Origin of the sequence: Streptomyces sp. NPDC086835, from assembly GCF_044745705.1 — a bacterium.
Lineage (GTDB): Bacteria > Actinomycetota > Actinomycetes > Streptomycetales > Streptomycetaceae > Streptomyces.
Genome location: NZ_JBIVAU010000001.1, coordinates 514,570 through 960,691 on the forward strand (window position 1 = coordinate 514,570; position 446,122 = coordinate 960,691).

At 72.0% G+C, this 446,122-nt stretch carries 438 protein-coding genes, 5 tRNA genes, 1 other RNA gene, 6 pseudogenes and 2 riboswitches (1 of these 452 cut by a window edge); of the genes and pseudogenes, 265 read left to right on the forward strand and 185 right to left on the reverse strand.

Annotated features, from left to right (window positions below):
- The 3 genes from ACIPJI_RS02225 to ACIPJI_RS02235 form a co-directional block, all read left to right on the forward strand.
- A protein-coding gene (locus tag ACIPJI_RS02225; RefSeq protein WP_356620932.1) for a S41 family peptidase crosses the window boundary here: on the forward strand, positions 1-835 show its 3' portion. Its footprint begins 2,369 nt before the window's first position; only the last 835 of its 3,204 coding nucleotides appear in the window; its start codon lies beyond the left edge, outside the window; it ends in the stop codon at positions 833-835.
- A 132-nt stretch (positions 836-967) separates the two neighbouring features.
- Positions 968-1,327 carry a histidine triad nucleotide-binding protein gene (locus ACIPJI_RS02230; protein ID WP_307706364.1) on the forward strand — a complete coding sequence of 120 codons (360 nt, stop codon included), beginning with the start codon at positions 968-970 and terminating at the stop codon, positions 1,325-1,327.
- A 16-nt stretch (positions 1,328-1,343) separates the two neighbouring features.
- Positions 1,344-2,252, forward strand: coding sequence for a ribonuclease Z (locus tag ACIPJI_RS02235; RefSeq protein WP_356620931.1), 909 nt, complete (start codon positions 1,344-1,346; stop codon positions 2,250-2,252).
- A gap of 55 nt (positions 2,253-2,307) precedes the next feature.
- Here ACIPJI_RS02235 and ACIPJI_RS02240 read toward each other — a convergent pair whose 3' ends face one another.
- On the reverse strand, positions 2,308-3,624 hold the full coding sequence (locus tag ACIPJI_RS02240) for a YncE family protein (protein ID WP_402243952.1): 1,317 nt from the start codon (positions 3,622-3,624) through the stop codon (positions 2,308-2,310).
- Between the two features lie 153 nt (positions 3,625-3,777).
- Here ACIPJI_RS02240 and ACIPJI_RS02245 point away from each other — a divergent pair, with 153 nt between their 5' ends.
- Positions 3,778-4,443 (forward strand): TetR/AcrR family transcriptional regulator, encoded by a 666-nt coding sequence (locus tag ACIPJI_RS02245; protein WP_356620929.1) that lies wholly within the window; start codon positions 3,778-3,780, stop codon positions 4,441-4,443.
- A 95-nt stretch (positions 4,444-4,538) separates the two neighbouring features.
- On the opposite strand, the gene ACIPJI_RS02250 is transcribed toward ACIPJI_RS02245, so the two are convergent.
- A complete protein-coding gene (locus ACIPJI_RS02250) occupies positions 4,539-5,837 on the reverse strand; it encodes a glucarate dehydratase family protein (protein ID WP_402243954.1) in 1,299 nt (432 codons plus the stop codon).
- A 191-nt stretch (positions 5,838-6,028) separates the two neighbouring features.
- On the opposite strand from ACIPJI_RS02250, the gene ACIPJI_RS02255 reads away from it, so the two are divergent.
- From ACIPJI_RS02255 to ACIPJI_RS02275, 5 genes are all read left to right on the forward strand, one after another.
- Entirely contained in the window at positions 6,029-7,162 is a 1,134-nt protein-coding gene (locus tag ACIPJI_RS02255) for a carbohydrate kinase family protein (RefSeq protein ID WP_402243956.1), read from the forward strand.
- A gap of 180 nt (positions 7,163-7,342) precedes the next feature.
- Positions 7,343-8,359: a PhoH family protein gene (locus tag ACIPJI_RS02260; protein ID WP_307706359.1), complete on the forward strand. Its 1,017-nt coding sequence runs from the start codon at positions 7,343-7,345 to the stop codon at positions 8,357-8,359.
- A gap of 12 nt (positions 8,360-8,371) precedes the next feature.
- Positions 8,372-8,869 carry an rRNA maturation RNase YbeY gene (gene ybeY / locus ACIPJI_RS02265; protein WP_356620927.1) on the forward strand — a complete coding sequence of 166 codons (498 nt, stop codon included), beginning with the start codon at positions 8,372-8,374 and terminating at the stop codon, positions 8,867-8,869.
- On the forward strand, positions 8,866-10,170 hold the full coding sequence (locus ACIPJI_RS02270) for a hemolysin family protein (RefSeq protein ID WP_356620926.1): 1,305 nt from the start codon (positions 8,866-8,868) through the stop codon (positions 10,168-10,170). The genes ybeY and ACIPJI_RS02270 overlap by 4 nt, the downstream gene beginning before the upstream one ends.
- Positions 10,167-10,523: an MmcQ/YjbR family DNA-binding protein gene (locus ACIPJI_RS02275; RefSeq protein WP_307706357.1), complete on the forward strand. Its 357-nt coding sequence runs from the start codon at positions 10,167-10,169 to the stop codon at positions 10,521-10,523. Before ACIPJI_RS02270 ends, ACIPJI_RS02275 begins: the two co-directional genes overlap by 4 nt.
- Positions 10,524-10,931: 408 nt before the next feature.
- Here the strand turns inward: ACIPJI_RS02275 and ACIPJI_RS02280 are convergent.
- A pseudogene (locus tag ACIPJI_RS02280) lies at positions 10,932-12,333 on the reverse strand (MFS transporter).
- Positions 12,334-12,423: 90 nt separating this feature from the next.
- Between ACIPJI_RS02280 and ACIPJI_RS02285 the strand changes: the two are divergent.
- The 3 genes from ACIPJI_RS02285 to era all read left to right on the forward strand — a co-directional run bounded on the left by ACIPJI_RS02285 (position 12,424) and on the right by era (position 14,755).
- A complete protein-coding gene (locus tag ACIPJI_RS02285) occupies positions 12,424-13,317 on the forward strand; it encodes a helix-turn-helix transcriptional regulator (protein ID WP_307706355.1) in 894 nt (297 codons plus the stop codon).
- Between the two features lie 26 nt (positions 13,318-13,343).
- Positions 13,344-13,697, forward strand: a complete 354-nt coding sequence (locus ACIPJI_RS02290; RefSeq protein WP_307706354.1) for a cytidine deaminase — start codon at positions 13,344-13,346, stop codon at positions 13,695-13,697.
- Between the two features lie 116 nt (positions 13,698-13,813).
- A complete protein-coding gene (gene era, locus ACIPJI_RS02295; protein ID WP_307706353.1) occupies positions 13,814-14,755 on the forward strand; it encodes a GTPase Era in 942 nt (313 codons plus the stop codon).
- 45 nt (positions 14,756-14,800) lie between these two features.
- Here era and ACIPJI_RS02300 read toward each other — a convergent pair whose 3' ends face one another.
- Positions 14,801-15,067, reverse strand: coding sequence for a protealysin inhibitor emfourin (locus tag ACIPJI_RS02300; protein ID WP_307706352.1), 267 nt, complete (start codon positions 15,065-15,067; stop codon positions 14,801-14,803).
- A gap of 69 nt (positions 15,068-15,136) precedes the next feature.
- Positions 15,137-16,192, reverse strand: coding sequence for a M4 family metallopeptidase (locus tag ACIPJI_RS02305; protein ID WP_356620924.1), 1,056 nt, complete (start codon positions 16,190-16,192; stop codon positions 15,137-15,139).
- A 294-nt stretch (positions 16,193-16,486) separates the two neighbouring features.
- Here ACIPJI_RS02305 and leuA point away from each other — a divergent pair, with 294 nt between their 5' ends.
- From leuA to ACIPJI_RS02330, 5 genes are all read left to right on the forward strand, one after another.
- A complete protein-coding gene (gene leuA / locus ACIPJI_RS02310; protein WP_402243960.1) occupies positions 16,487-18,250 on the forward strand; it encodes a 2-isopropylmalate synthase in 1,764 nt (587 codons plus the stop codon).
- Positions 18,251-18,473: 223 nt separating this feature from the next.
- The gene (locus ACIPJI_RS02315; RefSeq protein ID WP_356621000.1) at positions 18,474-19,151 is read left to right on the forward strand and encodes a TerB family tellurite resistance protein; all 678 of its coding nucleotides are present in this window, start codon (positions 18,474-18,476) and stop codon (positions 19,149-19,151) included.
- A gap of 264 nt (positions 19,152-19,415) precedes the next feature.
- On the forward strand, positions 19,416-21,557 hold the full coding sequence (locus ACIPJI_RS02320) for an MMPL family transporter (RefSeq protein WP_356620922.1): 2,142 nt from the start codon (positions 19,416-19,418) through the stop codon (positions 21,555-21,557).
- A gap of 8 nt (positions 21,558-21,565) precedes the next feature.
- A complete protein-coding gene (locus tag ACIPJI_RS02325; RefSeq protein ID WP_402243962.1) occupies positions 21,566-22,864 on the forward strand; it encodes a sensor histidine kinase in 1,299 nt (432 codons plus the stop codon).
- Positions 22,861-23,544, forward strand: a complete 684-nt coding sequence (locus ACIPJI_RS02330; RefSeq protein ID WP_402243964.1) for a response regulator — start codon at positions 22,861-22,863, stop codon at positions 23,542-23,544. The genes ACIPJI_RS02325 and ACIPJI_RS02330 overlap by 4 nt, the downstream gene beginning before the upstream one ends.
- A 17-nt stretch (positions 23,545-23,561) precedes the next feature.
- Here ACIPJI_RS02330 and ACIPJI_RS02335 read toward each other — a convergent pair whose 3' ends face one another.
- A complete protein-coding gene (locus ACIPJI_RS02335; RefSeq protein WP_402243966.1) occupies positions 23,562-24,956 on the reverse strand; it encodes an FAD-binding oxidoreductase in 1,395 nt (464 codons plus the stop codon).
- Positions 24,957-25,126: 170 nt separating this feature from the next.
- Positions 25,127-26,953, reverse strand: a complete 1,827-nt coding sequence (locus ACIPJI_RS02340; RefSeq protein WP_402243968.1) for a LuxR C-terminal-related transcriptional regulator — start codon at positions 26,951-26,953, stop codon at positions 25,127-25,129.
- Between the two features lie 201 nt (positions 26,954-27,154).
- Between ACIPJI_RS02340 and ACIPJI_RS02345 the strand changes: the two genes are divergently transcribed.
- On the forward strand, positions 27,155-27,982 hold the full coding sequence (locus ACIPJI_RS02345; RefSeq protein WP_356620917.1) for a serine protease: 828 nt from the start codon (positions 27,155-27,157) through the stop codon (positions 27,980-27,982).
- A gap of 100 nt (positions 27,983-28,082) precedes the next feature.
- Here the strand turns inward: ACIPJI_RS02345 and ACIPJI_RS02350 are convergent, their stop codons facing one another.
- Positions 28,083-29,450: an FAD-dependent oxidoreductase gene (locus tag ACIPJI_RS02350; protein ID WP_307706342.1), complete on the reverse strand. Its 1,368-nt coding sequence runs from the start codon at positions 29,448-29,450 to the stop codon at positions 28,083-28,085.
- Positions 29,451-30,225: 775 nt separating this feature from the next.
- Between ACIPJI_RS02350 and ACIPJI_RS02355 the strand changes: the two genes are divergently transcribed.
- Entirely contained in the window at positions 30,226-30,441 is a 216-nt protein-coding gene (locus ACIPJI_RS02355) for a hypothetical protein (protein WP_159692189.1), read from the forward strand.
- 73 nt (positions 30,442-30,514) lie between these two features.
- On the opposite strand, the gene ACIPJI_RS02360 is transcribed toward ACIPJI_RS02355, so the two are convergent.
- Positions 30,515-31,027: a DinB family protein gene (locus tag ACIPJI_RS02360; protein ID WP_356620915.1), complete on the reverse strand. Its 513-nt coding sequence runs from the start codon at positions 31,025-31,027 to the stop codon at positions 30,515-30,517.
- 125 nt (positions 31,028-31,152) lie between these two features.
- Between ACIPJI_RS02360 and recO the strand changes: the two genes are divergently transcribed.
- From recO to ACIPJI_RS02380, 4 genes are all read left to right on the forward strand, one after another.
- A complete protein-coding gene (gene recO, locus ACIPJI_RS02365; protein WP_307706340.1) occupies positions 31,153-31,899 on the forward strand; it encodes a DNA repair protein RecO in 747 nt (248 codons plus the stop codon).
- 14 nt (positions 31,900-31,913) lie between these two features.
- Positions 31,914-32,759 carry an isoprenyl transferase gene (locus ACIPJI_RS02370; protein ID WP_159692195.1) on the forward strand — a complete coding sequence of 282 codons (846 nt, stop codon included), beginning with the start codon at positions 31,914-31,916 and terminating at the stop codon, positions 32,757-32,759.
- A 138-nt stretch (positions 32,760-32,897) separates the two neighbouring features.
- On the forward strand, positions 32,898-33,437 hold the full coding sequence (locus tag ACIPJI_RS02375; RefSeq protein ID WP_356620914.1) for a YcxB family protein: 540 nt from the start codon (positions 32,898-32,900) through the stop codon (positions 33,435-33,437).
- Positions 33,434-33,769 carry a hypothetical protein gene (locus ACIPJI_RS02380; RefSeq protein ID WP_307706338.1) on the forward strand — a complete coding sequence of 112 codons (336 nt, stop codon included), beginning with the start codon at positions 33,434-33,436 and terminating at the stop codon, positions 33,767-33,769. Before ACIPJI_RS02375 ends, ACIPJI_RS02380 begins: the two co-directional genes overlap by 4 nt.
- A 64-nt stretch (positions 33,770-33,833) precedes the next feature.
- Here the strand turns inward: ACIPJI_RS02380 and ACIPJI_RS02385 are convergent, their stop codons facing one another.
- The 4 genes from ACIPJI_RS02385 to ACIPJI_RS02400 form a co-directional block, all read right to left on the reverse strand.
- A complete protein-coding gene (locus ACIPJI_RS02385; RefSeq protein WP_159692197.1) occupies positions 33,834-34,265 on the reverse strand; it encodes a Fur family transcriptional regulator in 432 nt (143 codons plus the stop codon).
- An 84-nt stretch (positions 34,266-34,349) separates the two neighbouring features.
- Positions 34,350-35,258, reverse strand: coding sequence for a metal ABC transporter permease (locus ACIPJI_RS02390; RefSeq protein WP_402243971.1), 909 nt, complete (start codon positions 35,256-35,258; stop codon positions 34,350-34,352).
- Positions 35,255-36,019 carry a metal ABC transporter ATP-binding protein gene (locus tag ACIPJI_RS02395; protein ID WP_402243973.1) on the reverse strand — a complete coding sequence of 255 codons (765 nt, stop codon included), beginning with the start codon at positions 36,017-36,019 and terminating at the stop codon, positions 35,255-35,257. Before ACIPJI_RS02395 ends, ACIPJI_RS02390 begins: the two co-directional genes overlap by 4 nt.
- Before the next feature lie 29 nt (positions 36,020-36,048).
- Positions 36,049-37,101, reverse strand: a complete 1,053-nt coding sequence (locus ACIPJI_RS02400; RefSeq protein WP_402243975.1) for a metal ABC transporter substrate-binding protein — start codon at positions 37,099-37,101, stop codon at positions 36,049-36,051.
- A 144-nt stretch (positions 37,102-37,245) separates the two neighbouring features.
- On the opposite strand from ACIPJI_RS02400, the gene ACIPJI_RS02405 reads away from it, so the two are divergent.
- The 3 genes from ACIPJI_RS02405 (at position 37,246) to ACIPJI_RS02415 (ending at position 39,365) form a co-directional block, all read left to right on the forward strand.
- Complete coding sequence (locus tag ACIPJI_RS02405) at positions 37,246-38,628, forward strand: glycine--tRNA ligase (protein ID WP_364600557.1); 1,383 nt, start codon at positions 37,246-37,248, stop codon at positions 38,626-38,628.
- 110 nt (positions 38,629-38,738) lie between these two features.
- Entirely contained in the window at positions 38,739-38,951 is a 213-nt protein-coding gene (locus ACIPJI_RS02410) for a hypothetical protein (protein WP_402243977.1), read from the forward strand.
- A 177-nt stretch (positions 38,952-39,128) separates the two neighbouring features.
- Positions 39,129-39,365 carry a DUF6243 family protein gene (locus ACIPJI_RS02415; RefSeq protein WP_307706332.1) on the forward strand — a complete coding sequence of 79 codons (237 nt, stop codon included), beginning with the start codon at positions 39,129-39,131 and terminating at the stop codon, positions 39,363-39,365.
- 77 nt (positions 39,366-39,442) lie between these two features.
- On the opposite strand, the gene ACIPJI_RS02420 is transcribed toward ACIPJI_RS02415, so the two are convergent.
- Positions 39,443-40,915: an MFS transporter gene (locus ACIPJI_RS02420; RefSeq protein ID WP_402243978.1), complete on the reverse strand. Its 1,473-nt coding sequence runs from the start codon at positions 40,913-40,915 to the stop codon at positions 39,443-39,445.
- Positions 40,916-40,968: 53 nt separating this feature from the next.
- On the opposite strand from ACIPJI_RS02420, the gene dusB reads away from it, so the two are divergent.
- The 3 genes from dusB (at position 40,969) to ACIPJI_RS02435 (ending at position 46,813) form a co-directional block, all read left to right on the forward strand.
- Positions 40,969-42,120: a tRNA dihydrouridine synthase DusB gene (gene dusB, locus ACIPJI_RS02425; RefSeq protein ID WP_402243979.1), complete on the forward strand. Its 1,152-nt coding sequence runs from the start codon at positions 40,969-40,971 to the stop codon at positions 42,118-42,120.
- A gap of 393 nt (positions 42,121-42,513) precedes the next feature.
- Positions 42,514-45,225 carry a pyruvate, phosphate dikinase gene (gene ppdK, locus ACIPJI_RS02430; protein WP_356620907.1) on the forward strand — a complete coding sequence of 904 codons (2,712 nt, stop codon included), beginning with the start codon at positions 42,514-42,516 and terminating at the stop codon, positions 45,223-45,225.
- 562 nt (positions 45,226-45,787) lie between these two features.
- Complete coding sequence (locus ACIPJI_RS02435) at positions 45,788-46,813, forward strand: helix-turn-helix transcriptional regulator (RefSeq protein ID WP_307706328.1); 1,026 nt, start codon at positions 45,788-45,790, stop codon at positions 46,811-46,813.
- Here ACIPJI_RS02435 and ACIPJI_RS02440 read toward each other — a convergent pair.
- Positions 46,779-47,936, reverse strand: coding sequence for an alkaline phosphatase PhoX (locus ACIPJI_RS02440; RefSeq protein ID WP_402243982.1), 1,158 nt, complete (start codon positions 47,934-47,936; stop codon positions 46,779-46,781). The two genes, ACIPJI_RS02435 and ACIPJI_RS02440, sit on opposite strands and share 35 nt — an antisense overlap.
- 249 nt (positions 47,937-48,185) lie before the next feature.
- Between ACIPJI_RS02440 and ACIPJI_RS02445 the strand changes: the two genes are divergently transcribed.
- A complete protein-coding gene (locus tag ACIPJI_RS02445; RefSeq protein WP_356620905.1) occupies positions 48,186-48,608 on the forward strand; it encodes a VOC family protein in 423 nt (140 codons plus the stop codon).
- Positions 48,609-48,717: 109 nt separating this feature from the next.
- Here the strand turns inward: ACIPJI_RS02445 and nirD are convergent, their stop codons facing one another.
- The 3 genes from nirD to ACIPJI_RS02460 are packed head-to-tail and all read right to left on the reverse strand — an operon-like array spanning position 48,718 to position 52,872.
- On the reverse strand, positions 48,718-49,077 hold the full coding sequence (nirD, locus tag ACIPJI_RS02450; RefSeq protein ID WP_307706325.1) for a nitrite reductase small subunit NirD: 360 nt from the start codon (positions 49,075-49,077) through the stop codon (positions 48,718-48,720).
- Positions 49,074-51,689 carry a nitrite reductase large subunit NirB gene (nirB, locus tag ACIPJI_RS02455; RefSeq protein ID WP_402244728.1) on the reverse strand — a complete coding sequence of 872 codons (2,616 nt, stop codon included), beginning with the start codon at positions 51,687-51,689 and terminating at the stop codon, positions 49,074-49,076. The genes nirD and nirB overlap by 4 nt, the downstream gene beginning before the upstream one ends.
- On the reverse strand, positions 51,676-52,872 hold the full coding sequence (locus tag ACIPJI_RS02460; protein WP_307706323.1) for an NAD(P)/FAD-dependent oxidoreductase: 1,197 nt from the start codon (positions 52,870-52,872) through the stop codon (positions 51,676-51,678). Before ACIPJI_RS02460 ends, nirB begins: the two co-directional genes overlap by 14 nt.
- Positions 52,873-53,086: 214 nt before the next feature.
- Between ACIPJI_RS02460 and ACIPJI_RS02465 the strand changes: the two genes are divergently transcribed.
- Positions 53,087-53,872 carry a sulfite exporter TauE/SafE family protein gene (locus ACIPJI_RS02465; protein WP_402243984.1) on the forward strand — a complete coding sequence of 262 codons (786 nt, stop codon included), beginning with the start codon at positions 53,087-53,089 and terminating at the stop codon, positions 53,870-53,872.
- Between the two features lie 6 nt (positions 53,873-53,878).
- Here ACIPJI_RS02465 and ACIPJI_RS02470 read toward each other — a convergent pair whose 3' ends face one another.
- From ACIPJI_RS02470 to ACIPJI_RS02485, 4 genes are all read right to left on the reverse strand, one after another.
- Positions 53,879-54,349 (reverse strand): hypothetical protein, encoded by a 471-nt coding sequence (locus ACIPJI_RS02470; protein ID WP_402243986.1) that lies wholly within the window; start codon positions 54,347-54,349, stop codon positions 53,879-53,881.
- 2 nt (positions 54,350-54,351) lie between these two features.
- The gene (locus tag ACIPJI_RS02475; protein WP_356620902.1) at positions 54,352-54,849 is read right to left on the reverse strand and encodes a MarR family transcriptional regulator; all 498 of its coding nucleotides are present in this window, start codon (positions 54,847-54,849) and stop codon (positions 54,352-54,354) included.
- Positions 54,850-54,883: 34 nt separating this feature from the next.
- Complete coding sequence (locus tag ACIPJI_RS02480) at positions 54,884-55,540, reverse strand: class F sortase (protein WP_402243988.1); 657 nt, start codon at positions 55,538-55,540, stop codon at positions 54,884-54,886.
- Positions 55,541-55,750: 210 nt separating this feature from the next.
- On the reverse strand, positions 55,751-56,254 hold the full coding sequence (locus ACIPJI_RS02485) for a hypothetical protein (protein ID WP_402243990.1): 504 nt from the start codon (positions 56,252-56,254) through the stop codon (positions 55,751-55,753).
- A gap of 305 nt (positions 56,255-56,559) precedes the next feature.
- On the opposite strand from ACIPJI_RS02485, the gene ACIPJI_RS02490 reads away from it, so the two are divergent.
- From ACIPJI_RS02490 to ACIPJI_RS02510, 5 genes are all read left to right on the forward strand, one after another.
- Positions 56,560-57,174 (forward strand): NADPH-dependent FMN reductase, encoded by a 615-nt coding sequence (locus ACIPJI_RS02490; RefSeq protein WP_307706317.1) that lies wholly within the window; start codon positions 56,560-56,562, stop codon positions 57,172-57,174.
- A 10-nt stretch (positions 57,175-57,184) separates the two neighbouring features.
- On the forward strand, positions 57,185-58,915 hold the full coding sequence (locus ACIPJI_RS02495; RefSeq protein WP_402243992.1) for an ABC transporter ATP-binding protein: 1,731 nt from the start codon (positions 57,185-57,187) through the stop codon (positions 58,913-58,915).
- Positions 58,912-60,777: an ABC transporter ATP-binding protein gene (locus ACIPJI_RS02500; protein ID WP_402243993.1), complete on the forward strand. Its 1,866-nt coding sequence runs from the start codon at positions 58,912-58,914 to the stop codon at positions 60,775-60,777. Before ACIPJI_RS02495 ends, ACIPJI_RS02500 begins: the two co-directional genes overlap by 4 nt.
- 78 nt (positions 60,778-60,855) lie before the next feature.
- A complete protein-coding gene (gene cutA / locus ACIPJI_RS02505; protein WP_402243995.1) occupies positions 60,856-61,227 on the forward strand; it encodes a divalent-cation tolerance protein CutA in 372 nt (123 codons plus the stop codon).
- Complete coding sequence (locus ACIPJI_RS02510) at positions 61,224-61,664, forward strand: gamma-glutamylcyclotransferase family protein (protein WP_402243996.1); 441 nt, start codon at positions 61,224-61,226, stop codon at positions 61,662-61,664. Before cutA ends, ACIPJI_RS02510 begins: the two co-directional genes overlap by 4 nt.
- Here the strand turns inward: ACIPJI_RS02510 and ACIPJI_RS02515 are convergent.
- The 3 genes from ACIPJI_RS02515 to ACIPJI_RS02525 all read right to left on the reverse strand — a co-directional run bounded on the left by ACIPJI_RS02515 (position 61,651) and on the right by ACIPJI_RS02525 (position 65,294).
- Positions 61,651-63,777: a molybdopterin oxidoreductase family protein gene (locus tag ACIPJI_RS02515; protein ID WP_356620896.1), complete on the reverse strand. Its 2,127-nt coding sequence runs from the start codon at positions 63,775-63,777 to the stop codon at positions 61,651-61,653. The genes ACIPJI_RS02510 and ACIPJI_RS02515 overlap by 14 nt on opposite strands.
- Positions 63,778-63,987: 210 nt before the next feature.
- Positions 63,988-64,569: a TIGR03086 family metal-binding protein gene (locus ACIPJI_RS02520; RefSeq protein WP_402243998.1), complete on the reverse strand. Its 582-nt coding sequence runs from the start codon at positions 64,567-64,569 to the stop codon at positions 63,988-63,990.
- 65 nt (positions 64,570-64,634) lie between these two features.
- Positions 64,635-65,294, reverse strand: a complete 660-nt coding sequence (locus ACIPJI_RS02525) for a vancomycin high temperature exclusion protein (protein WP_307710347.1) — start codon at positions 65,292-65,294, stop codon at positions 64,635-64,637.
- An 85-nt stretch (positions 65,295-65,379) separates the two neighbouring features.
- On the opposite strand from ACIPJI_RS02525, the gene ACIPJI_RS02530 reads away from it, so the two are divergent.
- From ACIPJI_RS02530 to dnaG, 5 genes are all read left to right on the forward strand, one after another.
- On the forward strand, positions 65,380-66,081 hold the full coding sequence (locus ACIPJI_RS02530; RefSeq protein WP_356620894.1) for a hypothetical protein: 702 nt from the start codon (positions 65,380-65,382) through the stop codon (positions 66,079-66,081).
- Positions 66,082-66,900: 819 nt separating this feature from the next.
- Entirely contained in the window at positions 66,901-67,653 is a 753-nt protein-coding gene (locus tag ACIPJI_RS02535) for a sirohydrochlorin chelatase (protein WP_402244000.1), read from the forward strand.
- Between the two features lie 56 nt (positions 67,654-67,709).
- Positions 67,710-69,053, forward strand: a complete 1,344-nt coding sequence (locus ACIPJI_RS02540; RefSeq protein ID WP_356620892.1) for a deoxyguanosinetriphosphate triphosphohydrolase — start codon at positions 67,710-67,712, stop codon at positions 69,051-69,053.
- A 154-nt stretch (positions 69,054-69,207) separates the two neighbouring features.
- The gene (locus ACIPJI_RS02545; protein ID WP_307706308.1) at positions 69,208-70,479 is read left to right on the forward strand and encodes an NAD(P)/FAD-dependent oxidoreductase; all 1,272 of its coding nucleotides are present in this window, start codon (positions 69,208-69,210) and stop codon (positions 70,477-70,479) included.
- 34 nt (positions 70,480-70,513) lie between these two features.
- The gene (gene dnaG, locus ACIPJI_RS02550) at positions 70,514-72,424 is read left to right on the forward strand and encodes a DNA primase (RefSeq protein WP_307706307.1); all 1,911 of its coding nucleotides are present in this window, start codon (positions 70,514-70,516) and stop codon (positions 72,422-72,424) included.
- 41 nt (positions 72,425-72,465) lie between these two features.
- Here the strand turns inward: dnaG and ACIPJI_RS02555 are convergent, their stop codons facing one another.
- Positions 72,466-73,449: a nucleotidyl transferase AbiEii/AbiGii toxin family protein gene (locus tag ACIPJI_RS02555; RefSeq protein WP_402244001.1), complete on the reverse strand. Its 984-nt coding sequence runs from the start codon at positions 73,447-73,449 to the stop codon at positions 72,466-72,468.
- Positions 73,446-74,060: a hypothetical protein gene (locus ACIPJI_RS02560; protein WP_356620890.1), complete on the reverse strand. Its 615-nt coding sequence runs from the start codon at positions 74,058-74,060 to the stop codon at positions 73,446-73,448. Before ACIPJI_RS02560 ends, ACIPJI_RS02555 begins: the two co-directional genes overlap by 4 nt.
- A gap of 187 nt (positions 74,061-74,247) precedes the next feature.
- On the opposite strand from ACIPJI_RS02560, the gene ACIPJI_RS02565 reads away from it, so the two are divergent.
- A complete protein-coding gene (locus ACIPJI_RS02565) occupies positions 74,248-75,348 on the forward strand; it encodes an RNA polymerase sigma factor (RefSeq protein WP_189468087.1) in 1,101 nt (366 codons plus the stop codon).
- 77 nt (positions 75,349-75,425) lie between these two features.
- Here ACIPJI_RS02565 and ACIPJI_RS02570 read toward each other — a convergent pair whose 3' ends face one another.
- The 4 genes from ACIPJI_RS02570 to ACIPJI_RS02585 form a co-directional block, all read right to left on the reverse strand.
- Positions 75,426-77,348 (reverse strand): ABC transporter ATP-binding protein, encoded by a 1,923-nt coding sequence (locus ACIPJI_RS02570; protein ID WP_402244002.1) that lies wholly within the window; start codon positions 77,346-77,348, stop codon positions 75,426-75,428.
- Complete coding sequence (locus ACIPJI_RS02575; protein ID WP_356620888.1) at positions 77,345-79,078, reverse strand: ABC transporter ATP-binding protein; 1,734 nt, start codon at positions 79,076-79,078, stop codon at positions 77,345-77,347. Before ACIPJI_RS02575 ends, ACIPJI_RS02570 begins: the two co-directional genes overlap by 4 nt.
- Before the next feature lie 116 nt (positions 79,079-79,194).
- Entirely contained in the window at positions 79,195-80,640 is a 1,446-nt protein-coding gene (locus ACIPJI_RS02580) for an FGGY family carbohydrate kinase (protein ID WP_402244004.1), read from the reverse strand.
- A 67-nt stretch (positions 80,641-80,707) separates the two neighbouring features.
- Positions 80,708-81,010, reverse strand: coding sequence for a YtxH domain-containing protein (locus tag ACIPJI_RS02585; RefSeq protein WP_356620886.1), 303 nt, complete (start codon positions 81,008-81,010; stop codon positions 80,708-80,710).
- Between the two features lie 173 nt (positions 81,011-81,183).
- Between ACIPJI_RS02585 and ACIPJI_RS02590 the strand changes: the two genes are divergently transcribed.
- The 3 genes from ACIPJI_RS02590 (at position 81,184) to ACIPJI_RS02600 (ending at position 81,619) form a co-directional block, all read left to right on the forward strand.
- Positions 81,184-81,256: transfer RNA gene (locus tag ACIPJI_RS02590), tRNA-Asn, on the forward strand.
- Positions 81,257-81,261: 5 nt separating this feature from the next.
- Positions 81,262-81,334 (forward strand) — tRNA-Asn (locus ACIPJI_RS02595).
- Between the two features lie 211 nt (positions 81,335-81,545).
- Positions 81,546-81,619: transfer RNA gene (locus tag ACIPJI_RS02600), tRNA-Ile, on the forward strand.
- Positions 81,620-82,043: 424 nt separating this feature from the next.
- Here ACIPJI_RS02600 and ACIPJI_RS02605 read toward each other — a convergent pair.
- A complete protein-coding gene (locus ACIPJI_RS02605) occupies positions 82,044-82,859 on the reverse strand; it encodes a hypothetical protein (RefSeq protein WP_402244006.1) in 816 nt (271 codons plus the stop codon).
- A 118-nt stretch (positions 82,860-82,977) separates the two neighbouring features.
- Complete coding sequence (locus ACIPJI_RS02610; protein ID WP_402244008.1) at positions 82,978-83,364, reverse strand: hypothetical protein; 387 nt, start codon at positions 83,362-83,364, stop codon at positions 82,978-82,980.
- Between the two features lie 221 nt (positions 83,365-83,585).
- Between ACIPJI_RS02610 and ACIPJI_RS02615 the strand changes: the two genes are divergently transcribed.
- The 29 genes from ACIPJI_RS02615 to ACIPJI_RS02755 all read left to right on the forward strand — a co-directional run bounded on the left by ACIPJI_RS02615 (position 83,586) and on the right by ACIPJI_RS02755 (position 98,546).
- Positions 83,586-83,936: a helix-turn-helix transcriptional regulator gene (locus ACIPJI_RS02615; protein ID WP_402244009.1), complete on the forward strand. Its 351-nt coding sequence runs from the start codon at positions 83,586-83,588 to the stop codon at positions 83,934-83,936.
- 86 nt (positions 83,937-84,022) lie between these two features.
- The gene (locus ACIPJI_RS02620) at positions 84,023-84,337 is read left to right on the forward strand and encodes a hypothetical protein (protein ID WP_402244011.1); all 315 of its coding nucleotides are present in this window, start codon (positions 84,023-84,025) and stop codon (positions 84,335-84,337) included.
- Complete coding sequence (locus ACIPJI_RS02625; protein WP_402244012.1) at positions 84,334-84,534, forward strand: hypothetical protein; 201 nt, start codon at positions 84,334-84,336, stop codon at positions 84,532-84,534. Before ACIPJI_RS02620 ends, ACIPJI_RS02625 begins: the two co-directional genes overlap by 4 nt.
- Positions 84,535-84,557: 23 nt before the next feature.
- The gene (locus tag ACIPJI_RS02630; protein WP_402244014.1) at positions 84,558-85,325 is read left to right on the forward strand and encodes a hypothetical protein; all 768 of its coding nucleotides are present in this window, start codon (positions 84,558-84,560) and stop codon (positions 85,323-85,325) included.
- Complete coding sequence (locus tag ACIPJI_RS02635; RefSeq protein ID WP_402244016.1) at positions 85,322-86,386, forward strand: YqaJ viral recombinase family protein; 1,065 nt, start codon at positions 85,322-85,324, stop codon at positions 86,384-86,386. Before ACIPJI_RS02630 ends, ACIPJI_RS02635 begins: the two co-directional genes overlap by 4 nt.
- Position 86,387: 1 nt before the next feature.
- Positions 86,388-87,371 carry a recombinase RecT gene (locus tag ACIPJI_RS02640; RefSeq protein ID WP_402244017.1) on the forward strand — a complete coding sequence of 328 codons (984 nt, stop codon included), beginning with the start codon at positions 86,388-86,390 and terminating at the stop codon, positions 87,369-87,371.
- A gap of 97 nt (positions 87,372-87,468) precedes the next feature.
- Positions 87,469-88,194: an exonuclease domain-containing protein gene (locus ACIPJI_RS02645; RefSeq protein WP_402244019.1), complete on the forward strand. Its 726-nt coding sequence runs from the start codon at positions 87,469-87,471 to the stop codon at positions 88,192-88,194.
- A complete protein-coding gene (locus ACIPJI_RS02650; RefSeq protein ID WP_402244021.1) occupies positions 88,191-88,496 on the forward strand; it encodes a hypothetical protein in 306 nt (101 codons plus the stop codon). The genes ACIPJI_RS02645 and ACIPJI_RS02650 overlap by 4 nt, the downstream gene beginning before the upstream one ends.
- Positions 88,489-88,746 carry a hypothetical protein gene (locus ACIPJI_RS02655; RefSeq protein WP_402244022.1) on the forward strand — a complete coding sequence of 86 codons (258 nt, stop codon included), beginning with the start codon at positions 88,489-88,491 and terminating at the stop codon, positions 88,744-88,746. Before ACIPJI_RS02650 ends, ACIPJI_RS02655 begins: the two co-directional genes overlap by 8 nt.
- Positions 88,747-88,748: 2 nt before the next feature.
- Positions 88,749-89,510, forward strand: a complete 762-nt coding sequence (locus ACIPJI_RS02660) for a hypothetical protein (RefSeq protein WP_402244024.1) — start codon at positions 88,749-88,751, stop codon at positions 89,508-89,510.
- Positions 89,510-90,094, forward strand: a complete 585-nt coding sequence (locus ACIPJI_RS02665) for a RusA family crossover junction endodeoxyribonuclease (RefSeq protein WP_402244025.1) — start codon at positions 89,510-89,512, stop codon at positions 90,092-90,094. The genes ACIPJI_RS02660 and ACIPJI_RS02665 overlap by 1 nt, the downstream gene beginning before the upstream one ends.
- Complete coding sequence (locus ACIPJI_RS02670) at positions 90,091-90,771, forward strand: helix-turn-helix domain-containing protein (protein ID WP_402244027.1); 681 nt, start codon at positions 90,091-90,093, stop codon at positions 90,769-90,771. Before ACIPJI_RS02665 ends, ACIPJI_RS02670 begins: the two co-directional genes overlap by 4 nt.
- Positions 90,758-91,078, forward strand: coding sequence for a hypothetical protein (locus ACIPJI_RS02675; RefSeq protein ID WP_402244029.1), 321 nt, complete (start codon positions 90,758-90,760; stop codon positions 91,076-91,078). The genes ACIPJI_RS02670 and ACIPJI_RS02675 overlap by 14 nt, the downstream gene beginning before the upstream one ends.
- Positions 91,078-91,446: a WhiB family transcriptional regulator gene (locus ACIPJI_RS02680; protein WP_402244030.1), complete on the forward strand. Its 369-nt coding sequence runs from the start codon at positions 91,078-91,080 to the stop codon at positions 91,444-91,446. The genes ACIPJI_RS02675 and ACIPJI_RS02680 overlap by 1 nt, the downstream gene beginning before the upstream one ends.
- Positions 91,415-91,645 (forward strand): hypothetical protein, encoded by a 231-nt coding sequence (locus tag ACIPJI_RS02685; RefSeq protein ID WP_402244032.1) that lies wholly within the window; start codon positions 91,415-91,417, stop codon positions 91,643-91,645. The genes ACIPJI_RS02680 and ACIPJI_RS02685 overlap by 32 nt, the downstream gene beginning before the upstream one ends.
- Before the next feature lie 28 nt (positions 91,646-91,673).
- Complete coding sequence (locus ACIPJI_RS02690) at positions 91,674-91,991, forward strand: hypothetical protein (protein ID WP_402244034.1); 318 nt, start codon at positions 91,674-91,676, stop codon at positions 91,989-91,991.
- Positions 91,991-92,170, forward strand: a complete 180-nt coding sequence (locus ACIPJI_RS02695) for a hypothetical protein (protein ID WP_402244036.1) — start codon at positions 91,991-91,993, stop codon at positions 92,168-92,170. Before ACIPJI_RS02690 ends, ACIPJI_RS02695 begins: the two co-directional genes overlap by 1 nt.
- Positions 92,167-92,595, forward strand: coding sequence for a hypothetical protein (locus ACIPJI_RS02700; RefSeq protein ID WP_402244038.1), 429 nt, complete (start codon positions 92,167-92,169; stop codon positions 92,593-92,595). Before ACIPJI_RS02695 ends, ACIPJI_RS02700 begins: the two co-directional genes overlap by 4 nt.
- Positions 92,596-92,597: 2 nt before the next feature.
- Positions 92,598-92,810: a helix-turn-helix domain-containing protein gene (locus tag ACIPJI_RS02705; protein WP_402244040.1), complete on the forward strand. Its 213-nt coding sequence runs from the start codon at positions 92,598-92,600 to the stop codon at positions 92,808-92,810.
- A gap of 107 nt (positions 92,811-92,917) precedes the next feature.
- Positions 92,918-93,391, forward strand: a complete 474-nt coding sequence (locus ACIPJI_RS02710) for a hypothetical protein (RefSeq protein WP_402244042.1) — start codon at positions 92,918-92,920, stop codon at positions 93,389-93,391.
- A gap of 156 nt (positions 93,392-93,547) precedes the next feature.
- Complete coding sequence (locus ACIPJI_RS02715) at positions 93,548-94,558, forward strand: helix-turn-helix domain-containing protein (protein WP_402244043.1); 1,011 nt, start codon at positions 93,548-93,550, stop codon at positions 94,556-94,558.
- Entirely contained in the window at positions 94,555-95,019 is a 465-nt protein-coding gene (locus ACIPJI_RS02720; RefSeq protein ID WP_402244045.1) for a hypothetical protein, read from the forward strand. Before ACIPJI_RS02715 ends, ACIPJI_RS02720 begins: the two co-directional genes overlap by 4 nt.
- On the forward strand, positions 95,019-95,903 hold the full coding sequence (locus ACIPJI_RS02725; protein ID WP_402244047.1) for a hypothetical protein: 885 nt from the start codon (positions 95,019-95,021) through the stop codon (positions 95,901-95,903). The genes ACIPJI_RS02720 and ACIPJI_RS02725 overlap by 1 nt, the downstream gene beginning before the upstream one ends.
- A gap of 27 nt (positions 95,904-95,930) precedes the next feature.
- Positions 95,931-96,368, forward strand: a complete 438-nt coding sequence (locus tag ACIPJI_RS02730; RefSeq protein ID WP_402244048.1) for a hypothetical protein — start codon at positions 95,931-95,933, stop codon at positions 96,366-96,368.
- Positions 96,365-96,520, forward strand: coding sequence for a hypothetical protein (locus tag ACIPJI_RS02735; RefSeq protein ID WP_402244050.1), 156 nt, complete (start codon positions 96,365-96,367; stop codon positions 96,518-96,520). The genes ACIPJI_RS02730 and ACIPJI_RS02735 overlap by 4 nt, the downstream gene beginning before the upstream one ends.
- 16 nt (positions 96,521-96,536) lie before the next feature.
- Positions 96,537-97,031, forward strand: coding sequence for a hypothetical protein (locus tag ACIPJI_RS02740; RefSeq protein ID WP_402244052.1), 495 nt, complete (start codon positions 96,537-96,539; stop codon positions 97,029-97,031).
- A complete protein-coding gene (locus ACIPJI_RS02745) occupies positions 97,028-97,396 on the forward strand; it encodes a hypothetical protein (RefSeq protein ID WP_402244054.1) in 369 nt (122 codons plus the stop codon). Before ACIPJI_RS02740 ends, ACIPJI_RS02745 begins: the two co-directional genes overlap by 4 nt.
- Before the next feature lie 2 nt (positions 97,397-97,398).
- A complete protein-coding gene (locus tag ACIPJI_RS02750) occupies positions 97,399-97,968 on the forward strand; it encodes a hypothetical protein (RefSeq protein ID WP_402244055.1) in 570 nt (189 codons plus the stop codon).
- On the forward strand, positions 97,965-98,546 hold the full coding sequence (locus ACIPJI_RS02755) for a hypothetical protein (RefSeq protein WP_402244056.1): 582 nt from the start codon (positions 97,965-97,967) through the stop codon (positions 98,544-98,546). Before ACIPJI_RS02750 ends, ACIPJI_RS02755 begins: the two co-directional genes overlap by 4 nt.
- A gap of 144 nt (positions 98,547-98,690) precedes the next feature.
- Here ACIPJI_RS02755 and ACIPJI_RS02760 read toward each other — a convergent pair whose 3' ends face one another.
- The 5 genes from ACIPJI_RS02760 to ACIPJI_RS02780 all read right to left on the reverse strand — a co-directional run bounded on the left by ACIPJI_RS02760 (position 98,691) and on the right by ACIPJI_RS02780 (position 102,783).
- The gene (locus ACIPJI_RS02760) at positions 98,691-99,809 is read right to left on the reverse strand and encodes a hypothetical protein (RefSeq protein WP_402244058.1); all 1,119 of its coding nucleotides are present in this window, start codon (positions 99,807-99,809) and stop codon (positions 98,691-98,693) included.
- Entirely contained in the window at positions 99,806-100,705 is a 900-nt protein-coding gene (locus ACIPJI_RS02765) for a lactate dehydrogenase (protein ID WP_402244060.1), read from the reverse strand. The genes ACIPJI_RS02760 and ACIPJI_RS02765 overlap by 4 nt, the downstream gene beginning before the upstream one ends.
- The gene (locus ACIPJI_RS02770; RefSeq protein WP_402244061.1) at positions 100,702-101,883 is read right to left on the reverse strand and encodes a hypothetical protein; all 1,182 of its coding nucleotides are present in this window, start codon (positions 101,881-101,883) and stop codon (positions 100,702-100,704) included. The genes ACIPJI_RS02765 and ACIPJI_RS02770 overlap by 4 nt, the downstream gene beginning before the upstream one ends.
- Before the next feature lie 183 nt (positions 101,884-102,066).
- Positions 102,067-102,282 (reverse strand): hypothetical protein, encoded by a 216-nt coding sequence (locus ACIPJI_RS02775; RefSeq protein ID WP_362454970.1) that lies wholly within the window; start codon positions 102,280-102,282, stop codon positions 102,067-102,069.
- Between the two features lie 177 nt (positions 102,283-102,459).
- Positions 102,460-102,783 carry a hypothetical protein gene (locus ACIPJI_RS02780; RefSeq protein ID WP_402244063.1) on the reverse strand — a complete coding sequence of 108 codons (324 nt, stop codon included), beginning with the start codon at positions 102,781-102,783 and terminating at the stop codon, positions 102,460-102,462.
- Positions 102,784-102,940: 157 nt separating this feature from the next.
- On the opposite strand from ACIPJI_RS02780, the gene ACIPJI_RS02785 reads away from it, so the two are divergent.
- The 11 genes from ACIPJI_RS02785 (at position 102,941) to ACIPJI_RS02835 (ending at position 108,793) form a co-directional block, all read left to right on the forward strand.
- Positions 102,941-103,240 carry a hypothetical protein gene (locus tag ACIPJI_RS02785; protein ID WP_402244065.1) on the forward strand — a complete coding sequence of 100 codons (300 nt, stop codon included), beginning with the start codon at positions 102,941-102,943 and terminating at the stop codon, positions 103,238-103,240.
- Positions 103,237-103,632 (forward strand): hypothetical protein, encoded by a 396-nt coding sequence (locus ACIPJI_RS02790; protein ID WP_402244067.1) that lies wholly within the window; start codon positions 103,237-103,239, stop codon positions 103,630-103,632. The genes ACIPJI_RS02785 and ACIPJI_RS02790 overlap by 4 nt, the downstream gene beginning before the upstream one ends.
- Positions 103,632-103,781 carry a hypothetical protein gene (locus tag ACIPJI_RS02795; RefSeq protein ID WP_362454966.1) on the forward strand — a complete coding sequence of 50 codons (150 nt, stop codon included), beginning with the start codon at positions 103,632-103,634 and terminating at the stop codon, positions 103,779-103,781. The genes ACIPJI_RS02790 and ACIPJI_RS02795 overlap by 1 nt, the downstream gene beginning before the upstream one ends.
- Complete coding sequence (locus ACIPJI_RS02800; RefSeq protein ID WP_362454965.1) at positions 103,781-103,981, forward strand: hypothetical protein; 201 nt, start codon at positions 103,781-103,783, stop codon at positions 103,979-103,981. Before ACIPJI_RS02795 ends, ACIPJI_RS02800 begins: the two co-directional genes overlap by 1 nt.
- A gap of 89 nt (positions 103,982-104,070) precedes the next feature.
- A complete protein-coding gene (locus tag ACIPJI_RS02805) occupies positions 104,071-105,285 on the forward strand; it encodes a hypothetical protein (RefSeq protein WP_402244069.1) in 1,215 nt (404 codons plus the stop codon).
- Positions 105,282-105,422 carry a hypothetical protein gene (locus ACIPJI_RS02810; RefSeq protein WP_402244070.1) on the forward strand — a complete coding sequence of 47 codons (141 nt, stop codon included), beginning with the start codon at positions 105,282-105,284 and terminating at the stop codon, positions 105,420-105,422. Before ACIPJI_RS02805 ends, ACIPJI_RS02810 begins: the two co-directional genes overlap by 4 nt.
- On the forward strand, positions 105,419-105,622 hold the full coding sequence (locus ACIPJI_RS02815) for a hypothetical protein (protein WP_402244072.1): 204 nt from the start codon (positions 105,419-105,421) through the stop codon (positions 105,620-105,622). The genes ACIPJI_RS02810 and ACIPJI_RS02815 overlap by 4 nt, the downstream gene beginning before the upstream one ends.
- Positions 105,619-106,662 carry a hypothetical protein gene (locus ACIPJI_RS02820; protein ID WP_402244073.1) on the forward strand — a complete coding sequence of 348 codons (1,044 nt, stop codon included), beginning with the start codon at positions 105,619-105,621 and terminating at the stop codon, positions 106,660-106,662. The genes ACIPJI_RS02815 and ACIPJI_RS02820 overlap by 4 nt, the downstream gene beginning before the upstream one ends.
- A 27-nt stretch (positions 106,663-106,689) precedes the next feature.
- Positions 106,690-107,097 carry a hypothetical protein gene (locus ACIPJI_RS02825; RefSeq protein WP_362454960.1) on the forward strand — a complete coding sequence of 136 codons (408 nt, stop codon included), beginning with the start codon at positions 106,690-106,692 and terminating at the stop codon, positions 107,095-107,097.
- Positions 107,097-108,512, forward strand: coding sequence for a hypothetical protein (locus tag ACIPJI_RS02830; RefSeq protein WP_402244075.1), 1,416 nt, complete (start codon positions 107,097-107,099; stop codon positions 108,510-108,512). Before ACIPJI_RS02825 ends, ACIPJI_RS02830 begins: the two co-directional genes overlap by 1 nt.
- 89 nt (positions 108,513-108,601) lie before the next feature.
- On the forward strand, positions 108,602-108,793 hold the full coding sequence (locus tag ACIPJI_RS02835; protein ID WP_362454958.1) for a hypothetical protein: 192 nt from the start codon (positions 108,602-108,604) through the stop codon (positions 108,791-108,793).
- 162 nt (positions 108,794-108,955) lie between these two features.
- On the opposite strand, the gene ACIPJI_RS02840 is transcribed toward ACIPJI_RS02835, so the two are convergent.
- Positions 108,956-109,468 carry a hypothetical protein gene (locus ACIPJI_RS02840; protein WP_402244077.1) on the reverse strand — a complete coding sequence of 171 codons (513 nt, stop codon included), beginning with the start codon at positions 109,466-109,468 and terminating at the stop codon, positions 108,956-108,958.
- A gap of 150 nt (positions 109,469-109,618) precedes the next feature.
- Between ACIPJI_RS02840 and ACIPJI_RS02845 the strand changes: the two genes are divergently transcribed.
- The 27 genes from ACIPJI_RS02845 (at position 109,619) to ACIPJI_RS02975 (ending at position 134,332) form a co-directional block, all read left to right on the forward strand.
- Positions 109,619-112,078, forward strand: a complete 2,460-nt coding sequence (locus tag ACIPJI_RS02845) for a hypothetical protein (RefSeq protein WP_402244079.1) — start codon at positions 109,619-109,621, stop codon at positions 112,076-112,078.
- 202 nt (positions 112,079-112,280) lie between these two features.
- Entirely contained in the window at positions 112,281-113,432 is a 1,152-nt protein-coding gene (locus ACIPJI_RS02850; protein ID WP_402244081.1) for a hypothetical protein, read from the forward strand.
- Between the two features lie 252 nt (positions 113,433-113,684).
- Positions 113,685-114,431, forward strand: coding sequence for a hypothetical protein (locus ACIPJI_RS02855; protein ID WP_362454954.1), 747 nt, complete (start codon positions 113,685-113,687; stop codon positions 114,429-114,431).
- Between the two features lie 67 nt (positions 114,432-114,498).
- Complete coding sequence (locus ACIPJI_RS02860; RefSeq protein ID WP_402244083.1) at positions 114,499-114,855, forward strand: hypothetical protein; 357 nt, start codon at positions 114,499-114,501, stop codon at positions 114,853-114,855.
- A 61-nt stretch (positions 114,856-114,916) separates the two neighbouring features.
- On the forward strand, positions 114,917-115,477 hold the full coding sequence (locus ACIPJI_RS02865; protein WP_402244085.1) for a hypothetical protein: 561 nt from the start codon (positions 114,917-114,919) through the stop codon (positions 115,475-115,477).
- Positions 115,478-115,505: 28 nt separating this feature from the next.
- Positions 115,506-115,688: a hypothetical protein gene (locus tag ACIPJI_RS02870; protein ID WP_402244086.1), complete on the forward strand. Its 183-nt coding sequence runs from the start codon at positions 115,506-115,508 to the stop codon at positions 115,686-115,688.
- 137 nt (positions 115,689-115,825) lie between these two features.
- Positions 115,826-117,247 carry an LPD29 domain-containing protein gene (locus ACIPJI_RS02875; RefSeq protein ID WP_402244087.1) on the forward strand — a complete coding sequence of 474 codons (1,422 nt, stop codon included), beginning with the start codon at positions 115,826-115,828 and terminating at the stop codon, positions 117,245-117,247.
- Between the two features lie 115 nt (positions 117,248-117,362).
- Complete coding sequence (locus tag ACIPJI_RS02880; RefSeq protein ID WP_402244089.1) at positions 117,363-119,588, forward strand: hypothetical protein; 2,226 nt, start codon at positions 117,363-117,365, stop codon at positions 119,586-119,588.
- Positions 119,576-120,088, forward strand: coding sequence for a hypothetical protein (locus ACIPJI_RS02885; RefSeq protein ID WP_402244091.1), 513 nt, complete (start codon positions 119,576-119,578; stop codon positions 120,086-120,088). Before ACIPJI_RS02880 ends, ACIPJI_RS02885 begins: the two co-directional genes overlap by 13 nt.
- A gap of 67 nt (positions 120,089-120,155) precedes the next feature.
- Positions 120,156-120,899, forward strand: a complete 744-nt coding sequence (locus ACIPJI_RS02890; protein ID WP_402244092.1) for a hypothetical protein — start codon at positions 120,156-120,158, stop codon at positions 120,897-120,899.
- Positions 120,900-121,024: 125 nt separating this feature from the next.
- On the forward strand, positions 121,025-121,561 hold the full coding sequence (locus ACIPJI_RS02895; RefSeq protein WP_402244094.1) for a hypothetical protein: 537 nt from the start codon (positions 121,025-121,027) through the stop codon (positions 121,559-121,561).
- 61 nt (positions 121,562-121,622) lie between these two features.
- Positions 121,623-122,354, forward strand: a complete 732-nt coding sequence (locus ACIPJI_RS02900; RefSeq protein WP_402244095.1) for a PP2C family protein-serine/threonine phosphatase — start codon at positions 121,623-121,625, stop codon at positions 122,352-122,354.
- Between the two features lie 97 nt (positions 122,355-122,451).
- Entirely contained in the window at positions 122,452-123,387 is a 936-nt protein-coding gene (locus ACIPJI_RS02905; protein ID WP_402244097.1) for a DUF3560 domain-containing protein, read from the forward strand.
- Positions 123,388-123,604: 217 nt separating this feature from the next.
- Positions 123,605-124,297, forward strand: coding sequence for a nuclease-related domain-containing protein (locus ACIPJI_RS02910; RefSeq protein ID WP_402244099.1), 693 nt, complete (start codon positions 123,605-123,607; stop codon positions 124,295-124,297).
- A 156-nt stretch (positions 124,298-124,453) separates the two neighbouring features.
- The gene (locus tag ACIPJI_RS02915; protein ID WP_402244100.1) at positions 124,454-125,023 is read left to right on the forward strand and encodes a hypothetical protein; all 570 of its coding nucleotides are present in this window, start codon (positions 124,454-124,456) and stop codon (positions 125,021-125,023) included.
- A 73-nt stretch (positions 125,024-125,096) separates the two neighbouring features.
- The gene (locus ACIPJI_RS02920) at positions 125,097-125,492 is read left to right on the forward strand and encodes a hypothetical protein (RefSeq protein ID WP_402244102.1); all 396 of its coding nucleotides are present in this window, start codon (positions 125,097-125,099) and stop codon (positions 125,490-125,492) included.
- 189 nt (positions 125,493-125,681) lie between these two features.
- Positions 125,682-126,515 (forward strand): hypothetical protein, encoded by an 834-nt coding sequence (locus ACIPJI_RS02925; protein ID WP_402244103.1) that lies wholly within the window; start codon positions 125,682-125,684, stop codon positions 126,513-126,515.
- A complete protein-coding gene (locus ACIPJI_RS02930; protein ID WP_402244105.1) occupies positions 126,512-127,258 on the forward strand; it encodes a hypothetical protein in 747 nt (248 codons plus the stop codon). The genes ACIPJI_RS02925 and ACIPJI_RS02930 overlap by 4 nt, the downstream gene beginning before the upstream one ends.
- A 331-nt stretch (positions 127,259-127,589) precedes the next feature.
- Positions 127,590-128,321, forward strand: a complete 732-nt coding sequence (locus ACIPJI_RS02935) for a hypothetical protein (RefSeq protein WP_402244106.1) — start codon at positions 127,590-127,592, stop codon at positions 128,319-128,321.
- Positions 128,322-128,369: 48 nt separating this feature from the next.
- On the forward strand, positions 128,370-129,086 hold the full coding sequence (locus ACIPJI_RS02940; protein WP_402244107.1) for a hypothetical protein: 717 nt from the start codon (positions 128,370-128,372) through the stop codon (positions 129,084-129,086).
- Positions 129,083-130,018: a hypothetical protein gene (locus ACIPJI_RS02945; protein ID WP_402244109.1), complete on the forward strand. Its 936-nt coding sequence runs from the start codon at positions 129,083-129,085 to the stop codon at positions 130,016-130,018. Before ACIPJI_RS02940 ends, ACIPJI_RS02945 begins: the two co-directional genes overlap by 4 nt.
- Positions 130,015-130,458 carry a hypothetical protein gene (locus ACIPJI_RS02950; protein ID WP_402244111.1) on the forward strand — a complete coding sequence of 148 codons (444 nt, stop codon included), beginning with the start codon at positions 130,015-130,017 and terminating at the stop codon, positions 130,456-130,458. Before ACIPJI_RS02945 ends, ACIPJI_RS02950 begins: the two co-directional genes overlap by 4 nt.
- Complete coding sequence (locus ACIPJI_RS02955) at positions 130,458-130,886, forward strand: 6-carboxytetrahydropterin synthase (RefSeq protein WP_362454933.1); 429 nt, start codon at positions 130,458-130,460, stop codon at positions 130,884-130,886. The genes ACIPJI_RS02950 and ACIPJI_RS02955 overlap by 1 nt, the downstream gene beginning before the upstream one ends.
- Complete coding sequence (locus tag ACIPJI_RS02960; RefSeq protein WP_402244112.1) at positions 130,883-131,608, forward strand: 7-carboxy-7-deazaguanine synthase QueE; 726 nt, start codon at positions 130,883-130,885, stop codon at positions 131,606-131,608. The genes ACIPJI_RS02955 and ACIPJI_RS02960 overlap by 4 nt, the downstream gene beginning before the upstream one ends.
- A 2-nt stretch (positions 131,609-131,610) precedes the next feature.
- Positions 131,611-132,219 (forward strand): GTP cyclohydrolase I, encoded by a 609-nt coding sequence (gene folE / locus ACIPJI_RS02965; RefSeq protein WP_402244114.1) that lies wholly within the window; start codon positions 131,611-131,613, stop codon positions 132,217-132,219.
- 48 nt (positions 132,220-132,267) lie between these two features.
- Positions 132,268-132,702: a hypothetical protein gene (locus ACIPJI_RS02970; RefSeq protein WP_362454930.1), complete on the forward strand. Its 435-nt coding sequence runs from the start codon at positions 132,268-132,270 to the stop codon at positions 132,700-132,702.
- Positions 132,689-134,332 carry a hypothetical protein gene (locus ACIPJI_RS02975; protein ID WP_402244116.1) on the forward strand — a complete coding sequence of 548 codons (1,644 nt, stop codon included), beginning with the start codon at positions 132,689-132,691 and terminating at the stop codon, positions 134,330-134,332. The genes ACIPJI_RS02970 and ACIPJI_RS02975 overlap by 14 nt, the downstream gene beginning before the upstream one ends.
- A 5-nt stretch (positions 134,333-134,337) precedes the next feature.
- On the opposite strand, the gene ACIPJI_RS02980 is transcribed toward ACIPJI_RS02975, so the two are convergent.
- The 3 genes from ACIPJI_RS02980 to ACIPJI_RS02990 all read right to left on the reverse strand — a co-directional run bounded on the left by ACIPJI_RS02980 (position 134,338) and on the right by ACIPJI_RS02990 (position 136,169).
- Positions 134,338-135,585 carry a PIN domain-containing protein gene (locus tag ACIPJI_RS02980; RefSeq protein WP_402244117.1) on the reverse strand — a complete coding sequence of 416 codons (1,248 nt, stop codon included), beginning with the start codon at positions 135,583-135,585 and terminating at the stop codon, positions 134,338-134,340.
- 114 nt (positions 135,586-135,699) lie between these two features.
- Positions 135,700-135,945, reverse strand: coding sequence for a hypothetical protein (locus ACIPJI_RS02985; protein ID WP_402244118.1), 246 nt, complete (start codon positions 135,943-135,945; stop codon positions 135,700-135,702).
- A 65-nt stretch (positions 135,946-136,010) separates the two neighbouring features.
- Positions 136,011-136,169, reverse strand: coding sequence for a hypothetical protein (locus ACIPJI_RS02990; RefSeq protein WP_402244120.1), 159 nt, complete (start codon positions 136,167-136,169; stop codon positions 136,011-136,013).
- A gap of 275 nt (positions 136,170-136,444) precedes the next feature.
- Here ACIPJI_RS02990 and ACIPJI_RS02995 point away from each other — a divergent pair, with 275 nt between their 5' ends.
- The 24 genes from ACIPJI_RS02995 (at position 136,445) to ACIPJI_RS03110 (ending at position 161,310) form a co-directional block, all read left to right on the forward strand.
- Complete coding sequence (locus ACIPJI_RS02995; protein WP_402244122.1) at positions 136,445-136,783, forward strand: DUF1360 domain-containing protein; 339 nt, start codon at positions 136,445-136,447, stop codon at positions 136,781-136,783.
- Positions 136,783-138,516, forward strand: coding sequence for a hypothetical protein (locus tag ACIPJI_RS03000; protein WP_402244124.1), 1,734 nt, complete (start codon positions 136,783-136,785; stop codon positions 138,514-138,516). The genes ACIPJI_RS02995 and ACIPJI_RS03000 overlap by 1 nt, the downstream gene beginning before the upstream one ends.
- Complete coding sequence (locus ACIPJI_RS03005) at positions 138,513-138,749, forward strand: hypothetical protein (RefSeq protein ID WP_402244125.1); 237 nt, start codon at positions 138,513-138,515, stop codon at positions 138,747-138,749. Before ACIPJI_RS03000 ends, ACIPJI_RS03005 begins: the two co-directional genes overlap by 4 nt.
- A complete protein-coding gene (locus tag ACIPJI_RS03010; RefSeq protein WP_402244127.1) occupies positions 138,742-142,143 on the forward strand; it encodes a phage minor head protein in 3,402 nt (1,133 codons plus the stop codon). The genes ACIPJI_RS03005 and ACIPJI_RS03010 overlap by 8 nt, the downstream gene beginning before the upstream one ends.
- Positions 142,143-142,310, forward strand: coding sequence for a hypothetical protein (locus ACIPJI_RS03015; protein ID WP_362454921.1), 168 nt, complete (start codon positions 142,143-142,145; stop codon positions 142,308-142,310). The genes ACIPJI_RS03010 and ACIPJI_RS03015 overlap by 1 nt, the downstream gene beginning before the upstream one ends.
- A 111-nt stretch (positions 142,311-142,421) precedes the next feature.
- Complete coding sequence (locus ACIPJI_RS03020) at positions 142,422-144,068, forward strand: major capsid protein (RefSeq protein WP_402244129.1); 1,647 nt, start codon at positions 142,422-142,424, stop codon at positions 144,066-144,068.
- Positions 144,069-144,142: 74 nt separating this feature from the next.
- Entirely contained in the window at positions 144,143-144,991 is an 849-nt protein-coding gene (locus ACIPJI_RS03025; protein ID WP_402244130.1) for a cupin, read from the forward strand.
- Entirely contained in the window at positions 144,984-145,499 is a 516-nt protein-coding gene (locus ACIPJI_RS03030; protein ID WP_402244131.1) for a hypothetical protein, read from the forward strand. Before ACIPJI_RS03025 ends, ACIPJI_RS03030 begins: the two co-directional genes overlap by 8 nt.
- Positions 145,500-145,574: 75 nt before the next feature.
- Positions 145,575-147,749, forward strand: coding sequence for a glycosyltransferase family 4 protein (locus ACIPJI_RS03035; protein ID WP_402244133.1), 2,175 nt, complete (start codon positions 145,575-145,577; stop codon positions 147,747-147,749).
- Positions 147,750-147,908: 159 nt separating this feature from the next.
- Positions 147,909-148,610 carry a hypothetical protein gene (locus ACIPJI_RS03040; protein ID WP_402244134.1) on the forward strand — a complete coding sequence of 234 codons (702 nt, stop codon included), beginning with the start codon at positions 147,909-147,911 and terminating at the stop codon, positions 148,608-148,610.
- 2 nt (positions 148,611-148,612) lie between these two features.
- Positions 148,613-149,326, forward strand: coding sequence for a hypothetical protein (locus ACIPJI_RS03045; RefSeq protein ID WP_402244136.1), 714 nt, complete (start codon positions 148,613-148,615; stop codon positions 149,324-149,326).
- Complete coding sequence (locus tag ACIPJI_RS03050) at positions 149,326-150,147, forward strand: hypothetical protein (protein ID WP_402244138.1); 822 nt, start codon at positions 149,326-149,328, stop codon at positions 150,145-150,147. Before ACIPJI_RS03045 ends, ACIPJI_RS03050 begins: the two co-directional genes overlap by 1 nt.
- Positions 150,138-150,731, forward strand: coding sequence for a hypothetical protein (locus ACIPJI_RS03055; protein ID WP_362454913.1), 594 nt, complete (start codon positions 150,138-150,140; stop codon positions 150,729-150,731). The genes ACIPJI_RS03050 and ACIPJI_RS03055 overlap by 10 nt, the downstream gene beginning before the upstream one ends.
- On the forward strand, positions 150,728-150,892 hold the full coding sequence (locus ACIPJI_RS03060) for a hypothetical protein (RefSeq protein ID WP_167518831.1): 165 nt from the start codon (positions 150,728-150,730) through the stop codon (positions 150,890-150,892). Before ACIPJI_RS03055 ends, ACIPJI_RS03060 begins: the two co-directional genes overlap by 4 nt.
- Before the next feature lie 12 nt (positions 150,893-150,904).
- On the forward strand, positions 150,905-151,282 hold the full coding sequence (locus ACIPJI_RS03065) for a hypothetical protein (protein ID WP_362454911.1): 378 nt from the start codon (positions 150,905-150,907) through the stop codon (positions 151,280-151,282).
- Between the two features lie 95 nt (positions 151,283-151,377).
- Complete coding sequence (locus ACIPJI_RS03070; protein WP_402244140.1) at positions 151,378-151,929, forward strand: KGG domain-containing protein; 552 nt, start codon at positions 151,378-151,380, stop codon at positions 151,927-151,929.
- A gap of 284 nt (positions 151,930-152,213) precedes the next feature.
- Positions 152,214-155,768, forward strand: a complete 3,555-nt coding sequence (locus ACIPJI_RS03075) for a hypothetical protein (RefSeq protein WP_402244142.1) — start codon at positions 152,214-152,216, stop codon at positions 155,766-155,768.
- Between the two features lies 1 nt (position 155,769).
- Complete coding sequence (locus ACIPJI_RS03080) at positions 155,770-157,011, forward strand: hypothetical protein (RefSeq protein WP_402244144.1); 1,242 nt, start codon at positions 155,770-155,772, stop codon at positions 157,009-157,011.
- A complete protein-coding gene (locus ACIPJI_RS03085; RefSeq protein WP_402244146.1) occupies positions 157,011-158,162 on the forward strand; it encodes a hypothetical protein in 1,152 nt (383 codons plus the stop codon). The genes ACIPJI_RS03080 and ACIPJI_RS03085 overlap by 1 nt, the downstream gene beginning before the upstream one ends.
- Positions 158,159-158,449 (forward strand): hypothetical protein, encoded by a 291-nt coding sequence (locus tag ACIPJI_RS03090; protein ID WP_402244148.1) that lies wholly within the window; start codon positions 158,159-158,161, stop codon positions 158,447-158,449. The genes ACIPJI_RS03085 and ACIPJI_RS03090 overlap by 4 nt, the downstream gene beginning before the upstream one ends.
- Positions 158,450-158,550: 101 nt before the next feature.
- A complete protein-coding gene (locus ACIPJI_RS03095) occupies positions 158,551-159,417 on the forward strand; it encodes a hypothetical protein (protein WP_402244149.1) in 867 nt (288 codons plus the stop codon).
- A 249-nt stretch (positions 159,418-159,666) separates the two neighbouring features.
- Positions 159,667-160,590, forward strand: a complete 924-nt coding sequence (locus ACIPJI_RS03100) for an N-acetylmuramoyl-L-alanine amidase (protein ID WP_402244150.1) — start codon at positions 159,667-159,669, stop codon at positions 160,588-160,590.
- A gap of 16 nt (positions 160,591-160,606) precedes the next feature.
- Positions 160,607-160,912 (forward strand): hypothetical protein, encoded by a 306-nt coding sequence (locus ACIPJI_RS03105; protein WP_362454902.1) that lies wholly within the window; start codon positions 160,607-160,609, stop codon positions 160,910-160,912.
- A 5-nt stretch (positions 160,913-160,917) separates the two neighbouring features.
- Entirely contained in the window at positions 160,918-161,310 is a 393-nt protein-coding gene (locus ACIPJI_RS03110; RefSeq protein ID WP_362454901.1) for a hypothetical protein, read from the forward strand.
- 308 nt (positions 161,311-161,618) lie between these two features.
- Here ACIPJI_RS03110 and ACIPJI_RS03115 read toward each other — a convergent pair whose 3' ends face one another.
- Together ACIPJI_RS03115 and ACIPJI_RS03120 are read right to left on the reverse strand one after the other, a co-directional pair.
- Positions 161,619-162,374, reverse strand: coding sequence for a hypothetical protein (locus tag ACIPJI_RS03115; RefSeq protein WP_402244152.1), 756 nt, complete (start codon positions 162,372-162,374; stop codon positions 161,619-161,621).
- 40 nt (positions 162,375-162,414) lie between these two features.
- The gene (locus tag ACIPJI_RS03120; RefSeq protein ID WP_362454899.1) at positions 162,415-162,588 is read right to left on the reverse strand and encodes a hypothetical protein; all 174 of its coding nucleotides are present in this window, start codon (positions 162,586-162,588) and stop codon (positions 162,415-162,417) included.
- 129 nt (positions 162,589-162,717) lie between these two features.
- Here ACIPJI_RS03120 and ACIPJI_RS03125 point away from each other — a divergent pair, with 129 nt between their 5' ends.
- From ACIPJI_RS03125 to ACIPJI_RS03165, 9 genes are all read left to right on the forward strand, one after another.
- Entirely contained in the window at positions 162,718-163,962 is a 1,245-nt protein-coding gene (locus ACIPJI_RS03125) for a helix-turn-helix domain-containing protein (protein WP_362454898.1), read from the forward strand.
- Positions 163,963-164,261: 299 nt separating this feature from the next.
- A complete protein-coding gene (locus ACIPJI_RS03130) occupies positions 164,262-164,657 on the forward strand; it encodes a hypothetical protein (RefSeq protein ID WP_362454897.1) in 396 nt (131 codons plus the stop codon).
- Positions 164,654-165,133: a hypothetical protein gene (locus ACIPJI_RS03135; RefSeq protein ID WP_402244155.1), complete on the forward strand. Its 480-nt coding sequence runs from the start codon at positions 164,654-164,656 to the stop codon at positions 165,131-165,133. The genes ACIPJI_RS03130 and ACIPJI_RS03135 overlap by 4 nt, the downstream gene beginning before the upstream one ends.
- Positions 165,134-165,474: 341 nt before the next feature.
- Entirely contained in the window at positions 165,475-166,131 is a 657-nt protein-coding gene (locus ACIPJI_RS03140; RefSeq protein WP_402244156.1) for a class I SAM-dependent methyltransferase, read from the forward strand.
- A gap of 378 nt (positions 166,132-166,509) precedes the next feature.
- Entirely contained in the window at positions 166,510-167,754 is a 1,245-nt protein-coding gene (fxlM, locus tag ACIPJI_RS03145; RefSeq protein ID WP_402244158.1) for a methyltransferase, FxLD system, read from the forward strand.
- A gap of 2 nt (positions 167,755-167,756) precedes the next feature.
- The gene (locus ACIPJI_RS03150) at positions 167,757-167,933 is read left to right on the forward strand and encodes an FxLD family lanthipeptide (RefSeq protein WP_362454893.1); all 177 of its coding nucleotides are present in this window, start codon (positions 167,757-167,759) and stop codon (positions 167,931-167,933) included.
- Positions 167,934-168,062: 129 nt separating this feature from the next.
- Positions 168,063-171,020, forward strand: coding sequence for a lantibiotic dehydratase (locus ACIPJI_RS03155; RefSeq protein WP_402244160.1), 2,958 nt, complete (start codon positions 168,063-168,065; stop codon positions 171,018-171,020).
- Positions 171,017-172,210, forward strand: coding sequence for a lanthionine synthetase C family protein (locus ACIPJI_RS03160; RefSeq protein WP_402244162.1), 1,194 nt, complete (start codon positions 171,017-171,019; stop codon positions 172,208-172,210). The genes ACIPJI_RS03155 and ACIPJI_RS03160 overlap by 4 nt, the downstream gene beginning before the upstream one ends.
- Before the next feature lie 85 nt (positions 172,211-172,295).
- Positions 172,296-173,279, forward strand: a complete 984-nt coding sequence (locus ACIPJI_RS03165; RefSeq protein WP_402244164.1) for a thiopeptide-type bacteriocin biosynthesis protein — start codon at positions 172,296-172,298, stop codon at positions 173,277-173,279.
- Between the two features lie 94 nt (positions 173,280-173,373).
- On the opposite strand, the gene ACIPJI_RS03170 is transcribed toward ACIPJI_RS03165, so the two are convergent.
- Complete coding sequence (locus tag ACIPJI_RS03170) at positions 173,374-173,628, reverse strand: DNA-binding protein (RefSeq protein ID WP_402244166.1); 255 nt, start codon at positions 173,626-173,628, stop codon at positions 173,374-173,376.
- 102 nt (positions 173,629-173,730) lie between these two features.
- On the opposite strand from ACIPJI_RS03170, the gene ACIPJI_RS03175 reads away from it, so the two are divergent.
- The 3 genes from ACIPJI_RS03175 (at position 173,731) to ACIPJI_RS03185 (ending at position 176,280) form a co-directional block, all read left to right on the forward strand.
- Positions 173,731-174,312 carry a helix-turn-helix domain-containing protein gene (locus ACIPJI_RS03175; RefSeq protein ID WP_402244168.1) on the forward strand — a complete coding sequence of 194 codons (582 nt, stop codon included), beginning with the start codon at positions 173,731-173,733 and terminating at the stop codon, positions 174,310-174,312.
- A 67-nt stretch (positions 174,313-174,379) separates the two neighbouring features.
- Entirely contained in the window at positions 174,380-176,011 is a 1,632-nt protein-coding gene (xerC, locus tag ACIPJI_RS03180; protein ID WP_402244170.1) for a tyrosine recombinase XerC, read from the forward strand.
- Between the two features lie 178 nt (positions 176,012-176,189).
- Positions 176,190-176,280: transfer RNA gene (locus ACIPJI_RS03185), tRNA-Ile, on the forward strand.
- A 69-nt stretch (positions 176,281-176,349) separates the two neighbouring features.
- Here the strand turns inward: ACIPJI_RS03185 and ACIPJI_RS03190 are convergent.
- Positions 176,350-177,033 carry a histone deacetylase gene (locus ACIPJI_RS03190; RefSeq protein ID WP_402244172.1) on the reverse strand — a complete coding sequence of 228 codons (684 nt, stop codon included), beginning with the start codon at positions 177,031-177,033 and terminating at the stop codon, positions 176,350-176,352.
- A gap of 94 nt (positions 177,034-177,127) precedes the next feature.
- Positions 177,128-177,544 carry a VOC family protein gene (locus tag ACIPJI_RS03195; protein ID WP_356620884.1) on the reverse strand — a complete coding sequence of 139 codons (417 nt, stop codon included), beginning with the start codon at positions 177,542-177,544 and terminating at the stop codon, positions 177,128-177,130.
- A 499-nt stretch (positions 177,545-178,043) separates the two neighbouring features.
- Between ACIPJI_RS03195 and ACIPJI_RS03200 the strand changes: the two genes are divergently transcribed.
- Positions 178,044-180,002, forward strand: coding sequence for a ricin-type beta-trefoil lectin domain protein (locus tag ACIPJI_RS03200; RefSeq protein ID WP_402244174.1), 1,959 nt, complete (start codon positions 178,044-178,046; stop codon positions 180,000-180,002).
- Here the strand turns inward: ACIPJI_RS03200 and ACIPJI_RS03205 are convergent.
- Positions 179,995-180,783, reverse strand: coding sequence for a VOC family protein (locus ACIPJI_RS03205; protein WP_307706297.1), 789 nt, complete (start codon positions 180,781-180,783; stop codon positions 179,995-179,997). The two genes, ACIPJI_RS03200 and ACIPJI_RS03205, sit on opposite strands and share 8 nt — an antisense overlap.
- A 262-nt stretch (positions 180,784-181,045) precedes the next feature.
- Between ACIPJI_RS03205 and ACIPJI_RS03210 the strand changes: the two genes are divergently transcribed.
- Positions 181,046-184,735, forward strand: a complete 3,690-nt coding sequence (locus ACIPJI_RS03210) for a S8 family serine peptidase (protein ID WP_402244175.1) — start codon at positions 181,046-181,048, stop codon at positions 184,733-184,735.
- Positions 184,736-184,787: 52 nt separating this feature from the next.
- On the opposite strand, the gene ACIPJI_RS03215 is transcribed toward ACIPJI_RS03210, so the two are convergent.
- The 5 genes from ACIPJI_RS03215 to ACIPJI_RS03235 all read right to left on the reverse strand — a co-directional run bounded on the left by ACIPJI_RS03215 (position 184,788) and on the right by ACIPJI_RS03235 (position 191,270).
- Positions 184,788-186,134, reverse strand: a complete 1,347-nt coding sequence (locus tag ACIPJI_RS03215) for a carboxyl transferase domain-containing protein (RefSeq protein ID WP_402244177.1) — start codon at positions 186,132-186,134, stop codon at positions 184,788-184,790.
- On the reverse strand, positions 186,127-187,572 hold the full coding sequence (locus tag ACIPJI_RS03220; protein ID WP_402244178.1) for an acyl-CoA synthetase: 1,446 nt from the start codon (positions 187,570-187,572) through the stop codon (positions 186,127-186,129). Before ACIPJI_RS03220 ends, ACIPJI_RS03215 begins: the two co-directional genes overlap by 8 nt.
- Before the next feature lie 384 nt (positions 187,573-187,956).
- The gene (locus tag ACIPJI_RS03225; RefSeq protein WP_402244730.1) at positions 187,957-189,378 is read right to left on the reverse strand and encodes a GAF domain-containing protein; all 1,422 of its coding nucleotides are present in this window, start codon (positions 189,376-189,378) and stop codon (positions 187,957-187,959) included.
- Positions 189,379-189,559: 181 nt separating this feature from the next.
- On the reverse strand, positions 189,560-190,603 hold the full coding sequence (locus ACIPJI_RS03230; RefSeq protein WP_402244180.1) for a rod shape-determining protein: 1,044 nt from the start codon (positions 190,601-190,603) through the stop codon (positions 189,560-189,562).
- A gap of 106 nt (positions 190,604-190,709) precedes the next feature.
- A complete protein-coding gene (locus ACIPJI_RS03235; RefSeq protein WP_307706292.1) occupies positions 190,710-191,270 on the reverse strand; it encodes a hypothetical protein in 561 nt (186 codons plus the stop codon).
- Positions 191,271-191,401: 131 nt separating this feature from the next.
- Between ACIPJI_RS03235 and ACIPJI_RS03240 the strand changes: the two genes are divergently transcribed.
- Positions 191,402-192,145, forward strand: a complete 744-nt coding sequence (locus tag ACIPJI_RS03240; RefSeq protein ID WP_356620877.1) for a hypothetical protein — start codon at positions 191,402-191,404, stop codon at positions 192,143-192,145.
- A 99-nt stretch (positions 192,146-192,244) separates the two neighbouring features.
- Here ACIPJI_RS03240 and ACIPJI_RS03245 read toward each other — a convergent pair whose 3' ends face one another.
- Positions 192,245-192,700, reverse strand: a complete 456-nt coding sequence (locus ACIPJI_RS03245) for a MarR family transcriptional regulator (protein WP_356620876.1) — start codon at positions 192,698-192,700, stop codon at positions 192,245-192,247.
- A 90-nt stretch (positions 192,701-192,790) separates the two neighbouring features.
- Here ACIPJI_RS03245 and ACIPJI_RS03250 point away from each other — a divergent pair, with 90 nt between their 5' ends.
- Positions 192,791-193,810, forward strand: a complete 1,020-nt coding sequence (locus tag ACIPJI_RS03250) for an NADP-dependent oxidoreductase (RefSeq protein ID WP_307706289.1) — start codon at positions 192,791-192,793, stop codon at positions 193,808-193,810.
- Between the two features lie 75 nt (positions 193,811-193,885).
- Positions 193,886-194,308: an organic hydroperoxide resistance protein gene (locus tag ACIPJI_RS03255; protein ID WP_005318068.1), complete on the forward strand. Its 423-nt coding sequence runs from the start codon at positions 193,886-193,888 to the stop codon at positions 194,306-194,308.
- Positions 194,309-194,378: 70 nt separating this feature from the next.
- On the opposite strand, the gene ACIPJI_RS03260 is transcribed toward ACIPJI_RS03255, so the two are convergent.
- The gene (locus ACIPJI_RS03260; protein ID WP_402244183.1) at positions 194,379-196,928 is read right to left on the reverse strand and encodes a M14 family zinc carboxypeptidase; all 2,550 of its coding nucleotides are present in this window, start codon (positions 196,926-196,928) and stop codon (positions 194,379-194,381) included.
- A 105-nt stretch (positions 196,929-197,033) separates the two neighbouring features.
- On the opposite strand from ACIPJI_RS03260, the gene ACIPJI_RS03265 reads away from it, so the two are divergent.
- Positions 197,034-197,828, forward strand: coding sequence for an EI24 domain-containing protein (locus tag ACIPJI_RS03265; protein WP_402244185.1), 795 nt, complete (start codon positions 197,034-197,036; stop codon positions 197,826-197,828).
- 13 nt (positions 197,829-197,841) lie between these two features.
- Here ACIPJI_RS03265 and ACIPJI_RS03270 read toward each other — a convergent pair whose 3' ends face one another.
- From ACIPJI_RS03270 to ACIPJI_RS03280, 3 genes are read right to left on the reverse strand one after another with little or no spacing between them, the layout of a single operon-like run.
- Entirely contained in the window at positions 197,842-198,597 is a 756-nt protein-coding gene (locus tag ACIPJI_RS03270; RefSeq protein ID WP_402244187.1) for a carbon-nitrogen hydrolase family protein, read from the reverse strand.
- Between the two features lie 6 nt (positions 198,598-198,603).
- Complete coding sequence (locus ACIPJI_RS03275) at positions 198,604-199,857, reverse strand: pyroglutamyl peptidase (RefSeq protein ID WP_402244189.1); 1,254 nt, start codon at positions 199,855-199,857, stop codon at positions 198,604-198,606.
- A gap of 60 nt (positions 199,858-199,917) precedes the next feature.
- Positions 199,918-200,844, reverse strand: a complete 927-nt coding sequence (locus ACIPJI_RS03280) for an SGNH/GDSL hydrolase family protein (protein ID WP_402244731.1) — start codon at positions 200,842-200,844, stop codon at positions 199,918-199,920.
- 264 nt (positions 200,845-201,108) lie between these two features.
- Here ACIPJI_RS03280 and ACIPJI_RS03285 point away from each other — a divergent pair, with 264 nt between their 5' ends.
- A complete protein-coding gene (locus ACIPJI_RS03285; protein ID WP_005318086.1) occupies positions 201,109-201,603 on the forward strand; it encodes a DUF3145 domain-containing protein in 495 nt (164 codons plus the stop codon).
- A 941-nt stretch (positions 201,604-202,544) separates the two neighbouring features.
- Here the strand turns inward: ACIPJI_RS03285 and ACIPJI_RS03290 are convergent.
- From ACIPJI_RS03290 to ACIPJI_RS03310, 5 genes are all read right to left on the reverse strand, one after another.
- The gene (locus ACIPJI_RS03290) at positions 202,545-203,807 is read right to left on the reverse strand and encodes a beta-ketoacyl synthase (protein WP_307706284.1); all 1,263 of its coding nucleotides are present in this window, start codon (positions 203,805-203,807) and stop codon (positions 202,545-202,547) included.
- Between the two features lie 79 nt (positions 203,808-203,886).
- Entirely contained in the window at positions 203,887-204,135 is a 249-nt protein-coding gene (locus ACIPJI_RS03295) for an acyl carrier protein (protein ID WP_005318091.1), read from the reverse strand.
- Between the two features lie 65 nt (positions 204,136-204,200).
- On the reverse strand, positions 204,201-205,232 hold the full coding sequence (locus ACIPJI_RS03300; protein ID WP_307706283.1) for a ketoacyl-ACP synthase III: 1,032 nt from the start codon (positions 205,230-205,232) through the stop codon (positions 204,201-204,203).
- A 16-nt stretch (positions 205,233-205,248) separates the two neighbouring features.
- A complete protein-coding gene (locus ACIPJI_RS03305; RefSeq protein WP_356620996.1) occupies positions 205,249-206,163 on the reverse strand; it encodes an ACP S-malonyltransferase in 915 nt (304 codons plus the stop codon).
- A gap of 89 nt (positions 206,164-206,252) precedes the next feature.
- A complete protein-coding gene (locus tag ACIPJI_RS03310; RefSeq protein WP_005318100.1) occupies positions 206,253-207,437 on the reverse strand; it encodes a CdaR family transcriptional regulator in 1,185 nt (394 codons plus the stop codon).
- A gap of 93 nt (positions 207,438-207,530) precedes the next feature.
- Between ACIPJI_RS03310 and ACIPJI_RS03315 the strand changes: the two genes are divergently transcribed.
- A complete protein-coding gene (locus ACIPJI_RS03315) occupies positions 207,531-208,187 on the forward strand; it encodes a pirin family protein (RefSeq protein ID WP_307706282.1) in 657 nt (218 codons plus the stop codon).
- Positions 208,188-208,223: 36 nt separating this feature from the next.
- Here the strand turns inward: ACIPJI_RS03315 and ACIPJI_RS03320 are convergent, their stop codons facing one another.
- The gene (locus tag ACIPJI_RS03320; protein WP_402244192.1) at positions 208,224-209,018 is read right to left on the reverse strand and encodes an NAD(P)H-dependent oxidoreductase; all 795 of its coding nucleotides are present in this window, start codon (positions 209,016-209,018) and stop codon (positions 208,224-208,226) included.
- A 98-nt stretch (positions 209,019-209,116) separates the two neighbouring features.
- Here ACIPJI_RS03320 and ACIPJI_RS03325 point away from each other — a divergent pair, with 98 nt between their 5' ends.
- Positions 209,117-210,004 carry a helix-turn-helix domain-containing protein gene (locus ACIPJI_RS03325; RefSeq protein ID WP_402244194.1) on the forward strand — a complete coding sequence of 296 codons (888 nt, stop codon included), beginning with the start codon at positions 209,117-209,119 and terminating at the stop codon, positions 210,002-210,004.
- On the opposite strand, the gene ACIPJI_RS03330 is transcribed toward ACIPJI_RS03325, so the two are convergent.
- Positions 209,989-211,194: a hypothetical protein gene (locus ACIPJI_RS03330; RefSeq protein ID WP_402244196.1), complete on the reverse strand. Its 1,206-nt coding sequence runs from the start codon at positions 211,192-211,194 to the stop codon at positions 209,989-209,991. The two genes, ACIPJI_RS03325 and ACIPJI_RS03330, sit on opposite strands and share 16 nt — an antisense overlap.
- 106 nt (positions 211,195-211,300) lie before the next feature.
- On the opposite strand from ACIPJI_RS03330, the gene ACIPJI_RS03335 reads away from it, so the two are divergent.
- Positions 211,301-213,433: a HEAT repeat domain-containing protein gene (locus ACIPJI_RS03335; protein ID WP_402244198.1), complete on the forward strand. Its 2,133-nt coding sequence runs from the start codon at positions 211,301-211,303 to the stop codon at positions 213,431-213,433.
- 11 nt (positions 213,434-213,444) lie between these two features.
- Here ACIPJI_RS03335 and ACIPJI_RS03340 read toward each other — a convergent pair.
- Positions 213,445-213,537: pseudogene (locus ACIPJI_RS03340) on the reverse strand (DUF397 domain-containing protein); the annotation flags it as partial.
- Between the two features lie 104 nt (positions 213,538-213,641).
- On the opposite strand from ACIPJI_RS03340, the gene ACIPJI_RS03345 reads away from it, so the two are divergent.
- Together ACIPJI_RS03345 and ACIPJI_RS03350 are read left to right on the forward strand one after the other, a co-directional pair.
- The gene (locus ACIPJI_RS03345) at positions 213,642-214,382 is read left to right on the forward strand and encodes a hyaluronoglucosaminidase (RefSeq protein ID WP_402244200.1); all 741 of its coding nucleotides are present in this window, start codon (positions 213,642-213,644) and stop codon (positions 214,380-214,382) included.
- Positions 214,383-214,407: 25 nt separating this feature from the next.
- Positions 214,408-214,572 (forward strand): hypothetical protein, encoded by a 165-nt coding sequence (locus ACIPJI_RS03350; RefSeq protein WP_402244201.1) that lies wholly within the window; start codon positions 214,408-214,410, stop codon positions 214,570-214,572.
- 69 nt (positions 214,573-214,641) lie between these two features.
- Here ACIPJI_RS03350 and ACIPJI_RS03355 read toward each other — a convergent pair whose 3' ends face one another.
- Complete coding sequence (locus ACIPJI_RS03355) at positions 214,642-215,829, reverse strand: Ig-like domain-containing protein (RefSeq protein WP_402244203.1); 1,188 nt, start codon at positions 215,827-215,829, stop codon at positions 214,642-214,644.
- Between the two features lie 190 nt (positions 215,830-216,019).
- Between ACIPJI_RS03355 and ACIPJI_RS03360 the strand changes: the two genes are divergently transcribed.
- From ACIPJI_RS03360 to ACIPJI_RS03380, 5 genes are all read left to right on the forward strand, one after another.
- Positions 216,020-217,195, forward strand: coding sequence for a peptidoglycan bridge formation glycyltransferase FemA/FemB family protein (locus ACIPJI_RS03360; protein WP_356620863.1), 1,176 nt, complete (start codon positions 216,020-216,022; stop codon positions 217,193-217,195).
- Positions 217,196-217,392: 197 nt separating this feature from the next.
- Positions 217,393-218,994: a murein biosynthesis integral membrane protein MurJ gene (gene murJ / locus ACIPJI_RS03365; protein WP_402244733.1), complete on the forward strand. Its 1,602-nt coding sequence runs from the start codon at positions 217,393-217,395 to the stop codon at positions 218,992-218,994.
- Positions 218,995-219,015: 21 nt separating this feature from the next.
- The gene (locus ACIPJI_RS03370; RefSeq protein WP_356620861.1) at positions 219,016-219,696 is read left to right on the forward strand and encodes a response regulator transcription factor; all 681 of its coding nucleotides are present in this window, start codon (positions 219,016-219,018) and stop codon (positions 219,694-219,696) included.
- Positions 219,693-221,174 (forward strand): sensor histidine kinase, encoded by a 1,482-nt coding sequence (locus ACIPJI_RS03375; protein WP_402244205.1) that lies wholly within the window; start codon positions 219,693-219,695, stop codon positions 221,172-221,174. Before ACIPJI_RS03370 ends, ACIPJI_RS03375 begins: the two co-directional genes overlap by 4 nt.
- Entirely contained in the window at positions 221,171-221,800 is a 630-nt protein-coding gene (locus ACIPJI_RS03380; protein WP_402244207.1) for a hypothetical protein, read from the forward strand. Before ACIPJI_RS03375 ends, ACIPJI_RS03380 begins: the two co-directional genes overlap by 4 nt.
- 31 nt (positions 221,801-221,831) lie before the next feature.
- Here the strand turns inward: ACIPJI_RS03380 and ACIPJI_RS03385 are convergent, their stop codons facing one another.
- Entirely contained in the window at positions 221,832-222,647 is an 816-nt protein-coding gene (locus ACIPJI_RS03385) for a serine hydrolase domain-containing protein (RefSeq protein WP_402244208.1), read from the reverse strand.
- 20 nt (positions 222,648-222,667) lie between these two features.
- Positions 222,668-223,132 carry a GNAT family N-acetyltransferase gene (locus tag ACIPJI_RS03390; RefSeq protein WP_307706266.1) on the reverse strand — a complete coding sequence of 155 codons (465 nt, stop codon included), beginning with the start codon at positions 223,130-223,132 and terminating at the stop codon, positions 222,668-222,670.
- Between the two features lie 87 nt (positions 223,133-223,219).
- Here ACIPJI_RS03390 and ACIPJI_RS03395 point away from each other — a divergent pair, with 87 nt between their 5' ends.
- Positions 223,220-223,675, forward strand: a complete 456-nt coding sequence (locus ACIPJI_RS03395) for a MerR family transcriptional regulator (RefSeq protein ID WP_402244209.1) — start codon at positions 223,220-223,222, stop codon at positions 223,673-223,675.
- Between the two features lie 4 nt (positions 223,676-223,679).
- A complete protein-coding gene (locus ACIPJI_RS03400; RefSeq protein WP_307706265.1) occupies positions 223,680-224,693 on the forward strand; it encodes an aldo/keto reductase in 1,014 nt (337 codons plus the stop codon).
- Positions 224,694-224,984: 291 nt separating this feature from the next.
- Here the strand turns inward: ACIPJI_RS03400 and ACIPJI_RS03405 are convergent, their stop codons facing one another.
- The 7 genes from ACIPJI_RS03405 to ACIPJI_RS03435 all read right to left on the reverse strand — a co-directional run bounded on the left by ACIPJI_RS03405 (position 224,985) and on the right by ACIPJI_RS03435 (position 232,531).
- The gene (locus ACIPJI_RS03405) at positions 224,985-226,187 is read right to left on the reverse strand and encodes an acyltransferase (protein ID WP_402244211.1); all 1,203 of its coding nucleotides are present in this window, start codon (positions 226,185-226,187) and stop codon (positions 224,985-224,987) included.
- Complete coding sequence (locus ACIPJI_RS03410; RefSeq protein WP_402244213.1) at positions 226,184-227,242, reverse strand: alpha/beta hydrolase; 1,059 nt, start codon at positions 227,240-227,242, stop codon at positions 226,184-226,186. Before ACIPJI_RS03410 ends, ACIPJI_RS03405 begins: the two co-directional genes overlap by 4 nt.
- 149 nt (positions 227,243-227,391) lie before the next feature.
- The gene (locus tag ACIPJI_RS03415; protein WP_005318133.1) at positions 227,392-228,075 is read right to left on the reverse strand and encodes a response regulator transcription factor; all 684 of its coding nucleotides are present in this window, start codon (positions 228,073-228,075) and stop codon (positions 227,392-227,394) included.
- The gene (locus ACIPJI_RS03420; protein WP_402244216.1) at positions 228,072-229,490 is read right to left on the reverse strand and encodes a sensor histidine kinase; all 1,419 of its coding nucleotides are present in this window, start codon (positions 229,488-229,490) and stop codon (positions 228,072-228,074) included. The genes ACIPJI_RS03415 and ACIPJI_RS03420 overlap by 4 nt, the downstream gene beginning before the upstream one ends.
- Before the next feature lie 53 nt (positions 229,491-229,543).
- The gene (locus tag ACIPJI_RS03425) at positions 229,544-230,404 is read right to left on the reverse strand and encodes a DUF4429 domain-containing protein (protein ID WP_356624857.1); all 861 of its coding nucleotides are present in this window, start codon (positions 230,402-230,404) and stop codon (positions 229,544-229,546) included.
- Between the two features lie 84 nt (positions 230,405-230,488).
- Complete coding sequence (locus ACIPJI_RS03430) at positions 230,489-231,691, reverse strand: alpha/beta hydrolase (protein WP_356624855.1); 1,203 nt, start codon at positions 231,689-231,691, stop codon at positions 230,489-230,491.
- A gap of 174 nt (positions 231,692-231,865) precedes the next feature.
- The gene (locus ACIPJI_RS03435; protein WP_356624853.1) at positions 231,866-232,531 is read right to left on the reverse strand and encodes a TetR family transcriptional regulator; all 666 of its coding nucleotides are present in this window, start codon (positions 232,529-232,531) and stop codon (positions 231,866-231,868) included.
- Between the two features lie 116 nt (positions 232,532-232,647).
- On the opposite strand from ACIPJI_RS03435, the gene ACIPJI_RS03440 reads away from it, so the two are divergent.
- A complete protein-coding gene (locus tag ACIPJI_RS03440; RefSeq protein ID WP_402244218.1) occupies positions 232,648-234,258 on the forward strand; it encodes an MFS transporter in 1,611 nt (536 codons plus the stop codon).
- 148 nt (positions 234,259-234,406) lie between these two features.
- The gene (locus ACIPJI_RS03445; RefSeq protein ID WP_402244220.1) at positions 234,407-234,784 is read left to right on the forward strand and encodes a peptidase inhibitor family I36 protein; all 378 of its coding nucleotides are present in this window, start codon (positions 234,407-234,409) and stop codon (positions 234,782-234,784) included.
- Here ACIPJI_RS03445 and ACIPJI_RS03450 read toward each other — a convergent pair.
- Both ACIPJI_RS03450 and aceE read right to left on the reverse strand, forming a co-directional pair.
- Positions 234,765-235,538 (reverse strand): potassium channel family protein, encoded by a 774-nt coding sequence (locus ACIPJI_RS03450; protein WP_307706256.1) that lies wholly within the window; start codon positions 235,536-235,538, stop codon positions 234,765-234,767. The genes ACIPJI_RS03445 and ACIPJI_RS03450 overlap by 20 nt on opposite strands.
- Positions 235,539-235,608: 70 nt before the next feature.
- Positions 235,609-238,350 (reverse strand): pyruvate dehydrogenase (acetyl-transferring), homodimeric type, encoded by a 2,742-nt coding sequence (aceE, locus tag ACIPJI_RS03455; protein ID WP_356624848.1) that lies wholly within the window; start codon positions 238,348-238,350, stop codon positions 235,609-235,611.
- Between the two features lie 440 nt (positions 238,351-238,790).
- Here aceE and ACIPJI_RS03460 point away from each other — a divergent pair, with 440 nt between their 5' ends.
- The 6 genes from ACIPJI_RS03460 to ACIPJI_RS03485 all read left to right on the forward strand — a co-directional run bounded on the left by ACIPJI_RS03460 (position 238,791) and on the right by ACIPJI_RS03485 (position 243,299).
- Complete coding sequence (locus ACIPJI_RS03460) at positions 238,791-239,231, forward strand: DUF3052 domain-containing protein (RefSeq protein ID WP_356624847.1); 441 nt, start codon at positions 238,791-238,793, stop codon at positions 239,229-239,231.
- Between the two features lie 110 nt (positions 239,232-239,341).
- On the forward strand, positions 239,342-239,800 hold the full coding sequence (locus ACIPJI_RS03465) for a peroxiredoxin (RefSeq protein WP_307706253.1): 459 nt from the start codon (positions 239,342-239,344) through the stop codon (positions 239,798-239,800).
- A gap of 170 nt (positions 239,801-239,970) precedes the next feature.
- Positions 239,971-240,546 carry a TerD family protein gene (locus tag ACIPJI_RS03470; protein WP_356624844.1) on the forward strand — a complete coding sequence of 192 codons (576 nt, stop codon included), beginning with the start codon at positions 239,971-239,973 and terminating at the stop codon, positions 240,544-240,546.
- A gap of 107 nt (positions 240,547-240,653) precedes the next feature.
- Entirely contained in the window at positions 240,654-241,229 is a 576-nt protein-coding gene (locus ACIPJI_RS03475; RefSeq protein WP_402244223.1) for a TerD family protein, read from the forward strand.
- Positions 241,230-241,300: 71 nt separating this feature from the next.
- Positions 241,301-242,446, forward strand: a complete 1,146-nt coding sequence (locus ACIPJI_RS03480) for a DUF475 domain-containing protein (RefSeq protein ID WP_356624843.1) — start codon at positions 241,301-241,303, stop codon at positions 242,444-242,446.
- Positions 242,447-242,555: 109 nt separating this feature from the next.
- A complete protein-coding gene (locus ACIPJI_RS03485) occupies positions 242,556-243,299 on the forward strand; it encodes a Tellurium resistance (RefSeq protein ID WP_402244225.1) in 744 nt (247 codons plus the stop codon).
- A gap of 103 nt (positions 243,300-243,402) precedes the next feature.
- Here the strand turns inward: ACIPJI_RS03485 and ACIPJI_RS03490 are convergent, their stop codons facing one another.
- On the reverse strand, positions 243,403-244,176 hold the full coding sequence (locus tag ACIPJI_RS03490; protein WP_307706250.1) for a TerD family protein: 774 nt from the start codon (positions 244,174-244,176) through the stop codon (positions 243,403-243,405).
- Positions 244,177-244,388: 212 nt separating this feature from the next.
- Here ACIPJI_RS03490 and ACIPJI_RS03495 point away from each other — a divergent pair, with 212 nt between their 5' ends.
- The 3 genes from ACIPJI_RS03495 to ACIPJI_RS03505 are packed head-to-tail and all read left to right on the forward strand — an operon-like array spanning position 244,389 to position 249,006.
- Entirely contained in the window at positions 244,389-245,552 is a 1,164-nt protein-coding gene (locus tag ACIPJI_RS03495; protein WP_402244227.1) for an HpcH/HpaI aldolase/citrate lyase family protein, read from the forward strand.
- Positions 245,552-248,128 carry a phosphoribosyltransferase gene (locus tag ACIPJI_RS03500; protein ID WP_402244229.1) on the forward strand — a complete coding sequence of 859 codons (2,577 nt, stop codon included), beginning with the start codon at positions 245,552-245,554 and terminating at the stop codon, positions 248,126-248,128. Before ACIPJI_RS03495 ends, ACIPJI_RS03500 begins: the two co-directional genes overlap by 1 nt.
- The gene (locus ACIPJI_RS03505) at positions 248,125-249,006 is read left to right on the forward strand and encodes an HAD family hydrolase (RefSeq protein WP_307706247.1); all 882 of its coding nucleotides are present in this window, start codon (positions 248,125-248,127) and stop codon (positions 249,004-249,006) included. Before ACIPJI_RS03500 ends, ACIPJI_RS03505 begins: the two co-directional genes overlap by 4 nt.
- Positions 249,007-249,026: 20 nt before the next feature.
- Here the strand turns inward: ACIPJI_RS03505 and ACIPJI_RS03510 are convergent, their stop codons facing one another.
- The gene (locus tag ACIPJI_RS03510; protein ID WP_402244230.1) at positions 249,027-249,662 is read right to left on the reverse strand and encodes a DedA family protein; all 636 of its coding nucleotides are present in this window, start codon (positions 249,660-249,662) and stop codon (positions 249,027-249,029) included.
- Between the two features lie 109 nt (positions 249,663-249,771).
- Between ACIPJI_RS03510 and ACIPJI_RS03515 the strand changes: the two genes are divergently transcribed.
- Complete coding sequence (locus tag ACIPJI_RS03515; protein WP_402244232.1) at positions 249,772-250,914, forward strand: sensor histidine kinase; 1,143 nt, start codon at positions 249,772-249,774, stop codon at positions 250,912-250,914.
- Positions 250,905-251,549, forward strand: coding sequence for a response regulator transcription factor (locus tag ACIPJI_RS03520; RefSeq protein ID WP_356624834.1), 645 nt, complete (start codon positions 250,905-250,907; stop codon positions 251,547-251,549). The genes ACIPJI_RS03515 and ACIPJI_RS03520 overlap by 10 nt, the downstream gene beginning before the upstream one ends.
- A 142-nt stretch (positions 251,550-251,691) precedes the next feature.
- Here ACIPJI_RS03520 and ACIPJI_RS03525 read toward each other — a convergent pair whose 3' ends face one another.
- The 4 genes from ACIPJI_RS03525 to ACIPJI_RS03540 form a co-directional block, all read right to left on the reverse strand.
- Positions 251,692-251,910: a zinc ribbon domain-containing protein gene (locus ACIPJI_RS03525; RefSeq protein ID WP_100106980.1), complete on the reverse strand. Its 219-nt coding sequence runs from the start codon at positions 251,908-251,910 to the stop codon at positions 251,692-251,694.
- A 10-nt stretch (positions 251,911-251,920) separates the two neighbouring features.
- Entirely contained in the window at positions 251,921-252,598 is a 678-nt protein-coding gene (locus ACIPJI_RS03530) for a DUF4383 domain-containing protein (protein ID WP_356624833.1), read from the reverse strand.
- 239 nt (positions 252,599-252,837) lie between these two features.
- On the reverse strand, positions 252,838-254,238 hold the full coding sequence (locus tag ACIPJI_RS03535) for a hypothetical protein (RefSeq protein ID WP_402244234.1): 1,401 nt from the start codon (positions 254,236-254,238) through the stop codon (positions 252,838-252,840).
- Between the two features lie 77 nt (positions 254,239-254,315).
- A complete protein-coding gene (locus ACIPJI_RS03540; RefSeq protein ID WP_402244236.1) occupies positions 254,316-255,104 on the reverse strand; it encodes a DUF4097 family beta strand repeat-containing protein in 789 nt (262 codons plus the stop codon).
- Between the two features lie 237 nt (positions 255,105-255,341).
- Between ACIPJI_RS03540 and ACIPJI_RS03545 the strand changes: the two genes are divergently transcribed.
- From ACIPJI_RS03545 to ACIPJI_RS03585, 9 genes and pseudogenes are all read left to right on the forward strand, one after another.
- A tRNA-Val gene (locus ACIPJI_RS03545) sits at positions 255,342-255,416 on the forward strand.
- A gap of 607 nt (positions 255,417-256,023) precedes the next feature.
- Positions 256,024-256,497 (forward strand): cupin domain-containing protein, encoded by a 474-nt coding sequence (locus ACIPJI_RS03550; protein ID WP_356624831.1) that lies wholly within the window; start codon positions 256,024-256,026, stop codon positions 256,495-256,497.
- A gap of 277 nt (positions 256,498-256,774) precedes the next feature.
- Positions 256,775-257,217: pseudogene (locus ACIPJI_RS03555) on the forward strand (IS110 family transposase); the annotation flags it as partial.
- Positions 257,218-257,320: 103 nt separating this feature from the next.
- Positions 257,321-257,560: a hypothetical protein gene (locus ACIPJI_RS03560; RefSeq protein WP_402244238.1), complete on the forward strand. Its 240-nt coding sequence runs from the start codon at positions 257,321-257,323 to the stop codon at positions 257,558-257,560.
- A 371-nt stretch (positions 257,561-257,931) separates the two neighbouring features.
- On the forward strand, positions 257,932-258,537 hold the full coding sequence (locus ACIPJI_RS03565; protein WP_402244240.1) for a hypothetical protein: 606 nt from the start codon (positions 257,932-257,934) through the stop codon (positions 258,535-258,537).
- 591 nt (positions 258,538-259,128) lie between these two features.
- Positions 259,129-259,284, forward strand: a complete 156-nt coding sequence (locus tag ACIPJI_RS03570; protein WP_307706241.1) for a DUF6131 family protein — start codon at positions 259,129-259,131, stop codon at positions 259,282-259,284.
- A 458-nt stretch (positions 259,285-259,742) separates the two neighbouring features.
- A complete protein-coding gene (locus tag ACIPJI_RS03575; RefSeq protein ID WP_356624827.1) occupies positions 259,743-260,030 on the forward strand; it encodes a DUF3303 family protein in 288 nt (95 codons plus the stop codon).
- Between the two features lie 464 nt (positions 260,031-260,494).
- Positions 260,495-262,099: an ISL3 family transposase gene (locus tag ACIPJI_RS03580; protein ID WP_402244242.1), complete on the forward strand. Its 1,605-nt coding sequence runs from the start codon at positions 260,495-260,497 to the stop codon at positions 262,097-262,099.
- A gap of 257 nt (positions 262,100-262,356) precedes the next feature.
- The gene (locus ACIPJI_RS03585) at positions 262,357-262,644 is read left to right on the forward strand and encodes a hypothetical protein (RefSeq protein WP_402244244.1); all 288 of its coding nucleotides are present in this window, start codon (positions 262,357-262,359) and stop codon (positions 262,642-262,644) included.
- Positions 262,645-262,739: 95 nt separating this feature from the next.
- On the opposite strand, the pseudogene ACIPJI_RS03590 reads toward ACIPJI_RS03585, so the two are convergent.
- Positions 262,740-262,820, reverse strand: a pseudogene (locus ACIPJI_RS03590) (integrase); the annotation flags it as partial.
- A 681-nt stretch (positions 262,821-263,501) separates the two neighbouring features.
- Here ACIPJI_RS03590 and ACIPJI_RS03595 point away from each other — a divergent pair.
- Positions 263,502-263,762, forward strand: a complete 261-nt coding sequence (locus ACIPJI_RS03595) for a hypothetical protein (protein WP_402244245.1) — start codon at positions 263,502-263,504, stop codon at positions 263,760-263,762.
- 198 nt (positions 263,763-263,960) lie between these two features.
- Here the strand turns inward: ACIPJI_RS03595 and ACIPJI_RS03600 are convergent, their stop codons facing one another.
- Entirely contained in the window at positions 263,961-264,554 is a 594-nt protein-coding gene (locus tag ACIPJI_RS03600; protein WP_307706239.1) for an MBL fold metallo-hydrolase, read from the reverse strand.
- Positions 264,555-264,636: 82 nt separating this feature from the next.
- Between ACIPJI_RS03600 and ACIPJI_RS03605 the strand changes: the two genes are divergently transcribed.
- Entirely contained in the window at positions 264,637-265,593 is a 957-nt protein-coding gene (locus ACIPJI_RS03605; RefSeq protein ID WP_307706238.1) for a GlxA family transcriptional regulator, read from the forward strand.
- 149 nt (positions 265,594-265,742) lie between these two features.
- Positions 265,743-266,153: a hypothetical protein gene (locus ACIPJI_RS03610; RefSeq protein ID WP_402244247.1), complete on the forward strand. Its 411-nt coding sequence runs from the start codon at positions 265,743-265,745 to the stop codon at positions 266,151-266,153.
- 337 nt (positions 266,154-266,490) lie between these two features.
- On the opposite strand, the gene ACIPJI_RS03615 is transcribed toward ACIPJI_RS03610, so the two are convergent.
- Both ACIPJI_RS03615 and ACIPJI_RS03620 read right to left on the reverse strand, forming a co-directional pair.
- Entirely contained in the window at positions 266,491-267,069 is a 579-nt protein-coding gene (locus ACIPJI_RS03615; protein ID WP_402244249.1) for a dihydrofolate reductase family protein, read from the reverse strand.
- Between the two features lie 208 nt (positions 267,070-267,277).
- On the reverse strand, positions 267,278-267,526 hold the full coding sequence (locus ACIPJI_RS03620) for a hypothetical protein (protein WP_402244251.1): 249 nt from the start codon (positions 267,524-267,526) through the stop codon (positions 267,278-267,280).
- 7 nt (positions 267,527-267,533) lie between these two features.
- Between ACIPJI_RS03620 and ACIPJI_RS03625 the strand changes: the two genes are divergently transcribed.
- Positions 267,534-268,970, forward strand: a complete 1,437-nt coding sequence (locus tag ACIPJI_RS03625) for a phosphatase PAP2 family protein (protein ID WP_402244735.1) — start codon at positions 267,534-267,536, stop codon at positions 268,968-268,970.
- Positions 268,971-269,299: 329 nt separating this feature from the next.
- Positions 269,300-269,758 carry an ester cyclase gene (locus tag ACIPJI_RS03630; protein ID WP_356624820.1) on the forward strand — a complete coding sequence of 153 codons (459 nt, stop codon included), beginning with the start codon at positions 269,300-269,302 and terminating at the stop codon, positions 269,756-269,758.
- Positions 269,759-269,925: 167 nt separating this feature from the next.
- Here the strand turns inward: ACIPJI_RS03630 and ACIPJI_RS03635 are convergent, their stop codons facing one another.
- Positions 269,926-270,576, reverse strand: a complete 651-nt coding sequence (locus tag ACIPJI_RS03635; protein ID WP_402244253.1) for a 1,4-alpha-glucan branching protein — start codon at positions 270,574-270,576, stop codon at positions 269,926-269,928.
- 51 nt (positions 270,577-270,627) lie between these two features.
- The gene (locus ACIPJI_RS03640) at positions 270,628-271,080 is read right to left on the reverse strand and encodes a cytidine deaminase (RefSeq protein ID WP_307706229.1); all 453 of its coding nucleotides are present in this window, start codon (positions 271,078-271,080) and stop codon (positions 270,628-270,630) included.
- A gap of 118 nt (positions 271,081-271,198) precedes the next feature.
- Between ACIPJI_RS03640 and ACIPJI_RS03645 the strand changes: the two genes are divergently transcribed.
- The 3 genes from ACIPJI_RS03645 (at position 271,199) to ACIPJI_RS03655 (ending at position 273,751) form a co-directional block, all read left to right on the forward strand.
- Entirely contained in the window at positions 271,199-271,780 is a 582-nt protein-coding gene (locus tag ACIPJI_RS03645) for a flavoprotein (protein ID WP_402244254.1), read from the forward strand.
- Positions 271,781-271,957: 177 nt separating this feature from the next.
- Positions 271,958-272,767 (forward strand): transglutaminase domain-containing protein, encoded by an 810-nt coding sequence (locus ACIPJI_RS03650; RefSeq protein WP_402244256.1) that lies wholly within the window; start codon positions 271,958-271,960, stop codon positions 272,765-272,767.
- 174 nt (positions 272,768-272,941) lie between these two features.
- Positions 272,942-273,751, forward strand: coding sequence for a maleylpyruvate isomerase family mycothiol-dependent enzyme (locus ACIPJI_RS03655; protein WP_402244258.1), 810 nt, complete (start codon positions 272,942-272,944; stop codon positions 273,749-273,751).
- A gap of 72 nt (positions 273,752-273,823) precedes the next feature.
- Here the strand turns inward: ACIPJI_RS03655 and ACIPJI_RS03660 are convergent, their stop codons facing one another.
- Positions 273,824-274,165 (reverse strand): hypothetical protein, encoded by a 342-nt coding sequence (locus tag ACIPJI_RS03660; RefSeq protein ID WP_402244259.1) that lies wholly within the window; start codon positions 274,163-274,165, stop codon positions 273,824-273,826.
- 149 nt (positions 274,166-274,314) lie between these two features.
- Complete coding sequence (locus ACIPJI_RS03665) at positions 274,315-275,097, reverse strand: bleomycin resistance protein (RefSeq protein ID WP_402244261.1); 783 nt, start codon at positions 275,095-275,097, stop codon at positions 274,315-274,317.
- 287 nt (positions 275,098-275,384) lie between these two features.
- Between ACIPJI_RS03665 and ACIPJI_RS03670 the strand changes: the two genes are divergently transcribed.
- Complete coding sequence (locus ACIPJI_RS03670) at positions 275,385-276,122, forward strand: class I SAM-dependent methyltransferase (RefSeq protein ID WP_402244263.1); 738 nt, start codon at positions 275,385-275,387, stop codon at positions 276,120-276,122.
- A 110-nt stretch (positions 276,123-276,232) separates the two neighbouring features.
- On the opposite strand, the gene ACIPJI_RS03675 is transcribed toward ACIPJI_RS03670, so the two are convergent.
- The 3 genes from ACIPJI_RS03675 to ACIPJI_RS03685 all read right to left on the reverse strand — a co-directional run bounded on the left by ACIPJI_RS03675 (position 276,233) and on the right by ACIPJI_RS03685 (position 278,480).
- Positions 276,233-277,054: an SAM-dependent methyltransferase gene (locus ACIPJI_RS03675; RefSeq protein ID WP_356625386.1), complete on the reverse strand. Its 822-nt coding sequence runs from the start codon at positions 277,052-277,054 to the stop codon at positions 276,233-276,235.
- Between the two features lie 238 nt (positions 277,055-277,292).
- Positions 277,293-277,703, reverse strand: a complete 411-nt coding sequence (locus ACIPJI_RS03680; RefSeq protein WP_307710341.1) for a four-helix bundle copper-binding protein — start codon at positions 277,701-277,703, stop codon at positions 277,293-277,295.
- 141 nt (positions 277,704-277,844) lie between these two features.
- The gene (locus ACIPJI_RS03685) at positions 277,845-278,480 is read right to left on the reverse strand and encodes an NADPH-dependent F420 reductase (protein WP_402244264.1); all 636 of its coding nucleotides are present in this window, start codon (positions 278,478-278,480) and stop codon (positions 277,845-277,847) included.
- A 250-nt stretch (positions 278,481-278,730) separates the two neighbouring features.
- On the opposite strand from ACIPJI_RS03685, the gene ACIPJI_RS03690 reads away from it, so the two are divergent.
- Entirely contained in the window at positions 278,731-279,204 is a 474-nt protein-coding gene (locus ACIPJI_RS03690; protein ID WP_307706221.1) for a VOC family protein, read from the forward strand.
- 339 nt (positions 279,205-279,543) lie between these two features.
- Complete coding sequence (locus tag ACIPJI_RS03695; protein ID WP_402244266.1) at positions 279,544-280,281, forward strand: hypothetical protein; 738 nt, start codon at positions 279,544-279,546, stop codon at positions 280,279-280,281.
- Between the two features lie 64 nt (positions 280,282-280,345).
- On the opposite strand, the gene cobN is transcribed toward ACIPJI_RS03695, so the two are convergent.
- A complete protein-coding gene (gene cobN / locus ACIPJI_RS03700; RefSeq protein WP_402244268.1) occupies positions 280,346-283,978 on the reverse strand; it encodes a cobaltochelatase subunit CobN in 3,633 nt (1,210 codons plus the stop codon).
- A 54-nt stretch (positions 283,979-284,032) separates the two neighbouring features.
- Positions 284,033-284,125, reverse strand: a riboswitch (cobalamin riboswitch).
- A 124-nt stretch (positions 284,126-284,249) separates the two neighbouring features.
- Here cobN and ACIPJI_RS03705 point away from each other — a divergent pair.
- From ACIPJI_RS03705 to ACIPJI_RS03715, 3 genes are read left to right on the forward strand one after another with little or no spacing between them, the layout of a single operon-like run.
- Positions 284,250-285,746: a cobalamin biosynthesis protein CobG gene (locus tag ACIPJI_RS03705; RefSeq protein ID WP_402244270.1), complete on the forward strand. Its 1,497-nt coding sequence runs from the start codon at positions 284,250-284,252 to the stop codon at positions 285,744-285,746.
- On the forward strand, positions 285,743-286,384 hold the full coding sequence (locus tag ACIPJI_RS03710) for a precorrin-8X methylmutase (protein ID WP_307706217.1): 642 nt from the start codon (positions 285,743-285,745) through the stop codon (positions 286,382-286,384). Before ACIPJI_RS03705 ends, ACIPJI_RS03710 begins: the two co-directional genes overlap by 4 nt.
- Entirely contained in the window at positions 286,384-287,928 is a 1,545-nt protein-coding gene (locus tag ACIPJI_RS03715; RefSeq protein WP_402244272.1) for a precorrin-2 C(20)-methyltransferase, read from the forward strand. The genes ACIPJI_RS03710 and ACIPJI_RS03715 overlap by 1 nt, the downstream gene beginning before the upstream one ends.
- Here the strand turns inward: ACIPJI_RS03715 and ACIPJI_RS03720 are convergent.
- On the reverse strand, positions 287,916-288,656 hold the full coding sequence (locus ACIPJI_RS03720) for a cobalt-precorrin-6A reductase (RefSeq protein ID WP_356625395.1): 741 nt from the start codon (positions 288,654-288,656) through the stop codon (positions 287,916-287,918). The genes ACIPJI_RS03715 and ACIPJI_RS03720 overlap by 13 nt on opposite strands.
- Before the next feature lie 12 nt (positions 288,657-288,668).
- On the opposite strand from ACIPJI_RS03720, the gene ACIPJI_RS03725 reads away from it, so the two are divergent.
- Positions 288,669-289,793: a cobalt-precorrin-5B (C(1))-methyltransferase gene (locus ACIPJI_RS03725; protein ID WP_356625396.1), complete on the forward strand. Its 1,125-nt coding sequence runs from the start codon at positions 288,669-288,671 to the stop codon at positions 289,791-289,793.
- A 73-nt stretch (positions 289,794-289,866) separates the two neighbouring features.
- On the opposite strand, the gene cobM is transcribed toward ACIPJI_RS03725, so the two are convergent.
- A complete protein-coding gene (gene cobM, locus ACIPJI_RS03730) occupies positions 289,867-290,616 on the reverse strand; it encodes a precorrin-4 C(11)-methyltransferase (protein WP_307706213.1) in 750 nt (249 codons plus the stop codon).
- Positions 290,613-291,851: a precorrin-6y C5,15-methyltransferase (decarboxylating) subunit CbiE gene (cbiE, locus tag ACIPJI_RS03735; RefSeq protein WP_402244274.1), complete on the reverse strand. Its 1,239-nt coding sequence runs from the start codon at positions 291,849-291,851 to the stop codon at positions 290,613-290,615. Before cbiE ends, cobM begins: the two co-directional genes overlap by 4 nt.
- A gap of 149 nt (positions 291,852-292,000) precedes the next feature.
- On the opposite strand from cbiE, the gene ACIPJI_RS03740 reads away from it, so the two are divergent.
- Positions 292,001-292,258, forward strand: coding sequence for a DUF2277 domain-containing protein (locus tag ACIPJI_RS03740; RefSeq protein ID WP_189468301.1), 258 nt, complete (start codon positions 292,001-292,003; stop codon positions 292,256-292,258).
- On the opposite strand, the gene ACIPJI_RS03745 is transcribed toward ACIPJI_RS03740, so the two are convergent.
- From ACIPJI_RS03745 to ACIPJI_RS03760, 4 genes are all read right to left on the reverse strand, one after another.
- Positions 292,224-292,874 carry a DedA family protein gene (locus ACIPJI_RS03745; RefSeq protein ID WP_307706211.1) on the reverse strand — a complete coding sequence of 217 codons (651 nt, stop codon included), beginning with the start codon at positions 292,872-292,874 and terminating at the stop codon, positions 292,224-292,226. The genes ACIPJI_RS03740 and ACIPJI_RS03745 overlap by 35 nt on opposite strands.
- 296 nt (positions 292,875-293,170) lie before the next feature.
- Positions 293,171-293,623 carry a DoxX family protein gene (locus ACIPJI_RS03750; protein WP_307710340.1) on the reverse strand — a complete coding sequence of 151 codons (453 nt, stop codon included), beginning with the start codon at positions 293,621-293,623 and terminating at the stop codon, positions 293,171-293,173.
- A gap of 323 nt (positions 293,624-293,946) precedes the next feature.
- Complete coding sequence (locus tag ACIPJI_RS03755) at positions 293,947-295,632, reverse strand: alkaline phosphatase D family protein (protein WP_402244277.1); 1,686 nt, start codon at positions 295,630-295,632, stop codon at positions 293,947-293,949.
- A gap of 106 nt (positions 295,633-295,738) precedes the next feature.
- The gene (locus ACIPJI_RS03760; protein WP_402244279.1) at positions 295,739-296,401 is read right to left on the reverse strand and encodes an HNH endonuclease family protein; all 663 of its coding nucleotides are present in this window, start codon (positions 296,399-296,401) and stop codon (positions 295,739-295,741) included.
- Positions 296,402-296,567: 166 nt separating this feature from the next.
- Here ACIPJI_RS03760 and ACIPJI_RS03765 point away from each other — a divergent pair, with 166 nt between their 5' ends.
- The gene (locus ACIPJI_RS03765) at positions 296,568-297,329 is read left to right on the forward strand and encodes an ABC transporter permease (protein WP_307706208.1); all 762 of its coding nucleotides are present in this window, start codon (positions 296,568-296,570) and stop codon (positions 297,327-297,329) included.
- A gap of 387 nt (positions 297,330-297,716) precedes the next feature.
- Positions 297,717-298,301: a TMEM165/GDT1 family protein gene (locus tag ACIPJI_RS03770; protein ID WP_307706207.1), complete on the forward strand. Its 585-nt coding sequence runs from the start codon at positions 297,717-297,719 to the stop codon at positions 298,299-298,301.
- Between the two features lie 9 nt (positions 298,302-298,310).
- Here the strand turns inward: ACIPJI_RS03770 and ACIPJI_RS03775 are convergent, their stop codons facing one another.
- On the reverse strand, positions 298,311-298,964 hold the full coding sequence (locus ACIPJI_RS03775) for an HAD-IA family hydrolase (protein WP_307706206.1): 654 nt from the start codon (positions 298,962-298,964) through the stop codon (positions 298,311-298,313).
- A gap of 119 nt (positions 298,965-299,083) precedes the next feature.
- Positions 299,084-300,445, reverse strand: coding sequence for a peptidoglycan-binding protein (locus tag ACIPJI_RS03780; protein ID WP_402244281.1), 1,362 nt, complete (start codon positions 300,443-300,445; stop codon positions 299,084-299,086).
- Between the two features lie 155 nt (positions 300,446-300,600).
- Here ACIPJI_RS03780 and ACIPJI_RS03785 point away from each other — a divergent pair, with 155 nt between their 5' ends.
- Positions 300,601-302,667 (forward strand): MDR family MFS transporter, encoded by a 2,067-nt coding sequence (locus ACIPJI_RS03785; RefSeq protein ID WP_402244283.1) that lies wholly within the window; start codon positions 300,601-300,603, stop codon positions 302,665-302,667.
- Between the two features lie 36 nt (positions 302,668-302,703).
- Here ACIPJI_RS03785 and ACIPJI_RS03790 read toward each other — a convergent pair whose 3' ends face one another.
- Positions 302,704-303,183: a GNAT family N-acetyltransferase gene (locus ACIPJI_RS03790; protein ID WP_402244284.1), complete on the reverse strand. Its 480-nt coding sequence runs from the start codon at positions 303,181-303,183 to the stop codon at positions 302,704-302,706.
- A 116-nt stretch (positions 303,184-303,299) separates the two neighbouring features.
- On the opposite strand from ACIPJI_RS03790, the gene ACIPJI_RS03795 reads away from it, so the two are divergent.
- Together ACIPJI_RS03795 and ACIPJI_RS03800 are read left to right on the forward strand one after the other, a co-directional pair.
- Positions 303,300-303,941 carry a hypothetical protein gene (locus ACIPJI_RS03795; RefSeq protein ID WP_402244286.1) on the forward strand — a complete coding sequence of 214 codons (642 nt, stop codon included), beginning with the start codon at positions 303,300-303,302 and terminating at the stop codon, positions 303,939-303,941.
- Complete coding sequence (locus tag ACIPJI_RS03800) at positions 303,941-304,465, forward strand: hypothetical protein (protein ID WP_402244288.1); 525 nt, start codon at positions 303,941-303,943, stop codon at positions 304,463-304,465. Before ACIPJI_RS03795 ends, ACIPJI_RS03800 begins: the two co-directional genes overlap by 1 nt.
- A gap of 27 nt (positions 304,466-304,492) precedes the next feature.
- Here the strand turns inward: ACIPJI_RS03800 and ACIPJI_RS03805 are convergent, their stop codons facing one another.
- The 3 genes from ACIPJI_RS03805 to ACIPJI_RS03815 all read right to left on the reverse strand — a co-directional run bounded on the left by ACIPJI_RS03805 (position 304,493) and on the right by ACIPJI_RS03815 (position 307,123).
- Positions 304,493-304,816: an antibiotic biosynthesis monooxygenase gene (locus tag ACIPJI_RS03805; protein WP_307706200.1), complete on the reverse strand. Its 324-nt coding sequence runs from the start codon at positions 304,814-304,816 to the stop codon at positions 304,493-304,495.
- 503 nt (positions 304,817-305,319) lie between these two features.
- Positions 305,320-305,991 (reverse strand): O-methyltransferase, encoded by a 672-nt coding sequence (locus ACIPJI_RS03810; RefSeq protein WP_356619056.1) that lies wholly within the window; start codon positions 305,989-305,991, stop codon positions 305,320-305,322.
- 16 nt (positions 305,992-306,007) lie between these two features.
- Positions 306,008-307,123 carry a DUF2330 domain-containing protein gene (locus ACIPJI_RS03815; RefSeq protein WP_402244290.1) on the reverse strand — a complete coding sequence of 372 codons (1,116 nt, stop codon included), beginning with the start codon at positions 307,121-307,123 and terminating at the stop codon, positions 306,008-306,010.
- 279 nt (positions 307,124-307,402) lie between these two features.
- Here ACIPJI_RS03815 and ACIPJI_RS03820 point away from each other — a divergent pair, with 279 nt between their 5' ends.
- A complete protein-coding gene (locus tag ACIPJI_RS03820; RefSeq protein ID WP_402244292.1) occupies positions 307,403-309,418 on the forward strand; it encodes a bifunctional glycosyltransferase 87/phosphatase PAP2 family protein in 2,016 nt (671 codons plus the stop codon).
- 52 nt (positions 309,419-309,470) lie between these two features.
- Here the strand turns inward: ACIPJI_RS03820 and ACIPJI_RS03825 are convergent, their stop codons facing one another.
- On the reverse strand, positions 309,471-309,890 hold the full coding sequence (locus ACIPJI_RS03825) for an ATP-binding protein (RefSeq protein WP_402244294.1): 420 nt from the start codon (positions 309,888-309,890) through the stop codon (positions 309,471-309,473).
- A 91-nt stretch (positions 309,891-309,981) separates the two neighbouring features.
- On the opposite strand from ACIPJI_RS03825, the gene ACIPJI_RS03830 reads away from it, so the two are divergent.
- The 3 genes from ACIPJI_RS03830 to bla are packed head-to-tail and all read left to right on the forward strand — an operon-like array spanning position 309,982 to position 312,012.
- Complete coding sequence (locus tag ACIPJI_RS03830; protein ID WP_402244296.1) at positions 309,982-310,827, forward strand: Scr1 family TA system antitoxin-like transcriptional regulator; 846 nt, start codon at positions 309,982-309,984, stop codon at positions 310,825-310,827.
- The gene (locus ACIPJI_RS03835) at positions 310,799-311,071 is read left to right on the forward strand and encodes a DUF397 domain-containing protein (protein ID WP_402244297.1); all 273 of its coding nucleotides are present in this window, start codon (positions 310,799-310,801) and stop codon (positions 311,069-311,071) included. The genes ACIPJI_RS03830 and ACIPJI_RS03835 overlap by 29 nt, the downstream gene beginning before the upstream one ends.
- Entirely contained in the window at positions 311,068-312,012 is a 945-nt protein-coding gene (gene bla, locus ACIPJI_RS03840; RefSeq protein ID WP_402244299.1) for a class A beta-lactamase, read from the forward strand. Before ACIPJI_RS03835 ends, bla begins: the two co-directional genes overlap by 4 nt.
- A gap of 82 nt (positions 312,013-312,094) precedes the next feature.
- Here the strand turns inward: bla and ACIPJI_RS03845 are convergent, their stop codons facing one another.
- On the reverse strand, positions 312,095-315,322 hold the full coding sequence (locus ACIPJI_RS03845) for an FG-GAP repeat domain-containing protein (protein ID WP_402244300.1): 3,228 nt from the start codon (positions 315,320-315,322) through the stop codon (positions 312,095-312,097).
- Positions 315,323-315,624: 302 nt separating this feature from the next.
- On the opposite strand from ACIPJI_RS03845, the gene ACIPJI_RS03850 reads away from it, so the two are divergent.
- Positions 315,625-316,203, forward strand: a complete 579-nt coding sequence (locus tag ACIPJI_RS03850; RefSeq protein ID WP_402244302.1) for a dihydrofolate reductase family protein — start codon at positions 315,625-315,627, stop codon at positions 316,201-316,203.
- A 39-nt stretch (positions 316,204-316,242) separates the two neighbouring features.
- Here ACIPJI_RS03850 and ACIPJI_RS03855 read toward each other — a convergent pair whose 3' ends face one another.
- Positions 316,243-317,517, reverse strand: coding sequence for a cytochrome P450 (locus tag ACIPJI_RS03855; protein WP_402244303.1), 1,275 nt, complete (start codon positions 317,515-317,517; stop codon positions 316,243-316,245).
- Positions 317,518-317,828: 311 nt separating this feature from the next.
- Here ACIPJI_RS03855 and ACIPJI_RS03860 point away from each other — a divergent pair, with 311 nt between their 5' ends.
- Entirely contained in the window at positions 317,829-318,998 is a 1,170-nt protein-coding gene (locus tag ACIPJI_RS03860) for a steroid 3-ketoacyl-CoA thiolase (RefSeq protein ID WP_307706187.1), read from the forward strand.
- 103 nt (positions 318,999-319,101) lie between these two features.
- On the opposite strand, the gene ACIPJI_RS03865 is transcribed toward ACIPJI_RS03860, so the two are convergent.
- The 6 genes from ACIPJI_RS03865 to ACIPJI_RS03890 all read right to left on the reverse strand — a co-directional run bounded on the left by ACIPJI_RS03865 (position 319,102) and on the right by ACIPJI_RS03890 (position 326,434).
- Positions 319,102-319,890, reverse strand: coding sequence for an ECF transporter S component (locus ACIPJI_RS03865; protein ID WP_402244737.1), 789 nt, complete (start codon positions 319,888-319,890; stop codon positions 319,102-319,104).
- 113 nt (positions 319,891-320,003) lie between these two features.
- On the reverse strand, positions 320,004-321,818 hold the full coding sequence (locus ACIPJI_RS03870) for an ABC transporter ATP-binding protein (protein ID WP_402244305.1): 1,815 nt from the start codon (positions 321,816-321,818) through the stop codon (positions 320,004-320,006).
- Complete coding sequence (locus ACIPJI_RS03875) at positions 321,815-323,215, reverse strand: energy-coupling factor transporter transmembrane protein EcfT (RefSeq protein WP_402244307.1); 1,401 nt, start codon at positions 323,213-323,215, stop codon at positions 321,815-321,817. Before ACIPJI_RS03875 ends, ACIPJI_RS03870 begins: the two co-directional genes overlap by 4 nt.
- Positions 323,188-323,850: an SCO2322 family protein gene (locus tag ACIPJI_RS03880; protein WP_402244309.1), complete on the reverse strand. Its 663-nt coding sequence runs from the start codon at positions 323,848-323,850 to the stop codon at positions 323,188-323,190. Before ACIPJI_RS03880 ends, ACIPJI_RS03875 begins: the two co-directional genes overlap by 28 nt.
- On the reverse strand, positions 323,850-325,088 hold the full coding sequence (locus ACIPJI_RS03885) for a prenyltransferase/squalene oxidase repeat-containing protein (RefSeq protein WP_402244311.1): 1,239 nt from the start codon (positions 325,086-325,088) through the stop codon (positions 323,850-323,852). Before ACIPJI_RS03885 ends, ACIPJI_RS03880 begins: the two co-directional genes overlap by 1 nt.
- A 143-nt stretch (positions 325,089-325,231) precedes the next feature.
- Positions 325,232-325,304, reverse strand: a riboswitch (cobalamin riboswitch).
- 68 nt (positions 325,305-325,372) lie between these two features.
- The gene (locus ACIPJI_RS03890; protein ID WP_356619084.1) at positions 325,373-326,434 is read right to left on the reverse strand and encodes an MBL fold metallo-hydrolase; all 1,062 of its coding nucleotides are present in this window, start codon (positions 326,432-326,434) and stop codon (positions 325,373-325,375) included.
- Positions 326,435-326,514: 80 nt separating this feature from the next.
- Between ACIPJI_RS03890 and ACIPJI_RS03895 the strand changes: the two genes are divergently transcribed.
- The 3 genes from ACIPJI_RS03895 (at position 326,515) to ACIPJI_RS03905 (ending at position 330,248) form a co-directional block, all read left to right on the forward strand.
- The gene (locus tag ACIPJI_RS03895; protein WP_402244313.1) at positions 326,515-327,975 is read left to right on the forward strand and encodes an aldehyde dehydrogenase; all 1,461 of its coding nucleotides are present in this window, start codon (positions 326,515-326,517) and stop codon (positions 327,973-327,975) included.
- Complete coding sequence (locus tag ACIPJI_RS03900) at positions 327,975-328,208, forward strand: ferredoxin (protein WP_356619086.1); 234 nt, start codon at positions 327,975-327,977, stop codon at positions 328,206-328,208. Before ACIPJI_RS03895 ends, ACIPJI_RS03900 begins: the two co-directional genes overlap by 1 nt.
- A gap of 150 nt (positions 328,209-328,358) precedes the next feature.
- The gene (locus ACIPJI_RS03905; RefSeq protein ID WP_402244314.1) at positions 328,359-330,248 is read left to right on the forward strand and encodes a hypothetical protein; all 1,890 of its coding nucleotides are present in this window, start codon (positions 328,359-328,361) and stop codon (positions 330,246-330,248) included.
- A 48-nt stretch (positions 330,249-330,296) separates the two neighbouring features.
- Here ACIPJI_RS03905 and ACIPJI_RS03910 read toward each other — a convergent pair whose 3' ends face one another.
- Positions 330,297-330,977, reverse strand: a complete 681-nt coding sequence (locus ACIPJI_RS03910; RefSeq protein ID WP_402244316.1) for a TetR family transcriptional regulator — start codon at positions 330,975-330,977, stop codon at positions 330,297-330,299.
- A gap of 178 nt (positions 330,978-331,155) precedes the next feature.
- Here ACIPJI_RS03910 and ACIPJI_RS03915 point away from each other — a divergent pair, with 178 nt between their 5' ends.
- From ACIPJI_RS03915 to ACIPJI_RS03925, 3 genes are read left to right on the forward strand one after another with little or no spacing between them, the layout of a single operon-like run.
- Positions 331,156-332,481, forward strand: coding sequence for a glycosyltransferase family 4 protein (locus tag ACIPJI_RS03915; protein WP_307706179.1), 1,326 nt, complete (start codon positions 331,156-331,158; stop codon positions 332,479-332,481).
- Positions 332,482-332,533: 52 nt separating this feature from the next.
- The gene (locus ACIPJI_RS03920; protein WP_307706178.1) at positions 332,534-333,268 is read left to right on the forward strand and encodes a class I SAM-dependent methyltransferase; all 735 of its coding nucleotides are present in this window, start codon (positions 332,534-332,536) and stop codon (positions 333,266-333,268) included.
- Positions 333,265-334,344, forward strand: coding sequence for a prenyltransferase (locus tag ACIPJI_RS03925; protein WP_402244318.1), 1,080 nt, complete (start codon positions 333,265-333,267; stop codon positions 334,342-334,344). The genes ACIPJI_RS03920 and ACIPJI_RS03925 overlap by 4 nt, the downstream gene beginning before the upstream one ends.
- Before the next feature lie 220 nt (positions 334,345-334,564).
- Here the strand turns inward: ACIPJI_RS03925 and ACIPJI_RS03930 are convergent, their stop codons facing one another.
- The gene (locus tag ACIPJI_RS03930; RefSeq protein WP_356619092.1) at positions 334,565-334,855 is read right to left on the reverse strand and encodes a hypothetical protein; all 291 of its coding nucleotides are present in this window, start codon (positions 334,853-334,855) and stop codon (positions 334,565-334,567) included.
- Between the two features lie 255 nt (positions 334,856-335,110).
- On the opposite strand from ACIPJI_RS03930, the gene ACIPJI_RS03935 reads away from it, so the two are divergent.
- From ACIPJI_RS03935 to ACIPJI_RS03945, 3 genes are all read left to right on the forward strand, one after another.
- Positions 335,111-335,827 (forward strand): VanZ family protein, encoded by a 717-nt coding sequence (locus tag ACIPJI_RS03935; RefSeq protein WP_402244320.1) that lies wholly within the window; start codon positions 335,111-335,113, stop codon positions 335,825-335,827.
- A gap of 68 nt (positions 335,828-335,895) precedes the next feature.
- Positions 335,896-336,591, forward strand: coding sequence for a response regulator transcription factor (locus ACIPJI_RS03940; RefSeq protein ID WP_402244322.1), 696 nt, complete (start codon positions 335,896-335,898; stop codon positions 336,589-336,591).
- Complete coding sequence (locus ACIPJI_RS03945; RefSeq protein WP_402244739.1) at positions 336,584-337,663, forward strand: sensor histidine kinase; 1,080 nt, start codon at positions 336,584-336,586, stop codon at positions 337,661-337,663. The genes ACIPJI_RS03940 and ACIPJI_RS03945 overlap by 8 nt, the downstream gene beginning before the upstream one ends.
- A gap of 56 nt (positions 337,664-337,719) precedes the next feature.
- Here ACIPJI_RS03945 and ACIPJI_RS03950 read toward each other — a convergent pair whose 3' ends face one another.
- The 4 genes from ACIPJI_RS03950 to ACIPJI_RS03965 all read right to left on the reverse strand — a co-directional run bounded on the left by ACIPJI_RS03950 (position 337,720) and on the right by ACIPJI_RS03965 (position 341,533).
- Complete coding sequence (locus tag ACIPJI_RS03950) at positions 337,720-338,730, reverse strand: LLM class F420-dependent oxidoreductase (protein WP_402244324.1); 1,011 nt, start codon at positions 338,728-338,730, stop codon at positions 337,720-337,722.
- A 105-nt stretch (positions 338,731-338,835) separates the two neighbouring features.
- Positions 338,836-339,669 carry a hypothetical protein gene (locus ACIPJI_RS03955; protein ID WP_356619102.1) on the reverse strand — a complete coding sequence of 278 codons (834 nt, stop codon included), beginning with the start codon at positions 339,667-339,669 and terminating at the stop codon, positions 338,836-338,838.
- Positions 339,670-339,820: 151 nt separating this feature from the next.
- The gene (locus ACIPJI_RS03960; protein WP_402244326.1) at positions 339,821-340,774 is read right to left on the reverse strand and encodes an N-acetylmuramoyl-L-alanine amidase; all 954 of its coding nucleotides are present in this window, start codon (positions 340,772-340,774) and stop codon (positions 339,821-339,823) included.
- A 105-nt stretch (positions 340,775-340,879) separates the two neighbouring features.
- Complete coding sequence (locus ACIPJI_RS03965; protein ID WP_402244328.1) at positions 340,880-341,533, reverse strand: class I SAM-dependent methyltransferase; 654 nt, start codon at positions 341,531-341,533, stop codon at positions 340,880-340,882.
- Between the two features lie 153 nt (positions 341,534-341,686).
- Here ACIPJI_RS03965 and ACIPJI_RS03970 point away from each other — a divergent pair, with 153 nt between their 5' ends.
- The 3 genes from ACIPJI_RS03970 to ACIPJI_RS03980 all read left to right on the forward strand — a co-directional run bounded on the left by ACIPJI_RS03970 (position 341,687) and on the right by ACIPJI_RS03980 (position 343,807).
- The gene (locus tag ACIPJI_RS03970; RefSeq protein WP_402244330.1) at positions 341,687-342,535 is read left to right on the forward strand and encodes a helix-turn-helix domain-containing protein; all 849 of its coding nucleotides are present in this window, start codon (positions 341,687-341,689) and stop codon (positions 342,533-342,535) included.
- Positions 342,495-342,770 carry a DUF397 domain-containing protein gene (locus tag ACIPJI_RS03975; RefSeq protein ID WP_402244332.1) on the forward strand — a complete coding sequence of 92 codons (276 nt, stop codon included), beginning with the start codon at positions 342,495-342,497 and terminating at the stop codon, positions 342,768-342,770. Before ACIPJI_RS03970 ends, ACIPJI_RS03975 begins: the two co-directional genes overlap by 41 nt.
- 362 nt (positions 342,771-343,132) lie before the next feature.
- Entirely contained in the window at positions 343,133-343,807 is a 675-nt protein-coding gene (locus tag ACIPJI_RS03980; protein ID WP_402244334.1) for an esterase/lipase family protein, read from the forward strand.
- Positions 343,808-343,866: 59 nt separating this feature from the next.
- Here ACIPJI_RS03980 and ACIPJI_RS03985 read toward each other — a convergent pair.
- Positions 343,867-344,155: pseudogene (locus ACIPJI_RS03985) on the reverse strand (phosphotransferase); the annotation flags it as partial.
- Positions 344,156-344,261: 106 nt separating this feature from the next.
- Between ACIPJI_RS03985 and ACIPJI_RS03990 the strand changes: the two are divergent.
- The gene (locus ACIPJI_RS03990) at positions 344,262-345,707 is read left to right on the forward strand and encodes an MFS transporter (protein WP_402244336.1); all 1,446 of its coding nucleotides are present in this window, start codon (positions 344,262-344,264) and stop codon (positions 345,705-345,707) included.
- A 28-nt stretch (positions 345,708-345,735) separates the two neighbouring features.
- On the opposite strand, the gene ACIPJI_RS03995 is transcribed toward ACIPJI_RS03990, so the two are convergent.
- Entirely contained in the window at positions 345,736-346,377 is a 642-nt protein-coding gene (locus ACIPJI_RS03995; protein WP_402244338.1) for a response regulator, read from the reverse strand.
- Positions 346,378-346,381: 4 nt separating this feature from the next.
- Positions 346,382-346,570 (reverse strand): hypothetical protein, encoded by a 189-nt coding sequence (locus tag ACIPJI_RS04000; protein ID WP_402244339.1) that lies wholly within the window; start codon positions 346,568-346,570, stop codon positions 346,382-346,384.
- A 182-nt stretch (positions 346,571-346,752) separates the two neighbouring features.
- Here ACIPJI_RS04000 and ACIPJI_RS04005 point away from each other — a divergent pair, with 182 nt between their 5' ends.
- From ACIPJI_RS04005 to ACIPJI_RS04015, 3 genes are read left to right on the forward strand one after another with little or no spacing between them, the layout of a single operon-like run.
- Positions 346,753-347,607: a MaoC/PaaZ C-terminal domain-containing protein gene (locus ACIPJI_RS04005; protein ID WP_356619118.1), complete on the forward strand. Its 855-nt coding sequence runs from the start codon at positions 346,753-346,755 to the stop codon at positions 347,605-347,607.
- A gap of 13 nt (positions 347,608-347,620) precedes the next feature.
- A complete protein-coding gene (locus tag ACIPJI_RS04010) occupies positions 347,621-348,697 on the forward strand; it encodes a Zn-dependent alcohol dehydrogenase (protein ID WP_402244341.1) in 1,077 nt (358 codons plus the stop codon).
- Positions 348,698-348,711: 14 nt separating this feature from the next.
- Positions 348,712-349,665 (forward strand): 3-oxoacyl-ACP reductase, encoded by a 954-nt coding sequence (locus ACIPJI_RS04015; protein ID WP_356619122.1) that lies wholly within the window; start codon positions 348,712-348,714, stop codon positions 349,663-349,665.
- Positions 349,666-350,431: 766 nt separating this feature from the next.
- On the opposite strand, the gene ACIPJI_RS04020 is transcribed toward ACIPJI_RS04015, so the two are convergent.
- On the reverse strand, positions 350,432-351,670 hold the full coding sequence (locus ACIPJI_RS04020; protein WP_402244343.1) for a hypothetical protein: 1,239 nt from the start codon (positions 351,668-351,670) through the stop codon (positions 350,432-350,434).
- A 184-nt stretch (positions 351,671-351,854) separates the two neighbouring features.
- On the opposite strand from ACIPJI_RS04020, the gene ACIPJI_RS04025 reads away from it, so the two are divergent.
- The 4 genes from ACIPJI_RS04025 to ACIPJI_RS04040 are packed head-to-tail and all read left to right on the forward strand — an operon-like array spanning position 351,855 to position 355,797.
- Positions 351,855-352,886 carry an ABC transporter substrate-binding protein gene (locus ACIPJI_RS04025; protein ID WP_402244345.1) on the forward strand — a complete coding sequence of 344 codons (1,032 nt, stop codon included), beginning with the start codon at positions 351,855-351,857 and terminating at the stop codon, positions 352,884-352,886.
- Positions 352,887-352,928: 42 nt separating this feature from the next.
- Positions 352,929-353,768, forward strand: coding sequence for a Nif3-like dinuclear metal center hexameric protein (locus ACIPJI_RS04030; protein WP_356619128.1), 840 nt, complete (start codon positions 352,929-352,931; stop codon positions 353,766-353,768).
- Complete coding sequence (locus ACIPJI_RS04035) at positions 353,765-354,508, forward strand: zinc ribbon domain-containing protein (protein WP_307710338.1); 744 nt, start codon at positions 353,765-353,767, stop codon at positions 354,506-354,508. The genes ACIPJI_RS04030 and ACIPJI_RS04035 overlap by 4 nt, the downstream gene beginning before the upstream one ends.
- Positions 354,508-355,797 (forward strand): bifunctional RNase H/acid phosphatase, encoded by a 1,290-nt coding sequence (locus ACIPJI_RS04040; protein WP_402244347.1) that lies wholly within the window; start codon positions 354,508-354,510, stop codon positions 355,795-355,797. Before ACIPJI_RS04035 ends, ACIPJI_RS04040 begins: the two co-directional genes overlap by 1 nt.
- 307 nt (positions 355,798-356,104) lie before the next feature.
- Here ACIPJI_RS04040 and eda read toward each other — a convergent pair whose 3' ends face one another.
- Positions 356,105-356,734, reverse strand: a complete 630-nt coding sequence (gene eda, locus ACIPJI_RS04045) for a bifunctional 4-hydroxy-2-oxoglutarate aldolase/2-dehydro-3-deoxy-phosphogluconate aldolase (RefSeq protein ID WP_402244349.1) — start codon at positions 356,732-356,734, stop codon at positions 356,105-356,107.
- 60 nt (positions 356,735-356,794) lie between these two features.
- Complete coding sequence (gene yaaA / locus ACIPJI_RS04050) at positions 356,795-357,601, reverse strand: peroxide stress protein YaaA (protein ID WP_402244351.1); 807 nt, start codon at positions 357,599-357,601, stop codon at positions 356,795-356,797.
- Between the two features lie 113 nt (positions 357,602-357,714).
- Here yaaA and ACIPJI_RS04055 point away from each other — a divergent pair, with 113 nt between their 5' ends.
- Positions 357,715-359,154: an RNB domain-containing ribonuclease gene (locus tag ACIPJI_RS04055; RefSeq protein WP_307706150.1), complete on the forward strand. Its 1,440-nt coding sequence runs from the start codon at positions 357,715-357,717 to the stop codon at positions 359,152-359,154.
- Here the strand turns inward: ACIPJI_RS04055 and ACIPJI_RS04060 are convergent.
- Both ACIPJI_RS04060 and ACIPJI_RS04065 read right to left on the reverse strand, forming a co-directional pair.
- Positions 359,141-359,971: a hypothetical protein gene (locus tag ACIPJI_RS04060; protein WP_402244353.1), complete on the reverse strand. Its 831-nt coding sequence runs from the start codon at positions 359,969-359,971 to the stop codon at positions 359,141-359,143. The genes ACIPJI_RS04055 and ACIPJI_RS04060 overlap by 14 nt on opposite strands.
- Entirely contained in the window at positions 359,968-360,750 is a 783-nt protein-coding gene (locus tag ACIPJI_RS04065) for a MerR family transcriptional regulator (protein WP_402244355.1), read from the reverse strand. The genes ACIPJI_RS04060 and ACIPJI_RS04065 overlap by 4 nt, the downstream gene beginning before the upstream one ends.
- Before the next feature lie 151 nt (positions 360,751-360,901).
- On the opposite strand from ACIPJI_RS04065, the gene ACIPJI_RS04070 reads away from it, so the two are divergent.
- Together ACIPJI_RS04070 and rnpB are read left to right on the forward strand one after the other, a co-directional pair.
- Entirely contained in the window at positions 360,902-361,483 is a 582-nt protein-coding gene (locus ACIPJI_RS04070) for a Uma2 family endonuclease (protein ID WP_402244742.1), read from the forward strand.
- Between the two features lie 30 nt (positions 361,484-361,513).
- Positions 361,514-361,916: RNase P RNA component class A (gene rnpB / locus ACIPJI_RS04075), an RNA gene on the forward strand.
- Between the two features lie 60 nt (positions 361,917-361,976).
- Here the strand turns inward: rnpB and ACIPJI_RS04080 are convergent.
- The 4 genes from ACIPJI_RS04080 to ACIPJI_RS04095 form a co-directional block, all read right to left on the reverse strand.
- Positions 361,977-362,393: a hypothetical protein gene (locus ACIPJI_RS04080; protein WP_402244357.1), complete on the reverse strand. Its 417-nt coding sequence runs from the start codon at positions 362,391-362,393 to the stop codon at positions 361,977-361,979.
- 128 nt (positions 362,394-362,521) lie between these two features.
- A complete protein-coding gene (locus ACIPJI_RS04085) occupies positions 362,522-362,926 on the reverse strand; it encodes a DUF6083 domain-containing protein (protein ID WP_402244359.1) in 405 nt (134 codons plus the stop codon).
- Between the two features lie 165 nt (positions 362,927-363,091).
- Complete coding sequence (locus tag ACIPJI_RS04090) at positions 363,092-363,415, reverse strand: MazG-like family protein (RefSeq protein ID WP_356619146.1); 324 nt, start codon at positions 363,413-363,415, stop codon at positions 363,092-363,094.
- Positions 363,416-363,500: 85 nt separating this feature from the next.
- Complete coding sequence (locus ACIPJI_RS04095) at positions 363,501-364,304, reverse strand: SDR family oxidoreductase (protein ID WP_402244361.1); 804 nt, start codon at positions 364,302-364,304, stop codon at positions 363,501-363,503.
- Between the two features lie 134 nt (positions 364,305-364,438).
- Here ACIPJI_RS04095 and ACIPJI_RS04100 point away from each other — a divergent pair, with 134 nt between their 5' ends.
- Entirely contained in the window at positions 364,439-366,067 is a 1,629-nt protein-coding gene (locus ACIPJI_RS04100) for an alkaline phosphatase D family protein (protein ID WP_402244363.1), read from the forward strand.
- Positions 366,068-366,193: 126 nt separating this feature from the next.
- Here ACIPJI_RS04100 and ACIPJI_RS04105 read toward each other — a convergent pair whose 3' ends face one another.
- Complete coding sequence (locus ACIPJI_RS04105) at positions 366,194-367,192, reverse strand: Gfo/Idh/MocA family protein (protein ID WP_402244365.1); 999 nt, start codon at positions 367,190-367,192, stop codon at positions 366,194-366,196.
- Positions 367,193-367,283: 91 nt separating this feature from the next.
- On the opposite strand from ACIPJI_RS04105, the gene ACIPJI_RS04110 reads away from it, so the two are divergent.
- The 4 genes from ACIPJI_RS04110 (at position 367,284) to ACIPJI_RS04125 (ending at position 371,580) form a co-directional block, all read left to right on the forward strand.
- A complete protein-coding gene (locus ACIPJI_RS04110; protein ID WP_402244367.1) occupies positions 367,284-368,651 on the forward strand; it encodes a Bcr/CflA family multidrug efflux MFS transporter in 1,368 nt (455 codons plus the stop codon).
- 379 nt (positions 368,652-369,030) lie between these two features.
- Positions 369,031-370,041 carry a small ribosomal subunit Rsm22 family protein gene (locus ACIPJI_RS04115; protein WP_356619156.1) on the forward strand — a complete coding sequence of 337 codons (1,011 nt, stop codon included), beginning with the start codon at positions 369,031-369,033 and terminating at the stop codon, positions 370,039-370,041.
- A 39-nt stretch (positions 370,042-370,080) separates the two neighbouring features.
- Positions 370,081-370,698, forward strand: coding sequence for a TetR/AcrR family transcriptional regulator (locus tag ACIPJI_RS04120; protein WP_402244369.1), 618 nt, complete (start codon positions 370,081-370,083; stop codon positions 370,696-370,698).
- A gap of 123 nt (positions 370,699-370,821) precedes the next feature.
- Complete coding sequence (locus ACIPJI_RS04125) at positions 370,822-371,580, forward strand: bifunctional DNA primase/polymerase (RefSeq protein ID WP_356619160.1); 759 nt, start codon at positions 370,822-370,824, stop codon at positions 371,578-371,580.
- Positions 371,581-371,796: 216 nt separating this feature from the next.
- Here the strand turns inward: ACIPJI_RS04125 and ACIPJI_RS04130 are convergent, their stop codons facing one another.
- Complete coding sequence (locus ACIPJI_RS04130) at positions 371,797-372,792, reverse strand: hypothetical protein (RefSeq protein ID WP_307706049.1); 996 nt, start codon at positions 372,790-372,792, stop codon at positions 371,797-371,799.
- A 215-nt stretch (positions 372,793-373,007) separates the two neighbouring features.
- Here ACIPJI_RS04130 and ACIPJI_RS04135 point away from each other — a divergent pair, with 215 nt between their 5' ends.
- A complete protein-coding gene (locus ACIPJI_RS04135) occupies positions 373,008-373,820 on the forward strand; it encodes a PhzF family phenazine biosynthesis protein (RefSeq protein ID WP_356619162.1) in 813 nt (270 codons plus the stop codon).
- Here the strand turns inward: ACIPJI_RS04135 and ACIPJI_RS04140 are convergent.
- Together ACIPJI_RS04140 and map are read right to left on the reverse strand one after the other, a co-directional pair.
- The gene (locus ACIPJI_RS04140; RefSeq protein WP_356619164.1) at positions 373,810-374,472 is read right to left on the reverse strand and encodes a biliverdin-producing heme oxygenase; all 663 of its coding nucleotides are present in this window, start codon (positions 374,470-374,472) and stop codon (positions 373,810-373,812) included. The genes ACIPJI_RS04135 and ACIPJI_RS04140 overlap by 11 nt on opposite strands.
- A gap of 135 nt (positions 374,473-374,607) precedes the next feature.
- Positions 374,608-375,465, reverse strand: a complete 858-nt coding sequence (gene map / locus ACIPJI_RS04145) for a type I methionyl aminopeptidase (protein ID WP_005318390.1) — start codon at positions 375,463-375,465, stop codon at positions 374,608-374,610.
- Positions 375,466-375,523: 58 nt separating this feature from the next.
- On the opposite strand from map, the gene ACIPJI_RS04150 reads away from it, so the two are divergent.
- Entirely contained in the window at positions 375,524-375,751 is a 228-nt protein-coding gene (locus ACIPJI_RS04150) for a hypothetical protein (protein ID WP_189473966.1), read from the forward strand.
- A gap of 76 nt (positions 375,752-375,827) precedes the next feature.
- Here ACIPJI_RS04150 and ACIPJI_RS04155 read toward each other — a convergent pair whose 3' ends face one another.
- Together ACIPJI_RS04155 and ACIPJI_RS04160 are read right to left on the reverse strand one after the other, a co-directional pair.
- Positions 375,828-377,111, reverse strand: a complete 1,284-nt coding sequence (locus ACIPJI_RS04155; protein ID WP_402244371.1) for an MFS transporter — start codon at positions 377,109-377,111, stop codon at positions 375,828-375,830.
- A 54-nt stretch (positions 377,112-377,165) separates the two neighbouring features.
- Complete coding sequence (locus tag ACIPJI_RS04160) at positions 377,166-377,786, reverse strand: hypothetical protein (RefSeq protein WP_402244373.1); 621 nt, start codon at positions 377,784-377,786, stop codon at positions 377,166-377,168.
- Between the two features lie 94 nt (positions 377,787-377,880).
- On the opposite strand from ACIPJI_RS04160, the gene npdG reads away from it, so the two are divergent.
- A complete protein-coding gene (gene npdG / locus ACIPJI_RS04165) occupies positions 377,881-378,600 on the forward strand; it encodes an NADPH-dependent F420 reductase (protein WP_402244375.1) in 720 nt (239 codons plus the stop codon).
- Between the two features lie 137 nt (positions 378,601-378,737).
- The gene (locus ACIPJI_RS04170; protein WP_307706043.1) at positions 378,738-378,929 is read left to right on the forward strand and encodes a hypothetical protein; all 192 of its coding nucleotides are present in this window, start codon (positions 378,738-378,740) and stop codon (positions 378,927-378,929) included.
- Positions 378,930-378,933: 4 nt separating this feature from the next.
- On the opposite strand, the gene ACIPJI_RS04175 is transcribed toward ACIPJI_RS04170, so the two are convergent.
- A complete protein-coding gene (locus ACIPJI_RS04175) occupies positions 378,934-379,734 on the reverse strand; it encodes a site-2 protease family protein (protein WP_356619173.1) in 801 nt (266 codons plus the stop codon).
- 422 nt (positions 379,735-380,156) lie between these two features.
- On the opposite strand from ACIPJI_RS04175, the gene ACIPJI_RS04180 reads away from it, so the two are divergent.
- Positions 380,157-383,456, forward strand: a complete 3,300-nt coding sequence (locus tag ACIPJI_RS04180; RefSeq protein WP_402244377.1) for a BTAD domain-containing putative transcriptional regulator — start codon at positions 380,157-380,159, stop codon at positions 383,454-383,456.
- 17 nt (positions 383,457-383,473) lie between these two features.
- Here ACIPJI_RS04180 and ACIPJI_RS04185 read toward each other — a convergent pair whose 3' ends face one another.
- The 4 genes from ACIPJI_RS04185 to ACIPJI_RS04200 form a co-directional block, all read right to left on the reverse strand.
- Positions 383,474-384,298 (reverse strand): ABC transporter permease, encoded by an 825-nt coding sequence (locus tag ACIPJI_RS04185; protein WP_402244379.1) that lies wholly within the window; start codon positions 384,296-384,298, stop codon positions 383,474-383,476.
- Complete coding sequence (locus tag ACIPJI_RS04190; RefSeq protein ID WP_402244381.1) at positions 384,295-385,296, reverse strand: ATP-binding cassette domain-containing protein; 1,002 nt, start codon at positions 385,294-385,296, stop codon at positions 384,295-384,297. The genes ACIPJI_RS04185 and ACIPJI_RS04190 overlap by 4 nt, the downstream gene beginning before the upstream one ends.
- A gap of 111 nt (positions 385,297-385,407) precedes the next feature.
- A complete protein-coding gene (locus ACIPJI_RS04195) occupies positions 385,408-386,049 on the reverse strand; it encodes a hypothetical protein (RefSeq protein WP_307706038.1) in 642 nt (213 codons plus the stop codon).
- Complete coding sequence (locus ACIPJI_RS04200) at positions 386,046-386,396, reverse strand: hypothetical protein (RefSeq protein ID WP_307706037.1); 351 nt, start codon at positions 386,394-386,396, stop codon at positions 386,046-386,048. The genes ACIPJI_RS04195 and ACIPJI_RS04200 overlap by 4 nt, the downstream gene beginning before the upstream one ends.
- A 67-nt stretch (positions 386,397-386,463) precedes the next feature.
- Between ACIPJI_RS04200 and ACIPJI_RS04205 the strand changes: the two genes are divergently transcribed.
- Complete coding sequence (locus ACIPJI_RS04205; protein WP_402244383.1) at positions 386,464-389,775, forward strand: CHAT domain-containing protein; 3,312 nt, start codon at positions 386,464-386,466, stop codon at positions 389,773-389,775.
- A gap of 71 nt (positions 389,776-389,846) precedes the next feature.
- Here ACIPJI_RS04205 and ACIPJI_RS04210 read toward each other — a convergent pair whose 3' ends face one another.
- Both ACIPJI_RS04210 and panB read right to left on the reverse strand, forming a co-directional pair.
- Entirely contained in the window at positions 389,847-390,209 is a 363-nt protein-coding gene (locus ACIPJI_RS04210) for a cupin domain-containing protein (RefSeq protein WP_402244385.1), read from the reverse strand.
- A 135-nt stretch (positions 390,210-390,344) separates the two neighbouring features.
- Positions 390,345-391,205, reverse strand: a complete 861-nt coding sequence (gene panB / locus ACIPJI_RS04215; RefSeq protein WP_307706034.1) for a 3-methyl-2-oxobutanoate hydroxymethyltransferase — start codon at positions 391,203-391,205, stop codon at positions 390,345-390,347.
- A 339-nt stretch (positions 391,206-391,544) separates the two neighbouring features.
- On the opposite strand from panB, the gene ACIPJI_RS04220 reads away from it, so the two are divergent.
- Entirely contained in the window at positions 391,545-392,576 is a 1,032-nt protein-coding gene (locus tag ACIPJI_RS04220) for an endonuclease/exonuclease/phosphatase family protein (RefSeq protein WP_307706033.1), read from the forward strand.
- Between the two features lie 174 nt (positions 392,577-392,750).
- A complete protein-coding gene (locus tag ACIPJI_RS04225) occupies positions 392,751-393,980 on the forward strand; it encodes an MFS transporter (RefSeq protein ID WP_356619186.1) in 1,230 nt (409 codons plus the stop codon).
- On the opposite strand, the gene ACIPJI_RS04230 is transcribed toward ACIPJI_RS04225, so the two are convergent.
- From ACIPJI_RS04230 to ACIPJI_RS04265, 8 genes are all read right to left on the reverse strand, one after another.
- A complete protein-coding gene (locus ACIPJI_RS04230) occupies positions 393,949-395,706 on the reverse strand; it encodes an NAD+ synthase (protein ID WP_402244387.1) in 1,758 nt (585 codons plus the stop codon). The genes ACIPJI_RS04225 and ACIPJI_RS04230 overlap by 32 nt on opposite strands.
- 112 nt (positions 395,707-395,818) lie before the next feature.
- Positions 395,819-396,274: a CBS domain-containing protein gene (locus ACIPJI_RS04235; protein WP_356619190.1), complete on the reverse strand. Its 456-nt coding sequence runs from the start codon at positions 396,272-396,274 to the stop codon at positions 395,819-395,821.
- Between the two features lie 189 nt (positions 396,275-396,463).
- A complete protein-coding gene (locus ACIPJI_RS04240) occupies positions 396,464-397,123 on the reverse strand; it encodes a DUF305 domain-containing protein (protein WP_402244389.1) in 660 nt (219 codons plus the stop codon).
- A gap of 5 nt (positions 397,124-397,128) precedes the next feature.
- The gene (locus ACIPJI_RS04245; protein ID WP_307706028.1) at positions 397,129-397,776 is read right to left on the reverse strand and encodes a DUF3105 domain-containing protein; all 648 of its coding nucleotides are present in this window, start codon (positions 397,774-397,776) and stop codon (positions 397,129-397,131) included.
- Between the two features lie 71 nt (positions 397,777-397,847).
- Positions 397,848-398,261 carry a hypothetical protein gene (locus ACIPJI_RS04250; protein ID WP_402244391.1) on the reverse strand — a complete coding sequence of 138 codons (414 nt, stop codon included), beginning with the start codon at positions 398,259-398,261 and terminating at the stop codon, positions 397,848-397,850.
- Between the two features lie 145 nt (positions 398,262-398,406).
- Complete coding sequence (locus ACIPJI_RS04255) at positions 398,407-400,521, reverse strand: MMPL family transporter (protein WP_402244393.1); 2,115 nt, start codon at positions 400,519-400,521, stop codon at positions 398,407-398,409.
- Between the two features lie 170 nt (positions 400,522-400,691).
- Positions 400,692-400,946 (reverse strand): hypothetical protein, encoded by a 255-nt coding sequence (locus ACIPJI_RS04260; protein ID WP_307706025.1) that lies wholly within the window; start codon positions 400,944-400,946, stop codon positions 400,692-400,694.
- Positions 400,943-401,335: an ArsR/SmtB family transcription factor gene (locus tag ACIPJI_RS04265; RefSeq protein ID WP_402244395.1), complete on the reverse strand. Its 393-nt coding sequence runs from the start codon at positions 401,333-401,335 to the stop codon at positions 400,943-400,945. Before ACIPJI_RS04265 ends, ACIPJI_RS04260 begins: the two co-directional genes overlap by 4 nt.
- Positions 401,336-401,559: 224 nt before the next feature.
- On the opposite strand from ACIPJI_RS04265, the gene ACIPJI_RS04270 reads away from it, so the two are divergent.
- The 4 genes from ACIPJI_RS04270 (at position 401,560) to ACIPJI_RS04285 (ending at position 404,587) form a co-directional block, all read left to right on the forward strand.
- The gene (locus ACIPJI_RS04270; protein WP_159692659.1) at positions 401,560-402,921 is read left to right on the forward strand and encodes a glutamine synthetase family protein; all 1,362 of its coding nucleotides are present in this window, start codon (positions 401,560-401,562) and stop codon (positions 402,919-402,921) included.
- 255 nt (positions 402,922-403,176) lie between these two features.
- Entirely contained in the window at positions 403,177-403,731 is a 555-nt protein-coding gene (locus ACIPJI_RS04275; RefSeq protein WP_402244397.1) for a hypothetical protein, read from the forward strand.
- Positions 403,732-403,850: 119 nt separating this feature from the next.
- Positions 403,851-404,273, forward strand: a complete 423-nt coding sequence (locus ACIPJI_RS04280; protein ID WP_402244399.1) for a hypothetical protein — start codon at positions 403,851-403,853, stop codon at positions 404,271-404,273.
- A 107-nt stretch (positions 404,274-404,380) separates the two neighbouring features.
- Positions 404,381-404,587, forward strand: a complete 207-nt coding sequence (locus ACIPJI_RS04285) for an antitoxin (RefSeq protein ID WP_307706019.1) — start codon at positions 404,381-404,383, stop codon at positions 404,585-404,587.
- 222 nt (positions 404,588-404,809) lie between these two features.
- Here ACIPJI_RS04285 and ACIPJI_RS04290 read toward each other — a convergent pair whose 3' ends face one another.
- The 3 genes from ACIPJI_RS04290 to ACIPJI_RS04300 all read right to left on the reverse strand — a co-directional run bounded on the left by ACIPJI_RS04290 (position 404,810) and on the right by ACIPJI_RS04300 (position 406,177).
- Positions 404,810-405,478 carry a methyltransferase domain-containing protein gene (locus tag ACIPJI_RS04290; RefSeq protein WP_356619205.1) on the reverse strand — a complete coding sequence of 223 codons (669 nt, stop codon included), beginning with the start codon at positions 405,476-405,478 and terminating at the stop codon, positions 404,810-404,812.
- On the reverse strand, positions 405,475-405,609 hold the full coding sequence (locus ACIPJI_RS04295; protein ID WP_402244401.1) for a hypothetical protein: 135 nt from the start codon (positions 405,607-405,609) through the stop codon (positions 405,475-405,477). Before ACIPJI_RS04295 ends, ACIPJI_RS04290 begins: the two co-directional genes overlap by 4 nt.
- A 136-nt stretch (positions 405,610-405,745) precedes the next feature.
- Positions 405,746-406,177 carry a VOC family protein gene (locus ACIPJI_RS04300; protein ID WP_307706016.1) on the reverse strand — a complete coding sequence of 144 codons (432 nt, stop codon included), beginning with the start codon at positions 406,175-406,177 and terminating at the stop codon, positions 405,746-405,748.
- Between the two features lie 413 nt (positions 406,178-406,590).
- On the opposite strand from ACIPJI_RS04300, the gene ACIPJI_RS04305 reads away from it, so the two are divergent.
- Entirely contained in the window at positions 406,591-409,578 is a 2,988-nt protein-coding gene (locus ACIPJI_RS04305) for a bifunctional [glutamine synthetase] adenylyltransferase/[glutamine synthetase]-adenylyl-L-tyrosine phosphorylase (protein WP_402244403.1), read from the forward strand.
- Between the two features lie 367 nt (positions 409,579-409,945).
- On the opposite strand, the gene ACIPJI_RS04310 is transcribed toward ACIPJI_RS04305, so the two are convergent.
- The 7 genes from ACIPJI_RS04310 to ACIPJI_RS04340 form a co-directional block, all read right to left on the reverse strand.
- Positions 409,946-410,839: a phosphatase PAP2 family protein gene (locus ACIPJI_RS04310; protein WP_356619211.1), complete on the reverse strand. Its 894-nt coding sequence runs from the start codon at positions 410,837-410,839 to the stop codon at positions 409,946-409,948.
- 74 nt (positions 410,840-410,913) lie between these two features.
- The gene (locus ACIPJI_RS04315) at positions 410,914-411,993 is read right to left on the reverse strand and encodes a LacI family DNA-binding transcriptional regulator (RefSeq protein WP_356619213.1); all 1,080 of its coding nucleotides are present in this window, start codon (positions 411,991-411,993) and stop codon (positions 410,914-410,916) included.
- A gap of 79 nt (positions 411,994-412,072) precedes the next feature.
- Complete coding sequence (locus ACIPJI_RS04320) at positions 412,073-412,642, reverse strand: GNAT family N-acetyltransferase (RefSeq protein ID WP_402244405.1); 570 nt, start codon at positions 412,640-412,642, stop codon at positions 412,073-412,075.
- Between the two features lie 28 nt (positions 412,643-412,670).
- Complete coding sequence (locus ACIPJI_RS04325) at positions 412,671-413,411, reverse strand: TetR/AcrR family transcriptional regulator (protein WP_402244406.1); 741 nt, start codon at positions 413,409-413,411, stop codon at positions 412,671-412,673.
- Between the two features lie 183 nt (positions 413,412-413,594).
- Positions 413,595-415,601: a hypothetical protein gene (locus ACIPJI_RS04330; RefSeq protein WP_402244408.1), complete on the reverse strand. Its 2,007-nt coding sequence runs from the start codon at positions 415,599-415,601 to the stop codon at positions 413,595-413,597.
- Positions 415,602-415,672: 71 nt separating this feature from the next.
- Complete coding sequence (locus ACIPJI_RS04335) at positions 415,673-416,473, reverse strand: tyrosine-protein phosphatase (protein WP_307706010.1); 801 nt, start codon at positions 416,471-416,473, stop codon at positions 415,673-415,675.
- A gap of 26 nt (positions 416,474-416,499) precedes the next feature.
- Positions 416,500-419,637 (reverse strand): alpha-N-acetylglucosaminidase, encoded by a 3,138-nt coding sequence (locus ACIPJI_RS04340; protein ID WP_402244410.1) that lies wholly within the window; start codon positions 419,635-419,637, stop codon positions 416,500-416,502.
- 102 nt (positions 419,638-419,739) lie between these two features.
- Between ACIPJI_RS04340 and ACIPJI_RS04345 the strand changes: the two genes are divergently transcribed.
- Positions 419,740-420,330, forward strand: a complete 591-nt coding sequence (locus tag ACIPJI_RS04345) for a hypothetical protein (RefSeq protein WP_402244412.1) — start codon at positions 419,740-419,742, stop codon at positions 420,328-420,330.
- A 174-nt stretch (positions 420,331-420,504) separates the two neighbouring features.
- Here ACIPJI_RS04345 and ACIPJI_RS04350 read toward each other — a convergent pair whose 3' ends face one another.
- The 3 genes from ACIPJI_RS04350 to ACIPJI_RS04360 form a co-directional block, all read right to left on the reverse strand.
- Complete coding sequence (locus ACIPJI_RS04350) at positions 420,505-422,091, reverse strand: DUF1996 domain-containing protein (protein WP_402244414.1); 1,587 nt, start codon at positions 422,089-422,091, stop codon at positions 420,505-420,507.
- 166 nt (positions 422,092-422,257) lie between these two features.
- Entirely contained in the window at positions 422,258-422,920 is a 663-nt protein-coding gene (locus tag ACIPJI_RS04355) for a response regulator transcription factor (protein ID WP_307706007.1), read from the reverse strand.
- A complete protein-coding gene (locus tag ACIPJI_RS04360) occupies positions 422,905-424,170 on the reverse strand; it encodes a histidine kinase (RefSeq protein WP_356619225.1) in 1,266 nt (421 codons plus the stop codon). The genes ACIPJI_RS04355 and ACIPJI_RS04360 overlap by 16 nt, the downstream gene beginning before the upstream one ends.
- Positions 424,171-424,346: 176 nt before the next feature.
- Here ACIPJI_RS04360 and ACIPJI_RS04365 point away from each other — a divergent pair.
- Positions 424,347-425,490, forward strand: a pseudogene (locus ACIPJI_RS04365) (hypothetical protein).
- A gap of 158 nt (positions 425,491-425,648) precedes the next feature.
- On the opposite strand, the gene ACIPJI_RS04370 reads toward ACIPJI_RS04365, so the two are convergent.
- Positions 425,649-426,632: an NAD-dependent epimerase/dehydratase family protein gene (locus ACIPJI_RS04370; RefSeq protein ID WP_402244416.1), complete on the reverse strand. Its 984-nt coding sequence runs from the start codon at positions 426,630-426,632 to the stop codon at positions 425,649-425,651.
- Positions 426,633-426,750: 118 nt separating this feature from the next.
- Between ACIPJI_RS04370 and ACIPJI_RS04375 the strand changes: the two genes are divergently transcribed.
- Positions 426,751-427,335 carry a hypothetical protein gene (locus ACIPJI_RS04375; RefSeq protein ID WP_402244418.1) on the forward strand — a complete coding sequence of 195 codons (585 nt, stop codon included), beginning with the start codon at positions 426,751-426,753 and terminating at the stop codon, positions 427,333-427,335.
- A 58-nt stretch (positions 427,336-427,393) separates the two neighbouring features.
- Positions 427,394-428,824, forward strand: coding sequence for a PepSY-associated TM helix domain-containing protein (locus tag ACIPJI_RS04380; protein WP_402244420.1), 1,431 nt, complete (start codon positions 427,394-427,396; stop codon positions 428,822-428,824).
- Here the strand turns inward: ACIPJI_RS04380 and ACIPJI_RS04385 are convergent.
- Together ACIPJI_RS04385 and glnII are read right to left on the reverse strand one after the other, a co-directional pair.
- Entirely contained in the window at positions 428,821-429,357 is a 537-nt protein-coding gene (locus ACIPJI_RS04385; protein WP_356619233.1) for a winged helix-turn-helix domain-containing protein, read from the reverse strand. The genes ACIPJI_RS04380 and ACIPJI_RS04385 overlap by 4 nt on opposite strands.
- Positions 429,358-429,736: 379 nt before the next feature.
- Positions 429,737-430,756 carry a glutamine synthetase gene (glnII, locus tag ACIPJI_RS04390; RefSeq protein WP_356619235.1) on the reverse strand — a complete coding sequence of 340 codons (1,020 nt, stop codon included), beginning with the start codon at positions 430,754-430,756 and terminating at the stop codon, positions 429,737-429,739.
- A gap of 497 nt (positions 430,757-431,253) precedes the next feature.
- On the opposite strand from glnII, the gene ACIPJI_RS04395 reads away from it, so the two are divergent.
- Entirely contained in the window at positions 431,254-432,174 is a 921-nt protein-coding gene (locus tag ACIPJI_RS04395) for a Gfo/Idh/MocA family protein (RefSeq protein WP_307706000.1), read from the forward strand.
- Between the two features lie 196 nt (positions 432,175-432,370).
- On the opposite strand, the gene ACIPJI_RS04400 is transcribed toward ACIPJI_RS04395, so the two are convergent.
- The 3 genes from ACIPJI_RS04400 to ACIPJI_RS04410 form a co-directional block, all read right to left on the reverse strand.
- Positions 432,371-433,066: a hypothetical protein gene (locus ACIPJI_RS04400; protein ID WP_402244422.1), complete on the reverse strand. Its 696-nt coding sequence runs from the start codon at positions 433,064-433,066 to the stop codon at positions 432,371-432,373.
- Between the two features lie 114 nt (positions 433,067-433,180).
- Positions 433,181-433,966: a hypothetical protein gene (locus tag ACIPJI_RS04405; protein WP_402244424.1), complete on the reverse strand. Its 786-nt coding sequence runs from the start codon at positions 433,964-433,966 to the stop codon at positions 433,181-433,183.
- A gap of 193 nt (positions 433,967-434,159) precedes the next feature.
- Positions 434,160-434,522, reverse strand: a complete 363-nt coding sequence (locus ACIPJI_RS04410) for an arsenate reductase family protein (RefSeq protein ID WP_402244426.1) — start codon at positions 434,520-434,522, stop codon at positions 434,160-434,162.
- Between the two features lie 122 nt (positions 434,523-434,644).
- On the opposite strand from ACIPJI_RS04410, the gene ACIPJI_RS04415 reads away from it, so the two are divergent.
- On the forward strand, positions 434,645-434,911 hold the full coding sequence (locus tag ACIPJI_RS04415) for a hypothetical protein (RefSeq protein ID WP_307705995.1): 267 nt from the start codon (positions 434,645-434,647) through the stop codon (positions 434,909-434,911).
- 10 nt (positions 434,912-434,921) lie between these two features.
- Here ACIPJI_RS04415 and ACIPJI_RS04420 read toward each other — a convergent pair whose 3' ends face one another.
- From ACIPJI_RS04420 to glnA, 4 genes are all read right to left on the reverse strand, one after another.
- Complete coding sequence (locus ACIPJI_RS04420) at positions 434,922-435,788, reverse strand: MOSC domain-containing protein (protein WP_402244428.1); 867 nt, start codon at positions 435,786-435,788, stop codon at positions 434,922-434,924.
- A gap of 41 nt (positions 435,789-435,829) precedes the next feature.
- Positions 435,830-436,423, reverse strand: a complete 594-nt coding sequence (locus ACIPJI_RS04425) for a GNAT family N-acetyltransferase (protein WP_402244429.1) — start codon at positions 436,421-436,423, stop codon at positions 435,830-435,832.
- A gap of 77 nt (positions 436,424-436,500) precedes the next feature.
- Positions 436,501-437,118, reverse strand: a complete 618-nt coding sequence (locus ACIPJI_RS04430; protein WP_402244431.1) for a class I SAM-dependent methyltransferase — start codon at positions 437,116-437,118, stop codon at positions 436,501-436,503.
- A 139-nt stretch (positions 437,119-437,257) separates the two neighbouring features.
- The gene (gene glnA, locus ACIPJI_RS04435; RefSeq protein ID WP_356619251.1) at positions 437,258-438,667 is read right to left on the reverse strand and encodes a type I glutamate--ammonia ligase; all 1,410 of its coding nucleotides are present in this window, start codon (positions 438,665-438,667) and stop codon (positions 437,258-437,260) included.
- A gap of 207 nt (positions 438,668-438,874) precedes the next feature.
- Between glnA and ACIPJI_RS04440 the strand changes: the two genes are divergently transcribed.
- Positions 438,875-439,342 carry an RDD family protein gene (locus ACIPJI_RS04440; RefSeq protein WP_307705990.1) on the forward strand — a complete coding sequence of 156 codons (468 nt, stop codon included), beginning with the start codon at positions 438,875-438,877 and terminating at the stop codon, positions 439,340-439,342.
- 382 nt (positions 439,343-439,724) lie between these two features.
- Here ACIPJI_RS04440 and ACIPJI_RS04445 read toward each other — a convergent pair whose 3' ends face one another.
- The 4 genes from ACIPJI_RS04445 to lipB form a co-directional block, all read right to left on the reverse strand.
- Complete coding sequence (locus ACIPJI_RS04445; protein WP_159692709.1) at positions 439,725-440,432, reverse strand: DUF4191 domain-containing protein; 708 nt, start codon at positions 440,430-440,432, stop codon at positions 439,725-439,727.
- Positions 440,433-440,450: 18 nt separating this feature from the next.
- On the reverse strand, positions 440,451-440,660 hold the full coding sequence (locus ACIPJI_RS04450; RefSeq protein ID WP_307705989.1) for a hypothetical protein: 210 nt from the start codon (positions 440,658-440,660) through the stop codon (positions 440,451-440,453).
- Positions 440,661-440,896: 236 nt separating this feature from the next.
- Positions 440,897-441,880 (reverse strand): lipoyl synthase, encoded by a 984-nt coding sequence (lipA, locus tag ACIPJI_RS04455; RefSeq protein ID WP_402244433.1) that lies wholly within the window; start codon positions 441,878-441,880, stop codon positions 440,897-440,899.
- 157 nt (positions 441,881-442,037) lie between these two features.
- Entirely contained in the window at positions 442,038-442,871 is an 834-nt protein-coding gene (gene lipB, locus ACIPJI_RS04460; protein ID WP_356619256.1) for a lipoyl(octanoyl) transferase LipB, read from the reverse strand.
- Positions 442,872-443,111: 240 nt separating this feature from the next.
- On the opposite strand from lipB, the gene ACIPJI_RS04465 reads away from it, so the two are divergent.
- The gene (locus tag ACIPJI_RS04465; RefSeq protein ID WP_402244435.1) at positions 443,112-444,560 is read left to right on the forward strand and encodes a regulator; all 1,449 of its coding nucleotides are present in this window, start codon (positions 443,112-443,114) and stop codon (positions 444,558-444,560) included.
- Between the two features lie 61 nt (positions 444,561-444,621).
- Here the strand turns inward: ACIPJI_RS04465 and ACIPJI_RS04470 are convergent, their stop codons facing one another.
- Positions 444,622-445,989 carry an NAD(P)/FAD-dependent oxidoreductase gene (locus ACIPJI_RS04470; protein ID WP_402244436.1) on the reverse strand — a complete coding sequence of 456 codons (1,368 nt, stop codon included), beginning with the start codon at positions 445,987-445,989 and terminating at the stop codon, positions 444,622-444,624.
- Positions 445,990-446,122 lie beyond the last annotated feature (133 nt).

Genomic DNA, 446,122 nt, shown 5'->3' on the forward strand with positions numbered 1-446,122 from the left:
CGCGCCCGGTGTCGCCCTGCGCGCCGGTGACACGCTGCTCGCCGTGGACGGCCGGCCCGTCGACCCGGTCAGGGGCCCCGGGCCACTGCTCGTCGGCGCGGCCGGCAAGGCGGTCGAACTGACCGTCTCACCGGCGGGCGGCGGCGACCCCCGGCACGCCGTCGTCGTCCCCCTCGCCGACGAGGAACCCCTGCGGTACCACGCGTGGGTCGCCGACCGGCGCGCCTATGTGCACGAGAAGTCCGGCGGGCGCCTGGGCTACCTGCACGTGCCGGACATGCAGGCCCCCGGCTGGGCGCAGATCCACCGCGACCTGCGGGTGGAGGTGGCGAAGGACGGCCTCGTCGTGGACGTACGGGAGAACCGCGGAGGGCACACCTCACAGCTCGTCGTCGAGAAGCTGGCCCGCCGCATCGTGGGCTGGGACCTGCCGCGCGGCATGCAGCCGTCCAGCTACCCGCTGGATGCCCCGCGGGGTCCGGTCGTCGCCGTCGCCAACGAGTTCTCCGGCTCCGACGGCGACATCGTCAACGCGGCGATCAAGGCGCTGGGCATCGGCCCCGTGGTCGGCACCCGCACCTGGGGCGGCGTCGTGGGCATCGACAGCCGCTACTCCCTCATCGACGGCACGCTGGTCACCCAGCCGAAGTACGCCTTCTGGCTGGAGGGTTACGGCTGGGACGTGGAGAACCGCGGCGTCGACCCGGACGTCGAGGTCGTCCCCGCCCCGCAGGACCACGCGGCGGGACGCGACCCGCAACTGGACGAGGCGGTGCGTCTGGCGCTGGAGGCGCTCGCGTCGACGCCGGCGAAGCAGCCGCCGTCCCTGCCGTAGCCGTTGCCGGGCCCCCGGTCCGCCCGCCCGGCCCCATGGGCCGGGCGGGCGGACCGCGCCCGGGCGGTGCCGGGGGCGGCCGGGCCGATAGCATGCGGGCGGAAGTGGTCGAGCTCGAGGGAGGACCGGGGAATGGCCGGAGAACCGCAGGCGGACTGTCTGTTCTGCAAGATCGTCTCAGGGGAGGTGCCCGCCACGGTCGTCCGTGAGACGGAGACCACCCTCGCCTTCCGCGACATAAACCCCCAGGCCCCCACGCACGTCCTCGTCATCCCCAAGGCGCACTACCCGGACGCCGCCTCCCTCGCCGTCGGCGCGCCGCAGCTGGCCGCCGACGTGCTGCACGAGGCCGGGCAGGTCGCCGCCGACGAGAAGGCGGACCGGAGCGGCTACCGGATCGTCTTCAACACCGGGTCCGGCGCCGGGCAGACCGTCTTCCACGCGCACGCGCACGTCCTCGGAGGCCGCGGCCTCGAGTGGCCCCCCGGCTAGACCGGAGGACCGCGCAGTGTCCGTACGCGAACTCGTGGTGCTGGGCACCGCCAGCCAGGTCCCGACCCGGCACCGCAACCACAACGGCTATCTCCTGCGCTGGGACGGAGAGGGACTCCTCTTCGATCCCGGCGAGGGCACCCAGCGGCAGATGCTGCGCGCCGGGGTGTCCGCGCACGACATCAACCGGATCTGTGTCACGCACTTCCATGGTGACCACTCCCTCGGTGTCGCCGGGGTCATCCAGCGGATCAACCTCGACCAGGTGCCGCACCCGGTGTCCGCGCACTACCCGGCCAGCGGCCAGCGGTTCTTCGACCGGCTGCGGTACGCGACGGCGTACCGCGAGACGGTGAAGCTGAAGGAGGTCCCGGTCGCCGCCGACGGCGTCGTCGCACGGACCGGCGGGTACACGCTCCACGCGCACCGGCTCTCGCACCCCGTCGAGTCGTACGGCTACCGGCTCGTCGAGCCGGACGGCCGCCGGATGCTGCCCGAGAAGCTGGCCGCGTACGGCATCAAGGGCCCGGACGTGGGCCGGCTCCAGCGGGACGGCGAGCTCGGCGGCGTCACGCTCGACGACGTGAGCGAGGTGCGCCGGGGACAGCGGTTCGCCTTCGTGATGGACACCCGGCTCTGCGACGGCGTACATGTGCTCGCGGAGGGCTGCGACATGCTCGTCATCGAGTCGACGTTCCTCGACGAGGACGGCCGGCTGGCCGCGGAGCACGGCCATCTGACCGCGGGTCAGGCGGGCCTCGTCGCGCACCGGGGAGGCGTCCGCCACCTCGTGCTGACGCACTTCTCGCAGCGCTACACCGACGCCGCCGCCGAGTTCGAGCGGCAGGCCAGGGCGGCCGGTTTCGACGGCGAGGTGACCGTCGCCAGGGACCTGTGGCGCATTCCGGTGCCCAAGCGGTCCTGAGGCGACGGCCCCTCGCGGCCGTCCGCGACGCGGTTGCTGTTCGCGCGGGGCCGGTTCAGCGCGTGGCGGGACCTGTCCAGCCGGCCGGCACATGGGCGATGCGCACCCGCTGCGGATGGTCCCCGACAGCGACGGAGGCGACCTTCTTCCCGGTGGCGAAGTCGATCGCGGTGACCGAGTCCGAGCCGCTCTCGGAGATGACGCAGGACCTGCCGTCGCCGCTGACGGTCGCCCAGTAGGGCTTGGAGGCGGGCACCGGCGGGCTCTCCCGCAGGGTCGCCCGGTCGACGACGGTGGCGTAGTCGTCCATCGTGCCCGCGACGCACAGCTTGTCGCCGTCGGGACTCATGGACATGCCGTGGTGGCGGGAGTCGTTGACCCAGGTCGTGCGGTCCTCGCTGGTCGCCGGGTTCTTCGGCAGGGTCTTGACCCTGGTGACGCGGTCCGTGGCCACGTCGTACTCGACGAAGCCGTTGAAGAACGACACCTGGAAGTAGAGCTTGGACTCGTCGGGGGTGAGGGCGACGGGCCGGACGGAGTCGGAGAGGTCCTGGCGGCCGAAGGCGTCGAGCCGCTCCCGCATGTCGATGACCTTCACCTGCTGATAGGTCCGCGTGTCGACCACGGTGATGCGCCGGTCGCCCTTGGTCCAGTCGAGCCAGGGTGCGTCGAGCGCGGTGTTGACCTCGCCGATCGACATGTTCCAGAGGTACTTGCCGCCGTCGGTGAAGACGTTCTCGTGCGGCTTGTCACCGGTCTTGAACGACCCGGTCTGCTCGCCGGTCCTGATGTCGAGGACGTGGACGGTGTTGGACGTCGAGGCGGAGACGGCGACGCGCGTGCCGTCGGGGGAGACGGCCATGTGGTCGGAGCGGAAGCCGGAGACGGGGAAGCGCCAGTTGATTTTTCCGGTGGCGAGGTCGATCGAGACGACGTCGGCGAAGCTGGGGCGGGAGACGACCATGGCGGACCCGTCCGGGGTCGAGTACATGTCGTCGACGAACTGGTCGTGACCCTCCCCAGGGCCCTGGCGGATGCCGAGGAAGAAGGCCAGTTTCAGCGGGTCGAGGTAGATCTCTCTCAGCCGCTCCTCCTTGTCGGGGACGACGTCGACGCGGCCGATCCTCGCGAAGTCGCGCCGGGCCTCGATGACATCGGCGGTGCCGTCCCAGTTGTTGCCGACGAACATCACCTCCCGCAGTCCCGCGGCCTGCTCGCCCGCCGGGCCGGTGACGCCCGCCGGGCCGGTGACGCCCGCCGGTCCCGAAGTGCCCGCCGCCGGCGCCGCGTTCGCGGTCACCGAACCGGTGGCGGCCAGGGCCAGGGCGGCGACGGCCGCACCCACGGCCCGCCTGGTGCTGGACAGAGACATCGTCGTTCCTTCCATGAAGGGCGGCCCCATGGCGCGGGCGCAGTCTGAAAACGCATCCGTTCAGATTGGGCTACTGGAAAGTAACGAGCGGTGGCAGGCTTCACAAGACTTCGGACACGTGAAAATGAGTCCGCGACGACGAGGGAGGCGCCAGTGGGGGGCAGGGTCAGACAGCCCACCGGCCGTTACGGAGGCAGGTCGGCCGAGGAACGCCGGGCGGAGCGGCGCAGCCGGTTCCTCGACGCCGGGCTCCAGTTGTTCGGCGACACGCCCGGCTACCGCGCCACGACGGTCGCGGCGCTGAGCGACGCGGCGGGCCTGTCCACCCGTCAGTTCTACGAGGAGTTCCGCAGCCTCGAGGACGTGCTCGCGGCCCTGCACCTCCAGGTCAACGACTGGGCGGAGGAGGCGGCGCTCGCCGCGCTCGAGGAGGCCGCCGACCTGCCGCTGGCGGAGCGGGCGACGGCCGTCTTCCGCGCGTACGCGGCGAACGTGACGGGCGATCCCCGGCGTATCCGGATCACGTTCCTCGAGATCGTCGGGGTCAGCCCGCAGATGGAGCGGCAGCGGCTGACGCGCCGGGCCCGCTGGGTGGACTTCATCTGCGCGCAGGCCGCGACGGCCGTCGAACGCGGGGAGGCGGATCCGCGCGACTACCGGGTCGCGGCGGCCGCGTTCATCGGCAGCGTCAACGGGCTGCTGCACGACTGGACGGTCGGGTGGGTGGACGCGACGCTCGACGACCTCGTCGACGAACTGGTCCGGATGCTGCTGGGCATCCTGCGTCCGGCCGTGCCGTGGCGCGCGGCGGCACCGTAGCGTCCGGCCGCTCCGTAGCGTCCCCCTGCCTCATGGTGTGCGGCTGACTTCCGGGCGGGCCGGCCCCGGTGCCCAGGGGCCGGCCCGCCCGGGGGTCACCAGCGTGGCACCGGCGGTGTGGTCCACCCCGGCTCCGCCACCCGCATCGCCGCCGCGTCGTCCCGCTCACGCATCGAGCCGTCGTCGTCCAGCCAGCGCCGGTGCAGTCGGGCCAGCCGGTCCTGGTCGAGCTCGACGCCGAGTCCGGGCAGGTCGCTCACGGCCAGGCGGCCGTCCCGGAAGGTGAGCCGCTCGGTGACGACGTCCTCGGTCTGCCACGGGTAGTGGCTGTCGCAGGCGTGGTCCAGGTTCGGCACGACCGCCGCGACATGCGTCATCGCGGCGAGGCTGATGCCGAGGTGGGTGTTGGAGTGCATCGACAGCGCAACGCCGAACGTCCGGCAGACGGCGGCCAGTTCACGGGTCGCCTGGAGCCCGCCCCAGTAGTGGTGGTCGGAGAGGACCACCTGTACGGCGCCGCGGGCGAAGGCCTCGGGGATCTCGGCGAAGGTGGTCACGCACATGTTCGTCGCGAGGGGCACGTCCGTGCCGGCCGCCACCTCCGCCATCCGGGCCGTGCCGCTGGCCGGGTCCTCCAGATACTGCAGGACGCCGCCGAGCTCCTTCGCGACCTTGAGCGACGTCTCCACCGACCAGGCGCCGTTGGGGTCGAGTCGCAGATGCTGCCCGGGGAACGCCTCCGCGAGCGCCCGGACCGCGGCGATCTCCTGCTCCGGTTCGAAGACGCCGCCCTTGAGCTTGAAGGATGTGAAGCCGTACTCGCGGGCGAAGCGCCGGGCCTGGGTGACGATGCCCGCCGGGTCGAGCGCGGCGCCCCAGTCGTCCGGCTCGCCCGCACCGCCCGGGTGCCGGGCCCAGCGGTAGAACAGGTAGGCGCTGTAGTCCACGGCGTCCCTGACCTTGCCGCCCAAGAGGGCGTGCACGGGCAGCCCGAGGCTCTTGCCGAGCGCGTCGAGGCACGCCACCTCGAAGCCGGACACCACCGACAGGCGCAGCTTGTCCGTGGTCTGGACGCCGCGCAGCCCGCCGACGTCCACGGCGTCCGCGCCGGTCGCCTCCGGAGAGTCGCCGCAGACGCGTTCCGCCAGCCGGTGCAGGGCGTTGACGTCGGACACGGCGCAGCCGGGCAGCGCGTCGGCCAGTGGGGCGGCCAGGTCGAGGTACTTGGTGTCGCCGTAGGTCTCGCCGACGCCGGTCACGCCGCCGGCCGTCACGATCTCGACGATCAGCCGCGGGGTGTACGGCTGGTGCACGCCCTGGGTGTTCAGCAGGGGAGGGTCGGCGACCAGGATCGGGGTGAGCCGTACCTCGGTGATGGTCAGGTCCTGGCCCATGCTGTCTCCCCAGAGATCGTGTACATGTATGAGAACAGAGGTTAGGTACGCGAACACTCGAGCGTCAATGGGGCGAAGCTCGCCGGTGAGTTGCCCGCTCGCCCGCACCGGCCGCGGTATTTCCTTCCGGCCGACTGTCGGTGCCGTCGGGCAGACTGGCTGGAACTGCACCACTTATGGGAGCGCGCACGGTGACCATTCGCAGCGGAGAGCAACTGCCCAGGACGACCTGCCGGAGCGACACTGCGGGCACCTGCCTCGACCCCCTCGCGGGCCTCCGCGCGCCCGGCGATCCGGACTGCGACGTCTACCTCACCGGCAGCGTCTTCCTCGACATCATCTTCACCGGCCTCGACTCCGCACCGGTGCGCGGCACCGAGTCCTGGGCCCGCGGGATGGGATCCAGCCCCGGCGGCGTCGCGAACATGGCCACCGCACTCGCCCGCCTCGGGCTGCGCACGTCCCTCGCCGCGGCCTTCGGCGACGACCACTACGGCGAATACTGCTGGGACGCCCTCGAACAGGGCGAGGGCATCGATCTGAGCCTCTCGCGCACCGTGCCCGGCTGGCACTCCCCGGTCACCGTCTCCATGGCATACGAGGGCGAACGGACCATGGTCACCCACGGCCACGAGGCCCCGCCCTCCGAGTCGGCCCCCGACTGCCCGCCGCCCGCCCGCGCCGCGGTCGCCGCCCTCACGCCGGGCACCCGCGCGGAGTGGATCGCCCAGGCCGCCCGCAAGGGCACCCGGATCTTCGCCGACGTCGGCTGGGACGAGTCCGGCCGCTGGGACCCGGAAGACCTGGCCGACCTGGAGCACTGCGAGGCGTTCCTGCCCAACGCGGCGGAAGCGATGCGCTACACCCGCACCGACTGCCCGCGCGCCGCCGCCCGCGCCCTCACCGACCGGGTACCGCTCGCGGTCGTGACCCTGGGCGCCGAAGGGGCGTACGCGGTCGACGGCGCCACCGGCGAGAGCGCCGAGGTCCCGGCCCTCAGCGTGGAGGCCCTGGACCCGACGGGCGCGGGCGACGTGTTCGTGGCCGGATTCGTGACCGGCACGCTGGCGGGCTGGCCGCTCGCCGACCGCCTCGCGTTCGCCGGCCTGACCGCCGCCCTGTCGGTGCAGGAGTTCGGCGGCTCCCTCTCCGCGCCCGGCTGGTCCGAGGTCGCCGCCTGGTGGCAGCAGGTGCGGGCCACGTCGGGCCAGGACCCGGCGGCACTGAGCCGCTACGGCTTCCTGGAGCGGCTGCTGCCCGCCCCCGCCAGGCCGTGGCCGCTGCGCCGCGCGGTCCCGACGATCGGCTTCGGGCGCTCCGCCTGAGGGAGCCCGTCCGCGTCCGCTCCGCCGCGGAAAGGCCCCCGCGGGCCCCAGGGCGGCGCAGAGCGGCCCCGTAAAAGCCTTCGGCCTTGTCAGCGGCGCGTCGTACCCTTGGTGTTCCAGAGGTTGTCGAGCAGCGAGAACCCTGCAACGGGAGGTATGTGCAGGCCACAGAGCCGGCCCATGACTCAGACACCGACAGACCAGACCCCCGCGCCGGGCCAGGCGCGAGCCCACTTCACCGTCCCGGCCAAGCACCCGATGGTGACGGTCCTGGGCTCGGGTGACGCCCTGCTGCGCGTGATCGAGAAGGCCTTCCCGGCGGCCGACATCCATGTCCGGGGCAACCAGGTCAGCGCTGTCGGCGACGCGCGGGAAGTCGCTCTGATCCAGCGCCTGTTCGACGAGATGATGCTCGTGCTCCGCACCGGGCAGCCGATGACGGAGGACGCAGTGGAACGCTCGATCGCCATGCTCAGAGCGGCCGAAGAGGGCACGGGCGCGACCGAGACCCCGGCAGAGGTCCTCACCCAGAACATCGTCTCGAGCCGCGGCCGCACCATCCGCCCCAAGACGCTGAACCAGAAGCACTACGTCGACGCGATCGACAAGCACACGATCGTGTTCGGCATCGGCCCCGCCGGTACCGGCAAGACGTATCTCGCCATGGCCAAGGCCGTCCAGGCGCTGCAGTCCAAGCAGGTCAACCGCATCATTCTGACCCGCCCCGCGGTCGAGGCCGGCGAGCGTCTCGGATTCCTCCCCGGCACGCTCTACGAGAAGATCGACCCGTATCTGCGGCCGCTGTACGACGCGCTGCACGACATGCTCGACCCCGACTCCATCCCCCGCCTGATGGCGGCGGGCACGATCGAGGTCGCGCCCCTGGCGTACATGCGTGGACGCACGCTCAACGACGCGTTCATCATCCTGGACGAGGCGCAGAACACGAACCCCGAGCAGATGAAGATGTTCCTCACCAGGCTCGGCTTCGAATCGAAGATCGTGATCACCGGCGACGTCACCCAGATCGACCTTCCGGGCGGGACGAAGAGCGGCCTGCGCCAGGTGCAGGACATTCTGGAAGGCGTCCCCGACGTCCACTTCTCGCGGCTCACGTCGCAGGATGTCGTACGGCACAAGCTGGTCGGCCGTATCGTCGACGCGTACGAGAAGTACGACGGCCAAAACGGGAAGTAGTCAACGCGCACCATGTCGATCGACGTCAACAACGAGTCCGGAACCGAGGTCGACGAGCAGGCGATCCTCGACATCGCCCGCTACGCCCTCGCGCGGATGCGTATCCACCCGCTCTCCGAGCTCTCGGTGATCGTCGTGGACGCCGAAGCCATGGAGCAGTTGCACATCCAGTGGATGGACCTGCCGGGTCCGACCGATGTGATGTCCTTCCCGATGGACGAGCTCCGTCCGCCGACCAAGGACGACGAAGAGCCCCCGCAGGGCCTCCTCGGCGACATCGTGCTCTGCCCCGAGGTGGCGAAGAAGCAGGGCGAAGAGGCGCCGACGCAGCACTCCATGGACGAGGAGCTCCAGCTCCTGACCGTCCACGGGGTGCTGCACCTGCTCGGCTACGACCACGAGGAGCCCGACGAGAAGGCCGAGATGTTCGGTCTCCAGGCCGCGATCGTCGACGGCTGGCGGACGGAGAAGGGCCACACCGGTCCCTCCCCTGCGCCGACCGTCTCATGAGCGGCCAACTGATCGCCGGCGCCGTCGCGCTGGTCGTCGTGGCCTGGCTGGCCGCATGCGCGGAGGCGGGCCTCGCCCGCGTCTCCAGCTTCCGCGCGGCCGAGGCCGTCCGGTCCGGACGCCGCGGAGCGGACAAGCTCGAACAGGTCACCGCGGACCCCACCCGCTATCTCAACGTCGCCCTGCTGGTGCGGGTGGCGTGCGAGATGGCGGCCGGGGTGCTCGTCACCTACGTGTGCCTCGAGGAGTTCGTGGAGACCTGGTCGGCACTGCTCGTCGCCATCGCCGTGATGGTGCTCGTGAGCTATGTCGCCGTCGGCGTCTCCCCGCGCACCATCGGCCGTCAGCACCCGCTCAACACGGCCACCGCCGCGGCATACGTGCTGCTGCCGCTGGCCCGGGTGATGGGCCCGGTACCGCAGTTGCTGATCCTCATCGGCAACGCCCTGACCCCCGGAAAGGGTTTCCGCAAGGGGCCGTTCGCTTCCGAGGCCGAGCTGCGGGCGATGGTCGACCTCGCGGAGCAGGAGTCGCTGATCGAGGACGACGAGCGCCGCATGGTGCACTCCGTCTTCGAACTCGGCGACACCCTGGTGCGCGAGGTGATGGTGCCGCGCACCGACCTCGTCTCCATCGAGCGCTACAAGACCGTCCGCCAGGCGCTGACCCTGGCGCTGCGTTCCGGCTTCTCCCGCATCCCCGTCACCGGGGAGAACGAGGACGACATAGTCGGTGTCGTGTACCTCAAGGACCTGGTCCGCAAGACACACATCAACCGCGACGCGGAGGCGGACGTCGTCTCCACGACGATGCGGCCGGCGGTGTTCGTGCCCGACACCAAGAACGCCGGCGACCTGCTCCGCGAGATGCAGCAGAAGCGCAACCACGTCGCCGTCGTCATCGACGAGTACGGCGGCACGGCGGGCATCGTCACCATCGAGGACATCCTCGAAGAGATCGTCGGCGAGATCACCGACGAGTACGACCGCGAGCTGCCGCCCGTGGAGGAGCTCGGCGACGGCTGCTACCGCGTCACCGCCCGCCTCGACATCGGCGACCTTGGCGAGCTGTACGGCCTCGGGGCCGACGAGCTCGACGACGAGGACGTGGAGACGGTCGGCGGCCTGCTGGCCAAGGCGCTCGGCCGGGTCCCGATCGCCGGCGCCAAGGCGGTCGTGGACCTGCCGGACGGCCGCGCCCTGCGGCTCACCGCGGAGTCCCCGGCCGGCCGCCGGAACAAGATCGTGACGGTGCTCTCCGAGCCGGTGGAACAGGTGGCACAGGAGCGGATGACCGGATGAAGGCACAGCAGCTGAGGGCCTTCTGCCTCGAGTTCAACGCCGCGGTGGAGGAGTTCCCCTTCGGGCCGGAGACCTCGGTCTTCAAGGTTCTGGGCAAGATGTTCGCCCTCAGCGCGCTGGACGCCGCGCCGCTCACGGTCAACCTCAAGTGCGACCCGGACCTCGCGGTCCAGCTGCGCGCGGACCACCCGGGCGTGATCGTGCCCGGCTGGCACATGAACAAGCGCCACTGGAACACGGTGACGGTGGGCCGCCTGCCGGACCGGCTTGTCAGGGAGCTGGTGGAGGACTCGTACGACCTGGTGGTGGCGGGGTTGCCCCGGGCGGAACGCTTGCGGTTGGACCGGGCCTAGCGGGGCCGTATCCCCTCCCCGCCCCTTCCCGAACCGGGGCAAGCCCCGGGCCCCCTCAGCATCTCCTTCTGGTGCTCGAACGGGCACGAGAAGCAGCCGAGCTTCGCCAGTGACGCAGGCCCGCGGTGCGGGTTCCCGGCCGGCCAGGACCGGGACAATCCGCCGGACCCGCGGCGCACCGAGTTGCCGCCTTCGGCGGTGTCCTCAAGCGCCGGGCGGGCTGGATTTCGCTCCGCGCAATCAGCCCCGCTGGGGGCACCTCCCACGGCCGCCAGGCCGTAGGGGGAGATCGAGGCGCGGCGGTCCGGGGGCAGAGCCCTCGAAACACCGCGCAGAGCGCGGTGCCGGGTCCGGGCGGAGCCCGGTTCGGGAAGGGGCGGGGAGGGGGACGGCCCCCGTCGCAGGCGGTCAGGGGCGTGGGCGCCTCAGTGCCGCGGCCACCACGAGCGCCGTGCCCAGCACAACCACCGCGTCGATCGCCAGGACCGTCCGGATCCCTTCGAACGGCGACTCCCGCGTCGTCGCCAGGACGCCCAGCAGCGGGATGCCCACCGTCAGGCCCACCTGCTGCGTCGTGGTGACGAGACCCGTCGCCAGGCCCTGTTCGCCGTCCGGGACGCCGGACGTCACGGTCAGGCCGTAGGAGATGATCGCCCCCAGGTGACACATGCTCGCCAGCGAGACGCCCACCGTCGCGAGCAGCGCGCCCGACTGGGTGCCGAGGCCCAGCAGGGCGGCGACGAAGAGGCCCTGGCCGGCGAGGGAGAACGCCAGGACGCGTGGCGCGCCGAAGCGTCCGATGATCCTCGGGGCGAGCGTGCCGGCGATCACGGACAGGACGCCCTGCACACCGAAGACCAGGCCGGTGACTTGGGCCGGGAGGCCCAGCGTCTCCTGGAGGTACAGGGTGAGGACGAACACGACCGTGCTCATCATCGAGAAGGTGACGAGGCCGCCGAGGTTGCCGAACGCCACCGTCCGCCGGCGCAGCATCGGCAGCGAGACCAGCGGGGCCGGACTGCGGGTCTCCACGACCGCGAAGGCGGTCAGCAGCGCGACACCCGCGACGAGCGTGACGATGACATCCGCGCCGCCGAAGCCGCGGTCCGCGGCCGTGGACAGCGCGTAGATCACGGCCAGGAGACCACCGGTGACGGTGACCGCGCCGGGCACGTCGAGCCTCGGCCGCAGCGGCGTACGGGACTCGGTCAGCAGGCCGGGGGCGAGCGGCAGCACGACCAGGGTGAACAGGGCCAGCAGGCCCATGGTCGAGCGCCAACCCAGGGTGTCCGTCATGACCCCGCCGAGGAGCATGCCGACGGTGAAGCCGAGCGACAGCAGCGTGCCGCTGATGCCCAGCGCCCGTTCGCGCTGCGGCCCTTCGGGGAACGTGGTGGTGATCAGCGACATGCCGGTGGGCACGATGACGGCCGCGCCGAGGCCCTGGAGCGCCCGGCCGGCGAGGAACGACGCAGGGTCCCACGCGAACGTCGCGAGCAGCGATGCCGCGCCGAAGACGGCCAGCCCGGTGAGGAACAGCCTGCGCCGCCCGTAGAGGTCGGCGATGCGGCCGAAGAGCAGCAGGGAAGCCGCCGGACGGCAGGGCGAACGCGGTGACCGCCCACTGGAGCGAGGACGGGCCGAGCCCGAGGTCCCGGCCCAGTTCGGGCAGGGCGACGTTCAGCACCGAGAAGTCGAGCGCGACCATGAACTGAGCGGCGCACAGCACGAACAGGACCAGACGTGCCCGCCGGTCGAGCCGGGGCGGCGTCGTGCCCTTGGGGGAGGGAAGTGTGGTGTCGGTAGCCATGCCGCTGACCCTCCGGCGGCCCGGCACGCCGTGGGGAGCGGGAACTTATCCTGTTGGCCGCACCACCAGGCATACGGACAGGGGGAGTACGTGGCCACGTCGACCGGGCACGACGCGACGAAGGCGCACCGGCTGCGCGAGTTGCGGGAGTTCTTGATGAGCCGGCGCGCCCGGATCACGCCGGCGGAGGCGGGCCTGCCGGACGGGGGCGCCCGTCGCCGTACGCCGGGTCTGCGCCGGGAGGAGGTCGCCGTCCTCGCGGGCGTCGGCGTCTCCTGGTACCAGTGGCTGGAGCAGGGGCGGGACATCACCGTCTCGCCGCAGGTCCTGGACGCGGTGGGCCGGGTGCTCCGGCTGAGCAGCGCCGAGCGCCGCCATCTGTACGTCCTCGCGGGTCTCAACCCGCCGGCGCCCCGGACCGATCCGGGCGACCGCGACATGTGCGCCGGGCTGCGGCGGCTGATCGACGCGTGGATGCCGTATCCGGCGCACATCATGGACGGTTACTGGAACACCGTGATGTACAACGACGCGGCGGCCGCGGTCCTCGGCATGCGGCCCGGCATCGTGCAGAACTGTCTGATCGCGTACTTCACGGACCCCGTCTACCGTGCCCGCAGCTCCGGTTGGGCGAAGAACGCGCCGCAGGTCGTCGCGCAGTTCCGTGCCGCGTGCTCCGAGGGGCCGGACGACGAGGGGTTCCGGACGGTGGTCGCGCAGGCCAAGGCGGCGAGCCCCGAGTTCGCCGAACTGTGGGAGCGGAGGGACGTCGCGCCCGGCGGGCAGATCCGCAAGGAGATGGAGCATCCGCTGGTGGGCCGACTGGTCGTGGAATCGACGCAGTTGAGGGTGCCGGCCCGGCCGGACCTGGTGATCGTGATGCACACCCCGGTGCCCGACGCGGCGACGGACACGGCGGCGAAGCTCCAGTGGCTCGCGAGCCCCGAGGGCCGCCGCGGGTCGATGTATCCCGTGGCGGGCTGACGCCGGGGCCGATCTATGCTCTGGGCATGACGCAGAGCTCCGACCTCGGCCCCGAGGACCGCAAGATCATCACGCTGGCGCGCAGCGCCCGGGCCCGTAACGGTGTGCCCGAGGGCGCGGCCGTCCGCGACGAGACCGGCCGCACCTACGTCGCCGGAACGGTGGCTCTCGACTCGCTGAAGCTGAGCGCGCTGCAGACCGCCGTGGCCATGGCCGTCGCCAGCGGCGCCAAGTCGCTGGAGGCCGCCGCGGTCGTCTCCGACGCCGACGCCGCCTCCGACGAGGACCGGGCGGCGGTACGGGACCTGGGCGGCGCGGGGACGCCGGTGCTGCTCGCGGGCCCGGACGGCGAGCTGAAGGCCGCGGTCACCGCGGGCTGAAGTACCCGCGCCCGCGCCCCGCGCGGCGGCCTCGGCGGCAGCCCGGGCGGGGCCGGGATGCGCCGGGCGCGGGCGTGCGTGACCGAGGGCCCGTGACATCAGGGACAATGGGCGCCATGAGCGCTCGTACCCAGTCTTCCGAAGCCCCCCATCGGGCCGGCTTCGCCTGCTTCGTCGGCCGCCCCAACGCGGGCAAGTCCACCCTCACGAACGCTCTCGTCGGCCAGAAGGTGGCGATCACCTCCACCCGGCCACAGACGACCCGGCACACGGTGCGCGGCATCGTGCACCGTCCGGAGGCGCAGCTGATCCTGGTGGACACCCCGGGGCTGCACAAGCCGCGGACCCTGCTCGGTGAGCGGCTGAACGACATCGTGCGCACCACCTGGGCCGAGGTCGACGTGATCGGCTTCTGTCTGCCCGCCGACCAGAAGCTCGGCCCCGGCGACCGGTTCATCGCCAAGGAGCTCGCCGGGATCAAGAAGACCCCGAAGGTCGCCATCATCACCAAGACCGACCTCGTCGACTCCAAGACGCTGGCCGAGCAGCTCATCGCCGTCGACAAGCTCGGCAAGGAACTCGGCATCGAGTGGGCCGAGATCGTGCCGGTCTCCGCGGTGGGCGACACGCAGGTCCAACTGGTGGCGGACCTGCTGATCCCTCTTCTGCCGGAGAGCCCCCCGCTCTACCCGGAGGGCGACCTCACGGACGAGCCCGAGCAGGTCATGGTCGCGGAGCTGATCCGCGAGGCCGCGCTCGAGGGCGTACGGGACGAGCTCCCGCACTCGATCGCGGTGGTCGTCGAGGAGATGCTGCCGCGCGAGGACCGCCCGGCGGACCGCCCGCTGCTGGACATCCACGCCAACGTCTACATCGAGCGCCCCAGCCAGAAGGGCATCATCATCGGCCCGAAGGGCAAGCGCCTGAAGGAGGTCGGCACGAAGTCCCGTAAGCACATCGAGGCGCTGCTCGGTACGCCGGTCTTCCTCGACCTCCATGTGAAGGTGGCGAAGGACTGGCAGCGCGACCCCAAGCAGCTGCGCAAGCTCGGCTTCTGATCGCGGGGCCGGGGCGGTGGCGAGAGGCTCCGCCGGACGGCCCCGTCAGGAACCTTCCTTGAGCACCAGCGAGATCAGCTGCCGCTGCGCGTCGGTCAGCCGGGGATCGGAACAGTAGACGGTGCGCCCGTCGACCGTGAGCTGGTAGCTGAACCCGTCGGGGACGCCGATGGGCGGTGTGTCGCGGGCCTCGGACACCGCCTGTGCGGCGAGGGCATGCACGTCGCCGGCATCGGCACGGTCCGAGGTGTCGACCTCGGCGAGGCGCTCGACCCCGGCGAAGCCTCCTGTACGCCTTACCTGGATACGCATGGTTCCCGTTGTAGTACGGAACGGGGCCGGGCGACAGTCGGGCCGCCCGGCCCACGGTGAGCCGGGCCGTCAGTCCGACGTCTTCACACCGACCTGTGACCAGGCCTTGAGCACGGCCTCGTGCTCCTCGCCCTCGCCGTAGCGGGCCGCCGCGGCGGCCACCGTCAGGCGGGCGAAGCTGCCGAAGTCGGCGTCCACCGTCAGCTCGCCGCCGGTCAGCACGTCGAACCAGATCTGTCCGGCCCGCTCCCACGCGCGCCCGCCGAGGCGGGTGGCCAGCAGGTAGAAGGCGTGGTTGGGGATGCCGGAGTTGATATGGACGCCGCCGTTGTCACGACCGGTGCGGACGTAGTCCTCCATGGTCGCCGGCTGCGGGTCCTTGCCCAGCACGTCGTCGTCGTACGCGGTCCCCGGAGCCTTCATCGACCGCAGCGCGACGCCCTCGACCCGGGGCGCGAGCAGGCCGGCGCCGATCAGCCAGTCGGCCTCCTCCGCGCTCTGCCCGAGCGTGCGCTGCTTGACCAGGGACCCCACCACGTCGGACACCGACTCGTTGAGGGCGCCGGGCTGACCGAAGTAGCTGAGGTTGGCCGTGTACTGGGTCAGGCCGTGCGCCAGTTCGTGGGCGATGACGTCGACCGCGACGGTGAAGTCGAGGAAGATCTCGCCGTCACCGTCGCCGAAGACCATCTGTTCGCCGTTCCAGAAGGCGTTCCCGTACTTCTCGTCGTAGTGGACGGACGCGTCCAGCGGCAGTCCGGCGCCGTCGATGGAGCTGCGTCCGTAGGCGGTGAGTAGTTCGAAAGTGGCGCCGAGGCCCGCGTACGCGCGGTTGACGGTGGCGTCCTTGACGGCCTCCTCGCCCTCGCCGCGGGCCCGGGTACCGGGCAGGTCCGTGCCGCCCCGGGCGTCGTAGACGGTCCGGCGCGGCCCGTCGGCCGGGGCGGCGACCGCGCGCGCCGCGGCGCCCAGGACCGTGGTCAGCCGGCGGCCGGTGCGCTGCGCGGCGTCCGCCTGGAGGGTGCGCCGCGCCGGCCCGGACACGGCGGGGTCGTCGGCCCGGGCGAGCTTGTCGAGGATGTGCGGCGGCACGATGCCGCAGAAGACCGGGGTGCGAATGTCCATGAGCGGCAATGTGGCATTGCGTGAATGAACTGTCACGCAAAGTGAGATCGGTTAGCGAAATGGAGTGATAGGTCATATTTGATCGTTACTGATCGGTCGTCCCGCATACTGGAACGGGCCCCACGCTCCCGCCGCAGCTCGGCTAGTCTGCTGTGCATCATGCGTTTCGGGCTGCTTCTCCTTAGCTGCCGCGGCGAGGGCCTGTAGTCGTAGGCCGACCCCCTCCCCGCGGAGTCTGGTGCTGCTTCGACTCAGTCGGCCCCCCTTCCTGCAGGATCCGAGGAGCCCTACGCCATGTCCCAGTCGCAGTGGATCGGCCGTCCCACCCCGATCACCAGCACGACGCACACACAGCAGCCGTCCGGGATGCCGATCCACAAGTACCGCGGGTACGAGTCCGTCGACATCCCCGACCGCACCTGGCCCGAGCAGCGGATCACCAAGGCGCCGCGCTGGCTGTCCACCGATCTGCGCGACGGCAACCAGGCGCTGATCGACCCCATGAGCCCGGCCCGCAAGCGCGAGATGTTCGACCTGCTGGTACGCATGGGCTACAAGGAGATCGAGGTCGGCTTCCCGTCCTCCGGCGAGACCGACTTCAACTTCGTGCGCTCGATCATCGAGGACGGGGCGATCCCCGACGACGTCACCATCTCGGTGCTGACGCAGGCCCGCGAGGACCTGATCGAGCGGACCGTCGAATCCCTGGTCGGCGCCAAGCGCGCCACGGTCCACCTGTACAACGCGACCGCGCCCACCTTCCGCCGCGTCGTCTTCCGCGGCTCCAAGGACGACATCAAGCAGATCGCCGTCGACGGCACCCGTCTGGTGATGGAGTACGCGGAGAAGCTGCTGGGCGACGAGACCGCCTTCGGCTACCAGTACAGCCCCGAGATCTTCACGGACACCGAGCTGGACTTCGCCCTGGAGGTCTGCGAAGCGGTGTGCGACGTGTGGCAGCCCGGCCCCGGCCGGGAGATCATCCTCAACCTGCCGGCCACCGTGGAGCGCTCGACCCCCTCCACGCACGCCGACCGCTTCGAGTGGATGTCGCGCAACCTGACCCGCCGCGAGTACGTCTGCCTGTCGGTCCACCCGCACAACGACCGCGGCACCGCCGTGGCCGCCGCCGAGCTGGCGATCATGGCGGGCGCGGACCGTATCGAGGGCTGCCTGTTCGGCCAGGGCGAGCGCACCGGCAACGTCGACCTGGTCACCCTGGGCATGAATCTGTTCTCGCAGGGTGTCGACCCGCAGATCGACTTCTCGCAGATCGACGAGATCCGCCGCACCAGCGAGTACTGCAACCAGATGGAGATCCACCCGCGCCACCCGTACGCGGGCGACCTGGTCTACACCGCCTTCTCCGGCTCCCACCAGGACGCCATCAAGAAGGGCTTCGACGCGATGGAGGCCGACGCGGCCGCCGCCGGCAAGAGCGTCGACGAGATCGAGTGGGCCGTCCCGTACCTGCCGATCGACCCGAAGGACGTCGGCCGCTCGTACGAGGCCGTGATCCGGGTCAACTCGCAGTCCGGCAAGGGCGGTATCGCCTACGTCCTGAAGAACGACCACAAGCTGGACCTGCCGCGCCGGATGCAGATCGAGTTCTCGAAGATCATCCAGGCGAAGACGGACACCGAGGGCGGCGAGGTCACCCCGGCCGCGATCTGGTCGGTCTTCCAGGACGAGTACCTGCCGAACCCCGAGAACCCGTGGGGACGCATCCAGATCCGCTCCGGCCAGAGCACCACCGACAAGGACGGCGTGGACACCCTGACCGTCGAGGCGGTCGTGGACGGCACGGAGACCGTACTGAGCGGCACCGGCAACGGTCCGATCTCGGCGTTCTTCGCCGCGCTGAACGGCATCGGCGTCGACGTGCGGCTGCTGGACTACCAGGAGCACACGATGAGCGAGGGCGCGTCCGCGCAGGCCGCCTCCTACATCGAGTGCGCCATCGACGGCCAGGTGCTGTGGGGCATCGGTATCGACGCCAACACCACCCGCGCCTCCCTGAAGGCGGTCGTCTCGGCCGTCAACCGCGCGACCCGCTAGTACGCCGGTCGAACCGTCCCGGTCGCCGGGCCTGCCCTGATCACGGTCGGGCCCGGCGATTTGCGTCGCTGTGCACGCAGTTGTGCCAGGGAGCGGAATCGGCCATGTCGATTCACGCATCTTCCCGGGTGCTGACGCGACATCATCCATGTGGCTAACATCACGTCAACGCGGCAGCGCTGCCGCAGCTTCATGGAGGTGCGACGTGCTGCCAGCCCGGAGAATGTTCGTCCGAAAACTGCGGGTATGCGGCATTCACACGTCCTGGAACACCGTGGGCGACGGTGAGTTCTTCTGCCCCGAATGCGGAGGCGACCGCAACTACCGCCGCCGCACCGGCCGCCGCCGCTTCGCCGTCCTCGGAGTGCCCCTGCTGCCGCGCGGACTCGCCGGCCCCGTCGTCGAATGCGCCGCCTGCCACAGCCACTTCGGCATGGACGTCCTCGACCACCCCACCACCGGGCGCTTCTCCGCGATGCTCAGGGACGCGGTCCACACCGTGGCCCTCGCCGTCCTCGCCTCCGGCGGCACCTCCTCCCGCACCGTCCGCGAGACCGCCGTGCAGGCGGTGCGCGCGGCGGGACTCGACGACTGCACGGAGGACCAGCTCACCTCCCTGATCGAGGCCCTCGCCGCCGACACCGGCCGGTACGTCGCGGACGCCGGACCGTACGGCGCGGCGCTCGCCATCGAGCTCCACGAGGCGCTCGAGCCGCTCGCGCCCCACCTGGCGCCCGCCGGACGGGAGTCGATCCTGCTCCAGGGCGCGCGCATCGCCCTCGCGGACGGCCCCTACACCCCCGCCGAGCGCGAGGTCCTCACCACGGTCGGCGCGGCGCTCCAGTTCGGCGACGACGACACCGCGCAGCTCCTGGAGGCGGCGGCGCACACGCCCTTCTGACCCTGCCGGAGCGCGCCCGTGCGACCGGCCGCGGGTTCCCGGGCCGTCGTGCACCGTCGTGTTCCGACGCTTCGGAGCCGTTTGCCCCTGGCCCTGCTCCCGCACTGCTCCCGGTGTCGTACTCCCCGGGGAGTACGACACCCCCCGGGCCACCCCGCGCAGTAGCGCCCATCTCGCCCCCACGTGCGACGAAACCGCCCTTGCCCGGCGGGAGTCTGGTGGTGCATCCAGCCATCGGACGCCCGTGACGAAGGGGAGACACCCATGGGGCCCGCCGCACCGACCGCGACCGCACCACCGCCCACCAGGCCGACCGCCCGCCGCAAGGCCCTGCCCTGGGCGGTCCTCGTCCTGTGGATCGCAGTCGTCGCCCTCGCCGTCCCCTTCGCCGGGAAGCTCGGCGACGCACAGCGCGACAACATCGTCGACTACCTCCCCGCGAGCGCCGACTCCACCCAGGTCGCCAAGATCGAACAGGCGCTGCCCGGCGGGGAGTCCACCGAGCTGGTCGTCGTCTACCACCGCGACGGCGGGCTCACCGCCGCGGACCTCGCCCACGCGCGGCAGCAGGTGGAGGGGATCACCGGCGCCCACGAGTTCGACGGCGGCGCGCCGCAGGGCATCGGGTCGAAGGACGGCACGACCCTGATGTACCCGATGTCGACCACCGCACCCGGCACCGACAACGACGCCCGCATCGCGCTCGTAGACGATGTGCGGGAACGGCTCGGCACCGACCCGGTCGACGGTCTGCGCGCCGAACTCGGCGGTCCCGGCGCCCTGGCGACCGACATGGAGAAGGTCTTCGAGACCATCGACGGCACGCTCATGCTCGCGACCGTGCTCGTCGTCGCCGTGCTGCTCATCCTCACCTACCGCAGCCCCTTCCTGTGGCTCGTGCCGCTCACCGTCGTCGGCTTCGCGGCCGTCGTCTCCCAGGCCGTCGTCTACGGGCTCATCCAGGGCTTCGACCTCACCGTCACCAGCCAGAGCGCCGCCATCATGACCGTCCTCGTCTTCGGCGCGGGCACCGACTACGCGCTGCTGCTCGTCGCCCGCTACCGGGAGGAACTGCGCCGCGTCGAGCAGCCGTACGACGCGATGCTCGCCGCCCTGCGCGGCTGCGGTCCCGCCGTCGTCGCCTCCTCCGGCACCGTCGCCGCCGGGCTGCTGTGCCTGCTCGCCGCCGACCTCAACAGCGCCAGCGGACTCGGCCCGGTCGGCGCGGTCGGTGTCGTGTGCTCCCTCGCCGCGATGCTCACCCTGCTGCCCGCCGTCCTCGTGCTCCTCGGCCGCCGGGTGTTCTGGCCGCTGGTGCCCGCCCACGGTTCGGAGCCGAAGCAACGCCGTTCGCTGTTCGCCGCGATGGGCGGCTCCGCCGGCCGCCGGCCGGGGACGGTCCTCGTGTCCGGGGCGCTGCTGCTCGGCGCGCTCGCGCTCGGCGTGTTCAACCTGCCCGGGAACCTCGCCCAGGAGGACACGTTCACCGAGCGGCCCGAGTCGGTGTCCGCGATGAAGGTCCTCGCGGAGGCGTACCCGGAGCAGAGCAGCCAGCCGATCAGCATCGTCGCCCCCACCGACAGGGCGGATCAGGCGCTCGCACAGGCCCGCCGCACCGAGGGTGTCGCCGCGGCAGAGGCCGGCCGCTCCGGCGGCGGCTGGACGGAGATCACCGTCTTCGCGAAGGACGCACCGGAGAGCGCGGGCGAGAGCGCCACCATCGAGGCCCTGCGGGCGGGGCTCGACGGCAGTCACGTCGGCGGGCCCAGCGCCCAGCAGCTGGACCTGGCCGACACCAACGCCCGCGACCAGAAGATCGTCATCCCGCTCGTCCTCGGCGCGGTCCTGCTGATCCTCGTGGTCCTGCTCCGCAGTCTCGTCGCACCCCTGATCCTCACCGCGGCCGTCGTCGCCGTATGGGGTGCTGTCATGGGCCTCGGCGGACTGCTCTTCGAGCCGGTCTTCGGCTTCGACGGGCTCGACCCCAGCACGCCGCTGCTGTCGTTCGTCTTCCTCGTCGCCCTCGGGGTCGACTACGGCATCTTCCTGATGCACCGGATGCGTGAGGAGTCCCTGGCCGGCGCCGAGCCGGAGACGGCGGCGCTCACCGCGCTGCGCACGACCGGCGGGGTGATCGCCTCCGCGGGCATCGTCCTCGCGGCGACGTTCACCGTCCTGATGAACCTTCCGCTGGTGCCGCTCTTCGAGATGGGCTTCCTCGTGGCGGTCGGCGTCCTGCTGGACACGTTCCTCGTCCGCACGTACCTGGTGACGTCGGCGAGCCTGCTGCTGGGGCGGCGGGTGTGGTGGCCGGGACCGCTGAGCCGCCGCGCGGCGGGGGAGCCGAAGCCGGAGCCGGCGACGCGGGCGCCCCGCGAGCCGCAGCCGGCGGGCGACAGCCGCTAGCCCGGGGCATGTTCCCCACCCCGCCCCTTCCCGTGACCGGGCAGATCCCCCGGTCACGGGGCGGGGTGGGGAAAACGCACCTCCTGGACCAGGATGGATCCGTGCCGCACCCACCCCGCCCCCGCCTCGGCGAGCGCGTGCTGAACACCGTCAGCCGCGACCCCCTCACCGTCCCCGACCGCACCCGCAACGATGCCTTCATCGCCGCGGCCATCGGCGTCCTGTCCCTCGCGCTCGCGCTCCTCGTCGACGACGGCCGCAGGCCGGACGCCCTGGGCTGGGCGCTCCTCGCCGGGAGTCTCGTGCCGCTCGTGTGGCGGCGGTCGCACCCCGGCCTCGTCCTGGCCGCCGTGCTGCTGTGCGTCGGGCCGTACCACGCGCTGGACAACACCCATGCCGCGCCGGTGCCCGCGTCCCTGGTCGCCCTCTACACCGTGGCCGTCACCGGGCGCCCGCTGCACACCTTCTTCGTCGGCTGTCTGGTCATCGGCATCAGCCTGTCCGTGATGTTCAACGTCGGCACGCACGAGGGCCTGGAGGCCCTGCGCACCTCGGGCTGGATCCTCGCGGTCCTCGTCCTGGGCGTCGACGTGCGCACCTACCGCCACTACATCGCCTCCGTCGTGGGCCGTGCCGAAAGGGCCGAGCGCACCCGGGAGGAGGAGGCGGCACGCCGGGTCGCGGAGGAGCGGCTACGGATCGCACGCGATCTGCACGACCTGCTCGCGCACTCCATCACCCTCATCGGCGTGCAGACGTCCGTCGCCTCCCACGTCCTCAGCGTCGACCCGGACCGGCTGGACCGGGCCGCGGTCGCCAAGGCGCTCGACGACATCGCCGAGACGTGCCGAACTGCGCGCGGTGAACTGCGCACCACACTGGAGGTCCTGCGCACCGACGGCCCCGACTGCGACGGCCCGCTGCCGGACCTGGCGGCGCTCCCCGACCTGGTGCGGACGGCGGGCGCCGAGCTCACCTTGCGCACCGGGGAGTCGGCGATGCCGCCTGCGGTGGAGGCGGCCGCGTACCGGATCGTGCAGGAGTCGCTGACGAACGCGGTGCGGCACGGGGGAGCGGGGGTACGTATCGCGGTGACGGTGGTCCGGGACGAGGACGCCCTGCGGGTCGAGGTCACCGACGACGGGACCGCGGAGCCTTTGGTGCCCGGCTCCGGCTTCGGCATCCTCGGGATGCGGGAGCGGGCCCGCAGCGTCGGCGGCACGCTGTCGGCCGGCCCGCGTGGCGAGGCAGCCGGTTTCGAGGTCGCCGCGATCCTGCCCCTTCAGCCCACGGAGGCCACCGCATGAGCCCGACGAACCCGATCCGCGTCCTGCTCGCCGACGACCAGACGCTGGTGCGCGCGGCCTTCGCGATGCTCGTCGAGTCGGCCCGCGACATGGAGGTCGTCGCCCAGGCGGGCACGGGCGCCGAGGCGGTCGAACTGGCCCGCAGCGAACGGGCCGACCTCGTGGTCATGGACATCCGCATGCCCGAACTCGACGGCATCGAGGCCACCCGGCTGATCGCGGCGGACGACGACCTGGCGGGCGTCAAGGTGCTCGTCCTGACCACGTACGACACCGACGAGCACATCATGGAGGCGCTGCGCGCGGGCGCGTCGGGCTTCCTGGTGAAGGACACCAGGCCGGCCGATCTGCTGGCGGCGATCCGCACGGTCGCGGCCGGCGAGTCGCTGCTCTCCCCGGGGCCGACCTCCCGCCTGATCGCCCGCGTCCTGAGCGCCCCACAGGTCCCCGTGCCGAACGGCGCGGGTGGCCCGTCCGTGCTCACGGACCGCGAGCGACAGGTCCTGACGCTGGTGGCCCGGGGCCTGAACAACACGGAGATCGCCGAGTCGCTGGGCCTGAGCCCGCTGACGGCCAAGACCCATGTCAGCCGCATCATGAGCAAACTGTGCGCGCGGGACCGGGCCCAACTGGTGATCGTGGCCTACGAGTCGGGCCTGGTGACCCCGGGCGGGGGATGAGCGGGCGCCCCGCCGGTTCAGGGCACGATGTTGTGGTTGATGCGGAACAGGTTCTCCGGGTCGTACCTGCGCTTGACCGACCGCAACCGCTCGTAGTTCTGCCGGTAGTTGGCGCGCACCCGGTCCTGGTCGTCGCTGTCCATGAAGTTGATGTAGCCGGCCTCCTCGGTGTGCGGGCGCAGGGCCCTGTCGTACTCACGGGTCCAGGCGACGTTGTGCTCGGTGTCGGCGGGATCGGGGTAGCTGGCGCCGAAGGAATGGGTGAACGTGGCGTCGCGGTAGGCGAACGCGGTGTCCTCGGCGCCGACCCGGTGGCACGCGCCGTCGATCGGGAAGATCACGGTGTCGCTCTCCATCGAGGGGATCGTCTCGCCGTACGTCATGTGGACGTCGATGGCGCCGTCGGTCAGCTCGCGGCTGAAGTTGCCCTTCCAGTAGTGGTGCAGACCGGGCGGGAGGTCCTCGTCGAACAGGGTGTTGATCACCGGGTACGGGATGCGGTCGAGGAACTGGCCGACGACCGGGCCGAGTTCCGCGAGGCGGCCGCGGATGGTGTCGTCGTCCTCGGCCGGACCGCTGAAGCACGTCAGGACACCGCAGATCGGCCGGCCGTGCCACCGTTCCGGCAGGAACGGCGCCGGTGGCCCGAGAAGGACGGCGAAGATCGAGTTGAACTCCTCGGGGGCGTCGGCGTTCATGTCCCGCCAGCGCCGCGCCACGTCACCGTCGAGCGGATAGAACGTGGGGCCGCCGAGGACGAGGTCCACCGGGTGCAGCCGGTACCGGAGCGAGGTGACGACGCCGAAGTTGCCGCCTCCGCCGCGCAGCGCCCAGAACAGGTCGGGGTGGTGTGCCGCGTCGCAGGTGACGAGGGTCCCTTCGGCGGTGACGACATCGGCGGAGACGAGGTTGTCGCAGCTCAGACCGTAGCGGCGGGAGAGGTGTCCCATGCCGCCGCCCAGGGTGAGTCCGGCGATACCGGTGGTGGAGACGACCCCGCCGGTGGTGGCGAGACCGAAGGCGTGCGTGGCGTGGTCGAAGTCTCCCCACGTGCAGCCGCCTTCGGCGCGTGCGGTACGGGCGACCGGGTCGACGCGGACCGCGCGCATCCGGGACAGGTCGATGACGAGTCCGTCGTCGCACGTGCCGTGGCCGGCGACCGCGTGGCTGCCGCCCCGGACGGCGAGCGGCAGGGCCTGGTCACGGGCGAAACGCACGGCGGCGATCACGTCGGCGGCGTCGACGGGCCGGACGACGACCGCCGGGCGGCGGTCGTGGGCGGCGTTGTAGACACGGCGGGCCTCGTCGTAGGCGGGGTCGCCGGGCTCGATGACGTCGCCGCGTACGGCGGCGTACAAGGGGTCCAGGGCGAGGTCGGCGGGTTCGGTCGAGGGGGTGGTCGGCGCGGTCATGACGGGCACCGGCTTCGGGGTGGGCCTTGTGCTCATGAAGCCCTGGACGTGTCCGCGGGCTCATGGGCCGATGAGTCCGTTGTAGACCGCGGGGGACCGGCCGGGCATCGCCGGAACCGCCCACATCACCGGTACGGCAGGCATGGGCAGAACGGCCCATACGCGGGGGATCAGGCGGCCAGGCCGTGGGAGCAGGCGTAGGCGGTGGCGGCGGCGCGGGAGGTCACGTTCAGCTTGGCGTAGATGTTGTTGAGGTGACGCGCGACGGTGTGCTCGCTGATCACCAGCTCCCGCGCGATGTCCCGGTTGGTGCCGCCGGCCGCGACCAGCCGCAGCACCTGTGCCTCCCGCCGGGTGAGGCCGCCGGGCAGGCCCCTTCGCCGCTCGCTGAGCAGCGCCGCCGCGCGCCGGGCGTCGGGGACGGCGCCGAGCCGCTCGAACGTGCCCAGCGCGGCCCGCAGTTCCAGGCGCGCGGCCTCGATGTCGCCGGCCGCCCGGCAGGCGGCGGCCAGCAGCATCCGTACCTGCGCGGCCTCGTACGGGATGCGCATCCCCAGCCAGCCCGCGAGCGCGCGGCGCAGCGGCCGCAGTGCGGCGTCGGGCCCTTCGCCGCCGTCCCGCGCGAGGGCGAGGGAGCCGTGCGCCGTGTCGGCCATGGCCCGCAGCAGGGTCGCGGCGGGAGGACGAGGGCCGGTGGCGGCGAGCGCCTCGAGCTCGTTCACGGCGATGGCGGCGCCGTCCACGTCGCCGACGGCGAGCGCCACCTCCGTCTGCGCGGCGAGCAGCCGGGCGCGCCCGAGCATGTCGGCGGGCGCGTCGCCCTGGCAGGCCAGGGCCAGGCGCAGACCGGTCACGGCGGCCTCCGCCTTGCCCTGCGCCAGGCGGAGCAGGGCGAGCCCGGGCTGCGGTGCGAGACCGAGTTCATGGGCGCGTGCGTACGAGGCGGCGGCCGCGTCGAGGAGGCCGCGGCGGCGCTGGATCTCCCCGGCCTCGTAGTGGGCGGCAGCGACGGCCTCGAGGCAGTCGGGCATGACCTCCTGGCAGACCCGCTCGGCCTCCGCGGCGGCCAGCGGCCACGATCCGAGCAGGTCAAGTACCTGGACATGGTGGATGCGGCAGAGCCCGCGGAAGGGGTTGTCCGTCAGGACGGCGCCCGCCGCAGGCCCCCCGTCCGCCGTGCCGTCGTCCGAGCCCCCGGTCTCCGCCGCGCCGCCGCCCTCGGAGGCCGGGGCGGCGTACTGCGACCAGGGGACGGAGCACCAGGCCATGGCGGCGTCGGTCCATTCGACGGCCCGTGCGAAGTCGGCGGCGGCCATGCAATGGGTGAGCGCCATGCAGTAGAGCCAGCCGGTGAACATGCCGCTCAGTTCGCCCGCCGTGACCGAGCACATCGCGTCGTCCAGCAGAGCCAGCGACTCGGCCCGCCGGCCGTTCGCCAGCAGCACCGCCGCGTGCGCCTGGCGGCTCAGCGCGATGAGGTCGGGGCTGCCGGAGTCCGCGGCGATGCGGTACATCCGCAGGGCGGCGGCCGTCGCCGCTTCGGGGTCTGGGACGCTCTGCGCCTCCTCCGACTCGGTCCAGGCGAGGAAGCACTGCTCGGGGCACTCCGGCTCGTGCTCCAGATGCCGCCGGGCCCGGTGCAGCCAGCCGGCGGCGGCGCCGGGGCGGCCCAGGCTGCGGTACTCGAAGTGGAGCCACCATGCTGTGCAGCCCGCCCGGCGATGGTCACCCGCCGCCGTGTGACCGGCGTGGGCGCGCAGCCGGGCGTCGACCGACTCGTCCACGTGCCCGCTCCACCAGGCCGCGTCGGCGAGGAGGTCGAGGTCGCCGGGGGTGAGGGGGCGGGGCCCTTCCTGGTCCGGCGCCTCCGCGTCGGGCCCGTCCGCAGGGGAGCCGGCCCGGTCGAGAGCGTGCAGCAGCACGTACGCCTCGGCCCAGGACTCTCGGGCCGCAGCGTCCCGCGCCCGCTCGACGGAGGGGGCCGACTGGACGGCCATGGCCGCTCCCTTCCCTCCTCAAGGATAGGAGCGGCCCGTCACCGCGCGGAACCCTTGCCCCTTCCCGGCGACCGGCGCGACGTGATCACGACGCGTGGCCGGAATCGGTGCCTTGTCGACCCGGACCCGTACCCCAACAATGCGCATGACAAGTCGGAGTGTCACTCCGGCCCCACCCGTCGCATTGAGGGGACCCCCCACATGAACAAGCCTCTCGCCGGCGCGCTGCTCGCGTTCGCGCTCCTCGGAGCGGGCGCAGCACCCGCCGTCGCCGCCGAAGCGGACGTCTCCGCCAAGGCGGTGGACTTCGCCGGAACGGTCGCGCTCAGCAACTGCTCCGGGTCCGTGGTCCGTACGGCCGCCGCGCAGCCGAACGACCCCGCTCTCGTCATGTCCAACGGCCACTGCCTGGAGACCGGCTTCCCCGCCCCCGGCCAGGTGGTGATCGACCGCGCGTCCTCCCGCAGCTTCGGCCTGCTCAACTCCGCCGGGACGCGCGTCGCCACCCTGCGGGCCGGCAAGATCGCTTACGGGACGATGACCGACACCGACGTCTCGCTGTACCAACTCACCAGCACCTACGGTCAGATCGAGTCCCGCTACGGCATCAAGGCGCTGGAGCTGAGCGCCGCGCGTCCGGCACAGGGCACGGACATCAAGGTCGTCTCCGGGTACTGGAAGCGGATCTACAGCTGCGACATCGACGGGTTCGCCTACCGCCTCAAGGAAGGCTCGTGGACCTGGAAGGACTCGGTCCGCTACACCTCCGGCTGCGACACCATCGGCGGCACCTCCGGCTCGCCCGTCGTCGACACCGCCACCGGCAAGGTCGTCGCCGTCAACAACACCGGCAACGAGAGCGGCGGGCGCTGCACGGACAACAACCCCTGCGAGGTCGACGAGAACGGCGGCGTCACCGTCCGGGAGGGCATCAACTACGGGCAGCAGACCTACACCCTGGCCGCCTGCATAGGCCCCGGCAGCCGCGTCGACCTGAACCGCCCCGGCTGCACGGTGCCGAAGCCGTAGCGCCGCCGAGCGCGGAGCCGAACCGGAGCGGCCGGCCGGGCGTCCGGGACGCACAAGGGCCCGGCGGCATGATGCCACCGGGCCCTTACGTCGTGCGGTGTTACGCGCCGCTCGCCTTGAGCATGTCCTCACGCTCGACGATCTTCACGCGCTCGCGTCCCTGCGGCTCGCCCAGCGCCTTCTCCGCGGCGTCGAGCTTGTACCAGCCCTCCCACGTCGTCCAGCGGACGTCGCGGGAGGCGAGGAAGGCCTCGACGGCCTCCGGCTCCGGCGACGCCGGGGTCTGGAGGCGGCCGTTCGCGTAGTCGTCCAGCAGGTTCGCGACGGTCTCGTTCGCGTCGCCCTTGGTGTGGCCGATGAGGCCGACCGGGCCGCGCCGGATCCAGCCCGTGACGTACGTCGAGTCCAGGTGCTCGCCGGACTCCTCGATCACCCGGCCGCCCTCGTCCGGGACCGTGCCGGAGGCCACGTCCCAGGGGAGCTTCGGCAACTCGTCGGACAGGTAGCCCACGGCGCGGTAGACCGCCGTGACGTCCCAGTCCTTGAACTCGCCGGTGCCCTTCACGTTCCCCGTGCCGTCCAGCGCGGTGCGCTCGGTGCGCAGGCCCACGACCTTGCCGTCCTCGCCGAGGATCTCGGCGGGCGACTCGAAGAAGTGCAGGAACAGCTTGTGCGGCCGGTCGCCGGTGTCGCGGATCGCCCAGTTCTCCAGGGTCTTCGCGACCATGTCGGCCTGCTTGTTGCCGCGGCGGGTCTCGATCGAGCCCTCGTCGTAGTCGATGTCCTCGGGGTCGACGATGACCTCGATGTTGGGGGAGTGGTCCAGCTCGCGGAGCTCCATCGGGCTGAACTTGGCCTGCGCCGGGCCGCGCCGTCCGAAGACATGGACCTCGAGCGCCTTGTTGGCCTTGAGGCCCTCGTAGACGTTCGGCGGGATCTCGGTCGGCAGCAGCTCGTCCGCCGTCTTCGCCAGGATGCGCGCCACGTCGAGCGCGACGTTGCCGACGCCGAGCACGGCGACCTTCTCGGCCTCCAGCGACCAGGTGCGGGGCCAGTCAGGGTGCCCGTCGTACCAGGACACGAAGTCGGCGGCGCCGTAGGAGCCCTCCAGCTCGATCCCCGGTATGTCGAGCGCCCGGTCGGCGGTCGCGCCGGTGGAGAAGATCACCGCGTCGTAGTAGGTGCGGAGGTCGTCGAGGCTGAGGTCGTTGCCGTAGTCGACGTTGCCGAAGAGGCGGACCTGCGGCTTGTCGAGCACCTGGTGCAGGGCCGTGATGATGCCCTTGATCCGCGGGTGGTCGGGGGCGACGCCGTAACGGATCAGGCCGAAAGGCGCGGGCATACGCTCGAAGAGGTCGATGGACACGCCGGGGTCGGCGGCAGCCACCTCGGACTTCAGCAGCGCATCGGCGGCGTAGATCCCGGCGGGGCCGGCTCCGACGATGGCTACCCGCAGGGGGCGGGGCATGACAGGTTCCCTTCGAGCGGCGACAACTGGCTCGTCGGTAACCCTAAACAAAGGCAAGCCTAAGTCAGTACTCGGCCCTGACCTATGACCTCATAAGGCGGACTTATGCCTACTCAAAGTTCCCCTTGATGTCGGGGCGGCGGCAACGCCGACGGCCCGCCGTCCGCACGTGTGCGGCGCCCGTGTTCCGCCGCCGGGCGAGGAAGGCCCGGCGCCGGCAGTGTCGCGTCATTCCGTCGCGCCGCATCCAACTTCCGTCGTCCCGCCGCCTGTTCGAATGGGCCGGCGTATTCGCCGAATACGAACACGCGCCCGCGCGACTCCTCCAGGGTGCGTTTCCGCGGCTTTTCGCCGCACCTCCGGTTGCGGGCCCGGGAATTTCCGTGTGCGCTTGCCGTGGAGCTTTGGCCATGGATCAACAGCCCTGCCCAGCTGCCCAGTTGTGGCGGACACACTCTTGATCAGAGTACTCGCGGAGCGTCACCTTCGTAATGCGATTCGTGAAGCCCACCATGGACGGGAAATCATGTCGGGCAGCGACTCGAGACGAAAAGGGCCGACGCCACCCGGTGGCGTGCGGGGCAGAGGCGGAGGATGCCGTGAACACATTGCGCGTGGCTCTGAAACGGTCCGGGACCACACTCCCCTCATCACGCACCGCACTGCCTACCGCGCCCGTCCCCGAGGCCCGGGACGTTCCCCGGCCGCCCGTGGACCGCAGCGGCACGGTCCGCCCGGTCGCCGCCCTCCTGCCCAGGGACGGGGGCCATACGCCATGACCGTGCCCATCGGTACGTACCTCGTCGACACCAGGACCGGCCGCGTGGGCCGGTTCATGGGCGAGGCGGGCCCGTGGCTGAGTCTCAGACCGGTCGGCGGCGGCCGTGAGTGGGAGTGCTCGCCGGACCATGTGCGCCCCGCGACGGCCGCCGAACGGATCAGCGCGACGACGGCGTACGTGAACGCCCGCAGCCGCGGCGAGGTGACCTGAGGGCGGCGGTCGCCGGCTGTCACGAAGGCGGCGGCCGCCGGCTGTCACGAAGGCGGCGGCCGCCGGCCGAGGATCAGTAGTAGCCCTTCTCGCCGTCCAGCAGCTCGCGGATCGTGTCGAGATGACCGGCGTGCCGTGCCGTCTCCTCCACCATGTGTATCAGCATCCAGCGGAGCGACGCGGCGGCGGAGCGGAAGTCCGGGTGCCGGCCGACCTCGTCGAAGTCGTGGGCCGCGATGATCTCGTCGGAGACCGCGCACTGCTTCGTGTACTCGTCCAGGAGCTGCGCGAGGGGGACGCCCTCGACCCGCATGTCGGCGTCCTCGGGGTCCTTTGAGAACTGGGGACCGTCGGCCGGGCGGCCGAGGAACAGGACCTCGAACCAGGTCTGCTCGGTCCACCGCAGATGGGAGACGATGCCTGCCACCGTCATGAGCGGAGAGGTCGTCAGGACCGCCCGGTGGGCGTCCTCCTCCGAGAGGCCCTCGCACTTGTAGTGGATGATCGCGCGCTGCATCTGGAACCAGCCGGTCAGCTGTGTCCGCTCGTCCGCGCTGAAAGGGGGCCGGGTACGGGAAATCGCCATGGCCGTGGACGCTAGCGCGGCGGCGGGCCCCGCGCACCGGCATTTCGGTCCTACCACGCCCGAAGCACGTCCCCGATCGGCGAACCCGGGCCGGGAGACCACCGCCCGTACGGGAGAATGGGGGCATGAGCCTGTTCCGTGATGACGGTGTCGTCCTGCGCACCCAGAAGCTGGGTGAGGCCGACCGCATCATCACCCTGCTCACTCGCGGTCACGGCCGGGTACGGGCGGTCGCCCGCGGGGTGCGCCGCACCAAGTCCAAGTTCGGAGCGCGGCTCGAGCCGTTCTCCCACGTCGACGTGCAGTTCTTCGCCCGCGGCAGCGAGCTGGTGGGGCGCGGGCTGCCGCTGTGCACCCAGTCGGAGACCATCGCGCCCTACGGCGGGGGGATCGTCACCGACTACGCCCGGTACACCGCCGGCACCGCCATGCTGGAGACCGCGGAACGCTTCACCGACCATGAGGGCGAGCCGGCGGTCCAGCAGTATCTGCTGCTCGTCGGTGGGCTGCGCAGCCTCTCCCAGGGCGAGCACGCGCCGCACCTGGTGCTCGACGCGTTCCTGCTGCGGTCGCTCGCCGTCAACGGCTACGCGCCCAGCTTCGACGACTGCGCGCGCTGCGGGCTGCCGGGCCCCAACCGGTTCTTCTCCGTCGCGGCGGGCGGCGTCATATGCGGCGACTGCCGGGTGCCCGGCAGCGTCGTACCCTCTGCGGAGGCCATCGGGCTGCTCAGCGCGCTGCTGACCGGTGACTGGCCGGCCGCGGAGGCGTGCGAGGCGCGCCATGTCAGGGAGGGCAGCGGACTGGTGTCCGCCTATCTGCACTGGCACCTGGAGCGCGGCCTGCGTTCCCTGAGGTACGTAGAGAAATAGGAGATGTGAGCCGCATGGCACGACGCGGAATCCTGGGCCGGTCCCGCCGCGAGTACAAGGTCCCCGAGCCGCACCCGTCCGGCGCCCGCCCGCCCAAGATCCCGGCGGAGCTGGTGCCGAACCATGTGGCGTGCGTCATGGACGGCAACGGCCGCTGGGCCAAGGAGCGCGGCCTGCCCCGCACCGAGGGGCACAAGGTCGGCGAGGGCGTCGTGCTCGATGTGCTCAAGGGCTGCCTGGAGATGGGCGTCAAGAACCTGTCCCTGTACGCCTTCTCCACGGAGAACTGGAAGCGCTCGCCGGACGAGGTGCGCTTCCTGATGAACTTCAACAGGGACGTCATCCGCCGCCGCCGCGACGAGATGGACGAGCTCGGCATCCGTATCCGCTGGGTCGGCCGGATGCCGAAGATGTGGAAGTCCGTCGTCCAGGAGCTCCAGATCGCCCAGGAGCAGACCGTCGGCAACGACGCGATGACGCTGTACTTCTGCGTCAACTACGGCGGCCGGGCCGAGGTCGCCGACGCGGCGCAGGCCATCGCGCGCGACGTCGCGGCGGGCAGGCTGGACCCGGGCAAGGTCAACGAGAAGACGTTCGCGAAATACCTGTACTACCCGGACATGCCGGACGTCGACCTGTTCCTGCGCCCCAGCGGCGAGCAGCGCATCTCGAACTACCTGATCTGGCAGTCGAGTTACGCCGAAATGGTCTTCCAGGACGTGCTGTGGCCGGACTTCGACCGCCGTGATCTGTGGCGCGCCTGCCTCGAGTACGCGCAGCGCGACCGCCGCTTCGGCGGCGCGATCCCGAACGAGGAGCTCGAGGCGATGCGGGGACGCCCCGACACCCCCGCCTCCTGATCCGAGAGGCCGTACGGGCGGTGCGGCCGGGCCTGCGTACACCGGCCGCGCCGGGCGCGGCGTACGCGCGCGGCCCCGCGCGGCCCTGTCCGGCCCGGCGGCTACGATCACAGCTCGTCGTCGGACCGGGGAGGGGCCATGACCGAGGTGGAGCGGCAGCACGCGGGACAGACGGTGGAGCTGGTCTACGAGCCCATGGCACGTGACATGGTCTCCGCCCTGCGGGCCCGTTCGCGAGCCACGCCCGCCGGCCGCCGCATCCGGCGTCTGCTGCTCTTCGCCGGCGTGCTGTGCGTCTTCTGCTTCGGGTTCCTCGTGCTGATGAACGCGATGACCTGGCGGCTGTGGCTCATGCTGGGCGCCGGTGTTCTCGCATTCGCCTGCCTGTACCTGCTGCCGTGGATGCAGGGACGCCAGCTGCACCAGATGGCGGCCAGGCAGGGCGAGTTCCGTGCCGTCGTCGACGACGGCGGCATCCGGCTGACCACCCGCGACGCCGACGCCACCACCAACTGGGCGGTGTACTCGCGTTACGCGGAGACCGACGACGTGTTCGTCCTCCTCACCGGCGACAAGCACGGCGTCGGGGTGATGGTGCTGCCCAAGCGGGGCGTGACGGAGCCGGCCGGCGCGGAGCGGCTGAGGGCCCTGCTCGAAAGGCACCTGGAGAAGGCGTGACCCTGCGCGGCTGCGGCAGTGCCGCGCTCTTCGTGTCCGCCGCGTTCCTGGCCTGGCTCAGCTTCGGGGTCACGGTCGAGATGGAGACGTTCGTCGGACTGCGTCCCAACGACGCGGGCTTCGCCCTCTTCTTCGCCGTGCTCGCGGCCGGAGCGGCCCTGTGGGGCCTTCGGCTCGCGGGACGCCGCTCCGTGCTCGCTCTCGCGGCCACCGTGTGCCTGGCCGCGGCGCTCGCCTGGCGCCTGCACACGATCGCGCCGGCCCTGCACTGCTGGGACCACAACACCGTCGGCCGCAACGACGACGGGTCCTACGACTGCTTCGACCTCTGACCCGGCGCACGACGGTGGCCCGCACCCCTGGACGAGCCGGGTGTGCGGGCCACCGTGACAGGGCTCAGACGGCCTTCGCCGCGCACTCCGCGCAGGTGCCGAAGATCTCCACCGTGTGCGCCACATTCACGAAGCCGTGCTGTGCGGCGATCGCCTCCGCCCACTGCTCCACCGCCGGACCCTCGACCTCCACGGCCTTGCCGCACATACGGCACACCAGGTGGTGATGGTGGTCGTCGGTCGAGCAGCGCCGGTAGACCGACTCGCCCTCGCTGGTGCGCAGCACATCGACCTCGCCCGCGTCGGCGAGCGACTGCAGCGTGCGGTAGACCGTCGTCAGGCCCACCGAGTCGCCGCGGTGCTTGAGCATGTCGTGAAGCTCCTGCGCGCTGCGGAACTCGTCGACCTCGTCCAGCGCCGCCGCCACCGCGGCCCGCTGCCGGGTCGACCGGCCTCGCACCGGGGCGGTGTTCCCGCCGGTTGGCGCCGTGGTCACAGGTGCCTCCTCGCTTCGCCCGCACACATGTCGGGCCATTCTGCCAGGCCCGCGGTCGAGCGCGGTGCGGGCCCGCTGTCGTGCTCAGACCTTGACGTCGTCGCCCGGACGCCGGCTGCCCGGCATCGGGGCCGTGCAGGCCTCCTCGTTCTCGCCGCCGTTCTCGACCGCCCTCGCCCGCCGCCGCGCCAGTGGCGTGGCCAGGGCGGTCAGCACCACGAACACGGCGATGGCCAGCATCACAATCGCCGCGCCGGGCGGCACCTCGTGGAAGTAGGAGGTGGTGGTTCCGGCCAGGGCGACCACCACACCGATGGCGACCGCCAGCGCGTACGTCGCCTTGAAGGACCGCGAGATCTGCTGGGCGGCCGCCACCGGCACCACCATCAGCGCGCTGACCAGCAGCAGGCCGACCACGCGCATGGCGACGCTGACGGTGACCGCCGCGGTCACGGCGATCAGCAGGTTCAGTGCCCGTACCGGAAGACCGGTGACCCGGGCGAACTCCTCGTCCTGGCTGACCGCGAACAACTGCCGGCGCAGCCCCAGCGACACCAGCACCACGAACGCCGCGAGCAGCACGATCGCCATGACGTCCGAGTCGGAGACCGTGGAGAGCGAGCCGAAGAGGTACGAGGTCAGATTGGCCGTGGAGCCGCTGTCGGAGAGCTCGATCAGCAGCACGCCGCCCGCCATGCCGCCGTAGAAGAGCATCGCAAGCGCGATGTCGCCCCGGGTGCGGCCGTAGATGCGGATGAGCTCCATCAGGACGGCGCCGAGCACGGAGACCAGCGTCGCCATCCAGATGGGGTTGGTCGACATCAGGAAGCCGAGGCCGACACCGGTCATCGCGACATGGCCGATTCCGTCGCCCATCAGGGCCTGCCGGCGCTGCACCAGATAGATGCCGACGGCCGGGGCGGTGATGCCCACCAGCAGCGCCGCGAGCAGTGCCCGCTGCATGAACGGGGATTGCAGCATTTCCAGGATCATGTCAGCAGTCCAGTGCGGAGCGGCTCGTCGGCCGCGTGCGGATGTACGTGGTCGTGGCCGGGCAGGGCGTGCTGCCCGACGGCCTCCGGCGGCGGCCCGTCGTGGACGACGCAGCCGTCGCGGAGCACCACGGCGCGGTCGATCAGCGGCTCCAGCGGACCGAGCTCGTGCAGCACCAGCAGCACCGTCGTACCGGCGGCGACCTGCTCGCGGAGCGTGGCCGCGAGCACTTCCTGGCTGGCCAGGTCCACGCCCGCCATCGGCTCGTCCATGATCAGCAGCTCGGGCTCGGCCGCGAGCGCCCGCGCGATCAGCACCCGCTGGTGCTGGCCGCCGGACAGCGCGCTCACGGAGTCCTTGGCCCGGTCGGCCAGGCCGACGAGCTCGATGGCGCGCTGCACGGCCGCCTTGTCGGCGCGCGAGGGCAGGCCGAAGCGGGCGCGCGACAGCCGGCCGGAGGCGACGACCTCGCGGACGGTCGCGGGCACACCGCTCGCGGCGGTGGTGCGCTGGGGCACGTAGCCCACCCTCGACCACTGCCGGAAGCGGCGCAGCTCGGTGCCGAACAGGTCTATCCGGCCGTCGGTGAGCGGCACCTGTCCGATCACGGAACGCACGGCGGTCGACTTCCCGGAGCCGTTGGCGCCGAGCAGGGCGACGACCTCACCGTGGCGCACCATGAGATCGATGCCGCGCAGCACGGGCCGGGAGCCGAGCGTCGCCCGGGCTCCGTGGACGGAAATGACCGGCTCGCTGCTCATGGGGGGCCGCCTCTCCTGATGGGATCGCGTCACTTCGCGCCGAGGGCCTTCTGCAGCGCGGCGAGGTTGGAGCGCATGACCTCGATGTAGTCATCGCCCTTGGACCTGTCGGTGATTCCCTCGAGCGGATCGAGGACGTCCGTCCTGAGTCCGGTGTCGGAGGCGAGGGTCCTGGCCGTCTTGTCGCTGGCGAGCGTCTCGAAGAAGACGGTGGTGACCTTGTCCTTCTTCGCGATGCCCTGGAGCTCCTTGATACGGGCCGGGCTGGGCTCGGACTCCGGGTCGACGCCCGCGATGCCCTCCTGCTCCAGGCCGTAGCGCTCGGCGAGGTACCCGAAGGCGGAGTGGGTGGTGATGAACGTCTTCGTGGACGAGTTCTTCAGGCCCTGCTCGAAGTCGGTGTGCAGGGCGGTGAGCTTCGCGACCAGGGCGTCCGTGTTCTTCCGGTAGTCCGCGGCGTGGTCGGGGTCGGCCTTCTCCATCTGGGCGCCGACACCCTTGGCGACCTCGGCGTACTTCACCGGGTCGAGCCAGATGTGCGGATCGGCGCCGGCCTCGTCCTGGTGCTCCTCGTGGCCGGCCTCGCCCTCTGCCGCGTGCTCCTCGTGGCCGGCCTCGCCCTCTGCCGCGTGCTCCTCGTGCTCCGCCTCGCTCTCGCCCTCGTGGCCCTCCTCGTGACCGTGGTCATGGCCGCCGGCGGTGTCGAAGTGCTCGAGCTGCGTGAGCGTCGCGGCGTCCACCTTGTACTTCACGCCCGACTGCTCGATGGCCTTGTCGACGGCGGGCTGGACGCCCTTGAGGTAGAGGATCAGACCGGAGTCGTTCAGCTCGGCGGTCTGGCGCGGCTTGAGCTCGAGGTCGTGCGGCTCGACACCCGGCTTGGTGAGGGGGGTGACGGATACGTTGGCGCCACCGATCTGCTCGGCGAGATACTGCATGGGATAGAACGACGCGGACACCTTCAGCCGCCCGTCGCCGTCCACGCCCGCGGCGTCGGACGTGGAGCAGGCGGACAGGGCCAGAAGGCCGAGCGTGACTGCTCCGGCGGTGGCGGCGGTGGGTATGAGGCGTCGTACGTTCATGACACTCATTTTCAACAAAATCGGAAACGATTGTCAATAAACGCCGAGGTCGCCTCCGTCACCGCACCGATTTGATCCGGGGGGTGCGGCCGCCGGTAACCTGAGTCATTCTCCGTTCGTCGTCGTCGTAATGAAGAGAGCACCGTGGCCGCCGACAAGATCGATACGATCGTCAACCTGAGCAAGCGCCGTGGCTTTGTCTACCCCTGCAGCGAGATCTACGGCGGTCAGAAGGCCGCCTGGGACTACGGACCGCTGGGTGTCGAGCTCAAGGAGAACATCAAGCGCCAGTGGTGGCGCTACATGGTCACCTCGCGCGAGGACGTCGTCGGCATCGACTCGTCGGTGATCCTGGCCACCGAGGTCTGGGAGGCCTCCGGCCACGTCGCCACCTTCACCGACCCGCTCACCGAGTGCACCTCCTGCCACAAGCGTTACCGCGCGGACCACCTGGAGGAGGCGTACGAGGAGAAGCACGGCCGCCTCCCCGAGAACGGCCTCGCCGACCTGAACTGCCCCAACTGCGGCAACAAGGGCACCTTCACGGAGCCCAAGCAGTTCTCCGGCCTGCTCTCCACCCACCTCGGCCCCACCCAGGACTCCGGCTCCGTCGCCTACCTGCGTCCCGAGACCGCCCAGGGCATCTTCACCAACTTCGGCCAGGTGCTGCAGACCTCGCGCAAGAAGCCGCCGTTCGGCATCGCGCAGATGGGCAAGTCCTTCCGGAACGAGATCACTCCGGGCAACTTCATCTTCCGCACCCGCGAGTTCGAGCAGATGGAGATGGAGTTCTTCGTCAAGCCCGGCGAGGACGAGAAGTGGCACGAGTACTGGATGGAGCAGCGCTGGAACTGGTACCGCGACCTGGGCCTGCGTGAGGAGAACATGCGCTGGTTCGAGCACCCGCAGGAGAAGCTCTCCCACTACTCCAAGCGCACCGCCGACATCGAGTACCGCTTCCAGTTCGGCGGCAGCGAGTGGGGCGAGCTCGAGGGTGTCGCCAACCGCACCGACTACGACCTGAAGGCGCACTCCAAGGCGTCCGGCAACGACCTGCTCTACTTCGACCAGGACGCGCAGGAGCGCTGGACGCCGTACGTCATCGAGCCTGCCGCCGGTGTCGGCCGCGCCATGCTGGCGTTCCTCCTCGACGCGTACAACGAGGACGAGGCGCCCAACGCGAAGGGCGTCATGGAGAAGCGCGCCGTGATGCGCCTCGACCCGCGCCTCGCGCCGGTCAAGGTCGCCGTCCTGCCGCTGAGCCGCAACGCGCAGCTGTCGCCGAAGGCCAAGGGCCTCGCCGCGGACCTGCGCAAGAACTGGAACATCGAGTTCGACGACGCCGGTGCCATCGGCCGCCGCTACCGCCGTCAGGACGAGATCGGCACGCCGTTCTGCGTGACCGTCGACTTCGACACCCTCGACGACAACGCGGTGACCGTGCGCGAGCGCGACACGATGAAGCAGGAGCGGGTCTCCCTCGACCAGATCCAGGGCTACCTGGGCAGCCGCCTGCTGGGCTGCTGACCGCCCGACGCGTTCGAAGCCCCCGGTTCCGGGTAGCGGAACCGGGGGCTTCGTGCACACTGGGCCCCCACGCGTACCCGGAAGCGGGCCAGGCACAGGAGGCGCACCACATGCCGTCCATGACCACGAGCAAGGTCCAGAGATGGGACCAGCACGGACGCGAACACGTCGTACGGGTCGAAAAGGCGGGGATCCAGCGGCAGTTGATCTGCGGCACCTGCGACTGGCGCAAGAACGCGCAGTTCCTGCCGTGGCTCAAGGCCGAGGAGCACCTCGCACAGGTCCATCAGGCGACCGTCGACCCGTCCGCGACCGGCGGCTGAGGCGGCCGACGCTTTTTCGTGTGATGTGCCCGAAAACCGGATGCCCGCGCCCCGCCCGGCAGGGTACCGTCGTCGGCATGTCTTCGTTCTTCCAGATCTACGAGTGAGAGGGCGGCGGTCGTACCGCCTCCGTCCGACGTTTCCCGAGTCACTTCTCACCATGAATGGGAGAACCCCATGGCCAAGAGCCGCAACAACCTTCTCGGCGTAGGCGGACAGCGCAAGAAGCTGTCCCGCGCCGACCAGCAGGCGGGCGGCCCCGCCCGCAACGCCGACCGCAGGGCCGCCGAGGACCACAAGCAGGAACTGGTGCGCAAGATGCGTGAGCGCGCCCAGGCCGCCCAGACGGACGGCGAGCCGCAGACGGACGCGGACACGCCCTCGGACGCCGCCCCGCAGGGGGAGCAGGCCTGATCGACGGAGGGGCCCGGACCGCACCACGCGGTCCGGGCCCTTTCGCATGTCCGCCGCGGCCCACCGTCAGGAGCGGTTCACCGTGTGCGGCGGCCCTGACCGTCTTTGCGGGAGGGGATCCGGTCGATCTCCGGTTCGCCGAGCCGTTCCGCCGTCCGCCGTGCCGACTCCCGGGCCCGCCGGCCGCTGGTGAGCGCGCCGACCACGAGCACGCACAGACCGCAGCCGGCGATGATCCACCAGGCGGGCCGGCTCGCGTCGACGAAGCCCTCGGTGTGCGAGGAGGCGGAGACCCCGGCGGCGAGCACGGCGCCGATGACGGCGACACCGAGTGTCTGGCCGATCTGCCGGCTCGTCGAGGCGACCGCCGCCGCCACTCCGGCCTGGGCGCGGGGCATCCCGGAGACGGCGGTGTTGGTGATCGGGGCGTTGACGAGACCGAAGCCGAGGCCGAAGAGGACGTAGCCGGTGAACAGCAGGGAGGTGGAGGTCTCCGCCTCGAACGCGGCGAACAGGACGCCGCTGGCCGTCATCGTGGTGCCGGCGGCGAGCAGCGACGGGCGGGGGCCGTACGCGGCCACCAGCCGCCCCGACAGCGGCGCGCAGACGAGCGTGAGCCCGGCCATGGGCAGCATGTAGAGGCCCGCGTGCAGGGCGGACAGACCGCGGACGTCCTGGAGGTAGAGCGTGTTGACGAACAGGAAGCCGCCGAGGGCGGCGAAGGCGCTCACCGCGATGACGGTGGCCCCGCTGAACGGCAGGCTGTGGAAGAAGCGCAGGTCGATGAGCGGTTCGGCGCGACGCGGTTCGTGGCGCAGCAGCGCGGCGAGGGCGAGTGCGGCGACGACGGCGAACGTGAGGATCAGCGGCGAGGTCCAGCCGGCCACCGGCGCCTCGATGATCGCGTACGTCAGCGAGCCGAGGAGCACGACGACCAGCAGCTGGCCCACGGGGTCGAAGCGGCGGGCCTTCGGAGCGCGGGACTCGGGCACGTAGCGCCAGGTGAGCAGCAGGGCGGCGAGACCGACGGGCAGGTTGACCCAGAAGATGGACCGCCAGCCGACACCGTCCACGAGCAGGCCGCCGACGAGGGGGCCGGCGGCCATGGAGATCCCGACGACGCCGCCCCAGACACCGATGGCGCGGGCTCGCTCACGGGGATCGGTGAAGGTGTTGGTGATGATCGACATGGCGACCGGGTTGAGCATGGAACCGCCCACCGCCTGCACCATGCGGAACGCGACGAGGGAGTCGAGGTTCTGGGCGAGGGAGCACAGCAGCGAGCCCAGGGTGAAGAACACGAGCCCGATCATGAAGACCTTGCGCCGGCCGACCCGGTCCGCGACGGAACCGGCGAGCATCAGCAGCGAGGCCAGCACGAGGGTGTAGGCGTCGATCACCCACTGCATCCCGGCGACCGAGGCGTCCATCTCCCGGCGCAGGGAGGGCAGGGCCACGTTCAGGATCGTGTTGTCGAGGCTGACGATCAGCAGGCTCATGCAGCAGATCGCCAGGACCAGGATCCGGTGCCGGTGGCTGAGCTCGGGCATGCGATGAATCGTATGGCTGACCGACTGCCTCGGCAGTGCGCGACAATGGGCGAATGACCACGCTCGCCCCCGCTTCCTCGAACATGCTCCGGATCGGCCCGCACGCCGTGCAGCCGCCGGTGGTCCTCGCTCCCATGGCCGGCATCACGAACGCGCCCTTCCGGACGCTGTGCCGGGAGTTCAGCGGCGGGAAGGGCCTGTTCGTCAGCGAGATGATCACCACGCGGGCCCTGGTCGAGCGCAACGAGAAGACGATGCAGCTCATCCACTTCGACGAGACCGAGACCCCGCGCTCGATCCAGCTGTACGGGGTGGACCCGGTCACCGTCGGCAAGGCCGTCCGGATGATCGTGGACGAGGGCCTGGCCGACCACATCGACCTGAACTTCGGCTGCCCCGTCCCCAAGGTCACCCGCAAGGGCGGAGGCTCCGCCCTCCCGTTCAAGCGGCCCCTGCTGCGCGCGATCCTTCACGAGGCGGTCACCAACGCCGGCGACCTGCCGGTCACCATGAAGATGCGCAAGGGCATCGACGACGACCACATCACCTACCTCGACGCGGGCCGGATCGCGGTCGAGGAGGGCGTCACGGCCATCGCCCTGCACGGGCGCACGGCGGCACAGCACTACGGCGGCACGGCGGACTGGGACGCGATCGCCCGCCTCAAGGAGCACGTCCCGGAGATCCCGGTGCTCGGCAACGGCGACATCTGGTCCGCGGGCGACGCCCTGCGGATGGTGCGTGAGACCGGCTGTGACGGCGTGGTCGTGGGCCGTGGCTGCCTGGGCCGGCCGTGGCTGTTCGCGGACCTGGTGGCGGCCTTCGAGGGCCGCGACGACTACGCGCGGCCCACGCTGCGCCAGGTCGCCGACGTGATGCTGCGGCACGCGACGCTCCTGGGGGAGTGGATCGGGGACAAGTCGCGCGGAGTGGTCGACTTCCGTAAGCACGTGGCCTGGTACCTGAAGGGCTTCGCCGTCGGCTCCGAGATGCGCAAGAAGCTCGCGATCACCTCGTCGCTGGAGGAGCTGGGCGCTCAGTTGAGCGAGCTGGACCTGGACCAGCCGTGGCCGGCGGGCGCGGACGGCCCCCGCGGGCGTACGTCGGGCAACAACCGGGTGGTGCTGCCGGACGGCTGGCTGAAGGATCCGTACGACTGCGCGGGCGTCGGCGCGGACGCCGAGCTGGACACTTCCGGTGGCTGACCGGCGGCGGAGGCGGTCCGGATGATGGAATTCCGGCGCTCCGGAAGGCGTGATTCTCGCCACCCCTGATAGGGGGTGCGCTCAGATGAGCGAAATCCGGACGACTGCATCTTTCAAAGGGTGGCACTCAGTGCCACCCTTTTGGCTTTTGAGGCATGGAGTGACTTGTGACTCTGTGTAGCGATTCCCCATCGGCTGAACGCGGGAAGTGATCATCCCTTCAGGAGTTGAAGTGAAGGGTCTACACCTCCCTCGCCCCGGAGCACTTTCGATTGGCTGGCGGACGAGTGGTTAAGGCCGTATGACGGGCAAGTGGACGTACCCAGACGCCTTCGATCTGGGTATGTTCCTCGCCGTCAGGGCAGCCACCGAGTCCTCGAGGAGTCGAGACCCGTGTCGGAAAACAAAGATCAGAAGTTCGTCTACGACTTCACCGAGGGCAACAAAGAACTCAAGGACCTCCTCGGCGGCAAGGGTGCGAACCTCGCCGAGATGACCAACCTCGGTCTGCCGGTCCCTCCGGGCTTCACGATCACCACCGAGGCCTGCAAGGTCTACCTCGAGAGCGGCGACGAGCCGGCCGAGCTGCGCGACGAGGTGAGTGCGCACCTCGACGCCCTCGAGCAGAAGATGGGCAAGAAGCTCGGCCAGGCCGACAACCCCCTTCTGGTCTCCGTACGTTCGGGCGCCAAGTTCTCCATGCCCGGCATGATGGACACCGTCCTCAACATCGGTCTCTCCGACGAGTCGGTCGCGGGCCTCGCCCAGCAGGCCGGCGACGAGCGCTTCGCGTGGGACTCCTACCGCCGCCTCATCCAGATGTTCGGCAAGACCGTGCTGGGCGTCGACGGCGAACTCTTCGAGGACGCACTCGAGGAGGCCAAGGCCGCCAAGAAGGTCACCGTCGACACCGACCTCGACGCCGCCGACCTGAAGAAGCTCGTCAAGCAGTTCAAGAAGATCGTCAAGGCCGAGGCCGGCCGCGACTTCCCGCAGGACCCGCGTGAGCAGATGGACCTCGCGATCTGCTCGGTCTTCGAGTCCTGGAACACCGACCGGGCCAAGCTCTACCGCCGCCAGGAGCGCATCCCCGGCGACCTCGGCACGGCCGTCAACATCTGCTCCATGGTGTTCGGCAACCTCGGCCCCGACTCCGGCACCGGCGTCGCCTTCACCCGCGACCCCGCCTCCGGCCACCAGGGCGTCTACGGCGACTACCTGCAGAACGCCCAGGGCGAGGACGTCGTCGCCGGTATCCGCAACACCGTGCCGCTGGCCGACCTCGAGTCGATCGACAAGAAGTCGTACGACCAGCTGATGCAGATCATGGAGACGCTGGAGAACCACTACAAGGATCTCTGCGACATCGAGTTCACCATCGAGCGCGGCCAGCTGTGGATGCTCCAGACCCGGGTCGGCAAGCGCACCGCCGGCGCCGCCTTCCGCATCGCCACCCAGCTCGTGGACCAGGGCCTGATCGACGAGGCCGAGGCGCTGCAGCGCGTCAACGGCGCCCAGCTCGCGCAGCTGATGTTCCCGCGCTTCGACGACCGGGCCAAGACCGAGCTGCTCGGACGCGGCATCGCCGCCTCCCCCGGCGCGGCCGTCGGCAAGGCGGTCTTCGACTCCTACACCGCGGTCAAGTGGTCGCGCTCCGGCGAGAAGGTCATCCTGATCCGCCGTGAGACCAACCCGGACGACCTGGACGGCATGATCGCCGCCGAGGGCATCCTGACATCCCGCGGCGGCAAGACCTCGCACGCCGCCGTCGTCGCCCGCGGCATGGGCAAGACCTGTGTCTGCGGCGCCGAGGAGCTCGAGGTCGACACCAAGCGCCGCCGAATGACGGTGAACGGCACCGTCATCGAGGAGGGCGACGTCGTCTCCGTCGACGGCTCGACCGGCAGGGTCTACAAGGGTGAGGTGCCCGTCGTGCCCTCCCCGGTCGTCGAGTACTTCGAGGGTCGCATGCACGCCGGCGCCGACGACGCCGACGAGCTGGTCCAGGCCGTCCACCGGATCATGGCCTACGCGGACCGGGTACGCCGGCTGCGTGTGCGGGCCAACGCCGACAACGCCGAGGACGCGCTGCGCGCCCGCCGCTTCGGCGCCCAGGGCATCGGCCTGTGCCGTACCGAGCACATGTTCCTCGGCGAGCGCCGCGAGATGGTCGAGAAACTGATCCTCGCGGACACCGACGACGAGCGCGAGGAGGCCCTGCGGGCGCTGCTGCCGCAGCAGAAGCAGGACTTCGTCGAGCTGTTCGAGGCGATGGACGGACTGCCGGTGACGGTGCGTCTGCTCGACCCCCCGCTGCACGAGTTCCTGCCCGACATCACCGAGCTGTCGGTGCGCGTCGCCCTCGCCGAGGCCCGCAAGGACCACAACGAGAACGACCTGCGCCTGCTCCAGGCCGTGCACCGGCTGCACGAGCAGAACCCGATGCTGGGTCTGCGCGGCGTACGCCTCGGGCTTGTCATCCCCGGCCTGTTCACCATGCAGGTGCGGGCGATCGCCGAGGCCGCGGCGCAGCGCATCGAGGCCAAGGGCGACCCGCGCGCCGAGATCATGATCCCGCTCGTCGGCACCGTCCAGGAGCTGGAGATCGTCCGCGAGGAGGCCGAGCAGGTCATCGCCGAGGTGCGGCAGCAGACCGGTATCGACCTGAAGCTGGCGCTCGGCACGATGATCGAGCTGCCGCGCGCCGCGCTGACCGCGGGGCAGATCGCGGAGGCCGCCGAGTTCTTCTCCTTCGGCACCAACGACCTCACCCAGACCGTGTGGGGCTTCTCGCGCGACGACGTGGAGGCCAGCTTCTTCACCGCCTACCTGGAGAAGGGCATCTTCGGGGTCTCCCCGTTCGAGACCATCGACAAGGACGGCGTCGGCTCCCTCGTCCGTAACGCGGTGGAGGCCGGCCGGGCCACCCGTCCCGACCTCAAGCTCGGCGTCTGCGGCGAGCACGGGGGCGACCCCGAGTCGGTGCACTTCTTCCACGAGGTGGGTCTGGACTACGTGTCCTGCTCGCCGTTCCGCATCCCGGTGGCGCGACTGGAGGCGGGCCGCGCCGCGGCGGTCCGTACGACGGGCAGCGACTCCCGCTAGGGACCATCAGACTCCGGGGTCGTCACCGGGGCCGGGGCACGAACCCCGGAGCCCGGTACCCCGACCCTCACCGGCTACCCGGTGGCGGCTCCGGAACCACAGAGAAGGGGCGGGCGCCTGTGCGGGGCGCCCGCCCCTTCTGCATGCCCGGGGGCACATGCAGAAACGGAAGCAGGCGGGTCCTTGTTGAACCGGAAGTCAGTTGAATCGCGGATCAGTCAACCTTCGCTGATTGACATTCAAACAAATTTCTTCTGTTTCGCGCCGGATACAACGGACGGAGCACGGCCGGCGGATCCCCACCCGCCGACCGCGCTCCATTACCCGTGCCGGACACGGAGCCGCAACCTCCATCACCGCCGCCGGACGCGCAAAGCCCCCCACGGTCCTCGCTGCGTCACATCGGTGAAGTAGGTTTCATGCCCGACGTCGTACAGCTTTTCGGTTGCCCCCCAGGACCCGCGAGGCGTTTCAACTGTGGCTGAAACACCGTGGTAACAACGTGTGATTGCATGCATACTCAATGAAGGGGGGCGATTGCGGGTGCAACAGTGGGGGTTCGGTGCTTCGTATTCATTTCAATGCGGACGATCTGGCGCGCGTGCGGATGGCCGCCAGGCCCGACGCGTTGTGGGAATCGATTCTCAGTTTTCACCGATTGCGTGACCGAAGGGGCGCTCTGGTCTTCGGGGAATGGCGTTCCCAAGCACGAACGCGGTTGAAAGGTGAAACACGACTGCTCTCCGCGCTCGTTCCCCAGCGGGGATATTTCCCGGATTTCCTCACCCCCGCGGAGGGCAGTGAAGGGCTCGACACGGGCCTCGAGGCGCTGCGGGCCACACCCCCGGCGCGGCTGCACACCGAGGTTGCCCTCGCCGCCGCCCACCGCTCGCCGCTGCGCTCCCTGCCCGGCCGGCTGGCGTCCCTCGCCGAAGGCAGGGCCGAGTCCGTCGCCCGGCTCGTCGCCGCTCTGCGGACGTACTACCACGCGGCCGTGGAGCCCTACTGGACCCATATCCAGGGCCGGGTGGAGGCCGACCGCGCCGCGCGCGGCCGTGCGCTCCTCGACGGCGGCGCGGGCGAACTGCTCGCCTCCCTGCCGCCGGTGCTGCGCTGGCGCTCACCCGTTCTGGAGGCCGACTATCCCGTCGACCGTGAACTGCACCTGGACGGGCGCGGACTGCTGCTCCAGCCGTCGTTCTTCTGCCGGGGGACACCGGTGGTCCTGCGCGACACGTCGCTGCCACCGGTGCTCGTCTATCCGGTCTCCCACAGCTGCGAGCAGGCCGCGGGAGACGTGACGGGCGCCTCGCTCGGGCGCCTCGTGGGGCATACGCGCTCCGCCATCCTCCAGGCCATCCGCGGCGGCTGCACGACCAGCGAACTGGCCCGCAGGGCCGGCGTGTCGCTGGCCTCCGCGAGCCAGCACGCCGCCGTACTGCGCGAGGCCGGCCTGGTGGTGACGCTGCGCCACGGCAACGCGGTACTGCACACGCTCACCCCGCTGGGCGCCGCCCTGCTGCGCGGCGGCGCCACACCGGAGCCCGAGCTCGCTATGCGCGGAACGGCCCCGTCACCTCGTAGGTGATGCCGCCCGACGAACTGCCGCTGGTGCCGCGCTGGCTGGAGAAGTACAGCCGGGTGCCGTCGGGGGAGAAGGCCGGGCCGCAGATCTCCGAGGAGGACTGGCCGTTCACCCGGAGGAAGGGTGCGACGACATCGGCCGGAGTGATCACGCAGATCTCCATGTTGCCGCCGTCCTCCGCGACGAACAGGTCGCCGGAGGCGGTGCCGGTGACGTTGTCGAGGCCCGTGAGCGGCGCGGTGCCGGTGACGAGCGAGTCGTCGTAGGCGAGCTCGTAGGTGTTCGCCAGGAGGTTCAGCTGCCAGAGCCGGTTGTCGCCCTTGGTGGTGAACCACACGGTGTCGTTGGCGTAGTGGCAGCCCTCGCCGCCGTTGAACCGCTTCGCGCCCGACACCTGGTCCCGGGTGACGGTGGGAGAGCCGTCGGGGTCCGGCACGTTGGCCCAGGTGAAGCTGCCGGAGGTGGCGGTGCCGGCCTTCAGCACCTGGAGGGTGCCGGAGGACAGGTTTCCCCAGGTGGAGGGGACGAACCGGTACAGGCAGCCGTTGGACTCGTCCTCGGTCAGGTAGATCACCTTGCGCACCGGGTCGGCCGCCGCCGCCTCGTGCTTGAAGCGGCCCATGGCCGGGCGCTGCACCGACCCGTTCACGCCGTAGGGGTCGGCCTCGTAGACGTATCCGAGGCTGACCTCCTCGCAGGACAGCCAGGTGTTCCAGGGCGTCTTGCCGCCCGCGCAGTTCTGCCGGGTGTTCGACAGGATCCGGTACGCGCCGGTGATCGCGCCGGTCGAGGAGAAGCGCACCGCGCTCGCCCCGCCGGAGGGGTTGATCTCCGAGTTCGACACGTAGATCCAGCCCGTGCCGTCGCTGTAGCAGGCACCGCCGTCAGGGGCGTTGTGCCAGGTGTACGAGGTGGGGCCGACCCGCTGGCCGGATCGGGCGATCACCCGGCTGGTGAAGCCGGCCGGCAGCTGGATGCCGTTCGCGTCCGCAGGGCCGAGCGCCCCGTAGGGGCCGGGGCCGGGCTGGGCGGGGGCCGCGGAGGCGGCGCCCTGCCACAGCGTGAAGCCGAAGGCCGCCGCCGATGTACCGACGACGGCTCCGCGCAGGAAGCTGCGACGTTCCACTTGTCACTCCAGGGTGGGATGACTGCCCCGTGGCACCGGCCGGCGCCACGGGGTCGCGCGGTGAAGGAACCTAGGACGGGTGAGTTACGCCCGGTGCAACGCGGGATGGCCGCGGTGGTCGTGCTCCAAGAAAAATTCCCTGCCCCGGACCGATGAATCACGGCCGGCCCGTCCGTCTGCCCCTTCGAACGCACCGGACAGCACCGCACCGCGCAGCGCCGCGGGGCACCGAAAGAGAAAGAGACAGTCATGGCTCAGATGATCTTCGTGAACCTGCCCGTGAAGGACCTCGAGGCCAGCAAGGCCTTCTGGGGCAAGCTGGGCTACTCCTTCGACCCGCAGTTCACCGACGAGACCGCGGCCTGCCTGGTCTTCAGCGACACCGTCTTCGCGATGCTGCTGACCGAGGCGCGCTTCAAGGACTTCACCAAGAAGGACATCGCCGACGCCGCCACCAGCACGGAGGTCATCGTCGCCCTGAGCGCCGAGAGCCGTGAGAAGGTCGACGAGCTCGTGGACGCCGCCCTCGCCGCCGGCGGCTCGCCGTCCAACGACCCCCAGGACTACGGCTTCATGTACGGCCGTTCCTTCCAGGACCCCGACCACCACCTGTGGGAGGTCGTCTGGACGGACGTCGAGGCGATGCAGAAGGCGATGGCGCAGGGCGAGTGACGCCGCGCCCGCGGTACGCCGCCGGGGAATACGGCCGCTCACGCGTCGCGAAGGTCAGGGCAGTGACAGACGACGCGTGAGCGGAGTCGGGGGGAGTGGTACGGGAGGCTCAGGCCACCCGTACCTCGTACGCCGTCACCGCCACCGACTCGTCGTCCAGGCAGCGCCCGGTCGACAGGTCGAAGCGCTGCTTGAGCAGCGGCGAGGCGACGAACGGCCGGCCGGCCGCGGAGCCCACCAGACCGCGCGCGAGGACCTGTGCGCCGGTGAACGGGTCACGGTTGTCGATCGCGTACGGGACGCCGTCGCGGTCCAGGAACAGCGCCACCTGGCGGCCGTCCGGCAGCAGGGCGGTCACTCCGCGTCCCGGGGTGAGCCGGGACAGGGGGCACACAGCGAGCCACTCGTCGGCGGGCCGGAGCTGGATCAGGACATCCGTCGTGGCGGGGGCGAGGGTCGTCGCGGTCATCGGGCGGCACCTTCCAGGGTCTCTTCGAGCGAACGGATGGACAGCAGCGGCAGATCGGGCTTGACCTGGTCGCGCTCGGGCACGAACTTCACCGTCGGGTCCGGGGTGTCGGGCGCGTTGACGAACGACACGAACCGCAGCAGCCGCTCGGGGTCGTTCAGCGTCTCGGCCCACTCGTCGCGGTAGCCGGCGACATGGTCGGCCATCAGCGACTCCAGCTCGGCGCAGATGCCGAGGGAGTCGTGCACGACCACGTCCCGTACGTGGTCCAGGCCGCCCTCGATGCGCTCCAGCCAGGTCGAGGTGCGCTCCAGCCGGTCGGCGGTGCGGATGTAGAACATCAGGAACCGGTCGATCAGACGCACCAGTTCGGCGTCGGACAGGTCCTGGGCGAGCAGGTCCGCGTGGCGCGGGGTGGCGCCGCCGTTGCCGCCGACGTACAGGTTCCAGCCGTTGGCGGTGGCGATCACGCCGAAGTCCTTGGACTGGGCCTCCGCGCACTCGCGCTGGCAGCCGGAGACCGCCGACTTCAGCTTGTGCGGCGAGCGCAGTCCCCGGTAGCGCAGCTCCAGGTCGATCGCCATCCGCACCGAGTCCTGGACGCCGTAGCGGCACCAGGTCTGCCCCACACAGGACTTCACGGTCCGCAGCGCCTTGCCGTACGCGTGGCCGGACTCGAAGCCCGCGTCCACCAGCCGGGCCCAGATCTGCGGCAGCTGGTCCACCCGCGCGCCGAACAGGTCGATCCGCTGACCGCCGGTGATCTTCGTGTAGAGGCCGAAGTCGCGGGCCACCTCGCCGATGACGATCAGCTTCTCCGGGGTGATCTCGCCGCCGGGGATGCGCGGCACGATCGAGTACGAGCCGTTCTTCTGCAGATTGGCGAGGAAGTGGTCGTTGGTGTCCTGAAGCGCCGCCTGCTCGCCCTCGAGCACATAGCCGCTCGCGCCGATCGTGGGCGCCAGTGAGGCGATGATCGAACCGACGGTCGGCTTGCAGATCTCGCAGCCGTTGCCGCCGCGGGCCGCCTCCCGGCCGTGCGAGTCCAGCAGCTGCTGGTACGAGGTGATGCGCAGTGCGCGGACGATCTCGTACAGCTCCTGGCGGGTCTGGCCGAAGCAGCCGCACAGGCCCTTGTCGACCTCGACGCCGGACGCCTCCAGCTCGGCGTTGACGAGCTGGCCGAGCACCTTGACGCAGCTGCCGCAGCCGGTACCGGCCTTGGTGCACTTCTTGACCTCCGGCACGGTGGTGCAGGAGTGCTCGGTGACCGCGCCGCGGATCGTGCCCTTGGTGACGTTGTGGCAGGAGCAGATCACGGCCTCGTCGGGCAGCGAGGCCGGCCCGAGCGCGGCCGGCGCGCCGGCGCCGGCGGGCAGCACCAGCTGCTCGGGGGAGACGGGCGGCACACTGCCGGTCAGCGCCCGTAGGGTGCCGTACGACTCGGCGTCACCGACGAGGATGCCACCGAGCAGCGTGCCCTCCCCGTCGACGACCAGCTTCTTGTAGACGCCGGCGCGCGAGTCCGAGTACACGACGTCCAGGCATCCGTCGGCCGCGCCGTGCGCGTCACCGAAGGAGGCCACGTCCACACCGAGCAGCTTCAGCTTCGTCGAGGTGTCGGCGCCGGTGAAGGACCGCGTGCCGCCGTCGATCACATCCGCCACCGCCTCGGCCATCTCGTAGCCGGGGGCCACCAGGCCGTACACCCGGCCGTCCGAGGCCAGCGCGCACTCGCCGATCGCGAAGACCGCCGGGTCGGAGGTGCGGCACTGCTCGTCCACGATGATGCCGCCGCGCTCGCCGACCGCGAGGCCGGCCTCACGGGCGAGCTGGTCCCGGGGCCGTACGCCCGCCGAGAAGACCACCAGGTCGGTGGCGAGCTTCGAACCGTCGGACAGCGCCATGCCGTTGACGGCGCCGTTCTCACCGGCGAGGACCTCCTGGGTGCCGACACCGGTGTGCACCGAGAGGCCCATGCTCTCGATCGTGCGCAGCAGCGCCGCGCCGCCGCCCTCGTCGACCTGCACCGGCATCAGCCGCGGCGCGAACTCGACGACGTGCGTCTGAAGACCGAGACCCTTGAGCGCGCCCGCCGCCTCCAGCCCGAGCAGACCGCCGCCGACGACCGCGCCGACGCGGGCCGTCTTCGCGTACTCCTCGATCGCGAGCAGATCCTCGATGGTGCGGTAGACGAAGCACCCATCCGCGTCCTTGCCCGGCACCGGCGGCACGAACGGGTACGAGCCGGTGGCCATCACCAGCGTGTCGTACGTCAGGGTGAGCCCGGCCCGCGAAGTGACGGTGCGCGTGGTCGTGTCGATGGTCTCCGCGGGGTCGTCCAGGTGCAGCTCGATGCCGTGCTCCGCCATGAAACCTTCCTCGACCATCGACAGGTCGTCAGGCGTGTTCCCGGAGAAGTACGAGGTCAGACGCACCCGGTCGTAGGCGGGACGGGGCTCCTCGCAGAGCACGACGACGCGTGCCCGCTCGGTGACGCCGCGCTCGGCGAGGGCCTCCAGGAACCGCTGGCCGACCATTCCGTGGCCGACGACCACGATCGTGGGAGTGGTCGCGGGAGTGGACTTCGCAGCCATGTCAGAGGCCTCCATCATCGGTGAGCAGGTGGAGCAGGGGGAGGGAGTCCGGCAGGGCCTCGTCGCCCTCCCAGGCCCGGGCGAGCGCGCCGACGGAGGCGAGATCCCCGAGCAGTACGCCGCCGACGAGCCGGTCCCCGCGGACGACGACCTTGCGGTACGCGCCCCGGGTGGCGTCAGCGAGCTGGACGACGTCGTCCCCCGGGCGGGGGGTCGGGTCGCCGAAAGCGGCCAGGTCGAACGGGCTCGTCGTGGAGGCGAGTGTGAGCCGGGTCAGCGCCCGGGTGCCCGTGTAGCGGGCGCCCTCGGCGCGGAGCACCGCGGCCAGCACATCGGCCTGCTCCAGCGCCGGGCCGGCCAGCCCGTGCACGACGCCGTCGTGCTCGGCGCAGTCGCCGATGGCGTGGATGTACGGGTCGGAGGTGCGTAGTTCGTCGTCGACGACGATGCCGCGCCGCACCTCGAGCCCGGCGTCGACCGCCAGACCCACACGGGGACGCACCCCGCAGGCCAGCACCACGATCTCGGCGTCCAGCGCGAAGCCGTCCGCCAGGACCACGGCGCCGACTGCCCCGTCGGCGGTGGTCCGCAGACCACGCACCCGGCACTCGGTGTGCACCTCGACGCCGAGGAGCTCCAGGTGTGCCCGCAGCAGCGCGGAGGCGGAGGTGTCCAGCTGGCGCTCCATGAGGTGCTCGCCCTGCTGGGCCAGCACCACCTTCGCGCCCCGGGTGGCGAGCGCGCGGGCCGCGGAGACCCCCAGCAGCCCGCCGCCGACGACCACCGCCCGCGTGCCCGGTCCGACCGCGGCGGACAGCGCCGCGCAGTCGTCCAGGGTGCGGAAGGGGTGGACGCCGTCGGGGAGTCCGGGGCCGAGTCCGCGCAGCGGCGGCAGCACCGGGTTGGAGCCGGTCGCCAGCACCAGGCGGTCGTATGCCACGGACGTGCCGTCCGCGCAGTGCACGAGCCGCCGGTCCCGGTCGACGGCGGTCGCCCGCACACCGCGGCGCACCGGCACCTCGGGCAGCGCGATCACCTCGGGGCCGTAGCGCCCCGCCAGCACCTCCGCGAGCAGCACCCGGTTGTAGGGCGCGTGCGTCTCCTCGCCGAGGACCGTGACGCGGGCGCCCGCGCCGAGCTGACGCGCGAGCCGCGCGCCTGCCGTCCCGCCGCCGATCACCACGATCTCCGATGTCATGCAAGCAGCCTGCGTCGGCGGTGTTACCCGGCAGGTTCCCTTCTGTTTCCCGCGGGGAACGCTGCGCTCAGCGCGGAGGCCGGGGGCCTGTGAGGCGGCCGCCTCAGACACCGGGGGCCTGTGAGGCGGCCGCCCGACCCACCCAACCTCATGTGACCCTCAAGACTTCGTTGATCGTTGGACCGACCCCGCACCCCCTCCATAGGCTCACGTCGTGCCCGACATATCTCTGACCACGCTCGTCTTCCTCTGCCTCGCCGCCGCCGCTGCCGGCTGGATCGACGCCGTCGTGGGCGGCGGTGGTCTGCTGTTGCTGCCCGCGCTGCTGCTCGGCCTGCCGCAGGTACCCGCCGCCCATGTCCTCGGAACGAACAAGGCGGTCGCCATCGTCGGCACGTCGGGTGCCGCGATCACCTACGTGCGCAAGGCGCCGGTACAGGTGAAGACCGCGGTGCGGATCGGGCTCGCCGCGCTCGCGGGCTCGATGGGCGGCGCGTTCTTCGCGGCGGGCATCAGCAGCGACGTGCTCCGCCCGGTGATCATGGTCGTGCTGCTCGGCGTGGCCGCGTTCGTGATGCTGCGCCCCTCGTTCGGCGCGGCCGCAGGTGCCGACAAGCGCCGCGTCACCCGTGCCCGTACCGTCGTGGCGATCGTGCTCGTCGGCGGCGGTATCGGCTTCTACGACGGTCTCTTCGGGCCGGGCACCGGCACGTTCCTGGTGCTGGCGCTCACCGCGGTGCTTCATCTGGACCTGGTGACCGCGTCCGCCACCGCGAAGATCGTGAACGTGTGCACCAACGGCGGCGCGCTCGCGATGTTCGCCTACCAGGGCACCGTGCTGTGGCAGCTGGCCGCGCTGATGGCCGTCTTCAATCTGGCGGGCGGCATGTTCGGGGCCCGGATGGCGCTGCGCAAGGGCAGTGAGTTCGTCCGCGGGGTGCTGCTCGTCGTCGTCTTCTCACTGGTCGCGAAGCTCGGCTTCGACCAGTGGACGGCGTGACGCCGGTCAGTACCGGTCGGCGGTCCGCGCGTACGCGGCGTTCGCCCGTGCGATGACCTCGGTCAGCACCCGGCCCGCGACGGCCAGGTCCGCTTCCGGGATGCCGCCGTACACAAGGGGGCCGAACTCGGTGGCGACCGAGGCCAGCCGGCTCTGCTCGGCGCGACCGGTCTCGGTCAGCGCGACCCGCGGGCCCTGGCCCGGCAGCGGCTCCAGCGGCTCGAACAGCTCGGTGGCCAGCAGCTCCGCCACGGTGTCGCGGGCCGTGGTCCCGTCGATCTTCAGGTTGGCCGTCAACAGCTCCACGATCCGGCCCGTTTCCACGGTGCCGCCCTCGGCGGCGGCCGCGTTCAGCGCCATCGACTGGTGGAAGGTGGTGCCGGTGCGGCTCAGCTCACGGTCGAGCAGGGCGCGGGCCGCGTAGTGGGCCCGGCCGATGATCTGGCTGTTGAGCAGGATCGGCGTGGTGGACGACATCGTTACTCCTCGGGTGTCGTGGACGTGTCCTCGGTGGCGTCGGATGGCGCGTCGAGAGGTGTTTCGAGCAGCAGCCGCAGCTCATCCGTCAGCGCCCGGGTGCGGGGTGCGTCGAGCCCGCCGAGCGGGGCCAGCAGCCGGTCGAGCAGCGTGTGGACCTCCGCGACGGCGCGGCGGGCCTTCTCCTCTCCCGCGGGGGTGAGTGAGAGCTGTACGGCCCTGGTGTCGGCGGGGTCGGGGGTGCGCTGCAGGAGTCCCGACGACTCGAGGGCGCGGGCCAGCTTGGAGACGTAGAGCGGCTCCAGGCCGGTGTGGTCGGCGAGTTGCCGCTGGCTGGGGCGGTAGCCGGACCGCCATATGCCGTGCAGCGAGGCGATCAGGGTGTACTGCGCGTGCGTCAGCCCCAGGGGAGCGAGCGCGCGATCGACCGCGACGCGCCACTTCGTCGACAGGCGCCAGACCAGGTAGCCGGGCGTGGGGCCCTTGGGTGCTGTGCTCATGGAGAAATACAGTACATGGATACTATGTCCATGGCTACTGTTTTCGGGCGCTGCCGTCCCGGACCCCGATGAGGTGCCCGTAGGCGACCACGTTGCCCTGGTAGCCGGTCTTCTCCGAGAAGCCTCCGCCGCAGGTGATCACCCGAAGCTCGGCCCGGTCGCCGGCCCCGTAGACCTTCTTGTCGGGGAAGTCGTCGGCCTCGTACACCTCGATCGCGTCGATCGTGAAGACCGCGGTCCTGCCGTCCGCGCGGAGCACCTCGATCCGGTGGCCCTTCTTCAGGGCGCCGAGGCTGTAGAAGACGGCGGGCCCCTGTGCGTTGTCGACATGCCCGGCCACGATCGCCGTGCCCTTGGCGCCGGGGGTGGTCCCGTCCTCGTACCACCCGGCCAGATTCCGGTCTTCGGCCGGGGGGACGTCGAGACTGCCGTCGCGGGCGAGGCCGAGGCCCATGACGGGGGCGTCGACGTCGATCTGCGGAATGCGCAGCCGGACCGGATCCGAGGGCGGCAGCGGGTCGGCGGCGGCGTCCGTGTGCTGGTTCGGCCCGGCGGCGAACGCCTGCGCGGCGGAGGGGACGGGCGGGGTGATGTCGCGGGTGCCGTTGTGGACCAGCCACAGCCCTGCGCAGACGGCGGCGGCCACAGCCCAGCCCTTGGCCCTGCGCCTGGTGGTGTCCTGAGCGCTCATCGGTCCTCCGGCTTCGCCCGCGGCGGGTGCGGCCGGGCGCGGGCAGGGCGGCGCCCGGGCCGGCCGTCCGTAAGGGACATGGGGGGCTCGGTCGTGGGGGTGGCCGGGCGCGGCCGGCATCGCACGGAACGTCGCCCCGCCCCCGTCGGCTCGAGGCCTGACGGGAGCGGGGGATCCGGCGGGACGAGGAACGGTTGGGGTACCGGTCCGTCAGCCTCTCTGCGCGCCGCTCGCCCGGCGGCGAAGAAGGAGCGTTCCGCCCACAGCGGCCGCGGTGAGTATCGCCGCGCCCGCCGCGATCTGGGTGGTGTCGGGGCCCACGCTGCCGCCGACGCCTGTTCTGACGTGCCCGCTCGGCTCGCGGTGACGCACCTCGAGGTCGCCGGTGGCCTCTTTGCCGTTCTTGCAGCGCACCTCGATGCCGTACGTGCCCGGCCTGGTGTCCTCGGGGACCGTGAAGTGGCCCACCGCGACCTCCTTGTGCGTGCCGGGCCACAGCTTGAACTCGCCGGCGCCCAGCGACCGGGCGTCGCCGACGCCGTGGCCGTTCTTGCCGCAGGCCGTGGTGTTGACGGTGATCTTCGTGCCGGGGGTGGCGGGCGACGGGTACACCTCCAGCTCTCCGAAGTCCGAGGCATACGCCCCATGGGTGGCGAGCCCTGTCGTGGCGAGCGCCATCGCTATGCCGGTCAGCAGGCGGGCGGTGGTGCGCATGGGTCCTCCGGAAGCGCGTGGTGCGATGTCTCGTCTTCTTCGAGGTAAGAGGCACCCGGTCCGCCACGCCTGCTGATGGCCAATCAGTTACCCTCTGCCGAAACCGCGTGTCGCTCTGGACAGAATGCATCGCCGCAGGTCGTGGCCGGTAGCTCCGCGCCTGGGGGAGCGGTCGGGCGTGCCGTGCCGAACGGGTGAAGGGGACCGGTCGTCCTCTGTCACCGCGGTGTCCCGCAGGCCGTCCGCGAGACTGATCTCCGGAGCGACTTGACCTCAATCAAACTTGAGGTACCAGGCTCCTCCGCATGGACATCAACACGCCTGACACCACGTCCGACCGTCCCTCCCCGCTGAAGCTCGCCGTCATCATCGGCAGCAACCGTGACGGCCGCTTCGGCCCCACGATCGCCGACTGGTTCCTCTCCCGTGCCGCCCGGCGCGAGGACTTCACCGTCGACGTGGTCGACCTGGCCGACGCCGATCTCCCCACCGCCCTCTCCTACTCACCCTCGCCCGACGTGCGGGCCGAGCTGGCCAAGATCACCCCGAAGCTGGCCGCGGCCGACGCCTTCGTCGTCGTCACCCCCGAGTACAACCACTCCTTCCCCGCCGGCCTCAAGAACGTCATCGACCGGCACTTCGGCGAATGGCAGGCCAAGCCCGTCGGCTTCGTCTCCTACGGCGGCATCTCCGGCGGCCTGCGCGCGGTCGAGCAACTGCGCCAGGTCTTCGCCGAACTGCACGCCGTCACCGTCCGCGACACCGTGTCCTTCCACAACGCCGGCGCCCACTTCGACGACGAGGGCAACCACCGCGACCCGGCCGCCCCCGACGCCGCCGCCAAGACCATGCTCGACCAGCTCTCCTGGTGGGCCGAGGCACTGCGGTCCGCCAAGTCCGTCCGCCCCTACGCGGGCTGAGGGCCCGGCCGTGCTGCTGAACCTGCTGACCGCCCGCCTCGGTCCCTACCGCGGACTGATCGCGCTGGTCGTCCTCCTCCAGCTGATCCAGTCCCTGGCCACCCTCTACCTGCCCACCCTCAACGCCGAGATCATCAACAACGGTGTGCTGCGCGGCGACACCGGACACGTCCTCACCACCGGCGCCGTGATGCTGGCCGTCACGGTCCTCCAGGTCGCCGCCGCCGGCGCCGCCGTCCACTGCGCCGCCCGGATCGCGATGGGCATCGGCCGCGACCTGCGTTCCACCGTCTTCCGCCACGCCCAGGACCTGTCCGTGCGCGACATCGGGCGCTTCGGCGCCTCGTCCCTGATCACCCGCACCACCAACGACGTGCAGCAGGTGCAGACCTTCTCGCTGCTGATCCTGACCATGCTGGTCGCCGCGCCTTTGATGTGCGTGGGCGGTATCGCCATGGCCCTGTCCCAGGACGTGCCGCTTGCGATGCTCCTGCTTGTGTTCGTCCCGGTGCTCGCACTGTCCGTCGGACTGATCGTGCGCCGACTGCCGCCGGTCTTCCGCTCCATGCAGGAACGGATCGACGTGGTCAACCGGGTGATGCGGGAACAGATCACCGGCATCCGCGTCATCCGCGCCTTCGTACGGGACCGGCACGAGCAGCGGCGGTTCGGCGAGGCCAACGACGCCCTTCTCCAGGCCGGTCTCCGGGCGGGCCGACTGCAGACCCTGATGTTCCCGACCGTCCTGATCGTCTGGGAGATCGCCACCGTCGCCATCATCTGGACCGGCGGCCACCGGCTCGACTCCGGCTCCCTGCAGGCCGGTTCGATCGTCGCCTTCCTCGGCTATCTGACGCAGATCCTCATGTCCGTGATGATGGGCCTGTTCCTCATGATGCACCTGCCGCGCGCCGAGGTCAGCGCGGAACGCATCCAGGAGGTCCTCGGCACACCGCCGAGCGTCGTACCGCCCGTCGCCCCCGTGCACCGGCTGCGTGGACGAGGCGAACTGCAGCTGCGCGGCGTCGACTTCAGCTACCCGGGCGCCGAGGAGCCCGTCCTCAGGTCCGTGGACCTCACCGCCCGCCCCGGCCGGGTCACCGCCGTCATCGGCTCGACCGGCAGCGGCAAGACGACCCTGCTGAGCCTCGCCGCCCGGCTGTTCGACGCGACCGGCGGCGTCCGGATCGGGGAGGTGGACGTACGGGACCTGGACCCGGCGCTGCTGTCCCGCACCGTCGGACTCGTCGCCCAGAAGCCGTACCTCTTCTCGGGCACCGTCGCCTCCAACCTGCGGTACGGGAAGCCGGACGCGACGGAGGACGAGCTCTGGCACGCCCTCGAGGTCGCCCAGGCAGCGGACTTCGTACGCCGGCTCGGCGACGGGCTCGACGCCCCGGTCTCCCAGGGCGGCGCCAACCTGTCGGGAGGACAGCGCCAGCGCCTCGCCATCGCCCGGGTACTGGTGGCCAGGCCCGACGTCTATCTCTTCGACGACTCCTTCTCCGCGCTCGACAACGCCACCGACGCGGCACTGCGCCGGGCGCTGGCCGAGGAGACCGCCGACGCCACCGTCGTCATGGTCGCCCAGCGCGTGTCCACCATCCGCGGCGCCGACCGGATCGTCGTCCTGGAGAAGGGCCGCGTCGCGGGCACCGGAACCCACGAAGAACTCATGCGGGACAACCCCACCTACCGGGAGATCGTGCTCTCCCAGCTCACCGAGGAGGAAGCCGCATGAGCGGCACCACACCGGAGCGCCGCGGCCCGGCCGGGCAGCAGCGCGGCCCCGGGGGCATCGGCTCCCCCTCACTGGAACGCTCCCTCCACTTCCGGGCCTCCGGACTGCGGCTGACGCGCCTGACCGCACCGGAACGCCCGCTGGTCCTCGGTGTCCTCGCCGCCGGCGCGGCCGCGGTCGCCCTCTCCGTACTCGTCCCCAAACTCCTCGGCCACGCCACCGACCTCGTGGTCGACGGCGCGGCCGGTCCGGACGGGGTCGACTTCAGGGCCGTCGCCGAGGTGCTGGCCCTCGTCCTGGGCCTGGTCGCCGTCTCCTCCGGTACGACGCTGATCCAGATGCGGCTCGCGATGACCGTCGTGCAGCGCGTCGGCCACCGGCTGCGCGAGGAGGCGGGGACGAAGCTGTCGCGGCTGCCCTTGTCGTACTTCGACGAGCAGCCCCGCGGGGAGGTGCTCAGCCGCACCACCAACGACATCGACAACATCACGCAGACCATGCAGCAGGCCTTCAGCCAGATGGTGCGGGCGGTGCTCACCATCGCCGGCGTCCTGGCGATGATGTTCTGGATCTCGCCGCTGCTGGCCCTGATCGCCCTCGCGACGGTGCCGCTGTCCGTGTACGTGGCGACGCTCATCGGCAGGCGGGCCCAGCCGCAGTTCGTCCGGCAGTGGTCGGTGACGGGCAGGCTGAACGCCCACGTCGAGGAGATGTTCACCGGCCACGCGGAGGTCCGCTCCTTCGGCCGCGGGAAGCAGGCCGTGGAGACCTTCGACGAACTGGGCGAGCAGCTGTACGCGTCGAGCCTGCGCGCCCAGATCATGTCCGGCCTCATCCAGCCCGCCCTCGGCTTCGTCGGCAACCTCAACTATGTGCTGATCGCCGTCGCCGGCGGGCTGCGGGTGGCCTCCGGATCGCTGTCGATCGGCGACGTACAGGCCTTCGTGCAGTACTCCTACGAGTTCAACGGCCCCATCAACCAGGTGGCCGCGATGGCCAACCTCCTCCAGTCGGGCGTCGCCTCCGCCGAGCGGGTCTTCGACCTGCTGGACGCGGAGGAGGAGTCCCAGGCGCCGACCGGACCGAGGCGCCCGGGGCCGAAGGACGGACGGCCCGCGGGCCATGTGTCCTTCGAGAAGGCGGCCTTCCGCTACCACCCCGCGGAGCCGCTGATCGAGGACCTGTCGCTCGACGTCGAACCGGGCCGGACCGTCGCCATCGTCGGCCCGACCGGCGCGGGCAAGACCACGCTGGTCAATCTGCTCATGCGGTTCTACGAGGTCACCGGCGGCCGCATCCTGCTCGACGGGGTCGACATCAGGGACATGACCCGCGACGAACTGCGTTCCGGCATCGGGATGGTGCTCCAGGACACCTGGCTGTTCGGGGGCACGATCGCCGACAACATCGCCTACGGCGTGCCCGGGGAGGTGTCCCGCGAGCAGATCGTCGCGGCGGCGACAGCCACCCACGCCGACCGGTTCATCCGCACCCTGCCCGACGGCTACGACACCGTCGTCGACGAGGAGGGCGCGGGCCTGAGCGCGGGCGAGAAGCAACTCCTCACCATCGCCCGCGCCTTCCTCACCGAGCCGTCGATCCTCGTGCTCGACGAGGCCACCAGCTCGGTCGACACCCGCACCGAGGTGCTCATCCAGCGGGCCATGTCCTCGCTGCGCCGCGGCCGTACCAGCTTCGTCATCGCGCACCGGCTCTCCACCGTCCGGGACGCCGACGTGATCCTGGTGATGGACGCCGGAAGGATCGTCGAGCAGGGCACGCACGACGAACTGCTGGGCCGCGGCGGCGCGTACGCCCGGCTCCACGCGGCGCAGTTCGCCGCGGCCGGGTCCCCTGTGTGAGGCCGCGGTGCGTAACGTGAAGGGCGGGGCCGCGACGGTCCCCGCCCTTCGTCCGCGGCCGCCGGCCGCCCCGCGGACATGGCCGAACACCGAGAAGGAGCTCCCGCCGTGGAACCCACCCCCGCCGCGCCGCCGCTGCTCACCGTGATGACCACGACCGACAGCGCGCAGAAGGCCCAGCGGCTCGCAGAGGGCGCCGTGGAGGCCCGGCTCGCGGCCTGCGCGCAGATCTCCGCGCCGGTGACGTCGGTCTACCGCTGGCAGAACCGGATCGAGACCGCCGAAGAGTGGCAGGTCCTCCTCAAGACCACCCCGGCCTGCTACGACGCCCTCGAAGCCCATCTGATCGCCGCCCACGACTACGAGACCCCGGAGATCATCGCCACCCCGGTGGTACGCGCCGGCGCGGCCTACGCGGCCTGGGTGCGGGCGGAGACCGAGGCGCCGTGAACGGGCCGCAGCGGCTTCCGTTCTTCGTCTACGGCACCCTGCGGCCGGGCGAACGCAACCACGACCTGCTCCTGCGCGGCCGCACCACTCAGGAGCGCCCCGCCCTGCTCCCCGGCGCGGTGCTCTACGAGGGCCCAGGCTACCCGTACGCCGTCGACACCGGCGACCCGGCGGCGACGGTCACCGGCGAGGTGGTGACCGCGAAGCCGGAGGAGTACGAGCGGCTGCTCGCCGTCCTCGACCGGCTGGAGGAGTACGGCGGACCGGGCCACGCGGCCAACCTGTACGAGCGGGTGGCCCGGGAGGTGCTCCTCGAGGACGGCACGCCGGCACAGGCGTGGGTCTACGTCGCCGCCGAACCCGTGGCGCGCGGCCTGCGGGCCGGCGGCAGACCCGTGGACGGCGGCGACTGGCACGAGGCGGTCAGCCGCCGGTGACCCGCTCCGGCTCCAGCCGGACGGCGCACACCTTGAACTCGGGCATACGGGACGTCGGATCGAGCGCCGGGTTCGTCACCGAGTTCACCCGGCCCTCGCCCGGCCAGTGGAACGGCATGAAGACGGTGTCCGGCCTGATCCCCGTGGTGATCCGGGCGGGCCCGACCGCCCGGCCCCGCCGCGACACCACGGCCAGGGGCTCACCCTCCGCGACGCCGAGGCGTTCCGCCAGCTGCGGATGCAGCTCGACGAACGGGCCCGGGGCGGCGGCGTTCAGCTCGTCGACCCGCCTGGTCTGCGCGCCCGACTGGTACTGGGCGACCACCCGCCCGGTCGTCAGCAGCACCGGGTAGTCGGCGTCGGGCTCCTCCGCGGCGGGCCGGTGCCCCACGGCGACGAACCTGGCCAGCCCGTCGGGGGTGGCGAACCGGTCCAGGAACAGCCGGGGGGTGCCGGGGTGGGCGACCGGCTCGTCCTGGTCGTCCGGCTCCGGGCACGGCCAGAACACGCCGTCCTCCTCGGCGATCCTGCGGTACGTGATGCCCGAGTAGTCCGCCGGTCCGCCCGCCGACGCCCGCCGCAGCTCCTCGAAGACCTCCTCCGGGTCGGCGGGGAAGCCCTTCTCGTGCCCGAGCAGCGCCGCCAGGGCGCTCAGCACCTCGAGATCGCTGCGCACCCCCTCCGGGGCGTCGAGCGCCTTGCGGCGCAGCAGCACCCGGCCCTCCAGGTTGGTCGTCGTGCCGGTCTCCTCCGCCCATTGGGTCACCGGCAGCACCACGTCCGCGAGCGCCGCCGTCTCCGAGAGCACCACGTCCGCCACGGCGAGGAAGTCCAGGGACTTCAGCCGTCCCTCGATGTGCGCGGCACGCGGCGCGGAGACCACCGGGTTCGATCCCATCAGCAGCAGCGACTTCACGTCACCGCCCAGCGCGTCCAGCAGCTCGTAGGCACTGCGCCCCGGCCCCGGCAGGGACTCGGGGGGCACGCCCCACACTCCTGCGACATGGGCCCGCGCCGCCGGGTCGTCCAGCTTGCGGTAGCCGGGCAGCTGGTCGGCCTTCTGGCCGTGCTCACGGCCGCCCTGACCGTTGCCCTGCCCGGTCAGGCATCCGTAGCCGGACAGCGGCCGCCCGGCCCGGCCGGTCGCCAGGCAGAGGTTGATCCAGGCGCTGACCGTGTCCGTGCCCTTGGAATGCTGCTCGGGCCCGCGGGCGGTGAGCACCATCGCGGACGGCGCGTCGCAGAACAGCCGTACCGCCTCACGCAGCTGCGGCACGCCCACGCCGGTGATCCGCTCGACGAGCTCGGGCCAGTGCGCCATGGCGGCGGCCCTGGCCTCCGCCCAGCCGCTCGTGCGGGCGGCGATGAAGTCCTCGTCGGTGCGCCCCGAGGCCACCACCTCGTGCAGCAGGCCCAGGGCGAGCGCCAGGTCGGTGCCGGGACGGGGTGCCAGGTGCAGATCGGCCTGCTCCGCCGTCCTCGTCCGCCGCGGGTCGACGACGATCAGCTTGCCGCCGTTCTCCTTCAGTTCCGTCAGGTAGCGCAGCGCCGGCGGCATGGTCTCCGCGAGGTTCGAGCCGACGAGGATCACACAGCCGGTCCTCGGGATGTCCTCCAGCGGGAACGGCAGCCCGCGGTCGAGTCCGAACGCCTTGTTGTGCGCCGCCGCGGCCGACGACATGCAGAAGCGGCCGTTGTAGTCGATCTGCGAGGTGCCGAGCACGACCCGGGCGAACTTCCCGAGGGTGTAGGCCTTCTCGTTGGTCAGCCCGCCGCCGCCGAAGACGCCCACGGCGTCGGCGCCGTGCTCGTCCCGCGTACGCCGCAGCCCGTCGGCGATCGTACGCAGTGCCTCCTCCCAGGTGGCCGGTTCGAGCCGGCCTGTGGCGTGGCTTCTGATGAGCGGCCCGGTCAGGCGCACCCGGGAGGAGAGAAGGGAGGTCGAGGTGCGGCCCTTGCCGCACAGGGCGCCCCGGTTGACGGGGAAGTCGGGACGCTCCACCACCTCGACGGCCGTCCCGTCGGCGGTGTCCGGCCGGGGGACACCGCGCAGATTCATGCCGCACTGCAGGGCGCAGTAGGGACAGTGGGTCGGGATGGTCTCGTCGCGCATGACGCCCAGCGTGGAACATCCGTGTTACGCGGGCGGACGCGCCGCATTACGGACGGGGTACGCCTGGCTCAGCCGCGAGCTCACGGCGGCGTGAGGACCGACCGTGAGCCAGGTGCCCGTCCGGGTGGTTTTGGCCGTGGTGTCCGGGCGCGTCGGGACCGGGCCCTTCCCGCGGGTGCCGGTCGCTCCATCCGGGCGCGGGCCGGAGTCTCAGGCGCGGCGGCCGAGCATCGCCAGCAGCCGGGTCTGCGGATCGTCGCCCGGGGGCGGCTCGATCGGCGCGGCGAAGAGGCCGGACTTCGACAGCTCCGACGCGTACGGGGCGATCTCCTCCAGGGTGAAGGCCACCAGCGCGTCCGGAAGCCGCTCCTCCGCGCCGATCGCCCGCGACAGGTCCCAGGAGTGCACCACCGCGTCGCTGACCATCTGCGAGCAGTAGGCGGTCACCGGGGTCTCCCCGTACGACAGCTGGACCGTCCGCTCCAGCGCCCCCTCGTCGGAGAACGCCTTACGGGCGGCGCGCGCCGCCGCGTCCCAGGCCTGGCGGGGCCTGTCGCCGAGGACGTCACCGTCGTACGCGTCGCCGATGTCCTCGATCGTCGCCCCGTCCGTCACCAGGTCCGGCACCCACAGCTGCTCGGCGGTGAGGTGGTTGACGAGATCGCGCACCGACCACTGCGTGCACGGCGTCGGATCGTCCCACTGGTCGTCCCGTACGGCGTGCACCCGGTCGGTGAACAGGTCCAGCGCCTCGGTGTGCCGGGTCAGCAGCGTTGCCACGTCATTTGTCATGCGGCTCACTTTTCCCTGCCGGGGACCGGGATGCGAGCGTGCGCGGCCGTGTGCCTCCCGGCGTGTCAGCCCGCCGCCGCCAGCGCGTCCCGCACGCCGGGCTCGCGCTCGCCCAGGAACTTCGGATCCGGCCGGAACACGGCGTCCAGCGACGCCTTGCCCGCCGCGAACATCTCCCGCACGCCGCCGTAGTACCAGGTCGCGTCGTGCGGTTCGGCCACACCGACGCCGTACGCCTCGACGCCGGCGGACCGGCACAGCGCGACGGCACGGCGGATGTGGAAGCCCTGGCTCACCAGCAGCGCCCGCTCCACCCCGAAGATCTCCTTCGCCCGCACGCAGGAGTCCCAGGTGTCGAACCCGGCGTAGTCGCTGACGATCCGGTCGTCGGGCACACCGCGCTCCGTCAGATACGTGCGCATGGCGTCCGGCTCGTCGTACTCGACCCGGCTGTTGTCCCCGGTGACCAGCACGACCTTGGCCTTGCCGGTCCGGTACAGCTCGGCGGCGGTGTCGAGCCGGTGCGCCAGATAGGGGGAGGGCCGGCCCCGCCAGAGACCGGCGCCGAAGACGACGGCGACGTCCCGCGCCGGGGCCTCGGCGACCGTACGGACGCGGCTGTCGGCGACGGCGTGCATCCAGGTCGCGGGCGCCAGGCCGAGCACGCACCCCAGCATGACGGCCTGCGCGACGAGGCGTCGCCTTCTTGTTCCTCTCACGAACAGTCAGACGCGAGCGGGGCGGAAATGGTTGGTCCGGCGGAGCGGAAATGGCTGGCCGGACCGTCGCGCCTGTTGACACGATCATCCGATGATCGACAAGAGAGCCGCCTCCGCCGCCCGCAACAACGCCGAGTGGTGCGAGGCCATGTGCCGGGCACACGGCCTTTCCGGTGCCTTCGGAGCCCGCGCCTGGACCAGCGCGAGCCGCACACCCGTGCTGTATCCCGACGCGGTGACACTCACCGAGGACGCGACGGCGGACGACGCCTTGGACGCCGTCTCCAGCGGTCCCGGCTGCTCGGTCAAGGACAGCTTCGCGACCCTGGACCTGTCCGGCGTCGGATTCCAGGTGCTCTTCGAGGCCCGGTGGATCCACCGGGAGCCGGGCCTGCCCGCGCCGGCGGCTCCCGCCGGCGTCGCGTGGTCCCGCCTCGAAACCCCCGGCGAGCTGGCGGAATGGGCGGCAGCCTGGGACGGCGGCGACGGTCTGGCGCACCTCTTCCGCCCGGAACTGCTGTCCGACCCCTCGGTCGCGTTCCTCGCGGGGCGCGCCGAGGGCCGGCTGACCGCCGGCGCGGTGGTGAGCGGGGGCGGGGAGGCGGCAGGCGTCTCCAACCTGTTCGCCGTCGACGACGACCTCGACGCGGCATGGGCGGGCTGCCTGTCGGCGGTGGCCGACGCGTGGCCGGGCGTGCCGGTGGTCGGCTACGAACAGGGCGACGACCTGGCGGCGGCGGTGCGGCAGGGGTGCGTGCCGGTGGGTCCGCTGCGGGTCTGGCTGGCGCGGTAGCCGCTGCGCTGAGCGCTCTTGCCTACCCTCCCCTTGCGGCCTTGGCGGCCGCAGGGGGACCCACTTCCCGGACCGGGACCCCGTACCCGAGCCCTGCTCGGAGCCGGACCCGACACCGGGCCCTGCCCGGACCCGGCCGTGCCCGGAGGTCCCCGTCCGGGCCCTGCCCGGACCCCGGACCCGGGCTCCGCCCGGAGACTCCGCCCGGACCGACACCGGGCTCCGCCCGGAGACCCGACACCGGGCCCGCCGGGAACCCCGGACCCGAGTCCTGCTCGGAGCCGGACCCGACACCGGGCTCTGCCCGGACCCGGGCTCCGTCCGGAGACTCCGACCGGACCGACACCGGGCGAGACCCGACACGGGGCCGCCGGGACCCCGGGCCCGAGCCCTGTTCGGAGCCGGACCCGACACCGGGCCCTGCCCGGAGACCCCGACCGGGCCCGCCCGGGCCCCGCGCGGTGTCTTCGGGGCCTCTTCCCCTGCGCCCGGCGGTGCGGAGGCACCACAGGACCCCCGCGCCTCGAACGCCAGGCGAGGCCGAAGCCGGCCCACGCCGCCTCGCCGGGCCCCACCGTGAGGCCCACGAAAACACCCGTCACCCTCACGCAACACCCCCGCAACCTGCGCCCGCCACCATCGGTGCATGACGGAGCCGGAACACCTTCGTGAGCCCCCGCCCCCGCCCTTCCCGAGCGCAGCCGACAACGCAGTCGACACCGCCACGCAGCTCGACACCACCGTCGGCCTGCTCACGCGTATCACCGCTCAGCTCGGCAACCAGCTGAGTCACGTCCGACTGAACGGAACCCGCACCGCATGTCCCCGACCGATCGGCCCACCCTCGTCGCCGTCGCCCACGGCAGCCGCGACCCCCGCGCGCTGAGCACCGTCACCGCTCTCCTCGACCGGGTGCGTGAGCTGCGCCCCGGCCTGGACGTACGGCTCGGCCATGTCGAGCTGAACGAGCCGCTCCTCGACGACACCCTCCGGTCGCTCGGCGGCGCGCCCACCGTGATCGTGCCGCTGCTGCTCAGCCGCGGCTATCACGTCAAGCACGACCTGCCACGGGCCGCGGCCGCGATACCCGGCGGCGACATCCGTATCGCGCGCCCGCTCGGGCCGCACCCGCTGCTCGCGGAGGCGCTCGCGGCCCGGCTCGCGGAGGCGGGCTGGCGGGCGGAGGACAGCTCGAGCCGTGGTGCCGGGGTGGTCCTGGCGTCCGCGGGCTCCCGCGATCCCGAGTCCGCGGCAGACACCCGGCGCATGGCGGACATGCTGGCGGAGCGGCTCGGCGGCGTGCCGGTCGTGCCCGCGTACGCCTCCGCTCTCGCGCCCACCGTGCCCGCGGCCGTCAAGGCCCTGACGGCGCGCGGACGCCACCGGATCGCCGTGGCGTCCTACTTCGCCGCGCCCGGTCTGTTCGCCACCCGCAGTGCCGCCGCCGCTCCCTGGATCGCGGCGGAGCCGCTCGGGACGCATCCCGCTCTGGCCCGGCTGCTGCTGCACCGTTACGACCAGGTGCGAGCGCTGCCCCGCTCCGTGCGGCGGCTGGAACTGTCCGCCGCGTAGGGCGCCGTGAGGCCGGACGGGGCACGGCTGTCGGCCGCTCCGGTTACCTTCGGTGCATGGACGGCACCACCAGCACCACAGGCACAGGCACACCCCCGGGCCACGGCACGGGCAACGGCACCGCCCCCGACGGCTACGACGCCGCAGCCGTCGAACGCTGGGCCACCGAGCCCGACAAGCGCCCCGGCCGTACCGCCTTCCAGCGCGACCGCGCCCGGGTGCTGCACTCCTCCGCGCTGCGCCGCCTCGCCGGGAAGACGCAGGTCGTCACCCCTGGCACCCGCAGCCTGGCCTGGGACGCCAGCCCGCGCACCCGGCTGACGCACTCGCTCGAGTGCGCGCAGGTCGGGCGGGAGCTGGGCGCCGCGCTCGGCTGCGACCCCGATCTCGTCGAAGCGGCGTGCCTCGCCCACGACATGGGCCATCCGCCGTTCGGCCACAACGGCGAGCAGGCGCTGAACGAGTTCGCGAAGGACTGCGGCGGCTTCGAGGGCAACGCCCAGTCCCTCCGCCTGCTGACGCGGATCGAGCCCAAGCGTTTCGTGCACGCGCCGGAGACGGGCGAGCCGGTCAGCGTCGGCCTGAATCTCACCCGGGCCACCCTCGACGCGGCGACCAAGTACCCCTGGCCGCGCGGCGGCCATCCGACCGAGCCCGGCTCGGGGAAGTTCGGGGTGTACGAGGACGACCTGCCGGTCTTCGAGTGGGCCCGCCTCGGCGCCCCCGCGTTCCGCAAGTGCCTCGAGGCGCAGGTGATGGACTGGTCCGACGACGTCGCGTACTCGGTGCACGACTTCGAGGACGGTCTGCACGCCGGGCACATCGACCCCAACTGCCTCATGTCGGAGACCGAGCGCGCGGGCATCTGGTCGGTGGCGATCGGGCGGTACGTGCCGCACGACACCGAGCCGCAGGAGCTGTCCGAGGCTCTCGACCGGCTGCTCGACCAGGCGTGGTGGCCGCACCACTACGACGGGTCCGCGGTCGCCCAGGCCCGGCTGAAGGACGCCACCAGCCAGCTCATCGGCCGGTTCGCGCTCGCCGCCGAGGGCGCCACCCGGCAGGCGTACGGCAGTGGCATGCTCACGCGGTACGGGGCGGAGCTCGTCGTCCCGCGCGCCACGCGCAACGAGTGCGCCGTGCTGAAGGCGGTGGCCGACCGCTATGTGATGCAGCGCGCCGAGCAGGAGGCGCTCCGCGCAGACCAGCGCGTGGTGCTCGCCGAGCTGGCGCAGGCGCTCACCGCCCGCGCGCCGGAGGGGCTGGAACCGCAGTTCCGTGCCATGTTCGAGGCGGCGGGGGACGACCGGGCGCGCAAGCGGGTGATCGTCGACCAGATCGCGAACCTCACGGACGCCTCCGCCCGCACCCTGCACGTCCGCCTCACCGCCCGTCGCTGATGAAAGGCGCAACGACCCCGGGAGCACCCGAGTCACGCACCGAGTGATTCGTCCGTTTTTGACACGCCGGAGGGCACTCCCTCTTCCGCCATATCGCTCCGTGCGGGACGCTCGCTGAAGGCTGCGCTGCGTAGAAGCAACGAGGAGGCATCACGTGGTCGACGCACATCGGACATTCGTCATCGTCGGCGGTGGGCTGGCGGGCGCCAAGGCCGCCGAGACCCTCCGTGCCGAAGGGTTCACCGGGCGAGTGATCCTCATCGGCGACGAACGTGACCACCCCTACGAACGTCCGCCGCTGTCCAAGGCGTATCTGACCGGCAAGGACGAACGCGACAGCGTCTTCGTCCACGAGCCCGGCTGGTACGCCCGGGCCGACATCGAACTGCACCTCGGCCAGACCGTCGTGTCCATCGACCGCGAGACCCGCTCGGTGCGCCTCGGCGACGGAACCGTCGTCCACTACGACAAGCTGCTCCTCACCACCGGCGCGGAGCCCCGCCGGCTGGACATCCCCGGCACCGGTCTGGCCGGCGTCCACCATCTGCGCCGCCTCGCCCACGCCGACCGGCTGCGCCATGTGCTCGCCGCCCTCGGCCGCGACAACGGTCACCTGATCATCGCCGGCGCCGGTTGGATCGGTCTCGAGGTCGCGGCCGCGGCCCGCGGCTACGGTGCGGAGGTGACCGTCGTGGAGCCCGCGGCGACCCCGCTGTACCAGGTCATCGGCCCCGAGCTCGGCCAGTTCTTCGCCGAACTGCACCGCGAGCGCGGCGTCCGTTTCCACTTCGGTGTCCGACTCACCGAGATCATCGGGCAGGACGGCATGGTCCTCGCGGCCCGCACGGACGACGGCGAGGAGCACCCGGCGCACGAGATCCTCGCCGCCATCGGCGCGGCCCCGCGCACCGCGCTCGCCGACGCGGCGGGCCTCGACCTCGCCGACCGGGCGGAGGGCGGCGGGATCGCCGTCGACGAGAGCCTGCGCACCTCCGACCCCGACATCTACGCCGCGGGCGACGTCGCCGCCGCCCGGCACCCGCTGCTGGGGACCCGGCTGCGCGTCGAGCACTGGGCCAACGCCCTGAACGGCGGCCCGGCCGCCGCCCGCGCCATGCTCGGCCAGGACGTGAGTTACGACCGGGTCCCCTATTTCTTCTCGGACCAGTACGACCTCGGCATGGAGTATTCGGGCTGGGCCCCGCCCGGCTCTTACGACGAGGTCGTGCTCCGCGGCGACGTCGGAAGGCGGGAGTTCATCGCCTTCTGGCTCAAGGACCGCAGGGTGCTCGCCGGGATGAACGTCAATGTGTGGGACGTCACCGCACCGATCCAGCAGCTGATCCGGACCCGGGCGGAGGTGGACCCGCAGACTCTCGGCGATCCGGGTGTGGCGCTCACCGACGTCGTGAACCTCTCCGGCTGACGGGAGTGTCGCCGCGTCACCGTAGAATTCACGCGTGGCAGGCAGGATCAACGATGACGACGTGAAGGCGGTCCGGGACGCGGTCCCGATCGACGCCGTCGTTTCCGAGTACCTCCAGCTGCGCAACGCCGGCGGGGGGAACCTGAAGGGCCTGTGCCCCTTCCACGACGAGAAGTCTCCTTCCTTCCAGGTCAGCCCGAGCAAGGGTCTCTTCCACTGCTTCGGCTGCCAGGAAGGCGGCGACACGATCGCCTTCGTGATGAAGATCGACCACCTCTCGTTCTCCGAGACGGTGGAGCGTCTCGCCGCCCAGGCGGGCATCACCCTGCGCTACGAGGAGGGTGGGTACAACCCCACCCATCAACGGGGCGAGCGGATCCGGCTGGTCGAGGCGCACAAGATCGCCGCGCAGTTCTACGTGGAGCAGCTGGACGGACCTGAGGCCGAGATCGGCCGGAAGTTCCTCGCAGAGCGGGGCTTCGACCAGGCCGCCGCCCAGCACTTCGGCGTCGGCTACAGCCCGGCCGGCTGGGACCACCTGACCCGCTATCTGCGCGGCAAGGGGTTCAGCGACAAGGAGCTGACTCTTTCCGGCCTTTCGCAGGAGGGCAGGCGCGGCCCCATCGACCGTTTCCGCGGCCGGCTGATGTGGCCGATCCGGGACATCACCGGGGAGGTCGTCGGCTTCGGCGCCCGTAAGCTCCGCGACGACGACAACGGTCCGAAGTACCTGAACACACCCGAGACGGCGATCTACAAGAAGTCGCAGGTGCTGTACGGCATCGACCTCGCCAAGAAGGAGATCGCCCGCACCAGCACGGCCGTCGTCGTCGAGGGCTACACCGACGTCATGGCCTGCCACCTCGCCGGTGTCACCACCGCCATCGCCACCTGTGGCACGTCGTTCGGCGGCGACCACATCAAGATCCTCCGGCGGCTGCTGATGGACAACGCCACCGCCGAGGTGATCTTCACCTTCGACGGCGACGCGGCCGGCCAGAAGGCGGCGCTGCGCGCCTTCGAGGACGACCAGAAGTTCGCGGCGGAGACGTCGATCGCGATCACCCCCGGCGGTATGGACCCGTGCGAACTGCGGCTCGCGGAGGGCGACGAGTCGGTGCAGAAGCTCGTCGAGACACGCACGCCGCTCTTCGAGTTCGCGATCCGGCAGATGGTGAGCCGCCACAACCTGGAGACGCCCGCCGGCCGCGCGGCAGCCCTCGACGAGGCCGCCCCGATCGTCGCCGGCATCAAGAACGTCGCCATCCAGCACGAGTCGGCCGTGCAACTGGCCGGCATCCTCGGCATCCTCGACACCCAGTTCGTCGTCAAGCGGGTCGCCCAGCTCGCCCGTTGGGCCCGCGACCGCGGCGGTGACCGCGGTGACCGCAGGGGCGGCCCCTCCAGGGCATCGCACCCCGCGCCCGGCGCGCCGGCCCAGGCCGCACCGTCCGGCCCCGCGATCAATCTGCGCAGCCCCGCCCACCGCACCGAACGGGAACTGCTCAAGCTGGCCCTCCAGCACCCCGAGCTGGTCTCCCCGGCCTTCGACGCGTACGGCGTCGACGAGTTCACCGCCCCGCCGTACGCCGCGGTCCGCCGGACCATCGAGGAGGCCGGCGGCGCCGAGCAGGGCACCCGGGACACCTCCGGCTATCTGGCCCGCGTCCGTGAAGCCGCCCCCGACGACACCGTGCGCGCCCTGGTCACCGAGCTCGCCGTGGAAGCGGTGCACGCCCGTGCGGTCGACGAGGTGTACGCGGGCATGCAGCTCGTCCAGGTCCGTCTGCGCGCCGTCGACCGCCGCATCCGCGAGGTCCAGGGCACGATGGCCCGCCTGGGCGCAGGCGGCGACCCGGAGCGGTACGCCGCGGTGGCGAACGAGCTGTGGGTGCTCCAGCAGTACGCGCAGTCGCTGCGCAACCAGGGCGCGGCCGCGCTCTAGCGGTCGGCACGTCCGGCGCCCGCGGCGCCGCTCCGTGACACCTACGCGGCGAACGTGGGCGCCAGCGCGGCCAGCAGCCGCCGGACGTACTCGTCCCTGCCGTCGGCGAACTGCGGGTAGTCCAGGACGAAGTGGTTCCAGTCCAGGTGTTTCAGGGACTCCCGGAGGTCCTCCAGGCGGAGCTCCTCCTGCCCACCGGAGGGCAACTCGTTCCCGGACAGCCGGAACACCTCCTGGAGGAGCGCGTTCCGCAACGGGCCCCGTTCGGCCAGCAGTACCGCGTCGTACAGGTCCTTGCCCTGCGGATACAGGTCGTCGATCAGCCACACCACCTTCCAGGCGAGCGACAGTTCGAGGGTCGCCGTCAGCAGCGGCACACCGCACACGGTCCCGGGCCGGGGGTCCACCGGAAGCTGCTCGTTGAACACGAAGTCGAGCTGGACCTGGCCGGCGGGCAGCCCGGGTGCCTGCCACGGCAGCACCATGCGGCGGCCCGGCACCCGCTCGTACGTCCAGATGTACTCGGACTCGGCGCCGGCCGCGTCGATGACCGGGCCGTCTCCGTGCTCCTGCGTACAGCGCTGCGCCGCCGAGGCGATGTCGTCGAGCATCGCCGTGGTGCGCTCCTCCTCGATGCGCCAGTGGGCGGGGACGACGACGAAGTCGAGGTCCTTCGGCTCCCGCGCGGCGTCCCCGAACCGGTCCGCCAGCAGCATGCTGCCGCGCAGCACCAGCGAACCGGCCCACCCCGAACGGGAGACCGCGGTGACGACGCTCTCCAGCGCGCGTCGTCGCGCCGCCCCCCAGGCGGGGCGCAGCTCTTCGGGCACCACGGAGTCGGCGGGCCGGTACGCGCTGTCGAAGTGCTTCAGGGCAGGGTCGAACAGCCGGTGCCTGGACGCGCCGGGCCCCACGCCGGCGTGCAGCGTGCGCGGCAGCTCCGTCCGGCGCCGCAGGCGCTCCTCCTTCGGCTCCGCCGGGTCGTCAGGACCCCCCGGAATCGTCGGTTCCCAGCTCGCGTTCATCGTTGCGCCCCCTCGTCGATCCAACCGTCGTCCACCGACAGGTCGCTGTCGTACAGCACGAACTCCCGCTCCTCACCGAGGATCTCGAACCCTTCGGCGGTCAACTCGGCCGTCAGCGCGTCACATGCCGCGCCCGCCTCCTCGGCGGGGACGCCGCGGCGGCGCTGCGTCACGAACCGTTCGTGCCGGCCCGCCGATGCCACCCGGCGCGCGTTCCACGACAGATGAGCACCGTGGCGCACCGCCAGGGCGGTCAGCGCCTCGCGGTCGAAGTCCTCCTCGAGCAGCAGCTTCAGATGGTGCTCGAAGTAGCCGCCGTCCGTGGTGCGGACCTCCGGTGACCACGGCATGGTCTCGATCTTCACCCGCACCGGGTCGAAACCGCCGGCGCGCAGCCGCGCCACCAGCCGGTCGGCCGCCGCCCGTTGAGAGGCCAGGTCCTCGGTGCCCCGCAGGGTCAGCATCGGCTGGGACACCATCCGGCCCCGGGCGAGCACGATGTGCGTCACCTTCAGACCCGCGGCCCCCGCCCACGAGTCCAGCCCGGCGCGCGCCGCGTCGTCCGTACAGCGCACCGTCACATGGGTCTCGTACTCGCACAGCCTGTTCACCGGCGCAGTCTCCCAAAGGGACGGACGTCCGGCATCCGAGTAACCGGCCGGTCACGCACGGGTCTCAAAAAGTCGTCGCACGCCCCTCGTGGCGGTGATGTGTCGTACCCCACACTGGGTGGCGGTGCCTGAGCCCTCGGAGCTGCCCCCGCCCCCGACCGGCAGCGATCACCCTGGAGGTCGCCCCGTGCAGACCCAGACCCTGACCGAGACCCATACCGACGCCGTCGCGGCAGTCCTCGCGACCGCGGTCGAGCAGGTGCCCGCGCAGGGCCTGCCCGCTGGGCACCCCGACGCCCTGCCGGGCAGTCTGATCGAGGAGGCCGTCGAACCTCCGGAGCCCCCTCGGCGCACCGGACGCGGCGCGGACACCGGCGGCCCGTCCTCCGACCTGTTCCGCCAGTACCTGCGGGAGATCGGCCGCATCCCGCTGCTGACCGCCGCGGAGGAGGTCGAGCTCGCCCGCCGGGTCGAGGCCGGTCTCTTCGCGGAGGAGAAGCTCGCGAACACCCCGGACCCGGACTCGCAGCTGGCCGTCGACCTCGACCGGCTCGTCGTCATGGGACGGATGGCCAAACGGCGTCTCATCGAGGCGAACCTCCGCCTCGTCGTCTCCGTCGCCAAACGGTACGTCGGCCGCGGCCTGACCATGCTCGACCTCGTCCAGGAGGGGAATCTCGGCCTGATCAGGGCGGTGGAGAAGTTCGACTACGCCCGCGGCTACAAGTTCTCCACGTACGCGACGTGGTGGATCCGCCAGGCCATGTCCCGCGCCCTCGCCGACCAGGCCCGCACCATCCGGGTGCCCGTCCATGTCGTCGAACTGATCAACCGCGTGGTGCGGGTCCAGCGCCGGATGCTGCAGGAACGGGGCTACGAGCCCACACCGGAAGAGGTCGCCACCCACCTCGAACTGACCTCGGAGCGGGTCAGCGAGGTGCTGAGGCTGGCGCAGGAGCCGGTGTCCCTGCACGCCCCGGTGGGCGAGGAGGACGACGTCGCCCTCGGCGACCTCATCGAGGACGGCGACGCGGCGTCCCCGGTCGAGTCCGCCGCGTTCCTGCTGCTGCGCGAACACCTGGACGCGGTGCTGTCCACGCTGGGCGAGCGCGAACGCAAGGTGGTCCAGCTGCGCTACGGCCTGGACGACGGCCGCCCCCGCACGCTCGAGGAGATCGGCCGCCTGTTCGGAGTGACCCGCGAACGCATCCGCCAGATCGAGTCGAAGACCCTCAACAAGCTCCGCGACCACGCGTTCGCGGACCAACTCCGCGGCTACCTCGACTGACCGGTGCCTGCGCCCCGGACCCCGCGCCGCCGTCGGCGGTGTGGGGTCCGGGGGGGCGGAGTCCCCGGGCCCTCCCGTCACTCCACCTCCACCACCGCCTGCGCGAACTGCGCCGAATACAGCCGCGCATACGCCCCGTCCGCCGCCAACAGTTCCTCGTGCGTGCCCTGTTCGACGATCGACCCGTCCTCCATCACCAGGATCACGTCCGCGTCCCGGATGGTCGAGAGCCGGTGCGCGATCACGAAGCTCGTCCGCCCGTGCGCGAGCCGCGCCATCGCCTTCTGGATCAGCACCTCCGTGCGGGTGTCGACGGAGCTCGTCGCCTCGTCCAGCACCAGGATCACCGGATCGGACAGGAACGCCCGCGCGATGGTGATCAGCTGCTTCTCGCCCGCGCTGACGCCCGAACCCTCGTCGTCGATGACGGTGTCGTAGCCGTCGGGCAGCGTGCGGACGAACCGGTCGGCGTGCGCGGCCCGCGCCGCCTCCTCGATCTCCTCGCGAGTGACCTCACGAGAGGCCCCGTACGCGATGTTCTCCGCGATGGTGCCCCCGAACAGCCAGGTGTCCTGGAGCACCATGCCTATCTGGGAACGCAGGTCCTCGCGGGACATCTTGGCGACGTCGACGCCGTCGAGCGCGATCCGCCCGCCGGTCACCTCGTAGAACCGCATCAGCAGATTGACCAGCGTGGTCTTGCCCGCACCGGTCGGGCCGACGATCGCGACGGTGTGCCCCGGCTCGACGGCGAGCGACAGGTCCTCGATGAGGGGCTTGTCGGGGTCGTAGCGGAACGACACCTTCTCCAGCGAGACCTGGCCGCGGGGCCGCTCGAGCCGCTCCGCGGACGGAGCGTCCGTCTCCTGCTCCTCGGCGTCCAGCAGCTCGAAGATCCGCTCGGCGGACGCGACGCCCGACTGGACCAGGTTCGCCATCGAGGCGACCTGGGTCAGCGGCATCGAGAACTGCCGCGAGTACTGGATGAACGCCTGCACATCACCGATCGACAGCGAACCGGACGCGACCCGAAGACCGCCGACGACCGCCACCAGCACATAGTTCAGGTTGGAGATGAAGAACATCAGCGGCTGCATCATGCCGCTGTTGAACTGCGCCTTGAACCCGGCCTCGTACAGCGCCTCGTTCTGCTCGGCGAAGCCCCGCGCCGACTCCTCCTGGCGACCGAAGACCTTCACCAGCGAGTGGCCGGTGTACATCTCCTCGATATGGGCGTTGAGAGCGCCCGTCGACTTCCACTGCGCCACGAACTGCGGCTGCGACCGCTTGCCCACCTTCGCCGCCACGAAGACGGACACGGGCACCGTCACCAGCGCGACCAGCGCCAGCAGCGGTGAGATCCAGAACATCATGGCCAGCACACCGACGATGGTCAGCAGCGAGTTGATCATCTGACCCATCGTCTGCTGCAGGGTCTGCGAGATGTTGTCGATGTCGTTGGTGGCCCGGCTGAGCACCTCGCCGCGCTTGGCCTTGTCGAAGTACGACAGCGGCAGCCGCGACAGCTTCGCCTGCACGTCCTCGCGCATCCGGTACACGGTGCGGTTGATGACCGTGATCGACAGTCGCGTCGCCACCAGCATCGTCAGTCCGGCGGCCACGAACACGGCCAGGGCCAGCAACAGGACGTCGCCGACGGCGTTGAAGTCGATGCCCTCGCCGGGGACGAACTCCACACCGGAGAGCATGTCCGCGAGACCCTCGTCGCCGCTGCGCCGCATGCCCTCCAGTGCCTGTTCCTTGGAGGTGCCCGCCGGTATCTGCCGACCGACGATCCCGGCGAAGATCAGGTCGGTCGCCCGGCCGAGGATCTTCGGCCCGACCACCGCGAAGGCGACGCTCAGCACACCGGCCGCGAGCATCACCCACAGCGTCGCCCGCTCGGGCGCGAGCTGCCGCAGCAGTCGCTTGCCCGAGCCCTTGAAGTCCATCGATCGCTCGACGGGACCCGTCATCATGCGTCCACCCGGCCCGCTCATGCGGCCTCAGCCTCCGTCAGCTGCGAGAGCACGATCTCTCGGTACGTCTCATTGCTCTCCATCAGCTCGTGATGGCTTCCGGTCCCCACGACCCTGCCCTCGTCGAGGACCACGATCCGGTCCGCGTCGCGGATCGTCGACACCCGCTGGGCGACGATCACGACCGTCGCGCCCGACGTCTCGCGGGCGAGCGCCTCACGCAGCGCCGCGTCCGTGGCGTAGTCGAGTGCCGAGAACGAATCGTCGAAGAGATAGATCTCCGGCCGCTGGACGAGCGTCCTCGCGATCGCGAGCCGCTGGCGCTGCCCGCCGGACACGTTCGTGCCGCCCTGGGCGATGGGGGCGTTGAGCCCGCCCTCCAGACCGCGTACGAAGTCGGCCGCCTGCGCCGTCTCGAGCGCCTGCCACAGTTCTTCGTCGCTCGCGTCGGGCTTGCCGTAGCGGAGGTTGGTCGCCACGGTCCCGGAGAAGAGGTACGGCTTCTGCGGCACGAGACTCACGGTCCTCGCCATCAGCGCCGGCTCGAGCTCCCGCACGTCGACCCCGTCGACGAGCACCTCGCCGCCCGTCACGTCGAACAGCCGCGGCACCAGGCCGAGCAGTGTCGACTTGCCGCTGCCCGTGGAGCCGATGATCGCGGTCGTCTCGCCCGGGCGTGCCACCAGGTCGACGCCCCGCAGCACCGACTCCTCGGCACCGGGGTAGCGGAAGTCGACGCCCCGTATCTCCAGCTGACCACGGCTGCGCAGCTCCGTCACCGGCGCGAGCGGCGGCACCACGCTCGAGTCGGTGTCCAGCACCTCCTGGATGCGCTCCGCGCACACCTCGGCGCGCGGCACCATCATGAACATGAAGGTGGCCATCATCACGGCCATCACGATCTGCATCAGATAGGCGAGGAACGCGGTCAGCGCGCCGATCTGTATGGCGCCGCTGTCGATGCGCTGCGCGCCGAACCAGACGACGGCGACCGAGGAGACGTTCACGACCGTCATCACGGTCGGGAACATCAGCGCCATCAGCCGGCCGGTGGACATCGAGACGTCGGTCAGCTCCTGGTTCGCCTCGCGGAAGCGCCCCTTCTCGTACTCGTCCCGTACGAAGGCCCGGATCACGCGGTTGCCGGTGATCTGCTCGCGCAGCACCCGGTTCACCGTGTCGAGCCGCTCCTGCATGGTGCGGAACAGCGGCCGCATCTTCTTCACGATCAGCGAGACGCAGATGCCGAGCACCGGCACGACCGCGAGCAGCACCGCCGACAGCGGCACGTCCTGGCCGAGCGCCATCACGATGCCGCCGACGCACATGATCGGCGCCGACACCATCAGGGTGAACGCCATCAGCACCAGCATCTGGACCTGCTGGACGTCGTTGGTGGTGCGGGTGATGAGCGACGGCGCCCCGAAGTGGCCGACCTCGCGGGCGGAGAAGCTCTGCACCCGGCCGAAGATGTCGGCACGGACGTCCCGGCCGAGCGCGGCAGCCGTCCGCGCCCCGTAGAACACGGCCCCGATGTTGCAGAGCACCTGGACGACGCTGACGCCGATCATCAGGGCGCCGAGGGCCAGGATGTAGCCGGTGTCGCCCTTGACGACACCGTTGTCAATGATGTCCGCGTTCAGGGTGGGCAGATAGAGGGTGGCGCTGGTCTGCAGCAGTTGCAGCGCCACCAGGAAGCCAATGGGTTTCTTGTACGGACTGAGATAGGTCCGCAGCAGTCGTATCAGCACGCGCTGTCTCTCGGGCTCGGCAAGATCGGGGGTCACCCCATCTTCCGACACCGGGTCGGTAAAACCCCAAGAGTTTTCCCCAAGCGCCGGTCAAGAACAGCTGGTACGACCGCGCGTCACGACGTGGCGTCGAACGCCCCGGGGTGGATCTGGTCCCGCGTCGCGCCGTACTGCTGACGCACCGCCTGTCCGACCGCCAGTTCCTCGCCCGGCTCGAACACCTGCGCCGCGGCGCCCTGCCAGGCCGGCGGGGCCTGCGGGGACAGCGTCCCGTGCGCGACGCCCAGCGCCCACGCCGCCTGCCGGGCCGCGCCCAGGGCAGCGTAGTCGGCCGGCTGCGGCACGACGACCTGCGCGCCGAAGATCGCCGGTGCGAGCGCCTGCACGGCGGGCAGCTCGGCGGCCGCCCCCAGCAGGAACACCCGGCGCACCTCCACGCCCCGCCGGCGCAGCACGTCCATCGCGTCCGCCAGCGAGCAGAGCATGCCCTCGAACGAGGCCCGCGCCATGTGCTCAGGCTTCATCGACTCGCGCCGCAGACCGGTCAGCGTGCCCGCGGTGTGCGGCAGCTGCGGTGTCCGCTCGCCCTCCAGGTACGGCAGCAGCACCAGCCCGGACGAGCCGGGCGTCGACTTCAGGGCCAGCGTCGAGAGCTCGGAGAGGTCGGCGACGCCCAGCAGTTCCGCGCTGCCGCGCAGGGCCCGCACGGCGTTGAGGGTGTGCACCACCGGCAGATGCATCCCGGTCGCGTCGGCGAACGAGGTGATCGTCCCGCTCGGGTCGGGCAGCGCCTCGTGGTGCACGGCCATCACGGAACCGGACGCCCCCAGCGACACCACCGCGTCCCCGACGGCCACCCCGAGACCGAAGGCCGCCGCCATCGTCTCGCCGGTGCCCGCCGAGATCAGCAGCCCTTCCGGTGTGGTGCCCGCGGCTTCCGCTGGGCCGAGCACCTCGGGAAGCGCGCACTGCTGCCCGAGCGCCAGCTCGACGAGATCGGAGCGGTACGCCCCTGTGCCGGCCGACCAGTAGCCGGTGCCGGACGCGCCGCCGCGGTCCGTGGTCCTGCGGGCCGGGCGGCCCAGCAGCTGCCACACCAGCCAGTCGTGCGGCTGCATCACGGCGGCGACGCGACGTGCCGCGTCCGGCTCCGTGCGGGCGAGCCAGCGGAGCTTCGCCACCGGCTGCCCGGACTGCGGCACCGAACCGACCGCTTCCGCCCATGCCTGCCGGCCGCCGAGGGCGTCGATGAGATCGGCCGCGGCGGCCTGCGCCCGCTTGTCGTTGCCGAGCAGGGCCGGGCGCACCGGAGCGCCCTGGGCGTCCAGTGTGATCAGGCCGTGCTGCTGCGCGGAGACCCCGATCGCCTGGACGCCCTCGAGCAGGCCGCCGGTGGCCGCCTCGCCGAGCGAGAGCAGCCACGCCTGCGGATCGATGTCGGTGGCCTTGGGTTCGAGGGGGTGCGGCGCACACCCCTGACGCAGCACGGCTCCCGTGTCCGCGTCGCAGACGACGATGCGCGTGAACCCAGACGAACTGTCCAACCCGGCGACTATCCCCATGTCCGGAATTCTGCCGTACGCGGGCGGTGCCCGGCGTCACGCCTGCCGGGCACCGTGACCGGCCGCCTCAGGTGTTGGTCGTTCCCCAGTCGTCCTCGGCGTTGCCGCCGCCCCGCTCCCGGAGCGCCCGCACCCGGTCCGCCACCGTGTCGGGAACCCGGTCGCCGACCTTGTCGCTGACCGCGTGGAAGGCTTTGCCCGCCGCTTCGCGGCCGTTGTGGGCGGCGGACTCGGCGGCGTTGCGGACCGCCGGGTTCTGCGAGATCTGTCGCGCGGACTTCTTGAGCTGCTCGTAGCGCTCGCGCCCGGCTCGTGTCCCGAGCACGAAGCCGATGGCCAGTCCCGCGACGAACGTGAGCTTGTACCGCATGGGTGACACCCTTCCGTTGCGTCGGTGCTGCCCGCCTACCCGTCGGGACCTGTGATCACCCGGCGCCATACCGATTGGCGGAGCACCCCCCTGGTTGCGCTAATGTATGTGTCGCAGCGAGCGCACGCCCCCTGGGACGCCCCGGGTAGGTACGTTCGGTGCACACGCAGCAATCCCCTGTAGCTCAATTGGCAGAGCAGCCGGCTGTTAACCGGCAGGTTACTGGTTCGAGTCCAGTCGGGGGAGCGCGATCCCCTGTAGCTCAATTGGCAGAGCATTCGGCTGTTAACCGGAGGGTTGCTGGTTCGAGTCCAGCCGGGGGAGCAGATGGGAAGAGGGCCCCTCGGGGCCCTTTTTCATGTGCGCGTACGGGAGCCCGGACAACGCGTTCGGTGTGTTCCCGGCTACATCCGGAACCGCGTGGGCCGCAGCGAAGTCCTCATGGTCGAGCGTTGTCGACCATGCGAGGCAGGAGATCGTATGACCGGCTATGCTGCGGCAGACGGCGCGCACAAATGTGCGCGACGCGCCGTTAGGGGCGGTAGCTCAGCCGGTTAGAGCAGCGGACTCATAATCCGTCGGCCGTGGGTTCGAGTCCCACCCGCCCCACAGCGACACGCCGCAGGTTCACCCGTTTGACCTGGGCGTACAGGTAGACCCCCGCTTCGGCGGGGGTCTTTCTGTTTGCTCCAAGATCGTTAGCTCGCCCAATGCTCGCCCGAACCGTCGGGGAAGTTCACGGGCCCTTCCTCGAACGGCGGGTTCGCACACGGCCGTGATTCGGCAGGGTAGGACGCTCCCGGACTGGGCGGCTCGCGGGAGCACGCGGCGCCGTGTGTCGTACGCCACGCATGGGAGGTGTTCGGCCCATCGGTTGGCGTACCAGGGCGGTTGTGACGCCTGGCCACCGAAATGGAAGAGGGGCCCCGGTCGGCGTTCGGGGCCCCTCAGTTTGATCTATGGCTGCCGTAGTGGGCTGTTCCGAATGGGGGTGGGGCGTGTGCTTCCACGTACATCACCTCCCGGGGGTCGGTTAGCTGGCGAGGCAGAGGCCGAGCACGGGCAAACCGAGGACACAGACTTCGGCATGGGTGGATGGTGCCGGGGGAGAGGGCTTCGGGGTGGGGGCGGTGGTGGTCGGGGGCTTCGAGGGAGTCGGGCTTGTGGTGCCCGGAAGGTCCGGCGCCGGCGTGGGGGTCGGCGCCGGCGTCATGCGCCGGTCCGGCGTCGTGGTCGGCACCGTGCTCGTCCCGTCGCTGCCTCCGGTGGCGCTGAGGACCTGCCCTTCCTTCTGGAGGAGGGGTGCAGCGCCGCCCTCCTTGTAGGTCGTGGTGTGCTGAGCCGCGTTGGTCGCCTGAATCTCCACCACTGCGGGTCGTTCACGCCGACCCGGCTCCTTGGTCCCTCTCGGATCGACTTCCGTCGCGGTCGCGGTGGCGCCCGGTTTCTGGGCGTTGGTCGCGCCTGAACTGTCACCGGAGGCCACTACGAGGACGACTACGGCGGTCCCGGCTACGGCAACAGTCGTAGCTGCCGCTGTTGCAGCGAGACGCCGGTGGCCCTTCCAGGCGGATTGACACCGGTCACCGATGCATGCGAGTGCGGACGCCACCCCTCCTCCGCAGAGCAGAGTGAGGTGGCCCTTTTGGCGCGCGCGGCCCTCTTCACGGCAGTCCACTTCGACCGTGGGGTCGCGAAGGTGAGTCTGCGTCAGGGCGGCGATCTTCTGCGCGGTGAGTTCGGCGCGCAGTTCGTTGATGAGTTGCGTGTGCTTCACGTGGGACCGGTACAGGAGAAAGATCGCGAAGACCGCAGCTCCAAGAACTCCGGCTATCAGCACGTCTGTCACATGCGCCCCCTAGGTTCAGGTTCTACCTGTCCAAGAGGTCATCATGTACCTGACACGGGCATATTTTCCACTAAGCGGAACAGTGGATGTACGCAACGTAACGATCCTGTGACATCTGTCAACTCGCTTGACGCTCCTGACCGTGCGTTCGGTCGGTCGAGCGATTGGGTTCCCCCCGGCCGACGCGCCGCAGCACCTCGTCCTGCGCTTCGGGCGGGAGAGTGGCCAACAGGGTGGCGATGGCGTCGATGGTCGGGTCGTTCGCGTAACTCCCCGACGCTGTCGATGGCTTGCGCGTCGCCCTGAGCTCTTGGGCGGCGTCCTCGCGGCCTGCCTCGGCTAGTTCCTCGGGGCTGACGCCCACAACCTGGGCCATGCGGGCGAGGGTCTCGGCCGGCGCTCGGACAGGGATGTAGGCCCCGCTGACCGACTGGTAGCCGCTGACGATCTGGCGCCAGCGCGCATCGCTCAGGCCCGCCTGGCTCGCTGCCTTGCGGGCGGACATGCGGGTTCTCTTGAGCGCCTCTGCGATGAGCGCGGCCTCAAGTGGGGGGGCAGGTCGCGAACTCGAATTCATGCGGGCAGCTTCGCACGACTACGCGCTACTGCGCTAGCGGCCCCGTGGTGGGTGGCGTGTTGGGGGCGCGCGAGCGCGTAGTTTCACGCCTCCCCAGTACTACTACGCACTTCCTTGCACTACGCGCTACTACGCGCTAGTTTCGAATCATGAACCACCCGCGCAAGCGGCGCCGTAAAGGTGCCCCTTTTAACCATGCGCCGGAGGCCGTGACGTACGCCCGCGAGAAAGCGGGTCTCACCAAACGGGCCCTGGCCGCGAAGTGCGGAATCAGCGAGCAACTGATGGGAGACATCGAGGCGGGTCGGCGTAACGCCACCCCCGAGACCCTGCTCAAGTTCGCGGCCGCGCTCAACTGCCCCGTGGTCGTCCTGGAGGCGAAGCGCGTAACTGCCGCCAGCGACGTGACCAGTGGGGTCCGCGAGGGGGGTGAGACCCCCAACTCCGCGCCGATTTTGGCGAGTTCTGATCCCCAGTCAGGGGACTTTCGCGCCGCGTGAGAGCGGCGGACGGGGCCGACCGGACCGTGCCGGGTCCGACCAGCCCCGCCAACCCAGTCACCTCAACCCCAGTGAATCGAGGGACCGTGACCGCACACTCTAACCCCCAAGCCAGCGCCGCCACGGCGCTGAGCCAGCTCCTCACGGAGCACCCCGAGATCGCCGATTTGACGTGGTCGATCACCACGCTCGGCGTCCTCGAAGGCGAGCAGCACGCCGAGACCGGCCACGGCCAGGTCGTTGACGACTGCGCGCAGATCCTCGGCGGCACCGCCGCCCACACCGTCCTGACCCGGGCCGGTGACCGGCTGGGACTGGCCCAGCTCACCACCACCTGGCGCGACGTGCCGGTGCACGTGTGGGCGAGCTACCCCGAGGCCCCCCTCGGGGGTGCCCGGTGAGCGCCCTGATCCTGGCCGCCATGGCCGCTTGCTTCGTCCTGCTGGTGGCCTCCGTGGTGGCGTACCGCCACTCGACGGCCGTCCTGGAGCCGGACCACGCCGAGGACTGCCAGCACTGCGCGGTACTGCGCCACCCGTCGCAGAGGGCCGCCTTCGTGGCCCTGTCCTCCCTCCCGCATGCGAGGGAGGGGCAGTGATGCGAGGTTCAACGCATCGGGCCGTGTCCGACCACGCCGCCGTGGCGGCCGCCGCTCGCGCCCAGCGCGGCACGTGGATGCTCGCCGGCCTCTACCCCAGCAGCATGACCGCCAAGGGTGTCGCCCAGCAGATCCAGCGAGGCAGCGACAAGTACCGCGCGTACCTGCCTGGCGGCGACTTCGAGGCGTACGCCGCCCGCGCCGGTGAGGACGAGGCGGTGTGGATCCGGTACGTCGCCGGCGATGTACCGGTGGAGCCGCTGCCGGACCGCATGACCGTACGGGTTCGGCACGACGGGGACGGCTCCGGGTACGAGGGCGCGGGCGTGATCACCGTGACCATCTCCACCCTGTGCCCGAACTGCGGCGGCCCGCGCGGCTGGGACGCCGTCACTCCCCACCGCTTCCACCACGACGGCGCGTATCTGGTCGTGGACCGGTGGTCCAACCCGTGCGGCCACGCGGACGTGTACGAGGCCGTCGTCAAGGAGTCCCGGGAGCGCCGGTTCCTGCCGCCGACCGACGGCACCCCTGCCCTCCAGCCGCACGACAGGACCGGCCCGGTGGCCGTGGTCCTGGCCGCGGCCCGTGAACGGCGAGCGATGCACGCCAAGCAGGCCGCTCAGGTGCTGGAGGACCACGGCTACGGCAACGCCGCCGTGCTCGTGCGCACCGAGCTGACCAAGCGCAGGGGCCACATGTCCGCCCGGCAGGCCGCGACCTTCCTGACCGCCGTCGCCTCGCCCGCAGTCTCCGTCCGCACCATCACGAACACGAGGGACCACGCGTGACCATCACCACCACCGAGCGGTCCGGGGCCCAGGCCCCGGCCGCCGGTCGGCCCGATGCGCCGACCGCTCGCCTGCTGCTCCCCGCCACCGCCTCCGCCGACCAGTGGCACGAGGTGCGCCGCTCCGGGATCGGCGGCTCGGATGTCGCCGCGATCCTCGGCCTGGACAAGTACCGGGGGCCGCGCCACGTCTACGAGGCCAAGCACGGCCGGGACACCGAGGCCGACAACGAGGCGATGGAGTTCGGCCGAGAGCTGGAGGACGTCATCGCCCGCAGCTTCTCCCGCCGCGCGAACGTCCCGATCGTCACCCCGCCCGGCACCCTCGTCCACAACGAGCACCCGTGGATGCTCGCCAACGTCGACCGCTACGCGCTGGACGAGGCGGGCGCCGTCGTGGCCCCGGTCGAGTGCAAGAACAGGTCGGAGTACCAGGCTGACGACTGGGAGGAAGGCGTCCCCGACTCCCCGGCGATCCAGGCCCATTGGTACATGGCTGTGGGCGGCTGGGACTACGCATGGGTCGCGGCCCTCATCGGCGGGAACCGGCTGCGCTACCACCGGCTGGAGCGCGACGAGGAGCTGATCGGCTACCTCGTCCAGCACTGCGGCGACTGGTACCAGCGCCACGTGGTCGAGGGATTCCCGCCGCCGGCCGATGGCCTGGAGGCCACGAAGGAACTGCTGGGCCGCCTGTGGGTCGCCAAGCCCGAGGACATCGTGGAAGTCGACCTGGAGCGGGCTCGCGCGCTGCGCGCCCAGCGTGCCCGCCTCACGGACCAGATCAAGGCCCTGAACACGGAACTCACCACGGTGGAAAACGAGATGCGGCTGATGGCCGAGTCCGCCGAGATCGCGAAGGTCGGCAACGCCGTGGCCTGGACCTGGAAGCAGAACAGCACCTTCGCCCCGAAGCGCTTCCGCGAGGAGCAGCCGGAACTGGCCGCGAAGTACATGCACACCGTCGAGGTGCTCGACACCGACCGGCTCAAGGCCGACCACCCCACCGTCTACCGCCAGTACCGCGCACGTCAGCTGCGCGTGCCCGCGAAGGAGCTGTGACATGGCGAGCAGCCTCAAGGATCGAGTGAAGGCCGCCACCGCGCACGGCACCGGGCCGGTCGGCTCGGCCCTGGACGACGTGCAACACGACCGGACGCCGGACGGCGAGGGCGAGCAGGGCGCCGGCCACCCGGACGGTGCCGAGGGCGTCATGGAGTGGCTGCGCCGATACGAGGAGCACTTCAACGAGGCCCTGCCCTCCCACTTGGAGACCGGGCCGTTCTTCGCCGCCGTGCGCGCCGTCCTGCCCTCGCTCAGCCGGTGCACCCCGGCGTCCAAACTCCAGGCCCTGCTGACCTGTGCGCGGTTCGGCTTGATCCCGGACGGTCAGCAGGCCGTCATCACCGCGTCCGGGAACGTGGCCACGTTCATTCCGACCTACCGGGGTTACGTCGAGCTGATGTACCGGTCCGGCCGGGTGGAGTCGGTCCACGTGCTGATGATCCACGAGCACGAGGAGTGGAGCTACGAGCCCACCGCCCCGTACCCGCTGGACTTCACGCACAAGCCGCGGCCGGACCTGTCGAAGGCCGAGCGCGGCGAGGCAAAACTGGCCTACGCGTTCTGCCGGATGAAGGGTGGCGGCCGGTCCCAGGTGGTCCTGCTCAACCGGGAGGACGCCCAGGAGATCCGCGACGAGTACAGCGAGGCGTACCGACGCGCGGAGGAGTCCGGCGCGCGGGACTCCTTCTGGCACCTCCGCTTTGACGACATGTGGTTGAAGTCGGCGATCCGCCGCCTGGAGAAGGTCGTGCCGACCTCGGCGGAGCTGCGCGCACTCGGCGCCGTCGAGGACGCCGGCGACGCCGGACAGCTCCAGATCCTCCAAGCCCCGGACCCGGAGACGGCCGCGCTGGTCGCGGAGGCGGAGCGAGCGCACCGAGCCGCCGAGGCACCCCAGTTGATCGCCGTCCAGCCGCTGCCCGTCAAGGGCAAGGGTCGGGGCCGGTCCAAGCCCAAGAAGAACCGGGGCGGTCGCCGGTGATACCGGCCCCTCGCCCCTTCCCTGTGGGGACTCGTCACGGCCGCCCGGCCGTGGCGGGCCCCCCGGGGTCCGGTCTCTGCACGTCGGAAGGAACGGCATGAGCTGGCATCGGAAGCCCTTTTGCGGCTTCGACCTTGAGACTTCCGGGACCGACCCGGAGCACGACCGCATCGTCACCGCCTCGGTCGTCCACTACGGCGGCGGGCAGCCCACCACCGGACGGACGTGGCTGGCGGACCCGGGTGTCGACATCCCCGCCGGGGCGACCGCCGTGCACGGCGTCACGACGGAGTACGCCCGCTCTGCGGGGCGCCCGGCCCCGGACGTGATCGCGGAGATCACCGACGCGCTGGCCGAGGCCGCGGACGCTGGCGTGCCCATCGTCGCCATGAACGCGCAGTTCGACCTGACCATGCTGGACCGGGAGGCACGGCGCCACGGCGTGCGTCCGCTGGTCGAGCGCGCTGCCCCGCGCGTGCTGGACCCGCGAGTCCTGGACAAGAAGGTGGACCGGTTTCGCAAGGGCGGCCGGACCCTGACCGACCTGTGCCGGCACTACGTGGTGCAGCTCGACAACGCGCACACGGCCCAGGCCGACGCGGTCGCGGCGTGCGCCGTGACGTGGAAGCTCGCCAACCGGCACCGGTGGCTCACGCGCATGGAGCTGGGGCACCTCCACCAGGAGCAAGTTCACTGGGCGCGCGAGCAGGCCGAAGGGCTGCGGGACTACTTCGCCAGAACGGACGGCAAGGAGCATCTTGCCGCGAGCGTCCGGCTGGACTGGCCACTGATCCCGACCGCGCTGGCGGAGGTGCGGTCATGAGCCGTATGTCCCGCCGCGCCGCGCGGCAGGTGGCTGCCGCTGAGGCCGCCGCCCAGGTGTGCCAGGTCGAGAACGAGCGGCTCCGCGCCGAGAAGACCGCATTGAGCCGTGAGGCCGAGGCACTGCGCATCCAGCTCCGCGAGACCTCCCGCCTGCTGTACCTCGCCGAGGGCGCCCGGATCAGCCTGGACCGGCAGATCCGCGCTGAGCACCGCTCGCTCGACTACCTGTGCCGCGAGGCCGTCGACCGTGCCGGGACGCTCGCCCCGGTGCCGGCGAAAGGCGGTGCGTCCGGTGAGTGACCTCTACCTGATCGGCGTGAGCGTGACGGCGTGCAGTGCCGGGCTGGTGACGGCCGCGGCGTACATCGTCGCCCCGCTCGTCCAGAGCCGGCGCCACGCCCGCCGCTTCGCCCTGGCCCTCCCCGCCAACGCCGAGCCGTGCGAGTTCCACCCCTGCCCCAACGAGCACCGCACCCGGCCCCACGCCGTCCACGCCGACGGCTCCCGGAGCTGCTGGAACTGCGGGCACGACACCCCTGGAGACCAGTGACCATGACCGAGACGTTCGGCCCGGAGTACGTGCGTCCGGCCGCGAAGGTGTGCCCCAACTGCCCGTGCTGCACGGCCGCTCTTTGCGAGAAGGGCGCGACGTCCATCCTGGAGTGCTTCGGCCACACCGCGTCCAGGGACACCCTGGAGACGGTCGCCGGCTGCCCGTGCTCGTCGGAGGAGACGCAGGGCACGGCGGCCTGGCGGGCCGGGAAGCTCCGCGCGACGATGCGCGCCGAGCTCAAGCCGTTGGCGGTCGACGTGGAGGCCGCGCTGCGCGCCATCGCGGCCGGTACGGCGGTCCCCGAGCACGCCGAGCAGATGACCCCCCTGACGCAGTTGCGCTACGTCGGGTTCATCGACTCCCTCCCGGCCATCACCGAACTCGGCGCCACGTACCTCGCGGCCCGGGACGAGCCCAGGTTCACCACTCCCGTGGAGGTGGAGCTGGTCGACGTGAACGCCCGTACGGCGCGCGTGATCGTCGTGGGGTGGAGCCTGACGGAGCCGGCGACCGTGCTCCTGGACCAGCTCACCAGCGCCACCGGACTCAAGGCCGAGGAGCTGCCGGGCAAGTTCCTGGAGGCCAACGCCAACTGCTACACCGAGCACGCCGACGACCTGGTGCTCACGAACATCACCCTGGCGCCGCCGCTGCCGTCGTCCTGGACGGCCGGAGACATCCCCCTGGTACAGGACGAGACGGCCGACGCCGACCAGCCGCAGTGGCGCGTGGACGGCGTCTCGTCGGGTGGTGAGGCGTGATGGAGACCTTCCCCCTGTTCGAGGTCGAGGCACCGCCCCCGGCCCCGGTGGCCGAGGGCGAGGAGGCGACGGAGGCGACGGAGGAGCCGCCGGCGCCCGCGCTGGTGGTCGTCGTGCGCGGCCTGCCCGGTCCCCAGGGCAGTAAGCGGCACGTCGGCGGCGGCCGCATGATCGAGTCGTCCGCGAAGGTCAAGCCGTGGCGTGAGGCCGTGGTGTGGGCAGCGGTCGCGGCCCGCACAAGGAACAAGGGCTTCACGAAGCTGGACGGGCCGCTCGCGGTCGACATGGTGTTCTCCTTCGACAGGCCGAAGGGGCACATGGGCTCCGGCCGGAACGCCGGCCTCGTGCGCCCCTCGGCGCCGGTGCGCCCGCACGTCAAGCCGGACCTGAGCAAGTTGGTGCGGTCCACGGAGGACGCGCTGACGACGGCCGGGGTGTACGGGGACGACGCGCTGATCGTGGAGTACCGGCAGCTCGGGAAGCACTACACGACCGACCACGGTGTGGTGCCCGGAGTCCTCGACGGGCCCGGCTGCACCGTGCGCCTTTGGCCCATCGAGCGGCCGAAGGCGGTGGACGAGTGATCACCAGAGAGGACATCGCCGCCGCGCTGGCCGGCGCCGACCGGTCCAATCTCGCGGTCGCCCGCACCCTGGGCGTCAGCCCGGCACGCGTGCGCCGGGTCCGGGCCGCGGCCGGGGTGCCGCCGTACCAGCGCGGTCGCCGGCGCTCCTGCGAGACGTGGCAGGAGGCATTCGAGACCCGGACCGTAGCCGTCGAGGGTGGCCACCTCCACTGGACCGGGCCGACGAACGAGCACGGCACCCCGCTGCTGCGGCACGGCCTGGAGGCCGAGACCGCGTACCGGTACGCCTTCCGGATCCACCACGAGCGGGAGGCGGAGGGGAAGGTCGGCCCGTCGTGCGGCTACCCCCGGTGCGTGGCAGGTGCCCACCTCGAGGACCGCGTCCTCCGTGAGGAGCGGCGCGCCACGGAACAGCGGAAGGCGCCGCGCGGGGTGTTGGTGCCGCCGGACTGCGCGACATGGCACAGGGACGTGGACCTCGTGGCGGTCGAGCGGGTCATGCGGGGGGACCACCCGCTGCCGGAGTTGACCGAGGTCGAGCAGCGGTACGCCGTGGTCGTGATGACTCGCGACGCCGGCCTGGGCGCGGAGGAGATCGCGGAGCGGCTCGGCATCGCGGAGCGCACGGTCACCCGGTGGCGGGATGAGGCGGGGCTGACCAATGACCGCCCTTGACCTCCTGATCGTCGTGGACGTGTTCATCACGGTGGCGACCACGGCGCCGCTGTGGGGCCCAGCGCTCGCCGTCCTGCTCGCGGCCGCCACTTGGTGGCGGCTGCGCCCGACCGGCCGTCACCGCAGCGGCCGGCCTCCCCTGCGGACAACCGTCCGGACTGCTGTCCGTGAGGTTGTCCGCCACGTCGCGGACACCGGCCCGGACCCGGCCGCGAACGATGCGCTGATCTGCGCGGAGACGCGTCCGGACGTGTCCGCCGAGCACTGTCCGGCGGTGTCCGGACACGACGAGGAGGGAGAGCGCTGATGCCTCGTCCGACCCACTACGGCCCGCATCGGGCCCCGGACACCGTCGCGCGGCCGGCGCACTGGGACCGGCGTGCCGCGTGCCGTCACGAGGACCCCACGGTGTTCTTCCCGGAGGGCAGCGAGGCCGACGTCATCGCGATGACGGCCATGGCAAAGGAGATCTGCCGCGCCTGCCCGGTGTCCGGGCGCTGCCAGATCGAGGCCCTGGAGCGGCGCGAGCCGTTCGGGGTCTGGGGCGGCCTGGACGAGCACGAGCGGGCGGAGATCCTGCGCCGGGCAGCCGAGCACGCCGCCGCCCGCTTCAAGGAGGAGGCCGCGGCGAAGGAGGCGGCCGATGCCCAGGCGCCGGCTCCAGCAGCAGCCTGACCCCCCGCCCGGGGGGCTCCTGGACTGGACGGACTCCCGGCACTGGAGCCAGCAGGCCCGCCCCTGCCGGTACTGCGGGGAGCCCACCCAACTCCGGGACTCCCAGCGCAAGGCGGCGCACAAGACGTGTGCCGAGGCCGCCCTGAACCAGCAGCACCAGGACATGGCCGCGGCCTACGAGAACGAACGACTGACCTGACCAACACCACCCCGAGAACGGAGCCCTCGTGGCGATCACCGAGAAAGAGATCCGTACCCGCTTCGCGCCGCCGGCGGCCGACGAGGCGCGGACGGCCATAAAGGCCCGACTGGCAGCGGCGGCACAGGAGTTCGCCCTGCTGGTCCACGAGCTGGTGCCGGGGTCGCGCGAGGAGTCCGAGGCGATCTCGTCCGTGGAGCTCGCGTTGTGGTGGGCCCAGGCCGGAGTGGACCGCCGTGTCCAGCCTCGCGCCCAGACCCCACGGCTCGCGCCCGCCGAGGCGGAGGCCGCCTGCCTCGCCGCCATGGTCGAGGCGGACATCGCGTCTGCACCCGGGCGGGTGTGATGGCCCTGGTGCTCACCGGGCTCGGCCCCGGCGACGTCGCGGAGGCAGTGGAGTGCCTGATCGCGTGCGCGGAGAGGTCCACGGACCCGGAGCTGTGCGCGTACAGACGGCACCTGGCCGACCTCCTGGGCGATGCCCTGGATGCCCTGCCCACGCCCACCAGGGAGGTGGAGGAGTGATTGGCCCGGCCGGTCTGGGGCCCCTGGTGGGCGACCTCCTGGACCACCTCGTCGTCGGCGAATTCGACGGGGCCGCGGCCGTGCTGGACCACGTAGTCCAGCACGGGGACGACGCCGACGTGTACGGCCTGTGCATCGCGGCTGCCGAAGCCGTACGGACCGCGCTGCAGGAGTCTGCTCTGGACGGGCCCCTGTGCGGGCTGCTCACGGAGGGCTCGGCGCCGGCCGATCCGCACAGGCTGGCCGTGGCCCGGTTCCTGGCCGCGTACGGGCGGGGGGACCGGGAGATGACCGTTGCCCTGTTCCGCTCCGCCGCCGAGGCCGGCGACCCCCGGGTGCTCACGGAGTTCGTGTGCGCCCTGCTTGCCCTCGTGTCCGGTCTGCTGCGGGCCGGGCTCACCAACCCTTGCACCGAGAGGACTTGACCATGTCCAGCACCACCGCCCGTCTGACCACCAGCTACCGGCCCCGACTGCGGGGCGAGGACCGGGCCCGGGTCGCGCGCGAACTCGCCGAGGGGTACGACGCCGGGTCCTCGATCCGGGCCCTGGCCTCCGGGACGGACCTGTCGTACGGCACCGCGCGCACCCTGCTGCTGGAAGCCCAGGTCAAGCTGCGCGGTCGCGGCGGCTCCCGCTGACCCTGTCCGGACACCTGTCCCGCCGGTGTCCGGACACCCCTTCTTCTTCGTCCCCGGGCGCGGTCGTGTGCCCGGGGTGTTCCTCGTCCCACACGCGGAGTCTCCTCATGACCTCACTCCAGCAGCCGGATGCCGTGCGGTACTTCCACGGCGGCGTGCCCGGCCTCAACCCTGGTGACCTGCTCGCCCCGCACCGGCCCAACACCGTGGACGGCTGCCCGATCTGCGCGGCGAAAGCCGCCGGCGAGCAGCCGATCGTGCCCGGCCTGGGCAACGTGGACCCGCTCACGGAGCGGCCGGACCGCATCTACATCACCACGGACCGGGAGTACGCCCGGTTCTACGCCTCCAAGTGGTGGCTCGGGGACCTGTACGTGGTCGAGCCGTTGGGGGCGGTCGAGGAGTCGACGGAGGACCTGTTCCCCACGTGGTGCGCGCAGGGGGCGGTTGTGGTCTCGGTGGTGTCCAGGGCCGTGCGCCTGACCGACAGGCAGCGGCGGACGCTGCTGCGTCGGTGGGGCGCGCTGGAGGACGCCGTGAGGCGTGAGCGACTGCGGATCGTTCCCGGGGCCGGTCAGTGACGGGGTGGCCCGGAGACGGCCCGTAACCCATCCTAGTGTTGCAACTTGACCATGCAACATAGGAGTGCAACATTAGGCAACGAGTAGGGCGGGGCGTGTGGACGTCGCCCCGACCGCACTCGACTGCCCTGACCAGCAACGACGAAGAGAGCGCGCATGGCCAGCACGAGCACCGACCGCGTGCAGACCGTCCGTAACGCATGGATCAACCGCCTGCGTGACGAGGTACTGCGCACGGGGCGTGCCGAGGTCGCGAAGTGCGCCAGAGTCGGCGTGTGGATCGCGACGTACGCGGACGCCGACGGATCAAGTGCCTTCCCCTCGAACGAGACCCTGGCAGCCCTGGCCGGTTGCACCGACGAGACCGTGACCCGGGCCGTGAAGGTCCTCGTCGCCGTGGGGCTGTTGGTTCGCCGGCGCCGCCCCAACAGGTCGTCCATCTTCCAGCTGATGCTGCCCCCCGGCCGCCTGGCGTGGGAGGCCCACCTGCACCTCTACACCGACACCCGCCAGGCCCGCCGCAAGAAGGCGCAGAAGGCGAAGGAGATCGAGGAGCAGCGGAACCCGTCGCAGAACGGTTCCCGGAACCCGTCCTCCACAGGGGTTCCGGAACCCGTTCCCGCCGGGGATTCCGAAGAATCCGGAAACCGTTCTGGAACGGGTACGGACACCGTTCCGCAACGGGTTCCGGAACCCGTTCCCGCCGGGGGGGACCATTACCCCCCTACCTACGGTAGGGACCCAGACACCCACCACGACACGGTTGCTGTAGTACCTCAGCCACAGGACGCGGGCGCGCGAGGCGGCGACGAGCAGAGTTCCCCGGAGGAGGAGAAGCCGTGGGGCCGGTGCTCGAACCCGGAGTGCGGGGTGCGGCTGCTGCGCGCCGCGAGCGGCTTGTGCCACGGGTGCCAGCAGAAGGCCGAAGGCGTACAGCAAGATCCCCAGGCGCCGGTGCAGGGGGCCTTCCTGACACCGATGCCCTCGGGTCCCACCGGAGGCACCGCAGCCCCGCAGGCGGGCACGCAGCCGTTCAAGATCCCCGCACAGGACCCCGGCGCCCCGCTGAGGCTGTGCCAGTGCGGGCGGGAGCACCGGGCGCACAAGCCGACCGACCGCTGCCCTGACTGCCAGTGGGCCCAGCACGCCGAGGCGGTAGGCCGATGAACCGCACCCCGCTGCCCTCCCTGGTGACCGTGCTGCGCACGCTCGGCAGCTACGGCGAACGCCTTTCGCCAGCGGATGCCACCCCGGAGCAACTGGCCGTCGTGTCCCAGGCCGTCGAGGAAGCGCGCCGCCTGCTCGCCAACGCCCACCGGCCCGCCTCGGCCACCGGGTGCCCGGCCCACCCCAACGGCCCGGTCGACCCGACGGACGGCCTGTGCCTCCTGTGCCGCCGCCGCCGTCACCTTGCCCGCCTCCAGGCCGACGCCGTCGACCGTGACCTCGGCGCCGTTGCCCGCACCCTTGCCGAGCAGGGCGAGACCGAGGCCGTACAGCAGCACGGTGCCCGCGCCGTTGCCCGCGCCCAGGCCGCCGCCGGCCGCGGCACTCACAAGTACCCGCCCAACGCCCGCCCGGCCGCCCTCGCCGCGCGCCAGGCCGCCACCGAGACGGAGGCCCCCTGATGCCCGGACGTCGTGTCGAGCCCCACCCCCAGGAGCAGCAGATCCGCGCCCTGCTGGAGGAGGGCCTGCCCAACATCGAGATCAGCCGACGCCTGTCCGTCGGGCCCCGCGCGGTCGCCCGCATCCGCGAGGAGGCTGGCATGCCGGCCGTGCCCCGCAACGCCTACCGTCGCCCCGAGCACCCCAAGCACCGGGAGATCCTGGCCCTGCTGGACGAGGGTTACAACGACGCGGTGATCCGGCGCCGGACTGGCGCAGATGTCGGCACCGTCGCCCGGATCCGCCACGAGGGCGGGTTCGGCCGAGCCACTCAGCCTCGCGTCTCCCGGCCGCACCCGAGGGACGCCGAGATCCGCGCTCTGCTGCGGCACATGAGCAACAACCAGATCGCCCTGGAGCTCAAAGTCGACCGGGCCGCCGTCCGCCGCATCCGGGGCGAGGCAGGCATCACGTACGTGCCGCCGAAGCACAGCAGCGCGGAGGAGAAGTGGGCTGGCCTTGTCCGCGAGGTCGAGGGCGGACATCTGGAGTGGCTCGGGGAGCGGGCCGGCGGCAGCGGCACCCCGGTCATGCGCTTCCGTGAGAAGTCCGTGAGCCCGGCCGGGATCGCATTCACGAAGCGCACCGGCCGCCCGCCGGTCGGACAGGTCCGCGCGGAGTGCGAGTTCCGGCACTGCGTCGCCCCGGCCCACGTGGACGACGAGCCCGGCCGCCTGCGCGTACGGGAGCAACTGCGCGCCATCACCGGCGCACCCGAACGCCCCAAGGTCTGCCGCTACGGCCACGACCAGGCCGTCCACGGCCGCCTGGAGCCGGACGGCGCCCCCTACTGCGGTGTGTGTAAGCGCGACCAGAAACGCGCCCACCGTGCCCGCACAACCTGACCCGACTGCCCACCCCTGGAGACCCGCATGTCCCTGATCACGCGCGACGAGGCGACCGGACTGCGCCGCGGATTCATCCGGTACCCGGACGGCTCCCCGCCCGAGCTGGACGGCTGCCGCTGGTGCGGCACCCCGCACGAGACCCACGGGCTGCGCTGGAGCGACGCCGCGAGCTGGCACCAGTGGGCCCGTCCCACCCACGCCCAGGTGGAAGCCCGCGCCCGCGCCCACATCGTGCACGGCATCCCGCGCCCTGCCCTCCAGGCCGGCGCCGCACCCTCGCTCCTGGAGGACGCGATCGGCGCGTTCCAGACCGCCAACGACCACATCCGCGACGGGTGCACCACGTGCGCCCCGGCCGCCCGGCTGCCGGACATGTGCCCGGAGGGTCAGCACCTCGCGCTCGCCGCCGTCCACGCCCTGGCCACCGACCCCACCGACGGACCCGAAAGGCAAAGCCCGTGAACCGCTTCACCGTGGGGCTCCTCCTGGGAGGCATCTCCGGAGGCTTCACCTACGCCCTCACCGCCGACGCCACGCCCGCCGTCGTCGTCGGTGCGATCGCCGCCGTCCTCACCTGGCTCGGCCTGGCCACCTTCCTCCTCGCCGACGACTGACCCGAAAGGCAACGCTGTGCCCACACGAGACTTCACCCGCGACGAACTCGCCGCCCTGGGCGTCCCCCCGGACAGTCCCGAGGACGTCCGGTGGTCCGAGACGCTGCTGGCCGACGAGCCCATCGCGACGCTCAACTACACCCAGAAGCGCCGCGCGGTCTTCCTCGCCGACGACGAGCGGACGTACGCGGTCGAGTACGAGGCTCCGATCGGCGCCAGCGACCACAAGACCGGCCCGGCGCCCGACGGCCACGGCTGGCACGGGGACACCGTCCAGGCCGTCCAGGTCATTCGCCGGCCCGTGGTCGTCGACCAGTGGACCCCCTACGTGCCCGCGTTCCACGACGGTCCGGACAGGCCCGTCCTCCAGGAGCTCACCGAGATCTACGAGGAGGGCGGCCTGCGCACACGTGACGCCCAGCAGAACGCCGCCGAGCTGCTGGCTCGACACGCCGCCGAACTGGGAGCCACCGCCCAGCACCTCGTCGTGGAAGGGGGGCCCGGCCGGTGACCCGCCTGTCCCGCGCGCTCCTGGCCATCTACCTGGTGGCGTTCGTCTGGCTCGCGTACGTCTCGGCCGTCTGCCTCCAGCACCAAGCGCCCGTCCAGGCCGCCGCGTTCTACGCCACCGCTACGGCCCTCGCCGTCGCGGCCGGCAGGGAGTGGCGGCACGCCACCACCCGCCAGGCCGCGGCCGTCCGTGCCCGGCTCCCTCGCCCGCGCACCTACCCCAGCGACCTGGAGGCGGTCCTGCGTGCCGAGCTCGCCGGCGCCTGCCACTGCGAACGGTGGTGGACCACCTTCGGCACCGACCACGACCCCACATGCCCGCAGCAGACCCACGCCACCAACCACCTACAGGATGAGGAGAGTTGACCATGAGCCCCACCGACACCGTTCTCGACCAGGTCACCGAGGCCCTGCTGACCGAATGGCACCGGCGCGTCGAGGGGGGCATCGTCGCCGACCCGGCCGCCCACTGCGCCGCCCTGGCCGCTGCCGCCCTCGCCCAGATCGGCCGCCGTCCAGACCAGGCTGCGTCGGACGGTACCGAGCTGCCGCCGTACAGCGGCCCGGACACCCTGTGCCCGAAGTGCTCCCACGACCAGGCCATCACCCGCTACCGGGCCGAGGGCGAGCACGGCACCGACGAACACAGCCCCTTCGGCCGCTCCCGCCGAGGGGAGCGCCTGGAGCGCCAGTGCTGGAGCTGTGACTACGTCTGGGACGAGGCACTGAACCCGCCCGCCGGCGACCCGCGCCTCATCGACGTCCCCACCCTCGCCCGCGCGCTGCAGGAGGCCCACGCCGGGTGGGCCCTGGACCTCTCCCCGGAGTGCGCCGAGCACATGGCCCGGCAGCTCCTGGGCAACGTCGTCGTCTACCGCAACCACGTGCCCGACGAGGAGCCCGCCGCGGCCGACGTCGAGGACGGAGCAGCGGCATGAAGCGCATTCGCCTGGACGACATGACCACCGACGACCTGGACGATCTGTATGCCCGGCTGGATACCGCCGAGGCCCTGGCCGAACGCCTCTCGTACGCGGACCCTCACATCCGCCGCGCCCTGGAACAGCTCCCCGAGCGCTGCCGTTACCACGGTGAGCGCCTTGACCCGGATCACTACTCCTGTGGGCGGGAAGCCTGCTGCGACACCGGCACCCCCTCGCTCCGCCGGCGCCGAGCGCTCGCCGCCCTGGACCAGCTCACCGTCCCGCCCCCGGATACCAGTCCGGACACATCCACGGACACCGTCCCCGCGTCCGGCGGCATCGTCCGGACACCTGTCCTCGCCGGGGAGACCGTGGACTGGGGCCCCCTGCCGACCAGCACGGACAGTGTCCGGACAGGCGGGGACGCGGACACCGAGGACACCGGACAGGGCGTCCGGATCGAGTACCGGGCCCGGGTGCCTCGTCACCTGCTGGGCGACGCCGTCGCGGAGGCCCTGGGCATCATCGCCCGGGAGACTGCGCCCCGTCCCGAGGAGCCGGCCGCCGTCGACCCTCCACCTGATCACCTCTGACGGCTACGCTCCCGCACTGTGGGACAACGCCCCCGTGCCTCCGCCCTCCGAGCCCAGGGCGGGGGCACACCCCTGTCCGGCCCCTGAACAGACGTGACCCCCCGCAGCTGACTGCGGGGGGTCACGCGCGTCACACCGTAGGGGTCACAGCAGCCTGTCCGTCACCGCCTCCAGCAGCGCCGTGTTCGCGGCCGTGTCGTGTCCCAGGACGAGCGACTGGTGCGGCAGGTTGGCGAGGACGCCGGCGAGGCCGGCGGCCGGGCGGCTGGTCGGTAGCAGCCGGAACACGTCCGGGTACCGGTCCTCGGTCTTGGCGTTGAAGAAGTCCCGGTCCTCGACGGTCCGGTCTTCGTCGGACACGGCCGGGACGGCGCCGGCCGTGATCCGGGGGAACAACAGCGCGGCAGCCCGGCCCTCCCGGGCCAACCTCATGCCCAGCATCGTGTCGAGCTGGTCGGGGAAGAACTGCGGCTTGAGCTCCTTCCCGGACGACTTCCACAGCGGCTCCCGCTGGTCCGCGAGCAGTGCGTCAGTGACCCGCTGGTGCTGGGTGGGGTGCATCTGCTCCCCATCCCGCAGCCGGTCCCGAAGGATGTCGTACAGCCCCATGGCGTCCAGCAGGCCGAACCCGATTGCGGCCGCCGACGGCCACGGCAGGATGTGCACCGCCCCGTCCTCGACGCGTACGAACACCCGGTCGTTGGCGAGCAGCCCCCACCCGGCCCGCGCGAGGAGGAACCCCACGGTGGTCTTCCCGGCCCCCTTGTCGCCCAGGGACAGGACCGCGCTCCCGTCCGGCCTGGTCACGGCCGAGGAGTGCAGGATCTGCCACCCGTCGTGGAGGAGCTGCCCGCGCACCATCTCCCGCGCGAGCCGGGCCGCGGCCGTGGCCGCGGCGGTCTCGTCCGTGCCCAGGACCGTCATCTGGCGCAGGCCGGGCTCCCACCGGTAGGCCATCCCCGCGTCCGGTTGTACGGCACGGACCACCCCGTCCCCGTTGACCGCGTACAACATGCGGTCGTTGGCGTACTCCACCTCGGCGTGGTGGTCGCCGGTGACCCGCCCGGTCAGAGCAGCCACCTCGCCCGGGTCGACGTCGGCGACCACGACCGGCCCGGCGACGTCGGCCGCGTCCACGCGCTCCGCGTTCCACCACGAGCCGAAGTACCGCACGGCCCAGTCCGTGACGGACTCTGCCCGGCTGGTGACCGTGACGGCGTACCCCTCGGCGGGCGTGATGCGGGTGGCGAACATGTCGGTCATGCGGTCGTCTCCTTGATGGTCTGGTGGAGCTGGTCGTACGCGGACCGGATCTTGACCTCTGCGGCGTCGAGCTGCCGGGTCTCACCGGGGTCGAGGGGCGGGATGCACACGGTGGGGCGGCCGGCGGTGAACCGCAACGGAATTCCGAGCCAGCCGGTCCTCCAGGAGGTGGACAGCTCGATCACCCCGTCCGTGTGCCCGAGGGTGTGTTCCAGGGCGGCCAGCGTCGCGCCGGCCGGGCCGCACCTGGTGCGGCCGATCCCCGCGTTGATCCGGCCGGGACGGGCCGCGAGCTCGTCGCGGACGGCTTGCACCGGCACGGGCACGGGCCGGCCGTTGACCGTGGTCGAGGAGGCACAGATCACCGCATGGGTGCCGTGCTCCCCGATGACGTGCCCGGCGACCGCCGACGGGGACACCGTCAGCAACCGGGCCAGAATGAGGCGATATCGGGCCGTGTCGGTGTTGGAGCCGACACCGAACACCCGGTCACAGCCGGACACGGCGGCGAGCAGCCGGCTCATGACGTCCACCGGGTTGGTCACCACGACCACGACGCCCCGGTAGCCGGCGAGCGCCCGGCCCAAGGCCGCGATGAGGGGGCCGTTCGCGGTGAGCCCGGCCATGCGGATGTCGCTGGTGGCCCGGTTGGTGAACTGGGCCCGGGGGCACACCACGACCGCGTCACAAGACCGCATCCGTTCGAGGTCGCCGTGGACCACCCGTACGGGGGAGCCCGTCACCTGCCCCATGTCCTCCAGGTCCGCGACCAGTCCGGCCGCGGAGCCCCCGCTGCCGGAGGTGATGACCACCTCCTCGCACCACCTGGTCGTGAGCAGCAGTGCGCCGAGGGATTGGCCCACGGCCCCGGCACCGATCACGCCGACCCCGCTCATGCGACGACCCCCCACACGGCGTCATCCAGGCACACCCGCCACCAGGCATGCGTCGACGCCCGGCTGGCCATGGACACCGTGGCGTGGTCCACCATCTGCACCACGGCCTCCGCCCGCTCGACCACGGCCGCGGCGAGGGCCGGCAACGGCAGACCGGGCGGGGCCGACAGGTACGTGGTCAGGATGTTGACCGTGTCCATCAGCCACAGCAGGACGAACCGCCGCAGCCACGCGTCCCGTTCGTCGGTCTCCAGGTCGGCCGTCAGCCGGGCCGTGAACGCCGTGATCCCGCTCAGCACGGCGCGGGAGTCCTCGCGTGAGGGAGCACCGGCCACCAGGCCGAGGACCGTACGGGACACCAGCTTGGCCACGTCCGCCCCCGGCCAGCCGCGTTGCAGCCCCGGGTCTAGGAACACGATCGGCCCGTCCACGTGGCCGGACGAGAACACGGCGTGCTCCGGCTTCAAGTCGCCGTAGATCACCGGCGGGTACGGCATCGTCCGTAGCGGCATCGCACGCAGCCGGTCCACCACCGTGCCCAGCAACTCACCGTGCCCGGTGCTGCGCAGATACGGGCCACAGCCGGACGTGAACTTCCGGTGGAACGTCTCCGCGATCGAGCGCTCCGGGATCACCACCCGGTCCACCCGCGCGGCGAACCCCGGCCGCTTCAGCCCCTTGCCGAGCTGGTCCATGACGCGCCCGAGGAGCACGGACGTGCTGTGCGGCTCCCGCGCCACCAGGTCACCCAGCGACCGGCCGGCCACGGGCTCCGTGAACAGCACGCCCCCGCCGCAGCCGGCGACCCTCGGCACCAGCACCCCGGCCGCGGCCAAGGTCTTGAGCTGCTGCGCCTCGCGCCGCACCAACGAGTCCGGCGCCTGCGCGTAGGCGGCCTGGGCAGCCTTCACCGTCGGCCAGTCCCCGCGAGCTCCGCGCAACACCGACACCAGGGAGGCGCCCAGGATCGGCAGCTTCCCGTACAGCGGCCGCCCGTCGACCTGGACGCACTGCACGTAGCTCGTGACGCTCGGGGTGGCCTGCCCGGCCTGGACGGTGGAATGAGGCCACAGGGCTTGAGCGGCTTTCACGGTCTGGGCCGCCGCGTACGCCAGCACCTCCTCGGCCGGGGGCGGCATGAGCCCCTGTTCCCTCGGGGCGGGCACGGTCAGGGCCATAGGGATCCTCCTTCGGCCAGCGGACAGCCCGGAAGGCACACCGGATGCGGTAGCACTCGGCCCCCGGGTGGTCACGCAGACACGGAATGTGACCCCTGAACCCTCCAGCCGACGAAGCGGCCTAACCCCTAGGTTTCCTATGGGCGTTCACGTGCTCGACTCCCACGCCCCACCCGCCCCGGCTCATGACGGCCAGTGCTCCGGGCCGCCGCCTCGCCACTCGATCAGTTCCGACCGGGCAACGGCGACCTCGTCCAGCCCTTCCAGGCCGGCCCGCCGCAAGAACTCGACCAGGTCCGCCAGATTGAACGCGAGCCCCAGGATCTGGCCGTCCACACGCACCCGGCGCCCGCCGGTCGGGCTCGGCGGGTGCACGATCACAGGCAGGCTCCCAGACATACCCCCACCCTCCGCTCAGTCTCGGCCAGGCGCATCCGGACAGCGTCCGGACACTGTCCAGACGCGCAGCGGCCCCCTCCCGCGCGCAGCGGGTAAGGGGGCCGTCCTCGTGAGGTTCAGCGCGATCGCGCGATAACGGCCGGGTGGACGTCCACACCGCCCGGCCGCGCCGGTGAACTACTCGTCGCCCCCCTCGTCGTCGGCCTCGCCCTCCCCTTTGCGTGGCCGACTCGACCAGGTGCCGGTGTGGCCACGCAGGATGTCCTGGACGGTCCCGAGGGAGGTATGCACCTCGGCCGCGATCTTCCGGTAGGACATGCCCTCGGCGCGGAGGCGGTGCACGGTGTCGTCACGCAACGCCTTGAGTCGTTTGTTCCGGTTCGGTTGATCTTTGAGCAGTTCGTTCACCGCTCGCGCGCGGGCTACGGGGTCCTCCATCGCCTCGACTTGATCAAGCGCGTCTAGCACCCGCCGCACCTCCTCCGTGGGCTCCTCTGTCACACCCATGCCCCTCAATCCGGGCGGGTCGCTTGCGCCAGTGTATGGAGTTCCATACGCTAGCGGAAGCGACTCAGCTACCGGGGTCGCACGTACAAGTCGGCCCCCGGTCGGGGCCTAGGAAACGCCGACCGGGGGCCACGTCAGATGGAGCTGACGCATGGCCCAGATTACTGATCGGAAGCCGGAGGACGTCCAGGAGGCGGCGCGGAGCGTTGTGCTCGCCGTCGCGGACCACCTCACGGCCACGAACCCGACCGACGTCCTGGAGCGCACCAACCTCCTCGTGTGCGTCGGGGCGGAGGCGTACCTCCTCGCGGACCGCAGCTACAACGGCAAGGGGCAGGCGATCTCCCAGGCCGCCATGGACCTGGTACCGGAGCTGATCGAGGGGACCGCGCGCGGCGCGTACGCCGAGCTGCTGCGCGAGGTCCTGGCCGCGAACGGGGGGCAGGCATGATGACCACCCTCCTGGAGCGCGCGCCTCTGGCCGCCGGCCACGAGTGGCCCGACGGCGACAACGACCGGGCCATCCCCCGCATCCCCGGTATCCCCGCTCCGCGCACGGAGCCGGTGCCGGTGAAGATTCCGAAGCAGCCCGGCCCGGAGCAGTCCACCGGCCCGACGTGCTGCGGGCGCAGGATGCGCCGCGACGGGCAGCAGCTTGTGTGCTCGAACTGCGGCGGGTGGACCGACGCCGGGGTCGCGCTCGTGACCGTGGAGCCGGCCGCCGCCCGCCAGTGCGGCACCTGCCAGGGCCAGGGCGGCAAGACCGTCGACACCTCGTCCGGCGGCGTGACCCGCAAGCAGTGGAAGACCTGCGCCGACTGCCGGGGACGGGGGACGCGCTGATGAGCAACGCAGCCAAGCTCCTCGCCGAGGCCCGCGACGCCTACCGCAACGCGGCCCCGCAGCGCGACCAGGCCAACGTCGCCGCCGCCACCCAGACCGCGCGCCAGAGCGGCGCGCAGTCAGCCGGAGCCGACAGGGGTGGCCGCTGATGGGCCTCCTCGACCGTCTGATCGGCAATGACCGAAAGCTCGCGGCCACGAAGTACGCGGGCCGTGAATCCGCCTCCGACCGGGCCGCCCGGGTGCGGCAGCACCAGCACCGCGCCCGGGGGGTCCGGGAGGCGGCCCAGCAGGGCCAGGCGTGGGAGGACGCCGACCGGCAGCGCGAACGCACACGCGGACGCCGGTAGCCACCTCCTCGCCCCCGCCCTTGACCGGCCGGGCCCACCCCGTGTGGGCCCGGCTCTCCGTCCGTTCCACAAGCGCGAAGGGCGCCCCGATGACCCACCCCACCCCCGACCACGAGCAGCAGCCGCGTATCCCCGGCCGCCGGTACCGCGAGGTCACCCGCTACCGCACGGAGACGACCACGATCAACGGCATCTCCGCGACCGAAGAGGTGCCGTACACCACGTGGGAGCCGGTACCGCCGCGCGACTGGGACGGCATGGTCATCCGTGGCGTGACCGCCGGCGCAGTCGGCGTCACCCTCCTCGCCACCACCAGCACGGCCGCCGCCATCGGTGGCCTGCTGGACAAGACGGTGCCCGCCCCGGTCGCGTACGCCGCAGCCGTGGTGTTCACCGTCCCGTGGCTTGCCTGTCAGGGCGTGGAGTACGTCCTGCGCCGCGAGCCGGACCGCGCCCGGAAGGCCCGGATCGCTGGGTGGGTCCTACTGGTCATCTCCATGGCCACCGTCGTCGCGTACGGCGTCGACAAGGGCGAGCCCATCGCGGGTGCGGCTGGCGCAGCGGTCGACCTCATGTCCAAGGGCATGTGGGTCCTTGTGCTCAGCCTCCACGCCGTGCCGCTCTCCAGGGGCGTGGCGAACTGGCTCCGCCAGCGCAAGGAGAAGCTGACCGCCGAAGCCGTGGTGGCCGCCGACATCCGACGGCAGGACCAGTTCGAGGCGTACATGCGCGCGGTCTTCCCCAACTACGAGACCGTCCAGGCCATCACGACCGTGGCGGAGCAGCCTGCGCCGCAGAGCGGCACCCCCGTGCAGACCGTTGTGTCCGGACAGGCTCCGTCCGCGTCCGTGTCCGGACATGCCTCCGTACCTGCGCCGGTCCCGGCCGCGGCTCCCACTCCGCAGCCCGCCCCGATCGCGCAGCCGACCGCCCCGGCCCCGGCCGCCGCACCCGTACCGGTCTCCGCTCCTTCGGTCCCTCCGGTCCCTCCGGCGACCCCTCAGGGCGACGAGCAGCAGGCCCCGGCCGATACGCCCGTCCCGCCGACTCCGCCGACTCCGCCGACTCCGCCGACTCCGCCGGCTGACCCGACTGCCGGCACCGCACGGCCCCCGCTGCGCGCCGTGGGCGCCCCCACCAAGTCAGACACCATCCGGGCCGCCCTGGCGGCCAACTCCTCCATCTCCGACGAGGCCCTGATCCAGCGCGTCAACGAGGTGCACGGCGAAGACTCGAAGAACCTCGACACCGTGCCCCGGACGCGCCGCCGGATCGAGGACAAGCTCAAGAAGAAGGCGTCATGATTTACCTCTTCCTCGGGGCCGGCCTCCTCGGCCTGGCCTTCGCCCTGTACGGGCGACACGGCGACATGCGGTTCGTCGGCGGCCTCGCGGCCGCCGCCGGGCTGGTGACCGCGGTCCTGAACTGGGGTGCCTGGTGACCGCCGCCCCTGGAGCCGACGAGCTCCGCGTCCGGGGGATCCTCCTCCGGCGCGGTCTCGGGCTCAACGACATGCCTCCCGTCCCGCACCCTGCCGACGAGGACGACGCCCCCGAGCCCTGCCGCCTCGAGGACGACGTCGACCAGGACCAGCCCGCCGCCGGTCTCCTCGTAGCCCTCCTCAACTGGGGGGCGTGGTGAGTGACACGACCGAGGAGGAGACCCGCGAGGTCGAGACCCGGGACGACGAGCGCCCGTTCCGCGTGCGCGACGTCTTCCAGTTCGGCCGCAGGGGCACTCCGGAGACGGACGAAGAGGCTGCCGACGAGGCGGCCGCGCCGGAGGAGGGCGCCGACGAGGAGACCGCGCCCGAGGCGCTGACCATCCCGGCGGCCCGGGTGGGCCGGGCGGCCCGCCTGGACAACCACCACGTGCCCGACTGGTGGAACCCCGCCAAGGGCATCACCCTCGCCGCGCCTACGGACCAGGCGTGCCAGCACCCGAACCCCTACACCTTCCGGATCGAGTCGACGGGCGAGGTCGTCCCCCACTGGTGCCCGGACTGCAAGACCGACCTCACCCCGGACGTTCCGGAGGCCAAGCCCGCGCCGACGGCGCCCGCGCGCCCGTCCGGCAAGCCGTGCCAGCACCCGGAGCCGCACGAGGTCCGCAGCAAGGTCACCGGGCAGCTCGTCGCGTTCTGGTGCGCCGACTGCGAGACCCAGCTCGACGTCCCCGAGGACTACGACGAACTCACCGACGTCACCGAGGGGGACGGCGAGGATGGCGACGGGGGAGAGGGGGGCGAGGACGGCCAGCCCGTCGACAAGGTCCCGCCCTCGATCCGTAGACGCTGGGGGCAGGGCCTCCGGGGCGCCGGTGGCAAGTCCTACAGCCGCCCCGTCTACGGCAAGGACTCCGCGGAGCAGAAGAAGGCTCTGATCGAGGTCTGGGGCCAGATGCCCCGCAAGACCCGGCACCTGCTCTACAACGGCAGCGCGCTCGGGGGCGGCTTCTACCTCGGCGTCCCGCAGTTCTTCACCGCAGAGGTCGCCTACCTGGTCGACACCTACGGCTCCTGGACGGACTTCTACGTCTGCGTCTGGTACGGCGTCGCGGTCGCCATCTGGGTCCTGGACTACCGCACCCGTGGCTGGTTCCCGGTCTTCGCCTGGGCCACCCGCATCCCGCTCGTCTCGATGATCGTCGGCGTGCTGCTGTACGGCAACCCGGCCGCCTGACCACCCACCCCCTGAACGGAAAGCAGCATGAGCAGCAGCCTGATCCCCGCGTTCGGCGCCGCCGGCCTCGCCCTCGGCCTGACCGGCTTCCTTTGGTTCGGCACCTCCAGCGGTGGCAAGGTCAAGCCGCTCGGCTGGTGGTGGACCCTGTTCCTGGCCATGGTCGCCGGCGCCTCGTACAAGGCGGCAGGGCCGCCATTCGACCTCGTGTCCAGCTTCGTCAACGACTTGCTCGGCCTGTTCGGTGACGTCATTCCCGGCACCACCATGGCGGGCATCGCCCTGTTCCTCACCGGCGTGATCCTCTACAAGAAGCTCACGACCCGGCAGGTGGCCGTGATCGGCATCATCTACTGGTACGTCGCCTCCGGCGCGGGCGGAGGGTTCTCCCTCGTCGCCGAGAAGATCGACACGATCATGCAGAGCTTCGCCTGATGGCCGCGCACCTCCACGTCGTCCCCGCCCCCGAGCCCGAGGTGTCGGGGGCGGGGGAGCGGCCTGTCCTGGTGCCCGCCCCGGCCGCGGCCGTCATCGCGCCCCGCCGGGCGCGCGAGCCGGACGCCGGCCGCGACCAGCACGACGACGAGCCCGACGAGACCGCAGCCCACGGCCCGGACGAGGCCGACGAGGACCACGTCCCGGACCACGACGACGAGGCGGGAGAGTACGACGACGAGGACGACGCGGGGGAGTACGACGAGGACGAGGAGGTGCCGGCGAGGCGCGGCTACATGACGGTCCCGGACCTCCGTCCGTACGTCGACCCGCGCCCCCTCCGCGAGCTTGGCCCCCTCGCCGTGGAGGTCGGGAAGACCGCCGGCCCCCCGCTGCTGCGCGCGGTCGGCAGGCTCCTGCGCGACCTGGGCCGGATGCTCTCGTGGTACGGCCGGGGGATCGGCGTGCTCCTGGTCCTCCTCGCCGGATGGCTGTCCGGCAGGTACGGCAAGCGCGGCAGTCTCGGAGCGCGCTTCGCTGGGGTGGCCTTCCTCGTGTACGCCGTCGTCAGGCTGTGCATCCAGTACCCCTACGCGCCATGGATCGCCTGCTTCCTGGCGCTCGCGGCCACCGTCGCGGCCTCCATGGGTGCCATCGAGATTCCCGTGAGCAAGCCCACGAAGAAGGAGTCCGGCAAGGGGAAGGGGTCCAAGGGCAAGGCCGACCCGGCCCCCGCGCAGGACAAGACCGCCCCGGCCGAGGACTCCCCGGAGGACGCCGACGAGGTTTCCAAGGAGAAGCCGGCCGAGGCTCCACGCGCGGCCTGGGCGGCCCGCCTGTTCCGTCGCTTGGCAGCCCCTGCCGAGGCCCCCGCCGAACTCCTCGACGGCCCCCCCGACGAGGACGACGAGGAGGTGCCGGAGGAGTCCCCCGAGGACATCGAGGAGGAACCCCCGGCGGCCCCCCTGGAGGACCCCCTGACCGCCCTCCTGCGGGACGCGATCGGGGGCGAGAACGGGGTGCACCTGGAGGACCTCCGCCCCCTCATGCGGAAGGGCCTCCCCGGCCTCTCCCAGGCCACCGACAAGGAGCTGCGGGAGCACCTCATCCAGGCCGGCTACAACCCCACCCGTAAGTTCCGCGCCAGGGGGGTCGCCGGGCGGGCCGGAGTGCACCGCACAGACCTCCCTCCCCTCCCCTCCCCAGAGGGGACCCCAGGAGCGGCCGGTGACCACTCTCCACCCACTCTCCACCCCTCCCGACCTGCGAACTCTCCGGGGAGCGGAGAGCAACGGAGAGAGGCCGGAGAGGGGCCGGAGAGGTGGACAGCGGAGGAGAAGGCACGCGGGTTCCGGTCCGTCCCGGACCCCGAGCGGGGGCCGTCCGCGTCGAGGATCGAGCCCTGGCGGGGCTGACCCACGGTGGTCGATCGGCAGCAGCACGTAGCAGTGGATCAGGGAGGTGGGCCATGATGGGGGTGATCGGATTCAAGGGAGGGGCGGTTATGAGCCACGACCAGCGCGCACACCCGGCACAGTGCTGCTGCTGCGCCCGCGCCGCAGCGGCACAGGCCGCGGCCGAGGAGCGCGAGCCGTTCCGCCTGGCCGACCTCGCCGACGTCCCCCGGAACCAGTGGATCGGCGGCGGGATCATGCTCCTCGTGGTCGTCGTCCTGATCCTGGTCCGCCACACGTAGGCCCTCCGCCCCGGGAGCCGCGCACGGTCCGCTGTGCGCGGCTCTCGCGCGTCCGAGGCCAGATACGCTCCCGGCCCCCACGGTAGGTGGAGCTGAACCGGGGACGACGAAGGGGCCGCGCACCCCCCGGTGCGCGGCCCCTTCGTCGTCCCCCGCTGGTCCTCAGCCCCGGATGAGCGGGGCGCCGGCGGCCTTGACGATCCTGCCGACGTGGTTCCGGTCGTACGGGACGTGTTCCGCGATCACGCCAGGGCCCAAGGTACGCGCGCTGTAGTTCCTGACGATCGCCTCGTGGAGGGGCCCACGGGCGTCCTCGACCTTGCCCTCGGCCTTCCTGTACGCGGCCGTCAGCTTGTCCAGCTCGGCCAGAGCAGCGGCCTGAGTCGCTTCGTCGTACTCCGGGGCCGGCGCCGCGTTCGGTCCGCGCAGCGGCGGCACCCCGGCAGCCTTGCCGAGTCGGCCGACGTGGTTGCGGTCGTAGGGGGTGTGGTCCGCGAGAACACCGGGGGGTGCGCTGCGCGCACGGAGGTGCTTGACGATGGCCTCATGCAGGGGCGTGCGTGCCTTTTCGAGGTTGTCCTCAGCCTTGTTGAACGCCTTGGTCAGCCGTTCCAACTCGGCCGCTGCGGCTTTCGCTGCCGCCTCGTCTGCGGGTGCGGGGTCGTGGGTCGCCATGTCGGCAGTGTGTCACATCAGGTTGCAACCTGGTACCGCTTCCGCGTGTCGCACACCCTCTGATGTTGCAACTTGACATCGCAACACGAGGATGCAACTCTATGTGTGTTGGGTGGGTGGACAGCCCACCCCCGCACCGAGGAGGACCCCATGGCCCAGACGCTCGCCGAGATCGCAGCCGACATGACCCCCCGCATGACCGAGGCCGTGGTCTTCTGGGGAGACCGCAACCCCCAGGGCAGCGCCGCCCGCACCAACCTGGGCCGGGGAGGCGGCACCCACGGAGCCGTCCACCGCCGCGGCCTCATCGCCGAGGGCCGCGACGAGCGCGGGGGCACCGGCTACTTCCTCAGCCCCCTCGGCTGGGCCCTCTACACCCACCTCACCGGCAAGCCTCGCCCCGCCGACACCGGCCGCCTGACCCCGGCGGAAGCGCTTGCGGAGGCGTACGGCACGGACACCGCCGAGGCGCCGGCCGCTCCCCCGGCCGCGCGCCGCTACCTCGCGGACTACGCGACCACCGTCGACGGGGAGCGGCGCGTCCAGCGCATCACGGTGACCCTGGAGGGCGAGACCACCCCGGTCCTGGACGAGGAGCTGGCCTACGACCCGCAGCGCAACGCCGCCCGCGTGCTGGAGGCCCTGGGCTGGACGATCACCGGCATGGAGACGTACGGCGGCCCGTGCTTGTTCCGGGCCTGGGTCGCCCCCTCCACCGTCCAGGCCGCCCCGCTCCTCATGCCCGACCAGGCGCGCGGCATCGTGATGCAGGTCCACGCCGACGCGAACGACTTCCGGACCGTCGAGGACGCGAACGGCAAGCTCCTGGGCTACACCTTCCGCTCCACCACCACCCCGGCCACCCGGTACGGGTTCATCACCCTCGACCGCACGTTCTCCATGGCCCTGGAGCCCACCCGGGAGGACGCCGCCGCGATGCTGCCGACCGCCGTCCTGTCCGACGAGCGGCACGCCAACCGCCAGGATCCCGCCGCCCAGCGCGCCGCCGCCCTGGCCGAGCAGCGGGCGAAGGCCACCGCCGCCCGCGCCACCTACCGCTCGACGATGGACGACCGCAGCGCCGCCGAGGCACACCGCCACGGCGCCACCTTGCCCCCGGGGACCGTCGACCGCATCGCGGAGCGCATGGCCGAGCCCGGCCAGCCCGGCCCCTTCAAGCCCGGCGACTTGATCGTGTGCGCGGACGGCAAGGTGCGCACCGTCTCCGCCATGGCCCCGGAGTTCGCCGGCGAACCGCTGCGCGTGATCGTGGAGGGCGGCGCCCAGTGGATCGCGAGCGAGTGCGAGCACGCCCGGGAGCTGGAACTGCACGCCCCCGAGGGCTACACCGGCCCCCGTGCCCTGTGCGGCTACGCCGACCACCTCGCCCCGGCCCGCCAGGACGGCACCCTCGACGTCCACGAGCGCACCCCGGGCACCATGGGCCACTGCCCCGGCAGCCTCCTGACCCCGCGCGCCCACCGCGAGGAGCTAACCCGCCGCCACACCACCGCGTTCAGCTACAACCCGCCGCTCCCGAACTTCCTCGCCACCACGGCCAAGACCGGCGACGTCGTGGAGCTGGACGGCGAGACGTTCACCGTGACGGACTGCCAGCCGCACGAGCACAACCCGCACTTCGTGAGCCTGGTCCTGGACGGGTGCGCCTACCCGGTCCAGTTCGAGGTGAGCGACCGGATCACCTTCCGGCGCCGCGTCCGACGCCACGATGTCCGCTGCCAGGAGTGCGGGGTGTACGTGGTGGAGTCCAGTGATGAGGCAGCGGACGGCGTCCCGTTCCAGCGCCTTTGCGGGGTGTGCGACCACCCGGACGCCCTCAACCCCGAGCACCGCGCCGCCGTCCTGGAGGAGGCCGTCGCCCGCATCACCGCCCGCGCCGCGTACGCCTCCTCCGCCGTGTTCCAGCCCGTGGGCGCCCCAGATCGTGACCGGCCGGTCGGCTGGACCTTCCGCACCGGCTACGGCACCCAGGCCGCTTACGGGTGGGTGACCGTGTACGGGCGCCTGATCTCCCAGGTGGGCACGGAGTACCGGTGGCAGTCCGAGCGCGCCGTCCTCGACCACCACGAGGCCGGCACCCTGGCCCCCACGAGCCACGACCTGATGCCCGCGCTCGCCGAGCGCCCGGTCGCGGAGATCCGCCGGGGCCTGGACGCCCTGCGTACGAGCGACAGCACCCCGCACGAGAACGCCCCGGCCCGGAGGGTCGTGGAGGGCGTGATCGTCCAGCACGACGGCGCCACGGAGGGATGCGTGCCCCGCGACGTTGAGCACCCGGACGTGCTCGCCGCGCGCCGCGCGCTCGCCGGCCTCGCCGCCGCGCGCCTGACGGACCACCACGACGTCTCCGAGCCGACCGAGGAGGAGCAGGACGTACGCGGGTACATGGTCAACCCGCGCGGCCAGGGCCGGGTGGCCATCTACTGGCTGGAGGGCGGGGCGATCATCCGCCGGGACACGCCGCTGCACGGCGCGGCCCTGGACTGCCTGGAGGACCGGATGCGCCGGCAGGGCTGGGAGACGGAGCGCATGGGCCGGTCCGCCTCGTGCCTGTTCGCCCACGTGCCGGACGCGCAGCGCCAGGGGTGACACCCCGGCCCCGGTAGCCGCCCAGGACGCCCCGCCTCGCCCGAGGACCGGGGCGTCCCGTCGTTGCGGCCGGCGCCTCGTGACCCGCAGGGGTGAAGGTGGTCCACGGACCCTCTTGCACCTTGACATTGCAACCTCATGTTGCAACACTATGGGTATCGGGACGGACGAACGGACCGCCCCACAAACCCAGGAGGACACCATGGCCGCCACCACCGCCACCGCCCAGTACGCCCCGGCCCAGGTCGGCAACGGCCGGACCGCCCACAAGATGGACGCCGAGCAGTTCAGCACGGACACCCTGTGCGAGCGGACGGTGTCCCGGGTCCTGACCCCCGCCGAGGCCGCCAAGATGAAGGAGTGCGTCGCCTGTAACCGGATCGCCGAGGAGCGCGCCGCCGCCCCGACCGAGCAGGTCGAGGAGATCCCGGCCGCCGAGGTTGAGACCCTGGAGGTCGAGGAGGCCGCGGCGCCGGCCGCCGAGGAGCCCGCCGTCCCGGTCGCCGCCGAGGAGGCCCCGGAGGTGGACGAGGTCGAGCCCGTCGCCGCCGAGCTGGTCCAGGTCGAGGAGCCCGCCCAGGTGGAGGACGCCCCGGAGGCGGACGACATCGAGCCCGCCCCGGCCGCGCTGGTCCAGGTGACCGCGTACACCGCTGCCGTGGAGGTCCTGCACGCCAACGGCCAGGACAACGACGAGCGGGTCCTGACCCTGGACGCGGACGCCGTGGTGGAGACCGTGGCCAAGATGCGCCGGATGCCCCGCTGGAACGCCGCGCAGGAGCGGTTCACGGTGAACAAGGTGGCCGTGATCGTCGCCCGCGACACCCAGGGCGAGCGGGTGTGGGTGCGCGGAGAGGCCGCCCCGATCCGGGTGGACTTCACCGGCACCCCGATCGCGGAGGACGCCCCCGCCGAGGCCGGCACCGTGGACATGGCCGCCGTCCTGGCCGCCACCCGGCCGCTGCGCCGCCGCGCGGAGGTCCAGCGCGTCATCGACAACCGCACCAACGCCATGGCCCAGAGCGCCCCGGCCGCGACCCCGGTCCAGGAGCCCGCCCCGGCCCCCGTGGTCGAGGAGACCCCGGAGCCCGCCCCTGTCGAGGGGGACGTCACCTACGACGCCCCGCAGTGGCGCACGCTCAAGGGCCTGGAGGCACCGTTCCAGCTCTACGGCACCCGGTCGGGCAAGTGGTTCCGCCCCTCCGGCGACCGCAAGCAGTGCACCGGGGACGCGCTGGACATCGTCCGCACCTGGGTTGCGACCGGCGCCCGCTACGCCCAGGACGCGGCCGGCGACACGCACAGCCTCGGTGGCACGGCCACCCGCTACTGGATCGCCACCCCCACCGCCTGACCACCTGGCACCGCCACGGACGCCCCGCCTCGCCCGCCGAGGACGGGGCGACCGGCTGTTCAGGGGTGTTCAGAGGTGTTCAGCGAACACCGGCGAACAGTGCCGAACACCTCACCGGCGACGCCCGGATGACCCGCCCGGGTGAAAGGCCCCGCACCCCCCCCCTTTGCAACTTGACGTTGCATCCTCATGTTGCAACACTGTGGGTATGGGGAAGGGCGAGGGGCCTGGACCAGACGGAAGGACGACGGGATGAACAGCACCGCCAAGACCGCGCAGATGATGGCCCGCCTCGCCGACGCCGAGACCGCCGCGAAGGTCGCCGGCCGCGAGGAGACCCGCACCGCCACCCGCGCCGACCGCGCCGCCGCCCGCCTGACCGCCGCCCGCACCGCCGCCGCCACCGCCCGCCGCGAGCTGCGCACCGCGATCCGCACCGGCAAGGGCCAGGCCGCCGCCGAGCGCCGCGTGGAGCGCCTGACCGCCCGCTGCGCCACCCTGGCCACCGTCGCCCAGGACGCCAAGGCCGAGGCCACCGCCGCCCGCCGCGCCGCGCGCACCGCGACCCGCCGCCTGGACACCCTCGCCCGCCGCGCCGCCCGCAGCGCCGCCCACACCGTGAGCGAGATCGCCGAGCGCCTGGGCCGCACCGCCCTGACCGCCGCCCCGGCCGCCGACCCGGTCCTGCCCGCCGAGGAGCTGCCCGCCGTCGAGGAGATCGAGGAGCACGCCGACCGCTTCGCGGAGCTGGACGCGAAGGCCAAGACCTACGCGAAGGCCGCCGACGCCGAGAAGAAGTGGCTGCGACAGATCCCGGTGGGCACCTTCGGCCGCGTGACCGTCGCCCGCACCCCCGGCGGCAGCGTCCTGGACGGCGACCAGGTCGCCCTGGACTACGCGGACCAGGGCCTGATCCCGCCGCGTAAGGGCCGGAAGGACACGTTCAAGGTCGCCGTGGCCGCCGCCCCGGCCCCCCTGGTCCTCGCCCCCGCCGCCTGACCCACCCCGTCCGGCCGGGCCCTGCACCGGGGCCCGGTCCCCCCACCCTCCGGAGAGGACACCCGCCATGACGACCCAGACCTTCACCTTCCCGTCCGGCACCACCGTGGAGCTGCCCCAGGGCATGACCGTGTGCCAGAGCCCGCAGACCGTCACCTACGACTGCGCGCGGGTGGTGCCGGTGGCCAAGACTCCCGACGGACGGTCGGTGTTCACCTCCTTCTCCTGCGCCGCCTACTCCCGCGCCGCCGACGTCCTGAGCCAGCGCAAGGAGGTGGCCGAGCGCGAGCGTTACGTGCACCTCGCGGCGAGCAGGGGCCAGCGAACCGACCGGCTGGAGGAGTACCGGGACCACCACGCCCGGGTCCTCGACCGGACGCTCGCGGAGTACGCGCGCGACCCGGCCCCCTGTACCTGCGCCTGACCCACCCCGGCCGGGCGCCCCGCCGCGCCCGGCCCTCACCCCGAGGAACGGAGAGCCCTCGATGTCGCACCTGCCCCGCACGATCCCGGCCGCCGCGCTGGACAGCCTGACCGCCGCCCTGGCCGCTGCCGGTCTGGAACTGGGCCCGATCAAGCCCGGTACCCGGGTCACCCGCACCGTCCAGCACGCGGGCGCCTGCTGGGAGCTGACGTACATGGGCGCCCGGTACGGGTGGCGCCTCGTCGGCCCCGGCGCGGAGCATGGCGTCGGCGTGCTGGACGGCGAGGAGGCCGCGGAGCGCATCACCGCCCCGCCGGCCGTGGAGCTCCCGGCCCGCACGGTCCACGTGCGTATCGGCACCCACCGCACGGCCTACCACCCGGACTCCGCCTGCCCGGCCTTGAACGGCAAGCCCGAGATGTACCGGGGCCAGGAGGTCATGCCCGAGCACCAGGCGCAGGCGCGCGGCCTGGTCCTGTGCGGCCAGTGCGACGCCCTTCTGACCACCGTCCCCCGCACGTATGCCGGAGTGCCCGTGCCGGCGATGGTGCGCGGGTCCTGGACCGCCCCGCTCGCGGACGGGTGGCGCCTGGGCGTCCGCTCGACCCTCGCCGCCTCCTGACCACCCCACACCGCCGAGAGGACACACCATGGTTGCCGCCCTGTACTCCGTGAGCGCCGTCCGGATCGAGAACGGCGAGCGCGCCGCCCTGCTGCGCTTCGACACCACCACCGAACTCCCGGACCTGCCGGAGCTGCTGGCCGCGTACGCCGCCGACTACGCGGACCAGGACGACGTCCTGGTGGACGTGTCCGCCGCCCCCGCCGCCTGACCCGCCCCGGGCCGGGCGTCCCCTCCGCCCGGCCCGTCCAACACGCACCCCCATGTAGCAACTTGACGTTGCAACATTGGGGTGCAACTATGTGTGTGGAGGGAGGCACCGAGCCCCCCGGAACCAGGAGCAGCGCCATGACGACGTACATCGACGCCCGTTACGTGTCCGCCGAGCTCAAGCGCCGGCTGACCGCCGCCTTCCCCGGCGCGAAGTTCTCCGTCCGCCGGGGGAAGGGCACCGGGTCCGCGAGCATCGACGTGACGTGGACGGACGGACCGGCCGACACCGACGTCGCCGCCATCGCCCGCCCCATGCAGGGGTCCTCCTGGAACGGCTACGACGAGCGTTACGAGTCGACCGGCAACGAGGTGACCGTCACCATCGACGGCAAGCGCGTCACTGGGAAGCCCGTGGTCGACCACATGAGCCTCCACCAGGAGGTGTCCGACGAGGCGCGCGCCGAGGCCCTGGCCCTGTGGAAGGCCGCCAACGGCGAGGACACCGACACGCAGGCCACGAACGGCGGCTTCACCTGCGAAGGCGAATTCATCGGCGGGTCCTGGGGCGTGAACCAGGTGCTCGACATCGCCCGGAAAGTGGTCCTGCCGCGCCGCTGGAAGGCCGCCCAGGAGGCCGCGGCCGTTGCCGCCCCGGAGCCCGCCGCCCCGGCCGAGCCCGCCCCCGCCGCGCTGTTCGGCCCCGGCATCGACGCGACCCACACCGAGGAGGAGGGCATCGTCGTGCGCGGCACCCGCCGGGGCGACGGGTCCGCGCCCGTGCTGCGCGACCAGGGCCTGAAGTGGCACCGGAAGGAGGGTTACTGGTACCTCCCCGGCACCCGGGGCGCGGCCGGCGCCGAGCGGCTGGACGCAGTCCGCGACGCGCTCCGCGCGGCCGGCCTATTCCCGGCCCCGACGGGGGTCCTCGAGGCGGCGCCCGCCGCCGACCCGGCCGAGGAGGCGCCCGCCGTCGAGGAGGTCGCCGGCGACGCCCCGGCCGAGGAGCCGGGCAACGGCCTGGAGGCTGGGGCGCACCGGATCACGAACACCGGGGAGGGCATCGACGGGCCCGGCAGCGCGTACGCGTTCCGGTGCCTGGTGTGCGACAAGCGGGCCCGCCTCGTGGAGTTCGGGGACTTCCCGTGCACCGACGAGGCGGAGGGCGCCTACCTGCTGGAGGTGGCCGCGCGCCTGCTGGACGACGTCGGCCTCCGGGGCGCGGACGTGTTCCACGTGATCGGTGGCCCGGAGGGCACGGCCCCGCTGCAGAGCCGCGCGGAGGCGACCCGGTTCCTGGCCGCTCAGCTCCAGTTCGGGGCCACGCACCACTGGTACGAGGGGGAGCTGAGGCTGGCCCGGGGTGGCAGGACGGCGGCCTACATCAAGCCCGCCCCGGCCCCGCAGCCCTGCGACCAGCGGGCGCCGGAGACGTACCGGGGCGTGCCCGTGCCGGCGCACGTGGCCGGTGCCTGGGGTGAGCAGGGGACGGGGGCCGCGTGGCGCGAGGGGGTGGACGCGGCCCTGACGTTCGCGGTCCTGGCCCGCGCCGCCAACTGACCCCACCCGACACTCCGACGCACCACGTTGCAACTTGACGTTGCAACGTGGTGTTGTCATTATGTGGGGGTGAGGACGCCACCGCGCCCCCGCCCCCACCTGCGAAGGAGCCCCCGTGGCACTGATGACCGCCCCCACCACCCCGACCGTGGCCATCGCCCGCGAGCTGCGCCGCCTCGGCCTGGCCCAGGGCGCCGGGAAGGACTTCCGGGTCACCGGCCACTACGTCAACGGGGAGCGCAGCCACACCTACGTGCTGCTGCTCACCCGGCACGCGCAGGAGGTCGTCACCGCGAACGCGGACCTGATCGAGGAGCGCACCGGCGAGGGCCCGTTCCCGTTCCGGGTGTCCGTCCGGTACTTCGGCACCGACCGGCCGACCGCGAGCATCGCCAACGCGGGCGACCGCGTCCGGGAGACCCCGGCCGCCGCCGAGGGGCCCGCCCCGGCCGTCGAGGAGGCGCCGGCCGCCGCGCCCGCCGCCCCGGCCGCCCAGTTCCGCACCGGCGACATCGTGGCCGTGGACGGGCGCCCCGGCGACTGGGAGCTGATGGCCCCGGCCGGGGATGCCTGGGAGGTCGAGCCCGCCCAGGACGGGGACCGGGAGCGCGCCATCGTCCCGGCCGCCGCGCTGCGCCCCCTCGCCGACGCCCCGCACGTCCGCCGGGGTGACCTGGTGATGCAGAACTACGCGGAGCAGTGGCAGGCCGCCGTGGTGGGCAACGTGTATCGCCTCGGCCGGTGGGTCGCGGTCAAGACCCACCCCGCCACCGAGCACTCCCCGGCCTGGACCCAGTTGGACGACGTGGAGAGCCTGGTCGTGGTCACCGCCGAGCAGGTGGAGAGCGCCGTCCGGCTGGACATGGTGGCCGGCGACCACCGGGGCCGGATCATCCAGGCCGTGGTCACCCGCCACGCGGGGAAGTTCCGGGTGACGTGCTCGTGCAAGGACGGCCTTGAGGTGTGCCGGACCGGCCGTCAGGTCGGATGGTGCAGCAGCCTGGAGGCCGCCCGGGAGCTGTGGGAGTGGCACGCCGCCGGGAGCGTGGGCCCGGCCCCGGCCGACCGCCTGCCCGCGCCTGCCGCCCCCGCACCCCTCCCGGTGAGCGAGACCCCCGGGGAGGAGCTGCCGACCCCGCACGCCCCCGCCGAGCCGGTCCCGGCCGTCGACTACCGGGAGCGGTACCGGCAGGAGGAGCGGGCGAAGGCCCTGGGGTGGTCCACCCGGCACGCGGACGCCGTCCGCTGGGCCGCGGCCGGGGAGCTGCTGCGCGCCGAGGACGGCAGCGCGCGCCGCGTGGCCCCCGGCAGGGCCGGGCGCAGGGTGGCCGCGGCCCTCCTGCCCCCGCTGGTGGCCGCCGGCTTCCTCGCCGACGTCGAGCGGGACGGCGTGACCCGCATCGAGCCGACGCCGGACGGCCGCCGCGCGCTGCTGGTGTGGGACCTCCACCGGCCGGAGCCCGTGGAGCGCCCTCGCAAGAAGGAGGGTCTGCCGCTGCAACCCCTGCGGGGTGGACAGGAGGCCGCACGCCGCTCGGCAGCGTTCCGGGCCGACGAGGAGCGGCGCCGGGTGGAGCGGGAGCGCTGGTACGCGGAGTTCGAGCAGCGGCAGGCCGCCGAGGCATGGGAGGACCGGCTGTGGGACGCCTGGGCCCGCGTCGCCGGCATCACATACCGGCTCGGCCGTAAGCGGCCCCCGGGGTGGGCCCCGACCGACGAGGAGGCCCGCCTCCACGGCCTGGATGCGGAGGTCGTCGCGGCACTGCGCGCGGAGGCGCCGGCCGCCGTCGAGGACGAGGGCCACCCGGCTGACGGGGAGCACCCCCGGCGCCACCCCGACACGCCCCACACATCCTCACGTTGCAACTTGACGTTGCAACGCGAGAGTGCAAATATCGGGGTGTCAGGGAGGGCAGACAGCCCGACCAGGAAGGGGAACGGCCATGAGCCGCACGATCCGGATTACCGGCACCGAGGACGCCGTCGCGACGACCGCCCCGGCCGCGCCCGCCGACGCGGAGGAGATCACCACCGACCCGGCGGGGGTCCCGCACCGCGCGCACGGCGCGTGCACCGCGACGTGGCGCCGGGTGCCGGTGAGCCGCAACCGCCCGGAGCTGGGCACCACGACGGAGTTCGGACACAAGGAGTGCCGCGAGCCCGCCGCCGTCGACCGGTTCGTCCAGGTCGCCCAGAGCGGCCGGTACCGCCCCGTCTACGCCTGCCCGGCCCACGCCCGCAGCTGACCCGCCGGGCCCCGCCGCTCCCCCACCGGGGAGGGCGCCGGGGCCCCCGCCCACCACCACCAGCAGCCACCCGGAGGACGACATGCGCACCGTGACCGCCCACACCCTGTCCCAGTTCACCGGCCCCGCCGGCACCACCGGCCTGTCCTTCCGCGACGTAACGGTTCTCCTGGTGCGCATGACCGCCGCCCAAGTCCAGGGATGGAAGTGGATCGGCGACGAGTGGGCGGGCGAGGACCCCGTGGAGGGCTATGAGGTTCGCGACACCACCGGCGCCCTCCTCGGGGCGGTCCTGCCGATGGGCCACCGCGCGACCCGCCTGCACGCGGAGTTCTACGACCCGCAGGTGGACGACTTCTTCCCGGCCGGGGAGACGAACGCCGCCGTCATGACCCAGGGCATTGCCCGCGTCCTCGACGCCCGCACCCGCCACGTCGGCACCGTCCCGGCCGGGGACGGCTTCGACCTGGACGAGCCCCGCTACGTCCACCCCTGCTGGATCGGCACCTGCCCGCCGGACTGCCCGCTGTGTGACTGCGGCTGGTGGGAGCGCCAGGGCGCCCGCCCCCGCCGCCTCCAGCCCGCCAGGGGCTAACCCGCCCCGCCCTCCACGCCGGGCGCCCCCGCGCCCGGCCCCCCACACCGCACCGCCAGGAGGACCCGTGTTCCGAGAGACCATCCAGCACTCCACCGGAGTCACCGAGGGCACCGCGAGCGAGCAGCACGCCACGATGCTCCTGACCTCCGCCGTCCGCCGGGGCTACGACGTCGAGTTCACCCCGGCCGGGGGCGCGCTCATCACCTGGACCCGCCGCCTGTTCGGCGCCACCGAGAACGGCGTCGTCCGCGCAGAGAGGTCCATCAGCCTGGAGCCGCTCATGCCGGTCGGCGCCCTGTCCGCGACGACCCGCATTGACCTGGACCTGGTCGCCGGCGACCCTCGCGCCCGGTACGCGGAGAACGACGGCCGCCGGGTAATCGCCGGCCTCACGTGGGAGATCCCCGCATTCACCACCGCACGCCTCCGCGCCCGGGGGCTGGTGGTCGAGGACGGGGACCGGCTCCGCCTGTCCCTGACGGCCCGCCTGGGGCTCCTCGCCCAGGCTCACCGCACCCGCACAACCGACCCCCGCGGCTGGTACCGGCCGTCCGCCGGCGACCCGTACGGCGCGGCCGGGCTCAACCGCCCCGGCGGCCGTGCCGGGATGCTCCGGGACGGCAGCAGCTCGGCGACGTGCGCGTGCGGCGCCCTGTCCGGGTGGGGCGGGGACCGGGACGAGGCCCGTCGACTGACGCGCGATCACCGGCGCGCCGTCGCGGCCTCGTTCGTTGCCGAGCACCTCGCCCGCGTCCCGGCCCCGGCCCGGTGCAACTGCGGTGGATGCGCGGAGTGCATGACCGGCTGACCCCCTAGTGACCGTCCTGCCAACGTCACCCGTGCGCCCATTGTTGCAACTTGACGTTGCAACATAAGGGTGCAAGTATCGAGACATGAGGGAGGGGCACACAGCCCGCCCCGGAAAGGACCGTCATGACCATCACCGCCACCGCCCGCGACGCCGCCACCCGCGCCCGCGCCCTGGCCTACGTCGTCCTTAGCCGCACCCCCCTCCACCGCACCCACGACGTCCTGATGCAGATGGTGACGCTGCTGGACACCGCCGCCGACGCGTTCGAGACCGAGGACGCCCCGGTCATGGACGGCATCACGATCACCAACACCACCCCCTTCGACGCCGCGATGGCCCTCCTGGAGTGCCAGGCCCTGGCCGAGGACAACCCGGCCGCCGGCATCACGGACGCGGTCTTCTACTACGTCACCGCCCCCATCACCCGCCGCCCGGTGGAGCTGCCCGCGCTCAACCCGGTGAGCCCGCAGCTCGCCCGGCAGGAGATCAGCCTCCTGACCCGCATCGCCCTGGCCGTCCACGACCTGGACGCCAGCAGCCCCGCCGACGAGACCACCCGCATCGCGTACCTGAGCGTCCTGGAGGACCTGCACCGCCAGTTCGCCCGCCTCGCCGCCGCTGTCGCCGTGGACAACGCCCGCCCCTGCAACCGCCGCTGACCCGCCCCGGGTCGCCCCACCCCGGGGCGGCCCGGCCCGCCCCACAGAACGGAGCACCACCGTGCGCAACTACGCCACCGCGCAGCTCATCGGCGGACGCAAGGAGCAGTGCGACGCCACCGCCGTCTACACCGCCCCCACCGGCGCCCGCGCGTACGTGCTGCTGGACGGCATCGGCTCGACTCCCTCCGTCCGGGCCTGGACCAGGGAGGCCGCCGCACGCCTCGCCCGCACGGCCGCCCGCCACGGCGACGCGGAGGCCGGCCTGCGCGCCGTGTACGCCCGCCTGCGCGCCGAACGCGAGGACGCCGACCCGTACGCCCGGGACTACCTGCCGAAAGCCTGCGCCGTGGTGGCCGTTACCGCCCCCGGCAAGCCCCTGACTGTGGCCTGGTGTGGAGACGCCCGCGCCTACGTCCTGGCCCGGGGCGCCGCCCGCCGCCTCACCAACGACCACAACCTCCGCCGGGTGTACCCCCCGTGCGACTGGCACAGCGGCGGCAGCCGCAACCGCGTGACGTCCTGCCTCGGGTCCTCCTTGACCGACGAGGAGACCCAGGCCGCGAGTGGCCACCCCGCGATCGAGACCGTGACCGTCCCGGCCGAGAACTGCCGGCTGCTGCTCGCCTCGGACGGCGCGTACGAGCCGATCGAGGACAACGGCGCGAACGTGGCGACGTACCTGGTCGGCGACCCCCGGGAGACGGCCCGGGACCTGGTGGACACCGCCGTCGCCTGGGGCGGCACCCGCCCGGACAACGCGACCGCCCTCGTGGCCGACCTGCGCCCCTGACCCCTTGTCCGGACAGTGTCCGGGCCTGTCCGCCCCCTCGGACGGACAGGCCCGGTCACCCGCCCGAGCACCACAGCACCGACGAAAGGCGCGCCCCATGGCCACCATCACGATCAGCCACACCCCGGAAGACGGCACCCTCGTGGACGGCGACACGGAGAAGGGGGACGGCACCGGCGACATCCTCAAGCGGTACGGATTCCGCTGGTTCCGCTCCCTGCGGCAGTACGGCCACGCCAACAGCCGCGACCGAGCCCCCCGCGTCGCCGCCATGGAGGCCGCGGCCGAGGAGCTGCGCGCCGCCGGGCACACGGTGACCGTCGAGATCGCCGAGGAGGTCCGCCCCAACGACGTCGTGCGCGCCGACAAGCACGAGCGCCTGGAGGACCGCCGCGCCGCCCTGGAGGCCAAGCAGGAGAAGCTGACCCGGGAGGCGGAGGCCCTGCGCCGCCGCTCCGACGCCATGGTCGAGCACCTGCCGCTGGGGCAGCCGGTCATGCCCGGCCGACGCGGGCGCGCGCACCGCAACCTGCTGGAGCGGTCGGTGGACACCGCGATCCGCTCGGCCCTGACCGCCCAGGAGGCCGCGCGGTTGCCCTCCCGGGTCGAGGGGTCCCGCCGCGCCGAGGCGTACAAGGAGCGCCCGGACGTCACCGCGCGCCGCGTCGACCGGCTGGAGACCGAGCTGCGCGCCCTGGACCGCCGCATGGAGGGCCTGGGTCAGTACCCGGGGGCCCGTTCCGACGCGCTGCGCCGGCAGTACGAGGGAGAGCGCGCCGTCCTGATCGAGCGGATCGCCGGCGACCGCGCCGTCCTCGACGCCGCCCGGGAGGCCGGGACGTTCGGCCGCTACTCGAAGGAGAACGTCCACCGCGACGACCGGGTGAAGATCCGGGGCCAGTGGCGCACGGTCGTGCGCGCCAACGGCAAGACCGTGAGCGTGTCGACCGGCTACTCCTGGACGGACCGCTACGGCTGGGAAGAGGTCAAGGCCCTGGCCTGTGACCACGTCCAGGACACCCCGGACAGCTGACCGGACACCGGGGGCGGACAGTGCCCGGACACTGTCCGCCCCGGTTGTCCAGGACAACCCCGAACAACTCCCGGACAGCCCTGCCGGACACCCCCTGTCCGGACACTGGCCCACCTGCGACGACGCCCCCGCACGGACACCCCCGGCCCCTGGTGTCCGCCCCCCTGTCCGCCCCTGCCCGGACACCGTGTCCGGGCCCCCACGAAAGGACCCGAACGTGACCCTCCTGACCGTCGCCCTCCTGGCCGCCGCCTGGTGGACCTGGAGGCGCTACCGCGCCCGGTCGAGGACGGGGGCCGGCGCCTCGGCCGCCGCCCGCGCCCGGCAGCTCCGGACCCCCCTCGTCCGCCTCGCCGACGCCCTCGGCATTGACACCCGCGCCGGTCGGCAGGCCCGCCGGTGGGAGGCCGGCGCCGTGGGCGAGGAGCGCGCCGCCGCGCGCCTGGCACCCCTCACCCGCCAGGGCTGGACGCTGCGCTACGACCTCGCCCTCCCGCCCGGCGAGGGACCGGCCAACGTGGACGCCCTCGCGATCTCGCCCAACGGCGGCGTGTTCCTCTTGGACCCCAAGCTCTGGCCCCACCGCCCCCCGGTGACCGTGCGCGTCGGCCGCGTCTGGCACGGCGACCGCGACGTCACCCGCCGGATCACCAGCGCCCGCGACGAGGCCGCGGCCGTGTCCCGCGCCCTCGGCGTACCGGTCCCGGCCATCGTCGCCATCGAGGGCCCGCCCCTCGTCGGCCCCCACGGGCGGCCGGCCGCCGAGCTGGAGTTCCGGGGCGTGCGCATCGTCCCGGCCGACGTCCTCCCGGCCGTGCTGCGGGAGGCCGCGCGCATCCCCGGGCAGCGACGCGCCGCCGAGCTGGTGGCCGCCGTCGACCGGGCGCTGCCCCCGTACACCCGCCGCTGATCCGGCCCCTCCTCGCCCGCACCGCGCCCCGCGCCCGGTGCGGGCTTCCCCGTGCTTGACCTGACCGGACACCCCCATCGTGCAACTTGACATTGCAACCTCATGTTGCAAGTATGTGGGTGTTGGAACCCGCACCACCAGGCAGGGAGCAACCCCATGGACTACCGCGAGACCACGGTCACCGTGTACGGCACGACCCGCACCGTGCGCACCGAGCGCACGGGCACCGTCCGCCAGATGGAGACCGCCCACACCCGCGCCGTCCGGACCACCCTGGAGGAGCTGCACGCCGCCGGGAAGGCCGACGCCCTCGCCGCCGCCAAGAAGGCCGCCCGCGCCGCCGACGCGAAGGCCCGCAACCACCACAGCGGCCCGGACCTCATCGCCGCCCAGGACGCGCACCGCGCCGTCAAGCGGATCGAGAAGCGCAAGTTCGAGGCCCCGACCTTCCCCAACTTCAAGGCCATGACCCGCCCCCACTCGGTGAAGTTCGACCTGGAGCCGACCGACGCCCTGTTCGCCGGCATGCACGAGTTCATCGACCCCGACGCCCCCGCCGTCGAGGAGCCCCCGGCCGTCGAGGAGCCGCGCGCCCCGATGGGTGCCCAGAACTTCCTGGCCTCCCTCCTTGCCTCCGTCCAGCCCGGCCCCGTCGAGGAGCCGACCGCCGAGGAGCCCATGGACCTGGAGGCGTTCCTGAACGACTTCTTCGACCCCGCCAAGTAGCCACCCGGGGCGGCCCACCAGCTGCCCCTGCCCGGCTAGCCTGACCCGACCGCACGACAATGAGGAGCTGACCATGGGAGCCCAGCAGGAGCCCACCGAGGCCATGGGCCAGTACCGGACGGAGATCCGGGGTGAGTCCTTCTACCTCACCGTCTCCGGCCCGACCGCCGAGTTCGCTCCGGAGCGCGTGGATCGTCACGTCCTCCGAATCCCCGTCGACCACGCCCGCCACATCCTGGCCGCGCTGGACCAGGTGACCGCGCACAAGGGCTGGACGGACTGGACGGGCACCCCCCGCACGGACGCACTCACCGTTGGCCGTGTCGGGGACGTTCTCGAACTGCACCTTCCGGGGGCCGTCTACGCCCAGTCCTGGGACGACGAGGACGGACGCGACACGTCCATCTCCACAGAGATCGCGTACGCCGACGTCGCTCACCTCCGCGCGCTGCTTACCCTGCACACCTGACTCGTACCGGACGCCCCGCAGTAGCCCGACTCCCAGGAGCCCGTACGCGCACACAGCCGCGTGCGGGCCCCTCGCCGTCCCACCGGACAGCCACCCCCGCCGCGGCCTGCCGGTCCGGCCACGGTGAGCAGGCGCGCGCCTGGCCTTATCCTTCTGCGCCCTCTCGACCCGCGACCAGGGGATAAGCCCATGACCCAGGCCACCTACGTCCGCACCGACACCATCCCGCTCGCCCAGCTCGTGCCGTTCCCCGGCAACGCGAAGCGCGGTGACGTCGGGACCATCCTCACCAGCCTGTGCCGGAACGGGCAGTACCGCTCCCTGGTCGTCCGGGAGGTCGAGCCTGACCGGTACGTCATCCTCACCGGCAACCACACCACCCAGGCCCTGGCCGCCCACGGCCCCGGCGACTGCGGCATGACCGTCAAGGTGGGGGAGGAGGAACGCCCCTGTGGGGTGTGCGGCAACGAGACGTGGGATCCGGTCGCCCGCTGCGAGATTGTCCAGTGCGATGAGGAGACGGCCCGCCGCATCAACCTCGTGGACAACCGCTCGGCGGACCTGGGCACGTATGACGATCAGGCCCTCGCGGAGCTGATCGCCGGCCTGGACGACGTCCACGGCACCGGCTACACAGACGAGGACCTGGCCGACCTGCTGACCGCCATCGAGGAGGCCGCCGAGGAGGAGGAACCGCCCGAGGAGCAGCCGGCCCCGACCGCCACGGCTGGCGCCCCGGACACCGCCACCCCCGCCACCCCGGCCGCGGCCGGCGACTCCACCCCGCCCACGCCCCCGCCCCCCGGGCACGTGATCATGACGCTGACCTACCTCCCCCCGGACCGCGACGAGGCCGCCCGGCTGGTGTCCGTCGCCCGGGAGATGTTCCCGGCCGAGGGAGCCCCGGAGATCGTGCTCCGCGCGCTGCGCACCCTCGCGGCCGTCCTGGACTCCCGGCACGCCCACGACGGCGTGGTCACTGTCTCCGCGCTGCTCAAGGCCGCCGGGGTCGAACCCTCATGACCGCCGTAGCCCTGGACGCGCCCCAGGTTCGCCGGCGACTGCGGCGCCCGCAGCGGCTGCTCACCCAGAACAGCGAGCTGCGCGAGGAACACATCTGGAACTGGACCCTGCCGGCCTTGGCCACCCGTCTTCGGGATGGACGGGTCGTCAAGACCTGTCCAGCGGCCGGGGTCTGTGCACAGGCTTGTTACGCGCGGAACGGTACGTACAACTTCCCCGGCGTCATCGACCGCCACCAGGCGAACCTGGCCTACGTGCTGGACGACCTGCCCGGGTGGCAGCGCCAGATGGCCGCCGAGCTCGCGCACCCGCGCCATCGAGGCGGCTGGATCCGCATTCACGACGCCGGCGACTTCTTCAGCGACCACTATCTGTCCGCGTGGCTGCGCCTGATCGCGTTCCGCCCGGCCGTGAACTTCTACGCCTACACGAAGGAGGTGAGCCGCTTCCGTCGCCTCGTGGAGCCGGCCCCGCCCCGGAACTTCCGTTGGGTGTTCAGTTACGGGGGCATGGAGGACCACCTGATCCGGCCCGGCGACCGCGTCGCGGACGTCTTCCCGGATGAGGCCGCCATCCTGTCCGCCGGCTACCACTCCCAGGACGCGAGCGACCTCCTGGCCGTCCTCGGCCCGGCGCCGGTCGGCATCCCGGCAAACAACATTCCCCAGTTCAAGCGGCGTATGGGTGGCCGGTCCTTCCGCCAGTGGCAGGCCGAGCGTGACGCGAGGCGCCGAGGCCGCTGACTCTCGACCGTCCGGAGATGTTTTTCAGTCACGCCCCTGTTGCTGTGGCTGAAACCGGTGCCATGCTGAACGCGCGCCGCCCGAGCCTCCCCCCGGCCGGGCAGGTGCATTGGCCTCGCCGTGCCTGACCAGCACGCGGGGCCGCGCCGCCTCCCGGTCCTCCCCACGGGAGGCCAGGCGCATGTCCGGCCCGGCCCGTCGATGGGTTCCGGTTGTCGATGTGAATGTGATCAACTCCCTTTCTGATCAGTGGAGATAGTCACTCCAGGAGGCCGGTCTGCCCCTCCGCTTATCCTCTTGCGCTGCCATCACGCGACGAGGGGACCAGGGCATGTCACAGGCCACGTACCAGGGGACGGCACTCGTGCCGCTCGCCGACCTCACCCCGTTCCCCGGTAACGCCAAGCGCGGCGACGTCGCCACCATCCTCGCCAGCCTGCGCCGCCACGGTCAGTACCGCTCCCTGGTCGTCCAGCACATCGAGCACGAGCCCGAGGTCGGCGTCGACCTGTCCAACCCCCGTACGCACGCGCCTCGCCGGCGCCTCGTCGTCCTCGCCGGCAACCACACGATGGCCGCCCTCGCGGAGCACGGCCCCGGCGACTGCCGACGCACCTTCCTCGACCAAAGCCAGCAACACCCCTGTGGTATCTGCGGAAACGACCCTGCATGGGAGCCGGCCGCCCGCTGCGAGCTGGTGGCATGCGACGAGGACACCGCCCGCCGCATCAACCTCGTGGACAACCGCGCGGCCGACCTGGGCGGCTACGACGCGGACGCCCTGGCTGAGCTGCTGTCCTTCCTGGACGACGACTACGGGGCCACCGGCTACCAGGAAGCCGACGTGCTGCGCCTGCTCGCGCCGCCCCCGTCGCTGGAGGAACTGGCCGACACCTACCGGCACCCGGAGGACGAGGACATGTGGCCCGTCCTGCGCTTCACCGTCCCCCCGGAGGCCCGGGACGACTTCTACGACCTCACCGCCACCTGCTCCAACCCCAACGACGACGCCACCCGGTTCCGCTACCTGCTGGACCGCGCCCGCGCCGCCCCCACCCCGTGACAGCCCGCGTCCTCGAGTCCGCCCACTACCAGCAGGAAAGAGCCCCGCATGACCGCACAGGCCACCTACGTCCGCACCGCCGACGTCGCCCTGGACGAGCTGACCCCGTTCCCCGGGAACGCCAAACGGGGCAACGTCGACACCATCCTGGAGAGCCTCCGCAGGAACGGGCAGTACCGCTCCCTGGTCGTGCGGGAGATCCCCGACGGCCCGCTGATCGTCCTCGCCGGCAACCACACCATGCAGGCCCTCGGCGCGCACGGCGCCGGCGACTGCGGCAAGACCGTCAAGACCAGCAGCAGCACCAGGCCGTGCGGCATCTGCCGGAACGACCCGACATGGCAGCCCGGCGCCCGCTGCGAGATCGTCCAGTGCGACGAGGACACCGCCCGCCGCATCAACATCGTGGACAACCGGGCCGCGGACCTGGGCGGCTACGACTACGAGGCCCTGTCCGAACTCCTCGCCGGTCTGGACGACCTGGACGGCACCGGCTACACCCCGCGCGACGTCGAGGACATCACCGCCCTGCTCACCGCACCCCCGGACGAGCTCGCCGAACTCTCCGACCACCACGGCGAGCCCAACGAAGACATCTTCCGCCCCAAGATCAGCATGACCGTGGACGCGGAGACCTTCGACCGGTGGCGCCTCGCGCTTGACGCCCACCCTGGCAAGGACGACGAGGCCAAGCTCGACGGCCTGCTGGACGAGATCGAGAGCACCCGGGCCGCGGCCGCCACAGCAGCGGAGGCCGGGGCGTGAGCGTCCACCTCGGCGGTCTGGAGCAGGACTTCAAGGCCCTGACCTCCTTCGCGTTCTGGCGCACGAAGGACATGCGGGACTTCACCAACAAGCTGGCCACCCCGGTCAACATGATCTTCGGGGACTCCGGCGCCCACTCCGCGCGCACCATGGGTATCCACCTGACCCTGGAGGACTACGCCGCCTGGTGCCAGAAGTGGGACACCCAGCTCACCCTGTACGCCAACCTGGACGTCATCGGCGGCCCGGAGGCCACGTGGCGCAACCAGAAGGAACTGGAGCTCGTCCACGGCCTGGAGCCCATCCCCGTCTTCCACACCGGCGACCCATGGGAGTGGCTGGAGCGCTACCTGGACGAGGGCTACACCTACATCGCCCTCGGCAAGCTCCTGGGTAACCCCGTCAACGAGGTCCTGCCGTGGATCGCGAAAGCCTTCAAGATCGCTGACGGCCGGGCGGTCTTCCACGGCTTCGGCATGACCGTGTGGCGAGCGCTGCGGGAGTTCCCGTTCTACAGCGTGGACTCCTCCACCTGGGGCTCCGGCTTCCGCTTCGGCGTGATCAAGCTGTTCGACCCAGCGAACGGCTCCTGGACCAACCTGATGATGCGCGACCGGGACGCCCTGCTCAAACACCGGGAGCTGGTCCGCGCCCACCACATCAGCCCGATGAGCCTCGCCACCCGGGCCACCTACAACCGCACCGACGCCACCGTGCTCGCGGCCGTCGCGTGGCGCCGCGCGGAGGAGTACATCCGCGCCCGCCACGGCCCCATCACCATCCCGCCCGGACCCCACAACCCCGTCACCCGGGGCGGCCCCCGGCAGGCACCCCCCGGCCTCCACCTGTACCTCGCCGAGGCCACCACCACGAATCTCTACCGAGCCGCGGCCGGCATCCAGGCCGCCCGACAGGAGGCCACCACCTCATGACCGACACCACCACCCCGCCGCCTGTCGACGGGCCGGCCCTCATCCGCACCGTGGACGTCGGCCCCTTCGCGATCTACTTCACCAACGTCAACAAGGCCATGGGCCTGCGTGCCCACTCCCACACCGGGTCCGTCACCGTCGTCTACGACACGATCGGCCGCCACGGCTACCCCTCCTTCGCCGAGACGAACGCCGCGCTGGAGCGCCGGATCCACGAGTTGACCCGCCGGGTGTTCAAGGACGCCACCAACGAGGACATCGCGGACCGCCTGTGGGCCCACCTGGACGGCTACGTGGCCCCGGAGTGGGAGCCCTGGGGCGGCCAGTACCGGCTGCGCGCCGTCCACCTGGACGTCATCGGCGTCCACGACGACATCGGCCATGACAACTCCACCACCCGCTACACCGTCGCCCGCCCGCACGAGCAGGGAGCCCAGTAATGCCGCACTCCGTGAGCGTCCGCCACAACTTCGAGACCGGCCACCGCCTGCCGCACCTGCCGGGGAAGTGCCAGAGCCTCCACGGCCACTCCTGGTGGGCCGAGGTCACCGCCGAGGCCCCGTCCCTCGCCGGCGGCCTGGTCGTGGAGTTCGGCCCGTTCAAGCAGCAGCTCCGCCGCTGGATCGACCAGCACCTGGACCACGGCCTCATGCTCGGCCCGGACGACCCGATGCTGCCCGTGCTCCAGCAGTACGGCATGAAGATCCACCAGGTGCCCGGCTGGCCCACCGTCGAGAACGTCGCCGGCCTCATCGCCCACGTCGCGCAGGACGCCCTCCAGGACCTGGTGCGCGCCCCCGGCGCCCGGGTCACGACCGTCCGCATCTCCGAGACCCACGTCAACGCCGCCACCTGGACGGCCCCGTGAGCACCGTGACGATCGCCCTGAACCACACCCTCGTCGTACGGGAGGTATTCGGACCCACCGTCCAGGGCGAGGGACCGAGCTGCGGCCGGCGCTGCGCGTTCATCCGCCTCGGCGGCTGCAACCTCACGTGCGACTGGTGCGACACCCCGGAGACCTGGGACGCCCGCCGCTTCGACCTCCGGGCCACCCTCACCCGCCGCACTGTCGAGGACATCACCACCCGGGCCCTGGACGGCCTCCCGGACCTCGTCGTCATCACCGGCGGGGAACCCCTGCTCCACCAGCAACAGGACGGATGGCGCTCCCTGCTCGGCACGCTCCGGGCCGCCGGAGTGGAGACCGAGGTCGAGACCAACGGCACCCAGGAGCCCGACGCGCTCACCGCCCAATGGGTCACCCGCTTCAACGTCTCGCCCAAGCTCGCCCACGCCGGCGACCCGGAGGACAAGCGCATCCGCCCGCAGGCCCTGCGCGCGCTCCATGACACCGGGAAGGCCGCGTTCAAGTTCGTGTGCCAGGCCGCGGCCGACGTCCAGGAAGTCCGGCAGTTCGCGGACACCCATGCCCTGGACCCGTCCCGGGTGTGGGTCATGCCCGAAGGCACCGACAGCCCGGCCCTGTGCGCCCGGCTCGCCGAGATCGCCGACCCCGCCATCGCGGCGGGCTTCAACATCACCACCCGCCTCCACGTGCACGCGTGGGGCGACGAGAAGGGACGCTGATCATGACCGCCACGACTACCGCCGAGCTGTACGCGGGTAACCCCGCCGTCGCCCACGCCGCCTACGTGGACGGCGTCCGCGCGTGGCTCGCCGGCCGCGGCCTCGACCCGGACAGCCCCGCCCTCGTGGACACCCCGGCCCGCATCCTGCGCGCCCTGGAGGAGATGACCGCCGGCTACGACGAAGACCCGGCCGTCCACCTCGCCCGCACCTTCCCCGTGGCCCACGACGGCGGGCCCATCGTCGTCACCGGCGTGCCGTTCACCAGCCTCTGTGAGCACCACATGCTGGTGTTCACCGGGCACGCGGACATCGCCTACCAGCCCCGCCCCGGCGACCCCGTGGCCGGCCTGTCCAAGCTCCCGCGCGTCCTGGACGTCTACGCCCGACGCCTCCAGACACAGGAACAGCTCACCCAGCAGGTCACCACCGCCCTGGACACCCACCTGTCCCCGGCCGGAGCCGCGTGCATCATCCGCTCCGAACACGGCTGCCTGGCCACCCGAGGCGCCCGCAAGCCCGGCTCCGTCATGGTCACCGCCTCTTACACCGGCGTCTTCCGCGACGACCCCACCGCGCGCGACGAGCTCCACCGCCTCATGGCCCGCTGACCGGGCGGACGTGCGAACCAATAGCGACATGCGAACGGAGGTCACCCGGTGAGCGCCAGCAAGGCCAAACGCGCCCAGGTAGCGGAGCGCCGGAAGAACGCCATCCAGATGGTGCTCGCCGGCCTGGACTACGAGACGATCGCCGAACGCCTCGGGTACGCGTCCCGGGGCGCAGCGCACACGGACGTGGACCGGGCACTTCGGGCCAACCTCGCGGACCTCAAGACGGAGGCCGGGACGCTGCGGGAGGTCCAGGCACGTCGGTATCACCGGCTGTTGGCCGCCGTGTGGCCCAAGGCACTGAAAGGCGACCTCAGGGCCGTGGAGACGGCCGCCAAGCTGACGGACCGGGTGGTCAAGCTGTACGGCCTCGCGGAGCCGGACAAACTCGACCTGGACGTCACCGGGCAGGTCACCGCCGAGGACCTGATGGAGATCATCCGCAACGCCCCGGCGGGTGAGGACGGCGATGCTGACGCGTGACGCCGAGGCCGCGTACCGGCGGCTCTCCCGCGCGGACCGTATCCGGCTCGCACGGGGGGCCTCGGCGGAGCTGCGCCCCCACCTCGCCGCCCTGGAGCGCCGCGTCCAGGCACAGGAGCGGTACATGTACCGTCCGGCGGCCTGGGCGCGGGAGGTCATCGACTGGCAAGGCGGGGAAGGCATCACCGCCTACCAGGGCGACATCATGGAGGCCCTGGCCGAGTACCGGCGCGTCGCGGCACGCGGACCGCACGGTCTGGGCAAGACCGGCATGGCCTCCATGGTCGTGCTCTGGTTCGCGACCACGAGGGACGCGGCCGGGGTGGACTGGAAGGTCCTCACCACCGCGAGCGCGTGGCGTCACCTGTCCGTCTACCTCTGGCCGGAGATCCACAAGTGGGCCCGCCGCATCCGGTGGGACGTCCTGGGCCGGCCGCCGTTCAACGACCTGACCGAGCTGCTGACCCAGAACCTCAAGATGGAGCACGGCGCCGCGTCCCCGGTGGCCTCCAACAAGGCCGAGCTGATCGAGGGCGCGCACGCCGACAGCCTGCTGTACCTGATCGATGAGGCCAAGATCGTCCCGGATGCGACCTGGGATGCCATCGAGGGCGCGTTCTCCGGTGGTCGCATGGACGGCTTTCCCGAGGCGTTCGCCCTGGCCATCTCCACCCCAGGCCCGACCACGGGCCGGTTCTACGACATCCACCGGCGCGCCCCCGGACTCGAGGACTGGTACACCCGGCACGTCACCCTCGCGGAGGCCGTCGCAGCCGGCCGTATCAGCGAGGACTGGGCGAGGCAGCGCGCCCGGCAGTGGGGCGAGGACTCTGCCCTGTACGCGAACCGCGTCCTGGGGGAGTTCCGGGCAGCGGACGAGGACAGCGTCATCCCGCTCGCCTGGCTGGAGGCGGCCGTCGAGCGCTGGCAGGCATGGGACGCGGCCGGCCGCCCGGAGGTGGAGGGCCGGCGCATCCTCGGCGTGGACGTCGCCCGGTCCGGCGCGGACTCCACCGTCTTCGTCCACCGCCGCGGCCTCCTCGTCGCGGAGATGGTCGCGTACGACCGGCAGGACACCATGCAGACCACCGCCCGCGTCCAGGCCGCCGTGGGCGAGGGTGACGACGAGGGGACCGGTCTGGTGCCCGTGGTCGACTCCATCGGCGTCGGTGGCGGCGTGGTGGACCGCCTCCGCGAACTCGGCGTGCCCGTCCTGGCCTACACAGGCGCCGCGAAGACCAAGCAGCGCACCAGAGACGGGGAGTGGGGGTTCACCAACGTACGGTCCGCCGCCTACTGGCGGATGCGGGAACTCCTCGACCCCGCGTTCGGCGCGGAGCTGATGCTGCCGCCGGACGACCTGCTGCTGTCCGACCTCACCACCCCCACGTGGGATGTCACCACGGGCGTGCCGCCGAAGATCCAGGTAGAGCGAAAGGAGGACGTCGTCGCCCGCCTCGGCCGCTCCCCGGACCGGGGCGACTCCGTGGTCATGTCCTTCTGGGCGGAGAACCTCGCCTACTCCACGATCCAGTCCCCGGCGCAGCGCGCCGGCCGGCCGACGGCCGCGGCCTCCCGGTACGGGCGCAGCTTCGGCGGTAGTACGGCCAGCGGGGTACGGCGCCGATAGCGCCCCTACTCCTCGCCCTGGGGCTCCTCCATCGTCAGGTTGGGCAGGGCCTCCGCCATCCTCTGACCCTCACGAGCGAACTTGAGGAGGGCCGCCTCCATCCTCGTGAGATCGGGGGTGAGCTGGGTGAGCTGGGTGAGGCCCCGCAGAAAGGTCTCGAAATGCGGACTGGCGGCCATCCGGTCGAAGGCTTTCGCGGCCAGCAGGGCGTCCTCCGGGCTCAAGGCGGCTTCCGGCACCTTGAGGATGTCCTCGGGCGCGATGGGGGCGGGGGGCTTGGAGTCCAGGACCGTCAGGGCCTTGTCTGCCGTCGGGCTCAACAGGATCCGGGTCTCCCAGGCGTACGCGACGGGCTCGTCAACGTATGCCAGGTGGCTCTCCGCGAGCAGCCACCGCACCGACGCCGTGAACCAGTGGTGGCCGCCGACCTCTCGACCGCTCACCCTGAGCACCCTGTCCAGCGCCACCGCCGTGGGCTTCCAGGACGGCGACCCGTACGGGACCAGCCTGGGCAAACCCGATTCTGTTGTGAGGCGTGAGCCGCGGACCAGGTGGTAGCGCGTGGCGGCGGTTTTGGCGGCCTGCAAGACCGTCGTGCGGACGTCCTCAGTGTCGAGCAGTGCCTGAACGTCCGCGACGCGGGCGTCCAACTCCGTGGCGAACTTGGTCAGGACACCGTCGAGCGACGTGAACAGGAAGAACCGATGCTCCATGCCGTGGATGTCCCTGTCCATCGGCTCGGGGAAGGACGTGCCGTCACCGAAGTCCTCCGTGTTGTTGCTGACGAAGTACACCACCTCGTCAGGGTGGGCCCGCGCGTACTCGACTGCCGTCAGCCAGATCGCGGCGTCCCGAGCACCGGTCTTGTTCTTGCCGCTGTTGACGGTCTTGCACGGCGCGATCAGGTTTGTCTCCCGAAACATGGCCTGCTGGTAAGCCTCGGGGGACGTCTCGATGACGTCCGTGATAGAGGAGTACCGCTCTCGCCAGTGCTTGCGTACGTGCTCGGCCGACCACCTCTTAGGGTGGGCGATGTGCGCCCAGGGCGTGGCCTTCCGCAGCTGGTCCACAGCTGCCATGGCCGAGTCGTGCTTGTCGCGGTAGGCCAGGGCCTGCTGGGCAGCGAGCTCCTCGACGGCGATCCATGGGGCTGCCACGCGCTCGACACCCACAGCTCGGATGGCGCGGAGTACGTCGGCGGCGGGACCGCGCAGCGAGGTCGACTTGAGGATGTTCGCGTCCAGGATGATCAAGGGGTGTGGCTCCGTCTTCCTCGGCTCCGAGTCGTACGGGCACACCCTCTCAACTTCTGATCATCGGGGTGGGGGATTCGACGCTTCCCGGTCCTGGCCCGCGGTTCTGCCGGGCTACACCTTGCCGACCCACCCGGTCACCGGCGGACGCTCGCCGGCTGCCACCACGTAGTCCAGGACGTCACCGACGCGGTCGGCGTCCTCGCCGCGGCCGTCCTCTTCGAGTTGGGTGGACAGCATCCCGAGCACCGGCACGGCGTCCTCCGTGATCTCGCCCGTCGCGTACAGCCGCGAGATCGTGCCGCCGTCCCGGTGCTCCCGGAGGATCGTGCGCACGTCGTCGTCAGTCAGGTCGCTCATGTGGCCAGGCTATGGCCGGTGAGCAGCAGCGCGCGGGGGTTGGCCGAAGGTCATCACAGGGGTGGCTAGGACTCCTCGCCCAGCAGTTCCGCCGGCACGAACAGGACGCCCACCACGGGGAAGTGGGGGCCGGGACCGTAGGCGATGCCCTCCCGGCCCTCCTCCGTGTCCAGCTCCACCAGCCGCAACGGCTCCTTGTCGCAGGGCTCCGGGTGATCAGCCATGCATCCACGGTAGAGCGCCGGCCCCGGCCAGGCAGGGCTTTGCGCCCGTCAGGGGCAGCGCACCGGGGGCGCCGGCGGTCGCGGGTGCGTAGTCCCGCGCCGTCCGGACACTGCATCGGCATCACCACCGGCGCCCCAGACCGGCACCCTATTGACCCGCCGTGATCAGAACTCCCGTACTGACCACGGCATTTGTCGCCAGACCCCGGATCCGAGGTGTGGCCTATGATGCTCCGCCGATAACCGGAGGACCGCATTCCGCCTGGGGGCGAACCATGATCGACCTGACCGCACTCGCCCTACTCGGCTTCGCCGGGTACCGGGCCACCCAGCTCGCCGTTCACGACACGATCCTCGACCCCGTCCGCGACCGGATGCACGCCTGGCATGAGCGCCGGCCGGACTCCGCCGCCCGGGAGTTCGTGATCGCCCTCATCTCCTGCGTCTACTGCATGGGCTGGTGGCTCTCCGGCGCGATCCTGGCCACCTACCTGCTGCTCACCAGCCAGTTCGATGACGCGCCGCTCCTCATCCACGGTCTGGAATGGTTCGCGGTCGCCGGCGCCGCCGTGTTCCTCAACCGCGTGGACGACACCCTCGGCCGGGTGGGCTGATGACGCAGCCGCACAAAACGCTCAAGGCCGCCGCCGCCCGGTACACCCAGCGCACCGCGAAGACCTCCGCCCAGAACCCGGCACGGGCCCGCCAGGAACAGGCGTGGTCCTTCTACCGCACCCCGGAGGTGCGCTCCTTCGCCAACTGGATCGGCAACGCGATGAGCGGGGCCCGCCTCTACGCGGGCCGCCTGGGGCCGGGCGACAGCATCGTCAGGGCGCCGGACAACCACCCGGCCACACGCATCGTCTCCGAGATCGCCGGCGGCCGGGACGGACAGTCCCACCTCCTTCGGGAGTACGGCCGGCACCTCGCGGTCGCGGGGGAGGGCTGGACCGTCATCCGCCCGCGTGAGGGCGCCCCGCCCACCTGGCACGTCGTCTCCGTCCTGGAGATGAGCAGCAAGGGCAAGGGCATGGAGGCCCAGATCGACGGCAGCCCGGTGCCCATCCCGGCCGCGGCCGACAACGGCACTGACGATGCGGCCAACTCCCTGGACCCCGTGGCCATCAGGGTGTGGGACCCGAGCCCCGAACGGCACCTGGAGGCCGACTCCCCGGTCCTGGCCAGCCTCAACGAACTGGAGGAGCTGCGCCTCCTCGGCGCCGCCGTCCGCGCCGTCACCCTGTCCCGGCTCATCGGTCGCGGCGTCCTGGTCGTGCCGAAGGGCACCCGCTTCCCCTCCACCCCCGTCCAGGGCAGCGAGGAGGACGACCTGATCGACGTGTTCATGGAGGTCGCGGAGACCGCGATCCGTGACCCGTCCAGCGCGGCCGCCACGGTGCCGATCATCCTGGAGGTGCCGGCCGAGATGGTGGGCCTGATCCAGCGCCTCACCTTCGAATCCGACTTTGACGAGTTGGCGATCAAGCTCCGCGAGGAGAACATCCGCCGCTTCGCCACGGCCGCCGACATCCCGGCGGAGTTCCTGCTCGGCCTGGGCGACGTCAACCACTGGGGCGCCTGGGAGCTCACCGCAGAAGCGATTCGCCTGGGCGTCGAGCCCCGGCTGTCCGTCGTCTCCCACGCCTACACCGAACACTGGCTGCGCCCCCTGCTGGAGAGCGAGAACGTCCAGGACGCCGAGGAGTGGTCCGTCTTCGCGGACTCCTCGCCCCTGCGCGTGCGCACCAACCGCAGCGAGACCGCGCTGCGCCTGTTCGAACTCGGCGCCATCTCCAGCCGCGCCCTCCGCCGGGAGACCGGGTTCGAGGAGGCCGACGCCCCCACCGCCGAGGAACGCGAGCGCACCGACCGCGACCAGGACCAGGATCAGGAGCAGGAGGACCGCACCGTGCCCACCCCGCTGCCCGTAGACGAGGCCCCCGGCGAGCCGGACACCCTCCCGGCCGCGGCCACCCCACGCCCCACCGACGGCGCCCTCGCCGCCGCCGACGGCCTGATCTGGGCCGCCCTGTCCGCAGCCGGCCGGAAGCTGGAACGTACCCCCGCCTGCCCCCGCAGCGAGCGCGCACGGGCCCGCGAGATCGACCCGGCCCAACTCCACACGCTGCTCACCATCGACACCGCACAGGTCGACCAATGGCGACTGCTGGACGGCGCGTGGGCCCGCGTCCCGGAGATCGCCGCCCGCTATGGCCTGGACCCGGACTGCCTCACCGCGAGCCTGGACAACTACTGCCGGGAGCTGATCGCGGCCGGGGTGGTCCACACCTTCGACGTCGTGCCGGCCGCCATCGGCAGGTGCACGGCAAGGACGACAGCGGCATGAGCGGCCCCCACAAACCCCCCTCGGCGCCACCTGATGCCGTGCTGCCGCTCACCATCACGTCCACCACCCCCACGGAGGAGTGGTGCACGACGTGCAAGGCATACACCCGCCTCACGGGGGAGCTGCTGGCACTCACCACCTACGGCGTGACCGCCCTCGGCCCCTGGACGTACTGCGACATCTGCGATGACGACCCCACCACCCCGAACGACCGGAGGCCCAACCGTGGATGAGGCCCTGCAGCGCGCCCTGGACGCCGCCGAGGAGGACGTCGCCGAAGCTGTCGCCGCCGTCCTCGCCGAGGTGGCCGCCGAGTACGCCGACGCCCTGGACGCCGCGACGGAGCTGGTGGCCGCCCGGTTCTCCGTCTCCCGCATTGCCGCCATGTGGACCACCCGCGTGCCGCGCCTGGTGCGCCGGCTCCTCGGCGTCGCCCAGTCCGCCGCCGAGCAGGCCGCCGAGGACGTCGACACCCCGCTGCCGGATGGCTGGGACGACCTCCCGGCCCGCTACGACGAGGACACCCTCCCGCCACAGCTCGGGGACTACGTGGAGAGCACCGAGCACCTGCTGCGCGCGGTCGGGGACCGCCTCGCCGCCGTGGCGGTCGAGGAGCTGGCCGCCGGGGTCAACGCGGGCGAGGACGTGGAGCAGCTCCGCGCGCGGCTGCGGGCAGCGTTCGCCCGGGAGGGGGCGCAACTCGGGGAGGTCCGCGAGGAGCGCATCGCCCGCACGGAGTCCGCGCGCGCCTGGAACATGGCCACCCTCGCCGCGGCCCAGGCCCTCATCGGCCCGGACCGGCCCCTGGTCAAGCAGTGGCTGACCCGCCGCGACCCGGACGTACGCGACGCCCACGAGCGCATCAACGGCCAGCTCCGGCTCCTTGATGAGCCGTTCACGGTCGCCGGCGTCTCCATGGCCGCCCCCGGCGACCCGACCGCCCCGCCGGAGCTGGTCATCAACTGCCGCTGTGCCCTGGCACTCGCAAGAGCAGACCGGGCCGCGGCCTACGAACCGTCAGACCCCGAGCGGGGCCGAGCCTTCGATTCCGAGGAGAGCACCGTGCACCCTGTGACGGCTGCCGCCGACGGCAGCCACCGAACCGGCGCCATGATCGCGCTCATGCCCACCGAGGAGGACGCTGCGCGGCTTGCCCTCGATGTCGGGGAGCCACCGGAGGAGCTGCATCTGACCCTGTTCTTCCTCGGAGAGGGCGCCGACTGGAACGAGGACCAGCGGAACGAGCTGATCGCCAATCTGCGCGCCCAGGCCCAGGAGCACGGCCTCGCGGACGGCCGGGTCCACGGCCGCGCGTTCGGCGCCAACCACTGGAACGCCGGCACCGACACCCCGTCCTGGGTGTGGGCCGTGGGCGACGACCGCGACCGCCCGGACGGCACCCCCACCCTGGAGTCCGCCCGCTGGGCTGCCACGTACGCCCTGGAGGACCGGCACGGCCCGGACATCCCCGCCCAGCACTCACCTTGGCAGCCCCACGTGTGCGCCGCCTACAGCGACGACGCGGCGCTCCTGGCCGCCCTGGAGGAGCGGCTCGGCCCCATCACCTTCGACCGGCTGCGCGTGGCGTTCGCCGACGACCACACCGATATCCCCATCGGCCCCACGGAGGCCCCCATGGAACCCGCCGAGACCACGGCCGCCGGGATGCCGACGCGCTCCTGGTCCACCCCCGATGACACCGCCCTCGCCTTCGAGGGCGAGGAGACCGGCGACGGCCGGATCTTCGCCGCTGGCTCCCTGTACTGGGAGAAGGGCCCGGCCCCGCTCCAGTACGCGGACGAGATGCTGATGGGCCACGAGGGCGCAGAACTCGCCGGCTCGATCGAATCCTTCGGCCGGGACGGCTCCCGCATCACCGGCAAAGGCGTGCTCTACACCAGCCGCCCGGCCGGAGCCGACGCCACCATGCTCCTGGAGGAAGGCGCGCCCCTGGGCGTGAGCGTCGACCTGGACGACGTCGACGTGGAGTTCGTGGACCGCACCATGAGCGAGGACGAGGACGGGTTCCTCGTGCTGGCCGCCTCCCTGCCGTCCATGAGCGTCATGCGCCTGCCGGACGACGCGTGGATGATCACGGCCGCCACCGCCCCGGAGTGGACCGCCTCCGGGGCAGCCCTGTCCCGCGCCCAGCACGCCGTCCAGCTCATCACCGGCCCCGGCGGCACCGTCTCCGCCGACGCGCTGCGCGCCGCATTCACCACCACCGGCGTCCTTACGGCCGCGGCTGGCGACCCGGACGACCCGGACACCGGCGTCGTCGTCCACAGCGAGCGCACCGGGGACTTCCTACTGCGCATCACGAAGGGCCGGGTACGCGGGGCAACCCTCGTCGCCATGCCCGCCTACGACCGCGCCCGCATCGTCCTGGACCCCCTGGAGGACGAGGAGGACCAGGCCGCAGCCGCCGTGACCGCCGCCGCCCCCAGCGAGGCACACCAGCGCGTCGTGGCCTACGTGGCCGCCTCTCCCGTGCCGGTCGGCGCCCGGGAGGTCGCCACCGCTCTCGGGATCAGCATGGAGTCCGCGCGCGGCCACCTGTCCCGCGCCGTGGAGGCCGGCCGCCTCGTACGCCTGGCCCCGGGCCTGTACGTCGGCTCCTCCACCATCCCGGAAGGCCCCGAGGCCACGGCTGCCGCCCTCGCAGCAGACGGAGAGGACCCAGGGCTCACCGAGCTCGTCGCGTCCGCCTGGACCGCGATGCAGGACCTTCCGCCCATGCCCGCCGACTGGTTCCGGGAGCCGACCGACGAGGAGCTGCCCCCGGGCAGCGGCGGCGTGCACTACGCGGCCGGCCGCATCTTCGGATGGGTGGCCCAGGCCGGGGAGCCGCACGCCGGGATGCCCGGCCAGAACCTGACGATCGAGAGCCTGGGGGAGATCGACACGACCCACTTCCTGCGCGCCCGCTTCAAGCTGGACGACGGCAGCCTCGTGCGCGCGGGGGCGTTCACCATGAACGTCGGCCACCACAGGGACGGTGCGGAGTGCGAGACCGCTTCCTGCCAGTGGGACGACACCCGTACGGTCGCCGGCATCGTCACCGTCGGCATGAACGAGCGCGGGCTCTGGTTCTCCGGCGCGGCGGCCCCGTGGCTTGCCGAGTGGGACCGCACGGTGTTCGCCGGGTGCCAGCCCAGCTACCACATGCGCCAGGGCTCCGGGGGGAAGTGGCAGCTCCGCGCGGTCCTGTCCGTCCCCGTACCCGGCCACTCCTCGCCGCTCCTGGCCTCCGTCGCGGAGCGCTCGAACCTGGCCCTCGCCGCGTCGGCCGCCGCCGTCGCGGACACCCCTGCGGACACTGTCCCCGGACACCCGGACACCCTGTCCGCGCCCCTGTCCGCCCGGCCCGTGTCCGCCATCCCTGACCAGCACGGACACCGCCCGGACACCGTGTCCGGACAGGGCGCGGAAGTGGTGGACGCCGTGGCCGCGCTGCTCACCAGCCCGGTGTTCCTGGACCAGTTCGCCGGCGCCCTCGCGGACCGTGAGGCCGAGCGCGCCGAGGAGGCACGGGCCGAGCTGGAACGGCTGACGGCCGCCGTCGCCCCGGCCCGTGAAGAGATCGCCGCCGGCGTCGCCGGCACCAACCCGAAGGGACAGAGCTGATGCCCTGCTCGTGCCAGAAGAACAAACAGCAGTACGAGGTCGTGGCCGAGAGCGGGAAGGTCGTGTTCACCAGCGCGTCCAAGCCCACGGCCGACACCGTCGCGAAGCGCTACCCGAACAGCGAGGTCCGGGCAAAGGCCAAGACCGACCCCACGACCGTGAAGTAGGGCCCGCCGCTTGACACCTGCCCGCCGGATTGCCCGGAGGGCTAAGATTCACCGCAGACGACTGCTGGTTATGGGCCGGGTCTCCAGATCACATCAATGGAGATCCGTCCCATGGACCCGTTCGAGCTTCCCGAGGACATCACCGCACTCAACGACGAGGAGCTGAGCGAGCTCCTGGAGGGGGCGGTCGCCGCCTTCGACGCCCGGTCCACGTCCAGCGTTGTCACCCCGAAGGACCTGGAGCAGCTCCGCGCGCTGGCCGCTGGTGTCGAGAGCATCCGCGCCGAGCAGGCCGCCCGTCACGAGGCCGCCACCCAGGCCGCGGCCGAGATCGACGCCCTGGCCGCGCAGGTCCGCGGAGGTGACCCGGAGCCGGAGACCCCCGCCGAGCCCGCCGAGCCGGCCGAGCCCGTCGCCGCCGACCCCGCCCCCGAGGTTCCGGCCGAGCCGGCCGAGCCGGTCACCGCGACCGCCTCCCTCGTCACCCGGCCCGCGCTGGACCTCTCCCAGGTGCGTCGGCGTCAGCCTCGTGTCCTGCCCCCGCCGCCGGCCCCGGGCACGCACATCACGGCCGCCGTGGACGTCCCCGGCTACACCCCGGGCGCGGCTCTCAACTTCGATGACGTCGTGCGCGGTATCAACTCTCGCGCGACCGCGCTCAAGACGGCCGGCGGCGGCGTCGGCCAGGTCATCAGCTACCGGCACCCTTACCCGCAGGAGACCATCGTCACGGACTCCTCGTCCGCGCCCGAGGGCACGACGGTGGCCATGACCGCCTCCGCGCAGAACCGTCTCCCCAAGGGCGACCTCGTCGCCTCGGGCGGCTGGTGCGCCCCGTCCGAGACGCTGTACGAGCTGACGGACAGTTCTTGCCCGGACATGCTGTGGGACGCCCCGGAAATCCAGCTCGCCCGAGGCGGGCTCAGGTACTACAAGCCGCTGTCGCTGGACGTCTCGTCCATGACCTGGGTCCACACCGAGGCCGACGACATCGCCGGCAACACCAAGCCCTGTTTCCGCATCCCCTGTCCGGACCCGGTGGAGGTCCGCTGTGACGCGGTCGGCGTCTGCCTGGAGGCCGGCATCCTCACGGCCCGGCACTTCCCGGAGCTGATCGGGTGGTACCTGCGCAACGCGATGGTGGCCCACGAGATCCGGATCAGGCAGGTGCTTTTCCAGCAGGCCCTGGCCGCCGCGACCCCGGTCAGCGTCCCGGCCACCATGGGAGCCCTGTCGGCCGTCTACGCCGCCATCGCCCTCCAGGCCGCCGACATGATCGAGCGCCACAGCCTGTGCGAGACCACGGCGCTGGAGGTCGTCCTGCCGTGGTGGAGCCGGAACCTGTTCCTGGCCGACCTCGCGCGCCGCAACGGCGTCAGCGTGGACGAGGTCACCACGGCCCAGATCCAGGCCCTGTTCACCCCGCTCGGCGTGCGCATCCAGTGGGCGCGCGGCCTGTCCCCGGCCGTCCCGACCGACATCGGCGCCCCGTCTCCGGCGCTGGACTGGCCGTCCACCCTCAAGTTCCTCATCTACCCGGCCGGCAGCCTCGTCATCGGCCGCGGCGAGGAGGTCAACCTCGGCGTGATCCACGACAGCAGCAAGTTCGTCACCAACGACTACACGGCCCTCTTCGCGGAGGAGTGCATCGCCCTCGTGGACCGGTCCGTCGACACCCGCGTCGTCACCGTGCCCGTCTGCCCGAGCGGTGAGACCGGCGCTCAGACCGCCATTCTCTGCCTCGCCGACGAGAGCTGACCACCTCCGTCCCACAACCGCGTGCCGGGCCCTCTCGGGCCCGGCACCGCGCCTGACACCCCTGGAGGTGCGTGATGCCGTCCGCCGGCCTGCGCAGCTACGTAGAGGCGATCCCGGGCACGCCGCTGCCGCACGGCATCCTTGGCGCCTCATGCACGACCATCACCGACGTCACCGAGGACCGCATCCACGAGCTCAACGGGGTGGAGTGGCTGGCCCCGGGCTGCTGCCCCGTCCTGGACTGGCCCGACCCGTGCGACGAGGAGAGCCCCGGCGAGGAGTCGCCCGGCAGCCCGGCACAGAAGGAGTTCTGCCGTCCCACCACCGAACACGCTGCCCCCATCACGGTCTACGCCGGCTCGGAGTGCTCCACCCTCGGCTGGACCTACGCCGAAGCCCGAGCCCACGCCGAGGCCACCATGGCTCTGGGCGAACAGCACGCGCTGGAGGCCGCGTTCTGGCGGACCAAGCTCGCCATAGACGCCGTCGACCTGACCCCTGCCCAGGGCCCGGTGAGCGTCGCCCAGGGCGTGGCCGCGCTGGAGGGCTGCCTGGCGGCGTCCTACGGGGGTATCGGCACCCTCCACGTCCCGGCCGGCGTCGCCGCGCTGCTCGGCTGCTGCAACGTCCTGCGGGAGGACCCGGAGTCCGGTGCGCTGCGCACCCTCGCCGGGAACTGCGCGATCATCGGCGCCGGCTACTCCGCCGCCGGCCCGGGGAACATCCCGGCCGAGCCCGGCACCGCGTGGCTCTACATCACCGGCCCCCTGGTCATCCGCCGCGGCCCGGTGGACACCATCCCGGACCAGGCGGGTGCCTCCGTCAACTACCGCACCAACGACCGGAAAGTCCTCGTCGAGCGGACCTATGTGGTCGGCACGACGTGCACCGTGTGCGCGATCCAGGTGGTGACCTATGACTGACCTCATCCACGTCCAGCCCACCCCGGCGCAGCGGCGCGCGTTCGCACAGTGGGCGGTCGACCAGACCCCCAAGCTGCGCACCGTCGGCCCCAACGCGTTCGCCGTCCCGGCCGAGCTGTTCACCCAGGCCCCGGAGGAGATCCTGATCGGCTCCCTCGTTGACGGCCACCGGTACATCTCCCCCCAGGAGGACGCCCAGGAGGGGAGGGCGGCCCCCGGGGAGCTGCTGGGGGTGGCCACCCCGGAGGGACTGGCAGAGCCCGGCACGGGGGAGCCGAGGGACGCCGTGCCCGGCGAGCCGCTGCCGGAGGTACCCGCCTCCGCGTACGGCCCGGACTCCGTGCCCCTCGACGTGGCCGGCGACGAGGCCGAGGACAGCGACTCAAGCGACCAGTCCGCCGAACTCACCCAAGACACCGGACCGTTCCCGTGCGACCTGTGCGAGCGGGAGTACGCGACCGAGCGCGGCCGGGACAGCCACCGCCGCCAGAAGCACCCGGAGGCGTAGCGGCCCCCTGGCGGATGGGACGCCCGCGACCAGGGGCACCGTCCATGCCCAGGCCATCGAGCCGTAAGGAGCACCATGCGCATCCTGGCCATCCTGCCGGTCTACGACCAGGTGCCCCCGGCAGGCGCACACGTCACCACGCGCGAGTACATCCAGCACCTGGCGGCAGCCGGTCACGCGGTCCACGTGGTGACCACCGTGAAGGATCCGACGGGCGAGCCGCGCACCGAGGGCGGCGTGCGGGTATGGCCGCTGCCGTACTGGCTGCGCGCTGTCCGCGTGGCGCAGCCCGATGTGGTGATCTCCCACCACCGGGACCGGAAGGCCGCGCGGATCGTTGCCCAGACGCCCGGTGTGCCGCACCTGCTGATGGTGCACGGTATGGCCGACGACCTGAACCTCGGTCGGCCGGCCCTGGCCTGGTACCCGTCCCATGCCTGCCGCGCCCACTACCCGCACCGAGGCCGTTCCATCGTCCTGCCGCCGCCGATCGACCCGGAGCGGTACCGCACCGTCCCCGGCGAGCTGGTGACCCTGAACGGCTCCACGGCCGCGAAGGGCGCCGACGTGGTCGCCCAGCTCGCCGGCCGGATGCCCGACACCCGATTCCTCGTCGTGCGCACCCCGCGACGCGACGACCCGCCGATGCCCGAGAACGTTGAACTGGTCGACCGCGCGGACCCGATGCAGGTGTACGCCCGCACACGCATCCTGCTCATGCCGTCCACGACGGAGTCGTACGGGCGCGTCGGCGCCGAGGCCATGCTGTCGGGTATCCCCGTTCTCGCCTCCCCGCTGCCCGGGATGCAGGAAGCGCTGGGCACAGCCGCGACGTACATCGAGCGAGAGCACGTCACCCGGTGGGCGAGGGAGATCCGCCGGCTGTCCGACACGGCCGCCTACGCGGCAGCGTCAGCCGCGGCCGTCGCCCACGCCGAGACGCTCGACTACGCGGGCAGCCTGAGCGCCTTCGAGGAGGCGTGCGCCAGCCTGCTCCCCTCCCGACCGGCCAGAGCCCGCCACCACCAGAGCCCCCCGCGCACCCCCGCAGGCGCGGCCTCAGCCGGGCCTCCGCCGACGGCTGAGGTGGTGGCCTGGGTGCACTACGGCGTGCCCTACCGGCGTGCCGGCTCGGAGACCATGCTGCACACGATGATGCGGGCGTTGAAGGACGCGGGCACCAGCGTCCTGGTCATCTGCTCCGAGATGCCCGAGGCGCCCGCCGTGTGGGACGTGGACGGCGTCCCCTACGCCCAGCTCACCCCGGCCGCGGCCGAGGCAACGATCCGCCGTATGCGGCCCAGGGCCCTCGCCACGCACCACCACTTCGCCTCCGACGCGATCACCCTGTCCAAGAAGGTCGGGGCCCGGTCGGTACTGCTGCTGCACAACGACCACGAGCAGCCGGCCGTAGCGCTCGGCCCGGACCTGTGCGTCTATAACACCGACTGGGTGATGAAGTCGTTGGCCGCGCGCTACCCGCAGCTCGACCAGGCCCGCGCGCTGGTCATCCACCCCCCGGTGATCGCCGAGGAGCACCGGGCGCCGAAGACCGGCGACCACGTCACCCTGGTCAACCTGAATGCCAACAAGGGCGTCGCGACCTGGCGCGGGGCAGCGGCCCTCCTGGGCTCCCTGCCGTTCCTCGGGGTCACGGGCGCCCACGGCCGGCAGGTGACCCGCCACGCCCTCCGGAACATCCGAGTCATCCCGCAGACCTCCGACATGCGCCGGGACGTGTGGAGCCGGACGCGGGTCCTCACCGCGCCGAGCATCTACGAGTCGTTCGGCATGGCCGCCGTGGAAGCCCTGGCCTCCGGCATCCCGGTCATCGCCCACCCCACCCCCGGGCTCCGGGAAGCGCTCGGGGACGCCGGCACCTTCCTTGACCGGTCCGACGTCCGAGCCTGGGCGGCAGCGATCCAGGCCCTGTACCACGACGGACCCACCCGTGACCGGATGGTGGCCGCGGCCCGCGCTCGCAGCGCGTTCCTCGCCGACCAGTCGCGTCACGAGCTGGAGTTGTGGGTGGAGGCCATCAGCACGCTCGGGGGCGGCACGAGGCCGCGCCTCATCACGCCGGACGGCGCCCAGTGCAGGACGTCCAACGGCGTGCTGGCCCCTCCACAGGGCCGTGCCGAGGTGACCGTCGAGGAGTACGAGCAGCGCCAGACCGCGAAGAAGGAAGTCGCGGCCCAGAGCGCGGCCGGCCGGTGGGCCGAGCGCGGCACCCCGGCGCCGGCCGAATGAGCCGCGCGGTGCCGTCGGCCCTTCCCGGCGGCACCGCGCACTTCCCGGCACCCCCGGTGCGCACGGCCCGGAGCGGCAAGGGGCGCGCGGCTATGCTGTTGACGTCGCCGCTGGTTGTGGGCCGGGCCGACCAACACGCAGAACCGTTGGAGGCCCACAGTGCCCACCCCTCTGATCGCCAACGCCGACACCATCCGCGTCACCCGGCTCGACGGCTGTGGCCGCCCCGTCTGTGGTGTCGACAACGGCTTCACGTTCGACTGCTTCGCGAGCCTCTCCATGAACCCGAACACGGATGAGGGCGAGGACGTCGAGTACCGGGCCGCCAACGGCCGGGTTTGCGGCTTCAAGCGCGGCTGCCCCAGCTTCCGGGGCTTCGACATCGAGCTGAACTTCTTCGCCGTGAGCCCGGAGTTCATCGAGATCACCACGGGCAACCCCGTGGTCTACGGCTACGACGGCCAGCCCATCGGCTACGACGACTGTTCCGTCCAGTGCAACAGCGGCTTCGCGATCGAGCTGTGGGCCGAGGTGCTGAGCGAGGATGCGTGTGCCACGGGCGGCGGGGACGGCGCGTGGATCTACTTCCTCCTGCCCTGGGTGACGAACGGGCAGCTCGGCGACATGGAGATCGGTTCCGAGTCTGTCTCCCTCACCCTCTCCGGCGCCACCCGCGCGGGCGGCGGGTGGGGCGTCGGCCCGTACGACGTCATGCCGATCGACGCCGCCGGCACGCCGGGCACCCTGCTCACCCCGCTCGGGTCAAACTGCCACCGCAGGACGTTCGTCACGAGCGTGGCCCCGCCGGAGGCCGTTGGGGACTACACCCCGGTCGCCGGTGACATGTGCCTGGCCTCCTGACCGTGAACGCGCCGGACATCGTGGTTCCGGTGCGGGAGGGGGCCGTCAACGAGCAGCTTCGCTTTGCCCTCCGCTCGTGGGCGGCCCACCTGCCTCACGGCCGGGTGTGGCTGATCGGATACCGACCACGATGGGCGGCCGGTGTCGAGCACATCGCCACCAGGCAGACCGGAACGAAGTACCAGAACACCACCCTCGCCGTCCGCGCGGCCTGCCGGCACCCGGAGGTCTCCGACGTGTTCCTCCTCGCCAACGACGACATGTTCGTCATGCACCCCTTGCCGGACGGGATGCCGGTGCTCCACCGGGGCCCGGTCAAGGCTGTGGAGGCGTACTACGCGGCCCGAGCCTCCAGGCAGTACCTGCGGGGGATGCGGGAGACCAGGGCGCTCCTGGAGAGCCGCGGCCACCCCGAGCCGCTGTCCTACGAGCTCCACGTCCCGATGCCCGTCCAGAAGACCGCGATGCTCGCGGCGCTCGAGGAAGCCAGGCACCTGGACGTGGTCCACAAGCGGACGCTCTACGGCAACCTCGCCGGCCTGGGCGGCAAGGAGATCTCGGACGTGAAGATCCTCCACCGCGCCCCCCACGGGTACGGCCCCAACAGCCGCTTCCTGTCGACCATGCCGGACTCCTTCGCGGCCGGGCATGTCGGCCAGTTCATCCGCCGCGCCTTCCCCGACCCGAGCCCGTACGAGACCCCCGGGAGACGCTGATGCCGCTGCAAGTTGGGCCGTGCGACCCGTGGGAGGTAGACCTTTGCTGCCAACTCCCGGAGGACCTGGACCAGGCGGTCATCGACCGGTGGACGCGGGTGGCCTCCCAGACCCTTTGGCGGCTGTCCGGGATGCGGTGGGGACCGTGCCCGGTGACCGTACGGCCGTGCCGCCGCTCCTGCCTGGACTCGGCGCCCGTCTCGTTCCAGGCCGAGGCGGGCACGGGCCCCTGGGTGCCGTACATCGGGACGGACGGCCTGTGGCGCAACGCGAGCGTCTGCGGCTGCATGTCCTCGTCGGACTGCTCCTGCGGGGAGCTGTGCGAGGTCAAGCTCCCCGGCCCCGTGTACGACGTCATCAGCGTCAACGTGGACGGCGAAGACCTCGTTCCGGAGGCTTACCGGGTGGACGCGCCCGGCCGCCTGGTGCGCACGGACGGGGAGTGCTGGCCCACCTGCCAGGACATGGCAGCCCCGTCCGGGACGCCGGGCACGTTCACCGTGGAGTACCGGTGGGGCCTGCCGCTGGACGAGTCGGCCATCGCCGCCGTCTCGGAGCTGACCTGCCAGCTCATCCTGGCCTGTCTGCCCCCGGGCACGAAGGGGTGCGGGGAGTGCCGGCTGCCCGGCAACGTGACGAGGGTGGTCCGTAGAGGCGTCGAGATCGAGATGGCCGACCCCACGGTCATCTTCGCCGAGGGGCGCACCGGCCTGCCGCTGGTGGACCTGTGGCTCAAGACGGTCAACCCCCACGGCCTGGCCTCGCCCTCCCGCGTCTACAGCCCCGACTACCGGCGCCCGAGGGTGACGACATGGCCCTGAACCTGCTCGCCGTCCACGACCTCGCGGAGACCGTCCTGGGGTGCGTGTGCCAGGCCCTGGAAGAGACAGCCGCGACGGTCGAGGACCAACCCGGATGCCCCTGCCGCGCCTGCGTGGTCCCCGGCCCGCCCGCGTGGGACGGCTGCAATGACCCGTGCGGCGTGGACGGCCAGGGCGCCGGCGGACAGCTGACCGTCCACGTCGCCCGGATCTTCGCCACCAGTTCCTTCCCGGTGGACGACCGGGTGGTTCAGGGCGGGCGGAACTGCGCCCCGCCGGCCGCGACCGGGGTGGAGCTCGTCGTCACCCTGCTGCGCTGCGCTCCGGTCGTGGACGATCGCGGCTGCCCGCCCTCGTGCGAGGAGCTGGCGGCCGCGGCCCGGACGGTCCACCTGGACGCGGCCACGATCTACAACGCGCTGCTGTGCTGCCTGCCGACCACGGGCACCAGGCGCCGGGGCCCGATGTTCTTCCTCGGCGCCCAGCGCGTGCTGGAGCAGGAAGGCGGCTGCATGGGGGTGGAGCAGCGCGTCACGGTGGCACTGCCCGGCTGTGGGTGCCCGAGCGAGGAGACGTCACCGTGAAGATCAGCGACTTGATCCCGCGTTTGCACCGGATGTGGGAGGAGCACGGCGACCTGGACGTGCGGGCGTACGACTACTCGGATATCACTCCGAGCGCAGTGGAGACGCCCGAGGTTGAGTCCAACAAGCAGGGCGAGACGTACGTCCTGCTTCGCCCGTGAAGGAGGTCTGCGGTGTCTGTTGAGGTAAGGATCGACCCAGGGCGGATCGTCCGGCTGCTGCGGCTGCGTGGAGGCATCGCGGAACGAGGGCTGCGCCGGCGAACGGAGCGCGTCGCCAACCTCGCGGAGCGGAAGGCACCCGGGTCCATGGGTGACTACGTGTCCTGGAAGATCGGGCAGGGGCCCAACGGCCTCCAGGGCGTGGTCACCTGTGACCACCCGGCGGTGCGGTTCGTGCTGGACGGCACCCGCCCGCACGTCATCCGGCCCCGTCGGGCGAAGGCGCTGCGCTTCGACATGGGCGGGCGCATGGTGTTCGCCAAGAAGGTCACCCACCCGGGGACGAGGGCGAACAACTTCCTGGCGGAGGCGTTGCGCGAGGGCCGGTAGCGGCTGCCGACGGCCCCGGCCCGGCCGCGGCTACCCTTCGGGGTACGCCGCTGGTTTTGGGCCGGGCGACCGCGCGGGAGTGGAAGGGCATACCCGTGGCCAACAAGAAGTTCGCGCTCAACACACAGCCGCACGAGGCCGAGATCGGCGACGACGTGACGCTGCTGTTCCTGCCCGAGGTGATGGGTGATGAGTTCCTGGACGCGTACGGGCGTCTCCAGGAGACGATCAAGAAGCTGAACATCGACCTGAGCGACGCGGTCAGCGTGGACCTGTCCGACGTCCGGGAGGCGAACGTCGCGCTCCGGGTGTTCCTCGCGTCCCTCATGCTGCCGGAGTCCGCCGAGCAGTTCGCCCGGTGGGAGGTCCGCGTCGGCGGAAAGACCGTGGGCTCCTACCGCGACCCGGAAGAGGCTCGGGAGGCGGCGGAGGGCCGGAAGGGCGGGAAGGCCGTGGACGCTGGTATGCGGCTGCCGGACCGCGTCCTGGTCGAGCTGATGGAGTGGGTAGTCGAGCTGTACGGAGGTGCGGGCGGCCAGCGCCCTCCTACGTCGTCGAACGCCTCTGCCTCAGCATCTCCCGGTCCTGGTCCGCGTGGGAGGGCCGCCTTGCCCTCCAAGGCGTCGACATCCACACGTGGCCGCTAAGGGTCATGCTCTCCGCCGCCGAGGCCGCGATCGATGACGCGGCCGAGGACGAGGCACAACGGGAGCGCAACCGCGCCGAGCTGTACGCGCCGCCCCGGGCGGCTGGTCCCGGCGGCCGGCGCATGAGGCCGCCACCTACCACGCGCCTGGACCCATCCGGGGCCCAAGCCCTCATGGCCCAGCTCGCCGCCGAAGACGCACAACTCGCCGGACGGCGCACCGGCTAGTCTGGACATCGCCGCTGGTTTTGGGCCGGGCAACCACCGCACACGCGTGGGGTTGCCTTGGCCGAGGAAGAGGACTACGGCGTCGGCCGTATCCGCATCGAGCTGGACGATGCGGGTGCGGTCGCCGACGCACGGGACCTCGGCGCGCGAATCCAGAGAGCGCTAGACCGCAGCACCCGCACCGTCGGCGCGCAGATCCGGCGAAACGTCCAACGCGGGCTGAACGCGGCCGGCGCCGTCAGCGTCCAGGTCGAACCGGACGTACGGCGGTTCGGCCGGCTGCTCACCACGGGACTGCGCGGCCTGTCGGCCGTCAGCGTCCCCGTCACCCCGGACCTGTCCCGGTTCCGGGGGCTCCTCGTCGCCGGCCTCCGGGGCCTGGACGCCGTGGCGGTGCCAGTCACCCCCAACCTGTCCCGGTTCCGGACGCTCCTCGCCGCCGGTGTCCGCGCCCTGGGCGCCGTCAACGTCCCGGTGGCCCCGGACCTGCGCCGCTTTGACCGGGAGCTGCTGCGCGGGCTGCGTGGCCTGGACGGGATCAACATCCCCGTCCTGCCAGACCTGAGCCGCTTCGACCGCGGACTCCTCCGGGGCCTGCGCGGCCTGGACGGGATCAACATCCCCGTCCTGCCGGACCTGGACCAGTTTGCGGAGCGAGTCCGCGCGGCCCTGGACGGTCAGGAGTTCACCATCCGGATCGTCCCGGACCTGGACGGCCTGGACGAGCGGATCCGGGCGCACAACGCGCCGGACATCAACGTCAACGCCGACGTCGACACCGGACGGTTCGGCCGCGCCCTGGGTGCCTTGGGCGGAATCGCCGGGCGGGTCGCTGGTGCCCTGGGCGGGTTGCTCAAGATCGGCGCCATCGGCATCGCGGCAGCCGGCGCCGCGACGGCTGTCGGCGGGCTCGCCGCGGCCCTGGCCCCGGCGATCGGCATCATCGCCGCGTACCCGGCGGTCATCCTCGGCTTCCAGGCCGCGCTCGGCGCGCTCCGCCTGGCCCTGATGGGCGTCAAGGAGGCTTTCGGCGCAGCGCTGACCGGCACGGCCAAGGAGTTCCAGAAGTCTCTGGAAGGACTGTCACCGGCAGCCCAGGCCGCAGCCCGAGAAGTACGCGCGCTCAAGCCCGCGTTCGAGGCACTCCGATCCTCGGTACAGGACGCGTTCTTCTCCCAGTTGAAGGGGGAGATCACTGCGGTTGCCGGGGCGCTGCGGGGGCCGCTGCAGAGCGGGCTGACGGGCATCGCGGAGGGCTGGGGGCGGGCCGCGCTCGGGGTGACCGGATACCTCAAGGGCGCCCGGGGCGTCAGCAACATCAAGAGCATCCTCGGCGCGGCGGAGCAGGCCGTCGGCGGTCTGAGCTTGACCACGAACAAGCTGACCGCCGGGTTCCTCCAGATGGCTGCGGTCATCTCCGACCGGTTCGGCGCCGAGCTGGCATCGGGAATCTCCGGCTTGGGCGAGAGGTTCGGGACATTCCTCCAGCGGGCTGCGCAGGGCGGCGACGCCGTGCGGTGGGTGGACCAGGCCCTCAACGCCTTCGCCCGGCTCGGGGACCTCCTAGGCAACGTCGGCTCGATCATCGCCGGTGTCTTCCGGGCCGGAGAGGTCTCGGGCGGCGGGTTCCTCGGCAACTTGCAGGAGATCACCCGGTCCATGGCGGAGTTCGTCAACTCCGCCCGGGGCCAGGAGGCCATCGCCGCCGTCTTCCGCACGGTGGCCACGGTCGCGGCCCAGCTCGGCCCCATCCTGGCCGCCCTGATCACCCAGGTCGGCGCCATCGCGCCGGCCCTCGCCCCCATCTTCACTGCGCTCGGGCCGGCGATCGTCGGCCTGGTCAACTCCCTTGGTCCGGCCCTGGCGCAGATTGCGCCCGCGCTCGCGGTCGTCGGTGCCGCCTTGGCCGACGCGTTCGCCGCCATCGGTCCATCCCTAGGCCCCTTGGGTGCGGCCATCGGGTCCGTACTACGCGCCCTGGCCCCGCTGCTGCCGCTGGTCGGTGCGCTGGTCAACGTGGTGGCGTCCGCCCTCGCCCCCGTCCTCCAGGCCCTGGCCGCGCTGTTCGCGCCGATCATCTCCGCCCTGGTCGGCGCGCTGCTGCCGGTCCTGCCGCCGATCACCCGGGCGTTCGTGATGCTCGCGAACGCGATCGTCCCCCTGGCGGCCGGCATCGGTAAGCAGCTCGCCGCGCTGGTCGCCAGTCTCGCGCCGCTGCTGGCCGCCGTCGCGGGCGCCCTGGTGGAGGTCGCGGTCGCGCTCGTCCCGGTCATCGCGGCCCTGGCCGATGCCCTGCTGCCCGTCCTGCCGCCACTGGTGGCCGCGTTCTCCGGGATGGTCCAGGCGCTCATCCCGATCCTGCCGGCGGTCGCGAACCTGGTGTCAGCCATCGCCCCGTTGGCCGTCCTGGTCATCCAGCTCCTGGCGCCGGTCCTCCAGTTGGCCGCCGCCTTCGCGGGCTGGACGACGCTGAACATCACGGTCCCGATCATCCGGGGCGTGGTCAACGCCCTCGCCGGGCTCCTCAACGCCTCCGCGGCCGTCCACCGGTTCTGGCAGGCCCTACCCGGGATGATCTCCAGCGCCGTGTCCTCCCTGGCGTCCACGATCACCACGTTCTTCACGAACCTGTTCACGTCCCTGGGATCAATTCTGACCAGCGGGTTCAACGCCGTGGTCGGCTTCTTCACCCGGCTCCCCGGAATGATCATGGCCGGACTCCGGGCGCTCCCCGGGCTGCTGGTCGACCTCTTCGTCAACGCCGTCGCCGCCGTGGGCATCGCCCTGCTCACCGCCCTGGCGGCAGTGATCTACATCTTCACCGTGCTGCCGGGCCGGATCTACAACGCCCTGGCCTCCCTGGGCTCCCGGATGATGACCGCCTTCCGGAACGCGTTCAACTCGGCCCGCGCCGCGACCTCCTCGTTCCTGTCCTCGACGGCCACGTTCTTCGCCCAGCTCCCGGGCCGGGTGGGCTCCGCCCTGGCCGCACTGCCGGGACGGGTCCGGTCCATGTTCACCTCCGCCGGCTCCTCGGCCCTGTCCGCGGCCCGCTCGCTCGGCTCCTCGGTCGTCTCGTTCTTCTCGCAGATGCCCGGCCGTGTCGGGTCTGCCTTGTCGGGGGTCGGCTCCCGGATCGCGTCCGCGTTCCGCAGCGCGGTCGGCAGCGCGAGGAGCGCGGTCTCCTCGCTGATCTCCTCCGTGGTGTCGCTGTTCTCGACGCTGCCCGGCCGGATCGTCAACAGCCTGGGGAACATCGGTTCCCGGATCGTCTCGAAGATCAAGGGCGGGCTGCCGAGCGCGGTCCGCAACCTGTTGCCCTTCGCCAACGGCGGCATCGTCACCAGCCCGACGGCCGCACTGATCGGCGAGGCGGGCAAGGAGGTTGTCCTGCCGCTCACCAGGCCGGCGAGGGCCGTTGAGCTCGCGGAGAAGTCCGGGCTGCTGGACCTGCTCGCCAAGAGGGGCGTTATCGCCCGCGACGGGGGCGGAGGCGCCGGCGGCGTGAGCCGCACCGTCACCCACAACTGGAACATCAGCACGCCGGCACAGGACCCCCGCGTCCTTGCCGAGCACCTGTACGGCCAACTGGCCCGAGCGGCAGGGGTGTGACGTGATCAGCGACTACGCCGACTTCGGGTGTACGGAGATCATCAACTCCGCCAGGGCCGCGGCCTACGCGGAACCCTCCTGCCTGCTGACGAGCTGCAACACATGCCCGGACATCGCGGCTGCCCTCAACGACGCCCCGTACGTGGACCCCGTGACCGATCCTGCGCCCTGGTATGACGCGGCCGTCCCGGAATCCGCCGACTTCCTCGGCGTCATGGGGATGAACGTGGTCGGGTTCTCCCAGTCCACGCTGTCCCGCGACCCCGTCCAGCTCGTAGGCGACGGGGCCGCCCTCGGTATCGCGCGCCGCTCCCACCGCGAGATCACGTACACCGTCCTCCTCCTGGCCCTGGAGGAGTGCGCGCTGGCCTACGCCCTGGAGTGGCTGGCCTCCGCGCTGCGCGGTGCCCCCTGCGAGGGGAGTTGCGGCGGGGACGAGCTGGGGGTGTTCGCCTGCTGCCCGACCGGGGACGGCACCGGGGAGCTGCGCCATCTGTACGGCGTGGGGCTCATGAACGGCCCGCAGATCACCACCGTCCGGTACTACCCAGAGGGCATCATCGCGGAGGCCACGTTCACGCTCGCCGCGTCGGTCCCGTACATCTACCGCGAACCGCTCCAGACCCTCACGAACTGGGTGAACCTCGCCAGCGGCGCCCTGGTGACGGTTGACCCGGACGAGATCTACGGGGACTGCGTGGAGGCAGCCCCGTGCCTCGAGGATCCGTTGTGCCCGCCTCCTCCGCTGCCGATCCGGGCACCGGTGCCCGTGGACCCGTGCTACCCGACCGGGGCGGCGAGTTTCCGCCGGTCCGTCGTCGCCTTGTCCCCCCAGGATCAACCGGAGTGGCTGGAGGCCGTGCCGGTCCTGGAGCTTGAGACCGGCGCGAGCGCGCTGCGCCGCCTCGTGGTGCGTTTCTGGGCCAACCCCCTGGGCGGGGACTGCCAGGAGGTGGCGGACCCCTGCGCGGCGTGCACGGACATCCAGATCCCTTACCTGCCGGCCGGGGCCAAGCTGATTGTTGACGGCCGTACGCAGACGGCAGAGGTGGAGTGCAACGCCGGATCGCTGGACGCCTCCACCAGCGAGCCGATCCTCTACGGGCCGTTGGGCCAGAGCTTCGAGTGGCCGGTCTTCTCGTGCCCGACCGGCGTGTGCATCGAGATCCTGTCCACCTCCGCGACCACGGCCGCGGACGCCCGTGCGCGGGTCCTCCTCGTTCCCCGATCGGACGTGGGCTGATGGCCGTTCTCGGGTGTGCACAGGAGTACCGCGCCATCATCCACTGGCGCGGCGGCAGCCTGCCGTTCACCTCGCCGGGCGTCTCCGCGCTCACGTCGGTCTCCTGGAACCGGACGCTCAACGACACGTCGGAGGCGTCCATCACGATCGCCAAGGGAGCGGCTGGCGCTGAGTGCTGCGCGCAGCTCGGGCAGATCGAACCCTTCGCGCACGACCTGTCCATCTACCGGGACAGTGAACTCGTCTGGCAGGGGCCCGTCTTCCGGGTGACGGAGAACCGCAGTCGCTTCCTGATCGAGGCGCGCGACGTCACGGAGTGGCTGGCCCGCACGGTCAACACCACGCTGCTGCGGTACGTCAGCACGAACCCGCTGGACCCAAAGCACCAGGGGCCCGTGCAGGAGATCGCGGAGTCCATCATCCGGGAGAACCTGCTGGGCGGCCTGTTCGCCTCCGGGCCGGACTGGCCGGGCATGGTCGACTACATCGTCCGCCAGGACGACACCGTGAACGCCCGGTACGAGAAGGACGGCAGCCTCGATAACGAGATCTGGATCGTGCCGATCCTGCGGATCCTGGAAGAGGAGCTGGTCCCGCGCGGCCTGGAGTACACCACCGTCGGCCGTGCCCTCGTCCTCGGCAGGCCGCAGACGACCGCCGACGCAGCCCAGGCCCGCCTGACGCTCGACGCCTTCGCCGGCGACGTCGAGATCGTGCGGGACGGCACGAACGCGGCCTCCCTGGTCTGGGTCACCAACCAAGAAGACCAGGACATCACCGGCAGCCAGTACGGGGTGTCCGGCGTCGTCAGCTCCGTCTACGGGCGCTTGGACCACCTCATCCGCACGACCGCCGAGGGTCTGACGGCGTACGACCTCTGGCAACTAGCCCGAGGCTCCTACACCGGCCGGAACCCGGTGCCGACGAGCTTGCGCATCCCGGACGGCGCCGGCCTCGCCGCGACCGCCCCCGTGTCCATGCGGCAGCTCGTGCCTGGCGTCCGTATCGACGTCGCCGCCACCGGCATGTGCATGGGCCTGTCCCAGCCGTACCGGCTGTCCGACGTGGACGTGGACTGGGGCGACAACGGCGAGAACGTCGGCGTCTCCCTCATCCCGCTTGGCGACCCGTTCGTAGGAGACCCCCCATGACCCCCCTTCCAGGACAGCGCGCTGCCCAGCGCACCGTACGCGCGATGACGTCGAGTCAGCGGGCCCTCGGCCGCTCCGCTCAGGCCGCGGCCGGCGGTCTGGCCACCGCGATCGGGTGGGGGTGGGTCGACGGCCAGCACCTGGTCGTAGACCTCGCCGCGCAGCCCGGACAGCAGACCCGCCCGGCGGCGCTCGCGTGCGGGTGCACCGGCCGCTGCCGAGGCGAGTGCCCGCCGCCCGAGGACGGCGAGGGCACCCAGACCGACACACAGGAGAGGCAGGGATAGACATGGCCCGATGCGGATGCCAGGGGGGATGCTCCTGCGCGATCAACGGCGCCGGGGCGGTCGACGTCTCTGGGAACGGGTCGGCCTCGTCCCCGTTCGTGGTGAGCGTCGACCGTGCCGAGCTGCTCCAGGCCGGACCCGGGATCACCTACCACCCGGGCACAGGCACGATCAGTGCTCTGCCGTCGACCGACCCCGGGAACGCGCTGACTTTCGGTAGCGATAACGGCGTCTTCGTGTTCCCGGGCGCCATCGACTTGTGCGCCGAATACTTCACGACCGACGGCGCGGGGGACACCTGTCTCAAGCCCGGCAGCATGGGGCTCCGGCAGATCGTCACCTACTCCACGGCCGGCACCTTCAACTTCACCAAAGCGGACTATCCGTGGTTGGCCCGGGTCCGGGTCAAGGTCCAGGCCGGCGGCGGAGGCTCGGCCGGCGCCTCGGCCGCGGCTGCCGAGTCCATCTGGCGAGCCGGCGGAGCAGGGGGCGGGTACGCGGAGGCATTGATCAACGTCGCCTCGCTCGCGGCCGTGGAGACCGTCACCGTCGGCGTCGGCGGAGCGGCAGGCGCATCCGCCAACGGCGCAGGCGGCGCGGGCGGTAACAGCAGCTTCGGCGCGCACGCCACCGCCCTCGGCGGCACCGCTGGCGCGGCCACCATGGCCACGGGCTCCACCGTCACCACCGCGAGCGGCACAACCGGTCCCGCAGCCGGCACCGGGTCCTGGGCCATCGGCGGCGGTGCCGGGGAGGGCTCGATCCGGCTGAGCGGGAACGCCGGTATCGGCGGCGCTGGCGGCTCCTCGCGCATGGGCCACGGCGGTGCCTCGCGGGCAACTGCCGGCGCGGGCATCGTGCCGCGAGGCTACGGCGGAGGCGGAGGCGGGGCCGTCTCCGCGAACGGCGCCGCACAGGCCGGCGCCGCCGGCGAGCGCGGAATCGTGATCGTGGAGCTGTACGGATGAGCCCCGGCCACTGCCCTCCGCCGACCTGTCCGGACACCCCCTGTCCGGACACTGTCCACGCCCTGTCCCCGCAGGTCACCGCCGTCCCGCTTCCGTGCCCGGACGCGAGCACGGACACCCCTCGCCCCGTGTCCGGACGCTGTCCGCACAGGGCTGTCCCCACCCCCTGGAGGTCCCCATGTCCCTCATCCCGACGACCGCCGGCAGACCCGCCGTCGGAGCCTCCCGCCGTCATCTGGAGCGTGCGTAATGGCCACCCCACTCTCTGCCGACCGGTTCCTTCGCGCCCTCCTCGACGAGGGCCTGGACGTCGTCCAGGTCCCCGGCTGGGAGACTCACAACAGGAACAGCCGCGGCCCCTGGGGGCCCGTCCACGCCGTGATGATCCACCACACCGTCACCCGAGGCACGGCCTCCACCGTCCGCATCGTGCGTGACGGATACTCCGGCCTCCCCGGCCCGCTGTGCCACGGCATGATCGCCAAGAGCGGGCAGGTCCACCTCATCGGTTACGGGCGCACGAACCACGCCGGGCTGGGCGATCCCGACGTCCTGCGCGCCTTGATCGCAGAGGCCCCCCTACCGGTGGATGACGAGGCCACGGTCGACGGCAACCGGCACATGTACGGCTTCGAGTGCGAGAACGCTGGCGACGGCACCGACCCCTGGCCGGACGTGCAGCTCCTCGCAATCGAGCGGGCGTCCGCGGCCCTGTGCCGCGCCCACGGCTGGGGAGCGCGCTCGGTCCTCGGTCACCTGGAGTGGCAGCCCGGCAAGCCGGATCCGCGCGGTTTCACGATGCCGTCCATGCGGGACCGGATCGCGGCCCGCCTCGGTCACCCCCTGCCGACCACGCCGCTGCCCACCCCGTCCCGCCCGGTCGTGTCCCTGTCCCGGCTGGTGGCTGCCGCGCGCAGCAACCCCCGCATGGCGGGAACGCCCGTCACGTACGCCGGGGTCATCACCGTGGAGGCCGCCCTCGTGAACGAGGGCCTGCTGTCCAAGAAGTTCCAGGACGGCCACTACGGCACCACCACCGTCACCGCCATGAGCGAGTGGCAGGAGGAATGCGGCTTCCGTGGCCGCCAGCCCGGACAGCCGGCGGACGGCATCCCCGGCCGGACCAGCCTCACCCGCCTCGGCGCGAAGCACGGCTTCGACGTCGCCGCCTGAAAAGGAGTACCCCGTCATGGACACCACCCTGGACGCCGCCTACTGGTACGGCCTGCTGCTCTCCTTCGTCCTGCCCGTCCTCGTCGGCCTGGTGACCACCCGCGTCACCCACGCCGGGACGAAGGCCGTGGTGCTGCTGGCCCTGGCCGCGGCCGACAGCTTCATCACGGAGCTCGCGGCCGGCGGCCCCGGCTGGGACGCCAGCAACGCGCTGGTGCTCACCCTGGTCAACTTCGTGATCGCGGTCGCCTCGCACTTCGGCCTCTGGAAGCCGACCGGCGTCGCTCGCCGGGCGCAGGACGCGTTCGTCAAGGCGGCATGACGTCTGTGGCTGCAACCGGAGTTCCCGCCCTGGACACGTTGCTGGTGTGGGGCGGTGCCGTCACCATCCTCGCCGGCGCCGGGACGGTGGCCTGGCGCGTGGTCCGAGGCGGTATACGGCTCGGGCACCGCGTGGATCACTTCATTGACGACTGGTACGGAGAGCCGTCCCGCCCAGGCATCCCGGCCCGGCCCGGAGTGCTGGAGCGGGTCGGCGCGATCGAGGACCGTCTCGGCCGCGTCGAGCACGAGCTCTACCCCAACAGCGGCGGGTCACTGCGGGATGCCGTGGACCAGGCGAACGCACGGCTCTCGCGTCTGTGTCTGGACCTTGAGGAGAGTCCTCCGTTAGGCCCGCCGGACGAGACCGACCCCCCGCCGCCTGCTGCGGTCCCGTGACCGAGCGCCCGCCCCCTACGACTCCGGGGCGGGCCGTGTGCGCCTCGCCCCCGACGTGCCGCCTGCTGGGGCACCCCGGACCGGGCCGGTGTCATACCCGGGCACTAGCTTCGGACCCGTCCGTGCTGGTGCTACTCGGACCCCTTGTGCGCCCCGTCCGGCGGTGGAACCCGGGCGGGGCGCACTCCTGTGTCCGGACGCCCGGTCCGTGGTGTCCGGACACCGTGTCCGTGGCCCGGCCGTGATGAGAGTGTCCGCCCCCTGTGACGTGCGAGGACACCTGTCCGGACAGGGTGTCCTCCTGGTGGTCAGGCGACGGGCTGCCGGGGCTCGGGGCGCCAGTCAGGGTTCTCGACGTTCCGAGCCACCGTCCAAGTCTCCTCACCTCTGCGGCACGTGAAGATCAGGCGCATGGGGTGCCCCTCGTACTCCTGCTGCCACGAGTCGTACGTCTTCCCCGTCATCCAGGTCCCCGGACTCGTGCGGTCGAGCGCGAGCGGCCGGCCGCGGCCCACCTGGAGGTCGGTGAAGGTCAGTTCTCGCCCGTCGTCGTCGCCCTCGTCCACGCGGGGCCGGAGGCGGAACGGGCCCCAGACGTGTGCCGCGATCTGCTCCGGCGAGGGGCTGTGGGGGCTGAGGAAGCCCAGACGTTGCTGGGTGGGGGTGTGGTCGTAGTCGTCATCACCGACCCGGACCGTGACCGAGTCCAGGCGACCGAGGGCGTCCGGGCCGGCGAGGTGCACAAGGAGCTTGGCCGCGTGGTCGCCTTCCTTGGTCAGCGTGAACTCGAACTGCGGAGTCAGCTCCGCGAGCCACCGATCCCGCTCGATCCGAGCTACAACCTCGGCCGTCTTCCGGGCCTCCTCGGCCGTGTCGCTCGCGCGGCCGGTCGCCTCCCACGCGGCGGCAGCGGCCACGACGCTGAGGAACGCGGCGACGAGCGCGGCGCGATCCTTGCCCAGTTGGTCCAGAGCGGTGAGCAGCACCACGCCGCCCACGGTGGCGATGAACGCGAGCACGAGCAGCAGGCGGCGGCGTCGCCTGCGTCGATCTATGTCCGTCATGGAGGGAGGGTAGGGCCGGGGTCCGACACGTGGCCCCGGATCAGGCGGCCTTGACCATGTCGCTGCGGGTGGCCTCGGCCCACGCGATGAGCAGCCGCCGGTACTCCTCGGCCCGCCGGTCGTCGTCGGGCTGCTCTATCAACTGGCGGATCGCCTCATTGATCTGGGCAGCGGCAGGGCGCAGCGGGCCGTCAGGCCGAGGGTGGGGAGGCACGGGCGCCACGTTACGGGCCGGGTCTGACAGCGGGATGAACTACGCCCCCATACGGCTCGGGGCTGTAAGGGGGCGCGTTCCGGAGTACCGTCCTGAGTGTCGAGGTCAGAACGGAGTACGGAGTTCAGTATGCCCCTTCCCACTGATGAGCACATCGGCACGCGCGTACGGATCGCCCGGAACGCGGCTGGCCTCACCCAGGTAGAACTGGCCGGCTTCCTGTCGCGTACGGAGTCCTGGGTTGCCAACGTCGAGAGCGGACGGCAGTCCCTTGACCGGTACAGCGTCATCACGGCCATCGCGGAGCGCTGCGACGTGGACGTGGTCTGGCTGCTGGGCCAGCCGTACCGCCTCCAGCGCAGCGGGGGTAGCCTGGCGCACGCTCACATCCCGGCTCTGCGCACTGGGTTGCGGCGGGCCGGGCTGATCCTGTCTGGGCACCCAGGGCTTACCCCCCAGGGAGGGCCGGTGGACATGGTGGCCATTGCCGAGCGCACGAACAAGGCCAATGTTGCCCGGCAGGCCGCGAACCTTCCCCAAGTCGCAACCCTGCTCCCGCCACTGGTCGAGGACCTGAACACGGCTGTTCTCACCGCGACCGGCACCGCGCGGGAGGAGGCTTTGCGTCTGCTCGCTGACGCCGCCCGTACGGCCCGGATGTGCCTCAACCAGCTCGGCTACCCGGACCTGGCGTGGTCGGCCGCCGAGGTGGCCGCCGGCGCCGCCACGGCCCTTGACGACCCGGTGGTCAAGGCCGCCGTCGCCTGGGACCGATGTGGCGCGCTGCTGCACCAGGCGTCCCTGCGGGAGACCATCGCGGTCGCGGACGCCGCGCTGCGGGACCTGGAGCCCCACACAACTGGCCGCGGCCGGGATCAGGTGGCGGTGTCCCTGCGTGGCGCGCTGCACCTGCGGTGCTCGATCGCCCATGCCCGAGGCGGGCAGAAGGATGACGCCTGGGCGAGGATCGACGCCGCGCTGCAGGACGCCGATCAGCTCGGCCCGTCCTGGTACGACCTGGAGCGGCACACGGTGTTCGGCCGGGGTACGGTCGCGGTCCACGCGGCGGAGGCCGGGGTGGAGGTCGACCAGCCGGACGCCGGGCTCAAGAAGGTGCCGAGGGTGAACATCGGCGAGATTCCGAGCAAGGAGCGGCGCACGCACTTCCGGATCGATGAGGCCCGCGCGCTGCACCGCATGGGACAGAGCCCGTCGGCCGTGGTCAAGCTCCGGGAGGCCGCTGCTGCCGCGCCGTACTACGTGTACGCCGACCCGATGAGTCGGGCCCTCGTGTCTGACCTCGCGCGGGTGGGCGTCCCGTCCCAGGCCGGCGCCCTGTCTGGCCTCATCAGGAACATGGAACTGGCTGGGTAACTCAACCCGTAAGTCGAACAGTTGACGCCCCCTAGATTTTCTAGGGGGCGCGCTGCCGCCCGCCCGTCACCCTCGGAAGGTCACTGCCCGTGCATGTGTGATCACCCCAGGGAGTAGCGGCGATGGAGCCGATCGATACCCGACAACCGGGCGCCGCAGTACGCGCATACGCCAGCCTGCTGGACTGGCCGTTGACCGTGGGCTACCGGCACCGGCCGCGGCAGGGGTGCACCTGCCAGGCTGAGAAGTGTCGGACGCCCGGCGCACACCCGGTGCCCGGCTCTCCGACCTTTCGGGGTATGGAGGAGACCCTGCGGGAGCTGGACTCCTCGCCGGGCGCCGGCCTCATCGCCTGGACCGCCGCGTTCGACGCGCTGGTCGTCCCACGCGCCCTGGGCCTGGCCGCCATGGTCTCCCTGGACCGTGTGGCTCCCGTCCCCTGCCTGATCACCGCCGACCACGCCGTCCTCCTGGTACTGCCGTCCACCGGCCGGTACGCCGTCGGGGACGTACCCGGTGAAGTGCGCTCCGGCCCGGACCAGTGGATCGCGGTCCCGCCGACGCATGACGTGCGCTGGGACACCGCCCCCTGGGTCGAGCACACGGCAACCCCGGTGCCCCTGCTCCACGGCCGGGACGTCGGTCAGCACCTACGGGAGGCCAAGCACGCCGCCGTGGCGGAGGTACAGCGATGACGGTCCAGCACGTGACGAGCGGGGCGGAACGGCAGCTCGCGACCCAGCACTGGCTGTCCTCGGCATCCTCTGACCCCGCGCAGACGCGCCGGGAGTGGCAGGAACGCCCCGTCGCCATGCTGTCGTGCGGGTCACTGTTCGCGGCCGTACGCATCCCTGCCGACCTCGTCCAGGCAGCCGCTCAACAGACCGACGAGGCGCTGATCGACGTCTACCTCGCCGGCGCCCTCCACAACGGGCCGGTCATCTGCGACCGCTACGCCCACTGGTACTACGCCCTCGTCCCGGCGAGCACCGCCCGCCGGTGGGACGTGCCGGACACCGTTTGCCTCGGGAGGAAGTCGAGCCTTGGGGTCCCTCGCCCGGGCATCAACAGGGCGTCCGGTGAGCGTCTGTACTGGTCGGTTCCGATGGATTCCGCCGCGGCGCTCTGCTCGCCCTACGCGGTGGTCCAGCTCGTGATGCACGGCCGGTGAACGGCTTATGGACCTGGATGGACCGGCAGCGATGGGTGGATCGGCGGTGGGGGGTGGGGTGGCGGCAGTGGATCTTCTGCACGCTCATGGTCCTGCTCTGGCTGGGCGTGATTGCGGCGTACGTGTTGGCGACTGAGTGGGATGAGGATGGCCTTGGAACACAGCAGAGCGGCGGAGTCGACGAGGTTGCCCGTTCGCATGCCACAGGAGGAGCTGAAGCGTCGCAGGGTCCTCGCAGAGCTCGCGCCCGTCACGGTGGACCTGTTTGCCGCTGCGGGCGTCGAGCACCTGCCGGCGGACGCAGTGGGTGGGGACCGACTGTCCCGTCCGGGTGGTACGGCGTGAGCGGGCTGCCGACCCTGCCCGACGCCCTCGGCCTGTCCACCCGTGTACCGGGCGACCCGATCGAAGCGCTGCGTAAGCGGATGTGGTGGGATCACTTCTACTCCGCCCGGGAACCCGAGGAGAATCTCCCCTTCACGAAGCAGGAGCTGGCCGGCATCCGGCGGCACGTGCTCGGGGCGGGGATGAGGACGGCAGTGGACATCGGCAGCGGCTGGGGCGTCATGACGACGGCACTCGCACGCGAGGGGCTGCGTACCACCGGCTATGACTGGTCGCCGGTCGCGGTGGAGCGCGCCCGCGAGTTCTGGTCCGGCGAGAAGCGTCTGTCCTTCGAGGTCCACGATTTCCTGACCGACACCGCGCCCCGGACGTTGACGCCGGGCAGTGTGGACGTCCTGTCGTGCCGGCTGGTGCTGCCGTACCTGGACGTGCACCGCTTCATGACGGATGCCCGGCGCTGGGTCAAGCCCCGCACGGGCGTGGTCTACGTCGTGGTCCAGGTGTGGGAGAAGCAGCCCGACGGCTACTTCCGCGGCTACCCGGACGAGCTGATCGAGCAGTTGCGGAGGGGCTGGCTGCACACGGAACGCTGGGACCTGGACTGGTCACCAGAGTTCACCGCGCTGGCCCTCACCGGCCCGACCGGGAATTGAGCCAGCCCACCTCCCCACCTACATGCGAGGAGACGACGTTGCCCGCCCCGACCCCGAGTTCCTCCCCGGGATCGTGGTCGGCACCCGTGACGCCGGAGCGGAGCGCCGGTCGTCACCCTCTACCAGCGAGACGCGTTGGGGGCGCTGTGAAGATGCTCCAGCTGATGAGCGAACGGTTTCAGCCGATCTCCGGGAGCTATCGCACCACGCAGCGCATACCCCGGTCGCGGGGGCGGCGGCCTGGCTAGCGTCGCCGAACACCGTCCCAATGCCGCGCGGCAGTTCTCAACGTACGGCGCGCCCCGGCCCACACCCCGTGAGGGGCTGGTCGGCTCGGGGCTTCCAACCGCTCCACCACGACAAGAGACAGGTAACCGAATGACCCATCTTGAAACTGCCGATCCCGAGGCGCTGCGCACCGCGATGGTGGACCAGCTCGTCAGGGCGGGCACCATCCGCAGCAAGCAGGTCGAGGCCGCGTTCCGGACCGTTGCCCGTCACGCGTTCGCCCCCGATGCACCTCTCGTTCAGGCGTACGCCGCGCACGAGGCCGTGCCCACGAAGAAGAACGAGCACGGCATCACCATCAGCTCCGTCTCGGCCCCCGACGTCCAGGCGATGATGCTGGAGCAGGCTGAGGCCCAGACGGGGATGCGGCTCGGTGAGGTCGGCTCCGGGGGCTACAACGCAGCCCTGATGGCAGAGGTGGCAGGACCGGGCGGCACGGTCGTCACCATGGACATCGACCCCGAGGTCACCGACCGCGCCCGACAGCTGCTGGACGCGAACGGATACGAAAGGGTTCGGGTCGTGCTCGCGGACGCCGAGCATGGGCTCCCCGACGCCGGCACCCTGGACCGGCTGATCGTGACCGTCGGTGCCTGGGACATCCCCCCTGCCTGGACCGACCAGCTCGCAGAGGACGGCCGGCTGGTGGTGCCGCTGCGTATGCGCGGACTGACCCGCTCGATCGCCTTCGACCGCGACGGCGAACGCCTCGTGTCCCGGTCGACGGAGGTCTGTGGCTTCGTCACCATGCAGGGCGAGGGCGAGCACACCGAACGCCTGCTGTTGATCCGGGGCAAGGAGATCGGGCTCCGCTTCGACGACGGATGGCCCGCAGACCCCGACGCCCTGAACGGCGTGTTCGACACCGACCGGGTGGAGAAGTGGACGGGGGTCACCGTCGCGCCGGCGGAACCCATCAAGGGCATGCAGATGTGGCTGGCCTCGGCGCTCGACGGGTTCTGCCTGATGTCGGTGGACGCCGAACTGGACACCGGCCTTGTGGCCCCGCAGAACAAGCGGGCCAACATCACCCTCCTCGACGGCGACTCCCTCGCCTACCTGGCCATCCGCAAGACCGCCGACGGCGCCGAGTTCGGCGTCCACGGTTACGGACCGAACGCGGAAGCCGTGGCCGACGCCCTCGTGGAGGAGCTCCAGAGGTGGGATCGCGATCACCGGCAGGACGAGCCGGTCATCTACGCCTACCCGGCCAGCACCCCCGAAGCCGACCTGCCCGCCGGGCGGGTCATCACCAAGCGGCACCGCCGCATCGTCATCTCCTGGCCCCAGGAGGGCCAGGCCAGCAAGAGCACCATCACCGAAAAGGAGAAGTGATCATGGTTCAGCAGATCCAGCACGCCACGACCGGTGCCAATGAGTTCAGCCTCGACGTGCGGGTGGTCGAGGCCGGAGCGCCCATCGCGAGCCTCCTCCAGGACACCGGCGACGGCTGTGGCAGCACCTGCGCCAACGGGGCCACGGCCTGTGTCTCCCTCGGCGGCGACACCGCCTGACCCGGGCCGCTGTGAGGTGAGGTAGGGCACCAGCCGGCCGCGGCACTGCACCTCACCTCCCACCACCCGCCGCCGGGCACACGGCCGTGTGCCCGGCGGCACCACGACGACAGCGAGGGGGCACAGGGCATGGCAGGCGGAGCGCGGCTGTACCGGCACACGGGGGCCCTGTTGGTGCGGGCCACCACCCATCCCGGGACGGGCGTCCCGGAAGCGGACGTAGACCTGTCCGGGCCCGGGGCCGCCGATCGCGGCCGGACCTGGCTGGCGGCTGTCTGGGAACACCCGCAGGCCCGCCAGGCGCTCGAGGCCGCGAGCTCCGGCCTGGCCGCGCAGACCGCCGCCGTGCTGGCCGCTGACTCGCCGGGGGTGAAAGAGGTGCGGCGGCTGGTGCACTCCACCGCCGCCTACTTGCTGCGCTGGCAGGGCCGGGCGACCCCGTTCGGGCACTTCGCCGGCGTGGCTCCCGCGCGCACCGGCGCGCAGCCCAGCGCCCGCTGGGGCAGCGGGCACCGTGCCGTACTGCGCCCGGATGCCGCCTGGCTGGGCGCGGTCGCCGACCAGCTCAGCGCCAACCCCGAGATCCTGGAGCGGCTGCCCGTGGCAGCGAACCCGGCCGTCGTCACCCGGGGCGGACGGATCGTCGCGCCCGGCCGTACGCCCGCCAAGGGGCTGGCCCCGCTGGAGGTGTCAGTGGCGGCCACCGGCCCCGTGCGCTCCGCCCTCGCCGCCGCCTCGGCCCCTGCCGTGTTCGCCGACGTGGCCAAGGCCATCTCCGTCGACTTCCCCCATGCCGATAGCGCCACGGTGCGCGGGCTCCTGGCCCAGCTCCTGGAGCACGGGCTGCTGCTGTCGGCTCTTGACGAGGTGGCCACCGCCACCGACCCGCTCGGCGTCCTGCGGGCGGTGACCGATATTGCGGCCAGCGCCGGACCGATGCCCGCCCCCACGGGACAGGCTACCGAGGGTCCCTCGCCGTCCTGGCCGGACACCATCCTCGACGCTCACATCACCGTCCCCGAGGCGGTCCTGTCCGAAGTCGCGGGCGCCGCGTCCGTGCTGGTACGGCTCTCGCCGTACCCGTCCGGCCCTCCGGCGTGGAGGGACTACCACCAGCGCTTCCGGCAGGCGTACGGGGACGGCGCGGCCGTACCGGTGGCCGAGCTGGTCGGCGACGCCGGACTTGGCTGGCCGGCCGGCTACCTTGGCGCCGATCGCCCGGCCCCCGCCCGGATGCTCTCCGCCCGGGACGAAGCGTTCCTCGCCCTGGCTCAGCAGGCCGCCCTCGACGGGTCCCGGGAGGTGGTCCTCACCGAGGGGCTCCTCGCCAAACTGGCCGTGGTGGAGGTGGCCGAGCTGGTTCCGCCGCCGTGCGTAGAGATGGCGTTCCAGCTCCACGCCGGCAACGCGGACGAGGTACGGCGGGGCCGGTTCGAGGTGTGGCTGGCCTCGGCGGCCCGGCCGGCCTCCTCCATGGCCGGACGGTTCGCCGACCTCCTGCCCGACCCTGAGGCCGACCGGTTCGCCACCGCCCTCGCGGGGCCGCCTGGCCCGCTGCCGGCGCAGCTGGTCTTCCCGGCCCGCAGGCGGCGCAGCGCCAACGTCACCCGTGTTCCCCGCCTGCTGGAACACACCATCGTGCTTGGCTGGCCCGATCAGGGGCCGGGCAGCATCGCGTTGGACGACCTCGCCGTCACCTGCGACGCCCACCGCTTCTACCTGATCCTGGCCTCCACCGGCCAGCTGGTCGAGCCCCGCGTCCTGCACGCGCTGGAGCCCCGCGTACTGACGCCGCCGCTCGCCCGTTTCCTCGCCGAAGTCGCCGGAGCCCGCCGCACCTTCTGGCGCCTTCCCGACTGGGGCGCGGCCTCCCGGCTTCCCTACCTACCCCGGCTCCGGCACGGCCGTACCGTCCTGGCCCCGGCCCGCTGGCTCCTGGCCGCCGACCAGCTGCCCGGCCCGTCCGCCGAGCGGCCCGTGTGGGAGGAGGCATTCGACCGCTGGCGCACCCGGCAGAAGCTCCCGGCCCGGGTCGTGCTCGTGGAGATGGAGATGCGGCTGCCGTTGGACCTGGACGTGCCGCTGCACCGGGAGCTGCTGCGGGCCCGTCTCGCCAAGGCCCGGGAGGTGGAAGTGCGTGAAGCACCTTTGCCAGCGACAGGATCTACATCACCTTCCGCAGGCGGGTTCATGGGCCGCGCCCACGAGTTCCTTACCGTCCTGCACACCACCGCCCCCACTACTGCCGGTCCGGTCCTGCCCGCCGTCCCGGCGCCGGTGGCGGAGTTACCCGGCGCCTCCCGCACGGTGTGCGCCCGCCTGTACGGGCACCCCGGCCGGCAGGGAGAGATCCTCACCGAGCACCTGCCCCGCCTGCTGGCCGGGTGGGAACCGGCCCCGCTGTGGTGGTTCACCCGCCAGCACGCCCACGACCCACACCTGACGCTCGTCCTGCGGCTCGCCGACCGGGCCCAATACGGACAGGCCGCCGAACGACTCGGCGACTGGGCCGACGAGCTGCGCCGTCACCAGCTCGCCACGCACCTGGACCTGACCGCCCACCAGCCGCAGACCGCCCGCTTCGGCCGCGGCCCGGCCCGTGAGAGCGCCGAGCGGGTCTTCGCGGCCGACACCGCCGCCGCGCTCGCCCAGATCACGTACGCGGTGCGCACGGGAACCCCGGCCGAAGCGCTCACCGCCGCCTCCCTCACCGACCTGGCCACCGCCTTCGCGCCCACCCCCAGTGACGGATGGTCCTGGATGGCCGCGCACCTGCCGCGCGAGAGCGGACCGGTAGACGCCGGGCTGTCCCGGCAGACCCTGGACCTCACAGCGGCCGATGCCGCCTGGCGCCGCCAGCCGGACGGGCACGCTGTCACGTCCGCGTGGACGGCCCGCGCCGAAGCGCTCACTGCCTACCGGCAGGCCCTGGCCGCCGAGCGCGCCCCGATGACCGTCCTGTGGGCGCTGCTCCAGCTCCACAATCTCCGCGCCGTCGGCGCCGACCCTGAAACCGAGCGGACCACCCACCGCCTTGCCCGCGCCGTCGCCCTCGGGCACACCCACCGTCGGAAGGCCCGCCCATGAACGCGGCAACCGTTCTCCAGGACCGGTTCCGCCACCTGCACGCACCCGACGAAGGACAGGGCCCAGGGCTCGCGCAGTCGCTGGCCAAGGGGCCGGCCGGGGTGGCCCTGTGGCACATCGAGCGGGCGCTCACCGGCTCCGGCAGCTGGGAGCCGGTCCAGGCGTGGCTATCGGCCGCGACCCGTGCAGGGGTGACCGCCGCCGACTCCGCCTGCCTCACCTACGGGGCCCCTGCTTTGGCGTTCGTCCTGCACGCGGCTGGGGCCGACGGACAGGACCGCTACCGAGCGGCCCGCGACCAGCTTGACGCGGCCACCGCCGCCCTCGCACACCGGCGCGTGGCAGCAGCCCACGCCCGCATCCGGCGCGGCGAACCGGCGGCGTTCGCCGAGTACGACCTCCTGCACGGACTCACCGGCATCGGCGTGCACTTGCTCCTCCACACCCCCGGCGATGACGCCCTCGCGGCCGTCCTCTCCTACCTCGTCGCCCTGACCCACCCGCTGGACTTGAACGGCGAGAGACTGCCGGGCTGGTGGTGTGCTCACGATCCCCGCCGCCTCTACACCCCCGGCGGGCACGCGAACTTCGGCATGGCCCACGGCATCACCGGCCCCCTCGCCTTCCTCGCCCAAGCCCTGCGCCGGGGCGCCGTCGTAGACGGGCAGCGCGAAGCCGTCGACACCGTTGCTGCCTGGCTCGACCAGTGGCAACAGCACGGTGATCGTGGCCCGTGGTGGCCGGAAGCGATCACCCGCGAGGAGGCCGCCGACGGTCGGCCGCACGTAACAGGCCCCGGGCGGCCATCGTGGTGCTACGGCACCCCGGGGATCACCCGAGCCCTCCAGCTCGCCGCCATCGCCACCGCCGACACCGGCCGCCAGCAGGCCGCCGAAGACGCCCTGGCCGCCTGTCTCGCCGACGAACGCCAGCTCGCCCAGCTCACCGACGCGGGCCTGTGCCACGGCACGGCCGGTCTGTTCCAGACCGTGTGGAGGGCCGCCCAAGACGCCCGGACGCCCGTCCTGGGCACCGCAGCCGCCCGCCTCGCCGAGGCATTCACCGACGAGCACGCCTTCGAGGACACCGCGTTCCTCGAAGGCGCCGCCGGACAAGCCCTCGCCCAGGCCACCGCCCTCCACGGCCGGGGACCCGCCTCCCGCTGGGACGCGTGCCTCCTCATCGACTGACCTGCCAGCCGGCGCAGGCGCTCCAGCCCACATCCACCAGCCGCATGCTTCCCGTCGCCTTCCACGGAGAGGACGCCAGCCCCCGATGAACACCCCGTACATCTCCCAGCAGACCGAGGACGCGGTCCTCGCTGTCCTTGCCGGACAGCCGCTCCCGGATATCGCCGCCCGCACGGGCACCGCCCCCGAGGAACTGGGCGACGCCGTAGCCCTCTACCGGGCCGCCGGACGCGATGCCCTCGCCGGGCAGGCCGCCCGGCTCGACTGGTACCAGGTCCGTATCGAGTTCCCCGACTGGAGCCGGTGCGAGGATGCGGCCGCACGCCTCGCCCGAAGGCTTGCCGACGCCGAAGAGGCCGCGCTCGTCGGCCCCTGGTGGTTCATCCGCAAGGCCCCCCAATGGCGGCTGCGCGTCCTGCCCGGACCCCACGGACCCGACCGGCTGCGCCACGTTCTCGCCGGTGCCCTCGATGTCCTCGTGGAACATCGGACGATCAGCCGGTGGTGGCCCACCATCTACGAGCCCGAGGTTCCGGCCTTCGGTGGCCCGGCCGCCATGGACGTCGCGCACGCCCTGTTCCATGCCGACAGCGCACACGTCCTCGACTACATCCAGGAGGCCAAGCCGCCCATGGGCCGCCGCGAACTGTCCGTCCTTCTGCTCTGCGCACTGTTCCGCGCTGCGGGGCTGGAGTGGTTCGAGCAGGGCGACGTCTGGGCCAAGGTCTCTCGCCTGCGGCCGCTTCCGGCAGATGTGACGACCGCGCAGCTTGCCGAACTCGGCGACGGTCTCCGCACGCTGATGAACTCCGATGTCTCCCCCCTCCTGGCCCCCGGCGGCACACTGGAAGACGTCGCCCCGTGGCTGGACGCCTTTGAGACCGCAGGACGCGCCCTCGGTGAGGCGGCAGCCGCCGGGACCCTCGAACGTGGCCTGCGGCAGGTTCTCGGGCATCACGTGATCTTCCACTGGAACCGGTTGGGACTCACCGCCCGCACCCAGGCCCTCATCGCCCACGCCGCGACGCACACCGTGATGGAAATCCGCCACCGCCCGCAGCAGGTGTAACAGAACGCGGCAGCTGACCCGGGCCCGGACACACCACTGCCCCGGCGGCCAGGTGACTGGTGCCGGGGCAGTGGTGTGCCTGCTGCCTGGGGGGTTAGGCGGCGGGCGCGGCGGCGCTCTCCGGCGAGGGGGAGACCTGGAGAACGCGATGCATGTCGGCCGTGACGACGCGGAACAGCCGGCCGGTGCGGATGACCTTGCACGGGAACTGACCGTTGCGGGCGAGGGAGTAAGCGGTGGTGCGTCCGATCCCGAAGGCGCGGCCGGCGGTCTCCAGGTCGATGGTCGGGGGCAGGTCGAGGAGGTCGCGGGTGGTCAGGGCCGGGGCGGTCGCGGCTGTCTGGGTCATATCGGCGCAACTCCGAGTCGGAATCGGGTTCTGCTGTGTCCTTCTGACGCACTGTACGACATGGGTTGATACGGCACAACAGCCTCTGTACTTTGGGTCATCGTGGAGCAACCGGACTGGGCGACCCGATTCAGCAAGACCATTGCGCAGGAGCTGCGCCGGCACCGCACGGCGCGCGGCATGAGCGCGCAGCAGGTGTCCGACGCGTGCGAGGGCCTGGGGGCCGACATGCCCCGGACCGTGATCTCCAACATCGAGAACGGGCGGCGGGGCAACGTCAGCATGGCCGAGGTGGTCATCCTGGCCGCTGCCCTGGGCGTGCCGCCGACCGTGCTGGCCTTCCCCGTCGGGTACGAGGCCGAGGTGGAGTACCTGCCCGGCAAGACGGCCACACCGCTGGAGGCCGCCGACTGGTGGAACGGCGAGAAGGCCGACGAGGAATGGGCCCTCACCCTGCTGCGTCGGCACCGTCGGCTGGAGTCCCAGATCCGCCGGCTCTACAAGCAGATCTGGGAGCAGGCCATCGCGGACTACCGATGGCACGGGGAGCCGGGGGGCCCGGAGGCCGGCGCGGCCCGGGAGGTCGCGGAGGAGCTGACCCGCGAGCTCCACGAGCTGCGCGACGAGATCGCTCGCCGCGGCCTAGTCCTGCCCCCGCTCGACGGGCTGGACCGGCCGGCCTGAGTGCCCGGCGGGGGTGGCCCGCCATGTACGGGCGCGGGGCGCGCCCTGGTCCTACGGAGGAATAGCCATGCCTGGAGCACGGCGTGCTGGTGGCATCACGAAGCGGTGCGAGTGCCGCGACGAGGCAGGGAAACGGCTGGGCACGAAGTGTCCGCAGCTATCGAAGAGGGCGCACGGAAACCACCAGTTGCGGCAGGAGCTGCCGCCGGACGACAAGGGCAACCGGCGGACGTTCCGGCGGACCGGTTACGCCCAGGTGAAGGACGCCCAGAGCGACCTGGACAAGATCCGCGCGATCCTCGACCTCGCGGAGAGCGACGAGGACGCGGCCCGCCGGGTGGGCGACCTCTTGGTGGCCGTGATGCGGGACCGGGAGCCGATCCCGGACACCGCCGACGTGAAACGGCGACTCGCCGGCGGCGTGCCCATGGACGTCTCCATGACCGTCGGGGAGTGGCTGGAGACCTGGGTCGAGTCGAAGAAGACGAAGCGGACCACCACCAGCGGATACCGGTCCCACATCCGCGTGCACCTGCTGCCGGGGCTGGGCCACTACCGGCTGGACCGGCTCAACGTCGCGCACGTGCAAGCGTTCTTCGACGCGATCACCGAGCAGAACGAGGTCATCGCGGCCGAGAACGCCGCGCGCCGGGAGCAGGAGGCCCGCTGCAAGTGGGGTAAGGCGTCCCGGCCCCCGGCCGCGGAGTCCGCGCGCCTCGCGGCGGAACGGGAGAAGTTGGCCGCCATGCCGCCGTACCGGCTCATCACGGGGCCGGCCACGAGGCAACGCATCCGGGCCACGCTGCGGACCGCGCTCAACGCGGCGATCCGACGGCAGCTCATCACGTTCAACCCGGCCGCGTGGGTGGAGCTGGAATCCGGCAAGCGGCCGAAGGCTGTCCTGTGGCTGGACCGGCATGTCGAGCACTGGCGGAAGACCGGCGAGAAGCCGAGCGCCGTCATGGTGTGGACGCCGACCCAGATCGGCCAGTTCCTGGACACCGCCGAGGAGTCCCGCCTGTACGCGCTGTTCCACCTGATCGCGTTCCGAGGGCTCCGCCGCGGCGAGGGCGTCGGCCAGGACGAGCGGAACGTGGACCTGGAGAACGGAGCCATCACCATCTCGAAGGAGATCGTGGTGGACAACTGGCAGGTCTTCGAGGACGACCCGAAGACGGACGGGTCGGCCGCGACGATCGCCCTGGACTCCCTCAACGTGGCCGTGCTGCGCGAGCACCGCATCCGGAAGGCGGCGGAGCGGGAGGCATGGAACGAGAAGGCCGCGAAGGATCGGGAGGAGGGCAAGGACACCCGTGACTGGGTGGAGACCGGCAAAGAGTTCGTGGACGTGGACGGGGCGTGGCTGCACCCGGAGAAGGTCTCCGAGGAGTTCCGCCGGATCTACCAGCGGGCCGGCCTGCCGCCGATCAATCTCCGGGACCTCCGGCACTGCGCGGCCACCCTCATCCACGGCGGCGGCGGGGACCTCCACGCGGTCAAGGAGACGTTGCGGCACTCGTCCATCCAGCTCGCCGGCGACACGTACACGTCGCTGCTGCGGGAGGTCGACCAGGAGATCGCGGAGCGCGCGGCCGGGCTCGTTCCCAGGGCCAGGAAGCCGCTGGACCCACCTGTGGAGGAGGCGCCGGCGCCGCCCGCAGAGGGGGAAGAAGGCCCCTCCGCACCTCCGGGCGAGTAGGCTCGTGGAGGTCACCGACGGGGTGCGTTTCCCCAGGTGGCGCCGGGTCTCTGCTCGCCCGATGCTCGCCCGAACGCTTCATAATGAGGTGTCACGAGGCGGCACGAGCCGACAGGAGTGCAGGAGCGGTACCGTGTTGATCGGGCCCGTGACCAGCACCTTGTGGCAGTGGGCAACACGGGGTGACACAAGCCGACACGAGAGGGAGTCTCCAGGCAGGGGACTCATAATCCGTCGGCCGTGGGTTCGAGTCCCACCCGCCCCACCCAAGGAAGGTAAGGGGAAACGTCTCTCCTCCTCGTGAGGCGCGCGACATCCCTTCCGAATCCTCCGCGAGTTCACTCTTCCGGCCCCTCGAGCCCCTCGATCAGCGTGGTGAGCTCGCCCGGTGTCCAGGCCTTCGCCGCTCCCGGGCACCGGGACAGATAGCGGGCCACGGCCGAGGGTTCCCAGGTGCCGTCGGCGCACAGCCCGTGGGCCAGATGCAGCAGGTACGGGGCCGAGGGCTTGTTCCAGGTCACTTCCGACAGGCGCCACGGTGCGGTGAAGGTGAGTACCGGGATGTCCTCGAGGTGGCCGAGGAGGACCAGCGTCTCGTAGCGGCCGGGACCGAGGGCGGCCCTGCCGTCGGTGAGCACCGTCGCGAGGTCGAGGTCCTTGCCGGGGAATTCGTACATCTCCTGCGCGGCGATGTCGGAGAACTGCTGCACGGTGACGAGGTGGGCGCGGCCCCAGACGATGCCGTCGGCGGTGGGGTCGTAGAAGGCCCGGCCGCCTTGCCATACGGGCGACTCGGTCGCGAAGTACAGCGTTCCCGGGAACTCGACCGGCGCGGAGCGCACCGGTGGGCGCCGGTCACGGCAGCCCGGGTAGGTCCGCGCCGCGCCGGGAGGCCGGCCGCCGGTGAGGTAGTACCGCAGCCGGCCGGTGTCCATGTTCGAGCCGTACGACGCGTACCAGATGTGCTCCGCGCCGCGCGTCGGTGCTGCCGGCGCGGTGGCGAGGCGGTGGACGAGGGTCACGGACGACTCCGCTGACGGATGTCTGGGCGGTTCCAGGCTACGGGGTGGTGTGCGGCCGCGGCGGCCGCACACACTCGCCGGGCGCAGGGCCGGGTCAGCCCTGGCTCTCGTTGATGTTGACCATCCACGAGATGCCGAACCGGTCGACGCACATGCCGAACGTGTCGCCCCACATCTGCTTCTCGAGGGGGACGTTCACCGTGCCGTCGGCGGAGAGCTTCTCCCAGTAGCCGCGGAGTTCGCCGGCGTCCTCGCCGCTCAGGCTGATCGAGAAGTTGTTGCCGGGCTGGTGCTCCATCCCGGGCGGGGTGTCGGCTCCCATCAGCGTGAAGCCGCGCTCGGTCTCGAGCATGCCGTGCATGATCTTGTCGGCATCGGCGGGTGAGGTCTCGCCGCCGATGTCCGCGTAAGTGTTCAGGCGCAGGTTCCCGCCGAGGACGCTTTTGTAGAACTCCAGGGCCTCGCGCGCGTTGCCGGCGAAGCTGATGTACGGGTTGAGGCGAGATGGCACTGGACGCTCCTTTTGTGGGGCAAGTCGGTTTCTCGCAGAGTAATTGCCCCGGTCCCGCTTTTTGCCGCCACACGCGGTCGGGCGACGGCGGTGTATGAGCGGCTGATCCGGGCGCCTGGGCCGCTGTGAGCCGGGCAGCGGTCGTGGCCGCCGCCGGACGTGATTGCCGCTTCCGTCAACCACGGCCGTCAGAATGCTTCTCCATTGTTGTACTTACTCAAGTTCCAGAAAGCGGTGTCCCTGCCCGAAAGTTGTCTTGACCGGCACGTTGTGAATGGTCGGGGTTCCAGAACTCTTGTTACTGGCAGGCGAGTTGTGTAAGGGTGAGCCCTCTCGCAACCGAACAGCACTGTTCAGATCAACCGTTCGAATTCCATTGCGGTGGCCAACTCCAAAAGAGCGTCGAGCCACCCCGCTCGAAGGTATGTACCAATCGGTGCACTTCTTTCGGTCCCGCACAGCAACCCCCCACCGCATTGCCATGGATGGAAAGACGTCAATGCAACATCCCCGCACGCCCGGAACCGCCCCTTCTTCGCAGCCCGGCCGCACCCCCGGGGTCTCCGACGAGGAGCTCGCCGCCGCACTGCAGGCCGGTGGAGGGGGCCTTGAGGTCCAGCCGATGGCCACGCTGCTCGCCCGGCACTGGCAGCCCGTGTTCGACTACGCCTCAATTTGTGCGACCTCGAACAGAACTGCTTCGATGCTGACCACCGCCGCTTTCGCGCAGCTGATGGAAAGTCTGGCGCGCAACGCGGCCGCCGGTGCGCTGAGGCCCCATCTTCTGGTGACCGTCCGTCATATCGCCAAGGCGTGGGCCGGCGACCCGACGGTGGCCTCGGTTCTGACCGGACTCATGAATCCGGAAGGCCCTGGAGAAAACAGGCAGTTGGTCTCCCGGGCATTCCATGTAATGCCGATGACCGCTCAGGTTCTCCTCTGGCATGCCGAGGTCGAGGCCGAGGGCATTTCCATACCGGCGGGTTTGTCGGGGCTTGATCCGCGTGTGGCCTCCGCCCAGCTCGAACAGGCCCGCGAACAGTTCAGGCAGGCCTGTGTGCGGGTCCACCGGGAGTACGCGCCGACCGCGGAATGCCGTCACTACAACCGTCTGCTCGACATCTCGCTGCGCCGGGGCGGGGTCCTGATCCCCGACATCCAGGTGCATCTGTCCGAATGCTCGTACTGCCGGTTCGCCGCCGACCAGCTCCGGCAGTCCGGCGGGCGGCTGGGCGTGCTGCTCGGGGAGGCGCTGCTCGGTGGCGCGGCCGGGCCGTATCTCGACTCGCGGCCGGGGAGGCGGCGCAGGGCCGGGACGGCGCAGGACGCGGCCGGCCCCGGACCCCGCGGCCCGAGGGGGAGCGGCCGGCACTCACGCGGCGGAGGGACCCGCACACTGCGGAGCCTCGCCCTGAAAGGCCGGCGTATCGCGGCGGTCGGCATCGCGCCCGGAGCACTGACGGTCGGGGCCGCGGCGGCCGTGACCGGACTGCTCGTCATCACCCTGGCGTCGGCCCTCTGGGAGGACGACGACAGGCAGGCCGGCCCGTCCGTCCCCAGCGGCGCCGTCACCGGCACCGCCCCGCCCGCATCCGGGGCCGGCACACCCGGGCCTTCCACCCCCGCGCCCGACCCGACGGCCACCTCGGCCAACCACCCGGCGGCTCCGCTGACCACCAGCCTGCGCAACGCAGAGGCCGGACTGTGCCTCGACATCACCGCCCCCGCGCCGCAGGCCGGAACGGAGGTGACCATGGCGGCCTGCTCCTCCGCGGTCACCCAGAAGTGGGTGTACGAGAGCGACGGCCGGCTCCGCAGCTCCGCCGCCCCCGCGCTCTGCCTCAACTCCCACGGGCTCGATGGCATCGTTGTCCTGGACGGCTGCACCAGCCGGACCGCCCCCGACGCGGTGGACGTCCGCTACGACCTGACCATCCAGGGCCAGGTGATCCCGCGGTGGAACGACCGCCTGGCCATGGTGCCCGCGTCCACGGAGCCGGGGGCGAACGTGGTGGTCAAGGTCCGCGACGAATCGCCCGCCCAGGTCTGGCAGACGAACGCCTCGCCCGTGGGGACGCGGCAGCAGTCGGGCACGGGGCAGACGGCACCGTACGCGGAGGAGGTCAACGGTCCGCCGGCGGCGGACCAGGGGTGCGTCCGCGAGCCGTGTCCCGCACCGCCCGCCGGTCGCGGCGCCGACGGCGCGCCCGGTGAGCCGGGGGCACGCTCCGGCGGCGGCCACGGCGTCGCCCCCGAGAGCGCGCGGGACCCCGTGCGGGAGGGTGTGCGGGGAGGCGAGGCGGAGGAACCGGCGGAGGGCGGTCTGCGGCGGGTCAACGACCCGCCGCCGGACCAGGGGGCGCAGCAGAGCCCTCCGCCTCTGGTGACCGCCGTGGTGAGCCGGAACGTGACGCTCCCGCCCGCCGGGCCCGCCACCTCCGGACCCCGGGTCAGGTGAACCGGGGCATCTCGCCGGCGGTCGTGGTGACGTCGATGACGGAGAAGGCGGCACCCTGCGGGTCACGGACCGACGCGTACCGTCCGTAGGGGCTGTCCAGCGGCCCCCGCTGCAGCGTGCCGCCCAGCCTGGTGACCGTGTCGATCGCCGCGTCGCAGTCCTCCACGCCGAAGTACACGTTGACGTACGGGTGGAGGTCGGGCGGGAAGTCGTCCGTCATCCGCAGCCGGCCCGCGACGGGTTCCCCGCCGAGATGCCACAGGGTGAAGTCGACCGAATCCTCCTGCATCCGCTTCGCCTCGTAGGGGAAGAGGGAGCAGAAGAAGTGGTCGGCCCGCTCCACGTCCCTGGTGGTGACCTCCGCCCAGCAGTACGAGCCGGGCTCGCCGGTCTTCCCGAACCCGGTGTGGGCGTCCGGCTGCCAGAGGCTGAAGAACACACCGCTGGGCTCCTCCGCCGTGACCATCGAGCCGAAGGAGCCGACCGGCATCGGATCCATCAGCAGCGCGCCGCCGTTGTCGCGGATCCTCTCGGCGGCGGACGCCACGTCGGACGTGGCGAAGTAGAGGTTCCAGGCCGGCGGTCCGCCCGTTCCCGGCATCCGGGGAACGACGGCCGCGACGGCCTTGCCGTCGGAGAACGCCTGCGTGTAGCCGCCGAACTCGGGCGAGCCCTCGTCGAAGGTCCAGCCCAGCAGCTCGCCGTAGAAGCCCTTCGCGGCCTCCACGTCGGGGAACATCGCGTCGGCCCAGCAGGGCGTGCCTTCGGGGTGCGCTGCCATCGTCTCCAAGCCTTCCTGCCCGTCGGGTCTCTCCCGTCGCACGCTATGCGCCCCCGTGCCGGGCCGCCCGTCGGGCGCGCCGGGCGCCCTCGACCCGGCGCCGTCGTACCCCACGCCCCGGCTCCGGCGCGCCGTCTGGCGGGTCGCCGCCATGGCACTTACCCGCCAGCGGAGTCCCGTTCGCAACCGCCTTGATCACGCCGAGACTCTTCGCAGCGTCCGGAGCCACCCCTTCCACCGGGCGTTCCGAGGAGAGTCGTTCATGACCAGAGCACCCGCGAGACGCAGGGCCCGGCTGATCGCCGCCGGCGTGTCCCTCGTCCTGCTCCCGGCCGGGCAGGCCGTCGCCGCCGACCGTGAACCGGTCCACGCCGCGGCGGGGACCGCAGCCAGGACCGCCCAGGCGGCGCACACCGTCACGCTGGTCACCGGCGACAAGGTGACCGTCACGGACCTCGGCGGCGGCCGGAAGTCGGTGGCCGTGCAGCGGCCCGAGGGCGCCGTGGGCGCCGTGCGCAGCGAGATCTTGGACGGGCGGGTCACCGTCGTGCCCGACGAGGCGCGTCCCTACCTGGCCGCCGGCGTGCTCGACAAGAGGCTCTTCGACGTCACCGGGCTCATCGAGCAGGGGCTCGCGGGCCAGGACGGTCTGCCGCTCATCGTGAGCTACGCGAAGGGCGCACCGCGGACGCAGGCCCGTGGCGCCCGGACCGTCCGGGCGCTGCCGAGCGTCAACGGCGCTGCCGTCGAGGCGGCGGCGTCCGGCGAGTTCTGGCGTGCGGTCACCTCCGCGAAGTCCCGGTCGGCGTTCGGCGCGGGCGTCGCGAAGGTGTGGCTCGACGGCCGGGTCGAGGCCGACATGGCCGAGTCGAACGCGCAGATAGGCACCCCCACGGCATGGGAGGCCGGGCTCACCGGCAAGGGCGTCAAGGTCGCCGTCCTCGACACCGGCGTCGACGCCGGGCACCCCGACCTCAAGGACCGCGTCACGGAGTCCAGGAGCTTCATCGAGGGCGAGGAGGTCGCCGACCGCAACGGCCACGGCACCCATGTGTCGTCCACCGTCGGCGGCAGCGGCGCCTCGTCCGGCGGCCAGGAGAAGGGCGTCGCCCCGGGCGCGGACCTCGCCGTCGGCAAGGTGCTCAGCGACGAGGGCAGCGGCAGCGAGTCGCAGATCATCGCCGGTATGGAATGGGCCGCCAAGGACGTCGACGCCAAGATCGTGTCGATGAGCCTCGGTTCGCAGCAGGGCAGCGACGGCACCGACCCGATGGCGCAGGCCCTCGACACGCTCTCCGAGGAGACCGGCGCGCTGTTCGTCGTCGCCGCGGGCAACAGCGGCACCCCCGGCTCCATCGGATCACCCGGTGCCGCCGACGCCGCGCTCACCATCGGCGCCGTCGACGCGGCGGACGAGGCCGCCTACTTCACCAGCCAGGGCCCGCGCTTCGGCGACAACGCGCTCAAGCCCGACCTGTCCGCGCCCGGCGTGGACATCCTCGCCGCACGCTCGCAGCTCACCGTCGGCGAGGGCCCGTACACCGCGATGAGCGGCACCTCGATGGCCACGCCGCATGTCGCGGGCGTCGCCGCCCTGCTCGCGCAGAAGCACCCCGACTGGAGCGGACAGCAGCTCAAGGACGCGCTGATGAGCACGTCCGAGCGGCTCGACGCCTCCGCCTACGCGCTCGGCGCCGGCAGGCTCGACGTCCCGGACGCGGTCGGCGCGAAGGTCACCGCGACCGGCAGCGCGGGCCTCGGCTTCTTCCGCTGGCCGTACGAGGAGAACGGGCCCGTCACGAAGACGGTCACGTACACCAACCACTCCGACGCCCCCGTCACCCTGGACCTCGCCGTCGAGAACGCCCCGGCCGGGGTGTTCTCCCTCGCCGACACCACCCTCACCGTGCCCGCGCACGGCACGGCGCAGACGTCCGTGACCGGCGACGGTACCGGCGCGCCCGTCGGCAACACCTCCGCCCGCATCGTCGCGAAGGACGGGGAGCGCACCGTCGCCCACACCGCCGTCGGGCTGGTGAAGGAGGAGGAGCGCTACACGCTCACCGTCCGCGTCCTCGACCGTGACGGCGCCGCGACAGCGGCCCACCTCGGTGTGCAGAAGCTGGAGAAGGGCAACGACCCGTTCCCGGCGACGGTCGGCGAGTCCGGCACCCTCGAACTGCGGCTGGCCCCGGGCACGTACACCGTCTCCTCGTTCCTCGACGTACGCGGCGGCAACGGCAAGGACTCCCTCGGCCTCGGATTCCTCACGGACCCCGAGATCACCCTCGACCGGGACCGCGAGATCACCCTCGACGGGCGGACGCTGCGGGAGGTGCGCGCCGACGTCGGCAGGCGGACGGAGACCCGCCAGCTGCTGATGGAGTTCGAGCGCGACGCGAACGGCGTCTCCTACGGCGGCGCGGTGCAGGTCCCGCCCGTGTACGACAGCGTCTTCGCGGCGCCCACCACCGAGCCTGCGACCGGCTCGTTCGAGTACCGGACCGTCTGGCGCCTCGGCAAGCCCATGCTCGACGTCACCGCGGGCGGCAGGCTGCTCGGCGGAAGCCGGGTCCAGGCCGGCACGGCCGTCCTCGACGGGAAGCAGCGGCTGGACATCGTCGACGCGGGCGCGGGAGCCACGGCCGACTACGCGGGCAAGGACGTCCGCGGCAAGGCGGTCGTCGTCCACCACACGGGCGCGGTCAGCCCCGCGCAGCTCGCCCAGAACGCCCAGGACGCGGGGGCGAAGGCCCTGTTCGTCACCGACGACGAGCCCGGCCGGCTGATGGCCTGGTTCGGTACGCAGAGCTATGAGGACCGGCCGCTGCACGTCGCCACCGTCGACGCCGCGGACGGCGTCCGTCTGCGGGAGGCGGCCCGCCGTCACCAGCGCCTCGAACTGACCGGCACGCGGTACACGCCGTACGTGTACGACCTCTCGGAGGGCCACCCCGGCGCCGTACCGGACCGCGACCTCGTTTACCGGCCCGGCAAGCGTGAGCTGGCCGTGCTCGACAGCAGGTTCCACGCGGCGAAGCCCGCGGACGGCGGCGAGTTCCGCTACTCGATCACCGACACCTTCCCCGTCGGCTTCGGCTTCCCCGAGAAGATCGCCTTCCCCGTCGAGCGCACCGACTACGTCAGCACCGGTCCCGGCCAGCGCTGGCACGAGTCCGTCACCAACGGCCCCGGCGCCCTCGAGCAGCGCAGCGGCACCCCCGTCCACCAGGGCGGCAGCCGGTCCGAGCTCAACTGGTTCAAGCCGGTGCTGCATCCGTGGCTGGGCACCGGACTCGGCTGGGGACAGACGCGGACCGGCAACAACCTCGAGTTCAACACCCCCGGCTGGGGCGACTCCGGCCCCGACCACACCGGCTTCGGCGACGTCTGGAGCGATGAGTCGATGACGCAGTTCACCGAGGTGTACGCGGACGGAGAGCTGGTGGACCGCAGGATGAGCTCGGGCGCCTACGCCTGGGGCGCCGACCCGGCGGAGAAGACCTACAAGGTCGTCACCGACACCACCCTGGACGCCGGACGGTGGCGGCTGGCGACGAAGGGCCACACCGAGTGGACCGTCCGCTCCGCCGAGACGCCGGCCGACCGGCGGACCGTCCTGCCGATGCTCAACCTCGGCTTCGACGTCGACACCGACCTGCGCGGTGACGTCCGGGCCGGCAAGCGCCTCGGTCTCGGGATCTTCGCCGAGTACGTCAAGGGGGCGGCGGACACCGGCCGGATCGGCGGCGGGTCGCTGGAGGTGTCGTTCGACGACGGGAAGACCTGGACAGCCGTGGAACTCGACGGCGCCCGGGGCAGGTCCGCCGCCTGGGAGGGCACGGTCCGGGTCCCGGCGGACGCGCAGTACATCTCGGTCCGGGCCTCCGCGAAGGACGACAAGGGCGGCTCGGTGCAGCAGGAGATCATCCGTGCGGTGGGTGTGAAGTAGCCCGCCGGCAAAGGGGAGGCCCGGTACGTGCTCCGTACCGGGCCTCCCACCGTCACCCGGGGCCCACGACGCCCCGTACGACGCCCAGTTCGACGAGGTCCTCGGGGCGCAGGCGCAGCTGGTCCGCGAGGTGCGGCACCTGGTCGGGGGAGCGCTTGAGGATCGCGGCGGCGAGCTCCGGTGCGATGACGGAGAAGTAACTCGCCGGCGTGGCCCAGGTGTTTCCCGGCGCGGCCAGCGCCAGCGCGCCCCCCGAGCCGCCCTCGCCGATGAGCAGGCTGGTCAGCGGTGTCCGCGCGGCGGCGACCGCTGTGAACAGCTCGGCGATGGCCGCGCCGGCGCCGGAGCGTTCCGCCTCCGCGTCGTTGGCGGCGCCCGGGGTGTCGATCAGCGTCAGCACCGGCAGCCCCAGCCGGTCGGCGAGCCTCACGACCCGGGCGGCGGTGCGATAACCGGCGGGCCTGGTCGCACTTCCGCCCTGGGCGACGTACAGGACAGGGCGCCCGTCCCGCAGCCCCACCCCGCAGAGCATGCCCGGGTCCTCGCCGCCGCACCGGTCGCCGCGCAGCGGCTCGCGGCGCGTGAAGTAGTCGTCGAGGTACGCCTCGGCCCGTGGCCTGTCCGCGCCGCGCGCCTGCCGTACGGCGTCCCATCCGGTGCGCGACGGCTCCCCGCCGGCCCCCAGCGCCCGCGGCGGGTCCACGGGCTCTGGTCCCCCGGCCAGGGCCGCCGGGGGAAGCGCCTTCACCCAGAACGCGAGCGTGTCGCGCAGGGAGCCGGGAGGGACGACGGCGTCGATCTGGCCCGCCGCGAGCTGACCCTCCGCCGTGTACGCGGCCGGGTCCGCGTCCGCCGGACGCACCCGCGAGCCGGCGAAGCCGACCTGCGCGCCGGGCAGCGCGAGGATCACGTCGGCGCCCGCGCCGAGCGTGGCCCAGCCACCGCCGGTCGTCGGATCGCGGAGCACGGCGATGTGCGCCACGCCGGCCTCCCGCAGCAGCACCGACGCGCGGGCGACCCGCTGGAGCTGGCCGAGCGCGATCATCCCCTCCTGCATCCGGCTTCCGCCGGTCGCGATCAGCGAGACGAGCGGCAGCCGGCGTTCCCGGGCCAGCTCGTACGCGGCCTCCAGCCGGTCCCCGGCCCGCTCGCTCAGCGAACCGCCCAGGAAGCCGAACTCGAAGGAGATCAGTACGCATTCGGTGCCGCCGACCAGCGCCGTGCCGTAGACGACGGACTCCGCCGAGCCGGTCCGGCGTGAGGCGCGGTCGCGCTGCGCTCCGTAGCCCTCCCAGCCGAGCGGGCCGTCACCCCCGTCGGGCAGGTCGGCGAGCTCCTGCTCGGTGAAGCCGTCGCTGACCAGGGCGATCGCCTCGCGGGCGGACACACGCTCAGCCATGGAGAGCCCGCTTCATGATCTTGCCCATGTCGTTGCGCGGCAGGACGTCGAGGAACCGGACCACCCGTGGCCGCTTGTGCGGGGCGAGCTGGGAGGCGACGTGGCCGGTCAGCTCCTCGGCCGACGGAGGGTCCGCCGGGTCGGCGGCGACGATCCAGGCGACCACCCGCTCACCCAGGTCCGCGTCGGGCTCGCCGGTCACCGCGGCCTCGCGGACGGCCGGATGATCCAGCAGCACGTTCTCGATCTCGCCCGCGCCGATCTTGTAACCGCCGCTCTTGATCAGGTCGGTGGTCCTCCTGCCGACGATGCGCACGTAGCCGTCCGGTTCGCGCACGGCCATGTCGCCGGTGCGGAACCAGTCCCCGTCGAAGGCGGCGGCCGTGGCGTCGGGCCGGTTCAGGTACTCGGTGAACAGGTTGTCGCCGCGCACCTGGATCTCGCCGATCGTCTCGCCGTCGCGCGCGGCGATCTCCGTGCCGTCCTCGTCCACCAGCCGCAGCTCCACGCCGCGCAGCGGTACGCCGACGGTGCCCGGCCGGGCCTCGCCGTCGACGCGGACGCTGGTGTTCATGAGGGTCTCCGTCATCCCGTACCGCTCGATCACCCGGCGGCCTGTCGCCTCGGCGATGCGGGCGTGGTCGGGCAGCGGCAGGGCGGCCGAACCGGAGACCAGCAGCCGCGCGCCGGCCAGCGCCTTCGTCAGCTCGGCGTCGCCGTCGAGCGCCTCCGCGAGCCGGTGGTACATCGTGGGCACGCCGAAGAGCATCGTGCCGCCCGAGGCCAGCTCCCGTGCCACGCCCTTTGGGCTGAAGCGGCCCAGATGGCGCACCTCGCCGCCGCGGCGCAGCGGTCCGAGGACGCCGAGGATCAGCCCGTGCACATGGAACAGCGGCAGAGCGTGCACCAGGACGTCGTCGGAGCTCCACTGCCAGGCGTCCTGCAACGCGTCGAGCGAGGCGGCGACCGCCCGCCGGGGCAGCACCGCGCCCTTGGGCGGGCCGGTGGTGCCGGAGGTGTAGACGATGAGCGCGGGCGATTCGGCCGCCGGCTCCGGGGGCAGCTTGCCCGCCGTGCCCGTCACCGTGATGTCGATGCGCCTCAACAGCTGGAGGGCCGTGGGCAGTTGGTCGTCGGGGGCGGTGAGTACCGCGGTGGGTCCGCTGTCCGCCACGATGTGCGCCAGTTCCCGCTCACCGGTCCGCGGGTTCAACGGCACGACCGGCACGCCGGCCAGCAGTGCCGCCACCACGCCGACCGCGGTCTCGAGGGTGGGGCCGGCCCACAGCGCGACCCGCTCCGCCCCGTCGATCCGTAGCGCGAGGGCGCCCGCGGCGTCCCGCAACTGCCCGTAGGTCAGCGACCGTTCCCCGAACCGGAGGGCGACCCGGTCGGTGCCGGTGGCGGTCGCCGCCAGCGCTGGGAAGAGGGAACTCACTCGTCGGCCTCCTGGTGTCGTCGCATGCCGCACCCGGCGGGTTTTCCCGGGACGGCCATTGTCTCCCCCACGCGGAGGAGCCGCCGGGCAGGTGGCTCCCTCCAGGGAACGATGCGCCGGGTCCCTCGAGTCCGGCAGGATCGGCGACGTCCGGCGGGGGATCACGGCCGCCCGGCCGGTGTCCACGGGGGAGGCCGGCCGGGCGGTGACGGCCGTCGCCGCCCGACGGGGCTTCGCGGCGCCCGGACCGTGCTCGGCGAGGCTCCCGGCGCCCGCAACGCCGGCCCGCTTCTGGGCGGGCCCCGCACCACAGCGCCCGGCCCGGACGGGGGCGGCGAGGCTGCCGGCGGGCCGGACCCACGCCGCTCCGCTGCAGGGGGCGCACTACAGCGGGCGATGCCAGGTCAGCGTCGTACCCCTGCTGCCCTCGTCGTCCAGGCCGTCGTCCGTCACCGTCAGCCGTACACCCTGCCGCCCATCCGGCAGCCGCACCGTCGCGTCGACGTGCACGTCGATGGACGAGACGTCGCTCCTGCGGTGCGCGGCGGCCAGAGCGCCGCGCAGGGCCGCCAGCAGCTCACGGTCCACCGGCTCCTGCACCAGGGTGTCGACGGCGCCGCTGAAGTGCACCGACGGCAGCACGCGGAGCGGCACGGCCGCCCCGCGGGTCTCGCGCAGCACCTGGCCCCTGAACGTCGTCGGCGCGTCGGCGGACGGCTGCTGGAGGGCGAAGATCGTGGTCCGGACCTCCTGGATGGTCGAGTCGAGCTCGTCGACGGCCTGGCTCAGCAACCGGTCCGTCGCCCCGGCCTCGGCCCGCCGGCGCGTCGACTCGAGCATCATCTCGGTGGCGAACAGCCGCTGGACGACCAGGTCGTGCAGATCCCGGGCGATCCGGTCCCGGTCCTCGTACACGGCGAGCTGCTCGCGGTTGTGCCGGGCGTCCGCGAGCACCAGCGCGAGTGCGGCCTGCGAGGCGAACTGGGTGACCAGCAGCCGTTCCGGACCGGTGTACGGGCGGCTGCCCCGCCGCCGCGGCAGCGCCAGGGTGCCGATCAGCCGCCCGCCGCTCTGCAGCGGCAGCATCACGCTCGGCCCGAAACGACTACGGACAGGGGTGGTCATCCGGGGGTCGGTGGCCGCATCGTCGATGAACACCGGTTCTCCGCAGAGGAGTTGGGCGAGCACCGGCGAACCGGGCGGGATGGTCGTGCCGACGATGTCCCGCGGGTCGTCCAGGGTTGAGGCCGTGACGATCTCCATGCCGCCCTCCCGGGTGGGCTGGAGCACCACGCCGGCGGCGGCGTTCGCGAGATCGCGTGCCTGCTCGGCCACGGTCATCAGCGCGTCGTCGGCGCTTTCGCCGGTGAGCAGCGCGTCGGTGACGGCCACGGCGCCCTCGATCCAGCGCTCCCGCTGGCGGGCCGTTTCGTGCAGCCGGGCGTTTCCGATGGCGATACCGGCCTGCGCCGCGAGTACCCGCAGCAGGGCCAGGTCCTCCTCGGTGAACGTGCCGCCGTCCTGCGGGGTCAGGCGCAGGTCGCCGAACATCTCCGTGTCCCCCCTGATCGGGATGCGCAGCGCCTCGGCGCCCGCCGAGGCTGCGTCCACGGGCGGGGGAGGGCCGCCTGCCGGCCGGGGCCGCTGCCTCGCGCCGCCCGCCGTGGCCGTGAACCGTTCGGTGCCGCCCCGCTCGGGGTCGGCCACGCCCAGGGATGCGCGGTGCGCACCGGTCAGTACGGCGGCGGTGTCCACGATCTGCTGGAGGGTGCTGCGCAGATCGAGGTCGGTGCCGATGCCGGTCACCGCCTCGAGGAGCGCCGCGAGCCGCGGCGCCCCGGCAGGCCGCTGCCCCGGGCGGCCGGTGCCGCCCGGCGTGTCCGGTCCGCTCGCGTGGGGTCCGACCGGGGCGCTGGGCCCGCCGGTACCCGGTCCGGCCCCGGGGTCCTCCGGGCCGGTGGTCACCGTCCCGTCTCCAGCGCCGGTCTCAGTCGGTCGTTGCGGGCGAATCGAGGTCCAAGGGCTGGATCCGGCCCTCGATCAACGCGCCGAGCCCCAGCACCGTGCAGGTGTCGGGGCTTTCCGCGATGGTGACCGTCATCCCGGTGGCGTTGTGCAGCATCTGGTCCAGACCCGGCAGCAGCGCGCTGCCGCCGACCATCATGATGCCGCGGTCGACGAGGTCGGCGACAAGGTCCGGCGGGCAGTTCCGCAGCACCTTGCCGATCCCGTCGAGCACCGAGGTGAGCGGGGTGTGGATGGCCTCCCGCACGGCGGCCGTGTCGACGCGGACGGAGCGGGCGAGGCCCGTGGCGACGTCCCGGCCGTGGATCTCCGTCACCTCCGGGCCCTGCGGCGAGAGGCCGCTGCCGTGCAGGGCGACCTGGAGCGGCCGTACGGACTGGGTGGGCAGCATCAGCTCGTGCCGGTGGCGCAGGTGCTGGATCACCGCATGGTCGATGGCGTTGCCGCCGATGGGGATACGCGTGGCGGTGACGATCGAGCCGAGGGACAGGACGGCGATCTGTGTCGTCGCGGCGCCGCACACCATGATCATGGTCGCGCTCGGCTGCTCCACCGGGAGGCCGCAGCCTACGGCCGCCGCGATCAGGGTGTCCACCAGCTCGACCCGGCGGGCGCCGAGGCCGACCAGCGTCTCGACCGTGGCGCGCTGGGCGAGCGGGTCGCTGTCGTGCGGGGTGCTGGCGGCCGCGCGGAGCCGGGGCTTGCGGCGCAGCTGCCGTCGGAGCTTCTCCCCGAGCAGATGACGCAGCATCCGCTGGGCCATGTCGATGTCGACGACGGTGCCGCCGGAGACGGGGCGCGCGACACGGATGTAGCCCGGTGTGCGGCCGGTCATCTTCTCCGCGAGCTCACCGACCGCGATCAGCGCGCCCGTACGGGTGTTCACGGCGGCGACGCTCGGTTCGTCGACGACAAGGCCGACACCCTTGACGAAGACGCGGGTTCTGGCGGCGCCCAGGTCGACTGCCACATGGCAACGGCGCAACTGCTCAAGGCTGACGGTCACGGCGGGTCCTCCCGAGTGCGGTACGTGTTCGCATCGTGCGATCGCCGCGGGCGGGGCGCGCGCTGGGCTGCGCCGGTCGGGGGTACCTGGCTGACGGGCCGACAGATCAGTCCACGAGGCGTTGCAGCAGGCCCCAGGTGAACTCGGCGACGCGCATCTCGCCACCGGGCAGGGTGAACGAGAGCCGCCATCTGGTCGGCGCGGAGCCCTCCATGGGGCGGGCCGGCCAGAAGGCCTTCGCCACCTCGTCGACGGTGCACGACCAGGGCACCAGGTCGTCCGCGGTGCGCAGTTCCGGGCCGGCCGCTCCCGGCGCCCGCACCAGCCACTCGTTCCACACCGCGCCGTTGCCGGCGGCCAGTACCTCGAAGCGCAGGTCCGGCCAGAGCGGCAGGGGCCACAGCAGGGCGTCGCACTCCAGGTCGCCGATCCGCCGCCGGACGACCTGTTCGGGTTCGCCGAGCACCGAGCGGTAGCGCGACAGCGCGCCGCGCGAACCCCGCGCGCGCAGCATCGCCTGCCAGCGCCGATTGGCCTCGCGCTGCTGCGCGAGCGACGCGCCCAGGGTGTGCCGTGCGTCCTCCGCGAGACCCGGCTGGAAGTCGGCCATCCGGCGCAGCAGCACCAGTTGGAAGTCGAGCGGTCCGAAGCGGGCGTCAGGGGTCATGACCGACATCCTGCCCGGTCGGCCGCGTCAACCGCGGCGAGTGGGCTCGCCGCGGAATCGAGCTTTCCACACAAGATCTGCACAGGCTGACCCACCGCTGGTGCCCGGTCGCCGAATAATCTGCGGGCGCCATGGATTACTGCCACCCGTGCGGACGGCATCTCAACGGCGCCCTGGCCTGTGCCGGGTGCGGCACACCGGTCGAGGAGCTCCGCCACCACAGCCCCCGTGCTCCCGAGCCCGACCACGTCTACGAACTGGACGTGGTGACCGAGCCCGCGGACAGCACCGGGCCGCGCCGTTCGCGCCGCCAGGCCCCGTCGCGGCGCAAGCCCGCGGGCCGCCGTGCCCGGAAGCGGCGCGGTCGCAAGGTGGTGCTCGGGACGCTCGGCCTCGTGCTGGCGGCCGGGGCGCTGAGCCTGGCGGAGCTGGCCATGGAGGACTCCGGCGACGACGGCGCGGCGACGGCGGTCAAGGAGGATCCGGTCGTCGAGTCGGAGATACCGGACCCGACGGCCTCCGACGAGTCGCCGGACGCCCCCGGCCATGTGAAGGAGCCGGCCGTCACGAAGTCGTCCTCGCCGCGACCGGGGAAGTCCCGGGCGGGCGGCGGTGGCGACGCCGACGGCGACGGCTCGGGCCGTACGGGCTCGGACGCCGGGAGCGGCGAGCCGTCGGAGGCCGGGCCGAGCGGCGACGCTTCCCCTTCGGCGTCGTCCTCCGGGGATCCCGGGAGCACCGAGGAGCCCGGGAGCACGGAAGGGGCCTCTTCGGGCCCGGACGATCCCGAGGAGCCGGGACAGCAGGACCCGCCGCCGCCTCCGGAGCCGACGCCGAGCGAGACGTGCAGCCGTTTTCTGTTCTGGTGCGTCTAGGTCCGGGGCGCCCGGGCCTGGTGCGTCCAGGTCTGGGGCGTACCAGGTCTGCCGCCGGTGCGCCAAGGGGCCTGCCGGGTGCCGGGCGGCCCGGGGGCTTCAGGAACCGGCGGCGGGCGGCTCTGACACGTCCTCGCCCAGCATTCGTCTGAGCAGGTCCCGCAGCACCGAACGCTCGACCGCCGTCAGCTGCGCCAGCGGCTCGCGCGCGAAGTCCAGCGAGTCCCGCAGCCGGCGTGCCGTGCTGCGGCCCTCCTGTGTGGCCGCGGCGATCTTCACCCTGCGGTCCGCCGGGTCGGGGCGGCGCTCGACCAGGCCGCGCGCCTCGAGCCGGTCCACGATCCCCGTCACGTTCGACGGCTCGCACCTCAGCTTCTGGGCGATGCGGCGCATGGGAGTGGGCTCCATGGAAAGCAGCCCCAGCACACGGGCCTGCGCCCCCGTGAGGGAGTGCTCGGCAGCGGCCTGCTCGTACTCCTCGTGGTAACGCGCCACGACGGTGCCGATGAGCTCGACGACCTCGAGGGTCAGGGGATCTGTTCGCTGGGCGGCCATGCACATCAGAATAACCCGATACTTGACAACCTGAAATATTCAGGCGCATGGTTGTTTCAGGTAATGAAGCTTTTCTAGGAGGAACGCAGCATGTCCGCACTTCCCGCGTCCGGCCGTGAATGGCACCTTGTCGCCCGCCCGCACGGCTGGCCCAAGGCCGAGGACTTCGCGCTGCGCGACGCGCCCGTCACCGAACCCGGGGAAGGCCGCATCCTCGTGCGGAACCTCCACTTCTCCGTCGACCCCTACATGCGCGGCCGGATGAACGACGTGAAGTCGTACGTCCCGCCCTTCCAGCTCGACCGGCCCATGGACGGCGGCGCGGTCGGCGAGGTCGTCGCCTCGAACGCGGAGGGCTTCGCCGTCGGCGACCACGTGCTGCACGGCCTCGGCTGGCGGGAGTACGCAGAGGTGCCCGCCAAGCACGCCACCAAGGTCGACGCCTCGCTCGCACCGCTCTCCGCCTACCTCGGCGTGCTCGGCATGACCGGCCTGACGGCCTACGCGGGCCTGTTCGATGTCGCGTCCTTCAAGGAGGGCGACGCCGTGTTCGTCTCCGGCGCCGCGGGTGCCGTCGGTGGCCAGGTCGGCCAGATGGCCCGGATCAAGGGCGCCTCGCGCGTCATAGGCTCGGCCGGCTCGGACGAGAAGGTCAAGCTCCTCGTCGAGGAGTACGGCTTCGACGCCGCCTTCAACTACAAGAACGGCCCCGTGGCCGCACAGCTGAAGGAGGCCGCCCCCGACGGCATCGACGTCTACTTCGACAACGTCGGCGGCGAGCACCTCGAGGCGGCGATCTCGTCCTTCAACGTCGGCGGCCGAGCGACCATCTGCGGAATGATCGCCCAGTACAACGACACCGAGCCGACCCCCGGCCCGCGCAACCTCGCGCTCGTCATCGGCAAGCGGCTGCGCCTCCAAGGCATGCTGGTCAACGACCACACCGCGCTCCAGCCGCAGTTCGTCCAGGACGTGGCGGGCTGGATCGCCTCCGGTGAGCTCAAGTACAACGAGACCGTCGTCGAGGGCATCGAGAACGGCTACGAGGCCTTCGTCGGTCTGCTCCGTGGTGAGAACACCGGCAAGATGATCGTTTCTCTCGCCGGCTGATTCACCCGTTAGGCTCTTGCCCAGCCGTCGCGATCGTGGGCGCGAGTCGCGGCGAACCAGCAGGAGGAAGATTTCATGTCCATCCAGCAGTCCGACGTGCTCTACACCGCGGTGGCCACGGCGGAGAACGGCCGGGACGGCCGTGTCGCCACGCACGACGGCACGCTCGACGTCGTGGTCAACCCGCCCAAGGAGATGGGCGGCAGCGGTGCCGGCACCAACCCGGAGCAGCTCTTCGCCGCCGGGTACAGCGCCTGCTTCCAAGGGGCCCTCGGTGTCGTCGCCCGCCAGGAGAAGGCGGACATCTCCGGCTCGACGGTCACCGCCGAGGTCGGTATCGGGAAGAACGACGACGGCTTCGGCATCATCGTCAAGATCTCCGCGACCATCCCGAACGTGGACGCCGCCACCGCCAAGGACCTTCTCGAGAAGGCCCACCAGGTCTGCCCGTACTCCAAGGCGACCCGCGGCAACATCACGGTCGACCTCGCGGTCTGACCGGCGGCGCCGAGCGCGACGCAGGGCCGCACCCCGTCCGGGGTGCGGCCCTGCGGCCCGTGAGGGGAGATCAGCGGGACAGCAGCGCCCGGCCGATCTGCGGGAAGACACCCTTCGGGTGCGCCCGGAACATCGGCTCCGTGCCGAACAGCGCCACCGGCGTGCCGGCCGACGACGTCCCGGAGACCACAGCCGCGTGGCCCGCGGCGTCGCCCGGCCCGCCTGTGCCCTTCTCCGTGGGGCGCCAGTGCCCGGACACCAGCGGGTTGCCCGTGGCGTACGACTGGTCGACCCGCACTCCGGCGCCCGCCCCGGTGAACCACATCGGCGAGTAGACGAACGTGTGCGCCGGGGCGCCGCCCGTGATGGGACCGCCCGCGTTCCGCACCCGCACCACACCGTTGGCGTCGCCGTTGCCCGCCACCGCCGTGACGTCGAGGAGCGACGCCGCCTCGTTGAACGCCGCACCCTGCTCACCGAGCCCGACCACACCGACGCCGCTCGCCTCGAACGCGGCGCGGGCGGCGGGGGTCAGCTTCGCGTGGTTCAGCCCGGACGACACGTACAGCACATCGGCCGTCGACCAGTCGAAGCCCGCGTTCAGCACCGCCGTCGAGACCGGCACCACGTCGAAGCCCATCTCACGCAGCGCGAACAGCTCGCCCGCCGTTGTGGCCGCGGCGACCCTGGTCCGCTCCAGCGCTGCCGTGCCCTTCTCCCGCGTGGCGTGGAACGCCACGCCCAGCCGGTCCGCGAGTACGGCCGCCCGGCCACGCGCCGAGCCCGGCACGATCGCCGAGCCGTCGGTGGCACGCCGGACCTCGACCCCCTGCTTCAGCAGGGAGTTGAGAGCGGCCAGCTCCTTGGGGTCGTCCAGGCGCAGTCGCAGGTCGCCGCGTGGGGCGACGTATCCCGTGGGTGCCGCGGCGTGGACCGTACGGGTGCGGACCCGCAGCTCGCCGGAGGTGGCGGCGTCCACGTCCGCGCCCCACAGCAGGCCGAGGCTCCAGCCCGAGATGTCGTACATGGCTCCGACGTCCGCGCTGATGTCGCGGCCGTCGGCCAGGATCACATTGGCGATACCGCGCTTGGGCTGGCGCATGTCGACGATGTACGACCCGGCGGGGTATGTACGGCCCGCCAGCCGGAAGGCGGTGAGTGCCCGCTCCACCCGGACGTCGTTGGCGACCAGATGGTCGACGAGCCGGGCAGCCGCGGTCGCCGACCGCTGCGAACGCCCGGCGGGAACGACGTACGCCCTCGGGAACTTCGCAGTGTAGACGTCCTCGGGGCCGATGCCCGGCACACCCGGGACGGTCTCCTCGGAGACGGGCCGCTGCGGCTCGCCCGCCGCGCCCCTGCGGAACGTCTCGATCTGGTCGGCCAGGACCGAGGCGCGGTGCGTGTGCGTGTAGTCGAGCGTCGCGCGCATCGTCGCGCCCGCGATGTCGGTGTTGATCGCGGCCCTGCGGCGCAGCTCCTCGACCGGCAGCGTGTTGTACGCGTTGTTGTTGACGACCAGCGGGAACTCGATGGTGTGCGAGGCGACAGCCCCCTGGAAGGGCATGTACTGCGGGGTGAAGATGGGCGGCCAGTCGTCCCAGCCCTCCTCCTGGTCCCGGAACGGGATCACGGCGGGACGCACACCGTCCTTCTCCGCCGTGTAGCCGAGGCCGTTGACGGCCTTCTCCATCCCGAGCGCGTTCGCGTAGGAGTTCTTCAGGAACAGGTCGTACTCGTAGTTCTCGCCGTGCGGCGGGGTGGTCGGCTCGATCAGTGTGCCGTTGACGTATCCGTGCAGGTCGAGCATCACGGCAGGCTGCTTGTCGATCGCGATCTGCCGGATCGCCCGTGTCTCGGGCTGCGTGGCGGTGATGAAGTCGCGGTTGAGGTCGAAGCCGCCGGAGTTGGCGCGGGTCCCGGCGATCCTGCCGTCCGGGTTGGCCGTGACGTTCAGGTAGACGCGGTTCTTCGCGAGCAGGTCTGCGGTCTTCGCGTCCTTGGCCTTCGCCAGTTCCTCGATGAGCTTCAGGGCGGCGTCCGTGCCCTCCCACTCGTTGCCGTGGATGTTGTTGTTGATGAACACCGGCGTCTTGTAGTGCGCCTTGATGTGCCGGTCCTTGGCCGCGGCGGCGGGCGCGTTCTCGATGCGCTCCCGCATCCGCTCCTGGTCGCGCGCCTGGGCGGCGCTCTCCGGTGCGGTGACGGTGACGAGGTACAGCTCGTGACCGCCGGCCGAGCGGCCGGCGACCTCGACGCTGACCCGATCGCCCAGTGCCTGAAGGGCGTTGAGTCGCGGGGCGAGGGAGTGATAGGGCGCGAGACCCAATTTTATCGACTTGTCGGCCGGGTTCTCCGGCGGGGCCTCGAGTTCGGTCCTTCGCGGATACCCGCCCTCACCGGTGAGATCGCGGGTCTCGTCGGTGAGCGCGCCGGCGGTCGCGGAGAGCGGCGCCCTGGCCGCCGCCGTGGGCGCGTCGCGGCTTCCTTCTCTCACGGGGTGCGGCCGGGGCCGGTCCTCCGCGGGAGCGGCCACGGCGCCCGGCAGCGGCGCGAGCAGCGCGCCGGCAAGTGCCGCGGCGAGGGTTGCGGTGATCAGTACGGGGCGGGGTGAGCCCATGCGCTTCGAGCCTCCGTGTGTCGGAAGGAATCGTCACAAGATCAGTACGCACGGTCTACCGGTTCGGCTGCCGAACAACAAGAGGCACCCCGATAAGGTGTGCGTATGCGTGATCTCGGGGCGGGTTTCGGGTACTTGATGAAGGGCCAGCGCTGGGTCGCCGGCCACGGCCGGTGGTTCGGTTTCGGCCTGCTGCCCGGACTCGTGACGCTGGTGCTCTACACGGCCGCACTCGTCGGACTCGTCCTCGGCGCCGACGACGCGACGGCCTGGGCGACCCCCTTCGCCGACGACTGGTCCTCGCCCTGGCTCGGCATCTTCCGCGGCACGCTCACCGCACTGCTGTTCGCCTTCGGGCTGTTCGTGGCCGTCATCACCTTCACAGCCGTGACGCTCCTGGTCGGCCAGCCCTTCTACGAGAACCTCTCCGAGCAGGTCGACCGCTCCGAGGGCGGCGACGTGCCCCACTCCGGACTGCCGCTCTGGCGCGAACTGTGGATCTCCGCCAGGGACTCGCTGCGGGTCGTGCTGCGCGTGGTCTGCTACGGCGTGCTGCTCTTCGCCTGCGGTTTCATCCCGGTCGTCGGGCAGACGGTGGTCCCGGTGATCGGCTTCTGCGTCTCCGGCTTCTTCCTCGCGGAGGAGCTGACGGCGGTGGCCCTTCAGCGGCGCGGCATCGAACTGAAGGACCGCCTCGCCCTTCTGAAGGGCCGCCGGATGCGCACGCTGGGCTTCGGCGTGCCGCTCACGCTGGCGTTCCTCGTCCCGTTCGTCGCGGTCTTCCTGATGCCGGGCGCGGTGGCGGGCGCGACGCTGATGGCCCGGGACCTCGTGCCGGACCGGGCCGCCGACCCTGAGCCGGCGCCGCCGGGCCCGCACACCTTCCGCAAAGCGGACTAGCGCTCCAGGCGCGCTAGGCCGACGCGGCCCGGTCCGGCCCGGCGGCGACCCGGCCGGCCGGGATCCGCGCCACCGCGAGGGCGGGGGCCTTGGTGCCCGCCGTGGCGAGCAGCGCGCCGTCCGGACCCCAGATCGCGCTGCCGCCCAGGCAGTCACCGACGCCGGACGGCCCGACCGCGTTGGCGAGCAGCACCGGCAGGGCGTTGTCCCTGGCCCGGACCGGATAGACCCGCTCGAACGAGTCGTTGTGCTCGTCGAGCACCGAACTGGCCACATACACCTGGCAGCCGTCGGCCTTCGCCCGCTCCGCCACGTCGGGGAAGCGGTTGTCGTAGCAGACCGCCACCGCGAACCGGACGCCGTCGAGGGTGAAACGGCCGTCCCGCGTACCGGCCGTGAAGACATCGTTCTCCTGGCCGTACAGATGCGTCTTGTCGTAGCGGGCGAGCAGCTCGCCGCCCGGGCCGATCACCAGCGCCGTGATCGTGGGGCGGGGCCCGGACGTGCGGGCCGCGCAGCCGACGAGTGCCGCGGTCGACGTCGTACGGCACGCCTCCCGCAGCGGTTCCAGCCGGGGATCGTCCTCGGACAGCCACAGCTCAGGACGTCCGGCGATCAGGTCCAGGTCGTAGCCGGTGACCGCCAGCTCGCAGAAGGCGACCAGGGCGGCCCCCTGACCGGCCGCCGCCCGCACCAGCCCCCGCATGCTGTCGACGTTCGCCCCGATGTCGCCCGGTACCGAGGTGAACTGCCCCGCCGCGATCTTCATGTGTCGTCATCCCGTCCCGTTGTTCCCGGCAGCCACCCGGATGATCTCGCGGACCTGGGCGATGATGTCCAGCCGGTTGCGGACGAACTCCGGGTCGGTGATCTGTGTCGTGTTGCCCGCCGCGAACTGGAGCACCGGGGTGTGCACATGACCGCCGGGAATGTCCAGCCCGAGCCGGTCGCGCAGCAGGGTGGCGCGGTAGGCGATCTCGTTGGACAGATAGTCGCCGCCGCCTCCGGCCCGTGCCGTCGAGCCAGGCGTCGGGCCGTCCGGCCGGGTCACCGGGGCGCTCTGACCGGCCGGTATCTCGGTCACGGAGGTGTTGTCGTACACCGGGAAACGGCCCGTGTCCGCGGCGGTGATCGCCTTGTACGGGAGCGACGTCAGCGTCCACTGGGGCTGCGAGGCGGGATCGGACACCGGCACGGTCTCCCGGCGGGAGACGGTGTCGTTGTCCGGGAAGCCGCCCCGCCAGGCCCCGTTGAAGCGCTCGATGTCGATACGGCCCACCCGGCCCTGGCTGACCGTCGTGAACAGGTCCGCCTCCGGGAGCCGGGCCTCGAGGGTCCGTTCGACCGTGCCGTCGGTGAAGTCCTGCCAGCGCACCGGGAAGACGGCCGTCTCGATCCTCGCCGGCCCGTCCGCCGTGCGGATCCAGGTGCCGTCGAGGGCCAGCGCGGTCGCGCCGGACGGGTTGCTGATACGGATGTCCCGGTCGAGCGTGAACGGGTCGAAGCCCGTCATCACGATCCGCTTGACGCCCTTGCCGTGCGGGAAGTCCATCGAGTCCTGGCCGCGCGAGGACCGTTCCAGGCCCTCCAGCAGCCGCGCCCGCTGACCGGCGCTCATGTCGAACGCGGGCTGCCACTGCCGCAGGCCGGCCGTCATCCCGAGCCGCGCCCAGTACAGCGGGCGGTCGTCGTCCCGGCTCAGGTCGCCCCGTGCCGCGCCCCTGCCCTGTGCCCGGTCCACGGCCCGCTCCCACAGCGCCGACCCGTGGCGAAGGACGGCACGCTCGGCCTGCCGGTACGACGTCGCGCCTTCCAGCGCCTGGACGAAGTCAGGTGCCGCGGAGTCGAACCCGCTGCGCCGCAGGATCTCCTGCGGCACGGCCCGTCCCAGCCGCTGCTCCTCGACCGTGAGCGGGACGGTGGCCGGGGAGGGGACGGCGGAAGCGAGCGGGGACGCCGTGAGCGTGAGCGCGGCGGAGGCGAGCAGGGCGACACCAAGTACGTCCAGGCGGGCGCGTATCCGGGGCACGGGAATCCTTTCGTCGGGTGGCGGAAGTATCGCCGTCCGGCCGGGGTGGCGGAAGGCGGCCTACGACCCGGCGCGCGGCGCCTGCGCGGCCGTGATGTTGCGGTAGGCGATCTCCGCCAGCCGCTGCTGGCCGTCCCTGCTGGGATGGAACCAGTCCCAGCGGCTCAACTGCTCACCCGTGAAGCGGTAGTCGAAGACGGCGCCGCCGTCGTACCGGCAGCGGTCGTCCTCGGCGCACACGTCCTCGAGCACGCCGTTGTACGCGACGACCCGCTGCTGCACGGTGTCCCGGCGCTGCTCGGCCTGGACGCTCAGGTCCTGCGCGTCGCCGAGCATCGAGGCGCAGATGCCCAGTTCCCATATCCGGCTGCCCAGCGCGTCGCCGCGGCCGGCCGACCACAGCCGCTTGAGGTCCGGCACGCTGGAGACGTAGACCTGGGCCTTCGGGGCGCCCTTGCGCAGCGTCGCCATGGCGGCCTCCAGGGAGGCCCGGAAGTCCTCGACGGGGGTCATGCGGTCCACGGTGTCCGCGCAGGCGTCGTTCGCGCCGACCATCACCGTGACCAGTTCCGGCTTGTGGGCCGCGGCCCGTGCCATCTGCTCCGGCAGGTCGGAGGCATCGGCACCGGAACGGGCGAGGTTCCAGCTGCGCTCCGCCACGGCGGACGGTCCGAGCAGGCGCAGGGCGAGGCTGTTCACCGTGGTGTCCGTACCGGTCGCCCACGACACCTCGGGGCAGTCGGCGAGGATCATGCACGCGTCGAACCCGCGGGTGATGGAGTCGCCGACCGCGGCGAGCGAGCGTGGACTGCTGTCCCACACGCGGGTCGGGCTCGGGGAAGGACTCGCGGACGTCGCCGACGGGTCCCGGCCGGAAGATCCTGACGACAAGTCACATGCCGCCAGCACGCCCGCCGCCAGCGTGGCGGTGGCGAGCGCGGCGGCCACGCCGGTGCGTGCGCGGAACGTCCGGCTCCGCTGTCGCAAGGTCACTTTCCCCTCCACAAACCCGGCATCCGACCTCCTGCCGAGTGAAAGCTTGGTGCGTACGGGCCCCAGGACCGACATTACGTCACCCCTCGGCGCGTTCTGCACGGTAACTTTTGCCACGTCGACCCAGAGGCCCACCTCGCCCATCGGCGCCGGTAAATTACATCTCGTCACATGCCGTCCCTTTTGCGGAGACTTGTTCCCGATGCTGTTTACTGAGGCCGCTGGGAAGGCGATCCTCGTCCCACACTGGAGGTCCCGGTGACGACACGTGGCGTTCTGTACGTTCACTCCGCACCGCGCGCGCTGTGCCCGCACGTCGAATGGGCGGTCGCGGGCGTGCTCGGCGTACGGGTCCAGCTGGACTGGATCCGCCAGCCCGCATCGCCCGGCACCTGGAGAGCCGAATTCTCCTGGCAGGGCGAAGTGGGCACCGCCTCCAAGCTGGCGTCCGCGCTGCGCGGTTGGCACCTGCTGCGCTTCGAGGTGACGGCGGAGCCGTGCGCGACCGCCGAGGGCGAGCGCTACAGCGCCACGCCGGACCTCGGGATCTTCCACGCGGTGACCGGCATGCACGGCGACATCCTCGTGCCTGAGGATCGCCTGCGGGCCGCGCTGGCGAGATCCGCGCAGGGCGAGACGGACCTCGAGGCGGAGATCGCGAAGCTGCTGGGGAAGCCGTGGGACGACGAGCTGGAGCCGTTCCGGTACGCGGGGGAGGGAGCGCCGGTGCGGTGGCTCCACCAGGTGGTCTGAGGCAGTAGCCCCTACGGGGGCCGTTCCCCCACCCCGCCCCTTCCCGACCGGGCTCCGCCCGGCCCCACCACCGCGCTCCGCGCGGTGCTCCCGGGGGCTCCGCCCCCGCACCCCCGCGCCTCAATCGCCGGCGGGGCTTGAGTTGCCCCTTCGCCTTGACCTCCGGCGGGGCGGGAGTTGCCCTTGTGCGTCGACCTCCGGCGGGGCTGGAAGCGCGGCCCGTGCCCCAGACGTCGGCGAGGCTTGAGTTGCCCCGCGCCTCGACCTCCGGCGGGGCCGGAGTTGCCCCGTGCCCAAGACGCCGGCGGTGCCGGAGTTGCCCCCGTGCCCAAGACGCCAGCGGGGCTTGAGTTGCCCCGCGTGTCGACCTCCGGCGGGGCTGGAAGTGCGGCCCGTGCCCCAGACGTCGGCGGGGCTTGAGCTGCACCCGCGCCCCAGACGCCGGCGGGGCTTGAGTTGCCCCGCGTGTCGACCTCCGGCGGGGCTGGAAGTGCGGTCCGCGCCCCAGACGCCGGCGGGGCCGGAGTTGCCCCCGCGCCTCGACCTCCGGCGGGGCTGGAAGCGCGGCCCGTGCCCCAGACGCCGGTGGGGCCGGAGTTGCCCCGCGCCTCAGACGCCAGTGGGGAGAAATGCGCCCCGCTCCACAAACGCCGGCGGGGATGAAGTCGTCTCCACCCCGCGGCTCGGCGCCGGGCTGGAATCCCCCCGTGCCTGGGCTGTCGGCGGGGCCGATCGCTTCCCGACCGGGGGTCCGGGGCGACCGTGGTGCGGCAGTGCAGCCCGGCTGCTGGGCACTTCCCACGGCAGGGAGGTCGGGGAAGCGGCCGGAGGCCGTACGGGTCCGGGGCCTGCCCCGGTTCGGGGAGGGGTGGGGTGGGAAAGAGCAGAGGCCCGCGCCCCCTGAGGGGCGCGGGCCTCGCGTGTGTGCGGGGGCAGGCAGGTCAGACCGTGCGGAACGCCAGCACCACGTTGTGGCCGCCGAAGCCGAACGAGTTGTTGATCGCCGCGATCGTGCCCTCCGGCAGCGCGCGGGGCTCGCCGCGCACGATGTCCGCGTCCACCGACTCGTCGAGCTCGTCGACGTTGATCGTCGGCGGGGCCGTGCGGTGGTGGAGGGCGAGCACCGTCGCCACCGTCTCGATGCCGCCCGCGCCGCCGAGCAGATGACCCGTCATGGACTTGGTCGCGGAGACCGCGACGTGGTCCAGGTCGTCGCCCAGGACGCTGCGCAGCGCCTTGATCTCGGCGACGTCACCCTGCGGCGTCGACGTCGCGTGCGCGTTGAGGTGCACGACCTCGGACGGCTTGAGGTCCGTCGTCTCGAGCAGGTTCCGCAGCGCCGCCGCGATACCGCGGCCGGTCGGCTCCGGCTGCGCGATGTGGTGGCTGTCCGCGGACAGGCCCTGGCCCAGCACCTCGCAGTAGACCTTCGCGCCGCGCGCGGCGGCGTGCTCGGCCGACTCCAGGATGACGACGCCCGCGCCCTCGCCGAGGACGAAGCCGTCGCGGGCCGTGTCGTAGGGACGCGAGGCCTTCGTCGGCTCGTCGTTGTTCTTGGACATCGCCATCATGTTGGCGAAGGCCGCGATCGGCAGCGGGTGGATCGCCGCCTCGGTGCCGCCGGCGACGACCACGTCGGCACGGCCGGTGCGGATCATCTCGACGGCGTAGCCGATCGCCTCGGCGCCCGACGCGCACGCCGAGACCGGGGTGTGCACGCCCGCCTGGGCGTTCACCTCGAGGCCGACGTTGGCGGAGGGGCCGTTGGGCATCAGCATGGGGACGGTGTGCGGGGAGACGCGGCGTACGCCCTTCTCCTTGAGCACGTCGTACTGGTCGAGCAGGGTCGTCACGCCGCCGATGCCGGAGGCGATGACGGTGCCGAGACGGGCCGGGGCGATCGCCCCGTCCTCGCCGGCGGGGGCGGTGTAGCCGGCGTCGGCCCACGCCTCGCGGGCCGCGATCAGCGCGAACTGCGCGGAGCGGTCCAGCCGTCGGGCCAGCGGGCGCGGCAGAACCTCGCCCGGGTCGACCGCGGCGGTCGCCGCGATCTTCACCGGCAGGTCGGCGAAGCGCTCGCCTTCGAGCAGCTTCACACCGGAACGCCCGGCGATGAGACCTTCCCAGGTCGATGCGCTGTCGCCACCCAACGGTGTGGTTGCGCCGATACCGGTGACGACCACGGTGCGATTGGTCGAGTTCACAGGAATTCTTTCTCCACGTGTAGAGGGTGCTGAATTTTCACGGCGCCACCGGAGAGTGGCGACAAACGCGACGTGAGACTCAGGCCTGGTGCTTTGCGATGTAGTCCGCGGCGTCGCCGACGGTCTTCAGGTTCTTGACGTCCTCGTCGGGGATCTTGACGTCGAAGCGCTCTTCGGCGGCGACGACGACCTCGACCATGGACAGCGAGTCGACGTCGAGGTCGTCGGTGAAGGACTTGTCCAGCTGGACGTCCTCGGTCGGGATACCGGCGATCTCGTTGACGATCTCGGCGAGACCCTTGACGATCTCTTCCTGCGTGGCGGCCATGGTGGCGCTCCTTCGGTGTGTATCAGAGGGTGTGGCAGCAGCCGTCCGGAAGATCCGTACGGTGCCTAGGGGAGGGTAACGACCGTCGCGGCGTAGACGAGACCCGCCCCGAAGCCGATGACGAGCGCTGTGTCGCCGCTCTTCGCCTGTCCGGTCGCCAGGAGCCGCTCCATAGCGAGCGGGATCGAGGCGGCCGAGGTGTTGCCGGTGGTCTCCACGTCGCGGGCGACCGTGACGTGCTCCGGCAGCTTCAGGGTCTTCACCATCGAGTCGATGATCCGCATATTGGCCTGGTGCGGGATGAAGACGTCCAGGTCGGCCGCGCTGATGCCGGCGGCGTCGAGCGCCTGCTGCGCGACCTTCGCCATCTCGAAGACGGCCCAGCGGAACACCGCCTGGCCCTCCTGCGTGATGGCGGGGAACTTGATCTCGCCGCGCTCGTTGAGCGGCAGGCGGGAGACGTCGCCGAGGTGGAAGTCGTTCCACGGCACGGTCTGCTTGATCGTCTCGGACTTGTCGCCCTCGGAGCCCCAGACCGTGGGGCCGATGTGCGGCTCGTCGGACGGGCCGACGACGACCGCGCCCGCGCCGTCGCCGAACAGGAAGGCCGTCGCGCGGTCCTCCAGGTCGGTCAGGTCGCTGAGCCGCTCGACGCCGATGACGAGCACGTACTCCGCGGAGCCCTCGACGATCATGCCCTTGGCGAGGGTGAGGCCGTAGCCGAAGCCCGCGCAGCCGGCGGAGATGTCGAACGCGGCGGGCTTGCCCGCGCCGACCTTGTCGGCGATCTCGGTGGCCACGGCCGGGGTCTGCTTGAAGTGCGAGACGGTGGAGACGACGACGGCGCCGATCTGGTCGGCGGTGATCCCGGCGTCCGCGATCGCCTTGCCCGACGCCTCGACCGACATCGCGGTCACGGTCTCCTCGGGGGAGGCCCAGTGGCGGGTGGCGATACCGGAGCGGGAGCGGATCCACTCGTCGGAGGAGTCGATCTTCTCGAGGATCACCTCGTTGGGCACGACCCGGGTCGGACGGTAACCGCCGACACCCAGGATGCGTGCGTACGGGGCGCCCTTGCTGGGCTTGATCTTCGACATGCTCTACGGCTCCTTGTCAGGCTGAAAGCTCGGCGACGAGCGCGCGGGCCGCGTCGAGGTCGTCGGGGGTCTTCAGCGCCAACGTCCGCACGCCCGGCAGGGCGCGCTTGGCGAGGCCGGTGAGCGTACCGCCGGGGCAGACCTCGATCAGGGCGGTGACGCCCTGCTCCTTGAAGGTCTCCATGCACAGGTCCCAGCGGACCGGGTTGGCGACCTGACCCACGAGACGGGAGATGACGTCGGCGCCGTCGGCGACGATCTGCCCGTCCTTGTTCGAGACGTACGGTACGGCCGGGGCGGAGACCGTGAGGGCCTTCGCGGCCTCCTCGAGCTTCGCGACGGCGGGTGCCATGTGATGAGTGTGGAACGCGCCGGCCACCTGGAGCGGCAGGACACGGCGGACGCCTTCCGGCTTGTCCTCCGCGAGTGCGGCGAGCTGCTCGGCGGTGCCGGCGGCGACGATCTGCCCGGCGCCGTTCACGTTGGCCGGGGTGAGGCCGAGCTTCTCGAGGTGGGCGACGACCGTGTCGGCCTCCCCGCCGAGGATGGCCGACATGCCGGTCTTCGTGATCGCGGCTGCCTCTGCCATCGCCAGGCCACGGGCCCGTACGAGCTTCAGCGCGGAGGTGTCGTCGATGACACCCGCGAGCGCGGCGGCGGTGATCTCTCCGACGCTGTGTCCGGCGACCGCGCCGGGAGCCACCTCACCGAGCGCCGACGCGGACAGCAGTCCGGCGGCGACGAGGAGGGGCTGCGCAACGGCGGTGTCGCGGATCTCGTCCGCGTCGGCCTTGGTGCCGTAGTGGGCAAGGTCGAGCCCGATGGCGTCCGACCAGGCCGCGATGCGGTCGGCGGCGCCGGGGAGGTCGAGCCAGGGAGTCAGGAAGCCGGGCGTCTGAGCGCCTTGGCCGGGAGCGACGAGTACGAGCACCCTCACACTCTCTCTTGTGGACGGCCTCTCCCGCCCGTGGGGACAGGGACGAAGAACCGTCAGGGGAATTGTCGGTGTTCAACAAAAGTCTAGGGCTGGGCATCCCCGTCGGCCAGACGCCCCAGGATCAGCGCGATTCGCAGCGTGAACGCCGAACGCACGTCGGAGGGTGACCAACCGGTGACGTCTGTCACACGTCGGAGCCGGTAGCGCACGGTGTTGGGATGTACGAAGAGCATTCTGGCGGCGCCCTCGAGGCTGCTCGCCTGCTCCAGATAGACACTCAGAGTCTCCAGGAGGGCCGAGCCGGCTTCCTCCAGCGGTCTGTAGATCTCCTCCACCAACTGCTCCCGCGCAGAAGGGTCGGAGGCGATGGCGCGCTCCGGCAGCAGATCGTCCGCGAGAACGGGCCGCGGGGCGTCCTGCCAGGCCGAGCACGCCTTGAGACCGGCGGCGGCGGCCTGCGCGGAGCGGGTCGCAGCCAGCAGGTCGGGCACGATCGGGCCGGCGACGACGGGGCCCGCCGCGTACGGGCCGATGAGCGCCTTGGCGACGTGCAGCGGGTTGTCGCTGCCGCCGGCGATGACGACGAGCCGGTCGCCGAGCACGCCCGTCAGTACCTGGAGCTTGGCGTGCCGGGCGGCGCGGCGGATGGCCTCGACGGTCAGTTCGCTGTCCCCGTCGGGTGCGGTGCCGAGGATCACACACACATGCTCGGGCGAGTTCCAGCCGAGCGCCGCGGCGCGGGAGACCGCGCCCTCGTCGGCCTCGCCGGACAGCACCGCGTTGACGACGAGCGATTCGAGGCGGGCGTCCCAGGCGCCGCGGGCCTCGGCGGCCTGGGCGTAGACCTGGGCGGTGGCGAAGGCGATCTCCCGTGCGTAGACGAGCAGCGCCTCACGCAGGACGGACTCGTCACCGGGGGCGGCGACCTCTTCGATCGCCGCCTCCATGACCTCGATGGTGGTGCGCACCATCTCCACGGTCTGGCGCAGGGTGATCGCCCGGGTCAGCTCGCGCGGTGCGGTGCCGAAGACGTCGGTCGAGATGGCCTGCGGGGTCTCCGGGTGCCGGAACCATTCTGTGAAGGCGGCGATACCGGCCTGGGCGACCAGGCCGATCCACGACCGGTTCTCCGGTGGCATGGCCCGGTACCAGGGCAGCGACTGGTCCATGCGGGCGATCGCGTTCGCGGCGAGCCGGCCGGAGGACTGCTCGAGGCGGCGCAGGGTCGCGGAGTGCGGGTGGGAGGAGTTCGCTGCAGGTTCGGGCACGGGACAAGAGTGCCTTATCAGGACGCGAGGGCCGGGGGGCGGGGTTCTTGTTCATCCCGTCGTCGCCCGGTGGTTCCCGGCTACCGTGGTGGCGTGATATCCGTTCGGCGCGCCGGTGAGCGCTACAGAGGCGGCGACCCCGCGGCCGGCATCGAGTCCCTGCACGCCTTCTCCTTCGGGCGGCACTACGACCCCGGCAATCTCCGCTTCGGCGCGATCCTGGCCTGCAACGAGGAGCGGCTCGCTGCCGGTGCCGGGTTCGACGAGCATCCGCACAGCCACACGGAGATCGTCACCTGGGTCGTCGAGGGCGAGCTCACCCACCGCGACACCGCCGGGCACGCCACCGTCGTCCGCCCCGGCGATGTGCAGCGGCTCAGCTCGGCGGGCGGGGTGCGGCACGTGGAGCGCAACGACGGCGATGTGCCGCTGGTGTTCGTACAGATGTGGCTGGCACCGCTACGGCCGGGGGGCGAGCCGTCGTACGAGATCGTGCGCGGTATCGCCGACTCGACGCCGTACGCCCTGCCCGAGGCGGGCGCGATGCTGCACGCGCGCCGGCTGGTGGCGGGGGAGCGGACGGCGGTGCCGGACGCGCCGCACGTGTACGTGCATGTGGTGCGCGGACATGTGGCCCTGGGCGGCGACGAGTTGGGGCCCGGGGACGCGGCCAGGATCACGGACGCGGAGGATCTGGAGCTGACCGCGGCCGACGCGGCGGAAGTGCTGCTGTGGGAGATGGGCCGCTGAGCGGCCACGGCCACCGGCCCGTGACCGGCAGCCGGCTCAGACGCGCGGGCGGACGTGGAGGTCGAGGCCGGTGGTGCCGGGCGGCTCGACCCCCGGCAGGAGCCGCATGTCGTGGTCGTAGTCGCCGCCGGCAAGGGTCCGGTAGGGGATCGGCTCGTCGGTGAACAGCCCGTCGAGGCGCCGTCCGTACTCCCGCTCCGCCGCCGCGTACCCCTCCGCGGAGAGGCTGTGCGCGTCGTGGACGGTGAACGGTTCGAGCGGCGCGATGCCGGCGAACCAGAACAGACCGTGCTGCAACGGGTGGAGGAGATCCGACAGGCGACCGTGGATGCCGCGGTCGGTCAGCGACGGCTCGCTCGCACCGATCGTCACCGAGAGCAGCGCGCGCCGTCCGCCCAGCGCGCCCTCGCTGTACGGGGGAGGAAGGTCGGGGCCGTGTGCGAAGCCGGGGGTGAACACCCGGTCGAGCCAGCCCTTCATGATGGCGGGCACGGAGAACCACCACAGGGGGAACTGCAGCACGACCGCGTCCGCCCCGCGCAGTTTCTCCTGCTCGGCCGCGACGTCGGGCGACATCCGGCCGGACACCGTGGCCCGTTCCTGGGCGGCCAGCACGTCCAGCCGCCGGTCCGCGGGACGGTCGGGGAAGTCGTCCGCGTCCACGGTCGCCTTCCACTTCATGGCGTAGAGGTCGGACACCTTGACCTCGTGGCCCGCGGAGCGCAGGCGCTCGACGGCGAAGGCGGTCAGGGCGGAGGTGAGCGAACGGGGTTCGGGGTGGGCGGTGACGACGAGGATCTTCTTGCGCTGCTGCGGTGCTGCTTGAGTCATGCCGCCACGTTCTCCCAGGCGCGCAAGGGCAGCCAGCACCCTGTCCGACCGCAGGAACGGCGGTCCTGGTATCGCGAGGGCCACCCATACTTGAGCGCATGGACGGCGTGGACCGCATCGAGCGAACAGGTACGGACGGAGCAGGCGGCGCGACCGGCGACCCGCGGCGGGCCCTCGGCGGCTTCCTGCGCGCCCGCCGCTCACGGGTCGCCCCGGAGCACGTGGGGCTCGCGGTCGGCGGACGGCGGCGGGTGCGGGGCCTGCGACGCGAGGAACTCGCCCAGCTCGCCGGGATCAGCGTGGACTACTACGTGCGCCTCGAGCAGGGCCGCGCGACACAGCCCTCGCCCGAGGTCCTCGACGCGCTCGCGAGGGCGCTCGGACTCGAGGCGGCGGAGCGCAAGCACCTCGCGACGCTGACCGCCACCCGGCGGGGGCCCGTTCCCGCGACCCGCGTCAGCCCTCTGCTCCGTCGGCTCCTGGACGCCGCGGAGGGGTTCCCGGCGTTCGTGACGAATCCCCGCGCCGATGTCGTGGCCTGGAACGCTCTGGGCGCCGAACTGCTGGGCGGCCTCGGTGAACCGGGCCGCCGCGACCACAACAACGCCCGGTATCTCTTCCTCGACCCGGCCTCCCGGAACGTCTTCCCCGACTGGGAGGACAGGGCGCTGGAGGCCGTGGGCCAGCTCCGGGTCTCCGAGGGGCACTATCCCGACGACGTGGAACTGACCGCGCTCATCGCCGAACTGACCTCGCACAGCGACGACTTCCGGCGCATCTGGGACACGGGAGAGGTCCTCATGTGTACGGCGGGCCGCAGACGGCTCTGCCACCCGGTGGCCGGGCTGCTCACCTTGGACTACGAGACCCTGCACGTACCGGCCACGCCCGGCGAAACGGGCCTGGTGGTGCACGTGTACACCGCCGAGGAGGGCAGCGAGGACGCCGCCGCGCTCGCGCGGCTGGGACGTCAGTCCTGCCAGTAGAAGAGCAGGGTGCTGACGTCGAGCGGTTCACGGCCGCCGAAGTAGTAGACGCACAGGTCGGTGACCACGATCGAGCCGGTGGCTTCGTCGATCCAGCGGAAGCCGGCCGCCTCCAGGGCCCGCCGGGCGGCGGGGTCGGCGTCGTGGGCGGTCGCGAAAGGGCCCAGGGTGCTGACGCCGAGTTGCTTCCCGTCGTACGGGACCACGTAGTACGTGCCGTCGCCCTGCCCGTTGTGGTCGCCGATGGGCACCGGGGTTCCCGGCGCGAGACCCGCGGCCGCCAACGCGGCCGTTGCCCGGCGGAGTCGGTCGTCCATGTCGGTGTCCGTGGGCGGGTCGGTCGCGAGGGCCTCGACGCGCCAGCGCGGGTCGCTCTGCCGCCGGCAGCCGGGAGCGTACTCGTGCACGATCGCCGCCCGCAGGTCCTCGTCCAGACCGGGGACCTCCACCCGGGGGCGCCCGAGGCTCTCGTAGATCTCCCGGGTCTCGTCGCCGTCCTCGGTGAGGCGGTGCAGCGCGTACGCGGCCCACAGCTTCGCCTCCGTCGTCGGGGCCTCGGCCAGGTAGGCGCGCAACCGGTCCGGGCCGTCGGCGAGGGACTGGGCGAGGTGGGCCACCGCGCGGTCGGGGTCCGCGAGTGCGTCGGTGATGTCCTCGTCGTTACGGGCCCGCATCCGGATGCGGAACATCCGGTCCTCGGGGCGTGTGTCACCGAGCCCGGCCAGCACCGCGGCGGGCCCGTGGCGGGAGACGAGGGCGTCCAGTCCGGCCCGGCCCGCGTCCCTTGCCCGGGACCAGGGGGAGGCCGCGAGCGTCACCAGTTCCTCGGTGGCCGAGAGGTCGCCGAGCCGGCCGCGCGCCTTGAGGATCGCCTCGGCCATGCCGTACCGCTTCTCGGCCCGCCGTTCCTCGTGCAGGAGCCAGGGCAGCAGTTCCGTACGGTCACCGAGGACGTCCAGCAGCGCGACGCGTACCTCGGCCGTCTCCCCGGTGTCGCGTACGCGTGCGACCAGTTCGGGCACGCACGGCTCCGGCACTCGCCCGTCCAGCGCCTGTACGCAATGCCGGCGACGCCACCACGCGTTGGCCGGGTCGGCCACGTACCGGGCGAGCGCGTCCGCGTCGAGCTCCCGCAGAGCGGCGGTGTCCTTCCCCCGGCCGAGCGGGAGCAGCGTGTCGATGTCCTGCATCCGGCGGATGCTACGGCGCGGGGACGGCGAAGGCGCGCTGTTTTCGCGGGGCCCGCGACGGTGCCGGGAGGGCTCCACTGTCGGACCTGCCTGCCATGATCCGCGTATGGATCTCGTACGCGCACTCGACGGTCTGGACGCGCACCCGTGGGCCGGCACCACGCACGCCTACGGCCAAGCCGAGGATCTCCCGGACGTGCTCCGGGCGCTCACCGGGGACGATGAGGAAGCCGCGGACGAAGCGGTGTCGGAGCTCTACGGGAGCGTCCTGCACCAGGGGACCGTCTACGCGGCCAGTGCCGAGGTGGCGCCCTTCCTCGCCCGTATCGCGGCAGCCGGCCACAGGTCCGCCGATCTGCTGAGGCTGCTCGGTGACATGGCCGGGAGCGACGACGAGTACGGGGTGGAGCCGGGCACCGTGCGCAGGGCCGTCGCCGCGCAACTGCCGCTGATGATGCCCTGGTTGGGTGATCCCGATCCTTCGGTGCGTCAGGCCGCCGTGTGGGCCGTTGCGCAGACGCGTGCTGCCGACACGGTGCTGCCCGAGCTGCTGGGCCGGTGGGGCACGGAGCGGGAACCGCTCGTACGGGCCGAACTGCTGGGCGCCGTGGCAGGGTTGGACCCGGCAGCCGGTGCCGCCCTGGCGCAGGCGGCCCTCGGACCGGAACAGCCCGCGCAACTGCGCCTCGCCGCCGTGTTCGCCCGCCTGGACGCGGGCGGGGCGTGGGACGCCGCGCACCACCGGGCGATGCTGTCGACGCTGCCCGCGAGCCCGCTCGGCCGGGAGCGGCTCGACCTGGACCGGGCCGAGCCGTTGTGCGCCGTCGTCGAGGAACTGCTGCGCAGGGGGACCGAAGCGGACACCGTGGCGGCCGGGGACCTGCTCGACGCCGCCCTGCGGGACGAGCGGGCCGATGTGCGGGCAGAAGCCGTGTGGGCCGCCGACCGGGCCTGCCAGATGTCCCGCAGCGCCCCGCGGCGGCTGCTGCCCGCACTGCTCCCGCTGGTCACGGCGGGCGACGCGCGGGGCGTGCTGTCCCTGTTCGGGAAGCTGGGGCCGATCGCGGCGCAGGCCGCCCCCGCCCTGGCCGAACTCGCGGAGGCCGACGACGACGATCTGGCGGACCGCGCGCTCGGCGTGCTGGCCCTGGTGGCGCCGGACCGGGCGGCTCCGCTGCTCGCCCGCGACCTCGGGAAGCGGCCCTGGGGCCTGGACGCCGCCGCCGGCTTCCGTGCCCCGCAGGACGTGCCGTTCCCGTTCCACCCGGAGCTGTTGAGCGCGGTCCGGGCCAGGCTGGCGGAGGACGACCTCACCGGGAACGAGCCCATCCAGCTGATGCGCCTGCTGCGGCAGTGGGGCGGCCGGGCCGCCGGCGCGCTGCCCGATCTGTACGAACTGCTCACCCGGTTCCCGCTGCCGGCGGCCCCGGCCGTCGCCGCGATCGCCGCCGAATGCCCGCCCGGTGAGCGTCGGCGCGCGGCCCAGGTGTTGCGGGTGCAGGCCCCCGACGGGCCGCTCCCGGTGGCGGAGGCCCACTACGAACTGACCGGTGAGACGGACGTTCTCCTGGCGAGGCTCGCCAAGGAGCTCGCGGACGCGTCCGGCGACACGGCCCGGGCGGCCCAGGTGGCAGGCCGACTCGGTGCGGTGGCAACGGAGTTGGCGGACGCTCTGCGCGGCGCCCTCAGCGGCGCGGACGCCCGGGACGTCTCGCCCGTGCTCGACGCGGACGTGGCGCTGGCCGACGCCCTGTGGCGGATCACCGGCGACGCCCGGACGGTCGTGCCCGTGCTGGACTCGGTGTTCGCTCGGGCCGCCGGCGAGCGCTGGTTCCGGTGGAGCGCGATACGGGCGGCCCGCGCGGCCGCGCTCCTCGGCCCGGTCGGCCGGCCGCTGGTGCCCCGGCTGGAAACACTTCTCAAGGACCCGGAACAGGTACCGGCGGCCGTGCTCGCCCTGGTGGCCGTGGCGGAGGAGGGAGCGCTCGACCATCGATCACTCGCAGACCTCGTCCTCGCCGCGGCGGAACAGGAGGCGAACGCGCTGGAAGCCTGCGACGCCCTGAAGGTTCTAGGGGTGGACGCTCTGACCGCCGATCACCTGCGCAGGCTGCATGACCTGGCCGAAGGTGACCGGCGGGTGATCCGCTCGGGCGTGGAGAACCGGATCATCGGGGCCGACGAGCTGCTGCGGGCGCGCGTCCGCGCGGTGGTCGCCGCGTCAGGGCAGGCGCCCTGACCGGCGCCTCGGCGCAGGCCGTCGACGAACGCCCGCCAGGCGCCCGCGCCGACGACCACGACCGGGCCGTCCGGGTTCTTGCTGTCACGGACCGGAACGACGGCGGTCGGGCAACGCTGCCGCGCCCTACAACCAAATGGGCTCGATCGCGGTCCCTTCCCTGGATGCGCCGCGGGCGGCGCGAGATATACGGGAGAAAGGCGTACAGATGGCCGTGTCACGGAGGTTGTTCCTCGGAGGATTCACCGCGGGGGCGGTGACGGTGGCCGCGGGTGGCGCGGCTTCACCGGCCGCGGCGGCTGAAGCGGAAGGTCCGACCACGACGTTCGACGGTCCGGTGGTGGCGGAGAGGTTCCGTACGGACTCCACGACCAATTCCGCCTTCTTCAAGACGACTTCCACCAGCGAGCACACGCTGACGGTCTACCAGGCCGGCAAGTCCGGAAGCGGCGTGGCCCTGAACATCATCTCGGAGAACCCGAACGATTCGGCGGTGTACCTGAGCGGTACGGAGAAGGCGCACGGCACGCTGAAGATCTCGCACAAAGGGCACGCGGACGGATCGGACCAGAAGGCGTCAGCCCTGTCCATCGACCTGCTGACGGCGGGGACCGCGGCCCAGGGCATCTTCGTCCAGGCGGGTGACGGCCCCACCACCGGCAACCTGATCTGTCTGCGCAACAACGGACGGGACGACTTCGTCGTCAAGGGCAGCGGGCGGGTCGGCATCGGCATGGGCGTGGGGGCCAACCCCTGGTCGCAGCTCCACGTCGTGCAGCAGCAGGGCACCGGCTCCGCGCTGATGGTCGAGGGCGTGGTGCGGGTCGTCGACGTGGCGTCCGCGCCCACGGGCGTCGACTCACGCGGCGGCGGTGTGCTGTACGCGGAGAACGGGGCGCTGAAGTGGCGCGGCTCCGACAACACCGTCACCACCATCGCCCCTGCCTGAGCCGCCCGCACGCACCGGAGACAACATGGAACTGACCCCGGAGGAACTGGTCGCGGAGTTCCGCGACGCGGTCACCGAGCTGTACTTCGCGCGTAAGCGCATCGCGGTCCTGGAGGCGGAGAACACCGCGCTGCGGGCCCGCCTCGCGGCAGCGACGGCCGCGGACGAGCCGACGGGCGCCACCGCCTGAGCAGGCAGGTGTCACACGAAGGGCGGGCGGTCGCCGCACCGGTGACCGCCCGCCCGCACCCCGCTCGGCTCAGCGCAGCGCGCTGCGCGCCTGCCACTCGGTCCACGGCACGTTCCACGCGCCGAAGCCGTTGCCGGGGGCCGGGACGCCCTTGGTGTCCTTGCCCTTGATCTCGAAGGGGTCGCCCGGGCGGACCTGGGCGTAGAACCAGGCGGCGTTGGCGTCGCTCATGCCGATGCAGCCGGAGCTCCTGTTGGCCTTGCCCATCCACTGGTCGTTCCACGGCGCCGCGTGCGCGTACATCCCCGACCAGGTGAGCCGCATCGAGAAGTCGACCATCTTGTCGTAGGCGTCGGCGAGGCCGACCGTCTCGGAGTTCATGTTGATCGTGCCCTCCTTGGCCATCAGGACCGTCGTCCCGCGCCAGGAGCGCTTGTCGCCGCCGGGGGTGCCGCCGGAGACCGGGATCGTACGGACCGCCTGTCCGTCCCGCTCCAGGGTGAGCTGCTTGCGGTCGAGGTCGACCTTGACGACCCGGCTCGCGCCGATGGTGAACGTGGTCGAGTAGTCGCGGACGAACCAGCCGCCGTCGCCGGAGTCCGTGCCGTTCAGCTCGGCCCGGAGGGTGACCTTGGTGCCGGGCTTCCAGTACTCCTTGGGGCGCCAGTCGATCCGGTCGCGGCCGGAGTAGTCCTCCATCCAGCCCCAGGAGCCCTCCGTGCCGCCGGAGGTGGTGATCTTCAGCTGCTTCTCGACGGCGGCCTTGTCCGTGACCGGGTTGTCGAAGACGAGGGAGACGGGCTGGGCGATGCCGACCGTCGTGTTCGCGCCCGGCCGCCAGTCGACCTTGTTGACCTTGTCGGCCGACGCGGTGGTGAACGTGGAGGTGGCCGTGCTCTTCGTTCCGGCCTTGGCGGCCGTCACGGTGGTGACCGTGTACGAGGTGCCGGGGACCGCCTTGCGCTGCGAGGTCCAACTGGCCTTGTCCGTCGAGAGCTTGCCCGAGAGGCCGCGGCCCTCGGCGTCGGTGACGGTGACCGACGCGAGCGTGCCGCCGGTCGCGGTGACCTTCACCGGCACGCCGGCCCGCACGGCCTTGCCCTGCGGTGACACGGTCACCGTCGCGGGGCGGTCCTCGGCCGCCGCCGATGCTCCGGCCTTGCCGTCCGCGGCGGGCATGCCCGATCCGGACGAGCAGGCGGCGAGCGGGGCCAGCAGCACCGCGGCCGCCGCGATGCGCACACGTATGTGGCTCAACGGAGCCTCCGTCAGTGGTCGATGAGTGGGGTCGTGGCGACTCTAGAGCGGCAGAAGCGCAGGTGAGAGGCGCTGCGGCGATGTGACAGCGACTGAAGGCGAACGGTCATCGTCCGGTCACATCCGCCGCGCGGAGCGGTCACGGACGGCTGTGAGCATCCTCGGCGTCACCCAGAGAGAGGCTCACACCGTGTCAGCGCTGCTCGTGCCGGCCGCCGCCCGCGGCCAGGAATCACCGCTGGGGTCCGTCGACGCCGCGACGTACCGCGCGTTCCTCGCGTCCCGCACCGGTTCGGACCTCGGCGCCGGGTTCCTCCAGTGCCCTTCCTGGGCGCAGGTCAAGGAGGGCTGGCAGGCCCGGCTCGTCGGCTGGGGGCCCGATCCGGCCTCCGGCGCGCTGTCCGGTGCCGCGCTCGTCCTGCTGCGCCAAGTGCCCCGTACGCGCAAGTTCTTCGCCTACCTGCCGGAGGGGCCCGTCGCCGACTGGGCGGATCCCGGCATCGACGACTGGCTCGACCCGCTGCTGCGGCATCTGCGGGCGGCGGGCGCCTTCGCCGTACGGATCGGGCCGTCGCCCGCGTACCGCAGTTGGAGTGCGGCCAGGCTGAAGGCGGCGACGGGGCCGGGGCGCCGGCTGTCCGACGTCCTCGCGAGCGAGGTGGATCCGCTGGGCACGGCGGTCGCGGAACGGCTGCGGGCCCGGGGCTGGCAGCGGTGCGGCGGCGAGGAGGACGGTGACGCGCAGCCGCGTCACGTCTTCCGGGTCCCGCTCGCCGGGCGTACCCAGGAGGACCTGTGGTCCGGACTGAACCAGGAGTGGCGGCGCAACGTCCGGCGCGCGCAGAAGTCCGGTGTGGAGGTGGTGGTCGGCAGCGCGGCCGACCTGCCCGAGTTCTACCGGCTGCTGCGCATCACGGAGGAACGCGACGGCTTCCGGCTCGGCAGGTCGCTCGCGTACTACGAGCGCCAGTACGCGGCCCTCAACGCGGAGGAGCCGGGCCGGATGAAGCTGTACCTCGCCCGCCACGGCGGCGAGGTCCTCGCCGCGCACACCATGATCCATGTGGGGCGCCGCGTCTGGTACCAGACCGGCGCCTCCGCCGACCACCGCCGCGAGGTCCGCCCCTCCAACCTGCTGCAGTGGCGGATGCTTCTGGACGCCAAGGCACTCGGCGCCGACGTCTACGACATGCGCGGGGTACCCTCCACCCTCGACCCCGACGACCGTCCGTACGGGCTGCTGCGCTGGAAGCTCGGCACCGGCGGCGAGGTCGTCGAGACGCTGGGGGAATGGGAGAGACCGTTGGACGGCACCGCCAACCACGCGCTGTACCGCGCGTTCCAGGCATATCTGGCCCGCCGGTGAGACGCCTCGCCGACACCGCGCCGATGGCCGCCGGCGCCCCGGACGACGACGGTCCCGCTGCCGCCCGAGAGGAACACAGCCAAGGCCGGGTCCAGGAGCAGAGCCGGGAACTGGAGGAGCAGAGCCGGGAACAGGCCCAGGAGCAGAGCGGCGAACGGGCCCTCGACGGCGGGTCCGTCGCGCGGAGCGGCCTCCTCATGGCGGCCGGTTCCGTCGTCTCACGGGCCACCGGTTTCGTACGGTCCGCCGTGGTGGCCTCGGCGCTGGGCGTCGGTCTGGTCGCCGACGGGTACGCCGTCGCCAACGCCGTCCCCACCATCGTCTACATGCTCCTCCTCGGCGGCGCGCTCAACGCCGTCTTCGTGCCAGATCTCGTCAAGGCGGCCAAGGAGCATGCCGACGGTGGGGCCGCCTACACCGACCGGCTGCTGACGCTCTGCGTCCTCGCGCTGCTGGCGCTCACCGGCGCCGCCGTGTGGGCCGCCCCCGCGATCATCGGCGGGTACACCGACTACGACGGCGAACAGGCCGCCATGACGGTCGCCTTCGCCCGCTACTGCCTGCCGCAGATCTTCTTCCTCGGAGTGTTCACCCTGCTGGGGCAGGTGCTCAACGCCCGGGGCCGGTTCGGCGCCATGATGTGGACGCCCGTCCTCAACAACGTCGTCGTCATCGCCGTGTTCGGCCTGTACCTGGGGACCGGCGGCAGCGGCGGGCTCTCGCCGTCCGAGACCGCGCTCCTCGGCTGGGGCACCACCGCCGGCATCGCCGTACAGGCGCTCGCCCTGCTGCCCGCCCTGCGGGCGGCGCGCTTCCGCTTCAGGCCCCGCTTCGACTGGCGCGGCGCCGGACTGACCCGGCCGATGCGCTCAGCGGGCTGGCTGGTGCTGCTGGTGCTCACCAACCAGGCAGCGTTCTGGGTGACGACCCGGCTGGCCACGACCGCCGGGCTCCAGGCGCAGTCCGCCGGGATCGAGGGCGCCGGTTTCAGCGCCTACAACAACGCGTACATCCTGTGGGCCGTGCCGCACGGCATCGTCACCGTCTCCCTCATGACCGCCCTGCTGCCCCGGATGAGCGCCGCCGCGGCCGACGGCGACACGGGCGGACTGCGCCGGGACATCGCGTACGCCCAGCGCAAGAGCGCCGCCCTGGTGGTGCCCGCCGCCTGCGTCCTGCTCGCCCTCGCCCAGCCGGTCCTGGCCCTCGTCTTCCAGTACGGACGCACCGGCGCCGACGACATCGCCGTCATGGCGGGCACCCTCATGGCCTTCGCGCCCGGACTCGTCGCGTTCTCGGGGCAGTACGTGCTGTCCCGGTCGTTCTACGCGCTGTCCGACACCCGTACGCCGTTCCTTCTGAACCTCCTGATCGCGGGCCTCAACGCGGGCCTGTCACTGGCCGCCTACCTGCTGCTGCCCGCCCGCTGGGCCGTCACCGGGATCGCCGGCGCCTATTCGCTGGCCCTGTTCGCGGGCTGGCTGCTGACCGCCACCGTCCTGCGCCGCCGTCTCGCGCCGCGGGTGACCGGGGCGGCGCGCCCCGCCGGACTGTGGCGCTCGGGAACCGTCGCCGCCCAGGCCCGGCTGCTCACCGCCGCCGTGCCCGCCACGGCACTCGGCCTCTTGGTGGCGCGCTGGGCGGCGCCGGCCGGGCCCGCCGCCCAGGCCGTGGCCGGCACGCTCGCCATCGTCGCGGTGTTCGCCGTGCTCGCCCGCCCGCTGCGGCTGACCGAACTCGACGCGCTGCTCTCCGGCGCCGCCGCCCGGCTGCGCCGCGCCCTGCCCACCCGCCGCTGATCACGACCTGGAGCCCCACCGATGCCCCGCGTCCTCCTCATCGAAGACGACCCCTCCGTACGCGAAGGTGTCGAGCTCGGGCTGCGCCGCCGCGGTCACGAGGTGCGGACCGCCGCCACCGGCGAGTCCGGGCTCGCCGCGCTCGCCGAGTTCCGGCCCGACCTGCTGCTGCTGGACCTGATGCTGCCCGGCATGAACGGCGTCCAGGTCTGCCGCCGGGTCCGGGAGGACAGCCAGCTGCCGATCATCATGCTCACCGCACGCGGCGACGACTTCGACGTCGTCATCGGCCTCGAGGCCGGCGCCGACGACTACATCGTCAAGCCCGCCCGCACCGAGGTCATCGAGGCCCGCATCCGCGCCGTGCTGCGCAGGCTCGAGGCACCCGGCGGCCGGCCGTCCGTCGAGTTCCACGGCGAACTCGCGATCGACCGCGCCGGCCTCACCGTCGCCAAGAACGGCGAACGCCTCGCCCTGGCGCCCTCCGAGATGAAGCTGCTCCTGCACCTGACCGCCGCGCCGGAGCAGGTGTTCAGCCGCCAGCAGCTGCTGGAACACGTCTGGGAGCACAGCTACCACGGTGACGCGCGGCTCGTCGACGCGTGCGTACGGCGGCTGCGCAACAAGATCGAGGACACACCGGGCAGCCCGCGCTACATACAGACCCTGCGGGGCTTCGGCTACCGCTTCGGACCACTGTGATCCGCCGCCGCAAGGGCGCCGCGGTCCGTGACCGCCGGATCGCCCCCTTCGGGCTGCGCACCCGCCTCGTCCTCGCGTTCCTGCTGGTCGCCGCGGTCAGCGCGGGGACCACCGCCACCCTCACCTATCGCGAGGCGCGCAGCGCCGTCCTGGCCAGCGCCCAGGACACGGCGGTCGCCTCGTTCCGCGAGCAGGTCGAGACCCTGGCCCCGGAGCTGCCGATCGACCCGGTTCTGCTCCGGGAGTACCTCTTCGTCATCGCGAGCAAGTCCAAGCCGCACCCCTGGGTCGTCTTCGCCGAGTACGGTTCGCTGCGGGTCTCCTCCGGCACCAACCCCGCCTCGACCGTCATCACGCCGGACCTGCGGCGTATGACTCTCGCCCGCTCCCGGGGCAGCTTCCAACGGGTCGTCAGCGACGGCGTTCCGTACCTGACCATCGGGGTGCCCGTCCTGGTGCGCACCGGCCCCGGCAGCAGCATGCCCAGCGGACTCGTGCTGTTCGCCGTGATGCGGATGACCGACGAGGAGGCCAACGTCGACGCCCTCGTCACGGCCGCCCGCGACGGGGCGCTGCCCGGACTCGCCGCCGCCCTGATACCCGCGCTGATCGCCGCCCGCGGTGTGCTGCGCCCGGTGCGCCAACTGCGGCGCGCCGCCCGCTCGATGGGCAGCGGCCGGCTGGACACCCGTATCCCGGTCCGGGGCAGCGACGAACTCGCCGACCTCGCCCGCACGTTCAACGAGTCCGCCGGCCAGCTCGAACGGTCCGTGGACGAACTGCAGCAGGCGGAGGCGAGGGCCCGGCGCTTCGCCTCCGACGTCTCGCACGAACTGCGCACCCCGCTGGCCGGGATGCTCGCCGTCACCGAGGTGCTCGACGAGGACGCCGACGGCCTGGACCCGGACACCGCGCGCGCCGTGCGGCTCATCAGCGCCGAGACCGGCAAACTCGCCGTGCTTGTCGAGGACCTGATGGAGATCTCCCGGTTCGACGCCCGCGCCGCGGAACTGAACACCGACGAGGTCGACGTCGGCGAGACCGTCCGCAAGACCCTGGACCACCGCCGCTGGGGCGAGCGGGTCCGCACCGACCTCCCCGACGGCATCCGGGCCCGCCTCGATCCACGGCGCTTCGACGTCGTCGTCGCCAACCTGGTCGGCAACGCGCTGCGGCACGGCTCGGAACCCGTCACCGTACGGCTGTCGGTCCAGGGCGAACTGCTGGTCGTCGAAGTGGCCGACAGCGGACCCGGTATCCGGCCCGAGGTGCTGCCGCACATCTTCGAACGGTTCTACAAGGCCGACGCGGCCCGCACCCGCTCGGCCGGCAGCGGGCTCGGACTGGCCATCACCCAGGAGAACGTCCGCCTGCACGGCGGGACGATCCGGGCCGCGAACGGACCGGGCGGCGGGGCCGTCCTCACCGTCGAGATCCCGCTGGACGGGCCGCACGGCACCCAGGAGGCGACGGCATGAGACGGCGGATCCGCGCGGCGACGGCCCTGGCGGCGCTGCTCGCGCTCACCGGCTGCGGCATCCAGGAGACGGACGTCATCGAGGCGGGCGGCCCGGCGACGCTCGACGTCCTGCCGGCCCGCGAGCACCGCATGATGGCGTTCTTCCTCTCCCCGGACGGCCTGCTGGTCCCGTCGCCGAGAGTGGTCGACACAGGGCCGGGGGTCTGGGACGGAGCCGACGGCGTCACCATCGGCCCGGAGCGGGACGGCGCGAACAGCGGTCCGCAGTCGGGTACCGCCCCCGAGCCGCCGTCGACCGCCAAGACGGTCGCGGCCCTGCTGGCCGGCCCGAACGCGGCCGAGAAACGGGCCGGGCTGAGCAACGAGCCGTCGCTGCCCGCTCCGTCGACCGTGGCGGGGACCGAGGTGTCCCGGGGCACGGCGAGGCTCACGCTGGACACCCCGCTGGCCCCGCTGACCCGGACCGCCCGGCAGCAGCTGGTGTGCACGATCGCCTACGCGGAGAGCGACAACGGCGGTGTGCCGGTGGTCCTGGTGGGCACGGACGGCGCACGGCCCGCCGAGACCTGCGACAACGGGGCCCGCCGCCCGGCGCCGACCGCGACCCCTTCGGAGACGGGCTGATCCCCGCGTATCCGCCGGTCGGACGGCACGGTCAGCCGCGCAGCTCCGCCAGCACCGCGTCCGTGAACGCCGGCCACGCCTCGATCGCCCACGGCCCGAAGTCCCGGTCCGTGAGCGCCACGCACGCCGCCCGCGCGTCCGGGTCGATCCACAGGAACGTGCCGGACTGGCCGAAGTGGCCGAAGGTGCGCGGGGAGGACGAAGCCCCCGTCCAGTGCGGGGACTTGGAGTCGCGGATCTCGAAGCCGAGACCCCAGTCGTTGGGCTTCTGATTGCCGTAGCCGGGCAGCACACCGGACAGGCCCGGGTGGACGACCGTCATGGCCTCGAGCACCGTCCGCGCGTCGAGCAGCCGCGGCGCCTGCACCTCGGCCGCGAACCGCGCCAGGTCGTCGACGGTCGACACACCGTCCTTGGCGGGGGAGCCGTCCAGGGTGGTGGACGTCATACCGAGCGGCTCCAGCACGGCCTGGTGGAGGTAGTCGGCGAACGGGATGTCGGTGGCCTTGGCGATGTGGTCGCCGAGCACCTCGAAGCCGGCGTTCGAGTACAGCCGGCGGGTGCCGGGTGCGGCCATGGCCCGGTGCTCGTCGAAGGCCAGCCCCGACGTGTGCGCGAGCAGGTGCCGGACGGTGGCGCCCTCAGGGCCGGCCGGCTCGTCGAGCTCGATCGCCCCCTCCTCGTACGCGACGAGTGCCGCGTAGGCGGCGAGCGGCTTCGTCACGGAGGCGAGGGGGAAGCGGTGGTCCGTCGGGCCGTACGAACCGGCGACCGTGCCGTCCGCTCGTACGACGGCGGCCGCCGCGGTCGGTACCGGCCAGTTCTCGATCATCGCCAGGCTCTGCATGGCTACGAGCCTAAACGGTGCTACAGGCTCAGCCGCATCGCCGGGTCAGGGGTGCGGACGAAGCCCAGGGAGGCGTACAGCGGCTCCCCCTCCACGGAGGCCCGCAGGTCGATCTTGCGGACGCCGCGCTCACGGAACCAGCCGAGCAGCCCCTCCATGCAGGCGCGTGAGTAGCCGCGGCGGCGCATGTCCTCGTCCGTGGCGACACTGAAGACATAGCCGCAGGTGCCCTCCGGGTTCCCCGGACCGCCGAGCCGGTGCTCGATGGTGCCGACCGCGCACGCCGCCAGCCCGCCGCCGGGCCGCTCGACGACATACGCCGTGAGGTTGCCGTCCGGGTCCGCGAGCCGGTCACGCAGCGTGGCCGCGGCCGCGGGCTGCCAGCTGACGTCGGGGTTCGGGCCGTGGCACGAGTCGCCCATGACCTTGCGGAGGCGGACCAGCTCTTCGGCGTCGGCGGGGGTGGCGCGGCGGGAGAGGCTCATGATCAGGCAGGCTAATTCCGGCCGCACCGGAAATGCCAGCGGATTGAGCTTGCTTCGAGTGCACTCCAACGTTTTAGCGTGGAGGGCATGACGGTGATCGAGAGCACCCCGGCCAGGACCGATCTCTGCAAGGCCGCCCCCCGTGCGCACCCGCGCCCCGAAGGGCAGGACCGCTACACCATCAGCGAGGTCGTCGCCTTCACCGGACTCACCGCGCACACCCTGCGCTGGTACGAGCGGATCGGGCTGATGCCGCACGTCGACCGTTCGCACACAGGTCAGCGGCGGTTCACCAACCGCGACCTGGACTGGCTGACCTTCGTCGGAAAACTGCGGCTGACGGGGATGCCCGTCGCCGACATGGTCACGTACGCCGAGATGGTCCGCGAGGGCGAGTCCACGTTCGAGGCACGCGCGGAACTGCTCCAGCGCACCCGGCGCGACGTACTCGCCCGGATCGCCGAACTGCAGGACACCCTCGCCGTCCTGGACCACAAGATCGAGTTCTACGCGGACGCCCGACGGGCTCCGGAGAGGTCCTGACTTGATGAACGACAGCAAGATCGCACAGGTGCGCCTCGGCTCCGAAGGGCCCCTCGTCGGCGTCCAGGGCCTCGGCTGCATGGGCATGAGCGAGTTCTACGGCGACACCGACGAGGCGGCGGCGAGGGAGACCCTCGAGGTGGCGCTCGCCGAAGGCGTGACGCTCTTCGACACGGCCGACGTGTACGGGCGGGGCGCCAACGAGGAGTTCCTCGCGCCGTTCGTCGCCGCGCACCGGGACGAGATCACGCTCGCGACCAAGTTCGCCATCGTACGGACCGACGACCCTCACTACCGGGCGGTGCGCAACGACCCCGCGTACATCCGGCAGTCCGTCGAGGGCAGCCTGCGGCGGCTCGGCGTCGACGTCATCGACCTCTACTACATGCACCGGCGCGACCCGGCCGTGCCGCTCGAGGAGTCCGTCGGCGCGATGGCGGAACTCGTCGAACGGGGCCTCGTCAAGCACCTCGGCCTCAGCGAGGTGACCGGCGCCGAACTGCGCGAGGCGCACGCCGTGCACCCCATCGCGGCCCTCCAGTCGGAATGGTCCCTCTTCAGCCGCGACGTGGAGCGCAGCGCGGCCGGCGCGGCCGCCGAACTCGGTGTCGCGCTCGTGCCGTACTCGCCCCTCGGCCGGGGCTTTCTCACCGGCGCGTTCACCGACGCCGGCAAGGACCTGTCGGCGGACGACTTCCGCCGCCACCAGCCCCGATTCACGGGTGACAACGCGCAGACGAACGCGGCGCTCCTGGAGCCCGTCCACAAGATCGCGGCGGCGCACGGGGCGAGCGCGGCGCAGGTGGCGCTCGCGTGGGTCCACCAGCGTGCCGACGCCCACGGGCTGACGGTCGTCCCCATCCCGGGCACCCGCAAGGCCACGCGCCTTCGCGAGAACCTGGGGGCGACGCGGCTGGTCCTGACCGAGGCGGAACTGGCGTCGCTGGAGCCGGTGGCGGGGCGGGTGGCGGGTGACCGGTACCCGGACATGTCGTCGACGTCGACGGTACGGGAGTAGACCTTGCGGGGTGCCGTTCCCCTACCCGCCCCTTCCCGCTGTATCGATGTGCGGCTCCGCCGCGTGGCGGGGCAAGCCCCGGACCCCGTACCGCGCTTCGCGCGGTGCCCTCAATCGCCGGGCGGGCTGACAAAGTCGGCCCGCCCGGCGATTGAGGTGCGGAGGCCCGGGGGCGGAGCCCGAAACACCGCGCGGAGCGCGGTGGCGGGTCCGGGCGGAGCCCGGTTACGGGAAGGGGCGGGGTGGGGAACGGCCCCGCGCAGCGGCCACGCGAACCGCCCCGCCCCACCGTCACGCCCACCCGAACGCGAACACCGCGAACCCCACCGCCAGCACCCCCGCCACCGCACGCGCGCCCCGCGCCCGGCGGGGCCACGGCGTCTCGAACACCCGCGCCCGGCGGGCGATCAGAGCCAGCAGGCACGCGAACACCGGCAGCCACGCCACCCTCGCGAGGATCCAGCCGAGCGAGTCCGGCGGCGTGGTCAGGCCGGGGATCTCCCCGAGGAAGGACGCGGGTACGGCCGCCGCCAGCATCGCCGTCTGGTGCCAGCACAGGATCGTCATCGCCGACAGGTTGACGACGACCACCGGCGCCCACAGCGCGGGCCGCCTCAGCAACCGTCCGAGCCGGCCGTGCAGCCCGATCGCCGCCCCGCTCTGCGCCGCGGCCAGCGCGAGGACCAGCAGCGACGGCGGATGAGAGTTGGTGCGGGCCTCGCCGGGCACACCGACCATCGACGCCGGGTAGTCGAAGACGAGCAGCAGCACCGCGAACAGCGCCACGCCGCCGATCAGGAGCCCCCGCGCATGACGGCGCCCGACGCGGCCCTCGCCCCAGCTCACTCCGAGCTGGTAGGCGAACAGCCAGCCGGGGAGGATGTTGACGACTCCGAGCCACCCCGGCACCACGCCCGCGCCGGCGTCGGCGTACGGCCCGTACCGCAGCAGGTCGACCACCGCGACGGTGAGCAGCAGCGGCGCCGCCGCCCACACGCCCATGTGGCGGGCGGCGCGTACGCAGTACGGGGTGAGGGCGGTGATCACTGTGTAGACGCCCACGAACCACAGGGGTTGCACCACCAGCGTCGACCCGGTCCGCAACGTGTCGCCTGGTACGCCGAGCCACCACAGCACCGGGATCAGCACGGCCCACACGGCGGTGACGCCGAGGACGGGCCGGCCGAGGCGGGCGACGCGCTGCCGCAGCCACGCACCGGTGGTGCTGGTGCGGCGGTGGTAGGACAGGACGGACGCGTGACCGCCGACGAGGAAGAAGACGCCCAGCATCTGAAGCACCCAGCTGACGGGCGCGAAGAAGCCGAACGCCGTGAGCGGGCTGGCGTTGTGCAGCGCGCCGTCCGTGTCGAGGGTGAAGCCGCCGAGCAGCCAGTGGCCGGTCGGTACGGCGAGCAGGGCGAGCGCCCGAAGCCCGTCGATGGCGCGGTCACGGTGGGCGGGCGTCCGGGCCTCGATCTTCTCGGCGAGCCTCATCGCGCCACCCCTTCCGGGCTGCCGTCCGCGACGCCGGTCCCGTCCGCGATCGCGGCGAACGCGCGGAGCGAGTCGGTGCCCGGAACGAAGTAGCCGGTGTGGCCCTCGGCCAGCTCCGCGGGGATCCGGCGGGCGCCGAAGGACGGGTCCGTGGGGTCGTTGCCGTGGCCGAGGCCGAGGAGCTGCACGCCGGGGACCTTGGAGATCCAGTCGGAGTCGTCCTTGGCGGCCCACACCCTCGCGTCCGTACGCAGTTCGCGCACGTGCCCGGCGCGCATCCCGGGGGAGGCCAGCACCACGATGTCGCGGGCGTTCACCTCGTCGGCGGCGAGCCCGCAGACGACGGAGCCGTAGCTGTGGCAGAACAGCACGGGCTTCGGCGCGCCGGTCGCGGCGAGGCCCTCGGTGAAGCGGGCCAGCCGTGCCGCGCCCGCCTCCGCGAGTTTCCCGGTCGCGGCGTCGGGACCGACCCCGACGGGCGTGGTGTAGCCGGTCCAGGCGACGACGGCGGTGCCCCCGCCGGTCGCCGCCCGCAGGGCCTTCGCCATGCCGGCGGGGGTGCCGTACGGGTCGCTCGCCCGGTCGAAGGTCCCGGCGTCGATGTCGGAGCCGGGGACGACCACGGACACCTGGCGGGCCCGCTCGAGATCCCCGTGGACCTCGGCGACCTGGCCACGGCCGCGCGGGTCGAAGGCGAGGATCTGCCGGCCGGCCAGCCGCTCGTACGGGGTGCCCCGCAGGGCGAGGGAGTTGGCCCGGTAGCGCAGCCGGACGGGTACGCCGTCGAGGTTGCCGACGACGAGCGGATGGCGGCGGACCAGCCGCTGCTGCTCGTCGTCGCTCAACGACCCGAAGAACGCGGCGACTTCCGCGGGCGCCGCCCCCGCCGGGTCGGGCAGCGCCCGGCCCAGCCAGGTGTCCGCCGCCCACGCGGCGCTGCCCGGCGGCGGTCCTGTCATGGGGTGCTGTGCGTTGCCCGAGGCCCATCCGGTGGTTCCCGCGGCCACCGTCGTCGCGAACGCGACGGCGACCAAGGTCCTCTTGTAGCGGCGCATCGGCCCGCCTCCCTCTTCCCGACTCCGTTGCTGTGGCGGGAGGAAGGTAGGAAGGGGACGGGTGACGGCACGTCACACCGGGGAGCCAACTCCGGTGTCGTACCGGAGTATCACGGGGTGGAGAAGTGGCGGAACGGCCGGTCCGGGACTCAGCCCGCGGCCTCGCCCGGCCGGACCAGGCCCGACTCGTACGCGAAGATCACGGCCTGTGCCCGGTCGCGCAGGTCGAGCTTGGCCAGCACGCGGCCGATGTGCGTCTTGACGGTCTGCTCGGCCAGCACCAGATGCCCGGCGATCTCCTGGTTGGACAGGCCCCGCGCGATCAGCTCGAGGACCTCCGTCTCGCGCGGCGTCAGCCCGTTCAGCCGCAGCGAAGGGTCCCGGCGCGGGGCGGGCCGCTGTGCGGCGAAGTCCGCGATCAGCCGGCGGGTCACGGACGGCGCGAGGAGCGCCTCCCCGGCGGCGACGATCCGTACCGCGGCGATCAGGTCGGCGGGTGGGGCGTCCTTCAGCAGGAAACCGGACGCACCGGCGCGCAGCGCCTCGTACACGTAGTCGTCCACGTCGAACGTCGTCAGCATCAGCACCTTGGGCCGGTGCACGACGGCGGTCGGAGGGTTCAGCAGCTCACGCGCGGCGGCGAGACCGTCCATCTCCGGCATCCGTACGTCCATCAGGACCACGTCGGGGTGCGTGGTGCGGCTGACCTCCACGCCCTTGCGGCCGTCCGGCGCCTCGCCCACCACGTCGATGTCGCTCTGCGCGGAGAGCAGCGCGGCGAACCCGGCGCGCACCATGGCCTGGTCGTCGACGATGATCACGCGAATGGTCAACTGGCGTCCTCGGTCTGCTGGGTGTGCGTGCTGGTCTCGGCCTTGCCGGTGTTCCCGGCGGTGTCCTCGGGGGTGTTGCCGGCGGTCAGGGGAAGACGTGCAGCGACGCGGAAACCGCCGTCCGGCAGCGGACCGGTGTCGAGGCTGCCGCCGGTCAACCGTACGCGCTCCCGCATCCCGACGAGCCCGTGCCCGGTCCCCGTCGTCTCCAGCGGCGAAGTGGGCGCCGGAGCAGGGCCGTTGACGACCAGCACGGTCAGATCGGACCCGTCGGACGTCACCGACACCCGCGTCGGCGCGCCGGGCGCGTGCCGTACGACATTGGCCAGTGCCTCCTGCACGATCCGGTACCCCGACAGGTCCACGGCCTGCGGTACGGCACCGAGGTCCGCGGCGAGCGACAACTCGGCCGGCACCCCCGCCCGTACCGTCGCCTCCACCAACTGCTGCACCCTGTCCAGACCGGGCTGCGGGGCCCGCTCGCCCTGCGTGTCCTCGCTGCGCAGCACGGCCAGCAGCCGCCGCATCTCGGTCAGCGACTCACGCGCGCTCGCCGCGATCGACGTGAACTCCTCCCGCGCGGCGTCGGGAAGGGACTGGATCCGGTACGGCGCCGAGTCCGCCTGCACGGTGATCACCGACATGTGGTGGGCGACGACGTCGTGCAGCTCACGGGCGATACGGGCGCGTTCCTCCAGCAGCGTGCGCTGGGCCCGCTCCGCCTCGCTGATGGTCTCCTGCACGACCAGTCTGCGCTGGACGTCACCCCGCTCGCGCAGGGCGCCGGTGACGACGAGGACGACGCCGCTGAGCACGAACAGCAGCAGATGCACGCCGTCGCTGAGATCCTGCGAGACCAGTTCGAGCGCGAACCCCGCCGCGCCGGTCGCCAGCCACACGGCCAGCAGCGTGCGGCGCGGCTCGCGCAGCCCCAGGCAGGCCATCAGCAGCAGGTAGCCGACGACGGCCATCGGGGTCCACGGCCAGGTCCTGCCGCCGGTGCCGTCCGCGCCGAGCAGGGCCAGCGACCCGGCCACGTCGGCGGCGAGGACGATCCACCACGCCTGCAAGGGGCGCGTGACGGCGAGCAGCAGCGGCGCGGTCTGCGCGGTGGCGAGCGCGCCGGCGACGGCGCCGCCGAGCTTGTAGTCCTGGGTCAGCACGGTGGCGGTGACGGGCAGCAGCGTGGCGACGAAGGCGAGGGCGACGCCGTACGGGAGCAGCCGCAGCCAGCGGTTCTCGGCGCCGCCGAGGAGGGGAGCGGTGGAAGAGGACGGCGTACCGAGGTCGGCGGCGAGCCGCTGCCCGGCGCGCCGTGCGACGGCGCGGGCTCGGGTACGGGTGGCGGCGCTTCGGCGGGGGGTTTCTGGCATGACGGGGTCAGCGTAGGCGGGGCGGGGTGGCCGGGGCGTCATACTCCGGGCGTGGGCGCGGGGTCATACCGTGGTCCGACCCCCGCGGAGCTCCGTCACAGCTCCGCCAGGAGCTCCGCCTTCTTGCGGGTGAACTCCTCGTCCGTCACCAGTCCCGCAAGATGGAGGTCGCCCAGGTGACGTATGCGGTCCGCGATGTCCGCCGGGTCGCGGCGGGCCGCGGGGACCGTCAGTGCCGGGGTCTGGTTCTGGCGGCGGACGGATTCGAGGACCGCCGCGGCGAACGGCAGCGACTCGTGCACCGGCCCGTATCCGAGTCCGAAGACGACCGCCGCCGGGTCCTGGTCCGCCTGCCCCGCGTCCTGCGTGCCGTCCGCGCCGCGGCGCAGCAGTCGCAGGTAGCCGTCGAAGACCTCCGGTGAGCGCCATTCGACGCCGCTCAGTTCGGAGACGGCGAAACTCTGGTCGCCGGCCTTCCACTTCGCGGAGGACGCCCCCGTCCAGAACCACCGGAACGCCACGTGCGAGCCGTCGAAGGACGCCTTCCCGTCGTAGGCCTTGAAGCCGAGCGGCGCCTCGGGTGCGGAGACGAGGTGCCGCTCCGCCGGCCGGCCGGCCTCGGGGCCGAGGACGGCGCGCAGTTCGTCGGCGTAGTACTCGGCCAGCGTCTCCCGCTCGGCCGGCAGCACCAGGCGGTACGGGTCGCACACGTCCTTGAGCTGCCCGGCGGCCGCCTCCATCAGCGGATCCGCACCCGGTCTGGGCACAGCGTGCAGCACCACCGTGCCGCGCTTGCCCGGGGTGAGCGTCACCGATGCCAACGCCTCGTGCGGGATGCGGCGTTCGCGCAGCGAGGAGAGGAGCTTCGGTGTGCGGATCCCCCGTTCGAAGCGGATGAGCACGGAGTCGGTCTCGAACTCCCAGGTGGCTTGAATTCCGGCCAGCACATCACCCATGTGCCTCATCGTATGCGGCTCACGCCTGCGCGTCTTCCCTCGGCGGCCACCCCTTTTGACCGGGCTCTACGCGCGTCAGTCCGCTCAGGCACCGGAAATACCACTGCGGCATGTGTCGGTGCCCGATGCGCAGCTCACGTCGGCGTAGGCGCCGACGCCCAGGTCGGCGAAATTGCGGACGCTCTCGGTTCCCGGCTCGAAATAGCCGGTATGGCCGACGGCCCCCTCCGCGGAGAGCACCCGCGCGCCGAACTCCGGGAGGACCGGGTCCTCACCGTGGCCGAGTCCGCCGACCTCCAGGTGCGGCACGCCCTCGATCCAGTCGTCGGCGTCGCGCATCGCCCAGATCCGGGCCTTCGTGTGCAGGCCGGCGACGTTCTCCGCCCGCATGCCGGGGCTGCCGGCGACGGCCACGTCGCCGACCCGGGCGGGGAGTTGCCGGGCGGCGACCCCGCAGACCACGGAGCCGTAGCTGTGGCAGAACAGCGAGACGGGGGAGCGCCCCGGCAACGCCTCGGTGAGCTCGACGAGCCGTACGGCCCCGTTCTCCGCGAGCCGCCCGATGGCCGACTCCATGCCGACCCCGACCGGGCTCGTGTAGTCGGCCCATGCGATGACGGCCGTACGCATCCCGGGTGCGGCCGCCCGCTGGGCGGCGTACAGGGACCGGGCCATGCCGACCGGCGCGCTGTACTTGCGGGCGGTGCGCTGGAAGGTGAGCAGGTTGGTGTCGACACCGGGCACGACCACCGAGACGCGCTCGGCCCTGTCCAGGTCCCCGAAGACCTCGGCCACCCGGCCGGAGCCGGACGGGTCGAAGGAGAGGATCTGCCGGTCGGGTCTCATCAGCGCCTGGAACCGGTGCATCCGCCGTACGGCCTGATTCTGTCCGGCGGTCGTGAGCCCGGGATCGGCCACCCGCTTGCGCTCGCGGGCGAGGGAATCCGAGAGGGCGGTGCGGTTGGCCCGGTACCGCAGGGTGACGGGCGCCCCGTTCAGATTGCCCACGATGCGCGGGTAGTCCTCGGCGAGTTGCCTGCTCCGCTCGCCGCCGAGCGATTTGAAGAAGGCGGCGAACCGCTGCGGTCCGCTGTTCAGGCCGGGCAGTTCGCGGGCGCCTATACGTCCCTTGCTCCAGCCCGCCAGTTCGGCTTGGAGGGCGTCACGGGCGCCGGGCTGGTGCCGTACGGCGGTCCAGCCGGTGGTCGCCAGCATCACGAACACCACCGCGAGGGCGAGCAGGGTGCGCCACGCGGTCAGGGAGGGGGAGGGGTCGAAGGAAGTCACTGCGGGACACCCTAGGAGAAGGGTGCGGGCCTACGCGAAGAGCGTGAGGTACATCACGTGTCGGAAGGGGAATTGGTGGGGAGGAGGGTGACGTTCCGTGCGTGCCCGGCGTGCGGTCAGGCACATTTCCCCTGCGCACGGCGGTCGTTGGGCACCCAGGACGCGCCTTGGGCCTCAAGGGCCGGGCGGTGAGTGCCGTTCGTCGGTGCGCCAGTTCCCGGCGAGTGCGGGACCGAGATGGTCGAGGAACGTCTCCGTGAGCGAACGGATCGCCTCGATGCTGGGATCCTCGCCCTGCCCCCACAGCCGCCCTGTGGCCCGCATCACACCGCTGAACGCGGCCACGGCCACCCGGGGCCTGGGATCGGTGTTCACGTCGAGCCCCTCACGTTCGGCGATGAGCCTGGCCAGCGTCTCCTCCGTCACGGTGGAGCGACGCATGTGCGCGGCGAGCAGCGCCGGGGTCGACTCGATCATCTGGAAGCTGCGCATGTACAGATCGAGCGGAACGATCTCCTCGACCGCTTCGCCGATGGCGTCCCAGGAGGCGAACACGGCGTTGCGCAGGGCCTCGAGGGGGCCTTCCTCGGCGGGGCGTCCGCGCAGCACCACGGCGTAGTGGGCCTCCAGGATCTCCTGGACGGCGAAGGCGACCTCTTCCTTGGACGCGAAGTAGCGGAAGAAGGTGCGCTGGGACACCTCGACCGCGTCCGCGATCTCGTCGACCGTCGTCCGCTCGTACCCCTGGGTGGTGAACAGCTCGAGGGCGACACGTACCAGTGCGTCACGGGTGCGCTGTTTCTTGCGGGCGCGCAGCCCGGTCGGCTCGGCCGTGGTCACTTCATGTTCCTCATTTCGCTGCTTCCACCTGCGTCTATTGTCCCCTGAGTCACGTGACAGTTACCGACTAGTGAACTCGTTTGTCAACTGTCAGTCGCTGTCATTAGTCTTCTCGTATGACTAGTCAGACCACCGTCGAAAAGGCGCCGAGGGATCCCCAGGACTCCGCTCCGGTACCGGTCAAGGGGCTTCGCGGCCACCCCTGGCTGACCCTGTTCTCCGTGGCCATCGGCGTGATGATGGTCGCGCTGGACGGCACGATCGTCGCGATTGCCAATCCCGCGATCCAGAAGGACCTCGGCGCCTCGCTGGCCGACGTCCAGTGGATCACCAACGGCTATCTGCTCGCCCTGGCCGTGGCACTGATCACGGCGGGCAAGCTCGGTGACCGCTTCGGCCACCGGCAGACCTTCCTCATAGGCATCGCCGGCTTCGCCGCCGCCTCCGCGGCCATCGGCCTGTCCGACTCCATCGTCCTCGTCATCGCCTTCCGGGTGCTGCAGGGCCTCTTCGGCGCCCTGCTGATGCCGGCGGCGCTCGGCCTGCTGCGCGCCACGTTCCCCGCCGAGAAGCTGAACATGGCGATCGGCATCTGGGGCATGGTCATCGGCGCCTCGACGGCCGGCGGCCCGATCCTCGGTGGTGTGCTCGTCGAGCACGTCAGCTGGCAGTCGGTGTTCTTCATCAACGTGCCCGTCGGCATCCTCGCCGTGGTCCTCGGCCTGGTCATCCTGAAGGACCACCGCGCGGAGAACGCCCCGAAGTCGTTCGACATCCTCGGCATCCTGCTGCTGTCGGGCGCGATGTTCAGCCTCATCTGGCCGCTGATCAAGGCCGGCGAGTGGGGCTGGGGCTCCGCCGGCACCCTTGGCTGGCTCGCCGGCGCCGTGGTGCTGTTCGGCCTGTTCGCCTTCTGGGAGAGCAAGGTCGACGAGCCGCTCGTGCCGCTCGCCATGTTCCGCTCCTTGCCGCTCAGCGCCGGCGTGGTGCTGATGGTGCTGATGGCGTTCGCCTTCATGGGCGGCCTGTTCTTCGTGACGTTCTTCCTCCAGGGCGTCCAGGAGATGAGCCCGGTCGACAGCGGTCTGCGACTGCTGCCGCTCACCGGCATGATGATCGTCTCCTCGCCGCTGGCGGGTGCGCTGATCACCAAGTTCGGCCCCCGTGTGCCGCTGGTCGGCGGCATGGTCTGCACCGCCGCCGCCATGTTCGGCATGACCACCCTCTCCGAGGGGACCGGCACCTTCGCGATGTCCCTGTGGTTCGCGCTGCTGGGCCTCGGCCTCGCGCCGGTCATGGTCGGCGCCACCGAGGTCATCGTCGGCAACGCCCCGATGGAGCTCTCCGGCGTCGCCGGCGGTCTCCAGCAGGCCGCCATGCAGGTCGGTGGCGCGCTCGGTACGGCCGTCCTCGGCGCGGTGATGTCCGCCAAGGTCAGCGCCGAGTTCGCGGCCAACTGGAAGGACGCGGGCATCCCGGTCCCGGCGGACCCGCGGCTGGAGCAGGCCGCCGAGTTCGGCACCGTCCCCGGCGAACTGGCCCAGGCCCCCGGTATGACGCCGGACCTGGTCACCAAGATCGGTGACGTCATCCACGACACGTTCATGTCAGGTATGGGCCTGGCCTTCATGGTCGCCGGCATCGTCGCGGTCGTCGCGGCCCTGGTCGCGGTGCTCACCAAGCGGGGCGAGAACGCGGAGGCGGGTGCGGGCGCCGCCCACATCTGACGTCAACCGCGTGCGTCGACAGCCCCGCCGGGCACCCCCGGCGGGGCTGTCGCCTATCCGGATGATTTCCCCCGCGGCCCCTTCCGCGGCCACGTCACCGCAGGTCAGGGTCGGCCCACCGATTCGTCCGACCACACGGGGGTCCCTCATGCGCAAGACCGTCACCGCCGCCACCCTGGCCGCCGCGGCACTTCTGCCGCTGCTGCTCCAGCCACCGCAGACCGCGTCCGCCGCACCACCGCGTCTGGGCGCGTGCGCGGCCGGCGAGCTGTGCCTGTGGACCGAGAACGACTTCCGCGGCACACGCCGCACCCATGAGCTCGCCGGTACCGACATCGAGAGCTGCGTACCGCTGCCGCCGGGCACCTCCGCCAAGGCCCTCGCCAACCGGACAGGACGGCCCGTCACCACCTACCAGTCCGAGGAGTGCGCGGAGACCGGCGAGTTCGAGACCTACCCCGGCGGCGGCACCTGGCTCCCCAGGTCGCCGTACCAGGTCAGGGCGTTCAAGATCTGGGAGAACTAGGCCCCGGCACCTCGGGCGCACCGGACTCCGGGGCGCCCGAGAGCCGCGCCACCTCGGCCCGCAGACCGCGGACCTCCACCGTCAGCGCCTCCAGCAGCGCCGTCTGCCGCCGCTCCTCGGCGTCGTCCCGCTCGAAGCGGGAGATGAACCAGGCGGCGATGTTGGCCGTCACCACACCGAGCAGCGCGATACCGGAGATCATCAGCCCGACCGCCAGCAGCCGCCCGAGGCCCGTCGTCGGCGAGTGGTCGCCGTAACCGACGGTCGTCATCGTCGTGAACGACCACCACACGGCGTCGCCCAGCGTCTTGATGTTCCCGCCGGGCGCGTCCCGCTCCACCTGGAGCACCGCCAGGGAGCCGAACATCATCAGCCCCACGACCGCGCCGCCGACGTACGTGGTGAGCGTGATCTGCGGGGCCATCCTGGCCCGCCGGCCCACCAGCAGCAGCGTGGAGACCAGCCGCAGCAGCCGCAGCGGCTGCACCAAGGGCAGCAGCACCGCCAGCAGGTCCAGCGGATGGCTGCGCAGGAACAGCCACTTGCCGGGCGCCAGCGACAGCCGTACGAGGTAGTCCACCGCGAACGTCCCCCACACCACCCACTCGGCCACCTGACAGGACCGGTGGACCGAGGACGGGGCCCCCGGGGCGACGATCGGGATCGTGTAGGCGACCGCGAAGACGAGGGCGAGCGCCAGCAGGGGCGTCTGCATGCGCTTTTCCCAGCGGATCTGGGCGGTCTGCTGCTTCATGACAGGAATCGTAAGGACACGCCAGGGGCGGCGGACCCGTGGGTCCGCCGCCCTGACGTGCTGATCTTCGCTACGCGTCGCCGCCCGCCGCGCCGGGGTCGGCCGCCGCCACGTCCAGCAGCTGGTAGCGGTCCACCGCCTGCTTGAGCGCGCCGCGGTCGACCTTGCCCTCGCGGGCCAGCTCGGTCAGCACCGCCAGCACGATCGACTGCGCGTCGATGTGGAAGAAGCGGCGGGCCGCGCCACGGGTGTCCGCGAAGCCGAAACCGTCCGCCCCGAGCGACTGGTAGGTGCCCGGCACCCAGCGGGAGATCTGGTCGGGGACCGAGCGCATCCAGTCGGAGACCGCGACGAACGGGCCCTCCGAGCCTGACAGCTTCCGCGTCACGTACGGGACGCGCTGCTCCTCCTCGGGGTGCAGCAGGTTGTGCCGCTCCACGTCGACCGCCTCGCGGCGCAGCTCGTTCCAGGAGGTCGCCGACCACACGTCGGCACGTACGTTCCACTCCTCCGCGAGGATCCGCTGGGCCTCGAGCGCCCACGGGACGGCGACACCGGACGCCATGATCTGGGCCGGGATGGCGCCCTGCTCGCCCTGCTTGAAGCGGTGGATGCCCTTCAGGATGCCCTCGACGTCCACATCGGCCGGCTCCGCGGGGTGCTGGATCGGCTCGTTGTAGACGGTGAGGTAGTAGAAGATGTCCTCGTTCTCCTCGGGGGTCCCGCCGTACATCCTGCGCAGACCGTCCTGGACGATGTGCGCGATCTCGAACCCGAACGCCGGGTCGTAGGCGACGCAGCCCGGGTTGGTCGAGGCGAGCAGCTGCGAATGGCCGTCCGCGTGCTGGAGGCCCTCGCCCGTCAGCGTCGTACGGCCGGCGGTGGCGCCCAGGACGAAGCCGCGCGCCAGCTGGTCGGCCATCTGCCAGAACTGGTCGCCGGTGCGCTGGAAGCCGAACATCGAGTAGAAGACGTACACCGGGATCAGCGGCTCGCCGTGGGTCGCGTACGCGGAGCCCGCGGCGATCAGGGACGCGGTGCAGCCGGCCTCCGAGATGCCGTCGTGCAGCATCTGACCGGTCGGCGACTCCTTGTACGCGAGCAGCAGCTCGCGGTCCACGGCCTCGTACTGCTGACCGAGCGGGTTGTAGATCTTCGCACTCGGGAAGAACGAATCCATGCCGAAGGTGCGGTACTCGTCGGGCGCGATCAGCACGAACCGCTTGCCGATCTCCTTGTCCCGCATGAGGTCCTTCAGTAGCCGGACGAACGCCATGGTGGTGGCGATCGACTGCTGACCGGAGCCCTTCTTCACAGCCGCGTACGTCTTGTCCTCGGGCAGCTGGAGGGGCTTCGCCCGCACGATCCGGGTCGGCACGTATCCACCGCAGGCCTTGCGGTGGTCGTGCATGTACTGGATCTCCTCCGAGTCGCGGCCCGGGTGGTAGTACGGCGGGGGCCCGCTCTCGAGCTGCTGGTCCGAGATCGGCAGGTGCAGCCGGTCACGGAAGCGCTTCAGGTCGTCGACCGTCAGCTTCTTCATCTGGTGCGTGGCGTTGCGGCCCTCGAAGTTCGGTCCCAGCGTCCAGCCCTTGATGGTCTGCGCCAGGATCACCGTCGGCTGGCCCTTGTGGGCCTTGGCCGCCGTGTAGGCCGCGAAGACCTTGCGGTGGTCGTGACCGCCGCGGCCGAGGTGCAGGATCTGCTCGTCGGTCATGTTCTCGACCATGGCGCGCAGCCGCTGGTCGCCGCCGAAGAAGTGCTCGCGGATGTAGGCGCCCGTCTCGGTCGCGTACGTCTGGAACTGGCCGTCCGGCGTGGTGTTCAGCTTGTTGACGAGGATGCCGTCGCGGTCCTGGGCGAGCAGCGGGTCCCAGGAGCGGTCCCAGACCAGCTTGATGACGTTCCAGCCGGCGCCGCGGAACTGCGACTCCAGCTCCTGGATGATCTTGCCGTTGCCGCGGACCGGGCCGTCGAGGCGCTGGAGGTTGCAGTTGACCACGAAGGTCAGGTTGTCCAGGCCCTCACGGGCGGCGATGGACAGCTGGCCGAGCGACTCGGGCTCGTCCATCTCGCCGTCGCCGAGGAACGCCCACACGTGCGAGTCGGAGGTGTCCGCGATGCCGCGGGCCTCCATGTAGCGGTTCATACGCGCCTGGTAGATGGCGCCCAGGGGGCCGAGACCCATGGAGACCGTGGGGAACTCCCAGAAGTCCGGCATCAGCCGCGGGTGCGGATAGCTGGACAGCCCGTACGGCTCCTTGGACTTCTCCTGCCGGAAGGCGTCCAGCTGCTGCTCGCTGAGCCGGTCGAGCAGGAAGGCGCGGGCGTAGATGCCGGGGGACGCGTGCCCCTGGAAGAAGATCTGGTCGCCCCCCTTGCCGTCGTCCTTGCCCCGGAAGAAGTGGTTGAAGCCCACGTCGTACAGGGAGGCGGAGGAGGCGAAGGTGGCGATGTGGCCGCCGACGCCGATACCGGGGCGCTGTGCACGGGAGACCATCACCGCGGCGTTCCACCGGGTCGCGTTCAGGATCTTGCGCTCGATCTCCTCGTTGCCGGGGAAGAACGGCTCGTCCTTGGTCGCGATGGTGTTGACGTAGTCCGTGCTGCGCATCTCGGGCACGGCGACGCGCTTCTCGCGCGCCCGCTCGATCAGGCGGAGCATCAGATAGCGGGCCCGCTCCCGGCCCCGCTCGTCGACGGCGGCGTCGAGGGAGTCCAGCCACTCCTGGGTCTCTTCAGGATCGAAGTCCGGGACCTGGCTGGGAAGGCCGCCAATGATGATCGGGTTGCGATCTGATCCGGAAGCCACGCTGTTCCTTCGCTGTTCGGAGGTACTGGGTCGGCAAAGCTGTCGCACCGCCTCCCATCGTGTACCGCGGGGAGCCTCGCGTCATCTCTACCGGGAGGTAACCCTCGGTCTCGGCGACATCCGGCCCCGGACCGGCGGGCGGGCCGGACCGAATCGCAACTTTACGCCCGACCCGTCCATGCGTTTCGTTCGGTCGTTCGGTTCCTATTGAGATGTGAAAGGGTAGGAATGCCGCGTACGCGGTCGAAGGGTGTGGTCACGATCGTGGCGGGGACCCGTCGCTTGCCTGGAGTTGCGCCGAGACGGCCGCAAACGTCACCGTTTCGGCGGTCTGGACGGCCGGGTACTTGCGCGATCCGCCCCGCCCGTGTGGACTACGGCCAATGCTGCGCGTACGCGCGTGGCCGAAGCATTTGTCGAAAACGATCAGGAGGCAAGCCGTGAGCGCGACCGCGGACCACGCGGAGGAGCGGACCAACCCGGCAGCAAGGCTGGGGTTCGAGCCCGGACAAGTGGTCCAGGAGATCGGCTACGACGACGACGTCGAGCAGGAGCTCCGTGAGGGCATCGAGGCCGCTACCGGCCAGGAACTCGTCGACGAGGACTACGACGACGTCGCTGACGTCGTCGTGATGTGGTTCCGCGACGAGGACGGGGACCTCACCGACGCACTGGTGGACGCCATCGGTCTGATCGACGAGGGCGGGGTCGTCTGGCTGATGACCCCCAAGACCGGCCGTGACGGCTATGTCGAGCCCAGCGACATCAACGAGGCCGCACAGACGGCGGGTCTCTCCCAGACCAAGAGCATCACCGCCGGCAAGGACTGGAGTGGCAGCCGGCTGGTCACCCCCAAGGGGGCGAAGTCGGGGAAGCGCTGAGCCGCCGAGCGGCGAAGGACAGACAACAGGCCCCCACCGGCACAGCCGGTGGGGGCCTTCTGCGTAGGCTGGCCCCTACCGGACCGGCACACAGAAGGGAAGCGTTCTCCATGGCGATCGAGGTCGGCGACAAGGCACCGGAGTTCGAGCTCAAGGACAACCACGGCCGCACCGTCGCGCTCTCGGACTTCCGGGGCGAGAAGAACGTCGTACTGCTCTTCTACCCCTTCGCCTTCACCGGCGTGTGCACCGGTGAGCTGTGCGCCCTGCGCGACGAGCTGCCGAAGTTCGTCAACGAGGACACCCAGCTGCTGGCCGTCTCCAACGACTCCATCCACACCCTGCGCGTCTTCGGCGAGCAGGAGGGCCTCGAGTACCCGCTGCTCTCCGACTTCTGGCCGCACGGCGAGACCTCCCGTGCCTACGGCGTCTTCGACGAGGAGAAGGGCTGCGCGGTGCGCGGCACCTTCATCATCGACAAGGAGGGCGTGGTGCGCTGGACGGTCGTCAACGGCCTGCCGGACGCCCGCGACCTGAACGACTACGTCAAGGCGCTGGACGCCCTCTGAGCCACGGCGTTCGCCGCACGCGCGTCGTCCCGGTCCCGTCCGGGCATCGTTCGCGCGAACCGGCGCGCGAAAGCCTGTTTTGCGCGGGAACCGGTCACTAGGATCCTTTCGTTGATCCGATAGCCATGCACGACGGGGGCGCTGCCCCTGAAACAACAATGGAGGGACTCGTGGGAGTCAGCCTCAGCAAGGGCGGCAACGTCTCGCTGACCAAGGCCGCGCCGAACCTGACCGCGGTCACCGTGGGCCTGGGCTGGGATGTCCGGACCACCACCGGCACCGACTTCGACCTCGACGCCAGCGCCCTGCTGACCAACGCCGAGGGCAAGGTCACCAACGACGGCAACTTCGTCTTCTTCAACAACCTCAAGAGCTCCGACGGCTCCGTCGAGCACACCGGTGACAATCTCACCGGTGAGGGCGAGGGCGACGACGAGCAGATCAAGGTCAACCTGGCCGCGGTCCCCGCCGACGTCGACAAGATCGTCTTCCCGGTCTCGATCTACGAGGCCGAGAGCCGCCAGCAGTCCTTCGGCCAGGTGCGCAACGCGTTCATCCGCGTCGTCAACCAGGCCGACAACAACGAGCTCGCGCGTTACGACCTGAGCGAGGACGCCTCGACCGAGACCGCGATGGTCTTCGGCGAGCTGTACCGCAACGGTGCGGAGTGGAAGTTCCGTGCCATCGGCCAGGGTTACGCCTCCGGCCTGCGCGGCATCGCGCAGGACTTCGGTGTGAACGTCTGAGTCAGGCACAGCAGTCTCCACGTCCGGCGCCGCACACAGTGCGGCGCCGGACGCGCCTGGGGCCGAAGAGGCCCGCAGTAAAGCCATCCAGGGGAGGACTCACCAACATGGGCGTCACGCTCGCCAAGGGAGGCAATGTCTCCCTCTCCAAGGCCGCACCCAATCTCACTCAGGTGCTCGTAGGGCTCGGCTGGGACGCGCGCTCGACCACCGGCGCACCCTTCGACCTCGACGCCAGCGCGCTGCTCTGCCAGAGCGGACGGGTCCTCGGCGACGAGTGGTTCGTCTTCTACAACCAGCTCAAGAGCCCGGACGGCTCCGTCGAACACACCGGTGACAACCTCACCGGTGAGGGCGACGGCGACGACGAGTCCCTCCTGGTGGACCTCGCCAAGGTGCCGGCCAACGTGGACAAGATCATCTTTCCGGTCTCGATCCATGACGCCGACAACCGCGGCCAGACCTTCGGCCAGGTCAGCAACGCCTTCATTCGCGTCGTCAACCGGGCCGACGGGCAGGAGCTGGCCCGCTACGACCTCAGCGAGGACGCCTCCACGGAGACCGCGATGATCTTCGGTGAGCTCTACCGTTACGGCGGTGAATGGAAGTTCCGGGCCGTGGGACAGGGGTACGCGTCGGGGCTGCGGGGCATCGCTCTAGACTTCGGGGTCAACGTTTCGTAAAGCCGCGTGCGGCGCGGGGGAGAACCTCCCCCAGGCTTCACCCGGGGGACAATTACACGATTGGGTAGCCAGTGGTTCTGAAAACCTTCGGCTGGTCGTTCGCCGTCACGGCGCTCGGCCTCGCATTCGCCGCCTGGCAGTGGGGCTGGGAGGCGTTCGGGATCGTACTGATCCTGTCGATCCTCGAGATCTCGCTGTCGTTCGACAACGCGGTTGTCAACGCCGGAATCCTCAAGAAGATGAACGCCTTCTGGCAGAAGATCTTCCTGACGATCGGCATTCTTATCGCGGTCTTCGGTATGCGGCTGGTCTTCCCCGTCGTCATCGTCGCCATCAGTGCCAAGGTCGGGCCGATCGAAGCGGTCCAGCTGGCCATGGACCAGCCCGACAGGTACGAGGACCTGGTCACCGACGCACACGCGGCGATCGCCTCGTTCGGCGGCATGTTCCTGCTGATGATCTTCCTCGACTTCATCTTCGAGGAGCGCGAGCACAAGTGGCTGGCCTGGCTCGAGCGGCCGCTGGCCAAGCTCGGTAAGGTCGACATGCTGTCGGTCTGCATCGCGCTGATCGTCCTGCTGCTCACCGCGATCACCTTCGCCACCAACGCGCACACCAGCACAGGTCACGCCGACAAGTCGGCCACCGTGCTCCTCTCCGGCGTCGCCGGTCTGATCACGTACCTCGTCGTCGGCGGTCTCTCCGGCTACTTCGAGGACAAGCTCGAGGAAGAGGAGGAGCGCGAGCACGAGGAGGAGGAGAAGGCCAAACGGGAGGGCAAGCAGGTCTCCGCGGTCGGCCTCGCCGGCAAGGCGGCGTTCTTCCTCTTCCTGTACCTCGAGGTGCTCGACGCGTCGTTCTCCTTCGACGGCGTGATCGGCGCGTTCGCCATCACCAACCACATCTTCTGGATGGCGCTCGGCCTCGGTATCGGCGCCATGTACGTCCGGTCCCTCACGGTCTACCTGGTCCGCCAGGGCACCCTCGACGACTACGTCTACCTGGAGCACGGCGCCCACTACGCGATCGGCGCGCTGGCGGTCATCCTGCTCGTCACCATCCAGCACGAGATCAGCGAGCTCATCACCGGCCTCATCGGCGTGGTGCTGATCGCGGCCTCCTTCTGGTCCTCGCTGCGCCGCAACAAGGCGCTGGAGAACGCCGAGGGGAAAGCCGGCGGTCCGGACGAGAAGGCTGAGGTCTCCTCCGGGGTGTGACGCCCACACCATCGAGGAACGCTTCTTTGCGGGGCGGCCGGGTGCTCCCGGCCGCCCCGTCGCGTTATCCGCGGAACACCGGACGACCAGTGACAACTAGGGGTGGGGCATGGCCATCTGGGACAACCTGTGGCGGGGCAGGGCTGCGCAGTTCGACTCGGGCAGCGCCGCCTCCAACTCCATCGAGCTGACCAGGCGGAATCCGTCCGTATCGCTCACCAAGCAGGGGGCGGCCAGCGGAAACCTGCGCGTCAACCTCTCCTGGCGGATGCGTACCTCCGACATCGAGGGCCGCTCCCGGCAGAGCGGCAGGCTGCTGAGCAACCCCCTGAAGCTCTTCCAGCCGGACGTCGTCCAGGCGCACACCCAGGGCGTGGTCAACGTCGACCTCGACCTGGGCTGTCTGTACGAGCTGACCGACGGCAGCAAGGGCGTGGTCCAGCCGCTCGGCAGCTTCTTCGGCGACCTGAACGGCCCGCCGTTCGTGAAGCTCAGCGGCGACGACCGGTTCGGCGCGCCCTCGGGGGAGACGATCTTCGTCAACCTCGACCACCGGGAGTCGATCAAGCGGCTGCTGTTCTTCGTCTACATCTACGACCAGACCCCGGCCTTCGACCGCACGCACGCCCACGTCACGCTCTACCCGAGCAACGGCCCGCGCGTGGAGATAGAACTCGACGAGCGCGCCCCGCAGGCGCGCTCATGCGCGGTGTTCTCCGTGGAGAACACGAAGGGCGACCTGACGGTGCGCCGCGAGGTGAAGTTCGTCTACGGCTTCCAGGCGGAACTGGACCGCCTGTACGGCTGGGGCCTCCAATGGGGCCGCGGCTACAAGTCCCAGTCCCGCGCCTAGGGCCTCTCGTTTGGATCATGCCGGGCTCGCGGGCGATCGAGGCGCGGGGTCCGGGGCGGAGCCCCGCAACCGGGCCGGGGTGCGAGGCCGGCGCCGGCCAGGGCTACGGGCGCTGGAACTGCGGCCCCATCGGCGGCAGCCGGAAGCTCGGGTCGGGGGCGTACGCCGCCGCCGCGGCCGGCTGCGGATAGCCGTACGCGGGCTGCGGGGCCGCCGGCACGTACGCGGGCGCGGGCTGCGTCACGTCCGACGGCGGATAGCCGTACGACGGCGCGGCCTGCGCATCCGGCGCAGCAGGCGTAGAAGGCTCAGCAGGTGCCGCCGGCGCCTCCGCTTCCTCCACCGAGATCCCGAACGCCGTCGCGAGCCCCACCAGCCCCGTCGGGTAGCCCTGCGCCACCGCGCGGAACTTCCAGCCGTCGCCGCGCCGGTACAGCTCGCCGCAGATGATCGCCGTCTCCTCGCCGGTCTCCGGCTTCACGTCGAAGACAGCCAGCGGCTCCCCGCCGGCCGGCGCGGCGGCGTCGTGGAGAAGTATCCGCAGGTCACGTACGTGCTCGAAGGTGCCGCCGTCCGACGACGCCGCGATCACCACCTGGTCCACCGACGGGTCCAGCGCGGCCAGGTCCGCCTCGACCGTATCCGTCAGATGGTCGCCGACCTGCTTCTTCGGCAGCCGCCGCACCAGCCCGGACGGGTGCCGTGGCTGGTTGTAGAAGACGAAGTCCTCGTCGGAGCGCACGCGGCCGTCACCGCCGAGCAGCAGGGCGGAAGCGTCGACGTCGGGGACCGCCGCGCCCGGCGTCCAGCGCAGCACGGCACGTACCGCCGTGGCATCAAGAGGGACGTTCGAGCCCTTCAGCATCGCGTGCGTCATACCGGTCATCCTGCCTGGCCGAGGGGCCCCGGGACAACGCGGGGCCCAGTTCCCGCACGTGCCGCGCCCGGCGAGGCCACGCGTACGGCATGGGCGAGAAGCGGACGAGTTACCCGGAGTTCATGCACTTGGGGAACTCTGGACACCTGTGCTTACGTACTATTACCGGCCACATGTTGTCAGGCCCGAAGCGGCAGTACGGGGGATCTCTTATGCGTCATTTCGGGCACATCCCGCCCGCGGAGAGGGCGAGGCTGTTCCACCAGGAGCCGTGCGACTTCGGCGCGGACTCGGCGGCCCGGACGCTGGCGGCCGCGCTGGGCGCCACTCTCTACAGCCCGGCCACCCGGCCGAAGCTGGCCGACGACGTGCTCAAGCAGGCGGGGCGCGGAGTCGTCTCCATGGTGCTGTGCCTGGAGGATTCCATCGACGACGCCGACGTCGTCGACGGCGAGGCGAACCTCGTCCGGCAGTTCGCCGACCTCGACGCGCGGGGCGTGGAAGTGCCGCTGCTCTTCATCCGGGTCCGCACCCCCGATCAGATCCCGGACCTCGTGAGGCGCCTGGGGCCATCGGGACGGCTGCTGTCCGGATTCGTACTGCCGAAGTTCACCGAGGAGCGCGGCGTCCCGTTCCTCGACGCAGTCGTGACCGCGGAGGCCGTCGGCGGCCGGCGGCTGTTCGCGATGCCCGTCCTGGAATCGCCCGAGCTGCTGCACCTGGAGACCAGGACGGAGGCGCTCACCGGCATCGCGCGCACCGTCGACAAGTACCGCGACCGGGTCCTCGCCCTGCGTCTCGGCGTCACCGACTTCTGCTCCGCGTACGGGCTGCGCCGCTCGCCCGACATGACCGCCTACGACGTGCGGATCGTGACGTCCGTGATCGCCGACGTGGTCAACGTGCTCGGCCGCTCCGACGGCACGGGCTTCACCATCACCGGGCCGGTCTGGGAGTACTTCAGGTCCCAGGAGCGCATGTTCAAGCCGCAGCTGCGCCGCAGCCCGTTCCTCGAAGGGCGGGCCGAGGAACTGCGCAACGCGCTCATCGAGCACGACCTCGACGGGCTGCTCCGCGAGATCGAGCTGGACCGGGCCAACGGCCTGATGGGCAAGACCTGCATCCACCCCTCGCACGTCCTGCCCGTGCACGCGCTGTCCGTGGTCAGCCACGAGGAGTTCAGCGACGCCCACGACATCCTGCGGCCGGAGCGCGGCGGCGGCGGGGTGCTGCGTTCCGCGTACACGAACAAGATGAACGAGGTGAAGCCGCACCGCGCCTGGGCCGAGCGGACCCTCCTGCGCGCCGAGGTTTTCGGTGTGGCCAGGGAGGACATCGGGTTCGTGGAGCTGCTCGCGGCCGGGCTCACCGACTGATGACGCCGAAGGGACCGAGGACGACGAGGGGCGAAGAGAACGTGGTGTGGTCGGGAAGCTGGGTCGCGGAGCGGCTGGGAGTCTCCCTCGTCGGCGACGAGGGACTCCAGGAGCTGCTGGGCCTCGCCCTGCGCCGCAACCCGAAGCGGGCACACCTGCTCGTGTCGAACGTGCTGGGCAAGCATGTGCCCCAGCAGCCGCTGGTGGTCTGGCGCGCGGGGCACGACCTCGGCGTGCGGGTCCGCGACCTGCTCGGCACGGACGAGTGCCGGCGCGCGGTCGTCCTCGGATACGCGGAGACCGCGACGGGACTGGGCCACGCCGTCGCGGACGGCATCGGCCTCGCCCCCTATCTGCACTCCACCCGCCGCCCCGTCGAGGGCGTGGCGACCGCGGGCGGCTTCGAGGAGTCCCACTCGCACGCCACCTCCCACCTGCTGCTGCCCGAGGACCCGCAGCTGCTGGGCCGGCCGGGCCCGCTGGTCCTCGTCGACGACGAGTTCTCCACGGGCAACACCGTCCTCAACACCATTCGCGACCTGCACGCCCGCTACCCGCGTGAGCGGTACGTGGTCGTGGCCCTGGTCGACATGCGTTCCGCGTCCGACCTGGGCCGGCTGGACGCCTTCGCCGAGGAGATCGGCGCCCGCGTCGACCTGGTGGCCAAGGCCTCCGGCACCGTCCGCCTCCCGGACGGCGTCCTGGAGAAGGGCCAGGCCCTGGTCGCGGCGCACGAGCGGGCACCGGCGGACGCCGCTGTCACGCCCGCCTCCGCGGGGACCGGCGCGCCCCGGCACACGCGGATCGAGCTCGAGTGGCCCGCCGGCGTCCCCGACGGCGGCCGGCACGGCTTCACGCCCGAGCACCGCACGGCGCTGGAGGCCGCGCTGCCCGGCATGGCGGCCCGGATGGCCGACGCCCTCGGCACCGCGCCCGCCGCCCGGGAGAAGGGCGGAACGCGCCGGGTCCTGGTCCTCGGCAACGAGGAGCTCATGTACGCGCCGCTGCGGCTGGCCGTGGCCCTCCAGCAGAACGTCCACGCCGGGACGGACCAGGGGGCGGGGGCGCAGACGGCTTCCGCTCAGGCGACCCGCACCGAGGTGTACTACTCCACCACCACCCGCTCGCCCGTCCTCGCCGTCGACGACCCCGGCTACGCGATACGCACCCGGCTCGTCTTCCCCGCCCACGACGACCCGGCCGACGGGCCCGGCGAGCGCTACGCGTACAACGTGGCCGGTGCCGGCTTCGACGCCGTCGTCGCCGTCGTCGACTCGACGGCCGACACCGCACAGCTGCACGCCCCCGACGGCCTGCTGGCCCAGCTCGCCGCCCACACCGGGCACGTCGTGCTCGCCGTCGTCCCCAGCTACGTACCGGGAGTCCCCGGCCACGTACCGGAACATCACGCGCCCGAAGGACCTGAAAGGCCCTCCATGCTGCCCCAGCCGCTCCGCGGACCCGACTTCTCCTCCTACGCGCCGGAGGAGGTCGGCTGGCTGCTCCAGGACCTCTCGGAGGTGGAGCTCGAGGCACCCACGGAGGAGCGCGAGGAAGCCATCCAGAGCGGCGGCGCGCACTATGCCGAGTCGCTGCCCGTCGAGTACCAGCCGAACGAGCAGTACCAGCAACTGTTCGAGACCGCCCTCACGGCCTCCGCCGCGCGCATCGCCCGCGCCGTGGGAACCGTCACCGACACCGTCCTCGCCGAGCGGACGCCGCGCCCCGTGCTCGTCTCGCTGGCCCGCGCCGGCACACCCGTCGGCGTGCTGATGCGCCGCTGGGCCAAGCACCGGCACGGCCTGGACCTGCCGCACTACGCCGTGTCCATCGTGCGCGGCCGGGGCATCGACGCCAACGCCCTGCGCTGGCTCGCCGAGCACCACGACCCCGCCGACGTCGTCTTCGTCGACGGCTGGACCGGCAAGGGGGCGATCACCCGCGAACTGGCGGAGGCCCTGCGGGACTTCCCCGGCTTCGATCCCGAGATCGCGGTCCTCGCCGACCCGGGCGGCTGTGTACGGACCTACGGCACCCGCGAGGACTTCCTCATCCCCTCCGCCTGCCTCAACTCCACGGTCTCCGGCCTGATATCGCGCACCGTCCTGCGAGCCGACCTGGTCGGTCCCGACGACTTCCACGGCGCGAAGTTCTACCGCGAACTCGCCGGTTCCGACGTCTCCGGCCACTTCCTCGACACCGTCGCCGCCCGCTTCGACGAGGTCATGTCCGCCGTCGACGCCGACGTCAAGGAACTGCTGTCCGCGGACCGCACCCCCACCTGGGAGGGCTGGGGCGCCGTGGAGCGGATCAGCGAGGAGTACGGCATCCACGACGTCAACCTCGTCAAGCCCGGCGTCGGTGAGACCACCCGCGTCCTGCTGCGCCGCGTCCCCTGGAAGATCCTCGCGAGTCGCGGCGCCGGCGCCGACCTCGACCACGTACGGCTGCTGGCCGAGCAGCGCGGCGTACCGGTCGAGGAGGTCGACGAACTCCCCTACAGCTGCGTCGGGTTGATCCACCCCAAGTACACCCGTGGCGCCACGGGCGCCGACGGCAGGGCGGTGGCGAAGTGACCGTCCTCGTCGCCAGCGACCTCGACCGCACCCTCATCTACTCGAACGCGGCGCTCGGCCTCGGCATGCCCGACGCCGTCGCACCCCGGCTGCTCTGCGTCGAGGTGCACGAGCACAAGCCCCTGTCGTACATGACGGAGCGGGCGGCGGGGCTGCTCACCAAGCTCGCCCAGGACACCGTCTTCGTACCGACGACGACCCGCACCCGCAAGCAGTACCAGCGCATCAGCCTGCCCGGCCTGCCGCCCAAGTACGCGATCTGCGCCAACGGCGGGCACCTGCTGGTCGACGGCATCAGCGACCGCGACTGGCGCGAGGCGGTCGCCGCCCGTCTCGCCGCCGAGTGCGCACCCCTCGACGAGATCCGGGCCCATCTGAACAGGACCGCGGACCCTGCCTGGCTGCGCAAGGAACGCGTCGCGGAGGACCTGTTCGCGTATCTCGTCGTCGAGCGGCAACTGCTGCCGGACGACTGGGTCAGGGAACTCGGCGTGTGGGCGGAGGCCCGCGGCTGGACCGTCTCCCTCCAGGGCCGCAAGATCTACGCCGTCCCCAAGCCGCTCACCAAGAGCGCCGCCGTGCGCGAGGTCGCCCGCCGCACCGGAGCCGGGCTGACGCTCGCCGCGGGCGACTCCCTCCTCGACGCCGACCTGCTGCTCGCCGCCGACCGCGCCTGGCGGCCCGGACACGGTGAGCTCGCCGAGGCCGGCTGGGGGGCCGGACACGTCGTCGCGCTGCCGCAGATGGGCGTCGCGGCGGGCGAGGAGATTTTGCGGCTGCTGCGGCAGGAGGCACGCCGGTTCCGCCGCGAACGGCAGGGCATCGACTCCGTCGTGATCCCGCCTCCGGCGGGCGGTGTCGGGTCGGCCCCGGCGTGATCCCGCGCCGGGCCGGAGGCTCAGCCCCGGCGTGATCCCGCGCCGGGCCTGAGCATCCGCAGGGCCACGAACAGCAGGACGGCCAGAACGGCGGCCGCCAGCACCACCTTCGAGTACGCGGAGACATAACCGGTCACGTCCTCCCACCTCTCGCCGAGCGTGTGACCGGCGAGGACGAAGACCGTGTTCCAGATCGCGCTGCCGAGCGTCGTGAGCGTCAGGAACAGGGGCAGAGACATCCGCTCCACCCCGGCCGGCACGGAGATCAGGGACCGGAAGATCGGGATCATCCGCCCGAAGAACACCGCCTTCGCCCCGTGCCGGGCGAACCACGCCTCCGTGCGCTCGATGTCCGAGACCTTCAGCAGGGGCAGCCGGGCCGCGATCGCCACCGTACGGTCCCGTCCCAGCAGCGCCCCGATCCCGTACAGCGCCAGTGCGCCGATCACGGACCCGGCCGTCGTCCACAGCAGTACGGCGACGAGCCCCATCTGCCCGCTGCCGGCGGCGAAACCCGCCATCGGCAGGATCACCTCGCTGGGCAGGGGTGGGAACAGGTTCTCCAAGGCGATGGCGATGCCCGCCCCCGGTGCGCCGAGGGTTTCCATCAGGCCGTTGATCCAGCCCGGTGCGCTGCTTTCGATGCTGCTGCTCATGCCTCGAACCTAGGCAGGCGAAGCTGAAGGCACCCTGAAGGCGACCGCACACGTTCCTGCGGTTTTCCGCAGTGTGCCCGGCGGGCCCCACCCGTTAGCGTGACGGATCATGAAGGCACTGGCGGTGCAGGGCACCCGGTACGCGGTGGGACTTCTCCTCGGCACGCTGACCGCCGTGGTGGAGCTGCTCTTCGCGTTGCTCGGCGGACTCGTCCTGCTGCTGGTGCTCGCCTGGCCGCGAGGCCGGCGCGCGGTGCAGCGGCCGCTGGGCGGCATCGCCACCCGTCTCGCCCACCTCGAGCGGCGCAGGCTCGCCCGATTCCTCGCGGCGCGCATCTCCTCCTCGTACGGCAGCGGACACGCCGCGCGGTACGTCGTCGCACGCTGGCCGCTGGGGCTGCTCGGCGGGCTCGTGATCTTCTGTGTGCTGCTCGGCCTGCTGTACGCGGGATACGCCGCGCTCGGCTGGACCGTCGACGACATCGACTACCCGTGGGCGGTCGCCGGGACCGGTCTGATCGGACTGTTCCTCGTCTTCCTCGCCACGCAGAGCGTCTTCGGGCTCGCCCTGCTCGAAGGCCATCTGGCCCGCCGGCTCCTCGGCCCGAGCCACCACGACGAACTGGAACGGCGCATCGCCCAACTGGCCACCACCCGTGCCGGGATGATGGACGCGGTCGACGGCGAACGCCGCCGTATCGAACGCGATCTCCACGACGGCGTCCAGCAGCGGCTCGTCGCCCTCGGCATGCTCCTCGGCCGTGCCCGCCGCAGCCGCGACCCCGACCGCGCCGCCCAACTCCTGCTCCAGGCCCACGAGGAGAGCCGCCGCGCCCTCGCCGAACTGCGCGACGTCGCCTGGCGCATCTACCCGACCGTGCTGGACGAGGCGGGCCTGCGCGCCGCCCTGGAGACCGTCGCGGAACGCACCCCGCTGCCCGTGCACCTCACCTACGAGGTGCAGGAGCCGCCCGGCTCCCGGCAGGTCGAGACGGTCGCGTACTTCGTCGTCTGCGAGTCCGTCACCAACGTCGTCAAGCACGCGGGCGCCACCCGCATCGCCGTCACGCTGCGCCGCGAAGGCCCGAGGCTCGCGCTGCGCGTCGAGGACGACGGCGTGGGCGGCGCGGACCCCGCCGGCGGCGGACTGACCGGCCTGGCGAGCCGGGTCGCCGCACTCGACGGCCGCTTCCGGGTCGACAGCCCGGCCGGCGGTCCTACCACCGTCACCGCGGAGCTGCCGTGCGTCTGATCCTTGCCGAGGACTCCACCCTGCTGCGGGAGGGACTGGTGCGGCTGCTCGCGGAGGAGGGCCACGAGGTGCTGGCCGCCGTCGGCGACGCCACCGCGCTGCTGTCGGCCGTGGACGCGTCACCGCCGGACGTCGTCATCGCCGACGTACGCATGCCGCCCACCCACACCGACGAAGGGCTGCGCGCCGCCCTCGAGATCCGGCGGAGCAGGCCGCGGGTCGGGGTGCTGGTGCTGTCCCAGTACGTCGAGAAGCGGTACGCGACCGAGCTCCTCACGGCCGACGACGGGGGAGTGGGCTATCTGCTGAAGGACCGCGTGGTCCAGGTCGACGAGTTCCTCGACGCGCTGGACAGGGTCGGCCGGGGACAGGCGGCGTTCGACCCCGAGGTCGTACGGCAGCTCCTGACGCGCAGCACCCGCAGCGACCCCCTGTCACGGCTGACCGCACGGGAACGGGAGGTCCTGGCCGAGATGGCGGAGGGCCACACCAACGCCGCCATCGCCGGCCGCCTCCACGTCTCGCAGAGCGCGGTCGAGAAACACATCAACGCGATCTTCGAGAAGCTGGAACTGACGGGGACGACCGGCTACTCGCGGCGGGTGCTGGCGGTACTGCGCTACCTCGGGTCGTGAGGCGCCGCCTGCGTCGGCCGTGGCCCCTGGGGGTCGTGACACAGGGGCGGGCCTGCGCGGGCCCTGCGCGCTGCCGTCTTCGCCGTCGCCGCCTTGTCGTCGCTGGGGTGCGTCGGGTCGGGGCGACGGCGCTCGGCCGGGGTCAGCCGCAGCAGCCGCCTCCGCAGCAGCCACCGCCGCCACCCCCGCCGCTCGGTGCGGGCGCGGCGGACTTCGTGCCGCCGACGGCGACCGCGGAGAGGAGCTTCACGGTGTCGTCGTGGCCCTCGGGGCAGTTCGCGGGGGCGGAGGACTCGGCCATGGGGCGGTTCACTTCGAAGGTGTCGCCGCAGGTCCGGCAGCGGAATTCATAACGAGGCATGCCCGTAAGGCTAGCGGCGTGCGAGCGGCTTGCGGGAGAACAGGCGTCGGCCGATCGTCGGACGGGCGCCCGGGGTACGGCCGGCGCCCGTGCCGGGGGCGGGCGGCCGGGGCGCCAGGGGCTGCATGGCCGCGAGGTCCGTCCGGCGGCGGCTCGCGCGCTGCTCACGCTCGGCCTGATCGGGGTGGCGGGCCCGCCAGTACGGATTGTCGTGCGGCAACCTCCCGCTGACCCGCCCGTACATGCCGAAGAACATCAGCAGGATGCCGACCACGAAGCTGAACAACACGTTCTGGATGCGGAACGCGAGGGGGTTGAAACTCCGGTCGAGCAGGGCGAGATTCACGAAGCCGCTGAGGATGAACAGGATGCCGAGGACCATGTTCACCGTCGAGGCGAAGTTGCCGCCGATCACCATGCCGACGAAGAGCAGCAGCCCGACCCCGATCGACAGGACGCTCAGCGCGCCGTTGGTGTTCAGGCCGGCGACGGTGTCGCCGCGGGTGTCGAAGAAGCCGATCCGGTCGATGAGCCCGAGGATCCCGAACGCGATCAGGACCAGGCCCATCAGCCCCGCCCCCACCCGGTAGAAGCGGCTGAGGCGATGATCGACAGGCAGATGCTCGTCCAGCGCGATGCGGCGCCTGCCCCGGCCCACGCTCCTCGAGCGCAGTACGTGTGCGGCCATCCCGGCCTCCTTCGTACGTACGCGGACACCGACTCCACCAGGATCCGCTGCGGGACGAAGGGGGACAAGCGGTGCGGCTCGGGGTGCGGCGGTTGCCGGGCGGGGCGGGCTTGCGGCGGTGGGGGCGGGGCGGGCTTGCGGCGGGGCGCCGGGCAGAGCCGGGTAGCGCTGTGAAGCGCCACTGTGCCCGTCGCCGTCGCCGTCGCCGCCGCCGCCGTCCGTCGCCCGCCCCCGGCCGGTCAGGCGGCGCCGGCGCCGCGCTCCTCCCGGATCTGGTCGACCACGCGCGCCACCGCGCGCCGTACCGCTTCCGTCTCGGTGAGGAAGTGCCAGTAGTCGGGGTGCCTGCCCTCGAGCCCGGCGACGGCGCGCTCCAGCCGGGCGACCGAATCGTCCAAGGGGCGTGCGTGGCGCGGGTCGGGGGTGTTGCGGCCCGTCATCGCGAGGCGCTGGGCGTCACGGATCGCGAAACGGGTCCGCTCGATCTCCTCCTGCGGGTCCTTGGCCACGGCGTTGAGACGCCGGAGCCGGTCACCGGCGGCGGAGACCGCCTCGTCCGTCGAATTCAGCAGGGCGCGTACGGTGCCGAGCAGGGCCGTGGCGTCCGGCCAGCGCTGCTCCTCGCGTGCCTTGCCGGCCTCCCTCAGCTTCTCCTCGGCCTGGCGCACGGCGGCGGCCGCTTGCTCGGGCACGGGCTGGAGGTCCTGCCAGCAGGCCGCGGTGAACCGGCGGCGCAGCTCACTGAGCACGGGCTCGACCTGGGCGGAGCGGGTGGTGAGCGCTTGTGCGCGGGTGCGCAGCGACACGAGGCGCTTGTCGATCTCGGCCGCGCGCTCGGGGAGCCGCTCCGCCTCCGTCCGTACGGCCTCGGCGTCGCGCAGCACGCGGTCGGCGCGCTGCAGTGTCTCCGGTACGCCGTGCCGCCCGGCGCCTTCGTTGAGTTTCGTCAGCTCAGGGGCGAGGCGGGCGAGGCGCGCCGCGAGATCGTCCGCCCTCAACCCGGAGCCGCGTACCGAATCGAGAGCGTTGCTCGCAGAAAGGAGCGCCTGTCGCGCCCGCTCGACCGCGGGCGCCAGCCGGGCCAACTGCGTCTCCGCCTTGTCGAGCAACGGTCCGAGGCCCTGCTCGAACCGGTCGAGATCCCCCTTGACCCGTACGAGCTCGTCCTTGGCCCGGGTCAGCTGCGTACGTGCCTGCGCGGCCACGGACACTTCCAGGTCGTCCCGGTCCAGATCGTGCGCGTCCACGGCCGTGATGTAGGCGTGGCTCACCTCGTCGATGCGCCGCCCGAGCGTGGCGAACCCCTCCACGGCGCGGCGCGCCTCGGGCGAGCTGTCCACCGCCGTGATCGTCTCGATGGAGATCCGCAGATCCCGCTGCGCCGTGTCCAACTCGTAGAACGCCGCCGCGGCGGCGTCCTTGGCGGCCTGCGCGTCCGCCCGCTGACTCTCGCCCCGGCCGCCGAACCAGCGCCGGGTCCCCCCACCCCCCGCGAAGGCGGCGGGCAGCACGGCCGCGACGGCGGCAAGCAGCGGAAGCGGCACGAGAACCAGCGCCAGTACGCCTCGGACCTCCCCCCGCACACCCCTGACGGCGGTCGCTCGTGCCTTGTCGTGCGGCCGTGCGTCTCTCGCCGTCACATCCCTCTCCCGTGCTGTGTCCGCCCTGCCCGGTCCGGTTAATTCTCCCACCAGGTAAGGACGAACACACGGGCCTGTCAGTTCGCGCTGCGCACCACGACTTCGCCGTTGTCGCTGCGGGCCTTGACGATGTGAGCGCTGTTGTCGTCGGTCGGCACGGCCACGTCGACGTCCCCGTTGTCGCTCTTGGCGTCCACCGCGTACGGCGCGCCGGCGCCGGGCAGCCTGATCTCGACCCGCCCGTTGTCGCTGTGGCTCTCCACCCGGTCGGGCACCCCGGCCAGTTCGAGCCGCACGGACCCGTTGTCCGACCTGGCCACGACGCTCTTGCCGGTCACCCGTTCGGCGACGACGCTGCCGTTCTCACTGTCCAGCTCGAGCGCCCCGCTGGAGTCGGTGACCTTCACGCTCCCGTTGTCCGAACGCAGCTTCAACGCCGTGTCGAACCCGCTCGCCGTCACGCTCCCGTTGTCGTCGTCCACGGTCACGGAGGTGCCGCGCGGCACCTTCACGGTGTGCCGGGCCACGCAGTCGCTGGCGACGGCGTCGCACTTCACCTTGAGGGTGAGCGTCCCGTCCGCCATCTTCCAGGTGGCGTCCGGCCCGTTCCCGAGGAACACCCACCCGTCGACCTGCCGGGTCACCTCCACCTCGTCGACGTCGGCCGGCACGAGCTCGATGTCGGTGTTGTCGGAGGCGATGGTCAGCGCCGTCCCGGTGAGCGCGAACGACTTCTTCTCGACGGGCGCCTCGCTGGCGTCCGCGCTCCCGCACCCGGAGAGCCCGACCGCGAGCAGCACGACCCCGGAGGCGACGATGCCGCCCCCGACAGCGCGGCGGTGACGACGACGGAGTCCGCTTGTCATGGCGATCTTTCCCCCAGGTAGCTGTGCGGGTAGCTGCGCAGATAGCTCTGCGTGATGTTCCTTCACCCTACGAGCGCGCCCGGCCCGCATCGATCCGGCCGCCCACCGTCTCCCTGGTGGGGCTATCCCCCGTACGCCCGTCGGCAGCGGGGGGACGAGCCGGCGGGGGCCGATCGGGGGCCGGCAGCGGGTTTGGAGCTGCGGGGTATGCGCCATGTAGGCTGTGGCCTCATCCACGGGTGCGTAGCTCAGGGGTAGAGCGCTGCTCTTACAAAGCAGATGTCGGCGGTTCGAAACCGTCCGCGCCCACCAGCCAGAACGCCCCCGCAGCGAGTCGCTGCGGGGGCGTTGACGGCAGGATTTGACGGCAGCCCCTCAAGACTCAGTGATAGCACCTGGCTGAGTCAGTAGAAACTATCTGCACGGGTTCAAGGCGGCTCGCTCCGCTCGCCGCGCGCTCCCCAGCTCACCGTCGGGGATGACGCTCCTGTCTCCGCCCCGCTCCGTCCCCGGCTACGCCGGTCGCGCGGCTAGAGCGAGACGACTTGGCCGAGGCGAAAACGGCCGGCAGGGAGCTGGCGCGGTCGGCTCCACGGCTTTACGCAGCCACCATGGGGCGAGCCTCGAAGATCGGGGCCCACATCGGGCTATTGCGGGCAGGTCAGGAGACTGCCCGATTCGCGGCAAGCTTACGGGCCCCGATCTCTCGCCCCATGGCAGCTCCCGCCCAAAGTCGCTACACCGACCTCGTGCGCAGCTGCGGTTCCAGGGACGCCCGGCTACGCGGTCGATGGAATCCAGGGTCCGGGCTGGTCATGCCGGACGTGCGACACACGCGCGCAAGCACCCGGATGGCGGCCTTCGGTCGGCGAGCCGCTGGGAACACCTCGGGAGGTCCACCGAGGAAAGGAGCGACCCCATGGCGAATAACGCCCACGTGCGCCACAGCGGTGACGGGGAGGCAATCTGGATGCTGAACGGTCTCTACGAGGTCAAGGCGTCGAGCGACGAGACCAATGGCGCGATGACCGTCATGGAGATGACCGTTCCGGTGGGTGGTGGCCCACCGCCCCACGCTCACCCTGGGACCGAGAGCGTCTACGTCATCGAGGGGACGCTGCGCTATCACATCGGAGGCGAGACGGTCGAAGGCGGACCTGGGTCCTTCTTCCATATCCCTGAGGGCACATTGGAACGGTTCGAGCCCACCAGCACGGTGCGGATGCTGATCACCTACACGCCGGGCGGTATCGATAAATTCTTCGCCGAGGCGGGGGAACCCGCCCAGCGACGGGAGCTGCCGCCCCAGTCGGACACGCCGCCTGACGTTGATCGCATCATCGAGATCGCCAAGCGGCACGGAGTTCAGATGCAGCCGATGCCTAACGCCTAGCCTGTCCCAGGCGGCGGAGGTGCAGCTACCAGCGGAACGCCGGAGAAGGGCACGTGTGCCCCCTGCGGCCCCATGCGGCAGCGAGTGGCGGGGAACAACGGGGAACGTCAGCGAGCCTCCCAGAAACGCGTAGGTCAGCGTCTTGCCAGGTCAGGCCCCACCCGGTTACGCGATCTTCCAAACTGGTGCTCCCGACGTCGAGCCAGCGCTTGACTGGTCATCGAGACTCTCGCGCTGCGCTCGTAGTATCTGGTGGAGGGGGCAACTGCCTGCCATCGCCAGGACTCAGCACGTCACGCTGCCCGGCCAGGATGTCGCGGCCGGCATTGCCGCGGACATCGCCACGCAAATCCTCGCCCTGGACGACCGGCTCAAGCACATCGACCAGCAGATACGGCAGACCTTCCGCACCCACCCCCAAGCCCACATCATCGAGTCCCTGCCGGGCATGGGCCCCATCGACTGGGGACGCCACACCGGCAACCTTCACCGCCCCAAGCGATACAGCCGACGCCTCCGCCGTGTCTTCTATCTCTCCGCCCAGACCAGCATCATCCGCGAAGGCCCCAACCGCGATTACTACGTGAAGAAGCGGGCCGAGGGCTGCAAGCACGTCCAGGCCGTCATCGCCCTCGCCCGCCGACGTGCCGATGTCCTGTGGGCGCTCTTGCGTGACGACAGGCCTTTCACCTCCATCCACCCGTCGCCCAAGCCGCCTAAACGGGCCAGCGCACCCCTCCTACCTGGCGATAGCCTGCGGGCCGAACCAGAGAGGCGGACCCCAGTGGGCTTCGACGCAGAACGATCAGCGCGCATCGCTGCCATGCAGGAAACCGCCCGGCCCGTCTGGGAGGCAACCGGCGACACGGACGCACTCCAGCAGTTCCTCAAGGACAACGGGTGTCACGGAGTGGAAGCCGTGTTCGTGACCACGGGCCTGCTGCGCTGCGATCTTGCCGAAGCTCAACGAGCCTTCTTCAACGCCCCGTGCCGCGACGCCGAACGCCGCTTCCACAACCGCGCCATGGACCTGCTCGAAGAGGCCGCCGACCACGACGCCTGACAGCCCGAGCGACCCTTGACTCGCCCATTAAGACTCCGCCGACCTTCTCGTCACAATCGATCTGCCGCATCCCTCAAGGTTCGGGCCACGGGACAGTCGATGTTCTTTCGCCCCGTCCAAGCTGCTTTGACGGTCCTCGCTCCGAATCCATGCCAGATCGAGTGGTCCCAGGGGGCGCTCTGAGCCCGTAGCGCATGGGGAGTTGACACCCTGTGCTATCCGGAGCACGGCTGGCTGTTCCCATGGTCAACCATGCGAAATTCGGCGGCCGTCATTCGGTCAGCTCAATAGAAGTGGTAGGGATCAGTCGGCCGCAAAGAATGGAACGGTACCTCGGAAAACTCCGGCCCCAATCAACTAGGGAGCGTTTCATGCATGGTCAAGACATAGCCGTATCGCCGCTGCGCCGTGCGCGGTGGGCGACGCGGCTGGGAATGGTCGCGGGCACCTCGCTGGCCGCAATAACGCTGGGTGGGACGCTGGGTGCCGTACCGGCGGCAGCTCAGAGCCTGAGCGCCGAACCTGCCGCGACCTTTGTGTCCACCGAGTTGGAAGCCCTCCACACGACGGACCCTGAACCCCGCAAGGACAAGGACAAGGACAAGGACAAGGACAGGCCGGGCCCCGGTAACGGTTGCTTCGAAATCGAGACCGTCCGCCAGGAAGCGGCCGGCGGCGGAGCGTTCTACGCGGCGACAAGTGGTGGAGTCGCCTATGTCGGTGACGAGCTCGAGCCCCTCGGAACCATCGATTGGGATGACCTTTCCGATGAGGGAGGAGACGTACCTGAGGGGGCCTGCGGGGTATCCATCGACGTCGGCCCCACCGGTCAGGGCAGTGACATTGTCATCGACGTGATCACCACATCCGGGACCGTGCACACAATCACCTGCGATCGCACGGGTTCGGTGATCACTAGCTGCGGCACGTGGGTGGAGCGCGACGAGCCAACGCCCGGAGACACGCCGGAACCGTGAACGGACAGCGTCCCACCCACGCTGAGACGAACTTGATTCCCTCAGGCACGTGAGTGGCTCCAGGAGTGTTCACACCGCGTTCAATCCGGCTCGTTCGATGCGCCTGGTCTGACCGTGGCCACTGTGAGCTACAAGGCAGGTGTCGTCGATGGCCGCGTGCCAGTTCCGTGCCAGATCGAGCGGTCAAGCACGGTCACTCTGAGCCCTCGGCGGCTCAGACGCGTGTCGGCACAGCCGCACGGTGGCCTGCAGTTCGACCAGCGAGGACACAACCGCGTGCGCTGCCTGGCTTACAAAGCAGATGTCGGCGGTTCGAAACCGTCCGCGCCCACCAGTACAAAGGCCCCCAGCCGATCACGGCTGGGGGCCTTTGACCTCTCGATCTGACATCACCGGGGGCGGCGCCTTCCGGCCGTTCGGACGGATGGCACGGTGTGCCTACCGGCCTGTCGACTGAGGCACGAGATGCCGCCCCCTGTCCGAAGAGCCCACGGTCGAGATTCGGGGTCTGAACTCGGGGACTTCCTGGCAGGCCAACGCCACGAGTCGCGCCTACTCTGAGATTGAGGTACCGCGAGGCCGGAGGTCATCATGATCATTCTCGGGGTCATTCTGCTAGTCATCGGGTTTGTGGCCAGCATTTCCATCTTGTGGACCATTGGGATCATCCTGGTCGTCATCGGAATCATTCTGTGGATCCTCGGGGCGGTCGGTCACGCGGTCGGCGGACGCCGCCACTACTGGTAGACGGCTCGGCTCCCGCCCTGATGCAGTCCAGTCCCTACCGCCGCCATGACACAGGCGTAGCGTGAGGGGCCCTCTTCCCGGTTCTGTGATGACCAGCGCAATTGCGCTGGTCATCACAGCTCGGAGGCGTTCGCGCCCGACGACGATGTCGGGTGTGGACACCCTCGTGCCCAAGACTTCATGATCACGAGTTCAAGGCGTCTCGCTCCGCTCAGGTCCTGCCCGCGTGGCGGGACGCTTGCGTGCCCCCGATCTCTCGCCCCATTGCAGCTCCCGCCAAAGGCCGCTCCACCGACCTTGCATGCCTGCACGTGGCAGCACACCCCCACTCTGGCGTCACGTAGGGCGTAGGAGATGTTGCGATCAGTGAACAGTGAAAAGAGGGTGAGGGGGATGCACCGGATCCCAGCGAGCGCGGACGGAACCGCGCAGGTCGCGGTGCGCGAGGAGAGCGTGCGATGCGGATGATGATGAAGGCCCGCATGGACACCCAGATGTCCAACAAGGTGACGAAGGGTGGAGCGATGCCCGACTCGCTGAAGTCGACCATCGAGCGGCTGAAGCCGGAGGCCGCCTACTTCACGCCTGAAGGCGGGCGCTCCGTGATTCTCGTCTTCGACATGCAGGACAGCTCGCAGTTGCCCTCCATCGCCGATCCGTTCTTCCAGGAGATGGGCGCGGAGGTCACGTTTGAGCCGGTCATGAATCTCGACGATTTGCAGAAGGGGCTTGCTGCCCTGAAGTAGCGGTGCTCGCCTCAGCGACCGGCCCGTTGATTGATCGGTCTTGGAGGCCTCAGTGATCGCCCCGCGGTGGTTCGCATCGAGGGGCAGCCTGACATCCAAGGCTGACGTCAACGACGACGGACAGCAACGCCGAGCGGTCAGCGGCAGCGATGTTGCCTGCACTGCGGCCAGGCGTGACGGCTGTCTGATCGAACTAACCAAGCAGATGTCGGCGGTTCGAAACCGTCCGCGCCCACCAGCGCAAAGGCCCCCAGCCGATCATGGCTGGGGCCTTTGACATCCACATCTGACATCAACGGTGGGTTCTGGCACAGATCTTGGGGAGCCGTCGCCGAGCGTTACCTCGCTGTTCGATTGCGAGGAGACGGAATCGCGTGAGACCGCGTAGGCCTTTCCTCCGACGCTCAGAACTGACGCTCCCTCAGGTGTCTGCCGGTCGCTGCTGAGGTCGGTCGTGGACGGTGATGGTGCTGGTCATGCAGACCGATGCACCGTTCTGGGACTTACTGGTGTTCGACGGGATCGACAATGTGGATGTCGAGGCGGTTACGGCCGCTTTCGGTACAGTCGAGGTGGTGGCGAGAGGCCGCGCGGCCGGGGCCGCGTGTCCGGACTGCGGCCGGTTCTCGGACAGAGTCCACGACCGTTACCAGCGCAGGCTGAAGGATCTACCGCTCGCTGAGCAGGGCTTCGTGATCCGGCTGACGGTTCGACGTTTCATCTGCGGGGCGGCGGACTGCCCGCGTCGGACGTTCGCTGAGCCGTTCTCCAGGCTAGCCGCCCCGCACGCGCGGTTCACCAGGAGGCTCAACCGCGCCCTGGAGCGAGTGGGGCTCGCGCTGGCTGGGCGGGCCGGCGCTCGGCTGTCGGCCCAGCTGGGCTTCGGCGCTGGACGGATGACCTTGCTACGCAGGGTCATGGCATTGCCCGATCCACGGTTCAGCACGCCGCGGGTGCTGGGCGTGGACGACTTCGCGATTCGTCGCGGCCAGACCTACTCCACCGTCTTGACCAGTGTCGAAGACCATCGCGTGGTCGATGTGCTCCCGACACGTGAAGCCGGCCCACTGGCCGCGTGGCTGGTCCGTCACCCCGGCGTGGAGATCATCTGCCGGGACCGGGCCGGCGCCTACGCCGAGGGTGCCCGCCGCGGTGCGCCCGACGCTCTGCAGGTCGCCGACCGGTTCCATCTATGGCAGAACCTCGGCCGAGCCGTGGAGACCTGCGTCGCCGCCCACCGCGACTGCTTACGCAATCCTTTGCCCAGCGGGCTGTTGGCGGAGGCTACCCGACTGGCTTCCGGTCGGCCGCAGGACGACCCGGCACCCGCCGGCCGACGAGCGGAGCGGAAGAAGGCCGCACACGCCTTGGTCCACGAGCTCCTTGCCCAAGGTCGCTCACGCCGGGCGATCGCCCGGCACCTGGGCTGGGGCCTCAACACCGTGCTCCGGTACGCGAACGCCGCACGCTGGCAGGACACCATCCGCGACAACCGGCCCAGACCCAGCAGGCTGGACCCCTACAAGCCCTACTTGGAGCGGCGATTCGCGGAGGGATGCACCAGTGTCACCCGACTGCACGGCGAGCTGGTTGCCGAGGGGGCTCCTGTCACCTACGGCATGGTCCGCGCGCACATTGCCACTTTGCGCAGGGCTCCATCCGGGGCATCGCCCCGGCCGCCGACGGTGCGGCAGGTGACCGGCTGGATCACCCGTCACCCCGCGACCCTGACCGAGGAAGACGGGGCCGACCTGAAGGAGGTCCTGGCACGCTGCCCCGAACTGGACACGGCAGCCGGACATGTCCGCGACTTCGGTGAGATACTCACCGACCGCCTCGGATCCAAGCTCCCCACCTGGATCGATGCAGTTGATGCAAGCCAGTTACCCGGTCTCACCGGCTTCGCGCTCCATCTGCTCCGAGATCTCGACGCCGTGACCGCAGGGCTCACTCTCGACTGGAGCTCCGGCAGCATCGAGGGCGCCGTCAACCGCATCAAGAAGATCAAGCGGCAGCTCTACGGCCGAGCCGGATTCGGACTGCTCCGCAAGATGATCCTGCTCCAGTGACACTCCGAGACGCCCAAAGACTGCACAGAACCGAGAAGTAGGAATATTTGCCGCGGTGGGTGTGTGAACGGGGGACCATCCAGGTACCCAGCCGTGGCAGGATGGCCTCATGTTGATCCGAAAGGGCGATGCCGCGTAGGCGTCCCAAGGCCGTCCGTGCAGAGCGGTGGCGGCCACGACGGCAGTATCCGGTCCTCCGGGTCTGCGGTGTCTCCGCGCGGACTCGTGCAGCGATCCGCCGGGTCGAAGACCAGGAGATGTGGCCCAACGCGGTCGCGAATGCGCTCTCTCGCTTCGAGTGGGCCTTCAAGCAACATGGCCGCTACCTGAACGCCTCCGAGGCCTGTTCGCCTGGGATAGAGGTAGAAGACGCTCGTGACGATCTGGAGCGGGCGATGCTGCACCTTCCTCCCGGAGCCAAACGGGACTTGGGTCGACTGATTGCGCGCATCGATGAGCAATTCGAGCGCCGCACCTTGCCGGAGCCCAACTACATCGAGTGGGCAATGGACGGCTGGTGGTGGACCAGGATGCGTGAACGCTGACGGAGCCGGCCTCGTGTCCCTTCCCTGCAATCGAACGACACCGTTACCCTCCGCGACGGCTCCCCAAGATCTGTGCCAGAACCCAACGGTGGCGTTCACTCACGTCCAGGCCGCCTCTTGAGCAGCCGGTCCATGTGGCTGACAGCTTCGCGTTGCGTGTCCTGGACGACATGCGTTCCACGACCGAATGGGCATCCTCCAACCGCGCTCGCTGAGACCTGATGACGTCCCGCTCAGCCTCTCCTCGAGTGATCAGGGCAGCAATATCTCGTCCCCCGTCCGTGCCGCCGTGGTGCCGGCCGTCCTGATAGTTCGCATCGAGGGGTGGCTTGACGCCCACAGCTGACAGCAACGACGGCGGGCGGTCACCAGCAGATCCGTGGCCCGTGGCGTGGGCAGGTACTACGCGTCTCTGGGAGAACTTACAAAGCAGATGTCGGCGGTCCGACTCGCTGCGGGGGCCTTTGACGGGTAGTAGCTGACGGCAGTACGACGTTTCGCACCTTGGCGGCATTCATGTCCGACACCGGGCTGACTGAAGGGCCTGCTCGCAGTGGCAGTGAGGCCTCAGGAGTACTGCTTTCAGCCTTCCGCGCCCGCCGCTGGCGCTCGCGACTGAGCGGCGTCGCTGGTGCCGCATCAGGCAACGATTGCCCTGTCGTACCGCCCATGTCGGCGGGTTCATTCGGATCAACGGCACAGTGGTGAGGGGCTGATCTACATGGCTTCGCAACTGGGAGCAGGGCGACTATCTCGTGGCGGGGGCGCAGCGAGACACACCGTATGGCGCGTTCACGAATTTCGTGATCTATGTAGAGCTATGGTGGCTTCGCTCCAATCTTCGGAAGGACGCTCAGATGAACACCACCCGACTTGCCGAGTTCTACGCACTGCTCTCGATGCTTGAACCCGACACCGAGACGTGTCGACTCGCCCAGCGCTTGGCGGATGCCGGTACGACAGGGCAAGCGGGGGGAGACAGCGACACTTCGGTGCTCAAGGAGCTGCGTGGCAAGGCTGACCAAGTCGCTCGCGAGCTGAGTTCGGTCGACGCCAAGAAGATCGACGACAAGTCGGAGCTCATCGCCAAGATGCTGGCTGGAGCTCCCGCGACCTAGAGCGGACAATTGAAAGCGGCCGTCTGCCTTCGTCATCATCCATCTCACGACGCGTACTCGTTCTGCCACTCTGCAAAAGTTGCCTGATGCGGCACGTGCCGCATCAGGCAACTTTTGCCTTGTCCACGACAGCTCGTAGTCGGCTGTCGTCGGCATGAGGGAGTGGCCGTCGACGCGACCGTGCCGTGCTCGACACCGCTAGCGTGGCGCGGTGTCGTCGGCCGGGAACGCGGCGCCGTGGCCGGGGACGATCAGGTCCGCGGCGGCAAGGACCCTGAGCCTGGACGACAGCAGCATCTCGTGATCCGGGGCCACCGGGTCGTCCACCGGGCCGTTGGGGCGCCACCACAGGTCGCCCACGAAGGCCACGACACCCGAGTCCGTGCCTGCCAGCAGGGTGATGTCCTCGCGGCTGTGTCCCGGGGTGCGGATCAGCCTGAGCGAGGAGGTCAGTTCGTAGCCCTCGGCGTCGCGGTCGGTCCACTGGTCGTTCTGGTAGATCGCCTTGTGGTCGTGGACGCGAGCCCGGCCGAAGAGGCCGACGTTCATGGTGTTGTCGGGATGGTGGTGGCTGAGCACCACATCAGTGATGTCATCCGGGCCGATCCCCGACTCCGCGAGTGGGCCGAGGATCCGCTCGCGGCCGGCCACCATGCCCGGGTCGACGATCACGTGGCGTCCCCCGTCACTGATGTAGGAGACGGTGGCGGCCACCCCGGGGCCGGTGGAAAGGGTGTAGCCGGTGGTCAGGATCTTGTAGGTGGCGCTGCGGCCGAGCGGTGCGTCTGTCATGAGCCCAAGTCTTCGGGGTGGCAACCCTCTTCACGAGTGGCCGCACTGCCACCGATCGCAGGAATCGTGCCACACTGCCCGCATGCCCCCCTTCGTGACAGTCGCCGCCTACGCCCCGCACGGTGTCGGGGTACTCGGAGTCGGCATCGTGTCCGAGGTGTTCGACGCGCGCGGCCCGGATCTGCCCCGCTTCGACTTCGCCCTGTGCACCGACCGGCCCGGACGGATCCGCAGCGATGTGGGGCTGCCGATCATGGTCGAGCACGGCCTGGACCGGCTGGCCGCCGCCGATCTGGTGATCGCCCTGCCCTGGGCGGACTTCCGCACACCACCGGGGTCCGCCGTGCTCGAGGCGCTGGCCGCCGCGCATGAGCGGGGCGCGCTGGTCGCGGGACATTGCGTCGGTGCTTTCGCGCTGGCCGCGGCCGGCCTGCTCGACGGGCGGCGCGCCACCACCCACTGGCGGTTCGCCGGTCTGCTGGCCGACCGCCACCCGGACGTCACCGTCGAGCCCGACGCCCTGTACATCGACGAAGGCCGGATCGCCACAGGTGCGGGAGCCGCCGCCGGCTTCGACCTGTGCCTGCACCTCCTGCGGCGGGAGTACGGCGCCGCCACGGCCAACGCTATCGCCCGAGACCTGGTCCTGCCGTCCCACCGGGACGGGGGACAAGCCCAGTACCTGGCCACCCCGGCACCCGAGGACTGCGATGACGATCGGCTCGCCGACGTGCTCGCCTGGGCCCGCGAGCACCTCCACGAGCCGCTTCCCGTGGCGGAGTTGGCCCGCCGATCCCTGATGAGCAGGCGCTCCTTCGCCCGCCGCTTCGCCGCCTCGACCGGCACCACCCCGCATGCCTGGCTGCTCGGCCTGCGGATCAGCCGCGCCGAGGAACTCCTCGAGACCACGGAACTCCCCGTCGAGGAGATCGCGCGACTGGTCGGCTTCGGAAGCGCGGCCGTCCTGCGCGCACAGTTCGTACGGCGTAGGGGAGTGCCGCCCCGCTCCTACCGCCGGTCCTTCACCCGCACGCCGTAGCCGGCGCATTCCTCCGCCGCAGAGGTGGGGGGAGAGGCGTTGTAACCGGGGCGCAGCGGCCATCCGCGTACGGCGCAGGGACTACGATCGGCCCATGACGTCACTTCAGGCGGATGCCGCGTAGGTCCCCACGCGAGGTGAGGGCCACCGTGCCCGATGGGCAACGCGACAGCACGGTGAGCACGCTGCTCATCAGCGTGTGTCCTGGGCCACCCGCGTGTCCTGCCGTTCACACGTACCTCTTCGTCGACGGCCTCGACCTGGTCGCGCGCAGCGACAGCAGAATGGCCGGTCTCGATCCGATGCAGCTGCTCCGCCCAGGCGGACCGCTCCATCCGACGGATATGCCGTGCAACGTGGATGTGGCAGCCCAGGAGCAGCCCGAGCCAGGGCCGGACAGGTTGACCATCCGGGTCAAGCTCCGGGGCGAGACGGTCGTCTGGTCCGACCTGATGTACCCGGGTCCCGACGGCAGGCCCATCGAGGAAGTTCGCTTCCGCCTGGCGCAGTACCTGGGCGAGGTCGAGCGGGCGTACGCGGCGTTGAGAGACCAGCCTTGATCGCCGACGATCCGGTCTTTGCCTGATGTCGGAGGGGGCCGTCTCGGAGTACAGCGGCGGCCCGGGACAGAGTCGCACCCTGGCGCAAGGTCCGTGAGAAGGGTGGACGGTCGACTTCACAAAGCACGCGTCCGCCGGCGGCCCAGGGAGGGGCTTCGGTTGTGCATTGCGAGAAATCGTCGTGCCGCGAGGTGGAGCACGTTGAGCGCTTCAATGACGAGGTGGCTCAACTCCCTCTGCCGGGCGCTCATTTCAGGGCCGGGGTTACCCGCCCACTCCAGAAGCTTCCAAGTTTTCTCGTTGACCGCTCCAGCGGCATCGGCCGCGGCATCGTCGCTCAGCAGAATGGCTTCGGGACGCTGTAGCGCAGGTGGGTCACGGACCCGGTGACCGCCGCCCCCTGGGGGATCAGTTCGGCCCGCTCCCCGGCGAACAGCGGCGTGCCCTCTCCCATCAGCAGGGGGACGAGGTGGATGCGCACCTCGTCGAGCAGGCCCGCCCTGAGCAGCTGCCGGGCGACGGCAGCCCCCAGGACCAGGACGTCCTTGTCTCCCGCGGCTTCCTTGGCGCGCCGGGCCGCGACCTCCAGCCCGTCGAAGGCGAACCTTCCGCCGTTGTCGCCGAGGAGGTCTTCCCTGGTCCGGTGGGTGACCACGAAGCTGGGGACGCCAGGCCACGGCGTGCCGCCCCACGGGCCGAGGCCCAGGTCGAAGGTGCGTCGTCCGATGACGGTGGCCCCCACCGACGCGTCCAGCTCCTGGCGGATGCCGATGTCGACCCCGCCGTCCGGCCCCTTCCCGGCCATCCACTCGTGCAGCTGTTCGCCGCCGTCTCCCATGGGTTCTTCCTCCCGGACGTTCGGTCCCGCCGTGAACCCGTCCAGGGACATCGACACGTCCAGCACTACCTTGCTCATCGCGAGCCTCCTTGGCTCCATCGGCGCCGCCGCCCGGCACCGCTTCTCCTCCGTGCGGTTGACTCTGGCCGGGACGCAGAGAGGCGGCAACACACACCTCCAGTACCAGCCCCGCCCTCAACGGCTTCCCGCCCCCGGAACCGGCCTCCCCCTCAGACACCTCGACGTCACCCTGACGAGCCGATGTCAGCACCGCCGCCTCACGGCATCACAACGGCACCGTCTCGCTGCCAAGGAGGTGATTGCTCGCCCGCCCGCCGTACGCCGGTGCAGGCCCCTGTGCGTCGCCGTCTTGCGGGAGGAAGAGCATGAAGATCCATGCCTGATCGGCAGCTGTGATCTGCCTCAGGCGCACCGGCCGGTCATGCCGGCCGAGGAGATGCGCGGAGCCGATCGCTGTATTTGACCGATCCGTGATGAGCGAAGCCCGCTTTTCCGCTAGCATGTTCGAGCTCATAACGATCATGTCAAAATATCACAAATCGGTTGAAAAATTGATATCCACACTAGCGCGAGGGTCTTCGCGGCGAGGCGGCAGCCCTCGGTTCGATGCATGGCGTCAGCCACGCGTCCTGCTGTGGGTCGCGGTGAGTGCGGTGGGCCTCGGATTCCTCATTGCACTGGAGATCGCCGCGCGTCGGTACGGCGAGCGGGGGCCGATCACCGACCAGGCGCGAGAGGTGATATTCGCCCCCAAATCGGGGACGGTGCTGTACGTCAGCATGGCGCTGATGTTGGTGGTGCTCCCTTGGCGGCAGCGGTTCATCGCGCTGGGCGCCGCGATCGGCATCGACGCCGTCTTCTGGCTTGTGCGGTGGGTCGTCGACGCCAAGATGATGGTCGGCAACGGTGCCTTGTGGGTGACCTTGGCCTGCGCCGTCATCGCCGTCACGCGCCGCACCGGTCGCGATCGCGCCCTGCTGCTGAAGGGCGTCGGACTGGCCCTGCTGCTGGTGGCCGGCCGCAAGACCGGCTACACCTGGCTGCTGATCACGTCGAAGACGCGCCCGACGGTGCTCGACCAGTACGTGGCAACCGCCGACCGCGCGTTGGGCGACCCGTCGTGGGTCGTGGGCCGGATCGTCGAGGCCACCAGCCCGGTCGGCCCCTACGTCCTCGAGTGGGTCTACATCCAGCTCGCAGTGGCCGCTGTTGTCGTCGCGGTGTACCAGCTGCGCAACGTGGCGGCCGAGCGCCGTTTCCCGGGGCACCATCTGGTGCGCACGTTTCTGGCCATCGGCCTGCTCGGGCCGGGCATCTACATGATCTTCCCGGTGGTCGGACCGATCTTCGCCTACGGCGCCGACGGGGGACACTGGGCGGTGGCCGACGTGTGGCCGGACACGCCGCCGCCGGTCGGCACCCCTCAGCCGATGCTCTTCGACGAGGCCCCTCCGCGCAATTGCATGCCCAGTCTGCACACGGCGTGGGCCACCGCGATCTTCGTCCACTCCCTCAAGGGCCCGTGGGCCCTGCGCTGCCTGGGCGCGTTCTGGCTGATCGCCACCCTCGGCGCAACGCTGGGCTTCGGTTACCACTACGGCGCGGACATCATCGCCGGTGTGGTCTTCACGCTCACGATCGAGACGGCGCTGCGCGCGCTCGACCGCGGCTGGGACCGGCAGGGTGTCCAGATGGTCGTCTACGGCACAGCGGTCTTCGCTGCGCTCCTGGCGTCGTATCGCTATCTGTCGGTGCAGATGGCCGAACACCCGTGGGTGTTCGGTCCGCTGCTCCTCCTGGCGACGGCCTCAGTGGTCTACGGCTACGTACGGACCACCAGAGGGTGGGAGCGGAAGGCCGCGTCGGTGCACCTGCCGGCACCGCGAGGCGTACCGAAGCCCGAACTGGTCGAGTCAAGTGCGGCCCCTGTGGCCGCCGACCGAGCCGGCCAGAGCTGAGGGCCGATCACGAAGTACATGCCGGCGGTTCGAAACCGTCCGCGCCCATCAGCGCTCAAAGGCCCCTCGCCGATCATGGCGAGGGGCCTTCGAGACAGGTGGGGCCACCGTGTGCCGGTCAAGTACCGCGACATCACCCGGAACAGGGGTGGTGGCACAACCTGTGAGCCTCCTAAGTGGCCAGCGGGTGCGGCGGTTCTCGCCGCACCCGCTGGCCGTTCACCGAGAAAGCCCCGAACTGGCCGTCCGGCCGCCGAGGGGCCGGTGCCGCTGCGCCACGCAGGTCACGGCCATACGCTGGAAGGAGATCCTCAAGCACGGAGGACGGCATGGACCGCGATGCGATGCTCCGCCTTTTCGAGGCTCACCGTGAGGCTGAGGCCGCCCGGGACTACGACGCCATCCTCGCCACGTTCGCGGAGGATTGCTTCCTCGAGACGGTGCCGCTCGGGTTGCGGAGCGAGGGCAGGGACGCGGCCCGAGCCGCTTACGTGGGGTACTTCACGGCATTTCCCGATCTCAGCCCCGATGACCAGGGCATCGCCTTCGGGGACGACGTTCTCGTGGTCTGGGGCACGTTGCGCGGGACGAGCGGGGGCGCCTGGCTGGGCGTACCTCCGAGCGGCCGGTCGTTTGCCGTGCAATTCGCCAATGTCGTCCCGTTCAAGGGCGACCTCATGGCGGGCGAGACGATCTACTTCGACCTCGCGACGCTTACCGAGCAGGCCGGGTTGAACACCGAGCAGATCCGGGCGGCCGCCAAGGCCCGCGCGGCGGGCGACCCGTAGTTGCCGCCGAGTAGCAGCGTTGATCACCGCACTGCTCAGGCGGTACAGGGCGCTGAAGCGCTGGCGGGGAGGGAGCACGGGAGGCCCGGGAGGCGAGGTTGCGTCCCGGGGGGCGCCGGCCGGGAGGCGCGAGAGGTGGCGGAGGCGGCCGGCGCTTGCCCCGCGCGTCAGGGAGTCGCGTCGCCGACGACGGCGAACCGGGCGCGGTTCTCGGTGCCGTCCGGGGTGTGCCAGCTCGCGGTGACGTGGCCCCTCGCGTCCGGCGTCGGAGCGGCGGCGTCGAGGCGGCGGGTCACATGGAGGGTCAGGCCGGGGGCCACCGTGAGGTGCGTTCCGTGCTCGTCGTCGGTGACCGGCGCCGGCGTGGCCGTGGGCGGGAGCGGGGCTCCGGTGAGGTGCGCGGTGACCGAGGGGTCGGGCGTGTCGCTCACGCTCTGCGCCTGCGGCTCCGCGTTGCCCTCGACAAGAGCGAGCAACTGCCCGACGAGGACCGGGTCGTGAGTCCCGTCGTACACCCAGCGCGTGCCGAGGACGCCGTGCTCGGACGTGCCGATGAGAGCCGCCTCGTCGGCTCCCTCCAGCGGCGCCCCGCGGTAGCTGAGAGGTACGTGGTACGACAGCGGCCGGTCGCCGGAGATGTCGGTGACCACCATGAACTCGATGCCCACCTCCCCTTTGGGATCGTCGAGGCGGAATCCGCCGGCCTTGGAGAGTTCAGGCCGGCTCGCCGTGCCCTCGTACCAGGGCCGCGAGGGCAGCCAGGCGGTGAGGAGTTCCAGCTTGCCGGGGGTCATGGTGGTGCGGTGGATGACAGCCATGCTTCCTGAACGATCAGGTGACGGCCGCGGATTCCCCTCCCCGGCAACGCCCTACTCGGAGTGGGACTTCTGCGACGGCCACATGCCGTCGTCCGTGAACTGCGAACCCCAGTAGTACGGGTTGACGTCTCGGAGGGTACGGGCGCGCCATCCCGTCGCCGAGTCGGCGTCCGGGACCGCGACCTGGACCTCGGGGCCCCACATGGCCAGGCGTTCCTGGCAGATGCCGCACGGCGGCAGGATCAGTACCTGGTCCCGTTGCGGGTCCCGGTAGACGCAGACCGACGCGGTGACCCGCCGGTTCAGCGTGTACGCCTGGCAGATCGCACCGGTCTCGTGGCAGAGCGACACCCCGCCGTTCAGGTTGTCGAGGCCGACGCTGGTGAGTATCTCGCCGTCGTCCAGACGGAGCGCGGCGGCACCGCCCGGCTCGTCGGCGGGCCACCGGCGGTGCAGTTGTGCGAGCGCCGCGTCGACGAGCCTCTGATCCAGTTCCAGGTCCATACCGCGCATCCTGGCATGTGCCCGGGGTCATGGAGGGTGGTGAAGATCATGAAGCGATCCAGGAGGTGTCCGGGATTGCGCTCCTGGACGTGGGGAGGCTTGTGATCGGATGGAGCGCATGACGAGGACGACTCTGCATCTTTTCTGCTCCGCCGCGCCTCCCGTGTTCGACGTCGCCAAGGTGATCGAGCAGGCGCAGGCCGGCGGGTGGGACGTATGTCTCGGCCTGACGCCCGACGCGGCGCGCTGGCTGGAGCCCAGCCTCGACGGCCTGGCGGTGCTCACCGGCCACCCGGTCCGTTTCGCCTACGACCGGCCCGGAGAGCCGGAGATCTGGCCGCCGGCCGACGCCGTGCTGTTCGCGCCGGTGACGTTCAACAGCCTCAACGCGTGGGCCCTGGGCCTGACTTCGTCGTTCGTGGTGGGAGCCGCCGCGGAGGCGATCGGCAGGGGCGTCCCGACGGTGGCGGTGCCCTGTGTGAACGCGGCGTTCGCCCGGCACCCGCAGTTCGAAAGGTCTGTGGAGACGCTGCGCTCGGCCGGCGTAGCCGTCCTGTACGGCTACGGCGAGAACGGGCTCGCCCCGCACGAGCCGGGCCGAGTCCAAGGCCAGGAGCACGGGCAGGAACAGGCGGGCATGTACCCGTGGGGAGCGGCGCTGGACATGGTGGGTGCGCAGGTCGCCGCCGGGCGGTCGTAACAGGCCCGGGAGGGAGCCCGCGGCAGGGGAGGCAGCCGCTGGGTCGTCGTGTGGGACCGGGCGACCGAGCGGGCTGCGCGGGCCGCCGGCGACATAGTTGAGCGCGTTCAAAAATTCTGTCACGATGTCTCCGGCCGGTCATGGACACCCCGGCGCTGGACGAAAGGACGTCGTCGGATGACGAGCTCGATTCTCCGGCCGCGAGGCCGTGTCCGTGTGCGTACGGCCCCCATGGGGATCGCCGCGGGCGGCACGGAGCCGACACGGATCCTCGACTGGCACCACCCCCGCGTCGCCATGCTCGTCCGCGGCCTCGGCACGACGGCCCCATCGGGGACCGCATCGGGTGCGGAAAGCGCCGCCGCGGACCAGGTGCAGGCCCTGCGCGGGGCCCACCGATGGATCGCCACAGCCGTACGGCCCGTGTACTCGGTGCAGGACGAGCGGCCCGTGTCGGAGGTCCTGCGCCGCGGCCGGGGCTCGTGCAGCCAGCGACTGGCCGTCCTGGAGGCTGTCGCGCGGGCGTCCGGGGTCGCCACCCGGGTACGCGGACTCGTGGTCGACGGAACGTTCTGGTATCCGCGCTTTCCCCGGCTGCACCAGATCGTCCCCGACCAGGTCCTCCTCGCATGGCCGGAATTCCGGATCGACGGTCTCTCGCCGGACGGGCACCCCGCAGCTCCATGGCTGACGGTCTCCGAACTCTTCGGTGACCTGGACGAGTTGAGCGGCGATCCGGGCGGCGGCTTCACCAACGCCGACGCGGAGACGCTTTTCGAGGCGCTGTCCAGGACGGCGATCGACTGGAACGGGTCGACGGCCTGCCCGTCCACCGGCGCGCCCTGTGACCTCTCGGCGCACGTTCTCGCTGACCTCGGGCATTTCGACTCGCGCGACGAACTCTTCGCCCGGCACGGCCAGACGCTCTGCAAAATCGCCAGGCTGTTGGCCGACCCCGTCCTCGGCCGACGCGCGGCCGGCGCATAGCGGTACAGCGGCGGGTGCATTGCGGTACTGCGCGCAGGCTCTTCGCGGTACCTGCCCGGCAGCGGACCGCGCGGGGCGGGCAGCGGCACGTAGCCCGTACGGGAGCGGCGCGGGCCCGGTCGAGGGTCCGGAGGCCGGGCGTAGCCTGAGAGCGGGGGCACGAGGAGGTGCACCATGGCCACACCGACTGTCTCCGCGCGGGAGATCCCCCGGACCTCCGCCGCGCGGGCACGCGAGGTGAACGAGGCGGAGATACGTGCCTCGCTCGCGACGATGCGCGCGCTCGGCGCCGAGACCGAGGCATGGTCCCGGCCCACGGCCTGCGCGGGCTGGACGGTACGCGACATGGTCGCCCACGAGGTCGGGCAGTACGAGGAGTTGCCCAAGCCGTGGCTCATGATCAGCCGGATACGGCGCGGCCGGCAGGCACACCCCGAGCTCGGCCCGCTCGACAGTCACAACGCCCGCCAGGTCGAGGAACGCAGTGACGTGCCGGGTCCGGAACTGGCCGCCGAGTTCGCCCGCGTCGCTCCTCGGGGCGCCCGCTCCCTGCGCCGTATGCCCGCCCGGGTCCGGAAGCGGATGCGGGTCAGTCTGATCTTTCCCGAGGGGAAGGCGCTGCCCGAGGACTCGATGGATTACATGAACAGCGTCCTGGTCGCCCGCGACACATGGATGCACCGCGTGGACATCAGCGACGCCACCGGGGTCGACCTGGTGCTCGACGACCATGACCGCGAGATCATGAACCAGGTCGTGCTGGACCTGGCGCTCGACTGGACCGGTCCGCCGTGCCTGCTGGAACTGTCGGGCCCGGCCGGCGGCCGTCATCGGCTGGGCAGCGGCCCGCCCGCCGTCGTCCTGCGCGCGGACGCGATCGCCTTCGCCCGGCATCTGTCGGGGCGGCCCGCGCGCGGCGAGCTGGTGTACGAGGGGGACGCGGACGCCGCCGCGGCCCTCGACGCGGCCAGGGTCCCCTTCTGAGCCCTTTCTGACGCCCTTCACGCAGGGCCGGCCGGTGGGCCGAGCAGGTCGGCTCCGCCGGCGGGGCTGCGGCTAGTGGACGAAGCTGTAGCTGAGCCAGGGGCCCGCGCCCGGCGCCGGGACGTCGGACGTCATCGACGGAATGTAGATCGATTCGCCGCCGGAGCAGTCGTCCGTCGGGTAGACGATGGCGTCGGTCTCCGTCTCGTTCTCGACGGCGATGGCGCCCGGGTGCTCGAAGTGGTGGCAGCCGGTGACCTTGGGGCTGGTGACCGTCGTGTGGTGTTCGTGGCCGCTCTCGTAGGTGAGCGTGCCCACGGCGGTGCGGTCGAGGCCGGAGCAGCCCGCGGCGGTGAGGGCGAGGAGCATGGTCCCGGCGGCGACGGCGGCATGCCGGTAGGGGGTCACGGACACAAGCGCTCCTCGTCCGGTCGGGGAAGGTCCTGGCGAAGGCCACCTTGCCGTCTCGCCGGGGAGGGGGCATCCGGGGAGCGGCCGGCCGGGGTACGGCCCCTGTCCCGGGCCGCGCCCGGTTCCGCCGCCGGGCGCTTACGGGGGGACGGTCAGGACAGGAGCTCGGTGAGACGGGCGAGGGCGTCGCGGGCCAAGGCCCGCTCGTCCGTGCTGAGCTCGATCCCGGCGGCCTGTGTCAGCATGCGCTGCGCCGTCTCCTCGTCGCCGAGCCGGTGCGCGACGTCCGCGCGCAGCACCAGCAGGCGCAGCAACTGCGGGGGAGTGGGATGCTCGCCGTCGAGTCGCAGGGCGTGGTCGATGATCTTCGCGGCGCCCGGCAGGTCCTGCTTCGAGTCGACGAAGAGGTCGGCCGTGCGCAGCGCCCGCGCGAACCGCCCTTCGGGAAGCGGCCGTTGGTGTCCACCGCCCGGTTCCGCGCCCTGCTGCCCGGCGCGGTCCCCGTCCTGCTGTGCGTCGTGGTCCCCGTCCTGTTCCTGGATGCCGGCTTCCTTGATCTCCTGGCCGACGCGGATGCTGTTGCCGCCGGGGTCGGTCATCAGGAACTGCCGCATCCCGTAGGACATGTCCTTCAGCGGGCCTATCCGCGGCAGCCCGTGGCAGGGGATCTTGCCGTAGGCGGCCTTGAGGCCGTCGCGGAAGGTGGCGTAGAGGCCGTCGACGTCGTCCGTGACGATGTAGCAGCCGGAGTAGGACTCCGCGGGGTCGTACCCCTTCATGGCGAAGAACTGCAGCTGCACCGGGCCTCGTTCCACGACCGCGTACGGGTAGGGGCTCTTCTGGGAGAAGGTCGTCCGGAAACCCAGCGCTGTGTAGAAGTCGACCACCGGCTGGATCGCGTGGCAGGGGAGCAAGGGGATGGTCTTCTCGGTCATCCCGCGAGGGTAGTCAAAGTTGACTAGCGACGCTACGTGAAAGGGCGGACCATCCGGTTCGCCGCTGTCGAAAACCCGCTCCGGCTCCGCCCGCATTGCCGTCGTCAGCGCCTTCGGCGGGGTCGTCCTGCGACGTGTGCGCGCGGCGAGGGGCAGGGCTCGACCGCTTGGCCGGGAGCCCGGCGGGCACGCGTCAGAGGCTTTCCGGAGACCGCTCGCACCGGCCCTGAGCTGGGCTTCTGTGCCGTTCGGCCGTAGCGTTCGACCATCGTTGAAAGGGGGTCCCGATGGACCGGGGCATACGTACGGTCGACGACGTCATGAAGCTTCTGGACGGTCTGTTCGCGCCGGAGGCCGACCGCTGGACCGAGGGTGCGGCCGACTGGTGGGACGGCTTCTACAGCGACCGCTCCAAGCCGGTGCCGTTCTTCGTGGCGAAGCCCGACGAGAACCTGGCCTCGTACCTCGACAGGGGGCTGATCACTCCCGGCCGGGCACTCGATCTGGGCTGCGGCCCCGGCCGCAACGCCCTGCACCTCGCCTCACTGGGCTTCCAGGTGGACGCCGTCGACCTCTCACCGGTCGCGATCTCCTGGGCCGAGGAACGCGCCCGCGAGACCGGGGCCGGGAGCGCGGTCCGGTTCCACCGCGGTGACGCCTTCGCTCTCGACCCGGTCGAATTCGGCGGCCCGTACGACCTGGTCTACGACTCGGGCTGCTTCCACCATCTGCCGCCCCACCGGCGCGTCAGTTACCTCCAACTCCTCGACCGGGTCCTCGCCCCCGGCGGTCGTTTCGCCCTCACCTGCTTCGCGTCGGGTGCGATGGGATCCGAACTGCCCGACGCCGACTTCTACGGCCAGTCCCGGCTGCACGGCGGGCTCGCCTACACGCCCGAGGCGCTGCGGTGGATCTTCTCCGACCTGGAGGAGGTCGAGCTGCGTCGTATGCGCGACGAACCGGCCGAGTCCCCGTGGTTCGGGGAGGCGTTCCTCTGGTCGGCGCTGTTCCGCAGGCCTTCCTGAGGACGGCCGTTCAGGGGAGCTCGTCCCCTGAACGGCCGTCCGCCCAAGGGCAGTCGCAGCGCCGCCGTCCCCGGGAGCCGGGGACGGCGGCGTCGTCCTCGCCCGCTTCGCTACGGCTTGCGGCCCACCGCGCCGTAGGCGTCCACGGCCGTCGTGCCGGCCGTGTCGTCGGACTCCGGGCGCCACTGTGTCACCTGGACGACTCCAGGCTCCGTCAGCTCCAGGCCGTCGAAGAACGCGGCGATCTCGTCGACGCTGCGCACGTAGTACGGGACCGCGCCACTGGAGTTGTACGCCTCGGACGCCGCGATCATGCCCGCGCTGGTGGAGGTGCTGTCGCTGATCACGAGGTAACTGCCCGACGGCAGACCCGCCATGAGCCGGTTCACCAGGTCCCGTGCCTGGTCGTGGTCGGCGACGTGGCCGAGGGTGTTGAGGATCATCAGCGCGACCGGCCGGGACAGGTCCAGCGTGCCTTCGGCGGCCTTGAGGATCTCCTCGGGGGCGTACAGATCGGCGTCCAGGTACGCCGTCCTGCCCTCGGGCGTGCTGGTGAGCAGGGCCCGGGCGTGGGCCAGGACGAGCGGGTCGCTGTCGACGTACACGATCCGCGAGTCGGGGGCGACGCGCTGCGCGACCTCGTGGGTGTTGTCGGCGGTGGGCAGGCCGGTGCCGATGTCGAGGAACTGGCGGATGCCCTGCTCGCCGGCGAGATGCCGGACCGCACGTCCGAGGAACTGGCGGCTCGTGCGGGCCACGTCGACGAGGCCCGGGAAGATGGACTTGATGTGGTCGCCGGTCTCGCGGTCGATCTCGTAGTGGTCCTTGCCGCCGACGAAGTAGTTCCAGAAGCGGGCGGAATGGGGCTTGCTCGTGTCGATCCGGGCGCGTATGTCTGCGGCGGCGGCGAGCTGGGGGTCGTGTTCTGACACGAGTGGGCCTCCTGGGCGCGAAACGATTCCTCGACCGGGTCCTAACCTAGACCAATCGGCCGTGGGGCGGTTCGTTCCCTGGTGGCCCGCCTCGTGTCCAACTCGCCTTGCATGCAGGGGGTTTACGGGCGGATGCGGCTCGGACGGCCGGGCCGGCGCTCACGGCCGCCCGTGGGCGTCCGTCCATGTGGCCGCGTCCACCCGTTCCTCAACGCCCCTGGGTGGCGGCGCGGTTGTGTCATCCGAGAGTGGCGAGAAGGTCGTTGCACGCCTGTTCGCAGGTCCGGCACGCCTCGGCGCAGAGACGGCAGTGCTCGTGCATGTCGGCGTGCTTCGCACACTCGTCCGCGCAGGCCTTGCAGGCCGTGGCGCACGCCTGCACGATCGCGCGGGTGATGTTCGCGTCGTAGCCGGTGTGGCGCGACAGGACGGCCGCGGTGGCGGTGCAGATGTCGGCGCAGTCCATGTCGGTGCGGATGCACTTCGTCAGGTCGCCGACCATGCCCTCGGAGAGGCACGCGTCGGCGCAGGCCGTACACGCCTGTGCGCAGGCGGCGCACGCCTCGATGCAGCGGCTCATGGCGTCCTGGTCGACGCCGCCGAGGTCGGCGGGATAGGTGTTCAGCATGTCCTTCGCGGACGCGGTCATGGCCATCGTCATCTCCTCGTCGTATGCGGCGCCCGGGCGGCGCGCGCAGGACGGGTAGCACGGCGCGGGCCTCCCAAACGGGGGCCGGCGGGTCCGCGGGGCATTCCGCTCGGAGGCCGCTCGGGTGGCGGGCTCCTCGGTTCAGGTCGCGGCGCCGGCCCTGAGGAGGGCGTTCGCCTCCTCCGCGGTCAGCTCGGCCCCGTAGAGACGCGCCCCGGGCTGGTGGGTGCGGCCGCCCCGCCCGATGTCGCCGGCGTCGACCGGGTCGAAGCCGATGTCCCGGATCAGCCCGGCGACCACGGCCTTGGCCTCCGTGTCGGTCCCGGAGATGGGGACGGCCAGCCGACCGGGGTCCCCCTTGGGCCGACCGCGGTCGCGGAGGTTCTCCCAGTGGATCGCGTTGAACGCCTTCACCACGTTGGCATTCGTGTGGGCGCGGATCTTCTCGCTGGAGGTGGTGCGGTCGTCGTCGAGTTCGGGGTCGTGGCCGTCGCGCTGCGCGTAGTAGTTGCAGGTGTCGATGACGACCTTGTCCTTGAGGGCGTCCGTCGGCAGTTCCTTGTACCGGCCGTACGGGATGCAGACCACGACGACCTGCCCGAACGTCGCGGCCTGCTCGGCGGTGACCGCTCGCAGGGTGCCGCCGATCTCCTCGACGAGCCCGGAGAGGGTCTCCGGCCCCCTGGAGTTGCTGATGACCACGTCATGGCCGATGCGCACGAAATGGCGGGCCAGGGTCGAGCCGACGCGGCCTGCGCCGATGATGCCGATCTTCATGGGAATCTCCTCAGGTCTCCTCGTCACAACGTTCCGCCGCGCGCGGCGTCGGGGCGCGGTGCGGGGGCGCCGGAGGCGGTCGGGCACAGGTGTCCCCGCAGAGGCTCGACGTGGTCTTCCCGTCCGTGTCCTGGTCCATCGGCGGCCGGGTGCCCCCGCCGCAAGCCGTGAAACGGCCCGGGTCCGGGGCCGCCGGGGGTGCTGTGGAACGCCGGGGGCGTTGTCGTAGACGGCCGTTACTGTCGCCCGCATGACAGCCACGTTCGACCTGACCCTCGACTGCGCCGACGCGCAACTCCTGGCCGCCTTCTGGAAGACGGCCCTCGGGTACATCGACGAGCCGCCGCCCGCTCCGTACACGACGCGTGAGGAGTGGCTCGCCCAGTTCGACCTTCCGGAGGACGATTCGGCGGACGACGGCGCATGGCTGTGCGCCCCGGACGGCACCGGCCCGCGCCTGTCGATCCTCAAGGTGCCGGAGCCGAAGACGGCGAAGAACCGCCTGCACCTCGACGTCCGCGTGCCGGGCCACGGCACCCCGGAGGAGCGGTGGGCCCGAGTCCGGGCGGAGTCCCGGCGGCTGGTCGACGCGGGCGGCAGCGTCGTGGAGGCGTTCGACGGTCACCACATCGTGATGGCGGACCCGGAGGGCAACGAATTCTGCGTCGCCGCGGCGTCCGCGGCACGTCAACGCCTTGACGAGGGCACGGTGGCCCCGGGCTGACGAGGGCACGGGGCTCCGGCTAGGAGGGCGACCTCGGAGTCTCTCGGAGGTGCCACGGCACTGGGGCGGGCCGAGCGGGCGCTGGAGCAGGCCCACGACTGCGGCGCTGAGGGTCGGGGGCCGTTACGTCGGCGACCGGTCAGTATGACGAGCCGCTGATCACTCGCGGTGGTTCTACAGAGCCGCATCGACAAACATGCGCGGGCCGGGACGGGCGGGACCGGAGCGGTTGTTCCGTGGGCGTGGAGGGGTTCGAGTTGCGGGGGGCGGTGGGCGGCGGATCGTGGAGGTGGGGTCGGCGGTTGCTGGGGCGTCGGCGGGCAAGGGAAGGAGTCGGGCATGGCGGACCGGCACGGACCGTGGGAGCCTGCGTCGGCCTGGGGCGCGCGTGGGTGGGTGGTTCTGGCCCGGGCCGTGGTCGCCCTGGTCGTACTGGTCGGCGTGGTCATGGCCGCCGGCGGTGGCGGTCACGGGCCCTCCGCGCTGGCGGCCGGCCGGAGCGTGGCGCAGCCGACGCCGTCCCCCTCGCCGCCGATCGAGCTCAGCGGCACCGGGGACCAGGTGACGAAGCCCTTCGCGCTGACCGGCGGACTGGCCGTCCTGAAGGTGGAGTGCCCGTCCTGCAAGGAGAACTTCATCGTCGAGCTGCTCGACGACGATCAGCAGGTCAAGGACGTCGTCGCCAACCGGGTCGGCGCCTACAGCGGGTCCAGGGCGGCGGGCGTGCAGGACGGCGACCACGTCCTGCTGGTCGACGCGGACGCTCCGTGGAGCGTCGAGATCACGCAGCCCCGCGACCGGCCGGCGGCGGAACTGCCCCAGAGCTCCACGGGCAGCGGGGACCAGGTGGAAGGGCCGTTCGCGGCGGACAAGAGGGTTGTCGTGCGGGCGACCCACAGCGGCGGGACCGACTTCGTCGTCACGGTGCTGGACGTGAAGGGCAGGGTGCAGGACCTCGTCTTCAACGAGGTGGGGGACTTCGACGGCTCCGCCGTCGCTCAGATGATCAACGCCGGGCCGTACTACCTCAATGTGACCGCCGACGGCGACTGGACCGTGGACCTGTCCGAGCCGTAGACCGGCCACCGGTCAGGCCGTCGGTCCGCGGGCGCCGGTCGGCGCCCGCGGACCTCCGCGGCCGTCAGGCGTCGTCGTCCTCCAGGTTGCCCTCGGTCTCCAGGAAGACCTGGCGCAGCTGTTCCAGCACCGCGGGGTCCGGCTCGGCCCACATGCCGCGGGACTCCGCCTCCAGGAGCCGTTCGGCGATGCCGTGGAGCGCCCAGGGGTTGGCCTGCTGGAGGAAGGCGCGGTTCTCGGGGTCGAGGACGTACGTCTCCGTGAGCTTGTCGTACATCCAGTCCGCCACGACGCCCGTCGTCGCGTCGTAGCCGAAGAGGTAGTCGACCGTGGCGGCCAGTTCGAAGGCGCCCTTGTAGCCGTGGCGGCGCATCGCCTCGATCCAGCGGGGGTTGACGACACGGGCGCGGAAGACGCGGGACGTCTCCTCGACGAGGGTACGGGTGCGGATCGTCTCCGGGCGGGTGGAGTCGCCGATGTACGCCTCGGGGGCCGTGCCGCGCAGGGCGCGGACCGTGGCGACCATGCCGCCGTGGTACTGGAAGTAGTCGTCGGAGTCGGCGATGTCGTGCTCGCGCGTGTCCGTGTTCTTCGCGGCGACGGTGATGCGCTTGTACGCGGTCTCCATCTCGGCGCGCGCCGGGCGACCCTCCAGGCCACGGCCGTAGGCGTAGCCGCCCCACACCGTGTACACCTCGGCGAGGTCGGCGTCCGTGCGCCAGTCGCGGGAGTCGATCAGCTGGAGCAGGCCGGCGCCGTACGTGCCGGGCCGGGAGCCGAAGATCCGGGTCGTGGCACGGCGTTCGTCGCCGTGCTCGGCCAGGTCGGCCCGCGCGTGGGCACGGATGTAGTTGGACCCGTCCGGCTCGTCGAGGGAGGCGGCGAGGCGGACGGCGTCGTCCAGCAGGCCGATGGTGTGCGGGAACGCGTCGCGGAAGAAACCGGAGATGCGCAGGGTGACGTCGATCCTCGGGCGGCCCAGTTCCGTCAGCGGCACCGGCTCGAGGCCGGTGACACGGCGGGACGCGTCGTCCCACACGGGCCGGATGCCGAGCAGCGCCAGCGCCTCGGCCACGTCGTCGCCGGCGGTGCGCATGGCGCTGGTGCCCCACAGGGACAGGCCGACGGAGGCCGGGTACTCGCCGTTGTCGGTGCGGTAGCGCTCGATCAGCGAGTCCGCGAGCGCCTGTCCGGTCTCCCACGCCAGACGCGACGGCACGGCCTTCGGGTCGACGGAGTAGAAGTTGCGGCCGGTCGGCAGCACGTTGACCAGCCCGCGCAGCGGCGAGCCGGACGGACCGGCGGGAACGAAACCGCCGGCCAGCGCGTGGACGGCGTGGTCCAGTTCGTCGGTCGTGCGGGCCAGGCGCGGTACGACCTCGAGGGCGGCGAAACGCAGGATCGCCTCGACGTCCTTGCCGAGGTCCGCCGGCACCGCGGCCGGGTCCCAGCCGGCGGCCTCCATCGCCTCGACGAGCGCACGGGCGGTGGCCTCCGCCTCGTCGGCGGTGGTACGCGTCGCCGCGGACTCGTCCAGCCCGAGGGCCTCGCGCAGACCGGGCAGGGACTGCGAGCCGCCCCAGATCTGGCGGGCACGGAGGATGGACAGGACCAGGTTCACCCGCTCGGGGCCGGTCGGGGCGCCGCCCAGCACATGCAGACCGTCGCGGATCTGCGCGTCCTTGACCTCGCACAGCCAGCCGTCGACGTGCAGCAGGAAGTCGTCGAAGCCGTCGTCGTCCGGGCGGTCGTCCAGGCCGAGGTCGTGGTCGAGCCGCGCGGCCTGGATCAGGGTCCAGATCTGGGCGCGGATCGCGGGCAGCTTGGACGGGTCCATGGACGAGATCTGCGCGTACTCGTCCAGCAGTTGCTCCAGGCGCGCGATGTCGCCGTACGACTCGGCCCGTGCCATCGGCGGCACCAGGTGGTCGACCAGCGTCGCGTGCGCCCGGCGCTTGGCCTGCGTGCCCTCGCCGGGGTCGTTCACGAGGAAGGGGTAGACGAGCGGCAGGTCGCCCAGGGCGGCGTCGGGACCGCACGCCGCGGACAGGCCCGCGTTCTTGCCCGGCAGCCACTCCAGGTTGCCGTGCTTGCCCAGGTGGATCATCGCGTCGGCGCCGAAGCCGCCGTCGTCCGCGGATGCCGCGATCCAGCGGTAGGCCGCCAAGTAGTGGTGCGAGGGCGGCAGATCGGGGTCGTGGTAGATCGCGATCGGGTTCTCGCCGAAGCCGCGCGGCGGCTGGATGAGGATCAGCAGGTTCCCGCGGCGCAGCGCGGCGAGCACGATGTCGCCCTCGGGATTGCGGGACCGGTCGACGAACATCTCACCGGGCGGCGGCCCCCAGTGCTCCTCCACGGACGAACGCAGCTCGGCGGGCAGCGACGCGTACCAGCGCTTGTAGTCCGCGGCCGGGATGCGCACGGGGTTGCGGGCGAGCTGTTCCTCGGTCAGCCACTCCTGGTCGTGACCGCCGGCCTCGATGAGCGCGTAGATCAGCTCGTCGCCGTCGCCGGACTCGAGGCCGGGCACCGCCTCGTCACCGAAGTCGTAGCCCTCCTCGCGCAGCCGGCGCAGCAGGGAGACGGCGGAGGCGGGGGTGTCCAGGCCGACCGCGTTGCCGATACGGGAGTGCTTGGTCGGGTACGCGGACAGCACCAGCGCGAGGCGCTTGTCGGCGTTCGGGATGTGGCGCAGGCGGGCGTGGCGGACGGCGATGCCGGCCACCCGGGCGGCGCGCTCCTCGTCGGCGACGTACGACGGCAGCCCGTCCTCGTCGATCTCCTTGAAGGAGAACGGGACGGTGATGAGCCGCCCGTCGAACTCGGGGACGGCGACCTGGCCGGCCGCGTCCAGCGGGGACAGGCCCTCGTCGCTCTCCTCCCACGCCGCGCGGGACCCGGTCAGGCACAGCGCCTGAAGGATCGGCACGTCGAGCGCGGCGAGGGCGCCCGCGTCCCAGGACTCGTCGTCGCCGCCCGCGGACGCGTCCGCGGGGCGGGTGCCGCCCGCCGCGAGGACCGTGGTCACCAGGGCGTCGGCGGCGGCCAGTTGGTCGAGCAGCTCCGGTTCCGGGGCCCGCAGGGAGGCCACGTACAGCGGCAGTGCGCGGCCGCCCGCGTCCTCGATCGCCCCGCACAGGACGTCCACGAAGGCGGTGTTGCCGCTCATGTGGTGGGCCCGGTAGTAGAGCACGGCGATCAGCGGGCCGCCGGTGACCTCGCGGCGCGGGGTGCGGGCGAGGCGGCCCCAGGTCGGGGCGGCGGCCGGGGGCTCGAAGCCGTGGCCCGTCAGCAGCACGGTGTCCGACAGGAACCGGGCCAGCTGCTCCAGGTTCGCCGGGCCGCCGTGCGCCAGGTAGGCGTGGGCCTCCGCCGCGATGCCGATCGGGACGGTGGACGCCTCCATCAGCTGGGCGTCGGGCGCCTGTTCACCGGTGAGGACCACGACGGGCCGCTCCTGAGCGAGCAGCAGGTCGATGCCGTCCTGCCAGGCACGCAGGCCGCCGAGGAGACGTACAACGACGAGATCCGTGCCCTCCAGCAGGGCGGGCAGTTCCTCGAGCGCGAGGCGCGACGGGTTCGCGAAGCGGTACGGGACCGGGCCGGCCGCCGCCCGTGCGCTCAGCAGGTCGGTGTCGGACGTCGACAGGAGCAGGATGCTCGGGTGCGCGGGGCGTCCTTCGGACGAATGCAGCATGCGGCGTCTGGCCTTCCTCGGGGTTTCCGCGCCCCGGGCGGTGGAAGACGGCGGGAGTTCCTGGCTCACCCGGTCGCCTGCGCGTGTGCTGCGCTGCTGCCGGGCTCACAGTGGCGGGACCGCGCCGGAATCTCACCGGGCTTCCTCCCCTGACGCCGTCTTCGGCGGTGGTGGGCCGTTTGGCCCGCCGAGCAGCATAGTAGGGGGCCTCCCGTCCCCGGTAGGGCGCTCGGAGCAGGCACCTTGTGTGATGGTCGGTATGCTCGCCGCCATGCCTCCGGCCCCCTCGAACCGCCCGAACAGGGACGAACATCTCGTAACTCCCGTCCGGGACCGCGGTGATGCCTGCCCCGGCGCGCTGCGTCTGCACACCGCGGACGACGGCGCGCTGGCGCGCGTCCGCGTCCCGGCGGGCGTCGTGAGCGCCGCGCAGGCGTACGCGCTCGCCGACGCGGCGGAGCGGCTCGGCGACGGCGCGCTGGACATCACCTCACGCGGGAACCTTCAGCTGCGGGGCCTTGAGCCGGGCTGCGCAGGGGAGTTGGCGGAACTGCTGGACACGGCCGGGCTGCTGCCCGCGCCCCGTCACGAACGCGTCCGCAACATCGTGGCGTCCCCGCTGTCCGGGCTCGACGGGCGGGGGCACCTGGACGTCCAGCCGCTGGTACGGGAGCTGGACGCGCTGCTGTGCACGAGCGAGCGTGCGCCGGAGCTGTCGGGGCGCTTCTTGTTCGCGCTGGACGACGGCCGCGGGGACATGGCGGAGCTCGCCGCCGATGTGATGTTGCTCGCAGAACCGGGCGGCGCGGAGGTGCGCGTGACGGTCGGCGGGGCGTCGGCGCGGGTCCGCGCCGAGGACGGCCCGCGCACGATGCTGCTCGCCGCGGAGGCGTTCCTCGACGCGGCGTCGACGACGGGCACGAGGGCGTGGCGGGTACGGGAACTTCCGCGCTCGGGGGCGGAGTTGGCGGACGCGCCGATGTGGCGGGGGCTCTGCCCCCGCGCTCCCGCGCCTCAATCGCCGGCGGGGCCGGGACCGGCCGGGCCGGTCGGTCCCGTGGACCCGGTCGGCCCCGACGCCCCCGAGAGCGCGGCGGCCCTGCGGCGGGGGCCCCGCCCCACGGCCTCCGCACCTCAATCGCCGGTGGGGCCGGAAAAGGCCGGACCTGATCGCGCAGCGGGGCCGGAGTTGGCCGGTCCCTCGCGCGCGACGGGCCTGGTCCGTGCCGGCGGGCCCCGGCCCGGGCCGGTGGGGGGCGGGGGTGGCGTCGGTGGGGTGAGTGTCGGGGTGCCGTTCGGGCGGGTGTCCGTGGTCGCTTGGCGGGCGCTCGCCCGGGTCGCGCAGGCGCACGGCACCGGTGAGTTGCGCGTCACACCGTGGCGTGGGGTCGTCGTGCCGGGCGCCGGGCCCGAGCAGTTGGGCGTGCTGGCCGGCGCCGGGCTCGTCACCGATCCCGACTCGCCCTGGCTCGGCGTCGGCGCCTGCACCGGGCGGCCCGGCTGCGCCAAGTCGCTCGCGGACGTGCGGGCCGACGCCACCGCCCACCTGGCCGCCGGCGCGCGCGGGCTGCCCGTGTACTGGTCGGGCTGCGAACGCCGCTGCGGTCACCCCCGCGGCACCTGGGTCGACGTCGTCGCGACCGGCGACGGACGCTACGACCTGGCCGTACGCGGCGCCGGCACCGACGAACTCCCCGGCCGACAGGCCCTTCCAGAACTCGCCGACGCCCTCGCGGCGGCGCGCACCATCACCACCCCGACGAAGTGAGCGAGAGCACCGTGTTCGAGTACGAGAAGGACGGCGCGGAGATCTACCGCCAGTCCTTTGCCACGATCCGCGCGGAGGCGGACCTCGCCGGACTGCCGGCCGAGGTCTCGCAGGTCGCGGTCCGCATGATCCACGCCTGCGGGATGGTCGATCTCGTCGCCGACCTCGTCCACAGCCCCGACGTCGTCGTGCGCGCCCGCGAGGCGCTGCGGGCCGGCGCGCCGATCCTGTGCGACGCGCAGATGGTCGCCAGCGGCGTGACCCGCAAGCGGCTGCCCGCCGACAACGACGTGGTCTGCACGCTGTCCGACCCGTCCGTGCCGGAACTGGCCGCGAAGCTCGGCACCACCCGCTCCGCCGCCGCCCTCGAGCTGTGGCGAGACCGCCTCGAGGGGTCCGTCGTCGCCGTCGGCAACGCGCCCACGGCGCTGTTCCGGCTGCTGGAGATGATCGAGGAGGGCGCGCCGCGTCCGGCGGCCGTCATCGGTGTGCCGGTCGGCTTCATCGGCGCCGCGGAGTCCAAGGAGGCGCTCGCCGCGCACCCGCTGGGCCTCGAGCACCTTGTGGTGCGCGGCCGCCGCGGTGGCAGCGCGATGGCCGCCGCCGCAGTCAACGCGATCGCGAGCGAGGCGGAGTAGTGGGCGACAACCAGAACGGCGACCAGCAGAACGGCGAGAGCCTGAACGGCGAGAGCCGGAACACGGGCCGGCTGTACGGCGTCGGGCTCGGCCCCGGCGACCCGGAGCTGATGACCCTGCGCGCCGCCCGCGTCATCGCGGAGGCCGACGTGATCGCGTACCACTGCGCCCGGCACGGACGTTCCATCGCCCGGTCGATCGCGGCCCCGCATCTGCGCCCCGAGCACATCGAGGAGCGCCTGATGTACCCGGTCACGGTCGAGACCACCGACCATCCCGGCGGCTACCGGGGCGCGCTCGACGACTTCTACGAGCAGGCCGCGGCCCGGCTCGCCGCGCACCTCGACGCCGGCCGTACGGTCGCCGTGCTCGCCGAGGGCGACCCGTTCTTCTACGGCTCGTACCAGCACATGCACAAGCGGCTCGCGCACCGCTATCCCACCGAGGTGATCCCCGGGGTCACCTCCATCAGCGCCGCGGCGGCCCGGCTGGGGACGCCGCTGTGCGAGGCGGAGGAGGTGCTCACCGTCATCCCCGGCACGCTGCCGGAGGAGGAGCTGACCGCCCGGCTCGCCGCGACCGACTCGGCCGTCGTCATGAAGCTCGGCCGGACCTTCCCCGCCGTGCGGCGCGCGATGGAGTCCTCGGGCCGGCTGGCGGAGGCCCGTTACGTCGAGCGGGTCACGATGAGCGGCGAGCGCACCGGCCGACTGGCCGACATCGACCCCGAGTCGGTGCCGTACTTCTCCGTGGCCGTCGTGCCGAGCCGCATCGCGAACCCGCGCCCCGCGCCCGGCAAGGGCGAGGTCGTCGTCGTGGGTACCGGGCCGGCCGGGCCGCTGTGGCTCACCCCGGAGACGAAGCGCGCCCTCGCCGACGCCGACGAACTCGTCGGCTACACCACCTATGTGGACCGGGTGCCGCAGCGTCCGGGGCAGATCCGGCACGGCTCCGACAACAAGGTCGAGTCGGAGCGCGCCGAGTTCGCGCTCGACCTGGCCCGGCGCGGGCGGCGGGTCGCCGTCGTCTCCGGCGGCGACCCGGGCGTCTTCGCCATGGCGACCGCCGTGCTGGAGGTGGCGTCCCAGGACGCGTACAAGGACGTTCCGGTACGGGTCCTTCCGGGCGTCACCGCCGCCAACGCCGCCGCCGCGAAGGCCGGTGCGCCGCTCGGCCACGACTACGCGGTGCTGTCGTTGTCCGACCGGCTCAAGCCGTGGGAGGTCATCGCGGAGCGCCTCGCGGCCGCGGCCGCCGCCGACCTGGTGCTCGCGCTGTACAACCCGGGTTCCCGCAGCCGCACCTGGCAGGTGGGCAAGGCACGCGAGGTGCTCCTCGGGCACCGGGCGCCCGACACGCCCGTCGTGCTCGGCCGGGACATCGGCGGGCCGGAGGAGAGCGTGCGGATCGTGCGGCTCGGTGAACTCGACCCGGCGCAGGTCGACATGCGCACGATCCTGCTGATCGGGTCGTCGCAGACGCAGGTGGTCCGGCGCGGTGACGGTCACGAGATCGTGTGGACCCCGAGGCGCTATCCGGAGTAGGCCCGCAGCCAGGCCGCTGCTTCCTCGGGGCCGGCCGCGACCGGGACGCCGTCGGGGACGGGCGGGCGGCGCACGATCACCACGGGCACGCCCGCCTCCCGCGCGGCCGTCAGCTTCGGTGCCGTCGCCGCTCCGCCGCTGTCCTTGGTGACGAGCACGTCGATGCGGTGGCGCCGCAGCAGTTCGCGTTCGCCGTCGAGGGTGAACGGCCCCCGGTCGAGCAGCACGTCCATCCGGGGCGGGCACGCCCCCTCGGGGGCGTCGACGGACCGCACGAGGAACCACGCGTCACGGATGTGCGCGAAGGAGGCGAGACCCATGCGGCCGGTCGTCAGGAACACCCGGCTGCCGAGCGCGGCGGCCCGGTCCGCGGCCTCGGCCAGGGAGCCGACCGGATGCCAGTCGTCGCCGTCAGCCGGGGCCCAGCCGGGGCGGCGCAGCGCCAGCAGGGGAACATGGGCCTCCGCGGCGGCCAGCGCCGCGTTGAAACTGATCGTTCCGGCGAAGGGATGGGTGGCGTCGATGACCGCGCCGACCTCGTGCTCGCGCAGCCAACGGGCCAGGCCCTCCGCGCCGCCGAAGCCGCCGACCCGGACCTCGCCGGGGGGCATCCTGGGAGTGGCGACCCGGCCGGCGAGGCTGCTGGTGACGCGGGCCGTGCCGTCGGCGTGGAGTCTCTCGGCGAGACGCCGGCCCTCGGTCGTCCCACCGAGGATCAGTACATGCATCGGAGTCCATCCATGAGCGCGGCAACGGGCGGCGGGCGTGAGGCCCAACTCAAGCACACCGGTCTGCGGCCGGGCTGGACGACCGGGGCCTGTGCGACGGCCGCGACGACCGCCGCGTACACGGCGCTGCTGACCGGCGAGTTCCCCGACCCGGTGACGATCACGCTGCCCAAGGGGCAGACGCCGGCCTTCGCGCTGGCCGCGGAGTCCCTGGCCGGCGGATCCGCCATGGCGGGGATCGTCAAGGACGCCGGCGACGACCCGGACGTCACCCACGGCGCGCTGGTGAGGGCCACGGTGCGGCTGCTGCCGGCCGGGTCCGGGGTCGTCTTCCGCGCGGGCCCCGGCGTGGGGACGGTCACCCGCCCCGGGCTGCCGCTCGACGTCGGCGAGCCGGCGATCAACCCGGTGCCGCGGCAGATGATGCGCGACCACGTGGGCGTGGTCGCCGCGCGGCACGGCGGCGGCGGGGACGTGGAGATCACCGTTTCCGTCGACCACGGGGAGGAGATCGCCCGCTCCACGTGGAACCCCCGGCTCGGCATCCTGGGCGGTCTGTCGATCCTCGGCACGACCGGGATCGTGGTGCCGTACTCGTGCTCGGCGTGGATCGACTCCATCCGGCGCGGTGTGGACGTGGCGCGGGCCGCGGGCCGCACCCATGTGGCCGGCTGCACGGGCTCGACCTCGGAGAAGACCGTGGTGGCCCTGTACGGGCTGCCCGAGGACGCGCTGCTCGACATGGGCGACTTCGCGGGGGCGGTGCTGAAGTACGTGCGACGCCATCCGGTCGAGCGGCTCACCCTGTGCGGCGGCTTCGCCAAGCTCTCCAAGCTCGCGGTGGGCCATCTGGACCTGCACTCGGGCCGCTCCCAGGTCGACAAGGCGTTCCTGGCGGAGCTGGCCCGGCAGGGCGGCGCGGACGAGGCCCTCGCGGCGGAGGTCGCCGTGGCGAACACGGGCCTGGCGGCGCTCCAGATGTGCGCGGCGCAGGGCGTTCCGCTGGGCGACCTGGTGGCGGCGGCCGCGCGCGACCAGGCGCTCGGCGTGCTGCGGGGCGCGCCGGTGACGGTGGACGTGGTGTGCATCGACCGGGGCGGGACCGTGGTGGGACGAGCGGAGGCGCGCGGGGCCTGAGCCGGGGCGGCTCCCCGGCCCCGCGCCGCCGGGACGGCACGGGCCCGGGCCGCCGTCAGGACGGATGTCCCCTTCAGCAGGTGTGGCGGTCGCGTTCGGCGGAGTACAGGTGGCTGTCACGGAAGCCGGACGCGGCCAGGACACGGCCGACCAGGATCACCGCGGTGCGGGTCACGCCCGCCTCCTTCACCTGCGCGGCGATGTCCTCCAGCGTCCCGCGCAGCACCAGCTCGTCGGGACGGCTCGCCATCGCGACCACGGCCGCAGGGCAGTCGGCGCCGTAGTGGGGGAGGAGTTCGGAGACGATCCGGTCGACGTGGCGGGCGCCCAGGTGGAGGACGAGCAGCGCCCCGCTGCGGCCGAGGGTCGCCAGGTCCTCGCCTTCCGGCATGGGGGTGGCCTGCTGGGCGACGCGGGTGAGGATCACCGTCTGGCCGACGGTCGGGACCGTCAGCTCCCGCTTCAGCGCCGCGGCCGCCGCGGCGAACGCGGGGACGCCCGGCACGACTTCGTACGGCACACCCGCCGCGTCCAGGCGCCGCATCTGCTCCGCGACCGCGCTGAAGACCGAGGGGTCGCCCGAGTGGAGCCGGGCCACGTCGTGGCCCTCCTCGTGGGCGCGGACCAGCTCCGCGGTGATGGCGTCCAGGTCGAGCTGCGCCGTGTCGATCAGGCGGGCGTCCGGCGGGCAGTCGGCGAGGAGTTCACGCGGGACGAGCGAGCCGGCGTAGAGGCAGACGCCGCACGACGCCAGGGTGCGCGCCCCGCGCACGGTGATCAGGTCGGCGGCGCCGGGGCCCGCACCGATGAAGTACACGGTCATGTCGGATCTCCTGCTTTGGTGACGGACCATTGGGTGACGGGCATGGCCTGGCGCCAGCCGGTGAAGCCGCCGACGGGCACGGCGTGGGAGACGGCCAGGCGGACGAGTTCGCCGCCGTGGCGCGCGTAGCGCTCGGCCAGCAGCGCCTCCGACTCGAGGGTGACCGTGTTGGCGACCAGCCGGCCGCCCCGCGGCAGCGCGTCCCAGCAGGCGTCCAGCAGGCCGGGGGCGGTGAGCCCGCCGCCGATGAACACCGCCGCGGGGACGGGGAGTCCGGCCAGCGCGTCCGGCGCGGCGCCGGTGACCACACGCAGGGCCGGTACACCGAGGCTGTCCGCGTTACGGGCGATACGCGCGGCCCGGACCGGGTCGCGCTCGACGGTGACGGCCCGGCAGGAGGGGTGCGTGCGCATCCACTCGATCGCGACGGAGCCGGAGCCGCCGCCGATGTCCCACAGCAGTTCGCCCGGCGCGGGGGCGAGAGCGGCGACGGTCGCGGCGCGTACATGACGCTTGGTGAGCTGCCCGTCGTGCTCGTACGCCTCGTCGGGCAGGCCCGGGGCGGCGGACAGCCGCAACGCGCCCTCGTCGAGGCGGCATTCGAGGGCTATGACGTTCAGCGGGTCGCCGGGCGGTTCGGCCCAGCTTCCGGCGTGGCCGTCCACGCAGCGCTCACCTGCCGCGCCGAGCTGTTCGAGGACCCGCATCCGGGTCCCGCCGAAGCCCCGGTCGCGCAGCAGCGCGGCCACCTCGGCGGGCGTGTCCGGCCCGGCGCTGAGCACCAGCAGTCGGCGGCCGTCGTGCAGTGCGGCGGACAACTGCCCGGCGGGACGGCCGACGAGGGTGACGACGGCGGTGTCCTCGACGGGCCAGCCCAGGCGGGCGCAGGCGTACGAGACGGACGAGGCGTGCGGGACGACGTGCAGCGCGTCGGGGCCCATCTCCTCGGCCAGCGCGCGGCCGATGCCGTAGAACATGGGGTCGCCGCTGGCCAGGACGGCGAGCCTGCGGCCCCGGTGGGCGGTGAGCAGCCCGGCGACGGCGGGCCGCAGGGGGCTCGGCCAGGTCACGCGCTCGGCCGCGCAGTCGGCGGGCAGCAGCTCCAACTGCCGTGCGCCGCCGATGACGACCTCCGCGTCCCGCAGCGCGTCCTGCGCGGTCCCGGGGAGTCCTGGCCAGCCGTCGGCGCCGATCCCGACGACGGTTACTGCTGGTGAGCGTGGTGCGGGGGTCACTGAGCGGTACCTCGTCGGTGGAACGGCAGGGGCGCAGCCGCACTCTACTGGCCGCGTGCGGCGGCGTCGGCGGGCCCCCGGGTTACCCGCGGTGTCACGGTGCGGGCGACGGTCCGCCGGCTGTCGGTGGTGCGCGGCACACTGGAGTCATGTGCCGCAGCATCAAGACTCTCCGTCCGCCCGTCCTTCCCGAAGAGGCCACCGAGGAGGACATCCGCGCCGCCGCCCTGCAGTACGTGCGCAAGGTCTCCGGCTTCCGGGCCCCGGCCGCGCACAACCGCGAGGTGTTCGACGAGGCCGTCGAGGAGATCGCGGAGGCGACCCGCAGACTCCTCGAGGGGCTCGAGATCCGCGGCTCCGGCGGTCATGCCGCTAAGCGGCAGGCTCAGGAGCCGGACGCCGCATGAAGTAGGCGGCGAGGGAGCCCGCGCCGAACAGCGCCAGCACGGACACCGCCGCGCCGATCCAGCTCGCGCCGAGCCACTGGCCGCCGAACCAGCCGAGCCCGACGGCGTAGCCGGCCCAGGCGATCCCGGCCAGTGCCGACCAGGGGAGGAACTCCTTCACCTTGCGGTGCGCCGCGCCCGCGCCCAGCGAGACCACGGAGCGGCCGGCCGGTGCGAAACGGGCGATGACGACGAGCGCGCCGCCGCCGCGTCCGAGCGCCACGCCGAGACGTTCCTGCGCCCTGGTCAGGCGGCGTGAGCGGGCGATGGCCCGGTCCAGCCGGTCCCCGCCGCGCCAGGCGAGCCGGTAGGCGACCAGATCCCCCAGTACGGACGCGGTCGCCGCGCACAGCACGAGGACGAGCAGTGAGGGGACCTCGCGCGGTACTTGACCCGCCGCGCCGGCGACGGCCGCGGCGCCGGGCGCGGCCGTGGAGCCGGCGGCCGCGGCGGTGGCGGCCGTGATCACCAGCACTCCGCTGGGCAGGACGGGCAGGAACACGTCGAGAAGGACGGACAGGGCCACGACGGCGTAGATCCATGGGCTGCCGGTCAGCGACCCAATGCTCTCGAGCACCTTGACTCTCCCCGTTCCTGGCAGGGCCACGGTGTCGCGGGGGAGCGGCAGGCGGCCAGACAGCTGTACAGCGTACGCCTGGAGTGCCGAGGACATCGACAAGGGGCGTTCCCCCGCCGGACACCGGGGCGAAACCGCCCGTACGGGCCCCGTACGGAGCCCGGAGCTGTACGTGAGGAACGGCCGTCACCCGTACGTGGGTGGCCTCGCGGCCCGGGGAAAGGGACGGGGACACAGACGCGGACGCCCGGCCCCTCCTGAAGGAGGGACCGGGCGATGTGTACACCTGCGCAGGGTCAGGCGGCGGCGGTGGCCCGTTCCTCGCGCTGCTCCGCCGGGCGGGCGGCGCGGCGCGGCGCGAACAGCCGGTCCAGCGCCAGGGCGCCGGGGCCGGTGAAGACCAGCAGCAGGAACGCCCAGCAGAACATCGCCGACGCCTCACCGCCGTTCTGCAGCGGGAACAGCGACTCGGGCTGATGGACCTTGAAGTACGCGTACGCCATCGAGCCGGAGGCGACGAGGGCCGCGCTGCGGGTGCCGAGACCGAGCAGGACCAGGGCTCCGGCGACCAGCTGGATCACCGCCGCGTACCAGCCCGGCCAGGTGCCGGCCGGGACGGTGCCGCCGCCCGCCGCGCCGCCGAGGACGCCGAACAGTGAGGCGGCGCCGTGGCAGAGGAACAACAGACCCACGACGGCACGGAACAGGCCGAGCGCATAGGGCTGCGCCTGTTCCAGGCGTGCGGGCAGGGGGGAGGTGCTCATGTGGGGGCTCCTTCGGTTTCGGGGACAGAACCGATGAGGGGGCTCCAGGTTAGGCAGACCTAATCATTACTTGCAAGTTCAACATTTTCTGGCAGGCTGCTTTTGGCCGAACCTTCGACTTCGGTGACGACCCGCATCGGCGGGCACGCAAGTGCCCCCGGACCTGGCCTCCTTCGTGGCAGGCAGCGGCATCCTCCGGTTTCGTGACACGGCAGGCTGAATACCGGGCGCCCGGCCGAGGGGGTCCTCGGCCGGGCGCACCGTGGTTTGGCGGGAAAGCGGCGCTCCCCGGGCCGGCGGGCCGCCGGTCAGGAGCCGTCCGTCAGCGGGCGGTCGAACACGGTCGTCAGCTGTCCGCGGCCGTCGGCGCGCGCCCGGTCCAGCCGCAGCGACGCCTTCCGCCCTCGCAGGGTCAGGGTCATCAGCTGATTGCCGAACCACGGCCCGCCGTCGCGCCCCCATCGGACGAGCGGTTCACCGGTGCGGCCGTGCCGGGCGAAGAGGCGGCCCAGCCGCCGTCCCACTCGGCTCCAGCCGAACCGGAAGCCGATCCTCACCGCCCTGGGGACGGAGTTGTGCACGGGGGAGCAGGTCAGCTGGAGCACCCGCGCGTCCGGGACGGCGACGGCGCCCGTGCCCCCGGGACCTTCCACCGGATCGCCGGGCCGTTCCGGCTCCGCCATGTAGGCGTGGTGGACGTCCCCCGAGAGCACGCACACCGTCGCCGGCGCGTCCGGACCGCTGCCCACCTCGATGATCAGCCGCGTCAGCTCCTCGAAGGAGGAAGGGAACGCCGACCAGTGCTCCAGATCCGCGCGGCGGCGCACGCTCTCCCCGAAGCGCGCCCACCGCGCCCCCCGCTCGCCGCGGCACAGGGCCGCGTTCCAGGTCTCCGCGTCGTGGATCAACGGCGGCAGCAACCAGGGCAGCGAGGTGCCGAGGAGGAGGTGGTCGTACGAGCCGCGTCCCTCCAGGGCATGTTCGCGCAGCCAGGCGGCCTCGCCCGCCTCGAGCATGGATCTGTTCTGCTCGTCCAGGACGCGGGCGGCACGGGTGTCGATCATCAGCAGCCGGGTCCGGCCGAAGTCCCGCCGGTAGCTCCAGCGCGCGACGGACGCGTCCCGGTCGGCCGCCTCCGCGAACTGCCGCAGGGCCTGTGTGCCGTCGGGCGCCGACCGTACCGCCTTGTAGAGCGGGTCGGCGGCCAGCTCGGCGGGGGAGAGATTGCCCAGGTGCTGGTACACCCAGTACGACATCAGCGCGCTGAGGATCCGCTCCCGCCACCAGGGCGTCGCCCGCATCTCGGCCAGCCAGGCCGTGCTGGTGTTCCAGTCGTCGATGACGTCGTGGTCGTCGAAGATCATGCAGCTGGGCACGGTGGAGAGCAGCCAGCGGACGTCGGGGTCCCGCCACGATTCGTCGTACAGCCAGGTGTACTCCTCGTAGTCCGCCACTCCGGAGCCCGGTGGCACCTCGCGGTCCCGGCGGGCCGACAGCCGTGCGCTGGTGGCCTCGGAGACCTCGTCCGCGTACACCTGGTCGCCGAGCAGTAGCAGGACGTCCGGGCGCTCCTCCTCGGGGGCCGAGGCCAGCTTGGCGGCGAGGGTGTCCAGGGCGTCGGGGCCCACCGGGTCGCTACCGCGGGCGGGGCGGGCGGCCCAGCGGCAGGAGCCGAAGGTGACCCGCACGGAGTCCGCGGGGACCTCCGGGGTGCGGATGGTGCTGGGCGGGTGGGGCGAGTCGTCGAGCGGCCAGACGCGCTCGCCGTCGAGGAGCACCTCGTAGGCGGTCGACGAGCCCGGTGTCAGGCCGGTCACGGCGATCAGGGCGTAGTGGTGCCCCGCGACGGTGAACGTACGCGAGGAGCCGCCGCCGCCCTGCTCGCAGCGGACCTCCGCCGTGCACGGGCGGTCGGTCTCGACCCAGAGGGTCGCGGCCGTGCCCGTGTCCCAGTCGACGTGCCGCAGCAGCGGCCCAAGGCGAAGCCCGGTCATGTGATGCCCCTTCCGTCGCCCCGTACGGTACGGAACGACGGAGAGGGGCGGTCCGGTTCCGGGGACCCGTGGTGTGTCCCCGGCGCGGCCCTGTGCGGCGGCCGGGTCAGCAGCCGTTCAGGATGCTCTGCAGCGCGCTCTTCTCCGCCGAGTCGACCTTGAGGTTCCAGTAGTACTTCGTGTGCACCCACATCCGGGCGTACATGCATCGGTACGAGGTGACCGGCGGCAGCCACTCGGCGGGGTCCTGGTCACCCTTGGACTGGTTCACGTCGTCCGTGACGGCGATGAGCTGCGGGCGGGTCAGGTCGTTGGCGAACTGCTGGCGCTTGGACGTGGTCCAGCTGTTCGCGCCGGAACGCCACGCCTCCGCCAGCGGGACTATGTGGTCGATGTCGACGTCGGAGGCCGCGGACCACGTGGCGCCGTCGTAGGGGGAGAACCAACGGCCGCTCGTCGCCGCGCAGCTGGCGTCCTGCTGGACGTTGGTGCCGTCCCGCTTGAGCACGACCTCGCGGGTGTTGCAGGCGCCCGACTGGGTGATCCAGTGCGGGAACAGATCACGGCTGTAGCCGGTGGAGGAGCCCTCCGCGGACACGGTCAGCTGGCTGAGGTAGCTGCGGGCGGTGGTGGCGCTGACCGGGGTGGGCGGGGCGGCCTGCGCGGTGGGAGAGGTGGCCAGCAGGCCGGCCATGGCGAGGGCGGACGTGACGGCGAGCACGGCTGCGCGGCGGACGCCACGGCTGCGACGCGCGTAGACACCTGACATGCGAACTCCTTCGAGGTGGGGGGAACTTGGCCGTTCGGGCGTGGCCATGTTCGCGGCGCCAGGTTTCTCGGGGATGGGCGCCAGGTAACAGGGTGGCGACATGCGCACGTCACATCAAGGGTTCTGACGCGCCGACATGATCCTTGTGGCGTCGTAATGTTGCGGCGTGCTGCTGCCGGTCAACCTCACCCTCGGGGCCGTACTGGCCGTCCTGCTGGTCGCCGCGGCGACCGTCGCGGCCGTCGCCCACCTCGGGCGTTCCCGCGACATCGCTGTCGCGGGCGTGCGCGCGGCGGTCCAACTCGCCGTCGTGTCACTGGCGATCGGCTGGGTCGTCCGCTCCGTCCCGCTGCTGCTCGCCTTCCTCGTGCTGATGTACGCGGTCGCCGTCCGCACCGCCGGCCGGCGCATCACCGCCAACGGCACCTGGTGGTGGGCCGGTCTCCCGATCGCCGCGGGTGTGCTCCCCGTCGTGGCCGCGCTGCTCCTCACGGGACTGGTGCCGGTGAAGGGCATCACGCTGATCCCCGTGACCGGCATCCTCATCGGCGGCGCCCTGAGCGTGACGGCGGTCGGCGGCCGACGGGCGCTGGACGAGCTCGAGCAGCGCCGCGGTGAGGTGGAGGCCGGGCTCGCCCTCGGCCTGGCCGACCGCGACGCCCGCCTCGAGGTCGCCCGCGAGCCCGCGTCCGACGCGCTGCTCCCCGGCCTCGACCAGACGAGGACCGTGGGCCTCGTCACACTGCCGGGCGCCTTCGTCGGCATGCTGCTGGGCGGCGCCTCGCCCGTGGAGGCGGGCGCGGTGCAGCTCTTCGTGCTGGTCGCGCTGATGGCCGTCCAAGCGGTCGCGGTGGCCTTGGTGGTGGAACTGGTCGCGAGGGGGCGCCTTCACCGGGACGGCACGCGGGCGCCGGGCACGCCGCGCTGACCCGGCCCCGTCGGTCACGGCCTCGGTCCGGGGCAGCGCGGCCCTGACCCCGCCTGTTTCGGCGCGGCGGCGGATCCGGCGGCCCCCGACCGGCCGCGCCGGCCCGCCACCCGGGCCGGCGCGGCGGCGCCTCGCGTCGGGCCGGGGTCCTCGCGTACTCTGTTCAGCGCAGAAGGGGAGTAGCTCTTCGCCGGACCGTCGACATACTGCTGGGCCTTGTGCCCGGCCGGCGCCCGGAGGCGGCCCGTCATCGACGGTCGCCAGCGAGACCTTCGGCCGCAGTGCCCATGTATCCATCCATGGCGCTGCCGTGCCGAAGCGACCCCTGAAACACCTCAGGTGACTCTCGGCAGGGCCGCGCCGCGCCTACCGATCGAGGATTCATCCGTGATCAGCTTCACCGTCATGGCGATCACGTTCGGCGTCGTCTTCCTCGCCGAACTGCCCGACAAGACCGCCCTCGCCGGTCTCATGCTGGGCACCCGCTACCGCGCCTCGTACGTCTTCGCCGGTGTCGCGGCGGCCTTCGCCGTCCATGTCGCGCTCGCCATCGCCGCGGGCAGCGTGCTGACCCTGCTGCCGCACCGGCTGGTGCAGGCGGTGGTGGGTGTCCTCTTCCTCGCGGGCGCGCTGATGCTGCTGCTGAAGAAGGGCGACGACGAGGAGGAGACCGTCAAGGCCCCCGCCGACCAGTCGTTCTGGAAGGTCTCGGGCGCGGGCTTCATGCTCATCCTCGTCGCCGAGTTCGGGGACCTCACCCAGATCATGACGGCCAACCTCGCCGCCCGTTACGACAGCCCGGTCTCGGTCGGTCTCGGCGCCGTGCTGGCGCTGTGGGCCGTCGCCGCCATCGGCATCCTGGGCGGCCGGACGCTGATGCGGTACGTGCCGCTGAGGCTGATCACCAAGGTCGCGGCCTGCCTGATGCTGGCCCTCGCCGGCTTCAGCCTCTTCGAGGCGATCACCGGCTGAGCCGCCGGATCAGGCGGCGCGCAGCTCGATCGTGCCGTCGTCGTGCGCGGTGACCGTCAGGTGGGTGAGGTCGGGCACGTGGATGTCGGGCGCCATCGCCGCGGCGCGGGGACCCACGCCGACGACCCGCATGCCCGCGGCGCGGGCCGCCGTGATGCCGGCCTCCGAGTCCTCGAACGCCACGCACTCCTCAGGGGCGAAGCCCAGCTCGGCCGCGCCCTTCAGGAAGCCCTCCGGGTCCGGCTTGCTGGCGCCGACGCACTCGGCCGTCACACGGACCCGCGGCATCGGCAGTCCGGCCGCGTTCATCCGGGCCGTGGCCAGCGCGAGGTCGGCCGAGGTCACCAGGGCGTGCGGCAGGGCGGCGACGGCGGCCATGAAGGCGGGGGCCCCGGCGACGGGGACGACGCCGTCGGTGTCGGCGGTCTCCTGGGCGAGCAGCACGCGGTTGTCGGCGTGGTTCTGCTCCATGGGGCGGTCCGGCAGCAGGACCGCCATCGTCGCGTAGCCCTGGCGGCCGTGGACGGTCTTGAGCGCCTCCTCGGCGTCCAGCCCGTGCTCGATCGCCCAGGCCCGCCAGACGCGCTCCACCACCGCGTCCGAGTTGACGATGGTGCCGTCCATGTCCAGCAGGAGGGCGCGAGCGGTCAGGGCGGTCGTCATACGGACTCCAGAGCGCGGCGAAAGGAAAACAAGCGGCCTCGCCCGCCGGTCAGGGAATACGGGCGAAGCCACTTTGTTCCTTCACGATACAAAACGGGGCGGGGTAACGCCAATCCGTTTCAGGACGACCGTGTCTCGGCCTCCAGCGCGCGACGCGTGTGCGGGCCGTAGACGCCCAGCGGGTCGCCCTTGATGCCGCGGTCCCACTGGTAGACCTTCACCGCCTGCTCCACGTCCTCGTCGAAGCGGCCGTCCGCGTCGTCGGACGGATACAGCCACAGCTGGCTCAGACGCTTCTGGAGGTCGACCACCGCGGCACCGCTGTCGCCGCGGCGCAGCGTCCCGCCGGCCGGCTTGTCGGACGGTGCCTCCGACACCGTGCCCGTCTCCTTGGCCGTCGACGCCGGAGCGGAAGGACTGGCCGGCCGGTCGCCGGTGCCCGGGCTCGTACGGGGCGCGGACCTCGACGGCGACGGCGACGCGGACGCCGAGGCGGACGCCGAGGCCGAGGCCGAGGCCGAGGCCGACGGGGAGGGCGAGGCGGAGGCCGACGTGCTCGCGGAGGGGGACTGCGAAGGCGCTTCCGACACCGCGCCGGCGGTAGGCGCGCTGCTGCGGGTGTCCGGCGGCAGCGCACGGTCCTGCTCCTCGCCGCCGGCGAACAGTCCTCCGGCGAACGCGGCCGTCCCCGCGACGGCGACGGCCGCCACGCCCACGGCGAGCCCGGCGAGCACCCGCCTGCGCCGCCGCGGCTCCTCCTCCCCGGGTCCGTGCCCGTGACCGCTCCAGGCCGGGCCGCCGCCGACGGGCGCCAGTACGACGGTGTCGTCACCCCCACGGCGCGCGCCGCCGGCCCGGTCCGGCGTGACCTCCTCCGGCGGCAGCGCCCCGCCATATGCGGCGCCGTCGTGCGCCGCCGGCCCATGGCCGTCCGCGCCCGGACGGACCGTTCCGTCCGGACCCCCCTGGCCCGGGACGTACTCCCGGCCGCCTGCGCCGGCAGGTGCCGAGGCGGCCGCTTCCTGCGTGGGCCGCGGCAGCCCGGCCGCCCCCTGCCCGGCGGCGGCCGCGCCCGGCGCGAAGCCTTCGTGCGCGTGCGCCGTGTGGGCCTTCACGCCTGGCGCGAAACCGTCGTGCGCGGGCGACCCGTGGGCCTCCGCGCCCTGGGCCAAGCCCTCGTGCGTGACACCCCCTTGCCCGCCCGCCGCGCCCGAAGCGTGGCTCCCGCGCCCGGCCGGGACCGGACGAACGGCGGTGTCCAGGTCGGGCGGGCCGGACGGCGCACGGTTCGGCGTACCGAGGCCCTCCAGCGTCACGTACGGCCTGATCCGCAGCGGATCGAAGTCCTCCGCCGCCGCGATGTCCGCCTCCCGTTCCGCGCGCAGAGCGGCCCCCGCCCGCTCGGCGCAGTCACAGCCGGGTCCGGCGCTGCCGTCCGGGTTCCGCGGTCTGTCGCACTCCGGACATCTGTTTCCGGTCATTGCCGGTTCCCCTCCCCTTTGAATGCCGCCGATTATGCAACCGTCCCGTGCGACACCCAACGCCCCACCGGTCACACCGCCCCTCTCGGGAGGCCATAACCGGACAGAGACACCACGATGGGATGGAACAGCGCCACGGAACCGAGGAGATCGGCATGGCTCAGGAAGTGAGCACCGCCCAGGTGGGGCCTGCCCCCGGCGAGGGGCACGACCGGCGAACCGTTCTCGTCGCCATCGGAGCGCTGCTGCTGGGCCTGCTCCTCGCCGCCCTCGACCAGACGATCGTCGCCACCGCGCTGCCGACGATCGTCAGCGAACTGGGCGGCATGGACCACCTCTCCTGGGTGGTCACCGCCTACATGCTGGCCGCCACCGCCGCCACCCCCCTGTGGGGCAAGCTCGGTGACCAGTACGGGCGCAAGAGGCTCTTCCAGACGGCCATCGTCATCTTCCTCGTCGGCTCCGCCCTGTGCGGCCTGTCCCAGAACATGCCGCAGCTCATCGCCTTCCGCGCGCTCCAGGGCCTGGGCGGCGGCGGGCTGATGGTCCTTTCGATGGCGATCGTCGGCGACCTCGTGTCACCGCGCGAACGGGGCAAGTACCAGGGCCTCTTCGGCGCGGTCTTCGGCGCGACGAGCGTCCTCGGACCGCTGCTCGGCGGCTTCTTCACCGAACACCTCAGCTGGCGCTGGGTCTTCTACATCAACCTGCCCGTCGGCGTCGTCGCGCTGCTCGTCATCGCGGCCGTGCTGCACATCCCGGTCCGGCAGACCAGGCACACCATCGACTACCTGGGCACCTTCCTCATCGCCTCCGTCGCCACCTGCCTCGTCCTCCTCGCCTCCCTCGGCGGCACGACCTGGGCGTGGGGATCGGCGCAGATCGTCGCCCTCGCCGTGCTCGGGGCCGTGCTCCTCGTCGCGTTCGTCGCCGTGGAACGCAGGGCCGCCGAACCCGTCCTGCCGCTGAAGCTGTTCCGGATCCGGACGTTCTCCCTCGTCGCCGTCATCGGCTTCGTCATCGGTTTCGCGATGTTCGGCGCGATGACGTACCTGCCGACGTTCCTCCAGGTCGTCCAGGGCATCTCGCCGACCATGTCCGGCGTCCACATGCTGCCGATGGTGCTCGGCACGCTGCTCACCTCCACGGCGTCGGGGCAGATCGTCAGCCGCACCGGCCGCTGGAAGGTCTTCCCGATCGCCGGCACCGCCGTCACGGCACTGGGCCTGCTGCTCCTCCACCAGCTCGAGGAGGCCAGCTCCACCTGGCAGATGAGCCTGTACTTCTTCGTCTTCGGAGCGGGACTCGGCCTCGTGATGCAGGTCCTCGTCCTCGTCGTCCAGAACGCCGTCGGCTACGAGGACCTGGGCGTTGCGACGTCCAGCGCGACGTTCTTCCGTTCCATCGGCGCCTCCTTCGGCGTCGCGATCTTCGGCATGGTCTTCACGAACGGTCTGGAGCGCAAGCTCACCGACGCCCTCGCCGGGCAGCAGGTGCCGCCCGGCGCCGGGCCGGCCGAGCTTGCCGCCGACCCGCGCGCCATCGCGGAACTGCCGCCCGACCTGCGCCCGCCGGTGCTCAGCGCGTACTCGACGGCCATCACGGACGTCTTCCTCTACGCCCTTCCGGTGGTCGCGCTCGCCTTCCTCGTCGCCTGGTTCCTCAAGGAGGACAAGCTGCGCGGCTCGGTGACCGCGCCGGACCACAGCGAGACGCTGGCTTCCAACCCCGTCGAGCGCTCCTCCTACGAGGAGGTCGCACGGGCCTTGTCGGTGCTCGGTTCCCGCGAGGGCAGGCGGCACATCTACGAGAAGATCACCGCGCGGGCCGGCTACGACCTGCTGCCCGCGTCCAGCTGGCTGCTGCTGCGCATGAAACGGCACGGCGTCGTCGAACCGGCACGGCTCGCCGAGACGACGCCCGTCCCGCTGCGCGTCATCACGGAGGCGACCCGCGAGGTGGAGGGGCGGGGCCTCGCCCGTCGTGAGGGCCTCGACCTGATGCTCACGGACAGCGGCGTGGACGCCGCCGTACGGCTGGCGCAGGCGCGCGAGGAGTCGCTCGCCGAGTTGCTCGGCGACTGGTGGGGACCCGAACGGCCCACCGACCTCGTCCAGCTGGTGCACGACCTGAACGCGGAGCTGTGCGGCTCCGACGCAGAGCGGCCGCACAGTCCCGAGCCGCACCGCGACCACGAGTACCGCAGGGGTCCCGTCGTCTGACGTCCCGCCGGCCGCCGTCCCGCAGGTGCCGGCCGGTCAGAGGTCCTTGCCGTACCAGATCTCCATGTACGGGCCGCCGCAGTACGCCGGTATCTCCGCGTAGCCGTGCCGCGTGTACAGCGCGCGGGCCTCCACCAGGTCGAGGCGGGTGTTGAGGACCATCCGCCGCGCGCCGAGCGTGCGGGCCTCGTGCTCCAGCGCCTCCATCAGCAGCGAGGCGCCCTTGCGGCCGCGGAAGTCGTGCCGCAGGAAGACGCGCGTGAGCTCCGCGCGCTCCTGATCCAGCATCAGCACCCCGCCGCAGGCCGCCGCCTCGCCGCCGTACCGGCCGACGAGGAACTGGCCCGTCGGCGGCGTCAACAGCTCGACGCCGTCGCCGGTGAGCCCTTCGTCGACCTCCGCCACGGTCGCGGGCCGGCCCCAGTAACGACTCGCCACATCGTGGTAGTACGCGCGCCGCAGCGCGGTCGCTTCGGGGGAGTCGAACGGCTCCGGGGCCAGTGTCCACATGGTCATGACTCGTCTTAGCCCGTACGGCGGTTGTTTGGCCAACCATTTCCCGGTTACTCGCAGCTATGAAAGCTCGCGAACAGCGAGCGTCCGCCCACGGGTCCCGACCCGGAAGGTGAGTCATGTCGACCCTGACCACAGTTCTGATCGTCGCCGCGGTGATCGTGGTCCTTCTGATCATCGCCGGCTCCCTCTACGCACGCCGCGGCGGACACGCCGGCGGACGACGGGCACTGCGCCGGCGCTTCGGCCCCGAGTACGAAAGGGTCGTCGCCCGCCACGACGGCGACACCAAGGCGGCCGACCGCGACCTGCACGACCGCGTCCAGCGCTACGGAGACCTCACGCCGCAGCCCCTCTCGCCCGGCGTGCGGGAGCAGTACGACACCGCATGGGCCGCCGTACAGGAACGCTTCGTCGATGACCCGCGCGGCGCCGTCGCCGACGCCGACCAGCTGCTGGGCCGCATCGCGGGCGAACGAGGCTTCCCGGCCGCCGGCCGCTACGAGGAGCAGCTCGCCGCGCTCTCCGTCCACCACCCGCGCCATGTCGAGGGCTACCGCAGGCTGCACCGCGCCGCCCGCAGCGGCACGGAGGCGAGCACGGAACAACTGCGCGAGGCGATGGTGGACGCCCGTGAGCTCTTCCACGACCTGGTCGCCGACCGGGCCGTGGACCACGGCCGCCACCGGCCCGGCGCCCCCGACCGGTCCCACGGCCATGGCCGCAGCCACATGCTGCGTCCGAAGGGGAGTGGCGTGTGATGCCGCACCCGAACCAGCAGGAATCCCCCAGGACTGCCGTCCCGCCCGGTACCGCCGGCGACGCGGGAGACCTCGAAGTCCCCGCCGCGCCGGTCGGACGGGACGGCAAGGACGACATACGCGCCCCCGGCCTGCGGGCCGAGCGCGGAGCCGCGCACGGGTCCCGGCCGGGACCCGTGGACGAGCCGCCGAAACCGGTCCTCGCCCCCGGTGCCACCCCGCTCACCGCGCCCGGGACGGGCGACGCGGAGCCGCGAGCGGCCCGGCTCCTGCCCCAGGACGAATGCGAGGGGCTGGAACGCCGCCTGCACCGAGCGCTCACCGGCTTCGTCGACTCCCCGCGCCGCGCGGTCGAGGAGGCGGCCGACGTGCTCGAGGTCACCGGCGACCGGATCACCGCGTCCCTGGCGGAGCACCGCCGGACGCTGCGGCACTCCGCCGACGCCGGCGGCGACGACACGGAGCAACTGCGCCGTGCGCTCCAGGCGTACCGGGAAGTGACGGAACGACTGCTGCGGATCTAGCGCGGCGCGGATCCGGCACGGCGTCGGCTAGGACTGCGCCTTGGGCGCGGCCTGCTGCACGACCTCGAACGACCACACGGTGGACCCGGTGGCGGCGGGCTTGGGACGCTCGCCGCCACCGCCTTGATGGGCGGCCTTCATCGGCCCCTCCATCCAGGCCTGGAACGAGGCCTCGTCACGCCACCGGGTGTAGACGAGGTACTGGTCGGTCCCTTCGACGGGCCGCAGCAGCTCGAACCACTCGAAACCGTCCGAACTCTCGACGGCGCCGGCGCGGGAGGCGAAGCGCTTCTCGAGGACGTCGCGCTGCTCGTCGGGGACGGTGAGGACGTTGATCTTCACGATGCTCATGCGACCATCCTGCCGCACGGGGTGGTTTCCCCCACCCCGCCCCTTCCCGCTGTACCGATGTGCGGCTCCGCCGCGCGGGGGCTCCGCCCGGACCCGGCACCGCGCTCCGCGCGGTGGTCCGGGGGCTCTGCCCCCGGACCCCCGCGCCTCGGGCTTGAGTTGCACCCGTCCGGTGTGTCGGAGCCACTGGCAGGGCTGGAACCGTCGGCGAGGCTGGAGCCACTGGTAGGGGCTAGGACCGCCGGTAGGGCTGGAGTTGTCAGGCAAGCCGGAGTCTTCGCCGACGGGCTGAAGCGCCGCGCAGCGGCATTCTCAGCCCGTCCGGCGATTGAGGACACCGCGCGAAGCGCGGTACCGGGTCCGGGCGGAGCCCGGTTTCGGGAAGTGGGGGTCCCCCCGCGGCCGCCAGGCCGTAGGGGGAGGGTAAGGGAAGCGGCTCCGCGCAGCGGTCACGTCCGCCACGCCCGAGCAGCGCCGTCACGCGCGCCCCGCGCCTCCCACCGTCACGCGATCACCCGTGCCACCAGCAGCCCGTCGTACCCCTTCACCCCCACCGTCTGGATCGCCGTCGCGTCCAGCCTCGGCTCGCGGGCGACCAGTTCGAACATCTCGCGTGTGCCGAGGATCGACGGGTCCTCGCTGGTCGTGTCGACGACGCCCCCACCGCGCACCACGTTGTCCACGATGATCAGGCTGCCCGGGTGGGTCAGGCGCAGTGCCCACTCCACGTAGCGGGCGTTGTTGCGCTTGTCCGCGTCGATGAAGACCAGGTCGAACGGGCCCGCGCCCGGTTCCGCCGCGATGCGCGGCAGGGTGTCGAGGGCCGCGCCCGTGCGGACCTCGGCGATCTTCGCCAGGCCCGCGCGGGCGATGTTCGCGCGGGCCACCTCCGCGTGGGCCGGGTCGTACTCGAGCGAGATCAGCCTGCCGTCCTCCGGCAGCGCCCGCGCCAGCCAGATCGTGCTGTAGCCGCCCAGCGTGCCGATCTCCAGCGCTGTGCGCGCCCCCTGCGTCAGCGCCAGCAGATGGAGCAGTTTGCCCTGATTGGGGGCCACGTTGATCGCGGGGAGCCCCGCCGCCTCGCTCGCCGCGAGGGCCTCGGTGAGGGCCTCGTCCTCCGTCACGAGGAGATCACTGATGTAGCCGTCCACGGCCTGCCATTGATCCTGAGTCATACGGTTCAACCTACTTTCACGAGGCCGTTCCCGGCGTCGGCGTGCGGCGGCTCGCCCGTACGCGCAGCAGCGACAGGGCCGCCACGGCGACGACGGCGGCCCCGCCGCCGACGGTCAGCAACCACACCGGCACGCCGGCGACGGTCAGCAGGTCGTCGTCCCAGATCACCCGCCGAAAGGGTGTGTCGTGCGCGGTGGCCACCAGTTCGTGGTCGCCGTCGATCCGGCCGGGCTCGGGAAAGTGCTGGTCGAGTGCGGTGAGGAAGCGTTCCTTCCCGCCGGTGAGGCGGCCCACCGCGCCGCGCGGCTCGACCTTCCCCGCGTACGTCACCTCGGGTTCCGAGCCGCCGATGGTGTCGCGCGGTTCCATACGGTGCGGGGCGAGTACGAACAGGCCGAGCGACTGGGCCGTCGTCGCGCGCCGGGACAGCCGCATCGGGTAGACGAGCTTCTCGCTGGCGAAGCTCAGCCGCAGCGGGTCGAGCGTGCCGTCGAGCGTCGCGCCCTTGGCGCTCGGGGCCAGCCGTACGGCCACGTACTCCCAGCCCGCGTCGACATACGGTTCGAGGTCCTCGTCGAGGCCCTTGGGCAGTTCGAAGCCGTTGTCGGCGAGCCAGTCGCCGAGGGCGTCCGGGTCGGTCGCCGTCAGCCGCGCCACGTCGAAGTCGCCGAGCCGTTCGCGGCCGACGACGCCGACCCCGGGGGCGGCGTCGCCCGGCATCGGCGCGCCCGCGCCCGCGCCGTCCGTGTCGCTGAAGGGCCAGTCGCCGCTCCGTGGCCAGAAGTAGTGGCGCGTACGGTGCACGGGTGCGGCGATCAGGACCAGTTCGTCGAAGAGGGCGCTGTCGGCGAGTTCGACGTTCGCCCGGCTCGGAACGGGCATGATCCACGCGGCTTCCGGCGCGTCCGAGTCGACCGTGAAGCGCATGACGATCTGCTCCGTGCGGCCGTCCCAGTCGATCACCGACGACTCCCGGGCGACGGAGAACTCCGCGTTCCGGTCCACCACCATCGCGCCGCAGCCACAGGCGTAGGCCGGGCTGATCAGCGATCCGAGTTGCAGCACGAGTACCGCCAGCAGCACCGTGACCAGGCGCGCGCGTACCCCGAATTCTTGTATGTTCCCCCGCATACCGTCTGTGACGGCACCGTCGACATCATCGGTTCCGGCCTGGACGACTCTGTTCCGCAACGATCCGGCGGTGGTCCGGTGCCGGTCCACTCGTCGGCGGTCCGGCGGCCGTCGGGTGTCGGTGGCCGAGAGGAATTCGGCCATAACGGGGTGACAGTCAGGCGAACAGGCGGTTGCGTAGGTCTTCTTCACGGGGCGGTGCCACGCTCTACGGACGCTCCGTGGACACCAGAACAGCACACACCAGGACGACACGACGGTGGGGAGGCTCGGCGCGACGTGGCGAACGCGGCACGCAGCGTGCGCGGGAGTGCGACGGCGGACTCGAGGATCGGCGTGGCCAGGGCAGCGCTGTGGCTCTTCGCGGCCGTGCTCGCCTTACGGCAGACGGCGGCCGTCCTGACCAGCCCGCCCGGTGAGCGGCTCACCGACCTGGGGACGTGGACCGGCGAGAACGGCGTACTCCACGTCCCCGGCTCCCTCTACGACGAAGGCCGGTTCACCGGTACCCCGTTCGCCGGGCTGGTGCTCAAGCCGCTCGCCAGCTCGGCGGAGCAGAGCCTCGGCGTCGCCTGGACGTTCGGCACGCTGCTGCTGGTGGTGCTCCTCGGCCTGGTCGCGGCACGCGCGCTGCCGATCCCCGTCTCCCGCCGCAGCACCCTGCTGGCCGCGCCGGTCGCCATCAGTCTGCTGATGCTGTCGCTCCCGGTACGCAACAGCTTCCACCTCGGCCAGACCAGCATCATCCCGGTGCTGCTCGTCCTCCTCGGCTGCCTCTCGGTGCGCGGCGAGAGACCCGCGGGTCTCCTCATCGGTGTCGGCGCCGCCCTTCAGCCGACCGTCCTGCTCTTCGCACCCCTGCTGTGGTTCACCGGTCGCCGCCGGGCCGCGGTGACCTCCGCCGGCACCTTCGCCGCCCTGTCCGCCCTCGCCTGGGCGGCGATGCCCGGCGACTCGTGGGCGTACTGGGTGCACCATGTCGCGGGCGCCGGGCTCGGCGAGAGCCCCGACAGCCTCGCCAACCAGTCCCTGCACGGTGCTCTGCTCCGCTTCGGCCTCGAGGGTCCGCTCGAGACCGCCGTGTATCTGCTCCTCGCGGCGGCGGTCGTCCTCCTCGGTCTGCGGCGTGCCGTCCGCTACGCCTACGACGGCCAGTTGCTGCTCGCCGTCGCCCTCACGGGCTGCGTCGCCGTCGCTGTCTCGCCGACCGCGTGGCAGCACCAGGTCCTGTGGGTGCTGCTCGCCGTCGTCGGCCGCGTCGGCCGGCGGGCCTGTGACCGGATGCTGTGGCCCGTGTTCGTCGTCCTCGCGGTCACGCTGCCGGGCAAGATGCTGCTGCCGAACCTCACCGTGCTCCACCCGGTACGGGAGAACGCGCTCCTCGTCGCGGCGCTGGCCGCGGCGTGCGCCGTGCCGTTCCTGAGGCTCGACTCGCCGTGCTTCCGCCGCCCCGTCCCCACGGAGTACGCCGCACCCGCCCCGGCCCGCTGGGCCCGCGTACCGCTGCTGCCGTTCTGGCGGCGGGTGCTCAGCCGCCCGAACCTGCTGCTCGAACTGCTCGTCATCCGCGTCGGCTACTCGGTCTACTCGCACATCCGCGCCGCCGCGACCGGCAGCGTGGGTGCGGCGGAGGAACACGCCCGGCAGATCCACGCCGCGGAGGGCGCGCTCGGCATCGACATCGAGCTCTGGGTCAACGAGGCGGTGGTGCGGACCGAGTGGCTCGAAGCCTTCTTCAACTTCTATTACACGTCGTTCCACTTCGTGGTCCCGCTGTCGATCCTCGGCGTGCTCTACGTCCGCCGGCCCTCCGACTACCGCTGGGCCCGCGCCTCGCTCGCCTTCGCGACGGTGCTCGCGCTCCTCGGCTTCTGGCTCTACCCGCTGGCCCCGCCGCGGCTGATGCCCGGCATGGGTTTCATCGACACCGTCCACGGCCCGCAGGACCTCGCAAACCCGGACTACGGTGCGATGACCGCCGTCACCAACCAGTACGCGGCGATGCCGTCCCTGCACTTCGGCTGGTCGCTGTGGTGCGGACTGGTCGTGGTGGTCCTCGCGCCCAAGCTGTGGATGAAGCTGCTGGGACTGCTGCACCCGCTGTTCACGGTCTGTGCGATCGTCGCCACCGCCAACCACTGGGTCCTCGACGCCGCGGGCGGCGCGGCGGTGGTGGGGGCGGGCTTCGGCCTGACGTACGTACTGGCGGGCCGCAGGAAGCTGCTGGTGCCGGCGAAGTCCGTGCCGTCGGCGAGGGCGGCCGACGCCAAGGAGACCGCCGCCGCACGCGTGTGAACCCCGGGGGTACGGGCCTCGGCCCGTACCCCCGGGGTGTGGATCGCCGCGTTCAGCCATCGTCCGTCAGGTCGGCGCGTTCCGCCACTTGGGCGACCTCGAACCAGACCGTCTTGCCGGTTCCGCCCCGGCTGTCGACGCCCCATTTGTCGACGACGGCCTCCAGCAGCGCGAGCCCCCGCCCGGACTCGTCCTCCGCCCCGGCCTGCTGAGGCACGGGCAACTGCGCGCACCCGTCCGACACTTCCACCCGCACGCCCTGCGGATGCCGCAGGATCAGCAACCCGCAACGCCCGCCCGGCACATGGCGCACGACATTGGCCAACAGCTCGGTCACCGCCAGCTCGACGGATTCGGTCAGCTCCCGCAGCTTCCAGAGGATCAGATAGCAACGGACGATCCGCCGGATGTGCCTGGCGGAGTGGGCGCCTGCGGTGAAGCGCATACCGTACTGGGGAATCTCTTCGTTCACACTGCGAGCGTGGCCTGCGGTGACTACGCTCGGCTACCGAACGTACGCAACGTGCTGTGCCGTTGCGACAGTTGAGCGAGGGGGCCCCGCCATGTCCGACGTCCGCCACATCAACGCCCTCGACCCGGGCGCTTCGCCGCTCGACTACTACGGCTACGAACTGCGCAGACACCGCGAGACGGCGGGCCTGACGCAGAAGCAGCTCGGCGCGATCGTGAGCTACACGGGCTCGCTGGTGGGGCAGATCGAGACGGCGCGGAAGCTGCCGACGGCGGAGTTCAGCGAGCGCGTGGACGCGGCGCTGGGCACGGGCGGGCTGTTGTCACGGCTGCTGGGCCTGGTCCTGCGCAGTCAACTTCCGGCCTGGTTCCAGCAGGTGGCGGAGTTGGAGGCGCGGGCGACGGAGATCTCGACGTTCCAGACCCACATGGTGCACGGCCTGCTCCAGACCGAGGGATACGCCCGCGCCGTGCTCGGCACGATGGACCCGGAGGGTCTCGACGACCGCACGGCGGTACGGCTGGCGCGCCAGCGCATCCTGGAGAAGACGGAGCCACCGGTCCTGTGGGCGATCCTCGGCGAGGGCGCGCTGCGGCAGGAGATCGGCGGGCCGGAGGTGATGCGCGGTCAACTCGGCCGCCTGTTGAGCTTCGAGAGCAACCCGCGGGTCAACGTGCAGGTTCTGCCGTACTCGGCCGGTGAGCACGCGGGCCTGACTGGCTCCTTCAACCTCTACCGCTTCGCCGGTGACCCCGCGATCCTCTATACAGAGGGCTACGGGGCGGGCCATCCCACCGCCAACCCGGACACGGTCAGGGACTGTTCGCTCCGTTACGATCACCTGCAGGCCGCAGCCCTCTCCATCAAGGACTCGGCAGAGCTGATCCGGCAGGTCATGGAGGAGTGCAATGGGGAGCAGCACGACACAGTGGCGTAAGTCGAGCTACAGCAGCGATCAGGGCGGCGACTGCGTCGAGTGCGCACCCCTCGGCGGCGCCGCCTGGCGTAAGTCCAGCCACAGCGGTGACCAGGGTGGCGACTGCCTCGAGTGCGCCGACGTCTCCCACGGTGTCGCCGTGCGGGACTCCAAGGACGTCCACCGCCCCGCGCTCCACGTCTCGCGAAACGCCTTCGCCGCCTTCGTGGGGGCGGCGGCCAGGGGGGATCTCCGGGCGCCATGACGTCATCGGGACCGGCCGTCACGCGCCGCGCGCTGCTCGGAGCGGCGGGACTCTTACCGCTGGCCGCATGCGCCAAGAGCACGCCGGCTCCCGCTGATCCGTCCGCGGCCGCCGCATCCTCCTCTCCCTCACCTGCGCCGTCGGCGGAACGCCACGAGCGGCTGGCAGAGCTGGAGCGCACGTACGACGCACGTCTGGGCATGTACGCCCTCGACACCGGCACCGGCGCGGTCATCGCGCACCGGGCCGACGAACGGTTCGCGTTCTGTTCCACGTTCAAGGGCCTCGCGGCAGCCGCGGTGCTGGACCGGAACCCGCTGTCGCACCTGGACACGCTCGTCCGGTACACCGAGGCCGATCTCCTGAAGAACGCGTCCATCACGCCGCGCCATGTGTCCACCGGCATGACAATTCGTCAGCTCTGCGACGCGGCGGTCCGCTACAGCGACGGCACCGCCGGCAACCTGCTGCTCCGCGACCTCGGCGGGCCCGCCGAGCTGACGGCGTACGCACGCGGCCTCGGCGACACGGTCACCCGCATGGACCGGATCGAGCCTCTGATCACGGAGGCCACCCCGGGCGATCCCCGCGACACCACGTCCCCCCGGGCGTTCGGCTCCGACTACCGGAAGATCGTGCTGGGCGACGCCCTGCCGCCCGCGAAACGCGCGTTCCTCCGCGACCTGCTGGAGCGCAACGCCACCGGCGCCGGCGCCGAGCGGGTCCGGGCGGGTGTGCCGAAGGGCTGGACCGTGGCGGACAAGACCGGGACGGGCTCGTACGGCACGCTCAACGACATCGCCCTCGTGTGGCCCCCGAGGTCCGCGCCGCTCGTCATCTCGATCATGTCGAGCAAGGCCACCGAGGACGCCGCCTACGACCAGGCCCTCATCGCCGAGGCCGCGGCGTACGCGGTGGCCACGCTGGCTCCGAAGGGGTAGAGCCCGCGGGTGGGGACCTACGCGTCGGGGTCCGCCGTCGGCGCAGCGACCGCGCCGACGGCGAACCCCCCTCACTCCTGCGTCAGAACAGGCCCTTGAATCCGTTCCAGCCACCGGTGCCGATCAGCACCCGGCCGGCGTACGTACCGGAGCCGGTTGAGGCATACCGCCACAGCTTCCCGGCGGTGTCCCGCGCCAGCAGGTCGGCGCGTCCGTCACCGGACAGGTCACCGGTCCCGACGAGAGCGGAGTAGACGCCCCATCCGCCGCCGACCCGCACCCGCGGGGTCACGCCACCGGTGGACGTCCCGTAGTACCGCCACAGCACACCGGCGGAGTCGACGCCGAGCAGATCGCCACGCCCGTCCCCGTTCAGGTCCCCGGCCCCGGCGATCCGCTTGTACAGCTTCCAGTTGGTCCCGATCCGCACCCGTGACTTCAGCCGGTGATCGGCCGTACCGGCGTAGAAGTACATGTCACCGGTGGACGCCTGCCGGGCAATCAGATCCACGAACCCGTCGCCGTTGACATCGCCGGACGACGTCAGCTGGTCGTACTGCCCCCAGCCGGACCCGATCAGCGTGTAGGGCGACGAAGCGGTGACGACCTTCCCGCACCCGGGCCGGTACGCCCGCAGCTGGTCCCCGACCCGCGCGAGCACGTCCCCGCACCGGTCGCCGTTCACGTCCCCGAAGGGCACCAGCACGGAGTTGGCGGCGAACGGGTCACCGGATCCGGCGACACGGGAGGACAGCCCGCCCGTACCCGTCCCCCGGTACAGCGACACGGCCCCGACGGAGTCGGTCACCAGCAGGTCACCGAACCCGTCGTCCCCGGCCATGTCCCGCCACACGGGAGCGGCACCACTCACGGCCACGGTCCCGGACGCCGCGAGATCGGGCCCCTGCCCGTCGGCCGGCTTGACGGCCAGGCTCCACGTGTAGGCGCCGTTGACCACGAGCTTCCCGCTCGCGTCCTTCCAGTCCCACGACGGCGCGACCAGACCACGGGCCTCGCCCCCGGTCAGGGTCCGCACGACCTTCCCGGTCGCCTTGTGCTTCAGCACCAGCGCCCACGAGGCCCCCGGCTTCGACAGCCACCACCGCGGCTTCCAGGCCCCGGCCTCGATGTCGGCGGCCGGGGTGTCGGCGTCGATGACGGCGATCCGGGAGGCGGGGACGCCCGACGGGACGATCCGCACCCGCCGGTCCTCGCCCGTGTAGGCGACGTGGCCGCCGAAGCGGTCGACGGTCCACCCGGACCGGCGTCCGATCCGGTCCCCGAGCTCCGCGGCGGTGGCGACCACTCGCTGGGGCAGGTCCGCCTCCTTGCCGCCGGCCGGGAGGCCGCCTTGCAGGTCGACGAGGGTGAGGCCGGCCGTGTCCGAGCGGCGGACCAGGTAGCCGTCGCCGAGCAGCGTCTCGTCGGCCCCGAGCCGCAGGGAGCGCTTGTCCTGCCGGTCGTAGACACCGCCGCCCCTGTAGTTGGGCCATGAGTCGTCGCACTGCCAGTACACCCAGCGCCCCACGGCCTGGAGCTCGCGGGGGACGCACCCCGCGTCGAAGGTCTCACCGGCGGCACCCGTCGACAGGTTCTTCGCCGCCACCGTGGTCGGGACGCCCTGGCCGGGGTCGTCCCAGCCGCCGTCGGCGCTCCACAGGGTGTTGCCCCAGACGGAGGCCGCGACCGGCTCCCGCTTCTGGAGCACGCGGCCGGTGTCGCCGTCCCGGAAGTGCAGGACCGCCTGCTGGCCGCCCCATGCCTGGTCCACCACACCGAACCGGCCCGAGAGGTCGACGAGTTCCGGGCTGCCGAGCCCGGAAGTCACCCGCGGCCCCCAGGCGGCGTTGCCGTTCCCGTAGAGCATGGTGATGTCCTGCTCGGTTCCGGCCTTGCGCCCATGGTGTCCGTCGCCGCTCGCGAACATGGTCACGCAGTAGCCGTTCTCGGCGTCGCCGCAGTCACTGTCGCGGCCCGCCACGAAGCCGTCGACGGTCGAGTGCAGCTCCTCAGGGCGGCCGGAGGTCTTCAGCCAGGTGCTCCGGTAGCCGCCGACGTAGGTGTGCGGCATGAAGAGCTTCGAGTCGTCGGCCGTGGTGAGAATGCCGCTGCCCAGCGAGATGCCGGCCGGCTCGGCCTCCCGGTCCTCGATGTCCGCGACGCGCTTGCGGGCGACGGTGCCGTCCGCGGCGGGCGTGAAGCGGTAGTACCCCCAGTCGAGGGCCCCGTAAGTGGTGCGCTCTTCCGCGCCGGCCACCAGGAGCGAGCCGTCGGGCGTGCGGTGCAGGGAGGTGGAGGCGACGGCCAGCAGGGACTTCAGGCGGCTCCCGTCGAGGTCGCGCAGGGACAGCTCGGTGCCCCGGTACTCGTTGTCGCCCGGGTTCGGCCGGGACACGGTGACGAGGCCGCCGGCGAAGGGCCGGACGGTGTCGTCGTAGGAGGCCACGTCCCGCAGGTCGAGGGTGACCGGCTCCGCGTCCAGGTCGTCCCGGCGGTAGACCTGGGCGGCGTAGGGCTCCGGGGCGCCGAGGTGGAAGACGGTGTCCCGGTCGAAGGAGACACTCTCGCCGTGCGTGGAGAGTGCCTTGACGCTCCCGGTGGCGAGGTCGACGACCCACCACCCCTGGGACATCGTGGTGTCTTCCCACTTGATGGCTCGGACGGCGACGGACCGGGCGTCGCCCTCGCTGATGGTGAGGTTCCACCCCTCCGGCAGGCCCTCCAGCTTCTGGTCCCGCACCTCGCCGTTGTCCACGCGCAGCAGGTGCAGGCTCGTCTCGGCGTTCTCCGCACCGGTCCGGGTGATGACGGTGTCACCGTAGGTCGCGACGTACGTCTGGCCCTCCGGGATCGGGACCGTGACCGACGGCCCGCCGCCGGCCCGCTGCTGGAGCGTCACGTGCGGGGCCGGGGACTGCCCGTAGAGGGCCACGGTGTCGGAGCCGTGGCCGAAGTCCGCCGGATACTTGGCGAAGCGGAAGTCGTCCACGTCGTAGGCGAGCGGCTCGGGCAGCCGGTGCTCGAGGACGGTCGTCGCGCCGGTGGCGTAGTCGATCCAGCGGAGGCGGTCGTCGCCCTCCTGGGCGGTGAGGAAGCCGGTCTCGCCGGCGTTCAGGACGATGGTGGCGCGGGGCACGAAGCGTGCGCCCGGGCTGATGACGACGGGATCGGCGGACGCGCCGGGTACCTCGGCGACGGCCGTCCCCGCGGTGGCGCCGACTCCGGCGGTGACGGCGAGTGCGACGGTGAGAGCGGTACGGCCGAGCGCGCGCCGACGGCGCCCGGCCCGCTTGTTCAGCGGACGAATCACGAAAGAAGTCCCTCCCCAGGGCGCTCGGCGCAGGAGGGGCGTTCACGGAGTCGCCGCTCGTCCCTGCGCGAGCAGGGTGACAGTAGCAGGCGGGATCACCGCCCGACAGCTGTTTTCGAACCTGTTCAAGAGGCGGGCGCGGTCCACGTCGGACCTCCGGCCGGAGCGTGTTCTGAAAGATCGCCGTCCTTCGTGATGATCTCCGCGTGGGGCGGGAGATCTGAGAGATCCGGCGAGCCGCGATGAGTCCTGCGGCGTCCGGCGGTCATAGTGTCGAACCCCGTTACGGAGGAGGACTTCTGATGCGCAGCGTGACCTATTCGATGAACGTCTCACTTGACGGCTACATCGTCGGGCCGGACGGCGACTTCGACTGGTCGGGGCCCGACGAGGAGGTCTTCCGCTTCTGGATCGACGAGATTCGAGAGGTCGGCGTCCACCTGATGGGACGACGGCTGTACGAGACGATGCTGTACTGGGAGACCGCCGTCCAGGATCCGTCGCTCGGTGACTCGGAGCTCGAGTGGACCGCGCTCTGGAATCCGCTCCCGAAGGTGGTGTTCTCCAGAACGCTGTCAGAGGTGCGGGGCAACGCCCGCCTGGCCTCCGGCGGTCTGGCGGAGGAGATCGAGCGGTTGCGGGTCGAGCCGGGGGAGGGCGACATCGCGATCGGCGGCGCGACTCTCGCCGCCGAGGCGGCCGCGTCGGGTCTCATCGACGAGTACCGGGTCATGGTCTACCCGGTACTGGTCGGCGGTGGCACTCCGTTCTTTCCCCGACGCGAGCGCCGGGTGGATCTCGAACTCGTCGAGACCCGCACCTTCGGCTCAGGAGTCGTCTACCTCCGCCACCGCGTGGCGCGCCAGGCCTCGCTTCAGTAGGTGCCGAGGTGGGCATGAGGCGGGACACGGACCCCGGTTCTAGAACACGGCCCGGTCGTGCGGGTCGACGGCGCCCGTCGTGACCTGGAGCTCCTTGATGCCGTTCAGCCAGGCCGAACGCAGCCGGCGGGGGTCGCCGGACAGGCGGAGGTCCGGGAGGGCGTCGGCTATCGCGTCGAAGATCAGGTTGATCTCCATGACGGCCAGGGACTTGCCCAGACAGAAGTGCGGACCGCCGCCGCCGAAGCCCAGATGGGGGTTGGGGTCGCGGGTGATGTCGAAGCGTTCCGGGTGGTCGAAGACCGCGGGGTCGTTGTTGGCGGAGGAGTAGAAGAGGCCGACGCGGTCGCCCTTCTTGATGCGGGCGCCGCCCAGGACGACGTCCTGGGTCGCGGTGCGCTGGAACGAGACGACGGGTGTCGCCCAGCGCACGATCTCCTCCGCCGTCGTGTCGGGGCGCAGCCGCTTGTAGAGCTCCCACTGCTCCGGGTGGGTAAGGAAGGCGTGCATCCCGTGGCTGATCGCGTTGCGGGTGGTCTCGTTCCCGGCCACCGCCAGCAGGATGACGAAGAAGCCGAACTCGTCGGAGGACAGGTTGCCTTCGCCCTCCGCGGCGACGAGCCGGCTGACGATGTCCTCGGCCGGGCACTCCTTGCGCGCCGCCGCGAGGTTCATCGCGTACGAGACGATCTCCATCGCCGCCTCCGTGCCGACCTCCTCCGTGATGGCGTACTCGGGGTCGTCGTACGCGGCCATCTTGTTGGACCAGTCGAAGATCTTGGACCGGTCCTCCTGGGGCACGCCGATGAGCTCGGCGATGGCCTGGAGAGGGAGTTCCACGGCGATGTTCGTGACGAAGTCGAAGCTGCCGTCCGGCCCCGCGCCGCTCCGTGCCGTCTCGACGATCGAGCGCGCCCGGCGGCGCAGCGCGGCCTCGAGGGAGCGCACGGCGCGCGGGGTGAAGCCGCGCTGGACGATCTGGCGGACCCGGGTGTGCTCGGGCGGGTCCATGTTCAGCATGATCAGCTTCTGGACCTCGATCTGGTCACGGCTGATGGACTCGTTGAAGCGGATGACGGCCGTGTTGGTCCAGGAGGAGAAGAGCTCCGGGTGCGTGGAGACGTGCCGGACGTCCGCGTGCCGGGTGACGACCCAGTAGCCCTCGTCGTCGAAGCCGGAGATGCCGGCGGGCTGTTCGCACCACCAGACGGGCGCGGTGCGCCGCATCTCGGCGAACTCGGGGTGGGGGACGCGGGCCTGGAGGAGATCGGGGTCGGTGAAGTCGAACCCTGGGGGCAGGTGGGGGCAGGACATCGGCAGCTCCCGCTTCAGCTTCGGGTCGCGGCCTGACGGTCTGATGGGCCATCAGGAAGTGGCCGAAAGGTAATAACGAGTTCTACAAGTAGCAAGGCTCGCGGTCGGAACTGTTGCCTGTGCGGGTCGCAGTAAGAGGCGTGCAAGACCCTTGCGTACCGGCGGTAGCACTCATAAGACTTCTTGCAGAACTAGAACGCGTACCAGTTCGCTGGTTCGAGAGTTCGAGAGTCCGACAGTTCCAGAGTTTCGAGAGTTCGGCCCTGAAGGGCGCCGGGACGCCCGGACGGCCGCGAGGAGAGGACGAGCTCATGGCCGCGGAACCCGTCATCGTCGAAGCCGTACGCACCCCCATCGGCAAGCGGGGAGGACTCCTCGCCAACCTCCATCCCGCCTACCTGCTGGGCGAGACCTACCGTGAACTCCTCGCGCGCACCGGCATCCACGCCGACTGCGTCGAGCAGATCGTCGGCGGCACGGTCACCCACGCCGGCGAGCAGTCCATGAACCCCGCGCGCACCGCCTGGCTCACCGTCGGCCTGCCGTACGAGACGGCGGCCACCACCGTCGACTGCCAGTGCGGCTCCTCGCAGCAGGCGAGCCACATGGTCGCCAACATGATCTCGGCCGGGGTCATCGACATCGGCATCAGCTGCGGCGTCGAGGCGATGTCGCGGGTGCCGCTCGGCAGCGGTTCCAAGCACGGGCCCGGCAAACCGTTCCCCGACGAGTGGAACGTCGACCTGCCCAACCAGTTCGAGGCCGCCGAGCGCATCGCCCGCCGACGCGGACTGACGCGGGAGGACGTGGACCGCCTCGGACTGCTGTCCCAGCAGCGGGCGGCGATCGCGTGGAGCGAGGAGCGCTTCAAACGCGAGACGTACGCCGTGCAGGTGCCGACCACGGAGGAGGAACAGGCGGCGGGCCAAGGAATGTGGCGCCTCGTCGACCGGGACGAAGGACTGCGCGACACGTCGGCGGAGGCGCTCGCGGGTCTGAAACCGGTCATGCCGACCGCCGTGCACACGGCCGGGAACTCGTCGCAGATCTCCGACGGCGCCGCCGCACTCCTGTGGGCGTCCAAGCGCATGGCGCGGGCGCTCAAGCTGAAGCCACGGGCCCGAATCGTCGCGCAGGCACTCGTCGGCGCCGACCCGCACTACCACCTCGACGGCCCGATCGACGCGACGCGGGCGGTGCTGGGCAGGGCCGGCATGTCGCTCAAGGACATCGACGTCATCGAGATCAACGAGGCTTTCGCGTCGGTGGTGCTCAGCTGGGCGCAGGTCTTCGACCAGGACCTCGAGAAGGTCAACGTGAACGGCGGCGGCATAGCGCTCGGGCACCCGGTCGGCGCGACGGGGGCCCGGCTCATCACCACGGCGCTCCACGAACTGGAACGCCAGGACAAGGAGTTCGCGCTGATCGCCATGTGCGCGGGCGGCGCGCAGGCGACCGGCACGATCATCCAGCGGATCTGAGGGGCGGGTTCGCGGGCGCGGGCCGCGAGGGCCTGGCTGCCGCGCGGGCTGTGGGGCCCGGCTGCGGTCCGGCCCGGGGGCCGGACCCCGGGCCGTACCGGCTTCACGGGCGCGGGGCGCCGCCGGGCGGCTCGAACGTGGCCTGCGCCTCGAACGCCGCCCGCCGCGTCGCGCGCCGTAGCGCCTTGAGCAGCGTCGCGCCGAGGGTGAACGTCAGCACCATCGTGAGCAGCGCACGGCCGAGGTCCCAGCCGAGGGACGTGGCCGCGCAGTACGCGAGGAAACGGACCAGGTTCTCCTGCACCGGATCGCCGGGGTGGAACGAGATCCCGGACGACATGCCGCTGATGATCGTCCAGCCGTAGAGGTTCATGACCGTGCCGTACGCGAACGCCGCGAGCGACCCGTACGCGGCGAGCATCAGCAGCTCCGCTCGCCCCCGCAGCCGCTCCGGACCCGGCAGCAGGCCCGCGCCCATGGTGAACCACCCCATGGACAGCATCTGGAACGGCATCCACGGCCCCACCCCGCCCGTCAGCAGCGCGGACGCGAACATGGTGACGGCGCCGAGCACGAACCCGAAACCGGGGCCGAGGACCCGGCCGCTCAGCACCATGAGGAAGAACATCGGCTCCAGCCCGGCCGTCCCCGCGCCCAGCGGTCTCAGCGCCGCCCCGACCGCGGCCAGCACGCCGAGCATCGCCACTGCCTTCGCGTCCATGCCGCTGTCGGCGATCGTCGCGACGACGACGGCGACGAGGAGCGGGAGCAGCGCGCCGAACAGCCACGGCGCGTCGCCGGAGTGCGCGGCGAGCCCCGAGCTCTCCCCGGCGAGCAGCGGCCAGCCGAAGAAGACCACGCCGATCGCGCTGATCAGGACGAGCGCGGCGATCGAACGGGGGCCGAGGCGGACGGGACGGGAGCGGCGGACAGGGCGGGTGGCCCTGGCCGTCGGCGAGACATCGGCCGTGGGCGGAACTTCGGCCGTGGGCGGGACGGGGGTGCTCACGGGGCTTCCTCCAGGGCCGCCTCGACCTGGGACACGGTCAGCCACTGCTGCGGCGCGAGGATCTTGGCGACCTGCGGCGCGAAGGCGGGCGAGGAGACCACGACTTCGGCCGTCGGCCCGTCCGCGACCACCTCGCCGCCCGCGAGGATCACCACCCGGTGCGCCAGTTCGGCCGCGAGCTCCACGTCATGGGTCGCCAGGACGATCGCGTGCCCGTCCTCGGCGAGACCCTTCAGCACGGCCACCAGCCGGCCCTTCGCCGCGTAGTCCAGACCGCGGGTCGGCTCGTCGAGGAGCAGCAACGGAGGGCGGCCGGTGAGCACGATCGCCAGCGCGAGCGCCAGACGCTGCCCCTCGGACAGGTCACGGGGGTGCGTCGCGTCGGGCACGCCCGGCAGCAGCTCGGTGACCAGCGCCCGGCAGGTGCCCGGGGCCGCGTCCGCGTCCGAGTCGGCGGCTGCGCATTCGGCGGCCACCGTGTCCGCGTAGAGCAGGTCGCGGGGCTCCTGCGGTACGAGCCCGACCTGCCGGATCAACTTGCGCGGGTCCGTGCGGTGGGGGGTACGGCCGCCGACCGTGACCGTGCCCGCCGTCGGCTCGACCATGCCGACGAGGGCGTTGAGCAGCGTCGACTTGCCGGCGCCGTTACGGCCCATGAGGGCCACGGTCTCGCCGGGGGCGATGGCCAGGTCGACCCGCCGGAGCGCCTCGACGCGGGCGCGGCGGACGGCGAGGGCGGTGGTGGCGGCGACGAGGTGCGTGGGGGTGGGCTCCGACGCAGAAGTCGCGGGGGGCGGGGAGGTGCGGAGGAGGCGGGCGAGGAGGCGGTGGCGGGTGGGGCCGCGGCGCGGGGCCTGTTCCCCTACCCTCCCCTTCCCGAACCGGGCTCCGCCCGGACCCGGTACCGCGCTTCGCGCGGCGTCCTCGATCGCCGGACGGGCTGAATTCCGCTGCGCGAAGACAGCCTCACCGGGCCCCGGGCGCAGCGCATCCGTAGCTGCCAGGCGTTCGCGCAGCGCGCCCGCGCGGCGGCGGGCGTCGCGGACCGACAGGGGGACCGGGGACCAGCCCGCCAGGCGGGCCAGCGTCACCACCGGCGGGCGGACCGGCGAGTCGGCCATCACCGTGGCCGGATCGCCGACGACGGGCCCGGCCCCGGGCGCGGGCAGGAGCACCACCCGGTCCGCGTACTGGACGACCCGCTCCAGGCGGTGTTCCGCCATCAGCACCGTCGTGCCCAGGTCATGGACGAGGCGTTGCAGCACCGCGAGGACCTCTTCCGCCGCCGCCGGGTCCAGCGCCGACGTCGGCTCGTCGAGCACGAGGACCTTCGGGTGCGTGGTCAGCACCGAGCCGATCGCCACACGCTGCTGCTGGCCGCCGGACAGCGTCGCGATGGGCCGGTCGCGCAGCTCCACCAGACCCAGCAGGTCGAGCGTCTCCTCGACCCGGCGCCGCATCACGCCGGGCGCGAGGCCCAGCGACTCCATGCCGTACGCGAGTTCGTCCTCGACGGTGTCGGTGACGAAATGGGCGAGCGGGTCCTGGCCCACCGTGCCCACCACGTCCGCGAGTTCGCGCGGCTTGTGGGTGCGGGTGTCGCGGCCACAGACCGTGACCCGGCCGCGCAGCGTCCCGCCCGTGAAGTGCGGGACGAGCCCGGACACCGCACCGAGCAGGGTCGACTTGCCCACGCCGGACGGGCCGACGAGCAGGACCAGTTCACCCTCCGGGACGGTGAGGTCGATGTTCTCCAGCGTCGGCGCGGCAGCGCCCTCGTACGTCACGGAGACGTTCTCGAAGCGGATCACCGGGACGACTCCTTGGCTCCTACGGGGACCGGCGCGACGAACGCCGGAAGCAGACCGATCAGCACGGACAGCGCGGGCCACAGCGGCAGTTCCGGCGCCGTCAGCGGTACGACGCCGGGGTGCAGCGCCTCGCTCCCCGGCACGGTCGCCGCCCGGATCATCAGGGCGGCGACGGCCGCGCCGGAACCGGTCACCAGCCAGGACCGCATGCCCCACCGGTCCGGGCGGTAGCGGCTGCGCACCGAACGCCGGCCGCCCAGCCACAGGCCACCCGCCGCCGCGACGAGCCCGGCGACCAGCAGCGGTACGCCGTAGCGCGCGCCCTCCGCGGCGAGCAGCCCGTACGATCCCGCGCACACCCCCAGCAGCCCGCCGAGGGTCAGCGCCGTCGTGGTGTGCCGCACGGCGGGCGGCACCTGGGCGGTGCGGCCGTACCCGCGGGCGTCCATGGACGCGGCGACCGCGACGGACCGCTCCAGCGCGCCCTCCAGGACCGGCAGCCCGATCTGGGCGACGGCCCGCACCCCGCCCGTCGGTCGGCCCCGAAGGCGGCGGGCGGTGCGCAGCCTCAAGACGTCCGCGACCATGTTCGGCGCGAACGTCATGGCGACGACGACCGCGACGCCGGCCTCGTACAGCGCGCCCGGCAGCGACTTGAGCAGCCGAGCGGGGTTGGCGAGCGCGTTGGCTGCGCCGACGCAGATGAGCAGGGCGGCCAGCTTCGCACCGTCGTACAGCGCGAACACGATCTGCTCGGTGAACACCCGCCCGCCGATCCGCACGCCGTCCGCCCAGCCGGGCATCGGTACCTCGGGCAGCGTGAACAGTACGTGCGTACCGGCGATGGGGGAGCCGAGGGCGACGGAGAAGACGACGCGTATGCCGATGACGAGCAGCCCGAGCTTGACGAAGGCGCCGTAGGAGCGGGCCCACGGCGCGTCGGTACGGCGTGCCGCCACGACGTAGCCGGCGACGCCGACGAGCAGCCCGAGGAGGAGCGGGTTCGTCGTCCGCGAGGCGGCGACGGCAAGCCCCAGCGCCCACAGCCACCAGGCGCCGGCGTGCAGCGCGTTGCTCCGGCTCGCGGCTGGCGCGCGGGTCGCGCGGAGCGCGCGGATCAGGGGGTGCGTTCCGTGGCCGGGTGCGTTCGTCACGACGGCCTTGTGCGGTACGCCGGGGCGCCGCCCTGGACCTCGCGCCTCGATCGCCGGCGGGGCTTGATGTGCCGGGTCGTCGGCGTCGGCGCGACGCGCCGACGGGGCTTGATGCGCCCGGTCGTTCGCGTCGGCGCGCGGCGTGGGAGCCGGCCCCAGGGGCTCGTCCGGGTGTGCAGGCCCCCGGGGCGGAAGGGGCCCGTCGGGGTGGGAGGTCATCGGTTGGTGCGGCGGGAGCGCCACACCGCCGCTCCGGCCAGGGTCAGGACCGCCGCGATGCCCGCGTACACGCCCACCGACGGGCCGTCGCCGCCGGTCGGTTCCTTCGTCGTGACCACGGCCGTGCTCGAGCCCGTGCCGGGCGTCGGCGGGTCGGCCGGCAGGGCCTGGTCGCCGCAGCCCGAGCCGGGGTAGCCCGCGATGGCGCACAGCAGCGCCTCGCTGTTGTAGCGCAGCGGCTTCGCCACCTGCGCCAGCGCCTCCGCCGTCGTCGCCGCCGGGGCGACCCGCGCGCACGCCGTGCGCTGCGCGGGCGGCGTCTCGCCCTGCGGGGCGTCCGACGCGGTGCCGAAGTCGATGACGAGGGCGAGCCGCTTCGTGCCGTCCTTCGCGGGCGTTCCGTCGCAGATCGTGGCGAAGTCGGGCGCCGTGCGCGGAGTCGCCGCGTCCCCGCTGTCCTCGCTGACGGAGAAGCGGAAGCCGTTCACGGACCCGTCGGCCGGGCGGGCGGTCGCCGGGCCCTCCGTGGCGTACGTCCACTCGCCGCCGCTGCTCTTCCAGAACGACCAGTAGCGGTAGCCCGCGGCCTGGGCGGGGGCCGCGACGGCCACCGTGAGCAGGGCGCACAGGCCGAGGAGGGCGAGGAGGCGGGCGCGCATCAGCTCTGGTTCTTCCTGCGGCCGCTGAACAGGAAGCCGACACCGACGGCCGCGACGAAGAACACGCCCACGATCCACCAGGTGGAGGAGGACGAGTCCGAGGAGTCGGAGGTGTCCTTCTCGCTCTTCGCGGAGGCGGACGGCGAGGCGGCCGCCTGCGGGGCCGGACCGGTCGCGTTCAGTGCCGCGACCAGGTCCTGGCCGCCGAAGGACTTGGGGTCGGCGCCTGCCGCACGGGCGGCGAAGATCAGCTGGGCGTAGGCGGCGGGGCCGTTCTGCTTCGCCCAGGCCGCCGAGTTCTGCTGGAGCCACGACAGCGGCTTCTTCGCCTGCTCGGCGAGGCCCTGCGCGGACAGCGCGACGATCGCGTCGGCGGTGTTGCCGAAGTCCGGCGCGGGCGAGGAGTCGTCGGCGCCGGGCATCGGCGGAGTGTCGAAGTGGCCCTTCTCGGCCAGCCCGTTCGCGAGGTACGCCGCGCCGTTGTGCGCCGCGCCCTCGATGTCGGTGGCCTTCTCGCAGGCCGTGCGCTTGGCGTCCTCGGTGCCGGCGCCGGTCGCCGCCAGGCCCTTGCCGTGTGCGGCGAGCACGGCCGCCGCGGTGGAGTCGGCGACGATGCCGGGCGACGCGACCTGGTAGACGAACGCGCCGCCGTCCTCGCCGCCGCAGGGCTTCGCGAACGTCAGCAGCGCGTCGTAAGGGGTCTTGCCGCCCTTGGACTTCGCGGTGGCGGGCTGCTCGCCGGCCGCGGCGAGCGCGCCGATGACGACGGAGGTCGAGTTGGCGTCGCTCGCGCCGCCCGGGTTGTAGCCCCAGCCGCCGTCCTCGTTCTGCACGGACTTCAGCCAGCCGACGGTCTTGTCGACCACGGCGTCCTGCCCGCCGAGCGCGGCGAGCGCCTGCACGGCGGCGGCACTGGCGTTGGTGTCGAGCGGCAGCTTCGCGTCGCAGTCCTTCGCGGTGTCTGCGCGGTACGAGGGGAAGCCGCCGCCCGCGCACTGCTGCCCGGTCAGGAAGGCGACCGCCGCGTCCGCGGGCCTCACCCCGGCCGTGTCCTGGGCGAGGAGGGCGAGCGACTGCCGCCACACACCGTCGTAGGTCGGGTCGCCCTTGCCGTAGAGACCGGCGGGCAGTTCCGCGGACGGCGTGGGGGAGGGGGCCGCGAAGGCGGCGGGTGCGGCGGACAGGCCGAGCACGGCGGAGGCGACGAGCGCGGCTGCGCCGCGGCGAACGGTGGTCATGGCGGGCGGTGCCTCTCCTGCGGTACTCCCGGCGGGATCCGGGCACGGGCACGCTCAGGCACCTGGGCTCCGGCTCCGTATGCCTCGACGGTGCCGGTCACCGGCGGGCTGCCGGTGACACGAGCCGGTCACGACCTCGTACGGGGCATTCCGACTTGCCACCACGGACGGCGGCTCACGGTTGCGGGTCAGCGCCGGATTTCCACCGGCTTCCCCCCGTACGGGTAATGATGACGACGGCGCCACTCTACCGGCCGGTCGCGTACCCGGACGTGGGGCGCCCGTCACACCGCCACGTACCGGGCCGGCTCCCCGCCCGCCGCGACCTCCGCGCGGCCGAGCTTCACCAGCCGCCGCAGATGCGCCTCGGCCTCGGACACGGCGATGTTGCGGGAGCCGTAGGGGATCTGCTCCCAGGGCCTGTTCCACTCCATCCGCTCGGCGACCTGCCAGGGCGTGAGCGGCCGGGCCAGCAGCGCCAGCAGTCCGGTGAGCCGCTGCTCGTGGTGGGCGAGCAGTTCCCGTACCCGGTCCTGGGCGCCGGTGAAGGCGTGCTGGTGGGCGGGGAGCACTTCGGCGGGGGCGAGCCGGCCGACGCGTTCCAGGGAGTCGAGGTAGTCGCCGAGGGGGTCGGTGACCGTGGCGTCGTCGGGGTCCTCGTAGAGGCCGATGTGGGGGGTGATGCCGGGCAGCAGGTGGTCGCCGGAGAAGAGGCGGCCGTTGCCGGGCCGGCCCGCCGGGTGGGCCTCCTCGAGGTGGAGGCAGACATGGCCGGGGGTGTGGCCGGGCGTCCATACGGCCCGCAGTCTGCGGCCCGCCAGGTCGAGCAGCTCGCCCGGGACGATCTCCCGGTCGGGCAGTGCCGGGCGCAGGCCGGGCAGCCCGCCCCCGCCACCGGCGGCGCGTGCGGCTCTCAGCGGTGCGATGTGCGCCTCGGGCGCCCCGGCACGGGCGAGTTTGCCGGCGAGGTAGTCGAGCCACATCCCCGGTTCGGCCTCCCGGGTGCGGCGCACGACGGTGGCGTCGGCGGCGTGCATCGCGATCCACGCCCCGGACGCCTCGCGGACGCGGCCGGACAGGCCGTGATGGTCGGGGTGGTGGTGGGTGACCACGACGCCGTGGATCTCGGCGGGCGAGGTGCCGCAGGCGGCCAGCCCCGCCGAGAGCGTGTCCCAGGCGGTCGGATCGTCCCAGCCGGTGTCGACGAGGACCGGCCCTCGGTCGGTGTCGAGGAGGTGGACCAGGGTGTGGCCGAGCGGGTTGTCCGGGATGGGGACGCGCAGGGAGCGGACGCCGCCGCCGTGGTCGGTCACATGCCCAGCCGCTGCCTCGTCCGTCGACGCCATGCCCATTGCCCCCTGTAACTGGAACTGATATCAGTTCTGAAACTGTGTCAGATAGTGCGCCCCGGCGGGAGGCAGCAGTCATGACCGAGCTCGTGGAACACGGAGAACTGTTCATCGGCGGCGAGTTGACGGCCCCGCTCGGCACGGAAGTGATCGAGGTCATCTCCCCACACACCGAACAGGTCCTCGGCCGCGTCCCGCACGCCTCACGCGCCGATGTGGACCGGGCGGTGGCCGCCGCGCGCCGGGCCTTCGACGAAGGGCCCTGGCCACGCACGACGCTCGAGGAGCGGATCGCGGTCGTCGGCCGGATCAAGGACGCCGTCGCCGTACGGCACGAGGAGATCGCGCGGTCCATCAGCGCGCAGAACGGTTCCCCCTACTCGTGGAGCGTCCTCGCCCAGGCGCTCGGCGCGATGATGGTGTGGGACTCGGCGATCTCCGTCGCCCGGGAGTTCACGCACGAGGAGCGGCGCAGCGGCGTCCTCGGCCCGATCCTGGTGCGGCGCGAGCCGGTGGGTGTCGTCGCGGCCGTCGTGCCGTGGAACGTCCCGCAGTTCACCGCCGCCGCCAAGCTCGCCCCCGCGCTGCTCGCGGGCTGCACCGTCGTCCTCAAGCCGTCGCCGGAGACGCCCCTCGACTCGTACATCCTCGGCGAGATCGCGCGGGAGGCCGGACTGCCGGAAGGAGTCCTGTCGATCCTGCCCGCGGGCCGGGAGGTCAGCGAGTACCTGGTCGGGCACAAGGACGTCGACAAGGTCTCCTTCACCGGCTCCGTCGAGGCCGGCCGCCGGGTCATGGAGGTCGCCTCGCGCAACCTCACCCGCGTCACCCTCGAACTCGGCGGCAAGTCGGCGGCCGTGATCCTGCCCGACGCCGACCTCGCCACCGCCGTCGCCGGGATCGTCCCGGCCGCCTGGATGAACAACGGCCAGGCCTGCGTGGCCCAGACCCGCATCCTCGCGCCGCGCAGCCGCTACGACGAGATCGCGGAGGCCTTCGCCGCGGCGGCCTCCGCGCTCGTCGTCGGCGACCCCCTCGACGCGGCCACCCAGGTCGGCCCGCTGGTCGCGGAGCGCCAGCAGCGGCGCTCCCTGGACTACATACGCATCGGGCAGGAGGAGGGCGCCAAGATCCTGTGCGGGGGCGGCCGTCCCGCCGGACGGGAACGCGGCTGGTACGTGGAGCCGACCCTCTTCGGCGGCGTCGACAACTGCATGCGCATCGCCCGCGAAGAGATCTTCGGCCCGGTGATCTGCCTGCTGCCGTACGGCGACGAGGACGAGGCCGCCGCGATCGCGAACGACTCCGACTACGGCCTCAGCGGCAGTGTGTGGACGTCCGACGTCGAGCACGGCATCGACTTCGCCCGGCGGGTACGGACCGGCACGTACAACGTCAACACCTTCAGCCTCGACATGCTCGGCCCCTTCGGCGGCTACAAGAACAGCGGCGTGGGCCGTGAGTTCGGTCCCGAGGGCTACGGCGAGTTCCTCGAGCACAAGATGATCCACCTGCCCGCCGGACACGGGAGCCACTGATGGGGGACCGCTGGCGCGTCGAGGTGGACCGCACCCTGTGCATCGGCTCGGGCATGTGCGTCGGCCACGCCCCGGAAAGCTTCGACCTCGACGCGGCGCGCCAGTCGCACGCGCGGGCCACCACGGCCGACGCCGACGAGAAGCTCCTCGCGGCCGCGGAGAACTGCCCGGTGGAGGCGATCACGCTCACCGCGGCGGACGGCGGCGAGCCCGTCTTCCCACCGGAGGAGTGAACAAGAGGAGTGAACAAGGTGACTTGTCCTGCCGGGAGTCTGCGGCCCCGGCGGCCCGGCCGACGGCGAGGTCCCGTCGCGCCGCGACGGTAGGGCGAAGTCCATCGTGCCGCCGTACGCACCTCATTTCGCCCCGGTGATAATGCGCGTGTGAGTGACCTCCCTCTCCCTCTTCCGCCCGACCGGATACCCCCGGGCGTGCCCGACTGGCGATCGGCCGACGCCGCGAGGTGGTTGGCCGCCACCCCCGCACGCTGGGCACATCCCCTGTGGCCGGTGTGCGCGCTCGTCGTCGCGATGGTGTGGTCCGTCGTGGCGGCGCCGGAGGCGCCATGCACCCCGGCAGAGCCGTGCGGCACCGACTGGTGGGGAGCCGCACTCGCCGGTGCGGGGCTGCTGTCGCTGTACTGGATCTGGCGGCTGCCCCGACTCGCCCTGCTGAGTCTTGGGGCGACCGCCGCAGGCGGTCTTCTGGACGCCGGACTCCCCGCCGCGTTCGACGGATCGGCCGACCTCGCCATGCTGTCGGCGCTGGCCTACGCCGTCGTCACGATCGTCCACCGACTGGCCGCTGCGAACCGGCAGCGCCTGCTCGCCGAACAGGCGGCCGGGCCGGTCAAGCACGCCCTCCCGGCGGCAGCCGGACGCTTCAGGCGCGGTCGCCTCAGCTTCGCGCTCGCCTCGCTCCTGCTGGCGGTGGGCATGTTCGCCTTCTGGCAGGCCCAGCAGGTCGTCGGCGAGTACGAGGAGCACGCCGCGCGCGGCACCCGGATCGCCGCCGAGGTGACGCGGGTGACCGACGACGAGGACGTTCCGGTCCTCGAGGCGGCGTCGCCGGAGGGCGGTTCTCACACCGTGGAGACCGCCTTCCCCGAGGACCACGCGGTCGGCAGCACCGTGGAGCTCGTCGTCGACGGCGAGTGGGCACGCCTGGCCGCCGAGCCGTACGACGTCATCGGCTGGGAATTGCTGCTGCTGGTGACCGCAGTGCCGGGACTCGCCTTCCTGGCCAACGGCGCGACAAGCCGCCTGCGCGTGCTCCGGCTGTGCCGCGCACCGTTGCCCGCGCTCAAGGTGCTCGTCCGTGAGGGGCACACGGACAGCCGGACGTGGGTGTACGCGGCCGACGACCTCGCGGGAGAGCGTCCGGTGCTGCACTTCCACTCCCTGTACGCCGTCGGCGACGTCGACGAGGAGGAGGACGACGGGACGGAGGACGAGGCGCCCGCCGCCTTCGGGACGGAGGCGGCGAAGGAGGCGTGGGCGGCCGAGGCCGTTGCCGCCCTCAAGGGCACCGACCCCGTGCCGCCGTTGTGCGAGGCCGTCCTGTTCGGTGCTCCCTTCGCAGGTGCCGAAGTCGTCCTGACCGCGGCGGAGGAGGACGGCGAGGCGTCGGTGGAGTGCAGTGTCACGCCCGTACGGCCCGCAACGGCGAAGCTCTTCGGCGTCCCGGGTGGCTTTGACGGTATGTCCGGCCGTCCGGACGGCCGGGCCGGCGCCGCGATGGAGCCCACCGTCGACCCGCTCACGTGGTCCGCCGACCGGGGGTCGCGGGCCATCGGCCTGTTCCTGCTGATCGTGCACGGCGGCGGTACCTGGGCGGCACTCGGCGACGACCTCGCATGGCACTGGCTCCTCGTCCTCGTGCTCGGCATGCCGTGGCTCATCAGCTCGGTCGCCACCGCTCTCAACTGGCGGGTGACCGCCGACCAGCGAGGTCTGTGGGTGACCGGAGCCTGGCGTGTCAGGCATGTCCCCTGGAACCGGATCGCGGGTGTCCACCACACCGACGACGGCATCCGGGTCTCCGTGTCCGAGGGCAAGGACGTCACACTGTCACCGACGGGCTGGGCCTGCCTCGAACACAGACTCGGGCGCCACCCCGCCGCGGTCCGTGCCGCCGACGAGGCAGGCGCCCTGTGGCAGGACCCGGCCCTGCGCCCGGCACGTCACGCCACAGCGGCCGAACAGGGCATGCCGCTCGGCCCGGTGGTCCTGGCGCTGGCCGTCCTGTGGGGGGCCGCCGTCCTGCTGCTGTGACCCGTGTTCCGCCGCGATCCCTGACGACCGGCCGTGGGCCGGGTCACGTCACCGCGCGTCCTTCCGCGCCCCGCCCCGTCCCTTCACAGGCGCGGCCGGGGTCGACGGGGCCGGGGAGACGGCCGGGTCCGTCAGGTCGATCAGCCGGCAGACCGTCTCGATGTCGATCTTCACCTGGGCGATCGAGGCGCGCCCCGACAGCCAGGTGATCAGCGCCGAGTGCCAGGTGTGCTCGATGACACGGACGGCGGAGAGCTGCTCCGGCGTCGGGTGCTCGATCCCCATCGCGTCCAGGATGATCGCCGTCGTCTGCCGCGAGACGGTGTCCACCTCGGGGCTCACGCTGCGGTCCGCGAAGGTCAGCGCCCGCACCATCGCGTCCGCGAGGTGCGGCTCGCGCTGGAGCGCCCGGAAGGCCCGCATCAGCGTCTCCGCGACCCGCTCGGAGGGGCTCTCCCCGCCCGGCGGGCGCTTGCGCAGCGTCGTGTGCATCTGCTGGAGCTGGTCCTGCATGGTCGCGACCAGCAGATGGATCTTGGAAGGGAAGTAGCGGTACAGCGTGCCGAGCGCGACGCTCGAGGACTCGGCGACCTCCCGCATCTGGACCGCGTCGAATCCGCCACGGCTCGCGAGCCGGGCGCTCGCGTGCAGGATGCGACGGCGGCGCGCCTCCTGTCGTTCGGTGAGGGGTGGCGTCGCGGGCATCGTCGGCCTTTCTTGCGCTGTCATCAGTCCCGGTGTCCGTTCCCTCACCCGCCCGCCGTGGCGGGAATCACCTGATCCGCCGGTCACAGTTGCGCTACCGCCCGGTAGATTCGAAGTCCCTTGAACGATCAAGTCTGAAACTTGTTCTAGATTAGCGCGACCGATTAGGCTCCGCCGAAACGCAGTGAGAAGGGGGCCCCGGGTGACCGCAGAGGCCATAGAGGCCGGCCCCCGAGCGGGCACGTCAGGCACGTCCGGCAGCGATGACAGCCCGCTGCGCATCGCCCTCCTGACGTACAAGGGGAACCCGTTCTGCGGCGGCCAGGGCGTCTACGTGCGCCACCTGTCGCGTGAACTCGCCCGGCTGGGCCACCGCGTCGAGGTGATCGGCGCCCAGCCCTACCCGGTCCTCGACGAGGGCGTGCCGCTCACCGAGCTGCCCAGCCTCGACCTGTACCGCAGCCCCGACCCCTTCCGCACGCCCGGCCGCGGCGAGTACCGGGACTGGATCGACGCACTCGAGGTCGCCACCATGTGGACCGGCGGCTTCCCGGAGCCGCTGACGTTCTCGCTCCGCGCCCGCCGCCACCTGCTGGCCCGGCGCGGCGAGTTCGACGTCGTCCACGACAACCAGACCCTCGGCTACGGCCTCCTCGGCGACATCGGCGCCCCGCTGGTCACGACGATCCACCATCCGATCACCGTCGACCGGCAGCTGGACCTCGACGCCGCGATGAGCTGGCAGCGCCGCGCGTCCGTGCGCCGCTGGTACGGCTTCACCCGCATGCAGAAGCGCGTCGCCCGCCGGCTGCCCTCCGTGCTCACCGTCTCCGGCTCCTCGCAGCAGGAGATCGTCGACCACCTCGGCGTACGGCGCGACCGCGTCCATGTCGTCCACATCGGCGCCGACACCGACCTCTTCTCGCCGGACCCCTCCGTCGCCGAGGTCCCCGGCAGGATCGTCACCACCTCCAGCGCCGACGTCCCCCTCAAGGGACTCGTCCACCTCGTCGAGGCGCTCGCCAAACTCCGCACCGAGAACCCGGACGCCCACCTCGTCGTCGTCGGCAAGCGCGCCGAGGACGGCCCGGTGGCGCAGCTCATCGAGCGCTACGGCCTCGACGACGCCGTCCGGTTCGTCAAGGGCATCAGCGACGCCGAACTGGTCGACCTGGTGCGCAGCGCCCAGATCGCCTGCGTGCCGTCCCTGTACGAGGGCTTCTCGCTGCCCGCCGCGGAGGCCATGGCCACCGGCACACCGCTCGTCGCCACCACCGGCGGCGCGATCCCCGAGGTCGCCGGCCCCGACGGCGAGACGTGCCTGGCCGTGCCGCCCGGCGACGCGGAGGCCCTGGCCGCCGCCCTGCGCCGGCTCCTCGGCGATCCGGACCTGCGGGCCCGGCTCGGCGACGCCGGACGGGCCAGGGTGCTGGCCCGCTTCACCTGGAAGCAGGCCGCGATCGGCACCGCGGAACGCTACCGCGAGGCGATCGCCGCATCGTCCGCCGCTTCCGTACGCACCCACTGACCCAGTTCCACCAGGAAGACCCGAGCTCCGCCCCCAGGAAGGCAGACCCCCCGTGCTGACCGTCGACTTCTCCCGCTTTCCGCTCGCCCCGGGCGACCGAGTGCTCGATCTGGGCTGCGGCGCCGGCCGGCACGCGTTCGAGTGCTACCGGCGCGGAGCGCAGGTCGTGGCCCTGGACCAGAACGGCGAGGAGATCCGCGAGGTCGCCAAGTGGTTCGCCGCGATGAAGGAGGCCGGAGAGGCCCCCGCCGGCGCGACGGCCACCGCCATGGAGGGCGACGCCCTCAACCTGCCCTTCCCCGACGAGTCGTTCGACGTCGTCATCATCTCCGAGGTGATGGAGCACATCCCCGACGACAAGGGAGTGCTCGCCGAGATGGTCCGCGTCCTGCGGCCCGGCGGCCGCATCGCGGTCACCGTGCCGCGCTACGGCCCCGAGAAGGTCTGCTGGGCGCTCAGCGACGCCTACCACGAGGTCGAGGGCGGCCACATCCGCATCTACAAGGCCGACGAACTGCTCGCCAAGATGAAGCAGGCGGGCCTGCGGCCGTACGGCACCCACCACGCGCACGCCCTGCACTCGCCGTACTGGTGGCTCAAGTGCGCCTTCGGTGTCGACAACGACAAGGCGCTGCCGGTGAAGGCGTACCACAAGCTCCTCGTCTGGGACATCATGAAGAAGCCACTGGCCACCCGCGTCGCCGAACAGGCGCTGAACCCGCTGATCGGCAAGAGCTTCGTGGCGTACGCGACCAAGCCGCACCTTCCCGTGGACGCCGCCAAGTGACGTTGCCAGGACGTACCGAACACCTTGTCCTGCCCGGGGTCCTGAGCGCTGAGGAGGCCGTGGAGACCGTCGCGGGGATCCTCGCCGTGCAGCGCCCCGACGGCGCGATCCCCTGGTTCCGCGGCCACCATCTCGACCCGTGGGACCACACGGAAGCCGCCATGGCGCTCGACGCGGCGGGCGAGCACGACGCCGCCGCCCGCGCCTACGACTGGCTCGCCCGGCACCAGAACGACGACGGCTCCTGGTACGCCGCCTACCACGACGGCGACCCGGCCGCCGTCACGGACCACGGCCGCGAGAGCAACTTCTGCGCCTACATCGCGGTCGGCGTGTGGCACCACTACCTGGCCACCGGCGACGAGGTCTTCCTCGATCGGATGTGGCCGGTGGTGTACGCGGCCGTCGAATTCGTCCTGGGGCTCCAGCAGCCCGGCGGCCAGATCGGCTGGAAGCGCGAGCCGGACGGGACGGCGGTGAACGACGCCCTGCTGACCGGCAGTTCCTCCATCCACCACGCGCTGCGCTGCGCGCTGGCCGTCGCGGAGGAACGCGAGGAGCCCCAACCCGACTGGGAACTCGCGGCCGGCGCGCTCGCCCATGCGGTTCGCCACCACCCCGAGCGGTTCCTCGACAAGGACCGCTACTCGATGGACTGGTACTACCCCGTCCTCGGCGGCGCGGTGACCGGCGATGAGGCCAAGGCGCGCATCGAGTCCCGCTGGGACGACTTCGTCGTGCCCGGCCTGGGCGTGCGATGCGTCCTGCCGAATCCGTGGGTCACCGGCGGCGAAAGCTGCGAACTGGCGCTCGCGCTGTGGGCGGTGGGCGAGTCCGACCGCGCCCTGGAGATCCTCCAGTCCATCCAGCACCTCCGCGCGGAGGGCGGCCTGTACTGGACGGGCTACGTCTTCGAGGGCGAGCGTGCGATATGGCCCGAGGAACAGACGACATGGACGGCGGGCTCGCTGCTGCTGGCGGTCGCGGCGCTGGGCGGCGACGAGGCGACGACGGCGGTGTTCGGCGGCGAGCGCCTGCCGAAGGGGCTTTCGCCGGACTGCTGCGAGGTCCACTGATCGGGGGCGTGTCCGCTGCGCGGGGCCGTGCCTCCACCCCGCCCCTTCCCGCTGTGCCGATGTGCGGCTCCGCCGCGTGGCGGAGCAAGCCCCGGGCTCCGCACGGCCTTCGGCCGTGCCCTCAATCTCCCCCTACGGCCTGGCGGCCGTGGGAGGTGCCCCCAAGCACATCGATACAGCGGGAAGGGGCGGGTAGGGGGACAAGCCCCGCCGCAGGCGGTCAACGGCGCCGCAGCGCACCCGCCGCCGCGTGGCCGATGAACAGGTAGACGATCGCCGCCAGCCCGTAGCCCGCGACCACCCGCGCCCATTCCTTGTCGAAGGTGAACAGGTCGTGGGACCAGCCGGCCAGCCAGCGGGCCGTGTCGCGGACGAACTCGACCAGGTCGTTGGCCCTGTTGGCGTCCAGAAGGTACATCAGGATCCACAGGCCGAGGATGAAGGCCATGACGTCCGCTACGACGGCGACGACTCTCGCCACTGTGGTGGTACTGCTCGTGCGTGTTGTCATGCTCAGCGTGTTGCCGCTTGTGAGCCTGTGAAACCCGTTCGGGCTCGCCCAAGTGGCGGCCCCGTGCGCCGTGCCCTTCGCCTCGGTCGGAACTCGGCGGCGGCTGAGGCTGCCGCCGAAGCCGCAAGCGCACCAGCGGCGGGACCATCTCACGGCCGGTTTGCGCGAGTTCCTTGGTGCCGGGGACTGCGTGTATCGCGGGCGTATCGAAAATCGCATACGCCACCGCAACGGCCCTCCGTCTCCAATGGCGGCATGAACCACAGCGCATCCCTGTCATCACCGCCCCGCCACACTCGCAGGATCGTGTTCCTCACCCTGGCGATCCTCGGCCTGGCGTGCGCCGTGTTCGTCGTGCGGCGGCCGCTCATGATGGCCGCTCCGGTGTGCATGGCCGGGCGGTGGCACGGCTGCTTCGACACGTTCAACGGGGTGGTGCTCATGACGTTGGTCGCGCTGCCGTCGGCCGCGCTGGTGGTGTGGGCACTGGCGCGCCGTCGGCGCGACGCCGGCGTCACATCGGCGTGGCGGATGTCGCTGGCCGAGGTGGGCATGGTCCACGGGACGGTGCCGTTCCTGTGGATGACCATGATGCCGGGCGCCGGGGCCGGCACCGTCCCCGCCCGGGTGAGCCTGGTACCGCTGCGGGACCTGATCACGATGGGGCCGCTCGGCATCGTCGGCAACCTGCTGGTCCTCGCGGCGCTGGGGTTCTTCGCCCCGATGAGGTTCGCGGCGCTGGCGTCCGTGCCGCGGATCCTGGCGCTCGGGGTGGGCTGCTCGGTCCTGGTCGAAACCGCACAGTACGTCCTGCGGCTGGACCGGGTGTCCTCCGTGGACGATGTACTGGTCAACGCCACCGGCGCCGTGCTGGCCGCGCTGGCGTCGCGCCGCTGGTGGCGCACCACGGCACAAGCGCCGTCGGACCGGCCTCGCCCCGCGCCGACACCCGCGCCGGCGTCGGCGGGCTGAGTCGCGTGTCGGGTGTGCACAGGACTTTGCATACGTCGGCGACATGTCGTGCTGCTTAGGCTTCGGACATGCGTGTACTGATCGTGGAGGACGAGCCCTACCTTGCCGAAGCCGTCCGTGACGGTCTGCGGCTGGAGGCGATCGCCGCCGACATCGCCGGCGACGGCGACTCCGCCCTGGAACTGGTCAGCGTCAACTCCTACGACCTCGCGGTCCTCGACCGCGACATCCCCGGCCCTTCCGGCGACGAGGTCGCCCGGCGCATCGTCGCCTCCGGCAGCGGCATCCCGATCCTCATGCTCACCGCCGCCGACCGGATCGACGACAAAGCTTCCGGGTTCGAGCTCGGCGCCGACGACTACCTCACCAAACCGTTCGATCTGCGGGAGCTCGTCCTGCGGCTGAGGGCGCTCGACCGCAGACGCGTGTACGCCCGGCCCCCGGTCCGCGAGATCGCCGGCCTGCGGCTCGACCCCTTCCGCAGGGAGGTCTTCCGCGACGGACGCTACGTCGCGCTCACCCGCAAACAGTTCGCCGTGCTCGAAGTCCTCGTCGCCGCCGAGGGCGGGGTCGTCAGCGCCGAAGAACTGCTGGAACGGGCCTGGGACGAGAATGCCGACCCCCTCACCAACGCCGTGCGCATCACCGTCTCCGCACTGCGCAAACGGCTCGGCGAACCCTGGATCATCGCCACGGTGCCCGGCGTCGGCTACCGGATCGACACCGGTACGGACACCACCGACCCCGGCCGTGAGCGTGCGTAGACGCCCAGGGCTCAGCGCCCGACTGAAACTCACCCTCAGCTATGCCGGATTCCTCTTCGTCGCCGGTGCTCTCCTGCTGGCCGTGGTGTGGGTGTTCCTGCTGCGCTACGTACCCGACAACAGCCAGGGTCTGCTCGGGATCTCACCCAACCGCTACCTCCTCGTGCGCACCTTCGCCCCCGCCGCGGCCATGGCGATGGCCTTCCTCCTTGTGTTCGGCCTCGTCGGAGGGTGGATCCTCGCCGGTCGGATGCTCGCACCCCTCACACAGATCAGGGATGCGGCGCGGACGGCCGGGAACGGGTCGCTGTCCCACCGGATCCGGATGAAGGGCCGCCAGGACGAGTTCCGTGAACTCTCCGACGCGTTCGACTCGATGCTCGAACGACTCGAGTCCCACGTCGCCGAGCAGCAGAGGTTCGCCGCGAACGCCTCCCACGAACTGCGCACCCCGCTGGCGATCTCGCGGACGCTCCTCGACGTCGCCCGCAAGGACCCCACGCGGGACCGGGACGAACTCGTCGAACGCCTGCACGCCGTCAATACGCGGGCGATCGACCTCACCGAGGCCCTCCTGCTGCTCAGCCGCGGCGACCGAGGAAACGTCACCCGCGAGAGCGTCGACCTCTCCCTCGTCGTCGAAGAAGCGGCCGAGACGCTGCTGCCTCTCGCCGAACAGCGCCGGATCACCCTCGACGTCACCGGAGGGGCGGCCCCGACCAGCGGCTCCGCGGAGTTGTTGCTGCGGATGGTGACGAACCTCGTCCAGAACGCCGTCGTCCACAACCTCCCCGCCGGCGGCACCATGACGGTCCACACCGAGGCGCACGGCGACATGAGCGTGCTGCGGGTCGAGAACACGGGCCGTCGGCTCCCGCCGGAACTGGTACCGACCCTCACCGAACCCTTCCAGCGGGGGACGGAACGCGTACGCACCGACGAGCACGCCGGCGTCGGCCTCGGCCTGGCCATCGTGCACAGCATCGTCCGCGCCCACGACGGGACCCTCGACCTCGTCCCCCGCCCTTCCGGCGGTCTCCTCGTCACGGTCCGGCTTCCCGGCACGCCGTAGGCATCGTCCCCGGGCGGGGCACACTGGATCGAGGCTCTTGGGTTCGTTCCTCGGTTTCAGGCGTTCAGCTCGGCCAGCACCCGCAGCGTGTGCGGGTCCGGCGCGGTGACCAGCAGGTCCGTGACCGGGCCCGTCCGCCACAGCTCCAGCCGCTCCGCGATGCGTTCACGCGGTCCCACGAGCGAGATCTCGTCCGCGAAGTCGTCGGGCACGGCGAGCACCGCCTCATGTCTGCGGCCCGCAAGGAAGAGTTCCTGGATCCGGCGGGCCTCCGCCGCGAAGCCCATCCGCGCCATCAGCCCGGCGTGGAAGTTGCGGGTCGCGTGTCCCATGCCGCCGATGTAGAAGCCGAGCATCGCCTTCACGGGCAGCAGGCCCTCCGCGATGTCGTCGCAGACCCGCGCCCGGGCCATCGGGGCGACCATGAAGCCCGCCGGGAGGTCCGCGAGGGACGCCGCGTAGACGTCCGTCCGCAGCGGGGACCAGTACAGCGGCAGCCACCCGTCGGCGATACGGGTCGTCTGCGCGATGTTCTTCGGCCCCTCCGCCCCCAGCAGTACGGGGAGATCCGCGCGCAGCGGGTGGGTGATGGGCCGCAGGGGCTTGCCGGTGCCGGTGCCGTCGTCGCCCGTGTACGGGTGGCGGTGGAAGCGCCCGGCCAGCTCGACCGGCCCCTCGCGGGCGAGGACTTGGCGGATCACGTCGACGTATTCGCGGGTCGCGGTGAGCGGGCTGTCGGGGAACGGGCGGCCGTACCACCCCTCCACCACCTGCGGTCCCGACAGGCCCAGCCCCAGCATCATCCGGCCGCCGGAGAGGTGATCGAGGGTCAGCGCGTGCATCGCGGTCGCCGTCGGGGTGCGCGCGGCCATCTGCGCCACGGCGGTGCCCAGCCGGATGCGCCGCGTGTGCGCAGCGATCCAGGTGAGCGGGGTGAACGCGTCCGACCCCCACGCCTCCGCCGTCCACACGGAGTCGTAGCCGAGCCGCTCGGCCTCACGGGCCAGTTCCAGATGGCCGGGGTCGGGGCCGCGGCCCCAGTAGCCGAGGGCGAGTCCGAGTCGCATGCCCGTCCGTCCTTCCCCCGCCCGGAAGTCTTCTGACGGGGCGTCAGGGTACGGCAGCGGCCCCCCGCCCGGAAGGGCGAGGGGCCGCGCTGTGTGCGAGAGGGATCAGCCGCGCTGGATGCCCGAGGTGTCCTGCAGCACGCCACGACGGCCGTCCTGCGTCTGGGCCACCAGGCCGGGACCGCGCTGCTCCACCGCCAGGTACCAGGTGCCGGGCGCCAGTTCGGCGATCGGCGTCGGCGAACCGTCCTCGCCGTACAGCGGACGGGCCACCGGCACGGCGAACCAGAACGGGGTGAAGTCCGACGGGGCGCCGCCCTGGGAGGCGTCGGCCGGGGCCGCGGCGGCCGGCTGGGCGGCGGCCTGCGGCTGCCCGCCCTGTGCGCCGTAAGGCTGCGGCTGACCCGGCTGGCCACCGTACGACGGCTGACCGGCGCCCGCGCCGGGGTAGCCGTAACCACCCTGCGGCTGGGGCTGCATGCCGTACGGCTGCTGGACCGCGGCCGGACGCGGGGCGCCGACGAGCGGGGCCTTGAGGGCCGGCACCAGCGGGGTGGCGACGGCGCCGCCGGCCAGGGCGATGGTGCCCAGCAGGCCGAGGATGGCGCCGGCGCCCGCGCTGTTCATGTCGATGATCGTCCAGAACATCGTCCAGAGCGCGAAGATGGTGAGGGCCACGCCGAACTGGCCGAGGTCCAGACCGGCGACCTTGCGGCCCGGCATGCCGCGGCTGAGGATCAGCAGCGCGGCGCCGATGATCCCGCCGATGTAGATGGACATCACGATGTTCAGCGAGTCCCAGGCGTTCATCTCCGCGCTGGAGCAGTCGACCCCGCTGGGGCAGTCCACGCTGGTGAAGCTGAGGAACGAGGCGATGAACAGCACCACCGCTGCTCCGATCACCACGCCGTCGCCTCGAGTGAGGGAGCGGATGTTCACGTAAAAATCCTTTGTCGTCGTCTCATCATCGGGGCGGTCTTCGCTGCCGCCTGTTCGGGCGGTGTGCGCTGACGCGGAGCTCGGGGGTGACTCCCCATCGTAGAGGTGAATCTATCGTCTGCCGGTTCCGGACGTCCGCCCGGTATCGCACTCACCGTTGTAGGTAGCTGCTGATGCCGTCCGCCATTCCCTGGGCCGCCTTCTGCCGCCAGCTCGGGCTGGTGAGCAGAGCGACGTCCTCAGGATCCCGCATATTGCCGCATTCGATGAAGACCTTGGGCACGGTCGAAAGGTTCAGTCCGCCCAGATCTTTGCGCACGTCGAGGCCGGTCCCGCCTCCCACATAATTGGACGGGGAGCTTCCGGTGGCGCGCAGGAAACGGCCGGCGATGCGTTCGCCGAGTTCACGCGAGGGGCCCACGATCTTCGAGGTGTCGGCGGCGCCCGCCTTGACCCGATCGGGGAGGATCACGTGGAATCCGCGGTTGCCGACGGCCGACCCGTCCGCATGGACGGAGATGACCGCGTCGGCCCCCGCTTCGTTGCCGAATCGTGCCCGTTCGTCGATGCAGGGACCGAACGGACGATCGCCGTCCTGGGTGAATTCGACCTTTGCGCCCTGCTCTTCGAGCAGTGTGCGAAGACGTCGTGAAACATCGAGGGTGAAATCGGCTTCACGGTAACCGGCGGCGGTCGCCGTGCCTGTCGTGTCGCATTCCTTGCGGTTGGTTCCGATGTCCACCTGGCGGTTGATCTCGCGGGTGTGCGAGAAGTTCCCGGGATTGTGCCCCGGGTCCACCACGACGACCTTCCCCGCGAGCGGACCGGCCTTCGTGGACGGGGAGGGCGCGGGGGAGGCGGCGGGCGGCGCGGCGGACTTCGAACCGGACGGGGTCGAAGACGGCGGGGCCTTGGAGCCGCCCGGTTTGCCCGCGGAGGTGGCGGACCCGTTGGGGGCGCTGCCGCCCCCGGAACCGTCGGCCTGCCACACCAACCACCCGCCCGCACCGCCCACCACGAGCGCCGCGCCCGCGACCACGGCGACGAGGCCGCGCCGGGAGGGGCGCGGCCGGGGATCACGGTGCTGGTTCTCGTCGTACGACACGGTCGCGATGCTAGCGGGCGGCAGGTCCGGTGGTCGGTCTGGTCGACGGTGTCGCACCCGACCGGACCCCTCGCACGGCGTGGCGCCCCGGCGTGCCGTCGTGGGTCAGACGCCCGGGCCCGTGCGGCGCAGGACGCGCAGCGAATCCGTGGCCGAGACCTCGGTGAACGCGCCGGACGCCAGGGCGCGGAGGTAGATGCGGTACGGGGCCTGTCCGGTCCACTCGTCCACCGGGTCGGGGAACACGTCGTGGATCACCAGCAGCCCGCCCTCCGCGACATGCGGGGCCCAGCCCTCGTAGTCGTTGGTCGCGTGCTCGTCGGTGTGGCCGCCGTCGATGAAGACCAGCCCGGCCTTCCCGCCCCACACCTTCGCCACCTGCGGCGACCTGCCGACGACCGCGACGACATGCTCCTCGAGACCGGCTTTGTGCAGTGTGCGGCGGAAGGTGGGCAGCGTGTCCATGAGACCGACCTCGGGGTCCACCGTCTCGGGGTCGTGGTAGTCCCAGCCGGGCTGCTGCTCCTCGCTGCCCCGGTGGTGGTCCACCGTCACGACGACCGTGCCGGCCTCCCGTGCCGCGTCCGCCAGCAGGATCGTCGAGCGCCCGCAGTACGTCCCCACCTCCAGCAGCGGCAGCCCGAGCGCCCCGGCCTCGGCGGCGGCCGCGTACAGGGCGAGGCCCTCGCCCACGGGCATGAAGCCCTTGGCGGCCTCGAAGGCGGCAAGGATCTCCGGCTTGGGAGCGGTGGCGGCCATGGGGTCCTCCTGGACGGGTCGTGCGGATCAGGCCATCGTGCCCTACGCGCCGGTAGGTCCCCCGTTCGAGGTGTCCTGCGTGATTCACCTCACCCAGCCCGGCCGGGGTGCTTACGGTCGGCCGGGAGCCACAACGAACGGGGGGCCGACGCGATGGTCCACATGCGCAACCTCGACCCCGGCGCATCGCCGCTGGACTACTACGGCGCGGAACTGCGCCGCCGCAGAGAAGCAACCGGCATGAACCAGGCCCAGTTGGGCTCGTGCATCTTCGTCACGGGCTCCCTGGTCGGCCAGATCGAGACGGCGAAGAAGGTCCCGACCCGGGACTTCAGCGAACGGGTCGACGCGGCGCTGGGGACGGACGGCATGTTCTCCCGGCTGGTGGGGCTGGTGCTCCGGAGCCAACTGCCGCACTGGTTCCAGGCGTACGCGGAGATGGAGGCGAAGGCGGCGTACATCTCCACCTATCAGGCGCAGCTGGTGTACGGGCTGCTCCAGACGGAGGGATACGCCCGCGCCGTGCTGGGAGTGCGTTCGGAGGAGAACCTCGACGCGCGGGTGGCCGCACGGATGGAGCGCCAGCGCATCCTGGACCGGGAGACGCCGCCGCTGATGTGGGTCGTGCTGAGCGAGGCCGTACTGCACCAGGAGGTCGGCGGCCGTGAGGTCATGCGGGATCAACTGGCCCACCTGTCGGAGGTGCGCGGGCGTGAGTGGGTGAAGGTGCAGATCCTGCCGTTCGAGACAGGCGCGCACGCGGGGCTGCCCGGGACTTTCAATCTGCTGCGGTTCGAGGACGATCCGGACCTCGTCTACACCGAGGACTTCGTGCAGGGCCATATGACGGCCAATCCGGCTGCTGTCAGGGAGGGTTCACTTCGTTACGATCACTTGCAGGCCGCCGCGCTCTCCGTCGACGATTCGGCGGCGCTCATCGCCCGCGTAATGGAGGAACGGTATGGACACCATCCAGAGCCTGACGGACGTGCGCTGGCGTAAGTCGTCCTACAGCGGCGACACCGGCGGTCAATGCGTCGAGTGCGCGCCGCTCGGCGCAGCCGCCTGGCGCAAGTCGTCGTACAGTTCCGACACCGGCGGGGACTGCGTCGAGGTCGCCGACCTCGCCCCCCACGTCGCCGTCCGCGACTCCAAGAACCCCGACGGCCCCGTCTTCACCGCCACCCCCGCCGCCTTCGCGGCGTTCGTCGCCGCCGCCGGAGCCGGCCGCCTTTGACGGCCCCTTCCCGCGTTGGACCGTGGGAACCCGGTCCCGGGGTCACACCCCACTCGAACCAGCCCCGCCGGTCCCAGGGGCAGTGCACCCGCACCGGTCCCGCACGCCCGATGGGACGGGCGAGGAACTTGGCGCACACCTCTTGACCACGCGTACCTACCGATCAGTACGCTCGGCCCACCCCGCAACGACACCGGTGTCTTCACTCTGATGCCGAGGCGAACCCTTCGCCCGGCACGCTCGGCACGCCCGCAGGTATCGCTCCCGTGACCCGGGACGGGCCCCAGCCCCCCAGAACGCGGCGTCGAGCGCCTTTCCCTGCCCCCGCCCCTTGAGTCGAGGCCCGCGTGAAGAGATCCGTCATGACCGCAGCCGTCGCCGCCGCCGGCGCTCTTCTCGCCGTGCAGGCGTCGGTCCCTGCCCAGGCGTCGAGCAGTTCCCGCTTCACGCTGGACAGCAATCCCATCCTGTTCGTGCACGGCTACAACGGTGACGCCGGCAACTGGAACACCATGGCCGACCGCTTCAGGGCCGACGGCTGGCCGTCTTCCCACCTGCGCCAGTGGACCTACGACTCGCGCCAGTCGAACACCGTCACCGCCCAGCAGTTGTCCACAGAGGTCGATCGTCTCCTCGCGGCCACCGGGGCGACCGGGGTCGACATCGTCAGCCACTCCATGGGTGGCCTCTCCTCGCGGTACTACCTCAAGAACCTCGACGGGACCTCCAAGGCCGACGCCTGGGTGTCGCTGGGCGGCCCCAACCACGGAACCGACACCGCCAACAGTTGCTTCGACGCGTCCTGCACCGAGATGCGCACAGGCTCCAGCTTCCTCACCGCCCTCAACTCCGGTGACGAGACTCCGGGCTCACCCCGCTACGCGACCTGGTGGTCGCCCTGCGACACGGTGATCAACCCGGACAGCTCCGTGTCCCTGTCCGGCGCGGTCAACACCCGGACCGCCTGCCTCTCCCACATGGGCCTGCTCACCGACGCGACGGTGTACGCCCAGACCCGCGACATGATCAACCGCTGACCCGCCCGCGGGCAGCCGCATTCCGTTCGCCGCTGCGGCGCTGAGCGCGCCGGCCACTGCGTACCGAACCACGCCTCGGCGAGCGACTGCGGTGTGCCCGCGTCCGGGAGGGGCAAATCCCGCATGGACCACGGCAGGTGGCTGTACACGTGCAGCAGGGTGTACGTCATCAGCACGGCCGGGTCGAAGGTGCGGCCGTACGCCTTGAGGATCCGGCCCAGCAGGTCCGGGTCGCCGCGGGTGACGAAGAGGCCCCCCGGCGACGAAGTACGCCGGGTCGCCGATCATCGCGGGCTCGAAGTCGAACAGGGCGGTGAGCCGGCGGCTGTCGGGATCGACGACGAGGTGCAGCCCGCGCCCCCGCCTGCCCGGTCCTAGGTCCCCGGCCCTGGACCCACCCCGCGTGAGCCGTACATCGAATTCAGGATGTACGGACCGACGTGTCGCTGCGACCATGACAGGCATGCCCCAAGCCCCCTCGAACGCGCAGAAGTCGCTCGCCCCCGCGCCCACCACGCCCTCGCCCCGTACCTGGGCGGTGATCCTCGCCGCGTGCGCCGGCGCGTTCCTCGTCGTGCTGGACGTGTCGGTGGTGAACGTGGCGCTGCCGTCGATGCGTGCCGACCTCGGACTCTCCGCGACGGGGCTGCAATGGGTGCTCAACGCGTACTCGATCGCGTTCGCCGGGTTCATGCTCCTCGGCGGGCGGGCCGCGGACATATTCGGCCGCAAGCGGATGTTCATCGTCGGGCTGAGCCTGTTCACCGCCGCGTCCGTCGCGGGCGGACTCGCCCAGGAGGGCTGGCAGTTGCCGGCCGCACGCGCCGTGCAGGGACTCGGCGCGGCCGTGCTCGCGCCGGCGACGCTGACCATCATCACCTCCGCCGTGCCGCCGGGCCCGGCACGGACCCGCGCGATCGCCACCTGGGCGGCCGTCGGAGCCGCGGGTGGCGCGGCGGGCGGGTTCGTCGGCGGGGTGCTGACCGACCTGCTGTCGTGGCGCTGGGTGCTGCTGATCAACGTCCCCGTCGGCGTGCTGGTGCTGGCCGCCGCCGTCCTGTGGCTGACGGAGAGCCGCACCGGCGGCAGCCGCCGGCTCGATCTGCCCGGGGCGGTCCTGGTGACGGGCGGCCTGGCCGCCGTCGCGTACGGCATCGTGCAGACGGAGGAGTCCGGCTGGGGCGCCGGCCGGACACTGCTGCCCCTGCTCGGCGGGCTCGCGCTGCTCGGCCTGTTCCTGGTGGTGGAGGCCAGGGCGAAGGCCCCGCTCATGCCGCTGAAGCTGTTCCGCTCGCGGGCCGTGTCGGCCGCCAACGTGTCCATGCTGGTGACCGGTTCCGCGTCCTTCGCGATGTGGTTCTTCATGACGGTGTACGCCCAGAACGTCCTCGGCTACACGCCGCTGGAGGCCGGCCTCGCCCTCGTCCCCAGCTCCGTCAGCGTCATCGTCGGCTCGAAACTGGCGCCGTCGCTGATGGCCAGAGGCGGCGCGCGCAACGTCGCCGTCCTCGGCACCCTGATCGCCGCGACCGGATTCGGCTGGCAGTCCACGATGACCGCCGACGGCACGTACCTCACGTCGATCGCCGGCCCCGGCATCCTGATGATGGCGGGCATCGGCCTGGCCGCCACGCCGCTCGCCGCCCTCGCCACGTCGGGCGCGGACCCCGACGACGCGGGCCTCGTCTCCGGCCTCATCAACACCTCCCGCACGATGGGCGGCGCGCTCGGCCTGTCGATCCTGTCGACGGTCGCCGCCGCACGCTCCGGCGGCGCGACCGGGCCGGAGGACCTGACGGCCGGTTACGCGCTGGCCTTCCGTACGGGGACGGGCGTGCTCCTCGCGGGCGCGGTGCTCATGCTGCTGTGGCTGCCGCGGCCCGCGGCGGACCGGGCGTGACCGCAGTGGGGCAGGCCGGGTGCGTCAGTCAGAGCCAGCCCTGCTCCCGGGCGGCCCGGGCGGCCTCCATGCGGTTGCGGGTTCCCGTCTTGCCGATCGCCGACGACAGGTGGTTCCGCACGGCCGACTCCGACAGGTGCAGCTTTTCCGAGATGCCGGCGACCGTCGCCCCGTCCACCGACGCGCCGAGAGCGTCCCGTTCCCCGGCCGTCAGCGGGTTCGGCCCGGCGCCGAGCGCTGTCGCGGCCAGCGCCGGATCGACGACCGTCTCGCCGGTCAGTACCCGCCGAATCGCCTGGGCCAGCTCCTCCACCGGCCCGTCCTTGACGAGGAACCCGGCCGCCCCCGCCTCCATGGCCCGCCGCAGACAGCCCGGCCTGCCGAACGTGGTGAGGATCAGCACCCGGCAGTCCGGCACCTCCCGCGCCAGGTCGGCGGCGGCGTCCAGGCCGCTGAGCCCCGGGAGTTCGATGTCGAGCAGCGCCACGTCCGGCCGGGACGTGAGCGCCGCCTCCACGATCTGATCGCCGCGCCCCACCTGCGCCACCACGTCGATGTCGGCCTCCAGACCGAGCAGCAGGGCGAGCCCGCCCCGCATCATGCCCTGGTCCTCCGCGAGAAGGACACGCACGGACTTCGCCGGTCTGTGATCGCGGGGCATCTCGTTCATGGAGTCAGGCTACGACCGTGACCGGCACCTCGGCGGTCACGCGGAAGCCGCCCTGCGGGGCCGGGCCCGGCATCAGCGTGCCGCCCGCCGCGGCGAGCCGTTCCGAGAGTCCCGCAGACCGCTGCCGGGCGGGCCCGGCGACGGGCCGGGGCCGGACCGGCCGGTGACGAATGTCCCGCGCGTGGGCGGACACCGGGCGGATCTGACGTTGCGTCAGCAGTCTTCACAACCTTCCGAGGTCGCGCTATACATAGGGCCATCGGCCTAGAACGCGTTCTAGAACGGCTCGCCTGGCCGGTCCCGTACGACCTCGGTGCGGCCGACGGTGCGGACGGCCGTGCCGAGGTCTTCACCTCACCGAGGAGCAGCAGTCCCATGCCCATTGACGCCGCCAGGGCCGTCGCCGCGGAGCCCCGCTCCACCACCGTCACCTGGGACCACAAGGACATCCAGCTGTACCACCTCGGCGTGGGCGCCGGCCGCCCCGCCACCGACCCCGACGAACTGCGCTACACCCTCGAGTCCCGGCTCCACGTGCTGCCGAGCTTCGCCACCGTCGCGGGGGCGGGCAAGGGTGTCGTCGGCGGCCTCGACCTCCCCGGGCTCGACATCCGGCTCGCGTCCGTGCTCCACGGCGGCCAGCGCGTCGAACTGCACCGCCCGATCCCCGTCACCGGCACGGCCACCTCCACCTCGCGGATCGCCGCGGTGTACGACAAGGGGAAGGCCGCGATCCTCGTCCTGCGTACCGAGGCGGCCGACGACGACGGGCCCCTGTGGACCAGCGACGCCCAGCTCTTCGTACGCGGCGAGGGCGGCTTCGGCGGGGAACGCGGGCCGTCCGAGCGCCTCGACCTCCCGGGCCGCGCCCCCGACCGGACCGTGGAACGGCACATCCGCGAGGACCAGGCCCTGCTCTACCGGCTCTCCGGCGACCTCAACCCCCTGCACGCCGACCCCGACTTCGCCAAGCTCGCCGGCTTCGACCGGCCGATCCTGCACGGCCTGTGCACGTACGGCACGACGCTGAAGGCCGTCATCGACACCCTGCTCGGCGGGGACGTCACCCGCGTCCGCTCGTACCGCACCCGCTTCGCGGGCGTCGTCTTCCCCGGCGAGACCCTCCGCATCCGGATGTGGGACCTGCCCGGCGGGGTCCAGGTCGTGGTGACCGCCGCCGACCGGGACGAGGCCCCCGTCCTCGCCGACACCCTCGTAGAAACCGTGTGAAGGGAGCCGCACCATGCGCGCAGCCGTAGTGCACGAGATCGGCCAGGACAAACTCGAAGTCCTCGACGACGTCGAGGCGGTGGGCTTCGGCCCCGGCAAGGTGCGGATCCGGATCAGGGCCACCGGCCTGTGCCACTCCGACGTCTCCGCCATGAACGGTGTGCTGCCGCAGCCCGCCCCCTTCGTGCCCGGCCACGAGGGCGCCGGAGAGATCCTCGACGTCGGCGACGGGGTCAGCGGACTCAGCGCCGGCGACCGGGTGCTGATGTGCTGGCTGGCCGCCTGCGGGGCCTGCGCCTCCTGCAAACGGGGGCAGGGCCATCTGTGCCTGGCCGGGTTCATGAACGCCGGCACGCCCAACTTCCGCCGCCCCGGCGGAGACGTCTTCGGCTTCGCGGGCACCGGCACCTTCACCGAGGAGGTCGTCGTCGACGCGGGCTGCGCGGTGCCGATACCCGACGACGTCCCCTTCGACATCGCCGCCCTCATCGGCTGCGGCGTCACCACCGGACTCGGCGCGGCCATCAACACGGCAAAGGTGGAAACCGGTTCCTCCGTCGCCGTCATCGGCTGCGGCGGCGTCGGCATCTCCGCCATCCAGGGCGCGAAACTGCGAGGCGCGGCGCAGATCGTCGCCGTCGACCCCGTCGCGTCCAGGCGCGAGGCGGCCCTGCGGTTCGGTGCGACGGAAGCGGTGGCGCCGGAGGCGCTCGGCGACGCCAAGCAGCGGATCACCGCGGGGGAGGGGTTCGACTACGTCTTCGAGGTCGTCGGGAAGTCGGCGACGACCCGCACGGCCTACGATACGACCCGGCGCGGCGGGACGCTGTGCGTCGTCGGCGCCGGCGCGATGGACGACCACGTGCGGTTCAACATGTTCGAGCTGTTCTTCGACGAGAAGCGCATCCTGCCGTCCCTGTACGGCGGCGGGGACGTGCTGCGCTCCTACGAGCGGGCCATCGCGCTCTGGCGGGCGGGCCGGATCGACCTGGCGGGCCTCATCACCCACCGGGTGCCGCTGGCCGGCATCAACGACGCGGTGGCGCAGATGCGCAGCGGCGAGGCCCTGCGCACGTGCATCGAGATCTGAGGGGGACGGCACGCATGTCTCTCCCCCTCGAAGGCCTGAGCGCGATCGTCACCGGCGCGGGGCGCGGACTCGGCCGGGCCGAGGCCCTGGAACTCGCCCGGCTCGGCGCGGCGGTCGTCGTCAACGACTACGGGCAGCCCGGGCGCGACGGCACGGGGTCGTCGTCCGGCACGCCCGCGTCAGCCGTCGCCGAGGAGATCCGCGCCGCCGGCGGCCGGGCAGTGGCCCACCACGGCGACGTCGCCGACTTCGAGTCGGCGCGCGCACTGATCGACCTGGTAGTGCGCGAGTACGGCAAGCTGGACATCCTCGTCAACAACGCGGGCATCCTGCGCGACCGGATGGTCTTCTCGATGAGCGAGGACGAGTGGGACGCGGTCATCCGGGTCCACCTCAAGGGCCACTTCAACACCACGCGATTCGCGGCCGCGCACTGGAGAGAACGGGCCAAGGCGGCGGCGGACGGCCAGGTGTACGGACGGATCGTCAACACCTCCTCCGAGGCGTTCCTCGCCGGCTCTGCGGGCCAGCCCAACTACGCGGCCGCGAAAGGCGGCATCGTCGGCCTGACGACTTCGACGGCGCTCGCCCTCGCGAAGTACGGCGTCACGGCGAACGTCATCTGTCCCCGGGCGAGGACCAGGATGACGGAGGACGTCTTCGCGGGCTTCGCGGAAGCGGAACCGGGCGGCTTCGACGCCCTGTCGCCGGAGCACGTCGCGCCGCTGGTGGGCTACCTGTCCTCACCCGCCGCGGCCGTCGTCAACGGCCAACTGCTGGTCGTGCACGGTGGGATGGTGGCGGTGGTGGAACGCCCCCGGGTGGCGGCGAAGTTCGACGCGTCACTGTCGAAGGGCCCGACGTTCAGCTTCGAGGAACTTGACGGGGTCCTGACGCCGTACTTCGGGGCGATGCCACGGGGCGAGACGTTCGCGGCGGGGGAGGTGCTGGGGCTGAGGCGGGGGTAGTGGGGGCGGGCGCGTGGCCGCTGGGCGGAGCGTTCTCCCCACCCCGCCCCTGCCCGCTGTATCGATGTGCGGCTCCGCCGCGTGGGTGGGGCTTCGCCCGGACCCGGTACCGCGCGCCGCGGTGTCCTCGCCCCTACGGCCTGGCGGCCGTGGGAGGCGCCCCCAGGCGGGCTGAAATGCCGCTGTGCGGCACTCAGCCCGTCGGCGGAGACACTCCGGCCTTGCCGGGCAACTCCAGCCCCGCCGCCAACTCCAGCCCTGTCGGCGGCTCCACCATCGCCGGCGGGGCATTTCGAGCCCCGCCGGCGATTGAGGCGCGGGGGCCCTGGGGCAGAGCTTCCGAAACACCGCGCGAAGCGCGGTACGGGATCCGGGACTTGCCCCGGTTCGGGAAGTGGGGTCCCCCCACGGCCGCCAGGCCGTCGGGGGAGGGGTGGGGAAACGCCCGCCGCAGGCGCCACCCGCCCCGCCGTCACGCTCCGTCGCCCCCAGACGGCCTCCGATGCCGCCCCCGCCCCGGCGCCGACGACTCGTCCTTCGCCGCCGCACCACCCCGGTGCCTACCGGGCCCCGCGCCCGGACTCGCGCCGCCGCCGGCTTCGCCCCGCCCCGCCGCCGCAGGCTGCGGGCGCGGGCGCGTGTGGGTCGTGTCGGTTCGGGCTTCTGACATGTGGGAAGTCACCCCGTAGAAAATCGCTGCTTACATGTGTCGCAGGCCCCCGCCCACCGGCCGGAACCGTGGCCCGGGTCGCCCCGGCCCGTGAGTCTAACCACGGGAACCACGCCCGGTGAGCGGCGCCTGCTGCAACGGAACCGGCCTGCACACAGCAGGACAGTCGGAGCCGTCGCGCGGTTCCCCACCTGCGGCTTCCGCTTGTGCCGGTTCTGTGGCCGCCATGTGACCGAAGGTTTCTGCAGAGGCGCAGAGGGCTTCCGGAACCTCCATACGGATCACCCCGCACGGCACCGACTCGGTCACGCACGGCAGTTGGAGCACGCCGTCCCGGTTCCAGGTCCCGGCACCCGCCAACCACCCGACAGGAGCAGCGAGTTGAATCATCCGGCGGGCCGAGGGGCGCCACAGGCCCACCCAGCTGCCGGCCGCGCCGTCGATCCGCAGGGCCACCGCGCAGCTCTCCGGCATCAAGACCTGCCCCGGCTGCACCGCGAACGGCGTCACCAGCGCGTCCGGCAGCCGCAGGCTCCGGGGGAAACGCACCGGCCGGGCGCTGCCCAGCACGCCCCAGCCGAGCCGGTCCTGTCCGGGCCCTGGCGCGTTCGAACGGATCAGCAGTAGACCGCTGTCGGCGTCCGCGAGCAGCAGCCGGTCGTCGCTCTCCTCCGTGATCTGCAGCAGCGGCGTCACCTCGCCGCCGCGCGCCAGGTCGACCACGACCGTCTTGACCGGACCGCCGTCCGCCCGCCTGCGGTCCAGCGCGAGCAGCCGTCCCGCGCGGTCCAGCCACGCGCCGCCCGAGCAGTGCCCCGCCACCTCCGCGACGCGCTCGGGGCCGCGGGCGCCGCCCGCCACCAGCCAGACGCCGGTGGAATGCGCATTCGGCACCAGGGCGTAGGCGAGGACCCCGTCCGGGGACGGGGGCAGCAGGGTCAACTCCTCGGTGGAGACGGCCCCGAGGGGCAGTTCACCCGTCGCCGGACCGGTCGGGTACAGCAGGGAGAACGTGTGCCGTTCCGCGACCCGGCGGCTGATCAGCACCCGGCCGTCGGAGAGCGGCAGCACCTGTGCGTCGCGCTCCTCCGGCTGGTCGAGCGGCAGCGGAACGGCGTACGGCTCAAGGCCGTCGAGGGTCCAGCGCTCGGGGAACAGCGCCTCGCCCGTCCCCGCCAGGCGGGCTCCGTACGTGCCGTCCGCGGTGATCGCGATCGCCGGGGCCGCCGCGCCGCGAGGGACCTCCGCGCCGCTCGTGGTCCGCGCGCCGTCCGAACCGTCCGTACTCGCCACCGCCCCGTCCGCCGCGGCGGTCTCGATGGCACAGGCTGTCATCGATGCCTCACCTCCGGCCTTTGAAGCTAGGTATCGCACTTCCTGCCGAACAGCACGAGAGGGCTCTCTTCACACATAAGGGTGGCCATGCCCTGATTCGCCTGAGATTGAGGGGGCGGTTGTGCTGCCTCGCCTGCCCGTGCTTAAGGTAAGGCCCACCTAAGTACCGGATCAGGAGCACGTCATGTCCCTACGCCGCCGCGGCACCGCCGCCGCAGTCGCCCTCGCAGCCGCTCTCTCCCTCGCCGCCTGCGGCGGCGGTGCGGACAAGGACGCGGGCGCCAAGGCGGACGACGGCGGCAAGAAGGCCGTGGCCCAGGGCGGCAAGGACTTCGGTGACGCCGCCGCCAAGACGGCGGCGATGGGCACGGACGCCAAGGCCGGCGAGTTCCCCCGCACCATCACTCACGCCCTCGGCAAGACCGAGATAAAGGCCGCGCCCAAGCGGGTCGTCGTCCTCGACGTCGGCGAGCTGGACAACGTCGCCTCCCTCGGCATGCAGCCCGTCGGCTACGCGCCCACCGAAGGCGACGACGGCATCCCCGGCTACCTGAAGAAGGAAGCCGGCAGCCCCAAGAACGTCGGCACCATCAACAGCCTCAACCTCGAGGCCATCGCCGCGCTCAAGCCGGACCTGATCCTCGGCAGCCAGCTGCGCGCGAGCGACAAGTACAAGGAGCTGTCGCAGATCGCGCCGACGGTCTTCTCCATCCGCCCGGGCTTCACCTGGAAGGAGAACTACCTCCTCAACGCCGCTGCGCTCGACAGGACCGCGGAGGCGAAGGCCAAGCTCGGCGAGTACGAGAAGAAGGCGAAGCAGCTCGGCACCGACCTCGGCGAGAACAAGCCGACGGTCACCATGCTCCGTTACATGCCGGGCAAGATCCGCCTCTACGCGAAGGCGTCCTTCATCGGCACGATCCTCGACGACGCCGGCATCCCGCGGCCGAAGAACCAGCAGATCAACGACCTCGCCGCCGAGATCAGCCCGGAGAAGATGGACGAGGCCGACGCCGACTGGATCTTCACCGGCGTCTACGGCGACCCGTCGAAGACCAAGCGCGACACCGCCGAGTCCAACCCGTTGTGGAAGGACCTGAAGGCCGTGAAGGCCGGGCAGGCCAAGGACGTTCCCGACGAGACCTGGTACCTGGGTCTCGGCGTCACCGCCGCCGGCGAGGTCCTCGACGACCTGCGCGGCTTCCTCGCCAAGTAGGGCACGGCCGCACAGGCGGGCGGGGCAGGTAGCCTTTGCTGCGTGCCCCGTCTGTCTGAAGTCATCTCCGCGCTCGACGCCCTCTGGCCCCCAGAGCGGGCCGAAGAGTGGGACGCCGTCGGCACCGTCTGCGGAGACCCCGACGCCGAGGTCCTCCGGGTGCTGTTCGCCGTCGACCCCGTCCAGGACGTCGTCGAAGAGGCGCAGCGGCTCGGCGCCGACCTGCTCGTCACCCACCACCCGCTCTATCTGCGCGGCACGACGACGGTCGCGGCCGGCCACTTCAAGGGCCGGGTCGTGCATACACTGATCAAGAACGACATCGCCCTGCACGTCGCGCACACCAACGCCGACACCGCCGACCCCGGCGTCTCCGACGCCCTCGCCGGCGCGCTGGACCTGCGCGTCGTACGGCCCCTGGTGCCCGACGCCTCGGACCCGAACGGCCGCCGCGGCCTCGGCCGTGTGTGCGAGCTGGATCATCCTGAGACGCTGCGCGAGTTCGCGGCACGCGCCGCGAAGCGGCTGCCCGCCACCGCGCAGGGCATCCGCCTCGCCGGCGACCCCGACGCGACGGTCCGCACCGTCGCGGTGAGCGGCGGCTCCGGCGACAGCCTCTTCGACCACGTGCGCGCCGCCGGTGTGGACGCCTTCCTCACCGCGGACCTGCGCCACCACCCGGCGTCCGAGGCCACCCAGCACTCGCCGCTCGGCCTGGTCGACGCCGCGCACTGGGCGACCGAATGGCCCTGGTGCGAACAGGCCGCGGCGCAGCTCGACGCGATTTCCGACCGGTACGGCTGGGACCTGCGGGTCCACGTCTCCACGACGGTCACCGACCCCTGGTCCTCCCACCACGATTCCTCTGGAGCCCCCAACTGAACGCCGCGCCCGCCGACCAGATCCGACTTCTCGACGTCCAGTCCCTCGACCGGCGCCTGTCGCAGCTCGAGCACAAGCGCCAGTCGCTGCCCGAGCACGCCGAGATCGAGTCGCTCACCAAGGACCTCACGCAGCTGCGTGACCTGCTCGTCGCCGCGCAGACCGAGGAGAGCGACACCGCCCGCGAGCAGACCAAGGCGGAGCAGGACGTCGACCAGGTGCGCCAGCGCGCCACCCGCGACCAGCAGCGGCTCGACTCCGGCGCCATCACCTCGCCCAAGGACCTGGAGAACCTTCAGCGGGAGATCGTCTCCCTCGCCAAGCGCCAGGGCGACCTGGAGGACATCGTCCTCGAGGTCATGGAGCGCCGTGAGTCCGTGCAGGAGCGCGTCGCCGAACTGACGGAGCGGGTCTCCTCCGTGCAGGCCAAGGTCGACGCCGCCACCGCCCGCAGGGACGCCGCCGAACAGGAACTCGACAGCGAGGCCGCGTCCGTCACCAAGGAGCGCGAGGTCGTCGCCGGCTCGGTCCCCGCCGACCTGATGAAGCTGTACGAGAAGCTCCGTGCCCAGCAGGGCGGCGTGGGCGCGGCCCGGCTGTTCCAGCGCCGCTGCGAGGGCTGCCAGCTCGAGCTGAACATCACCGAACTGAACGAGGTCCGCGCCGCCGCGCCCGACACGGTCCTGCGCTGCGAGAACTGCCGCCGCATCCTCGTCCGCACGTCCGAATCGGGGCTGTAGTGCCGGTACCGCGCGAGTTCGTCGTCGAGGCCGACGGCGGCTCACGAGGCAACCCCGGCCCCGCCGGCTACGGCGCGGTCGTCCTCGACCCGGTCTCCGGCGAGACGCTCGCCGAGGCCGCGGAGTACATCGGCGTGGCGACCAACAACGTGGCCGAGTACAAGGGCCTCGTCGCCGGTCTCAAGGCGGCCCACGCCCTGGACCCGGAGGCGCTCGTCCGCGTACGGATGGACTCCAAACTGGTCGTCGAGCAGATGTCGGGCCGCTGGAAGATCAAGCACCCCGACATGAAGCCGCTGGCCGCGGAGGCCGCACGCGTCTTCCCGCCCGCGCAGGTCACCTACGAGTGGATCCCCCGCGAGCGCAACAAGCACGCCGACCGGCTCGCCAACGAGGCGATGGACGCGGGCAAGCAGGGCAAGCAGTGGGAGCCGTCGCGCTCCACCGCGGCCCTCGACGCACGCGACGCGGAAGCGGCGCGTGTGGTGGGCGACGCGGCGGCCGGCGCGGCGAAGGCCCGGGCGGCGCTCGTCCGCACCGGGGGCGCGTCCGTTGCCACCGCTCCCACCGCTCCCACCGCTCCCGCCGTCTCCGACGCGGTCGCGGGGGCGGAGCTTCTGGCGACGCCGGCGGCCCCGTCCGCCGGATGGGGCGCCCCCGACCTGGGCCTGCCCGCCACGTTCGTCATGCTCCGCCACGGCGAGACGGTGCTCACCCCCGAGAAGCGCTTCTCGGGCAGCGGCGGCAGCGACCCGGTGCTCTCCGCCGTCGGCCGCCGCCAGGCCGACGCCGTCGCCGCGGCGCTCGCCGGGCGCGGCACGATCCAGGCGATCATCAGCTCCCCGCTGCGGCGCTGCCGTGAGACGGCCGACGCCGTCGCGGCGAAGCTGGGCCTCGGCGTGAGCATCGAGGAAGGCCTGCGCGAGACCGACTTCGCGGCGTGGGAGGGCCTGACCTACGCGGAGGTACGGGAGCGCTACCCCGACGACCTCGAAGCGTGGCTCGCCTCCCCGAAGGCCGCGCCGACGGGCGGCGGCGAAAGCTTCGCCACGGTGGCGAGGCGGGTCGCCGCGACGCGCGACAAGCTCCTCGCCCTGCACCAGGGCCGCACGATCCTCCTCGTCACCCACGTGACCCCGGTCAAGACCCTGGTCCGCCTGGCCCTCGGCGCCCCACCGGAGTCGCTGTTCCGGATGGAACTGTCGGCGGCGTCGCTGTCGGCGGTGGCGTACTACGCGGACGGCAACGCGTCGCTGCGGCTGCTGAACGACACGTCGCACTTGCGGTGACGGCGGGGGGCGGGTGCGTGTCGCCTGCGGCGGGCGTGTTCCCCTACCCGCCCCTTCCCGAAACCGGGGCAAGCCCCGGACCCCGTACGGCCTTCGGCCGTGCCCTCAATCGCCGGGCGGGCTGACTTTGTCAGCCTCGCCGGCGTTTGAGGCGCGGGGGTCCGGTGGGGGTCCCCCCACGCCGCCAGGCGTAGGGGGAGGAGCCCCCGGTTACGGGAAGGGGCGGGGTGGGGAGCAGGCCCCGCGCAGCGGCCACGCACCCGCGGCCGCCCTCCGGGGCCGACACGCGCCGGCACTCCGCCGCCACCTACACCGCCCTGCGACCCCCCAGCCCCGCAGCCTCCCGCGCCAGGGACTCGACGCGGGGCCAGTCCCCGGACGTCAGCGCGGCCGGCGGCAGCATCCACGTGCCGCCGACGCAGGCGACGTTCGGGAGACTCAGATACGCCGGGGCCGTGGCCAGCGACACCCCGCCCGTCGGGCAGAAGCGGGCCTGGGGGAGCGGGCCGGCGAGGGACTTGAGGTAGGGCGTGCCGCCCGCCGCCTCCGCGGGGAAGAACTTCATGTCCGTCACCCCGCGTTCCAGCAGGGCCACCACCTCCGACGTCGTGGACACACCGGGCAGGAACGGCACGCCGGACGCCTTCATCGCGTCGAGCAGGGTGTCCGTCCAGCCGGGGCTGACGAGGAAGCGTGCTCCGGCCGCCACCGCCGAGGAGACGCCGGCCGGTGAGATCACCGTGCCGGCGCCGACGACCGCGTCGGGCACCTCCGCCGCGATCGCGCGGATCGCGTCGAGCGCGGCCTGTGTCCGCAGCGTCACCTCGATCGCCGGCAGACCGCCCGCGACGAGGGCGCGGGCGAGCGGTACGGCAGTGGCGGCGTCGTCGACGACGACGACAGGGATCACGGGGGCGAGGCCGAGTACGGAGGTCATGCGCCCCATCCTGCCCAGCCCGAGCAGCAGGCGCAACGCGCGTTGCGCGTGCTGCAACGGCTAGTGGATCTCGGAGACCACCACGTCCAGCGCCCACGGCTTCCCGGCCTTCGCCGGCGGCTCCGCCTCGACCACGTGTCCGAGGTCCCGCAGCGCCTCCACCAGTGCGGCCGGCGACCTGGGCGCCGCGCCGGCCTCCAGCAGGCTGCGGACGATGCGGCCCTTCGTCGCCTTGTTGAAGTGACTGACCACGGACCGCTTCTCGACCCCGGTCGATTCATCGATCCGGGAGTGCAGCACCCGCACCGTCGCCGTACGGCTCGCCACCTCGCCCTTCGGCTTCCACGCCGCCGTGTACGCCGACGACCGCAGGTCGAGCACCAGCCCGCCGCCGGCCTCCTCGGGCAGTACGGACTCCATCGGGCCGCGCCAGTACGCCCCGAGCGCGCCGAGGCCCGGCAGCTTCACGCCCATCGAGCAGCGGTACGGCGGGATACGGTCGCCGATCCGGACCGCGCCCCACAGCCCGGAGAACACCAGCAGCGCCTGCCGGGCCCGCCGGCGCGCGGACGCGTCGAGCGTGGCGAGGCCCAGCGCGTCGTACAGGACGCCGGTGTAGATCTCACCGGCCGGCCGGGTCCCCGCCGTCCGCAGTTCCACGTTCTTCGCGATCTCGCCGCGCAGTCCCTCGCTCAGGCCGAGGACCTGCTGCGCCTTCGTCTCGTCGGCGGCGCACAGCTCGACCAGCTCGTCGAGCACCGCCGCCCGTGCCTCCGCGAGCCCCGGCAGGGACAGTGACTCCGGCTTCAGCGGAGCCCCGCGGCCGGAATCGGCCTTGCCCTCCGACGGCGGCAACAGCACAAGCACGGCAGGTCTCCTTCGTACGGACACGGGGTGGGGGTGCGGCCCCGCGCCAGAGTACAAAGGCCGCCCCGCCCCGCCGAAATGCCACCACCCCCGCCGCGACCTACGCTCGGTCCATGCCCCGCCGCCACATGAAAGCGACCGGCGCAGCCGAGGCCCCGCTGCGCGCCGCCCTGCGTGAGCTGCGCACGACGCTCGACGTGCCGGGGGACTTCCCGGCAGCGGCCCTCGCCGAGGCCGCGACCGCTGTCAGGGCCCCGCGGCTGCCCGCCGAGGACGCCACGGACATCCCCTTCTTCACCATCGACCCGCCTGGCTCCGTCGACCTCGACCAGGCGATGCACCTCGCCCGCCGCGACGGGGGCTATCGCGTCCACTACGCGATCGCCGACGTCGCCGCCTTCGTCACGCCGGGCTCCGCGCTGGACGCAGAGGCCCACCGGAGGGTGCAGACCCTCTACTTCCCCGACGGGAAGGTCCCCCTCCACCCGCCCGGTCTCTCCGAAGGGGCCGCCAGCCTGCTGCCCGGCCAGAGCGCCCCCGCGCTGCTGTGGCGGATCGACCTCGACGCGGAAGGGCGCACGGTCGCCACGGACGTGCGCCGGGCGCTCGTACGCAGCCGGGCCAGGCTGGACTACGAAGGAGCGCAGCGGCAGATCGACACCGGCACGGCGGAGGAACCGCTGGCCCTGCTCAAGGACATCGGCACCCTGCGCGAGGCGCTCGAGGTCGAACGCGGCGGGATCTCCCTCAACGTCCCCGAGCAGGAGGTCACCGAGCGGGACGGCGGGTACGTCCTCGAGTACCGCGCCCCGCGCCCCGCCGACGGCTGGAACGCCCAGATCTCCCTCCTGACCGGCATGGCCGCCGCCGGCCTCATGACCGCGTCGGGCACCGGCATCCTGCGCACCCTGCCCACCGCCCCGGACGGGGCCGTTGCGCGGCTGCGCCGCTCGGCGAAGGCGCTGCACGTCGACTGGCCCCACCACGTCTCGTACGCGGACCTCGTCCGCTCCCTCGACCCGCGCGAGCCGCGCAACGCGGCCTTCCTCCAGGAGTGCACGACGCTGCTGCGCGGCGCCGGGTACACGGCGTTCACCGGCGGAGTGCTTCCGGTGCCGGCCGTCCACGCGGCGGTCGCCGCCGAGTACACGCACTGCACCGCGCCGCTGCGCCGGCTCGTCGACCGCTACGCGGGCGAGCTGTGCCTGGCGGCCGTCGCGGGGCAGGAGCCGCCGGAGTGGGTGGCCGCCGCCCTGGAGACCCTCCCCAAGGAGATGGCCGAGGGCGGCCGGCGCGGCAACACCGTCGAGCGCGAATGCCTCGACATCGTCGAAGCGATCGTGCTGCGGGACCGGATCGGCGAGGTCTTCGACGCGGTCGTCGTCGACGTGAAGGAGAACGACCCGGCGGCCGGCACCGTCCACCTCGAGGACCCCGCCGTGGTGGCGCGCGTCGAAGGCGGCGACGGCGCGCTGCCGTTGGGGGAGCGGCTGAGGGTGCGGCTCACCGAGGCAGACCCGGGGCGGGCGAAGGTGCGGTTCACGCCGGCGTGACCGGCGCCTTCGCCGGGCGCTCCCCGGCGACCGCCTCCCGCAGGGCCTTTGCGAACGCCCTGGCGTCGTCGGCGTGGACGCGGACCGTTCGGACGGGCCGCTCCCGCCCCAGCAGACCCGTGTACGTCACCGGCTCGGACAGTTCCAGCGTCACCGACGTCTGCCCGGCGATCTTCAGGTCGAGGACCTCGTCCTGCTGCTCGTGCGTGAAAAGCAGCTCGTACCGTACGGACGCGATCCGCTCCAGCGGTATCCGCAGGTCCACATGGCCTGCCTGGCGCAGCCGCAGCGTGTCCGCGGACAGGACGTGCGGGCGGGTGACGGAAGCGGCCTGGAGGCCCAGCATGAACAGGACGGTGTAGACGTCGACGACGAGCAGCACGGCGTGCACGGCCGGCCAGTTCCGGAACAGCACGGCCATGACGACCGTCTCGACGGCGCAGACGAAGGTGAAGCCGTACATCAGCGCGGCCTGGTCCCGGGCGTGCCCGAAAGCGCGGTCGTCCGGCCCGACGCCGTCACGGCGCCACGCGACCCGGAGGACCAGGCTGTACATCAGCCGCAGTTCGTGGCCGACGAGCCGCAGCACGGGCAGCGGTACGAGCTCGGCCAGCGCCTCCCGCCCGGTCAGCCCGCCCCTGCGGAGCCGCAGATAGGCGAGCACCTCCGCGGCGAGCAGCAGCACGACGGCCACCTCGGCGACGGCGAGGACGACGGCCGGGATCCGCACACCGCCCACCAGACACATGGCGAGCAACAGTTCTGCGGGCAGCACCGCGTAGGCCACGCCCCGCAGGGCGCTGAGCAGCCGGTTCACCGGGCACGCTCCATGACCAGCCGCAGGGCACGCTCCACGACGGCGGCCTGCGCGGGCGAGAAGTCCGCGAGGAACGCGTCCAGGAACCCCTCCTGGGGCGGGCCGTCCGTGCCGAGCTGCGCCACCACCTCGTCGGGCAGCACGTCGGCGAGGCCCTGGGCCGTCCGCTCCACCCTCGGGTCGGCCGGGTCGGCGTCCGCGAGCGCGTCGAGCTCCTCGTACAGCGCGTACGCGCGTTCCATGGCACCTGGCGCCTCGGTCATCCGGCGCATCGCCCCCATCAGCCGCTCCTGCTCCGCAGGGGGCGCCATCGTGTCCAGCAGCGCCAGCAGCTCACGGTCCTTGGCCGCGATCGCCGGCTCCGGCCCGGGCAGCGCCGCGGACGCGCGCGCCATGTCCCCGAACAGCTCCGCCAGCATCGGCGACACCGGCCCCTCGGGGGGCAGTCGCCCCTCCCGCGCCTGCTCGAGCAGCGGGGCCAGCCGCGCCCGCCGCTCATGGATCAGCGCCTCCTGCCGCCCGAGGTCGGCGTCCAGTTCCTCCAGCACCTCGACGAGATCCCGCCCCGCGTCCTCGGCGAGCACGTCGCGCACCTCGTCGAGCCCGAGCCCCAGCTCGGTGAGCCGCCGGATCCGCGCGAGCAGCACGGCGTCGCGGACGGTGTACTCCCGGTACCCGTTGGGCAGCCGGACGGGCTCGGGCAGCAGCCCCAGATGGTGGTAGTGCCTGACGGCCCGCGTGGTCACACCGACCATCGCGGCGATCTCTCCGATTCGCATGACTTCAGTAGAAACGTTGACGCCGCGACAAGGTCAAGCGCCGCCGGTGGGGTGCGGAAGGCCGTCACGTTCCCTTGATCGTGTGCCACGATCGAGGGAACGACCCCGATCACACGGACTGGCGGGTGCCTCGATGTCCGACGCTGACGACATGACTGCCGTGCCGCACGAACCGATCACGCAGGCGGGCGACGTCCTGCTGGAGGGCTTCCTGGCGCTGGACACGCCGGAGGGCTTCCGGGCGGAACTGATCGAGGGGGAGATCGTCGTGACACCGCCGCCTGACGGGGACCACGAGAACTACATCAACAAGATCGTCAAACAGATCATCAGGCGATCACGGACGGACATGGACTTCTCCGGGAACAAGGGGCTGACGCTGAGGCCGGCCACCGGTTCCGCGAGGAACCACGTCATCCCGGAATGCACCCTCGCCCCGGCGGAGCTGAGTGTCTTCGAAGGTGCGGACTCCTGGATGCCCTGCGACGGAGTGGCGATGGTGCTGGAGGTCACCTCCACCCGTCCCCAGGCCGACCGCGAGGCCAAGCGCCGCGCGTACGCCCAGGGCGTGATCCCGCTCTACCTCCTGGTGGACAGGGAAGCTTCGGCCCTGACGCTCTTCACCGACCCGGAGCGCGGTGACTACCGCGAGCGGCACACGGTCCCGTTCGGCAAGCCGCTCGCCCTCCCCGAGCCGTTCGGCTTCGACCTGGAGACCGCCGACTTCCTCTGAAACGCCAGGTAGCATGGTCACCACGGCAGACGAGCCGGGCGGACGGCCGCGTGGGGATCAGCAGTGATCCTCCCGAGGAACGTCCGGGCTCCACAGGGCAGGGTGGTGGCTAACGGCCACCCGGGGTGACCCGCGGGACAGTGCCACAGAAAACAGACCGCCGAGGACCTCGGTCCTCGGTAAGGGTGAAACGGTGGTGTAAGAGACCACCAGCGCCTGAGGTGACTCAGGCGGCTAGGTAAACCCCACCTGGAGCAAGGTCAAGAGGGGCCGCCGGAAGGTGGTCCTGCGCGGACGTCCGAGGGCTGCCCGCCCGAGTCCGCGGGTAGACCGCACGAGGCCGGCGGCAACGCCGGTCCTAGATGGATGGCCGTCGCCCCGACGACCGCGAGGTCCCGGGGCACAGAACCCGGCGTACAGCCCGACTCGTCTGCCCCACTCGCGTGTTGTGCCCGGCAGGGCCTCCGACCCGCGTCGGAGGCCCTGCCGGTGATCAGGCCTTGGTCGACTCGCTGCACAGCCAGTCGCCGTTGCGGACGCCGTCCTTGCTGCGGACGATGCAGACCCGCACCGTGTCGTTCTCGGTCAGGTCGTAGTTGCACGTCGTGATGCCGGTGCCGGGCTGGCCGATGCTGGTCGTGTCGTAGCAGCCGGTCCGGTGGTCCCGCCAGCCCCACGCGTCCATGTTGATCTTCTGCCAGCGCTCGATCTTGGCCTGCACCGAGTAGCCGTCCGCGGACGTGTCGGTCACATAGAGCCAGTCACCGTCGGGGTAGAACGTCGCCGTCCCCCAGGACCGGCTGACACTCACGTTGAGGCCGCTCGCGGAGGCGGAACCTGCCATGCCGACCACGAGGGCACCGCTCGCGACGATTGCCATGCCGGCCGTTACCGCCTTGCTGCGCATCATGAAGTGTTCCCTTTCCGTAGACATGTGTTCGATGGCGTCCAGATCAAACCGCTGCCGACGAACAGGTGTCAACGAGGTTTCGCGAAAGGGGAGTTGGCGGCTTGCACCGAGGGCCGTCCGGTCATCTGTCACACGCCCTGCCGGGCGTTCCGCCTCCACACCGCGTGCAACGCCGGCGAGTGGGCGGGCGCCGGGCGGGCCGGGCAGACGTCGGCGTGGCTGACCCGGCAGGTGTCGGAAGGGGTGGCCGATCGCAGGTGGACCGCCGTGCCGTCACCCGCGATGCGCCAGCGGTGGCCGACGGGGACCGTGGAGACCATGAGGGCGCCGGGCTCGATGAGCATCCAGCGGCCGTGCACGGTGCGGTGCCGCTCCGCGGTGCTGCCGCAATCGCGGCAGGTCACGGAGCTCGGGGCGGCGGCGGCCGTGCGGGTCGCGAACGTCAGCGCGTCGCCCGCGGCCGTCAGGATGTCGCCCAGCCGGACGGGATCGCTGCCGGACCTCGTGGGGTGTTCGCACCGTGCGCACAACACGGCGCGGCGGCCGGCGTCCAGGCGGGCGCCCGGGCCGTCACAGGCAGCACATCGAAAGCCCAACTCCGGCCCCCCGAAGCTCCGTTACAGCGCGATGCTTCCTTCCCCACCCTGAAGTCTTCCGAGAGTGACGATTTCGAAACCAGGCGTACGGGCGCGTGCGGCTCAGGTCTCCAGGGAGCGGGACGCCACGCGGTCGAGGTGGGACGCGAAGACCTCCGCCGCGTCCGGGGTGAGTGTGCGCAGTGCCACCATGGCCGTGATGATCACGTCGCACAGCTCGGCCTCGACGTCCTGCCAGTTGTGTGTCGTGCCCTTGCGCGGGTTCTGGCCCTTCGCGCCGATGACCGCCTGCGCGACCTCGCCCACCTCCTCGGAGAGCTTCAGTACGCGCAGCAGGACCTCCTGCTCCGGCGGGTACTTGGTGTGCGCGTGCAGCCAGTCGTGCAGGCGGCCGATCGTCTCCCAGTCGGTGTCCGTGTGCTCCATGACCGCAGAGTGCCACGGTGCGGCGGCCGGTGGAGGAGAACGCAAAGGCGCCGGGCCCTGACGTCCTCGCGGTGCCGACCGTCCGTCAGCCCCGCCCGACGAACGGCATGTTCGTCGCCATCACCGTCACGAACTGCACGTTCGCCTCCAGCGGCAGTTCCGCCATGTGCCGTACGGTCCGGGCCACGTCGGCCGCGTCCATCACCGGTTCCGGCGCCATCCGGCCGTCGGCCTGGAGGACGCCCGACTGCATGGCGCCGGTCATCTCGGTCGCCGCGTTGCCGATGTCGATCTGGCCGCAGGCGATCGAGTACGGACGGCCGTCCAGCGAAAGGGACTTCGTCAGGCCGGTCAGCGCGTGCTTGGTCGCGGTGTACGGCGCCGAGTTCGGGCGCGGCGCGTGCGCGGAGACCGATCCGTTGTTGATGATCCGGCCGCCCTGCGGGTCCTGGTCCTTCATCTGGCGGAACGCCGCCTGCGCGCACAGGAACGCCCCGTTCAGGTTGGTGTCGACGACCTTGCGCCAGGCGGAGAACTCCAGGTCCTCGAAGCGGATGCCGCCGGGCCCGAACGTGCCCGCGTTGTTGAAGAGGAGGTCGAGCCGCCCGTAGCGTTCGCGCACCGTGGCGAAGAGGGCCGCCACCGCGTCGGGGTCGGTCACGTCCGTCGGCACGCAGAGCACGTCCGCGTCGGGCCGGACGTCACGGATCTGTGCCGCGGTCTCCTCCAGAGACTCGTTACGCCGACCGGCGAGCGCCACTGCCCACTTCGGGCGAACGGTCGAACTGGTGGCCGCGTCCTGTCCTGCCCGTGCCAGTTCCAGTGCCACGCTCCGGCCGATGCCGGAGCCCGCGCCTGTCACCACCGCGATTCTCACTACAGCGTTCATGCTTGCGCAGCGTACGCGCATGCGTCGTACACGGATCTCATCCGACCGCCATGCGGATGTTGTGTCCCCGACAACGCGGATTCGTCGGCTCCGGCTGCAATGCGGACTGACAACAGCCGTAAGGGGAGGGCCACATGACACCCGCGCACACGACCCACTCGCCCGAGCTCAGAGCCGCCGCCCGGCACTTCGGGCGACGCACCTTCCTCACCGCCACGTCCGCCGCCGCCGCGCTCGCCTTCGCGGTGAACCTGCCAGGCACCGCGCACGCCGGTACGGTCAACGGCCGCAAGATCACCGAGAACCCCTTCACGCTCGGCGTGGCGTCCGGCGACCCCCGACCCGGGTCCGTCGTGCTGTGGACCCGCCTCGCACCCAGGCCGTACGAACCGGGCAGCGGGATGCCCGACGCCAGGGTCCAGGTCCAGTGGGAGGTCGCCCACGACGCCGCGTTCGCCCGGATCGCCAAGCGGGGCAGCGTCACCGCCTTCCCCGAGTTCAACCACAGCGTCCACGTCGAGGCCGCCGGCCTGGAGCCGGACCGGGTCTACCACTACCGCTTCCGTACCGGCACCTGGATCAGCCCCGCCGGCCGCACCCGCACCGCTCCCGCCCCCGGCGCCGTACTCGGCCGGCTGAAGCTGGCGGCCGTGTCCTGCCAGGCGTACCACGACGGCTACTTCACCGCGTACCGGCACCTCGCGGACGAGGATCTCGATGTCGTCTTCCACCTCGGCGACTACCTCTACGAGTACGCCGTGAACTCGGCGGGCGGCGCCCGCAATTACACCGACCGCGTCCTGCCGGCCCACTTCAACCGCGAGACGGTCACCCTGGAGGACTACCGGCTGCGGTACGGCCTCTACAAGTCCGACCCCGACCTCCAGGCCGCGCACGCCGCGCACCCGTTCGTCGTCACCTGGGACGACCACGAGACCGAGAACAACTACGCCGACGAGACGCCCGAGAACGGCGTACCGCCGGAGGAGTTCCTGCTGCGCCGGGCCTCCGCCTACCGGGCGTACTGGGAGAACCAGCCGCTGCGCGCGCCGCAGCGGCCGGCCGGACCGGACATGCAGCTCTACCGTCGGCTGCACTTCGGACAGCTGGCCCAGTTCGACGTGCTGGACACCCGCCAGTACCGCTCGGACCAGGCGTACGGCGACCGGGCGCACGTCTCGGGACCCGAGTCGGAGGACCCGTCGCGCACGATGACCGGCGCACAGCAGGAGCGCTGGCTGATCGACGGCTGGCGTGCGTCCACCGCCGTCTGGAACGTCGTGCCCCAGCAGGTCAACTTCTCCCGGCGCGGCCTGGACCTGACCGACGACCCCAAGCTCAGCATGGACGCGTGGGACGGCTACCCCGCCTCCCGCGACCGGGTCCTGGACGGCGCGAAGTCCGCCGGCGTGGAGAACCTGATGGTCCTCACCGGCGACGTGCACGTCGCGTACGCCTACGACATCAAGCGCGACTACGAGACGCCCGGCGCGGAGATCGTCGGCACCGAGATCGTGGCCACGTCCATCTCCAGCGGCAAGGACGGTGCCGACAAGCCGGCCACCTGGGAGACGTACACCACGGCGAACCCGCACATGAAGTTCTACAACGGACGCCGCGGCTATGTGACGGTCACCCTCGAAGAGCAGCAGGCACGCGCCGACTTCCGCACGGTGGCCGCCGTGACGACGCCCGGCGCACCCGTCACCACGACCGCGTCGTTCGTGACGCAAGCGGGGAACCCCGGGCTTCAGCAGGTCTGACCTGCCGTCCGGCACGTCGTGCGACGACGTGCCGGACGGCCCGGGGCGGTTCCTGTTGCCGGGCCCCGCTGACGGAGCATGTCGCCGGTCCCCGCTGTCGCCGGGGTCAGGCGGCGGTGCGTGCCGTCATCCGCCGTGGCGCTCGCCCGGGAAGCGGACGCCGATGCGCTCACGCACCGCGTCGAGCGTCCGCATCACGGCGAGCGTGCCGTCGAGCGGGACGAGGGGCGACTCCTTCTCGCCCGCCCGCACGGCACGCATCACCTCCGCCGCCTCGTGCTGCAGCGAGTCACGGCGGCCGTCGAAGAGGAACTCCTCCGGCTCCTCGCCGTCGCGGTGCAGGACGAAGCGCTCGGGGAAGAAGAACCCGTCCGGCACGTCGATCCGTCCGGCCGTCCCGGTCACGGACGCCGTGACCGGGGTGCCGGCCGTGATCGAGCAGGACAGCAGGGCCGTCGCCCCCTTGTCCGGCCAGCCGAGGAGCATCCCGGTGTTGAGGTCCACGCCCTCCGGGGACAGCAGCGCGTCCGCCTGGACCCGCTCCGGCTCGCCGAGCAGCAGCAGCGCGAACGCGACCGGATAGACGCCGAGATCGAGCAGCGCGCCGCCGCCGAGCGCGGGATCCCGCAGCCGGTGGTCCGGGGCGAACGGGCCCGCGATCCCGAAGTCGGCCTGCACGGTGCGGACGTCACCGATGGCGCCCTCGCGGACCAGCTCGGCGATGCGGCGGACGGCCGGGTGGCAGTACATCCACATGGCCTCCATGAGGAACGTGCCGTGGAGGCGGGCCAGTTCGACGAGCTCCGCCGCCTCGGCCGCGTTCAGGGTGAACGGCTTCTCGCACAGCACAGGCTTCCCGGCCGCCAGGCAGAGCCCGGCGGCGGCCCGGTGCGCCGAGTGCGGCGTTGCGACGTACACCACATCGACGTCCTCGTCGGCGGCGAGCGAGGCCCAGTCCCCGTACGCCCGCGGTATGCCGAAACGGTCGGCGAACGTCTTGGCGGACGCCTCGGTGCGGGAGGCCACCGCCACGATCTCGGCGTCGGGCGTGGCCGCCAGATCCTCGACGAACCTCGCGGCCATGCCGCCGGTCGCCAGTACGCCCCACCGCACGGTGTTGCTCATCACTCGTCCACCCCTGTTCACGCCGAAAAGGTCTCGATCAGTCCGGACGAGCTGAGAGCATAGATGTTGAAAATAGGATTAGGAGCTGTAGATGCCGGAGAGCGGCCAGAGCAAACAAGGACGAACCACTCATCCCGGACCGGCATCCGCGCCCCCGGTCTCCGCTGCGGTCCCCGCCCCGCGGGATGCCGCAACGGCCGCAGCCGCGACGCCTGTTGCCGGCTCCGTCACCGGCCCGGGCGCCGCCGCACGCCGGGCAGGGCTCCTTGTCACACTGGTCCTCGGCGGCCTCACCGCGCTGCCGCCGCTGTCCATGGACATGTACCTCCCGGCGCTGCCCGCGGTCACCGACTCGCTGCATGCACCCGCGGCGACCGTCCAGCTCACCCTCACCGCCTGCCTCGCCGGCATGGCACTCGGCCAGCTCGTCGTCGGCCCCATGAGCGACAAGTGGGGACGCCGCCGCCCGCTGCTCGTCGGCATGCTCGTCTACGTGATCGCCACAGCGATGTGCGCCTTCGCGCCGACCGCCGAACTGCTCATCGGCTTCCGGCTGTTGCAGGGCCTCGCGGGCGCCGCCGGCATCGTCATCGCCCGAGCGGTGGTGCGCGACCTCTACGACGGTGTGGAGATGGCCCGGTTCTTCTCCACCCTGATGCTCGTATCCGGCGTCGCGCCCATCATCGCCCCGCTCATCGGCGGCCAGGTGCTGCGGGTCACCGACTGGCGCGGCATCTTCGTGGTCCTCACCGTGGTCGGCGTCCTGCTCACGCTCGTGGTCGTCAAATGGCTCGACGAGACCCTGCCGGTGGACAAGCGCCACAGCGGCGGAGTGGGCCAGGCGCTGCGCACCATGCGCGGGCTCCTCGCCGACCGGGTCTTCACCGGCTACATGCTCACCGGCGGGCTCGCCTTCGCCGCCCTGTTCGCGTACATCTCTGCCTCGCCGTTCGTCGTGCAGGAGATCTACGGCGCTTCGCCGCAGACCTTCAGCCTGCTCTTCGGCCTCAACTCGATCGGCCTGATCGCCGTCGGCCAGATCAACGGCCGGCTCCTCGTCGGCCGGGTCAGCCTCGACAAGGCCCTCGGTTTCGGCCTCGCCGTGATCACGCTCGCGGCGACCGCGCTGCTGCTGCTGACTTCTGGCGTCTTCGGCGAGGTGGGACTGTTCCCGATCGCGGCGGGCCTGTTCGTCCTGATGTCCGCGATGGGGCTGGCGATGCCCAACACCAACGCGCTGGCACTGCTGCGCACCCCGCACGCGGCGGGCTCGGCGTCGGCGCTGATCGGCACGGCGTCCTTCCTTGTCGGCGCGGTCGCCTCACCGCTGGTGGGCATAGCGGGCGAGTCGACGGCGGTGCCGATGGCGGTCGTGCAGGTGGTGTGCGGGGTGGGGGCGATGCTGTGCTTCTTGCTGCTGTGCCGGCCGTGGAGGGGGAAGGCGGGGGCGGCGGTCTGAGGGGGTGCGGGCCGGGTACGGGGGCGCCTGCGGCGGGCTTGTTCCCCACCCCGCCCCTTCCCGAACCGGGGCAAGCCCCGGGCCCCGTACCGCGCTCCGCGGAACCAGCCCGTCGGCGGGGGCATGTCAAGCCCCGCCGGCGATGGGGGCGCGGGGGTCCGGGGGCGGAGCCCCCGGTTTCGGGGAGGGGCGGGGGGAAACGGCCGCGCGCAGCGGCCACGACCGCCCCACCCGCCAGGCGTGACCCACGGCCCCGCACTGGCCCCGCGCAGCGGCCACGACCGCCCCGCCCGCCAGGCGTGACCCACGGCCCCGCTCGGACGTCGTGGCCCGCCCGCCAGGACGTCGGGCGCGGCGCCCGCCCGCGTACACTCTTCCGGTGAACGCCGCCCCCGCCCCCACCGCCGAGACCCTGCGCAGCGCCCTCGCCGGGCTGCTGGACGGGCTGCCGCCCACGCAGGCCGCTCAGGCCGTCGAGCGGCTGATCGCGAACTATCGGGGGGACACCCCCACCGGCGCGCCCATCCTGCGGGACCGGAGCGATGTCGTCGCCTACGCCGCGTACCGGATGCCCGCCACCTTCGAGGCGGTGCGGGCCGCGCTCGACGCGCTGCGGGCCGCGGCGCCCGGCTGGGTGCCGGGCACGCACACCGACATCGGCGGCGGGACCGGCGCCGCGAGCTGGGCGGTCGCCGACGCGTGGGACGAGGCGGCGCCGAGCACGACCGTCCTGGACTGGGCCGAGCCCGCGCTCGCGCTCGGCCGGGAGCTGGCCCGCGCCTCGCAGGTGCCCTCCCTGCGGGCCGCACACTGGCAGCGCTCGCGGATCAGCTCGGCGCTCCGTATCGAGAGCACCGATCTCGTCACGGTGTCGTACGTCCTCAAGGAACTCGAGCCCGCCGCCCGCGCCGCCGTCGTCGCGGAGTCCGCGCGCGCGGCCGGCGCAGGCGCCGTCGTCATCGTCGAGCCCGGCACCCCCGACGGCTACGAGCGGATCATCGAGGCCCGCGACGCCCTGATCGCCTCAGGGATGCACATCGCCGCGCCCTGCCCCCACAGCGCCGCCTGCCCCATAGAGCCGGGCTCCGACTGGTGCCACTTCGCCGCCCGCGTCTCCCGTTCGTCCCTGCACCGCCAGGTGAAGGGCGGCTCGCTGGCGTACGAGGACGAGAAGTTCAGCTACGTGGCCGCCACCCGCTTCCCGGTGGAACCGGTGACCGCCCGCGTCACCCGCAAGCCGCAGATCCGCAAGGGCATGGTGCTGCTCGACCTCTGCACCAAGGACGACGGGCTGCGCCGCGACACGGTGACCAAGCGGCACGGCGCGCTCTACAAGGACGCCAGGGACGCCGAATGGGGCGACGCCTGGCCGCCCCGCACAGCAGAGTGAGACGAGACGTCTCGGTTCATCGTTGTTAGATTGGCCGCCATGACCGAGATGAAGGCACCCGACTCCGCCCGCCGCAGCGAACGCTCCCGGCGTGCGATCTACGAAGCGGCCCTCGGCCTCGTCGGTGAGATCGGCTACCCGAAGACCACCGTCGAAGGCATCGCCGCCCGTGCCGGGGTCGGCAAGCAGACGATCTACCGCTGGTGGCCCTCCAAGGCGGCCGTGCTCCTCGAGGCGTTCCTCGACATGGCGGACCAGGCGGCGGAGGCGGCCGGGCCCGGCGGCTACGAGATCCCCGACACCGGGGACCTCGAGGCCGACCTCCGTACGGTGCTGCGTGCCACCGTCGACGAGATGAACACCCCCGTCTACGACGCCCCCGCCCGTGCGCTCGCCGCGGAGGGAGTGGTCAACGCGGAGGTCGGCGCCCAGTTCGTCGAAAGGCTGCTCGAGCCCCAGCTCCAGCTCTACGTCACACGGCTGCGGGCCGCGCAGGAGGCGGGCCAGGTGCGGGCCGGGATCGACCTGCGCGTCGCCCTCGAGCTCTTCACCGGGCCCCTCGCCCACCGCTGGCTGCTGCGCACCCTGCCCCTCACGCACGAGTACGCCGACCAGATCGTGGACTGTGCCGTGAACGGTCTCGCGCCCCGCCACTGATCCCGTGCGCCCCCGGGATGACGACGTGCCCCACCCCGGTTGAGGACTGTGGCCACCCGGGGAGCAGGATGGTGGGACCATGGCAGGGTCCGCGTGGGGCGAGCGTGAGGTGTGAGGGGATAGATGGGCGACGGTATCGGCCGCTACCGCGGCACGGAGGGCAGGCCTTCCCGGGAGAGCAGGCTGGCGCAGTGGCTGCGCCGCCGCAGCGGGAACACCGACGCGGAGGACTCGCAGCGCGAGGACCTGCTGCTGGCCGCCGCCGCCGCCGGACTGCCGCTCGCGCCCGCCGCCCACCCGATCGGCTACCGCTGCTCCTGTGAGCGCATCGGCTGCCCGACGCCGGCCACCCATCCGATCTCGTTCGCCTGGCAGACCCAGTCCACGACCGACAAGGCGCAGATCCAGCGCTGGGCGCAGGGCCAGCCGGAGGCGAACTTCATCACCGCCACCGGCATGGTGCACGACGTGCTCGACGTCCCCCTGGAGGCCGGCCGGGGCGCACTCGCCCGGCTGCTCGAGCGGGGCATCGACGTCGGCCCGGTCGCAGAGGTCGGCGAGGACCGGATGCTCTTCTTCACCGCCACCCGGGGCACCCCGGAGGACGAGGACGAGTGGTGGCCCTGCGCACTGGACTGCCACCCCGAGACGATGGACGAGCACCCAGGTCTGCGCTGGCACTGCCGCGGCAGCTACGTCCTCGTACCGCCCGCCCGTCTCCCCGGCGACGGTGACCTGGCGGTCGCCTGGGTCCGTGGCCCGGAGCATCCGCTGCCGGACCCGCTGACCCTGCTGGAGACGCTGACGGACGCCTGCGCGAAATACGCGGGGGAGAACGAGGACATCGACCACCACGCGGCAGCCTGGCCTCTCGGCCGCTGATCCCCGCCCCTCGGCTTCGCGCTCGGGTCGCGGCCCGGTGCGCCGCGCCGGACGGCGGACCCGTCCGCGAGAGGCCACCGGTACGCGGAGCGGTACGGCCGGTGTGAGCCCCGGCCACGGTCCCGCGTGAGCGGTACGCCCGGAGCCGGCCCGGCAGCCACCGGCATGCGGAGCGGTGAGCCCCGGCGGTCGCCCGCCGCCGAACGGCGGGCCCCGTTACGAGCCCTTCGCCGCGGTCAGACCCGTCAGACGGCCCACGACCTCGACCGCCTGGCCGGGCTCGCCACCGTTGCCCGGCGGAACGAGGACCGCCTGGCTGGAGACCCGTTCCTTGGTGATCGTGTCCTTCACCTGGCCGGTCAGCAGCGCCTTGACGTCCGGCACGACCTTCAGCCGCACGCCCTTCGCGGCCGTCTGGCGTTCGAAGTTGCGCACCGAGAAGAAGACGAAGGCGTCGCCGTTCCGCGTCATCAGGCCCAGGGGCCCGAAGTCGCCGGTGTCCAGCGGCTGGTCGAGGTACTGGGTGTTGACGCCCGGTACGTTCGCGGTCTTCTTGCGGTCCTCGCGCCAGGCGGAGGTGTGCGGGCCGGGCTTGAAGTGGTCCGGCTTCCCGTTCTGCATGTACGAGGCGTACTCCTCGCTCAGATTGCGGGGGGCGACCGCCGTCGCCGCGCTGTCCGGGGCGACGGGCTCGGCGTAACCGTCCTTGTCCGTCCTGAAGGCCGGGATCTGCTGGGGGAGCATGATCGTCAGGTAGGCGGCCTTCCACCCCTCGTCCGCGCCCGCGCGCACGAACACCAGCACCCAGCGGTTGTCCGCCGCGCTGTCGTCCTGGTCGCGGTTGGAGTCGGTGTCCGCGACGAACCAGCGTGGCCAGCCCGCCTTCTTGGGGATGGTGAACTTCGCGTCGGTCAGCTCCAGCGGCACATGGTTCGGGTTGCCGCCCGGGAAGTTGACCTGGCGGGCCTTGAGACCGGCCTGGTTGATCGCGCCGAGCGCACCGGTGACATGAGCCGCGTCCAACGCCGGGTCGTAGGCCTTGTCGGCCTTGTTGTACGCCTCCGTGAACGCCGCGAGAGCCTTCGCCGCCTCGTCCTTCGTCGCCGAAGGAACGACTTCCAGTTCCCCGTGCACCGTCACGCACGCGCTCGCCGTCAGGGACAGTACCGCCGTCGCCGCGAGACCCGTCGCCGCCCGACCCAGCCTTCTCATCGGTTGCCTTCTGCTCCTCGACCCCCATGGACCGTCCGAACCCTACCGGGGCCCGTGACAGGCCGGACGCCGGGACCGGATACTGCCCACACCGTGACCTCGACGACGGCCGGGCCCTGCCGGAGGGCCGAACACGCCCTGTACCGGCGGCCCGTGCCGCACCGCCCCGCCGCGACCGTCCGGCCCGGCGCACGACGGGATGCTTGAATGCCTGCGTGAACGAACTCGACGCGCTCGGCGTACCCGAGGTTCTCGACGTCCTCCACGTCTTCTGCGGCGGTGACGGACGGCACGGCAACGCCCTCGGCGTGGTGCGTGATGTCCGTCGCCACCCGGACCGGGAGTCCCGGCAGGCCCTCGCCGCCGAACTGGGCTTCAGCGAGACGGTGTTCGTGGACGACCCGGAGCGCGGCGCCGTCGACATCTACACGCCCACCCAGCGCCTGGCCTTCGCCGGGCACCCCCTCGTCGGCGTCGCCTGGCTGCTGGACCTTCAGGCCGTGCGCCCGCCGGCGGGCGAGGTGTGGGTGCGCGACGACGGCGAGTTCACCTGGATCACGGCCCGTGCCGAATGGGCGCCGCCGCGGCGGCTCGAGCAGTACGCGTCACCCGCCGAGGTCGACGCGCTGCCCGTGCCGCCGCCCGACGACGGCAGGCTGTACGCGTGGGCGTGGCAGGACGAGGCGGCGGGCCGGGTGAGGGCCCGCGCGTTCGGGCCGCGCGGCGACCGCGCGGTGGAGGACGAGGCCACGGGCGCGGCGGCGCTGCTGCTGACCGACCGGCTCGGCCGGGCGCTGAACATCACTCAGGGCCGTGGGTCGCAGATCCTGACCGCGCCCGGCCCTGACGGCATCGTGGAGATCGGCGGACGCGTACGCCTCGCGGTACCCGCGCTCCCGGCCGGGCCCGCGTCCGTGCCCCCGTCCGCCGAGGAGCGCCGGCCCGCTCCCGCCGCGCGGATGAGCTTCCAGCGCAGCGAGCGGGCCCGGCTGCCGCACGCGGTGACCATGCCGGAGGTCACGCGCTGAGCGGGAACTCCCGCTCGAGGTCACGGAGGATGGCCACGTTGTGGTCGAACGCGACCCGGCACTCCTCGATCATGCGCTGCTTCTCCAGGTCGTCGGCGTCGACCGCGTCCAGCAGCTCGCGGTAACCGCGCTTGAACGCCGCCGGGTTGGCGATCTGCTCGAAGACGTAGAACCGGACGCCGTCCCCCTTGCGGTCGAAGCCCCAGGTCTTCTCCGCCACGTCGCGCAGCACCTGGCCGCCGGAGAGGTCGCCGAGATAGCGGGTGTAGTGGTGCGCCACATAGCCCGCGGGCCAGGTCCGCGCGCACTCCTCGATCCGGGCCGCGTAGGCGGCCGTCGACGCCAGCGGTACGAGCTCCTCCGGCCGGACGTCCGCGCCCCGCAGATGCCCGAGGTCGCGCTCCAGCTCGGCGGTGCGCATCAGCTCGGGCCGGATGAAGGGACCCGCGACCGGGTCGTCCTTCAACGTCCCGGCCGCGCCTTCCAGCGCCCGGTAGACGAACCACAGCTCCTCGGTGTACCGCGCGTACGCCTCGACGCTCAGCCGTCCGCCGAGCAGATCGTCCATGAAGGACGACATCTGCACGGTCGTGTGGCGCTCGTGCGAAGCGAGGCGGATCTGCGTCGAGAAGGGCGTGCCGGTTGCATCCAAGGCGGGCCTCCAGGGACCGAAGCGGTCGGGAACGGACGACAGCGGCTGTTGCCACCGCCGATCCTGCTACTTAGGATTACCTAAGTCAACGCGTTCCCGACGACCTGTCGGTAAAGACGTTACCCACCTCGGGCGTCACGGCAACGTAAGAATTTCCGCCCCGGTGTCCGTCACCACCAGCGTGTGCTCGAACTGCGCGGTGCGCTTGCGGTCCTTCGTCACGACCGTCCAGCCGTCGTCCCACATGTCGTACTCGTACGTCCCCAGCGTGAGCATCGGCTCGATGGTGAACGTCATGCCCGGCTGGATCACTGTGGTCGCGTGCGCCGCGTCGTAGTGCGGGATGATCAGCCCGGAGTGAAACGACGAGTTGATGCCGTGCCCCGTGAAGTCGCGGACGACCCCGTAACCGAAGCGCTTGGCGTACGACTCGATCACCCGGCCGATGACATTGACCTGGCGGCCCGGCCTGACCGCCTTGATCGCGCGGTTCAGCGACTCCCGGGTGCGCTCCACGAGCAGCCGCGACTCCTCGTCGACGTCACCGCAGAGGTAGGTGGCGTTGTTGTCGCCGTGCACACCGTTGATGTACGCGGTGACGTCCAGGTTCACGATGTCGCCGTCCCGCAGCACCGTGGAGTCCGGGATCCCGTGGCAGATGACCTCGTTGATCGAGGCGCACAGCGACTTCGGGAAGCCGCGGTAGCCGAGCGTCGACGGGTAGGCGCCGTGGTCGCACATGAACTCGTGCGCGACCCGGTCCAGTTCGTCGGTGGTCACCCCCGGGGCGATGTGCTTGGCGGCCTCCTCCATCGCCTGCGCGGCGATGCGGCCCGCGATACGCATCCGCTCGATGGTGTCCGAGTCCTGGACCTCCGGCCCGGAGTACGGGGTCGGCGCGGGTTTCCCGACATACTCGGGACGCCGGATGTTGCCGGGGACGGATCGGGTGGGAGAGAGCTCCCCTGGTACGAGCAGCGACTGGCCAGACATGGCAGCGAGTCTAACCAGGCCCGCTGGGGCAGCATGGCCTCAGAGGAAGGAGCAGACGATGGCCCTGTTCAAGAAGCGCACGGTGGGCAAGCCGGGCGAGTGGTACTACTGCCTCCAGCACAAGAAGGTCGAGGAAGGCCCCGAGTGCCCCGCGAAGGACCGCTTCGGCCCGTACGCGTCCCGTGTGGAGGCGACGCAGGCGATGGAGACGGCGCGGGAACGGAATCTCGAGTGGGAGAACGACCCCCGCTGGCACGACGGGGCGGCGCGCCCGTCCGACGACTAGGGAGCGGGGGCTCTGCGCCGCGCGGAGCGCGGTACGGGGTCGGGGCTTGCCCGAGGGAAGCGGCCCGCCGTAGGCGTCACGCACCCGCGCCCGCCGCCGCGCGCCGGGCCACCGCGTCCTCGTCCGTCTCCGCGTCGTACGTGACCAGCTTCGGCAGCACCGCCGCCAGCAGCCCCACCGACACCACGCACACCACCCCGCCTCCCCAGATCGCCGGGCGGGTGCCCGTCCAGCCCGCCATCGCGCCGGCACGGACCTGGCCGAGTTGCGGTCCGACGCTGTACGAGAGGACCTCGATGCCCGCCAGGCGGCCTCGGAGGGACTCGGGGATCGTCTGGTTCCAGATCGTCGAGCGGCCGAGGCCGCTCAGCATGTCCCCGGCGCCCGCGAAGGCCAGGCACAGCAGCACCAGCCACACGTTCGAGAACCATCCCGCCGCGGCCACCGCCAGCCCCCAGCCGGCCGCGCCGAAGACCACGAAGAGGCCGTGCCGGCGCACCCGGGACGTCCAGCCGCTGGTGAGGCTGAGCAGCACGGAGCCGACCGAGCCCGCCGCGTACATCAGGCCGAGGGCCCACTCCGCGTCCAGGTCGTCCGCCAGGAACGGGAAGATCGTGTGGGGGAAGGCGAACACCATCGCGGCCAGGTCGATCGCGTACGTCCCGAGCAGCACCGGCCGCGACCACGCGTACCGCGCGCCCTCCGCGATGCCCCGCAGGGACGGTTTCTGCGCGTCGTGCGCCGGCGGCGCCGGGTCCAGGCGCAGGCACAGCAGCACGGAGACCACGAAGCCGACGACGGTGAGCCCGTACGCCGTCGCGTGGCCCGCGTAGGCGACGACGACGCCCGCCACCGCCGGACCGGCGATCGCTCCCGCCTGCCAGCGGACGGCGTTGAGCGCCGCGGCCGCCGTGAGCTGGTCGTGCGGCACGATACGGGCGATCAGCGAGTCCAGGGCCGGGCGCTGCAACCCGGCACAGGCCGAGACGCCCGCCGCCACCAGGTACAGGGGCCAGAGCATCGGCTCGGGAAGCGCGGCGTTCACGAGCAAAATCAGCGCCAGCAGACCGAGACCGGCCTCGGTGCCGAGGATCACCCTGCGCCGGTCGACGGCGTCCGCGAGGGCGCCGCCGTAGAGGCCGAAGACGATGAGCGGGACCAACTCGACCGCGCCGATCGCGCCCACGGCGAGCGGGGATCCGGTCAGGTCCTTGATCTGCAGCGGCAGCGCGACCATCGCCATGAAGCTCGCGAAGTAGGTGACCAGCCCTTGTATCCACAGAAGCCGGAACCCGCGGGACGACCGCAACGGGGAGAGGTCGGGCAGCACGGCGGTGAGCTTGGACGGCTTGGAGGTCACGGGTGGCCATGTTCGATCCGCTGATGGCCCCGGGCAACCGATTTTCCGCCGGTGTCACCAGCGGGGCGGCGGCGGTGCCGTGAGCTGGTCCGCGAGACGCGACAGCCGGTCCGTGAAGCGCGACCGGCCGCGCGGCGCCGGCACGCAGTTCTCGCCGGCCGCCGCGCTCACGAGGTGCTGCACCGTGTCGATGTCGATCTCGGCCGCCCCGTCCGCGTGGTCCGGGCCCGGCACCGTGAGCGCCTCGTGCGCCAGCCCCCGCACCTCGGGGTCGCCGCCGTCGAGGGCCAGGACCGTCGCCCCGGCCCGACGTGCGTCGTGGACCCGTTCCAGCAGGCCCGGGTCAGGTGCGGCGGGGGCCACCAGCAGCAGGGTCTCACCGCGCCTGGCCGCCTCGAGCCTGCCCAGCCCGACGGCCAGATGCGCCGGGACGCCGGCGTCCACCCGGTGCCGTACGAGCGTCGGGGCGAGCTCCGGCTGTCCCGACCATGCCGCCTCGTCGACGAGGTGGGCGGCCATGTGCCACGGCTCGTACTGCCGCGTCCCCACCAGCAGCAGCCCGCCGCCGCGCGGCACCACGGAGGAGCGCAGCGCCCCGGCGAACCGGCGGGCCGCCGCGGGCCATTGGGTCCCGGCGAGGACTTCGCGCAGCAGCGCGACGCGTACGGCATCCATGGACCGGCATCCTGCACCGCACCGCCGCCCCGTGCGGCCCGGTCGGGCCTGGCTCACCCGATCGGGAGGCAGTACCGCGAAGTAAGGTCGGCCCATGACTACTAGTGGTACTGACACCCCGGGCTCCGCGCCCAAGGCGCCCGCCAAGGACCCCTGGGACCTTCCCGACGTCTCCGGCCTCGTCGTCGGCGTCCTCGGCGGCACCGGCGACCAGGGCCGGGGACTGGCCTACCGGCTGGCCAGGGCCGGCCAGAAGGTGATCATCGGTTCCCGTTCCGTGGAGCGCGCCGAGGCCGCCGCCCAGGAGCTGGGCCTCGGCATCGAGGGCGCCGACAACGCGGAGTGCGCGCGGCGCAGCGACGTGGTGATCGTGGCCGTGCCGTGGGACGGGCACGCCAAGACGCTGGAGACGCTGCAGAAGGAGCTCGTCGGCAAGCTCGTCGTCGACTGCGTCAATCCGCTCGGCTTCGACAAGAAGGGCGCGTACGCGCTCAAGCCGGAGGAGGGCAGCGCCGCCGAGCAGGCCGCCGTCCTGCTGCCCGACTCACGGGTGACGGCCGCGTTCCACCATCTGTCCGCCGTGCTGTTGCAGGACGAGTCGATCGAGGAGATCGACACCGATGTGATGGTGCTGGGCGAGGTCCGCGCCGACACCGACATCGTGCAGGCGCTGGCCGCGCGTATCCCGGGCATGCGGGGCGTCTTCGCGGGCCGCCTGCGCAACGCCCATCAGGTCGAGTCGCTGGTCGCCAACCTGATCTCGGTCAACCGCCGTTACAAGGCACACGCGGGGCTGCGCGTCACCGACGTGTAGGACGCGTCCAGGACATGTCCCGGGCGGGCGAGGGCTCGCTGGGCGGGGCGCGCCCGGGGGAGACGGGCGGGCAGGGGGACGCATGGGGGACACTGGAGGGCCGAACCACCCGCAGGACCCGACAGGAGCCGTACCCCATGCCCCGCCTCGCTCTCTACTCCCTCGCCGTCTGCGCCCTTGCCGTCGTCGCGGCGGTGATCTCCTTCGTGCAGGGCATGTGGCTCGGGGTCGTGTGGGTGCTGCTCGCGGGCCTCGCGTCGAACATGGCCTGGTACTACCTGCGCCGGGCGAAGGCGGAGCGGGCCGCCGCCGGGTCCGGCTCCGCCTGACCCGTCAGGCGGGGACCGCGCAGAACTCGTCCTGGCCGTTCCAGAACTCGAACAGGTCCCGGCCGCAGTAGATGCCGAGCTCGTCCACCCCGAGGGCCTGCATGATCCCGTGGACGGCGTCGAAGAACATGCCGTTGACCTCGGGGATGAACAGGACCACGAAGACGATGATCAGCCCGAACGGGGCGATCGGCTCGACCTGCCGGCGCACCTTGTACGACAGCCAGGGCTCGATCACGCCGTAGCCGTCCAGGCCCGGGACCGGCAGGAAGTTCAGGATCGCGGCCGTGACCTGGAGCATCGCGAGGAACGCCAGAGCGAAGCGGAACGCGACCGGGACGCCGTCCAGCGCGCCGAGCCAGAACGGGGCGGTGCACACGGCGGCGAACAGCACGTTCGTCAGCGGGCCGGCGGCCGAGATCAGGCTGTGCTTCCAGCGGCCGCTGATGCGGTTCCGCTCGATGAAGACCGCGCCGCCGGGCAGACCGATACCGCCCATGATCACGAAGATGACGGGCAGCACGATGCTCAGCAGGGCGTGCGTGTACTTCAGCGGGTTCAGCGTCAGATAGCCCTTGGCGCCGATGGAGATGTCGCCGCCGTGCAGCGCGGTGCGGGCGTGCGCGTACTCGTGCAGGCACAGCGAGACGATCCAGGCGGAGACGACGAAGAGGAAGACGGCCAGCCCCGGGCTGGCCGCGAAGTCGGTCCATACCGCCCAGCCGGTGACCGCCATCACCGCGGCGATCCCGAGGAACACGGGACTGATGGCGCTGTCGCTGCGGCGCCTGGCGGCGGTGGTCATGAACGCGGCTCCTGGGGTGTGGCGGGGGTGCGGGGCGGGTGTGCGGAGTAGACCGCACCGGCGCCGTGGGGTCAAACGTCCCGGCGCCGTTCCCGGTTCCTGCTCCTGCCCCCGCGGGGCGGCGGCGACACCGGCCACGACACCGGCCCGGCGGCGGGTTCGCGGACGGCTCAGGGACCGGAGGCGGTGCGGGGGCGGCGCAGCACCGGCCCTGCGGGCGGTCCGCGGGCGGCACAGCGCCGGCAGTCGGTACGCGCTCGACACCGGCCCGGCGTGCGGTGTGCGTCGCCGCCTGTCCGGCGGTCGGTACGGGACGGCTCCGGGACCGGAGGCGGTGCGGGGGCGGCGCAGGCCGGACGCGGCGGGTACGCGGGCGGCGCCGGTGCGGCGGTCGGTGCGCGGGCGACAGGGACAATGGGCCGGTGCGCTATCTCCTGCTCGGCACCACCCAGGCCGTCCGTGACGACGGCACGCCCGTCGCGCCCGGCGGCGTCCGTCTGCGTGCCCTGCTGACGGCGCTCGCCCTCCGGGCGGGGCGCACGGTCACCGCGAACGTGCTGGTGGACGAGGTGTGGGACGGCGACCCGCCGTCGGATCCGGCCGGCGCGCTGCAGGCGCTGGTCGGCAGGCTGCGCCGCGCTCTCGGGCCGGAGGCCGTGGCCCTGGCCGACGGCGGTTACCGGCTCTGCGCCGACCCCGACGACGTGGACCTCCACCGGTTCGACCGGCTCACCGCCGAGGGCACCCGGGCGCTCGAGGACGGCGACGCGACCAAGGCGGCGGCCCTCCTCGACGATGCCCTCGCGCTGTGGCGGGGACCGGTGCTGGCCGACCTGCCGGACCGCACCGCGGCCGAGGCACGGTGGGAGGCCCGCAGACTGGACGCCCGCCGCGCGCGGATCGCCGCGGCGCTCTGCCTCGGCGGCGCCGAGGCCGCGGTCCCGGAGCTGCTGGCCCTGTGCGAGGCGCATCCGCTCGACGAGCGGCTCCAGGCCCTGCGGATCCGGGCGCTGCGCGACACCGGCCGGCCCGCCGAGGCCCTGGCGGCGTACGAGGAGGTGCGCCGTGGGCTGGCCGAACGGCTCGGCACCGACCCGGGACCGGAACTGGCCGCACTGCACGCCGAGTTGCTGAACCCGCCGGCGCCGGCCGCCCCCGTGGGCAACCTCCGCGCCCGGCTCACCAGCTTCGTCGGCCGCGAACCCGAACTCCGCGAGATCCGCGAGGACCTGTCCCGGGCCCGGCTCGTGACCCTGCTCGGGCCCGGCGGCGCGGGCAAGACGCGGCTGTCGCAGGAGGCCGCGGAACTGGCGGCCGCCCGGCCCGGCAACCCCTGGCCGGACGGCGTCTGGCTGGCCGAACTCGCGCCCGTCGCCGACCCGTCGGCCGTCCCCGAGGCGGTGCTCACGGCGCTCGGTGCCCGGGAGACGGTGCTGCGCGGCGCGGGCGCGGAGGAGCTGCGTGCCGCCGACCCGCACGGCGCCGACCCGTTCGTGCGTCTCGCCGAGCACTGCGCCCGGCGCCGCATGCTGGTGCTGCTCGACAACTGCGAACACGTCGTCGAGGCCGCGGCGGTGCTGGCGGAGCGCCTGCTGGGCAGCTGTCCCGGTCTGACGATCCTGGCCACCAGCCGCGAACCGCTCGGTGTACCGGGCGAGCAGATCCGCCCGGTGGGCCCGCTGCCGGACGCGACGGCGCTGCGGCTGCTGGCCGACCGGGGAGCGTCCGCGAGACCGGGCTTCCGTGTCGACGCGGACGAGGAGACCGCCGCCGCGGCCGCGGAGATCTGCCGCCGCCTCGACGGGCTGCCGCTCGCCGTCGAACTGGCCGCGGCGCGACTGCGGATGCTCACCCCGCGTCAGATCGCCGACCGTCTCGACGACCGCTTCCGTCTTCTGACGAGCGGCGCCCGTACGGTCCTGCCCCGTCAGCAGACGCTCCGCGCGGTCGTCGACTGGTCCTGGGACCTGCTCACCCCCGAGGAACGGGCGGTCCTGCGCCGCCTGTCGGTCTTCACCGGCGGCTGCGACCTGTCGGCGGCCGAAGCGGTCTGCCCGGCCCCGGCCCCGGGCGGGAGCGCCGCCGAGACGGGGGACGTGGGGGACGTCGCCGGCGTGGTCGGCGCCCTTGTCGACAAGTCGCTCGTCGTCGCCGAGCCCGCCGCCGACGGGCGTATGCGCTACCGGCTGCTCGAGACCGTCGCCGAGTATGCCGCCGAACGGCTCGACGAGGCCGGGGAGCGGACCGGGGCCGAGCGGCGGCACCTGGTGCACTACCGGGAGCTCGCCCGCACCACCGACCCCCGGCTCCGCGGCCACGGCCAGCACGCCGCCCTCGCCCTGCTGCGGCGCGAGTACGAGAACCTGCGCACCGCCCTGCGACGGGCGGTCGCCGCCCGTGACGAGCACGAGGCGCTGTGCCTCGTCCTCTCCCTGGCCTGGTACTGGCACATGCAGGACCTGCGCACCGACGCCCGCCACTGGACCGAGGCCGTGGCCGCCCTCCACCCCGACCCCTTCGCACCGCCCGCGTGCCCGGCGCCGCCGCTCAGCGAGCGGTGCACGGACTCGCCCCCGCCGCTCACGCCCGAACTGCTCGCAGAGGCCCGGCGGCAGGCCGCGCTGATGCGGATGGTCAGCATGGACCACGGCACCGAGGAGTGGACCACTCCGGAGAAGCTCGCCTGGTTGCGCCGTGTCGTCGGCGTCTACGACGCGGGTCCGCCGCAGAGCTGCCGCTTTCCCGCCTCGCTCTGGTTCTACGCCGTACTGATCACCGGCGACGGCGACCACGTACGCCGCGTCCTCGACCGGACCGTGCGGATCGCGGAGGAGCACGGCCCGGAGTGGGAACTGGCCAACGCACTCCAGTGGCGGGCCAACATCCTGGCCAACCGCGGCATGTGGGCCGGTGACGCCCACCGCGACGCGGACCGCAGCCTGCGGATCTTCGAACGGCTCGGGGACGCCTGGGGCGTGGCCGAGGCACTCGCGTCCCGCGGCGAGGCCCACGAGCGGCAGGGCGCGTACGAGGAGGCCGCCGCCGACTACCGTGAGGCCGTCGAGCACGCCGCCACGCTCGGCGCCAAGGGCCAGGCGTTCGTGCTGCGCGGCCGCCTGGCGAACGCACTGCTGGAGGACGGCCGGGGGGCGGAGGCCGAGACGATCCTGCGCGAGGTGCTCGCCGCGGGACACGACGCCGGGTACGAGGCCAGGTCACTGGCCCGGATGGTGCTCGCGATGCGGCTCGGCCGCTCCGGCCGCATCGGCGAGGCGCGCAGGGAGCTGGAGACGCTGCGCGCGGACCTCACCAGCGACACCTTCGCCGTCTTCCAGGGCATCGTCATCGGCTTCCTGGCCTGGCTGGACACCGTCGACGGCCGTCATGCCGAGGCATGCGACGGAGCCCGTACGGCGCTCGCGTACGCCATGGAACCGCTGTCCATGATGGTCGCGCCGCAGATGCCTGCCGCGCACGTCCTCACAGCGGCCCGCGCCCTCGCGGGCGCCGGCGACGCCCTGGTCGCGGCCCGGCTGCTCGGGGCGTACGAAGGACTGCTGCCGCAGCGCCACTTCATGACGGCGCTGGAGCGGGAGAACCGCCGTCTCGCCGAGGACGCCGCACGTGCCGTCCTCGGGGACGCCGCCTTCGAGGACGCGTACGCCGAGGGCGGCGGCCTCACCCTGGAGGAGGCCGCCGCCCTGGTGAGCGCCACGGGCTGAACGCCGAGGACGGGACGTCAGGTCTTCCTGCGGAACTTGGCGACGGCCAGCGGCGCCGTCACCACGGTGATCGCCGCCGCCCAGCCCAGCGTCATCCACACCGACTCGGCGACCGGCCCGCCGTTGATGAGCGCGCGTGCCGCGTCGGCGAGGTTGGAGAGCGGGTTGTAGTCGGTGAACGTCTTCAGCCAGCCCGGCATCGTCGACGGCGGCGAGAAGATCGACGACCCGAACTGCAACGGCACCAGCACCAGCATGGCCATCCCCTGGACGGCCTGCGCCGTCTTCATCGTCAGCCCCAGCAGGATGAAGATCCATGTCAGCGAGGCGCCGAAGACCAGCGAGAGCCCGACGGCCCCGAAGAGTTCGAGCACGGAGGTCTTGATCTCCAGCCCGAGCAGGAAACCCATGCCGAGCAGGATCGCGATGGCGACCAGCATCCGGCCCACTTCGACGACGATCTTCGCGACGAGGACCGACGACCGGGCGATGGGCATCGTCCGGAACCGGTCCATCACGCCCTTCCTGAAGTCGTCGTTGATCCCCGTACCGACGGCCATGGCGATGTTCATTCCCATCATCGCCATCAGGCCGGGGACCACATAGTTGACGTACACGTCCTGGTTGCCCTTGCCGGCGATCGCGCCGCCGAAGACGTACACGAACAGCAGCGTGAAGACGATCGGCGTCAGCAGGACGTCGAACATCGACTCCGGGTCCTGCTTGATCTGCATGATGTTGCGGCGCACCAGGGCGCCGATGTGCCGCAGGTCGGCCCGCAGGCCGATCCGCCCCTCCGGGCGGGGAACGGCGGCGGGGGCGGTGACGGTTGCCGCGCTCATGCCGCGACCTCCTCGGGGATCGTGGTGCCGACGGGTGCGGGCGAGGTCTTCTCGCCGGTGATGGCCAGGAACACCTCGTCCAGGCTGGGCAGATGGGTGCCGATGTGCGAGATCCGGAAGTCGTGGGCGCTCAGCACTCCGACGACCGCGGTCAGTTGCTCGTCGCTGAGGATCGGTACGTACAGCTGTCCTTCGTCCGGCACAGCCGACGCCCCTCCGACACCGTCGAGCCCGGCCTCGGTCACAGCCCGTGCCATGGAGGCGAGTTGGGCCGGGTCGCTCGGCCGGATCTGCAGGGTGCGCCCGCCGACCTTGGCCTTCAGCTCGTCCACCGCGCCGCCCGCGATGACCCGGCCCCGGTCGATGACGGTCAGCTCGCTCGCGAGCTGCTCGGCCTCCTCCATGTACTGGGTGGTGAGCAGCACGGTCGCGCCCTCCGCGACCATCCGCCGCACCTCGTCCCAGACCTCGTTGCGGGTACGGGGGTCGAGCCCGGTCGTCGGCTCGTCCAGGTAGAGCACGGCCGGCCGGCCGATCATCGAGGCGGCGAGGTCGAGCCGGCGCCGCATACCGCCCGAGTACTGCCCGGCGGGGCGCTTGGCGGCATCCGTGAGCGAGAAGCGCTCCAGCAACTCCTCCGCGCGGCGGCGGGCGTCCTTGCGGGACAGGTCGAGCAGCCGCCCGATCATGTAGAGGTTCTCCCGTCCGGACAGCTTCTCGTCGACCGAGGCGTACTGGCCGGTGAGCCCGATGGTGCGGCGCAGCTGACGGGGCTGTCGCACCACGTCGTAGCCGGCGACGGTGGCGCGGCCGGCGTCGGGGACGACGAGCGTGGAGAGGCAGCGTACGAGGGTGGTCTTGCCGGCGCCGTTGGGTCCGAGGACCCCGAGGACCGTGCCTTCGCGGACGTCGAGGTCCACTCCGTCGAGCGCTTTGGTCTCCCCGTAGTGCTTGACGAGGCCCCGTACCTCGACGGCGTTCTTGTCGATTCGCGTCATGGGGACCACGGTGTCCGCCCGCGCCGACAGACGGCCGACAGGCCACCGACACGCCGCCGACGGACACCGGCGGACCGCCGACGCGGCCCGGGCGGGACTTCGCGGGACCGCCTACGGGCAGGCGCCGGTCACGGCCATGTTGTCGACCGACGTGAGCGGGATCTCGACCGGGCCCGCCCGCCCGGCCACGGACAGGCGGACCTTGCCGCCGTCCGCCGACAACAGAACGCCGCAGGTGGTCCCCGAACCGTGGGTCACCTTCAGGAACGCGGGCCGGGCCGCAGGCGCCCACCAGGTGAGCGCGGTGCCGGCGAACAGCAGCACGAGGGCGACCGCGACGGCACGGCGGGCACGGGTGAGCCGCCGGGCCGCCCGTATCGCCGTCGCCACCTCGAAACCGTCCACCGACCCGTGGTCGCGGTGGATGTCGGTCAGGGTCATGGCGAGCGGCTTGTTCCCCGCCTGCGCCGCCAGCGCGTGCCACAGACCCACCACGGCCAGGGCCAGTCCGCCGCCGACGAGTACGGTGACGGCGACCCTCCAGCCGAAAGGCAGCTCGGCGGTGGTGCTCCGGCCCTTGATCACGATCGCCGCGCCGATCAGGGTGATGAAGGCCGCCAGTCCGTTCCGCCACGCCTCCGCGCTCGCACGCACCGCCGGCAGCGACTCGCGCACCAGCTCCCGGAACCGGTCCCGCTCCGCCAGGTCGGTCGCACTGGGCGGACCGGCCGGCCTGCGGGGCCGCAGGTTCACACGATGTCCAGTTCGAGACGGAAGCTGGCACCGCACCCCGTCAGGCCCTCCGGGGCGTCCAGGTGGGTGCTGCCGCAGCCGCAGGAGATGTCCAGCACCACGGACTCCACCGGGCCTGCGTCCGCGGAACGGCCCACCCCGCCGGTGCCGGTGAGCGCGACCGAGACCTGCCGGTCGACGATCCGGTGGTCGCAGCGGGGACAGGGACCTGCCACGACGAAGCCGTACACGTCGCCCGAGCCGTGCGGCGACACCGTGAGCTGCCCGGCCTCGAGCAAGTCGTAGGCACGATCGGTCAGTTCACGGTCGGTGGTGGCGAGATAGGCAGGGACCGCTGCGTCGGACATGGCCACACTGTAATGAGCGCCGGTTTACCTTGAGTGCTGTTTCGACCACTCGCGGCAAGGGGGGCTCATGGCGGTCGGCAGCGGTGAGGGCGAGGTCGGGGGCGACGGCGCGGGGGACAACCGTGGGCGGCAACTGCTGCTGCGCGGAATCGAGTTGGACCGCCACGGTCGTACCGAGGAGGCCGAGAAGCTCTTCAGGGAAGCCGCCGAGGAGTACGGCGACTTCAACGGGATGTACAACCTGGCGCTGCTCGCGGAGCGCACCGGCCGGATCCACATGGCCCGTCTCTGGTACACCGAGGCGTTCCACCACGGGCATCCGGAGGCCGCCAACAACCTCGGGGTACTGCTGCACAACCAGGAGGACCCGGACGCGGCCCAGTGGTTCTGGATCGCCGCCTCCATGGGCCATCCCCAGGCCGCCGCCAACCTCCGGAGGCTGGGGGCCGCCCGCACCGGTCCTCCGGTGGACCCGGAGGTGGCGCCGGTGCTGAAGTACCTGAAGGCGGAGGCGGCGTTCAAGCAGTTCGAGGAGACGGGCGACGACGCGGCCCTCGTAGCGGCCGTCAACATCACCCGGGACGGGGTGCGCCTGGCGCCCGAGGGGCATCCGGCACGGGCGACGTTGCTGGGCGCCTTACGGGGAGTCCTGCGCCACCGCTACGACCTGCGCGGACACATCGCCGACCTGCGCGAGGCCGTCACCGTGGCGCACGAGGAACTGTCGGCCCGGGCCCCGGACGATCCGCGGCGCACGGACGCCGCACAGGCCGCCGTGGCGCTGCTCCGCGACCTGTCCCAGGTCCTCGGCGACGCGGATCCGGTGCGGCAGGCCGTGGACATCGGCAGGCAGGCGCTGACGCAGCCGGGCGGCGACGAGGGATCACGGGCCCACCTCGAGGCGAGTCTCTGCGGCGCCCTGACGTCGCTGGCCGTCCAGCACGCGGACGCCGGTGGCGGGCCGACAGCGGGCACCGGCGGTGCGGCCACGGAGGCCGCGATCGACGGGTATCTGGACGAGGCCGTCGCGCTGGGGCGCGCCGCCGTGGAGCGCCTGCCCTCGCACGACGCGGTGTCACGCACCAATCTCGGGGCGGCACTGCACATGCGGGGCTCGCGCAGAGGTTCGCCGGACGATCTGGACGAGGCCGTCGCCCTGCTGCGCGCGGCGGCACGGACCGCGGACAACCAGCGGCACCGGGCGGACGCCGCCACCAACCTCGCGTCGGCGCTGCGCAGCCGGGCCTCCCTCACCCGCCGGTCGCAGGACCGGCGGGAGGCCGAGGAAGTGGCGGAAGCGGCGCGGACCGTCCTTCAAGAGGCACCCGCGGACCATCCACGGACGCTGATGCACTCCCTGTTCGCGGCCGGTCGCGCCGCCACGTCGGACGAAGCCCGTCGCACGCTGGCGGCCGTGCCCCGCTCACACGCCCTACGACCGAAACTGCTGGTCGTGCTGGCCACGGCACTCGAGGAGGAGGGCGACCGGGACGCCGCGGTCGCCGTGGCCCGGGAGGCGGCGGCCACCGCGGTGAGCAGGGAGAGCACGGTCGAGTCGCAGCGGCTCCTCGGCTCGCTGCTGCTGCGTTCGCGCGATGGGGCCGGGCCGGGCAGGGCGGAGGTGGAGGAGGCCGTAGGAGCCTTCACCGCGGCGGTCGCGGCATGTGAGGCGACGGACGTGTACCGCGCCGAGGTGCTGATCGGTCTGACCGTGGCGCTGGTGAACCGCTTCCGGTACGCACCGGACGGCCCCGACCGCGCCGCGGCGCTGACGGCGCTCCGGGAGGCGGCGTACGCCGTCGGCTCCTCGCCCGAGGACCGTCTGACCGCCACCCGGATGTGGGCGGGCCTGGCCCATGAGGCCGGCGACACCGCCGACGCGCTGGCGGGGGCGCGCGTCGCGGTCTCCCTGCTCCGGGACGTCGGCTGGACCGGTCTCGAGCGAGCCGACCAGGAGCAGGGCCTGCGCAGCGGTGCGGCGATGCCGAGGGACGCGGCGGCCCTGGCGATCATCGACGGCCGGCCGGAGCTGGCGGTGGAACTCCTGGAGCAGGGGCGTGCGGTGCTGTGGCGTTCCACGCTGCACCTGCGCGGCGACCTGGCCCCCCTCGCGGCTCGGGAGCCGTCCCTGGCGGCGGAGTCGAAGGAGATCCGCTCCGCGCTGGACGGTGACGGCAGGGTCGACCCGGAGACCCGGATGCGGCTGGCGCGCCGCTGGACACAGCTGCGCGACCGGGTCAGGAGCCTGCCGGGCTTCGAGCGCTTCCTCGCCCCGCCGGCGTTCGGCGAACTCGCTCCCGCGGCGGCGGAGGGCCCCGTGGTCCTCGTCAACATCAGCGCCGTGCGCTGCGACGCGATCCTCGTACTGCCGGGCGGACGGGTCGACGTCGTACCGCTGCCCGGCGTCGACCACCGCAGCGCGGACCGGGTCTGCAACACCTACCTGGAGCACCTGGGGGACGCGCTGGCACCCGGTGCCACGGGCCGGATCCGGCAACGGGCGCGGCACACCGTCCACGACACCCTGGAATGGCTGTGGGAGAGGATCGCCCGGCCCGTGCTGGACCGGCTGGGCCTGCCGTACAGGTCAGAGGCGCCGCCGCGGGTCTGGTGGTGCCCGACGGCCTCCTTGGTGTCGTTGCCGCTGCACGCGGCGGGGCGTTACCCGCGCACCCGCGCCGACCGGAGCGAGCCGGTCGGACTGCCGTTCGCGGTGGTGTCGTCCTACACCTCGACCCTCACCGCTCTCATCGACGCCATGCGGCGGCCGGCGGCCGGTGACCCCCGGCTGCTGGCCGTGGCGCTGTCCGACACCGAGCGAGGCCACGCGCCGCTGCCGGGGGTGCCCGAGGAACTGCGAGGGCTGCGCGAGGCGTTCGGCCGTGGGCGGCTGAGCATCCTGGCCGACGACGCGGCCACCGTCGCGGCGGTTCGCGAGCAGCTGCCCGGACACCCGTGGGCGCACTTCGCCTGTCACGGCAGACTGGACATGAACGCACCGGCCACGTCCGGCCTGTGCCTGCGTGACGGAGACATGAACGTGCTCGACTTCGCGGAGCTCCAACTGGACGGTGCGGACCTGGCGTTCCTCTCCGCCTGCCACACACGGCTGGGCGGTGGGCAGTTGCCGGACGAGGCCATCCACACCGCTGCCGCACTGCGCATGGCGGGATTCCGCCATGTCGTCTCCACCCTGTGGTCCGTCCAGGACCGGGTCGCACCCGCCGTCGCCGCCGCCTTCTACCGCAACCTCGGTGCCTCGGGCGGGCCATGTTCTGCCGGTGCCGCCGTGGCCCTGCACCGTGCCGTCGCGCAACTGCGCGACGACGACCCCACGAACCCGATGCTCTGGGCCCCCTTCACGCACGACGGCCCGTAGCGCAGGCCCCCTCCGCAGGGCAGGCCGCCGGCAGCGCCGGCGGCCTGTGGCCCTGCGGAGGGGGAGAGCGGTCAGGCCTTCGCGTAGTCGCCGAAGCCGACCCAGTCGAGCAGCACGCACGGCTCGTCGCCGACGACCCAGGCGTCGTGGCCCGGTGCGATCGACATGAAGTCGCCGGGGCCCGCCTCGCCGGTCTCGCCGTCGTCCATGACGACCTTCATGTGGCCGCTGATCATGTACCCGACGTGCGCGGCCTGACAGCTCTCCGTGCCCGCGATCGGCTTGACGTGGGTGGACCAGCGCCAGCCCGGTTCGAACACGGCACGGCCGACCGGCCCGTGCTCCGTGTTGATGAGGTCCAGCTTGCCCTTCCCGTCCTTGAACTCACGGGTCTCGTCAGCCGAGTCGAAGTTCCTGCTCGTGATCGCGGCCATGATGTCCCGCCTCCTGGCGGTGTCGTGCCGTTCCCCGAGGCCATCTCTCACACTACGCCGACAGCCCGCCGACGGGGGAAGATCGGCGGGCTGTCGTCTGTGCCGGGAGTGGCTCTTCGCGGCTGTGGGCGTCGCTCAGTGGAAGCTGTGCTCCTCCGCGGGGAACGCGCCGCCCGCGACGTCGTCGGCGAACGCCTTCGCCGCGTCGCCGAGGGTCTGGCGCAGGTCGGCGTACTGCTTGGTGAAGCGCGGCACCTTGCCGCCCGTCAGACCGGCCATGTCGGTCCACACCAGGACCTGTGCGTCGGTGTCGGGGCCGGCGCCGATGCCGATGGTGGGGATGTGCAGGGAGCGGGTGACCTCGGCGGCGAGCTCGGCCGGGACCAGCTCGAGCACCACGGCGAACGCTCCCGCGTCCTGGGCGGCCTTCGCGTCACGGATCAGCCTGTGGGCGGCCTCGTCGCTGCGGCCCTGCACCCGGTAACCCATGGTGTTCACGGACTGGGGGGTGAGCCCCAGGTGCGACATGACCGGGATGCCGGACTGCACGATCAGCTCGGTCTGGGCCAGCGAACGCTCGCCGCCCTCCAGCTTGACCGCGCCGACGCCTGCCTCTTTGACCAGCCGGGTCGCGTTGCGAAGGGCCTGGACCGGCCCCTCCTGGTACGCGCCGAAGGGCAGGTCACCGACGACGAGGGCGCGCTTGGTGCCCCGTACGACGGCGGCGGACAGGAGGGTCATCTCGTCCATCGTCACGGGCACGGTGGTCTCGTAGCCGAGGTGGCAGTTGCCCATCGAGTCGCCCACGAGGACCACGGGGATCCCGGCCTCGTCGAAGACGGACGCCGTCATGGCGTCGTAAGCGGTGAGCATGGGCCACTTCTCGCCGCGCTCCTTGGCGGCGGCGATGTCATGCACGGTGATGCGGCGCGACTGCTTGCCGCCGTACAGCGCCTTGCTGCTGTCGGTGGCCTTCTGGGCAGGCTGAAGCGTCATGAGTATTCGGCTCCTTCGTCATCTCGTGGCGCCCTGACGGCGTCCCCGGATCGCCTCCCATGGTGGCACTTCATGCCACCCGGGGGAAAGAGGACCTCCTCACACGCCGTGTCGCCGCCCTCGGGACACGCCCGCCGCGGTGTGATCCCCGACGCACCGAGTGTGCCCGTTCTGTCACAGCCTCCGCGCCACGCCCGGCGGCAGGAACCCGGCGCGCGCTCACGTCGTCATCGAGGCAGAACAGCCGTCCCTGGACGGCGGAACGACCACCGGTCATCGCCTAGGGTCCTTAAGGACGGCGGCGAGGCCGAGCGTGACAGCAAGGCAGTGAGGACAGCTATGGCGCAGGCGTACACGGCGGACACGGGAAACGGCACGGCCCGGACGCGGCCCACCGGGTCCTTTGCCGACAGACTCCGGGGGGTGCCCGAGCGGTGGCGCGGCGACCGCGGCATCTGGCGGCGCGGCGTCGTCCTCGCCGTCTGTGCCGTGCTGGTCGCCCTGCTGATGATCCTGCACGCCCACATCCCCAACCGGATCGGCAACCTCGGCAGCCTGACGGAGACCTTCCTGCCGTGGCTCGGCGTGTTCGTCCCGCTGATCGCCGTCGCGGCGGTGCTGCGTCGCTCCGCCACCGCGCTGATCGCGGTGCTGCTGCCGCTGGTCGTGTGGCTCAACCTCTTCGGCGGACTGCTGGGCAAGTCCGCGGCCACCGGCGGCGATCTGACGATCGCCACGCACAACGTGAACGCGGACAACCCGGACCCCGTGGGCACCGCGGAGGACGTCGCCGCGTCCGGTGCCGACGTCCTCGCACTGCAGGAGCTGCCGACGGGGCAGGTGACCGCGTACGAGAAAGCCCTGTCCGCGACGTATCCGCACCACGCCGTCGAGGGCACCGTGGGGCTGTGGAGCAAGTACCCGCTGACCGACACCTCGCCCGTCGACATCCGGATGGGCTGGACCCGCGCGATGCGCGCCACGGTGGCGACGCCCGGCGGTGAGGTCGCGGTGTACGTCGCGCACATGCCGTCCGTCCGCGTGAAGCTCCACGCGGGCTTCACCGCCAACCAGCGGGACAACAGCGCCGACGCGCTGGGCGAGGCCATCGCCCGCGAGCGGCTGGACCGGGTCGTGCTGCTCGGTGACCTCAACGGCACGATGAACGACCGCTCGCTGAACGCCGTCACGTCCCAGATGCGCTCCACGCAGGGCGCGGCGGGCGACGGCTTCGGGTTCAGCTGGCCGGCGGCGTTCCCGATGGCGCGGATCGACCAGATCATGGTGCGCGGCGTGGAGCCGGTCTCGTCGTGGACGCTGCCGCGGACGAACAGCGACCATCTGCCGATCGCGGCCCGCGTGGACCTGTGACCTTGGTCCCACCGCGGCCCTTCCTGTGACCGCGCCCGGCCCGTGGGGCCGGGCGCGGCCGTCTGTCCGGGGGGCGGGGAGAACGCCGGCGCAACCCGCCGTTCACCGGGCGGAACAAAACGTCTGAGAGCATTTGTTCCGAGAACGAACTTACTCGGAAAGGCTCACCCTCCCATGCCCCTGGCGCTCCTCGCCCTCGCCGTGTCCGCCTTCGGCATCGGAACCACCGAATTCGTGATGATGGGCCTGCTGCCCAACGTCGCGGAGGACCTGGGCACCTCCGTGCCCACCGCCGGCCATCTCGTCTCCGCCTACGCCATCGGCGTCGTCATAGGCGCCCCGCTGCTCACCGGCCTCGGCTCCCGCGTCCCGCGCAAGCGGATGCTGCTGCTCCTGATGGCTCTGTTCACCGTCGGCAACCTGGCCTCCGCCCTCGCGCCCGGCTTCGGCACCCTGCTCGCGGGGCGCGTGCTCGCCGGACTGCCGCACGGCGCGTTCTTCGGAGTCGGTGCCGTCGTCGCGGCGCGCCTCGTACGGGAGCACCGGCAGGCGCGTGCCGTCGCCACCATGTTCCTCGGACTCACCGTGGCCAACATCGTCGGCGTCCCCGCCGCGACCGCGCTCGGCCAGCAGCTCGGCTGGCGCGCGACGTTCCTCGTCGTGACCGCCATCGGCCTCGTCGCCATGGCAGCCCTGGCCCGCCTCGTGCCGAGCATGCCCCTCGACGCCCACCAGGGCATCGGCCGCGAAGTGCGCGCGCTCGGCGACCGGCAGGTGCTGCTCGGTCTGCTGACCGCCGTCTTCGGCTTCGCCGGAGTGTTCGCCGTGTACTCCTACCTCGCCTCGATGACGACCGGGGCGATCGGCCTGGGGGAGTCGTCCGTCACCCTCGTCCTCGCCCTGTTCGGCATCGGCATGACGCTCGGCGCGCTCGCCGCCGGCCCCCTCACCGACCGCGCGCTGCGGCCGACGCTCTACGGCTCCCTGACCGCGCTCGCGCTGGTCCTGGCCGCCTTCCCGTTCACCGTCCACGTCCCGTGGCTCGCCCTGACGACCGTCGTCGTCCTCGGCGCGGTCGGCTTCCTGACCACCACTCCGCTGCAGATGCTGGTGATGCGCAAGGCCAAGGACGCCCCGACCCTCGCCTCCGCCTCGAACCACTCCGCCTTCAACCTCGCCAACGCCGGCGGCGCCTGGCTCGGCGGCGCGGCCATCGCGGCAGGCTGGGGCTGGACGTCCCCGGCGTTCGTCGGCGCGGTCCTCGCCGTCGTGGGTCTCGCGATCGCCGCCGTGGCCGGACTGCTCGACCGGGACCGCGACGGAAAGGGGGCCTCCCGCGTGATCGCGGGAAGCCCCCTCGCAGCGGAGCCGGTCAGCTCGTCGCCTCGCGCCAGCGGTTCGTGATCGGCAGCCGGCGGTCCTTGCCGAAGCCCTTCGCCGAGATCTTGGTGCCCGGCGGGTACTGGCGCCGCTTGTACTCCGCCATGTCCACCATCCGCAGCGTCTTCGTCACCAGCGCCTCGTCGAAGCCGGCCGCCACGATCGCGTCCTTGCCCTGGTCGCGGTCCACGTACAGCTCGAGGAGCCGGTCCAGCACGTCGTAGTCCGGCAGCGAGTCGGTGTCCACCTGCCCCGGGCGCAGCTCGGCGCTCGGCGGCTTGGTGATCGACGCCTCCGGGATCGGCGGGGTCTGGCCGCGCTCCGCCGCGGCCCGGTTGCGCCACTTGGCGAGCCGGAACACGGTCGTCTTGTAGACGTCCTTGATCGGCCCGTACGCGCCGACCGAGTCGCCGTAGAGCGTCGAATACCCCACCGCCAGCTCGGACTTGTTGCCCGGCGCGAGGACGATGTGGCCCTCCTGGTTGGAGATCGCCATCAGCATGGTGCCGCGCAGCCGCGACTGGAGGTTCTCCTCCGCGAGCCCGGTCAGACCCAGTGAACCCATGTAGGCGTCGAACATCGGCTCGATCGGTACGGTGCGGAAGTTCAGCCCCGTCCGCCGTGCCAGTTCGGCCGCGTCGCCCTTGGAGTGGTCCGAGCTGTACTTCGACGGCATGGAGACGCCGTACACGTTCTGTGCGCCGAGCGCGTCGCAGGCGATCGCGGCGACGAGGGCGGAGTCGATGCCTCCGGACAGGCCGATCAGGACGGACCTGAAACCGTTCTTGGCGGCGTACGCGCGCAGACCGACCACCAGCGCCGAGTACACCTCCTCGTCGTCGTCGAGCCGGTCGGCGTAACCGCCCGTCAGCTCGGCCTCGTACGCGGGCAGCGGCTCTTGCGACAGCACGACGCGGTCGATGCGCAGCCCGTCGTCCACCACGCCCTCGGGCGCGTCGGCGGCCGCGGCGGGCAGCTCGAGATCCAGTACGACACTGCCCTCGGCGAACTGCGGTGCCCGGGCGACGACGTCGCCGTCCGCGCCGACGACGATCGAGTCGCCGTCGAAGACCAGCTCGTCCTGCCCGCCGATCATCGCCAGGTACGCCGTCGTGCAGCCGGCCTCCTGGGCGCGCTTGCGCACCAACTCGAGGCGGGTGTCGTCCTTCTCGCGCTCGTACGGCGAGGCGTTGATCGAGATCAGCAGTCCGGCCTTCGCGCTGCGGGCGGCGGGCACCCGGCCGCCGTCCTGCCAGAGGTCCTCGCAGATCGCGAGCGCCACGTCGATGCCGTGGACGCGGATCACGGGCATGGTGTCGCCCGGCACGAAGTAGCGGAACTCGTCGAAGACGCCGTAGTTGGGAAGGTGGTGCTTGGCGAAGCTGAGCGCCACCTCACCGCGGTGCAGCACGGCGGCCGCGTTGCGCGGCGATCCGGCGGGCTGGCCGAACCGGGGCCGGCCCGTCTCCGAACGGTCCAGGTAACCGACGATCACCGGGAGTTCGCCGAACCCCTCGGAGTCCAGGCGGGCGGCGAGCGCGCGCAGCGTGGCACGGGAGGCTTCGACGAAGGACGACCGCAGCGCGAGGTCCTCGACGGGGTAGCCGGTCAGCACCATCTCGGGGAAGGCGACGAGATGCGCCCCCTGCTCGGCGGCGTGCCGGGTCCAGTGCACGATCGCCTCGGCGTTGCCGGCGAGGTCACCGACGGTCGAGTCGATCTGATTCAGAGCGAGGCGTAGTTGAGGCACGGGCTCAGTGTAATCGTCTTTCTGACGCGATGTCCTTCCGGGTGATGCGCGGCACATCGCCGGACGACCGGCAAAGGGGGCGGGCCGCGCCGGCCACGCCCCCGGCAGACCGTCAGGTCATGGAGCCCGCGCTCTTCAGGCGCTCCGTGCCGCTCTCCGCGTAGACGCGCTCCGCCCAGCCGGCGATCTGGTCCTCGCTCAGGTGCTGCGCCAGATCCGCCTCGCTGATCATCCCGACCAGCCGCTTGTTCTCGATCACCGGCAGCCGCCGGATCTGGTGGCCCTGCATCTCCCGCAGCACCGCCGACACGTCCGCGCCGGCGTCGATCCAGCGCGGGGTTCCCTTGGCCATCTCGCCCGCCGTGACCTCGGCCGGGTCACGGCCCATCGCGACGCAGCCGACGACGATGTCGCGGTCGGTGAGGATGCCGCACAGCCGCTCGTCGGCGTCGGCGATCGGCAGGGCGCCGACGTTCAGATCCCGCATCAGCTGCGCCGCCCGGTCGAGGGTCTCGTGCGAGGGGATCCACCGGGCCCCCGGGTGCATGATGTCCTTCGCAGTGGTCATGGGGTCGTGCCTCCTGGATGCCGTACCGGCCCCGAGCCACCCCATTCTCATGGCGCGGTACGGCGTACGCGACCGCAGCCGCCCGCACCTCGCGGCACCGGCTGCTCGCACCCCCGCGACCACCGGGAACGCGCGCGGCCCCGTCCCGGAGAGGTCCGGGACGGGGCCGTGGGCGAACGGCGGCGCCTGTCAGGTGCGCGGCTTCGCGCCGCGGCGGTGCAGCAGGTCGACCATCAGCTCGATCTCCGACGCCTGCGCGTCCACCATGCCCTGCGCCAGATCGCGCTCCACCTCGACCGTGCACTGCTCGACGCAGCCCTTGGCCATGGCGATCCCGCCGTTGTGGTGGATGATCATCAGCTGGAGGTAGAGGACCTCCGCCTCCTTGCCGCTGAGCCGCCCCAGCCGCTCGAGGTCCGCCCTGCTCGCCATGCCGGTCATCAGCGAACCGTCCTCGGCCCGGTGACCGCCGCCGTGAGCGCCGTGCCCGGAGCCCCCCGCGGCCATCCACTCCATCGGCTCGGCGTCCGCGTCCACCTTCGGCAGGCCCCACAGGTCCAGCCAGCCCAGCATCATGCCGCGCTGGTTGGCCTGGGTGTTGGCGATGTCGTACGCGAGCCTGCGCACTTCCTCGTCCTTCGTCCGGTCACGGACGATGAACGACATCTCCACCGCCTGCTGGTGGTGGACGGACATGTCACGGGCGAAACCGGCGTCCGCGGACGCCCCCGTCGGCGTACGGTCCGCGGCGACGGATCCGCCGCTCCCCGCGGAGGCCACCGTGGCCGCCCCCGCGAAGAGCAGCGCGAGGACCACCGCGGTGACGGCGGCCCAGTGCGTACGCGTCATGCCCCTCACTTGCCGCTCAGTCCGCCGGTGCAGGCCGCGCCCGGCTCGGGCGTCTGCGGGCCCTGCACGTACTTGGTGAAGAACTGGCTGACCCGCTTGTCGTCCGCCGAGTCGACGGTCACCTGCTTGCCCCAGGCGCTCAGCATGATCGCGCCCTGCTGGTCCTTGTACGGGCTCATCAGCGTGTACGGCGTCTTCTTGACCTTCTCGGCCAGCTTGTCCACGTCACCCTTGGCGGCCTTGTCGCTGTACGTCACCCACACCGCGCCGTGCTCCAGCGAGTGGACGGCGTTGACCTCGGGGATCGCCTCCTTGTAGACGTCGCCGTTGCAGTTCATCCACACCTGGCTGTGGTCGCCGCCGACCGGCGGCTTCATCTCGTAGGTGACGGCCGTCTCGACGTGGTTGCGGCCGAGCTTCTTCGCGTCCCAGGACTTCTCGTCCTTGACCGGGGCCTTCGCCTCGGCCACGCGCTGCTCCTTCTCCTCGGACTCCTTGTTGAGGACGAAGCCACCGAAGCCGACGAGGCCGGCGACGACCACGGCGCTGATGCCGATGGTGAGGATGCGGTTGCGGCGCTCACGCGACTGCTCGGCCCGGCGCATCTGCTCTATGCGGGCCCGGCGGTCGTTGGTGGTGTTACGGGAAGCCATGGTGGCGGTGTCCTTCGTGAAGTCTGCGGAATGGGGGGTTCAGCGATGCGTGCGAGGTCGTGCGGGCGGTGTCACGTCCGCAGCACCTGAAGGACGTGCAGGTCCGGGGCGCGCGCGAGCACGCCGGAACGGTCTCGGCCGCCGGCGTCGGCGGCGGGCCCGGGGTGGGGGAGCGCGGCGCCCGCCTCCAGCGGAGCGTCGAGCTGCGGAGGCGGCACGGTGAGCACCGCGGGGCTGAGCACCGGCAGCAGCCCGCAGCCGCCGTCGTCGTACGGGCAGCTGTACGCGGTCGCCGTGTGGGCCGCCGTCGGTGCTTCCGCCGCTGCCGTCGCCCCCGGTCCATGGGCCCGAGGAGAGGGCTTGCCGTGGTGCGTACCGGCCGGGCCGAGGCAGATGAAGAGCGCGCCGAGGAGCGTCGCCACGGCGCTCAGCAGAGCCGTGGGACGCGCGGTGCGCGAGAGGCGGTCGGTCCGCGAACCCCCCATGGCCGCAGATCGTAGTGGGCGGACGCCACCGGCACCGCAGACGGGCGGCAATTAACGGCCGCTTCGGCGACGGTGCGGGGCCCCGCCGCGATGCGACGGGGCCCCGCGAGGGCCGTGCCGTGTGCCCCGGACCTGTCGCGGCGCGTCAGACCCGGTCCGGCGCGCGCCCGGCCGGCGCGGGCCGCTCCGCGGCGGCCTCCGCCCGTGCCCCGGCCTTGAACAGCCGGCCCGGCCACCAGAACCAGCGGCCCAGGTCGAGGGCGAGCGCGGGCACCAGCACCGTACGGACCAGGAACGTGTCCAGCAGGACGCCGATGCCGACGAGGGTGCCCATCTGCGCCATCGTCACCAGCGGCAGCCCGGCGAACACCGCGAACGTCGCGGCGAGCACGACGCCCGCACTGGTGATGACCCCGCCGGTGGTCGTCAGGCCCTCCAGCACACCGCGTGCAAGGCCGAGCCGCTCCGACTCCTCCCTGACGCGGTGCATCAGGAAGATGTTGTAGTCGATGCCGAGGGCGACGAGGAAGACGAAGCCCATCAGCGGGAGCGACCAGTCGACACCGGCGAAGCCGAGGACGTGCTCGAACAGGAGGTTCGAGGCGCCGAGCGCCGCGAAGTACGACAGCACGACCGTCGCCAGCAGCAGCACCGGGGCGACGATCGCCCGCAGCAGCCACACCAGGACGAGCAGGACCACCAGCAGCACCACCGGGATCACGGTCCGCAGGTCGCGGTCGGCGGCCCGCTGGGTGTCCAGGGTCTGCGCGGTCGTGCCCCCCACCAGGGCGTCGGCCCCCTCCACGTCGTCGACGGCGGAGCGCAGCGCGTCGACGGTGTCCTTGGCCGCGTCGCTGTCCGGAGCGTCCTCCAGGACGACGGACAGCGTGGCCAGTTCGCCGTCGGGCGTGCGGTCACCCGCGTCGACCCGGGCGACGCCCGGCACCTTCGCGGCGGCCGCCTCGACCGCGCCGGCCTGGGCCGCGTTCGTGACGATCTTCGCGGGGTCGGAGGCCCCCGACGGGTAATGGGCCGAGATCCGCTCCTGGGCGACGACCGACTCGGGCTTGTCCTGGAACATCTCCGCCTGGGTGAGCCCCATGTTGATGCCGAACGCGCTGAGCGCCAGCACACCCGTGACGCCGACCGACATCAGCCACGACCAGCGCGGACGCCGGGAGACAGCCGCACCGATACGGGACCAGACGGTGACCGCCTTGCGTACGGGCGTGCCGTGACGCGGCACGAAGGGCCAGAACACCCAGCGGCCCGCGATCACCAGCAGCGCCGGAAGCACGGAGACCATCGCCAGGAAGCCGCAGACGACGCCGATCGCGCCGACCAGGCCCAGCGAGCGGGAGGAGTTGATGTCGGCCAGCGACAGGCAGGCCAGTCCGACGGCGACGGTGCCGGCGGAGGCGAGGATCGCCGGCCCTGAACGCCGCAGCGCGAGCCTCATCGCCGTGTGCCGGTCCTCTTGGCGGTGCAGCTCCTCCCGGTAGCGGGCGATCAGCAGCAGCGCGTAGTCGGTGCCCACGCCGAAGACGAGGACCATCAGGATGCCGGCGCTCTGCGGGTCGACGGGCAGCCCCGCGTACTCGGCCAGCAGATAGGTGCTGACCTGGGTCAGGACGGCGGCGAAGCCGACCGCCAGCAGCGGGAACAGCCACAGCACCGGGCTGCGGTAGGTGATCAGCAGCAGCACGGCCACCACCAGACCGGTGGCGATCATCAGGGTGGCGTCGAGCGTGTCGAAGACCGCGACCTGGTCCATCAGCGAGCCGGCCGGTCCGCCGACCGCGACGTCCAGGCCGGGCGGGGCGTTGGCGCCGGCGATGTCGCGGATCCCCTCGACCCGGTCACCGAGATCGTCCGACAGCGGTACGACCACCATCAGGGCCCTGCCGTCGTCGGACGGCAGCACGGGGGACAGGTGCCGTCCCTCGGCCACATGCGGGGCGAACGCCCGGCGGTCCGACTCGGCCGCGGCGCGGTCACCGGCGGCGAGCGGCCGGTCGGCGCTGTACACGACGACGACGGGCATCACCTCGTCGGTGCGGAACTTCTCCAGCTCCGTGTTGACCGCGGCCGACTCGGCCCCCCGCGGCAGGAAGGCGTTCGGTCCGGTGTCCTCGACCTCGCCGAGTTTTCCGGCGAGCGGGCCGAGGGCCACGACGACGACGATCCAGCCGAGCAGGACGAGCCATTTGGTGCGTCGGCCGCCGGGCGCCGAGGCCAGGCGCTTGAGCAGCGCTTTCATGAGTAGTCTCCTGGGTGTGGAGTGCGGGACGCACGGAGCCCGCGCCTCGGCGTGACGGGTTCGCAGACCTGCCGTGGCGTGGGGGAAGTGCCTGGGACTTGTGCTTCACGGGTACGGCCGGGAGTTGCAGCTCCTGGCCGTACCGCCTTCGCGATACGTGCTCGCGGGTCCTACTCGATCTCGCGCATCATCTTCTCCATCGAGGAGAGCGAGACGCGGGTCTGCGTCAGTTCGTCGAGCGTGCGCCGGTGCAGCTCGGTGCTGTCCTCCAGCAACTGCGCGTATTTCTCAGCGAGTTTGCGGTACTCGGTGTTCTGGGTCGCCAGCACGCGGGCCCGCCAGGTCGCGGCGACCTGCCAGACGATGACGATGCACAGCAGGAACACCCCGGCGGCACCGACCGCTCCCACGACGTCGCCGTTCATTTCGCGGTCTCCTTCATCGTGTTCTTCTCCGTGTCCTTGCTTTTGTCGTCCTTGTCCTCGGCGGTGAGCGTGCGCGCGGCTCTCGCGACGACCTCGGGGGTCAGCGTGCAGCAGAACGGCGTCAGCTCGAAGAACTTCATCGCCTTGCCTCCCTCGGACAGCTCGAGCTCGCCCCGGACCAGTCCCGCCGCCTCCAGCCGCTGCAGATGCATGTGCAGCAGGGGGCGTCCGATGGCCAGCTCACGGGCGAGCCGGCTCACGTAGTCGCGGCCGTCCGAGAGGGCGGCGACGATGCGTATCCGGTGCGGATTGCCCAGGGCGGTGAGGACTTTCAGCAGCGCGTCGCCCGTGAGTTCCGGTCCCTGTGCCGGGGCCGGGTTCTCGCTCATCGCGCCCCCTTCGCTCGTATGTGTCAGTTCACGCTGACACGTCCTCGCGATATGTGTCAAAGAAACCTGACACATGTCCGGGTGGAGTGAGGGGGGCCTCAGGGTCGTCTCGGGGTGGGCCCTGACCCACAATGGGCACAGCCGCGTGCGCAACCTCCCCGAAACCCGCGGATGGGATGCTCCAGGGAGCAGGCACGCGCCGTGACGGGCAAGGATGGGTGGAAATGGACAAGCAGCAGGAATTCGTGCTCCGCACGCTCGAGGAGCGCGACATCCGCTTCGTACGCCTGTGGTTCACCGATGTGCTCGGCTTCCTGAAGTCGGTCGCCGTGGCACCCGCCGAGCTGGAACAGGCCTTCGACGAGGGGATCGGCTTCGACGGATCCGCGATCGAGGGCTTCGCCCGGGTGTACGAGTCCGACATGATCGCGAAGCCGGATCCCGGGACCTTCCAGATCCTGCCCTGGCGTGCGGAGGCGCCGGGCACGGCCCGGATGTTCTGCGACATCCTGATGCCCGACGGCTCGCCGTCCTTCGCGGATCCCCGCTTCGTGCTCAAGCGGATCCTCGCCAAGACCTCGGACCTGGGCTTCACCTTCTACACCCACCCCGAGATCGAGTTCTTCCTGCTCAAGGACAAGCCCGTCGACGGCAGCCGTCCCACGCCCGCCGACAGCTCCGGCTACTTCGACCACACCCCGCAGAACGTGGGCATGGACTTCCGCCGTCAGGCGATCACCATGCTGGAGTCCATGGGCATCTCGGTGGAGTTCAGCCACCACGAGGGCGCGCCCGGCCAGCAGGAGATCGACCTGCGCTACGCGGACGCGCTGTCCACGGCGGACAACATCATGACGTTCCGCCTGGTCATGAAGCAGGTGGCGCTCGAGCAGGGTGTGCAGGCCACCTTCATGCCGAAGCCGTTCTCGGAGTACCCGGGCTCCGGCATGCACACCCACCTCTCGCTCTTCGAGGGCGACCGCAACGCCTTCTACGAGTCCGGCGCCGAGTACCAGCTCTCCAAGGTGGGCCGCTCCTTCATCGCCGGCCTGCTGCGGCACGCCGCGGAGATCTCGGCCGTCACCAACCAGTGGGTCAACTCCTACAAGCGGATCTGGGGCGGCTCCGCCCGCAGCGCCGGTGCGGGCGGCGAGGCCCCCTCGTACATCTGCTGGGGCCACAACAACCGCTCGGCCCTGATCCGCGTCCCGATGTACAAGCCGGGCAAGACCGGCTCCGCCCGCATCGAGGTCCGCTCCCTGGACTCCGGCGCGAACCCGTACCTCTCCTACGCCGTTCTGCTCGCCGCCGGCCTCAAGGGCATCGAGGAGGGCTACGAGCTCCCCGCGGGCGCTGACGACGACGTCTGGGCCCTCTCCGACGCCGAACGCCGCGCGATGGGCATCGCCCCGCTCCCGCAGAACCTGGGCGAGGCGATCGACCTGATGGAACGCAGCGAACTGGTGGCGGAGACGCTGGGCGAGCACGTCTTCGACTTCTTCCTGCGCAACAAGAAGCAGGAGTGGGAGGAGTACCGCTCCGAGGTCACCGCCTTCGAGCTGCGCAAGTCGCTGCCGGTGCTGTAACCGCAGGCGGAAGCGCATTTCGAGCCCTGCCGAACCTTCGGGCCGACGGTCGTGGACCGTCGGCCCGAAGGCGTTCGTGGCCGTCCCTGGGCCGGTGATCGGCCGGGCGCCTCCCGGTGCCGCCGACGAGGTCCCGAAGGCTCCTGGCGCGGTCGGAAACCGGGCCCGTAGCAAAGAGTCCTGTGTCCGTTTATGTCCCGTTTCCAGGGGGAGTTTCCTAGTTGTAAAATCCCATGCCTCGCCGGGGGTGAGCGGATGTCCACAGGAACCCTTCTCGCGATCATCATCCCGGTTGTCGTGGTGGTGGCCGCACTGGCCGCACTCGGCTGGTACACCGCGCGTCGGCGCCGTCTCCGGGAGCGGTTCGGCCCCGAGTACGAGCGGACCGTCGAGGACGCGGGCAGCCAGAGCGCCGCCGATCGCGAACTGAGTGCCCGGGAGAAGCGGCACGACGCCCTCGACATCAAACCGCTGTCTCCTTCCGCCCGTGACCGCTATGCCCACGACTGGCAGAAGGTCCAAGGTGAATTCGTGGATCACCCCGAGGACGCCGTCCAGGAGGCCGACCTCCTGGTGACCTCGCTCATGCGTGAACGCGGCTACCCCACCGACAACCTCACGCAGAAACTGCAGGATCTGTCCGTCGAGCACGGCAGGACCGTGGAGCACTACCGGGCCGCCCACGACGTCAACGAACGCAGCCGCCGGCACACGGCGAGCACCGAGCAACTGCGTGGCGCGATGGTGCACTACCGCGCCTTGTTCGACGAACTGCTGTCGGACGGCGGGCCACGCCACGCCCGCACCTGAGCGCCCGCATCCGACTCTTCGACCACAGGGACGGAGGAGAGATGGAACGCGAAGACACACCGGTCCCGCCGGAGAGCGGCCTGTCCACAGAAGACCTCGCCGCACCGCCGACGAGGGACATGGGCCGACCGCCCGAGGAGCAGCCCCCGGATTTCCCGGGCGAATCCTCTGCGGTGACACCGGAGGCCGACGCGGCGCCGACGGCGGCTTCGGCGGTCCCGGAGGAGCCGGAACCCGCGCCGGAAACACCGGACGCGTCCACACAGGAAGAAGCTCCGCAACTGCTGACTTCGGAGGATGAGGAAGGATTCCGCACACGCTGGCAAGAAATCCAGAACCGATTCGTCGACGACCCTCGTGAGGCCGTCCATGACGCCGACGGCCTGGTCGCGGATGTCATGCAGACCCTGGCCGCCACCTTCTCCCAGCACAAGCAGGACCTGGAGGGACAGTGGAGCCAAGGCGAGGAGGCCGACACGGAGAACCTGCGCATGGCCCTGCGGAAATACCGTTCGTTCTTCAACCGCCTGTTGTCGAGCTGAGCGGCCACGGCCCGGCTTCCTGCGACCACCACCCGTGCGGATGCGAAACGCGCCCGGTGCGGTGACCCTGGAGTCACGGGGGACCCTGCGTCGAGGAGGAAAACCCCATGTCCATGATGGACAAGCTCAAGAACATGCTCAAAGGTCATCCCGAACAGACGGACCGGGGCGTCGAGAAGACCGGCGACTACGTGGACGGCAGGACCCAGGGCAAGCACAGCCGCCACGTCGACACGGCCCAGGACAAGCTGAGGGACCAGTACGGATCCGGCGGTGCCGGTGGGACGGAACGCCCCGACGAACCGCCCCGGTGACCTCACCCGCGTGATCGTACCGGCCCGGGGCGGGGGGGGCGCGCCCCCCCGCCCCGGCCCCCCCCCCGCCCGCCCCCCCCGGGGGTGGGGGGCCACACATGCGCCGGGGGGGGGGGGGGGGGCCGGGCCCCCCCCCCCCCCCCCCCGGGGGCCCCCCCCGGGGGGTTGGGCCCGGGGGGGGGGGGGGGGGGCCCCCCCCCCCCGCCCGGGCCCGCCCCGCGTCTACGCCCCGACGGGCTTGCGGGCCAACAGATGCGCCTGGGGCGTCTTCTCGTCCGGCTCCGCCTCACGCACCATGGTCGCCCGCAGTTCGAAGCCCACCTCCCGCAACTGCTCCGTGACCAGATCCGGCCGCATCCGGCGGAAGTCGAGCGACACGCTGTGGCCGAAGGCCTCCGTGTAGCTCGAGATGTCCTCCCCGACCTGGAAGGCCAGCGCCAGGTGCCCGCCGGGAGCCAGGAGCCGGTGGAACTCCGCGAGCACGCCGGGAACCTCGGCGGCCGGTATGTGGATCAGCGAGTACCAGGCGACGATCCCGCGCAGCGACCCGTCCGCGAAGCCGCCGAGCTCCGTCATCGAGCCTTCGTCGAACCGCAGCCCGGGAAACGTGCGCCGGGCGAGCGCGACCATGGAGGGGGACAGGTCGACGCCCCTGACGTCCGTCCCGAGCCGGTCGAGATACGCCGTCACCCGCCCCGGCCCGGACCCGAACTCCACGACGGGGCCGCCCCCGTCCTTCGCCACGGTCTGGGCGAAGGCGGTCAGCATGGCCAGGGTGAGGGGCTTGCCCTCCGGCTCGCTCTTGAACGTCTCCGCGTAGTCGGCGGCGATCGCGTTGTAAGAGTCGCGGGTGTCCCGCAGGAACGAAGGTTCTTCGCGTGGCGTCCTCATGCGGCATCGACCCACGGCTCGGCGGCGGCCCGGTGCGCGATCCGGCCGACGGAGCCGGATTCCGACGTGAGGTGGCCGAACTCCGGGTCCAGGGCGGTGAGATCGGCGGGAGTCGCGTGATCGGTATCCATGACGGTCATCGATATCAGACGCGTCCGACAACGCCGCCGTCCGCTCAGCGCTCGGCGGCGTACGCCACGAAGGCGGCCCAGGGGGCCCGTGGCGGCGGGCCGGGGCCGGGGCCCCCGTCCGCCGCCAGGGGTGGTGTCAGCGCTGCGACAGCGGTGACGGGGCCTCCTGGACGCACCAGCTGTTGCCGTCCGGGTCCTTGAAGAACATGAACGAGTTCCACTCCTCGCCCGCGCCCTCCTCCCAGCCCGTCGCGCCGACGTGCTGGATCGACGTCACCGGCACCCCGCGCGACATCAGCTCGGAGTGGGCCTTCGCGATGTCCGTGACGCAGAGCTGGAGGCCGTGGAGCGTGCCGGGAGACATCGTGGGCTGGTCGGGATGCGCGGGCATGCCGCTCAGCAGGGCGATGGAGCAGCGCGACCCCGGCGGGGTCAGCTGGACGATCCGCATGCCGGGGGCGACCTCGGAGTCGAGGTCGACCTTGAAGCCGCAGGCTTCTGCGTAGAAGGTCTTCGAGCGGTCCAGGTCCGTGACCGGGACGGGGACGACTTCCAGGGTCATTTCCACGGGTGGTGGATTCCTTTCAACGGGCCACGTCGGTGTGAATCGCCAGCGGTCTGTCCGAACAAGGCGCCCTTCGCCAAGCCGAAGGCCATTCGTGGCGCACCCCCGGAATACCAGTGCTTCGCCCACCTCGTGCGCGAACACGCCGCCCCTGGCCCGGAACGCCCGGTCCGGGCCGTACCTTTCCACAGGGAGCGCCGCCCGCGCGCGCGATGCCGGGATCTCGGTCACCCGGACCGCCCCGCCCTCGGGCCGTGCCGGCGTCCCTGCTCATCGAACCGGCGTCGCCGATGCGGCCCGACCCCCGCCCCGGCGGACAGGCAGCGACGCGGGAACCGCGTGGTCCGCCGGGCCCCCCGCGCGCCCCTGCGGTTACGCTCGAGCGCACACGGCGGCACGGCAGGACGGAGACCGGGATGACGGTTCCGGGGCGCAGGAGCAGCACCTTCACCCGGCTGCTGAGGCACGGCTTCACCGACCCCTCCGCAGCCGCACGCCTCCTCGAGCTCCCCGACATGGCGTCGGTACGCAGCGATCCCGTTCTCCTCGACGCCCTCGGCGCCACCGCCGACCCCGATCTGGCCCTGCGCTCCCTCGTCCGCCTCGCCGAAGCGCACGAACCGGACGAACGGCGCCGGTTCCTCGACAACCTGATCACCGCGAAGCCGCTGCGTGACCGGCTGCTCGGCGTTCTCGGGGCGTCCGAGGCGCTCGGCGACCACCTCGCCCGCCACCCCCGCGACTGGCACGCACTCGCCACCTACGAGTCGGCCGATCTGCACCCGGGAGTCGCCGACTTCGAACGCGGACTCGCCGACGCCACCGACCCCGTGTCCCTGCGCGTCTCCTACCGCCGCTGCCTGCTGGCCATAGCCGCCCGCGACGTGTGCGGCACCACCGACGTGGCGGAGGCCGCCGCCGAACTCGCCGACCTCGCCACCGCCACCCTGCGCGCCGCCCTCGGAATCGCCCGCGCCGCCGCGCCCGACGACGCGGCGGCCTGCCGGCTCGCCGTCATCGCCATGGGCAAGTGCGGCGGCCACGAACTCAACTACGTCTCCGACGTCGACGTCATCTTCGTCGCCGAGCCCACCAACGGCACGGAGGAGGCCAAGGCGCTCCAGGCCGCGACCCGGCTGGCCTCCCACCTCATGCGGATCTGCTCGGAGACCACCGTCGAAGGCACCATCTGGCCCGTCGACGCCAACCTGCGGCCCGAGGGACGCAACGGCCCCCTCGTCCGCACCCTCTCCAGCCACGTCGCCTACTACCAGCGCTGGGCCAAGACCTGGGAGTTCCAGGCGCTCCTGAAGGCCCGGCCGGTCGCCGGTGACCTCGCGCTGGGCGAGGCGTACACGGAGGCGGTCGCCCCGCTGGTCTGGCAGGCGGCCGAACGCGAGAACTTCGTCGCGGACGTCCAGAAGATGCGCCGCCGCGTCGTCGACAACATCCCCGCCGCCGAGATCGAGCGCGAGCTGAAACTCGGCCCCGGCGGCCTGCGCGACGTCGAATTCGCCGTACAGCTCCTGCAACTCGTCCACGGCCGCAGCGACGCCACCCTGCACAGCGGCACCACGCTCGAAGCCCTCCAGGCCCTCGCCGCCGGCGGGTACGTCGGCCGGGCCGACGCCGCCCAGCTCGACGAGGCGTACCGCTTCCTGCGCGCCATGGAACACCGCATCCAGCTCCACAAGCTGCGGCGCACCCACCTCGTGCCCGAGCAGGAGGCCGACCTGCGGCGCCTCGCCCGCTCCCTCGGCCTGCGCACCGATCCCGTCACCACCCTCAACCGCGAGTGGAAACGCCACGCCTCCGTCGTACGCCGGCTGCACGAGAAGATCTTCTACCGGCCGCTGCTCGACGCCGTCGCCCAGCTCACCCCCGGCGAGACCCGCCTCAGCCCCAAGGCCGCCGGCCAGCGCCTCGAAGCCCTCGGATACGCCGACCCCGCCGCCGCGATGCGCCACCTCGAGGCCCTCGCCTCCGGAGTGAGCCGCAAGGCCGCCATCCAGCGCACCCTGCTGCCCGTACTGCTCGGCTGGTTCGCCGACTCAGCCGACCCCGACGCCGGACTGCTCGGCTTCCGCAAGGTCTCCGACGCGCTCGGCAAGACCCCCTGGTACCTGCGGCTGCTGCGCGACGAGGGCGCCGCAGCGGAAAACCTCGCCCGCGTCCTGTCCGCCGGCCGCCTCGCGCCCGACCTGCTGCTGCGCGCACCGGAGGCCGTCGCCATCCTCGGCGACCCCGAAGGCCTGCGGCCACGCGGCCGCGACCACCTCGAACAGGAGGTCCTCGCCGCCGTCGGCCGCGCCGACACCGCGGAGGCGGCGGTCGCCGCGGCCCGAGGGGTGCGCCGCCGTGAACTGTTCCGTACCGCCGCCGCCGACATCATCGGCTCCTACGGCACCGAGGAGAACCCCGCGGAGACCGACGCCGGCACGCTCGTCGACCAGGTCGGCGACGCGATCACCGAACTGACCGCCGCCACCGTCGCGGGCGCGCTGCGCGCCGCCGTACGCGACACCTGGGGCGACACCCTGCCCACCCGCTTCGCCGTCGTCGGAGTGGGCCGCTTCGGCGGCCACGAGCTCGGCTACGGCTCCGACGCGGACGTGCTCTTCGTCCACCAGCCCCGCGACGGCGTCGACGAACAGGAAGCCGCACGGGCGGCGGGCGGAGTCGTCTCCGAGATGCGGCGGTTGCTGCAACTGCCGACCGCGGACCCGCCGCTGCTGATCGACGCCGACCTGCGGCCCGAGGGCAAGAGCGGGCCCCTCGTGCGCACGCTCGGCTCCTACGGGGCCTACTACCGCCGCTGGTCCCTCGTCTGGGAGAGCCAGGCCCTGCTGCGGGCCCGGCCCATGGCCGGCGACCCCGAGCTCGCCGAGGCGTTCATCGAACTCGTCGACCCGCTGCGCTACCCCCGCGAAGGCCTCGACGACGAAGCGGTGCGCGAGATCCGCCGGCTCAAGGCGCGGATGGAGTCCGAGCGCCTGCCGAGGGGCGCCGATCCGACCCTGCACACCAAGCTGGGCAGGGGCGGGCTGAGCGACGTCGAATGGACGGTCCAGCTGCTGCAGATGCGGCACGGCTGGGAGGTGCAGGGCCTGCGCACCACCCGCACCCGCGAGGCCCTGCGGGCGGCCCACGCCGCCGGCCTCCTCTCCGCGGAGGACGCCCGCACCCTGGACGAGGCCTGGGTGCTCGCGACCCGCGTCCGCAACGGCGTCATGCTCGTCCGCGGCCGCGCGGGCGACACGTTCCCGTCCGACGCGCGCGAGCTGGCGGCGGTGGGGCGGTACCTGGGGTACGGACCGGGGCACGTGGGAGACATGCTGGACGACTACCGGCGGGTGACGCGGAGGGCGCGGGGCGTGATGGAGGCGGCCTTCTACGACGCGTAGCCCTGGGGCGGGCGGCGGGAACGTGGCGGGCGGCGGGAAGCGCGGCCGCTGCGCGGGGCGTTTCCCCTACCCGCCCCTTCCCGAAACCGGGGGCTCCTCCCCCCTACGCCTGACGGCCTGGGGGGACCCCACCGGGCCCCCGCGCCTCAAACTCCCCCTACGGCCTGGCGGCCGTGGGAGGTGCTCCCAGCGGGGCTGATTCCGCGCAGCGAAATCCAGCCCGCACGGCGTGTGAGGGCACCGCGCGGAGCGCGGTACGGGTCCGGGGCTTGCCCCGGTTCGGGAAATGCGGGTCCACGACGGCCGCCAGGCTGTAGGGGAGGGCAGGGGGCGAGCCCGCCGCAGGCGATGCGCGCGCCCCGCAGGGTCAGGTGCGGGCCGCAGGGAGGAAGCGGCGGACGCCGCCCGTCCCCGGGTCGCGGGGCAGTTCGACCACCAGCTGCGGAAGCTGATGCGGCAGCGCCCGGTACCACGCGTACGACACCGCGAAGCCGAACATCAGGCACAGCACGCCGCCCACCGCGTCCAGCCAGAAGTGGTTCGCCGTGGCGACGATGACGACCAGCGTCAGGGTCGGGTAGAGCACGCCGAGGATCTTCGCCCACGGCGCCGTCGCCAGCGCGAAGATGATGACGCCGGACCACACCGACCAGCCGATGTGCATGGACGGCATCGCCGCGTACTGGTTCGACATGTTCTTGAGGTTGCCGGAGGCCATCGAGCCCCAGGTGTCGTGGACCAGGACGGTGTCGATGAAGTTCTGGCCGTTCATCAACCGGGGCGGTGCGAGCGGGTACAGGTAGTAACCGACCAAAGCCACACCTGTGGTGGCGAAAAGGACGAGCCGTGCGGCAGCGTAGCGGCCCGGATGCACACGGTAGAGCCAGACGAGCACACCGATGGTGACGACGAAGTGCAGGGTGGCGTAGTAGTAATTCATCGACACGATGAGCCATGTCACCGAGTTCACCGCATGGTTGACGGACTCCTCGACCGCTATGCCCAGGGTCTGTTCCAGCTGCCAGATCCAGTCCGCGTTACGCATGGCCTGGCTCTTCTGCTCGGGCACGGCGTTGCGGATGAGTGAGTACGTCCAGTAACTCACCGCGATCAGCATGACTTCGAACCAGATGCTGGGGCGTGCGGGCGTCCGGGGCGGCCGCGGCCGGGAACGGGCAGGCGACTCGGCGGCCTCGTCCTCCACGAGGGGTGACGGGGTCGCCGCCCGGCCTTCCAGAGTCTTCACGGTCGCTTCACCCATGAGAGAGGAGTCTGCCAGATGTAAGCCGCTCTCCGATCATCCCTCCGACGGGTTCGCGGCGCATACTGTCCGACTCACGGACGAGGGGCCTCTCCGGGGCGGCCTCCGGGGCCCGATGCCGTTGAACCGCGAACCACCAGCTCGGGCATGAAGACGAATTCGCTGTGCACGGGAGCCCTCGGCCGGTCGGGTGCGGAAGCCGAGTGGCTGTCCCCCGTCTCCTCGAGGAGTGCCCGCACCGAGGCCTGCCCCATCGCCTGCACCGGCTTGCGGACGGTGGTCAGCGGAGGGTCGGTGAAGGCGATCAGGGGCGAGTCGTCGAATCCCACGACGGAGATGTCGTCAGGCACTTCGAGGCCCCGGTGCCGGGCGGCCCGTATCGCGCCGAGCGCCATCATGTCGCTGGCGCAGACGACGGCCGTGCAGCCCCGGTCCATCAGCGTGGTGGCCGCGGCCTGGCCGCCCTCCAGCGTGTACAGGGAGTGCTCGATCAGTTCCGCCGACGATTCGGGGGCGATGCCCAGTTGTTCCTGGAGCGCGAGCCGGAAGCCCTCGATCTTGCGGAGCACGGGCACGAACCGCCGCGGGCCGACCGCGAGACCGATCCTGGTGTGACCGAGCGAGGCGAGGTGGGTCACGGCGAGCTGCATCGCCCCTCGGTCGTCGGCCGAGATGAACGGGGCACGCACACCGGGCGCGAAACCGTCGACGAGGACGAAGGGGACGCCCTTGGCACGGAGCCGGTCGTAGCGGTCCATGTCGGCGGTGGTGTCGGCGTGCAGTCCGGAGACGAAGATGATCCCGCAGACGCCGCGCTCGACCAGCATCTCGGTGAGCTCGTCCTCCGTCGAGCCGCCCGGGGTCTGGGTGGCGAGCACCGGGGTGTATCCCTGCCGGGTCAGGGCCTGACCGACGACCTGGGCGAGGGCGGGGAAGATCGGGTTGTCGAGGCCGGGCGTGATCAGCCCGACCAGGCCGGCGCTGCGCAGACGCAGGCGTACGGGTCGCTCGTAACCGAGCACGTCGAGGGCGGCGAGCACCGACTGGCGGGTGGTCGCGGCGACGCCGGGCCTTCCGTTGAGAACCCGGCTCACCGTCGCTTCGCTGACCCCCGCCTGGGTCGCGATGTCGGCCAGGCGTGCGGGTGCGGTCACGGACCGGACTTTACCGTCCGGATCTGCGGTTTCCCACCGGGTCTCCGCGCCGCGGGGCCTGAAGTCCGACGGCCTCGACTCAGCGGGCCTCTTCCCACCGGGGCCCGGAACGGCGGGAGTTGACGGCCGGTGCCACTGCGCCGAGCTGCTTCTCCAGCAGCAGCACGCCGTAACTGCTGCCGTCAGCGGCCCGCTTGGCCGGCTCCTCGCCCACCACCTCGTAGCCGGCGGCCTCGTAGTACGTCCGCAGGCGCGGATTGCGGCTCAGGCAGTCCAGCCGGGCCAGTTGCCTCCCGGCCGCGGCGATGCGGCGCTCGGCGTGGGCGAGCATCACCCGCCCCGAGCCCGCCGGTGCGTGCGTGCGGGCGGTCATCAGGCGGTGCACGTACCCGGCGACGGGCGGCCGGACCCCCCAGGCCGGCACGTCGTCCCACCACATCTCGTAGGCTCCGGCGATCCGTCCGCCGGCCTCCAGCAGCCACACCTCGCCCTCGGCGATCCGGTGGCGGAAGTGGCCCGCGTCCTTGTCGCCGGGCTTCCACTGGTCGATGCCGTGGCGCAGCATCCAGTGCGCGGCGTCGTCGTAGAGGGCGACGAGAGCGGTCGTGTCGGAAACGGTGGCGAGCCGGAAGGCGGAGTCGATGGTCACAGGCCGATGATGCAGGACGCCGGTGGCGCTACCGCAGGCGCTGGGCGGGTACTTGGGCGGCCGGCGCGGTCTTCGCGATCGCGGGGAGCAGGGCCGCGAGCCGGCCCAGGAGGTCGCCGAACGGGCCGTCCATCGGCTCGTCGGCGAGGATGCGGACGAGCAGGGCGGCCATCTCCTCGTCGTAGGCGGCGCTCACCGCGGCAAGCGCCGCGAAGTCGTGGACCAGTTGCAGTTCGAGCTCGGCGCGCGGGACACGCCGCCCGTCGAGCCAGATCAGTGCCGTGGACTCGGCGAGCGACACCCAGGAGCGCACGACCAGTTCGAGGCGTGCGGACGGCCTGTCGATCCCGAGATGCCTGAGGATCTGGTCGCGCGCGGCCTGCCGCACCTCGTCGATCATCGCGTTGGCCGTGGACGAGCCGACGGCGGGACCGCCGCGCATCAACGCGGAGAAACCGGGGCCGTGTTCGTCGACGAAGTCGAAGAAGCGGCCCATGACGCGCAGCAGCCTCGCGCCGAGCGGCCCCTCCCGGGGTTCCTGGAAGCGGGCGGCGAGCTCGTCGGCCGCCCGGCGCAACGCCGCCTCGTACAGACTCTGTTTGCCGGGGAAGTAGTGGTACACGAGCGGACGGGAGATGCCTGCGGCTGCCGCGATCTCGTCGATCGAGACATCGTCGGGCGAGCGGTGGCTGAACAGCTCCAGCGCCACACCGATCAGCTGCTGTCTGCGCTCCTCGACGCCCATCCTGCGCCGCACCCCGGTCGTCATGCGGACACCCTACCCACTGGCGCGCGGGCGCCGGGGCGAGGACCGCCCGCCGAGGAAACCGGCGGGACGCCGGTGACCAGCGCGTCCACGGAGGCCGGTGATGCCGCCGGACCGTGCAGGGCGGGTGGGAGCGGGAGGACCGCGACCGTCGCCGCGGGCTTCCGGAAGGAGCACAGGGGAGGGTCAGCGCAGCGGCCGCACCCGAGTGCCGTCCGCCAGAAGGCCGTTCAGTTCCGGCCGTGAACCCTCGCGGGAGCGGACCGCCACCACATGCCCGGTGGCCCCGCCCTCCACACCGCCGCCCGCGACGGTGACGGAGACGAGCTGTCCGCTTCCCGCCGCCAGGACGTACCACTGTCCGGCCCGCGACTGCCACAGCACACCGGCCAGCACCCGCGGTTCGCGCACCCCGCACGCGGGCGAGTCCTCCGCGCGTGCCACCACCGTCCCCGCCGCGCCCGGGCGCTCGGCGGGCGCCTGGAACTGGGCCATGACACGGCTGCCCGTGCCCCGCCAGGTCTCCGCCCGCGTACACACCCAGCCCGCCGTGCCGTTCGCCTCCGGCAATTGCTGCCGGGCGTACTGCCAGGAGTTGACGCTGCGGACGCCGTGCGCCCGCACGCCGGGCAGCAGGCAGGCCGTGCGCGCCCACGACGCGCGCGCCGCCGCGCCCGTCACGTCCTGAGGTGCGCCGGGCGGGCCGTACGTGAGCTGCGCTGGGGTCAGTTCGCCGAGGTCCGTCACCAGCGTGAGGGTGCTGCCGTCGGTCAGTTCCAGGCCCTGCCACGCCCGGCAGGCGCGTTGCTGCACGGGACTCGGCAGCCGCTCGGTGAGGCCGTTCGCGTCCCGCCGCACCGGACGCGGCCGCCCGGCGGGGTCGAGCAGGTCCCGTACCGACACGTCCCGTACCCAAGGCGCCGTGAGATAGCGGACGTGGTCCCGTGAACGCCCGGCGACCAGCGCGCCGGAGCCGGCGGCGTCGGCCCCGTCCGTACGGGCGAAGTCCAGCGACGCGTCCCTGGCCGCGCCCGGCGCCCCGGTCGTCTCGGCGTAGCGGACGATGCGCAGCCCGTCGTGGAGGACGACGACACGCGCCACGCCGACCTCGCCCGCGAACAGCAGCTGCGGCGGTCCCATCGGCGGCCCCGACGGTGTCCCGGGCGTCGAGGTGACCCGGACCGCATCTTCGGGGCCCGCCCAGGCGGTGAGCGCCCGGCGCAGCAGCGCACGGTCCGCGGAGAGGGATCCGCGGGCCGGCCACACGGAGAAGTCCCGGCGGGACGACTCCCGCCAGGCCGTGGGCGCGACCCGCACCAGCCGGTCCGGGTCCAGTGCCGCCTCCATGGCGGGGTCACGGGTGTACGGCACGTCCTGGGCGCCGTCGTTGCCGCCCCCCGGCAGCAGGAGCAGCGTCCCGCACACCGCGAGGGCGGCGGCGGCCACCACGGCCGCCCTGGTGTGTCTGCGCCGGCGCATCAGGTCGGTGGGCCGCACCTGGAGGGAGCACGCGTCGAACTCGGACGAGTGGAGCAGTTCCGCGCCGCGCCTGCCGTCCGCCACCCCGTCCGCCTCCGCGAGAGCGGAGTCCGGGTCGGCCGCTCCCGCCGCCGTCAGCACCTGGCGCAGGTCATGGTCGGACAGCTTCTCCAGATGGCGCAGCACGTACGCGGCCCTGCCCGGCCCGGACAGCGCGGACAGCCGCTGGTCCAGGGCGAGTTCGTCGGCGCCCCCCGAGCGGGGGAAGACCCGCAGACCCCACACGTGCGGCAGCAGCGGAGGGAACTGAGCGCGCCGGGGCAGTGCCCACCGCCGCAGCGGCTGCGACGCGTCCAGCGCCTGGCGCAGTACCCGGTCCCGTACGTACCTGTAGCCCGGGTCGCCGGCGCCTTCCGGACGGCGGGCCCGCGGCACGGCCGGGGCGGGCAGCGCGGCGGCGGTGTCGCCGCGGGGGAGCGAACGCTGCACGACGGCATGGGCGGTCAGTACCCGGCGGCCCTGGCAGAGGGACGGCGGCAGCACCAGGTAGGCGATCCGCACCAGGCGGGGGTAGTGCTCGACGACGGCCGCCTCCGCCTGCCCGACCCCCACCCCGGCCCGGATCCCTGAGCCGGCCTCCGTCCCGGTCCTGGCGTCGGTGGTGACGGGGCCGGCGGTGGGGTCCGGGGAGGGTACGAGGTCGTGTGGGCGCACGTTCAGCAGAACGAGCGAATCGTCGTACGGTCACCGGGCACGGCCCGACGCGACGCCGGGAGCCCGGTGCGTCAGGCCGGGACGACCAGGCGTCCGTGGATGCGCTCCAGCGCGGCCTGCGTGACGCCGAGCCCCTCCCGCACGTACTTCTCCATGGAGCCGTAGCGCGCGTCGACCTCGTCCAGGGCGGCCGCCAGGTAGTCGGGGACGACGCCGATGATCGACAGCGCCGTCTCCGGCTGCCCGCCCTGGAGGGTGTATCCCTCGACGAGCGGGGCGAACGCCTCACGCACCGCCATGTTGACGGACATGTACTCGGCCTCCACCGTCTCCTGCGTCGCGCCGAGCAGCGTGAGCACGATCGTCGCCGCCCAGCCCGTGCGGTCCTTGCCGGCCGTGCAGTGGAACAGCAACGGGCCCGCATCAAGGTCCGCGACCTCGTTCAGGAACGCCCGGTACGACGAACGTGCCGAGTCGGTCGTCACGAACCCGCGGTAGATGTCTTCGAACAGCTCCCGGCCCCGGCCGCCGCCGAGTTCCTGCTCGGTGACGGCCGGATCGGTGAGCAGCCGCCGCAGCCTGGCCGCCGCCGGCATCCGGCCGGCTGCGACCTGGTCGGCCAGGACGTCGGCGAGCAGCAGCCGCCCGCCCTCCGGGAGCCGGTCGGGCCGGGCCTCACGCTCCGCCCGGGTGCGGAAGTCGACGACGGTACGGATGCCGAGGGCGGCGACGGCCGGGTCGGACGCGGCGTCCATCCGGTCCAGATGCCCGGAACGGAACAGCAGACCGCTGCGCACCGACCGGCCGCCGGGCAGAGGCGTGCCGCCCAGATCGCGGAGGTTCGCGACGGTGGTGGAGGGGATCGCGTTCATGATGCGGAATGTAGGCCCACCGGACGTCAGCCGCCGGTCGCGACACCGCCGCCCGTCAAGGACCAGCCGCTGAACCGCACCGTCCCGCGCGCACCGCTCCCGCCGTTCGTGGCGCTCATGAAGAAGCCGGCGTCCTGCGTCGCCGCCGTGCCCGGCACCGACACGGTGGCGACCGCGCGCCAGGTGGTGCCGCCGTCGGTGGAGCACGCGCCGGTGAACGACGTCCCGGCGTTCTTCGTGAGCCGCAGCAGCACCGGCGCCCTGACCCCGGTGATCCGGCCGTAGTTGTCGATCGTGCCGTCGCCGTTCGAGTCGTACGACAGCGCGACGCCCTGCCCCGGGGTCACCGCAAGGTTCAGGAAGCCCACGTCCCCAGGGGTCGCCAGCGAGTTGCGGACCATGATCCCGGCGCGTGCCCAGGTACCGGTGTTGTCCTGCGCGTCCACCCGCAGCACGATGCTCGCGCCCTCGGTGAACGCCTCGGGCAGGTAGGCGGTGCCGAACTGGGTGGTGCCGCGCCACAGGTCGTTGCCGGCCCCGTTGATCGCGAACCGGTCGCCGAGCTGGCCGAAGACGGCGCCGTTGGAGGTGAACGTGCGCCAAGCGGGATCCAGCGGCGCGGCGATGTACACGCTGCCCGGCTGGGTGGTGGTGACCCGGTCCTCGTCCAGCGGCCCGTACTGCGTCGTGAGCTCGTACGACATGGGCCTCAGCGGCTCCGTCAGCGGATCAGCGGGCGCCGTCACCCGCCAGGAGACCTCGCCGCTGCCTCCGGCCGGGACGCCCTCCAGAGCGCTCGGGCCCTCGGGAGCGGCGTCGAGCCCCGCGAGCGCGAAGTCGACCCGGCCCGTGCCCCTGAGCCCGTTGATGTTGCGGAAGACCGCCGTGACGGTGCCCGAGCTGCCCGGGGTGAACGCGGGCGGCTCCACCTCCACCGTCACGACGCCCTGGTAGGGCGCGCGGGCCAGGGTCTCGAACACGCGAAGGGCCGTGCTGTACGCGTCCCCGGTCGGCCGCACCGGATATGCGCGGCGTTCCAGGGTCCACGCCTCCTCCTGGGGATACCAGTCGAAGGACTTCGGCGCCCTGCCCGCGGCCATCGCGTCGGCCTGCTCCGTCAGGAACGCCTCCCACTGCGGCACATGGACGTCGGCCATCAGCCCCTGCCAGTCCCGGTTGGCGTAGTTGCTGAGGCTGTTCGCGGTCGGACGGTCCGCCCAGGTGGTGATCAGGGTGCGCGCGGTGCGCTCCAGCTGCACCGCCTCCTGAGGGCTGGTCGCCAGCCGCTTCGCGTCCTCCAGCCACGGCCCGAGCAGGAACTGGCGGTGGCAGCCGGCCATCGTGTCGCTGAGCCGCATCAGCTTCAGCCACAGGGTCGACACGGCGCGGAAGGCGGCCACGTCCTTGCTCCGGTGCGCGGCCCGCAGCGCGAGCTGAAGCGTGCGGGAACGGTTGGCCAGCGCCTGGCGGGCCACGTCGGTCAGGTCGTGGCGGTACGCGTCCGAGTCGCGCAGCGGCGGCCGTACGGCGAGCAGCGCGGCGAACGCCCGGTCGAAGCCCGCCGGGTCGAAGGCGGTACCGATCGCCGTCGTCAGCGACGGCCGGCGCGAGAACAACGAGTCGTACGGCCGGCCGTCCGTGCTCGTCAGCTTGTACGCCGTCGCGGCCAGCGCGGCGAACGCCTCCCGCGCCGAGCGGTCGACGCCGCCGTACCGGATCTGCGCGTACTCGGCGAACCACGCCTCCCGGTCGATCTTCTCCTCGCGCCAGGCCAGTTCGCTGAACAGTTCCAGCGCCGCCGGGTCCCGCTCCGCCGCCTCCGGCATGTACGCGGTGCCCACCAGCGCACTGCCCGGCTTGTCGCGCCAGGCCGTGAACTTCTCCGTCCACCGGTCGGTGTTCGCGCCGATCGTCGTACGGCCGCCGAAGTTCGGGATCGTGCCGAAGGCGTACGGCGCCCCGCCCCAGTCCGCCTCCCGGTCGGTGACCGTGTCCAGGTCGGAGAGGCCGTCCACGATGAGGACGCGGGAGGTGTCGATCGAGTCGAGCAGCACCGGGCGCGGGTTGGACTGCCAGCCGAGGATCACCCAGGTGGCACCGGGCCGGGCCGTCTGGAGGGAGGTCTCCACCGCGCGGGCGGCGTCCGGGACCGGCACGTCACCCGCGGTGCCGCCCTCGTGCAGCAGGTCCATCTTGAAGTGCGACACGTCACCGAACAGATCACCCTGGTGCCGGTAGAAGGCCGCGGCGACGTCGGAGAACGCCCGCGTCCGCGGGTCCAGCCAGTCGGGCCGGCGCATCCCGCCGCCCCAGGTGCCCTGCGGGATCACACGCGCGTCGCTGCCGGGGTTGTGGCCGGGGAAGTCGTCGGGCACGGTGCCGAAGTAGCCGGGCACCACCGGATGCATGCCCAGCTCCCGCAGCCGGTCGGCGATCCGCCGGCCCAGCTCGGTCCGGCGCTCGATGAGGGCCGGTGACATCGGGCCGCCGTACTCGCTCATGTTCTGGAGCAGCCACCACGGCTGGTGCGAGGGCGCCGGCAGCCAGGTCCTGGCCTCCTCGTCCGAGTAGCCGAAGTCCATCAGCAGCCTGTGGTAGACGGCCTCCTGCCCAGGCGTCACCAGGACCTCGTTGCAGCCGTGCAGGGCCAGGACGTCGATCAGCCGCTCCCAGCGCGGCCAGTCGGCGTAGGGGGCGGTGTAGCCGTCGTGGGTGTCGTTGTACGCGAACCGGTGCGGGACGGTGGCCCTCCGCTCGAGCGGACGACGGAGCGCGGGCAGCCGGCGGGGCAGGTCGAGCTGGGAACCGGACCACGAGATGTGCGCCCGGCAGACGTACTTGAGATACCAGTGCACCCCGGTCAGCAGGACCGCCGGATCGGTGCCGGCGACCTCGATGCGGCCGGTCGAGCCGGTGACCCGGAAGCGCTCGGGACCGGTCAGCGCCGTCAGCCGGAACTGGTCGGCGTGGTCGGGCAGCAGGCGGTGCAGCGCGGCGACGGCCGGGCCGGTGCGGAAGGCGTCCCCGGCGCCCGCGCCCGGTGCCGCGGGCGGCGAGGCGGGACGGGGCAGGGCAGCGGCCACAGGAGTGTGCGCGGCGAGCACCGCGCCGGCTCCCACAGCTCCCGCAGTGCCCAGCAGCGTACGTCTCGACAGCTCGTTCATCAGCGCTCCTCCGTGTTGCTGACGCGACAACAGGTGCGTGCGGAGCGCAGGTTACCTGCGGTTCTGCCGCGCGAAGAGGGGGCGGGAAGGCACCATGGCCGGATGCGGACGAGTACGAGCACCAGCACACGGCGGGCGGCCCGGACAGGACTGGCAGTTGTCGTCCTGGCCCTGGCGGCGGCCTGCGGTTCCGGCGATGACGACGACGGGCGTGTCGGACCCGACAAGGGCGCGAAGGCGCCGAAGACGGCGACCGGCAGCCTGGAGGACCTCGCACGCCAGGCCGAATGCGAACCGAACATCCAGACGGACGCGGACGAATTGCGCCAGGCCAACTGCAGGACGGCCGACGGCAAGTACATCCTCGCGACCTTCGCCACCGACCGCGGCCAGCGTGAGTGGATCAACGAGGCCAACGACTACGGCGGCACCTATCTGGTCGGGCGCAAGTGGGTCGCGGTCGGCGACGAGAAGGTCGTGGCGGCCCTGCGGGACCGGCTCGGTGGCACGGTCGAGACCGGCGCGCAGCACGGCTCCGGCCACGGCGGCGACGGCGCCGACAGCGGTGGGGACAGCGGCGACGTCGGTGGCCACGAAGGCCACGAGGGTCACGACGGCGGCAGGGAGAGCGGGGAGAACGGGAAGAAGGGCGGGAGCGCCGGGGAGGGGCACGAAGGGCACCAGGGGAGCTGACCGGCCGGCCTGTCGGCCCGCGCCGGTCCGGGTGCTGCTGCCCGGACCGGCCCGGGACAGGCCGTGCCGTGCCGTCCGCAGACGGAAAGAGGCCGGGCCGGTCCGGGAATCGCCCGGACCGGCCCGGCCCTTGAGGTACCGGTGGGTCACCGGCCCTCCGCCGTACCGGGTGGATCACTGACAACGGCGGCCGTCGTTGATGCAGTCCACCATCTCGTCCATCAGGTCCTCGTCGAAGACGTTGATGAAGTCACCGTGGTCGGTGATCGGCTTGTGCAGCTGCTCGGGGAACGAGTCCACCGCGAAGACCGACGCGTTGTCGCCGTCGAAGACCGGCGGCGGCACGTCGTAGACGATCCGCTGCACCAGCTGCGGAATCGGCTGGAAACCGTCCTGGCACCTGCCGTCCTCGTCGGCGAAGGCCACATGGGTGCGGTGGTTCGCGCTGTCGGTGTTCTGACCGTCCCAGCAGCTCTGGAACTTGAAGCTGCGCACCACCTGGCTGCCCTCGGGGCAGATCGGGTACTTGTCCTTCAGCTGGCGGTCCTCGAATCCGGTGCAGCTCCACGAGGCATTGGCATTCGCGTCGCCGTTGGTGAACGACTTGGCGTCACCGGTGATGATCCGGAGGAATTTCGGCATCGCGGTGACCTTGCTCCGCGGATTTCCCTCGAACGTCAGCGTGACCTCCGACGGTGTCTGGATCTCACCGACGTTCTGGTCGTTGCCGCCGCCGTCCTGGCCGGCGTCGAACTCGTTCTGGCCGTTCTGCAGGCGCAGCACGGGCCAGTAATAGGTCGACTTGTCTCCCTGGTTGTTGCAGGTGGTGTCTCCGTTCGCGAAATCGTCGTCGCTGGCGAAAGCGTCATTGGCCTGGTTGCCCACATAGTCGTGCATGTGGTGCGCGCCGTTACTGACGCCAGGGGCGGCGATCACGTTGTCGGAATTGAACTTGCCGTTCTCGTTCACGCCGCAGTCGGTGGTGAAAGTGCCCCGGGAGGCACCGCGGCGCTTCTGAGGCTCCTGGACGTTCGGCTCGACGGACTGGATGTCGACGAAGTCGCCCTCCTCCGGGCCGTTGCCGGCCTGGCCGCCGTTGTCGTTGTTGCCGTCGTTCCCGTCGTTGTCCCCGTTGTTGCCGTCGTTGTTGTCGCCGTCACCGTTGTCCTGGTCGCCGCCGTTCTGGCCGCCGTCCTGGTTCTGGTCCTGGCCGCCGTCGCCGTCCTGGCCGTCGTTCTGGCCGTCCTGGCCGTCGTTCTGTCCGTCGTTCTGGTCACCGCCGTCGTTGTCGTCACCGCGGAGGGTGCACGGAGCGGTCGACTCCAGGCCCTGGGGGCGTTCGGCAGAGCGGTCGATCAGGGCGACGATGCGCTGGATGATCACCAGCCGCTCGTTCTTCAGCGGCGTCAGAATCTCGTTCTGCGCGAAGGCGCGGTCGCTCTGGACCCGCTCCTTGTTGTCGGCGAACCGCTGGTAGTAGTTGGTGATCTGGGTGTCCAGCGTGGCGAGTTCCCGGTCGACCGCGAACCGCTGGTCGTCGGGGACCTGCTCGATGGAATTCACGACCTCCGGACAGTCGATCGTGGAGACCGCCTGTCCGGCGCTCTGCGTTCTGGGCCCGGTCCGGTCATCGCCCCAGCCCTCGTGGGCGGAAGCGTAGAAATTGGCCGCGACGAGCCCGCCCCCACCCAGAATGAGGGCAGCCGTGGCGGCGATCGCCCGGTTTGCCAGCGTTGAGCGTTTTCTCGATGTGCGTCCCATGGAACTCCAATCCCGGGGGAGGGAAGTAGCGTCGTTCCATACGGAGACCATCGACCGGGTGTTCAGTCCTGTGTGGAAATCGTAGAAGCCTCCAGCGCCAAATCGTTTGGACGTAGCCGAAAAGGGGCACTGCCGAGGCCCTGCGTCCCGGGGTCCGCCCCACTTCTCAACTTCCGGTCGTGCGCCCGTGATCCAGATACGCCAGCACCGCCAGGACCCGGCGGTTGTCGTCGTCCGACACCGGCAGTCCCAGCTTGGCGAAGATGTTCGACGTGTGCTTGGCCACCGCCCGTTCGGTCACCACCAGTTGCGACGCGATCGCCGCGTTCGAACGGCCCTGCGCCACCAGCTCCATGACCTCCCGCTCACGCGGCGTCAGGCCCTCCATCGGCCTGTCCTGCGAACGCCGTGACAGCAACTGCGAGATGACCTGCGGGTCCATCGCCGTACCGCCCGCCGCCACCCGGCGCACCGCGTCGACGAACTGCTCCGCGTCGAAGACCCGGTCCTTCAGCAGATACCCCACCCCGCCGTTGCCGTCGGCCAGCAACTCACGTGCGTACAACTGCTCCACATGCTGCGAGAGCACCAGCACCGGCAGCCCCGGCCTCGCCCGCCGCGCCGCCAGCGCGCACTGGAGCCCCTCGTCCGTGTGCGACGGCGGAAGCCGGACGTCGACGACCGCGACGTCCGGCTCCAACTCCGCCAGTGCCTTGGAGAGTTCCGGGCCGGTCTCCACCGCGGCCAGGATCTCGAAGCCGAACGCCTCGAGCATCCGGACCAGGCCGTCCCGCAGCAGGAACAGGTCTTCCGCTAGAACAACTCGCAAGGGATCTCCATGGTGACCATGGTGGGACCGCCCGCGGGGCTGCTGACGGCCAGGACTCCGTCGAATGTACCGAGCCGCCGTTCCACACCGCTCAGGCCCGAGCCCGCCCCGACCACCGCACCACCCTTGCCGTTGTCCGTCACCGAGATCCGCAACGCCCCGTCAAAGTACGTGATGTCCACCCAGACGCGGTCCGCCCCCGCGTGCTTGACCGCATTGGTGAGAGCCTCGCTCACCGCGAAGTACGCCGCGGACTCGACGGGCGCGTCCGGGCGACCGGGCAGCTCCACCTCCACCTCGGTCGGCACCGGCAGCCGCAGCGCCAGAGCCCTGACCCCGTCCCCCAGCCCCCGCTCGGCCAGCACCGGCGGATGGATGCCGCGCACCAGGTCACGCAGCTCGGTCAGCGCCTCCGCGGACGACTCACGCGCCTTGGAGATCAGCTCCTTCGCCCGCGCCGGGTCCTTCTCGATCAGCGCCTCGATCGTGCCGAGGTTCATCCCCATCGCGACCAGCCGTGCCTGCGCGCCGTCGTGCAGGTCGCGCTCGATACGACGCAGCTCGGCCGCCGACGTGTCGAGTGCGTCGTGACGGGTCTCGGTCAGCCGGTCGATGCGCTGCTCCAGCTCCTCACGGCCGGGCGTCAGCACGGTCCCCGCGAGCCTGAAGTGCGCCCTTATGAGCCGGGGGTTGACGTGCAGCGCCACGATCATCCACACCAGGCCGAGCAGCGCCGCCGGCCTGGCCGTGTCACCGCTGTCGACCGGCAGGAACGTGTACCAGTACGTGCCGCCGGCCTCCACGATCGGCTTCCACAGCCCCGCCGCGAGCAGCAGACCGAACACGCCCTCCAGGATCAGCGCCGGCGCGAGGATCGCGACGACCGCGCCGCCCGTCATGTCTGCGAGCAGCCACCGAATGTCCCGCCAGGTCGCCGGGTCCTTCAGCAGCAGCGAGCACCGCTCGACCTGACCGGTGACGCCCTTGCGCACGTCCTTGGGGAAGGGCCGGTAACGGGCCGGGATGCGGACCTTGGACCACTGCGCCGCGAGCAGCCGGCGGCGGTTCACATGGGCCCTCAGGAGGGTCAGCACCGGGGGTGTGGTGAACACGCCCACCCCGATGGGGATCAGCGCGATCGACACCATCGTGAGAGAGAAGAGGGCGACGGAACCGATCCACGCCGCCAGCGCGAGCACCAGCCCCTGCCCACCGGCGGCGAGCGCGCCGCGGGCCTTCTTGATCGCCATGAATCCCCCTGCTTGGGCGTGTGTTCGTCCGTCTGTCCCCTGTCGATCAACAGTGTGTCGGCCACGAACGTGCTTCCGCACTGGTGGAGGGCACCGGGTGGGGGGTGTACCTGACGACACCCCCGAGGCCCAGCCCTCCGGCGCCCGCATTTCCCCCCCGACGTCGTCCGGCAGCGCTGGCGGTCGTGCTCGCGGCTTTGGCCTTGTTGTACCGGCCAGGACACCAACGGGGCCCACTACATGATGGCCGTGCCGACACGCTGGAACGGATCCCTCGTCGTGCACGCCCACGGCGGCCCCGACCTCGGCGACCCGTCCGACCCGTCCCGCAGCACCGATGACCTCGAGCGCTGGGCGGTCATGGTCGACGAGGGATACGCGTGGGCCGGGCTCGTCCTACCGCCGCGGTGGCTACGGAGCCCGGATGGCAGCCGCCGACACCGAGAACGTACGCCGCCTGTTCGCCGACCGGTTCGGCCGGCCGGAGCGGACCTACCTCCACGGCCGGTCCTGGGGCGGCAACGTCGCCGCCGAAGTCGCGGAGACCTACGGCAGGCAGCTCGGCGCCTACGACGGAGTGCTGCTCACCAACGGTGTCCTCGGCGGCGGGTCGCGCGGCTACGACTACCGCGTGGACCTGCGGGTGGTCTACCAGTACGACTGCGACAACCACCCCCGCCCGACCGAGCCCCGGTATCCGCTGTGGCAGGGGCTGCGCCCGTACTCCACCATGACCGCCACCGGGCTCCGAGCCCGCCTGCAGGAATGCACCGGGTACGCGTCCGACCCTGCGGACCGGACCGCGTCGCAGCAGCGCAACCTCGACGACATCCTCGCCGTCACCCGCATCCCGGAGCGCTCACTCGAATCCCACCTGCGATTCGCCACCTTCACGTTCCGAGACATCGTGTCCTCCCGGTCCTCACCCTGCACGCGATCGATGATCCGACGGCCTTCGTGGAGCACGAGGCGGCCTACCGCGCCACGTTGCGGGGCGCCGGCAGCGACGGAAACCTGGTCCAGACGTTCACGAAGGAGACCGAGCACAGCGCGCTGAGCGACTCCGAGTACGCCAACTCGATCCACGCGCTGGACACATGGGTGCGCTCCGGCCGCAAGCCGACCCCGCGCTCGATCGCGGCCTCCTGCGGCGCCTTCGACAAAACCTACGGCAGCGGTTGCTTCTACGACCCCGGATTCCACCCCTCGCCGTACGCCTCGCGGGTCCTGCCCCGACCAGGCGGACTCCACTGGCCCGTCATGACCGCCGCTCAGGAGCAGGCGTGGAGCCGGATCGACGGTGTGGGAATCGCCCCCTGACGGTGGCGGACACGTCCCGACCGGGGCTGCTCCGGTGGTCAGCCCTGGTCACGTCCAGGCACTGTCCGGCGGATCACGTGACCAGGCGTGTGCGGTAGGCGGCGCCCGCCGGGGGACGGCCCGCCCCACGGGCCGTCCAGGGGCAAGGCCCCCAACGGTCAGTCCGCGAGCAGGCGCTGCTCGACCTCCGGCGCCAACCCCACCCGCGGACGGTCCGCACGGTGCGGCGCCGTGCCGCCCAGGGACGTGAGCCACGTCCACGTGTCGCGGACCGTGTCCGCGACCGGCCGGCACCGCAGGCCCGCCGCCGTCGCGCGGCCCACGTCCACGCCGTGCAGCGCCCCGTACGCCTCCTGTGTCGGCGGGATCCAGACCGGCAGGTCCGTCCACGGCTCGACGCCCGCCGCGAGGATCGTCTCCGCGTCGGTCCACCGCAGGCGTGCCGTCGACCCCGTCACCGTGACGCAGGTGTCGAGGAGTTCGCCCATCGTCGTGTGGCCCGGTTCGCTCACCAGGTTGTACGGTCCGGAAAGTCCGGCGGCCGCCGCGTCGAGGGTCCATTCGGCGAGGTCGCGGACGTCGATGTACTGCAGCGGGGTCTCCCGCGGCCCCGGCGCGAGCACGTCGCCGCCGCGTGCGATGCGGCCGAGCCACCAGGGGAGCCGGCCGATGTTCTCCCACGGCCCGAGGATCAGTCCGGAGCGCACCAGCAGGGAGCGTTCGTCGCCGAAGGCGTCGAGGACCGCCAGTTCGCCGCCCCGTTTGGCCTCGGCGTACGGCACGTCGACGGCGTCGGGGGAGCTGTCCACCAGGGGCGCCGTCTCGTCGTACCCGGCCGGCTGGGGCCAGACGTACACCGAGCAGCTGGAGATGTAGACGTAGCGCCCCACACGTCCCGCGAGCAGCCGGGCCGTGCGGCGGACCGCGGCCGGTGCGCCCGACCAGGTGTCGACGACGGCGTCCCATTCGCCACCGGCGAGCGCGTCGAGGTCGTCGAGCCGGTCGCCGAGGAGCACGGCCGCGCCCTTCGGCGCCGGATGCCTGCCGCGGTGGAAGACGGTGACGTCCCATCCGCGGGCCAGCGCCGCCTCCGTGACCGCACGCCCGGCGAACTCCGTACCACCCAGAATCAGAAGCCTCATGATCACGACTGTGCCTCGGGGGGACCCGCGCGGGAAAGTGGTTCTGCTTCGGGAAGAACTTGTTCGTACCCGCGGTCACTCTCCCGGACCCGCCGCCGTGGTGGCAGCATGTCGGACGATGACGGACACCCGGTCGCCGATGCGCGCCCTGCGGGCCGCGCTCTTCGCGGCGGTGGCTGTCATTCTGGCCGCTATGGGGCATTCGTCCCTGTCCGCGCATGACATCCCGCCGTCCGCGCTGCTGGTCGCACTGGGTGTGACCGCCGCCGCGGGATGGTTCGCGGCCGGGCGCCGCCGCGGGACCCGCGCCATCGGCGCCGGTCTGCTCGCCGTGCAGGGGGCCCTGCACCTGATCTTCTCGGACGCCGGACGGCCCGTCGAGCACCACCACGGGCACCAGGCGGAGGCGGCCATGGGCCTCGCCGACGGGGCGGGCATGCTCGCCGTGCACCTCGTCGCGGCCGCCGGCTGTGCGCTCTGGCTCGCCCATGGTGAGGCCGCGTTCTTCCGGCTCGCGAACGCCGCGCTCGCCTTCGCCTTCACCCCGCTGCGACTGCTCCTCGGTGTCGTACGGCTTCCGGAACCACCGCGTCCGGTGGTTCGCCCGGTCGTCCGCGCCCGACACCACGGTGTCGTCCTGGCGCACACCGTCGTCCGCCGCGGCCCGCCGACGCCGGCCGTACCCCGCGCCACGGCCCCCTGAGCCGCTGTCCGACCTGGGGGCCGCTTCCCCATGTCGACACCGAATCCTTAGGACCGCCATGTCTGTTGACGCCCCCGACCAGGGCGCAGCACCTCAGGCCGGCACCGGCCGGGCCGAATCCACCTCCACCTGGGGCGCGCTGCGACCGCTTGTGCTCCGGCTTCACTTCTACGCGGGGCTGCTGATCGCCCCGCTGCTCCTCGTCGCCGCTGTCAGCGGCCTGCTGTACTCCCTGTCCTTCCAGGCGGAGAAGTTCGTCTACCGCGACGAGCTCACCGCTCCCGTGTCGGGCCCGTACCTGCCGCTCGGCGCCCAGCTCGACGCGGCCCGCGAGGCCCGTCCCGACGCCACCGTCACCGCCGTGTGGCCCTCGTACGAGGAGGGTGCGACCACCCGGGTGCTGATGGACGCACCGGGAGTCGCGGAGGGCAGGTCCCTCGCCGTCTTCGTCGACCCGTACACCGCCGAGATACGGGGCGAGCTCCCCTCATACGGCAGTTCCGGGGCGCTCCCGCTCCGGGCGTGGCTCGACGAACTCCACCGGGACCTGCATCTCGGTGACCTCGGCCGCAACTACAGCGAGCTCGCCGCGAGCTGGCTCTGGGTCGTCGCCCTCGGCGGGCTGCTGCTCTGGCTGGGCCGCCGGCGCCGTACGAAGCGGGCCCTGATCCTGCCCGAGCGGGGCGCCAAGGGGCGCCGCAGGACATTGTCCTGGCACGGCTCCGTCGGGCTGTGGGCCGTGACCGGACTCGTCCTGCTGTCGGCCACCGGCCTCACCTGGTCCCGTTACGCGGGCGAGAACATCGGCGCGTTGCAGGACCGGCTGGGCGGCGCCACACCCACCGTCTCCGCCGCGATCGGCGAAGCCGGGGCGGCCGGCGGGGACGGCCACGAGGGCCACGGCGGCACCGGACACGGAACACAGCACCAGGGCGCGGACGTCGGCATCGACGACGCCGTGGCCGCCGCCCGCGAGGCCGGCGTCGACGGCAGGGTCGCCGTGACCCTGCCGGCCGACGGCACGGGCTATGTCGTCAAGGAGACCGACACCCAGTACCCGGTCCATCTCGACTCCGTGGCGATCGACCCGGCCGACGGGCGTGTCATCGACGAACTGCGCTTCGACGACTACCCGTTGCTGGCCAAACTGACCCGCTTCGGCATCGACGGCCACATGGGCGTGCTCTTCGGCCTGGCCAACCAGCTCGTCCTGGCCGCCCTGATGGGCGCCCTGATCCTGCTCATCGTGTGGGGCTACCGCATGTGGTGGCTGCGCCGGCCCACGAAGGAACGCGCGCTGAGCGCGGGGCGGCCGGCGCCGCGCGGCGCGTGGCGGAAGCTGCCGGTGACCGTGCTGCTGCCGCTCGCCGCGGTGACGGCCGCGGCCGGCTGGTTCGTGCCGATGCTCGGCGTCAGCCTGTTGGTGTTCCTGGCCGTCGACATCGCGCTGGGCGCCGCCGCGAGGAACCGGGCGCGCACCGGCGACTAGGGGGCGTACTTGTAGCCGACCCGCCGCACGGTCTGGATCGTGCGGCGGTGTTCGGCGCCCAGCTTGCGCCGCAGCCGCGCCACATGGACGTCGACGGTGCGGCCGTCGCCCACGTGCCCGTAGCCCCACACCGTGGTGACCAACTGGTCACGGGTGTGCACCCGCTGCGGATGCGCCACCAGATGCGCCAGCAGCTCGAACTCGAGGTACGTCAGGTCCAGTGCCCGCCCGTCCACCTGGGCGGTGCGCCGGACCGGGTCGATCAGCACCGGCCCGCCGTCCGTCGGGTTCTGCGGGGCGGCGGTGGGACGCGGCTGCCCGTCGGCCGGTACGAGCACCAGGTAGCCGACCATCGGGGGCCGTCCCGGCAGGTCGGGCAGGGTGTGCGGCGGGGCGGGCAGCCACGTGGCGCCCGGCGGAAGGAAGTCGGCGACGTCGACCACCTCGTCAGGGTCGACGGCACGCAACCGGTGCCGGTCGGAGGGACGCTGGGCGGGCCGGGCGACGGGGGAGAAGGAACGGGTGTTCGCCATGGGAGGTCAGCTCTTTCGCGCGGAGGGAGACGGACGTACGTACGTCGTGCGCGCCGGCCGAGAACCGGGATGACGGCTTCAGAGGGCCTGCGCGCTCACGCGCGGCAACACACCCGGTCGAAGTCGTGATGCTGCCGGGAAGGCCAGAACGGCTCGAGGTCGGTGCGACCTGTCGCGATGCTCCGGTGGATGCTGGCCATGACCCCATTCAAGCAGACGCGAGGCGTCCGCAGCAGGTCCCTCTCACACGTTGGTACGCGTTCCCCGCGCGGGCGTTGACCCCAGGTGCCCGTGCTGCCCGCCTGCCTCGGCCCGCCCAGGTACGCGGAAAGGGGCCCCGCCAAAATCGGCGGGGCCCCTTTCACGGAGCTTTCTGCGCTCAGACCTGGCCGGCCTTCTCCAGCGCCGCGCAGCAGGTGTCCACCAGGAGGCGGGTCACCACGTACGGGTCGACGTTGGCGTTCGGGCGGCGGTCCTCGATGTAGCCCTTGCCGTCCTGCTCGACCTGCCACGGGATACGGACGGAGGCGCCACGGTCGGAGACGCCGTAGCTGTACTCGTTCCACGGGGCGGTCTCGTGCAGACCGGTGAGACGGTCGTCGATGCCGGCGCCGTAGTTCTTGACGTGGTCGAGGGGCTTGGAGCCCTCGCCCAGCGACTCGCACGCGGTGATGATGGCGTCGTAACCCTCGCGCATCGCCTTGGTCGAGAAGTTGGTGTGCGCGCCCGCGCCGTTCCAGTCGCCCTTCACCGGCTTGGGGTCCAGCGTCGCGGAGACCTTGAAGTCCTCGGCGGTGCGGTAGAGCAGCCAACGGGCCACCCACAGCTGGTCGGCGACCTCGAGCGGGGCGAGCGGGCCGACCTGGAACTCCCACTGGCCGGGCATGACCTCGGCGTTGATGCCGGAGATGCCGAGACCCGCCTTGAGGCAGTTCTCGAGGTGCGCCTCGACGACGTCACGGCCGAAGATCTCGTCGGCGCCGACACCGCAGTAGTAGCCGCCCTGCGGGGCGGGGAAGCCGCCGGCCGGGAAGCCGAGGGGACGCTCACCGTCGAAGAAGGTGTACTCCTGCTCGATGCCGAAGATCGGCTCCTGAGCGGCGAACCGCTCGTAGACCTCGGCCAGCGCGGCGCGGGTGTTGGACTCGTGCGGGGTCATGTCCGTGTTGAGGACCTCGCACAGCACCAGGACGTCGTCGCCGCCGCGGATCGGGTCCGGGCAGGTGAAGACCGGCTTGAGCACGCGGTCGGAGGCGTGGCCCTTGGCCTGGTTGGTGCTGGACCCGTCGAAGCCCCAGACGGGCAGCTCAGCGCCATCGTTGAGGATCTTCGTCTTCGAGCGAAGCTTGGCGGTCGGCTCGGTGCCGTCGATCCAGATGTACTCAGCCTTGAAGGTCACGGGGCCTCATCCTTTGCGGGTGCAGCGGTATGCCGCGCAGCTTGGCAATTCGCGATTTCCCGGCCGTTGCCCGTTTGTGAACCCCACGTTACGCAGCGGGTAGGACGGCCGGAACCGGTCGGGGAGGGGTGCCTCCCGCCGAGGCCGGAGCAGGGTCGGCGGCGACCCGGACCGGGGCCGCCGACGCGCACGGACGGACGCGTTGTCGCTGGTCAGGAGTGCCTTCGCAGGGGCGGGGGCGTTTCCTGGACGCGTCAGGGGAGACGTCGCCGGGTTCGTGCTGGGCAACGTTTCGGGGAAGCATCTGAGACACGCGACACATCTCCGCCGGTCGGTGATCGTCCCGGCCGCCGACGAACCGGGCGGTACGAGGCGGGACGGGTGTCCGGCCGCGGGGAACGGGCCGGCGGCGGCACGTCGTATACAGGGGTGTCCACGGGCTCGCGCACGCCGGACCGGGCGGACCGGCGGCTCTGTGACCGTGCACACTGGTGCGCATGACGAAGCAGACACAGCCGCTGCGTATCGGCCTCCTCGGCGCCGGGCCGTGGGCGGGGATGACGCAGGCACCGGCGCTGGCCGGGCATCCGGATGTCGTGTTCAGCGGCGTGTGGGGGAGGCGGCCGGAGGCGGCCGCGGCGCTGGCCGATGCCCATGGCACGGCGGCGTTCACCGGCGACGAGGGGATCGAGGCCCTGATCGCGGTCAGCGACGCCGTCGCGTTCGCCGTGCCGCCGGACGTCCAGGCCCCGCTCGCCGCCAGGGCGGCCGCGGCGGGCCGCCACCTGCTGCTGGACAAGCCGGTCGCGACCAACGTGGCCGCGGCGCGCGCGGCCGCCCGTGCCGCGCAGGACGCCCAGGTGGCGTCCGTGGTCTTCTGCACGCTGCGGTTCGCTGCCGACACGGCGCCCTGGGTGGCCGAACAGGCCGCCGCGGACGGGTGGTTCACGGCACACGCCCAGTGGCTCGGTTCGCTGTACTCGGACGGCTCCGACAGCCCGTTCGCGGCCTCGCCCTGGCGGCGTGAGAAGGGCGGCCTGTGGGACGTCGGCCCGCACGCCCTCTCGGCGCTGATCCCGGTGCTCGGCGATGTGACAACGCTGTCGGCGGCCCGTGGCCCGGCCGACACCGTCCACTTGGCGCTGCGGCACGCCTCCGGGGCCTCCAGCACGGTCACCCTCGGCCTGAGCGCGCCGGGCAAGGCGGCGGGTACGAGCCTCGTCCTGCTGGGAGAGCGGGGGAGGGCGGAGCTTCCCGAGGGCTGGGGCGATCCGGTCGACTCGTTCCGCAGGGCGGTCGACGCGCTGCTCGAGTCCGCGCGGACCGGGCAGCCGCACGACTGCGACATCCGCTTCGGCGTGCGGCTCACGGAGATCCTCGCGGAGGCGGAGGAACTGCTGGCCGGGACGGCGCCGTAGGGGGCAGGAAGGCCGCAGCCGCAGGGCCGGCGGGGGCGTTACCGGGGCCTGCGGCTACGGCGGCGCTACGGCCGCGCGGTACGAACGGCGCCGTGGCGCCGCCGGGTGTGCGGCCCGGCGGCCACGGCTCCCCCTGGGACAGTGGAAGGGGGAGCCGCTACGGCTACGTCCTCGGATCCGGCGCGACCGGTACGGGTCAGCCGACGCGCTCGATGCGCGCGTTGCGGATGAGGAACTTGCCCGCCTCGCGCACCTGCTCGAAGGCGGCGTTGTTCAGCAGCGCGCAGCTGCCGGAGACGGAAGTGACCTCGACGGTCGTGGACTTGTCGTTGTCCAGGTTGGTCACCTTGAGCTGCGTCCCGACGGGGAACTCGCTGCTGGAGGCGGCGGGCGCGCCGCCCTCGCCGGAGAGCGTCACGGTGGAGCCGGCACAGACGACCTCGCCCGCGGCGCCGCCGCCGGCCTCCTCGCCCGCCTGGTCACCCTGGCCGGCGTCCTGGTCCTGACCGGCGTCCTGGCCCTCGCCTGCGCCTTGGTCCTCGCCCCCGCCCTCCTCGACGGGCGGTGCCTCGGCCGGCGGCTGCTGAGCAGGAGGAGCCGCCGCCTGGCCGCCGCCCTCTCCGGCGTCGCAGCCTGCGGCCTCCTGCTGGACCCTGATCTGCGCGATCACCGCCTCGCGGTTGGCGATCCGTGCCTCCGACTGGGCGTCGGGATTGGCCCGTTGTCCGGCGATGAAGTTCTCGTTGTTGCGGACCGCCTGGGCCAGACCGTCGCAGGCCACGGACGCCTGGCTCGTCCCGGTCATGACAATCGCAGTGCCGCCGGCCATGGCCGCCGCGCCGACGAGGAGGGCGAGCTTCTTCTTGCCGCTGAGGGTCTTCTTGCGTGACACGTAAGGGCTCCTGTCCCCGGCCGCGGGGGCGGCCGGATGGTTCCTTGTGCCCTTACGTACGAGTAGCCGTGGCGGGCTGCTCACCGGCCCCGCCCGGCTCTTCCTTAACTTTCCTTAAGGCAACGGCAGTTCGCCGGCCGCACGGTGCGGCACCGCACCCTCACGCGCCTGCCGCGTCGAGCAGGGAGCGCATCTCCTGTACGGGCAGCCCCGGGTGCGCAGCCGCGCCCTCCCACGTCCGCGGGCCGCCTCCGGGTCGGCCGGCAGCGCGTGCACGCGCCCCAGGGGCAACCGCGGATCCTGTGCCGCCTCCCCGCGTACCCGGTCGACCGGATCGCGGCTGAGCCGGTCGATCTGCGCCGGTGTCGCGTCCGGGTCGCGGACCACGAGGGCCCGGGCGTTCGGGTCGTCGGCGTCCGCGAGACGCGCCGCGAGACCGGCACCCGGGAACTGCGGCTTGGCGGCAAGCATCGCCACCGCCCGGTGGCTCCCGTGCAGGTAAAGGTCCAGCAGCAGCTCCGGCGGAGCCGCCGGATGGTACTCGGCGAGCAGCAGCCGGACCGCGAAGTCCTCGTCCCGCGCCAGCAGTTCGACCATGTCGGCGGGCAGACCCCGGCACACGGCGGCGCTCCGCCGCAGCCAGGTGTGCGCGGAGGTCGCGCACCGGCGCAGGACTTCGGGGTCGTCGCGGGCGTCCCACACCCAGCGCAGGGTGTCGAGCCGCTCGTCGGGATCGACCGTGCAGCCGATCGCCGCCCGCTCCTCCTCGGTCAGACCGGGACGGGCCGACACGGCGAGGCGGACCCGCGGATCGTCGTCGACGGCGAGCCGCGCCACCAGGTCGGACGGGAGCGTGGGATTGAGAGCGAGCTTCGTGATGTGGGGCCGCTCCGCGGCCATCCGTTCGGCCACCTCCCGGCCGAGAGTGCCGCTCTCCAGCACTTCACCGAGCCGCCGACGACGCCGGTGATGCCGTGGACGTCTCCCAGGGCCGGCAGCCGCAGCAGCACGTCGCCCGGCGCGGCCGGGTTGCGGGCCAGGCCCACCAAGGTTCCGCGCTGCCGCTCCGTCATGGCCGGTCGTGCCATGCCGTTCAGCCGCGCCCCAGCGCCTCCCGTACCGCTTCCTCCGAGCGTCCCACCACCGCGGACCCGTCGTCCGCCGTGATGATCGGGCGCTGGATGAGCTTCGGGTGCTCGGAGAGCGCCGCGACCCAGCGGTCACGGGAGGCGGCGTCCCGGGGCCAGTCGGCGATGCCCAGCTCCTTGGCGACGGCCTCGCCCGTGCGCGTGATGTCCCAGGGCTCCAGACCCAGACGCTCGAGGACGGCGCGGATCTCGTCCTCGCTCGGGACGTCCTCGAGGTAACGGCGCACGGTGTATTCGGCGCCCTCCGCGTCGAGCAGATCCACGGCGCTGCGGCACTTGGAACAGGCGGGGTTGATCCAGATCTCCATGGGCTCCACGGTACCGCTCCGGAGCCCCTCAAATGGCGTCTGGCCAGGGGAGATTGTCAGTGCCCGCCGGTAGAATGAACAGTAGTTCGGGATGGTCCCGCCACCGCGCCAGGAGGTTGCCGATGGCCGTAGCCACACTCACGACGAAGCCCCTGACCCCGCCCATCAAGAAGCCGCTCCCGGCCGGACAGCCGCGCGAGTGGTACGTGTCCCACAACCGCCGGCTGAAGGCCATGCGCCTCGCGATCGCACTTCTCGATTCCGGCGTCTACCACCCGGCGACCGCCGACAACCGGCGGATCCGGTCGACGGCGGAGCGCATCGGTGTCCACGTCCCGTCCGACACGACATGCCGGATGGTCAGGGCCCTGATCCGCTACGGGCGCTGAACCGGCCGGTTCACGAGGAGGCGGGGTGCCGGGGATCCGGCGCCCCGTTCCCGTACCGCTCCACCCGCACCGGGTCCCCGACCGACAGCGTGCCCTCGCGCACCACGGCCGCCTTCGCGCCGAAGCTCACCTTGTTGTCGTAGGCGGGCTCCCGTCGGTACGTGGCGAGCGTGCGCACCGGTTCGGGGCCGGCCCGCAGGCCGGTGCGCTGGTCCACCAGCGGCACGGAGCAGCGCATCGCCCGCACGGAGTGGGCGAGTTGCACCCCGCCGGCCTCCAACCGCCGCATGACGTCCTCGTCGTGGGGCTCCGCGCACCCGTCCAGCACGATGTTGGCGCGGAAGCGGTCCATCGGCACCGGCTCCCCGCCGGCGGCCTCGATCCGTGCGTTCAGCCCGTCCAGGGACGCCTGGGACACGACGAGCACGGCATGGGCGTCTGCGAAGGCGACCTTCCCCGGCGTCTCGCCCCATCCGTCCCGGTCGAACCCGCCGGGCACCCGCACCAGCCGCGACTTGGCGCCGAACACCTCGGAGAACCACTCGGCGGCGTCCTCGCCCTGGTCCGGGCAGTGCCCGACCGGCTTGTCGAACAGGCTCACCGGCCGCGGCTCCCCCTCTGGGTCGACCGCCACGACCACGCTCCCGATCCCGTGCGCGCTCAGTCGCATCGTCCGTCCGCCGTCGAGGAGCTCCGGCCTGACCGCGGCCATGGCCGGCGTCTTGCGCTGACTCCGGAAAGTCCCGTCGACGGCGTCGACGACCATGAACGTCCGGTCGTGCTCCAGCCCCATGGCGCCGACCCGGGCCGACTCCACGGCCGTGCCGGCACAGCCCTTGACCGGGTAGTACGTCAGCGACTGCACAGTGATCCCCATGCCACCCGATCGTAGCCGCGTGCGCCCCGGTGGCCCGCCCGTCACAGCCGGGCCTCCAGCCGCTCCTTAGCGGCCGGCCACTCGTCGGCCAGCATCGAGAAGTACACGCTGTCGCGCCACGTCCCGTCCGGCCGCCGACGGTGCCGCCGCAGCACACCCTCCCGCTGCGCCCCGAGGCGCGCGATGGCGTCCTGCGAGCGCCGGTTCATGTGGTCGGTCTTCAACTGGACGCGGCCCATGCCGAGTTCCTCGAAGGCATGGCCCAGCAACAGCAGCTTCGCCTCGGTGTTCACGGCGGTCCGCCAGTACGCCCGCCCGTACCAGGTCCACCCGATCTCCAGGCGTTCGTCCCGCACGTCGACGTCCGAGAACGTGGTCCAGCCGACGGCCCGCCCGGAACCGAGGTGGATCACGGCGAACGGCACGTACCTGCCCCGCTCCGCCTCGGTCAGCAGCTCGCGAAGGGTGTCACCGAGCTCCGCCTCGCTCTGCGGGGCCGGCCCGCCCTGCCAGCGCCAGACCTCTTCGTCCTTCCCGCCAGCGGCGAAGAGATCGGAGAGATGGCCCTCCGTGAGCGGTTCGAGGCGCACATGGCGGCCGGTGAGGGTGACGGGGGAGGGAGCCTTGGCGGTCATGCCAAGAACCTAGACCGATCCTGCACTAGAAGCAACCAGATTATGTACTAGTGCATAAATCCGGGTGGGACCGGTCGTCAGTGGCTGTTGCGGAAGACGAGCAGATACCGCCAGAACAGCAGCCGCCGTACACCCGCCCCGGGCAGCAGCACCGCCGCCTCACGCCTGATGTCGGCCAGCGCCATGTCCGGCTGCCGCACCGGCGGCCGCGTCACGCACCGCCCGCGCTTCCCCGCCCGGCACCGGTCCGTCACGCCCACGGCGAGCCGGGCGACGGCGTTGACGGGCACGGCCGCCAGGCTCCATGCCCGGTCGGCGGGCGTCCTCTCCGGATAACAGCCGAGGACCACCAGCACGCCTCCGGGCGCGAGCGCGCCACGCAGCGCGGCCACGGTGGCGAACGGCATGTGGTGGAGGCTCGCGAGGCAGGAGATGAAGTCGTAGTGGCCGCGGGGCAGCTCCATCTCCGTGATGTCGCCCTGCTCGAAACTCGGGCCCCTGCCGACGGCCGACCGCGCACGTGCCTCTGCGATCATCTCGGCGGACGGATCGACGGCGTCCACGTCCAGGCCGAGCCCGGCGAGCCTGCGGGCGAACCGCCCCGTCCCGCACCCGACATCCAGCGCCGCGCCCCCGCCGCGCGGCGCGTGGCGCAGCAGCAGGCGGTGGTAGTGGTCGTTGTGATCGAAAGGCATGCCGCGACCCTGCCACGCGTGCGCAACCGGCACCGGGCCGCGAACGACCGCCGGCCGCGCCTTCCCGTGAGGGAAGAGCGCGGCCGGCGGCCCCTGAAACCGGGACCTGTCCCACCGGTGCGACCGGTGGAGCGGATCTTTAGATGTCGAAGTACAACTCGAACTCGTGCGGGTGCGGACGCAGCTGGATCGGCGCGATCTCGTTCGTGCGCTTGTAGTCGATCCACGTCTCGATCAGGTCGGGCGTGAAGACACCGCCGGCGAGCAGGTACTCGTTGTCCGCCTCGAGGGCGTCCAGCACGGCCGGGAGGGAGGTCGGGACCTGCGGGACGCCCGCGTGCTCCTCGGGGGCCAGCTCGTAGAGGTCCTTGTCGATCGGCTCGGCCGGCTCGATCTTGTTCTTGACACCGTCGAGGCCCGCGAGCAGCAGCGCGGAGAAGGCCAGGTACGGGTTGGACGACGGGTCCGGGGCGCGGAACTCGACGCGCTTGGCCTTCGGGTTCGAGCCCGTGATCGGGATACGCATCGCGGCGGAGCGGTTGCGCTGCGAGTAGACCAGGTTGACCGGGGCCTCGAAGCCGGGGACCAGGCGGTGGTAGGAGTTCACCGTCGGGTTGGTGAAGGCCAGCAGCGACGGCGCGTGCTTGAGGATGCCGCCGATGTAGTACCGGGCGGTGTCGGACAGGCCCGCGTAGCCCTGCTCGTCGTAGAACAGCGGGGCGCCACCCTGCCACAGCGACTGGTGGACGTGCATGCCGGAGCCGTTGTCACCGAAGATCGGCTTGGGCATGAAGGTCGCGGTCTTGCCGTTGCGCCAGGCGACGTTCTTCACGATGTACTTGAAGAGCATCAGGTCGTCGGCCGCGGCGAGCAGCGTGTTGAACTTGTAGTTGATCTCGGCCTGGCCGGCGGTGCCGACCTCGTGGTGCTGGCGCTCGACCTGGAGGCCGTTCTTGTCCAGCTCCAGGGAGATCTCCGCGCGCAGGTCGGCGAAGTGGTCGACCGGCGGGGCCGGGAAGTAGCCGCCCTTGTAGCGGACCTTGTAACCACGGTTGTTCTCGATGGCGCCGGTGTTCCAGGCGCCCGCCTCGGAGTCGATGTGGTAGAAGGACTCGTTCGCCGAGGTCTGGAAGCGCACGTTGTCGAACACGTAGAACTCGGCCTCGGGGCCGAAGTACGCGGTGTCGGCGATGCCGGTGGAGGCGAGGTACGCCTCGGCCTTCTTGGCCACGTTCCGCGGGTCACGGCTGTACTGCTCGCCGGTGATCGGGTCGTGGATGAAGAAGTTGATGTTGACCGTCTTGTCGCGGCGGAAGGGGTCGACACGGGCGGTCGACAGGTCGGCACGCAGCGCCATGTCGGACTCGTGGATCGCCTGGAAGCCGCGGATCGACGAGCCGTCGAAGGCGAGCTCCTCGGCCGGGTCGAACGCCGCAGCCGGGATCGTGAAGTGCTGCATCACGCCAGGCAGGTCGCAGAACCGGACATCGATGAACTTGACGTCCTCGTCCGCGATGAACTTCTTGACGTCATCGGCGTTCTGGAACATCCAACTCCTCCTACTCCCACCCGGGAGGGGCGGGGTTGCAGCTCGTCCGTGCGGCCAGTGCGGTGGCACACGCTGATCTCGACCGTAGGCGGACGGGATTTCTCCAGCGTGACCCATTTGTTTCGACGAAGTTAACCGGACGAGGGTCACAGTGCGGGAACGGCCCCGGACGCAGGAGGGTGAAAGGGTGCCCAGTACCGTGGACGGGTGGACAACAGGCAAGCAATCGGATCGTGGCTCTCCGGGCCCCGCGCGGCCGCGGAGGACATGGGTGTCGACTTCGGGTACCGGGGTCAGCGGCTGGGTCTGCCGGAGCACGGCCCGGGCTCCGTCGCCCCCCTCGGGCGCCGCTTCGGGGCGCTCTTCATCGACTGGGGACTGTGTTTCCTGATCGCATACGGACTGTTCGCGGGCGGTGACCAGCAGGCGGCCGGGAACTGGGCCCTCGGCATCTTCCTCGTCCTCGGCGTCCTGACGGTGGGCACCGTCGGCTTCACGCCCGGTAAGCGCCTCCTCGGGCTGCGGGTCGCCTCCGAGGACGGCGGGCGCCTCGCCTTCGGGTGGGCCGTCGTCCGGACGGTGCTGCTCTGCCTCGCGATCCCCGCGCTCGTCTGGGACCGGGACGGCCGCGGCCTGCACGACCGGCTCGCCCGCGCGGTGCAGGTGCGGATCTGAACCGTCCGCGGTTGCTGCGGCCACGGACACGGACGCGCCGGCACCGGGGCGGGGCACCGGCACCCGCTGACCCCGGCCGGGCCACGGCCGGCACCGGGCCTCGGTACAGCGGCGCAGTCGGCACCCGGCACGGCCGGTACGGACACGGCCGGCACCCGCCGATACCGGGCCGGGACACAGACGGCACGCGGCCCGGCCACAGCCGACACAGCAGGCGCCCGGCCCGGGCAGCCCGGCCACGGACACGGCCGGCACCCGCCGACACCGGGCCCGGACACAGACGGCACCCGGCCAGGCCCATGGACGGCACCGCACAGGCGCAGACGTGAGGCGGGGCCCGGACATCGTCCGGGCCCCGCCTCACGTCTGTCTGTACAGCGCGTCAGCGCATCTTTCCGCCGCGCGGCATCCGCATGCCCTTGGGCATCGGGCCCTTCGGCAGCGGCATGTTGCTCATCAGGTCGCCCATCGCCCGCAGCCGGTCGTTGGCCGCCGTCACCTGCGGGCCGGTGAGCACCCGCGGGAGCTTGAGCATCGTGGTGCGCACCTTCTTCAGCGGCACCTGGCCCTCGCCGTTGCCGACGAGGATGTCGTGCACGGGGACGTCCACGACGATGCGGTTCATCTTCTTCTTCTCGGCCGCGAGCAGTGCCTTCAGCCGGTTCGGGTTGCCCTCGGCCACCAGCACGATGCCGGCCTTGCCGACGGCGCGGTGCACTACGTCCTGGTTGCGGTTCATCGCCACGGCCGGGGTGGTGGTCCAGCCGCGTCCCACGTTCTGCAGGACCGCGGCCGCCGCTCCCGGCTGGCCCTCCATCTGTCCGAAGGCGGCCCGCTCGGCGCGCCGCCCGAAGATGATCGCCATCGCCAGGAAAGCCAGCACGAAGCCGAGGATCCCCAGATAGACCGGGTGACCGATCAGGAAGCCGATCCCGAGGAAGACACCGAAGGTGACGATTCCCACACCCGCGACGACAAGACCGACCTTCGGGTCGGCCTTCCGGGTCATCTTGTACGTCAGGGCGATCTGCTTCAGTCGCCCCGGGTTCGCAGCAGCGTCAGCGCTGTCTGAATTTGCCTTCCTCGCCATACCCGAAGTTTACGTGGCCTATGACGTGCGGGTCGCCACGGCCTCCAGTACGTGCTGAGCCTCCACCCGGTCCTTGGCGCGGCGGCGGTCCTCGAGGACCGCGGTCCAGGCGTTGCGGCGGGCCGTGCGCTGGCCGGCGCCGAGGATGATGGACTCCATGGCGCGCAATGCGCCGGTGACGGACGGGATCGGGTTGGCACTGACGTGGCGTGCCGGCACGGCCTGCATGGTGGCGATTCCCCCTCGGGGTGAACGGCGGTGAGTGGGAGCTGTGCGTGAATCGAGCGTCACTGACTGGTGTTACCAGGGCATGACCGGCCGGTCAAACGCTGATGAAGGGCCGATTCGCGGGTCGTGGAGATCCGGGAACGAGAACGCGGCCCGTACCCCGCCCCCGACCTGCGGGGAGGGTGCGGACCGCGTCCAACCGGCCATTACCGGCCGGTAGTTGCTTGTGCCAGAATTCACACGGCCTGGGCGGCGCCGGTGGCGTCGACGCCGGCGGCGGAGCCACGGGCTTCCATCGCCTGCTGGAACAGACGGCCGGCCCGGTACGAGGAACGGACCAGTGGACCCGACATCACACCGGAGAAGCCGATCTCGTCGGCCTCCTCCTTGAGCTCGACGAACTCGTGCGGCTTCACCCAGCGCTCCACCGGGTGGTGGCGCACCGACGGGCGCAGGTACTGGGTGATGGTGATCAGCTCGCAGCCCGCCTCGTGCAGGTGCTGGAGCGCCTCGCTGACCTCTTCGCGGGTCTCGCCCATGCCGAGGATCAGGTTCGACTTGGTCACCAGGCCCGCTTCACGGGCACGCGTGATGACCTCGAGCGAGCGCTCGTAGCGGAAGCCGGGGCGGATGCGCTTGAAGATGCGCGGCACGGTCTCGACGTTGTGCGCGAGCACCTCGGGGCGCGAGGAGAAGACCTCGGCCAGCTGCTCCGGCACCGCGTTGAAGTCGGGGATCAGCAGCTCGACCTTGGTGTGGCCGCCTTCGCGGTCCGCGGTCATCGCGTGGATCTGGCGCACGGTCTCCGCGTACAGCCAGGCGCCGCCGTCCTCGAGGTCGTCGCGGGCGACGCCGGTGATGGTGGCGTAGTTCAGGTCCATCGTGACGACGGACTCGCCGACGCGGCGCGGCTCGTCACGGTCGAGGGCCTGCGGCTTGCCGGTGTCGATCTGGCAGAAGTCGCAGCGTCGGGTGCACTGGTCACCGCCGATGAGGAAGGTCGCCTCGCGGTCCTCCCAGCACTCGAAGATGTTGGGACAGCCCGCCTCCTGGCAGACCGTGTGGAGTCCCTCGCTCTTGACCAGTTTCTGCAGCTGGTTGTACTCGGGGCCCATCTTCGCCCGGGTCTTGATCCACTCGGGCTTGCGCTCGATGGGGGTCTGGCTGTTGCGGACCTCCAGGCGCAGCATCTTGCGTCCGTCGGGTGCGACTGCGGACACGACCGGCTCCCTACAGCTTCGATTCTTCGGCGAACACCAGGGTACGCCCGTTAAAAGTGCGGCCTTACGTTCGGCCAACCTGTGGCCACGGAACCGCATTCCCGCCCGGGTCCCGGGCCGGGGTCCCGGCCCCGTGGGACGGGGCCGGTTCTCCGGCTCAGACGGGCGTCTTCTCCGCCTCGGGCGCCGCCTCGGGCACCGCGTCACGCACGATCTCCCGGGGCCGCGGCTCCGCGTTCTCCAGCACCTCCCGCAGGTGCCGCTCCAGCACGGGCAGCACCTCGGCGATGGTGATGTCGCGGCCCAGCTCGTTCGCGAGCGAGGCCACTCCCGCGTCCCGGATGCCGCACGGCACGATCTTGTCGAACCAGGTGTTGTCCGGGTTCACGTTCAGGGCGAAGCCGTGCATCGACACGCCCTTGGCGATACGGATGCCGATCGCCGCGAGCTTGCGGTCCTCGCGGCGCTGGCCGGCGTTGGAGGGGGCGTACTCGGGGCCGTTGAGCCGCGGGTCGAACTCCTCGTCCGTCAGCCGGGGGTCGAAGTCCAGCGAGAGGCCGCCGACGGCCGGGCGCTGCTCCACCGGGTCGCCGAGCACCCAGACACCGCTGCGTCCCTCGACCCGGCTGGTCTCCACGCCGAACTCGGCGCAGGTGCGGATCAGCGCGTCCTCGAGACGGCGTACGTGCGCGATGACGTCCACGGGGCGCGGCAGCTTCAGGATCGGGTAGCCCACCAGCTGGCCGGGGCCGTGCCAGGTGATCTTCCCGCCGCGGTCCACGTCGACGACGGGCGTCCCGTCCAGGGGTCGCTCACTGTCCTCGGTGCGCCGCCCCGCCGTGTAGACGGGCGGGTGCTCCAGCAGCAGGCATGTGTCGGGGATCTCGTCGGCGAAGCGGGCGGCGTGGACCTCGCGCTGCTTCTGCCATGCCTCCTGGTACTCGACGGCTTCGTCGCCGAACCCCAGTCGGACGAACCGCAGGTCACTCACGGCTGTGCCTCCCTCGAACCTCCGCCCGGTGATGACCGGGCCCCAGCCACTGTACGGCGGGCCGGAACCGAACGGCCGGGCAGGGCGGACCGTCAGCTCCCCGGTCCAGCGGTGCCGTCAATCCTCACACGATCGGATGAATCCGGGGCGAAGGTGGCGGAACAGCTGTGGATGGCCGCTAAATTCGCGCCGTTCCATGAGGGCTGCTCCCGGCCCGGAAGGCAGGAGACGCCACAACCGATGACGGAACGGACCACCCCGCGCACCCCCAACCGGCAGCTCGCCGCGCTCATCGCGGAGGCCGGGTTCTCCCACGCCGGCCTCGCCCGCCGGGTGGACCAGCTGGGCCTCGAGCACGGCCTCGACCTGCGCTACGACAAGACCTCCGTGACCCGATGGCTGCGGGGGCAGCAACCGCGCGGGACGACTCCCGCGCTGATCGCGGAGGTGTTCACCCGCAGACTCGGCCGCCGGCTGTCCGCCCAGGACCTGGGGCTCGACGCCTGCGCCCCCGTCTACGCGGGGCTGGAGTTCGCCGCCACCCCGGAGGAGGCCGTGGACATCGTCAGCGGCCTGTGGCGCAAGGACTCCGGCAGCCACGCGGAGCTCCGCAAGATCGCCTTCACACCGGCCGGACTGGTCGTGCCCAGCCGGGACTGGCTGATCGGCGGCGCCGACGAGCGCGTGGGCCGGGGCGAGGTGCACCCCGGCTCCGGCCGGGTGCCCCAGCAGGGCGCCAGGGTGGCCGTTCCACGGCAGCGCGGCGCCGGCGAGCGGGGGCCCGGACAGAAGGTCTCCGGTGGTGACATCGCGGCGCTGCGCGCCGTCGGAGAACTGTTCCGCGCCCTCGACCACGCCTACGGCGGCGGCCACGCCCGGCAGGCCCTGGTGCGCTACCTGGAGCACGAGGCCGAGCCGATGCTGCGCGGCACGTACGGCGAGACGACCGGGCGGCGACTGTTCGCCGCGGCCGCCGACCTCACCAGGCTGGCCGGCTGGACCTCGTACGACATCGCGGCCCACGGGCTCGCCCAGCGGTACTTCGTCCAGGCGCTGCGGCTCTCCCAGACGGCGGGGGACCGGGCGTACGGGTCGTACGTGCTGGTCACCATGAGCCGGCAGGCCGTCTACCTCGGACACGGCCGGGAGGCCGTGCAGCTGACCAGGGTCGCCCAGCAGGGGGTGGGGCCGTCGGCCCCGCCACCGGTCCAGGCGCTGCTGCACTGCGCTGAGGCCCGCGGGCACGCGGTGCTCGGCGAGGCGCGGGCGTGTACCGCCGCGCTCGTAAGGGCCGAGCGCGCGCTGGAGGCCGCCCGGCCCGGGGACGACGTGCCGCAGTGGGCGCGCACCTTCGACGAGGCACAGCTGGCGGACGAGTTCAGCCACTGCCACCGCGACCTGCGGCAGTACCGCAGCGCCGTGCAGCACGCGGAACGCTCTCTCCAGCTGAGCGCCCCCGCCTTCGCCCGAAGCCGGCTGTTCTGCCGGGTCGTGCTGGCCTCCGCCCGGCTCGGTCTGGGCGAGCTGGACCAGGCGTGCGCACTGGGCGCGGAGGCGGCGCTCCAGGCGTCCGAGATGCGGTCGGTGCGGGCCACCGAGTACGTCCGCGAGTTCGAACGCCGGCTGGAGCCGTACCGCGACGCGGCACCGGTCCGGACCTACCGCGACCGGGTGGCCGCCCTGGGCTGACCTCGGCCGGCGGGCGGGGTGGCGGCCCCGCCCGCCGGCGCTCACACGGCCCCGCCGGGCCTCAGGCCGCCGCGGTCAGCGTCGCGGCCGCACATCCCGGCCGGATCCCGAAGTCGCTCAGCACCGCGTCCGCCGCCCTCCGCCCGGAGAACAGGGCGCCCTGCACCGTGCCCGTGTCGCGATGGTCGCCGCAGACGTAGAGACCGGACAGCACCCGCACCGGGCGGCGCAGATCGTGCGGTGCCGGCATGGCGGGCACCGCCTCCGGGTCGTGGTGGACGGCGAGGAGCTCCCAGTCGTCCGTCGCCCTGCCGTAGAGATTCGCCAGCTGCCGACGCACCCGGCGGTCCAGGTCGTCCGGCGGTATGCCGAGCAGCGTCGAGGAGATCAGCACCCGGCCGTCGGAGGCACGCGACGGATCGACCTCGCTCATCACCGCCGTGTGCGACACCGGCCCGCTCCGGTCCCCGGCCAGCACCAGCGTCGGCTCCCCGAGCGGGGACTCGGGCGCCGTGTGGTGCACCACCGTCACCGGATGGAACGACGGCACCCGAAGCCCCGGCAGCAGCCCTGCGGCCGCCCGCGCGCCCGTCGCCAGCAGCACGGAGCGGCAGCGGATCTCACCGAGCTCCTCCGTGGTCACGGACGTCGTCGCGACGTCGGTCACCCGCACGCCCGTCCGTACGGCCCCGGTCGGCAGTCCCGCCGCCATCAGCTCCGGCAACGTCGCCGCGCCGCCCGCCGGCACGCACAGACGTCCGCGCGCGTAACCGCGCAGCACCAGGTCCGCGCAGCGGCTGGAGGTGCCGGTCAGCTCCGGGTCGCCCAGCAGCGCCGACAGCAGCGGACGCAGGAAGCCGTCCACCGTGCGTGCGGGCAGGCCGCGCCCGTACAGCGCCTCGGCGGCGGACCGTTCAGGGCGGGCGAGGAGACGGTCGACGGGTGTCGCGGCGAGCCGCGCCAGGGACGCGCCCAGCCGTGCCTGGTCGAGCTGGCGGGGCCGAGGGGCGCTCGCGAGGGCGCGCGCGACGGAGAATGCGACCCCCGCGCCCTGGGCGGTGTGGGGCGATCCCCGTCCCGCACCCCGCCTCGCGTGGGACGAGCCCCACCGCCCGGCGATCCCCACCTCGCCGGTCCGCTGCAGCCGGCCCCCGCTGTGGACCAGCACACCGGGCGAGAACATTCGCAGATCGGCGTCCTGGAGCACCGCGGTGCGGCGCAGCTCCGGGAACGCGGTACTGAGCAACTGGCCTGTCCGGTCGAGCCGGAAGCCGTCGAGCTGCGTGGTGGCCATCCTGCCGCCCACCACCGGGGCGGCCTCCAGGACGCTGACCGTGACACCCGCACTGGTCAACCGGTGGGCCGCCGACAGTCCGGCGATCCCGGCCCCGACGATGACGACATCCGCATCATGAGCGGTGCTGAGCACGTGCCCCTCCCCGAGGTCGGCGCGGCTGGTGGGGAGCTCATGCCCCCAACAGGACCGAGGAATACCCGAGTTCGGTTCGAGACTAAAGAGGTAGGCGGTCGCCTGAGGTAGCGCACATCGCGGAGCACCGGAG

Bases quoted from the DNA above. Each gene is read 5' to 3' on its own strand.
- ACIPJI_RS02230 (WP_307706364.1), top strand. From the start codon at position 968: ATGGCCGGAGAACCGCAGGCGGACTGTCTGTTCTGCAAGATCGTCTCA.
- ACIPJI_RS02240 (WP_402243952.1), bottom strand. From the start codon at position 3,624: ATGTCTCTGTCCAGCACCAGGCGGGCCGTGGGTGCGGCCGTCGCCGCC.
- ACIPJI_RS02250 (WP_402243954.1), bottom strand. From the start codon at position 5,837: ATGGGCCAGGACCTGACCATCACCGAGGTACGGCTCACCCCGATCCTG.
- ACIPJI_RS02260 (WP_307706359.1), top strand. From the start codon at position 7,343: ATGACTCAGACACCGACAGACCAGACCCCCGCGCCGGGCCAGGCGCGA.
- ybeY (WP_356620927.1), top strand. From the start codon at position 8,372: ATGTCGATCGACGTCAACAACGAGTCCGGAACCGAGGTCGACGAGCAG.
- ACIPJI_RS02270 (WP_356620926.1), top strand. From the start codon at position 8,866: ATGAGCGGCCAACTGATCGCCGGCGCCGTCGCGCTGGTCGTCGTGGCC.
- ACIPJI_RS02275 (WP_307706357.1), top strand. From the start codon at position 10,167: ATGAAGGCACAGCAGCTGAGGGCCTTCTGCCTCGAGTTCAACGCCGCG.
- ACIPJI_RS02290 (WP_307706354.1), top strand. From the start codon at position 13,344: ATGACGCAGAGCTCCGACCTCGGCCCCGAGGACCGCAAGATCATCACG.
- era (WP_307706353.1), top strand. From the start codon at position 13,814: ATGAGCGCTCGTACCCAGTCTTCCGAAGCCCCCCATCGGGCCGGCTTC.
- ACIPJI_RS02300 (WP_307706352.1), bottom strand. From the start codon at position 15,067: ATGCGTATCCAGGTAAGGCGTACAGGAGGCTTCGCCGGGGTCGAGCGC.
- ACIPJI_RS02305 (WP_356620924.1), bottom strand. From the start codon at position 16,192: ATGGACATTCGCACCCCGGTCTTCTGCGGCATCGTGCCGCCGCACATC.
- leuA (WP_402243960.1), top strand. From the start codon at position 16,487: ATGTCCCAGTCGCAGTGGATCGGCCGTCCCACCCCGATCACCAGCACG.
- ACIPJI_RS02315 (WP_356621000.1), top strand. From the start codon at position 18,474: ATGTTCGTCCGAAAACTGCGGGTATGCGGCATTCACACGTCCTGGAAC.
- ACIPJI_RS02320 (WP_356620922.1), top strand. From the start codon at position 19,416: ATGGGGCCCGCCGCACCGACCGCGACCGCACCACCGCCCACCAGGCCG.
- ACIPJI_RS02325 (WP_402243962.1), top strand. From the start codon at position 21,566: ATGTTCCCCACCCCGCCCCTTCCCGTGACCGGGCAGATCCCCCGGTCA.
- ACIPJI_RS02330 (WP_402243964.1), top strand. From the start codon at position 22,861: ATGAGCCCGACGAACCCGATCCGCGTCCTGCTCGCCGACGACCAGACG.
- ACIPJI_RS02335 (WP_402243966.1), bottom strand. From the start codon at position 24,956: ATGACCGCGCCGACCACCCCCTCGACCGAACCCGCCGACCTCGCCCTG.
- ACIPJI_RS02340 (WP_402243968.1), bottom strand. From the start codon at position 26,953: ATGGCCGTCCAGTCGGCCCCCTCCGTCGAGCGGGCGCGGGACGCTGCG.
- ACIPJI_RS02345 (WP_356620917.1), top strand. From the start codon at position 27,155: ATGAACAAGCCTCTCGCCGGCGCGCTGCTCGCGTTCGCGCTCCTCGGA.
- ACIPJI_RS02350 (WP_307706342.1), bottom strand. From the start codon at position 29,450: ATGCCCCGCCCCCTGCGGGTAGCCATCGTCGGAGCCGGCCCCGCCGGG.
- ACIPJI_RS02355 (WP_159692189.1), top strand. From the start codon at position 30,226: ATGACCGTGCCCATCGGTACGTACCTCGTCGACACCAGGACCGGCCGC.
- ACIPJI_RS02360 (WP_356620915.1), bottom strand. From the start codon at position 31,027: ATGGCGATTTCCCGTACCCGGCCCCCTTTCAGCGCGGACGAGCGGACA.
- recO (WP_307706340.1), top strand. From the start codon at position 31,153: ATGAGCCTGTTCCGTGATGACGGTGTCGTCCTGCGCACCCAGAAGCTG.
- ACIPJI_RS02370 (WP_159692195.1), top strand. From the start codon at position 31,914: ATGGCACGACGCGGAATCCTGGGCCGGTCCCGCCGCGAGTACAAGGTC.
- ACIPJI_RS02375 (WP_356620914.1), top strand. From the start codon at position 32,898: ATGACCGAGGTGGAGCGGCAGCACGCGGGACAGACGGTGGAGCTGGTC.
- ACIPJI_RS02390 (WP_402243971.1), bottom strand. From the start codon at position 35,258: ATGATCCTGGAAATGCTGCAATCCCCGTTCATGCAGCGGGCACTGCTC.
- ACIPJI_RS02395 (WP_402243973.1), bottom strand. From the start codon at position 36,019: ATGAGCAGCGAGCCGGTCATTTCCGTCCACGGAGCCCGGGCGACGCTC.
- ACIPJI_RS02400 (WP_402243975.1), bottom strand. From the start codon at position 37,101: ATGAACGTACGACGCCTCATACCCACCGCCGCCACCGCCGGAGCAGTC.
- ACIPJI_RS02410 (WP_402243977.1), top strand. From the start codon at position 38,739: ATGCCGTCCATGACCACGAGCAAGGTCCAGAGATGGGACCAGCACGGA.
- ACIPJI_RS02415 (WP_307706332.1), top strand. From the start codon at position 39,129: ATGGCCAAGAGCCGCAACAACCTTCTCGGCGTAGGCGGACAGCGCAAG.
- ACIPJI_RS02420 (WP_402243978.1), bottom strand. From the start codon at position 40,915: ATGCCCGAGCTCAGCCACCGGCACCGGATCCTGGTCCTGGCGATCTGC.
- dusB (WP_402243979.1), top strand. From the start codon at position 40,969: ATGACCACGCTCGCCCCCGCTTCCTCGAACATGCTCCGGATCGGCCCG.
- ACIPJI_RS02445 (WP_356620905.1), top strand. From the start codon at position 48,186: ATGGCTCAGATGATCTTCGTGAACCTGCCCGTGAAGGACCTCGAGGCC.
- nirD (WP_307706325.1), bottom strand. From the start codon at position 49,077: ATGACCGCGACGACCCTCGCCCCCGCCACGACGGATGTCCTGATCCAG.
- nirB (WP_402244728.1), bottom strand. From the start codon at position 51,689: ATGGAGGCCTCTGACATGGCTGCGAAGTCCACTCCCGCGACCACTCCC.
- ACIPJI_RS02460 (WP_307706323.1), bottom strand. From the start codon at position 52,872: ATGACATCGGAGATCGTGGTGATCGGCGGCGGGACGGCAGGCGCGCGG.
- ACIPJI_RS02470 (WP_402243986.1), bottom strand. From the start codon at position 54,349: ATGTCGTCCACCACGCCGATCCTGCTCAACAGCCAGATCATCGGCCGG.
- ACIPJI_RS02475 (WP_356620902.1), bottom strand. From the start codon at position 54,849: ATGAGCACAGCACCCAAGGGCCCCACGCCCGGCTACCTGGTCTGGCGC.
- ACIPJI_RS02480 (WP_402243988.1), bottom strand. From the start codon at position 55,540: ATGAGCGCTCAGGACACCACCAGGCGCAGGGCCAAGGGCTGGGCTGTG.
- ACIPJI_RS02485 (WP_402243990.1), bottom strand. From the start codon at position 56,254: ATGCGCACCACCGCCCGCCTGCTGACCGGCATAGCGATGGCGCTCGCC.
- ACIPJI_RS02490 (WP_307706317.1), top strand. From the start codon at position 56,560: ATGGACATCAACACGCCTGACACCACGTCCGACCGTCCCTCCCCGCTG.
- ACIPJI_RS02500 (WP_402243993.1), top strand. From the start codon at position 58,912: ATGAGCGGCACCACACCGGAGCGCCGCGGCCCGGCCGGGCAGCAGCGC.
- cutA (WP_402243995.1), top strand. From the start codon at position 60,856: ATGGCCGAACACCGAGAAGGAGCTCCCGCCGTGGAACCCACCCCCGCC.
- ACIPJI_RS02515 (WP_356620896.1), bottom strand. From the start codon at position 63,777: ATGCGCGACGAGACCATCCCGACCCACTGTCCCTACTGCGCCCTGCAG.
- ACIPJI_RS02520 (WP_402243998.1), bottom strand. From the start codon at position 64,569: ATGACAAATGACGTGGCAACGCTGCTGACCCGGCACACCGAGGCGCTG.
- ACIPJI_RS02530 (WP_356620894.1), top strand. From the start codon at position 65,380: ATGATCGACAAGAGAGCCGCCTCCGCCGCCCGCAACAACGCCGAGTGG.
- ACIPJI_RS02535 (WP_402244000.1), top strand. From the start codon at position 66,901: ATGTCCCCGACCGATCGGCCCACCCTCGTCGCCGTCGCCCACGGCAGC.
- ACIPJI_RS02540 (WP_356620892.1), top strand. From the start codon at position 67,710: ATGGACGGCACCACCAGCACCACAGGCACAGGCACACCCCCGGGCCAC.
- ACIPJI_RS02555 (WP_402244001.1), bottom strand. From the start codon at position 73,449: ATGAACGCGAGCTGGGAACCGACGATTCCGGGGGGTCCTGACGACCCG.
- ACIPJI_RS02570 (WP_402244002.1), bottom strand. From the start codon at position 77,348: ATGAGCGGGCCGGGTGGACGCATGATGACGGGTCCCGTCGAGCGATCG.
- ACIPJI_RS02580 (WP_402244004.1), bottom strand. From the start codon at position 80,640: ATGGGGATAGTCGCCGGGTTGGACAGTTCGTCTGGGTTCACGCGCATC.
- ACIPJI_RS02585 (WP_356620886.1), bottom strand. From the start codon at position 81,010: ATGCGGTACAAGCTCACGTTCGTCGCGGGACTGGCCATCGGCTTCGTG.
- ACIPJI_RS02610 (WP_402244008.1), bottom strand. From the start codon at position 83,364: ATGTCCGCCCGCAAGGCAGCGAGCCAGGCGGGCCTGAGCGATGCGCGC.
- ACIPJI_RS02615 (WP_402244009.1), top strand. From the start codon at position 83,586: ATGAACCACCCGCGCAAGCGGCGCCGTAAAGGTGCCCCTTTTAACCAT.
- ACIPJI_RS02640 (WP_402244017.1), top strand. From the start codon at position 86,388: ATGGCGAGCAGCCTCAAGGATCGAGTGAAGGCCGCCACCGCGCACGGC.
- ACIPJI_RS02645 (WP_402244019.1), top strand. From the start codon at position 87,469: ATGAGCTGGCATCGGAAGCCCTTTTGCGGCTTCGACCTTGAGACTTCC.
- ACIPJI_RS02650 (WP_402244021.1), top strand. From the start codon at position 88,191: ATGAGCCGTATGTCCCGCCGCGCCGCGCGGCAGGTGGCTGCCGCTGAG.
- ACIPJI_RS02660 (WP_402244024.1), top strand. From the start codon at position 88,749: ATGACCGAGACGTTCGGCCCGGAGTACGTGCGTCCGGCCGCGAAGGTG.
- ACIPJI_RS02665 (WP_402244025.1), top strand. From the start codon at position 89,510: ATGGAGACCTTCCCCCTGTTCGAGGTCGAGGCACCGCCCCCGGCCCCG.
- ACIPJI_RS02675 (WP_402244029.1), top strand. From the start codon at position 90,758: ATGACCGCCCTTGACCTCCTGATCGTCGTGGACGTGTTCATCACGGTG.
- ACIPJI_RS02680 (WP_402244030.1), top strand. From the start codon at position 91,078: ATGCCTCGTCCGACCCACTACGGCCCGCATCGGGCCCCGGACACCGTC.
- ACIPJI_RS02685 (WP_402244032.1), top strand. From the start codon at position 91,415: ATGCCCAGGCGCCGGCTCCAGCAGCAGCCTGACCCCCCGCCCGGGGGG.
- ACIPJI_RS02695 (WP_402244036.1), top strand. From the start codon at position 91,991: ATGGCCCTGGTGCTCACCGGGCTCGGCCCCGGCGACGTCGCGGAGGCA.
- ACIPJI_RS02705 (WP_402244040.1), top strand. From the start codon at position 92,598: ATGTCCAGCACCACCGCCCGTCTGACCACCAGCTACCGGCCCCGACTG.
- ACIPJI_RS02710 (WP_402244042.1), top strand. From the start codon at position 92,918: ATGACCTCACTCCAGCAGCCGGATGCCGTGCGGTACTTCCACGGCGGC.
- ACIPJI_RS02715 (WP_402244043.1), top strand. From the start codon at position 93,548: ATGGCCAGCACGAGCACCGACCGCGTGCAGACCGTCCGTAACGCATGG.
- ACIPJI_RS02720 (WP_402244045.1), top strand. From the start codon at position 94,555: ATGAACCGCACCCCGCTGCCCTCCCTGGTGACCGTGCTGCGCACGCTC.
- ACIPJI_RS02725 (WP_402244047.1), top strand. From the start codon at position 95,019: ATGCCCGGACGTCGTGTCGAGCCCCACCCCCAGGAGCAGCAGATCCGC.
- ACIPJI_RS02730 (WP_402244048.1), top strand. From the start codon at position 95,931: ATGTCCCTGATCACGCGCGACGAGGCGACCGGACTGCGCCGCGGATTC.
- ACIPJI_RS02750 (WP_402244055.1), top strand. From the start codon at position 97,399: ATGAGCCCCACCGACACCGTTCTCGACCAGGTCACCGAGGCCCTGCTG.
- ACIPJI_RS02755 (WP_402244056.1), top strand. From the start codon at position 97,965: ATGAAGCGCATTCGCCTGGACGACATGACCACCGACGACCTGGACGAT.
- ACIPJI_RS02760 (WP_402244058.1), bottom strand. From the start codon at position 99,809: ATGACCGACATGTTCGCCACCCGCATCACGCCCGCCGAGGGGTACGCC.
- ACIPJI_RS02765 (WP_402244060.1), bottom strand. From the start codon at position 100,705: ATGAGCGGGGTCGGCGTGATCGGTGCCGGGGCCGTGGGCCAATCCCTC.
- ACIPJI_RS02770 (WP_402244061.1), bottom strand. From the start codon at position 101,883: ATGGCCCTGACCGTGCCCGCCCCGAGGGAACAGGGGCTCATGCCGCCC.
- ACIPJI_RS02775 (WP_362454970.1), bottom strand. From the start codon at position 102,282: ATGTCTGGGAGCCTGCCTGTGATCGTGCACCCGCCGAGCCCGACCGGC.
- ACIPJI_RS02785 (WP_402244065.1), top strand. From the start codon at position 102,941: ATGGCCCAGATTACTGATCGGAAGCCGGAGGACGTCCAGGAGGCGGCG.
- ACIPJI_RS02790 (WP_402244067.1), top strand. From the start codon at position 103,237: ATGATGACCACCCTCCTGGAGCGCGCGCCTCTGGCCGCCGGCCACGAG.
- ACIPJI_RS02795 (WP_362454966.1), top strand. From the start codon at position 103,632: ATGAGCAACGCAGCCAAGCTCCTCGCCGAGGCCCGCGACGCCTACCGC.
- ACIPJI_RS02800 (WP_362454965.1), top strand. From the start codon at position 103,781: ATGGGCCTCCTCGACCGTCTGATCGGCAATGACCGAAAGCTCGCGGCC.
- ACIPJI_RS02805 (WP_402244069.1), top strand. From the start codon at position 104,071: ATGACCCACCCCACCCCCGACCACGAGCAGCAGCCGCGTATCCCCGGC.
- ACIPJI_RS02810 (WP_402244070.1), top strand. From the start codon at position 105,282: ATGATTTACCTCTTCCTCGGGGCCGGCCTCCTCGGCCTGGCCTTCGCC.
- ACIPJI_RS02825 (WP_362454960.1), top strand. From the start codon at position 106,690: ATGAGCAGCAGCCTGATCCCCGCGTTCGGCGCCGCCGGCCTCGCCCTC.
- ACIPJI_RS02830 (WP_402244075.1), top strand. From the start codon at position 107,097: ATGGCCGCGCACCTCCACGTCGTCCCCGCCCCCGAGCCCGAGGTGTCG.
- ACIPJI_RS02835 (WP_362454958.1), top strand. From the start codon at position 108,602: ATGAGCCACGACCAGCGCGCACACCCGGCACAGTGCTGCTGCTGCGCC.
- ACIPJI_RS02840 (WP_402244077.1), bottom strand. From the start codon at position 109,468: ATGGCGACCCACGACCCCGCACCCGCAGACGAGGCGGCAGCGAAAGCC.
- ACIPJI_RS02845 (WP_402244079.1), top strand. From the start codon at position 109,619: ATGGCCCAGACGCTCGCCGAGATCGCAGCCGACATGACCCCCCGCATG.
- ACIPJI_RS02850 (WP_402244081.1), top strand. From the start codon at position 112,281: ATGGCCGCCACCACCGCCACCGCCCAGTACGCCCCGGCCCAGGTCGGC.
- ACIPJI_RS02855 (WP_362454954.1), top strand. From the start codon at position 113,685: ATGAACAGCACCGCCAAGACCGCGCAGATGATGGCCCGCCTCGCCGAC.
- ACIPJI_RS02860 (WP_402244083.1), top strand. From the start codon at position 114,499: ATGACGACCCAGACCTTCACCTTCCCGTCCGGCACCACCGTGGAGCTG.
- ACIPJI_RS02865 (WP_402244085.1), top strand. From the start codon at position 114,917: ATGTCGCACCTGCCCCGCACGATCCCGGCCGCCGCGCTGGACAGCCTG.
- ACIPJI_RS02870 (WP_402244086.1), top strand. From the start codon at position 115,506: ATGGTTGCCGCCCTGTACTCCGTGAGCGCCGTCCGGATCGAGAACGGC.
- ACIPJI_RS02875 (WP_402244087.1), top strand. From the start codon at position 115,826: ATGACGACGTACATCGACGCCCGTTACGTGTCCGCCGAGCTCAAGCGC.
- ACIPJI_RS02885 (WP_402244091.1), top strand. From the start codon at position 119,576: ATGCGCACCGTGACCGCCCACACCCTGTCCCAGTTCACCGGCCCCGCC.
- ACIPJI_RS02895 (WP_402244094.1), top strand. From the start codon at position 121,025: ATGACCATCACCGCCACCGCCCGCGACGCCGCCACCCGCGCCCGCGCC.
- ACIPJI_RS02905 (WP_402244097.1), top strand. From the start codon at position 122,452: ATGGCCACCATCACGATCAGCCACACCCCGGAAGACGGCACCCTCGTG.
- ACIPJI_RS02915 (WP_402244100.1), top strand. From the start codon at position 124,454: ATGGACTACCGCGAGACCACGGTCACCGTGTACGGCACGACCCGCACC.
- ACIPJI_RS02920 (WP_402244102.1), top strand. From the start codon at position 125,097: ATGGGAGCCCAGCAGGAGCCCACCGAGGCCATGGGCCAGTACCGGACG.
- ACIPJI_RS02925 (WP_402244103.1), top strand. From the start codon at position 125,682: ATGACCCAGGCCACCTACGTCCGCACCGACACCATCCCGCTCGCCCAG.
- ACIPJI_RS02930 (WP_402244105.1), top strand. From the start codon at position 126,512: ATGACCGCCGTAGCCCTGGACGCGCCCCAGGTTCGCCGGCGACTGCGG.
- ACIPJI_RS02935 (WP_402244106.1), top strand. From the start codon at position 127,590: ATGTCACAGGCCACGTACCAGGGGACGGCACTCGTGCCGCTCGCCGAC.
- ACIPJI_RS02940 (WP_402244107.1), top strand. From the start codon at position 128,370: ATGACCGCACAGGCCACCTACGTCCGCACCGCCGACGTCGCCCTGGAC.
- ACIPJI_RS02950 (WP_402244111.1), top strand. From the start codon at position 130,015: ATGACCGACACCACCACCCCGCCGCCTGTCGACGGGCCGGCCCTCATC.
- ACIPJI_RS02955 (WP_362454933.1), top strand. From the start codon at position 130,458: ATGCCGCACTCCGTGAGCGTCCGCCACAACTTCGAGACCGGCCACCGC.
- folE (WP_402244114.1), top strand. From the start codon at position 131,611: ATGACCGCCACGACTACCGCCGAGCTGTACGCGGGTAACCCCGCCGTC.
- ACIPJI_RS02975 (WP_402244116.1), top strand. From the start codon at position 132,689: ATGCTGACGCGTGACGCCGAGGCCGCGTACCGGCGGCTCTCCCGCGCG.
- ACIPJI_RS02985 (WP_402244118.1), bottom strand. From the start codon at position 135,945: ATGAGCGACCTGACTGACGACGACGTGCGCACGATCCTCCGGGAGCAC.
- ACIPJI_RS02990 (WP_402244120.1), bottom strand. From the start codon at position 136,169: ATGGCTGATCACCCGGAGCCCTGCGACAAGGAGCCGTTGCGGCTGGTG.
- ACIPJI_RS02995 (WP_402244122.1), top strand. From the start codon at position 136,445: ATGATCGACCTGACCGCACTCGCCCTACTCGGCTTCGCCGGGTACCGG.
- ACIPJI_RS03000 (WP_402244124.1), top strand. From the start codon at position 136,783: ATGACGCAGCCGCACAAAACGCTCAAGGCCGCCGCCGCCCGGTACACC.
- ACIPJI_RS03005 (WP_402244125.1), top strand. From the start codon at position 138,513: ATGAGCGGCCCCCACAAACCCCCCTCGGCGCCACCTGATGCCGTGCTG.
- ACIPJI_RS03015 (WP_362454921.1), top strand. From the start codon at position 142,143: ATGCCCTGCTCGTGCCAGAAGAACAAACAGCAGTACGAGGTCGTGGCC.
- ACIPJI_RS03020 (WP_402244129.1), top strand. From the start codon at position 142,422: ATGGACCCGTTCGAGCTTCCCGAGGACATCACCGCACTCAACGACGAG.
- ACIPJI_RS03025 (WP_402244130.1), top strand. From the start codon at position 144,143: ATGCCGTCCGCCGGCCTGCGCAGCTACGTAGAGGCGATCCCGGGCACG.
- ACIPJI_RS03030 (WP_402244131.1), top strand. From the start codon at position 144,984: ATGACTGACCTCATCCACGTCCAGCCCACCCCGGCGCAGCGGCGCGCG.
- ACIPJI_RS03035 (WP_402244133.1), top strand. From the start codon at position 145,575: ATGCGCATCCTGGCCATCCTGCCGGTCTACGACCAGGTGCCCCCGGCA.
- ACIPJI_RS03050 (WP_402244138.1), top strand. From the start codon at position 149,326: ATGCCGCTGCAAGTTGGGCCGTGCGACCCGTGGGAGGTAGACCTTTGC.
- ACIPJI_RS03055 (WP_362454913.1), top strand. From the start codon at position 150,138: ATGGCCCTGAACCTGCTCGCCGTCCACGACCTCGCGGAGACCGTCCTG.
- ACIPJI_RS03085 (WP_402244146.1), top strand. From the start codon at position 157,011: ATGGCCGTTCTCGGGTGTGCACAGGAGTACCGCGCCATCATCCACTGG.
- ACIPJI_RS03090 (WP_402244148.1), top strand. From the start codon at position 158,159: ATGACCCCCCTTCCAGGACAGCGCGCTGCCCAGCGCACCGTACGCGCG.
- ACIPJI_RS03100 (WP_402244150.1), top strand. From the start codon at position 159,667: ATGGCCACCCCACTCTCTGCCGACCGGTTCCTTCGCGCCCTCCTCGAC.
- ACIPJI_RS03105 (WP_362454902.1), top strand. From the start codon at position 160,607: ATGGACACCACCCTGGACGCCGCCTACTGGTACGGCCTGCTGCTCTCC.
- ACIPJI_RS03115 (WP_402244152.1), bottom strand. From the start codon at position 162,374: ATGACGGACATAGATCGACGCAGGCGACGCCGCCGCCTGCTGCTCGTG.
- ACIPJI_RS03125 (WP_362454898.1), top strand. From the start codon at position 162,718: ATGCCCCTTCCCACTGATGAGCACATCGGCACGCGCGTACGGATCGCC.
- ACIPJI_RS03130 (WP_362454897.1), top strand. From the start codon at position 164,262: ATGGAGGAGACCCTGCGGGAGCTGGACTCCTCGCCGGGCGCCGGCCTC.
- ACIPJI_RS03135 (WP_402244155.1), top strand. From the start codon at position 164,654: ATGACGGTCCAGCACGTGACGAGCGGGGCGGAACGGCAGCTCGCGACC.
- fxlM (WP_402244158.1), top strand. From the start codon at position 166,510: ATGACCCATCTTGAAACTGCCGATCCCGAGGCGCTGCGCACCGCGATG.
- ACIPJI_RS03150 (WP_362454893.1), top strand. From the start codon at position 167,757: ATGGTTCAGCAGATCCAGCACGCCACGACCGGTGCCAATGAGTTCAGC.
- ACIPJI_RS03155 (WP_402244160.1), top strand. From the start codon at position 168,063: ATGGCAGGCGGAGCGCGGCTGTACCGGCACACGGGGGCCCTGTTGGTG.
- ACIPJI_RS03160 (WP_402244162.1), top strand. From the start codon at position 171,017: ATGAACGCGGCAACCGTTCTCCAGGACCGGTTCCGCCACCTGCACGCA.
- ACIPJI_RS03165 (WP_402244164.1), top strand. From the start codon at position 172,296: ATGAACACCCCGTACATCTCCCAGCAGACCGAGGACGCGGTCCTCGCT.
- ACIPJI_RS03170 (WP_402244166.1), bottom strand. From the start codon at position 173,628: ATGACCCAGACAGCCGCGACCGCCCCGGCCCTGACCACCCGCGACCTC.
- xerC (WP_402244170.1), top strand. From the start codon at position 174,380: ATGCCTGGAGCACGGCGTGCTGGTGGCATCACGAAGCGGTGCGAGTGC.
- ACIPJI_RS03200 (WP_402244174.1), top strand. From the start codon at position 178,044: ATGCAACATCCCCGCACGCCCGGAACCGCCCCTTCTTCGCAGCCCGGC.
- ACIPJI_RS03205 (WP_307706297.1), bottom strand. From the start codon at position 180,783: ATGGCAGCGCACCCCGAAGGCACGCCCTGCTGGGCCGACGCGATGTTC.
- ACIPJI_RS03210 (WP_402244175.1), top strand. From the start codon at position 181,046: ATGACCAGAGCACCCGCGAGACGCAGGGCCCGGCTGATCGCCGCCGGC.
- ACIPJI_RS03215 (WP_402244177.1), bottom strand. From the start codon at position 186,134: ATGGCTGAGCGTGTGTCCGCCCGCGAGGCGATCGCCCTGGTCAGCGAC.
- ACIPJI_RS03235 (WP_307706292.1), bottom strand. From the start codon at position 191,270: ATGACCCCTGACGCCCGCTTCGGACCGCTCGACTTCCAACTGGTGCTG.
- ACIPJI_RS03240 (WP_356620877.1), top strand. From the start codon at position 191,402: ATGGATTACTGCCACCCGTGCGGACGGCATCTCAACGGCGCCCTGGCC.
- ACIPJI_RS03245 (WP_356620876.1), bottom strand. From the start codon at position 192,700: ATGGCCGCCCAGCGAACAGATCCCCTGACCCTCGAGGTCGTCGAGCTC.
- ACIPJI_RS03250 (WP_307706289.1), top strand. From the start codon at position 192,791: ATGTCCGCACTTCCCGCGTCCGGCCGTGAATGGCACCTTGTCGCCCGC.
- ACIPJI_RS03255 (WP_005318068.1), top strand. From the start codon at position 193,886: ATGTCCATCCAGCAGTCCGACGTGCTCTACACCGCGGTGGCCACGGCG.
- ACIPJI_RS03260 (WP_402244183.1), bottom strand. From the start codon at position 196,928: ATGGGCTCACCCCGCCCCGTACTGATCACCGCAACCCTCGCCGCGGCA.
- ACIPJI_RS03265 (WP_402244185.1), top strand. From the start codon at position 197,034: ATGCGTGATCTCGGGGCGGGTTTCGGGTACTTGATGAAGGGCCAGCGC.
- ACIPJI_RS03270 (WP_402244187.1), bottom strand. From the start codon at position 198,597: ATGAAGATCGCGGCGGGGCAGTTCACCTCGGTACCGGGCGACATCGGG.
- ACIPJI_RS03295 (WP_005318091.1), bottom strand. From the start codon at position 204,135: ATGGCCGCCACGCAGGAAGAGATCGTCAAGGGTCTCGCCGAGATCGTC.
- ACIPJI_RS03300 (WP_307706283.1), bottom strand. From the start codon at position 205,232: ATGTCGAAGATCAAGCCCAGCAAGGGCGCCCCGTACGCACGCATCCTG.
- ACIPJI_RS03320 (WP_402244192.1), bottom strand. From the start codon at position 209,018: ATGACTCAAGCAGCACCGCAGCAGCGCAAGAAGATCCTCGTCGTCACC.
- ACIPJI_RS03325 (WP_402244194.1), top strand. From the start codon at position 209,117: ATGGACGGCGTGGACCGCATCGAGCGAACAGGTACGGACGGAGCAGGC.
- ACIPJI_RS03330 (WP_402244196.1), bottom strand. From the start codon at position 211,194: ATGCAGGACATCGACACGCTGCTCCCGCTCGGCCGGGGGAAGGACACC.
- ACIPJI_RS03335 (WP_402244198.1), top strand. From the start codon at position 211,301: ATGGATCTCGTACGCGCACTCGACGGTCTGGACGCGCACCCGTGGGCC.
- ACIPJI_RS03345 (WP_402244200.1), top strand. From the start codon at position 213,642: ATGGCCGTGTCACGGAGGTTGTTCCTCGGAGGATTCACCGCGGGGGCG.
- ACIPJI_RS03350 (WP_402244201.1), top strand. From the start codon at position 214,408: ATGGAACTGACCCCGGAGGAACTGGTCGCGGAGTTCCGCGACGCGGTC.
- murJ (WP_402244733.1), top strand. From the start codon at position 217,393: ATGGCGGCCGGTTCCGTCGTCTCACGGGCCACCGGTTTCGTACGGTCC.
- ACIPJI_RS03370 (WP_356620861.1), top strand. From the start codon at position 219,016: ATGCCCCGCGTCCTCCTCATCGAAGACGACCCCTCCGTACGCGAAGGT.
- ACIPJI_RS03380 (WP_402244207.1), top strand. From the start codon at position 221,171: ATGAGACGGCGGATCCGCGCGGCGACGGCCCTGGCGGCGCTGCTCGCG.
- ACIPJI_RS03385 (WP_402244208.1), bottom strand. From the start codon at position 222,647: ATGCAGAGCCTGGCGATGATCGAGAACTGGCCGGTACCGACCGCGGCG.
- ACIPJI_RS03390 (WP_307706266.1), bottom strand. From the start codon at position 223,132: ATGAGCCTCTCCCGCCGCGCCACCCCCGCCGACGCCGAAGAGCTGGTC.
- ACIPJI_RS03395 (WP_402244209.1), top strand. From the start codon at position 223,220: ATGACGGTGATCGAGAGCACCCCGGCCAGGACCGATCTCTGCAAGGCC.
- ACIPJI_RS03400 (WP_307706265.1), top strand. From the start codon at position 223,680: ATGAACGACAGCAAGATCGCACAGGTGCGCCTCGGCTCCGAAGGGCCC.
- ACIPJI_RS03405 (WP_402244211.1), bottom strand. From the start codon at position 226,187: ATGAGGCTCGCCGAGAAGATCGAGGCCCGGACGCCCGCCCACCGTGAC.
- ACIPJI_RS03410 (WP_402244213.1), bottom strand. From the start codon at position 227,242: ATGCGCCGCTACAAGAGGACCTTGGTCGCCGTCGCGTTCGCGACGACG.
- ACIPJI_RS03420 (WP_402244216.1), bottom strand. From the start codon at position 229,490: ATGACGCCCCGGCCACCCCGCCCCGCCTACGCTGACCCCGTCATGCCA.
- ACIPJI_RS03425 (WP_356624857.1), bottom strand. From the start codon at position 230,404: ATGGGTGATGTGCTGGCCGGAATTCAAGCCACCTGGGAGTTCGAGACC.
- ACIPJI_RS03440 (WP_402244218.1), top strand. From the start codon at position 232,648: ATGACTAGTCAGACCACCGTCGAAAAGGCGCCGAGGGATCCCCAGGAC.
- ACIPJI_RS03445 (WP_402244220.1), top strand. From the start codon at position 234,407: ATGCGCAAGACCGTCACCGCCGCCACCCTGGCCGCCGCGGCACTTCTG.
- ACIPJI_RS03450 (WP_307706256.1), bottom strand. From the start codon at position 235,538: ATGAAGCAGCAGACCGCCCAGATCCGCTGGGAAAAGCGCATGCAGACG.
- ACIPJI_RS03465 (WP_307706253.1), top strand. From the start codon at position 239,342: ATGGCGATCGAGGTCGGCGACAAGGCACCGGAGTTCGAGCTCAAGGAC.
- ACIPJI_RS03475 (WP_402244223.1), top strand. From the start codon at position 240,654: ATGGGCGTCACGCTCGCCAAGGGAGGCAATGTCTCCCTCTCCAAGGCC.
- ACIPJI_RS03485 (WP_402244225.1), top strand. From the start codon at position 242,556: ATGGCCATCTGGGACAACCTGTGGCGGGGCAGGGCTGCGCAGTTCGAC.
- ACIPJI_RS03490 (WP_307706250.1), bottom strand. From the start codon at position 244,176: ATGACGCACGCGATGCTGAAGGGCTCGAACGTCCCTCTTGATGCCACG.
- ACIPJI_RS03495 (WP_402244227.1), top strand. From the start codon at position 244,389: ATGCGTCATTTCGGGCACATCCCGCCCGCGGAGAGGGCGAGGCTGTTC.
- ACIPJI_RS03500 (WP_402244229.1), top strand. From the start codon at position 245,552: ATGACGCCGAAGGGACCGAGGACGACGAGGGGCGAAGAGAACGTGGTG.
- ACIPJI_RS03510 (WP_402244230.1), bottom strand. From the start codon at position 249,662: ATGAGCAGCAGCATCGAAAGCAGCGCACCGGGCTGGATCAACGGCCTG.
- ACIPJI_RS03515 (WP_402244232.1), top strand. From the start codon at position 249,772: ATGAAGGCACTGGCGGTGCAGGGCACCCGGTACGCGGTGGGACTTCTC.
- ACIPJI_RS03525 (WP_100106980.1), bottom strand. From the start codon at position 251,910: ATGCCTCGTTATGAATTCCGCTGCCGGACCTGCGGCGACACCTTCGAA.
- ACIPJI_RS03530 (WP_356624833.1), bottom strand. From the start codon at position 252,598: ATGGCCGCACACGTACTGCGCTCGAGGAGCGTGGGCCGGGGCAGGCGC.
- ACIPJI_RS03540 (WP_402244236.1), bottom strand. From the start codon at position 255,104: ATGACAAGCGGACTCCGTCGTCGTCACCGCCGCGCTGTCGGGGGCGGC.
- ACIPJI_RS03550 (WP_356624831.1), top strand. From the start codon at position 256,024: ATGGCGAATAACGCCCACGTGCGCCACAGCGGTGACGGGGAGGCAATC.
- ACIPJI_RS03560 (WP_402244238.1), top strand. From the start codon at position 257,321: ATGCAGGAAACCGCCCGGCCCGTCTGGGAGGCAACCGGCGACACGGAC.
- ACIPJI_RS03565 (WP_402244240.1), top strand. From the start codon at position 257,932: ATGCATGGTCAAGACATAGCCGTATCGCCGCTGCGCCGTGCGCGGTGG.
- ACIPJI_RS03570 (WP_307706241.1), top strand. From the start codon at position 259,129: ATGATCATTCTCGGGGTCATTCTGCTAGTCATCGGGTTTGTGGCCAGC.
- ACIPJI_RS03575 (WP_356624827.1), top strand. From the start codon at position 259,743: ATGCGGATGATGATGAAGGCCCGCATGGACACCCAGATGTCCAACAAG.
- ACIPJI_RS03580 (WP_402244242.1), top strand. From the start codon at position 260,495: ATGGTGCTGGTCATGCAGACCGATGCACCGTTCTGGGACTTACTGGTG.
- ACIPJI_RS03585 (WP_402244244.1), top strand. From the start codon at position 262,357: ATGTGGCCCAACGCGGTCGCGAATGCGCTCTCTCGCTTCGAGTGGGCC.
- ACIPJI_RS03595 (WP_402244245.1), top strand. From the start codon at position 263,502: ATGAACACCACCCGACTTGCCGAGTTCTACGCACTGCTCTCGATGCTT.
- ACIPJI_RS03600 (WP_307706239.1), bottom strand. From the start codon at position 264,554: ATGACAGACGCACCGCTCGGCCGCAGCGCCACCTACAAGATCCTGACC.
- ACIPJI_RS03605 (WP_307706238.1), top strand. From the start codon at position 264,637: ATGCCCCCCTTCGTGACAGTCGCCGCCTACGCCCCGCACGGTGTCGGG.
- ACIPJI_RS03615 (WP_402244249.1), bottom strand. From the start codon at position 267,069: ATGAGCAAGGTAGTGCTGGACGTGTCGATGTCCCTGGACGGGTTCACG.
- ACIPJI_RS03620 (WP_402244251.1), bottom strand. From the start codon at position 267,526: ATGAGCTCGAACATGCTAGCGGAAAAGCGGGCTTCGCTCATCACGGAT.
- ACIPJI_RS03625 (WP_402244735.1), top strand. From the start codon at position 267,534: ATGTCAAAATATCACAAATCGGTTGAAAAATTGATATCCACACTAGCG.
- ACIPJI_RS03630 (WP_356624820.1), top strand. From the start codon at position 269,300: ATGGACCGCGATGCGATGCTCCGCCTTTTCGAGGCTCACCGTGAGGCT.
- ACIPJI_RS03635 (WP_402244253.1), bottom strand. From the start codon at position 270,576: ATGGCTGTCATCCACCGCACCACCATGACCCCCGGCAAGCTGGAACTC.
- ACIPJI_RS03640 (WP_307706229.1), bottom strand. From the start codon at position 271,080: ATGGACCTGGAACTGGATCAGAGGCTCGTCGACGCGGCGCTCGCACAA.
- ACIPJI_RS03645 (WP_402244254.1), top strand. From the start codon at position 271,199: ATGACGAGGACGACTCTGCATCTTTTCTGCTCCGCCGCGCCTCCCGTG.
- ACIPJI_RS03650 (WP_402244256.1), top strand. From the start codon at position 271,958: ATGACGAGCTCGATTCTCCGGCCGCGAGGCCGTGTCCGTGTGCGTACG.
- ACIPJI_RS03655 (WP_402244258.1), top strand. From the start codon at position 272,942: ATGGCCACACCGACTGTCTCCGCGCGGGAGATCCCCCGGACCTCCGCC.
- ACIPJI_RS03665 (WP_402244261.1), bottom strand. From the start codon at position 275,097: ATGACCGAGAAGACCATCCCCTTGCTCCCCTGCCACGCGATCCAGCCG.
- ACIPJI_RS03670 (WP_402244263.1), top strand. From the start codon at position 275,385: ATGGACCGGGGCATACGTACGGTCGACGACGTCATGAAGCTTCTGGAC.
- ACIPJI_RS03680 (WP_307710341.1), bottom strand. From the start codon at position 277,703: ATGACCGCGTCCGCGAAGGACATGCTGAACACCTATCCCGCCGACCTC.
- ACIPJI_RS03685 (WP_402244264.1), bottom strand. From the start codon at position 278,480: ATGAAGATCGGCATCATCGGCGCAGGCCGCGTCGGCTCGACCCTGGCC.
- ACIPJI_RS03690 (WP_307706221.1), top strand. From the start codon at position 278,731: ATGACAGCCACGTTCGACCTGACCCTCGACTGCGCCGACGCGCAACTC.
- ACIPJI_RS03695 (WP_402244266.1), top strand. From the start codon at position 279,544: ATGGCGGACCGGCACGGACCGTGGGAGCCTGCGTCGGCCTGGGGCGCG.
- cobN (WP_402244268.1), bottom strand. From the start codon at position 283,978: ATGCTGCATTCGTCCGAAGGACGCCCCGCGCACCCGAGCATCCTGCTC.
- ACIPJI_RS03705 (WP_402244270.1), top strand. From the start codon at position 284,250: ATGCCTCCGGCCCCCTCGAACCGCCCGAACAGGGACGAACATCTCGTA.
- ACIPJI_RS03720 (WP_356625395.1), bottom strand. From the start codon at position 288,656: ATGCATGTACTGATCCTCGGTGGGACGACCGAGGGCCGGCGTCTCGCC.
- ACIPJI_RS03725 (WP_356625396.1), top strand. From the start codon at position 288,669: ATGAGCGCGGCAACGGGCGGCGGGCGTGAGGCCCAACTCAAGCACACC.
- cobM (WP_307706213.1), bottom strand. From the start codon at position 290,616: ATGACCGTGTACTTCATCGGTGCGGGCCCCGGCGCCGCCGACCTGATC.
- ACIPJI_RS03740 (WP_189468301.1), top strand. From the start codon at position 292,001: ATGTGCCGCAGCATCAAGACTCTCCGTCCGCCCGTCCTTCCCGAAGAG.
- ACIPJI_RS03755 (WP_402244277.1), bottom strand. From the start codon at position 295,632: ATGACCGGGCTTCGCCTTGGGCCGCTGCTGCGGCACGTCGACTGGGAC.
- ACIPJI_RS03760 (WP_402244279.1), bottom strand. From the start codon at position 296,401: ATGTCAGGTGTCTACGCGCGTCGCAGCCGTGGCGTCCGCCGCGCAGCC.
- ACIPJI_RS03775 (WP_307706206.1), bottom strand. From the start codon at position 298,964: ATGACGACCGCCCTGACCGCTCGCGCCCTCCTGCTGGACATGGACGGC.
- ACIPJI_RS03780 (WP_402244281.1), bottom strand. From the start codon at position 300,445: ATGACCGGAAACAGATGTCCGGAGTGCGACAGACCGCGGAACCCGGAC.
- ACIPJI_RS03785 (WP_402244283.1), top strand. From the start codon at position 300,601: ATGGCTCAGGAAGTGAGCACCGCCCAGGTGGGGCCTGCCCCCGGCGAG.
- ACIPJI_RS03790 (WP_402244284.1), bottom strand. From the start codon at position 303,183: ATGACCATGTGGACACTGGCCCCGGAGCCGTTCGACTCCCCCGAAGCG.
- ACIPJI_RS03795 (WP_402244286.1), top strand. From the start codon at position 303,300: ATGTCGACCCTGACCACAGTTCTGATCGTCGCCGCGGTGATCGTGGTC.
- ACIPJI_RS03800 (WP_402244288.1), top strand. From the start codon at position 303,941: ATGCCGCACCCGAACCAGCAGGAATCCCCCAGGACTGCCGTCCCGCCC.
- ACIPJI_RS03805 (WP_307706200.1), bottom strand. From the start codon at position 304,816: ATGAGCATCGTGAAGATCAACGTCCTCACCGTCCCCGACGAGCAGCGC.
- ACIPJI_RS03810 (WP_356619056.1), bottom strand. From the start codon at position 305,991: ATGACTCAGGATCAATGGCAGGCCGTGGACGGCTACATCAGTGATCTC.
- ACIPJI_RS03815 (WP_402244290.1), bottom strand. From the start codon at position 307,123: ATGCGGGGGAACATACAAGAATTCGGGGTACGCGCGCGCCTGGTCACG.
- ACIPJI_RS03830 (WP_402244296.1), top strand. From the start codon at position 309,982: ATGTCCGACGTCCGCCACATCAACGCCCTCGACCCGGGCGCTTCGCCG.
- ACIPJI_RS03835 (WP_402244297.1), top strand. From the start codon at position 310,799: ATGGGGAGCAGCACGACACAGTGGCGTAAGTCGAGCTACAGCAGCGAT.
- bla (WP_402244299.1), top strand. From the start codon at position 311,068: ATGACGTCATCGGGACCGGCCGTCACGCGCCGCGCGCTGCTCGGAGCG.
- ACIPJI_RS03850 (WP_402244302.1), top strand. From the start codon at position 315,625: ATGCGCAGCGTGACCTATTCGATGAACGTCTCACTTGACGGCTACATC.
- ACIPJI_RS03855 (WP_402244303.1), bottom strand. From the start codon at position 317,517: ATGTCCTGCCCCCACCTGCCCCCAGGGTTCGACTTCACCGACCCCGAT.
- ACIPJI_RS03860 (WP_307706187.1), top strand. From the start codon at position 317,829: ATGGCCGCGGAACCCGTCATCGTCGAAGCCGTACGCACCCCCATCGGC.
- ACIPJI_RS03880 (WP_402244309.1), bottom strand. From the start codon at position 323,850: ATGCGCGCCCGCCTCCTCGCCCTCCTCGGCCTGTGCGCCCTGCTCACG.
- ACIPJI_RS03885 (WP_402244311.1), bottom strand. From the start codon at position 325,088: ATGACCACCGTTCGCCGCGGCGCAGCCGCGCTCGTCGCCTCCGCCGTG.
- ACIPJI_RS03890 (WP_356619084.1), bottom strand. From the start codon at position 326,434: ATGGCGTCGACGGACGAGGCAGCGGCTGGGCATGTGACCGACCACGGC.
- ACIPJI_RS03895 (WP_402244313.1), top strand. From the start codon at position 326,515: ATGACCGAGCTCGTGGAACACGGAGAACTGTTCATCGGCGGCGAGTTG.
- ACIPJI_RS03900 (WP_356619086.1), top strand. From the start codon at position 327,975: ATGGGGGACCGCTGGCGCGTCGAGGTGGACCGCACCCTGTGCATCGGC.
- ACIPJI_RS03910 (WP_402244316.1), bottom strand. From the start codon at position 330,977: ATGACAGCGCAAGAAAGGCCGACGATGCCCGCGACGCCACCCCTCACC.
- ACIPJI_RS03930 (WP_356619092.1), bottom strand. From the start codon at position 334,855: ATGACAACACGCACGAGCAGTACCACCACAGTGGCGAGAGTCGTCGCC.
- ACIPJI_RS03935 (WP_402244320.1), top strand. From the start codon at position 335,111: ATGAACCACAGCGCATCCCTGTCATCACCGCCCCGCCACACTCGCAGG.
- ACIPJI_RS03940 (WP_402244322.1), top strand. From the start codon at position 335,896: ATGCGTGTACTGATCGTGGAGGACGAGCCCTACCTTGCCGAAGCCGTC.
- ACIPJI_RS03950 (WP_402244324.1), bottom strand. From the start codon at position 338,730: ATGCGACTCGGACTCGCCCTCGGCTACTGGGGCCGCGGCCCCGACCCC.
- ACIPJI_RS03965 (WP_402244328.1), bottom strand. From the start codon at position 341,533: ATGGCCGCCACCGCTCCCAAGCCGGAGATCCTTGCCGCCTTCGAGGCC.
- ACIPJI_RS03970 (WP_402244330.1), top strand. From the start codon at position 341,687: ATGGTCCACATGCGCAACCTCGACCCCGGCGCATCGCCGCTGGACTAC.
- ACIPJI_RS03975 (WP_402244332.1), top strand. From the start codon at position 342,495: ATGGACACCATCCAGAGCCTGACGGACGTGCGCTGGCGTAAGTCGTCC.
- ACIPJI_RS03980 (WP_402244334.1), top strand. From the start codon at position 343,133: ATGACCGCAGCCGTCGCCGCCGCCGGCGCTCTTCTCGCCGTGCAGGCG.
- ACIPJI_RS03990 (WP_402244336.1), top strand. From the start codon at position 344,262: ATGACAGGCATGCCCCAAGCCCCCTCGAACGCGCAGAAGTCGCTCGCC.
- ACIPJI_RS03995 (WP_402244338.1), bottom strand. From the start codon at position 346,377: ATGAACGAGATGCCCCGCGATCACAGACCGGCGAAGTCCGTGCGTGTC.
- ACIPJI_RS04005 (WP_356619118.1), top strand. From the start codon at position 346,753: ATGCCCATTGACGCCGCCAGGGCCGTCGCCGCGGAGCCCCGCTCCACC.
- ACIPJI_RS04010 (WP_402244341.1), top strand. From the start codon at position 347,621: ATGCGCGCAGCCGTAGTGCACGAGATCGGCCAGGACAAACTCGAAGTC.
- ACIPJI_RS04015 (WP_356619122.1), top strand. From the start codon at position 348,712: ATGTCTCTCCCCCTCGAAGGCCTGAGCGCGATCGTCACCGGCGCGGGG.
- ACIPJI_RS04020 (WP_402244343.1), bottom strand. From the start codon at position 351,670: ATGACAGCCTGTGCCATCGAGACCGCCGCGGCGGACGGGGCGGTGGCG.
- ACIPJI_RS04025 (WP_402244345.1), top strand. From the start codon at position 351,855: ATGTCCCTACGCCGCCGCGGCACCGCCGCCGCAGTCGCCCTCGCAGCC.
- eda (WP_402244349.1), bottom strand. From the start codon at position 356,734: ATGACCTCCGTACTCGGCCTCGCCCCCGTGATCCCTGTCGTCGTCGTC.
- ACIPJI_RS04055 (WP_307706150.1), top strand. From the start codon at position 357,715: ATGCCCCGCCGCCACATGAAAGCGACCGGCGCAGCCGAGGCCCCGCTG.
- ACIPJI_RS04065 (WP_402244355.1), bottom strand. From the start codon at position 360,750: ATGCGAATCGGAGAGATCGCCGCGATGGTCGGTGTGACCACGCGGGCC.
- ACIPJI_RS04070 (WP_402244742.1), top strand. From the start codon at position 360,902: ATGACTGCCGTGCCGCACGAACCGATCACGCAGGCGGGCGACGTCCTG.
- ACIPJI_RS04080 (WP_402244357.1), bottom strand. From the start codon at position 362,393: ATGATGCGCAGCAAGGCGGTAACGGCCGGCATGGCAATCGTCGCGAGC.
- ACIPJI_RS04090 (WP_356619146.1), bottom strand. From the start codon at position 363,415: ATGGAGCACACGGACACCGACTGGGAGACGATCGGCCGCCTGCACGAC.
- ACIPJI_RS04095 (WP_402244361.1), bottom strand. From the start codon at position 364,304: ATGAACGCTGTAGTGAGAATCGCGGTGGTGACAGGCGCGGGCTCCGGC.
- ACIPJI_RS04100 (WP_402244363.1), top strand. From the start codon at position 364,439: ATGACACCCGCGCACACGACCCACTCGCCCGAGCTCAGAGCCGCCGCC.
- ACIPJI_RS04105 (WP_402244365.1), bottom strand. From the start codon at position 367,192: ATGAGCAACACCGTGCGGTGGGGCGTACTGGCGACCGGCGGCATGGCC.
- ACIPJI_RS04110 (WP_402244367.1), top strand. From the start codon at position 367,284: ATGCCGGAGAGCGGCCAGAGCAAACAAGGACGAACCACTCATCCCGGA.
- ACIPJI_RS04120 (WP_402244369.1), top strand. From the start codon at position 370,081: ATGACCGAGATGAAGGCACCCGACTCCGCCCGCCGCAGCGAACGCTCC.
- ACIPJI_RS04125 (WP_356619160.1), top strand. From the start codon at position 370,822: ATGGGCGACGGTATCGGCCGCTACCGCGGCACGGAGGGCAGGCCTTCC.
- ACIPJI_RS04130 (WP_307706049.1), bottom strand. From the start codon at position 372,792: ATGAGAAGGCTGGGTCGGGCGGCGACGGGTCTCGCGGCGACGGCGGTA.
- map (WP_005318390.1), bottom strand. From the start codon at position 375,465: ATGTCTGGCCAGTCGCTGCTCGTACCAGGGGAGCTCTCTCCCACCCGA.
- ACIPJI_RS04150 (WP_189473966.1), top strand. From the start codon at position 375,524: ATGGCCCTGTTCAAGAAGCGCACGGTGGGCAAGCCGGGCGAGTGGTAC.
- ACIPJI_RS04160 (WP_402244373.1), bottom strand. From the start codon at position 377,786: ATGGATGCCGTACGCGTCGCGCTGCTGCGCGAAGTCCTCGCCGGGACC.
- npdG (WP_402244375.1), top strand. From the start codon at position 377,881: ATGACTACTAGTGGTACTGACACCCCGGGCTCCGCGCCCAAGGCGCCC.
- ACIPJI_RS04170 (WP_307706043.1), top strand. From the start codon at position 378,738: ATGCCCCGCCTCGCTCTCTACTCCCTCGCCGTCTGCGCCCTTGCCGTC.
- ACIPJI_RS04175 (WP_356619173.1), bottom strand. From the start codon at position 379,734: ATGACCACCGCCGCCAGGCGCCGCAGCGACAGCGCCATCAGTCCCGTG.
- ACIPJI_RS04185 (WP_402244379.1), bottom strand. From the start codon at position 384,298: ATGAGCGCGGCAACCGTCACCGCCCCCGCCGCCGTTCCCCGCCCGGAG.
- ACIPJI_RS04190 (WP_402244381.1), bottom strand. From the start codon at position 385,296: ATGACGCGAATCGACAAGAACGCCGTCGAGGTACGGGGCCTCGTCAAG.
- ACIPJI_RS04200 (WP_307706037.1), bottom strand. From the start codon at position 386,396: ATGTCCGACGCAGCGGTCCCTGCCTATCTCGCCACCACCGACCGTGAA.
- ACIPJI_RS04205 (WP_402244383.1), top strand. From the start codon at position 386,464: ATGGCGGTCGGCAGCGGTGAGGGCGAGGTCGGGGGCGACGGCGCGGGG.
- ACIPJI_RS04210 (WP_402244385.1), bottom strand. From the start codon at position 390,209: ATGGCCGCGATCACGAGCAGGAACTTCGACTCGGCTGACGAGACCCGT.
- panB (WP_307706034.1), bottom strand. From the start codon at position 391,205: ATGACGCTTCAGCCTGCCCAGAAGGCCACCGACAGCAGCAAGGCGCTG.
- ACIPJI_RS04220 (WP_307706033.1), top strand. From the start codon at position 391,545: ATGGCGCAGGCGTACACGGCGGACACGGGAAACGGCACGGCCCGGACG.
- ACIPJI_RS04225 (WP_356619186.1), top strand. From the start codon at position 392,751: ATGCCCCTGGCGCTCCTCGCCCTCGCCGTGTCCGCCTTCGGCATCGGA.
- ACIPJI_RS04235 (WP_356619190.1), bottom strand. From the start codon at position 396,274: ATGACCACTGCGAAGGACATCATGCACCCGGGGGCCCGGTGGATCCCC.
- ACIPJI_RS04240 (WP_402244389.1), bottom strand. From the start codon at position 397,123: ATGACGCGTACGCACTGGGCCGCCGTCACCGCGGTGGTCCTCGCGCTG.
- ACIPJI_RS04245 (WP_307706028.1), bottom strand. From the start codon at position 397,776: ATGGCTTCCCGTAACACCACCAACGACCGCCGGGCCCGCATAGAGCAG.
- ACIPJI_RS04250 (WP_402244391.1), bottom strand. From the start codon at position 398,261: ATGGGGGGTTCGCGGACCGACCGCCTCTCGCGCACCGCGCGTCCCACG.
- ACIPJI_RS04255 (WP_402244393.1), bottom strand. From the start codon at position 400,521: ATGAAAGCGCTGCTCAAGCGCCTGGCCTCGGCGCCCGGCGGCCGACGC.
- ACIPJI_RS04260 (WP_307706025.1), bottom strand. From the start codon at position 400,946: ATGAACGGCGACGTCGTGGGAGCGGTCGGTGCCGCCGGGGTGTTCCTG.
- ACIPJI_RS04265 (WP_402244395.1), bottom strand. From the start codon at position 401,335: ATGAGCGAGAACCCGGCCCCGGCACAGGGACCGGAACTCACGGGCGAC.
- ACIPJI_RS04270 (WP_159692659.1), top strand. From the start codon at position 401,560: ATGGACAAGCAGCAGGAATTCGTGCTCCGCACGCTCGAGGAGCGCGAC.
- ACIPJI_RS04275 (WP_402244397.1), top strand. From the start codon at position 403,177: ATGTCCACAGGAACCCTTCTCGCGATCATCATCCCGGTTGTCGTGGTG.
- ACIPJI_RS04280 (WP_402244399.1), top strand. From the start codon at position 403,851: ATGGGCCGACCGCCCGAGGAGCAGCCCCCGGATTTCCCGGGCGAATCC.
- ACIPJI_RS04285 (WP_307706019.1), top strand. From the start codon at position 404,381: ATGTCCATGATGGACAAGCTCAAGAACATGCTCAAAGGTCATCCCGAA.
- ACIPJI_RS04290 (WP_356619205.1), bottom strand. From the start codon at position 405,478: ATGAGGACGCCACGCGAAGAACCTTCGTTCCTGCGGGACACCCGCGAC.
- ACIPJI_RS04295 (WP_402244401.1), bottom strand. From the start codon at position 405,609: ATGGATACCGATCACGCGACTCCCGCCGATCTCACCGCCCTGGACCCG.
- ACIPJI_RS04305 (WP_402244403.1), top strand. From the start codon at position 406,591: ATGACGGTTCCGGGGCGCAGGAGCAGCACCTTCACCCGGCTGCTGAGG.
- ACIPJI_RS04310 (WP_356619211.1), bottom strand. From the start codon at position 410,839: ATGGGTGAAGCGACCGTGAAGACTCTGGAAGGCCGGGCGGCGACCCCG.
- ACIPJI_RS04325 (WP_402244406.1), bottom strand. From the start codon at position 413,411: ATGACGACCGGGGTGCGGCGCAGGATGGGCGTCGAGGAGCGCAGACAG.
- ACIPJI_RS04335 (WP_307706010.1), bottom strand. From the start codon at position 416,473: ATGAACGCGATCCCCTCCACCACCGTCGCGAACCTCCGCGATCTGGGC.
- ACIPJI_RS04340 (WP_402244410.1), bottom strand. From the start codon at position 419,637: ATGAACGAGCTGTCGAGACGTACGCTGCTGGGCACTGCGGGAGCTGTG.
- ACIPJI_RS04345 (WP_402244412.1), top strand. From the start codon at position 419,740: ATGCGGACGAGTACGAGCACCAGCACACGGCGGGCGGCCCGGACAGGA.
- ACIPJI_RS04350 (WP_402244414.1), bottom strand. From the start codon at position 422,091: ATGGGACGCACATCGAGAAAACGCTCAACGCTGGCAAACCGGGCGATC.
- ACIPJI_RS04360 (WP_356619225.1), bottom strand. From the start codon at position 424,170: ATGGCGATCAAGAAGGCCCGCGGCGCGCTCGCCGCCGGTGGGCAGGGG.
- ACIPJI_RS04370 (WP_402244416.1), bottom strand. From the start codon at position 426,632: ATGAGGCTTCTGATTCTGGGTGGTACGGAGTTCGCCGGGCGTGCGGTC.
- ACIPJI_RS04375 (WP_402244418.1), top strand. From the start codon at position 426,751: ATGACGGACACCCGGTCGCCGATGCGCGCCCTGCGGGCCGCGCTCTTC.
- ACIPJI_RS04380 (WP_402244420.1), top strand. From the start codon at position 427,394: ATGTCTGTTGACGCCCCCGACCAGGGCGCAGCACCTCAGGCCGGCACC.
- ACIPJI_RS04385 (WP_356619233.1), bottom strand. From the start codon at position 429,357: ATGGCGAACACCCGTTCCTTCTCCCCCGTCGCCCGGCCCGCCCAGCGT.
- ACIPJI_RS04395 (WP_307706000.1), top strand. From the start codon at position 431,254: ATGACGAAGCAGACACAGCCGCTGCGTATCGGCCTCCTCGGCGCCGGG.
- ACIPJI_RS04405 (WP_402244424.1), bottom strand. From the start codon at position 433,966: ATGGCCGCGGAGCGGCCCCACATCACGAAGCTCGCTCTCAATCCCACG.
- ACIPJI_RS04410 (WP_402244426.1), bottom strand. From the start codon at position 434,522: ATGGAGATCTGGATCAACCCCGCCTGTTCCAAGTGCCGCAGCGCCGTG.
- ACIPJI_RS04415 (WP_307705995.1), top strand. From the start codon at position 434,645: ATGGCCGTAGCCACACTCACGACGAAGCCCCTGACCCCGCCCATCAAG.
- ACIPJI_RS04420 (WP_402244428.1), bottom strand. From the start codon at position 435,788: ATGGGGATCACTGTGCAGTCGCTGACGTACTACCCGGTCAAGGGCTGT.
- ACIPJI_RS04425 (WP_402244429.1), bottom strand. From the start codon at position 436,423: ATGACCGCCAAGGCTCCCTCCCCCGTCACCCTCACCGGCCGCCATGTG.
- ACIPJI_RS04430 (WP_402244431.1), bottom strand. From the start codon at position 437,118: ATGCCTTTCGATCACAACGACCACTACCACCGCCTGCTGCTGCGCCAC.
- glnA (WP_356619251.1), bottom strand. From the start codon at position 438,667: ATGTTCCAGAACGCCGATGACGTCAAGAAGTTCATCGCGGACGAGGAC.
- ACIPJI_RS04445 (WP_159692709.1), bottom strand. From the start codon at position 440,432: ATGGCGAGGAAGGCAAATTCAGACAGCGCTGACGCTGCTGCGAACCCG.
- ACIPJI_RS04450 (WP_307705989.1), bottom strand. From the start codon at position 440,660: ATGCAGGCCGTGCCGGCACGCCACGTCAGTGCCAACCCGATCCCGTCC.
- ACIPJI_RS04465 (WP_402244435.1), top strand. From the start codon at position 443,112: ATGACGGAACGGACCACCCCGCGCACCCCCAACCGGCAGCTCGCCGCG.